We start from the raw sequence: 461373 nt of genomic DNA on the forward strand, positions 1-461373 counted from the left end.
CGGGCGGCCGTCTGCGCGTCGGCGTCGGCCTGGGCCAGGCCTCAGTCGGTGAGAACGGCACCATCGTGGTTTCCGACACCTTGGGCAAGCGGATCGCTATCTATAACGCCGAGGACGTCATCCGCCTGCACCAGTACGGCAACACCGACGGGGTGCCGTGGGCCACGGCCTGGGACGAGTCCCGGCAGCTGGCGTGGACGACCACGACCGACAACAACCGGGCGCAGGCCTTCGAGATTTCCAAGGGCGTTCCCGAGGAGCGCACACAGGTCTCCACCGTGGCCAACGCCCAACACATGGTCGCACTCAGCGACGGGACCATCGCCATTGCTTCCGCCACCGGTGACGGACTGCAGATCATTAAAGACATTTAAGGAGTTTCCACCATGTCCACTATCTTCCGCACCGTCCGGGGCAAGGTTTACGATGCCGCGCTCAAGGCCATGTTCCAGATCGATGCCGAGCGCATCCACCACCTAATGAGCTCGGCCCTCCACGGCTTCCACGTCGCCTGGTCGGTCAATCGCGGGCTGAACAAGGTCCTGCCGGTCAAGGACCCGGTCCTGCGTCAGACCGTCTTCGGTGTGGACTTCCCGCGCCCGCTCGGACTGGCCGCCGGCTTCGACAAGAACGCCACCGCGGCGGATGCCTGGGGACCCATCGGTTTCGGCTACGCCGAGCTCGGCACCGTCACCGCGGCCGCCCAGCCGGGTAACCCGGCTCCCCGGCTCTACCGCCTGCCCAAGGACAAGGGTCTGCTCAACCGGATGGGCTTCAACAACCAGGGCGCGGAGGAAGTTGCCCGCAACCTGCGGGCCCGCCGCAGCGACGACGTCATCGCCATCAACATCGGCAAGACCAAGGTCACCCCGGTGGACCAGGCCGTCGACGACTACCGCCGTTCGGCCTCAGTGCTGGGATCGCTGGCCGATTTCCTGGTGGTCAACGTCTCCTCCCCGAATACCCCGGGCTTGCGCGATCTGCAGGCCGTGGAATCGCTGCGCCCCATCCTCACCGCCGTTGCCGAAGTCACCCCGACTCCGGTCTTGGTGAAGATCGCCCCGGATCTGTCCGACGAGGACGTCCTCGCCGTCGCCGACTTGGCCCGCGAAGTCGGCCTGGCCGGCATCGTCGCCACCAACACCACCATCTCCCGCGAGGGACTCAAGACCGCGGCCGCAGAGGTCGAGGCCATGGGGGCCGGCGGCGTGTCCGGCGCGCCGGTGGCTGCGCGCTCCCTGGAAGTCTTGCGCCTGCTTCATGAGCACTTGGGCGGCGAACTGCCCATCGTCTCGGTCGGCGGTATCTTCACCCCGCAGCAGGCCTGGGAGCGCATCACGGCGGGCGCCAGCCTCCTGCAGGGTTATACCCCCTTCATTTACGGCGGTCCGGACTGGATTCGCGACATCCACCTAGGGATTGCCGCGCAGATCCGCGCCCACGGCCTGGGCAACATCAGCGAAGCCGTCGGCTCCGGCCTGCCGTGGAAGAACTAATCACTCCCAACAAGGAGCGCGACATAAACAATAGCTAGGGCTGCACTCGCAGCCCTAGCTTTTTCTTTTCCGCGCTCTGCATTGCCAGGCAGTCTGCCGGCGCCGCCAACCGCCCGCCAGCCCGTGTTGGGAACTTCCCCCTCTTAGGAGCGAGGAGCCAAGCTGCGGCGCAGCACGAGCGCGCAGACCAACGCTAGGCCGGCGTAGATGAGCAGCCACCACTGGCCCATTACGGCAAGCTCGGCGCTGGGCAGGAAACGGCTGGCGATGATGGTAAGCACCGCCGCGCCCAGGGCCACCACCTGGGCGATGCTAGGGCGCTGATCCTTGCGGATGGTGGCGAAAGCGCCGATGATAAGCGCGGCTACCACCAGCGCCACGCGGGCTGGGGTCCACACGAAGGGGCTCATCCACCCTTCGGTGAGCACCGCGACGAAGGTCATGATGACGAGGACGAGTGCGACGGCTATGAAGGCTCCGCCCACTCGCAACTGCAGCGGGATCGTCACCCCGGGATTGTCGTTGTTGGCCATACGTTAAGCGAGGACTACTTCTGGTCGTACCAGCCCCACAGGATGGCGCGGCCAATCGCGTGGAAGTGCAGGTTAAAGCCGAGCACCGTCGGGGTGGCGTCCGGGTCGATGTCCAGCTTCTCCGTGTCCACGGCGTGGACGGCGTAGAGGTAGCGGTGCGGGGCGTGGCCGGCCGGCGGCTGCGGGCCGTGGTAGGTGCGCTTGCCGGAGTCGTTGCGCAGGGAAATAACGCCCTCGATGTCCAAGTCTTCGGCGGCACCGGCGTTGGTGGGCAGCTCGGCTACGTCGGCCGGGATGTTGAAAGCGGCCCAGTGCCAGAAACCGGCGGCCGTCGGGGCGTCCGGGTCAAAGCAGGTCACGGCCAGGGACTTGGTGCCCTCCGGCAGGTTGGACCACTCGAGCTGCGGCGAGACGCTCTCCGGGGCGCGGAAGCGCTCGGCAATCTCGTCGCCGTCGACCAGGTCGGAGGACGACAGCGCAAACGACGGGAGATCCCGCAGCGGGGCGTACGGGTCGGGGCCAGGGAACCGAGAATCGTTGTAAGAAGTCATACTCCCATTTGTACCGGAAAACACATTCCGTGTCTGTCAGTAACGCGCACCATATTCATCGCCCCCACCCCACCCCGGAGTTTGATGCAGTTCCCAAAGTGGAACTGCCCCGTCAGTTGCCCCGCACCGTGACCGCGGCAGGCACCTAACCTCCCCTCGCCCACCCGGCCAGGATAAGGAACATCCTAACAATGGCCCCATAATCCCGCGGGCGTTTGCCGCCTTGTACTGGCGATTTGTTTGGCCGCCGCCGGCAGGCTAGAGTTTTGGGAGTGCCGAAGCCGGTAACGGCTGAAAACACCCTGCCCGGGTGGCGGAATGGCAGACGCGCTAGCTTGAGGTGCTAGTGTCCTATTAACGGACGTGGGGGTTCAAGTCCCCCTCCGGGCACAATGACTCTCCCGCGTTCTTGTTCGAAGAACGCGGGATTTTTTCTTTTTCTGCCCAGAACGTGCGCGCACGGATGCGCACAGGAGTGGCGTAGAACTTGAATAAGGGTAAAGACAGAACAAGAGGCATAAAGCAAGGTGTCCGGCATGCACGATGAGAACTCCGCGTGGGGCTGGTTGCGCAGCTTCGGCAGCTTCTTGGTCCAGGTCGCGCGCGACGCTGTGCGCACGCTGTGTGGGCTCGGCTGGCGGCGTTGGCTGATCATCCTCGTGGCCGTAGCCGCGCTCGCGGTGGCGGCGCGCTATGTCGACGTCCCCGAGTTAGCCGACCTGCGGGCCGGCGCGCAACAATACGGCGACTTCTTCGTCGTGCTTTTCGCGCTGTCCTATATCGTCTTCACCCTCTTTCCCCTTCCCCGGACCATCTGGACCGTCGCGGCGGGAATCCTCTTCGGGCCGGTGTTGGGGCTCGGGCTGGCGCTGGTCTGTCTGACCGTCTCGGCCGCGCTCGCCTTCCTAAGCGTGCGCACCCTCTTCGGCGAGTGGATGCGCCCGAGACTATCCCACCCGGCGGTGGCCGGCCTGAACGCCCGCCTAGCCCGCCGCGGAGGGCTGGCCATCTGCAGCCTGCGCATGGTGGCGGGCGTCCCTTTCTCCTTGCTCAACTACACAGCCGCCCTGACGAGCATCCCGTTCTGGCAGTTCGTCACCGCGACCTTGGTCGGTTCCATCCCCACGACCGTCATCGGCGTCTTCTTCGGCGAGGCGCTCACGAGCGGGATCTCCCCTTGGATTCTCGCCGCCTTCCTCCTTGCCGCAGCCGTCGGGCTACTAGGCCTCTACGTTGAGTCCCGGCTACCCCAACCTCAACTAAGTCAAGCCCAGGGGGTAGACTAGAAGAAAAGGTCAAGGCTTTTGCCTTGCCAACGTTTTCAATTGGCCGCTTACCGGAAGGAGCTGGATCCCTATGCTCGCCGTGCACGCTCGCTACCGCGGTTCCTCCATGCACCGCGCCGACCTCGTCAAGCGTTCCGCTCAGGCGCTCGCCACCCTCGACGGCGTCGACGATTTCACCATCCTCGGTGTGGAGGACATCTGCACCGTGGTCGACTCCCCCTCGACGGTCTGCGAGGTCGTCATGGCGCTGCTGGCCGACGGCGACTGGGCCGTCGGGCTCGGCCTGTGCCCCGGCGCCACCGACAAAGCCGTGGCGCGCGCGACGGCCTCCGGGGCCGTGGGGCGCTCCGCCCGCGCCGGCCAGGTCCGGGCCAAGACGGACGTGCGCGCCCGCAAGTCGGAGGCGGACGACATCGCCGCCGCCTTCGGCCTCCTGGGATACGTGCTCCACAAGCGCACCGCCGAGGGGCGCGAGGCCACCTCCCTAGTGCGTTCCGGCTACAACCAGAACGAGGCGGCCGAGCAGCTCGGCATCTCCAAACAGGCCATGTCCCAGCGCCTGCAAGCCGCCGGCTGGGCGGCCGAGAGCGCCGGCTGGCAACTAGCCGTCCGCCTTTTGGAGCGCGGCAACCAGGCCTAGAGCAAGTCCTCCTTGGAGAGCTCCGGGGTGGTCACGAAATCCACCAGACGCTCGACCGCGCCGATCAGGCTGGGCTCTAGGTCGCGGAAAGAATTCACTGCGCTGTAGACGCGGTGCCAACCTTCCTTCGGATCGGACCAGCCCACGCGCTTGCAGATACCCGTCTTCCAGTCCTCGCCGTAGGGCACCTCCGGCCAGCTCTTAAGGCCCAGGCGCTCCGGTTTTACCGCGGCCCAAATATCGATGTACGGGTGGCCGGTGACCAGGCAGTCTGGGCCGACCGCGCGGGTCAGCCGGGTCTCCTTACTGCCTTCGACCAGGTGGTCGGCCAGCACGCCAATGCGGCGCCCAGGCTCGGGGCGAAACTCCGCGAGCCGCTCCGGCAGGTTGTCTAAGCCCTCGAGGTATTCGACGACCACGCCCTCGACGCGCAGGTCGTGGCCCCAGACCTTCTCCACGATGGCGGCGTCGTGGATGCCTTCTACCCAAATGCGCGACGGCGCGGCGACTTTGGCCTCGAGGTTTTCCACCCGCCGGGAGCCGGAGTTCGAGCGGCGCGGGGCCTGCTTTTCCACGTAGCGCACCAGGGTCACCGGCTTGCCCTCGATAAGGAAGCCGCCTTTGACTAGGTTGAACACCCGCTCGTTGCCGTGGCGGTCGGCGAGCCGGACGACCTCGCCGAAGACCGTTTTGTCCACGCCTTGGACCGCCCCGGTAAATTCCTGCTCGTCCCCGCGGACCTCCACCACGAGCCCGGGTTCGGCAGGCACCTCGGGGTAGTTCTTCGGCTGCTTGCGCGCGTGTCCGGCGAAAATATCGCCGCCGTAGGGGTCTCGGGAGTTGAAGCTCATGGCGGAATATCTTATCTACTAGACTGTCCCGTCATGGATATGCGCGCCGAGGTGTGGTCACCACTGCAAAACTCCGCCGTCTGGTTGGGAGCTTGGCTCTACCACCACGAGTCGGCGGATGCGACGCTGCAGGCCCTCGAGGAGCTAGGCGGGCCGGTCTATGTCCGCCACGGCGAGCCCGGCATTGAGCTGCTGCGGCTCATCCGCGACAACGCCGCAGACGACGCCGAGCTATCGCCGGGCGCCCGGCCGGAGCCGGCGCTGCGGTTGATTCTCTCCGGCCCCGGGGATCCGCCCGCCCTGCCCGCGGGGACGGAGGCCGCGGAACACGTGGCGGCGAATGGGGCCGGCGGCATCGTCGTGCGCACTGCAGATCCCGACCGCCACCTGGTCTTAGCCCGACTTTCATGACGGGGCGACCTGGTGGTTCGCCTATGAGGTGGATGGGCGCCTGCCCGAGCCGGCCTGGCTCAGCCCCGGCGAGGCGAACGCTGTGCTTTCAGCTGCGACGGAAGAATCCGCGCAGCTCATCGAGGCCAGCGGGCAGCGTAAGATAAACGCCGACGACGCCCGGCTTACCGTCGGCACGCTCGCGGATTTCTACGACACTCCCGGCCTGCCATCGTGCGTACCGGGGCGCGCGGCCAAGCTCTTTGCCCGCGCCGATCGCGTGGCGGCCATTATCGAAACGGTCACGGATCGCCTGGGGGATCACAGCCTGGATCCGCAGCTGCTGCGCTTATGGCGGCACATCCGCCAGGCGCGCATGTCCGGGGTGGCCTACGCGCTCAGCGACTTCGCTCGCTAGCTGGATTTACGCAGCGACCAGATGTCGCAGCAGCCCGGGGCGCAGGGCTCGCCGTTGACGGTACAGCCCTGGGTGGTGACCTCGCCCAGGTCTTCCCGCGGGGCACCGGCGGTCAGCTCCTCGACAAGATCGACGATCATCTCGGTGAAGGCCGCGGTCGGCCCGGCGGTGCGGGTGCGCGACATGTCGACGCCCATCTCGCGGCAGGCCTCGGCTAGCTCCGAATCCAGGTCCCAGATGACCTCCATGTGATCGGAGATGAAGCCGACCGGGGACACGACAATCGCGTCCACGCCCTCGTCGTTGTGGATGTCGGTGGCGTGGTCGACGATGTCGGGCTCCAGCCACGGCGTAGCCGGGTTGCCGGAGCGAGAGTTCCACACCAGGTCGTAGCGGCCGATACCTGCCTGCTCCGCAATGAGTTTGGCCGCCTCCGCCACCTGCCGGGAGTAGAGGTGCTTGTCGCCTTCTGCGCCGCCGACTGCGTCGTGGGCGTTCGGTACCGAGTGGGCGGTGAACAGCACGCGGGTGCTATCCCACTTCTCCTGAGGGATCTCCGCGCACGCGTCCTTGAGCGCGCGGGCCATCTCCCCGACGAACTTGGGGTGGGAGTAGAACTGCCGCAGCTTGGTGAATTCGATTTCGGGCAGCCCCTTGTCCGCCAGGTGCTGGCGCATGGCGACGATGTCCTCGTCGTACTGCCGGCAGGCCGAGTAGCCGCCCCACGCGGAGGTGGCGAAGACGAGCACGCGGCGCACGCCGTCGGCGACCATCTGCTCCGCGGCCTCGTTGCCGAAGGGGTGCCAGTTGCGGTTGCCGAAGTAGATCGGCAGATCCATGCCCCGCCGGGCGAGCTCGCCCTTGACGTTTTCGATGATTTCGTGGTTGAGCCCGTTCAGGGGGCTGACACCGTCGAAGTGGAAGTAGTGCTCGCCGACCTTGACGAGGCGCTCCCGGGGGATGCCGCGGCCGCGAGTGACGTTCTCCAGAAACGGGACGACCTCCTCGTTTCCTTCCGGGCCACCGAAAGAAAGAACGAGGAGGGCGTCATAGCCAGGATTAGTCTGTTGTGCGTCAGTCATAATCCTGACAGTACCAACTAAAGTTGGTGGCTTAATATTTGGCGACGCTAGATTAGACGTACGGCATACGGTGCCATACCCCCGTAGCGCACCGGAGATTTCTGCACGTTCTGGCCCGACTGCGGGGCCTCCAGCATCATGCCGTCACCCAGGTAGATGGCGACGTGGTGCGAGGCGTTGGGGCCGTAGAAGATCAGGTCGCCGCGCTCCATCTCGGAGGTCGGGATCTTCTCACCGTGGTTGTACTGATAGCCGGTGAAGTGCGGCAGGGAGATACCCACGCTGGCGAAGGCGTAGAGCACCAGACCGGAGCAGTCGAAGCCGACCTTGTTGTAGTCGCCGAAGGAGTCGGCCACACCGCCGTCGCGGATGCCCTGGGTCGGGCCGTTGGCGTCGCCGCCGCCCCAAGCGTAGGGCACGCCAATCTGGGACTCGGCTCGCGCGATGACGGCCTCGATCTGGGCCTCGCGCCCCATGTCGGAGACCGCGTCGCTGGCCTCTTCCGTCACCGAGTCGGAGGTCTCGAGTTCCTCGAGCACGCCGCCCAGCTGGCTGGTCAGGTCCGCATCTTGCTCGCCCTGGCCGTCGCCCTGCAGGGCCGGCAGGCTCCCGGTGGACTCGTCCCCGGTCGCCTCTTCCAGCTGCGTGTGCACCGGCTGAGAGCCGGCGACGATGCCCTGCGCCACGGCCATCGCCGCACTCGACAGCAGCGCCATGTCTTCCTCGGAAGAGCCGTTTTCGTTGGAGCTCAGCTGGTCGCCGGAGTCCGCCTCGTCTGCGCCGGAACGCTGTGCCGGCTCCAGGCCTTGGACGGTCGGCTCGTCCCGCTGCGAGCCGCTGTTGTCCCCGCCGGCGTTCTCCACGCTGGTGGAGGTAGCCGAGGAATCGCGGGCCTCGGTCGGCTCCGCGGATTCGGACGAACCAGCGGACTCAGTCGAGGCAGAAGACTCGGACGCGGAGGCGCTCTCCGAGGTCGACGCCTGGGCCGAGGTGCTGTTGCCGGCCCCCGCGCGAGTGGAGGTCGACTCCTCCCGCGGGGCGGCCGTCGAGCTCGCAGTCGCGGACTGCGAGCGGCCGCTAGCAGCAGACTGACTGTCGTCCTTGTCGGCGTTTTCAGTGCCGCGGTTAGCGCTGTGCGAGAGGCCGCGAGCCGCATCCAATGCGTCCTGGGCGTCTTCTTCCTGGTGTGTCAGTTCGTCGCGCTGGGCGGAGATCTTTTCCACCTCGGCCAGGGAGTCTTCCAGGGTCTTACGGGCGTCCTCTTCGGCGGAGGTCGCGCGCTCCTCGCGTTGGTCGGCCAGTTCCTTGGCCAGACGCAGCTGGGACTCCTTGTTGGCCTTCTGCGTGCGGACCTTTTCCAGGTCTTCGACGACGGCGCGCTGCTTATCGGACTGGCCCGCCAGGTAGCTCTGGCGCTCCAGCTTCTCCGCCCGCGCGTCGGCGCCGGCGGCGTTGGTCACCGCGTCCGAGGTACCGGAGCGGCGGTAGACCGAGCGGGAAATCTCGTCGAGCTTTTCCTGCGCCTTTTCGACGTCGACCTGTGCGCCGTTGAGTTCTTCCTTAGCGGTGGCGGCGCCGTCGCGGGCCTGCTGGGCCTCGGTGCGCGCGTCCTGGAGGTCGACCAAGGCTTGGTTGACGATCTCGCGGTAGCGACCGATCTCGCCCTCCAGGCGAGAGATCTCGCCTTGGACGTCGGCAATGGCGCCGGCGACGTCGGAGATCGAGCTGCTACCGCGGGTCAGTTCCCGGGTCAGGCGTTGGAGGTCGTCGCCGGGCTCATCGGCGTTGGCAACGGTCGGGGTCAAAGTGGCGACGGTAGACAACGCTGCCGTACAGGCAACAGCGGAAAACGCCGCTCGGAAACGGGACTTGAAAGAACGGCCGGAATTATTCCGCGCGTTCACAATAGATGTGGTGGCCACGAATATGCTCCTTGGCCAGCAAGCTAGGTTTGTTGAGACAGGCCTACCTCGCACAAAGATATGCCGAATCCGCAGGTTCTCAACCGTGAGCAGAAAAGCGCGCTCACCCATACCGTCTATGGGAACGGCTGTTGGGCGGACTCAGGCACAGACTTCCCCATCGGCATGAGCTCCGGGCGCAGCAGCCACCCCGTAAATCGGTCATCGCGGAACGAAAGACCGTCGGTATGGGCACGACACTTAAGAACAAAGGTAAAGGCCTACGACTTGTTTTCTCCTAGCCTGTTGGCAATACAAAGATTGGACATTAACTCCAACCCATGGGCCAACTGCCGGACGCGGAAAACGATTGAACCCCAACCACAACAGCCCTTCGCCCGGTCTTGGCGTGCTTCCCCACATGCCCGTACCGCGTACGTCTGGACGTTCCAGTCAAGCCTCAATCCGTGAACCATGTTCCACAATTCACCTCATGAGTTGCTATGAAAACCATAAAGCACCTACGCCACATCTTGCATATGTTTCTCACAAACCACACGAGTTAAGTAAAGTCACAGCACTTAACATTTCGCCGTCACCAGCACTGTTACCAACTTGAGACTAATGCTGTGAATTTCGTCACTTTCGCGCTTTTCTTGCCCGATAGTGCACCGCCCGCCCCGCCGACGGGCATGCAGATCAAAGAAAGTGGTCAACCCTACAGGGTTGACCACTGCACCTAAAGGCGGTGCCCCCTAACACCTACCGACCCCGATTTATACCCGAGCCCCACGACCAGAAGCGGCCGTATCCTGACAAGGACAATCGTTACGCTCTTAGCGCGGACACCTAGCATCGGCGGTTGCGCGTGCCTAAGGCGACACCCGCACTGCCCCTCTAGGCCGACGCCAGTTCAATATATTGGGTCCCGCCGACTGCCCGCCGGAAGGCCCAGATTGCCCCGACCACGGCAAGAATCGCGACCGCAACGATCACTGCAGAGACATAACTAAACGGAGTCTGGTCGACGCCGGCATAGAAGTCATCGAGGACCTCAGATTGCACCAGCCCTGCGGGGACCCCAGCCTGGGCCGATTCAATCTCGGCGCGGGACAAGGAATCACTAACCACAGAGATAGTTCCGGGAGACTGGACGATGACAGTATCCAAGCCGGTGGCGTCCTGCAGCTCCTGGGCGACGTCGCGATAATCGGCCGGCGAACCGCCCGCAATGTCCACAACGGCAATCCCATCGCCGTCCCGCAATGAGGCCTGCGCGTCCGCCTGCGCACCCGGGTCCCCCGCTAAAACGGGGTTAGTAAAAGCAACCGAATCCTGGTCCAGCTGCTCCGCCAAGTCCGGAACATCTACCCCTTGCGGAATCATCGAATCGTCTCCTTGTCGCACCCCAGGCCTTCCCCCAACAGTGCGTTAAGCTGGGAATAGACCGGGCCCGGTGGGATTGTTTACGGGGCCACATTACGCACTAACTCGCACCCCACGCGCGTCCGACTCGCCGCGGAGCGTCAAAATACTGGAAACAGAACGCGCGTACTGTTATAGTTAAGGGAGTCGACGGTTCAGCCATCTATGATGGGTAAATGAACCATCGCGTTCACGTCGTCTCCGAAGTATATATCCCATGGCTATTAACTTCGCCCTAGTTTCCCGCTCACGCGGGGCGCCCGGGCGAGTATGCGGAACTAATACCTGAGCGACGATGGCGAACATCTTAGTTCTCAAACAAGGAATGGAGCTCCCTGTGACTGAAAGCTTGAACTCTTTCGGCGCCAAGAAGACTCTTGACGTCAACGGCAAGTCCTACGATTACTTTGACATCAACGCTGTCGAGGGCATGTCCAAGCTGCCCTACTCGTTGAAGGTCCTCGGCGAGAACCTGCTGCGCCACGAAGACGGCAAGAACGTGACCAAGGAGCATATCGATGCCTTGGCCAACTGGGACCCGAAGGCTGAGCCGGACACCGAGATCCAGTTCACCCCGGCCCGCGTTCTGATGCAGGACTTCACCGGCGTTCCCTGTGTGGTCGACCTGGCCACCATGCGCGAGGCCGTGTCCGCTCTGGGCGGCACCCCGGATCAGGTCAACCCGCTGAACCCGGCCGAGATGGTCATCGACCACTCCGTTATCACCGAGGCCTTCGGTTCCTCCGACGCTCTCGAGAAGAACGTCGAGATTGAGTACCAGCGCAACGAGGAGCGCTACCAGTTCCTGCGCTGGGGCTCCGAGAACTTCTCCAACTTCCGCGTGGTGCCCCCGGGAACCGGTATTGTCCACCAGGTCAACATCGAGTACCTGTCCCGCGTCGTCTTCGACAACGAGGGCCTGGCGTACCCGGATACCTGTATCGGTACCGACTCCCACACCACCATGGAAAACGGCCTGGGCATCCTGGGCTGGGGCGTCGGCGGCATCGAGGCCGAGGCTGCCATGCTGGGCCAGCCGGTCTCCATGCTCATCCCGAAGGTCGTCGGCTTCAAGCTGACCGGGGAGATCCCGGTCGGCGTGACCGCTACCGACGTCGTTCTGACCATCACCGAGATGCTGCGTCAGCAGGGCGTTGTCGGCAAGTTCGTCGAGTTCTACGGCAACGGCGTCAAGTCCGTCCCGCTGGCCAACCGCGCCACCATCGGCAACATGTCCCCGGAGTTCGGCTCCACCGCGGCCATCTTCCCGATCGACGAAGAGACCATCAAGTACCTCGAGCTCACCGGCCGTCCGGAAGAGCAGATCGACCGTGTCCGCGAGTACGCCAAGGCACAGGGTATGTGGCTGGAGCAGGACGCTCCGGAGGCCGAGTACTCCGAGTACCTCGAGCTCGACCTGGGCACCGTGGTTCCGTCCATCGCCGGCCCGAAGCGCCCACAGGACCGCATCCTGCTGTCCGAGGCCAAGGAGCAGTTCCGTAAGGACCTGGGCAACTACACCACCGACGAGGTCATCGTCGACGAGACCACCGTTGAGGCCAAGCGCATGACCGACGAGGGCGGCGCTCCGGACGACGACGTCGACGTCGCCGGCGGCCTGAACCAGTCCCGCGCCGGCAACAACGAGTCCGCCGCCAAGGGCTCCTCCGGACGTCAGTCCCACCCGGTCGTGGTCAACTCCCCGAACGGTGGCGAGTACACCCTGGACCACGGCATGGTGGCTATCGCCTCCATCACCTCCTGCACCAACACCTCGAACCCGTCCGTCATGGTCGGTGCCGGCCTGATTGCCCGCAACGCGGCTAAGAAGGGTCTGCACTCCAAGCCGTGGGTCAAGACCATTTGCGCCCCGGGTTCCCAGGTTGTCGACGGCTACTTCCAGCGCGCCGACCTGTGGAAGGATCTCGAGGCTCTGGGCTTCTACCTCTCCGGCTTCGGCTGCACCACCTGCATCGGTAACTCCGGCCCGCTGCCGGACGAGATTTCCAACGCCATCAACGAGCACGACCTGGCTGCTACCGCAGTCCTGTCCGGTAACCGTAACTTCGAGGGCCGCATCTCCCCGGACGTCAAGATGAACTACCTGGCGTCTCCGATCATGGTCATCGCCTACGCCATTGCCGGCACCATGGACTTCGACTTCGACAAGCAGGCCCTGGGCCAGGACCAGGACGGCAACGACGTCTTCCTGAAGGACATCTGGCCGTCCACCGAGGAGATTGAGGAGACCATCCAGGCCGCTATCTCCCGCGAGATGTACGAGGCCGACTACGCCGACGTCTTCAAGGGCGACGACGCATGGCGCAACCTGGACGTTCCGGAGGGCGAGACCTTCGAGTGGGACGAGAACTCCACCTACGTCCGCAAGGCACCGTACTTCGAGGACATGGAGCTCGAGCCGGGCGACGTCGAAGACATCAAGGGCGCTCGCGTCCTGGTGAAGCTGGGCGACTCGGTCACCACCGACCACATCTCCCCCGCTTCCGCCATCAAGCCGGGCACCCCGGCCGCCCAGTACCTGGACGAGCACGGCGTGGCCCGCAAGGACTACAACTCCCTGGGCTCCCGTCGTGGTAACCACGAGGTCATGGTCCGCGGTACCTTCGCGAACATCCGCCTGGCTAACCAGCTGGTGGACGTGACCGGCGGCTACACCCGCGACTTCACCCAGGAGGGTGGCCCGCAGGCGTTCATCTACGACGCTGCTCAGAACTACAAGGAGCAGGGGACCCCGCTGGTCGTTTTGGCTGGTAAGGAATACGGCACCGGCTCCTCCCGTGACTGGGCCGCTAAGGGCACCAACCTGCTGGGCGTCAAGGCCGTCATCACCGAGTCCTACGAGCGCATCCACCGCTCCAACCTCATCGGTATGGGCGTGGCTCCGCTGCAGTTCAAGGACGGCGACTCCCACGAGTCCCTCGGCCTGGACGGCACCGAGACCTTCGACATCGTTGGCCTGAGCGAGTTCAACAACGAGGGCCACCCGAAGGAGGTCCACGTCACCGCCACCAAGGAGGACGGCTCCACCGTCGAGTTCGACACCGACGTGCGCATCGACACCCCTGGTGAGGCTGACTACTACCGCCACGGCGGCATCCTCCAGTTCGTGCTGCGCCAGATGGTCAAGTCCTAAAACGGCTAGGCCACTAACCGCACGTTAGAGTCAAAGGGGGCTGCACTTCCGCGATAAGCCAGCGGGAGTCTCGCCCCCTTTGCCGTCCTCTCGCCTTGTCCACCGGTAGCCGGTGTTAGCGCTTCACGCGTGCATTTTCCTGTCCACGTCCACCCACAGAGCAGAAGGTCACAACATGCCCATCGTCAGCGATAGCGAGCTCAACCGGCGCCGCCACGACATCTTGATAGGCGCTCGGCGTTGCTTTGCTGAGCATGGTTACGAAGGGGCCACCGTGCGCCTGCTGGAGGAGGCGACCGGCAAATCCCGCGGCGCTATCTTCCACCACTTCGGTGACAAGGAGTCGCTGTTTTTGGCCCTGGCCCGCGAGGACGCCGCCCGCCAGGCGGAGGTCGTCGCCCGCGAAGGCTTGGTGGAGGTCATGCGGAACATGCTCAACCAGCCGGAGCGTTACGACTGGTTGGCCACCCGCCTGGAGATCATCTCGCTGCTGCGCACGGATGCCTCCTTCCGGGCCCGCTGGAAGGATCACCAGTCCATCCTGGATGACGCGGTGCGCCAGCGCCTCTACTCCAATGCAGAGAAGGGCCGGCTGCGCGATGACGTCCCCGTCGAGACCCTGGTCATCTACCTAGAGACGTTCATGGACGGGTTCATCAACCGGCTGGCCATGGGGGACCCCCAGCGGCTGAGCAGCGTCCTCGACATCGTCGAGCACTCCATCCGCAAGGACGGTGTCGACTAGGACAGGTCCTTACCCATCCGCCCCAGCCACAATTCGTGCACGGCCAGCCCCGCAGGCAGGTCGTGCACGAATTTTTCGTTGTGGCAGGTCAGTACCACCGCGGCGCCCGTGGCCGCCACCCGGGCGATAAGTCCGGCGATGACTTCTCGGTGGGCGGGCGCGAGGTAGGTATCCGGTTCGTCGAAGACTACGACGCGGGCCGCCCGCCGGGCGGTGGCGACAACCTGGACCACCCGCAGCTGGGAAACCGGCAGGTCTAGCGGGTGTACCTGCGGGTCAACGCCGAGCTGCGCGCAGGCCTGCCCAGATCCCAGCATCGCCTCCACGGTCGGGGCTGCCACCTGGTCGAAGGGCGACTGCAGGCAGGCCGCGACCGTGTCGCTTACCGGCGCATGCCCGTCGAGGCCGGCCAGCGCCCGCACCAGCGTGGTCTTCCCGCTGCCGTTATCCCCACGCACCCACAGAACCTGGCCGGGCACGAGGTCGAAGTCCACCGGACCGACCCGGAAGCCAGATCCGCTACTGCGCCGGAATTGCCACCAGCGCCGCCGGCGCGCCCCGCGCCGCACAACCAGGCCCCGCACGGGCAAGACCTCCCCCGCCGGGACCGGCGCAGCCCCTGCCGCCGGTCTGGCCGCGTTCACCGCTAGCGGCTCATCCAAGGCCTGCACCGCAGCGGCAACTGCAACGGCGTCCGCGTCCGGGTCGATGGTGACAACCTCGCCGCCCAAGTCCTCTTCCGTGGCATGGCTAATGGTGGCCACCCGGCTGCCGTCCAGGGCGTGGAGGAGCTCGACGATGCCGGCCCGGGACGCCCGGTCCAGCCCCGCGAACGGTTCGGTCAGCACGACTGCTGCCGGGGATACGATGGTCAGCGCAGCGATGGCCAAGCGCCGGGTCTGGCCGCCGGATAGGTGCAACGGATCGCGCTCGGTGTGATCGCTAAGCCCCACCTGCGCGAGTGCTTCCGCGCAGCGGCGCTCCATTCGCTCCCGGGTCCAGCCGGCGTGCTCGAGCGGGATGGCCAGTTCCTCAATGACGGTGGAGCGCAGCCCGGAGATATGCACCTGCGGGTCCGCCCCCAAAACCGCCCGGGTCTCCAACGCGGCGGAAAGCGTCTCGGCGACGTCCTCGGCCTGGTAGGTAAAGGGCACTACCACCTGCACGAGCGGTGCGGACGTCTCGCGAACGTGGGCGGCTACCTGCGCTAGGTCCACAGCGACCACCCCACGACGGCCAGTCCCATGCACGCGACCGCCCAGCGGAAGGCCCGTTGCCCGCGGCTGTCCGGCACTGGGCGGAGCACCGTCCGCGGGCCGGGCTGGTCGAAGCCGACGGAGGTCAGCGCCTTGGCTTGCGCGGTGGCTTGGTACAAAAGCAGGGAGACCACCGGGCCGATATAGCGGCTAGCGAGATTCCGCCAGCTAGGCACGCGGCCTTCCAAGCGGTTAGCGTCCCGTACTACGCCGACGACCCGGGTGCCCCGCGGCAGCAGCTGTAGCGAGGCGCCCACGATATAGGCGACCTTGTGGCCGGCCTGGGAGGCCTGGATAGCCTTGGCCACGTCCGGCACGGTGACAAAGGCCACCGCGGCCAGCACCACCGCGACGAGCGCGAAAAACCGCAGGGACAAGGACCCGGCCAGTGCCAGCCCGTCGCGGGTGACGAATGCAAAGATCTGGTCCTGACCGTGCGGGGCGTGGATGGCCACCATCGATAAAGCCGCGGGGAAGGAAATGACACAGGTCGTCAACGCAACCGCTAGCCCGCGGCCAGTGACGGCACCGGCGACAAGCGCGAGCAGCAGAACCAGCGCGGAGACCACCGGGTGGTTCAGCGCGATGACGAGCAACCACGCCACTGCGGCGCAGGTGGCTGGTGTAGCCGGGTGCAGTCTGCCGCGTAGCACCCCGGCCGGCGCGCCCTCGCCGTCACTCATGCCCGCGGTCGGGACCGCGTCCGTTCCCATACCCATTCTGGACCGTCTCCCCGGCGGCTAGGACTTCGTCTCCGCGTCCGGGCGTGGCTGCACGGCCGGGTGCAGGCGCTTGAGGACTCGTTGCGGCAGCGCTTTGACCGTGAGGGCGACGAGGAAAAGGACCAAGATCTTGTCGAGCGGGTCGGAGACCAGCGACTGCATGGTCACCGAGGCCAAGAGGGAATTGCCGAACTCGCGGAAGACCGAGACCAAGGCCCCGGTGCCCAGCCCGGCCGTGCCGCCGTAGACGAAGGCCGCCACCGGAGCGGCGAGCATGCCGCTGATGATGCCGATGAGGGCGCCGCTGACCACGATCCGCCAGATGCGCTGGAAGGCACCGCGCTGGATGGCCCACCCGGCCATCCAACCCGTGGCCGCCGACACCGCCGCAAACGGCAGGGCGGCCGGGTTGATAAAGCCCCAGACCACGGACGACAACGTGCCGGTGGCCAGGCCTGCCACCGGGCCCAAAAGTGCCGCCATCAGAACGGTGCCCAGGGAATCCAGGTAGAGCGGCACGCCGATTGAGCCGATGAGCTCACCGATGACGATGTTGATGACCAAGCAGACGGGGATAAGGGCGATGGCCCCGGCGGTCAGGGAGGGCAAGGCGCCGGCCAGCAGCAGCGCTGCCCCGCCGAAATAGCCGGCCAGGGTGATAAACGCCTCGGGGCTGCCGGCCACGGACTCCCAACCGGTGGGCCGCAGCAGGACCAGGTAGATCCAGGTCCCGGCGACGACTAGGGCGCCGGCTACCATCAGGGCGCGGCGGCCGGCGATGAGTTTAGCCGGGCCGGGAGTTCGCGGCCCGGAAGAATCAGCAGATTGGGCGGACTTCGAAAACAGCGGAGACATAGAAATTGACCACCTGCGGAGTTGGTAGTGGGTTGGAAAAGCACGGCGTGCGCCGCGCTGCCTGCTCTATGTCACCTCGAGCCTGCACACGTACGCGGGCTATCTTAGCGTCTTCGACTCCTGCGACCCGAATTGGGCCAGCAGCCGCCAGCCCCGCTCCAATTCCGCGTGCGCGCCCTCGACGTCTATCGCCCTGACTAGGGAGGCATTGGGCTCACGGCCCCAGTGCCCGCGCAGATCCGCCACGCTCGTGCCCCGCAGCAGCGGGCTGTCGACCTCGACGTCCATGGTTGTGGGCACGGCATCGTAGCCGCAGGCGCCCAGCGCCACGATCGCAGTCACGGCGTCGTGGACTTGGGCCTGGTAGCCCTCGCCTTGCGCGTCGTGGAACTCGAAGTAGAACTGGAGCATCTCGAGCATCGCCTCGGCCAGATCCGCGTCAGCAAGCACGCCTGCCAACCGCGCGGCGCGCTCCGGGGTGATGAGGAATTGCTCGGTTACCGACAGCGAGCACAGCACCACCGGCGGCAGCTGGGCACGGAAGAAACGGTGGGCGGCCAGAGGGTCCACCCAGAAATTCCACTCGGCAGTGGGCGTGGTGTTGCCACGGTAATTAACGGCCCCGCCCATGACGGTCACCTGGCGAAACTCCGCAAGCTTGTCCCACTGCGCCGCGTTCGTCAGCGGACCGGTCACGATAAGGTCTACCGGCGCTGCCCCGTCCAGGCACTGCTGCCACAGCTCCCTCCACGGGAGCCGCGGCGCTGCCCCGTCGGCTAGCTGCACGTCGAAGTGCCCCAGGCCGCTGGGCCCGTGAGTCTCCGGGGTGGTGACCAGCTCGCGGTCGGCAGGGCCAGCCTCCCCCACGCCCACGGGAACCTCGGGCAGCCCGGACGCGTCCAGCAGCCAACGGGCGTTGAGCGCCGTCTGCTCGGCGCTGGCGTTGCCGCCCGTGGCGCTAATCCCGACCAGCTCGATTTCCCCGGCGTGGTGCCGCCCGGCCAGGTACAGGATCGCCACAGCATCATCGATGCCGGGGTCGCAGTCCAGCAGGACCCTGCGCGGCCCCTGCCCCGCCGCTGTGATCATTCGCTCGTCCACCATCTCGTCTCCCACCCCCTCAGGCGTCTTCTCCCCGTCTACAGTCTCCCGAGTCTGCGCGGCCCGCAAAGGCTCCAGAGTCTCCAGAATCTCCAATACTTTTGGAAATCTCCACGGTCTGCGAAGTCTGTGGGCCCGACAGGCTCTGTGGAGCCGACGGACTTTCCCAGTCTAGGCGATCTCGCTGAGTTTGCCTTCGCCGTCGACGAAGGTGACCGGGCTGTGCGGGGTCTGCTTGCGGGTGACGACCTCGGTGATGACCGCGGCCACCAATTCGCGGGAAGAGTGCTCATCGGTGGAGGTGGCGGGCTGATCAGCGACGAGCTCGATGCCCCCGGCTGGCTCATCGGTAAGCACTGCCGGGCCCAAGATAACGTAGTCCAGGTCCGTGGAGTTCAGATAGTCGTCCACGGCCTTCTTGGCCAGCGAATAGGTATAAAGGTCGTGATCTGGGTCGAACTCCGCTTGCGTCGCGCCCTTGTAGGAAACCATGACGTAGCGCGGGACCTTCGCACCCTGATCGCGCAGGTGCTCCAGGCCGTGGATGCTGGCCAGCGCGGCGTCCTGGTCGACGTCGATGGTGACCTGCTCGCCGCCGCGGCCGCCGTTACCGGCGGACCAGACCACCGCGTCGAACTGGCTCTCCAGCTGGGCCCAGTCCTCCACAGTTAGTTGGGTGACGTCCGCCAGGTACGGCGTCGCACCCAGCTTTTCGATGTCGGCCTGCTGATCCGGGTTGCGGATGAGCGAGGTGACTTCGGCGCCGGCCTCGCGCAGCTTCGGCGCGGCGAGCTGGGCGACCTTGCCGTGTCCGCCGATGATGAGGACCTTGAGTTCTTTGTTCGCATTCATACGCCCCACCGTACCAACGTGAGGCGAATTACCTTGCCGATTGTGCCCATTGCCCCGCCACCTGTGGAGTGACAGATACAATAGGGACATGTTTGCGATTATGACCGTGACCGGTGTGGATTCCACCGGTATTGTTGCCTCCGTGTCGACCCAGCTTGCCGAACTCGATGTGAATATTGTTGACATATCCCAGACGCTGATGTCGGGCTTTTTCACGATGATTCTGCGGGTCGAGTTTGATGATTCTGCCACCTCTATTGCCGAAATCCAGTCGAAGATGGATCCGGTCGCAGAAGCGAAGAAGCAGTCCATTCGTATCCAGTCCGAAGAACTGTTCACCACCATGAACGAGGTCTAAGGAGAGTCTGGATTCATGGTTAATACGTTCAATACTCACCGGGTCCTCGAGACCATCGAGATGATCGACAAGTACCGCCTGGACATCCGGACGGTCACGATGGGCATCTCCTTGCTCGGCTGCACCCGCTCCACGATGTCCGCCACCGCCGAGGCCGTCTACGACCTGGTGACCCAGCGCGCCGAGCGCCTGGTCGAGGTCGCCCGCGGTATCGAGACCGAGCTGGGCATCCCGATTGTCAACAAGCGCGTCTCCGTCACCCCGGTCTCCCTCGTGGTCGCCGGCGTCGAAGGCAACCCCGTCGAGGTCGCCGAGGCCCTCGACCGCGCCGCCAAGGAAGTCGGCGTGAACTTCGTGGGCGGATATTCCGCCCTCGTAGAAAAGGGTGCCACCTCTGCGGAGAAGAAGCTCATCGACTCCATCCCGGAGGCCCTGTCCACCACCGACCTCGTCTGTTCCTCGGTCAACATCGCCTCCTCCCGCGCCGGCATCAACATGAACGCCGCCAAGCGCATGGGCGAGGTCATCAAGGAGTCCGCGGAACTGACCCGCGACAAATCCGCCATCGCCTGCGCCAAGCTGGTCGTCTTCGCCAATTCCGTGGGCGATAACCCGTTCATGGCGGGTGCCTTCCACGGCATCGAGGAGCCCGACTGCGTCGTCTCCGTGGGCGTGTCCGGCCCCGGCGTGGTTGACCGCGCCCTAGGCTCGCTGGAGGGCGCGACCCTCAACGATGTCGCCGAAGAGGTCAAGAAGGCCGCGTTCAAGATCACCCGCGCCGGCCAGCTGGTAGGCAACCTCGCCGCGGAACGCCTCGGCGTCCCCTTCGGCATCGTGGACCTGTCCCTGGCGCCCACCGCCGAGCTGGGCGACTCCGTCGCCCACATCCTCGAGCACATGGGCCTGGACCAGGTCGGTACCCACGGCACCACCGCTGCCTTGGCACTGCTTAACGATGCCGTCAAGAAGGGCGGCATGATGGCCTGCTCCCGCGTCGGCGGCCTGTCGGGTTCCTTCATCCCTGTCTCCGAGGACAAGGGCATGATCGACGCGGTCAAGTCCGGGGCCATCTCCATGGACAAGCTGGAGGCGATGACCTCCATCTGCTCCGTCGGCTTCGACATGATTGCCCTGCCGGGCGATACCTCTGCCACCACCATCGCCGGCATGATCGCCGACGAGGCGGCCATCGGCATGATGAACCATAAGACCACCGCGGTGCGCGTCATCCCCGTCCCCGGCGCCCAGATCGGCGACGAGGTCAACTTCGGCGGTCTGCTGGGCTACGCCCCCGTCATCCCGGTCAACACCGTGGGCAACTCCCAGTTCATCAACCGCGGCGGCTTCATCCCCGCCCCGGTTCACGGCTTCCGCAACTAGGAGCCGTTCCCCTATTCCGCCCGGTCCCCGGGGGCAGCGGCCTTATAGGCGCCCAACCCAGCCAGTCCACTGGCGAGCGGGCCAGGCGGGATTTCTGGTAGGAAAGCCCGAAGCGCCACGACCCGTGCGGGGATAGAGAGGGACCGCTCCCCAAACAAAGAAAAAGTGGCAGACCAGCCAGAGCCAGGGCTGCCACTAAGTGCGTTATGTTCTAACGGCGTCGGATGCCGCCGAGGAGGAAGCCGGCGGGGCCGAAGGTGCCGATGACGGCGGTGATGATGGCCCAGAGCCACTTCGGGCCGCGGATCTTGCGGTTGGGCAGGTGGTAGAGGTAGTGCCACGCGGTCGCCTTGAGGACGCCGTCTAGGACGAGGGCGCCGATAACACCTTTCTGCTCGGCTGAAGAAAGCTGCGACCAGCGCTTGTTCAGGTCGCGCTGACACTTATCCCACGAACAGGACATGGTTGACTCCTTTTCCTGCGTCACGGTAGGCGCAAAGTAGTGAAATGCTTTCCCCTATTTTAGTGTTTGCAATGGGGAGAATTCGGGGCTTTAGATGTTGCGTTAGCCACCTCCGGCTAGGGGGAAACAAGCACTCAGACCAACTTCTGGTCAACTCCATGCGACCTGGGGATTAATTTAGTGTGACAATTTAGATAGGTCCATGAACTAAATTGTTTAAATCTCCAGGCAGGAGTAAAGTTTCGGACCGTCCGCGACGCTTGGGCGCCGCAGATGCACCGACACGGCCAACGCCATGGCTACCTCGATTGCCACGGGCGCGCTCAAGCCCTTTACCGCGGTAACCATCTCCGCGGCGCTCAACCTGATGGGAGCGTTCCTCTCCGTTAACGTGGCCGCCACGGTGGCCAAGGGAATCGTCAACCTGGACTCCTATGACCTCTCCGGCGCGGGCACCGGTGCAGTGCCGGCCGACGGCCAGGCCCTACTGATGGTGGTCTTCACCGGCCTCATCGGCGGCATCCTGTGGAACCTGTTCACCTGGTTGCTGGGCATGCAGTCGAGCTCCTCCCCGCCCTGTTCGGCGGCCTGATTGGCGCGGCGTTTGCCGCCATGGGCTCCGGCGGCGTGGTGTGGTGTGGTCCTCCATCGCCGGCAAGATCATCATCCCGACCAAGGTCAAGAACGAGCACTTCCGCCACGGCCAGATCGTCACCGCGTGCCTGGTTTCCCTGGCGCACGGTGCCGGTGACGCGCAGAAGACGATGGGCGTTATCTTCTTGGCCCTGGTCGCCGCCGTCATCATCCTGGCCATCGTCTGGATTGCCCGCGACTCCATCACCCACTACTTCGGCATGGAGCTCTAAGGCGGCTTGTAAACACCGGTTCGTGATTCCAGACACATTACAAGTGACCAGAGGGTAAATTCCTAGTTACCTAGGGGTTGCTTTCGCAGTATGGGCGTCTTTCAATTGAGGCATCAACAAAGAGATGATCCGTATTCACGTGGAGGTGAATCATGATGACCACAATGCGCATCATCCTGGATGGCATTGCTGATACGTTCAAGGATTCTCTCACCGGTACCGGCGTGGATACCATTTCCGCTACCCCGGTCGACGCCGCGGTAGCAGAATACTTGGTCGAGGCCGACTCGACCCCGGCGAGCACCAAGGAGGCCGCAGCGGCCTTCGAAGCTATCGCCGGCCACGCCCCGATACCGACGAGATGATTCAGCTCGAAGCATTCCTGCTGAGCTTCGGTTAGCTGCGCTAACGCTAACCCATACCTAAAAGCACCGCCGCGGCTGCCTTCCTGGCACCCCGCGGCGGTGCTTTTGTCTCGAACTTCCCCGCTACTATCCCGCCGCCTGGGCACACGGCCGGCAGGCAGCGCAGGCGGTGTGGCGTTTAGGCCAGCTCGACGATCTCCATGTACTCGTCCGACCAGAGGTCCTCGTCGCCGTCGGGCATGATGATGACGCGCTCGGGTTCGAGGGCCTTGACCGCGCCCGGGTCGTGCGTCACGAGGACGACGGCGCCGGTGTAGGTGCGCAGCGCGTCCAGGACCTGTTCGCGGGAGATCGGGTCCAGGTTGTTGGTCGGCTCGTCCAGTAGCAGGACGTTGGCACGCGAGGAGACCAGCGTGGCCAGCGCCAGGCGGGTCTTCTCACCGCCCGAGAGCGTGCCGGCGGGTTGCTCCAGCTTGTCACCGGAGAACATGAACGCGCCCAGCAGGCCGCGCAGGTCCTGCTGGCCGGCCTCCGGGCAGGCCTCGATGGTGTTTTCCCACACGGTCTTATCTCCGTCGATGGTGTCGTGCTCCTGGGCGAAGTAGCCGATGCGCAGGCCGTGGCCGCTGACGATGCCGCCCTCTCCGTCGGTGCGCTCCACCCCGGCGAGCAGCTTGAGCAAGGTGGTCTTGCCCGCGCCGTTGGTACCCAGCACCACCACGCGGGAGCCCTTGTCGATGGCCAAGTCCACGCCCGCGAAGACCTCCAGGGAGCCGTACATCTTGGTCAGCCCCTTGGCGTTCATCGGGGTCTTGCCGCAGGGCGCGGGCTCCGGGAACTTGATGCTGGCGAACTTATCGCTCACGCGCACCTCGTCCAGCTCGTTCATCATGCGATCGGCGCGGGCGAGCATCTGCTTCGCGGCCGCGGCCTTCGTCGCCTTCGCGCCCAGCTTCGCGGCCTGCTTGTGCAGCGCGGCGGCCTTCTTCTCCGCATTGGCGCGCTCGCGACGCCGGCGGGCCTCGTCGGTAGCGCGGGCGTCGAGGTACTTCTTGTACCCCATGTTGTAAACATCGGCCTCCGCGCGGACCGCGTCCAAAAACCAGATCTTGTTGCAGACGGCATCAAGAAGCTCCACGTCGTGGGATATCATGATGAGGCCGCCCTCGTGCTTAGCCAGGAAACCGCGCAACCAGGTAATCGAGTCCGCGTCCAGGTGGTTGGTGGGCTCGTCCAGCAGCAGGGTCGTGTTCGACTTGCCCGCGCCCGCGGTGGCGGAGAAAAGAATCTGAGCCAGCTCCACGCGGCGGCGCTGGCCGCCCGACAGGGTCTTGAGCTGCTGGTCCAGCACGCGCTGCGGCAGGCCCAGGTTGTCGCAGATTTGGGCGCACTCGGCCGCGGCCTCGTAGCCGCCCAGCGCCTGGTAGCGCTCCTCCAGGCGCGAGAACTTCGCGATCGCCTTGTCGCGCTTGTTATCGTCCTCGGTGTTTTCCATGATGTGCTGCTGCTTTTCCATGGAACGCTGGATTTCATCCAGGCCGCGGGCAGAGAGCACGCGGTTGCGGGCGGACTGCTCGATGTTGCCCTCGCGGGAGTCCTGCGGCAGGTAGCCGATGGGCCCAGAGGTGGTCACCGAACCGCCATAGGGCTCCGTCTCCCCCGACAAAATGCGCATCGTGGTGGTCTTTCCTGCACCATTGCGTCCGATGAGCCCGATGCGGTCCCCCGGCTGGACGCGCAGGTGCTGCCCCGGGGCGTTGAGCAAAGTGCGAGCGCCGACGCGAACTTCCAAGTCATTGGTAACAATCACAACCCGCTAGTTTATCAACTTCCGCGCAGCGCAAAGCCAGGCCCCCTAGACGAGCCAAGGAGCCTGGCTAAGTGTGAAAAACGAAGTCGAGCCTAGACGGCGAACCCGAGGGCTTGGAGCTGTTCGCGCCCCTCCTCGGTGATCATGTTCGGACCCCACGGCGGCATCCAGACCCAGTTGATTTCCAACTGGTCGGCTACCTTGTTGCCCACGACCGCCTGTTCGGCCTGTTCGGCGATGATGTCGGTCAACGGGCACGCCGGAGAGGTCAGCGTCATGTTAACGACGGCCTTTTCCTTGCCCTCGTTTTCTTCCATCCAGATCTCGTAGACCAAGCCGAGGTCGACGACGTTGATGCCGAGCTCAGGGTCGATGACGTCACGGAGGAACTCAGCGACGTCGTAGGCCTTCGCGATCTGCTCCTCGGTCTGCTCGGGGCGCTCGCGGCCCCCTTCGAAGCTCGAAGACTCGTTCTGGTACGGGTCAGTGGGCTGGGTCATTAGTGCTCCAATTCGTTGAGTGCGTCGCCTGCGGCGGCTTGGAATGCCTTCCAGCCTAGCAACGCGCATTTGACTCGGGCTGGGTACTGGGAAACCCCGGCGAAGGCCACGCCGTCACCGATGATTTCGTCGTCTCCCTCTTCCTTGCCGCGCGAGGTCACCATCTTCTCGAACTCGGCGAGCTTCTGGTTAGCCACCTCCAGCGGCTGGCCCACGATCTCCTCGGCCATGACCGAGGTCGAGGCCTGCGAAATCGAGCACCCTTCCGCGTCGTAGGAAATGTCCTCCACGGTCTTGCCGTCCTCGGACAGCTTGACGCGCAAGGTCAGCTCGTCGCCACAGGACGGGTTCACGTGGTGAACCTCGGCCTGGTGGCCCTCCCGTAGGCCCTTGTACTGCGGGTTCTTGTAGTGATCCAGGATCACCTCTTGGTACATCGAATCCAGCATCTACACCACTCCAAAGAATTCTTTCGCCTTTTTGATGGCGGCGACCAGCTGGTCGACTTCTACACGCGTGTTGTACAGGTAGAAGCTCGCGCGCGCCGTGGACTGCACGCCCACCGCGCGGTGCACCGGCCACGCACAGTGGTGGCCCACGCGGATGGCGACGCCTTGGTCATCGAGCACCTGGCCCAAATCGTGCGGGTGCACGCCGTCGACGAGGAAGGAAATGGCCCCGCCGCGGCGCTCCGCCGTCTTCGGCCCCACGATGGTCAGGCCGTCGATCTGGTTCAGCTGCTCCAGCGCGTACTCGGTCAGCTCACGCTCGTGGGCCTGGATGTTATCCATGCCGATCTCGGACAGGTACTTGACCGCCGCGCCCAAGCCGACGACCTGGCTGGTCATCTGGGTACCGGCCTCGAAGCGCTGCGGCGGCGCCGCGAAAGTGGTGCCTTCCATCTTGACGACCTCGATCATCGAGCCGCCCGTCAAAAACGGCGGGAGAGCTTTCAGGTGCTCAGCCTTGCCATAGAGCGCGCCGATGCCGGAGGGCCCGCACATCTTGTGCCCGGAAAAGGCGGCGAAATCCACGTCGAGCGCGTGGAAGTCGACCGGCATATGCGGGACGGACTGGCAGGCGTCCAAGACGGTGAGCGCTCCCACGGCCTTCGCGCGGGAGACGATCTCCGCGACGTCGGCGACGGCACCCGTCACGTTGGACTGGTGGGTGAACGCGACCACCTTGACGGACTCGTCCAGCTCCAGGGAGTCCAGGTCGATCCGGCCGTCCTCGGTGACCGAGTACCACTTCAGGGTGGCGCCGGTGCGCCGCGCCAGTTCCTGCCACGGAACCAGGTTGGCGTGGTGCTCCAGCTCGGTGATGACGATGGTGTCATCGGCCGTGACCGCCAAGTCGCCGGCGCGGTCGTCGCCCAAGACGTAGGCCACCTCGTTGAGGGCCTCAGTCGCGTTCTTGGTGAACGCGATCTCGTCTCGATCGGCGCCCACGAAGGCGGCGATCGCCTGGCGGGCCGACTCGTAGGCGTCGTCAGCTTCCTCGGCCAGCTGGTAGGCGCCGCGATGGACAGGTGCGAAGGTGTGCAGGACGAAGTCCTCCTCCGCCTTCCACACCGGCAGGGGCCGCTGCGAGGTCGCCCCGGAGTCGAGGTAGACCAGCGGCTTATCCCCGCGCACGGTGCGGCTTAAGACAGGGAACTGCGTTCGAATAGCTTGAGTATCTAGTCCTGACATAGTCTCCAGCTTTACTTGACGAACTTGTCGTAGCCCTCGGCCTCGAGCTGGTCTGCCAGTTCGGCGCCGCCGGTCTTCACGATCTGGCCCTGAGCGAAAACGTGGACGTAATCCGGCTTCACGTAGTTGAGGATACGCTTGTAGTGCGTAATCAGCATGATGCCGCCGTTGGTCTCCTCTTGGTACTGGTTGATGCCGTCGGAGACAATACGCAGCGCGTCGACGTCTAGGCCGGAGTCAGTCTCATCCATGATGGCCATCTTCGGCTTCAGGATGTCCAGCTGCATGACCTCGTGGCGCTTCTTCTCGCCACCGGAGAAGCCCTCGTTCACGGAGCGGTGGGCGAAGGACTTGTCGATTTGCAGCTGCTCGCGGGCCGCGGTCAGTTCCTTGTTCCACTCGCGCAGCTTCGGGGCCTCGCCCCGGGTAGCGGTGACGGCAGACCGCAGGAACTGGCTCATCTTCACGCCCGGGACCTCGGTCGGGTACTGCATGGCCAGGAAGAGGCCGGCGCGGGCGCGCTCGTCGACTTCCATGTCCAGCACGTTCTCGCCGTCGAGGAGGACTTCACCCTCGGTAACCTCGTACTTCGGGTGGCCGGCGATGACGTAAGACAGGGTGGACTTGCCGGAGCCGTTCGGGCCCATGATGGCGTGGGTCTCACCGGAGTTGATGGTCAGGTTCACGCCCTTGAGGATCTCCTTGGGCTCTTCGCCCTCTTCGTTCGGGAGCACCTGGGCGTGGAGGTTCTTGATTTCCAGAGTTGACATAGCGATTTAATCTTTCTGTTGCGTGGGTTTCAGCGGGGGGCGCTAGGCGTTGATCTTCGCTAGCTCGTCAGAAACACGGTTTTCCAGCTCTTCGCGCAGGGACTCGACCGGAATGCGGTTGATGACCTCGTTGAAGAAGCCGCGGATGATGAGCCGGCGGGCCTCGGCCTCCGGGATACCGCGGGACATGAGGTAGAACAGCTCCAAGTCATCGAAGCGGCCGACGGTAGCAGCGTGGCCGGCGCCCGTGATCTCGCCGGTCTCGATCTCCAGGTTCGGGATCGCGTCGGCGCGCGCGCCGTCGGTCAGGATGAGGTTGTTGTTCGTCTCATAGGTGTCGGTGCCCTGCGCGTCGGCGCGGATGAGCACGTCGCCCACCCAGCAGGTGCGGGACTCGGCCTTCTTGTCGCCCTGCAGAGCGCCCTTGTAGAGCACGCGGGAGCGGCAGTTCGGCACGGAGTGGTCAACCAGCATGCGGTTTTCGAAGTACTGGCCGGAGTCCGCGAAGTAGACGCCGAGCAGCTCGGCGTCGGCGCCCGGGGCGCTGAAGGTCACGCGCGGGACGATGCGTACGATCTCGCCGCCGAAAATGGCGGAGTTGTGGCGCAGGGTGGCGTCGCGGCCCATCTTGATTGCCTGGTGCGACAGGTGCACGGCGTCGTTGTCCCAGTCGGCGTCGACGATGACCGTGACGTGGGCGCCGTCGCCGATGACGAACTCGACGTTGTCAGCGTGGGTGCCGGAGCCCTCGTACTTGAGCACGACGGTGGCCTCGGCGTGGTGGCCGACCTCGATGGAGGTGGCGCCGAAGCTGGTGAGGCCGTGGCCGCGGCCGGTAATTGTCACAACGGTCGGCTCCTCCAGCCGGGCCTCCGGCTCGATGGTGACGATCTGCGCCTCCGGCATGGAGGTCCACGCCTGGGCTGCCACGCGGTCGGTGGGCTTACCCGCCCGACCCAGCCGCTCGTCGGTGGGAGCGACCGTCTCGGTGCGGACCTCTTCCGGACCGGTGACCTTCACGTCCTGGGCTACGGCCTCAGCAAACTCGCCGTTGTGCAGGCCGCGGATGTTGCGCAGGGAGATAAAACGCCACACCTCGTCGCGCCCCTTCGGGATGTCGAAGTCCGCCACGTCGAAGGAACCGAAGAGATCACCCTTGGTGACCTGGTTCGGGTTCTTACGAGCAGAAAATTCGTTTGAGTTCACCATCGGGACTAGCCCACCGATCCTTCCATCTGTAGCTCGATGAGGCGGTTGAGCTCTAGGGCGTACTCCATCGGGAGCTCCTTGGCGATAGGCTCAACGAAACCGCGCACGATCATTGCCATTGCTTCTTCTTCCGCGATGCCACGCGACATCAGGTAGAACAACTGCTCCTCCGACACCTGCGAGACGGTCGCCTCGTGGCCCAAGGTCACGTGGTCGTTGCGGATGTCGTTGTAGGGGTATGTGTCCGAACGCGAGATGCTGTCTACCAGCAGGGCGTCGCACTCCACGTTGGAGGTCGAGTGGTGCGCGTCCTGGTTGACCTGCACTAGGCCGCGGTAGGCCGCGCGCCCGCCGGCGCGGGCGACGGACTTGGACACGATGTTCGAGGAAGTGTGCGGCGCCATGTGCGTCATTTTCGCGCCGGTGTCCTGGAGCTGCTCCTCGCCGGCGAAGGCGACGGAGAGCACCTCACCGCGGGCGTGCTCGCCGGTCAGCCAGACGGCCGGGTACTTCATGGTCACCTTGGAGCCAATGTTGCCGTCGACCCACTCCATGGTCGCGCCCTCTTCACACTTGGTGCGCTTGGTCACCAGGTTGTAGACGTTGTTCGACCAGTTCTGGATGGTCGTGTAACGGCAACGGCCGCCCTTCTTGACGATAATCTCCACGACGGCGGAGTGCAGGGAGTCCGACTTGTAAATCGGCGCGGTGCAGCCCTCGACGTAGTGCACGTAAGCGTCCTCATCGACGATGATGAGGGTGCGCTCGAACTGCCCCATGTTTTCCGTGTTGATACGGAAATATGCCTGCAGAGGGATGTCCACGTGGACTCCCGGCGGAACGTAGATGAAGGAGCCGCCGGACCAGACGGCGGAGTTCAGCGAGGAGAACTTGTTGTCGCCGGCCGGGATGACCGTGCCGAAGTATTCCTTGAACAGCTCCTCGTGCTCGCGCAGGGCGGTGTCGGTGTCGACGAAGATAACGCCCTGGCGCTCCAGATCCTCGCGGATCTGGTGGTAGACCACCTCGGACTCGTACTGGGCGGCGACGCCAGCCACCAGACGCTGCTTTTCGGCGTCCGGGATACCCAGCTTGTCGTAGGTTTCCTTAATGTCGGCGGGCAGATCGTCCCAGGTCTGGGCCTGCTCCTCGGTCGACTTGACGTAGTACTTGATGTTGTCGAAGTCGATCCCGGACAAATCCGGGCCCCAGGTGGGAATCGGCTTCTTCTCGAAGATGTTGAGGGCCTTGAGCCGCTGGTTGAGCATCCACTCGGGCTCGTTCTTCTGACGCGAGATGTCACGAACGACCTCCTCGCTCAGCCCACGTCGTGCCGATGCACCGGCCACGTCCGAGTCGTGCCAGCCATATTCGTACGCACCGATCGACTCGATGATTTCATCATCGGTCATCTTGGCCTCGATACCCGGCGCAGATTGTGCCTGAGTCATGACCCGCTCCTTTCTCACTGCGTGTGAAGATTAGTTGCGTCGTTTAAAAATTGGTGTCAAGGGGATGTTAGTCGTGCAGATCCCGTGACCGTCCGCGATGGAGGCCAAAGGCTGCACGTGCTTGCCTAACAGGGCGGAAAAGACCTCCTGCTCCGCTTCACACAACTCGGGGTGCTCCGCTGCCACGTGAGCCACGGGGCAATGGTGCTGACAAATCTGCACTCCGTGCCCCGCGCTGGTCACGGTGGCGGCGTAACCGTGGTCGTCCAAGGCCGCGGCGAGCTCCGCCGCGATCTCTTCCACGGATTCGCCCTCCTGGACCAAGGGTTCCACGTCCGCCAGCAGCCGCTCCATGCGGGCTTTCGCAAATTGCTTGACGGCCGCGGAGCCGCCGACTTCCCGAAGGGCAGTCAGCGCCTCGGAGGCGAGTTCGTCGTAGGCGTGCCCGAACTGGGCCCGCCCCTTGTCGGTGAGGCGGAAATGTTTGGCGGGGCGCCCGCGCCCGGCCGGTTCCCCGTACTTGGGGTGCGGCCGGCGGTGGACCACCTCCGTCAAATCCTCTTCCACCAGGATGTCTAGATGGCGTCGCACGCCCGCGGCGGAAAGCCCCAGGCGCTTTCCCAGGTACGAAGCGGTGACCGGACCGTCCTTGAGTAGCAGAAGCATGACTTGGCGTCGGGTATCCCCCTCCGTGGAGCGGGACTCCTTTGCCCGGCTAGCCGCCGCGGCAGCTCGCGCCTTCTCAGTCATGTCTTCCACCTCCTTGCACACTCGCCGTGCACGTTCACAAGTCGTATCCGAGTCAGCCCCGACGATACCCGGGCTAACACTTTAGACAACACTAGTGTTCCCTAATTCATTCCCGAATGCCACCAACGCAGGTTATCGGCGTGCCGCCCGCGGGCCCCCGCGGGTGGAGTGCGTAAAGTAGACGCCGATGAAACAGATTTTCGCCGACGGTCTCGCCTCGCTGAGATCCGCACTACCCCGCCTGGGCACGGCCGGTTCTCGGTCGGCGTTGCTGCACACCAGCGACGATCCGGCGGCCCGCGCGGACCGCGCAACGGGCGGAGAGAAAAGCTCCCGCTTCGACCTTTTGCCGGTGGATCCCGCGGGGGGTAGTCGGGGGCGATATTCCGTCAACCATCTGCGGGGCTTTTTCGTCCTCCGGTGGATGGGCACCGTCGGCGCGCTCCTCATCGCCTTCGGCGGCCTGGGCGCGGGCGCGGTGCCCGTGGTGGGCAACCCCTACGACAACGTCCCCTTCGGCTCCTTGATGTCCCGCATGCTCCAGACCGCCTCCGCCCTGGTCTTTCTGGGCGTGGCCCTGCTGGTGGTGGCCTGGGGATTGATGGCGCCCTACGTGGGCGCGCCCCTGCGCCGCGCGCAGCGTACTCACCCCGCAATCGCCCCGCACCTTATCTGGCGCACCTTCGCCGGCTGGGTCATCCCGCTCATCCTGACCGCTCCCCTGTTCACCCAGGACATCTATTCCTACCTGGCCAACGGCTCCATCGTCGTCGCCGGGCTGGACCCCTATTCGGCGGGCCCGGTACAGCTGCTGGGCCCGGAAAACGGGCTCGCCCGGTCGGTGCCGTTCATCTGGGCCAACTCCCCCTCCCCGTACGGGCCGGTCGCCCTAGGGCTGGCGGGCGCGGTCAGCTGGCTGACCCAAGACTCCATCCTCCTGGGCGTTATCGCCCACCGCCTACTGTCCATCCTGGGCGTCGGCGCCGCCGGCTGGGCGCTGACCCGGTTGGCGCTGCGCTGCCGGGTAGGGGTCGCCACCGCCCTGTGGCTGGGCATCCTCAACCCGCTGACAGTCCTCCACCTCATCGGCGGCATCCACAACGAGTCCATCATGCTGGGGCTCATTTTGGTCGGCGTCGAGTGCGGCCTGCGCGCCGCCGACCGGGTCGCGGATCTCCCGGCTGGCGCACGGCTTAGTAACCCCGCCGGGCGCGCAACCACCGGATACCTGGCCCTGTCCGTCGCGCTCATCTCCTGCGCCGGCATGGTCAAGGTCACCGGCTTTATCGCCTTGGGCTTCGTCGGCATGACGCTAGCCCGCACGCTGGGCCGCCAACGGGACGCCAGCCCGCTGCGGGCCATCGCCTGCTCTGCCGCCATCCACCTGGCCCTGCTCATTGCGACCATCGCCGTGGTCACCGTGCTCACGGGCATCGGCCTGGGCTGGATCACCGGCCAGGGCGGCGCGGCGACCATCCGGTCCTGGATGTCGGCGACCACCTCTGTGGGCGTGGGCACTGGCTTCCTCGGCATGCAGCTGGGGCTAGGCGATCACACCGATGCCATCCTCTCGGTCACCCGCACCCTGGGCGTCCTAGTCGCCGGGGTGTTTATGGTGCGCATGCTTTTCGCCACCTTCCGCGGCTCCATTCACCCGGTCGGCGGGCTGGGGGTCTCCACCGTGGTGCTGGTCGTCTTCTTCCCGGTGGTTCACCCCTGGTACATCTTGTGGGCGGTCTTTCCCCTGGCCGCCTGGGCCAACCGCCTCATCTTCCGCGCCGCTGTGGTCGGTTACTCGGCCATCGTCAGCTTCTTTGTCTTGCCCCGCGGCCTGGGGTTGCCACCGATGACCATCCTGCTCATCTACCTCGCCGCGGCGGTAATGTTCGTCATAGTCGGCGGAATCTGGTGGGTGCTATTGCGCCGATCGCGGGTTGATCTCCTAAGGTAGAGCGGTGTGACTAGAACTTTCGATGGATCTTTAGCTTTAGAGCTCCGCGGGGTGCACAAGACCTACAGCGGCAAGCCCGCCGTCAATGGGCTCGACCTGCGGGTTCCCCGCGGGCAGATGCTCTGCCTGCTCGGCCCCAACGGCGCCGGCAAGACCACCACCATTGAAATGTGCGAGGGCTTCATCGCCCCGACCTCCGGGTCCATCCGGGTGCTGGGCCTGGATCCCACGTCCCAGGCCGACCAAGTGCGCGCCCGGATCGGCATCATGCTCCAGGGCGGCGGCTCCTATTCCGGCATCCGCGTGCGCGAGATGCTGCACCTGGCCGCCAGCTACAACCAGAACCCCCACGACCCGGACTGGCTGATGGAGCTGCTCGGCCTCGAGGGCGTGGCCCGCAACACCTACCGACGGCTCTCCGGCGGCCAGAAACAACGCCTCTCCCTGGCGCTGGCGATTATCTCCCGGCCCGAGCTCGTCTTCCTCGACGAGCCGACCGCCGGCATGGACGCGCAATCCCGGCTCGCCGTCTGGCGGCTTATCGATGCCCTCAAGCGCGACGGCACCACCATCGTCCTGACCACCCACCTCATGGACGAGGCCGAGGCCCTGGCGGACTATATCGCCATCATCGACCGCGGCGAGCTGATAGCCGAGGGAACCCCCAGCGAACTGATGACGCGTACGGCGAACCCGCAGGTGACGGTCTCGACCAAGGAGGCTATCGACGTCGAACGTTTCGCCCGCGACTCCAGCATCAGCCTCGACCTGATCCGGCCCCTGCACTACCGCGTCCACGCGGCGGGCACCCCGTACCTGCTGGCCCGGCTGACCCAGGCGCTGGCCAACCAGGGCGTTTTGGCCCACCGCATCGACACCGCCCACCGGAACCTCGAGGACGTCTTCCTCGATCTCACCGGCCGAGAACTACGCAGTTAAGGGGAAAGCCATGGATACACCAACCACACCTGCTGATTCCGCCCGGGCCGTCGGGCGCACCGCTGATTTCCCGCCCGGCACCTTCCGCCCGGCCCCGCAGCGGGCCTCGGCAGCCAAGCTCGCCTGGGCCCAGGGAGCCATCGAGTCCAAGCTCATGCTCCGCCACGGCGAGCAGCTACTGCTGAGCATCATCATCCCCGCGCTGTTGCTCTTCGGCGCGGCGCGGATGCCGCTGCTGGCGGACGAGATGAGCCTCAACCAGATCTTCCCGATGGTGCTTGCCGTGGCCGCCACCAGCGCCGGCTTTACCGGGCAGGCCATCTCCCTGGCCTTCGACCGCCGCTACGGCGCCCTGAAGCGCACTGGTGCCTCCGGCGTGCCCGCCTGGACCATCGTGACCGGCAAGATCATGGCGGTGCTCTCCATGGTCACCGTCCAGGTGGTCGTCCTGGGCGCCATCGCCGTGCTCCTGGGCTTTCGCACCAGCTGGCTCGGCGTGCTGCTGGCGCTAGTCATCCTGCTCTTCGGCGTGGCCACCTTCACCGCCCTGGGCCTTATTTTAGGCGGGACGCTGTCCTCCGAAATCGTCTTGGCGCTGGCCAACCTCATCTGGTTCTTGCTGCTCGGCGTCGTCGGCTGGACGATGTACAGCCAGGGCCTGGGTTCCAACGGCCTGCTCAACGTGGTGCCCACGGTGGCCCTGGCCGGCGGGCTGGCCGACGCGTTCGCCGGTGACCTACCCTGGGTACAGATGCTTGTCTTGGCCGCCTGGGCGGGGGCCGCGTCGTTGGCGGCGGCCAAATGGTTCCGTTTCGAAGGCTAAGTGTGAGTTATTTCTAAAAACCCAGCTTGAGACCTACTTTTCTTTTTAGTTCGACGTGAGTACGGAGTACCCTTATGACCGTGAGTAACAACGTGACAATCCCTGCTTCCCCCGCCTCGGGTGATACCCGCCCCGGGTTCCTTTCCCGCCTGGGCGGCTTCGTCCGCAACCGCGTGCCCAGCCTGCGCCAGCAGCGCATCATTGCGTTCATCCTGCTGCTGTGCCAGGGCGGCATTACGGTTTCCGGTTCCATCGTCCGCGTGACCGGCTCCGGGCTGGGCTGCGTGACGTGGCCTAATTGCCACCCCGGTTCGCTGGTGCCGCTGGAGGGTACCGCCCCGCTGATCCACCAGTTCATCGAGTTTGGCAACCGCCTGCTGACCTTCGTCGTGCTGGCCGCCGCCCTGGCCGCCGCCTTCGCCATGCACCGCGCGCGCCGCCGCAAGGAGCTCAAGGTCTACGCCTGGCTCTCGGTCGCCGGCATCTTCGTCCAGGCCCTTATCGGCGCCCTGTCGGTCTTCATGAAGCTGAAGTGGTGGGCCGTGGCCATCCACTTCCTGCCGTCGATGATCCTGGTCTGGATCGCCGCGCTGCTGTATACCCGCCTGCGCCAGCCGGACGACGGCACCCCGACCCAAGCCTTCCCGCATACCATCCGCAACCTGGCCGCCGTCGCCGCGGCCGCTCTGGCCATCGTGCTGATTACCGGCACCTTCGTCACCGGCTCGGGCCGTCACGCTGGCGACGCCGAGGAAGGCATGCTGGGCCGACTCCACCTGGACACCGAGTCCATGGCCGTCGTCCACGCGATGTGCATGTACGTCTACCTGGCCCTGACCCTGGTCGTCATCATCCTGCTCTACCGCAACCGGGTCGCGGCCCGCCCGCGCAACATCGGCTGGTACCTGGTGGTCGCTATTTTGATTCAGTGGGCCATCGGCGTCATCCAGGTCCGCCTGGGCATCCCCCGCTGGACCATCCCGGTGCACATCGGGATGTCCTCCCTTGTCACCGCCCTGACCGCGGCTCTCTACGCCTACGGCTTCGTCCGTACCGGCGGTACAGAGGGCCTCAAAACGGGCTCGATCGAGGGTGATAAGCGCTACGCGGATCGCCAAGCTGCCCTCGCCGCGCGCTAAAAACAGTTAACGTGGATGTATGCATGCTATTCAAGTAAAGCGCACCGGCGGCCCGGAAGTACTGGAGTACGTGTCCGTGGATGCCCCCGTCCCCAACGACAACGAGGTTCTCGTGGATGTCGAGCGGGCGGGGGTTAACTATATCGACACCTACTACCGCGAGGGCATCTATAACGCCAACGTTCCGTTCATCCTCGGCTTGGAAGGCGTCGGCCGCGTCAGCCACGATCCGCGCGGCGAGATCGCCGAGGGCACCCTGGTGGCCTGGCACCACGCCTTCGGCTCCTACGCCGAGCAGGTCTGCGTGGACCGCAACCGCATGGCCCAGGTGCCGGACGATTTCCCGCTGAATATCGCCGCGTCCATGATGCTGCAGGGCATGACGGCACACTACCTCACCCACGGCGTCTACCAGCTGGAGGAAGGCTCCACCTGCCTGATCACCGCCGGCGCCGGCGGCGTGGGCCTGCTGGCCACCCAGATGGCCAAGTATTTAGGCGCGACGGTCTACTCCGTGGTCTCCTCCGAGGAGAAGGAACAGCTGGCCTACGAGGCCGGCGCGGACCAGGTCTTCCGCTACTCCGACGTGCTGGCCGAGCAGGTCCGCCGTTTCAACGGCGGCCAGGGCGTCGACGTGGTCTACGACGGCGTCGGCCAGGCCACCTTCCAGGAGTCCCTCGAGGTCGTCCGCCCGCGCGGCACGGTCTGCCTGTTCGGCGCGGCCTCCGGCCCAGTTGAGCCCATCGATCCGCAGGTGCTCAACACCCACGGCGCGATCTTCCTGACCCGCCCGTCGCTGGCCGCTTACACGGCTACCGATGCCGAGTTCCAGAAGCGCTCCCAGGCCGTCGTCGAGATGATCCGCAGCGGCCAGCTGACCCTGCGCGTGAGCAACGAGTACCCGCTCGAGCAGGCCGAGCAGGCCCACCGCGATCTGCAGGCCCGCAAGACCACCGGCTCCATCGTCCTCAACCCCCACGCCTAGCGCCTCAAGCGCTTAAAAACCCAGCCCGCCTACCACCCGGTGGATTCTTCCACCAAAGGTAGGACGGACTGGGTTTCGTGCTGTGCGCTCCCGAGTCTCCGCGCGGTCTAGAAGCCGAGGGCCCCGCCGACGGTCTGCCAGCCCAGGATGGCGTCGATGGACAGGCCGATAAAGAGCACGGACAGGTAGTTGTTCGAGTAGATGAACAAGCGCATGGGCTTAACGGTCTGCCCGCCCTTGACGCCCTGATGCAGGCGGATGGCCATCCACAGGAAGGCGGCACCGGAGAGCACCGCGACCACCAGGTAGATCCAGGAGGTAGCCGGGACGATGAGCCAGGACACGATGACGGTGCCGATGGTGTACCAGACGATCTGGCGGGTGACCTCCTGGTCGGAGGCCACCACGGGCAGCATCGGGACGCCGGCGCGGCGGTAGTCTTCCTTGTACTTCATGGCCAGCGCCCAGGTGTGCGGCGGGGTCCAGAAGAAGATGATGAGGAATAAGACGATGGCCTGCCACCATTGGCCCGGCTCGTCGGCCGGGGCATTGTCCTTGATGACGGCCCAGCCGACCATCGCCGGCATGCAGCCGGCCAGCCCGCCCCAGACGATGTTCTGGGCGTTGCGCATCTTCAAAAACTTGGTGTAGACGAAGACGTAGAACAGGTTCGTCAGGATGACGAAGAAGGCGGCGAGCCAGGAGTTGGCGATAACGCCGAGCCAGAATATGGACAGCGCCAGCATGATCCAGGCGAAGATGGCGGCGTTGCGCTTGCTGATCTTGGCGCGGACCAGCGGGCGGGCGCGGGTGCGCTGCATCTTCTGGTCGAGGTCGTAGTCCACCACGTTGTTGAACGTGTGCGCGGCCGCCGCGCCCATCCAGCCGCCAAAGAGCGTGGAGAGGATGAGCCAGATATTGTCGCTGACGGCCTCGAAACCGCGCTGCGCCTGGAGCATCGCCGGAATTGCTGCGACGAGGAGGAGTTCGATGATCCTCGGTTTAGTCAGCGCAAAATAGGCCTTGATGGTCTCCAAGGAATCATCCTCCAGCGTCCTGGGCACGAGCGGGTTGGTGGTCAAAAGGCGGCCGCTAAAGGCCGCAGTTAAGTGGTCGCTCCTTCGCGGGCGATAGTTCCGCGCACGCCGTGATTCGTTACCAACTTCACAACGCCGGCGGGTGGGAAGACTACGACGGAGCGTTAATCGGACTAGGCGCGCCGCGAAAAAGAGCGCTCTGGTCCAGCCCCAGCCTTTCCTATCCCTGCCAGCCTACAACGTTTGGCTGATAAACCTTAAATTCTCTCCGCTGCCGTGTCGAGACACCTCGACACCAGCCGGCGGCAGTCCACCGAGCGCCCTGCCCGGGCGGTCACGTGCGGTGTGACCCCTGTTCAGGGCGAGCACGCACCGCTCCCGTGCGGCGCCCCACCGCCGGGCCGGTCACTGTCGGCAAGCACAATTCGCCCCCGCCTTCGGTAGATGCGCCCGGAGGTGCTCCCTTGGGGACGCAAAGTTCACTAGACTGAGGGAGGAATTTTCTAAGCATTTAAGACACCGAGCTAGTAAGGACCATTTACCGTGTCGGAAATTACCTTGTCGCCTGAGCTGCAGGCCATGACCGAGCGCCGCTACCCCGAGGATTGGACCGACCGCGACACCCGCGCGGTCGACACCATCCGCGTGCTTGCCGCCGACGCCGTACAGAACTGCGGGTCCGGGCACCCGGGTACCGCGATGTCGCTCGCGCCGCTGGCCTACACGCTGTACCAGCGGATCCTCAACCACGATCCGCAGGATAAGGACTGGGCCGGCCGCGACCGCTTCGTCTTGTCCGTGGGCCACTCCTCCCTTACCCAGTACATCCAGCTCTTCCTGGGCGGTTTCGGCCTGGAGATGGACGATCTGAAGGCCCTGCGCACCTGGGGTTCGCGCACCCCGGGCCACCCGGAGGTTCACCACACCGACGGCGTCGAAATCACCACCGGCCCGCTGGGCCAAGGCCTGGCTTCGTCGGTGGGCATGGCCATGGCCGCCCGCAAGGAGCGCGGGCTGTTCGACCCGGAGGCTCCCGCCGGTGAGTCCCCCTTCGATCACTTCGTCTACGTCATCGCTTCCGACGGCGACCTGCAGGAGGGTGTGACCTCCGAGGCCTCTTCCCTGGCGGGCACGCAGCAGCTGGGCAACCTGATCGTCTTCTGGGACGACAACCGCATCTCCATCGAGGACGACACCAACATCGCCTTCAACGAGGACGTCGTCGCCCGCTACGAGGCTTACGGCTGGCACGTCCAGACCGTCGATTCCGGCGAGGACGTCGTGGCCATCGAGAAGGCGGCGCGCGAGGCCCAGAAGGTCACCGACAAGCCCTCCTTCATCCGCGTCAAGACCGTCATCGGCTACCCAGCGCCGAACAAGATGAACACCGGCGGCGCCCACGGCGCCGCCCTGGGCGACGACGAGGTCGCCGCCACCAAGGAGATCCTGGGCTTCGACCCGCAGGAGACCTTCCACATCGACGCCGACGTGCTCGAGCACACCCGCGGGCTGGTCGAGCGCGGCGCGCAGGCCCACGCGGGCTGGCAGCAGCGCTTCGACGCCTGGGCGGAAAAGAACCCGGAGGCCAAGCAGCTCTTCGACCGGATGCAGGCCCGCCAGCTGCCGGAGGACTTCGCGGCCGAGCTGCCGACCTGGTCTACCGAGGACAAGCCGCTGGCTACCCGCAAGGCCTCGGAGGCGACCATCCAGGCGCTGGCCGCTGCCCTGCCGGAGATGTGGGGCGGCTCGGCCGACCTGGCCGGTTCCAACAACACCGTGATCAAGGGCGCGGATTCCTTCGGCCCGACCGCCATCACCACCGACGCCTGGTCCGCCCAGCCTTACGGCCGCAACCTCCACTTCGGCATCCGCGAGCACGCGATGTCAGCGATCATGAACGGCATCGCCCTGCACGGCAACACGCGCGTCTACGGCGGCACCTTCCTGATCTTCTCCGAGTACCAATTCCCGGCCATCCGCCTGGGCGCCCTGATGTCCACGGATACCTACTACGTCTGGACCCACGACTCCATCGGCCTGGGCGAGGACGGCCCGACCCACCAGCCGGTCGAGACCCTGGCCGCCCTGCGCGCGGTGCCGAACCTGGCGGTGATCCGCCCGGCGGACGCGAACGAGACCGCCCAGGCCTGGGCCGCCGCCCTGGAGCGACCGGCCGCCCCGAAGGGCCTGTCGCTGACCCGCCAGAATCTGCCCATCCTGGAGGGCACCGCGGAAAAGGCCGCCGAGGGCGTGCGCCGCGGCGCCTACACCCTGGTCGAGGCCACCAGCGGCGAACCTGATGTCATCCTGATTGCCACCGGCTCCGAGGTCCAATACGCCGTCGAGGCCGCCAAGGTGCTCGAGGAGCAGTCCGTGCCCACCCGCGTGGTCTCCGCCCCGTGCCTCGAGTGGTTCGAGGAGCAGGACGCCGAATACCACGAGCAGGTGCTGCCGGCCAAGGTCCGGGCCCGCGTGTCCGTGGAGGCCGCGGTAGCACAGCCGTGGCACAAGTACACCGGCACCTTCGGCCGCAACATCTCCCTCGAGCACTACGGTGCTTCCGCCCCGGCGGAGGAGCTCTTCGAGAAGTTCGGCTTCACCGCCCAGGCCGTCGTAGAGGCTGCTCAGCAGTCCCTGGCCGCCGCCCGCGCGTAGTTTTTACCCGCCCGACCGAGCTACCTAACCCGAGATTTTCCTTAAGGAGAACGCACATGAACAACGTTGACAAGCTCGCCCAGATGGGCACCTCGACGTGGCTGGATGATCTGTCCCGCCAGCGTCTGCAGTCCGGTAACCTCCGCGAACTCATCGACACCAAGAGCGTGGTCGGGGTGACGACCAACCCGACCATCTTCGCCAAGGCCATGTCCCAAGGCACGGCCTACGATGCCGACATCGCCAAGCTCAAGGAGCAGGGCGCGGCCGTGGACGAGGCCGTCTACAGCCTGGCCATCGACGACGTGCGCGCCGCCTGCGACGAGCTGCACGACGTCTTCGTCGACAGCAACGGCGAGGACGGCCGCGTGTCCATCGAGGTCGACCCGCGTATCTCCGACGACGCCGAGGCCACCTTGAACCAGGCCCGCGACCTGTGGAAGCAGGTCGATCGCCCCAACGCGATGATTAAGATCCCGGCGACCGACGGCTCGCTGGAGGCCATCGAGGATGCGTTGGCGGAGGGCATCTGCGTCAACGTGACCCTGATTTTCTCCCTGAAGCGCTACGTCAAGGTCGTCGACCGCTACAAGGAGGGCATCCGCCGCGCGGAGGCCGCCGGCCTGGACGTGACTAAGATCTTCTCGGTCGCCTCTATCTTCATCTCCCGCATCGACACCGAGGTCGACAAGCGCCTAGAGGAAATCGGTACGCCTGAGGCGCTACAGCTGCGCGGCCAGGTCGGCCTGGCCGAGGCCAAGCTCTGCTACGGCTTCTTCGAGTCGGCCTTCCTCCACCCGGAGCACCTCCCCGCCCCGGATCCGCTGCCGGCCGGCGCGAACTTCCAGCGCCCGCTGTGGGCTTCTACCGGCGTGAAGAACCCGGAGTACCCGGCCACCCTGTACGTAACCGAGCTGGCCGGCCCGGAGACCGTCAACACCATGCCGGAGGCCACCCTGGACGCGTTCCTGGACACGGACGTGCGCCTGGGCGACGCCCTGACCGGCATGCTGGAGACCGCCAACAGCACCTGCGGGCGCGCGGCCCAACTGGTCTCCCTCGAGGAGGTCTACGAGCAACTCGAGCAGGAGGGCGTCGACAAGTTCGTGGCCTCCTGGAACGAGCTGCTGGAGACCATGTCCGCGAAGCTCTAAGGACTGTCCTCCGCCCGCCTGAAGGTCGGCGTTGTGTCCCCCCTCAAGCCGCGATTCGCAGCGCACCGCCGAAGTAAACCGGCGGTGCGCTCCTCGCTACAATGGGTAACCGCAACCTTAAAATAAATATTGTCTTCTTAATCTCCGGCGAAAGGATTTCCCGTGTCAGACCCCAGTTCTTGGGACAACCCGTTAAGGGATGAAAGAGACAAACGCCTACCCCGCATTGCTGGCCCCTCCGGCATGGTCATCTTCGGCGTTACCGGCGATCTGGCACGGAAAAAGCTCCTGCCGGCCATCTACGACCTGGCCAACCGCGGCCTCCTGCCGGCCGGCTTCACCCTGGTCGGCTACGGCCGCCGCGACTGGGACAAGCAGGCGTTCGCCGACTACGTCCTTAAAGCCGTCCAAGCCGGGGCCCGCACCGAATTCCGCGAGCACGTCTGGCAGCACCTGGCTCAGGGCGTCGAGTTCGTCACGGGCGGTTTCGACGACGCCGGCTTCGACAAGCTCTCGGCCCGCCTGAGCGAGCTGGATACCGCCCGCGGTAACGGTGGAAACTGGGCCTATTACCTGTCCGTCCCGCCGGAGTTTTTCTCTAGCATCTGCCACCAGCTCGAGCGCGTCGGCATGGCTAACAGCTCCGACAACACGTGGCGCCGGGTCATCATCGAAAAGCCCTTCGGCCACGACCAGAAGTCGGCCCGGGAGCTCAACGAGGTCGTCAACGCGGTCTTCCCGGAGCAGTCGGTCTTCCGTATCGACCACTACCTGGGCAAGGAAACGGTCCAGAACATCATGGCCCTGCGCTTCGCCAACCAAATCTTTGAGCCGATGTGGAACGCCCACTACATCGACCACGTTCAGATCACCATGGCCGAGGACATCGGGCTGGGCGGCCGCGCCGGCTACTACGACGGCATCGGCGCCGCCCGCGACGTCATCCAGAACCACCTGCTGCAGCTGCTGGCGCTAGTGGCCATGGAGGAGCCCTCCTCCTTCGAGCCGGAGGCCCTGCAGGCCGAGAAGACCAAGGTGCTGCGCGCCACGACGCCGGTGCACCCGCTGAACAAGACCACCGCCCGCGGCCAGTACACCGCCGGCTGGCAGGGCTCGGAATACGTCAAGGGCCTGCGCGAGGAGGAAGGCTTCGACCCGGAGTCGACGACGGAGACCTACGCGGCCTGCACGCTGGAGGTCAACTCCCGCCGCTGGGGCGGCGTGCCGTTCTACCTGCGCACCGGCAAGCGCCTGGGGCGCCGCGTGACCGAGATTGCCTTGGTCTTCAAGCACGCCCCGCACCAGCCCTTCCAGAACGGCCAGGCGGATGCGCTGGGCCAGAACGCCGTGGTGATCCGCGTCCAGCCAGACGAGGGCGTGACCATGCGCTTTGGTTCCAAGGTGCCGGGCTCCACGATGGAGGTCCGCGACGTGAACATGGACTTCGCCTACGCCGAGGCTTTTACCGAGGAATCCCCGGAGGCCTACGAGCGGCTCATCCTCGACGCGCTGCTGGACGAGTCCTCGCTCTTCCCCACCAACGAGGAAGTCGAGCTGTCCTGGGCGATCCTGGACCCCATCCTCGATTACTGGGCCGAGGCAGGCCGCCCGGACGAGTACCCGGCCGGCACCTGGGGCCCGGAGTCCGCCGACAAGATGCTGCGCCGCCGGGGTCACTCCTGGCGCCGTCCTTAAGAGTTCGAGCGAAAAGAGACATTTGCCATGATTATCCCCTTGCCAGATACCACCACGCGCGACATCTCCAAGAAGCTGGTCGAGGCCCAGGAGCACTACACGCTGACCACCGGCCGTGTGCTGACCTTGATTGTCTCCGCATACCAGGGCGATGACATCAACGTCATCCTCGACTCTATCCGGGACGCCTCCCACGAGCATCCGGCCCGCGTGCTGGTTGTCATCTCCGAGGACCCGGCGGCCGAAACCAGCCTGGACGCCGAGCTGCGCGTCGGCGGCGAGGCCGGCGCCTCCGAGATCGTCATCATGCGCCTGCACGGCGAGCTCGCTCACCAGGCTGAGGCCGTCGTCACCCCGCTGCTGCTGCCCGATACCCCGATCGTGGCCTGGTGGCCGACGCGGTACCCGGACTCGCCGGCCGAAGCCCCCATCGGCAGCCTGGCGCAGCGCCGCATCACCGATATCGCCTATTCGGACAGCCCCACCCCGCAGATGCTCCAGCAGCTCTCCGACGGCTACCAGCCGGGCGATTCCGACATGTCCTGGGCAATGATCACCCTGTGGCGCGGCATCGTGGCTTCCGCCCTGGACCGTCTGCCGCACGAGCCAGTCGGCTCCGTGACCATCTCCGGGCCCCAGTCGCACCCGGCCGTGGATCTGGCCGCCGGCTGGCTGGCCGACCGCCTGGGCGTGGCCGTGCGCCGCGCCGCGGACGACCCGAGTCTGCACCACCACTTCCCCATCTCCAAGCTCATCTTCCACCGGGATTCCGGGGACATCAGCCTGACGGTGGTCGACCACGGCAGCGTCGAGCTGTCCGTGCCGAACTCGCCCACCTCGCTGGTGGCGCTGAGCGTGCGTTCCCAAGCCGAGGTGCTCGCCGAGGAGCTACGCCACTTGGACACCGATCAGATTTTCGCCAACGCTCTGCGCGCCCTGCCGCGCGTGAGCTACGTCTAGAAAGGAAGGCTCGCGCAGATGGTCGATATTCACCGCGTTTCGGACAAGGCTGCCCTCACCGAGCAGGCCGCACTCGATTTCATCGATCTGGTCGCCGCCTGCCAAGCGCCCGGCGGCGGACGCCACGGCGACGGGGTCGCCCGCGTGGTGCTGACCGGCGGCAGCGCCGGCATCGGGATGCTCGAGCAGCTACGCCGCTTCGCCGACGCCGCGCAGGCCCAAGGCGAGGATTTCCCGGCCTTGCAGGTGGACTGGTCCCGCGTGCACGTCTTCTTCGGCGACGAGCGCAACATGGCCATCGATGATCCCGAGTCCAACGAGGGCCAGGCCCGCGCCGCCCTGCTCGATCACGTCGACATCCCGGATTCCCACATCCACGGCTACGGCTTGGGCGAGGCCGACCTTGAGCAGGCCGCCGCGGATTACGCCGCGGTGCTAAACGAGTACGCCCCTGGCGGTTTCGACCTCCACCTTTTGGGCATGGGTGGTGAGGGCCATATCAACTCGCTTTTCCCCCACACCCCGGCGGTGCGGGAGCAGGAAAGCCTGGTGGTCGCAGTGACCGATTCCCCCAAGCCCCCGGCCGAGCGCGCCAGCCTGACCCTGCCGGCCATCCGCCGAGCTGAGCAGGTCTGGCTGCTGGTCAGCGGTCAGGAAAAGGCCGAGGCCGCCCAGCACGTCATCGACCGAGCGGACGCCCTCGAGTGGCCGGCCGCCGGCGCCCAGGGCGAGCGCGCCACCCGCCTCTACCTGGCCGACGACGCCGCCGCGCAGTAGCCAGGAAAGCCAGGAACTACCGCCAAAAGCACCGCCTAACTGGGGATACCAGCTAGGCGGTGCTTTTTATCTGCGCGGCGTGTGCGGCGGCGCGGAAGCGCCCCGCGGACCGCGGTTTAGCTGTAGGCAGTGATCAGGTTCAGGCCGATCACGCAGCCGAGCCAGATGATGACCAGCACGACGGTCACGCGGTCCAGGTTCTTTTCCACGACGGTGGAACCAGACAGGTTAGACTGCACCCCGCCGCCGAACAGGCTAGAAAGGCCGCCGCCCTTGCCCTTGTGGAGCAGGACGAACACAGACATCAAGACTGCTGCGATAACCAGGATGATCTGCAATGCCAGGGTCATTAAAATTCCTTGCTTCTCGAAGAGGCCGAAAGGTCTGGGCGCCGGCCAGCAGGCGCGGTCGATGCGCGGCACGCTCCAGCGCTTTATGTACTCCGGCTAGTCTACACCACCTGCCACCATGGCAGTAGTAGCGCCCCGCCGAAGCCCCGGCACCGCAGAGGCGGCCCCGGGGCGGGTGGGTGTATTAGTTGACGGCGTTGCCGGCGTTGGCCACCAGCTTGGCGAAGTCCTCGCCCACCAGGGAGGCGCCGCCGACCAAGCCGCCGTCCACGTCCGGCTGGCTGACCAGCTCGGCCGCGGAGTCGATCTTCATGCTACCGCCGTAGAGGATGCGCATCTCCTGCGCGGTCTCCTCGCCGGCCAGCTCACCCAGCACGCCGCGGATGGCGGCGCAGACTTCTTGCGCGTCGGCGGCGGAGGCAACCTTGCCGGTTCCGATAGCCCAAACCGGCTCGTAGGCCACGACGACCTTGGCCAGCTGCTCCTTGTCCAGGCCGGTCAGCGAGTTGCGCGTCTGGTTGACCACGAAGTCCACGTGGGTGCCGGCCTCACGCACGTCGAGCGGCTCGCCCACGCAGACGATCGGACTAATGCCCTGGCTCAGTGCCGCCGCGGCCTTCTGCGCCACGGTCTCGTCCGTCTCGTAGTGGTATTGGCGCCGCTCGGAGTGGCCGACTATAGCCCAGCTAGCCCCCAGCTTGGACAGCATGTGGGCGGAGACCTCGCCGGTGAAGGCGCCGGACTCATGGCGAGAGACGTCCTGCGCGCCGTAGGTGATCTTCAGCTTGTCCCCGTCGACCAGGGTCTGGATGGTGCGCAGATCCGTGAACGGCACGAGGAAGGCCACGTCCGCCTCCTCGTAGTATTCCTTCGGCAAGGAGAAGGCGAATTTCTGCACCGAACCGATGGCCTCAATGTGGTCGAGGTTCATCTTCCAGTTGCCCGCGATAAGCGGTTTACGTGCCATGACGTGGTGGTCCTTTCTTAGGGGTTTAAACGGAGGCTGCCCGCGCGGTCACGCGGGGCGTGCGCAAGCTAGGCTTCGAGGACGGAAACGCCCGGCAGTTCCTTGCCTTCCAGGAACTCCAGCGAGGCGCCGCCGCCGGTGGAGATGTGGCTGAAGCCGTCCTCGTCCAGGCCCAGAGCGCGCACAGAGGCCGCGGAGTCGCCGCCGCCGACCACGGTGAAGGACCCGTTGGCCTTGGTGGCGTCGATGATGGCCTGGGCCACGCCGGCGGTGCCGCGGGAGAAGGCCTCCATCTCGAAAACGCCCATCGGGCCGTTCCAGAACACAGTCTTGGACTCGGCCAGCACGGAGGCGAATTCCTGGACGGTCTTCGGGCCGATGTCCAGGGACATCCAGCCCTCCGGGATCTCGGAGACCGAGGTGGTCTCGTGCTCGGCGTCGGCGGCGAACTCGGTGGCGGAGACCAGGTCGACCGGCAGGACGATCTTGTCGCCGAAGCGCTCGAGCAGGTCGCGGCAGTTGTCAATCTGGCCCTCCTGGAGCAGGGACTTCTGCACGTTGTAGCCCTTGGCCGCGAGCAGGGTGTAGCACATTCCGCCGCCGATGATGATCTTGTCGGCCTTGCCGGCCAGCGCCTCGATGACGCCCAGCTTGTCGGAGACCTTGGCGCCGCCCAGGACGACGACGTAGGGGTGTTCCGGCTCCCTCGCCACGGTGGAAAGTACGTTCAGCTCCTTCTGGACCAGCTTGCCAGCGTAGGCCGGGAGCTTCTTGGCGACGTCGTAGACGGAGGCCTGGGCGCGGTGGACCACGCCGAAGCCATCGGAGACGAAAGCGCCATTGTCGGCGGCCAGGGCGACCAACTCAGCGGCGAAGGCTTCGCGCTCGGCCTCGTCCTTGGAAGTTTCGCGCGGGTCGAAACGGACGTTTTCCAGCAGGACGACGTCGCCGTCGTTCAGGCCGTTGGCGCGCTCGTGGGCGTCCTCGCCGCAGACATCACCAGCCAAGGCGACGTACTGCCCCAGGGCCTCGGACAGGGCCTCCGCGACCGGAGCCAAGGAGTACTTCGGGTTGACCTCGCCCTGCGGGCGGCCCAGGTGGGCGGTCAGGATGATCTTGGCGCCGCCGTCGACCAGCGCGCGGATGGTCGGCAGCGAAGCGGTAATGCGGCCCGGGTCCGTGATGTTTCCTTCGTCGTCCAGCGGGACGTTGAAGTCGGAGCGCACGAGCACGTGGCGGGACTCCACACCCTCGGAAAGCAGTTCGTCCAGCGTCTTGAAAGCCATAGTTTTTCCTACTCCTTTGGCGACAGTTGATGCACCTAAAACAATACCGACCCAACGCGGGCGGCGCCGTCAGATGGGCTGGGCCTGCGGTGGGTCGGTGTCACAGAAACTAGTTCTTAGAGAAACTGTTCCTTAGAGGTTGGCTGCCACCTGGTCGGTCAGGCGCAGCAGCTGGGCGGTGTAGCCCCACTCGTTGTCGTACCAGCCGAGTACCTTGACCAGGTTGCCGTTGGAGACCTTGGTCATGCCGGAGTCGAAGATGCAGCCGTGGCCGTCGGTGACGATGTCGGTGGAGACCAACGGATCCTCGGTGTAGCCCAAAACGTCAGCGAACTCGCCGGTGGACGCTTCCTTGATGGCGGCGTTGACTTCCTCGACGGTGACGTCGCGGGAGGCGGTGAAGGTCAGGTCGGTAGCGGAGCCGGTGATGACCGGAACGCGCATGGCGTAGCCGTCCAGCTTGCCCTCCAGGTTCGGCAGGACCTTAGCCACGGCCTTGGCAGCGCCGGTGGAGGTCGGGACCATGTTGACGGCAGCGGCGCGAGCGCGGCGCAGGTCCTTGTGCGGAGCGTCTTGCAGGCGCTGGTCACCGGTGTAGGCGTGGATGGTGGTCATCAGGCCGCTTTCGATACCGAACTTCTCGTCCAGCACCTTGGCCATCGGAGCCAGGCAGTTGGTGGTGCAGGAGGCAGCGGAGATGATGTGGTGGTTAGCCGGGTCGTATTCCTCGGAGTTGACGCCGTAGACGAAGGTGGCGTCGACCTCCTTGCCCGGGGCGGAGATGATGACCTTCTTGGCACCGGAGTCGATGTGAGCGCGGGCGCTCTCGCCGGTGCGGAACTTGCCGGTGGACTCGATGACGATGTCAACGCCGTGCTCACCCCAGTTGAGATCCTTCGGATCCTTCTCCTCGGTGACGACCACACGCTTGCCATCGACGGTGATGGACTCGTCGTCGTAGGCAATTTCGCCCGGGAAGCGTCCCAGGACGGAGTCGTACTTCAGCAGGTTTGCCAGGGTCTGGTTGTCGGTCAGGTCGTTGACCGCGACGATCTCCAGGTCGTGCTCGCCTTCAACGACTGCGCGGAAGAAGTTGCGGCCAATGCGCCCGAAGCCGTTGATGCCTACGCGGATAGTCACTTGATGTTCTCCTAGAAAATTGGATGTACGTAAGGGTTTACGTCTGGTGGAACTCACCGAGGGCTACGTGGGGTAGTTTGGCTTTTCCTCGACAACTTCCAACAAGACCGATACTACCGGCGCTCGCGCTAGCGCGCACGGGTAACGGAAAGCAAATCAACAAAACCAGACATATTCTCACATCCGGTGACTAATAGTCCTGGACACGGCCACAAAACAGCGCGAATACCTGCAGGTTAAAAGGCGATACCCGGTTAGATCCGCATAGGGCCGAGGGAAAAATAGGGGCGTGATTCTGGGCACAAATCCCCGCTCGGGGCGGATTAAACCACTCCCCCGGTCGCTTCCGAGCGCCCTAGCTGTCCGCGCCGGACTGGTCTTCGCCGTGCCCGGCGCCGTCCGCGTCGAAGAGATCCTCGGTGACCGCCTCGCTGGTCGACGGGATGCCCAGTTCCTCGGCCCGCTTGTCCGCCATGGACAGCAGGCGCCGGATCCGGCCGGCCACCGCGTCCTTGGTCATCGGCGGATCGGCCAGGCGGCCGAGCTCCTCCAGGGAGGCTTCGCGGTGCTGCACGCGCAGCTGACCGGCATCCGCCAGGTGCTCCGGCACGTCGTCGCCCAGGATCTCCATCGCGCGTTCCACGCGGGCCGCCGCGGTCACGGCCGCGCGGGCCGAGCGGCGCAGGTTCGCGTCGTCGAAGTTCTGCAGGCGCTCCCCGCTCATGCGCACCTCGTTGCGCAGGCGCTTCTTTTCCCACTTCAGGCGGGTGACCTGCGCGCCCATGCGGGTCAGCAGCGCACCGATGGCGTCGCCGTCGCGCACGACCACGCGGTCAGCACCGCGGGTCTCCTTGGTCTTGACGGACAGCCCCAGGCGCCGGGCGCAGCCCACCAGGGCCAGAGCGGCCTCCTGGCACGGGCAAACGACTTCGAGCGAGGAGGACCGCCCCGGCTCGGTGAGGGAGCCGGCGGCGAGGAAGGCCCCGCGCCACGCGGCCTCGTTGTCGGCGATGGAGCCGGAAATCACCTGCGGCGGCAGGCCCACCACCGGGTGCCCGGAGCGAGTGATAAGCCCCAGGCGGCGAACCAGGTCGGGGGTACCGTCGGTGATGCGGATGTGGATGCGGGCCCGCTTATGGGCCTGGGCGGCGGTCGGGCCCACCACGTGGCTTCCCACCTTGATCCCGCAAAGCTCGTCGAGGGCCGCGATGACCCGGTCGGCCGTGTCCTGGTCGGGCAGCTGCACCTCGTACATCATGGAGCTGCCCGAGACGGTCAGCTCGCCGGCGAAACGCAAGATGGCCGCCAGCTCTGCTGCCCGCGCGCTAGTGCGGGTGCCGTGCACCGCCGTTAACTCTTTTTTCACCGCGTCGGTAAGAGTCATCTTTTATGCCTTCCTGCCCTTTCTATCCTGCGGTGCCAGCTTCCGGCCCGCAGCACCACACCGGTTGTCGTCAGGTAATCGAAATAGAGATGAAAAATATTAAAGCAGAATGCCTATTCTAGCGTCCGGCCTCGAGGAAGGCGGAATGCATCCGGGAAAGCGCAGCGGACAACTTATCCGGATCGTGGACGCTGGTGGGCTGCCCATTATCGTCCAGCCGGCAGAGGTCCGCATATTCGACCGTGGCGCCTAAGACGCGGGCGGCGCGCTGCAGGTACTCCCGCTCGCTGGGCGCGGTGAGGATCTTCTCCTCCACTAAGATTTTGTCGATCCGCAGGCCCGGGGCGTGCTGCGCCAGGACGTGGAGGTGGCGCTCCGCGGAAAACCCTTGGGTCTCCCCCGGCTCCGCGGACAGGTTGAGCACCACCACGCGCAGGGCATCGGCGGCGCTGATGGTCTCCATCAGGCGCGGGATGACCACGTGCGGCAACACGGAGGAAAACCACGAGCCCGGCCCCAGCGTAATGAGGTCGGCCTGGCCGATGGCCTCCAACACCAGCTCGTTGACCTGCGCGTCCTCGGGGATGATCCGCACGCGGCGGACCTGGCCCGGAGTTGAGGCGACGGCCACCTGGCCGCGGACCGAGCGCACCACGCGTGGGTCCTCGTCGAGGCCCGCGACCTCGGCCTCGATTTCCAGCGGCTCGTTGACCACCGGCAGGACTCGGCCGTGCGACTCGGTCAGCTCCGCGACCTTGTCGAGGGCGGCCTGGCTATCGCCCAAAATCTCGGTCAACCCAGCGATGAGCAGGTTGCCCAGCGCGTGCCCGGCCAGCGCCCCGTGCCCGCCGAAGCGGTGCTGGAGCGTGGTCGCCCAGAAGCGGCCCTCGTCCTCGCCGTCGGACAGCGCCGCCAGCGCCATGCGTAGATCCCCCGGCGGGATGATCGCCAGCTCGCGGCGCAGGCGCCCGGAGGAGCCGCCGTCGTCGGCCACCGTAACGATAGCCGTCACCTTCTTGGCGCCGGTCTTCTGCGCCGCGAGCAAAGTTTGGTACAAGCCATGCCCGCCGCCCAGGCAGGCTACGTGGAAGGGATTAGACATTGGAAAAGATCCCTGCCGCCTTTCTATGGTCTCATCGCCGGTGGCCGCGCCCTCCAGGCCCTAATGCTCAAGGCCCAGGACCGGAAGGTCGTGCAGGCCCTTGCCTAGTACTGGGGCGCGGGGCGCCCGGCCTGCTTCGGACCACCGACTCCGCGGCCGCTGTTCGCCCGCGTTGGTAGTGGGAAAATTCAGTTAGTGGGAATGCTTGTGCTGGGACTTACTGGGGAGCATCGCTGGCTACCAGTGGCTGGGTGGCTCGATGGGCCGGTGGCTTAGTCCCGCTCGATATCTCTGTGCAGCACGCTCACGTCCACCTTGCCCGCCTCGCGGAGGCGGTGGGCTATCTCCTCGGCCACGGCCACGGAGCGGTGGTGCCCGCCGGTGCAGCCGACGCCGACCGTGATGAAGTTCTTGCCTTCGTGGTGGTAGCCGGCCAGCATGGAATCCAACATCGACATAAACCGGTTGATGAACTCCTCCGCACTCGGTTGGGAGAGCACGTAATCAGCCACCGGCGCATCCGTGCCGCGGTAGGGCCGAAGCTCGTGGACCCAGTACGGGTTAGGGAGGAAGCGCACGTCGACGACCAGGTCCGCGTCGCGCGGCGAGCCGTGCTTGAAGCCGAAGGACTCGACGGTGACGTGCTGCTTCTGGCTGCCCAGCGGCCCGAAGGAGGCCTCGATCGCGCGGCGCAGATCGTGGACCGACAGGTTCGTGGTGTCCAGGATGATATCGGCGCGGGCGCGCACGCTCGCGATAGCGTCGCGCTCCCGGCGGATGCCCACCTTGAGGGTGTCCTCGCCCTGCAGCGGGTGGGTGCGCCGGACGGAGTCGAAGCGCCGGATCAGTACGTCGTCCCGGGCATCCATGAACAGCACGGTGGGCTGCATGTCCCGCTCGCGCAGCTGGTCGAAGGTCTCCAGCAAGGAACCGGGGAACATCCGGCTGCGCACGTCGGTGACGACGGCGACCTTGTCCACGGGCGAGTCGTCCTGGGCGCACAGCTCCAACAGCTCCACGATGAGCACCAGGGGCAGGTTGTGCGCGACGAAATAGCCCTTGTCTTCTAGGACCTTGGCCGCCGAGCTCAGCCCGCCGCCGGACATGCCGGTCAGCAGGATGGGAGGGGTGACGAATTGTGCCATGGGGCCATTCTATCTGGTTCGCGGCCGATCCCGGCCCGTCTGGATTCTTAGCGGGCCTGCAGGCCGTCGAAGACGGTCTGGGCTAGCTTCGGGCCAAAGCCCTTGACCTCAGCGATTTCCTCGACGGAGGCCTGCTTGAGCTTCTTGACGGAACCGAAATGATTGACCAGGTCCTTGCGCCGTTGCGGTCCGAGCCCCGGGATGGCATCCAGCACCGACGAGCGCATCCGCGCCGAGCGCTGCTGCCGGTGGTAGGTAATGGCAAAGCGGTGGGCCTCGTCGCGGATCTGCTGCAGCAGGTAGAGCGCCTGCGAGTTGCGCGGCAGGATCACCGGCTCGTCGTCGCCGGGCACCCAGATCTCCTCCAGGCGCTTGGCCAGGCCCACGAGCACGACGTCGTTGATGCCCAGCTCGTCGAAGACCTCATGGGCCGCGGCCACCTGGGGCGTGCCGCCGTCGACGATGAACAGCTGCGGCGGGTAGGCAAAGCGGCGCCCGGCCTCCGCGGATTCCTCCACGATCTGCTCGTCGGAGAAGGTCTGCTCCTCCGACTCCTCGTCCGGGTTGGCCAGCTTGTCCACGTGGTGGCGCTTGAAGCGGCGGCGGGTGACCTCCGCAATCGAGCCGACGTCGTCGGAGCGGCCGTCGCCGGCCGCTTCCTTGATGCGGTAACGCCGGTAGTCCGACTTCCGTGGCAGGCCGTCCTCGAAGACCACGAGGGAGGCCACCACGTCGGTGCCCTGGATGTGGGAGATATCCGTGCACTCGATGCGCAGGGGCGCCTGCTCCATACCCAGGGCTTCCTGGATGTCCTGCAGCGCGGCCGAACGGGCGGTCAGATCGCCCACGCGCTTGAGCTTGTGCTGGCGCAGGGCGTCCTTGGCGTTGCGCGCGACCGTCTCCATCAGGGCGCGCTTGTCCCCGCGTTGCGGCACGCGCAGATCCACCCGGGCCCCGCGCAGCTCCTCCAGCAGCTGCTTGACCTCCGCGTTCTCGGCCGGCGGGCGCTGGACCAGAATTTCCGGAGGGACCACCTTGACCGTGCGCGACTTCGCGTGGGATTCCTGGTCGACGCCGCGGCGCGGCACGCCCAGGTCGATGGCCGCGTCCTCGGCGGCCTCCTGCTTCTCGCGCTCCACGGCGTCGGCATAGAACTGGATGAGGAAGTTCTGGATGAGCGCCGGCAGCGCCGGGTCCTCCTCCCCCTCGACGACCGTCTCTGTGCTGGCCTGGTCCCCGACCTTCTCCACGACCCAGCCGCGCTGGCCGCGGATGCGCCCGTCGCGCACGTGGAAGATCTGCACCGCGGCCTCGAGTTCGTCGGTGTGGAAGGCGATAAGATCGGCGTCCGTGCCGTCGCTGAAGACGACGGCCTGCTGCTCCATGATCTTGTTGATAGCGCCCAGGTCGTCCCGCAGGCGCGCGGCCCGTTCGAATTCCAGGTTGGCCGAGGCTTCTTCCATCTCCTGGGTGAGCTGGCGGGTCACCGGGGCGGTGTTGCCGTTCATGAAGGAGACCAGGCGCTTAACCGTAGCGCGGTGCTCGTCCTCGCTGACGCGGCCGATGCACGGGGCATCGCACTTGCCGATATAGCCCAGCAGGCAGGGTCGGCCGAGCGCCTCGTGGCGGTTGAACACGCCCTTGGTGCAGGTGCGCATGGGGAACACGCGGGTGAGCAGGTCCAGGGTCTCGCGCACGGCCCACGCGTGCGAGTAGGGGCCAAAATAGCGCACGCCCTTGCGCCGCGGACCGCGGTAGAAAAACGCACGGGGGAAGCGCTCGCCCACCGAAACCGCGAGCATCGGGTAGGTCTTGTCATCGCGGTACATGACGTTGAACCGCGGGTCGAAGCGCTTAATCCAGGTGTATTCGAGCTGGAGCGCTTCCACCTCGCTGGCCACCACGGTCCATTCCACCGACGCCGCGGTCAGCACCATCTGGCGGGTGCGCGGGTGCAGCTGCGTGATGTCCTGGAAGTAGTTGGACAGCCGGGCCCGCAGGTTCTTCGCCTTGCCCACGTAGACGACGCGGCGATTTTCGTCTCGGAACTTATAGACCCCCGGTTCCGTGGGGATGGTTCCGGGGGCCGGCCGATAGGTAGTTGGATCAGCCACAGCGGCGCCTAATCCTGCGGCATGTAGCGGGCTTCCAGGGCGCGGAATTTGTTGACGGAGTCCATAATGGTGGACTTGTCACCGGCCTGCAGGGCCCACATCGGTACGTATTCGAATTCCGGCAGCTCGAGGTGCGCCATGCGCGCGCCCTCGGGGAAGGACAGGCCGTAGATGACCGCCCACGGGTAGAAGCGGGTGCCCACGATGTTGCGGACCTCTACCCCGTCCTCGTTGGCCCGTACGCGCGGGCGCGTCAGGATGAGCCAGAACAGGATGGACAGCAGCACGCCCACACCAGGGAAGGCGAACTTGTCAATGGTGGTCACGGTCGCGCCCGTGAACTCGATGTCCAGGGTTAGGCCCATGAAGATGTGGATTGCCATGACCACGATGACGACGATGACCGCCAGCTTGCGCAGGTACGGGGACTTGACCTCGAGCTCCCACGGCTTGTTGCTGGTCAGGGCGAAGGGATCGATGCGGGTATAGGCCAGCAACTCCTCTTCGGACAGTTGTGGCTTCGCCGGCTTGCCAGTGCTGTCAGTCATCAGTGCTCCACTCCTTTGTCTGCGCCCTCATAGTCTACGTCCGTGCTACCGGATTGGTTAATCGCCCGCAGCTTCACAACGGTGTCAAGCGCCGCCACCATGGCCTCGGATCCCTTGTTCTCAGCGGAGCCGGCAAAGCCCGCCCGGTCCACGGCTTGGTCGTGATCGTTGACGGTGAGGATGCCGTTGGCCACCGGCGTGGACTCATCCAGCGCGATCCGGGTCAGCCCCTGCGTGACGGAGTCGCAGACGTAGTCGAAGTGCGGGGTGCCGCCGCGGATGACACAGCCGAGCGCCACCACGGCATCGAAACGCCGCGCCGCGGCCTGGACAGCCACGGGGATCTCCAGCGCCCCGACGACCCGGAAGCCCTCGGCGCTCGCGCCGTTGCGTTCGGCGGCGGCCAGCGCCTCGGCGTGCAACTGATCGCAGATTTCCGCGTTCCAAGTCGCCGTGATAACGGCGACGGAAATCCCGCGCGCATCGACCGAGTCGATCGCCGACAAGCCTTCCTTACTCATTTCGGTACCTCTTTCCGGTCGGTGGTCTTTGTGTCGGTGGTGCTGTCTTAGCGGTGGTGCTGCGCCGTGCGCGGCAGCTGGCACTGCCTAGGAGGTGACGCCGTGCTCGGCGTCCCAGGCGGCGACCTGCGGCAGGTCGTGGCCCATCCGGTCGCGCTTGGTGCGCAAGTATTTGATGTTGTCTGCGTTCGGCGTGACCTCCAGCGGCTGGTGCGCGCTCACGTCGACGCCGAAGCCGGCCAGCCCCTGGCCCTTGTGCGGGTTGTTGGTCAGCAGGCGGGCCGAGACGATGCCCAGATCCCGCAGGATCTGCCCCGCCACGGAGTACTCGCGGGCGTCTTCCGGCAGGCCCTGTTCCAGGTTCGCGTCCACGGTATCCAAGCCCTGGTCCTGGAGCTGGTAGGCCTGCAGCTTGTGGAGTAAGCCGATGCCGCGGCCCTCGTGTCCGCGCAGGTAGATGACCACGCCGCTGCTAGCCTCCTGGATGATTTCCAGCGAGCGGTGCAGCTGCTGGCCGCAGTCGCAGCGCCGGGAGGAAAAGACGTCCCCGGTCAAGCACTCCGAGTGGACGCGCACGGTGACGTTTTCCGCACCGCGCAGCTGCTCTGGGTCGCCCGCGACGAGAGCCACGTGCTCCTGGCCGTCCACCGCGTGGCGGTAGCCGATGGCGGTAAAGCGGCCGTAGTCGGTGGGCAGCTGGGTGTCCACGACGCGCTCGACCTGGTTCTCGTGGCGGCGGCGCCACTGGATGAGCTGCTCGATGGAGATCATCGCTAGGCCGTGCTCGTCGGCAAAGCGGCGCAGCTCCGGCGAGCGCGCCATGTCCGTCGGATCTTCCTCGGAGACGATCTCGCACAGCACGCCAGCCGGGCGCAGGCCCGCCAGGCGGGCCAGGTCGACCGAGGCCTCCGTGTGGCCCTCGCGCTCCAGCACCCCGCCCGGCCGGGCGGCCAGCGGTACCACGTGGCCGGGGCGGGTGAAGTCCTGCGTGGTGGATTCCGGATCCGCCAGGCGACGGATGGTTTCGGCGCGGGAGGTCGCGGAGATGCCCGTGGTGCCGGTGGCGGCGTCGACGGTCACGGTGTAGGCGGTGCCGCGCACGTCCTCGTTGCGCGCGACCATGGGCGGTAAGTTCAGCCGGGCGCAGTCGGCCGGCAGCAGCGGGGCACAGATATAGCCGGAGGAATAGCGCACCATGAAAGCGACCAGCTCCGGGGTGGCCAGCTCGGCGGCGAAGATCAGATCGCCCTCGTTTTCTCGGTCCTCGTTATCAACCACGACGACGGGCTTGCCGGCCGCGATCTCCGCGATGGCGGTCTCCACCGAATCCAGCCGCACGCTACCCGCGGCCGTCTGCTGCTCCTCAACGCTCATAGTGCTCAACCTTAGTCGGGTCGACAGCGCCGCCGGCCTTCGGGTAGGACAGCATATTTTCCACGTATTTTGCCAGGATATCGACTTCCAGGTTCACCACGTCGCCGGGCGCTAGGTCGCCGTGGGTGGTATCCCGTAGGGTCACCGGGATGAGCGAGACCTCGAACCAGTCCTCGCCGCGGGCGCTGACGGTCAGCGAGGTGCCGTTGATGGCGATGGAGCCCTTCTCCACCACGTAGCGCGCCAGCTGCTCCGGCAGCTCGAAGCGCAGGACCTCCCAGTGTTCCGAGGGCGTGCGCTCGACCAGGCGGCTGGTGCCGTCGACGTGGCCTTGCACGATATGGCCGCCCAGCCGCGCCGCCGCCGCCAGGGCCCGCTCCAGGTTCACCCGGTCGCCAACGCCGAGCTGGCCCAGCGCACTGCGGCTCAGGGATTCCTGCATCACGTCCGCGGCAAAGCCGGTGCGGTCCGCGGTGAGCTCCGCCACGGTCAGGCACACGCCGTTGACGGCGATCGAATCCCCCAAGCCCGCGTCCTGGACCACGTGCGGGGCGCGAACCCACAGCCGGATGGAATCCCCCAGCTGCTCGAGGGACTCGACTGCCCCAGTCTCTTCAATCAAGCCGGTAAACACTTCTGGTGCGTATCTCCTTCGCCGTGCTCTGCGGCGCTCACGGCGTCTGCGTCTTCGTTCGTTCTAAAAGGTATTCAGTTGTGCTAGAGCTTCATGCTCTCCAACGCCGCGTCGCTGGTGACGTATTCCACCAGGACGTCTTCGCCCAGCTGGCGGGTACCCAGGTGGTGGAAGCGCGGGGCGTCCGCCAGGGTGTCGACCAGCGGGTGGGCCAGGATGCCGAGCCCCTCGCCCAGCAGCACCGGCGAAATATAGGCGTTGATGGCGTCCACGTAGCCGCCGTAGAACAGGGCGCTGGCCAGCCCGGCCCCGCCCTCGACGAGCACGTCGCGCACCCCGTCGTCATACATTTCATCCATGGCCTCTTCGAGGTCGCCGTACTGGGTATAACCCAGCTCCCGGAGGTTGGTCGACGCCGGGCCCGCGGCGCGCAGATCGCGCTTGCCGATGACCACGCGTCGCGGCTGGTTCTCGTAGAGGCTGCCGTCGGCCCGCCGCGCGGTCAGCGAGGGGTTATCCGCGAGTGCCGTGCCGGTGCCGACCACGATCGCGTCGCGGTGAGCGCGATCGCGGTGTGCGTACTCGCGGGCGGCGGTGCCGGTGATCCACTGGCTGGTCCCGTCGGCCGCGGCGGTGTACCCGTCCAGGGTCTGGGCGAATTTCACGGTCACGTGCGGACGCTTCAGGCGCACCGAGGTCAGCCACGAGACCACGGCGTCCCGGGTGCGCAGGGCCGCCGGCACGTCCCGCTTTTCGACCTCGATGCCGTGCTGGCGCAGGGCCTCGGCGCCGCCGGCCGCGCCGGTGGGATCCGCGTGCAGGTAGATAACGCGCGCCACCCGGGCATCGATAAGCGCCTGCGCGCACGGGCCGGTGCGCCCAGTGTGGTTGCACGGCTCCAGGGTCACGACCACGGTGCTGCCGGCCGCGGCCTCGCCCGCCGCGCGTAAGGCCACGACCTCCGCGTGGTCACTGCCGGCCGGCTGCGTGGCTCCCTCGCCGACGATTTCGCCGTTCGCGCCGAGCACGACCGCGCCCACCGGCGGGTTCGGGCTGGTCGTCCCCCTCACGCCGGCGCCCAATTCGATTGCTCGTTCAATGGCGCGGCCGATGCCCGCTGCGAGTCCTTCTGGCATGCGATTCCTTTCCAAAAAGTCTGTGTTCTTCGCCTTTTTGCGGCCCAGCCCGGCGGCTGCGTGCGTGGTAGATGAATGGGTACGCGGTAGGTGGCTGTCTTACTAAGAGGCGGCGGCTTGGGTGGCGGCCGCACGCAGGTCGTCGACGGCTTGGCCCGGGTCGGCGTGCTTGAAGACGGCGGAGCCGGCCACGAAGGCATCAACCCCGGCCGCGGCGGCCTCCGAGATGGTCGTGGCGTCGATGCCGCCGTCTATCTCGATGAGGGTCACCAGGCCGCGCTCGTCGATAGCCGCGCGGAGCGCACGGGCCTTGTCCAGCATTTCCGGCATGAACTTCTGGCCGCCGAAGCCGGGCTCAACGCTCATGACCAGGACCAGGTCGATATCCTCCAAGATCTCCAGCCAGGGTTCGATGGGAGTGTCCGGCTTGATGGAAATTCCGGCCATTACCCCCTGGCTGCGCAGATCGCGGGCCAGCTCCACCACGGCGGCCGTGCTCTCCATGGCCTCGACGTGGAAGATCACGCAATCGGCGCCGGCCTCGATATAGGTCTGCGCCCACTTCTCGGGGTGCTCGATCATCAGGTGCACGTCCAGGTGCTGGCCGGTCAGGCCGTTGACCGTGGAGGTGATACCCGGGCCAAAGGACAGGTTGGGGACGAAGTGGCCATCCATGATGTCCACGTGGATCCAATCCGCGTTGGAAATAGCGGCGATCTGCTGGCCGAGCCGCGAGAAATCCGCGGCCAGGATGGACGGCGAAATGATCGGTGCTGACATGTCTACTATCCTACGTGTCCTTGCGGCGCAGGGCCGCGAAGAACATCGCGTCCGTGCCGTGCCGGTGCGGCCACATCTGGACCGATTTTTCCTCGCCCACGTCGGTCATTGCCTCCGGCAGGAGCGCGTGCGCGTCCTCCTCCACGGCGCCCAGCTGCGCGACGGCCTTGTCCACGATTGAGCGCGTCTCGCGCAAATCCGGCGAGCACGTCGAATAAATAAGGATGCCGCCCGGACGGAGCAGCTCCAGCCCGGAGCGCAGCAGCTCGAACTGCAGGCGGCTCAGCTCGGCCAGGTCGGCCTCCTCCTTGCGCCAGCGGGCCTCTGGGCGGCGGCGCAGGGCGCCCAACCCGGAGCACGGCGCGTCCACGAGCACGCGGTCGTAGCCGGGTTCGAGGCCCGGATCGCGGCCGTCGGCGACGTGGACCCGCACCGGCAGGTCCCCGGCGGTGCGGTCGATGAGCTTGGCGCGGTGCTCGCTGACCTCGACAGCGTCCACCTTCGCGCCCTCGATGCGCGCGAGCGCGCCCATGAGCGCCGCCTTGCCGCCCGGGCCGGCGCACAGGTCCAGCCAACGGCCGTGATCCTCCCCGCTGACCTCGGCCTCGACGACGGCCCGGGCGATGAGCTGGGAACCCTCGTCCTGGACGGCGGCCATGCGCTCCTTCACCGGCTCCAGGTCCGCCGGGTCGCCGTGTTCCAAGTAGACCGCGTAGGGCGAGTAGCGCCCCTGCTCGCAACCGGTCATCAGCGCGAGTTCTTCGGCGGTGATTTCGCCGGGGCGCGCCACCAGGTGCACCACGGGGCGCTCGGAGTCCGCGGCTAGCGCGGCAGGCAGCTCCTCGCGTCCGACCACGCAGGCGAAGGAACGGGCGATCCACTCCGGGTGGGCGTGCTCGAAGGCCAGGCGGGCGACCTCGTCGTCTGGGGCCAGCAGGTTGATCCAGTCCTCGCGGCCGCGGCGGGTCACCGAGCGCATGATGCCGTTGGCAAAGCCCTTGGCCTTGGTCTTCCCTGCCGCCTCGACCAGACGCACGGTGGTATCCACCGCGGCGTGATCCTCGACCCGGGTGTAGAGCACCTGGTAGACGCCCATGCGCAGGGCGTCGAGCACGGCCGGCGCTATCGCCGACAGCTCGCGGCTCGAGCACCGCGCGATAACCGCGTCTACCACGCCCTCGGCGCGTAGGGTGCCGTAGGCAATCTCGGTGGCAAAGGCGGCGTCGCGGCCGCTGAGGTTGTGCTCCCGCAGCGCCCGCGGCAGGATGAGGTTCGCGAAAGCGCCCTCCTGGTGCACGCGCTGCAGAGTCTCCAGCGCCACCGCGCGCGGCAAGTCCAGGCCGGCCTGCTTCGCGGCCTGCGCCAGGGAGGCCGCCTGCGCGCGCTCGTTCAGGCGCTGCCCGCTGTTGGCCCGCCCGGGACGACGGGACGAGCCGGCGTTGGCGTCGCCGCGTCCCTGCCGGTGGCCGCGGTTGTCTCGGTTATCGCGGAAATTCTTCCCGCCGCGGGAATTGCGCCCGCCGCCCTGGCCTCGATTATGCGCGCCACGACTCTGGCCGGCTCCCTGGGTGGGCTTGTTCTTCGGCTTGTCTCCCGACTTCGAGCGGGAACGGAAACCACCACTCATTCGAAGACCACCTTCCCATCGTTCTGGTTCAGGCCCCGGGCCCAGGCCGCGGCCTCCATCATCTTCTTTCCCGGCGGCTGGATGTTGCCCAGCTGCACCACGCCGCTACCGGTGCCGACGAAGACGGCGTCCTTGGCCACGTGCAGCTCGCCCGGCTGCAGCTGTTCCAGCTGGTCACTGTCCGGGCGGGCGTCGCCGTCCAGGCGGACGGGTGTCAGCGGCCCCAGCTTGACGCGCTTGTAGCCCCACAGCGTCCACGCGCCCGGGGCCGGGGTGTGAGCGCGCACGGTGCGGTCGATGGCAAAGGCCGGGTCCTGCCAGCAAATGCGGGCATCGTCCTTGGAGATCTTGGCGGCGTAGGTCGCCTCCCCCTCCTGGGCGCGCGGCGCGGCCTCGCCGCTGTCCAACAGGTCCATCGTGGCCACCAGCAGGTCGCCGCCGGTATAGGCCAGCCGGGTCAGCAGATCATCGGCGGTGTCGGTGGGCTGGATTTCCTCCGTGACGGTGCCGAGAATCTCGCCGGTATCCAGCCCCTCGTCGATCCGGAAGGTCGTCACCCCCGTGATGTCGTCCCCGGCCGCGATGGCGGCCTGGACCGGCGCCGCGCCCCGCCAGGCGGGCAGGAGGGAAAAGTGCAGGTTGACCCAGCCGTGCGGGGCCACGCCCAGCAGGTCCGGGGTGATCAGGTTGCCGTAGGCCACGACCGGGATGGCCGCGGGAGCCAGCTCGATGAGCCGGCGGCGCAGCTCCTGACCGTCCTCGGTGCCCGGCTTCAGGGTCGTGGGCGTGAGTACCTCAATGCCGTGGCTTTCCGCGCAGGCCTTGACCGGGCTGGGGTGCAGGCTCCGCCCGCGCCCGCGGCGCGCGTCCGGCCGCGTGATAACGGCTACGACCTCGTGCTCCGATGCAATGAGCTTTTCTAAGGCAACCACTGCCGGCTCTGGTGTCCCGGCAAAAACAATTCGCATGACGGTTAGGCCCTCGTCCTTCCCAATTGACCTCTCGCTCCCCGCTTCCCGCGGCCTGACCGGGAGACCCGGTTAACCTTTGCGTTCAGCGTTGTCTCCCTCATGATACGGATCCGCTCTCACTATCGGTTAAACCAGTCCGCGGAGCGAATGGCCACCATCGCCTCCCGGCGTTCCTCGGTGCTCAGGTGCGCCAAGAACAACACCCCATCCAGGTGATCGGACTCGTGCTGGATGCAGCGGGCTAGCAACCCGCCGGCGAGCAGAGATACCCGCCGGCCCCACTCGTCCGAGCCGCTGACTACCACCCGCTCGTGGCGCGGCACGGTGCCGGGCACCCCGGGGATGGACAGGCAGCCTTCGCGCCCGGGCACCAGTGGTGCGGCTTGCCCGTCGGCGCCGCGGCCCACCGGGGACCAAGAAGGATTGACCAGCACGCCGCGGCGGCGCCCGCCGCCATCCGGGCAGTCGTAGACGAAGACCCGCTGGGTCACGCCCACCTGGTTGGCGGCCAGCCCGACGCCGCCGGCATCATCCATGGTTTCGAGCATGTCCCGGGCCAGCGTGCGTAGCCCCGGGCCGAAGGTGGTCACCGCGTCCGCCGCGGTGTTGAGCACGGGATCGCCGAAGAGGCGGATCTGTCGCAACGTCATGGTCGTTGTCCCTTTCTGGCGGCTAACACGCCGCTTTAGCCGATATGGATCGGATCTACCTGAATCCGCAGGGGCGCGTCATCCTTACGGGAGGTGCGCGCCGCGTTCGCCTGCCGCAAGGCGCGGCCGAGCTCGGAGCGCGGCCCCAACGGCGTGCGCACGAGGACCCGCTGCGGCGCGCCCAGGCGCTGTTCATCGTAGTCGCCGGGCAGTTTCAGCCCCGGCGGCAGCGGAACCGGGCCGAGGATCTCCGCGTTCGCGGGCAGCTCCGCTAGCTCCAGGAAGCCGTCCAGGGCGGCGTCCGGGCCGTCGATAGCGGCCATGTGCACCGCCGGCGGGAAGCGGACCTCGCGCCGGCTCAACAGCTCCGCGTGGGCAGCGGCCGCGAAGTCCCACTCGGCCAGGTACTGCACCAGGGGCAGGTCCGGGTCGGCGGCGACGATGACCTCTCCGCCTTGGCCGGCCGGGGCGGCCAGGCGGGCGGCCCGGGCCCACTTGGCCAAGGTATCCTCGCCGGCGCGCAGGTCCTGGCGGTTGAGCAGCGCGCCCGCGTCCATCAAGATGACCGCCCCATAAGCGCCGCCACGCACGGGTGGCTCCGCCCCGGGGGTCGCGACCACCAGCTGCGGGGCGTGTTCGATCTCCTCGATGACGCGGTTGCCGCCGGAGACCTTGACGCGTACCGAGGGGAAGGCGCGGCCGAATTCCTCGGCGGTGCGCTCCTGCCCCAGCACGATGGCGCGCAGCCGGGGCGAACCGCATTCGCTGCAGCGGTGATGCGCGGCGATTTTACCGCACCACCGGCAGGTCGGAGCGGAGGGCTGCCCCGACCTGCCAGAGCCCTCCTCCGGCGGCAGGCCAATGGGCCCGTTGCAATGCCGGCAGCGGGCCGGCGCGCGGCAATTCCCACAGGCTAGAATCGGCATGTAGCCGGCCCGCGGGGACTGCACCAGGACGGGCTCTCCGCGGTCCAGCGCGCGGGCCATCGCCTGATAGGCCGGGCCCTGCAGCCGGGTGGTCCCGCCCTCCGTGTTGCGGGATAGGTCGATGCCGTAGGTGCCGACGGGCAGCACCGCCGGCATCCGGGCGCGCAGGGTGGCCGGATCCGGCACGAGATCGTGCATCCAGCCGGACTCGACCAGCAGCTGGGCCTCCGCGGTGCGGGAAAACCCGGCGACAATGAGGGAGGCGGATTCCTGGGCGGCGCGGGTGCTTAAGACCTCGCGGGTGTGGGCGTAGGGCTTGACGTTATCGACCAGGTTGTCGTTGCCATCGTCGACCACGACTGCCAGGCGCAGCCCCTTCACCGGGGCGAAGGCAGCTGAACGGGTGCCCAGCACGATCCGGGCTTGCCCCTGAGCCGCGGAAAGGAAGCGCCGGTAGCGCGCCTGCGGGCCCAGGCTGTTGGACAGCACGGTGATCTGCTTGGCGGAGACGTAGTCGCGCAGGCTGTGCTCCAGCTCGTCGAGCTGGCGCTGGGTGGGCACGACCAGCAGCACGGCCCCGCCGTCGATGGCGACCTTGGCACTCAAGGCCGCCAGCGGGCGGTGCCACTCGTTACCGGGGGCCATCTGCCAGGCAGCGCGGGCGGGGTTGCCGCTTAAGACGTAGTCAACGAAGGACTGCCCGTGGACATAGCCGGCCCAGTCGGACAGGTCCGGTTCCGTGGTCGAACCGAGCTCCTCCCAGGGCGTGGAGAAGTCCGCCTCTTCGGCCTTGGCGTGCCGCGGCGGCAGGGCCGAGCGGATGATGTCAGAGCGCACCCCGCCGTAGCGGTCGGCGAGGGATTTGACCAGCGCGGCCAGCTGCGGCGGGTAGACCACGAAACCCGAGATGACCCGTTCGATAAAGCGCAGCTCGCCGCTAAACTCCGGGCTCGGCTCGCGGCTGAGCACGAGGGCGTCGCACAGGCGGCCGGCGAAGCGGATGCGCACGCGCACCCCGGGCTGCGCGGCCGCCGAGTCGGCCTCGCTAACGTAGTAGTCGAAGCCGCGGTCCAAGTGGGAGATGCCCAATAAAGGCAACACCCGCGCCACCGGTTTGGTGGCAGCGGGTGTCTTGGGAGGCATAGGCCCCGATTCTACAGCCCGGCGGCAGCGCGCAGGGCGGCGGCCCGTTCGGTCGACTCCCAGGGCAGGTCAACGTCAGTGCGCCCGAAGTGGCCGTAGGCGGCCGTCTGGCGGTAGATGGGCCGCAGCAGGTCCAGGTCGCGGATGATGGCGGCCGGGCGGAGGTCGAAGACCTCGTTGACGGCAGCCTGGATGGCGCCGTCGGTCAGGTCGCCGTGGGCGGTGCCGAAGGTCTCCACGTACAGGCCCACGGGCTTGGCGCGGCCGATGGCGTAGGCCACCTGCACCTCGGCCTTATCCGCCAGGCCGGCGGCCACGATGTTCTTGGCCACCCAGCGCATGGCGTAGGCCGCCGAGCGGTCGACCTTCGATGGGTCCTTGCCGGAGAAGGCGCCGCCGCCGTGGCGGGCCATGCCGCCGTAGGTGTCGACGATGATCTTGCGGCCGGTCAAACCGGCATCCCCCATCGGTCCACCCAGGATGAACGAGCCGGACGGGTTGACCAGCAGCGTGGTGCACTCCGAGTCGTAGAAATGGGCCAGGCCGGCGTCCTTGATGACCCACTCCACCACGTGGGTGCGCAGCTGCTCGGCCAGCTCCTCCTGGGTAATTTCCTCATCGTGCTGGGTGGAAATGACGATGGTGTCCAGGTGCTTCGGGTTGCCGGCGTCGTCGTAAGCGAAGGTGACCTGGGTCTTGCCGTCCGGGCGCAGGTGGTCGACGATGCCCTCCTTGCGGACCTGGGTCAGGCGGCGGGCCAGGCGGTGGGCCAGGGCGATGGACAGCGGCATGTACTCGTCGGTCTCGTTGGTGGCGTAGCCGAACATCAGGCCCTGGTCGCCGGCGCCGGCTTGGTCGTCGGCCTCGAATTCGTCGCCGGAGCGGACCTCGGTGGACGAGTCAACGCCGGCGCCGATTTCGGCGGACTGCTCGCCGATGGCGACGTTGACGCCGCAGGTGTTCCCGTCGAAGCCGACGTCGGAGGAGGTAAAACCGATCTCCGTCAGGGTGGAGCGCACCAGCTGCGGGATTTCCACGTAAGTGGAGGTGCGCACCTCCCCGACCACGTGGACCTGGCCGGTGGTGACCAGAGTTTCGACGGCTACGCGCGCATGCGGATCCCCGTCCAGCATGGCGTCCAGGATGGCGTCGGAGATGGCATCGCAGATCTTGTCTGGGTGACCTTCGGTTACAGACTCGCTGGTAAATAGGCGGGTCGCCGGGGTGGCGTTTTCTGACACGTATTTATCCTTTTCTACGAACTACATTCTCCAGCTCGACTGACGCATCAAGCTTTAACAATCCCCCACCATAGACCAAGCAGTCTATAAGAGCAACCTAGTCTGTCTGTGGGTAATCAACCTCACGTCTATATCGCGGCGTCCATCACGCGGTCCACTGCTGCCAGGATTTGGGCCGCGACCACCTGCTTTGTCCCATAGGCCACCTCCTGCGGCTCTGCGCCCGGGGTCAGCAGCCAGCCCTGGTTGTCTAGCTGACCAAACACCTTGCCGTGCCCGACTTCGTTGGCCATGAGCACGTCGCAGCCCTTGCGCTTTAGCTTGGCCTGCGCCAGCTCGACGGCGGTGTGGTTTTCGTCGCCGGTCTCCGCCGCGAAGCCGACCAGCACCTGGTGCCCCGGCAGCTCGCCGGCGGCTCGCTTGTCAACCAGCGTCTTCAGGATGTCTGGGTTTTCCACCAGCTCGAGGCGGGACAGGTTAGCGTCATCCGCGCCCTTTTTCATCTTGGATTCGGCCACGGTGGCCGGACGGTAATCGGCCACGGCCGCGGACATGATGACCACGTCGGCGTCCGCGGATTCGGCCAGCATGGCCCCCAGCATGTCCCGCGTCGAGGTCACCCGCACCACGCGGGCACCCGCCGGGACCGGCAGGTCCACTATGTTTCCGGCGACCAGGACGACCTCGGCGCCGCGCTGGCTGGCCAGCTCGGCCAGGGCAAAACCCTGGCGGCCGGAGGAACGATTGCCCAGGTAGCGCACCGGGTCTAGGTCCTCCTGGGTGCCGCCGGCGGAGATGACCACCTTCGTGCCCTGCCAGTCGGCGCTCGGCGCGTAGCCGGCCAGGGTCGTGCGGGTCAGCTCAGCGACCTGCGCGGGCTCCAGCAGGCGGCCGGCACCCGAGTCGGCGCCGGTCAGCCGGCCGTGCGCCGGGTAGAGAACCGTGACGCCGCGGCGGCGCAGGGTGGCCACGTTGTCCCGGGTCGCAGGGTGGTTCCACATCTCCGTGTGCATGGCGGGAGCCACGATCACCGGGCAGGTCGCTACCAAAACAGACGCGGTGAGCAGATCGTCGGCACGCCCGGCGGCCAGCCGCGCGATCAGATCCGCGGTGGCCGGGGCAATAACGATGGCGTCGGCCTGCTGGCCGAGCGCCACGTGCTGCACCTCGTCGACGGCTGTAAAAACCGAGGTGTCCACCGGATGGCCGGACAACGCCTCGAAGGTCGCGGCGCCGACGAATTTCAGCGCGTTCGGGGTCGGGATGACCCGCACGTCCGCGCCGTTTTCCTTCAGGTCGCGCACCAGGTGGCAGGCCTTGTACGCGGCGATGCCCCCGGCCACACCCACCAGGATGCGCGGGGTACGTGCCGCCGGCTGGCGGGCTTCTTGCTGCTCTTGTCCGTTCTGCTCAGTCACAGCACCTCATTGTACGCACCGGGCCCGCTCCCCTGGCGCTCTCCGGTGCCCAGAGCGCGCAAAAACCTCCCGGCGGGGCGGGATGCCCCGTCCGGGAGGTGTGCTACGCGGAACGCGAGTGGCTTAGTTGCCTTCCTCGTGGTCCAGCAAGCCCGCGTCGATCTCACGCAGGGCGATGGACAGCGGCTTTTCGCCAGCTTCCGGGGTGACCAGCGGGCCGACGAACTCGAACACGCTATCACCGTGGTTCTGGTAGTAGCTGTTGATCTGGCGAGCACGCTTCGCGGCGAAGATCACCAGAGCGTACTTCGAAGATACCTTGTCCAGCAGCTCATCGATCGGCGGAGCGGTGATGCCCTCGGGGGCATCGAAGACCGGCTCGGCCTTTACTGCCTCAGCGGTGTCATTGGTGGTCACGTTAGTCACATGCACCTTTTCGTTGAATTACGGATACTTGAATACTGACTCTAACCTTGCAGGATAGCACTGATGGCGGCGACCGCCTCTTCCAAGTCCTCGTTGACCACCACGTGGTCGAACTCGTCTTGGGCTGCTAGCTCCTGCCGCGCGGTTTCCAGCCTACGCTCGATAACGCCCTGCGGTTCCGTACCCCGGCCGGTCAGGCGGTCAACCAGAACATCCCACGACGGGGGCGCTAGGAAGACCAGCTGTGCCTCGGGCAGCGCCTGCTTGACGGCGCGGGCACCGGCCAGATCAACTTCGACCAAGACCGGCCGGCCTTCGGCCATCGCGTCCTTAACGGGCTGCGCTGGTGTACCCGACCGCTGGAGCCCGCCGTGGATCTCTGCCCACTCGAGCATCTCGCCGGAGTCGATACGTTCTTGGAACTGCTCCGGGGTGACGAAGAAATAGTCAACCCCGTCTTGCTCACCAGGACGGGGTTGGCGCGTCGTCATGGACACGCTGAAGTACAGCCCGTCCACTCCGGTGCGTAGGCGCGAAACCACCGTGGATTTACCCACTGCGGACGGCCCAGCCAGTACCACTAGCCGCCCGCGTTTGGTTGCACCAGACATGACGGACTTAGGAGGAGTAGCCGAAGCGCTCCAGCAGGGCGCGACGCTGGCGCTCACCCAGGCCGCGCAGGCGGCGGGTCTGAGCAATCTCCAGGTCTTCCATGATTTCCTTAGCTTTGACCTTGCCCACCTTCGGCAGTGCTTCCAGGAGAGCGGAGACCTTGGTCTTGCCAATGATCTCGTCGCTTTCTGCCTTGTCCAGAACTTCCTTCAGGTTGGTAGCGCCGCGCTTCAGATCAGCCTTCAGCTCAGCGCGAGCCTTGCGAGCCTCAGCAGCCTTAGCGAGGGCTTCCTTACGCTGCTCATCGGTCAACTTTGGAAGGGCCACAGGGTTTCCTCCGATTCGTTAGATTGATTTTGACGTCCAGTACATGAATACCAGATTCCGAAGCTAGTACCAGCGCATTACACGCAGGCACCCGCTCCGACTTCTGGCAATCCTAGCACTGCTAGTAAATCGATGCCGTTACCGGGCTTGGTGTCGCACACCGTTTCAGCACGTCATCGAAGTGCGGTTACTAAAATACCAGGTTAGGCCCGGGGCCGATAATCGGCCCGAGGCGCGCGCTAATCCCGGAAGTCCGCGGCTATGGAATCCACAGCTTTTCGCAGGTCATCTACCTTCGGGCCGCGCTCCAGGATGGCGCGCGAGACGTTCGCGAAGCCCAGTTCGCTGCGCCCGGCCACGATCGCGCGGACCTCTTTGGGGCCGGCCCCCTGGGCGCCCACGCCCGGCAGCAAGACTGGCCCATTGAGCTGGTCCAACTCCGGCGGCGTGTCCAAGGTTGCCCCGACCACCACGCCGATATCCCCAACCTGGCCGGGACGGGTTTCCGCGTTGCGCTCGGCGCAGATATCCACCACCGACTGGGCCACGGTGCGGCCGCTATCCGGTGCCTGGAGTCCCTGCAGGCGACGGGCCTCCGGGTTGGAGGTAGCCGCCAGCACGAAGATGCCCCGGCCGGTGGCCTGGGCCGCCGCAAAGGCCGGCTCCAGGGCGCCCACGCCCAGGTAGGGGCTCAGGGTGACCGCGTCGGCCCTTAGGGGCGAGTCCTCGCCCATCCAGGCGTCGGCGTAGCCGGCCATGGTGGAACCGATGTCGCCGCGCTTGGCGTCCGCCACGCTCAAGCAGCCGACCGCGCGCAGATCAGCCAAGGTCTCTTCCAGGGCCGCCAGGCCCGCGGAGCCGAAGCGCTCGTAGAAAGCCACCTGGGGCTTGACCAGCGCGGCCACCGGCGCGAAGGCCTCCACGCAGCGGCGGCTAAACTCCCGCACGCCGGCGGCGTCCACGCCCAGCCCCCACTGCTGAAGCAGGTAGGGGTGCGGGTCGATGCCGACGCACAGCCGGCCGCGCTGCTGGCCGGCCGCGACCAGCCGCTCGCCGCAGCCCGGCGCTCTCGTCCCGGGTTGCTGTTGGCTAGTTGTTGACTGGGGCATGCCTGAGCTCCTGCAGCGCGCGTACCTCGAAGTTGCCCTGGCGCTGCGCCTCGAGCGCCTGGACGCCGGCGGTCACGCCCTGGACGGTGTTAATCAGCGGCACGTCCACCTCGACGGCGGCGGCGCGGATCTCGTAGCCGTCGTGGCGGGAGCCGGAGGAACCGGCCGGGGTGTTGATGATGAGGTCGACCTCGCCGTCCAGGATGCGGTCCACGATGGATTTGCCCTCTGCCCCACCGCGGATGTCCGAGGACTTGAGCACGGACTCGCACTCGATGCCGTTGCGGCGCAGGATGGAGGCGGTCCCGGCGGTGGCCAGGATCTTGTATCCCATCGTCGACAGGCGGTGGATCGGGAAGATGAGCGTGCGCTTGTCGCGGTTGGCCACGGAGACGAAGACCGAGCCTTCCTTCGGCAGCTTGGCAAAGCCGGCGGTCTCCGCCTTGAAGTAGGCGGCGCCGAAGTTGTCGGCCAGGCCCATAACCTCGCCGGTGGACTTCATCTCCGGCGACAGCAAGGTATCCAGCATGGAACCGTCCGGGCGGCGGAAGCGGTTGAAAGGCAAGACTGCTTCCTTGACCGCCAGCGGGTGCTCCATCGGCAGCGCGCCGCCGTCATAGCTTTCCGGCAGCATGCCCTCGGAGCGCAGGTCGGCAATGGTCGCGCCCATCATGATGCGGGCAGCGGCCTTCGCCAGCTGCACGCCGGTCGCCTTGGACACGAACGGGACCGTGCGGGAGGCGCGCGGGTTGGCCTCGATGATGTAGAGCACGTCGTCCTTGAGCGCGTACTGGACGTTCATCAGGCCCTTGACCCCGATGCCCTCGGCGAGCTTGCGGGTCGATTCGCGGACCTTCTCGATGTCTTGCGGCCCCAGGGTCATCGGCGGCAGCGAGCAGGAGGAGTCGCCGGAGTGGATACCGGCTTCCTCGATGTGCTCCATGACGCCGCCCAGGTAGACCTCCTCGCCGTCGCACAGGGCGTCGACATCGATCTCGATGGCCGAGTCCAGGAAGCGGTCCACCAGCACCGGGTGGTCCTCGCTGAGCTCGGTGGCGCGTTCGATGTAGGACTCCAGGGAGGGCTCGTCGTAGACGATCTCCATGCCGCGCCCACCCAGCACGTAGGACGGGCGCACCAGCACCGGGTAGCTGATGTTGGCGGCGACTTCGCGGGCCTCCGCGAAGCTGGTGGCGGTGCCGAACTCCGGGGCCGGCAGCTCGGCGGCGGCCAGCACCTTGCCGAATTCACCGCGGTCCTCGGCCAGGTTGATGGCCTCCGGGGTGGTACCCACGACCGGCACCCCGGCTTCGACCAGGCGCTCAGCCAGACCCAGCGGGGTCTGTCCGCCGAGCTGAACGATAACGCCGGCGACGGTGCCGGAGACTGACTCGGCGTGGTAGATCTCCATGACGTCCTCGAACGTCAGCGGCTCGAAGTAGAGGCGATCAGCGGTGTCGTAGTCCGTGGAGACGGTCTCCGGGTTGCAGTTGACCATGACGGTTTCGTAGCCCTGGCGCGACAGCTCCAGAGCGGCGTGCACGCAGGAGTAGTCGAACTCGATGCCCTGGCCGATGCGGTTCGGGCCGGAGCCCAAGATGATGACCTTTTCGCGCTCGCGCTGCTCGGCCACCTCGGACTCGGCGTCCGGGTCCAGCTCGTAGGACGAGTAGTGGTACGGGGTCTGGGCCTCGAACTCGCCGGCGCAGGTATCCACGGTCTTGTAGACCGGGCGGATCCCCAGCGACCAGCGCAGGGAGCGCACGCCATCCTCGCCGGCGAACTCGGTGCGCAGCGCGGCAATCTGGGCGTCGGACAGGCCCAAGTACTTGGCCTCGCGCAGCAGGTCGGCGTCCAGGACCGGGGCCTCCAGCAGCTTGGTACGGAAGGTCACCAGCGCCTGCAGCTCGGCCAGGAACCACGGGTCGATGCCGGAGGCCTCGTGGACCTCGTCCACGGTAGCGCCCAGGCGCAGGGCCAGCTCGGCGTCGTACATGCGGCCCTCGGTCGGGGTGCGCAGGTCGTCCAGGACGGCGTTCTTGTCGGTGGCACGCTCGCCGGCGAAGAACTCGTCGTCGGTGGTCCAGAAGCCCGCGGGCTTGTTCTCGAGCGAGCGCATGACCTTGTTCAGGCCGGCGATGTAATTGCGGCCAATGCCCATGGCCTCGCCCACGGACTTCATGGTGGTGGTCAGGGTGTCGTCGGCGCCCGGGAACTTCTCGAAGGCAAAGCGCGGGGCCTTGACGATGACGTAGTCCAGGGTCGGCTCGAAGGCCGCCGGGGTCACGCCGGTGATGTCGTTGGTGACCTCGTCCAGGGTGTAGCCGATGGCCAGCTTCGCGGCCAGCTTGGCGATCGGGAAGCCGGTGGCCTTCGACGCCAGCGCGGAGGAACGCGACACTCGCGGGTTCATCTCGATGACGATGATGCGGCCGTCCTCCGGGTTCACGGCGAACTGGATGTTGCAGCCGCCGGTGTCCACACCCACGGCGCGGATGATAGAAATACCCAGGTCGCGCATCTTCTGGTACTCGCGGTCGGTCAGGGTCAGCGCCGGGGCCACGGTGACCGAGTCGCCGGTGTGCACGCCCAGGGCGTCGACGTTTTCGATGGAGGCGATGACCACGACGTTGTCGTCGCCGTCGCGCATGAGCTCGAGCTCGAATTCCTTCCAGCCGAGGATCGACTCCTCGATGAGCACGTTGGCCTCCGGGGAGGCGGCCAGGCCGCCGCCGGCGATACGGTCCAGGTCCTCGTAGCTAAAGGCCAGGCCGGAGCCCAGGCCGCCCATTGTAAACGACGGGCGGACGACGACGGGCAGGCCCAGCTTCTCGACGGTGGCGTGGACCTCGTCCATGTTGTAGCAGACCGCCGAGCGGGCGGACTCGCCGCCGACGGAGGCCACGATGTCCTTGAATTTCTGGCGGTCCTCGCCGCGCTCGATGGCGTCGATGTCGGCGCCGATGAGCTCGATGTCGTATTTGTCCAGGATGCCCAGGCGATCCAGCTGGATGGCCGCGTTCAGGGCGGTCTGGCCGCCCAGGGTGGCCAGCACGGCGTCGATCCGGTGGCCCTCCTCAATCTCCTTGACGATGATCTTCTCGATGAACTCCGGCTCGATGGGCTCGACGTAGGTATGGTCGGCGAATTCCGGGTCCGTCATGATGGTGGCCGGGTTGGAGTTGACCAGGGTTACCCGCAGGCCTTCTTCCTTGAGTACGCGGCAGGCCTGGGTGCCGGAATAGTCGAACTCGCAGGCTTGGCCGATGACGATGGGTCCGGAGCCAATGACCAGGACGTGGTTAATATCGTTGCGCTTTGGCATGGTCTCTTTACAATCCTTCCTGGTCTTTACTTGTTGTCTGCACGCTGGCTGAGCAGCTCGATAAACTGGTCAAACAGCGGGTTGGCGTCGTGGGGGCCGGCGGCGGATTCCGGGTGGTACTGCACGGAATAAGCCTTGCCACTCTTCAGCGCCACGCCCTCGACAGTGCCGTCATTGAGGCAGGTGTGGGTGATGATGGCCGGCCCAAAGTCCGACTCGAACTCCCCGCCCGGCTTTCCAGTCGGGTTTTCCAGCGCGAAGCCGTGGTTCTGGGAGGTGATGTCGATCTTGCCGGTCAGGTGGTTTTGCACCGGGACGTTGATGCCACGGTGGCCGAACTTCATCTTGTAGGTGCTCAGGCCCAGCGCGCGGCCGAGCAGCTGGTTACCGAAGCAGATGCCGAAGAGCGGGTAGCCGGCGGACAGGATGTCGCGGACGATGCCGACCATCTCGTCGGCCGTGGCCGGGTCGCCCGGCCCGTTGGAGATGAATACCCCGTCCGGCTGGTACTGCTCGATCTCCTTGAGCGGGGTGCCCGAGGGCACGACGACGGTCTCGATGCCGCGGCGGGCGAAGTGGCGCGGGGTGGCGGACTTAATCCCCATGTCGTAAGCGACGACGGTGTAGCGCTTTTGCCCTTCCGCTTCGATGGTATACGGCGCGTCGGTGGTCACCTCGCCGGACAGGTCGGCGCCTTCCATGGCCTCTTGGCCCTTGACCTCGGCGAGCAGCTCCTCGACGTCGCGCTCGGCGGCCTCACCACTGAAGATGCCGGCGGCGATGGAGCCGTAGTTGCGCAGGTGGCGGACCAGGGAACGGGTATCCACGCCGCGGATGCCGATGATGTTCTGGGCTTCCATCTCTTCCGGCAGGCTGCGTTCGGCGCGCCAGTTGGACACGCGGTGAGCCAGGTCGCGGATGACCAGGCCGGCAACCCAGATGCGGTTGCCGCGGGACTCGTTGTCCTCGTCGTTCCAGCCGGTGTTGCCGATCTGCGGGGCTGTCGTCACCACGATCTGGCGGTGGTAGGACGGGTCCGTCATGGTCTCCTGGTAGCCGGTCATGCCGGTGGTAAAGACGGCCTCACCGAGGGTGGTTCCGGTGGCGCCGAAACCAAAGCCGCGGAACGTACGACCGTCTGCCAAGACCAGGATGGCCGGCGTGGAGGTATGGGCGGAGTCAGTCATGAATGTGCCTTTCGCTGACTAGTAAATCTTGAGAAGTATTATATGCGGTCTTATGTATTTCTTCCACGACTGACTTTAGTCGTCAGCCCCGCGGGAGTACGTCACCGCGCCACGCAGAATGGTGTGGGTAACCTGCGCGTTGAATTCCTCCCCCTCATAGGGGTTATTCCGCGCCTTGGAGGCCAGCCGCGTCGAGTCCGAATTCCACGGGCTGTTCGGGTCCACCAGCGCCAGGTTGGCGGGCTCGCCCACCGCGATCGGACGCCCCTGGCCCGGCAGGCGGGTAATCTCCGCCGGGCGCTCGGACATCACGCGGGCGACGAAGCGCCAGTCGGCCAAGCCGGAAGCGACAAAGATCTTGGCGATAATCGCGAGCGAGGACTCCAGGCCGAGCATGCCCGGCTTGGCGTTTTCGAACTCCACGCACTTGTCTTCGGCGCCGTGCGGCGCGTGGTCGGTGGCCACGCAGTCGATGACCCCGTCCAGCAGCGCTTGGCGCAGTGCCTGCGTGTCGTGCTCCTCACGCAGCGGCGGGTTGACGCGGAAGACACCGTCATAGGTGTGCAGCTTGTCGTCGGTCAGCAGAAGGTGGTGCGGGGTCACCTCGGCAGTCAGGGGGATGTCCTGGGACTTCGCCCACTTGAGCAGTTCCACCGTGCCGGTGGTCGAGGCGTGGCAGATGTGCACGCGGTTGCCGTAGTCGCGGGCCAGCAGGGCGTCGCGGGCCACGATCGATTCCTCGGCGACCCGCGGCCAGCCGGTCAGGCCCAGCTTGGCGGCGGTCTCACCTTCGTGCGCCACTGCCCCGTCGGTCAACCGCGGCTCCTCGGCGTGCTGGGCCAGCAGGACGTCCAGACCCTTGGCGTATTCCAGGGCGCGGCGCATCAGCTGCGGATCGGCCACGCACTTGCCGTCGTCGGAGAACATCCGCACCTTGGCGTCGCTGCGGACCATCATGCCGAACTCGGTGAGCGTCTTGCCCTCGAGCCCCTTGGTGATAGAGCCCACCGGGTGCACGTCGCAGGTGCCGATGCGCTGGGCTTTGGCCCAGATGGACTCCGCGATGACCGGCTGGTCCGTGACCGGGTTGGTATTGGCCATGGTGAACACGGCAGTGAACCCGCCCTTGGCGGCGGCCTGGGAACCGGTCTCGATGGTCTCGGTGTCCTCGCGGCCTGGCTCGCGCAGGTGGACATGCATGTCCACCAGGCCTGGCAGGAGCACGTTGCCCGCGCCGTCGATGACCTCGGCCTGCTGGGCATCGTCCCCGGCCAGCTGGTCGGCCAGCCCCGCGCCGATCTCGGCGATGACGCCGTCGCGAACCAAGACGTCGACCGGGTCTCCCTCGCCGTAGGGGCGGACGTTGGTGATAAGCAACGGGCGCTGCGGCGCCGGGTGGTTGGCGCCGGTAGCCGGGAATTGAGAAGTGTTGGTCATGAGTATTTTCTCCTATTCCGCCGAGCTTTCGCCGCCGGCGAGCAAAGTGAACAAGACTGCCATGCGCAGGTGCACGCCGTTGCTGACCTGCTGCAGAACGGCGGTGTTGTCGTAATCAGCCACCTGGTAGTTAATTTCCATGCCGCGGAGCATCGGGCCCGGGTGCATGATGATGGCGTCCTTTTTCATCTGGGCCGCGCGCTGCGGCGACAGGCCGTAGAGGTTCGCATATTCCCGGTGCGACGGGAAGAAGCCGCCGTGCATGCGCTCGGCCTGCACGCGCAGCATCATGACCACGTCGGCATCGGCCAGCTCGGCGTCGAAGTCGTAGGCCACGCGCACCGGCCAGTTTTCCACGCCGTTCGGCAGCAGGGTGGCCGGGGCGACCAGGGTAACTTCCGCGCCGAGCTTGGTCAGCAGTTCCACGTTGGAGCGCACCACACGCGAGTGCAGGCAGTCGCCCACGATCTTCACGCGCAGACCGGAGAAATTCCCGCCGGTAATGCCCAAACGCTGGCGCATGGTCACCGCATCCAGCAGAGCCTGGGTCGGGTGCTGGTGCGCGCCGTCGCCGGCATTGATGACCGACGGGCCGTTACCGTCCGGGGCCACCCAGCGGGCCAGCTGCTGCGGCGCACCCGAGGACGGGTGGCGGATGATGATGGCGTCCGCGCCGATGGCGGCCAGGGTCAGGCCGGTATCGCGCAGGGACTCACCCTTCTTCACCGAGGACGTCGAGGCCGACAGGTTGATGACGTCGGCCGACATCCACTTGCCGGCGGTCTCAAACGACGAGCGGGTACGCGTGGAGTTCTCGTAGAACAGGGTGTAGATGGTCCGTCCGCGCAAGGTCGGCAGCTTCTTGACCTCGCGGCCGTCGAGGACCTCTTTGAAACGGTCTGCCTCGTCCAGAAGTGCCACCAGGTCGGTCGCGCTGACGTCGGCAATATCGAGTAGGTGCTTCATGACTAATCCTCCCGGTTGACGCGGGTCAGCACGACCGCGTCGCGGTCATCAAGGTCGCGGCTGTAGACGGCAATGTCCTCGTCGCGCGAGGTGGGGATGTTCTTGCCCACGTAGTCGGCGCGGATCGGGACTTCGCGGTGCCCGCGGTCGACCAGGCACGCCAGCTGGATAATGCGGGGGCGCCCCACATCGGACAGGGCGTCTAGGGCGGCGCGGATGGTGCGCCCGGAAAACAGGACGTCGTCGACTAGGATGAGGGTCGTGCCGTCGATGCCGCCGCCGGGGATCCGGGTCGGCTGCAGGGCGCGGTGCGGTTTGGAACGCAAATCGTCGCGGTAGAGGGTGATATCCAGGGAGCCGCACGGCACGGTCACCCCGGCGAATTCTTCGATCTTTTCTGCTAGCCGGTGGGCCAACGGCACACCACCGGAAGGGATACCCAGCAGGACGACTGGGTTCGCGTCGGCCTCATCAAGGGCCGTCTTTTCAATGATTTGGTGCGCGATGCGTGCGACAGTGCGCGCGACGTCGTCTGAGCTCAGCAGCTCAGTGGACTCCGCGGAGGTGTCGGTACCACTCATCGTGACCTCCTTCCCCGCCTCACGGTGCGGTCTTTAAAGGATGTCGAATAAGGGTCAGATGAAATTATTCACGTAGCCGGGTACGCAGCGTTGCCGGCCCCGCTCGTGCTAAGGCGAATCTTAGCAGCCCCGGTACCCCGATTGCACCCCTGCGCGTAGCTGAAACACATCCTCCCCCGAACTCGGGGGCGGGCCGAGCGCGCGGCTGGCCAAAACTGGGACAATAGTTGGTTACACTCCACCGAATACCCGGACTTTTTAAAGGAGTTCTTCAACACCGTGACATTCCAGGCACAGCACGTCATCCCCGCCGACCGCGAGCAGGTATGGGAGTGGCACACCCGCCTCGGCGCCGTGAGCCGCCTGACCCCGCCCTTCCTCCCCATGGCCCCTCAGGAGCAGGCCCGCAGCCTGGCCGACGGCACCACCGTGTTTTCCCTGCCCGCCGGCCTCAAGTGGGTCGCCCGCCACGACTTGTCCCGGTACCGCCGCGGGGTGTCCTTCAGCGACGTGTGCGTCTCCGCCCCACTCAAGCGGCTGGCCTCGTGGCGCCACGACCACCACTTTGCCGATCACGCCGACGGCACGCTGATCACGGACACGGTGGACACCCGCATCCCCTCTAGCGCGCTGGAGGCCTCTTTCGCCTACCGGCAGCACAAGCTGATTGGGGACTTCGAGTTCATCAACCAGCTGCGCGACCAGGGCATTAACATCCTGACCCCCGAGGCTCGGCCTTTGACCGTGGCGATTACCGGCTCGCGCGGCTCCGTCGGCCGAGCGCTTTCCGCAGAGCTGACCACGCTGGGCCACCGCGTCATCCAACTGGTCCGTTCGGAGGCCAAGGACGGCCAGCGCACCTGGAACCCGAACTCGCCGTCGCGCAACCTGCTCGACGACGTCGACGTGCTGGTCCACTTAGCCGGCGAGCCCATCTTCGGTCGCTTCAACGACAAGCACAAGCAGGAAATCCGCGACTCCCGCGTGGGGCCCACCCGCAAGCTGGCCCAGCTGGTGGCCGCTAGCCCAGATACCGAAACCTTCGTCTGCGCCTCCGCCATCGGCTATTACGGCAACGACCGCGGCGACGAGGTGCTTACCGAGGACTCCGCCTCCGGCGACGGCTTCCTGGCCGAGGTGGTCCGCGACTGGGAGGCCGCCACCGCCGAGGCCCGTGAGGCCGGAAAGCGCGTGGTCAACATCCGCACCGGTATCGCCCTGACCGGGGCTAGCGGCCTGCTGCCGCTGCTGCGGGCGCTGTTTTCCACCGGCCTGGGTGGCTCCTTCGGCGACGGGGATTTCTGGTTCTCCTGGGTCGCCTTTGACGACCTATGCGATATCTACACCCGCGCCATCTTCGACACCGCCCTGTCTGGGCCCGTAAACGCGGCCTCCACTGCCCCGGTGCTCAACCGGGAAATGACTCAGATCCTGGCCGAACAGCTCAAGCGCCCGGCGGCCATTCCCATCCCCGCCCTCGGCCCGGCCCTGCTGCTGGGCAAGGAAGGCGCCCAGGAACTAGCCCTGGCCGACCAGCGCGTGGCCCCGGCCAAGCTGCAACGTCGCGGGCACGTCATGCGCTTTGACACCATCCAGGACACCTTCGCCCACGAGCTAGGCAACCAGCGCCTCTGGCAGCCTGCAGACGCGAACTAGCCGCCCGCGCCCCACGCCGGATTGCTCTCCGTTATGCTGGATGGACGGGTTACCCGCCGAAGGCCTCGGTAGGTAACGAATGATATTCGACCCCCTTTAAGCTACAAGTTTGGATTTTGTCCCAGTGACTGATGAACAACCCCAATTGCACCCGGACACCCCAGTGGAGCCGGTGACCCTCGCCCGCGTCGCGGAGATCTTCGACGCCGAAAAGCTGCAGTACCGGATGGAAAACCAGCCGGTCAGCGACGAGGAGACCATCGACATCCTGCGGACCGGTTTTTCTAACGCCGCCATCGCCATGCAGGTGCGGGAAAACACCCTCATTCTGGATTCGGTGTGGCGCGGCGACGTGCCGGCCTCCGAGGGCCCGAAGGTCTTGGCCCAGCTCAACCAGTGGAACACCGAGCACTTCGCCCCGACCCTGCGGTTCTTTGAGACCGGCGAGGGAAGCTTGGCCGTCTCCGCCGTGCGCGAGCTCAACATCAGCCAGGGCCTGTCCCGCAACCAGGTCGGCGCCTTCGTGATGTCCACCCTGGACGCCGTCGTACAGTCGTTTACCTGGCTGGAACAGCAGTACCCGGAACTCGTGACTTGGGAGGAGCACAATGACTAACCAGAATCCGACCGACACCGCCCTGCCGGAGGTCACCCTGGACCGCGTCATCGAGGCGATGCGCACTTTCGAGATCGAGCTGGAAAAGATCGAGGGCCGTAACGACGCCGCCACGGCCAACCTCAACGGCCTGCCGTGCATGTTCGCGGTGCTGGACTCCGTGGTTATCGTGCGCTGCGACGTGGCTACCGACGCCTCCTTCTCCCAGGCCGACGCCGGGCTCTTCCTGGCGGCCAACCAGATCAACTCGGTCTCCTTCGGCGCCCGCGTGGCCATCGCCGAGCACGAGGACATGCTCATCGTGCGTTCCGAGCGCGACCTGCCGGTGGCCGCCGGCGCGACCGACGGCCAGCTGACCGCCGCGCTCCAGGCCGCCGTCGACGGCGTCATCGGCGCGCAGAACGCCATGGTCTCCGCCGCCGAGGAAATGGCCAAAAAAGGCTCCGAGACCGCCCAGGAAGCCGGCGGCGAAAACTAAAAGCCCAGACAGCACAAAAGCTGGCTGCCCTCCTTATCCAACCTCGCGCACTAGCGCGGGTGGGTGGGAAGGCAGCCAACTTTTTGGATCTCGGAGCACCAGCCGGGGGCCGGCATGGGCCGGCACCGCGGGACCGCGGCTACTCGGCCGGCGAGTCCTTCTCCCCTTCCGGGGTGCCCGCAGCCTCAGCCTCGTCGGGCTCGGGCTCGGGTGCCGCCGGCGCAGCGTCACAGGTCTCGGCAGCGGCCGGCGCCGTGACTTCGGTGACGTCGGCGGTGCTCGTTGCATCTTCGTCGGCTCCGGCGGCGAGGTCTTGCTCGGCGGTCATCGGGCTGCCGGTGCGGCGGGACTGCGCGATGTCGTCGAGGACGGCGTTGATGTACGGGGCGGCCTTGATGTGAGAGTATTCGCTGGCCAGCTCCACGCCTTCGGTCACCGCGGTAGCCAGCGGCACCTCCGGGTTGAACAGCAGCTCCCAGGTGGATACACGCAGGATGGCGCGCTCGACGGGAGGCAGCCGGTCCAAGCGCCAATCATCGGCGAGGTAGCGGGCGATCGCGTCGTCGATATCGTCCAGCTCTTCGGCCACGCCCTGAACGATTTCTGCGGTGTAGTCCGCGATCGGCGCAACGCCGTGCTCGCCTTCCAGGGCTAGGCCCTTTCGCTCCTCCACGATCGCCACCGGATCGATGTCGCGGTTTTCTGCCTCGTAGAGGATGTCGGCGGCACGCCGCCGTGCCCGGTACCGCGCGCCGTGGCGACGATTACGGGACACACGCTCGGGAGACGAGCTGTGCTGCTCGGTATTTTCTTCCGTCACTGGGTCCTTCTTTGAATCTTGCTGCACGCTAGTTGCTGACGCGGGACAGGTACTCGCCCGTCCGGGTGTCAACCTTGAGCACGTTGCCGGTCTCGATGAACAACGGGACCTGGATCTCCGCGCCGGTCTCCAGGGTGGCCGGTTTGGTGCCGCCGTTGGAGCGGTCGCCCTGCAGGCCCGGATCGGTATGCTCGACCTTCAGGTCAACGTTGATCGGCAGCTCGGCGAACAGCGGCTCGCCCTCGTGGAAGGAGACCTGCACGCGCATGTTTTCCAGCAGGAACTTGGCGGCGTCGCCGAACTTGTCCGGGCTCAGCTCGACCTGCTCGAAGTCCTTGTCGTCCATCACGACGTAGTTGCTGCCGTCGTGGTACAGGTAGGTCATGTCACGGCGGTCCACCGTCGCGGTCTCGACCTTGGCGCCGGCGTTCCATGTCTTATCCGTGACCTTGCCCGAGACAACGTCCTTGAGCTTGGTGCGCACGAAGGCAGGGCCCTTGCCCGGCTTGACGTGCTGGAACTCAATAATCTGCTGGAGCTTATTGTCAATCTTTAGAACAAGACCGTTCTTGAATGCGGTGGTATCAGCCACGAATCAATCTCCCGAAGTCTGTTGGATTAAAAGTTACGTCTTGCCAGTTTACTATCCCTGCCGGAATGCGTGTAAAACCGGCGCCCACTTTTTGTGGTGGGCAACCGGCGGCAACGCCCCCGAGCGGTGAGTGCGTCCGCACCGGCGGTGCGCTCGAGGGACCTGGGGCAGGCGCTAGAAGGACCGCAGTTCCTTCGGCGAGCGGGTGATGATAGTCGGGGCGCCGTCGGTGATGATGAGGGTGTCCTCGATCCGGACGCCGCCCTTGCCGGGCACGTAGACGCCCGGCTCAATGGTCAGCGTCATGCCGGCGGCCAGGGTGCCCTTGGCGTTGCGGGCGGCCGCGGGGGCCTCGTGGACGAGCAGGCCCACGCCGTGACCGGTCGAGTGGACGAAGTACTCCCCGTAGCCGGCCTCCTCGATGACGTCGCGGCAGGCCTTGTCCACGTCCGCGAGTGCGGTGCCCGGGGTTGCCGCGGCCACGCCAGCCTCCTGGGCGCGCTGGACCACGTCGTAGATCTCCCGGGCGGACTCGTCCGGTTCACCGATGACGACGGTGCGCGTCATGTCGGAGTTGAAGCCGCGCAGGTGGGCGCCGAAGTCGATGGTGACCAGGTCGCCGTCTTCCAGCACGCGGTCGTCGGCGCCGTGGTGCGGCAGCGCGGAATTCGGGCCGGAGGCCACGATGGTGTCGAAGCTGGTACGCTCCGCGCCGGCCGCGCGCATCCGGTATTCCAGGTCGGCCGCGATCTGGCGCTCGGTGCGGCCCGCACGGACCTCGCCGGCGGCCAGCATCGCCTCGAAGGCATCGGTAGCCAGCTGCGCCAGGGAGTCCAGGCGTTCCAGCTCGAGCGGATCCTTGTAGAGGCGGATCTCCTCAATCACGCCGGAGATCGGCACCAGGGTCACGTCCTCCGAGCAGGCCTTCTCGAGTGCCGCGTGCTGGTTGACCGAGACCGTGTCCGCTTCGAAGCCGACCCGCAGCGGCCCCTGCCCTTCCAGGGTCTTGAGCAGGGCCGTGCCGACGCCACGCTCGATAATCGGCTCAATGTCGGGCACTTCCTGCTTGATCTGGGTGGTGTACCGCCCGTCGGTGGCAATGGCGGCGGAGAGGTCCTTCCGCAGCAGCAGCGCGCCGTTCGAGCCGGAGAAATTCGACAGGTAGCGCACGTGAATCAGGTCGGTGACCAAAATCGCGTCGATGCGCTGCCCCGCCAGCTGCGCCGCTAGCTTCCGGCGCCGGTCGCTGAAGCGAGTATCTGCCAAAGCCATGGTTAATCCTTTCCGCTGAGCAAAATGCACTAAAGGCAGGCTCTAAAAGCCCACCGCGTAGGACACCCATTCTAGCCGGTGTCCGCAGACACGGTAACCGTTTTCACACCAGGATGAATGCGCGGGCCGGCAAGGCTTAGGAAGAGGCGGCGAAGTACTCCAGGGCGGCGAGGTAGCCGACCGGGCCCAGTCCGGCTATAACGCCGCGGGCGATGGCCGACAGGTAGGAGTGCTGCCGGAATTCTTCCCGGGCGTGCACGTTGGACAGGTGGACCTCGACGAAGCCCGCGCCGTCGGCGATTTCCGCCAGGGCGTCGCGGATGGCCACGGAGGTGTGGGTAAAGGCCCCGGGGTTGATGATCACACCCGCGCCGGCGTCGGCGGCGGCGTGGACGCGGTCGATGATTTCGCCCTCGTGGTTGGACTGGAAGAAGTCCAGCTCCAGCTCGGCGCCCTCCGCGCGGAGCTTCTCCCCGCGCTGACGGATAATCTCCTCGATGTCGTGCAGGGTGGTGGTGCCGTAGACGTCCGGCTGGCGCTTGCCCAGCCGGTTCAGGTTAGGCCCGTTGATGATAACTACCTGCATTAGCTGCTCACCTTCTCAAATGCTTGGCGCAATTCCTCGTCGCTCGGGCCCTCGAAGCGGGTGGTAGCCCCCACCGCGGTCAAGGCCACGAAGCGGATTTTACCGTTGCGGTTCTTCTTGTCGTGGCGCATGGCCGCGTACAGCTCGGGCCACTGGCCGTCGCGGTAGGCAACCGGCAGGCCGACGGAAGTGAGGACGTCGCGGTGCAGCTCGACCACGTGGGCGTCGATGAGCCCGCGGGCCTCGGCCAGGTAGGCCACGAACATCATGCCCACGGCCACGGCGTTGCCGTGGCGCCAGGAGTAGTCCTCCGCGCGCTCGATGGCGTGTCCGAAGGTGTGCCCGTAGTTCAGGGTTTCCCGCAGGCCGGACTCCTTGAGGTCCTCGCCCACCACGCGAGCCTTGACGGCCACCGAACGGGCGATGAGCTCCGGCAGGGCAACGTCCGGGTCCAGGCAGGCGGCCGGATCGCGGCGGTAGAGCTCGATGATCTCCGGGTCGTGGATGAAGCCGGTCTTGATGATTTCCGCCGAGCCGGCCACCATCTCTGCTTCCGGGAGGCTGCGCAGCACCTCGATGTCCGCGAAGACGGCCAGCGGCTCGTGGAAGGAGCCGACCAGGTTCTTGCCGGCCGCGGTGTTGATGCCGGTCTTGCCGCCGACTGCGGCGTCCACCATGGCCAGCAGGGTCGTCGGCACCTGCACCACGCGGATGCCGCGCATCCAGGTCGCCGCGACGAAGCCCGCCAGATCCGTGGTCGCGCCGCCACCGAAACCGACGATGAGGTCCTGCCGGCCGAAGCTGGCCGCGCCGAGCTTGTCCCAGAGCTCGCTGACCACGCTGAGCTGCTTGGCTCGCTCGGCGTCCGGCAGGAGCCACACGTGGCAGCGCACTCCGGCTGCCTCCGCGGCATCGGCCAGGCGGCGGGCGGAAGCGCTCAAGACCTCCGGGCAGAGGATAGCTACCTGCGCTGCCCCGGAGTCGCGGATGGTCTCCACGATGGCCGGGGCCAGCCCGTGACCAATGTGGACGTGGTATGGGGCCGGACCGTTGACCGGGATGACGGACATGGGCTTCTCCTCGACAAAATTAGGGGGTGGGGTGTGGCGGTTAGGGGTGATCTTCCTACAGTGTCTCCAAGAAGCCGAGGATATCCCCGACCACCTGCTGCGGGCCGCGCCCGTCGGTGCGGGCGCGGTAGTCGGCGACCTCGCGGTAGAAATCTGCGCGCTGGTCCAGTAGCTCTTGGTAGCGCGCGAGCGGATCCGCGGACTGCAGGACCGGGCGGGAATTGCTGCTGGAGGTGCGGCGCACGCCCTCCTCAGCGCTGACTTCCACCCAAATGACGGTGTGGCGCTCCAAAAGGTCCCGGGTCGTCGCGCTGACCACGGCTCCCCCGCCGAGGCTGACCACGCCGCCGGCCGACAGGGCCTCGGCCACGTGCTTTTCTTCCTCCTGGCGGAAGGCTTCCTCGCCCAGCTCGGCGAAAACCTCGCCGCAGGGCTTGCCGTGGGCGGCCTCGATCAGCTGATCCGAGTCGACCAGCCCCACGTTCAGGGCCCGGGCGAGCCGGCGCCCGATGGTGGATTTACCGGCGCCGGGCGGCCCCACCAGCACCGCCACCGGTCGCGGAGCTCCCGTCGCTAGAGGAGGTACGGTCATCGTAGTCCTGGCCTTTCCACTGCTCTTAGTCGTTATGCTTCAGGCTAATCCTGCGGGAAGCTCAAGCGCTCGGCAACATAGTCCTGGTACGCGGCGATGTTGCGCTTGGTCTCCGCCAGGCTGTCGCCACCGAACTTCTCCAGCACAGCGCGGGCGACGACGAGTGTCACCATGGCCTCGGCCACCACGCCGGCGGCGGGCACGGCGCACACGTCGGAGCGCTGGTGGATAGCGGTCGCGGCGGAACCGTCGGCCATGTCCACGGTCTTCAGCGCGCGCGGCACGGTAGAAATCGGCTTCATGGCCGCCCGCACCCGCAGCTGTTGCCCGTTGGTCATGCCACCTTCGAGACCGCCCGCGCGGTTGCTCAGCCGGTCGACGCCGTCGTCGGTGCGCACCATCTCATCGTGCGCTGCGGAGCCACGGCGGCGGGCCTCAGCGAAGCCGTCGCCGATCTCCACGCCCTTGATGGCCTGGATGCCCATCAGCGCGGCCGCCAGCTGGGCGTCGAGGCGATCCTCGCTGTTGATGTGCGAGCCCAAGCCGATGGGCAGGCCGTCGACGACGACCTCCACGACGCCGCCTAAGGTGTCGCCCTGCTTCTTGGCGGTCTCGATCTCGGTGACCATGCTCTCCTCGGCGGCCTTGTCGAAGGAACGCACCGGGGAGGCATCGATAGCCGCGAGATCCGACGGCGCCGGGGCCGGGCCTTCGTAAGGATCGGAGGCGCCAATGGAGATGACGTGGGAGATGACCTCCACGCCAAGGGTCTCTCGCAGGAAGTTGCGGGCGAAGGTGGCCGCGGCCACGCGGGCGGCGGTCTCCCGGGCAGAGGAACGCTCCAGGATCGGGCGGGCCTCGGCGTGGTCGTACTTGACCATGCCGGCAAAGTCCGCGTGCCCCGGGCGCGGGCGGGTCAGCGCCGCGCCGCGGCCTGACTGCATGGCTTCTGCGACCTGCGCGTCGTCCATATCCAGCGGGTCCGGGCTCATCACGGTGGTCCACTTCGGCCACTCGGTGTTGCCGATCATCACCGCGATCGGGCTGCCCAAGGTCTTGCCGTGGCGGACGCCGGCAAGCAGGGTGAGCTCATCGGCCTCGAATTTCATTCGGGCGCCGCGGCCGTAGCCCAGCCTCCTCCGCGATAATTGCTGCGCAATCTCGTCCTTAGTAATCGGAACCCCGGCCGGCAGGTGCTCAAGCAGCGCGATGAGCGCCTGCCCGTGGGATTCTCCCGCAGTTGTCCAACGAAGCATGGCTGTCATTATTTCACGCCGGCCCTGTGAAGTGGTGCATCCGTCTACATTATGGGGGTAGCCACCCACCTGCCGGCCGCCACCACGGCGGCGGCAAAGAGCATGGCCGGCCCATGCGGAACGCCCCTGCGGCCGGCGTTCCGGTCGCGGCCGGCCGCGGTGCATAATAATCCGGCCGCCAGGGTCACCAGCCCAGCGATGACCATCGCGGCGAGTACCCCGGCCACCCCAGCAAGGGCGGCGCAGCCCACCCCGAGCGGGACCGCGAGCTTGATGTCCCCGCCGCCTAGGCGCCCGGCCGGGCCGGGCAGCAGCGCCTGAGCGAGGTAGACACCCGGCCAGACGAGCCCCACGGCCCAGGAAGGGTGCTGGAACAACGCGAGGACTGCTAGAACCCCGGCGGGCAGCGTCAGCCAGTCGGGCAGGCGCCGGGAGCTAAGGTCCCACCAGCACAGCGCCGCAGCCCAGGCGACCAGCAGCCCAAGGCCCGCGGCACAGGCCGCGATAGGCAGCTCTTGCCCCGTGTACTCGAAAGGCGCGGTGTGCACCATGCGCTAAATCTCCCCCTCCCTCACCCCACAGCTTGTCCCTCTTGGGGCCAGCTTAAGCGATCGGGCGCGGGCCTGCCCGGGATGAGCCCGCGGGCTAGCTGCGCTTGGCGCGGTTTACCACCGGACTTTGGCGGGCGGCCAGGGCGTTGTTGAGCGCGGTAATCATCTCTTCTTGCGGGGCGGGCTGGCCCGTGAACTGCTCGAACTGGCTGAAGGCCTGGTGGGCCAGCATGATATGCCCGTTGACCGTCGCGTAGCCGTTGGCCGCGGCGGCCACGGTCAGCGGCGTGGGCCAGGGCTCGTAGATGACGTCCAGCACCGGCGCGTGCGCGAGATCCAGCAGGTGGTCTTCCAGCGCCGCTGAGGGAACCGTGGAGACGATGACCCCGGTGTTCAGGGTTAGCTGCTCCAGGTCGATGTGAAAGTCCGTGGTACGCAAATCGAGGCCGAGCTCGCGGGCCAGCGGCTCGAGCTCGGCCCGGCGGTCGGAGCGGTTGAGCACAGTGACGGTGTCCACCCCGCGCTGGGCCAGCGCCCACAGCGCGGGGCGCGCGGTGCCGCCGGCGCCGATCACCACGGCCTCGCCGACCTCCTGGTCCCCCAGCAAGCGCTGCAGCGCGCCCACAACTCCCTCGGTGTCGGTGTTGTCAGCCCGCCAGCGACCGCCGTCGAGCGGCACCAGAGTATTCGCCGAGCCGAGCAGTCGCGCCCGGTCGGTGACCTCGTCGGCAACCTCCACCGCGGCGAACTTGCCCGGCATGGTCACGGAGAAGCCGCGCACGTCGGCGGCGGCCTCGCGCACCAATCCGGGCAGCTGCTCGGCGGTGCACTCCTGCCGGCTGTATTCCCAGTCCTCCAGACCGAGGGCGGCGTAGCCGGCGTTGTGCAGCACCGGGGAGAGCGAATGATCGATGGGCGAACCCAATACCGCCGCGCGTGGCATGACCGAGGCCTCCTAGCTTTCTAGGTTTATAGCGTTCTAGTTTTCGGCCTTGTCCGCGTCGGCCGGGTTGGTGCCTTGGCGCTGGTGGTCCAGGATGCCAGAGTCGAGCGCCTCGCGGACCTTTTCCTGGTGCTCATCGAAGTTGTTGGTGAACACGGTTGTGCCCTGATCATCGACGGTGACGAAGAAGAGCCACTCGCCCTCGGCCGGGTGCTCCATCGCCTGGATGGCTTCCTCCGACGGCGAGGCGATCGGGGTATCCGGCAGGCCTTGCTTGGCGTAGGTGTTCCACGGCGTCTTGCGCTCGCGGTCCTCGTCGGTGGTGGCCAGCTCCACGTCCTCCAGGCCGTAGTTAACGGTGGAGTCGAACTCCAGACGCATAGGCTCGTCCAGGCGGTTCAGGATGACGCGAGCGACCTTGTCGAACTCACCGGCCGGCGCCTCGCGCTCGACCAGAGAGGCAGAGGTCAGCAGCTCGTAGGGGCTCACGCCAATGGCCTGGGCCCGGCCCACGATGTCGGTCTCGTTGTACTGCTCCGCCGAACGCGAGACCAGGTCGGTCAGGATGTCCTCGGCGCTCATGTTCGGGTCCAGGATGTAGCGGCCCGGCGCAATGAGGCCCTCCAGGCGCTTAGGATCATCGCCGCGGGCCTTAACTGGCTCGACGGCCCATTCCGGCGCGCCCAGCTGCTCCGGGTCCGCGGTCGAGGCAACGCGCTCGAGCTCATCCTTGTTGACGCAGCTGCCTTCCTCGCAGGTGACCTTCTCGATCATGGAGTAGATGCCGTAGCGCACGTCGCCGCCGATGACGGAGACGTCTTGGAGTGTGGCACCGCCCTGCACGTCGAGCAGATCCACCTGGTTGTTCAGATCGAGCAGCGCCTTCACAGCGGATTCCGCGCTCATCTCCTCCTGCAGGCGGTAGAACCCGGGCTGCAGGGAACCGGCGTCGACGTTGTTGGCCGCCGCGGTTTGGAAAGCCTCATCGCTTTTGATCACGCCCTTGTCTACCAAGTCGGGGCCCAGCTGGGAGATGGAGGAACCTTCCGGCACCTGGATAAGTTGCGTCACGCCGTTGCCCGTCCCTTCGAAATCGGTGCGCGAACCGCCCTTGTCGCCCACTAGGATCTGGCCTCCGATATAGACGATCGCACCGATGATCAGCACGAAGGAGGCGATCAGCACGGCTAAGCCACGCTGGCGTCGCTTCACGAACTTCGGTTCCATGCGCCTAGCCAAGCGCTGTTCATTGCGGCTCACTAAATTAGTCTCCTGAGTTCGAAGGCTTTATTGGTTTGCGTCATTCTGGTTATCGGATAATACCCGCGCGCGGGCGTCCAGCCAGCTTTGGAGAATCTCCACAGCAGCGGCTTGGTCAATCACTTTACGGCCCTTCTTCTCGGATACTCCAGAGGCACGCAAGGCTTGGGTTGCAACCACCGTGGTGAGACGCTCATCCGCCAATCTGACAGGTGCTAACGAGACCATCGTTTCAGACTTCACCAACCGGCGACGGATACGAAACGCAATCTCCTTGGCGTGCTTGACGCTTTTGGATCCGTTGGCCTGCAAATCCCGCGGCAGCCCGACGACTACTTCGGCGACTTGGTACTGTTCGGCCAGCTCAACGAGCCGATCGATGTCCGCACCGTCGCGGTCCTTGAACCCGGTCACCCGGGCTACGGTTTCCACGGGGGTAGCCAGGCGCGCGTCGCGATCGCTGACTGCTACCCCAATTCGGACGGTGCCGACGTCCACGCCGAGACGCCGGCCGGGGCCGGGGTCGTCTAGGCCGGGAGCATCCGGTGTGACTTTCGCCATAGCGCTTACAGACTTTCCAGCATGTCCTTGACGGCCTCGAAGCCGCGCTCGGCTCCCTCGGCCAGCCGGCCGGAGCCCTGCGCCATGTCCGGCTTGCCGCCGCCACGGCCGTCGACGTACTCGCCGAAGAGCTTGACGATGTCGCCGGCCTTCACGCCGCGCTCCACGGCGGACGGGGTCGCGGCGATGATGAAGGAGAACTTCTCGCCGTTCTTCGCGCCCAGCGCGATAACGCCGTCGCGGTCCTTCAGGCGGTTCTTCAGATCCGTGGCCACGGTGCGCAGGTCGTTGCCATCCGTGCCCTCCGGCAGGCGCAGCATGATGGTCCGGAAACCCTTGACCTCGCGGGCGGCGGTCACGAAGTCCGCGGCCTGGGCCTGCAGCTGGGCCTTGCGCAGGCTGGAGATTTCCTTCTCCGCAGCCTTGAGCTTCTCGCTCAGCTGGGCGATTCGCTCCGGCAGCTCCTCGGTCTGGACCTTCAGGTCGCGAGAAACACCCTCGACTAGGGCGGCCTCCTTGGAGAAGTACTTGAACGCGTCCAGGCCGGTGTAGGCCTCGATGCGGCGGGCGCCGGAGCCCACGGAAGACTCACCCAGCACGGAGACTGGGCCCACCTGGGAGGAGGCGCCGACGTGGGTGCCGCCGCAGAGCTCGATGGAGAACGGGCCGCCGATTTCGACGACGCGGACGTTGCGGCCGTAGTTCTCGCCGAACAGCGCCATCGCACCCATCGCCTTGGCCTCCTCCAGGGAGGTCTCGATGGTGTTGACCGCCAGGTTGGAGTCCACCGCCTGGTTGGTGATAAGCGCGATCTCCTCCATCTGTGCCTCGGTGAGCTGGTCGGTGAAGTTGAAGTCGAAGCGCAGGTAGCCCGGGCGGTTCATGGAACCGGCCTGGACCGCGGTCGGGCCCAGCACCTGGCGCAGCGCGGCGTGGATGAGGTGGGTGGCCGTGTGCGCCTGGGTGGCGCCGTGGCGCCAGGCGGCGTCGACCTCCGCGGTCATGCGGGTGCCAAGATCCAGCCCGCCGGCGGTCACGGTAGCCTTGTGGACCCACAGCTTCTTGCCGATCTTCTGCACGTCGTCGACCTGCAGGGTGGTCTCGCCCGCCACCAGGCGGCCGCGGTCGGCCATCTGGCCGCCGGACTCGGCGTACAGCGGCGTCTGGTCCAGGATGACCTCGACCTGGTCTCCTACCTCGGCCTCGGTGACCTTCTCGCCGTTGCGCACCAGGCCGATGACCTGGGCGTCGGAGCTCAGCTCCTCGTAGCCGGTGAAGACGGTCGGCTGGTTGTCGACCCACTCGCGGTAGAGCGACTCGTCGGTGTGCCCGTGCTTCTTGGCGCGGTTGTCGGCCTTGGCGCGCGCCTTCTGCTCGGCCATGGCGGCCTCGAAGGCGGGCATGTCGACCTCGAGGCCGGCCTCGGCGGCCATCTCGAGGGTCAGGTCGATCGGGAAGCCGTAGGTGTCGTGCAGGGCGAAGGCGTCCTCGCCGCGCAGGGTCTTCTTCCCGGCGGCCTTAACGGAAGCGGCGGCCTCGTCGAAACGGTAGGTGCCGGACTCGAGGGTCTTGAGGAAGGCCTTTTCCTCGTTCTTTGCCACGCGGAGGATGCGCTCGCGGTTGTCGGCGATCTCCGGGTAGGACGGCTCCATGGTGTCCATGACCGTGGTCAGGAAGCGCTCGATGGTCTGTCCGGTCGCGCCCAGCAGGCGGGCGGAGCGGATGATGCGGCGTAGCAGGCGGCGCAGGATGTAGCCGCGGCCCTCGTTGGACGGGGTCACGCCGTCCAAGATCAACATCATGCCGGTTCGGGAGTGGTCCGCGATGACGCGGAAGCGGATGTCGTCCTCGTGGTTCGAGTTGTACTTCGAGCCGGTCAGCTCCTCGGCCACGTCGATGACCGGGCGCAGCAAATCCGTCTCGTAGACGTTGTCCACGCCCTGGAGCAGGCAGGCGACGCGCTCGATGCCCAGGCCGGTATCGATGTTCTTCTTCGGCAGCTCGCCGACGATTTCGAAATCGCCCTTGCCGTTGCCTTCGCCGCGCTCGTTCTGCATGAAGACCAGGTTCCAGATCTCCATGTAGCGGTTGTCGTCCGCGGCCGGGCCGCCTTCCTTGCCGTATTCGGCGCCGCGGTCGTAGTAGATCTCGGAGCACGGCCCGCAGGGGCCGGGCACGCCCATGGACCAGTAGTTGTCCTCCATGCCCATGCGCTGGATGCGCTCTTCCGGCACGCCGATCTTGTCGTGCCAGATGCTGGCGGCCTCGTCGTCGGTCTCGTAGACGGTGACCCACAGGCGCTCCGGGTCCAGGCCGAAGCCACCCTCGTCGATCGAGTTGGTGAGCAGCTCCCACGCGTTAGTGATAGCGCCTTCCTTGAAGTACTGGCCGAAGGAGAAGTTGCCGGCCATCTGGAAGAAGGTGTTGTGGCGGGTGGTGATGCCGACCTCTTCGATGTCCAGGGTGCGCACGCACTTCTGGATGGAGGTGGCCAGCCCGTTCGGGAAGGGCGGGTTCTGCTGGCCCAGGAAATAGGGCTTGAAGGGAACCATGCCGGCGTTGACGAACAGCAGGTTAGGATCGTCCAGGATCAGCGAGGCGCTGGGGACGGGCTCGTGGCCCTTATTCACAAAATGCGCAGTAAAGCGCTCCCGAATCTCGTGGGTCTTCACCAGGTAACTTCCTTTGACTATCGACTAACGTCAGTAACAGCGCTCAACTTTACCCGCCCCGCAGCTGCGGGTGAAGTTCGGGACGCCCAAATCGCCCCGTCCCGCCGGCTGGGTCGCGCGCCGATCCGGCACCGCGCTAGGGCCCGGCTCGTGCCTGCTCGGCCGCTAAACCGCGCCCGCTAGCCGCGCCCGCGCCCGCGGACGATGTCCCGCAGCCGACCCAGGAAGCCGCGCACGCGCTTTTCTGCCCCGTGATCGGTGGGTTGGTAGTAGACCGCGTCCACCAGGGTGTCCGGCAGGTATTGCTGGGCCACCACCCCGCGCGGATCGTCGTGCGGATAGACGTAGCCCACGGCGTTGCCCAGGTCCTTCGCCCCGACGTAGTGGCCGTCGCGCAGGTGGGCGGGCACGAAGCCGGTCTTGCCGGCGCGCACGTCGCCCAGGGCAGCATCGATAGCGCCAATCACCGAGTTCGACTTCGGCGCGGTCGCCAGGTGGATCGTGGCCTGCGCCAGCGGGATCCGGGCCTCCGGCAGGCCGATGAGCTGCGCGGCCTGGGCGGCGGCCACGGCGGTCGGCAGCGCAGTCGGATCCGCCATGCCGATGTCCTCCGAGGCATGCACGATGAGCCGCCGGGCGATAAACCGCGGGTCTTCCCCCGCCTCGATCATGCGGGCCAGGTAGTGCAGCGCCGCGTCCGGGTCCGAGCCGCGGATCGACTTGATGAACGCGGAGATGACGTCGTAGTGCTGATCGCCGTCGCGGTCGTAGCGCACCACCGCCTTGTTGACGTTGTCCTTGATGGTCTGGGGATCCAGCTCCCCGCCGTCGGGCACGGCCTCGGCCGCGGCCTCCAGGTAGGTCAGCACGCGGCGAGCGTCGCCTCCAGCCAGCAGCACCAGCTGGTCCCGGGCCTCGGCGTTCACGGTGATGCGGCCGGCCAGCCCCCGCTCGTCGCCTACCGCCCGGTCCACCAGCGTCTTAAGATCCTCGTCGCCTAGCGGGTTGAGCTGCAGCAGCAGCGAGCGCGACAGCAGCGGGGAGACCACGGAGAAGGACGGGTTTTCCGTAGTCGCGGCGACCAACAGCACCGTGCGGTTTTCCACGGCCGCCAGCAGCGCGTCCTGCTGCGTCTTGGAAAAGCGGTGTACCTCGTCGATAAACAGGACGGTGCGCGCGCCGCGGGCGGCCTCGTGGCGGGCCTGGGTGATGACCTCGCGCACCTGCTTGACGCCGGAATCCAGCGCGGACAGGCCCACGAAGTTTTGCCCCATCGCGCTGGCGATCAGCGAGGCAATGGTGGTCTTGCCCGTGCCCGGCGGGCCGTAAAGGATAACAGAGGCCTCCCCGGAGCCCTCGACCAGCCGGCGCAGGGGCTTGCCTGGGTCGAGCAGGTGCTTTTGGCCGACGACCTCGTCCAGGGTGCGCGGGCGCATGCGCGCGGCCAGCGGCGATCCCGCGTGGGTGCTAAACATCTGCTGCCCGCGGCCGGCCAGCCCGCTGGGCTGCTCGGCGTCCGGGGACGGGGAAATCCCGCCGAAGAGATCTTCTTGAGCCACGATGGCCGGCACCTCACTTTCTAAAACAACGTCCGGGGCGGCAGCGCGGGGCTGTGCCCCGCGCCGACTTAGCGCTGGCCGGGCTCGCGCAGGCGCTGGGCCAGCACCGCGCCGAACTCCGCCGCCGGCTGGCAGTCGCCGTCTTCGCAGCGGTTGGCAAAGCGCGACAGGGCCTCGAAGGTCTCGAAGAGATCGCGGCGGATGAGCAGCTCGTCGTCGCTGAACGGCCCGTGCTCGGCGGTGCGCAGGAGGGACTGCTCCGGGCTGAGCGGGATTTCCTCGTGGCCGCGCAGTACGGCGGCGAGCACCTCTACCCCGCCGGCGGACATGGTGGTCAGGCTGGAAAAGGCCCAGCCGACCAGGCATGCGGTGACCAGGTGCTGGATCTGGCCGGCGTCCTTGAACTGCGGCCACAGCCCGTTAACCTCCCGGGCCCAGGCCTCGATGAAGACGTCCGCCTCCGCGTCGGAGACCGGCTGAGCGAAGAGGAACTGCGGGAAGCCGGCGATAACGCAGGCGACGTCGAAGCCGACGTTGCGGAAACCGGCCCACTCGTAGTCCAGTAAGTGGATGTTGTCGGCCACGATGATGTTGTCCGGCGACAGGTCGAAGGGCGTGAAAGCGCGATAGCGGCCGGACTGCAGTGACTTGGCCGCCTGGTCCGCCAAGGCCTTAACCTCCGCCGGCACCGCCAGCCCGGCGGCCTCGGCGATGGTCACGCCGCGGTAGATGGAGTCATAGAGCGCCTTGTCGCGCATGACCTGGTTCTCGGCGTATTCCGGGTGCTTTTTCAGCATCCGCGACAGCAGCAGGTCGTAGTCCTGCTCGCGGTCGGCGGTGCCGGCGTGCATCTGGCCCAGCTCCGCGCCCAGGGAGCGCAGCAGCGTGCGCCGCATGTCCTCGTCGGCGGACTCGAGGGCCTCGGCGAAGGTATCGGTATTGCCGGAGTCGGTGAGCACCACCGTGCGCTTGTCGACGTCGTGCGCCAGCAGCACCGGCCCGGGGCGTACGTCCGCCGCCAGCGAGTTAGTGAACTGGTAGGCCACGATCTCCCGGAGGAAGGCGGCATCATCCACGGCATAACCGGTGGCCGGGTTGTGCTTGATGACCACGGAGCGGTGCGGGAGGAACGGGGAATTGGCCACCCGGGCCCGCAGCACAACCGCATGCCCCGAACCGGTCAAGGCTTCGACGTCGCTGAGCTTTTGCGTTCCCCCAAATCGGTTGGACAACAAGTCCTCCGCAAAGGCGACAATTGCCTGTTGGTCCGGCTGTGCAGTCTCCACCTAAAATCTCCTCCTGGGTAAACGGTAAGCCCCGGCACACGCACCGCGTGGACCGGGGCGTGCCGCCTTAGTTATCCGTCGAGTCGGGCGCTTTGGGCTTGGTTTCCTTATCCGCCTTGGCGTTCTTTTCCGGCTTGAAGTCCACGCCGGTCTCCTTGCGCTGCGCGGCCGGGATCGGGGCCGGGGCGTCGGTCAGCGGGTCGACGCCGCCGCCGGACTTCGGGAAGGCGATGACGTCGCGGATGGAGTCGAAGCCACCCAGCAAGGAGACAATGCGGTCCCAGCCGAAGGCGATGCCGCCGTGCGGCGGGGCGCCGAAGGCGAAGGCGTCCAGCAGGAAGCCAAACTTCTCGCGGGCTTCCTCCTCACCAATGCCCATGACATCGAAGACGCGCTCCTGGACGTCGCGCTGGTGGATACGGATGGAGCCGCCGCCGATCTCGTTGCCGTTGCAGACAATGTCGTAGGCGTACGCCGTGGCCTCGCCCGGGTTCTCGTCGAAGGAGTCAATCCACTCCGGCTTCGGCGAGGTGAAGGCGTGGTGCACGGCGGTCCACTTGGAGTGGCCCAGGGCCACGTCGCCAGAGGCGGTGGCGTCGGCAGCCGGCTCGAAGAGCGGGGCGTCGACGACCCAGGTAAACGCCCAGTCGCCTTCCTTGATAAGGCCCAGCTTGCGGGCGATCTCGCCCCGGGCTGCGCCCAGCAGCGCGCGGGAGGACTTGGTGTCGCCGGCGGCGAAGAAGATGGCGTCGCCCGGCTTAGCGCCCACGTGCTCGGCGATGCCCTCGCGCTCGGCGTCGGTGATGTTCTTGGCCACCGGGCCGCCCAGGGTGCCGTCCTCGGCGATGGTGATGTAGGCCAGGCCCTTAGCGCCGCGCTGCTTGGCCCAGTCCTGCCAGGCGTCGAACTGGCGACGCGGCTGGGAGGCGCCGCCGTCCATGACGACCGCGCCGACGTATTCGTTCTGGAAGACGCGGAAGGTGGTGTCCTTGAAGAACTCGGTGCACTCCACGATCTTGATGTCGAAGCGCAGGTCCGGCTTGTCGGAGCCGTAGTACTTCATGGCGTCCGCGTAGGTCATGCGCGGGATCGGCGTGGTGATGTCGTAGCCGATGAGCTTCCACAGGGCCACCAGGATCTCCTCGGCCAGGGCGATGATGTCGTCCTGGTCCACGAAGGACATCTCGACGTCCAGCTGGGTGAACTCCGGCTGGCGATCGGCGCGGAAGTCCTCGTCGCGGTAGCAGCGCGCGATCTGGTAGTAGCGCTCCATGCCGGCGACCATGAGCAGCTGCTTGAACAGCTGCGGGGACTGCGGCAGCGCGTACCAGGAGCCCGGCTTCAGGCGGGCCGGCACCAGGAAGTCGCGCGCACCCTCTGGGGTGGACCGGGTCAGGGTCGGGGTCTCAATCTCGGTGAAGTCGTGGGAGTCCAGCACCTGGCGGGCCGCGCGGTTAGCAGCCGAGCGCAGGCGCAGGGCATTGCCCTGACTCTGGCGGCGCAGGTCCAGGTAGCGGTGGCGCAGGCGCGCCTCCTCGCCCACCTCGCCGGAGGTAGACGGATCATCGATCTGGAATGGCAGGGCCGCCGACTTGTTCAGCACCTCCAGGTCGGTGACGTTGACCTCGATCTCGCCGGACGGCAGGTTCGGGTTCTCCGAACCCTCCGGGCGGGCCTCGACCACGCCGGTGACCTTGATGCAGTACTCGGACCGCAGGTCGTGGGCGCGCTCGGCGACCTCGGACTCGCGGAAGACTACCTGCGCCAGACCGCTCCGGTCGCGCAGGTCAATGAAGATCACTCCGCCGTGGTCACGGCGGCGAGACACCCACCCCGTAAGCGTTACTGTCTCGCCGGCAATATCCTTGCGGAGCTCGCCCGCCAAATGGGTACGCAGCACTGTTGCTCAAATCCCTTCACACATAGCTTCCTCGGTAGCTTCCGCATTATCCCCGCCCGGCGCGCCGCAGCCACCGTGCGGCACGCATCACGCGGTGCCCACAGTGCCCCAGCGACCAGCCCGGCGACGGGAGGCAGAAGTTGACGCCTTCAGTCTACCCACCCACGGCAACCGGTAGTGACTTATCCCCCACCTGCCGGCAGTCCGTCCCCGCCCAGGGCGGGCAGTGCCCACGGTTTGGCCCGGGCTCGACCACCACTCCATTCGCGTTCGCACCCAGGCGCGATCCTGCCAAGTGGCCGGCCCGATAGAGCCACGGCGGCCGCGGGAATCTGACGCTAAAGGGGTAGATAAGGCTCGGGCCTGGCACACTTAAGCTATGACTTTTCGCAGTGGCGGTGACATTAGTGGCAAACGGGCGCGTACCGGCGGTGGCGGGCGCGGCGGTGTCGTAGCGGCCGGCGGCGGCCTCGGCACCGTGGTCCTCATCGGTCTGTACCTGTTGCTGGGCGGCAGCCCGGGGCAGCTGGGCGGGTTGCTCGGCTCCGAGGAGCCGGCGTCCCAGTCCGACTCCGGGCCGGAGGCCGGCAGCGAGTTGGAGCACTGCCAGACCCCGGAGGACGGCAACAAGTACGACGACTGCCGCGTGGACTTCACGGGTGTGTCCCTGGACCAGGTGTGGAGCGAGGTGCTGCCGCAGCAGGCCGGCATCGACTACACCGAGCCGGAGCGCGTGGTCTTCGAGCAGGCCACCCAGTCGGGCTGCGGCGCTGCCTCTGCCGCCACCGGTCCGTTCTACTGCCCGGCGGATAACACCGCCTATTTCGACACTTCCTTCTTCCAGCAGCTGGAGAGCTTCGGCGGCTCCTCCGCCCCGCTGGCACAGATGTACATCGTGTCCCACGAGTTCGGTCACCACATCCAGAACCTCGAGGGCACCCTCGGCCTGTCGAACTACGACGACCCGGGCGAGGATTCCAACGCGGTCAAGATTGAGCTGCAGGCCGACTGCTACGCGGGCATCTGGGCCTCCCACGCGGACAAGGGCGAGGACGCCCTCCTCGAGCCCATCACCGAGGAGCAGGTCGCCGAGGCCATCGAGACCGCCCGCGCGGTCGGCGACGACAACATCCAGTCCCGTTCCGGCAGGCAGGTGGATCCGGACTCCTTTACCCACGGCACCTCCGAGCAGCGCCAGGAGTCTTTCCTGGCCGGCTACCAGTCCGGATCCATGAAGTCCTGCGACACTCTGGGCCGCGGCGCCTACAAATAAGCCAGCAAGCCACTCAAGCCCCGGGCGGAAAACCGCACCGGGGCATAAATCTGTCCGCAGCCAGCCCAAGGTCAACTCAAGGTCAGCCCAGCCCCCAGTTGCCGCTTCCCCGGCACGCGCTAGTGCAGGCTCTACACTGGGAGCTATGACTTCTGACGCGCAGTCCGGCCACGGCGCCCACCGCTTTATCGCTGCTTTCAACGACATCGAGCAACACCTGAGGTCCCGTCTGCAGGCGCGCGACGGGGACTCTTTCCGGCGGCTTATCGACTCCGCCCGGCACGAGCACTTGCTCAACTCCCAGCAGGCCGAGGCCCTGCACGACTACACAAGCCTGCGCAACGCCATCTCCCACGGGCGCTACCACGACGGCGCGCCGATCGCGGAGCCGAACCCCCGGGTCATCGACCAGATTGAGCGGCTGCGGGACCTGCTGATGGACCCGCCCGGCGCGGTGGCGCGGCTGGGCGACCAGAAGGTGGAGACGGTAACGCCCGAGGACTCGGTGCTCTCGGCGCTGGAGCTTATCCGCACCCACGGGTTTTCGCAGTTGCCCGTCTACGACTCCGGCACCTTCCGCCGACTTTTGACCACCAACACCATCGCGCACTGGGTCGCGGCTGACTTGGGTGATAACCAGACCATCGATGCCCGCACCGTAGCCGACGTGCTGGAGCGGGCGGAAAACACCGACCGGGCGGTGTTCCTACCGAAGACGGTGGGCGCGCAGGCGGCTATCGATGCCCTGACCTCCCCGGCGCGCGATGGCTCCCTGCCGTTTGCGCTGATTATCACCGAGACCGGCGAGAAGTCCCAGCGCCCCATCCGAGTCATTACCCAGTCCGACGTGGGGGTTTTGTTGGAGGCCGTGGAGTGGGAATAACTCCCCTCGAGTTTTTGTTGACACGTCATAGATAGTTGATCGAGGAAGGATCCCCACCATGCAATTCGGCATCTTCACCATTGGCGACGTGACCGCTGACCCGACCAACGGCACCACCCCCACGGAGGCGGAGCGCATTCGCAACATGACGGAGATCGCGCTCAAGGCCGAAGAGGTCGGCCTCGACGTCTTCGCCACCGGCGAGCACCACAACCCGCCGTTCGTCCCGTCGTCGCCCACGACGCACTTGGCCTATATCGCCGCGCAGACCCAGCGCCTGCAGCTGTCGACCTCGACGACGCTTATCACCACCAACGACCCGGTCAAGATTGCCGAGGACTACGCGTTCCTGCAGCACCTGTCCGGTGGGCGCGTTGATCTGATGTTGGGCCGCGGCAACACCGGCCCGGTCTACCCGTGGTTCGGGAAGGACATCCGCCAGGGCATCCCGCTGGCCGTGGAGAACTACCACCTCCTGCGTCGACTGTGGCGCGAGCCTTCCGTTAACTGGCAGGGCACGTTCCGCACCCCGCTGCAGGCTTTTACCTCCACGCCCGCCCCGCTGGATGGGGTCCCGCCGTTCGTGTGGCACGGCTCCATTCGCTCGCCGCAGATTGCGGAGCAGGCCGCCTATTACGGCGACGGCTTCTTCCACAACAACATCTTCTGGAACAAGGAGCACACCGCCAAGATGGTCAACATGTACCGTCGCCGCTACGCCAAGTACGGCCACGGCCAGGAGGACCAGGCCATCGTGGGCCTGGGCGGCCAGGTTTTCATCGCGGACACGGAGCAGGAGGCCAAGAACTACTTCCGCCCCTACTTCGACAACGCCCCGGTCTACGGCCACGGACCCTCGCTGGAGGATTTCACCGAGATGACCCCGCTGACCGTCGGCACCTACGAGCAGGTCATCGAGCGCACCCTGCAGTTCGCCGACTGGGTGGGCGACTACCAGCGCCAACTCTTCCTCATCGACCACGCCGGCCTGCCCCAGGAAGTGGTCCTGGACCAGATTGAGCGCCTGGGCACCCAGGTCGTGCCGGAACTGCGCCGCCGCTTCGAGCAGCGCCGCCCCGATCACGTCCCCTCCGATCCGCCGACCCACGCCAGCCTGCGCAACAACCCGGATTCGCCGCACTATCGCGTCAACCCCGGCGAGGAAAGCTAAGCCCCACCCTGTCCCCGGCCCGTATCTCAACCCAAGGAGGTTTTTACCGTGCACACCCTCGTGGTCGTGACCGCCGGCCTGTCCACTCCCTCTACTACCCGCCAGCTGGGCGAGGAACTCGCCGCGGCCACCGAAGCCCGCGTCACCGCCCGCGGGGAAGGACTCAACATCGAGTTCATTGAGGTCCGCAACCTGGCACAGGACCTAACCAACGCCATGACCAACTGGGGCGCGGCCACCCCGGCGCTGGACGATGCCCGCCGGTTGCTCAGCTCCGCCAGCGCGCTCATCCCGGTCACCCCGGTCTTCCAGGGCAGCTACTCCGGGCTGTTCAAGATGTTCTTCGACACCCTCGACCCGCAGGCGATCACCGGCATGCCCACGCTGATTGCCGCCACCGGCGGATCCTCGCGCCACGCGCTCATTCTGGACTACGCCCTGCGGCCCCTGATGAACTACCTGCACGCCGTGGTTGTGCCCACGGGCATCTACCGCGCGACCGAGGACTACGGCGCGGCCCCGGCCGGCGGTGAGGCCGGCCACGGGGGACTGAGCCCCAACCGCATTAGCCAGGCCGCCGAGCAGCTCGCCGACCTCATCGTCACGCCGACCGACCGGGTGGGCGGACTGTCCGCCTCCCCCGCGGTGACGCGCTCGGCACCGAACCGCCGCAACGGCATCGACTACGAGGACGACTTCACCCCCATGAGCGAGCTCCTCGGCGGTGACGCCAATTCCGACACCGATTCCAGCGCCGCGACTACCCCCGAGCCGGGCGCGGGCGGGCGCGATGCCACCGGGTTTGTCGACGTCAGCCCGAACGCCGCGTCGCGCGAGCAGGGCGCAGAGGAGCCGGAGAGGTAGGCCGCACGCGAAATGTGGGGTTCGTCACATAGACTTGGGTGAGAAAAGTTACCCTAAGTTACAGTCCACGTCTGTTCGCTCAGAGAAAGGTGGCTTGAACTCAACATGACAATTAGCGTCGTTGATATCTTCTCCATCGGGATCGGGCCGTCCTCATCCCACACCGTCGGCCCCATGCGCGCCGCCAAGACGTTCATCGACTCGCTGCCCCAGCTGCCCGCGCGCGTCCACACGGAGCTGCGCGGATCCCTGGCGGCGACCGGCCGCGGGCACGCGACCGACCGCGCGGTCATCCTCGGCCTGGCCGGCTGGACCCCGCTGACGGTGCCGCTGGACGCGGAGCAGGACCCGTCCAGCCCCATTCCCTCCGAGGGCACCGTCACGGGGCCTGCGGGCAGCGTCGAGTTTGAGATTAGCTTCAACAACGAGCCGGTTCCGGAGCACCCGAACTGCCTCATCTTTAGTGCCTGGGACGGCGCAGGCAACGAGATCGCTACGGGCCAGGAATGGTTCTCCGTGGGCGGCGGCTTCATTCTCTCCCGTGCGGAGCTGGAGGCGGAAGAGGAGGCCTCCAGCGCGGTGCCCGCAGGCGCCGCCGCGGCCGCCGTCGAGGACCAGGTCCCTTACCCGTTTAGCTCGGGCGAAGAGCTGCTCGAGCTGTGCGAGGCCCACGACCTGCCGGTGTGGGAAATCGTCCTGGCCAACGAGGCCGTGCTCCACCGCAGCTCCGGCGGCGCGGACCACCTCCTGCGCCACCTGGACACCGTCTGGGACACCATGCGCGAGTGCGTGACCGAGGGCATTTCCACCAAGGGCACCCTGCCGGGCGGGCTGCGCGTGCCCCGGCGCGCCCCGCAGGTCTACCAGACCCTGCTGGAAAAGCAGGAGGACCCCTCCTGCGGCTTCTCCGCTATGGAGTGGACCAACCTCTACGCCCTCGCCGTCAACGAGCAAAACGCCGCCGGCGGCCGCGTCATCACCGCGCCCACCAACGGCGCCTGCGGGATCATCCCCGCCGTGCTGCACTACGCGCGCGACTTCATGGCCAATTTCACCCGCGAAAACGCCCGCCGCTACCTGCTGACGTCGGGGGCCGTTGGCACCATCATCAAGGATAACGCCTCCATCTCCGGCGCCGAGGTCGGCTGCCAGGGCGAGGTCGGCTCCGCCTCCGCCATGGCGGCGGCCGGTATGTGCGAGCTGCTAGGCGGCAACGCCCGCCAGATCGAAAACGCCGCGGAGATCGCCCTCGAACACAACCTGGGGCTGACCTGCGACCCGGTCGGCGGCCTAGTGCAGGTCCCCTGTATTGAGCGCAACGCCATCGGCGCGGTCAAGTCCATCAACGCCGCCCGCATGGCCATGCTGGGCGAGGGCACGCACTACGTCTCCCTGGACAACGCCGTACAGACCATGGCGGAAACCGGCCGGGACATGCTCTCCAAGTACAAAGAGACCTCCCTGGGCGGGCTGGCCAAGACCATGGGCTTTTCCGTCACCCAGGTCGAGTGCTAAACACCGGGGATTACACTCCCCTGCCCACCTAGACCGCCACCTCCGGGTGCAGGTCCTTCATGGCGATGTGGCGCCCGCGCCACGCGCCCACCACGGCGATGGCCATGAAGATGACCCAGATGAGTGCTAGGACCCCGATGCCCTGCTGCAGGCGCGGATCGGCGGCGTCGTAATGGAAGATCATCTGCCGCAAGAGGTTCGTCGAGTACGTCATCGGGTCGTAGTTGTGGAACCACTGTAGGAAGGCCGGCTGGGTCTCCGGCGGGTACAGGCCGCCGGAGGAGACGATCTGCAGCGACATCAGGGAAATGCAGATCACCCGGCCCACGGTAGCGCCCAGCAGGGCGTTAATACCCAGCGCGATGGCTTGGAAGGTCACCGCAGTCAGGCACATAGCTAGCCACATGCCGAACTCGTGGCTGGCATTGAGGTCCAGCGCCAGCTTCTGCACCAAGAACATGACGGTAGCCTGGCCGATACCGACGATGGCCGCGGGCAGGTAGGAGGCCAGTACGACGCGCAGCGGGGACATGCCGGACTCGATGGCGCGGCGCTGCAGCGGGCGTAGCACCATGAAAGTAACCGTGGCACCCATAAACAGGCCGAGCGAGATGAAGATCGGGGCCAGCCCCTCGCCGAAGATGGCGAGGCCATCTCCCTGCCGGTTCTGCTCCACCGGGCTCGACATCGCACCGGCGTAATCGGCGCGCTGGTCGTCGCCGTAGTGCGGCACCTTGCCGCCGGCCTCAGTAAGCTTCAGCGCCAGCGTGCCCGAGCCCTCGTCGAGCCGGACCAGCCCGTCGCTGAGCTGCTTCGCGCCCACCGAGAGCTGCTGCGAGCCATCCACCAGCTTGCTGGTGCCCTGGCTCAGCGTCTGGGTGCCGACCACCAACTGACTCGAGCCATCGTTGAGCTTGTGCAGGCCCGTCGCCAGCTGCTGGGAGCCGTCGGTGGCCCGCTGCATGCCCTGTGAGTACTCGCTGGCCGGGTCGGTGAGCTGGCGGGCGATTTCCTGCGCGCCGCCGCTGAGCTTTTCCACATCCCCCAGCACCGGCGAATCCGGGCCGAGGGCCTGCGTGCGCACCTGTTCGATTACCCCTTCCAACTGGTTGGCCAGATCCTGGGCCGGCGGCAGCCCGGTGGCCCGCAGCTGGCTGGAGACGTTGACCAAGCCCGCCAGGAGCTGTGCCTGGGCGTCGGCGGCTTGGCCGACCATGCCGGTGATCTGATCCACGCCGCCAGAGACCTGGCTGGCGCCCTCGCCCAGGCGCTGCGTGGCGGAGTTGAGCTGCCCCAGCCCGCCGGCCAGCTGGTCGGCCGCATTGCTTGCCGTGCTCAGGCCCTCGTCGAGTTCTCGGGCGCCGGATTCGAGCTTCTTCGCGCCCTCATCCGCGCTCACAATGCCCTCGTGGAGTTCGCCCGCGCCAGAATCCAGCTTCTTCGACGCGTCAGCCGCACTGCCGGCACCGTCGGAGAGCTCGTTCGCGCCGTCCGCGGCCTGGTTCACCCCGTCGCCGATAGTATTGAAGCCGACCAGGAGGTTGTCGGTCACGCGGGTGCCCAGCTCCTCGTTGATCGTGCCCAGGACGGTGGAGACCACCTGGTTACCCAGGGTCTGCGCGATCTGCCCGTTGTCGTTGTTAAAGGTGGCGTTCAGGCTCGCCCGCCGCGGGTTGTCCCCACGGACGGACAGCACCGACTCGGAGAAGTCTTCCGGCAGTTCCATGGCGAAGTAGTACTCGCCGCTGCGAACCCCGTCGCGGGCGGTGTCCGCGTCCACGACGTCCAGGTTGAGCTGGCCTGACTCGGACAACCGGTCGGTAATCTGCTGCCCGGCGTCTAGGTGCTCGCCGTCGGCGTCGGCGCCCTTATCGGAGTTAACAAAGGCTACCGGCAGCTCGTTGACCTTGCCGACCGGGTCCCAGTAGGACCAGACGAAAAGGCCGCCGAAGAGCAGCGGCAGCAGGATAATGACCACGAAGGCGAGCGGCGGCAGCTTGCCGTGGCCGAAGCGACGGATTTCGATACCTAGATGTGTCAGGTTCATTCCTGCTCTCCTTCCACGGCGCTCGGCCCCGCCAAGTCCATCTCCGAATCATGAATGCGGACTTCGTGGTCGGCGAGGCCGGAGGTGTCCGCGTTGGCGCTAATGCAGACCACGGGCAGGCGGTCTGCCAGGCGGCGCACGGTGGAAAGAAATTCCTCGCGCAGCCGCCACGAGCGCAGCTGGTCCACGTCGTCGATGACCAGCGCCACCGCCTCGGGCCGGGCGATAAGCGCTAACGCCACGCGCAGCTTCAAGCGGGTGAGAACGTCGACGTCGCCCACCTTGGTCTTCCGGCAGGTCTCCTCGTCGAGGTCAATCTCAAGCGCGTTAAAGGCGTCCTGGACGCGCTCGTTGGACATAATCTTGCGGGGCGTGAGCCGGTACCACGGGCTGGTCCAGGCTAGCTGCTCGCGCACAACGGCCCGCACCGGCACGAGGCGCTCCAGGCCGTCGATCTCCGGGGTTCCGGCATAGGCGATGTCGGAAAACAGCGCACGGGCGGGAAGTTCTTCCCCGGCGGCGTGCGCGCTGCCTTCCTCGTGCTGCCCGGCGAGCGACGGGGTCCAACGCACCTCGCCGTCTTTCTTCTTCATGCGACCGGCAAGGGTCAGGCCTAGCACGGTGGCGGAGGCTTCCCGGCTGACGTGCAGCAGGTTGAGGCCTTCGACAAGGTGGAAGTCCGGTACCGCAAAGCCGGTGCTCAGCACCAGGTTATGGGTGCTGCACAGGTAAGCTTGTGTCATGGTGGCGGTTACTCCAACTTAAAAAAGCACCCTTCGAAAATGATTAAAACCTAAAGCGGAGGGTGTACTATCAGTTAACGTAAATATACTTAATCCTCGCCGCCGCTAATGTCAACTGATCCGCGAAAGGAAGCTTCATGCGCGCCGATGCCGCCCGCCGCCGCCAAGCCATAATCACCGCAGCTCTCGAGCTGTTTCGCGCGCGCGGAAACAACGTCAGCCTGGAAAAGATCGCCGCGCACGCCGGCGTCGGCATCGCCACGCTCTACCGCAACTTCCCCGATCGGCAAGCGCTCATCGACGAATGTGTGAGCGCTTATGCCCAGCGCTTCATCGATACCCAGAACGCGCTGCTGCAACGCTTAGACTCGGATCCGGAGTCCGGGGGCGAGACCGTGTGCGAATACGCCCGCCAGCTGCTCTCCTTAGGGCTCGGCGTCCTCATCCCCAATTTCCTGCCGGCCAACTTGGATTCCCTACCCCCGGAGCAGAAGGCCTTGCGAAACGAGCTGATGGATAACGGTGCCCGTTTCATAGAAAAGGCGCGCGCCCTGGGACACGTTGGTCCCGGGGTCACGCACCTCGAGTTCATCGCGGGCCTGCTGGCACTCCAGCGGCCACGCGACATCGACCTAGGCGAGGCCGAGTCCGACCTCGACAGTGCGATGGTCCGGATCTACCTCGCCGGTATCCGGGTCGGGATTAGACCCGACTAGCGATGGTCTCGACGACCTGGTCCAGCGAGACCTCCTGCTGTTCGTGGGCGGCTAGGTCCTTGACCGCCACGGTGCCGGCGGCGAGCTCGTTCTCGCCCAGCACCAGCGCCAGGCGGGCGCCGGCGCGGTCCGCGCCCTTCATAGCACCCTTCAGGCCGCGGTCGCCGTAGGCCATGTCGGCGGAAATCCCGCGGGAGCGCAGGTCGTTAACCAGCCGCGCCATCTTCTGCTTGGCCTCGGCGCCCAGCGCGACGCCGTAGACGTCGACGCGGCGCTCGGTGCCGTCGAGGGTAATACCTTCGGCCTCTAGTGCCAGCACCGCGCGGTCCACGCCCAGGCCGTAGCCGATACCGGAGAGGTCCTGGCCGCCCAGTTGGGCCATCAGCCCGTCGTAGCGGCCGCCGCCACCGATGCCGGACTGGGCTCCCAGGCCGTCGTGGACGAACTCGAAGGTGGTCTTGGTGTAGTAGTCGAGGCCGCGCACCATCCGCGGGTTGATGGTGTAGGGGACCTCCATGTCCTCGAGCAGGCCCGTGACGGTCTCGAAGTGCTCGCGGCACTCGTTGCTCAGGTAGTCCAGCATGAGCGGCGCATCCGCGGTGGCTTCCTGGATTTCCGGGCGCTTATCGTCCAGCACGCGCAGCGGGTTGATCTGCGCGCGGTGGCGGGTCTCTTCGTCCAGATCCAGCTTGAACAGGAATTCCTGGAGCTTGTCGCGGTACTGCGGGCGGCAGGTGTGATCGCCCAGGCTGGTCAGTTCCAGGCGGAAGCCGCTCAGGCCCAGCGCGCGGTAGGAGCGGTCTGCCAGGGCGATGACCTCGGCGTCCAAGGCCGGGTCGTCCACGCCGATGGCTTCGACGCCGACCTGCTGCAGCTGGCGGTAGCGGCCGGCCTGCGGGCGCTCGTAGCGGAAGAAGGGGCCGTAGTAGTTCAGCTTGACCGGCAGCTGGCCGCGGCCCAGGTTGTGCTGGATCACCGAACGCATCACGCCAGCAGTACCCTCCGGGCGCAGCGTCACCGAGCGGTCGCCGCGATCGGCAAACGTGTACATCTCCTTGGAGACCACGTCGGTCGACTCGCCCACGCCGCGGGCGAACAGGGAGGTGTCTTCGAAGACGGGCAGCTCAATGTGCTGGAAACCGGCCAGATGGGCCTGCTCGACCATGGTCTGGCGGACCTTGTAAAAGGTGGCGGACTCCGGCGGCAGGTAGTCCGGCACCCCCTTCGGGGCGGTCAGGGGCTTAAACTGCTTCTTCTTGTCACTCACGTTCATCTACATTACCCGTCCGACCTTGAGCAAAAAGGGATTGGCCCCCCGCTCCTGCCGCATGGTGGAGGTCATCCCGTGGCCGGGAAGGACCGCCAGGTTATCGGCCAGGTTCCACACGGGCCCGCGCAGAGAGGCGTCCATGGCCGCCGGATCCGAATGCGGCAGGTCCATGCGCCCGATGGAGCCGCGGAAGAGCACGTCACCGGTAAAAGCCACTTCCTCGTTGACCAGCAGGACGCTGCCCGGCGAGTGCCCCGGCGCGTGGTGGATGGCAAACTTCAGGCCAATCAACTCGAGGTCCTCCCCGTCACGCAGGTGGCGCACCTCAGTAATCGGGACCATGTGGGCGGCGTCGAAAAGCACCTTGGATTCCTCGGATACGCCCGAGCCGTCTGCCAGCATGAACTCGTCTTCTGCGTGGATATAGACCGGGCAGTTGTGCTTTTGGGCCAGGTCCCCGGCGTTGCGTGTGTGGTCGATATGCCCGTGGGTGAGCACCACCGCCTCCAGGGTGACCTGGTGTTCGTTCAGCAATCCTTCCACGCGATCCAGTGCGTGCATACCGGGGTCGATGACAAATGCCTTGTCCTCGTGCGTGACCAGGTAGCAATTCGTCTTGTAGGGACCCGCGGTGAAACCGTAATACTGCATGTCCTCCAGAATAGTGACTCGGCCCCGCAGCGACCACGACCGCTCGCCTCCTCCGCCACCACCAGCCACCGCGCCCCCATTCAACAGCAACCTGACGAACCGCAATAGGAAAAGCCGCCGCCCCGCAAGTGCAGGACGACGGCGTTGAAGCGCGCGAGCGCGGACTACTTCAGAGCAGCCAGGGCGGCGTCGTAGTCGGGCTCGGTGGTGATTTCATCCACCAGCTCGGTGTAGACGACCTTGTGGTCGGCGTCGGTGACGACCACGGAGCGCGACAGCAGGCCCTTGAGCGGGGAGCCTTCCAGGGTCACGCCGAACTTCTCGCCGAAGTCGGTGCGGAAGTCGGAGCCACTGACGACGTTCTCGATGCCCTCGGTGGAGCAGAAACGGGCCTGCGCGAAGGGCAGGTCGCGGGAGACAGACAGCACCACGGTGTTGTCCAGGCCGGCGGCCTTCTCGTTGAAGTTACGCAGCTGGGCCGCACACACGTCGGTATCCAGCGACGGGAAGATGGAGATAACCAGGCGCTTGCCGGCGAAGTCCTGCGCGGTAATTTCCTTCAAGTCGGTACCGACCAAGGTGAAGTCCGGAATCTGCTCGCCTACTGTGGGCAGCTCACCGGTGGTCGTCGTTGCATTTCCATCAAAGTTAACGTTTGCCATGGCCCCGAGGATACCCACACTGTTTAATGCCTGCCACGGTCCTGCTAAAGCCACACAGTCACCGGCCTAATCCCCCACCTAAGGCGGGCGACGCGATAGGATTGTGTGCCAGTTGGTTCGGGCCGCGCCGAAAGCGTCCCGGACCGAAAGACGTGTTCATTCTGCCTACTGTGTAACGAGGAAAACTACAGTGCCTGATAACAAAAAGCGCAGCGAGGAGGCCTTGGCCAACCTCAACCGTGAGCTCAAGTCCCGCGAGCGCAAGACCAAGACCCGCCCCATCGGCGTGGCCTTGATCGCCCTGCTCGCCATCGTCGCCCTCGTCGGCGGCGTCTGGTTCATGGCCTCCCGCGATAGCTCCGACGAGGAAATCACCGCGGAAGACCAGAACACTACTGAGACCACCGAGTCCGAAGAGCAGCCGGAGGCCGTCGCGCTGACCGGCAAGCGCGCCCAGGCACTCCCGGAGACCGTCACCTGCGAATACCCGGCCACGGAAGGCCAGGATTCCAACGGCGCTACCGTCCCGAACGGCGACGACATATCCACCAAGGGCACCGTGAAGGTTAACTTCGCTACCAACCAGGGCGACATGGAAATGGAGCTCGACCGCTCCGTGGCCCCCTGTACCGTCAACGCCATCACCCACCTGGCCGATGAGGGCTACTACGACGGCAGCGTCTGCCACCGCATGACCTCCGGCGGCCTGAACGTCCTACAGTGCGGCGACCCGACCGGTACCGGCTCCGGCGGCCCAGGCTTCAGCTTCGCCAACGAGTACCCGACCGAGGAAGATGCCGAGGCCGGCCAGCCGGTGACCTACCCGAAGGGCTCCATCGCCATGGCTAACTCCGGCAAGGACACCAACGGCTCGCAGTTCTTCGTCAACTACGCCGACTCGCAGCTGGCACCGGACTACACCTACTTCGGCAAGCTGACCGAGAAGGGTCAGGAAGCCCTCGACAAGATCGCCGAAAAGGGCGTCGAAGGCGGCCAGCCGGACGGCAAGCCCGCCGAAGAGGTCAAGATTGACAAGGTCTCCGTGGAGTCCTAACGAATACTCAGGAGGCTAAGCGCCAGACCGCCTTCCTGAACGCCAAGCCCCGGCACCTGCGCACCCCTGCGCGATGCCGGGGCTTTCCCTTATCCGCACCACCCGCGCCAAGCAGCCCCCATACCCCCAACTTAGGTAACCCACACTCAGCACATTCTTAGTTGTTCTTTAGATATTGACAGTTAACCCTTTGTTCACCTGCGATTCTAAATTCACTAAGAACTCTACGTCTACTGCCCGATTTTGGCAGTTTCCTTAAACAGGTCTTGCAAACCCCTGCCCATATCGCTACTATTTGTAGCGTCTGCAAGTACTCCACCGAATCTAAGGATTTCGATAATGAAGCTTTTCTCCCGTAAGTCCCTGGTTGCTGGTGCAACCGCCATCGCCGTTTCCTTCGCTGGCGTCAACGTTGCCACCGCTAACGAGGGCACGCAGGAACAGAGTGTCGGGGCCGGCGCCGAGGCTGGCAACCAGACCGGCGGCGACCAGGAAGACCAGACCGGCGGCGACGACGAGAACAAGAACAAGAACCCCGAGAAGACCTCCAAGGAAGTGGCTGAAGAGGTCAAGGCTTGGATCGGCGTGGCCACCGCCATCATCGGTGTGCTGGGCTCCCTCTTCGCTTTCTTCAGCAAGTACATCGACATTCCGGGCCTGAAGTAATTCGGCTTGTACTAGCTGCTAGCTAGCACGCTTGATACCCCGTGGTTTTATCCACGGGGTTTTTTATGCCTTGGCTCCGGATCCAGTTGTGTGTCTGGCTTTCGGCTTCGCTGATCTGTTTTGGCGCTTAGTCTTGGCCGAGGCCCTTGACGTCGCGGAAAACGTCTGGGTCTATGGTCTTGCCTTCTTGGATGACGGCGATTTGGCCGGTGGGCTCCAGAATCATGGCTTGGACTTCCTGCTTGCTGCCGAGTCCGGCCTTGCGAATGGCCGAATAGATGTCCGTGTCGCTGACGTGGGCGAAGTCGGCGTTGGCTTCGACCTTCTCCCCGTGGTGCATGATGAGGATGGGCTTGCGGTCGATGAACCGCGACCAGCCCACGGCGTTGCGCAGCACGCCGAAGGCGGCCTCTAGCCCCATGAGCGTGGCTAGGCCTAGGACGCCGGCGGCCAGAGACGGGGGCACGCCCACGATGACGCGGCCGGCGACGGCGCCGAACATGATGATAATGACGGCATCGGAAGCAGTCATGGAGGTCAGCACGCGGGAACCGAAGACCTTCACCAAGAGCATGAACGCCAGGTAGATGCCGATGGATGCCAGGATGACGATCGGGATGCGGTGCCACTCCAGCCCCAGCTGGTAGTAGGCCTCGTCCAGAAGAATTTGCTGCCAACTCACGTGCCCTAGCTTAGTCGCTGATAGGTACGGATATGGAAACGCTGGTGGTTATTGCTTGACTGCGGTAGTGCGAACAAAGGCCCTAGGGCAATCCCCAGGGCCTTGGCGTTATTGGACGCGGCGGTGTTTAGGCCGCGCGGTGTGTGAGCTTAGAGGCCGAACTGCTGGCGCAGGTCCTCAATCATCTTGCGGACCGGGGCCGGCAGGGTGATGATGCCGGTACCGACCGCGCCCATCAGTCCGGCGACAAGAGCGACGATTACGCCCGCGCCAATGCCTACCGAGGACAGCAGCGAGTCGCTGGAGCCGGAGCTCTGGCTGGAGCCGTTGTCGCTGTCGTCGGTGTCGTCGTCGTTGTCATCGCCGCCGTTGTCGTCGGCCACGGTGACCGGGATGATGACCTCGGTGCCCTGGTCGGTGGTGACCTTGAGCTCCTGCTCGCCGGAGAGGTCCTCCGGGACGGTCAGCTCGACGGTGGCGCGGCCGCGCTCACCCATCTGGTCGTCGCCGTCCTGGCGGGCGTTGTCGATCTCCGCCTCGGCGGTTGCCTCCCCCAGGGAGACGGTGGCGGTCTTGGCCATCGGCTCGCCCTCGCTGGTGTAGTTGAGGGAGGAAAGCTCCACGGTCAGCTTCTCGCCGGCCTTCGGCTCGCCGGACAGGTGCACGCCGACCTGGCCCTGGCCGGTGCGGACGTCGGCCTCGCCGCTGGCGATGTAATCGATCATCGCCTGGGTGTCCATGTAGCCCACATCCACGATGTCCTTGACCTGGTCCTCTTTGAAGAAGCCGTCGCCGCCGCCGGCCAAGAAGGTCGACAGGGCCACGGTGTAGTTCTTCTCCAGGTCGAGCGGCTCGCCGTTGATGATGACCGACTGGACGCGCTGGCCCTGCTCCGCCTGCGGGTCGTAGGCCACGGAGACGTTCTTCGACAGGCCCAGCGCCAGGCGCGGGCGGGATTGGCCCGGCTGCCACTGGTTCTCCAGGGCGTCGACCAGGTCCTGGCCGGTGATGGTGCCGTAGGCGATGGAGTTGCCAAACGGCTGGACCTCGAAGATGTCCTGGTAGGTCACCTTGCCGCCCTTGAGATCGGCGCGCACGCCGCCGGCGTTCATCAGGCCCAGGTCGATGTCCTTTTCGACCTGCTCGGACATGCTCACGCGCTGGCCCTCAGCGATGAAGTTGTTCAGGGTGGACTCGACGCCGCGGTTGGAGCCCGGCTCCTTGCCCTCGTCGGAGCCGCGGAACATGGCCTGCGGGGTCTCGCCGACTTCCTCGGCGCCCTTCTCCGCAGCCTTGTCCTTGGCCTCCGTCACCAGGCCCGCGATCTCCGGGTGCGGCTCCAGAGCTGCCGCATCCGTGTAGTCGTACTGGGTCAGCTCCACGTCGGTGAGCTCGCCGGCGGTCTTGTCGTAGGTGAAGTCCACGTCGTTGAGCACCTTGCCGTACTCGTGGCCCTGGGCCCAGTGCAGCGGCAGCGCGCCCTCGCGCTCGACGGTGCCCTGGGAGCGTACGTGGGAGTCGCCGCCGAAGAGGACGTCCACATCGTTGTTGAAGCCCTCGGCGTACTGCTCGGCGTCCTCGTGCATCAGTGCAACGACGACGTCGGCCTCGCCGGACTCCTTCAGGCGGGTGGCCTCCTTGTTGGTGGCCTCGACCGGGTCGGTAAAGGTAATGCCCTCGATGGCGCTCGGGGCGACCTTCTCAGCGGTCAGCTGGGTCACGGTGCCCACGTAGCCGACCTTGACGCCGTCGATCTCGGACACGTGGGAGGCATCCATCGCCGGCTGGCCGTCCTTGAGGACGTTGGCGCCCAGCACCGGGTAGTCGGAGTTCGGGATGATGCGATCGTTCAGGTCATCAAAGCCCTGGTCGAATTCGTGGTTGCCCACGGCGCTGGCCTCAACCCCCATGGCGTTGAGGACCTGCAGGGTGTACTCGTCGTCGGTGATGGCGGAGACGAACGCGGAGCCGCCAACGTTGTCACCCGAGGTGGTCAGGTCGTAGTTCTGGTCCTGGTTGACCTGCTCGACCAGGCTCATCAGCTTCGCGGCACCCAGTTCCGGATCCGCTTCTTCCAGGTGGCCGTGGAAGTCAGTGAAATTGGACACCGAGAAGCTGACCTTGTCCTCGGCGAAAGCAGCCGGAGCGCCCTGCAGGGCGACGGCGGTGACGGTGGAAGCCGCCACGAGGCGGCCAATGCGACGGAAGTTACTCATGGGAGTTCTCCTGCAAGACTAGGGAAAAGGGACTAGAGACAAGTCCTTTTATAAACCCATGACCAAGCCGCCGCAGGGGCCCCGGCGGTAGGCCGCGGTTTCCCCTGCGGTGTTAACCTGCCCGCGGCGCAAAGTTCACCTGCAGGTCACCGGACGAGGGGGGGCACTGCGCTCTCCCCTGCCGCAGGCTCCCCTGTCGCCCGCGCCAAGGGGTCGCGGCTCGCGCGGGGTTAAGCGGTGACGCGGTAGACGTCGAAGACGCCCTCGGTGTTGCGCAGCGTGGTCATCAGCTGTCCCAGCTGCTTAGTGTCAGAGACCGAGAAAGTGAACTTCAGTGTCGCGATGTGATCGTCGCCGCGGTTCGAGGTCATCGACAGCACGTTCAGGTTCTGATCGCTAAAGATCCGCGTGATCTCGAACAGCAGGCCCTGGCGGTCCAGCGCCTCCAGCTGCAGCGTGGCGGCAAAAGCGCCCGAGGCGGAATTGCCCGTGGCCCAGGAGACGTCCATCATGCGCTCCGGCTGGCTGCGCAACTTTTCCGCGTTGGTGCAGTCCACGCGGTGCACGGAGACCCCGCCGCCGCGGGTGACGAAGCCGAAGATCTCGTCGCCGGGCACGGGCTGGCAGCACTTGGCCATCTTGGCCATCACGTCCGGGCTGCCTTCCACGAGGATGCCGGTGCCCGAGGAGGAATCCTCCGTCTCCTTGGTGCGGGAATTCTCCAGCGCCGACAGCGGGGTGCGGTCCGCTAGGGCCTCGACGGCGTCATCTCGGTTGCCGAACAGGGAGGTCAGCTGGTTGGCCACGTGCTGGGCAGAGACATTGCCCGAGCCGATGGCCGTGTACAGCGAATCCACGTCCGAGTAGTGCAGCTGCTTGGCCACCTGCTTCATCGAGCTGGCTGTAAACAGCCGGTAGAGCGGCAAGCCGCCGCGCTGGACCTCCGTGGCCAGGGCGTCGCGGCCAGCCTCGAGGTGCTCTTCCCGGCGCTCCTTGGCGAACCACTGGCGCACCTTCGCCTTCGCTCGCGGCGAGACCAAGAACTCCTGCCAGTCGCGCGACGGGCCGGCGTTGGTGTCCTTGGAGGTAAAGATCTCCACCTTGTCGCCAGATTTCAGCGTCGATTCCAGCGCGACCAGCTTGCCATTGACCTTCGCACCGATACAGCGATGGCCGACCTCGGTGTGGACGGCGTAGGCGAAATCGACCGGCGTGGAGTCGGCCGGCAGGTTAATGACGTCACCCTTCGGGGTAAAAGCGAAGATCTGCCTGGCGGACAGGTCGTAGCGCAGGGAATCCAGGAAATCGTTCGGATCGGCTGCTTCCTTCTGCCAGTCGAGCAGCTGGCGCATCCACGCCATCTGGTCGACCTCTTCCTGGTGGCCGGAGTTTTTGCCCTTGGTCTCCTTGTAGCGCCAGTGCGCGGCCACGCCAAACTCGGCGTTGTAGTGCATCTCGTGGGTGCGCACTTGCACCTCCAACGAGGAGCCGCCGTCGGCCAGCACGGTGGTATGCAGCGACTGATAGACGCCGAAACGCGGGGAGGAAATATAGTCCTTGAACCGGCCCGGCAGCGCCGAGTACAGGGCATGGACCACGCCGATGGCGGCGTAACAGCTGTTGATGTCCTCGACCAAGATGCGGATGCCCACCAGGTCGAAGATCTCGTCGAAGTCGCGGCCGCGCACGATCATCTTCTGATAAATGGACCAGTAGTGCTTCGGCCGGCCCATCACCTCGGCCTGGATACCGTTTTCCTTGAGGGCGGCGCCGACCTCTTCCTTGATCTGCTTCAGGGCGCGATCGCGCGAGGGCGCGCGGGCGGCGACCATGCGCACGATCTCGTCGTACTTCTTCGGGTACAGGATGGCAAAAGCCAGGTCCTCGAGCTCCCACTTGACGCTGGCCATGCCCAGGCGGTGCGCCAGCGGGGCAATCACGTCGAGGGTCTGGCGGGCCTTCTTCGCCTGCTTTTCCGGCGGCAGGAAGCGCATGGTGCGCATGTTGTGCAGGCGGTCGGCTACCTTGATGACCAGCACGCGCGGATCCTGGGCCATGGCCACGATCATCTTGCGGATGGTCTCGGCCTCGGCGGCGGCGCCCAGCGCCACCTTATCCAGCTTCGTCACGCCATCGACGAGCCGGGCGACCTCGGGGCCGAAATCGCCAGTCAGGTCCTCGAGCGAGTAGTCGGTGTCCTCGACCGTGTCGTGCAGGAGGGCGGCGGCCACCGTGGTGGTGTCCATGCCGATCTCCGCGGCGATGGTGGCGACCGCCAGCGGGTGCGTGATGTACGGGTCCCCCGACTTGCGCATCACGCCCTCGTGCAGGCGCTCGGCGGTTTCGTAGGCGTTGTTGAGCAGCTCCACGTCTGCCCGCGGATGGAATTCGCGGTGGATGGACAGCAAAGGCTCCAAGACCGGATTGGCCTTGGTCCGCCCACCCGTCAGGGAACGAGCCAGGCGGGCGGACATGCTGCGCATGCTAGACCCAGCGGGGCGTTTCGCCGGTTTATCGTGAGTCATTACGCGCCCCTTTCCGAACTAAACTACTAATTAGTTCAGTCTAGCGCTTAATTCTCCTCAGGTGTGCGTAAGACCACCAAAGGCGTACCCGCTAGGCGCTCGCGCCCGCCCAGGCCCTCGACCTCGATGACCACGACGTTGCCGACTACCTCGGCGCCCGCCTGTTCCAGCAGCTGGCGGGCACCAAACAGGGTGCCGCCGGTGGCCAGGACGTCGTCGACCAGGGCGATCTTCTTGCCCTTAAGCTCCGCGCCGTTAGCGGGGATCTCCAGGGCCGCGGTGCCGTATTCCAGCTCGTATTCGGTGTGCAGGACCGGCGGCGGCAGCTTGCCCGCCTTGCGGATGGCCAGGATCCCCACACCCATCTTGTAGGCGACCGCAGACCCCAGCAAGAAACCGCGGGCGTCCAGCCCGCCGATCACTTCCGCGCCCAGGTCCTCGCAGGCCTCGGCCAGACCATCGACCACGACGCTGAAGGCGTCCGCGTCGGCCAGCACCGGGGTCAGGTCCTCGAAGAGAACACCCGGTTCCGGGAAATCCTGGACGTAGCGGATCTTGTCTTGTAGGGCTTCATTAGCGTTGGAGTACTGAGAACTCACTTAATTATCCTTCGATTTCGATTCGGTGGCGCCTTCGGGGATCAGCGTCCACCTGTCCATATTCCAACCGATTCCCGCCAGCCCAGTGTACGGTACTACGTGTATGACATCGTTGCGGACCACGAAAGTCTTCGGCTGCGCCGCCAGCGGGATGGTCCGCACCGTCTGCCACTGCTCGGCCTCGGCCTTGTTAAGCTCTTCCACATTCGAAATCCGCGGTTCCGCGGTCGAGAGTTCCGTGAGCGGATCGATAGGCCCCAGGAAGGCGTCGATGGCGGGCAGGCCAGTTGCCGGATCCGGGTTGAGCATGTACTGCGAGGTGTTCTCCGCGCTCACGTCCTCGACCGTGATCCCGGCCGGCTGGCAGGTCTCCGCGATCTTTTCCACCATGGCCGCGTAGCGGTCGTTGGGGCCTAGGTAGCCGATGCGGATGGTCTGCCCGCTCAGCGTCTGAGCAATGGCGTTGTCGGTGCCCACGTGCGGCTCGACGGCCCGCTTCAGGTACTTGCCGATGGGGTCATTGTGCCGGAGGACGTGCTGGTAGACCGGCGGGACCTCCACCCCGGACTCGGCGGAGCTGAGCTTGGCGAGCGCGGCCTGATCGATACACTCGGAGAAAGCCCTCCGCGGCTCCTCCTGCGCGAACAAGCCATACTCCGACAGGACCAGCGACTCAGTGAGATCGCCGACGACCGGCTCGATCTCATAAGGGTTATCGGCCGCGTCGCGGTCCAGCCAGGCGGGGTTCGCCGCACGGGAGTCAACCACGCCGAGGGTCCCGGCGTCCTTCAGCGCGCCGGAATCCGCGTCCGCGGGCCAGACGGTCACCGGGGCGATCTCGGCCTCGTTGCCGAAGAAGTGCGGGTTGCGTTCCAGGACCACTTCCCCGCTCTCGCCCACGTGGTCGATGGCGTACGGTCCGAAGGAGACCTGCAGTTCCGGATCGAACTCGGCCAACTGGAAGTCGAAGCGCCAAATGCGCGCAACCTCCTCGAGCACCGTGGGATCCTGCGAGTACAAGGCGTTGGTCAGCTCCTGGGAATCCATCCCCAGCTTCTTGGCGATAGCGTGGGCCGGCATTACCGTGCCCGGTCCGAACAGCCCGCGCCAGCGCTGGCCGGTGCCCGGGGCGAAGACGACTTCGAAGACCTTGTTCTCCGGCGCGCACTTAACCTGCTGGATATCCTGGACCAGCGGCATGTGCGAGCCGAAGGTTTCCTGCATCGTGCCGGCCGTATACGCCAGCAGGTAGTCCACGCAGGTCACCGGCTGGCCGTCGGAGAATTTCGCGTCGTCGCTCAGCGTGTAGAGCACCGACTTGGACTCATCCTCGGAGCCCGGGCTGAGCTCCTGGGCCTGGACCAGGTCCGTGTTCGGGATCATCTGCCCGCGCGGGCCTGGCACGAAGGCGGCCGGGTACAGGCGGCTGGACAGCTGCGCCACGCTGCCGGCGGAGCCGAAGGCGGTGCCGGCGTTGGTGGTTACTAGCTCCGAGGAGGTCTGGTAGCCGAAGTGGTCGCTGGAGGCGGTGCCTTCCTCCTCGGCCGGCTCCTCCCCCTGCCCGCAGGCTGCCAGGCCCAGCGCCAGGCTGGCGGCCAGGCCCGCGGCTGCCAGACGCCACCGCGTCGGGTTCTTGTTGACTCCAATTCCCATTTCGGGCTTACTCCTACCTGAGACTACCGATTGCAAAACCCCGGGGTGAAAGCCCCGGGGAGAGAAACTGACCGTGAACTACCTGGGCCGGGCTACTGTCCCGGGCGCCAGGTGGCGCCGGATCTGGTAGTGCCCTCGCCGGGGAGCGGGCCGTGGTCGTCGCTAGATTCGGCGATATCGTCGTTAGCCGACGCCGTCACCGGGGAGGCCACGGTGCGTTTCGCGCCGCCTTCCTCGAGGTCGAGCTCGTCGTCAGCCTCGCCCGAACGGTAGCGCTTCACCTCGGCGTTGTGGCGGCGGAATTCCTTCTTCCGGTTGACCATGCTAACCAGCAGCGGGGTGGCCAGGAACAGGGAGGAGAAGATGCCCTCGATAACGCCGATGAGCTGGATGAGTGCCAGGTCCTTGAGCGTGCCGATGCCCATCAGCCAGACCGCAACCACGAAGAGGGCGATAATCGGCAGGGCGGAAATCACCGAGGTGGAAATCGAACGCATCACGGTCTGGTTGATAGCCAGGTTGGCCTGTTCACCGTAGGTGTGTTTGCGCTGCCCCAAAATGCCCTGGGTGTTCTCATTGACCTTGTCGAAGACGATCACGGAGTCGTAGATGGAGAAGGTCAGCACTGTCAGCAGACCGATGATGACGGCCGGGGAAACCTCGAGCCCGAACAAGGCGTAGATGCCGGCGATGATGACGCCGTCGACGATCAGCGCGAGGATCGCCGCGAACGCCATGGTGCGCTGCAGGCGGATGGCGACGTAGATGGTCGCCGCGATGAGGAAGACCACCATCGCGATGATCATGCGCTCGGTAATCGAGGAGCCCCATGACTCAGACACGGTGGAGGTACCGATGGCGTCCGGGGTGGCCTCGCCCTCGGCGTTTTCCGGCTGGTACTCCTCGTAGATGGCCTGCCGGGCGCTGTCGACCTGCTCCTGGCTCAGTCGCTCGGAGGTGATCTCCAGCGTCTCGGAGGCGCCGGAGCCGACGATCTGGGCCTGCTCGGGTTCCACGCCGGTGGCTTCCTCGAAGGTCTGGCCGACTTCCTCTTCCACTAGGTCCGCGGCCGGCATGGTCACGGTGGTGCCGCCCTCGAAGTCCAGCGAGAGGCTGAAGCCGCGGATGAGGATAGCGGCGATGGACACGACCAGTAGGCCGATGGTGATCGAGTACCACAGCTTCGTCCGGCCGATGAAGTCGATGCCGCCCTCGTCGGAGTAGAGGCGATCCAACCGGGAAATCTTGTTCTTAGCCATTAGTTGTTCTCCTCGCCCTGCTCGTTGCGCTTGCTTCGCACGGTGCGCTCAGTGTGCTCAGGCTTCGTGTCTTGAGCGTCCGTGGCCTGGTCGCCGCGCGGATGCGCCTTACCATAGTGGCCCTTCGCCCGAGTTTCCTCAGCCAGCGCGAAGATGCCGCCGAGGCCGTTCATGGACGGCTTGGCGAAGACCGGCTTGCGGGCGGCCAGCATCATCAGCGGCGCGGTGATAAGGAAGGAGACGACCAGGTCGAAGACGGTGGTCAGGCCCAGGGTGAAGGCGAAGCCCTTGACCTCGCCGATGGCCAGGAAGTAGACGACCACGGAGCCGATCAGTGTGACGGCGTTACCGGTCACGATGGTGGTGCGCGCCCGCTCCCAGGCCTTGGTGGTCGCTGAACGGAAGGTGCGACCTTCCAGGATCTCGTCCTTGATGCGTTCGTAGTAGACCACGAAGGAGTCGGCCATGGCGCCGACACCGATGACCAGGCCGGCGATGCCGGACAGGTCCAGCGAGTAGCCGACCCAGCGGCCCAGCAGCACCAGGGAACCGTAGGTCAGGGCCATGGCGCCGACCAGAGTCAGGAAGGAGACGAAGGCGAAGGCGCGGTAGTAGTAGATCGAATAGGCCAGAACCAGAATCAGGCCGACCAAGCCGGCGATGAGGCCGGCCTGCAGGGCGGCGTGGCCCAGCGACGGCGGGACCGTCTCGGTGGTGCCGCCCGGCTCGCCGTTTTCGCCGACGAACGACAGCGGCAGCGCGCCGTAGCGCAGGTTGTTGGCCAACGACTGCGCCTCTTCCTGGCTGAAGTCACCGGTAATCGAGGTGGCCGAGCCGTACGGGGTCGCGCCCTGAATCTGCGGCGCGGAGATAACCCCGGAGTCCAGGGTGATGGCGATCTGCTTCTGCAGGTACTCCTCAGTCAGTTTGGCCCAGGTGGCCGAGCCGTTCGGGCCGTCGCCGGTCTGGAAGGAGAAACTGATCTGCATCTGACCGGTCTCCGGGTTCAGGCCGCCGTCGATCGGGGAATCCGTGTCGATTTCCGAGCCGGTCAGGCGGGTGCCGTTCGGATCCTCGACGCCGTCCAGCAGCGGGGCCGGGTCCAGGATATAGGGCATGCCCTGCGAGTAGTCACAGGTAACCAGCGGCTTGGCGGGATCGTCCGCGCCCGCCAGCGGATCCGTGTCCTGGGTGCAGGTCATCAGGGCAGAGGCCGCGGACAGCGTGGTCGGGTCCTCCGACTGGCGGTCCTTGAGCAACATGTCGGTCATCTCGTCGCGGCGCTCCGCCTGCTCCAGGGAGTTCTCCGGCTCCGGCAGCGGCTCGGCGCTGACCTTCTTCTCATCCACCTTGGTGTTGTTCGAGCCCTGGCCCTCGGCCTGCTCGTTGGCCTGGTTGATGGCGTCGGTCACGCGCTTCAGGGACTGGTTCGCCTCATCTTTGTTCAAGACGCCGTACTTGACCCAGCGGTTGGCCATGTCTTCCATCTCCGGCAGCAGCTTGGTCATGTCCGGGGTGGGCTGTTCGGCCACCGGGCGGAAGAGCAGCTGCGAGGTCTGGCCCACCGACTGCGCTTCCTGGGTGTCCTCGCCCGGGACGGTAATGACCAGGGTGTTGCCGTTGATGACTACCTCGGAGCCGGACACGCCCATGCCGTTGACGCGCTGTTCCAGGATCTCGCGAGCCTGTTTCAGCTGGTCCTGGGTCGGTTCTTCGCCCTGCGGGACCAGCGTGACGCGGGTACCACCCTGCAGGTCGATGCCGAGCTTGGTGCTGGCGGTGCGATCGCCAGTAAAGAATACGAGCGCCCACACCGCCAGCAGGATGACGACGAAGAGCATGATGGCGCGCTTCGGCCATTTCCTACTGGCGTTGTTGATGGCGCCTTTGTGAGGAGCGGACACGAATACAATCTCCTGTGCATTGCAAGTTACAGGGCTAAGTAAAAATCGCTGCCTCTAACGATGAAAGGAGCGAACACGATCCATCATGGTACGTCATACCGCTGGCAAAACCTCGACAGGGAGCCAGAAAAGTGCTTAGTGTGACCATGACAACGATCACAGTGCGAGGAAACAGAAAAATCCGCCTACCGGTGGCGTGCGCTCGGCACGCCCTAGGCAGGCGGTGAGTGGAGGCAAGAACGGGCGGGTCCGGTTGACCTAGTTCCGCTCGTCCGGGTTGCCCGGGTTATCTTCGGAGTGGAAATCGGTCTGCTGCGGATCATCCGGGGCGTCACCCACCCCGTTCGGGGCGGTGTTGGCCGCGCGCAGGATGCCCATCTTGTCGACAGTGATGATCATGCCGCGGGCGACCTCCAGGTCGATATCTCCTTCGCGCACCGCGGTCACGGTGCCGTGGATGCCGCCGGCGGTCACGACGCGCTTACCCGGGGTCAACGAGGCCTGGAAGGCGGCAACTTCCTTCTGACGCTGGCGCTGCTTGCGCATTGCGAAGAAGGTAGGCAGGACCAGAAGGACAACGAGGACGATAAATAGCACTAGTTCCATACCGATCCAGTGTGCCAGAAATTTCAGTTTAGCTGTTAATCAAACGCCGTTTGGCAGTAAGAATCTATTAAAACAGGCCAATCGCCCCGTCGGGCGGGGTTAGCCCCAGGTGCTGCCAAGCCGCCGCCGTGGCCACGCGCCCGCGCCCGGTGCGCGCAATCATGCCGGCGCGCACGAGGTAGGGCTCGCAGACCTCCTCGACGGTCGAGGGCTCCTCCCCCACGGCAATCGCCAGGGTGTTCACGCCGACGGGCCCGCCGTTGTGGCCTTCGATGAGCGCGTGCAGGACCGCCCGGTCCAGGCGGTCCAGGCCCATCTCATCCACGTCGAAGACGGCCAAGGCCCCCTGGGCGGCCTCCAGATCAATCTCGCCGTCGCCGTTGACCTCGGCGTAATCGCGCACGCGGCGCAGCAGGCGGTTGGCGATACGCGGGGTACCCCGCGAGCGCGAGCCGATTTCCACGGCGGCCTCCCGCGTGATGTCCACGCCAAGGATCTGCGCGGCGCGCTTGATGACTTGGGTCAGATCCGCGGTGTCGTAGAACTCCATCTGCGCGGTAAACCCGAAGCGGTCCCGCAGCGGGCCGGTCAGCATGCCGGCGCGGGTGGTCGCCCCTACCAGCGTGAACGGCGGGATCTCCAGCGGGATGGAGGTCGCACCCGGGCCCTTGCCCACGATGACGTCGATCCGGAAGTCCTCCATGGCCATGTACAGCATTTCCTCGGCCGGGCGCGCGATGCGGTGAATCTCGTCGATAAACAGCACGTCGCCCTCCATGAGGTTGGAGAGCATGGCGGCTAGGTCGCCGGCGCGCTCCAGCGCCGGACCCGAGGTCATCCGCAGGCTGGTGCCCAGCTCCTGGGCGACGATCATGGCCATGGTGGTCTTACCCAGCCCGGGTGGGCCGGACAGCAGCACGTGGTCCGGGGTCACGCCGCGCTTCTTCGCGCCCTGCAACACCAAGGACAGCTGCTCACGGACCTTCGGCTGCCCGATGAATTCGTCCAGGCTCTTCGGGCGCAGGGAGCGCTCGATGTCGCGCTCACCTTGCTGAGCATGCCCGTCAACGTCGTCGTTGCGGCGCTCCGCCGCCTGCGCGCTGCCCTGCCGGGCGGCTTCTAGCCCGTCTGGCAGCTGAAACTCGGTGCGCTCAATATCTGACATGTCCTAACACCCTACCCGTCGTCAACCCCTGGCGTGCGCCTAATTATTTCTTGCCCAGCCGGGCCAGCGCGTTGCGCAGGACCACCGGCGTGGCGGCATCGGGCTGCTCGGCGACGATCGCCTCGACGGCCCCCGCTGCGGCCTTTTCGGTAAAGCCCAGGCCCATTAGCGCCTCGGTGACCTGCTGGACGACCGGCTCGCTGGCCGCGGGGACCCCGCCGGCGGCCGCGCCCTCGTCCGCGGCCGCGCCGGCCCCGGCGAAGCCTGCCACCTTGTCCTTGAGCTCGAGTGCTAGCCGCTCCGCCATGCGCTTACCCACGCCCGGTATGGTCTGCAGGCGCTTGGCGTCCGACTGGCTAATCGCCTGCGCCAGCTCGTTGGCCTCCAGCACCGACAACGCGGCCAGCGCCAGCTTCGGGCCGAGCCCCGAGACGGACTGCAGCAGGTGGAACATCTCCCGGTCCTCGGCGGTGCCGAAGCCGTAGAGGGTCATGGAGTCTTCCTTGACCACCATGGAAGTCAGCACGAAGGCCTCTTCCCCGCGGGTCAGCCGGCCGAGGGTGGGCGGGGCCGCGTGCACGAGGTAGCCCACGCCCTGACATTCGATGACGGCGTGGTCCAGCGCGATGGAGATGACCTCTCCGCGCAACGATGCGATCATGGCGAGGGGTGTCCTTTCTTCCCGGGATGGAGTTTTAGGTTCTGCAGGTTTCGGGCGATTTGGTGCTCGTCCGGCCGCCTAGCCGGACTGGGTGGCGCGGGCGCGCGCCAGGGCTTGCTGTTGGGCTTGCCGCTGGGCCTGCGTCCGTTCCCGTACCTGCTCGGCGCGGGCGAGCGCCGGGGCGCGCCAGCAGTGGCTGACGGCGAGCGCTAGCGCGTCGGCGGCATCGGCCGGCTTGGGTGGCTCGCTAAGCCCCAGGATACGGGTGATCATGGCGGTCATCTGCTTCTTGTCGGCGCGGCCGTTGCCGGAGACGGCCTTCTTGACCTCCGAGGGGGTGTACATGTGCACCTCCAGGCCGCGTTCAGCCGCCGCGAGCACCAAGACCCCGACCGCGTGGGCGGTCTGCATGACCGTGGAGACGTTGCCGCGTTCGAAGACGCGCTCGATGGCGACCACGTCCGGTTGGTACTCGTCCATCCACTCGGCCACGGCCTTGGACAGGCGCAGCAGGCGCTCGGTGAGCTCCTTGTCCGCGGGCGTGCGCACCACGCCGACGGAGATGGGGATGACGGCGCGACCCCGGCCTGCCTGCACGACCGACAGGCCGCAGCGCGTCAGGCCCGGGTCGATGCCCATGACGCGCAAGCCCTCCAGGTTCACCGGCCACCTCCGCCACACATATGTTCTAGTACATTATCACGCATCCTACACGCGCTACGCCCGGCCGGCCAGCCTGGGTGCCCCGGTGTACTCACCCCCGTGCAGACACGACCGAGGACAGCCGCGGCAAGAAATTCTCGCCCCGACTGCCCCATTGCCAGGTTCTTAAGCCCCGGGCTGGCTTACTAGTCCTCGAGCTCGGCCAGGACCTCGTCGCTGAGATCCATGTTGGTGTAGACGTTCTGCACGTCGTCGGAGTCTTCCAGCGCGTCAATGAGGCGGAAGATCTTCTTGGCATCGGCCGCGCCGAGCGGGACCTCGACGGACGGGCGGAAGTCGGTGTCGGCGTCCTCGACGGAAATCTCCGCCTCCTCCAGGGCGCTGCGCACCGCGCGCACGTCGGCGGGCTGGCAGGTGATTTCGAACTGCTCGCCGCGGTCGTTGACCTCCTCGGCGCCGGCCTCGAGCACGGCCAGCAGCAGGTCGTCCTCGGTCAGCTCGCCCTTCTTCACAAAAACGACGCCGATGCGCGAGAACATATAAGACACGGAACCGGACTCGCCCAGGTTGCCACCGTTCTTCGTCATGGCGGTGCGCACCTCGGTGGCCGCGCGGTTGCGGTTATCGGTCAGGCACTCAACCAGCATGGCCACGCCGTTGGGGCCGTAGCCTTCGTACATGATGTTTTCCCAGTCGGCACCGCCGGCTTCCTCGCCGGAGCCGCGCTTGCGGGCGCGCTCGATGTTGTCGTTAGGGACGGAGGCCTTCTTGGCCTTTTTGATCATGTCGTCCAGCGTCGGGTTGGCCGCGGGATCGCCGCCACCCGTACGCGCCGCCACCTCGATGTTTTTAATGAGCTTGGCAAATTCCTTGCCGCGCTTGGCGTCGTTGGCAGCTTTTTTATGCTTGGTTGTCGCCCATTTAGAGTGGCCGGCCATAAGGTGTGCCCCTTCCTAGTTGGTTTTAACTAACGCGATTATACGTTCCGAGGCCATCGCGTCTGAAAAAGACCTCGCCCAGGCCACCTACTCGGTCATTCCTTCAGCCAACGGATGAGCCCTTCCTGGCTCACTTGGGCGACCAGCGCCCCGTCCTGACGGTAGACCCGCCCCTGGGCGAAACCGCGCCCGCCTCCGGCGAACGGCGAGTCCTGCTCGTAGAGCAACCACTCGTCAACGCGGATCTCGTCGAAGAACCAGAGGCTGTGGTCGAGGCTGGCCATCTGCACGCGCGCCTCGGGGTGGGAAATCAGCGTCGAGTTCAGCAGGGTCATATCCGACAGGTAGGACAAGGCCACCTGATTCAGGGCCGGCTCGTCGCCTAACCCGACGTTGTAGCGGAACCAGATGTGCCGCGCGCCGGCGCCGTATTTGTCCTGGGCGTGGCGGGAGTTGTCGTGCTCGTCGGGGACCATGAGAACGTCCCAGTCGCTCCACTCGCCCAGCACGATACGGGAGGTCGACGGCCAATCCTCCGCGCTCGCGCGGCACTCCTCCGGGCCCGGCACGTCCGGTAGCGCCGCGGCGTGCTCCGGCCCCTGGTCGCCGGGGCGGCGGAAGCTGACCAGCATCTCCACGATCTCCTTATCCCCCTGCCAGCCGATGACCCGGCGGTGGCTGAAGGTGCGCCCGTCGCGGATGGTACGCACGGTGAAATCGATGGGCTCAGCTGACAATCCGCCGCCGACAAAATATGCGTGCAGCGAGTTCGCCGTCTTGCCTTCCACGGTCTGCTGCGCCGCCTGCAGCGCCTGGCCAACGACCTGCCCGCCGAAGGTGCGCTTCATCTCCGAGGGCACCCCGGGCCCGCGGTAGCGATCTCCGCCCAGGTCGGACATCTCAATTACCTGCCGAAACGACACCCTAAACTCCCTTCTTCTGGCAGGCGGGCGACGCGCCAGTGCGCGCGAGCTTGCGCCCGGGCCGGCCCGGGGACTATGACGCCCACCACATATACGGCTGCCCACCTTACCTCGTGGGGCGAGCCTCCGTAAGATGGTCGGTCGATGACTCCCCAGAAACTACACCTGTCCGCCGCCGTACTCGAGATGTTTACCTGGACCCTGCTGTTGGTGGGCATGGCCCTGAAATACTCCGGTGTGACCGAGGCCGTCGTCCCAGTCGCCGGCAGCATCCATGGCTTCGGCTTCTTAAGCTTCTTGTTCATGACCTGCCTGATCTGGATCAACAACCGGTGGCCCCTAGGCATCGGCGTCCTGGGCCTGGCCGTTTCCGCCATCCCCTTCGCCGCCCTGCCCTTCGCCCTCTGGACGGCCCGCCGCGGCCTGGTGGCCGGCGGGTGGCGCTACCGTGACACGGACAGCGCGGCTACCCCCGCCGGGCCCGCCGACGCGCTGTTGGTGCAAGTGGTGCGCCACCCCGTGCGCTCTATCCTGTTGGCGGTAGTGGTTATTGCTATCGTATTTGGGGTCCTCGTGACGCTGGGCCCGCCCGTCGATGTCGAAGGAATCATCAGCGGTTCCTAGGCCCTTCCTTCCAGTTGAGCGAGCGCTTTGGCTCCCCGTAGCCCGGCGCTCGTTGGCGCCAGTTTCTGTCCGTGTTGAGATGATGAAAAGACTTTTGAATAATGACTAAGCTCCTGCGGGCACGCGGTGGACTCCGCCGCGTCCCGGCCGTGTGGGTCGGCTGGGCCATCGCGCGCCTGTGCCTGGCTATGCTCATCAAGCTCAACCACCAGCCGCGGGGCGATCTGTTCTACTACCACGTGGCCATTTTCGGTTCGAACCCGCAGGATATGACCGAATACCCGCACGCCGGGACCTGGCCGACCTACCTGGCTGCCTGGCTGGGCGGCAGCGAGATCATGGCCTTCATGTTCGTCTTCGCCCTTTTCTGCCTAGCCTGCGACGCCGCCTTCCTCGCCGCCCTGCTCCACCGCCACGACACACGCCCGACCGCCTTTACCGCCGCCTGGTTCTGGGTACTGTTCGGGCTGGCCGCCGGCCACGTCTTCGTCATGCGCCTGGATATCTTCCCCGGTCTGGCCGTCGGCTTCGCCGCGCTGGTCATTCACCGCTGGCCCGTGCTCTCCTCCAGCCTTATCGCTCTGGCCTGCGCGATGAAGCTATGGCCGGGCGTACTCGCCGCCGGGTTGGTCGGGCGCGCGACCAACGCCCGCGCCTGGCTGCGCCTGCTGACCTTCGGGGTGTCCTTGGTGGCCTTCGCCGGCATCACACTGCTCTCGGGCGGCTGGGAGCGCTTGACCAGTCCCCTGGACTACCAGAACGTCCGCGGCCTGCAGATCGAGTCGGTCGCGGCCACGCCCTATATGTGGGACGCGTACCGGCACCCAGCGGCCTACGAGCTCGGCATAGCGCCGTCGAAGTCCTTCGAAATCACCGGCGCGGGCACCGACGGCGCGGTGCAGGCAACGACGTGGGCGATGGGCATCGTCATCGCCTTCGCGCTGCTCTGGGCGCTCTACCGCTTCATCTGGGGCGGCTGGAGCCCGCAGACCACCATCTCCTGGGCCGCGGTCGTCGTGCTGGGGCTTATCGTCACGAACAAGGTCTTCTCCCCGCAGTACATCATCTGGTTCGGCCCGCTTATCGCCGTCGCCCTGCGCACGACGACGCCGGGAAGTGCGCGCCGCAAGGTGGTGGCAATCCTGGGCGTAATGACCGTGGTCTGCGCCGGCCTGGGGACCTATATCTACCCCTTCGGCTACGACTACCTCTGGAATTTCGTCGGCGAGCAGCTGGCCCCCGTGGCCGCGCTGGTCGCGCGCAACGTGCTGGTCGTGGCCATGTTCGTGTTCACGCTGGTGTGGTGGGTCTTGGAGCTGCGCGCCCAGGTGCTAGAACGCCGTGAGATCAAAGAACTCGGGCAGCCGGGCGGTGCCACCCAGTCGGAAGGTGCGCACGAGCGGGCGCAGGCGTAGCGCGCGGGTATCGGCCACGGCCTCGTTGTAGAAGCGATGGGCCAGCTGGACGCGCACCTCGGCGTCCACCAGCTGCGCCGGCACCGGATCACACAGGCGGCGGATTTCCTCCCCCAGCCGGTGCTCGAGGTCGCTGCGCTGGGTGAACTGGCCCGGCACCAGGGCGGTCGCCTCGGCCTGCGCGCTGGCCTCAGCCAGCCGCGGCTCCAGCGCGGCCGCCACCGCCGCGCGCCTATCCAGTGCCGCCTGCAGCTGCGCCAGGGCCGAGTCCGTGCGGATGTGCAACGTGTTGAGCCGCTGGGCCGTGAAATAAGCCCAGAGCATCACCACGGTCACCACCACGGCAGCGACCACGAGCAAAGCGGTACCCATTTATTTCACCTGCACTTTCGATCCGTCTTGCACGGTCTCATAGACCGCCATCACCTGGGCGGCCACGTGATCCCAGTCGTAGGTCTGCGCCCGGCGGGTGCCGGCGGCCGTGAGCCTGGCGCGCAGCTGTGGGTCGTCCAGCACGTGGTTGAGCTGCCGGGCCAGGGCGGCAGCATCCCTGTTGCTAAAAAGCAGGCCGGCCGGCTCGTCCGATTCCACGTCACAGACCGCCGCGAAGGCCTCGAGGTCGCTGGCGACGACCGCGCAGCCGGCGGCCATGGCCTCCACCAGCACGATGCCGAAGGACTCGCCGCCGGTATTCGGCGCGACGTAGATATCCGCCCGGCCGAGGATCTCGGCTTTTTCGGCGTCGCTGACGCGGCCGACGAAGTCCACCCCGTCGACCTCGCGGGCCCGTCCCCCGCCCATCACGGTCACCCGCACCTCGCGATGGACCTCGGGCAGGGCCTCTAAAAGGATATCCAGGCCCTTGCGCGGCTCGTCCAGCCGGCCCAGGAAAACGATCTCGGGGCGCGGGTCCGTTCGCTCCGCGTCCTCCTGCGCCTGGCGGGAGCGCGCGTAGACCGACGTGTCCACCCCGTTGGGGATGAGCACGGGGTCGCCGCCGAGCTGCTCGACCTGCCAGCGCCGCGCCATCTCGGAGACCGCGATCCCGCCGCGGACCTTCTCCAGAAACGGCGCCAGGACGGGCTTGGCCAGGGTCAGGATGGTCGAGTTGGCGGCCGAGGCGTGGTAGGTCGCCACGATGGGCCCGGTGGCGAGGTAGAGCGCCGCCATGGAATAGCTCGGCGAGTTCGGCTCGTGGATGTGCAGGACGTCAAAATCGCCCTCGGTGATGAACTCCCGCAGCCGCCGAAAGACCTGCGGGCCGATGGCCAGGCGGGCCACGGAGCCGTTATAGGCGATGGGGATGGAGCGCCCACCCTTGACCACGAAGTACGGGACCTCGGTCTCCTCGTCCGCCGGCCCGATAACGCGCACGTAGTGCCCTTGCTCCAGATAGACCGTCGCCAGGTCAAGGATGTGGGCTTGAACCCCGCCGGGTTCGTCGAAGGAATAGGGGCACACGATACCAATCCGCATGGTTGCTAGTTCCCCTTCCTCTCGGCCTTGTGGGCACGTTCGGCCCGCCGCCGCTCGACGTCGACGTTCCACTGCGGTTGCAGCATGTGCCAGTCGGCCGGGTGCGCCGCGATATTTTCGGCGAAACCGTCCGCCATCCGCTGGGTCGTTTCCGCCACGTCGGTCACTTCCAGCGCCGGCGCGCAGGACAGGCCCCAGCCATCCTCGGTGAACCAGGGGTGCACCACGTGCAGGCTCGCGCCCGTCTGCGCGGCCAACAGGGCCGGGCCGGCGGCCATATTCGCCGTCTCCCCGAAGAACTCGACCGGCACGCCGGTGCGCGACAGGTCCCGCTCAGCCAACAGGCAAACGATGCCCCCTGCGGCCAGCACCTCCTTCAGCCGGCCAAAAGGAGGCTGGGCGCCCCCGGTCAGCGGCAGGACTTCGAAGCCTAGGGACTCGCGGTAGTCCACGAAGGCATTGAAAAGCACCTCAGGGCGCAAGCGCTCGGCCACGGTGGTGAACTGTCCGTGCATGCCCACCAGGCAGACCCCGGCCATGTCCCAGTTGCCCGAGTGCGGCAACGCCAAGATGACGCCGCGCCCACCTGCCAGGCCCTCTTCCAGGTGTTCGCGGCCGTCGAGGTCGCGTTCCAGGGCCGCGTGCAGGCCCGGATCGTCGTGGATGGACGGCAGGCGGAAAGCTTCTTTCCAGTAGCGCATATACGAGCGCATCGACGCGCGCACCAGCTCGCGCGTGACGTTTTCGGGCCCCACGACGCGGGACAGGTTGCGGCGCAGCTGGTCCATGCCGCGCCCGTGGTCGCAGGCTAGATCCGCGATCCGGTCGAAGAGCCAAGAGGCCCAGGCCTCCGGTAGCCAGCTGACTACCCGCCAGCCGGCCAGATACCCGAGCGCCGAGAAATCGATATCGCGTGCGAGAAACCGCGCCATTGCTGCCCCTTAAAGTTAAGCTTGGTCGGCTACCTTGTCCTGCTTCATGGCCATGATAAGCCGCTGGTAGATAGTGAACACAGAGCCGACGGCCAGGATCCACAGGGCGATAGCCAACGCGTTGGGCACGCCGAAGCCTTCCAACCCCACGCCGACTAGGCCGATGATGAGCCGCTCGGGCCGCTCAATCAGCCCGCCGACCATGCGCAGCCCGGAGGCCTCGCCGCGGGCCTTAACATAGGAGATGACCTGCGAGGAAACCAGGACGATAAGGCCGGCGGCCACGGTGGACGGGTGCGCGTCGACGGTATAGACTAGGTACCAGATAATGGCGGCAAAAAGCGCGCCGTCGGTGACGCGGTCGCAGGAGGCGTCCAGCGTCGCGCCAAACGGCGTTCCCCCGCCGCGGATACGGGCCATGGTCCCGTCGATCATGTCGAAGGCGGCGAAAAGCCCGGACAGCACCGCCGCCCAGACCAAGTGCCCGGAGGGGATCAACAGCACCGAGATAGCGATGGTCACGATGGCGCCGACCGCGGTCACTGCATTCGGGGTCAACCCGACCTTCAGAGCCGCCTTGGCTACCGGCTCCACCACCACCGCGGCTGGTTTCCTTCCGTGCACACTAAGCACGCGAATCCTCCTCGTCTATGTCCTGCCACGCTGCGGCCAAAAGACGGCGCGTCTCCTGCAACAGCTGCGGCAGTACTTTAACCCCATCCAGGATAGTCATAAAATTGCTATCTCCCGGCCACCGCGGCACGACGTGCATGTGCAGGTGGTCTCCCACCGAGCCGCCGGAAGCCTTACCTAGGTTAAGCCCCACGTTGACCGCCTCCGGACGCGACACCCGCTTGAGGACGCGAATTGCCTTTTTCACAAAAGCCATCATCTCCGCGGTCTCGGACTCGGTGAGGCTTTCCAACTGGGATTCCTTGCGGTAAGGCACCACCATGAGGTGTCCCGCGTTGTACGGGAAGAGGTTCAACAACGCGTAGACCTCCTTACCGCGGGCGATGATGAGCCCGTCCTCGTCGCTGCCCTGCGGCGCTTCGACGAACGGGTCCTTCGAACGCTTCTGGATATAGGCCATGCGGTACGGGGCCCAGAGCCGCTCAAGACGGTCTGGCTCACCCGCCCCGGAGTCGACGTAGACGCCGGGTTCGGGCTGTGCGGATTCCGCGCTTTGGCCACTAGCCACGGAGGTTGTCCTCGCTCGGCTGGTCGTTAACCCGCTGGGTCACCCACTTGTCGATGAGCTTGACGGCCTCGTCGACCGGCACGCCGTTGACCTGGGAGCCGTCGAGGAAGCGGAAGGAGACCGCCCCGGCCTCGACGTCGCGGCCGCCGGCCAGCAGCATGAACGGAACCTTGCCCGTGGTGTGGTTGCGGATCTTCTTCTGCATGCGGTCGTCGGAGGTATCCACGTCGGCGCGGATGCCGCGGGAGCGCAGCTTCGCGGTCACGTCCTCCAGGTAGGAGACGAATTCGTCCGCTACCGGGATGCCGATGACCTGCTGCGGGGCCAGCCAGGCCGGGAAAGCGCCGGCGTAGTGTTCCAGCAGGACGCCGAAGAAGCGCTCGATGGAGCCGAACAGCGCGCGGTGGATCATGATCGGGCGCTGCTTGGAGCCGTCCGGGGCGGTGTATTCCAGCTCGAAGCGCTCCGGCAGGTTGAAGTCCAGCTGCACGGTGGACATCTGCCAGGTACGGCCGATGGCGTCGCGCGCCTGGACCGAAATCTTCGGGCCGTAGAAGGCCGCGCCCGCCGGGTCCGGGACCAGCTCGAGGCCGGACTTGGTGGCCACGCGCTCCAGGATGCTGGTCGAGCGCTCCCAGATCTCGTCCGAGCCGACGAACTTGTTCGGATCCTTGGTGGACAGCTCCAGGTAGAAGTCGTCCAGGCCGTAGTCCTGCAGCAGGGAGATGATGAACTCTAAGACCTTGGTCAGCTCGTCCTCGAGCTGGTCCTCGGTGCAGTAGATGTGGGCATCGTCTTGGGTGAAGCCGCGCGCGCGGGTCAGGCCGTGGACCACGCCGGACTTCTCGTAGCGGTAGACAGTGCCGAACTCGAACAGGCGCAGCGGCAGCTCACGGTAGGAGCGCCCGCGGGAGGCGAAGATCAGGTTGTGGAACGGGCAGTTCATCGGCTTGGCGTAGTAGTCCTGCGGCTGCTTGGTGCAGTTGCCCTCCGCGTCGTACTCGCCGTCCAGCTGCATGGGCGGGAACATGCCGTCCGCGTAGAAGTCCAGGTGGCCGGACTTCTTGAACAGGTCACCCTTGGTGATGTGCGGGGTGTTGACGAAGGAGTAGCCGTCCGCCAGGTGGCGGCGGCGGGAGTGGTTTTCCATCTCCATGCGCACGATGCCGCCGTTCGGGTGGAAGACCGGGAAGCCGGAGCCGATTTCGTCCGGGAAGCTGAACAGATCCAGCTCCGAGCCCAGGCGGCGGTGGTCGCGCTTTTCGGCCTCGGCCATCAGCGTCTGGTAGGCCTCCAGGGCCTCCTTGGACTCGAAGGCGGTGCCGTAGATGCGTTGCAGGCCGGCCTTGGACTGATCGCCGCGCCAGTAGGCGGCCGAGGAGCGGGTCAGCGCAAACGCCGGGATGTACTTGGTGGTCGGCAGGTGCGGGCCGCGGCACAGGTCGAACCACTCGACCTCGTTGGTGCGCGGGTTGACGTTGTCGTAGAAGGTCAGGTCACCGGCGCCGACCTCGGCGGCCTCGTCTGAATCCGGGTCGACGTTACCCTTGTCCTGGATGAGCTCGAGCTTGAAGGGCTCGTCGGCGAGTGCCTCGGCGGCCTGCTCCGGGCTCTCGTAGACCCCGCGGGTAAAGCGCTGGCCGGTCTTGATGATCTTCTTCATACGCTTCTCGATGGCCTTGAGGTCCTCCGGGGTGAAGGGCTCTTCGGTCTGGAAGTCGTAGTAGAAGCCGTTCTCAATGGCCGGGCCGATACCCAGCTTGGTGCCGGGGAATTCTGCTTGGACGGCCTGGGCCAGCACGTGGGCACAGGAGTGGCGGACCACCGCACGGCCCTCCTCCTCGCTGGCGGCGACGGGGGTAAAGGTCTGGTCGGTCTCCGGAACATGCGACAGGTCCTTGAGGTTGCCCTCGGAGTCGCGGACGACCACGACGGCCTCCGGGCCCTTGTTCGGCAAGTCCAGCTCGCGCATCGCTGCCCCGACGGCAGTGCCGGCCGGGCAGACGAAGGACTCGTAGTTCACGGGGACTGCAGGAATAGCTTCCGCCATTTGGTGCGCTCCTTTGCGCTCATGCGGGCAGCAGCATACCTGGCCGCGGCCCGCGGTTTATTATTCCGGGGCTTATCTTACCGCGTCCAGCAGTGCGGATCCCCAAAAGGCCGAGCCCGCGCCGCCGCTGCTGGTCCCGGGTGGGACGAAGTAGACCGCCGAGCCGATGTGGCTAATCCAGGTGTTGAGGTGATCGGCCTCGTCCAGGCGGGCCTGGATGGGTTCGAACTGGCGCGTCGGGTCCTTCTGGAAGCAGATGAAGACCAGGCCCGCGTTGGACAGCTGGATGAGGTCTTCTTCCTGGGATTCGGCGTAGTCCGGCATCAGATCGTAGCTGTACGGGCGCCGCTTGAGCTTTTGCTCGGGGTGGTCGGCCGGCGGCCGGGCCCGGGCCATGTGGGAGTTCGGATCGATGACCGGCAGGCCGTATTTGTCGGTGGCCGAATAATCCGCCTCGTCCAGCTCCTCCTCGCCCGTCAGGGGCGCGCCGTTGGACAGCTTGCGCCCCACGGAGTTTTCCCGCGTGGCCCGGTCCAGCTTTTCCCAGGTGTCCAGATTCATGCGGATGCGGCGCACCACCATGCAGGTCCCGCCCTGGGCCCAGTCGGGGCCCTCATCAATCCAGACCTGCTCGTCGTATTCTTCCTCGCCGCGCGGGTTGACCGTGCCGTCGAGCTGCCCGAACAGGTTGCGGTGGGTCGCGCCCTGCGGCAGGGAGCCGAAGGAGTTGGCGAAGCCCTGCTGCAGCCACGTGACCTTGGCGTAATCGGTGGCGGCGCGGATCATGTGCCGCATGGCGTGGGAGGCCATCACCGCGTCGTCGCAGCAGATCTGCAGCACGACGTCGGTCTGGCCCCACTTATCGCTGAGCTGGTCCTTCGAGAAGGGCTTGATGTCCCGCAGCCAGTCCGGCTTTAGGTCCCCTGCCCCGAGCTTGTCGAAGACCGGCTCGCCCCAGCCGCAAGTGATGGTCAGGTTGGCGGGTACGTCCACCATCTCCGGCTCCAGGGAGCCTAGCGGGGTCTCGCCCGTGCACAGCGCCCGGGCGTCCTCCGTCCACAGGCTCATCAGGTTGCGAAAGCCCCGCTTGCCGATGCCCGGCTTTAGGTCAAAGCCCACCAAGTTCAGGTGGGCCTGCATGTCCGTGTCCACGCCGGCCTGGTGCTCGCCGTCGAAGGCGACGATCGCCTCCGCCAGCGGGTCGGACTGGCTGGCCTGCTCAATCGCGTCCTTTTCTTCCGCCTGGCTGCACGCGCTTAAGGCGAACGTTGCCGCCCCCGCCGCGCCCGCTCCCTGTAGGAAGTACCGGCGATTAAGTCCCGTCATGGCTTTCGCTTACCTTCCCCTAGTGGCCGCTGTGGCCTTCGTGCTCGGCGTGGTCGCCGTGGCCTTCGTGCTCGGCGTGATCGCTGTGATCGGTGGAGCCCAGGTCGCCGTAGTCTTCGTCGCCGGCGCCGATGCTGCGCACCGGCACCTCGCCCAGGTCGATGGTCTTGCCGTCGGTCAGGTGCAGGGTAATCGTCACGGACTCGCCGGCCATGACCGGCTCCTTGACGCCCATCAGCATCAGGTGGTCGCCGCCCGGCTCCAGGGTGGCCTCGCCGCCGGCCGGAATGGTCAGCGGTTCGGTCATCTCGGACATCTGGCCGTCGACGGTCTCGTGCAGCTGGGTCATCTCCGCGTCGATGCTGGTGCTAAACGACTCGACCTGCAGGTCGGTGTCGGTGTGGTTAACCAGGGTGCCGAAGATGGCGGTCATGTCGGAGTCCTCGGCCATCGCGCGCACGACACCGCCTTCGAAAGTGACGTCCGTTTCGGCGGCCTGCTCCGACTCGGCGGAGGTGGTGGTCTGCGTGTCGGTCTGGTCCGCGGGCTCCTCGCTCGGGGAGCAGGCCGCCAGGGACAGGGCCGAGGCGGCAACAGCGGAGACTACAAGACGGGTGTATTTCATGACAGATTCCTTTGTTTACTGTTCATCAATGGGGCGACGCTTGGCCAGAACCAGCACGACGACGGCGGCCAGCACCAGCACGCCGCCGACGGCGAGGATCCACTTCAGCGGGCCGTCGGCGCCGCCGACCTCCTCGTCCGGGGACGGGACGGCGGACTCGTCGACGGCGACGCTGGAATCGTCGCCGCCGGCCACGGTGAAGCTGACTCCCCCGCGGGTGGCGTGCCCATCTGAGGAGGTGATCTGGAAGCCGACCTGGTAGTCACCGGGGCCCGGATCGACGTCGTCCGGGGTCTCGATGGTCAGGTTGCGTTCGTCGAGCTCCGGCTCGGCAGAAAACAGTACGTCCCCGGCTTCCTCGTTGGTCACGGCGAAGTTGTTGAAGCCCTCCCGCGGGATTCCGGAAAATTCCAGGGTGATGGTCTCGGGGAATTCGTCGAGGACCTGGCCTTCGGTGACGGTGCCGCCGATGACGGCATCGTGAGCCAGGGCTACCGGCGCTGCCCAGGCGGACAGGCCGAGGGCCCCGGCAGCCACCGCGGCGCCTGCGGCGCGCGGGGAAAATGAAAACATGTACTGCTCCTTACGGCGAGGACTCGCCTGGTCGTTCCAAGGTCGCAGCGGCACACACCGCGGGCTTGCCGCCGCGCTGCGCGACGCGTATCCGACTAGTCGCTCCATTGCTGGAAGTAGTTCCCAACAATGGCGCAGATCTCACTGCTACTAGCTGTGCCCCGATTGTCCCCCACCCGAGCGCAAACATACAAAACGCCGCCCCCAGCGGGGACGGCGTCGAAAAATGGAGCGGATGACGAGACTCGAACTCGCGACCCTCACCTTGGCAAGGTGATGCGCTACCAACTGCGCTACATCCGCAAATTTGAAACCAGGCTCGGTTTCAGGACTTCCCAACGAGGTTGGGAAACCCGTGGTGCGCGATACTGGGATTGAACCAGTGACCTCTTCCGTGTCAGGGAAGCGCTCTCCCGCTGAGCTAATCGCGCAGGCGTCGCCGGTGGCCACGCTAGCTGGAGGTGGAAACGGGAATCGAACCCGTGTGCACGGTTTTGCAGACCGTTGCCTCACCACTCGGCCATTCCACCGTGGCGTATGCCGCCTCACACAATTATACAAAGTGAAACTGTGTTGGAGCGGATGACGAGACTCGAACTCGCGACCCTCACCTTGGCAAGGTGATGCGCTACCAACTGCGCTACATCCGCAAATTTGAAACCAAGCCCGGTTTCAGGACTTCCCAACGAGGTTGGAAAACCCTTGGTGCGCGATACTGGGATTGAACCAGTGACCTCTTCCGTGTCAGGGAAGCGCTCTCCCACTGAGCTAATCGCGCGGGACAAACACCTTCTATAAAAAGAAAGTGTGGAGCGGATGACGAGACTCGAACTCGCGACCCTCACCTTGGCAAGGTGATGCGCTACCAACTGCGCTACATCCGCATGCACCGGTTCCAGCCGCAGCTTTCTGTGCGGTGCGAGTAAAAACATTATCCTGAACCGGTCCCGGTTTACAAATCGCCCGCTCACAGGCCAGTTCTTAGGCCCATCGCGGCGGGGTGTGGCGCAAGCTAAATGACACCGCTGTCATCCCCGCCCCCGGCATCCGGGCCGCCGCGGCTCCACCGGCACCGCCGTTTTGCTGGGGATTCGTCGGATCGCGCGGCGCCGTGCTACATTTTAGCCCAGCACGGTCCCATGGCTCAGTGGAAGAGCGTTCCGTTCACACCGGAAAGGTCGCTGGTTCGATCCCAGCTGGGACCACCACTTTTTAAGCGCCTACCCGCATACGGGGAGGCGCTCTTTTTGTATCCGCACCTTAGGATGGTGGCCATGGATATCAACGCTTTAGTAGGCCCCGACCGCCCCGAAGTCCGTGCAGTCATGGTGGCCACGGTGACGGGGTCAGCATCGGCGGCCGGGACCTCCGAGTCCCTGGGCAACGACACCGACGCGCAGCTTCTGCAGGGCCTGCGCGAATGGGCCGAGGTCATCGTGGTGGGCGCGTCCACCGTGCGCGCCGAGGACTACGGGGGCGCGACCTCCCAGTCAGGGGATCCGGCGCCCATCGCGGTCGTCACCGGCAGTGCGGACATGGAACCGGACTCCCGCTTCTTCACCGACTTCACCACCGCCCCGCTACTGCTGGTACCGCACGTCGCCCTCGCCCAGGCCGAGGTACGCGAGCGCACCCGCCAGCTGGAGGCCCAAGGCGCGGAGGTTATCGACGCCGGGACCGCGAGCCCCACCGACCTCCTGGCCTGCCTGCGGGCCAGGGGCTACCGGCGCATCGTCTGCGAGGGCGGGCCCGGCCTTCTGTCTCAGTTCGTGGCCGCCGATTGCATCGACGCCTTCTACCTGACCCTCGACCCCACCGTCACCTCGGCGGTGGAGACCCCCGTCGTCCGCGCCAACGATGCCACCGCCTCCCGCACCACCCACCTTACCCTGGACAATTGCGCCCCCGATGCCGACGGCACCGTGTTTCTGCGATACCGCCGCACGCCGAGCCCGTAAACTGGCTGGCCGTGAGTACCAGTTTCCTGTCTTCCGCGTGGACTGCCCGCGCCGCGCTCGCCCCCGGCCGCCCCATCCCGCTGCCCGCCGGCCTAAACCTGGCCGCCTGGCCGCTAGCCATCCTGTTGGTGTTCAACACTGTGCTCGTCCGCGCCTTCAACGGCGCGCCCACCGATGACTTCAGCACGGTCTACTACGCCGTGCGCCGCGCCCTGGACGGCCAAGCCGTCTACGAGCAGGCCTATCACCACGTCGACCCGCTCTACCTCTACAACCCCGGCGCCACGCTACTGCTCTACCCTCTGGGCCTGGTGGAAAACTTCAGCCTGGCCCGCGGGCTGTTCATCCTGGTCAACGCCGCGGCGATTATCGCCGCGCTGGCGATTCTGACCCGCCTGGTGGGCCACCGCCTGTCCAGCCCGCTGTGGCCGGCGAGCATCGCCCTGGCCTTTGTCACCGAGTCCGTTATCAACACACTGACCTTCGCCAATATCAACGGCCTGCTGTTGCTGGCACTCAGCGGTTTCCTGGCGCTGGGCCTGCGCGGGTGGGCCGGCCGCGGGGGCCGGGGCGCGGGTTCCAGCCTGTGGGCGGGCATCGTGCTGGGCCTGGCCATTACGGTCAAGCCGCAGTTCGCCCCGCTGCTGGTGCTGCCGCTAGTCAAGGCTCGCTGGTCCACCGTGGCCGCCGGCCTGGCGGTACCGATGGGGCTCAACGCCCTGGCCTGGCCCGTCATCCCGGACGCCGGGGACTACCTGCGCCGGCTGGTGCCCTACCTGGGCACCACCCGCGACTACGCCAACTCTTCCTGGGACGGCCTGCGCGCCTATTTCGACCTGCCCGGCTGGGCCTACTACCCCGTCTGGGTCCTGGCGGCGGTCCTCGTGGCCGTCGCCGTCGTGCTGCTTTTGCGCTGGCGCAACACCGACCCGGCCCTGTGGGCGCTGACGACCACCGGCGTGCTGTTGGTCGGTATCTTCTTCCTGTCTTCGCTGGGCCAGCAGTACTACTCGATGTGGCTGTTCCCGCTGATGTTTACCGCGGTGCTGCCGCGCAGCGTTTTTCATTCATGGCTCGCCTGGGCCGCCGCGGCCTGCTTCCTACTGCCGGTGACATGGACGTCCACCCACTGGCCGGACGCGGGGCGCTGGGCGAATTTCTTCCTGGGCACCGCCGGGTGGTTCCTGCTCATCGTGGCGTGCGCGGCCAGCGTGACCGGCTGGTACCTAGGCCAGCGCCGCGGCGCCGGTTACACTGGGCGGCATGACCGACCAGCCCACTGATTTCAAGCTCATCGCCGACGCCGACTGGAAAAAGCGCTTAAGCGACGAGGAATACTACGTCCTGCGCCAGGGCGGGACCGAGCCGCCGCACGTCGGCAAGTACACCGACACCACCACCGAGGGCGTGTACTCCTGCCGCGCCTGCGGCGCCGAGCTTTTCCGCTCCAACGAGAAATTCGCCTCCCACTGCGGGTGGCCGTCCTTCTACTCCCCCAAGGACGTCGACACAGTCATCGAGCGCGAGGACCGCTCGCTCGGCATGGTGCGCACCGAGGTACTGTGCGCCAACTGCCACTCGCACCTCGGCCACGTCTTCGCCGGCGAAGGCTACGACACCCCCACCGACCTGCGTTACTGCATTAACTCCATCTGCCTGGACCTCGACGAGCGCGAGGTCTAGCCGCTCCTTAGGGCAGGACCTTGATGAGTTCTGCCACGTCAGACACCCGGCGCCCGGTGTGGAACGGGATTTCCTCGCGCACGTGGTTGCGGGCCTCCGTGTAGCGCATGACGTACATCAGGTCGACGATCCGGTCGAGGCTCGGGGCCTCGAAGGCCAGGATCCACTCGTAGTCGCCCAGCGCGAAGGCCGGGACCGTGTTGGCGCGCACGTCGGCGTAGTCGTGCGCCGCCATGCCGTGCTCGACCAGGATCTTACGGCGCTTTTCCTCATCCATGATGTACCAGTCGTAGGAGCGCACGAACGGGTAGACGGCGATCCAGTCGCCCGGCTCCTCGCCCATGATGAACGACGGCAGGTGCGACTTGTTGAACTCCGCCGGGCGGTGCAGGGCGTTTCCCACCCAGGTCACGTCGGTGACCTGGCCGAGGACCGTGATGCGGCGGAAGTCCGCGAAGGCGCGCTGCAGGTCCTCGAATTCTTCGGCGTGCCACCAGATCATGAAGTCGGCGCTATCGCGCATGCCGGACAGGTCGTAGATACCGCGGACGGTGACCTTGCCTTCCTCCGCCAGGCGGGCGAAGAAGTCCTGGGCCTGGGCGATGATGTCGTCTCGCTCGGTGCCCAAGGCCCCCGGGATGGCGCGGAACACCGCGTGCTGGGAGTACTGCTGGACTTCGTTGAGCTTCTTAAAATCGAGCTTCGCCATGGACAATCCCCTTTCAAAGGACGTTCGAGTCTGACTTAGACATGACCCCTCCAGTATCCATCATTAGTTGGATACTTGGCCAACTGGGGGCACGGCGCGCCTCCCACCAGTGGCGCCGGGGAAAATATAGCTTGATTCATTGTGAGCATTTCCGAGACTTCCCAGCCGCACAGCGCCTCCCCTGCCGCTAACGATGCCCCCGCCGACGGCGAGGCCACCACGCCGGTCACCTTCAACCGTGCCGTGGAGTCCATGCATCAGGCTCGTTTGCGCCCCGAGATTTCCTTAGGATCCATCCGCCCGCCGCAGCGCCTGGCCCCATATAGCCACGCCATCGGGCTCGAGGTCGACCGCGGCGCGGACGATGCCGACTCCATCCCCACCGACAGCAGCGGCGACGCCTTCGGCCGCCTGATCCTCCTCCACGATCCGGGCGCCGAAGAGGCCTGGGACGGACCCATGCGCCTGGTCGCCTATATCCAGGCCGATATGGACCCGGACGTCGCCGGTGATCCCCTCCTGCCGGACGTGGCCTGGGAGTGGCTGACCGAGGGCATGGCCCACAGCGATGCCCGCCACACTAATTTGGGTGGCACCGTCACCTCGACCGCCTCGGTGCGCTACGGCGAAATCGGTGGCCCGCCGCGCGCCTACCAGCTCGAGATGCGCGCCTCCTGGACCGCAGAAGACCTGGAACTGGGCCCGCACGTGGAGGCCTTTGCCGCCGTGCTGGCGAACGTGGCCGGCCTTCCGCCGGAGGGCGTGACCCAGTTGGGGCGCGGATAAGCCAGCGCGCAGGTAGCCTGGCATAGCATGAGCGAGCTTAGACGAGTACCGGCGCAGGGCATCCCGCCGGTCGCCAGCACCCCGCAGGAGATCGCCGCAGCCGCCACCCGGCTGTTAGGCGGTACCGGGCCGCTGGCCGTCGACACGGAGCGCGCCGGCGCCTACCGCTACAACGACCGCGCCTTCCTCCTCCAGCTGCACCGCGCCGGGGCCGGCACCGTGCTCATCGACCCCGAGGGCAACGCCGAGGCCGTTAGGGACCACATCGGGGGCGCCATAAACGCAGAGCCCTGGGTGCTGCACGCCGCCAAGACGGATCTTCCCTGCCTGGCCTGGCTGGGGCTCAAGCCCGGCTCGCTGTTTGATACCGAGGTCGCCGCCCGCATGGCCGGTTTCGAGCACCCCAACTTGGGCCACATGGTCGACGAGATTCTGGGCATCGAGCTGGAAAAAGCCCACGGCTATGTAGACTGGTCCACCCGGCCGCTGCCGCAGGACTGGCTGGCCTATGCCGCCCTCGACGTCGAATTCCTCCTCCCCCTGGCCGAGACCCTCAAGGACGTGCTGGCCGAGGAGGAGAAGCTGGACTGGGCGCTGCAGGAATTCGACGCGCTTATCGCCGAGCACGCCGCGACCACCGCCCCAGAGCCCGGCTCTTGGCGCGAGCTCAAGGGCCTGAGCACCCTGCGGCGCGGCGAGCAGCTGGCCGTGGCCAAGGCGCTGTGGATTAAGCGCGACGCGTTAAGCGCGCACCGCGACATCGCCCCGCCGCGCGTGCTGGGCAACAAGGTGCTCATCGATGTCGCGCGCACGCTACCGAATTCACCCGCCGAGCTGGCCCGCGTCAAGGGCTTTCCCCGCAAGCGGAAATCAGCCACGCAGCTGTGGTGGGACGTCGTCGAGCGCGCCCGCGACCTGCCGGCCAGCGACTGGCCGCGCCCCCAGCGCACCCGCCGCGAAGTCCCCGGGAAGGCCGCCTGGCCGGCCGAGCTCTGGGAGCTCTACCAGGCCGCCCGCCAGGACTTCACCGACCTGGGCCACGACCTAGCCGTCGATGACTCCCTGCTCATTAAGCCCGCCACCCTGCGGGCCGCGATCTGGGCCGCGCTCGGCCCCAAGGCACACCTCACCGACACCGCCGACCTGGTGGACTTCCTGATTGCCAACGGGGTGCGCCCGTGGCAGCTGGAGTGGGCCGTGCCGATTATCGCGCGGCGCATCACCAGCTTCTAGCGGAGCCACTCCCTAATGGACTCGGCGATGCCCTCCGGCGCCAGCCCGACGTCCTCCAGCAGCTGCCCGCGGGAGGCGTGCAGCGGGAAGTAGTTCGGGAACGCGAGGCGGCGCAGCGGGGTGTCCACCTGGGCATCGCTCAGCTTTTCGGCCACCAGGGAGCCGATGCCGCCGCGCTTGATGCCGTCTTCCACCGTGACCACCAGACCGTAGTCCGCGGCCAAGCGCACCACAGACTCCGGCACGGGCGCGACCCAGCGCGGGTCGATGACCGTCACGCCGACGCCCTGCTCGGCCAGCAACTTAGCCGCCGCGATACTGCGCGCCGACATCGCGCCCACCGAGAGGATGAGCACGTCGCGGCGTGCCTCGGCATCGCTGGCCGCGGCGCCGGAGGACGAGCCGACGTTGGTGTAGATGACGTCCGTGCCGTCGGCGAGCGTGTCGACGGCGTCCATGTCGTCGAGCAGGTTGCCCTTCGGGAAGCGCACCACGCTGGGCCCGTCGGAAATGTCCAGGGACTCGTTGAACAGCTCGCGCAGGCGTTTGCCATCGCGCGGGGCAGCCACGCGCATGCCCGGGACAATGCTGGTCAAGGCCATATCCCAAACGCCGTTGTGGCTGGCGCCGTCCGAGCCGGTCACGCCCGCGCGATCCAGCACCACGGTCACCGGCAGCCCCAGCAGAGCGATGTCCATAAGCAGCTGGTCGAAGCCGCGGTTCAGGAACGTCGAGTAGACCGCGACCACCGGGTGCAGCCCGCCCAGGGCAAGCCCGGAGGCCGAGGCCATCGCGTGCGCCTCGGCGATGCCGACGTCGTAGAAGCGGTCCGGGAACCGCTCCGCGAAAGGCATCAGGCCGGTCGGTCCGGCCATCGCCGCGGTGATGGCCACGATGTCGTCGCGGCGCTCGGCGGCCTTGATGAGCTCCTCGGAAAAGGCCGCGGTCCACCCGGGCTGGCTCTTGCCCTTCGGCACGCCGGTGACCGGGTCGATAGCGCCGGTCGAGTGCATCTGGTCCTTGGGCTCGTTAACCGCCGGGGCAAAACCGTGGCCCTTCTCGGTGACCACGTGGACGATGATGGGGCCCTCGAAGTCGCGGGCGTAGCGGAACGCGTGGTTGAGCGCCTCGAGGTCGTGGCCGTTGATGGGGCCGATGTATTTCATGCCTAGCTCGGGAAACATCTCCGTGGGCAAGACCGAGGACTTGACGCCCTCCTTGAAGGCGTGGAGGGCATCGAAGGCGCGCTCGCCGACCCAGCCCATCGACTTGAGTGTCCTCTTGCCGTGGGCCATCAGCTCGTCGTAGCCGTGCTGGGAGCGGATACGCCCCAGGTTCTCCGAAAGGCCACCGATGGTCGGCGCGTAGCTGCGCCCGTTGTCGTTGACCACGATAACGGCGTTTCGGTCCTTGTCCGCCGAGATATTGTTGAGCGCCTCCCAGCACATGCCGCCGGTCAGGGCGCCGTCGCCCACGATGGCGATGGCGTTGCGGTGCGGCTCGCCCGCCAGGCGGAAGGCCTTGGACAGCCCGTCGACCACGGAGATCGACGCCGAAGCGTGCGAGGACTCCGTCCAATCGTGCTCGGACTCCGCCCGCCGCGTGTAGCCGGACAGCCCGCCTTTTTGCCGCAGGCTGTCGAAGTCGCCGGCGCGGCCGGTGAGCATCTTGTGCACATAAGACTGGTGCGAGGTATCAAAGACCATCGCGTCCTGCGGCGAGTTGAACGTGTAGTGCAAAGCGATGCTCAGCTCCACCACGCCCAGGTTCGGTCCTAGGTGGCCGCCGGTGACGGAGACCTTCTCAATGAGCAGCTGGCGGATCTCCGCAGCAAGCTGTTCCAGCTCATCTCCATCGAGCTTTTTGAGATCCTTCGGCGAGTCAATCGAATCAATGATTCTCATGGAGTGCTCAACTACTCCTTTGCTTAAAATCGCAGCGGTACCCCGCTTGTCTTATGTTCTACCGTACATCGTGGCCCGCCCGCGGGGTCAAAAGCACCAGGGTCTCGAAGTGATGCGTGCCGGGGAAAGCGTTAACAACGACCAATCGGTCAATGCCGTAGCCCGCCTCCACCCAGGCGGACAGGTCGCGGGACAGGGCGGCCGGATCGCAGCCGATGTGGACGACGCGTTTCGGGGTGGCCTCGGTAATGCGGGCCACGACCTCGGCCCCGGCGCCGACGCGCGGCGGGTCCAAGACAACGGCATCGGCGGGTGGCAGCTGGCCGATGGCCTTGTCTACGCGGGCGGATTTGACCCGCACCGCGTATTCCGCCAGGCCGGGCTGCTGATCCGGGCGGGCGGCCGGCGACAGGTCCACCGAGTAGGTTTCCGCGCCGCCGGTGGCCGCGCTCAACGTGGGCACGAAGAGCCCGACGCCGCCGTACAGGTCCCAGGCCGGCCCGTGGCCGGTGCCCAGCAGCTCCGCGACCAGGCCGGTGTATGCCTCCGGCGCGCCGCGATGGGCCTGCCAGAAGGCGGTCGCCGGGAACTCAAAGCGGTGCCCGTCGACCTCCTCGACTACGCCGGCGGTTCCCTCGACGACCTGCTCGATCTTTTCCACCCGCTTGCCGCGCGGGCCCTTGCGGGTCTCAATCACGTGGCGGGCCCCGGTGCTATCCAGCACCGCGATGACTTCTGCGCCCGGCGTGAACGTGCGCGCGCCCGGCCCTACGATGCCGTCTACCAGCCCGGGCGCCAGCTGCGTGCAGGCGACGTCGGTGACTAGGTCGTTGGAGGCGCGCTTGCGGGTGCCGGCCCGCCCGCGGGAGTCGACGCCCAAGCGCACGCGGGTGCGCCAGCCGCGGTGCGGCGGCAGCTCGCGCAGCTCCAGCTCCGGCAGCTCTCCGTCGGCGCCTAGGTGGCCGACGCGGGCCAGCTGGTCGCGCAGCTCCAGCTCCGGCAGCTCTCCGTCGGCGCCTAGGTGGCCGACGCGGGCCAGCTGGTCGCGCAGGACGTCGGCCTTGATGCCAAGTTCCTGGGCCGGATCGACCTCCGCGAAGTCGCAGCAGCCCGCCCCCGCCGCGGCGGCCGGGCAGGCCGAGTTCACGCGGACCGGGCCGGCGGCTGCCACCTCGGTAACGGTGCCGCGCAACATGGACTTTTTGACCTTGTCGAGGCAGACGACGACTTCGTCGCCGGGGAAACCGCCCCGGGCGAAGACGATGCGCCCGTCGCCGGCGCGGCCAATCCCCTCCCCGCCGTGCGCCATGCGGTCGATGCGCAGGCGGATATCGCCGCCTACCTGGTAGTTCGCGGTCTCCATTAGTCTCGTTGTCCGTTCTTCTCGCGGGGTGGCTGTGTTTCTTCGACCTCAATGACCCGATTGGCCCGGCGCACCAAGAAGATGGTCAGGAGGGTGACCAGGCCGGTCAGCGGCCACCCCATGAGGATGCGGGTAATTCCCAGCGCGGTGGTCTCGCCGGCGTTGTAGATGCCGTTTTGGACCACGAAGCGGGCCAGGAAGACCACGGCCCAGCCGGCCGTGGCAAGCGCGTAGGCGCGCCGCGCGGTAGGGATCTGGCGCCAGGCCATGTCCTCGCCGTTGATGCCCTTCCAGATAACGCCCACCGCCGGCCAGCGCACCAGGATGGACACGACCGCGGCGATGCACAGCACCAGCGAGGCCCAGATCCCGTACAGGAAGTAGCCCTTCGCATCGCCGGTGGCGTAGGCGATGCCCGCGCAAATCGCCACTCCCAGCAGGCCGGAAATGGCCGGCTGGAGCGACTCCTTGCGCGCCACGCGCCAGAGGGCGACCGCCACGGCCACGCCGATGGCGGCCAGCAGTGCGGGAACCAGACCCCACATGCTGTTGACGGGGATGAGCACGACCACCGGCAGCGTCGCCGCCACCAGCCCGGTCACTCCGCCCATCTGCTCGAGCAGGGTCTGGTCCTCGAGGGGTTTGTTTTCAGCCACGTGAGTCTTTCTGGGGTTCTAGCTAGCGGTCGGAGTTGTCGTCACCGGCGTCCTGCGAGCCAGCGCCGTCAGCGGCGCTGCCGTTGTCCGCGCCGGCGGAGTTGCCGGTGCCGTTGCTGTTGCCGCTACTCAGCAGGCGCCACATCTGCTCGCGCAGCTGCTTCTCGCGCTCTTCGTCGGCGGCGGTGCGCTGGCCGTCCGAGCCGGTGTTGCCCGCATTGGCGGCGTTGCCCGCGTTGCCGGCGTTGGTGTTGCCGGCCTGGCGCTGCTGCATGGCCTTCTGCAGCTGCTCCACCAGCGCCGGCGGCATGACCACGCGCAAGGCGTTGCCGGCGAGGATCGGCTCGTCGCCGCGGTAGACGAAGGTGCGGGCGACCAGCTCGCGGCCGATCCGCGCCAGCTCCTCCGACTTGCCCTTCGGCGCGGCCAGGGTCACCCGCAGCATCCAGCGCGGACCCTCCACACCGATGATGCGGATCTCGCCGTTGTCGTTCGACCCTACAATCTCGGTGCCCCAGGGCCCCTCCTCCAAGCGGGTGGGCAGGCCGTCGTTCTCGATGCCCTGGATGAGTTCCTTGGCCGAGGACTCCCACTGCCCGCTCGAGCGCGGCGCGGCGAAAGCCACCGGGGTAATGCGCCCCGCCGTGGTGACGATGTGGAGCATCTTCGGACCCTTTTCGCCCATCTCCACCTGGACCTGGGAGCCCTTCGGCAGCGCGATCTTCATCGAGCCCAAGTCGAGCGTGCCAGCGGAGAAATCGCTAAAGTCGAAGTCCTCGTAGTTCAGGCTGTCGCCGTCGAAGGGGCCGGTGTCCCCGCCGACGGCGTCGTGCTCGACGACGTTGACGCTAATGCCCGCAGCGCCCGGGAAACCGTTGGCTACCGCGGCATCGCCGGGCGTATCCGGCACGTCATCCAGACGGTCGACGGGTGCGTTATCCGGCGCCTGTTCCGCCGCCGGTTCTGCCGCGGACGGCTCAGGGGCGCGGTTGTCCTTGCTCTTCTTGCCGAAAGGCCACAAAGCCATGGTTAAAAAGTCCTTTACTCATCGACGTCTATCCGTTCCACTGTAGCCCCTCGCCGCGGGGCCTACACGCCGGTCGAACCGTAACCGCCGTCTCCGCGGACAGTTTCGTCCAGCTCGGAGACCTCCACGAACTCGGCCAGCTCGACCTTCTGGATTACCAGCTGGGCGATCCGCATGCCGCGCGTAATCTCAATCGGCGTGGCTGGGTCGAGGTTGACCAGGCAGACCTTGATCTCGCCGCGGTAGTCGGCATCGATGGTGCCCGGGGTGTTGACAATGGAAAGCCCCTGCTTGGCGGCCAGGCCCGAGCGCGGGTGCACCAGGCCGACGGTGCCCACCGGCAGCGCCAGGGCGATGCCAGTGCCCACCAGCGCGCGCTCCCCCGGGGCGAGGGTCACGTCCTCGGTGGCATAGAGATCGGCGCCGGCGTCGCCGCGGTGGGCGCGGTGCGGCATCGGCAGCTCGGGGTCGAGGCGTTTGATCTGGACGGAGAGGTTTGTATCCGGAGTGCTAGTCACGTCCGTTAGCCTACCTTCCCCGCCCGGCAGCTTTGCCTTGTGCCCCGGGCGGTGCGATAGACTGGCATACCGTGAAACCTGCGGACAATAGTGGCAACGACCTGAACCCCAGCGCGAATTCCGAGGTCATCTACCAGGAACGCCAGTGGGTTCCTTGGTATTTCTGGGTGCTGGCGGCCATCGTCATCGCCGTGACCACCGCAACGGTCGGGCTAAACCGGTCGGGCATTTGGCCGCTGACCGCCGCCATCGTGCTCATCGCGGTGGCCGTGTGGGTGCTGGTCTCCTGGTCCTCGACCGTCGTCACCGTGGAAAAGGACCCCGACGGCACCCGCTGGCTCAGCGTGAAAGACGCCCAGCTGCCCAGCGATGTCGTGGCCCGTTCGCTGGCCGTTCCCAAGTCCGCCCGCCGCAACGCGCTGGGCCCGCAGCTGGATCCCGCGGCGTTCCTCTCGACCCACGAGTGGGTGGATGAGCTCGCCATGTTCGTCCTCGATGACCCGGATGACCCGACCCCCTACTGGCTCATCGCCAGCAAGGACCCGGCCGCGCTCATCGAGGCTTTCGTCCCCGAGCAAGCAGAGCAGGCCCTACGCAGTTATCGCAGCGCCTAAGAGCGCCTCACTGCGCCTAGGCGCAGTCCATGCAGACCTTGTCGCCGTCTTCCTCGTAGGACAGGCGCTTGTTGTCCTGGACCAGGAAGCAGACCGAGCAGGTGAACTCGTTTTCCTGGCGCGGCACGACCGTCACGTTGAGTTCTTCACCGCTCAGATCGACTGTCGGCGGCTCGAAGGGCTCGACGATTTCGCCGTCGTCGTCCATGGCGCTGTTTTCGCTCTCGGCGGCCTTCAGCCCCTCCAGGGAATCGGTCTCCAATTCGTCTTCCACGCGCCGCCGCGGTGCGTCGTAATCGGTTGCCATAACTGCACGCTCCAATCGGTTTTCATGCAAACTTGTGCAGGGAAATCAACTATGTCGATCGCGCATACTAAAGCACAATCGCACCGCTGTCACACTCGCAGGTAGAACCCACGAACGTGGGTACCCCCTTAACGCCTTTAACCCTGCGCCCGCGGCGCCATGCGCTACACTTTCCGGCATGCACACGAGTGAGGATTCGACCGCCGGAAATGCCCCGCTAGCCTACGGGATCGACATTGGCGGTTCCGGAATCAAGGGAGCCATCGTGGACCTGGAATCCGGGCAGCTGCACTCCGCCCGGCAGAAGATCGCCACTCCCCAGCCTTCTACCCCCGCGGCCGTGGCCGAGACCGTGGCCGAAGTCGTGGACCACCACGGCTGGGAGGGGCCCGTCGGTATTACGGTGCCGGCCATCGTGCGCGACGGCATCGTCCAGTCCGCGGCCAACATCGACCCCAGCTGGATCGGCGTCGACGCCCAAGCCCTCTTCCGCGACCAGCTCGGCGGGCGCGAGGTCGTCGTGCTTAACGATGCCGACGCCGCCGGCCTCGCCGAAGTCGCCCACGGCGATCCCGTCGCCCGCCAGGGCGCGGCCATCTTCCTGACCATCGGCACCGGCATCGGCTCGGCCTTCCTCCTCGACGGGCGGCTCTTCCCCAACACCGAGCTAGGCCACCTGGAGGTCAAGGGCAAGGAGGCCGAGCACGTGGCATCGTCAGCCGTCAAAGAGCGCGAGGACTTAAGCTTTAAAAAGTGGGCCAAACGCCTCAACCGCGTGCTGTATACCTATGAAAAGCTGTTTAACCCGCAGGTATTTATCGTCGGCGGCGGGATCTCGCGGAAATTCGAAAAATGGGGCCCGCACCTGTCCATCGATACCCAGATCGTGCCAGCGCAACTGCGCAACGAAGCCGGCATTATCGGCGCGGCGATGGCCGTTAACGCACACGTACAACCCTAAGATAAAGCTAAGGTGCGGCGGCGGGAGCACGACCCCGCTGTCACAAGAGTTGACCAGAATGCTCTATACTGGGCGGTCGATCGTAACTAGATAAACCGACCGCCACTGCGCGGTATAGGTTTTGACTGTAACAATTAAGGCGAAAGGGCGTACGTGGCAGCCACTGATTCTTCCGACAAGGTACTCGGCGAGGACGCAGAGGCAAATACCCCTGCGGGAAAGCCTGCCGCCAAGGCGGCAAAGAAGACGGCCAAAAAGACCGCCAAGAAGACCGCTAAGAAGTCGGCGAAGAAAACGGCTAAGAAGTCAGCTAAAAAGACCGCCAAGAAGTCGACCCGTAAGGCTGCGCCGAAGAAGGCGGCCACCAAGAAGGCCAAGGACGACGAGCAGAACCTCGCCGCCACCGCGGCCGAGGAGCAAAAGCCGGAGACCGACGCCGAGGACGAGTTCGGCGCCAGTGTCACCGACGACGACTTCGAGCCGGACCACGCCGACTTGGAAGAGCACCTCGACGACGAGGAAGACGACCTGGCCGGCGACGTCGACGAGGAGGACGAGGATGAAGACGACGGCTCCTCGGTCTGGGACGAGGAAGAATCCGCCGCGCTGCGCCAGGCCCGCAAGGACGCCCAGCTGACCGCGTCCGCGGACTCCGTGCGCGCCTACCTCAAGCAGATCGGTAAGGTCGCCCTGCTGAACGCGGAGCAGGAGGTCTCGCTGGCCAAGCGCGTCGAGGCCGGCCTCTACGCCCAGCACCGCATGGATGAGATGCAAAAGGCGCTTGCCGACGGCGACAAGGACGCCAAGCTCTCCCCGTCGCTCAAGCGCGACCTGCGCACCATCTCCCGCGACGGCCGCAAGGCCAAGAACCACCTGTTGGAGGCCAACCTCCGCTTGGTGGTCTCCCTGGCCAAGCGCTACACCGGCCGCGGCATGGCCTTCCTCGACCTCATCCAGGAAGGCAACCTGGGGCTTATCCGCGCCGTGGAGAAGTTCGACTACACCAAGGGGTACAAGTTCTCCACCTACGCCACCTGGTGGATCCGCCAGGCCATTACCCGCGCCATGGCCGATCAGGCCCGCACGATCCGTATCCCAGTACACATGGTCGAGGTCATCAACAAGCTGGGCCGCATCCAACGCGAGCTGCTGCAGGACCTGGGCCGCGAGCCCACCCCGCAGGAGCTGGCCAAGGAGATGGACATCACCGAGGAAAAGGTGCTGGAAATCCAACAGTACGCGCGCGAGCCCATCTCGCTGGACCAGACCATCGGCGACGAGGGCGACAGCCAGCTGGGCGACTTCATCGAGGACTCCGAGGCCGTCATCGCCGTCGATGCCGTCTCCTTCACCCTCCTGCAGGACCAGCTCCAGGACGTGCTGACCACCCTGTCCGAGCGCGAGGCCGGCGTGGTGCGCCTGCGCTTCGGCCTGACCGACGGCATGCCGCGGACTTTAGACGAAATCGGCCAGGTCTACGGCGTTACCCGCGAGCGTATCCGCCAGATCGAGTCCAAGACCATGTCGAAGCTGCGCCACCCCTCGCGCTCTCAGGTCCTGCGGGATTACCTCGACTAAATTGCCCTCCCCGCCACCGAGCCCGAGCCTTGACCGATGTTTAAGGTTCGGGCTCAGTCGTGTCACTGCTACTGCCCACATTCTTGTTTCACCACTTCAGGAGTTTTAACCCGTGGCCTTCCCTGCAGATTTCCCCTCTTGCCTCCAGCATTTTTCCACCACCGCTGAGCGCCTGCGCGCCGCCGACGATGCCCTAGCCGGCCAGGACCCGGCCGAGCTGAGCGCCGCCCAGCTCGATTGGCTCAGCACCGAGTTTGGCCGCGCCTTGGCAGCCGCGGAGGCCCCGGCCGAGGTCGTGAGCGCCCACGCCAACGTCGTGGCGGCGGTTTTGACCAACGCCCGCACCCAGCTGGCCGATGCCGACTCCTTCTGGGACGTCGCCGCCGCCCAGCTGCAGATCGACGGGGAGGCGCTGGAGGCGGTGCGCGAGGCGGCATCGGCGGCCGGGGCGGATACGGAGCCGCTGGAGCTGCCGGTGGTACCTTATGCGGAGTTTCGCCCGTGGCTGGAGCTCGACCCGGAAGCCGGGCGCCTGAGCCTGGTCCTGCCCGACCCGTCGAGCGCCTGGTCCGTCGACGCGGGCTTCGACACCTTCCGGATTAGCCCGCAGCCCCAGCCGCCCGAGCTGCGCGATGCCCCCTCCCGCGTCGCGCTCGTCCAGCCGACCGCGCGCATTACCGCCACGCACGCCGCCAGCGGCACCAAGCACCGCCTGGGCGTGGTGGCCGAGGACTTCCCCGTCCTGTTTTTCGGCCCGGACTGCCGCCCGCTGCCGGACCAGCACCGCATCACTGCCCCGTCGGTTTTCGTCCTCGCGCCGACGCGCACGAAGTTTTCGGCCGAGGGGGCGGCCGTGGAGGTCGCCGACGAGCTGCGCTTTACCACCTGGCCGGAGTGGTCCCTGTTCGAGCTGCGAGACCTGGCCGCCGCGGACGTCGAGACGCTGACGGTTGCGCTGGATCACCCGGCTAGCTTCACCACCCGCCAGGTGCGCGTGTCCGCCCCGGAGGATCCGCATTCGCGCCTGCCGGAGTGGCACAGCGCCGACAACGCCATTCCGGACCTGCGCGGCACGGATGCCGGGCGTATCTACGGCTCCTCGCCGCGGCTGGTGCTGCCGGTCGATCCGGCCCCGGAGTGGTCCGTGGAGCTGTACTACGTCGACCCGTTGGGCGAGCGCGAACTCGTCGAGCAGCTGGTGGAGCTGGCCGAGTTCCAGGGCCAGGAGCTGGCGCTGTTCGCCGACGCCTACGAGGACGCCTGGGTCGGCCGCTACGAAGTCGACGTGATGCGCGACGAGACCCTGGTGGGTCGCCGCACCTTCAATATGGCCGAGGGCTTCGACCTGCACGTGACCTATAACGGCGCGCAGTTTAGGCACCCCGACCAGGCCGCCGACGCCAACGCCTACACCAAGGCCTACTACTCCCAGCGCAAGGGGGCGGAAAAGTACATCGACGTGCCCTTCGACAAGACGCAGTCCGTGCCTCGCGGTGCCGAGACCGCCATGTTCCAGATCTCCAACGCCGTGGACTACTGCCTCGACGTCGTGGTGGTGCCCAAGGCGCTGAAGTACTCACTGGACCTGCGCGGCGAGCAGCCGGACTGGGACACCCACCCCGGCACCATCCCGCAGGGCTCGCTGGCCCGCAACGGCGAGCTGAAGGTGCGCTTCCCCGTGGCCATCGGCGGGTCGGCGGCCCTGTTGCTGACCCACGAGGTCTCCCGCAAGGTCAGGGTCATCCAGCTCAAGCGCCGTCGCCACGGCCGCGTGTTTACGGTGGGCAATTCCGCCATCCAGCACGCCTTCCCCGAAGCCCACGCCAACTTGGTGGCGACGCTGGCGTGGCACCCGGCATCGGCGGCGCAGACGTGGGCCGAGCTGTCCGATTCCTTCGGCTCGGAGCTCGAGTTCGAGAAGGCGTGGGAGGCGCACGCGACCCCGGACGTACAGCTGGCTACCCTGCTGCGACTCAATGAGTCGGAGTTTGAGCTGTCGGGGCGGATTGTGGGCGATAGCCTCCGGCTGTCCGGCAACGCGATGGGCCGGCAGCTGACCGGTTTCCTGTGGCCGGTCACGCGCCCGGACATCGCGCCGTGGCGGGTGGAATTTTCCGCCCAGCTGTCCACGCGCGTGCCGGAGGAGCTGCAGGAGGCGGGTCCGCTGGCCGTCGACGTGGTCGAGGCACAGCCGGGTTACCAGGCCAAGGCGCCGAACCGGCCGTCGATGCGCGCTTTCATCGTCGCCCAGGACGGCTACTTCGACGACGGCCACGGCGACGAGCTGGCCTACAAGCTGTCTGGCGCTAACCCGCGGGCAACCGTTGCCAAGCACGAGCAGCCCGCCTTGTGGCGCCACCTGTTCGCGCTGCGCAACTTGGGCCCGTCCGCTACCCGGCCGATGGCCGGCGTGTTGCGCAAGACCATCGATGCCGACCCGCGCCACATGCTCGAGGCGCTGGGGCGGTCCAACGTGCGCTCCGGCGACCAGCCAGCCCTGGCGATTGCGCACGGGCTGGCCAACTACGACTTCCACAGCAACGGCGAGCGCGTGGCGGAGTTCCGCGCCCTGCCGTGGATTCGCGTCGTGGAGCAGCTCAACGATCTCGTCGATGGGCACGCCGATTGGGACGATGCCACCGATTTCATCCGCACCGCCGGCGGCGAGGTGCTGCTGGAGCTGCTGCGCGGCGGCGAGGACACCGGCACCGCGGACACGCAGCAGGTGATGAAGGAGGTGCTGACGGCCGCCAAGGCGAACAACACGCAGCAGGCGCTCGAGGCGCTCTACGATGTCGCCCCCGCCCGCCGCGTCGCCGATGCCTCTGCCCTGCGCCACGGCTGGGCCGAGATCCTGCGCCGGCGCAAGAAGTTCATCGACGTCACGGGCTTCGCGGAGTTCCGGGAGGAGATGATGAAGCAGGAGGCCAACGTGGTCGGCGACGAGATCCGCGCGCACCTGCACCTGCTGCGCCGCTTCGCGCACACCGCCGGCAAGCGCCAAAAGAACCAGTGGGCCTGGGTGCCGTACCTGTCGGCCATGGCCGCGCACATCACGCGCGCCGGCGCCGCCGAGCTCAAGGGGCGGGTCTCCTATTACGTGCCGCTGAAGCCGGAGCACCTGACCACCTGGGCGGAGCTGGCGCAGCTGGCCCCGACGCTGACCATCTACGATGTCGTCCGCGAGGAAGCCCGCCAACTCGTCCGCGCGAACGGGCCGGTCGAGCGCCTCTAGGCACGCCGAGTAGGCGCTACGGACGTGGTCCGTGGCGCCTTTTCGCGTCTTTCAGCTGGGCGTGTTCCTTGTGGCCCGGCAGTCGTAGGGCTTGGCTGGTCTATCCTTGTCCCTCGGCTGGCTTTCCTTCCAGCTCGGCTGACCCTATTCCTTGGGGTTTGCGGCTGACCCCGTGTCAGCCGCTGCTCCAGGGCGGGTCCCACGTCACCCTGCCATCGCGGCGGTTTATCCTGCCGTGCCTGGGGTAGGCGGGGTCGTCATCGTTCCACGAATTATGGAACTCACACAACAAGGTCAGGTTCTCCTGGTTGGTTTCACCACCGTCGGCCCAGGGGTGGATGTGGTGGACCTGGCACTCGTCGGCTGGTTTCCTACAGTTCGGCCACGCACACGTGGTGGTCTCCGCCTTGGCCATGTCCTTCTGCTTCGGTGAGGCGTGGCGCTGGTAGCGGTACTGGTTGACCGGGCCGCGCCTAGGGTCCACCAGCGTGGCCAGGCCCGCGTCCAACAAACATTGGCGGACGTAGTCGGCCCCGGTCATGGTGGTGCCGTTGGTTAGCTGCAGGGTGATCTCATCCCCATCACCGGCAAGGATTCTCGCCCAGTCGGGCAGTGGGATGACCACGTGGGTGGCCTTCGGCTGCTTCTCCAGGCCTCCACTGAACAAGGCCTCGACATCCGGGATGGTTTTAATTGAGGCCCAGAGGTTTTCCACCAACTCCGGATCCCCAGTGACCGAAAAAGTACTCGGTCCATCCTTGCGGCGGGTCACGCGCACGCCTTCGGCTGGTGGTGCCGGGCGGTTAAGTTCCAGGACTTTCTGGTTGGCTAGGCGTCTTAGCTGTTCGGTGGTGCCGGGGGTGTTGCATAGTTCGATGAGCATGGCCCACGCGTGGCCTTTGTGGCGCACCCGGCGGAAAGCGTTGTCCAGCGCAATGAGCGTATCGAGGTGGTGTCCCTGGGCGGCGGCCGCTTTCCTCGCGGCGGCCTGCTTGCGGGTAAAGGACGTGTGCCCGAAGAAGGTTTGGCAGGCACGGTGGTGCGCGGTCGCGGCAACATCCGACATGACAGCCTTCAGGGCGGGCAGGCTCAGCTGGCGGCACAGGTCCAAATACTGGATCCCGTCCGCGAAGATGGAGTGTGCTGCTTTCAATGTGTCCATGGCTGTCGTTGCTGTCATGACCCACACGCTAGAAGCACGCGTCAACCCCTACAAGGCCCAGAAACCCGATCTGTGGATAACTCGGAGCACAGTAGCCATCCTGCATGAGCACCGGAAGAGAAGAAAACGCCCGTTTTTGCGGCGCCACCTGCCCAAAGGCCGAAAAATTGGCCAATGTGCCCAAGTAGGCACAGGTTGGCATAATTTGGGCACGCTTAGGCACAATTAGGCACAAAACGGCCCCGCACCAGGCGGGGCCAAGAGGAATGAGAGCCTAGTTGCTCGAATTGACCAGTTCCTCGCTCTGGCGCTCGACGCACTCGCGCTGCGCCTGCTCGTCCTGCAAGCTCAGGCACTCTTCGAAGTTGGCTTCGTTGAAGAACCAACCGATGAAGAGCACCATGAGCACGCCGACGGCGATCGAAATCAGCGAGAGGATAAGGCCCACCACCGACATCCAGGTGCGGCGGGCCTCCTTCGGCTTCTTGGCGTTGCGCACGAGGGCCACGATGGCTAGCACCACGCCCACGACACCCAGGAGAGCGCCCAAGCCGCCGACAAGCAGGCCGACCAAGGCAACAATACCGATGATGAGAACGGCCAACGCCAGCTTCGACTTCTCGAAGTTCGGCGCGTTTTCGAAGCCTCCCTGGTACTGGGAGCCGCCGTAGCCGGCGGCCGGCGCGGCGTAGGCGTTGTCCTCCGGCGAGGCCCCATAGGCGCCGCCGTCGAAGCCAGCGTTCGCCTCGCCGGTGCCGCCGTAGCCGGCGCCAGGATCGGCTGCGTGCTGGCCCTGGGCATCGTTAGCACCCGGGCGGGAATCACCGTAGGACGGCAGGTCCTGGTTCGGGTCGTTGTTCTGGTCGTTCCCATAAGGGTTGTTGGGAGTGGTCATTTCTACCCTCTTTCCTAGTGCTATAACTTACTATCCCTCCCCACAATAGCGAATAAGTGGCCGGTTTCGCAGCGCGAACTTCTACCACGCGCGCAAGTACTCGATGCGCTCGCGCAGCTGCTCGGCGTTACACAGCGCGGTCGGCGGCCCGCCACAGGCCTTGCGCGCCTCGTTGTGGATGGCCCCGTGCGGACGCCCCTTGCGCCCGGCGGTGATGGACACGACCGTGTTGAGTTCCTTACGCAGCCGCGCGATTTCGTCGACGGCGACCTCGTCGGCCCCGCCGCCCTGTGGCTGCGGCTGCTGCTTCTGCTTCGGCGCGCTCGGCATGCCGTAGATCTGCCGCCGATGCTCCTCTGCCGCAGCCTCTGCCCGGCGCGCCTTCTCCCGCGCCTCCCGGGCGTCCATCTCCTCTTCCTGCTTCTTGCGCAGCAAGTCCTTGACCTGCTGGGCGTCCAACAACCCGGGGATGCCGAGGAAATCGGCCTGTTCCGCATCGTCAGTAAATGCGGCGGTGTTGAAGGAAGAACCGTCGTAGATGAGGGAGGAGAATTCCGCGTCGGCGCCGAGCGACTCGTAGGGCTTGTCCAGGTCCGGCTCGGACTCCTTGCGGTTGGCCTGTTCGAGCAGCTCGTCGTCCCAGCCCTCCTTGGGCCGGTCCGGCTTGCCCAGGACGTGGTCGCGGGACTTTTCCATGTTCTCGGCCAGCCCCAGCAGCACGGGCACCGACGGCAGGAAGACCGAGGCGGTCTCGCCAGGCATGCGCGAGCGCACGAAGCGGCCGATGGCCTGGGCGAAAAACAGCGGCGTCGATGCCGAGGTCGCGTACACGCCCACGGCCAGCCGGGGCACGTCGACGCCCTCGGAGACCATGCGGACGGCGACCATCCACTCGTCGTTGCTCTCCGAGAATTCATCGATCCGCTCGGACGAGCCCGGATCGTCGGACAGGATGACCGAAACCGGGGTGCTCGAAATCCCTTTGAGGATCTTCGCGTAGGCGCGGGCGGTCGTCGAGTCGGTGGCCAGCACCAAGCCGCCGGCATCGGGCATGTTGCGGCGCATCTGCATCAGGCGCGTGTGCGCGGCCTGCAGCACCGCGGGGATCCAGTCGCCCTTCGGGTCCAGGGCCGTGCGCCAGGCACGCGCGGTCTGCTCCTGGTTGAGGATATCGCCCAGGCGGGCGGCGTATTCCTCGCCCGCGGAGTCGCGCCAGCGGGCCTCGCCCGAGTACGCCAGAAAGACCACGGGGCGCACGACGCCATCGGCCAGCGCGTCGCCGTAGTTGTAAGCGTGATCGGAGCGGGAGACCAGGTGGCCCTCCCCGTCCTGCTCGTAGCGCACGAAGGGGATCGGGGAATCGTCGGAGCGGAAGGGCGTACCGGTCAGCGCCAGGCGGTGGTTGACGTCGTCGTAGGCCTCGCGCACGCCGTCGCCCCAGCTCTTGGCGTCGCCAGCGTGGTGGATCTCGTCCAGGATGACCAGAGTGCGCCGCGCGGAGGCGACCGCCCGGTGCTTGAACGGGTGCATGCCGACCTGGGCGTAGGTGACCACGATCCCGTCGTAGGCGGGGTTGACCGCCGAGGAGTTGGTGAAGTGCGCGTCCAAGGACATGCCGACGCGGGCGGCGGCGGACGACCATTGGATCTTCAGGTGCTCGGTGGGCACCACCACGATGACGCGTTCGACGGTGCGGTCTTCGAGCAGCTCGGTGGCCACGCGGAGGGCGAAGGTGGTCTTACCGGCGCCCGGCGTCGCCACGGCCATGAAGTCCTGGGGCTTGGTGCGCAAGAACTTCTCCAGCGCCTCCTGCTGCCATTGGCGGAGTTTGCCTTTGTTCTTGCCCGGAATCACTTGCGCCGCAGACCTTTGAAAATCCGCTCGCAGTCGGGGCAGACCGGCGAACCGGGCTTGGCTTGCTTGGTCACCGGGAAGGTCTCCCCGCACAGCGCGACAACCATCTTGCCGTTGACCGCGGAGTCGAGGATCTGGTCCTTCTTTACGTAGTGGAAAAACTTCGGGGTGTCGTCATTCGGGGTGGACGTATCCTCCCGGACGTCTGGCCTTTCGATTGTTTTCGTCGTCGTACTCACAGCACCCCATTTTGCCGCAAGAGTGTGGATTAATGCGAGTCCCCAGCTACCCTAGGGAGGCATGGAACCGTACACCGTTGACAATCCGGATGGCGATCCCCCTGTTAAGGGCTCCCGTCGCCTCTTCCGGCGCGCCTCGGTGTCCCTGATTACGGATGCCAAGGTCGGCCCCGGGCAGGATCGCCACCACCGCGAGGTGGTCTACGCGATCCTGCAGTTTATCCGTATCCCCGCGCTGTTTGTTTCAATCTACCTGGTCTACGCGCATCAGGCGTGGCTCGCGGCAGGGATTGTCTCCGGGCTCACGCTGCCGCTGCCGTGGGCGGCGGTGGTCATCGCCAACGGGCGCGGCCAGCCGAAGGACAAACGCGAGCGCAACGTCTACAAGCCGGCGTTGGCCCGCCAGATGGCCGCCCAACAACGCGAGCAGGTTACCGGCCCCCAGCGCCGGCAGCTCGACCAGCCGGAAACCATCGACCACGACGAACCGAAGAACCCTTAGACCGAGGAGCCTGCCTGCTATGCCCGCCACCGAACGCTTTTGCCTGCCCCTGCCGGACGATCTCTCCGCCCTGGCGGGTGAGCTCGCGGATGTGTTTACCTCCGCCGGTTTCGACGTGGCCGGTATTGCCGGCTTCTTGGGCCCAGAGGCCACCGAGGCCCTGCACCGCGGCGAATACGCCCCGGTGGCGCTGCGTTGCCGGGACGACAGCCAGATGGCGTGGCTGGTCCGTATCTTTTTGCTGCACGATGCCGTCCCCGCCACCGCCCTGGCCCAGGCCGTGGGCGCACGGCTGGCCACGCAGCTGGTGGATACCGGCATCGTGCGCGCGGATGAGCACGGGACGGTCTACTGCGCGCTGGAGATTCGGCCGCAGATCATCGCCGGCCGGGAGCGCGTGGTCTTTTCTGACGTCGATGCTTCCCTGGTCGACCACGTGCCCGGCTCCCAGCACGTGGTGGGCGTGGGCGCGGCCAGCCTGTCGCTGCTGCAGTCCACTCCCCTCTCCCCGGTTGGCACGGTGCTGGACCTGGGCACGGGCTCGGGCGTGCAGGTGCTCGGCCAGCTGGGCTGCGCCGAGTCGGTCACGGCGACCGATGTCAGCGAGCGCGCCCTGACCCTGGCGCGCGCGACGGTGGCCGCGGCCGGTGCTAGCGACCGAGTGGAGCTGAAGGAAGGTTCCTGGTTCGAGCCGGTGGCCGGGCGCCGTTTCGACCGCGTGGTGGCCAACCCGCCGTTCGTGGTGGGCCTGCCGGAGGTAGGCCACGTCTACCGCGACTCTGGGATGGAGCTGGATGGGGCTTCCCAGAAGGTGGTCTCGGAGGTGGCGGACTACCTGAACCCGGGCGGCACCGCGCACCTGTTGGCGGCGTGGGTTCACCGCACGGAGGAAAACTGGGCGCAGCGCGTGGCCAGCTGGCTGCCGTCGCACGGAGTGGCCGCGTGGGTCATCGAGCGCGACGTGGCGGACCCCGCGCTCTACGTGTCCACGTGGCTGCGCGACGAGTCCGTCGATGTGCGCACCCGCACCGGCCGCAAGCGCAGTAAGGCCTGGCTGGAGTACCTGGCCGCGCACGACGTGACCGGCATCGGCTTCGGATTCGTGGCCCTGCAGCGCATTGCTGACGATGCCCCCACCGAGGTCCTGGCGGAGTCGCTGCCCCAGGCCTTTAGCGATCCGCTGGGCCCGGAGGTGGAGGAATACTTCGCCCGCGTGGCCTGGCTGCGCGACCTGGTGCCCGGGGAGATCGAGACCAAGTACTTCGGCCTGCGCCCCGGCGTCGCTTTGGAGGACGTCTCCGTCGCGGACGCCGAAAGCCACCAGGGCTTCGAGCCGGCGGTCAAGCGACTGACCCGCACGGAGGGCCCGCGCTGGTCGCACGAGGTCGACGACGGGCTGGCCGCGGTGGTTGCTGGCCTCAGGCCAGATGGGCTCAACCTGGGCGAGACCATTGCCCTGTACGCCGCCGCCCACGGGCTAGACGAGGAGGAGCTGGTGCGCTCGGCGGTGCCGGCCATCGTGGACCTGATTCGGCACGGGCTGGTGCTGCCCGCCGAGTTCTTGGACTAAGCACCGGCGCAGCAACCACCAGAATGCACGCAGCCGGGCAGGCAACAAGCAGAAAGGCACGAGGAGTTTATGAAGGCAGTGTTGACGCGGGTATCGCAGGCAAGCGTGACCGTGGCGGGTGAGACGGTCGGGCGCATCGATTGCCTGGACACCGGCGGCGTGCTGGCGCTGGTGGGCGTTTCGCGCGAGGACTGTGAGGACCAGGCCAGGACGGCCGCCGCGGTGGAGAAGATGGCGCGGAAGATCGCGGAGTTGCGGATGCTCGACGGGGAAAAATCCGTGACGGATACCGGCGCGCCCGTCCTGGTGGTCAGCCAGTTCACCCTGTACGGCGCGACGGCCCGCGGGCGGCGCCCCTCGTGGTCGGCGGCGGCACCGGCCGAGAAGGCCGAGCCGGTCATCACGGAGTTGGTGCGCCAGCTGCGCTCCCGCAACATCACCGTGGCCGAGGGCCGCTTCGGCGCGATGATGGAAGTCAGCTCAGTCAACCAAGGACCCTTTACTTTGCTGGTGGAGACCTAGGCCGTCACCCCCAAAAGATGGTGCGGGAACTAATTCGCGCCGCTAGCCGTTGAGTAGTTTGTAACCGGCGATACTTTAGGAGGCCCTAGATGACCACTTCCCACGACCAGGATTCATCTAAGCAAGACGCCACGGAGCAGGAGGTTGATCGCGGTTCCCGCCGCGGGCATACCAACGACAACCCTTCGGCCGACCTCGTGCGGGTTTACCTCAACGGCATCGGCAAGACCGCTCTTTTGTCCGCCGAGGACGAAGTCGAGCTGGCACAGGAAATCGAAATCGGCCTGTACGCCGAATACAAACTGAATAACGCGGAAAAGCTCACCCGCGCCGAGAAGCGCGACCTGAAGATTCTCGTCAAGGAAGGCAAGAAGGCCCGCTCCCACCTGCTGGAGGCGAACCTGCGCCTGGTGGTCTCCCTCGCCAAGCGCTACACCGGCCGCGGCATGCCGCTGCTGGATCTCATCCAGGAAGGCAACCTGGGCCTTATCCGCGCGATGGAGAAGTTCGACTACGCCAAGGGCTTTAAGTTCTCCACCTACGCCACCTGGTGGATCCGCCAGGCTATTACCCGCGGCATGGCCGACCAGTCGCGCACCATCCGCCTGCCCGTCCACTTGGTGGAGCAGGTCAACAAGCTCTCCCGCATCAAACGCGAGATGTACCAGTCCCTGGGCCGCGAAGCCACGAATGAGGAGCTGTCGGAGGAATCCGGCATCGATGAGGACAAGATCGAGATGCTCCTGCGCCAGTCCCGCGACCCGGTCTCGCTGGACATGCCGGTCGGCGCAGACGAGGAGGCCCCACTGGGCGACTTCATCGAGGACGCCGAGGCTGCCGACGCCGAAACGGCCGTCGTCGCCTCCCTGCGGCACTCCGATATCCGCTCGGTAATCGGCTCCCTGGAGCAGCGCGAGCAGGACGTCATCCGCCTGCGCTACGGCCTGGACGACGGCGTGCCGCGCACCCTGGACCAGATTGGCCGCCAGTTCGGCCTGTCCCGCGAGCGCGTGCGCCAGATCGAGCGCGAGGTCATGGCCAAGCTGCGCGACGGCCAGCGCGCCGACCGCCTGCGCGAGTACGCCCAGTAGGACTTTTATCCGCCGCCTTACCCCGCCGCGACCTGATCTTTCAGGCCGGCGGTTTCGTCTTTGTTTGGACGCTTCCTAGACCGTAAATGGCGTTTATAGCCTTTACTGCGACAACGACAGCCCGGCGATATGCGCTAGACTATGGTGTATTAGTTTTGCCGCAGCTTAGGTTTAGCAATCCTGTGCTGCGAGAGAGAATCCACTCCCGGAATCAGAAAGGTGCCAGCCCACGTGAGGGACCTAGTCGATACCACCGAAATGTATCTGCGAACCATCTACGAGCTCGAGGAAGAGGGCATTACCCCACTGCGCGCCCGCATCGCGGAGCGGCTCGAGCAGTCCGGCCCGACGGTCTCGCAGACCGTGGCACGCATGGAGCGCGATGGTCTTTTGCATGTGCGCACCGACCGGAGCCTGGATCTGACCCCGAGCGGCCGTGAGCTGGCCACCGCCGTGATGCGCAAGCACCGCCTGGCCGAGCGGCTGCTGACCGACGTGTTGGGCCTGGACATCCACCAGGTCCACGACGAGGCTTGCCGCTGGGAGCACGTCATGAGCGAGGACGTGGAGCGCCGCGTCGTCGCCGTACTGGATGATCCGGCGCGCTCCCCCTTCGGTAACCCGATCCCGGGCCTGGCCCAGCTGGGCACCAACGTGCCGGAGCAGTCGGAGGGCACGCGTGCGATCGATCTGCCGGAGGGCAAGGAGGTCACCGGTACCGTCAGCCAGATTAATGAGATCCTGCAGGTCGATCACCAGCACTTCCGGGAGCTGCACGATGCCGGGATCGCCGTCGGCGCCGAAGTCACCGCCCTCAACAACGATGGCGCCATTACCCTGACCACTAAGTCCGGGCACGGCGTCGAGCTACTCACCGACTTGGCCCACGCAGTGCGGATCGAGGAGTCTTAAACCCCATGAAGCTTCTGGTTACCGGCGGCGCCGGGTACGTCGGCAGCGTGTGCGCTGCGGTTCTTATCGAGCGCGGCCACGACGTGACGATTATTGATGATTTTTCCACGGGCAACCGCGAGGCCATCCCGGCGCAGGCGCGCCTGGTCGAGGGCCGCGTCGACGAGCTGGCCCAGTCCGTGCTTTCCGAGGGCGGCTTCGACGGCGTGGTCCACTTCGCCGCGCGCTCCTTGGTCGGCGAGTCCGTCGAGATCCCGAACGAGTACTGGCACGACAACGTCGGTACCGCCCTGGCCCTGCTGGACGCCATGCGGGGCAACGGCGTCAAAAACCTCGTCTTCTCCTCCACGGCAGCCACCTACGGCGAACCGGACCAGGTACCGATTACCGAGGACGCGCCGACGGCTCCCACCAACCCTTACGGGGCGACCAAGCTGTCCATCGACTACATGATCACCTCCTACGCGAAGGCCTTTGACCTGGCGGCGACCTCCCTGCGCTATTTCAACGTGGCCGGCGCCTACGGCTCCATCGGGGAAAATCGTGCGGTGGAAACCCACCTCATCCCCATCATCCTGCAGGTGGCCCTGGGGCACCGCGACAAGATCTTCATCTTCGGCAACGACTGGGACACCAAGGACGGCACCGCGGTCCGCGACTATATCCATATCCGCGACCTAGCCGACGCGCACGTGTTGGCGCTGGAGAGCAACAAGCTGGGCCGCCACCGGATCTACAACCTGGGCTCCGGCGACGGCTACTCCGTTAAGGAGGTCATCGCCGCCTGCCGTAAGGTCACCGGCCACCCGATCCCGGCCGAGGACGCCCCGCGGCGCGCCGGCGATCCGGCGGTGCTCATCGCCTCCTCCGAGAAGATCAAGGAGGAGCTGGGCTGGAACCCGACGCGCACGGAATTAGACACCATCGTCTCGGACGCGTGGGAGTTCACTCGCCAGCTCGGCGACAAGGCGCACTCGGCCCGGCGCGCGTAACCGCTAGGCCTAGGCAGCCCGCGGCTGGGGATCGCAGTGGCATGCCCCGTAGACGGCTGATAGCCGCGCCTTCTCCGAGCCCTGACGCACGCTATCGATGAGGGCCTCGTGCAGCCCGCAGCGGAACGCGCTGAGCAGCAGCCGCAGGAAGTTGTGCTCGGGGAATTCCTCGCGGCCTACCATCAGCGCCGTGCTGGCCTTGTAGTAGATGCTCATCTCGATTGAGCAGACTGCGTAGACGGCCAGCGCGTTGGCGCGAATGTTTCCGCTGAAGGTCTGCGCCAGCGCCAGCATGAGGGTGCAGGCGGCCGCAGGCTGGGTCAGGCAGCCGCCCAAGGCGACATCGCGGGCCTTGGTGCCACCCATCCACACGGCGGCGGTAAACAATAGATCGGCGTCCCCGGCGACGTCGCCGGGCCCGTCGATTTCGCTTAGGACCTCCGGGACGTCGCGGGCGATGGCTACAAGGTCGTAGCCGTAGGTGCGGTGGCCACAGCAGGCATCGTTAGCACAGGTGGTAGCCAGTCGGTTGAGGGCAGCGAGTTCCTCCGACTCCCCCAGGCGGTTACGGCGCTGGAAGGGCTCGAAGCATTCCTGCCGGTCGAGGGCGGGCAACTCGCCCTCGGCGATGCAGGCGCGCATGCTGTCGGAGTCCGTAATCGGCGCGACGCGGCCTTCCAGCCACGCGTCGCCGCCGGGGCCCTGGTGCAGTGCCGGGTCGGCAAAAAGCTCCTCGTAGGGCTGGCCGACCTGGATTTCTGGCACCATCCACAGGCCCTCCAGGTCGAGATAGCACTGGTCTGGTTCGGAAAGGAAGTCAATGAGTTCGGCCAGGTGGCGCTCCGGGCGGGTGCTGATGATGAACGCGAAGAAGAGGTGGTCGGGGTACTGGTCCAGCAGGGCGAGGCCTTCCTCCCAGCCCTCGTCGACGTCGTCGATGCTAATACGCAGGAGGGGTCCGGGAATATAGCTCTCGGGACAGTCGTGGGCGGGCTGGAAACTGACGATGACGAGGGATTCGGACGGGTAGAAACCAAGGTTTCCGGGGATATCGGCAAGGATTTCGGCGGGCGTGTACGTGTGTGCTTGTGAAGTAGTCATGCTGTCATCATCGGCGGGATGCACGCCGAAATCGAGCGCTGCCGTCCCGCGCCTGTGGATAACCCGCCTCATTTATATTCCACGTAATATATCGGCACGTTATCCACAGGCCGGGGCGCGCGGCGATGGTCTACAATAGCTCCAATACGTTCCCGAAAAGGTTAAGGAATAAACCCGGCCGGGGAATCGTTGTTGCAGTTAAGAGAAGGAGGAAAAGACATGCCTGATGAAGATCGCCGCATGTACGAACTGGAGTATCCTGCCCCAGTAGTCGACTCCGCGAATGACGACGGCAACGGCCCCACCCTCGTAGTGGCCATGGGCGGCTACGCGGACGCCGGCCAAGCGGTCGACGCCAGCGCCGCGCACCTGCTGGCCGCGCTCGACTCGCGGCCCGTGGCCGCGTTCAACAACGACGAACTCATTGATTACCGCTCGCGGCGCCCCGCCGTAACCATCGACGCCGACAGCCCGATGGAAATCGAGCAGCTCGACCTGAGCATGCGCGTGGTGCGCGACACCCGTGACAAGCCCTTCCTGCTGCTGTCCGGCCCCGAGCCTGACCTGCGCTGGGAAGGCTTTACTAACGCGGTGGCGGACCTGGCCGACAAGTTCGACGTCTCGGACACCATTTGCCTGTACGCTGCCCCGATGCCGGTGCCCCACACCCGCCCGCTGGTGATTACCGCCCACGGCAACTCGCGCCGCTTAAAGCAGCGGATGTTCAAGCTGGATTCGACCATGATGGTGCCGGGCTCGGCCCAGCTCTACCTGGAAAAGGAGCTGGCCGACCGCGGCCGCAAGGTCGCCGGCTTCACCGTCCACGTGCCCCACTACCTGGCGTCCTCTCCGTACCCGCACGCCACGCTGCAGCTGTTAGAGTCCGTGGCCACTGCCGCGGACCTAGACTTGCCGCTCGGCAGCCTGGAGCACGACGTGGAGCGCGTCAACCAGCAGCTGGCTGAGCAGGTCGAGGACTCCGACGAGGTCAACCAGGTCGTGCGCCAGCTCGAGGAGCAGTACGACTCCTTCCTCGAGCACTACCGCTACGAACACCCGCAGGCCGTGTTGCCAGGCGAGCAAAACATGCCCACCGGCGAGGAGATCAGCGAGGAATTCGAGCGCTTCCTCGCCTACCTCGATGACCAGGACCCCGAGGTCCGTCGGGCCATCGAGCGCAACATGAACCACGGCCGCGACGACGGGGATGTCGACTCCGGGACGGGTCCGGAAGATCGCAGCGACGAGAGCTAGGCGGGGCCCGCCCGGCGGCCCCGGCGGTGACGGCGATGGCCTAAAGTGGTAGGCGTGACTTTAACGCAAATGTTGCCCGACCTCGCCGAAGTACCGGAGTCGCTCGTTGACACCGCGATCTGGGACACGTTCACCGCGTGGACCACCGAGCGCGGGATTTCGCTGTACCCGGCCCAGGAGGAGGCATCGTTAGGCATCCTCGCCGGGGACAACGTCATCCTGGCCACTCCGACGGGTTCCGGCAAGTCCATGGTGGCCAACGCCGCGCACTTCATCGCCCTGGCTCGCGGGCAGCGCAGCTTCTACACCGCGCCGATCAAGGCCCTGGTGAGCGAGAAATTCTTCGCGTTGTGCGAAATCTTCGGCGCGGAAAACGTCGGCATGATGACCGGAGATGCCACCGTCAACGGCAACGCCCCCATCATCGCCGCCACCGCGGAAATCGTGGCTAATATCGCCCTGCGCGACGGGCGCGAGGCCAAAATCGACCAGGTAGTCATGGACGAGTTCCACTACTACTCAGACCCGCAGCGCGGCTGGGCCTGGCAGGTCCCGCTCCTAGAGCTGGATCGAGCCCAGTTTCTCCTGATGTCCGCCACCCTGGGTGACACCACCTGGCTGGAGAAGGATCTCACCGAGCGCACCGGCCGCACCACCGACCTCGTGGCGGGCTCGGAGCGCCCGGTCCCGCTGGATTTCAGCTACACCTTCCTGGCCGTCCACGACACCATCGAGGAGCTGCTAAGCGCCGGCAAGGCGCCCATCTACGTGGTGCACTTCTCCCAGCGCGAGGCAGCCGAGCGCGCGCAGGCACTGACCTCCCTCAAGGCAATGATTACACCGGAGGAAAAGGAGGCCATCGCCGGCGAGATTGGAAGTTTCCGCTTCACCACCACCTTCGGCAAGGACCTGTCGCGGCTGCTGCGCAAGGGGATCGGAATCCACCACGCCGGCATGCTGCCCAAGTACCGTCGCCTGGTGGAACGTCTCGCCCAGCGCGGCCTACTAAAAGTCATCTGCGGCACCGACACCCTGGGCGTGGGCATTAACGTGCCCATCCGCACGGTGCTGATGACGGGCCTGGCGAAGTTCGATGGCACGCGCCAGCGCATCCTGAAATCCCGCGAGTTCCACCAGATCGCCGGGCGCGCTGGCCGCGCCGGCTACGACACGGAGGGCACCGTCGTGGTCGAGGCGCCCGAGCACGAGATCGAAAACGCCAAGGCCCGCCGCCGCGTGGGCGACGACCCGAAGCGGCTGAAGAAGCTGCGCAAGAAGGCCCCGCGCGACGGCGAGGTCTCCTGGTCGGAAAAGACCTTCGAGCGGCTGACCCACGCCGAGCCGGAGCAGCTGACCTCGCAGTTCCGCATGTCGAACTCTATGCTTCTCAACGTCCTGGCCCGGCACGGCAACGGCTACGAGCACCTCAAGCGCCTGCTGCGGACCAACCACGACACCCGCGCCCAGCAAAACCAGCACATTCTAACCGCGCTGGACCTGTTCAAGGGGTTGCTCAACGCCGGCGTGGTCCAAAAGTCGACCAAGGGCCTGGACATCTACGGCCGGCCCTACCACCTAGTGCGCGAGCTGCCCCGGGACTTCGCGCTGAACCAGCCGCTCTCCCCCTTCGCGCTGGCAGCGCTAACGCTGCTGGATCCCGAATCCGAGACCTTCACCCTAGACATCATCTCCTGTTTCGAGACCATCCTGGACGATCCCCGGCAGGTGCTCCAGGCTCAGCAGAAGGCCCGCCGCGGCGAGGAGATCGCGGCGCTGAAGGCCGAGGGCGTCGACTACACCGAGCGTATGGCCATCGTCGAGGACATCACCTGGCCGAAGCCCCTCGAAGAGCTGCTCGACCAGGCCTTCGAGTCCTTCTGCGAGGGCAACCCGTGGGCCAAGGAATTCGATATCGCTCCGAAGTCGGTCCTTCGCGAGATGGTCGAGAAGGCCATGACGTTCTCCGACCTGGTCGCCACCTACGGGCTGGCCCGTTCCGAGGGCGTTATCCTGCGCTACCTGACCGACTGCTGGCGCACGCTCAAGCAGTCGGTGCCGCAGGAGTACATGACCGAGCAACTCGCGGACATCCTGGAATGGTTGGGCGAGCTCATCCGCCAGGTCGATAGCTCCCTGGTGGACGAGTGGGCGCAGATGGCCGGCGAGGACTCCCCCGTCGACCAGGCCACGGTGGACCGGGAACTGGCCTTTGGCGTCGAGGACCCGACCGCGCTGACGTCCAATAAGCGGGCGTTTACCATCATGGTGCGCAACTACTTCTTCCGCCTGGTCCAGCTGTTTGCCTTCGAGAAGGAAGACCGCCTGGCCGAGCTCCTGGACTATCTGGACGAGGTGCCCGACTTCGGCGCGGCGCTGGACGATTACTTCGACGAATACGCCGACATCGACTCCGGCCCCGCCGCCCGCGGACCAGAATATTTCCGCCTGGCAGAAACCCGCCCGCGCGCGTGGACGGTGCGCCAGATCATCAAGGACCCAGACGGCGACAACGCCTACGCGCTCGTCGGCACCGTCGACCTGGACGCCTCCGACGAGGCCGGCGAGGTCCGCCTGTCCGATCTGCGCGTCGACTACTAACGGCTTAGGGCGCCTTCCCCCTTGGGACGCGAAAACACCCGCCCGGGCTCAGTTGCGAGCCTTAGGGCGGGTGTCTGTTTTAAAGCGCGGCGCTAAATTTAGCGAGCGGCTTCAATCTGGACGGTCTGGGCGACAGCCTGAACGACGGCGCCAACCTTGACGGCCTCCCAGATCTGCTCCTTGGTCAGGCCGGCTTCCTGCAGCTCGTGCGCGTGGGCGGCCAGGCAGTGCTCGCAGCCATTGATGGCGGAGACCACGGTGTTCCACAGCTCGAAGTTAGCCTTCTCCACACCCGGCTTGGAGATGATGTTCATGCGCAGGCCGAACTTGAGCTGAGCGTAGTCGTCACCGAGCCAGCCCTTGGCGCGGTAGGCAACGTTGTTCATCGCCATGACGGTGGCGGCACCCAGGGCAGCCTCGACGGCCTCGTCGGACAGGTGCTCCTTGGCCTCTTCCATGATCTCGGACAGGACGGTGTCGTTGCGGGTAGCGGCGGCGGCGGCCAGCAGGGAGCCCCAGAGCTGCTCCTCGTTGAGCTCGGTGCTGCGGGTCAGGGTGCCCAGGTTCAGCTTCTGGTCCTTGGCGTACTCGGGCATGGAGCTCTTCAGGTTATCAATAGACAAGACTATTCTCCTTCTAGTTTTTGATAAGTATATTTCAACGGGATTGAAACAAAGACCCCGCCGGAGCGGACTTCGACGGGGTCCATGGCTTGAATCTTTACTTCAGGGATTCCTGAACGACGTCCATCTTGTTGATGTTCTTGGTCGGGTCGTTAGCTTCCCAGTTGCAAGCGCAGACCTCTTCGGACTGCAGGGCGTCGAGCACACGCAGGACCTCGTCCACGTTGCGGCCCACAGCGTCCGGGGTGACGGACACGAACTGGATAATGCCGTCCGGGTCGATAATGAAGGTGGCGCGGTCGGCGACTCCGTCAGCGTTCTCGACACCCAGCGCACGGATCAGGTCGTGGCGAACGTCGGAGAACATCGGGAACGGAACGGACTTCAGGTCCGGGTGGGTGGCGCGCCAGTTGAAGTGAGCAAACTCGTTGTCGGTGGAGCCGCCCAGCACCTGGGTGTCACGGTCCTGGAACTCTTCGTCCAGCTTGCCGAATGCCGCAATCTCGGTTGGGCAGACGAAGGTGAAGTCCTTCGGGTAGAAGAAGACGATCTTCCACTTGCCTTCGTACTTATCCAGCGAAACCTGCTCGAAGTAGTCCTCCGGCTGCTGGGCGTTCACGTCGTGCAGGTCGCCACCGGTGAGCGCGGTCAGATTGAACTCCGGGAACTTTTCCCCAACGGTCAAAATAGGCATTGTTGACAACATCTCCTTTAATGAGGTTGCTTGGTCCAGATTTGTGGTCTGCGGCCGCCTTAGCGGCCAACGACTTCCATTATGCCTATCAATTTCTAGAACGTCAATAGACCTGCCTATCTATTAATGATATAATGATAAGTATGCATAATAAAGAGTACCGTCCCACCCTCGCTCAGCTGCGCACATTCGTCACCATCGCCGAAAATAAACACTTCGGCACGGCCGCCCAAAAGCTACAAATCTCCCAGCCTTCCCTGTCCCAGGCGCTGGTCGCTTTGGAGCAAGGCCTCGACATCCAACTGATTGAACGCTCCACCCGCCGAGTCATCGTCACCGCCGCCGGCGAAAAGCTGCTGCCCTACGCCAAGGCCACCCTGGAAGCCGCCAACGCCTTCTTCGCCCACGCGCGCGGCGCGCACGGCGACCTGTCCGGGCCACTGACCATCGGTGCCATACCGACCGTGGCCCCGTACATCCTCCCGGATCTGCTCAAGAACCTGCACAGCAAGTTCGAGGATATGGAGCCCCGCATCGTCGAGGAGCAGACCGAGCATCTGCTCCAGCGCCTGCGCGACGGCCAGCTGGACCTAGCCATCATCGCCCTGCCGTCGGAGGCCTCCGGGCTGGTCGAGGTCCCCCTCTACACCGAGGACTTCGCCGTGGTCGTCCCCAGCGACCACCCGCTGGCCGGCCGCAACGACCTGAAGCTCGAGGACCTGGATTCCCTGGATCTGCTGCTCCTCGACGACGGCCACTGCCTGCGCGACCAGATCATGGACCTGTGCCGCAAGGCGAAGATCAACCCATCGGAGGCCACCAACTCGGTGACCCGAGCATCGTCGCTGACCACCATTGTCCAGCTGGTCATCGCGGGCCTGGGCGCCACCCTGGTGCCGGATTCGGCCCTGGCCGCGGAAGCTAACCACCCGGATCTGGGCATCGCCCGCTTTGATGATTCCGTGACCGCCCAGCGCCAGATCGGCCTGGTCTTCCGCAACTCCGCCGCCCGTGCCGAAGAGTTCCGCGAGTTCGGCGAGACCGTCAAGGACGCCCACGACAAGGCCCTGGCCCGTTCCCGCGAGTCCATCCAGTAAGTCCAAGCGCCACAAACACTTCGCCCCGCCGCGGGGCACAACCACGTGCTCCGGGCGGGGTGAAAACTTTAGTGAGCCGCTTTTAGACGCGGACGGTAGCCGCGCACGAGCGATACATGTGCGCCTGGGCCAGCAGCACGACGGCCGCCACGATGCTGGCGCCCAGCATGATGAAGATGGACATCAGGATCACGCCCACGATGCCGAAGGAGATAAACAGCAGGCTCACCAGCGTCACGGCCAGCATGAGACCGAAGGAAATAAGCCCCACCAACAGGCTGAACAGCAGCAGCTGCAGGTAGTTCTTCTTGCCGGCGGCAAAGCCCGTCGAGAAGGAGGCGCCGAAGCCGGTTTTGCCGTCTGCCGCGAACCACGGCATCAGCGTGAACAGCGGCGACAGGAAGAACATGAGCAGGCCGAAGGCCATGAAGAAGGCGAAAACCCCCGCGAACAAGCTCGGATCCAGCTGCGCCGGGTCGGTGGTGTTGCTCATCTCGTTGAAGCCGCTTAGCTGCATCCCGCCCAGCATGATGACGGTGATAATCCCCTGGACGACCAGGTAGACGCCGGCGGCGGCCCAGTGCACGTCCTTGCCGAGGGCGCCGATACCCGGCCGCGGCTCGTCGACGTGCCAGGTGGCAAACCGGTACAGAACGGGCGTGACCACGATCGAGATCACCAGGCTGAGCAGGCTGGTGACCACGGAGTTGCCCGAGTAACCTGCCTCGATATCCCCGCCGGTGAGCAAGGAGATGCCTATAGACAGGATCGCGCCGGCCAGGCCCAGGACTAGCGCCAGCGGCACCAGGGTCTTCCAGTTGCGGCCGAAGGCGGAAAAGCCCCAGCCGATGGACCGGACCGCCTGCGGGCGCTGCGGCCCGTGCAGGTATCCATCATTGCCGCCCACATAACCCTGCGCGCCCGCGTAACCGTAGCCCGGGGCCTGCTGCCCGCCGGGATTCGGGGAGCCGAAATTCGGGTTGTCCTCCGGGTGGCTCGTCGGCTCGTAACGTGGTAGATCGCCAAAGGAGTCGTTCGGCGACTGCCCGTCGTGCGGATCGTTCGGGGTGGTCATGGTGGGTCCTTTCTGAATTCATCAACAGGATGCGGCGGGGACTGGCTACCCCAGTGACGGTATCACCCGGCGGCCCTATACGTTCAACCTGTTCCGAAAGAGTTTCTCAATAGTTACCGGTTTGAGCCCTCACGCGCCGCCGTGAGTAGAATTAGCTGCAACAATGGCTAATACACACAAGGACCCGCAAGAACCGCGCGAGGCGCGCGACAACTCTCCCGCTGCGCCCAGCCGCAACGATCTGTACGCCCGCCTGGCTAATGTGCGCAGCGCCGACGAGTACTCGTTCCGGCGCCGCCTGAAAAAGGCGCGCTCCCCGCACGCGCTTTCGGCGATCTCCGCCGACATCGACGCCGCCGAAGAGCGCGTGCGTGGCATCGACCGCCTCGTGCCGGAGATCGTTTACCCGGACAGCCTGCCGGTCAGCGCCCGCCGGGACGACATCGCGGAGGCAATCGACAACAACCAGGTGGTCATCATCGCCGGCGAGACCGGCTCCGGTAAGACCACGCAGATCCCGAAGATCTGCCTTGAGCTGGGGCGCGGCCGCCGCGGGCTCATCGGCCACACGCAGCCGCGGCGCCTGGCGGCCCGCACGGTGGCCGAGCGGATCGCCGATGAGCTGGGACAGAAGATAGGGCAGACCGTCGGCTACGCCATCCGCTTCGACGACCAGGTCTCCAAGTCCACCGCCGTCAAGCTAATGACGGACGGCATCCTGCTGGCAGAGATGCAGCGCGACCGCTTCCTCAACGCCTACGACACCATCATTATCGACGAGGCCCACGAGCGCTCGCTGAACATCGACTTCCTGCTGGGTTACCTCAAACGGCTGCTACCCAAGCGCCCGGATCTTAAGGTGATTATCACCTCGGCGACCATCGATCCCGAGCGCTTCGCCCAGCACTTCGCCAGCCCGGAAGGCCCCGCGCCCATCATCGAGGTCTCCGGCCGCACCTACCCCGTCGAGATCCGCTACCGACCCCTGGAATTCGAGGCCGGCGACAAGGTGGTCGACCAGGATCCGCTGGACGGGCTCGTCGAAGCCCTGACCGAGCTCATGGCCGAGGGTGACGGCGATATCTTGTGCTTCTTCCCCGGCGAGCGCGACATCCGCGACGCCATGGAGGTCATCGAGGCTAAGAAGTGGAAGGGCGTGGAGGTCACTCCCCTCTTCGGCCGCCTGTCCAACCAGGAGCAGCACCGGGTCTTTAGCCCGCACTCGGGGCGGCGGATCGTGCTCTCTACCAATATTGCCGAGACCTCCCTGACGGTACCCGGCATCCGCTACGTCGTGGACACTGGCACCGCGCGTATCTCGCGCTACTCCACGCGCACCAAGGTCCAGCGCCTTCCTATCGAACCCATCTCGCAGGCCAGCGCGAACCAACGCTCCGGCCGCTGCGGACGTGTAGCCGACGGCATCGCCATCCGCCTCTACTCGGAGCAGGACTTTTTATCCCGCCCAGAGTTCACCGACCCGGAAATCCTGCGCACCAACCTGGCCAGCGTCATCCTGCAGATGATTTCCCTGCGGCTGGGCGATATCTCCCGCTTCCCCTTCGTGCAGCCACCGGCGGACAAGGCGGTGCGCGACGGCATCGCCCTGCTCAACGAGCTGGGTGCGTTGGGTACGGCCGACAAGAACGGGCTGCCCACGCTGACCAAGACCGGCGCCACGCTCGCGCGCATCCCGGTGGATCCGCGCATGGCGCGGATGCTGGTGGAAGCCCACAAGCTGGGCTGCCTGCACGACGTCATCATCATCGTTGCGGCCATGACCATCCAGGACGTACGCGAACGCCCCCTGGAAAAGCAGGCCCAGGCGGACCAGGCGCACGCGCGGTTTAAGGACAAGACCTCGGATTTCTTAAGCCAGCTCAAGCTGTGGGACTACATTAAAGACTCCCGCAACGAAAAGTCCGGCAATGCCTTCCGCAAGCAGATGAAGGCGGAGTTCCTGCACTACATGCGCATCCGCGAGTGGTTCGACCTGGTGCGTCAGCTGCGCGAGGTCGCCAAGCAGCTCAAGTGGACCGCCCAGGAATCCGGCAAGCGTGCCGATGCCGCCATCCACCAGGCGCTCCTGTCGGGCCTGCTGTCCAATATCGGCGCCCGAGACGGCAACTCCAAGGAGTTCCACGGCGCCCGCAACACGCGCTTTATGGTCTTCCCCGGCTCCGCGCTGGCGAAGAAGCCGCCGGAGTTCGTCATGGCCGCCGAGCTGGTGGAGACCTCCCGGCTGTGGGCGCGCGATGTCGCCCAGATCGATCCCGCCTGGGTAGAGCGCCTGGCCGCCGGCCTGCTCAAGCACAGCTACTCCGACCCGGTCTGGTCGAGTAAGCGGGCCACCACCATGGTCAAGCAGAAGTCGACGCTCTACGGCGTGCCGGTGGTCCACGACCGCTCCGTGCCCTACCACCGCGTCGACCAAGCCGCGGCCCGGGACTTGTTCATACGCCACGCTCTCATCGGCGGCGAGTGGAATACCCACCATTCCTTCTTCCACGACAATGTCGCCAAACTCGACAAAGCGGCCGAGTACGAGGACAAGGCGCGCCGGCGCGGCCTGGTCGCGGACGAGGACACCCTCTTCGCCTTCTACGACGAGCGCCTGCCCGCCAATATCACCAGCGGCAAGTACTTCGACTCCTGGTGGAAGAAGGAGCGCCACGCCCACCCCGCGCTGCTGGACTTCGATCCGGAGGCGCTGGTTAACGACGCCGATAACCGCGTGACCGAGGCGGACTTCCCCGATACCTGGCGCGCCGGTTCCATGGAGCTGGACCTGTCGTACCACTTCAGCCCCGGCGATCCCCTGGACGGCGTGACCATCCAGGTCCCCGTGCCCATGCTGGCCGGGCTGGAGACCACCGGCTTCGACTGGCTGGTACCGGGCCTGCGCCTGGAGTTAGTCACGGAGCTCATCCGCAGCCTGCCGAAGGCCCTGCGCCGCACGGTGGTGCCTGCCCCGGAGTTCGCCGAGCGCGCCCTGGACAAGCTGGTCCCTTACGCCGGGCCCATTACCGAACAGCTCGCCGATGTTCTGCGGGAGCTGGGCGGCCAGGGCATCAACGCCGTGGATTTCCGCCCGCAGTCGCTGCCCGACCACCTGCGCATGAACTACGCGGCCATCGACAAGCGGGGAAAGATTATCGACTCCGACCGCGATCTTTCCGCGCTGGTCCATCGCCAGGCCGGTTCGATTAAGTCCTCGGTCTCGAAGGTCAGCCGCATCTCGGAGTCCGGGGCGGTCAAGGAATGGCGCTCGGATAATCTGGGCTCCATCGACGACGAGGTCCGCACTACGGTAGACGGCCACGAGGTCACCGCCTACCCCGCGCTGGTCGCCACGAAGGACGGCGTCGAGGTCAAGGCGCACCCCACCAAGGCCGCGGCCGATGCCGCCATGCTGACCACCACGCTGACCTTGCTCATGCGGGAGATCACCGTCAACCCGCGCCCCATGGTCAAGGGCCTGCCCTTGCAGCAGCGCGTGGCCATCGACAACTACCCGCACGGCGGGGCCGACGGCCTGGTCTCCGACGCCCGCGTGGCAGCCCTCCGCGATCTTCTACTGGAAGCCGGCGGCCCGGTGCGCTCCCCAGAGGAATTCGACCAGTTGCGCAAGAAGATCGCCCCGGCGGTTCCCGGGCGCGTGCGGCAGATGGTCGTCGCTATCGCCCCGGGCCTAGTCGAATACGGCCGCATCACCGACGAGCTCAACAAGTGGACCGGCCCGGCCATCGACGACATCCGCGCCCAGCTGGATTTCCTGCTTCCGGCGCAAGCAATCACGAAAAACGGCATCGAGCACCTGCGGCACCTGCCGCGCTACCTGCAAGCCGTGCGCATCCGGCTGGAGGAGATGAACCTAGATCCGGACAAGGACGCGGACCGCCAAGCCGAGGTCGATGAGGCCAAGGCCTACCTCAACAATCGCCTGCGCTCCCTGCCGGCCGGCCGCGCGAAGACCAAAGCGGTGCGCGATATCTACTGGATGATCGAGGAGCTCCGGGTTTCCCTGTTCGCCCAGCGCCTCGGCACCGCGCACGCGGTCTCCCTGCGGCGCATCCAAAAGGCGGTCGACAAGCTGGCCTAGCGCCGCAGCGGGAGCCTAAAAACTGGTGCGGTCGCGCCGCTTCATCAGGCGGATCTCCGACTCGAAGTCGTCCGCACTGTCGAAGGACTTATACACGGAGGCAAAGCGCAGGTACGCCACCTCATCGAGGTCGCGCAGCGGGTCGAGGATGGCCAGGCCAATATCGTTGGCATTGATCTGGGAGCTGCCATGGCTGCGCACGGTCTCCTCCACCTCCTGGGCCAGGCGCTTCAGCGCGTCATCCGAGACGTCGCGGCCCTGGCAGGCGCGCCGCACGCCACGGATCAGCTTGTCACGACTGAAGGGCTCGGACAGCCCATTGCGCTTGACCACGGACAGCACCGCCTTCTCGACCGTGGTGAAACGGCCCCGGCACGAAGAACACTCGCGCCGACGGCGGATGGACGTGCCCGCGTCAACGACGCGGGAATCAATAACGCGTGACTGCTCGTGGTGACAAAATGGGCAATACAATGTGGCTCGCTCCCCGTATCTTTCTAGCTTTCCGACTCAATCCGCCAGAGCAGATTAAGCGGATGCGCTACCAGTCTACTGCGCCCGAGCGAGCCTCAACCGGGCGGGCTAGCCCGTCTCCTAGTTCAGGGTGGCCTGTTGGGTCACGGCGCTGTCCGCCGTGCCCAGGGAACCGGCCGCATCCGCGCCGTCGACCAGGCCCATGCCCGCCGCCAACGTGCCCAGGAAGACGGCGAATCCGAACACAGCGCCGAGCGCGTAGTTGCCCTTCTGGCGCGCCTGCTCGGAGACCGCCCCACGTGGCTGCCCTGCGAAATCCTCAGCACTAAGCGCGGGCTGCGAACGACGGTCTGTTCGATTATCCAGCGTGAGCGTTCGAGAATAACGATCGCCCACGCCAGCCGGTCCACCTCCCAGCCAACCGGCGCTGGGATTGCGGTTTTCGGAAACACGGACGGAAGGCTCCCACACCGCAGCCGCGGGGACCACGGAAGGCGCGAGAGTACCGGAGCGGTAAGCTGCATATTCAGTGTCAGCAATACGGCGGTCTTCAAAGGCGAGAGTCATAGTAATCCTTCCTTTCTTTGGTGCCACCGAGTCTAAATCTGGACTCCGACATGGCATCGGCTTTCCTTCGTCCGAATGTTCGAATTAGGTTCTGTGTTCGATTTATAGCAGGCTCCCCAGAGTTTGTCTAGCGCGCGGGCGAAAGTCTCGAACATTTGTACTTTTCATGCTAGAAATGAAGGTAGGAATTTACGCGGGCCCACAGTGCCTGTGACCGACTATCCGACCTGCCAACCAACTTGGAGAGTTAAAGACCATGGCCCGACCCAGCAAATCCTCACAGAAGCCCAGCCTGGACTCCTTGAGTGCCCGCCAGCGGCGCATCCTCGAGGTCATTCACGACGCCGTGCTCCTGCGCGGCTACCCGCCGAGCATCCGCGAGATCGGTGACGCGGCCGGCCTGCAGTCCACCTCCTCGGTGGCCTACCAGCTCAGGCAGCTGGAGGAAAAGGGCTTCCTGCGGCGCGATCCCAACAAGCCGCGCGCGGTCGATGTCCGCCACCTCAACACCGAAAAGGAAGACGCGAAGGCTGAGAAGGCCAGCAAGTCTGCCGAGCTCCCCCAGACCCCGCCGGACGCAGGCCAAGTCAGCTACATCCCCGTCGTCGGGCGCATTGCCGCCGGGACCCCCATTACGGCCGAAGAAAACATTGATACTTACTACCCCATGCCGGACGAGGTCGTCGGCGGCGGAGACCTCTACATGCTGCAGGTCGTCGGCGACTCCATGCGGGACGCCGGCATCCTCGACGGGGACTGGGTCATCGTCCGCTCGCAGTCCACGGCGGAGGAAGGCGACTTCGTCGCAGCCCTGCTGGACGGCGAGGAGGCAACCGTCAAGGAATTCCACCGCGACTCCACCGGCGTCTGGCTGCTGCCGCACAATGACGCTTATTCCCCCATCAACGGGGATGAATCAGAAATCATGGGCAAGGTCGTCTCCGTGATGCGCAAGCTTTAATTCCCCGGAACTTCCCGCGTTATTCCCCCTTTCTGAGGTAATCGGGCATACAAAATCTCACGCCGCGTGTGTGTTCCCTGGTCCGGTTTGCCCGATCTACCTCAAGAAATACCCAAGCAACCCAAGAATCGGGCGCTTGGGTTTTTCTGTTTGTGTTTGCCCACGCGGTTTTTCTGAGACAATTTGAGTAGACCCATTTCACCGTGTGCGCTGGCCCATCAGCGTGCGTACCCACGGACCGAGGAGAACTCCCCCATGTATGCAGAAGAACGCCGTCGGCAGATTGCGTCCCTCACCGCCGTCGAGGGACGCGTCAATGTCACGGAACTCTCCCACAAATTCGACGTCACCGCAGAAACCATTCGCCGCGACTTGGCCGTTCTGGACCGGGAGGGCGTGGTGCACCGGGTCCACGGCGGCGCGGTGGCCTCGCAGACCTTCCAGACCGCCGAGTTCACCCTGGACACGCGCTCGCGCTCGGCCACCGGGGCAAAGTCCGCGATCGCCGAAGCTGCCCTCGAATTCCTCCCCGAGACCCCGGGCAGCATCTTCTTGGACGCCGGCACCACCACGAACGCCTTAAGCGACCTGATTGCCGCCAGCCCGCTGGCCAACCAGCTGTCCATCGTGTCCAACAGCCTGCCCATTGCCCTGTCGCTGGCTAATAACGGTATCAAGGACGTCCAGCTGCTGGGCGGTACGGTGCGCGGCATTTCCCAGGCAGTAGTCGGCGACACCGCCCTGCGCACCATGGCGCTGCTGCGCGCCGACGTCGCCTTCATCGGCACCAACGCCCTGACCCTGGACCACGGCCTGTCCACGGCGGACGCGCAGGAGGCGGCCATCAAGGCCGCGTTCGTCACCAACGCCCGCAAGGTCGTTGTCCTGTGCGACTCCTCCAAGCTGGGCAACGATTACTTGGTCAGCTTTGCCAAGATCTCCGACATCGACGTCGTCATCACGGACTCGGCCGCGCCGCAAAGCTTCGTCGACGCGCTGCGCGAGCGCGAAATCACCGTCGTCACCGCCGACGCCTAAGGCCCAGTCCCCAGATGCCGGACACCCGGCGCAGGCCCCACTCTAAGCTGTGGGCTTGCGCCGGGTGTAGTTTTTCAGCGGCGTTTAGTTGTCTGCCGCGGGGCGGGAGAATTCCTCGATGAGCTCGCGGACCTTCTCGCGGGCCTCGGAGGGGCCTTCGCAGGACACGGCCGCTGCTGCGATCTTCTGGCAGTCCTCAAGGCTGAGCTCAGACAGCTGCGCACCCACGCCGGCAACGGCGGTCGAGGCGGCCGACAGGGAGTTAACCCCCAGCCCGGTGAGCACCGCGGCGAGCATCGGGTCCGCGGCAGCCTCGCCGCAGACCCCTACGGGGACGTTGTTGTCGCTGCCGACCACGCAGGTGTGCTGGATAAGCCGTAGCACGGCCGGCTGCCACGGGTCGGTCAGGTACGCCAGCTGCGGCGACAGGCGGTCCGCGGCCATGGTGTACTGGGTCAGGTCGTTCGTGCCGATGGACACGAAATCGAGGTGCGGCATGATGGTATCTGCCATCAGGGCGGCGGCGGGGACCTCAATCATCGCGCCCGGGATTAGGTTGCGCTCTCGGCACAGGCCGGCGAACCAGCGGGCCTCGTTCGCGGTAGCCACCATCGGCGCCATGACCCAAGTCTGCGCGCCTTCCGGGCGCTGCTCGGCGGCTTGGGCGATGGCGTCGAGCTGCCGGGTCAGCAGCGACTCGTTGTCGCGGGCGATGCGCAGGCCGCGCACGCCCAGCGCCGGGTTCTCCTCATCGTCGAGGGTGGCGTAGCTAATCGGCTTGTCCGAGCCAGCGTCCAGGGTGCGCACGACGACCTTGCGGTCGCCGAAGGCGTTAAAAACCTTGGAGTAAATCTGCGCCTGCTCGTCGATGCTCGGCTCCTCCGAGGCGTTGAGGAAGGACAGCTCGGTGCGGTACAGGCCCACGCCCTCGGCCTGGGTGCCGGCCGCCAGCCGCGCGGCGTTGCCGTCGGCGACGTTGGCCAGCAACTGCACGCGGTAGCCGTCGCTGGTTTGCGCCGGGCCTTCCCACTGGGCGATCTTGGCGGCCTTGGCCTGGTACTCGGCCACGGCGGCCTGGGAGCTTTCGGAGTCCGCGCCGGTCTCGACCAGCCCGCGGGAACCGTCCACGAACAGCCACTCCCCCGCGTTGAGCTCGCGCAGCTTCGCGCCCATGGCCACGATGCACGGGATGTCCAGCTGGCGTGCGATGATGGCGGTGTGGCTGGTGGGCCCGCCCAGCTCGGTCACCAGGGCTTTGATCCGGTCGATGTCCAACGTAGCGGTATCCGCCGGCGCTAGGTCGTCGGCCAGCAGCACGGCCTCGCCCTCGACGGAGGGCAGGCCCGGCTCGTCCTCGCCGCGCAGCTCCGCGATGACGCGGTCGCGGACGTCCTTCAGGTCCGTCGTGCGCTCGGCCATGACGCCGCCGGCGGATTCGAACATCGAGACAAACTTATCCGTGGCAGCCACGACCGCATATTCCACTCCGTTGCCGCCGCGCACGTTCTTGCGCACCGTCTTGTGCCAGCCCTTGTCCCGCGCCATCGAGGCGGTGGCCTTTAGAACCTCCGCCGCGTGCCCCTCGGCGCTTCCTGCACGCCCCTCGAGGCGCTGCGCGACGGTTTCCGCGGCCTCCTGGAAGCGCGCAAACTCTGCCTCGCGCTGGTCTTCTGCGACGATGGCCTCGCCGGACTGCGGCAGCTGCGGGCGGGGGCGTACCCACACCGCGGGAGCGTAGGCGACGCCGGCCACCACACCGGTGCCCGCGATGGTGCCCCGCTGCCCGGATTTCGCTTGAGCCTCGGTAGCTTCAGCGCTCGTCGACCCGGTGGTGGCGGTGCTGCCAGTGTTGTCGGTGTTGGTCATGTAAAACTTCTCCCTACGTCTGAAGACAAAGTAGACAAGATCGATATACGCGTTGTGAAGGCAATCCTACTCAGGCTCGCCAGTACTCACTAGAAACGAATTCTGAGATCTTGCGGAGCTAAATCCCGTGCGCCTCCGGCCCGCTGGTGCAGGAGTCGGCAGGCCCCGGGGAGGCTCCGCAAGAGAACAACTTTCTGCCCAGTCTACCGAGACCCACGGAAAACCACATATACCCATTGACATACGGGCATAATCGGGCAACAATACCAAGTAAACATCTACAAACGTTGACACACGTTACAGTTCGTTGACATTGACCCCTCGACCACTCGGCCGCGAACCGCTGCCTGGTCCACTCCGCCCGGCGCCCTGCGCCGGCGGTCAAGGACGACAATCGGCGCAGCGCGGGACGAATAGTCGAAGCGCCCGCCGGAGGAAGCCCACCCACTATGATTTTGACGCTGACCCCTAACCCCAGCATCGACGCGACCTTGTCCCTCGATGAACCGTTAACCACCGGGCTGGTCCACCGCGCCCGGTCTGTTTCCCAAGTCGCAGGCGGCAAGGGAATCAACGTCACCCACGCCGCCTACCTGGCGGGGCACCCCACCATCGCACTGTTTCCCGCCGGCCCCTCGGATCTCTTCCTCTCCCTGGTAGAAGACGCCTCCCTGCCCTACGAGGCGGTCCCCCTCGACCAGACCATCCGCGTGAACACGACGATTACCGATCCCTCTGGCGGCACCACCAAGATCAACGGCCCCGGCCCGCTGGTGGGTCCGGAGGTCCAGCAGGAGCTCATCCAGCGTTTGGGCGCCCTCTCGGCGAACGCGGACTGGGTCGTCCTGGCTGGTTCCCTGCCACCGGGCTGCCCGACCGACTGGTATTCCTCACTCATCAAGGCCCTGCGCAGCGCCTCCCCGCAGACCCGGATCGCGGTAGACACCTCCGACCAGCCCATGCTGGAAGTTGCCCATAACCTGGAGGCGGCCGCACCGGACCTGCTCAAGCCCAACGGCTTCGAGCTCGGCCAGCTCGCCGGCGAGGACGGGCTCGCGCTCGAGGAACAAGCCGCGCGCGGCGATTATTCTGGAGTCGTGGCTGCGGCCCGCTCCGTGGTCCAGCGCGGAGTCAGCGAAATCCTGGTGACCCTGAGCAGCGCCGGCGCGGTACTCGTCACCGCCGATGAGGCCTGGGTGGCTACGCCCCCGGCTTCCGAGGTCGTCTCCACCGTCGGTGCGGGTGACTCGGCTCTCGCCGGGTACCTGCTGGCGCGCACCGCGGGCACCACCCATCCGGAGGCGCTGCGCCAGGCCGTCGCCTACGGCACGGCCGCTGCGGGCCTGGCCGGTACCACCCTGCCCCGGCCGGACCAGATCGACCTGGCAGGCACCACGCTCGACGAACTTGATAACTAAACATCCTTTCCCGAAATCCTAAAGAATTGGAGCTGTCTCATGGCTTCTGAGATCATCACCGCCGACCTGGTGACCCTTGATGCCCACTTCGGCGATTCCGTCGACTCGGTCATCACCGAGCTGGCCACGCTGGTGCACACCACCGGCCGCGCCACGGAGGTCGACGGCCTGGCCCAGCCGGCCATCGAACGCGAGTCCAAGGGGCGCACCGGCGTGGCTGGGCAGGTCGCCATCCCGCACTGCCACTCCGCCGCGGTCACCGAGCCGACCCTGGCGTTCGCGCGCCTGGCCGACGGCGTCGACTTCTCCGGCCCGGATGGCGACGCGAACCTGGTCTTCCTCATCGCCGCCCCCGAAGGCGGCGGCAAGGCCCACCTGAAGATCCTGTCCAAGCTGGCCCGCGCGCTGGTCCGCCCGGACTTCCTCGAGGTCCTGCGCACCGCCCAGCGCCCGGAAGAAGTCGTCGAGGCCGTGCTCGGCGTGGTCAACGCGGAAAAGAAGCCGAAGAAGCAGGCCGCTGAGTCTGCCGATAGCACCGGGGCACAGGCCGGGGCCACCGCGGTCACCGGTGCCGCTGCATCTAACGGCACTGATGCCACCGGTGCACAGAAGTCGGCGTCCGGTGCCCCGGTCACGCGCATCGTGGCGGTGACCGCCTGCCCGACCGGAATTGCCCACACCTACATGGCAGCCGACGCGTTGACGCAAAACGCGGATACCCGCTCCGATATTGAGCTCAACGTGGAGACCCAGGGCTCCGCCAACCAGGAGCCGCTGCCCGGCAGCGTCATCGAGGCTGCCGATGCCGTCATCTTCGCCACCGACGTCGGGGTCCGCGACCGGGAGCGCTTCACCGGCAAACCCGTGATCGAGTCCGGTGTCAAGCGCGCCATCAACGAGCCCGGCACCATGCTGGATGAGGCCGTGGCGGCCGCGCAGAACCCGAACGCCCGCAAGGTCAGCGGTACCGCTGCGGCCCAGTCCAACGGGGCCGAGGAAGGCGCCAAGCTGGGCTGGGGCAAGCGCATCCAGCAGGCGATCATGACCGGTGTGTCCTACATGGTCCCGTTCGTGGCCGCCGGTGGTCTGCTGCTGGCGCTTGGCTTCCTGTTTGGCGGCGCCGACGTCGCCAACGGCTGGCAGGCCATTACCACCAACTACTCCCCGACCAACCTGCCGGGCAATGCCGTTGAGGTCGACGGGGCGATGATGGAATTCCAGCGCTCCGGGATGATGCTCTACCTGGGCGCGGTTCTGTTCGCCACCGGCCAGGCCGCCATGAGTTTCATCGTGGCCGCGCTGTCCGGCTATATCGCCTTCGCGCTGGCCGGACGCCCCGGCATCGCCCCGGGCTTTGCCGGCGGCGCCATCGCCGTGCTGCTGGGCGCCGGCTTCATCGGCGGCCTGGTCACCGGTCTCATCGCCGGCCTAGTCGCCATGTGGATTGGCAGCTGGAAGGTCCCGCGCTGGCTGGGCTCCCTGATGCCGGTGGTCATCATCCCGCTGTTCGCCACCCTGGTCGTCGGCGTACTGATGTACATGCTGTTGGGCGCGCCGCTGGCCGGCATCATGGAGGGCCTGCAGAACTGGCTGCGCTCCATGACCGGCTCCTCCGCGGTCCTGCTGGGCCTTATCCTCGGCCTGATGATGTGCTTCGACCTGGGCGGCCCAGTCAACAAGGCGGCCTACCTCTTCGCCACCGCCGGCCTGTCCACCGGCGACCAGGCCTCCATGGAGATCATGGCCGCGGTCATGGCCGCCGGCATGGTGCCGCCTATCGCCCTGTCACTGGCCACGTTCATCCGCAAGAACCTGTTCACCCCGGCGGAGCAAGAAAACGGTAAGTCCGCCTGGCTGCTGGGCCTGTCCTTCGTCTCGGAAGGCGCCATCCCGTTCGCCGCGGCCGACCCGTTCCGCGTCATCCCGGCCATGATGGCCGGCGGCGCCGTGACCGGCGCTATCTCCATGGGCATGGGCGTTACCTCCCGCGCCCCGCACGGCGGCATCTTCGTGCCGTTCGCTATCTCCCCGGTGGGCAGCTACTTCCTGGCGATCATCGCCGGCGTGGTGGTCTCGGCCATCTGTGTGCTCGCCCTCAAGCAGTTCTGGCCTAACAAGGCCGTGCGCGAAGCCGCTGCCAAGGACGCCGCCGCCCAGGCCGAGCCCGCCGCGGCTTAAAGCACGCCCCGCGGCGCTACCGCTTCCGTCACAGTCGCGCGCCCTCCGGCGCGAGGCGTGGCACGCGGAACTAGGGCGCCGTAGACTGGGGCAGAAAACAACCGATGAAAGGATTGATTAATCATGGCTTCCAAGACTGTCAAGGTAGGTTCCTCCGTGGGCCTGCACGCCCGTCCGGCTTCCATCATCGCTGACGCCGCTGGCGAGTTCGACGAGGACATCTTCCTCAACCTCGTGGGCGAAGACGATGACGATGAGACCGATGCCGCCTCGTCCCTGATGATCATGGCCCTAGGCGCCGAGCAGGGCGACGAGGTCACCGTCACTTCCGAGAACTCCGAAGCCGTCGAGAAGATCGCTTCCCTCATCGAGCAGGATTTGGACGCCGAGTAAAAGGTCCTAAAGCAGCGGCCCGTAATCTGTAGTAATTAGCAAGGAAATCCCGCCCACGCGGCGGGATTTTTGCGTCCTTAGGCGCCGGCACGCCAGTGTCTAGGGCGCTTCTGCGCCACGCTCGTCCTTGTCTGGGGTAGGCAGGAAGGCAGTCGCACTCGTGCCTAAGAAGACGAGGACAAAGAGCACCCATAGCCCTGGGGGAAGGTAAGGCAGCAGCGCCCCCGGGTACCCCGAGACCGCGACATGGACGGCGACCGTGTACCAGATGCCCACGAGGAGCGCTGTCAGCATGGCAACACAGTACGGGAAGAGGATGGCCCAAAATTCCGTTCGCCGGATCGCGCCTTGGGTACGGCCCAAAAGACGCAGCGGTGAGAAGAACGCATGCAGATTGGCCCGCTTGCCCATCACAGAGACCGCGAGGACCAGGCAGATCGCCAGGAGAGTGTAGGCCGCGGTGGGGACGAAACCGGCGGTTCCGTCGCCGTGGGGCCCGTACATGATCTGGCTATCCATATCCACGTGCCGTACCCAATCCTGCGCGGACTCGACCCGGAGATGATCCGGTGCGCTAGCCGATTCTGCGACCACGGGAAGCCCCCATTCCGGTTTGACTGGAGACTCGCTAGAGATACCGGAGAACGGCACCATGAAGTCTGGGTAGAAGGGGCTGTGGGTTTTCACCGGCGCCGCGGGCGAGAGTAGTTGCCCTATCACGTGGTCATTCGATCCGGCCAGAGAATAGTCAGACGCCTTCTCCATCGGTACGGAGGTCTCCCCCGCAGCTTCGAAGTCCGAAGGCTGCCAGTAGACCACCCCACGGCAGTCGTCACCGATCTCCTCGCATACACCGTCTGCTTCCTGCGCTTGCAACAGGCGAAAATCTTGGCCAACGACGACTGGGACCGTTTGGAAATTCTGGGATCCTACGTAATTTGCCGCCCATAACGAGGTCTGTGCACCTGTGAAGCCTGCCAGCGGGATGGCCACGAGCGCGGTAGCAAGCCCCACCCTCGAGGTCGTCCCGACGGTTTCGGAGGAGCGGATGCCTAGTGCGGGTGCCGACCAGCCGCTCACCTTTTTGATCGCCGCGGCTGCCCAGCGAGCTAGCGCCCGAGCGAAGGGGCCGGCAAGTGTGACAGCGAGGAACGGCAAGGTGAAGACGAATATCAACACGACAGGCCCTGGCGGAGTCGTCACCATGGACCAGATACCCGCGGCAATATTGACCACTGCGAGCACTAGGCCAACCAGTCCCACCAAGGACTTGGACTTACCTACTGTCGCCGCTCCCCGATCCCCGGTTTTGGCCAGCACCTTGTCGACGTTGAGAATCCCCACGCCGAGGAGGTACAGGGGGACTAAGACCAACAGTGACGACCAGGCAACGTCAATGGGCGAGCCCCAGTGATCTGGCAGCTGCTTGTTGAGCCCTAGCAAAATCACCTTGAAAAGCGGCGTCGCCAACAACCGTCCCAACACGACCGCCGAAACGCTTGCCAGAAGCGCCAGGCACGCCCCTTGCAGCAGCAGGTACCTGGTGAAAAACGCCCTGCCTATGCCGAGAATCCGCAGCGCTTGCACGGTATTTCGGTGGTCAGCGATAAAATTCTGATGCGCCAACCGAACCCCGGCGAATGCCGGGATGATCGCAATCAGACTCATATTCGTCACGCCAGCCTTGAAATCGCTGCTTCCGCCAGTCGAGAATGCGACGTAAAGGATGGTGCCGACGAGCGTGCCTATTACTACCGCAGCCAGTACGATTCCCCCGATGAAGGGGCGCGCCGTCACCGACAGCTCTCTCCGGTAGGCGGCGGTGGGAGTCATGGCCTTCATGAGCTATGCTCCCATCTGCAGCAGCTTTTCTGCCTGCCCGTTGAAAAGCTCGCGGTGGGAGCAATAGACCACTATGGCTCCCCGCTTCGCCGACTGGCGCAGCAAGTCCTCGACCACGCTGACATTCGCGCCATCAAGCGCACTGACGGGCTCATCCATGAGCACTAGGTCCGGTTGGGAAGCTAGTGCCTGGGCCACCGCAACGCGCTGGCGCTGACCCCCGGATAACTCTACCGGCAGGGCTTCTGCGAAAGGCTGCATGCCCAACGTGCCAAGCAGCTCATCCCTGTCCTGGGCGTCGAGCCCCCGTCCGGCGACGTGAACTGCCAGCTCGAGGTTCTCCCGGCAGCTGAGGCTAGGCAGGAGGGTCGGTGCCTGTGGCGCGTATCCGACGTGCGCGGCGCGCCACGAGGTTAGCTTCTTGGCCGCGCCCTTTCCGAACCGTTTACCGTCGATGGTGACCTGGCCTTCACTGGGTGAGCGCAGACCGGCTAACAGGTCCAGAACCGTGGATTTACCGCTTCCCGATGGGCCCCGGACTTCGTAAATGCCAGGCCGTGACAACGACAGCGAGGCATCCCGCAGAATATATGGCCCATATTTCGAGTATCGAAAAGAAACACTGTCCCAGTCGATGTGCGACACCGGATTCTCTCCCTTCCGACAAACACGCGGCATCTCCCGAACCAGGTCCCGGCCCGCGGCAAAAGACTGCCTCCGCCAACGGCGGCAGTCAGTTCTGCTTGCACAGGCGGTAGCGCTCAGTAGGCCTCACGGTGGTCGTCATCATGAAAATATAAGAACTTAGTCATACTCTTTTGGCAGACTCCATTCTTACCGGAAAGTCGCCATTACCCCCCTTATTCCACCGATATTAAACAGATTTAACGCGAAGTTCACTTCATAGTCACGTGCTTATTGAGCGGGAGCCTAATACTTCGCGTTCTGCCCTTCCCCGACGTGGTCGTAGAGGCGCTTCATGATGGGGTAACCGATGATGATGCCGACGGAGCCCCAGGCGATGCCCTCAAGGGTGACGCCGAAGACGTCGAGGGTGAGGTTGCCGATTCCGGCGATGAGCGCCACGGCAGCCGCGGTCAGGTTGACCGGGTTGTTGAAGTTGACCTTGTTGTCCATCCAGATGCGCACACCGAGCATGCCGATAAGCCCGTAGAGCACCAGGGTGGCCCCGCCCAGCACGCCGGTGGGGATGGTGAAGATGAGGGCGCCGAATTTCGGGATGAATGCCAGGGCGATGGCGGTCAGGGCCGCGACGAAATAGGCGGCGGTGGAATAGACCCGGGTGGCGGCCATGACACCAATGTTTTCCGCGTAGGTGGTGGTGCCGGAGCCGCCGAAGCCGCCGGCCAAAGAGGTGGCCAGGCCGTCGGCGAAGAGGGCATCGCCCGCCAAGTCGTCAAGGTCCCGGTTGGTCATCTCCGAAACGGCCTTGACGTGGCCGACGTTTTCGGCGATGAGGACGACCAGCACCGGCAGGGCCACCGCGATGGCCGAAAGGTTGAACTCCGGGGCGTGGAACTGCGGCAGGCCCACCCAGGCGGCCTCCCTAATGGATTCGCCGGCGGACGGGTCCAGGTTTCCGGTTAGCGCGGCAAAAGCCCAGCCGACTACGACACCGATGAGGATTGACAGGCGCGAGACCATGCCGCGGCCGGCCACCGTGGCCAGCAGGATGACCACCAGGGTCACGGCGGCCACCAGCGGCTGACTGGAGAAGTTCGCAGCCGCGTTCGGGGCCAGGTTCAGCCCGATGAGGGCGACGATGGCGCCGGTAACGGCCGGGGGCATGACGGCATCGATAACGCGCTTGCCCGCGGCCTTGACGATAAGGCCGATGACAACCAGCGCCAGGCCGGTGCACAGCACGGCGCCGGCCTGCACGCCGATGCCCTGGGCCTGCGAGGCGGACAGCGGCGCGATGAAGGCAAACGAGGAGCCCAGGTAGGACGGCAGGCGGTTGCGGGTAATCGCCAGGAAGAGGATGGTGCCGATGCCAGAAAACAACAGCGTGGTGTTGACCGGGAAGCCGGTCAGGGTGGGCACCAGCAGCGTGGCGCCGAACATGGCCACGACGTGCTGCATGCCGATGCCGATGGTGCGCGGCCAGTTCAGCCTTTCTTCCGGGGCGACCACGGCCCCCGGGGCGATCTTCTTTCCGTCACCGTGGACGGACCAACCAAAAATATTACTCACGAGTCTTCATTATGGATCACCTGCGCCAGACGGGGTTAATCCACACGAAACTCGGCTAGCTCAGCCGCGACCTGCTGCGGCACGCGAGCACTTATCCGCGTGCCCTCCTCCGAGTAGTCCTCGCTGCGCACCGTGCCCTCCTCGTGGAGGCGGGCCACGACGTCGCCGCGGGTGTACGGCACGAGCAGCTCGACGTCCGCGTCCAAGGTGTTGAGGAAGAGTTCGACCCGGGTGGTCAGCTCGTCGACGCCGTCGCCGGTCTTCGCCGAGACGAAGACCACGTTGTCGCGGTCCAGGGTGTGGCGGACCTCCGCGAGTACCAGGGGATCGGCCTGGTCGATCTTGTTGATGACGATGATTTCCGGCGGCGGGTTCTCCCCCGTCTCCTTGACGATGTCGTAGATGACCTTATTGACCGCGGAGATCTGCTTGAGCGGGAAGGGATCCGAGCCATCGACCACGTGCAGCATGAGATCCGCGCCCAGCACCTCCTCCAGCGTGGACTTGAAGGCCTCGACCAGCTGCGTGGGCAGGTGGCGGACAAAGCCGACGGTGTCGGTGAAGACCACCTGGCGGCCGTCGCCCAGCTGCGCGCGGCGGGTGGTCGGATCCAGCGTGGCGAACAGGGCGTCTTCCACCAGCACGCCCGCCCCGGTCATCGCGTTGATGAGCGAGGACTTGCCCGCGTTCGTGTAGCCGGCAATGGCGATCTGCGCGACCGTGGACGCGGCGCGGCGGGAGCGCTTGACCTCGCGCGCAGTCTTCATGTTGCGCAGCGCCTTGCGCAGGCGGGCCATCTCCGTGCGGATGCGGCGGCGGTCGGTCTCAATCTTGGTCTCACCCGGGCCACGCAGGCCCACGCCGCCGTTGGAGCCGGCGCGGCCGCCCGCCTGGCGCGACAGGTTGCCGCCCCAACCACGGGTGTGCGTGTAGAGGTATTCCAGCTGGGCGAGCGAGACCTGCGCCTTACCCTCTTTCGACTTCGCGTGCTGGGCGAAGATATCCAGAATCAGCATCGTGCGGTCGATGACCTTGGTGTTGAGGGCGCGCTCCAGCGCGGTCAGCTGGCCGGGGTTGAGCTCGCCGTCGCAGATGACCGTGTCCGCGCCGGTGGCCTCCACGATCTCCTTGAGCTCCTTGACCTTACCGGAGCCGATGAAGGTTCCGGAGTCCGGCTTGTCGCGCTTTTGGTAGATGAGCTCGACGACCTCCGCGCCGGCGGTCTCGGCCAGGGCGGCCAGCTCGTCCAGGGTAGCCTCGACCTCGGCGATGGTTCCCTCGGTCCACACCCCGACCAGGATGACCTGCTCCAGGCGCAGCTTGCGGTACTCGACTTCGTAGCCATCCGTGGTGTCCTCGGCGCGGATGGTGGTCTCCCGGGTCACGCTGCGCAGGGCGTTACGCTCTGCCAGGTCCATCTCACCAGTGCTTAGTTCCTCGTCCGCATGCGCGGGCCCCTGCGGCGCGTTATCGCGGAAGGCGTGGGCGAGCAGCTTTTCGTGCTCGTTACTAAATTGTGAAGATTCAGTCATATTGGTGCTTATTCTTCCACGTCACTGCACTAAACCCCAAGTGACACCGGCAATCCAAAGACCGCCGCCTCCGTGGGGCACCGCCTGGGGCCAGCGGGCAGGCCCGGCGGGCGGCCGGCGTGAGTTTAAGTGCCAGCGTGCGGAGGGATAGAATATCGATATGACTACGCATGCCAGCCAGTCCGGCCCGACGCCCGCGGCCGAGAATCCAGACTCTCCCCAGCAGCCGACACAGGCAGTACCCGCCGCCCGCGCCGAACAACCGGCCGGAGTGGCACACAAGCTGCCGGAAATGGTGGCTTTGGGGTTTAACTTCGACCGCTGGCAACAGGCCGTCGAGGCGGCCATCGCCACCGATCACCTGCAGGTCACCGGCGAGGTCCGCGGCGGGCAGCTCATCCAGTTCACCGACCCGAGCGGCGCGCAGCTCAACATCCTCGCCGTGGAGCCGTTTGCCACCTTCGTCGGCTTCGACGCCGTAACGCAGTCCTTCGCCCACGTCGAAATGGTCAACGACGTGCTCGCCCACCTGGAGGTCATCGACCCCTTCGGCACGGTGCTGGCCACGGTGACCGCGAACCTCGCCCAGGGCCCGCTGCTGGCGGAGGAAGAAACCCAGCAGTGGCAGCAGGTCAGCCTGACCGCCTTGGCACTGGAGACCCGCCGCTACGACTCCGCCGAGGCCTTTGAGGCTGAAACCGGCGAGTTCCCGGCAGTGGCCAAGTCCAGCGGCGCGGAGATCATCGCTGCCGGCTCCGGCGCCCAGGCGCCGACCCCGGCCTTCGAATTCGCCGGGCGCGTCATGGAAAGCCAGTGGCTGACCAACGATCTGACCGGCCAGCGCTTTGCCCACCTGGTACTCGACGGCGCCTTCCCGCTGGATGTCTGCCTGCCCGACGACGGCGGCGAGCTGCCGGCAAAGAACACGGTTCTGGCCGGCTCGGCCCTGCTGACGGCTAGCGTGGCCGCCCCGACCGGCGGGTGTGGATCCGGCGGGGGCTGCGGGTGCGGCTCCGGCAGTTGCGGTTGTTCTTAGTCGACGGCCGTCCCACACGGTAAGATAACCCTCAAAGTCCTGTCCGTTTATTCGTAGCTTCCGATATTTGACCGGCCCTTCAAGGAGGTGACCCCACCATGCCACTGCCTTTCCCCCGATCCGCTGGCCAGCGCCGCGCCCTGGCGATCGTTTCGACGATCATCGCCGCCGCCTTCCTCATCGGGCTACTCAAGGTGGTCGGCTTGGTGGTCGCGCTCCTGCTGGCCGGGGCGGTGTGGGTCATGCTCTCCATGCGCCCGGACGCCCACGAGCACCGGGTGCTGCGCTCTTCCATCCAGCTGTCGGCGGAAGACATCACGGACGTCATGGACGAATTTGACCACTTCAGCAACGCCCAGGATGCCGACACCATCGCGGACCGCACCCTGCACCGCCCGGCGCTGCTGGATTACGACTGCGGCGACGAGGCAGTAGAAAACTTCCACTACCAGTACGCCTCCGCGCGCCGCTTCCTCAATCGTCTGAATGCCCGCTTGGCCAGCACAGAGCTAGAAACCCAGGACCTGGAGTCGCTGCTGCGGGTCACCGACCAGCGCGCGCTCGATATCAAGGAGTCCTGGATCAACGCCCGCCGGTCGGCCCAGCGGCTGGGCACCCGCTATAACAGCGAGGGCCCCGACAACCGCCTGGGCGACGAGGCCAGCTAGAGGCTCGTCTCCCCGTCCGCGACGATCCGCGACGGGCCGGTCAGTACCGAGCCGCCGTCGGTGATGGTGACCTCCACGGTCCCGCCCGACACGTGGACGCGCAAGCTGCCCTCCCCGCGGCCGGCATCGGCCAGCGCGGCGCGCGCGGCTGCCACCGTTCCCGTACCGCAGGAGCGCGTCTCCCCGACGCCGCGCTCGACCACGCGCATGTGCACCTCGCCGTCTGCCGCCGGGGTGAGGATCTCCACGTTGACCCCCGCTGGGAAAAACTCCGTGTCCCAGGCCGGGGTGCCCAGCTCCCACTCGGCAAGCTCCGCCGGTTCCAGGCCCGGCACGACGGCCGCCAAGTGGGGGTTGCCCATATCCACCCCGAGGCCGGCTACCCGGTGGGTGCCCACCTGCGCGGTGGAGACCCCCAGCACCTTCGCCTCGCCCATCTGGACGCTGACGGTGGCGTCGGTGGCATCGGCAACATGCACGGTGACTTCCTTGGTGCCGGCGCGGGTGCCGACGTTGAATGTTGCGTTATCGACCAGGCCGTGGGCGCTGAGCCAGTGCGCGAAGACCCGGGTGCCGTTGCCGCACATCTCCGCCATGGAGCCATCCGCGTTGCGGTAGTCCATGAACCAGTCCTCGCGCTCCAGGCCCGCGGGCAGCACCTCGATCTCGCCGGCCTCCAGCAGCTGCCCGGCGCGCACCACACGCAACACGCCGTCCGCGCCGAGCCCGGCGCGCCTATCGCACAGCCGCTGCACGCGCTTTTCGGGCAGGTCCACGAGCTCCTCGAAGCTCGGGATGATGAGGAAATCGTTCTCGGTTCCGTGACCTTTGCTAACTCGCATGGCACCGAGTCTACTGTCTTCCCGACCAGCGCCAGCCTGCGGGTTGGAGCACCCGGGGCGGCAAGGTTACTAGCCCAGGCCTAAGGCCTGCCGGGCCTCGGCAAAGGTGTCGCCGGCCGCATCTAACCAGTAGATGCGCTTGTCCCGGCGGAACCAGGAGCGCTGGCGCCGCACGTAGCGGCGCGTGCCGAAGACGGTCTTTTCTTCCGCCTCGTCTAGGGAGAGCTGGCCGTCGAGGTACTGCAAGACCTGCGCGTAGCCGATGGCCCGGCCGGCCGTGGAGTCTGCCTGCAGGCCCTCCTCTTTGAGGCCTTCGACCTCGCCGACCAGGCCTTGGACGAACATCTGCCGGGTGCGCAGCTCAATCCGCGGGTTGAGCCATTCGGCCGAGGCGTGCAGCCCCAGCAGCCGGGTCCCCCAGCGCGGCGGGGCATTCTTTGGCGGCTGACTGGCCTGGAAGGGCCGGCCGGTCAGCTCGATGACCTCCAGGGCGCGCACGGTGCGCCGCGGGTCCTGGTCCTCGATGGTCTCGGCGGCCTGCGGGTCCCGCTCGGCCAGCAGGTCGTGCAGGGCCGCCGTGCCGATGTCTAGCCGAAGGTCTTCGTATTTCTGGCGGACGTCCGGGTCCGTGGGCGGGAACTGCCAATCGTCGACCAAGGACTGGACGTAGAGCATCGACCCGCCGACCAGGACGGGGGTCTTGCCCCGGGATTGGATGTCTTCCACGTCGGCTATGGCCGCGGCCTGGTAGCGAGCCACGGAGGCGGTTTCCGTGACGTTCCAGACGTCCAGCTGGTGGTGCGGGATACCTTCGCGCTCTTCGACAGAGAGCTTGGCCGTGCCGATATCCATGCCCCGGTACAGCTGCATGGAATCAACGTTGACCACTTCCCCGTCGAGCGCGTGCGCCAGGGCCACGCCGAGCGCGGACTTGCCGGAGGCCGTCGGCCCCACCACGGCAATAGGGGTGGGCAGCATTAGTCCACCTCCCAGCGCGCGACGTAGCGCCCCACGCCCAGGGAGTCGTCGGCGGCGATGAGCTCCGCCTCCCGCAGGCCCTGGCGGGAGGCGCACTCGGCCAGCTCCAGCCAGAGCGCGGGCTCGACGATGCCGGCCGCGGACAGCTGGCCCGCGGCCCACGCGTGCGGGTTGGTGCTGCCTCCTCCAAGCAGCTCGCAGCACCACTGGTGCGCCGCGGCTGCTGCGGGCAGCTCGGCCAGCGGGGCGCGGGCGTCCAGCCCGGCGCTGCCGTCGACGACGACCACGGTGATGGCCTGCGGGTCGGGTGCGCCTAAGTGCTCGCGCACGGCGCGCACCTCTACCCCGTCGATAGGCTCGGTGACGTAACGGGCCGCCAGCTCCGCCAGGTAATGCCCGGCCGACACCCGGACGTGTGGGGCGCCCCAGGCGGCGAAGGAGCCGGCGTGCTCGGTGCGCCAGCGCGGCGCCTGCGAGCAGACCACGTCGACCGGCACGCGGGCATGCTCCGCCGCGGCGTGCGCGCGTAGCTTAGCTGCCGTCTGCCCCAATGCCGCCCGGGCGTGGTCGAACAGCTGGGCTCCGGCGGCGTCGCTGGGCGCGAGTTCACGCACCAAGGCGGGGGAACCGGGGATTATCACGAGGGTAGACATACGCGGATAATCTTAGCCGCCGGCGGGGCTGGCCCACAGTTCACCCGGCCGGCTGGGAGTCCGCACGTGGCGGGTCAATACCGGGTAAAGTAATGAATCGGCACTTCGCGCAATTTTTGGGCGCGAAATCGCATACTCCCGTTAAAGGCAGCCGTGTCGCGCGGCGGCGATTTTTGCACAAGGATGGTGTTTGACTCATGGCCCCTCAATCACAGGAACCGCACCCGGGCAACATGCCGAAGCCCGGCCCTCGGCCGCAGGCCCCGAAGCCGGGTCAAACCGCGCGGCCCGGGGCAAAGCCGGCCGCGCCGGTAGCACTGTCCCAGACGCCGAAGTCCGACCCGTCCAAGTGGGGCCGCGTGGCGGACGACGGCACCGTCTACGTCACCACCGGTGACGGCGAGCGCGCCGTGGGCTCCTGGCAGGCCGGCACGGCCGCCGAGGGCTTGGCCCACTTCGGCAAGCGCTACGACGACCTGGCCACCGAGGTCGAGCTGCTCGAGGCCCGCCTCAAGGCCAACCCGCAGGAGGCCGACTCCATCAAGGACACCGCCGCCACCCTGCGCGCGGACCTGGCCACCGCCGCCGTGGTCGGCGACCTGGATGCGCTGGACAAGCGCCTGGCCGCCATCATGGACCACTCCGCCGCCGCGCGCGAGAAGGCCCAGGCCGACAAGGCCGAACGCCGCGCTGCGGCCATCGCGACTAAGGAAAAGCTCGCGGCCGAGGCCGAAGAGATCGCGGAAAACTCCACCGAGTGGAAGGCCGCCGGCGATCGCATCCGCGCCATCCTGGACGAGTGGAAGACCATCAAGGGCATCGACCGCAAGACCGATGACCAGCTATGGAAGCGCTACTCCCGCGCCCGCGACGCCTTCAACCGCCGCCGCGGCTCCCACTTCGCGGAGCTGGACCGCTCCCGCGCCGCCGCCCGCAAGAAGAAGGAAGAGCTGGTCGAGCGCGCCGAGGCGCTCCAGAACTCCACCGACTGGGGCCCGACCGCCCGCGCCTACCGCGACCTGATGCAAGAGTGGAAGGCCGCCGGCCGCGCTCCGCGCGAGGTCGACGATCGCCTCTGGAAGCAGTTCCGCGCCGCCCAAGACCACTTCTTCAACGCCCGCAACCAGGTCAACGCGGAGCGCGACAAGGAATTCGCCGCCAACGCCGCGGCCAAGGACGCGCTGCTGGCGGAGTACTCCCCGCAGATCGACCCGGCGGCCAACCTCAACACCGCCAAGGCCAAGCTGCGCGAGCTGCAGGAAAAGTGGGAGGAGGTAGGCTTCGTCCCGCGCAACCAGATCCGCGAGTACGAGGACAAAATCGCCGAGGTTGAAAAGCGCGTCTCCGACGCTGAGGAGTCCCAGTGGCGCCGCACCGACCCGGAGGCCCAGGCGCGCGTGGATCAGTTCCGCTCCCGGGCGCAGGACTTTAACCAGCAGGCGGATGCGGCCGCCTCCAAGGGCAACGCGCAGAAGGAAAAGAAGCTGCGCGCCCAGGCCGAGCAGTGGGAGCAGTGGGCCCAGACCGCCGCCGCGGTGCTGGACGAGCAGTAAAACCCGTGCCTGATTTCTCCCACCTGCACCTCGCCTACCTCGCCGCTCCCCGCACCACCGATGGCCGCCCGGTTGCTCCGGGCCAGCCGGCGGTTTTCGCCGAGCCCAGCGACGCCATCCGGACGCTGAGCTTCCTGTCGAACCTGGCCGCCCAGGAAGCCACCGGGGATCCGGCGGCTTCCATGTCCGCGGAGCTGGCGCTGCAGGCGCTGTGCGGCACCCCGGAGATGCTCACCGAACTTTTCGCGGTGGTCTCCGGCCCCGTGCCCGTCGGCGAGCTCTCCCCGCTGGGCTACCCGCTGCTGGCCAGCACCGGTGAAACACCGGAGCTAGATTACGTGGGCTTTATCCAGCTCAGCCGACCGCAGCTAGAGGACCGGGACAACGTCGAGCTCGACTGCGTCTTAGACGCGGGCTACCTCCCGCTGCCGGGCACCCCGCTGGAGTCGGAGGCCGCGGATCTCTTGGCCTGGATGCTGGATACCGGCTGCGAGCTCGCCCAGCGCCTGGGCCGTGCCCGCGTGCTCACCGGAATGATGCACGCGCCGGACGACGAGGTCCTGCCTACATCCCTCGCGGAGGTCTTCACGCGCAGTCGCTTTAGCCGCCGGCACGCTGAGACCCAGTTGGTCACCCGTATAACGGAGGCGGGCGAACCGCTCACCGCGGACTCCCCGGCTCTCCCCGGCCTGCCCGAGGGGTGGCAGTTCGCTGCCTTCCACAACTACGACCTGCCCGCCGATATCGAGCCGCAAGTCGTCGAGCTGCTCACGGTGGCCTCCCAGGACGCCGACTACGGGGAGATGACCGTAGAGCCGGTGGCTTGGACTGCCGACCGGCTCAACGAGGCGCGCCGCCGCGTGCACGAGCGCCGGTCCGAGACCGTCCTCGTGGCGGCTATCGATGCCACCGGGGCCACCCGCCGCGTGCGCAGCCTCGTCGAGTGCGGCCGCCACCACGGCGGGCACGCGGAGATCGCCGAATGGACGCTCATGGTCACCGACCGGGGCTGGCGCCGCCGGGGTTTGGCCACGGCGACCGCGCGGGCCGCGCTAGTTATGGCGCGCGAGTACTGGCCGGAACTCAACCGGGTCTACGGATCCGCCGCGCTTAGCGACGTGGCCTCCCGGGCACTGCACGCGCGCCTGGGCAGCCAGCCCATCGCCGTCACCACGGCCTGGCAGCGCGACCTCTAGGGCGCCCGCTTAGTTCGCGCTATTCCCTCCGTGATCGCGGCGGTAGCGGGCCGCGGCCTGCTGGCGGCGGTCATCGACCAGCAGCGGGTTGCTGTCCGGGGCCACGGTGGCGCGGATGCGGTTCTGGACCTGCCCGACCTCGTCCATGGTCCCGGCGGCGGCGCGGGCGCGTTCCTGGGCCTCCTGCTGCTCCGGGCTGCGGCGTAGGGCGACCAGGCAGTAGGCGATGAACGTCAGGCCGCAGGCGACCACCCCGCACACGGCGCCGATGCCGACCCCGTAGTCCTGGGTGCCGCGCACCCAGAACATGAACAGCGAGACCGCCAAGGCTACCGTCGCCATCATCCAGCCGGCCAGGCCGAAAACGGCCCGGCGGGTAAGCAGCGTCAGGGTAGTCAGCACGCCGACGCCCAGGGTCATCAGCACGGCGAAGACGTATTCCACAATCGAGATTTCCACCTCGCCGGACTGCCCGCTCAGCACTTGGAAACCTCGGGCGGGGCCAGCGTGCGGCAGCAGCAGGTAGGCCACGAACAAAGCTACGGCCACCCAGAGGGTAACGGTCTGGCCGCGCAGGTCCATGGTGCGCGCCGCCCGCTTTTCCGCCGCGGCGGCGGCCTGCTTCTCCTTGTTGTTTTCGATGTAGAGCAGCGAGTCTGGCTGCTCTACTTCCGAATTGGGCGATGGCGTCTGCGGGCGATTTGAATCAGTCACAGTCTTCGACCTTACTCGGTTTGCTTAGCAGCACCCGCCGTGAGCGGATGCCGGGGTTTCGGCGGGCCGACCCACCGACGGCAGCCCCAGGCCGACACCTACCGGCGCCGTGGTCGGGGTCTGGCCAGCGGCCGACATGTCGCCGGCCTTGGTGCGGCGGTGGGAGCTTACCCCGGCGTCGGCTACTAGGAAGAAAGAGCCGGAGTCCGTCACCGTGGTGTGCACGACGTCGCCGGGGCGGATCTCGTCCCGGATATCGTTACCGTCGCCGTCCACGGCGGCGAAGTGGACCAGGCAGCCGTCGCGTGCCCGTCCGGACAGGCGGTGGGTCTGGTCGTTCTTGCGACCGCCCGTGGCCTGCACGAGCAGCTCCACGTCGGTGCCGACCAGCTGGGCGTTCTCCTCGGCCTGGATGGAATCCTGCAGGGCCACCAGGCGCTCGAAGCGGTCCTGGACGACGTCCTTAGGGATCTGCTGTTCCATCTCCGCCGCCGGGGTACCCGGCCGCGGGGAGTACTGGAACGTGAACGCGGAGCTAAACCGCGCCTTGCGCACCAGCTCCATGGTCTCCTGGAAATCCTCCTCGGTCTCGCCTGGGAAGCCGACGATGATGTCGGTGGTAATCGCCGCGTGCGGGATCTTCTCGCGGACCTCATCCAAGATGCGGAGAAATTTCTTTGTGCGGTAGGACCGGCGCATGTCTTTGAGCACCTTGTCCGAGCCCGACTGGAGCGGCATGTGCAGCTGCGGGCAGACCGCCGGGGTCTCCGCCATCGCGTCGATGACATCGGAGGTAAATTCCGCAGGGTGCGGGGAGGTAAAGCGCAGGCGCTCCAGACCCTCGATCTGGCCCACCAGGCGCAGCAGCTTGGAAAACGCGTACTTGTCGCGCGGCAGTTCTGGGTCGGCGAAGTGGACGCCGTAAGCGTTGACGTTTTGGCCCAGCAGGGTCACCTCGGACACGCCCTGGTCGACCAGCGCCTGGACCTCGGCGAGGATGTCGCCGGGCCGGCGGTCTTCTTCCTTGCCGCGCAGCGAGGGCACGATGCAGAAGGTGCACGTGTTGTTGCAGCCGACGGAGATAGACACCCAGCCGGAGTAGGCGGACTCGCGCTTGGCTGGCAGCACCGAGGGGAAAGCCTCCAGCGCGTCAACGATTTCGATCTGCGCCTCGTCGTTATGACGGGCGCGCTCCAGCAGCGTCGGCAGCGCGGACATGTTGTGGGTACCGAAAACAGCGTCCACCCACGGCGCGTTGGTCAAGACGGTGTCCTTGTCTTTCTGCGCCAGGCACCCGCCCACGGCGATCTGCATGCCGGGGTGGTTTTCCTTCGTCTGCTTCAGCGAGCCCAGGGTGCCGTAGAGACGCTTGTCGGCGTTCTCGCGCACCGCGCAGGTGTTGAAAACGATGAGATCCGGCTCCGCCTCCTGCGAGGCGGCCACGTAACCGGCGTCTTCCAGGAGGCCGGAGATACGCTCCGAGTCGTGCACGTTCATCTGGCAGCCGAACGTGCGCACCTCGTAGGTGCGCGGGTTTTCAGTCATGGGGTTAGTCACGCCGGTTCATTTTAATGATCAACCAGGCCATTTCATAACCGCCCGGGGCCTAGGCTTCCAGTTCGGCCTCGCGCTCGGCCAGCGCCTTCCTCGCCAGATCCAGCGAGTCAGATTCTCGGAATCCGCGGCGGGCCAGCACGCCGACGATGCGCCGCAGCGCCTTGTCCCGCTCGTGCTGATCCGCCGGCACGGCCTTCACGCCACGGGCCTTCTTTTGCGCCAGCGACCAAGCCATGGCGCGCTCGTCGGCGGCGTCGATCTGCTCCAACGCTTCCTGGCGCTCCTCGGCACCGACGCCCTTGCGTTGCAACTCCTGATCCAGCACGCGGGTGGACTTCCCGCGGGCCTGGTGGCGCTGACGCACCCACTCGCGGGCGAAAGCGGCGTCATCGATAAGCCCCACCCGGGACAAATCATCCACGACGTCCGCGACCACGGCGGGGTCGAATTCCAGCTTCTCTAGGCGCTGGGCGAGCTCATGCCGCGAGCGGGAGCGCTGATCCAGCAGCCGCAAGGCGCGCTCGCGGACTTTGGACTTGGATTCCTCGGCTTCTTTATCGAAGAGATCGCTCTCGCCCCTGCCGTGTGCGTAATCGTCCAGGGCGCGCTGCAGCCGCGCGATCTTGTCCGTCGATGGCTGCGGCATCTACCTAGTCCTGATCGTCGTCGTCAAAGTCGACGTTCGGCACCAAGCCCACCGACTCATCCGACAGGTCATCGTCGGTGCCTGGCACGTCCATGGCGACTTCCTCGTCCGCGTTGGCGGCGTCGGCGCCCACGCCCAGCTTCTTGAAGATCTTCTTCTCGATCTCGTTGGCTAGGTCCTGGTTTTCCTTCAGGAAGTTGCGGGCCTTTTCCTTGCCCTGCCCCAGCTGGTCGCCCTCGTAGGTGAACCAGGAGCCGGACTTCTTGATGAAGCCGTGTTCGACGCCCAGGTCGATGATGGAGGACTCTCGGGAGATGCCCTCGCCGTACATGATGTCGAACTCCGCGATCTTGAACGGCGGGGAAACCTTGTTCTTCACGATCTTCATTTTGGTGCGGTTACCGATGGCGTCCTGGCCGTCCTTCAGGGTCTGGATGCGGCGGATGTCGCAGCGCACCGAGGCGTAGAACTTCAGGGCCTTACCGCCGGTGGTCGTCTCCGGGGAGCCGAACATGACGCCGATCTTTTCGCGCAGCTGGTTAATAAAGATGGCGGTGGTGCCCGAGCTGTACAGGGCGCCGGTCATCTTACGCAGCGCCTGCGACATCAGGCGGGCCTGAAGGCCGACGTGACTATCACCCATCTCGCCTTCGATTTCCGCCTTCGGTGTCAGCGCGGCAACGGAGTCCACCACGATGATGTCAATGGCGCCGGAGCGAACCAGCATGTCTGCGATCTCGAGGGCCTGCTCGCCGGTATCCGGCTGGGAGACCAGCAGGTTGTCCGTGTCCACGCCCAGCAGGCGGGCGTATTCCGGGTCGAGGGCGTGCTCGGCGTCAATAAAGGCGGCAATGCCCCCACCCTTCTGGGCCTCCGCGATGGCGTGCAGGGCCACCGTGGTCTTACCGGAAGACTCCGGGCCGTAGATCTCTACCACGCGGCCTCGCGGGAAGCCGCCGATGCCCAGCGCGATGTCGATGGCGGTGTTGCCGGAGGAGATCGCCTGGATGGGCGGGCGGTTGTCATCGCCCAGTCGCATGACCGCGCCCTTGCCATAATCCTTTTCGATCATGGCCATCGCGGCATCTAGCGCCTTCTTGCGGTCATCCGCGCTATTTCCGGTGGCTTTAGCGGACTTCTTCTTAGCAGCCATGGTTCTAACTCACCTTTTCTTTAACAAGTCTTTTGGGGGCTTGAGCACTTAGAGCACTTCGCGTTTATAACTCAGCGCACGGATAAACCCGCGGCCTTAACTTTTAGACTCCGCCGGCTAGCCGGTAGGTTCCCGCGCGCTGGCGTTTACAACGTAAAACCTAATGCCACCGACGGACACCAACCTCATAGTACACGCACGCCTGTTCGAATTTCGAATGCGGCACGCCGTCCAAGCGTCATTCAGTCGGATAATCCACGCCCAGTCGACGCTCTTCCGGGATGCTAGAGTCGTCACACAACCCGTCCCAGACCTTGCCCGGATCGACGCCGCGTTCGATAAGCGCGTCCGCGGTATCCCCGAACTCGGCCAAGACATGCGAATGGGAAATCCAGGCGGTCTTTTCCGCCCCGAATTCGTCCGTAATAAGCTGGGTATACTCCGTCAAACGCATGCCCGCCATCCTACCGCGTTATCTCCGCGCTCAAACAACCCGGCGGACGGAGAGAAAAACGTTTGACCCCTCACTACATGGGGGTAAAGCGGGGGTGCCTCTATCCTGCATGAACACCGTTCAAAAGTGGTCGTTTCCTGCAGATTGTCTGTTCGCTGCTAGGGTTTTCGGGCATGAAGAAGAATACTCTGGCCTCCGATCTGGCCTACGTGGCGGTCTTTACCGCCCTCGTCATTGTCCTGGCCTTTGTCTCCATCCCCGTCGGTACCGCCGGCGTCCCGATCGTTTTGCAAAACGCCGCCATCATCCTGGCCGGCCTCGTCCTGGGCGGGAAGCGAGGCCTGGCCGTCGGTCTACTCTTCCTCTTCCTCGGACTAGCCCTTCCGGTACTGGCCGGCGGCGGCACCACGCTGCGCGCCCTGGCCGGCCCGACCGTGGGCTACATCATCGGCTACGTGATCTCCCCGTGGGTCGCCGGCTCCATCGCCTACCGCGCCCCGCGCGCCAAGGGCGCCCGCATCGGCATCTTCATCCTGGCCGGCGTCGTGGCCCTGCTCACCCAGTACGTCTGCGGCGCGATCGGCCTGATGGTCCGCTCCGGCCTCTCGCTGACCGAGGCCACCGTGGCTCAGTTCGCCTTCGTCCCGGTGGACTCCGCGAAGCTCGTCGTCGCCATCATCATCGCGTACGGCGTGCACGCCGCCTTCCCGGATCTCATGGGCGCTACCAAGCGACGAGCTGACCGCCGTGCCAACAATTAAGTTCGACCACGTCGGCGTCACCTACGACGAGACCGAGGTCCTCCGCGATATTTGCCTGGAGCTTAACGAGCACCGGATCGGCATCATCGGCGCGAACGGTGGCGGCAAGTCCACCCTGACCCGTCTTATCAACGGACTGGGCGAGCCGACCAGCGGTACGGTGACGGTCGACGGCCTCGACGTCGAAGAAAACGGCAAGGAGCTGCGCAAGAAAATCGGTTTCGTCTTCTCCGATGCGGAGAACCAGATCGTCATGCCGCAGGTGCGCGACGACGTCGCCTTCTCCCTGCGCCGCTTCAAGTTGTCGAAGGAGGAGCGCAACCGCCGCGTCGACGCCGCATTGGAGCGTTTCGGGCTGACGGACCTAGCGGAGCAATCCCCGCACACCCTGTCGGGCGGGCAGAAGCAGATGCTAGCACTCGCGGCCGTACTCGTCATCGAACCCACGCTGATCCTCGCCGACGAGCCCACTACCCTGCTGGACCTGCGCAACCGCGACCGCATCCGGCGCGAGTTTTCCAGCCTGGAGCAGCAGCTCATCGTCGTCACGCACGACCTGGACTTCCTCACCGACTTCGACCGCGTCATCTGCATCGACGAGCACCAGGTCGCCGCCGACGGCCCGCCGGCGGAGGTCTTGAGCTTCTACCGCGACCTCATGGCAGCCCGCCCGCTCTAAGGCAAAGGAGTCAACGCTCGTGCGGCGCAAAAACATACCGCTGAATGTCTACGTCGATAAGAACACCATCGTCCACCGGCTCTCCCCCTCGGTGAAGCTGGCCATCATCATCGTCTTTATCTTGGTCACCAGCATCTTCATCAAGACCATCCCCTGGGCCCTAGCCGCGGTGGTGGTAGGCGCTATCCCCTACGCCCTGGCCCAGGTCCCGCCGTCCATCATCGCCAGCCAGCTCACCCCGCCCTTGTTCATCCTCGTTCCGCTGGCGGCCTTCCAATGGTGGTCGCGCGACTTCGAGTACGCGGCAGTGATGTTCTTGACTATCTTCGCGGCCATGGAGGTCGCCTTCCTGCTTACTCTCACCTCGACGGTGGACGAGATCATGGAGTCGATGGAGCGGACCCTCGCTCCCCTGGCGCGATTCGGCCTGCCCGTGGAGACCATCAGCTTGGCGATGTCCCTGACCATCCGACTCATCCCGCTGATGTTCGAGACCGTCGGCGAGGTCTTGGACGCCCGCAAGGCCCGCGGGGCGAACATGTCCGTGATGGCCTTTGCCACCCCGGTCGTCATTCGCTCTATCCGCCGGGCCCAGGCCATGGGCGAGGCACTAGCCGCCCGCGGCGTCGGCGATTAGTCCGCAACACACCAAGCCCCCAGCTTCCCTCTTCGGGATGGCTGGGGGCTTAGTGCCTGTCAGCGGGCGCTGACGCTAAGCAAAGTAGCTAGTGCGGATTATTCCCCGCGCAGCTCGCGCAGGCGGGCTTCCACGGCGTCGTTGCTGACCTCCGGCTGGGCAGCCTGGTCGGCCGCCGACTGGGCGTTGCCACCGGTGCTCTGGCCGGCCTCAAGCTGCTGCTTCTTCTGGCCCGACTCGACCGGTTTGGAGTCGTTCATCTCCGCGCGAATCTGCTCCAGACGGGAGTGTCCGGCCAGCTGCACGCCGGCCTGCTGGACCTCCTGCATGCGGGACTCGACGGAGTTCTCAGCCAGCTCGGCCTGGCCTAAAGCCTTGGAGTAGCGGCGCTCGATCTTGTCGCGAACGGCGTCCAGCGACGGGGTCGAGCCGTTAGACAGCTCGTTCATGCTGCTCAGCGACTCGGAGACCTTCTCCTGCATCTTGGCCTGCTCCAGCTGGCTCAGCAGCTTGGAGCGCTCCGCCACCTTCTCGCGCAGCGTCATAGCGTTGCGCTCGACGGCCTTCTTGGCCTGGTCTGCCTGCTGCAGGGCCTGGTCGTGCAGCTTCTTGGTGTCCTCGACGGACTGCTCCGCGGTCACCAGCTGCGCGGCGAAGGCCTCAGCCGCGTTTTCGTACTCGACCGCCTTAGTCTCGTCACCGTCGGCGCGGGCCTTGTCGGCCAGCTGCAGGGCCTGCTTGGTGTTGCCCTGCAGCTTCTCGATCTCGCCCAGGCGGCGGTTCAGCTGCATTTCCAACTGGCGCTGATTACCGATGACGGCCGCGGCCTGCTGGGACAGTTCCTGGTGCTGGCGCTGAGCGTCCTCGATGGCCTGCTCGATCTGGACCTTCGGATCGGCGTTTTCCTCAATCTTGGAGTCAAACAAAGCCATCAGGTACTTCCAGAGTTTGGAAAATGGGTTAGCCATGAGCCAAGGGCCTCTTTTCTTTAAACATATCGATTGCTCAGTAGTGCTTCGACCCACCATCGTAGCGAAAATGGTGGGCACACGCTGCCAATAGGCGGCGTAAGGGGAGCTAAAGCTCGGAGGCAGCCGGGGCGGTCTGCGCCAGTTCTTCATCCACCGACGGCAGCGCCATGTAGCCGGCGGCCTCGATGAGTACATCGGCCACCGACACGTCGAGGGCACCGCAGACTGCCGCAAGCATCTCGGAGGAAACCTCCTTGCGGCCACGCTCGAGCTCGGACAGGTAGCCCGGGGAGACGTGGGCGACCGCGGCGAGCTCGCGCAGAGTCACGGACTTGTCCGCGCGGAAAGCACGCAGGCTCAAGCCCAGGGCCTCCCGCAGCAACGGCTCGTTTAACGGCGCGGCATGGGAGCGGGTGGGGGTATCCAGCAGTGCGGTAGTAGTGTTCATCACTAGTTCCAACGGCTCAGTAACGTACTTTGTTCCCTATCGGCGGGGAAAATTTCGAATCTTTTCGACCGCTCTGGTCAGCGTCTGGCCCACGGCGGCGGCCCGGATCTCTTCCCTGGTTCCGCTCAGGCCCTCTGCCCCTCCCACTTGCCAGGAGTGCTGGGAGCCATCCGGGGCAGCAAGCCCCGCCCAGACCTCGCCGACCGCGTGCCCGTCCTGCGGGTCGGGCCCAGCCACGCCGGTCAAGGCCAGCCCCCAGTCCGCGCCGCACCGCATCCGTGCCCCCGCGGCCATCGCCTCCGCCACAGCAGCGGAGATAACAGTGTTTTCCTCGATGAGCGCGGGGTCCACGCCGGCTAGCGTGGTCTTGAGTTCGGTGGCGTAGGTGACCAGTCCCCCGCGCAGCACCGCCGATGCCCCGGGCACCGTGGCGAGCGTGGCCGCGCCCAGCCCCGCGGTCAGGGACTCGCACCAGGCGACGGTCTCGCCGCGCTCTTTCAGCGCGGTCACCACTTCGCGGGCGGCGGGGTTTGGGCCAGCAGGATTAGGCATTGTGCTTCCGGGCATCCGCCAGGTACTGCACGCCCGTGACAACCGTGACGGCCATGGCCAAGAGCATGACGGTCAGCGTCGGGATATTCATCCAGTCGGGCAGCGGGCACAGATACATGGCCACGGCCAGCGACTGCAGAACGGTCTTGAGCTTGCCTCCCTTGGAAGCCGGGACCACCAGACCGCGTCGCAGCATGACCATGCGCCAGATGGTGATGCCGAACTCCCGCACCAGGATGACCACGGTAATCCACCACGGCAGGACCCCGATGATATTTAGAGAGACCAGCGCCGTGGTCATCAACGCCTTGTCCGCAATCGGATCGGCAATCTTGCCGAAATCTGTGATGAGTCCCTTGGCCCGGGCGATGTCGCCGTCAAGCTTGTCTGTAATCATCAGCAGGACGAAGACAGCGAACGCCCACCACTGATGCTCAGCCAACACGAGCCAGGCAAAGACCGGAATGAAAAGGATTCGCAGGCTAGTCAGGATGTTGGGCAGGTTCCAATTGGAGGGCTTCTCCCCGCCGCGCTTCAAGCCCCCGCCGCCGCTGTGCGCTGGGCCGGGGTTGGATGACCTAGTTCCTGGTTGACTCACGCCTGCAATCTTACCTGCTTTAGATAGTTTCCTATTGGCCGCAGCCCAAACCGGGGCCCACCGGGCAATAGCGGGGCGAACTAAGCTAAACCGCCGCTAGTTGTTCGAGCAAAATCTCATCCACAATGGACCAGGACGGATTTAGTCCCTCAAGAAAGCCGCCGGGGCGGGCGCGGAAAAACTAAAATGACAGCATGAAGTATTTCGCCACCTTTTACGACTACGCCCCCACCAACCCACTTGTGTCGGAGCAGCGCCCCGCCCACCGCGAATTCGTCAACAGCCTGCACGAGAAGGGCCTCATTGTCGGCTCCGGCCCCCACCCGGATTCAGCCGGCGGCGCGTTAATCATCCTGCAGCTAGACGACGACGCCCAGGTCGCCGACGCCATCAATATCATGGACGACGACCCGTTCCACACCTCGGGCGTGGTCACCCGCCGCAGCTTCCGCGAGTGGAACCCCGTCACCAAGATTTTCTAGCCTGCGCCTTCTCTTATTCCGGCGCCGCAGCGACATACGCCCGGCCAGATTCCCCTCCCATCAGCAGTGTAGATATGGGCTTTCGAAAGATCGCGCTCGGGACGCTCAGGTGTGAATCGGTGCGCTAGCGCACCGACCAACCATTTTCGGCTCTAAGGCAATTCGGAGCTGGCGACCTCGTCGGCCTTGCCGATGAGGTGGCCGCGCTTGTCGCGGACAATCTTGTTGCCTTCCTCGTCCCAGTCGTAGTGGTTGTGCGAAACCTTGATGCCGCCTTGGGCTTCGTCGCGTTTGTTCTTCCAGATGGACGCCAACACCGTGATGACGAGGACGCCCACGATGATGATCAACGACCAGATTGTGGAGACCTCCGGCACCGGGACGTCGTCGCCGCCGTTGATGAACGGCAGATTGTTCTCGTGCAGGGCGTGCAGCAGCAGCTTCACGCCGATGAAGCCCAGGATGATGCCCAGGCCGTACGGCAGGTACACCAGGCGGTCCAACAGGCCGTCGAGCAGGAAGTACATCTGGCGCAGGCCCATCAGGGAGAAGGCGTTGGTGGTAAAGACCAAGAACGCTTCCAAGGTGATGCCGTAGATGGCCGGGATGGAGTCGAAGGCGAACATGATGTCAATCAGGCCAATGGCCACCAGCGCCACGAACAGCGGGGTCAGCGCCAGCTTGCCCTTCTTGGGTCCGGATTCCTCGCGGTGCATGAGCTTGTCGCCGTGGTAGCGCGGGGTGACGTGGATGGCCTTGCGGATCACCTTGATGACCGCCATGTCGTTCGGATCGGTCTCGGGAGCGTCGCGAACCTCGTCCACGATCAGCTTGATGGCGGTGTAGAGGAGGAAGATGGCGAACAGGTAGAACACGTCCGACCACGCGGCGATGACCGCGGCGCCCAGCAGGATGAAGATCAGGCGGAAGAGGAGCGCCAGCACGATGCCGATGAGCAGCACCTTCTGCTGGTACTTCCGCGGGATCTTGAACGCACCCATAATCAGGGCGAAGACGAAGAGGTTGTCGACCGACAGGGCCTTCTCCGTCACGTAACCGGTGTAGTACTGTACGGCGTGCTCGTGGTCCCACAGGACCCAGATGACTACGCCGAACAGCAGCGCCAATGCGACGTAGAAGGCGGTCCACAGACCGGATTCTTTCAGGGTGGGCTCGTGCGGGGTACGCACGTGCGAGTAGAAATCAAAGACGAAAAATCCGAGAATGACTGCGCTAGTTAGCAGCCAAATCCATACGGGTACACTCATGGCACTTATCCCTCCGGTCGTTGCAGCAAAAAATGGACCGGAGGTCTCCCCCGCCCGGGCACCCAGGCCGGCGCGACCGGGAGCGGGCAGTGTGCGCTGCCGCTGCCGTGTTGACGATCAGCGCCGAAGGATGGGGTACTCCCCTCCAAGACTCGCTTAATCCTACACGAGCCGGCCCGCCGGGGCCTTAAAACGCCCCCGACGACGGGTTGTAGGTCGCCTGTACGGTGCGGGTATCTTCCCCACCGGCAGGTGCCCCATCCGGGCTGGTGTCTGTCTCACCGCCGGCACCCGCAGCTTCCTGTTGTGCCATTTCCTCTTGCACCTCCTTGGGAGCGTCAGCCGGGTCGGCGCCCTTGATGTACCACAGCATGGTCTCGAGCTCCTCCGGCTTGGTGAGCACCTCGCGGGCCTTCGAGCCCTCGGAGGGCCCCACGACGCCGCGGGATTCCATCAGATCCATCAGGCGGCCGGCCTTGGCGAAGCCGATGCGCAGCTTGCGCTGCAACATCGAGGTAGAGCCGAGTTGGGAAGTAACGACGAGCTCGACGGCCTCCAGGAGGTCGTCCATATCCTTTCCGATATCGTCGTCGATTTCCTTCTTCTTGCTATCCTGCTTCTCCTCGGTAACACCCTCGGTGTAGTTCGGCTGGGCCTGCTGCTTGGCGGCATCGACCACGGCCTGGACTTCCTCGTCTGTGACGAACGCGCCCTGCAGGCGCTGCGGCTTGCCGGCGCCCTGCGGGATGAACAAGGCGTCGCCCATGCCGATGAGCTTTTCCGCCCCGCCCTGGTCCAGGATGACGCGGGAGTCGGTCAGCGAGGAGGTAGCGAACGCCAGACGGGACGGCACGTTGGTCTTGATGAGACCGGTGACCACGTCAACGGACGGGCGCTGGGTAGCTAGGACCAGGTGGATGCCGGCCGCGCGGGCCTTCTGGGTGATGCGGACGATGGAGTCCTCGATCTCCTTCGGCGCCGTCATCATCAGGTCCGCCAACTCGTCGACCACGCAGACGATGTACGGGTACGGGCGAACGTCGCGCTGCGAGCCGGCCGGGGCCTGGTACTCGCCGGAGCGCACCTTGGCGTTGAAGTCCTCGATCTTGCGCACCCGCGCGGACTTCATGTCCAAGTAGCGTTGCTCCATCTCCTCGACCAACCACTGCAGGGCCGCCGCAGCCTTCTTCGGCTGCGTGATGATCGGGGTGATGAGATGCGGGATGCCCTCGTACGGCGTCAACTCAACCATCTTCGGGTCGACCAGGATGAGGCGAACCTGCTCCGGCGTTGCGCGCGTGAGCAGGGAGACCAGCATGGAATTCACGAACGCCGACTTACCGGAACCGGTAGCACCGGCCACCAGCAGGTGGGGCATCTTCTTGACCGAGGCCGAGACGAAGTCGCCCTCGATGTCCTTGCCCAAGCCGATAAGCATCGGGTCGGTCTGCGCGCGAGTCGCCGGGGCGTCGAGAACCTCGCGCAGGCGCACCATCTCGCGGTCCGGGTTCGGCACCTCGATACCCACGGCGGACTTGCCGGGGATCGGGGTGAGCAGGCGCAGGTTGTCGGTAGCCACGGCGTAGGCCAGGTTGGACTGCAGGTTGGTCACCTTCGAGACCTTCACGCCCGGACCCAGCTCGATCTCGTAGCGGGTCACTGTCGGCCCGCGGCTAAAGCCGGTCACCTGGGCGTTGACCTTGAACTCCTCGAAGACGTCCGTGATGGCCGCGATGATGTGATCGTTGACCTCGGTGCGCTCCTTCGCCGGAGTGCCCGCGGTCAGCAGGTCCGTCGTCGGCAGGTCGTAGTCACCGTCCTCGGTCGGCGCCGGGGTCGCGGCAGAAGGCGCCGCGGCAGGCTCTGCCGCCGGCTCTTCCTCGTCGGCTGCCTTCCCGCTGGCCGGGTCCTGACCGGAGCGGGCGATAATCGCCTGGCGCATGGCCTCCCGCGAGGCCGAGACCGCGTCACCGGGTTTCGACTGAGCAGCGGTCGCGCGCGGCGTCGACGTCGCGCCCGCGTCCAGGGTGCGCGTGGGCTCCGCGGCCCCGGCGTCCTGGGAAGCGCTAAACAGGTCTTCCGGTTCCGGGGTAGCGTCGCGCACGACCGGGATCTCGTTGGTATCCGCCAGCTCGTCGCGCTGGCTGGACTTGCTCCCCGCCGGTCGGCCGGGGTTGTTCAGGGCGGTGGTCTCCGCCTCCGAGGAGCTCCAGGCAGAAGCCGGGGACGCCGCGGCAGCAGAACTTGCGCCCGGGCCCGACTGCGGGGCCGGTTTCGGCTTCTGGGGCAGCAGGCGCCCGGTGGCCCGGCGGGCCGTGGAACGGCGCTCGGTGTTACGGCCGGCAGCGATATCGTCGATGTGGTCGCTGACCTGTCCGTAGGCGTCGTCGTCGACGTCCTCCTCCGCGGCGTCCTTGCCGCGCAGGCCGGAAATCGTATCAACCAGCAGATCCCACGCCTCGCGCACGGTAATGCCGGTGACCTTCAGCGCGCCGTAGACAATGACGAGGAAGAGCAGAGGCACGGCCACGTAGCCCGAGAATCCCAGGGCCAGCAGCCCGCCGGTCCAGGCACCTACGGCGCCGCCGGCACTCATGCGCTCGGCCCACTCGGTGGGATCGCCGGCAAAGATGTGGATAAGCCCCAGCATGGAGACCACAATCAGGGTCGTGCCGAGGATGACCCGGGGCGGGATACCGCCCGAGGGCCCGCCGATGCGCAGCATGAGCACCAGAGCCAGGGCAACCAGGGCGACAGGCAGCACGAGTGCGCCCGCACCGATGACGAGGTGGACCACGGTGGCGATGCCGGCGCCGATGGGGCCGGCGATGTCCAGCCACACAGAGGCACCGATCACCGCGGCCAGCCCAAGAAGGATCAGGCCAACCGCGTCCGGGTTGCCGATGGATATGCCGGCCTCCGCGCCGTCCTCTTCGGTGTCTAGCGCGTCGTATTCGTCAATCTCTTCTTCCAATTTCGACCTTTTCGACGGGGTTGCCTCAGGCGTAATTTCTGACTTCTTTCTCTTGGCGTGGCGCGGCCGCTTAGTGTTCTGCTCGACCGGCGCCGCAGCGCCGTCGCTATGATCGTTACCGGCGTTACCCTCGTCCAGCAAGTCTTCGTCGCTGGGCTTCAGGCTTGCCAGGCCCCGGCTCACGCCACGGGCGGTGGCCGAAAACATGGCCCCAACCCCGTGCCCGACCGCACGGAAAGCGCTGCCGGTGCGAGGGTGCTCGCTCTCGGCAGCGCTGGATACCGCTAACGTCTCGGGCGCCTTGCCACGGCCCGCCGGACGCGCCCGCTTAGCCGGCGATGGTTTGTTGCGGCCAGGGGAACTACTGCGGCGAGACGAGGCATTCTTGACAGACATGCCTGTAACTCTAGCCGCTTATACCCCACTAATCACAGGCACAACACACAGTTCACCAAGAAAAGTTGTGGTCAAGCCTAAAGACTAGACCTCACGATGGCGGGCTCGTCGCCGGCGATATCGACCTGGGCTGCGTCCCGACCGTAGACCCACAGCAGCAACTCGGCCGGCTGCCCGGAGACAGTCACCACGGCGTCGCCGCGCTCGGCCACTCCCCGCTTGTCCGCGGCCACGATCCGGCGCCCGCCCGCCGGGTGCAGGATGACGGGCATCCGAGACTTCTTCAACATCAGTGGGGCAAAGCGCTGGAGCGTGGCGGCAAATTCGTCGTCGACCACCGCGGAGAATTCCCGCGGCTCGGTCTGACCGTTGGCGCGGCGCACGTCCTCGTGGTGGATGAAATTCTCCGCAAAGTTCAGCTTCGAGTCCAGCACGAAGAACGGGCTCCACTTCGGCGGGCCCGCGCGCCAGGCGTTGACCAGCTCCACGTAGTCGCAGCTCTTTACCCGCTTGGTTACGGTGTCCAGGTGGCCACTCAGCGCCGAGATAAACATGCCGGCGGCCGCATCGGGGCGGTGCTCCCGCAGCCAGAGGTGGGCGGCCATGTCGTGGGTGGTCCAGCCCTCGCACAGGGTATCCGCGTCGGGGCCTAGGTCGATGAGGAGATCGGCTAGTCGGTTTCTTTCAGTACCGGAAAAAGACATGCTCCCCAGCATATCCCTTCAAGCGTGGGAAGGGAGCTGGGGAGCAAGTGCGCGGACTAAGCGCTACAGGGATTCGCGGGCGCTGTGGACCTCGTCGTCATCAATCAGCGAACCGTCGCCCGAAGTGGGCACGATGGTCGGCAAGATGACCGGCTCACGCTTGTACTTGGAATCCATGAGCTTGGAGACCTTGCGGCGAATCTTCTGCACCATGCGGTAGGTGTCGTTCTCGCCCTCGGCGACCAGGTCGTTCATGGTGTTTTCGACCAGCTCGGCCACCTCTGGGACCACGGAGCGATCGTCTTCGCTGAAACCGGTGGTCGCGACCGTCGGGTGCTCCATCAGGCGGGAGGTGCGGTTGTCGATAACACAGGTGATCGAGACCACGCCACCGGAGCCCAGGTTGGTGCGGTCGGCCAGCGTGTCCGCGTCGACCTCGCCCATGTTCACGCCGTCGACGTAGAGGTTACCGACCTGGATCTGGCCCACGACCTGGGCGCGGCCGTTGTGCAGGTCGACGACGACGCCGTTCTGCGCCAGCACGACGCGGTCGCGGTCGACGCCGGTCGAAATGGCCAGCTCCTTGTTGGCGCGCAGGTGGCGCCACTCGCCGTGGACCGGCATGGCGTTCTTCGGGCGCGCGGCGTTGTAGAGGAAGAGCAGCTCGCCGCCGTAACCGTGGCCGGAGGCGTGAACCTTGGCCTCCTTGTTGGTCACGACCTCGGCGCCAATCTGCGACAGCATGTTGATGATGCCGAAGACGGCTTCCTCGTTGCCCGGGATGAGCGAGGAGGAAAAAACGATGAGATCGCCGTCGCGGACGGTGATCTGGCGGTGCTCGCGGCGGGCCATGCGCGACAGCGCGGCCATCGGCTCACCCTGGGTACCGGTGGTGATAAGGACAGTCTTGTGCGGGGCCATCTTGGCGGCCTCGTCAATCGGCACGATGGTGCCGCGCGGGACCTTCAAAAAGCCCATCTTCTCCGCGATTTCCATGTTGCGCATCATGGAGCGGCCGTTGAAGGCGACCTTGCGGTCGGCGGCCACGGCGGCATCGATAGCCGCCTGCACGCGGTAGACGTTGGACGCGAACGACGCGATGATGACGCGCTGGCGGGCGTTGGCCACCAGGCGCTTAAAGGTCGCCGGGATATCACCCTCCGAGGCGGAAACGCCCGGGACGTTGGCGTTCGTGGAGTCGCACAGCATCAGGTCCACACCCTCGTCGCCGTAGCGCGATAGCGCCGGCAGGTCGGTCGGGCGCCCGTCCAGCGGGGTCTGGTCCATCTTGATGTCGCCGGTGTGGATGATGTTGCCGGCCGGGGTGCCCAGCATGATGCCCAGGGCATCCGGCACGGAGTGGTTGACGGCCCAGAAACGCGCGCGGAACGGGCCGTAATTAACGTCCGACTTCTCGTTGACCTCGACGAACTTCGGCCTCTGGCGGTGCTCCTTGCACTTGGCCGCAATCAGCGCGATGGTGAAGCGGGAGGCGACGATCGGGATATCCGGACGCAGCTTCAGCAGCCACGGGATAGCGCCGATGTGGTCCTCGTGCGCGTGGGTGACCACGAGGGCCTCAACCTTGTCCAGGCGGTCTTCGATCGGGCCGAAGTCCGGCAGGATCAGGTCCACGCCCGGCTCGCCCGAGGACGGGAAGAGCACGCCGCAGTCGATGATCAGCAGGCGACCGTCGTACTCGAAGACGGTCATGTTGCGGCCGATCTCGGAGATGCCACCCAGCGCGTAGATGCGCAGGGAGCCCTTGGCCTGCTTCGGCGGCTCCGGCAGGCGCTTGGTCAGATCCGCTCCCTGCATGGACTTGGGCACGTTGCGACGGCCCCGGTTGTTGTTGCGATTGTTCTTTCCGCCCTTGCCGTTGCCGTTGTTATTGCCGTGGTTGTTTTTGCCGCTATTGCCGCCCCGGCCGCGACCGCGGCCACCGCGGGAACCACGGGAGCGGTTGGAACGGCGGTTGCCGCCGTTGTTGTTGCCTTCACCGCCGTTGTTGTCGTTGTTGTTTCCGTTGCCGCCCTCTGCCCCGGCAGAGTCGTTGCCGGTTTTTTGCGGGGCCTGGAATACCGGCGATGCCGCCTCGTTGGAGGCTGCTTCTTCGCCCGTCGGCGGGCCCGCCTTGCGGGTCACTTTCCGGGCACGGTTTCGAGATTCAGTCATACTTATAGGACTCCAGCTTGTTGCATATCGCGGCGGAGTTCGGTCAGCTCATCCTCATTGGCTGCCAGAATAGGCAGCCGCGGTTCGCCGACGTCGATTCCCTGCAGTCGCAGGGCCGCCTTGGCTAAGGTGGCGCCGCCCAGACGCGCTTGGGCGTGAACGAGCGGGGCCAGAGTATTTACGTTTATGTCCCTTGCACGGGCAAGGTTTCCTTCTGAGAAGGAAGTATAAAGCTCCACAAGAGCCCGCGGGGCTGCGTGGCCAATGACCGAGATGAAACCGCTGGCCCCCATGGCAAGCCACGGGAGGTTGAGCGGATCATCACCGGAATACCACGCCAGTCCGGTCTCTTGCATTAGTTGGGCACCGAGTGGCAGGTCGCCCTTCGCGTCCTTCACGGCCGCGACGGTGGGCAGCTCAGCCAGCCGGCGTAACGTATCCGCGTGGATCGGGATACCGGAGCGACCAGGAATGTCGTAAACGCAGATTGGCAGATCGGTGGCGCCAGCAATTTCGGTGAAGTGCGCCAGGACTCCCGCCTGCGAAGGCTTGGAGTAATACGGGGTCACAACCAAGAGGCTATCCGCCCCCGCGTTGGCCATGGTGCGGGCAAGCTCTACGGAAGACACCGTATTATTAGTTCCCGCACCAGCGCAAATTCGTGCCCTGTCGCCCACCTCGTCCTTAACGGCCTTTAGCATTTCAGTCTTCTCCGCCACGGTGGTGGTGGGAGACTCACCCGTAGTGCCCCCGACGATGAGGGAATCAATGCCGTTGTCCACGAGGTGCGCAGCAAGCTCTCGAGCCCGGCCTAAGTCCAGGGCGCCGTCCTGGTCAAACGGAGTGACCATGGCGACCCCGACGCGGCCGAACGTCTCGATGCCGATCTGTGCAGTCATACCTGTGCTCATAGGCGTCAAGGATACCCGCTTATCGACGGGCTGCGGGCATCCGCCCCCGGCATGGCGGTGTTCTAGCCCGCGTAGGGGCTGGCGGCCATCTCCGTGCCGTCGGACAACGTGGTGATGTGAAAATCATCAAAGAGCACGGGCGCCTGCTGGTACAAAAGCCGCAGGCAGGCCACGGCCACCGCCCGCAACTCCGTGTCCGCGTGCTCCGTCGCCCGCGCGGCGATGAACTGCCGCCAGGTGCGGTAGTTGCCCGTGACCACGATCCGGGATTCGGTCGCGTTCGGCAGGATGGCCCGCGCGGCCTGGCGCGCCTGCTTCTTGCGCAGCAGGGCGTTGGGCTCGTCCTCCAGCTTCTCCTCCAGCGCGTGGAGCAGCTCCTCGTAGACAAAACGGCTCTCGTCCACCGCGGACAGCAGCAGCCGGGTGAGCTGCTCGTCGCGGGCGATGGGATCCGGCAGCACGACGGAGGCCCGCTCGGGGTGGACGTAGCGCTGCGAGAGCTGGGAGAAGGAGAAGTGCCGGTGCCGCACCAGCTCGTGGGTGGCCGAGCGGGAAATGCCGCGGATGTAGAGTGTCGCCGTGGCGTGCTCGAGCAGGCCGGCGTGGCCGACCTCCAGGATATGCCGCAGGTAGGCGGCGTTGGTGGCGGTGCGCGGGTTCGGCCTGTCGAAAGACTCGTAGCAGGCCCGGCCCGCGAATTCGACCAGCGCCTCGGCGTCCGTGGCCGTGGCATCCGGGCCCCACTCCACCCCGGAGGGGGCGTGGAAGGCCGTCGCCGCAATCAGCTCGACCTGCAGGTTACTGACCTCAGCCATGGCCTAGAGTCCCAAGTAGGATTCCAGCCCGACGACCAGGCCCGGACGGTCGGCGATGTTGCGGACGCCGACCAGCACGCCCGGCACAAAAGAGGTGCGGTCGTAAGAGTCCTGGCGAATGGTCAGGCTCTGGCCCTGGGCGCCGAAGATGACCTCCTCGTGGGCCACCATGCCGCGGGTGCGCACCGCGTGGACCGGCACGCCGTCCACGTTGGCGCCGCGGGCGCCGTCCAGGGTCTTCTCCGTGGCGTCGGGCATCGGGCCCATGCCAGCCTCCTGGCGAGCGGCGGCAATCCCCTCGGCGGTGTGCACGGCCGTGCCGGACGGCGCGTCCAGCTTCGTCGGATGGTGGTACTCCACGACCTCGGCGGTCTCGAAGTACTGGGCGACCTGGCGGGAGAGCACCATGGTCAGCACGGCGGAGATAGCGAAGTTAGGCGCGATCAGAACGTGGCCCGCGCCGGAGGCCTGCGTCCACTGCTTGACATGGGCCAGGCGGTCCTTGTCGAAGCCGGTGGTGCCCACCACGCAGTGAATGCCGTTGGACACGCAGTACTCCAGGTTGCCCATGACGGAATCCGGCGTGGTGAAGTCCACGACGACCTGGACGCCGTTGGTCTTGAGCAGCTCCAGGGAGTCGCCATGGTCAATGGTCGCCGCCAGGTCGAGGTCCTCGGCAGCCTGCACCGCCTCCACGACGGCCTCGCCCACGCGCCCCTTTGCGCCCAGCACACCGACTTGAATATTCATCGCGCTACCTTCTTCCTGTAGTGGTCTCGTCTTGTTCCGCGTCATCCGCCCGCGCCTAACCGCGCGGGAAAGCCCATCCGCTCACAGCGGGAGGCGGTGGCGGGAAACGGCGGGTACACGGCTGCGGGCCGGGCCCGCGTTCTGTTACCCCGGCCATTCTACCGCCCGGCCGCCAGGTTTTGGCCACTATACTGGCTCCCATGCGCATGTATATCGGTTCCATGCGGCCGGGATGCCGCTGACCCAGTTCCTCACCGACGATCTGGACCGGGACTACGCGGAGCTGCAAGACCGAGGCGTGGAGTTCACCATGGAGCCGACCGACGTGGGCCCGTCCCGGATCGCGGTCTTCGACGACACCTGCGGCAACCTGATCCAGATCGTGGATCTCAAGAACTAACCACCGCTTTTCACAAATAACAACCGCCACACGCGTTTCAGCTAAACTGGGGATAACCTTTACCTACCCAAGGAGATGACTCCCTATCCGCCAGTGGATCTCTACCCTCGCTCCCCTCGCGGTGGCCGGCCTCGTCCTCACCGGCTGCGCCAATTCCGGCAGCTCCGACAACGCTGACGGGGCCTCCTCCCCCAGCACCGTGACCTCTACCTCGAGCGCCCCCGATAACAACGCCGCGGGGGCCGAATCCTCCACGGTACGCAAGGGCGCGACCACCCCTGCCGCCGGGGCTTCCGACGGGGTGAAGATGCTGGGCACCCCGTCCCTGGACGATGAACGGCACATGGCCCAGGGCGCCGGCGAGCTGGTCCCGGTGCGCGTGCGCACCGCGGAACACGACGGCTTTACCCGCATGGTCATCGAATTTAACGGTAACGGCCCCGTCAGCTGGTTCGCCAGCTACACCGACGCGCCCACCCAGCAGGCCTCCGGGTACCCCGTCGAAGTGGCCGGCAACGCCTTCTTGAACCTAGGGATCGAGCCCACCCCGTGGCCGTCTACGCCGGAGCTGGAGGAACAATACTTAGATATTGGCAGCTTCCCGGGCGCCGGCGTCATCGAAGAAGTCCAGTTCACCAGCGCCTTCGAGGCCCAGTCCCAGTTCGTGGTGGGCCTGAAAGAAAAGGCCCCCTACTCCGTGACGTATTTGGATGGCCCGCCGCGCGTGGTCATCGACTTCGCCGGTTAAGTAGGCGGGCGCCCGAAAGGCTTAGTCCTTGCGGCGGCGCACCTCCGGCACGCGGATGATATCGCTGCCGCCCATGAGCGCGTAGTTGACCAGCACGATGGTCGGCGCGTCTTCCGGGACCTCCGAGAGCGGGACGGTCACGCCTGGGCCGTTCTTGACGGTCGCTCCGCCCATAATCCCGAAGCCCTCGAGGCGGATGTTGTAGTTTTCCGGCACGCGGATTTCCGAGCCGCCCATGAGGTCCCAGGCGTTGATGACTACGCGGTTCGCACCGAGGGTAGCTTCGGAAAAGTCCAGCTCGCTGCCGCCCATGATGCTCAAAGCAAAGTGGCTGGGCTCGCAGTGCCAGCCGCCGAAGCGCTCCGCGCCGCCCATGATGCCGATCGAAAACTTCGAGCCCTCGCGGTTGGGAACCACCACCGAGTAGTTGGCGCTGCGCGCTGGCGCGGGCGAGTCACGCTTGTCCAAGTCGTGGCTTAGCCCCAAGTCGTCGACCAGCTCGGTGAGCTGGTCCACGTAGGTGGCCTCCCAGACGCTACGGGAGCGTTCGTCGAATTCCGCCAAGCTGATCTTGCCCTCGCTGAAGGCCTGGCTGACCAGCTCAGCGGCTGCGTGGCGCTGCTTATCGCCAGCGCGCTGTCGGGGTACGTCCATACACCTAACGATACAAGAAAAGGGGCCTTCCGGCCCCTTAACTATCTATCGCTAGGTCATTGACCTACCGGTGACTGGATAATTAGTCCTCGTCGACCGGCACCAGGGAGATCTTGCCGCGGTTGTCGATGTCGGCGATTTCGACCTGGATCTTGTCACCCACGTTGACCACGTCCTCGACCTTTTCGATGCGCTCGTCGCCACCCAGCTTGGAGATGTGGATGAGCCCGTCGCGGCCCGGGGTCAGGGAGACAAACGCACCGAAGGCGACGGTCTTGACGACCGTGCCCAGGAAGCGCTCCCCGACCTTCGGCAGCTGCGGGTTGGCAATCGAGTTGATCTTGTCCAGGGCGGCATCGGCGGCCTCGCCGGACTCGGCGGAAACGTAGACGGTGCCGTCGTCCTCGATGGTGATGTCGGCGCCGGTCTCCTCCGTGATGGAGTTGATGGTCTTGCCCTTCGGGCCGATGAGCTCACCGATCTTGTTGACCGGGACCTGCACGGAGGTGATCTTCGGCGCCAGCGGGGACATCTCGTCCGGGCCCTCGATAACCTCGGCCATGGTGGCCAGGATGGCGGAGCGGGCATCGCGAGCCTGCTCCAGCGCGTCGGCCAGCACGGCGGACGGGATGCCGTCCAACTTGGTGTCCAGCTGCAGGGCGGTGATGTACTCGGAGGTACCGGCGACCTTGAAGTCCATGTCACCGAAAGCGTCTTCCGCGCCTAGGATGTCGGTCAGGGCGACGAACTTCTCCTTGCCCTCGACCTCGCCGGAAACCAGCCCCATGGCGATGCCGGCCACCGGGGCCTTCAGCGGGACGCCGGCGTTGTACAGCGACAGCGTCGAGGCACAGACCGAGCCCATCGAGGTCGAGCCGTTCGAGCCCAGCGCCTCGGAGACCTGGCGGATGGCGTACGGGAAGTCCTCGCGGGACGGAATGACCGGCAGCAGGGCGCGCTCGGCCAGCGCGCCGTGGCCGATCTCGCGGCGCTTCGGGGAGCCGACGCGGCCGGTCTCGCCGGTGGAGTACGGCGGGAAGTTGTAGTGGTGCATGTAGCGCTTCGACTCGACCGGGGTCAGGGAGTCGATGTGCTGCTCCATCTTCAGCATGTCCAGGGTGGTCACGCCCAGAATCTGGGTCTCGCCGCGCTCGAACAGGGAGGAACCGTGGGCGCGCGGGACCAGCTCGACCTCAACACCCAGGTCGCGAATGTCGGTGACGCTACGGCCGTCGATGCGGAAGCCCTCGGAAAGGATCTTGTGGCGGACGATCTCCTTCATCACCGCGTTATAAGCGCTGCGGATCTGCTTGGAGGCGTCGTCGTCCTCGAAGCGCTCGAGCAGTTCGGCCTCGACCTGCTCCATGTGCTCGTTGGTAGCCTCGTCGCGCTCCTGCTTGCCGGCGATGGTCAGCAGCTTCTCCAGCTTCTTGCTGGCCTTCTTCTCGACGGCTTCGAAGACCTCGTCGGAGTAGGCCGAGAAGAGCGGGAACTCCTGGGTCTCCTTGGCCACGCGCTCGGCCAAGCCGGCCTGCGCCTCGCACAAGGTCTTGATGAACGGCTTGGCGGCCTCCAAGCCCTCGGCCACGGCGGTTTCCTGCGGCGCCGGGGCGCCTTCAGCCACACGCTCGGCGACGTTGATGCCAGCGCCGGCCTCCACCATCATGATGGCCACGTCTTCGACGGTCTTGCGGCCCTTCTTGCGCTGGACAATGCGGCCAGCCACGACCATCTCGAACAGTGCGCGGTCGTGCTGCTCGGAGTTCGGGAAGGCCACCCACTGGCCCTCCGGGTGCTTCTGATCGGCGATAAACGCCATGCGGACGCCGCCCACAGCGCCCGAGACCGGCAGGCCGGACAGCTGGGTGGCGGCGGAAGCGCCGTTGATGGCCACGACGTCGTAGTACTCATCCGGAGCCTGGGACATCACGGTGATAACGACCTGGACTTCGTTGCGCAGCCCCTTGACAAAGGTCGGGCGCAGCGGGCGGTCGATCAGGCGGCAGGCCAGGATGGCCTCGGTGGACGGGCGACCCTCGCGGCGGAAGAACGAGCCCGGGATCTTCCCCGCGGCGTACATGCGCTCTTCCACGTCCACGGTCAGCGGGAAAAAGTCGAAGCCCTCCCGCGGCTGGTTGGAGGTCGTGGTGGTGGCCAGCAACATGGTGTCGTCGTCCAGGTAGGTGGTCACCGAGCCGTCGGCCTGGCGAGCCAGCTGCCCGGTCTCGAAGCGGATGGTGCGGGTACCGAAGTCCCCGTTATCCAGCGTGGCGATAGCTTCGGTGATGCCGAAGTCTTCGTCGGTTACATACTCAACAGCGTTGTTAGCGCTCATTAAAGTTAATTCTCCTCATCATCCGGCAATCGTCGGTGTCGCCGGTAGTCGTACAACGTTGAATTCACACACAACGGTGCTCAATCGTACCAGCACAAACGCCGAACCGATACAACGCCACTCACGAAAGTCGTGGTACAAACCGCCTGGCCCCGCCGCCACGACCGCCGGCTGGGAGGGAGAAAAGGTTTAAGAAATCGCAAAAAGGCGCTGAGCACGGCAGGTGCTCAACGCCTTTATGCGACAATCGACGCTGGTAATTAACGACGCAGGCCCAGACGGGAAATCAGGTCACGGTAGCGGTCGATGTTGGTGGAAGCCAGGTACTTCAGCAGGCCGCGGCGACGGCCAACCAGCAGCAGCAGGCCACGACGGGAGTGGTGATCCTGCTTGTGGTCCTTCAGGTGCTCGGTCAGGTTGCTGATGCGGTAGGTCAGCAGGGCCACCTGGGCTTCCGGGGAGCCGGTATCGGTCTCGTGGAGGCCGTATTCCTTCAGGATCTCGGCCTTCTTCTCAGTGGTCAGTGCCATGAGATAATCTCCTCAAACATATTTCAGTCCGCATGAAATCAAGCGCCCAAAAAGGCGCCGCCGCAACTGCTGCGGACCGCAGTCACAAAGCTATCCGAAAATCTTAGCTGCTAGCGGCGCAAACCACCAAATCACACGAGCACCCGCTCGAGCCGGCGGACGAAGCCGTCGACGAAACGCTCGGCGTCGACATCCAGGGCGACTGCTACCCCGGCGTCCTCCCCGATCCGGGATTCGTCCCCGATGGTGCGCCCGATAGTGGGCCCGTCCACGTCGACCTTGAGCGGCATCCGCCGGCAGCCGACCAGGTCTGGCTCCGCGGCGACCGCCACGGCCAGCGGGTCGTGCAGACCGCACCCACCCAGGTGGGGCGAGTTCTTCGCGTAGGCGTCAATGTAGAAATCCACCATGTCGGCATAAGCCACGCTCGCAGCCGTGCCGGCGGCCCGCCAGGCCCGAGTGGTCGCCCGCGTCAACAGCGTCTGCAAAGTCACGTCGAGGCCCACCATGGTCAGATCCCGGCAGCCGCGCACGACCACATCGGTCGCCGCCGGGTCCTGGGAGACGTTTGCCTCGGACCACGCGGTGACGTTGCCCGGCACGGTCAGCGCCCCGCCCATCATGACGACCGGCAGGCTTGCTACCAGCGGATCGCGCTCGAGGGCCCGGGCCAGGGTGGTCGAGGGCCCGGTGGGCACGAAGACGATATTGCCGGTGTCGCGGTTCTGGTGGGCCATGCGGACTAGGAAATCCACAGCCGGTTCCGGCTGCGGCTGACGCCTGGGCGCGGGCAGCTCTACCCTGCCCAGGCCGTTGGCGCCGTGGATGCCGGCCGAGGCCGCGCTGACCGCAAAGCCCGGGCGCTGCGGGCCGACGAAGACCGGCACGTCGTCACAACCGAGCAGTTCTAACAGCGCCAAGGTATTGCGCACGCCCACCTCGACCTCGACGTTGCCGTAGGTGCCCAGCACCCCGATAAGCTCGAGGTCCTCGTGGGCCACGGCGAGCGCCAGCGCCAAGGCGTCGTCGATGCCGGTGTCTAAGTCCAGGATGATCTTGCGCACTTAGGCGTCCTTCCTTGCGCTTAGCCGCGCTAGTTAGCTCTCGCTTTCCAGGAAATAGCTGTCCCGGCCCCAGCCGCAGGCCTGGGCGTCTTTTGCTAGCAGCTGGCGGGTTTTCGCCACGTCGTTGCGCATGGCCGCGAGCAGCTCGTCGACAGAGTCGAATTTGACCATGTCGCGGACGTGGGCGGTAAACTGCACCGTCGCGTCGTGGCCGTAGAGATCGGCGCTGCGGTCCAGCACGAAGGATTCCACGGAGCGTTGCTCGTCCCCAAAGGTTGGGTTCGTGCCCACGGAAATCGCCGCCGCGTAGGCCACGCCGGCCTCCATGTTGCCCTCGATAGGCGCGGCGGGCTCGTCGATGGTGAACCACCCGGCATAGACGCCGTCGGCAGGGATGGCGATGGAATCCGGGAAGTACTGGTTGGCCGTGGGGTAGCCCAGCTCTTTGCCACCGCGTCCGGCCCCGCGGACCACCGGCCCGGAGACCGAGAAGTGCCGCCCCAGCGCCCAGTTGGCCCGGTCGACTTGTCCGGCGGCGAGGAACTGGCGCACCGTGGTCGAGGAGATCCGCACACCCTCGTCGTCGAGCAGCTCAATGACGTCGACCGTAAAGCCCATTTCCTCGCCCAATTCTTTCAGGACCGCCGGGGTGCCGGCGGCGTCGGCGCCGAAGGTGAAGTTGGCACCCACGACCACGCCCTGGGCGTGCAGCTTGTCGACCAGAAGCGTCTGGGAGTAGTCCCGCGGGCTCAGGCCGCACAGCTCGTGGGTGAAGTCGATGACGACCACCGCGTCGAGGTCGTAGCGCTCGGCCAGCTGGAAGCGCCGCTGCAGCGTCGTCACCGCCAGCGGGGCGCGCTGCGGCAAGAAGACGGTCACCGGGTGCGGGTCGAAAGTCACCATGACCGCCTTGACGCCCTGGGCGTGGGCCCGGCTCACGGTGCGCTCGATCAGCTGCTGGTGGCCGCGGTGTACGCCGTCGAAGACGCCGATGGTGACCACGCTGGCCTCCAGTTGGTCGCTGATGGCTTCCATTCCATACCAAATATCCACGCCCTCTATGCTAGAACATGGCCGCCCATGCCCTAGACTCGAAGGCCATGACGGATCCTCTCGCTAGCTCTGGACTGGTAATTGTGGACAAGCCCGCGGGCATGACCTCACACGATGTCGTGGCCCGGCTGCGCCGCTACTTCGGCACCCGCAAGGTCGGTCACGCCGGCACCCTCGACCCGATGGCCACCGGCGTGCTCATCGTCGGGCTGGAGCGCGGCACGAAATTCCTGGCCCACCTCGTCGCGGCTACCAAGGCCTATGAGGCCACCATCTGCTTGGGCGCGGCGACCACCACCGACGACGCCGAGGGCGAAATCACCTCGCGCGGGGCCACCGAGGCAATCGACGATGCCCGCATCCACGCCGCCATCCAGGATCTGCGCGGCGATATCATGCAGCGGCCGGCTAGCGTCTCCGCCATCAAGATCGCCGGCAAGCGCGCCCACGAGCGCGTGCGCGACGGCGAGGACGTGGACATCCCCGCCCGCCCGGTGACCGTCCGCTCCTTCGAGGTGCACTCCATTACCCGCACCGACGGCTGGATCGATATCGAGTGCAGCGTGGAGTGTTCCTCCGGCACCTATATCCGCTCCCTGGCCCGAGACCTGGGCGAAGCGCTGGGCTGCGGCGGGCACCTGACGGCCCTGCGGCGCACGGCCGTGGGAAATTTCCGCCTGTCTGATTCCGCTCCCTTGGCCGAGCTAGAGGATTCTCCTCGCCTTTCTCTCTCCCTCGACGAGGCGCTCACCCGCTGCTACCCCGTCCTGGAGGTCACCGCCGACGAGCAGGCCGCGCTTGCCATGGGACAGTGGCTTGAACCCCGCGGACTGGAGGGCACGCACGCCGCCGTCGGCCCCGACGGGCGCGCCGTCGCCCTAGTCAAGGAGAAGGGCAAGCGCCTAGCCACCGTCTTCGTGGCGCGCCCGTCCACGCTCTAGCCCGCTGCTTTCCGTCCCGGATTCTCCAGCCTTGCACTCCGCCGGCCCGGATTCCGGGTTCAGGGAGAGTTGACGTCCACCGTCGTAGCGACCACCACGTAACCGTCTCGGACCAGCCAGCGTCCGGAGATAAAGGGCACGGGGGTGGGCCTGACCAAAAGATAAGAAATCAGCGTGCCGTCCTCGCGCAGGTCGATCTCGGCCTGCTCGAAACCCAACCAGCGGTCCGTCATGGGGAACCACGCCTTGTAGGTGGCTTCCTTGGCGCAAAACAGCAGCCGGTCGGCAAACGGGATGCCCGCGGCGCGCAGCCGGTAGAGCTGGGGGATTTCGCCGGAGCGGGCGATCATCGCCAGCACGCCCTCCGGCAGCTCTTCGGCCGGTTCGGCGTCTAGTCCCAACGAGCGCACTTTGGTGGTGGGCGCCGCCACGGCCGCGCGGAAACCCTCGGTGTGTGTCATGGAGCCGGTAAACCCCTCCGGCCAGAGCGGCTTGCCCCGCTCGCCGCGCAGGATCGGCTCGCTGCCGGTGTAGCCGGCCTCCCGCAGGGCCTCGTGGGCGCACCAGCGGGCGTCGCCGAACTCGGATTTACGGACGTTGACCGACCGGGAGACGATGGATTGCTCCAGCGGGTGCAGCGCCTGGAAATTCACCAGGTCGGAATGCTCCGAGCGGGTCCGCACGTAGCAGAACCGGGCGGAGTCCGGGAACAGGCTTGGTTCGAGCATGATCACTCCTCCTCCCGCAAGACCGGGTAGGGCCAGGTTTGCCGGTGTTCGGCTCCCCACTGGCGCCACTGGCGCGGGTAGCCCAGGGAAACCTCGTGGTGCTTCACGCCATCGACCACGGTCGTGCCCGGCATATGCAGATGGCCGTAAATGACGGCGCTGGCGTCGTAGCGCTTAGCCCAGGAGCGGGTATGGCGCGTGCCGCACCACAGGCTGATCTCCGGGATCCCCAGCCGCAGCGTCGGCTCCTGGACCAGCGGCCAGTGGTTGACCAGCACCGTCGGGCCGGAAATCCGGGACAGGCGCTTGATGGTATAGGCCAGCCGGTCCCAGCACCAGGCACGGATGTCCACGAAAGGCGCGATGGCGAAGTCGTCCGTCATCACCAGCTGCGCCTCCCGCGCGGCGGCCAAGGCCTCCTCCACGCTGACGCCGGGACGACGGAAGCTGTAGTCGTAGAGAGTGAACAGGCCGGCCACCGTGTGCCCGGCGAAGACCGGGTACGGGTCCTCCGGGGTGTAGATGCCTAGGTCCCGGCAGCCGGCGACGAGCTCGTCGTATTTTTCGCGGCCGCGGTAGCGATCCCCCGACCGGCTGAACAGCTCGTGGTTGCCGGGGACCCAGATGACCTCGGCGAAGCGGGATTTTAGCTGCCGCAGCACCCGCAGCACGAGCTCGCTGCGCTCCGCGACGTCGCCGGCGACGATGAGCCAGTCGTGGGGGTTGTTCGGCGCCAAGCCGTCGATGTGCGGCGTGTTCGCCTTCACGGCGGCGTGCAGGTCCGCGACCGCCCACAGGGTGCGTGGCACCTGGTCCTCCTCGTTGTCGCTGTCGGTTCAGTTGGCTGCTATTCCGCCTCCGCCACCGCGCGGGGTTCGACGACTGCCCAGCGCATGGAGTAGAAACGGTATACCACCGCGATTGTACGCAAGGCGATAAACGCTCCGAGGCCCAACCAAATCCCCAGCAGCCCCCCGTCCGCGGCATAGGCCAACCAGATGCCGGGCAAAAAGCCCACCAGGACCGAACCGATGGTGATATTGCGCAGGTAAGCGGCGTCGCCCGCGCCCAGCAACACACCGTCGAAGGCGAAGAGGATGCCGCCGGCGACCACCATCGCCACCATGACCCACCAGGGCCCGCGCATGGCCTCAATCACCGCGTCGGAATTGGTAAAGATCCGCGGGATGACCCCGGCGCCCAGCGCAAAAATCGCGGCGAGTGCCGCGGCGAAGCCGGCCGAATAGTGCATGATGCGCCCGCCCGTGCGGCGGGCGGCCTGCGCCGAACCGGCGCCCAGGGCCGCGCCGATGAGGGTCTGCGCCGCGATCGCCAGAGAATCCAACACGAGCGTCAGGAAGTTCCACAGCTGCAGCATGACCTGGTGCGCGGCCAGGGAGGCCGTGCCGAAGCGGCCCGCCACGGCGGCCGCGGACAGAAAGGCGACCTGGAAGCTCAACGAGCGCAGGATGAGGTCCCGGCCCAGCACCAGCTGGCGGCCGATGACCCGCGGGCGGACCTTCCAGGACCCGCCGTGCTGCCGGGCCAGCTCGATGAGAAAGAGCGTGGCTACGATCCCCATGCCCAGCACGTTGGCCGCCGCGGAGCCCGGCAGGCCCCAGAGGTGGACGAAGATGGGCACGCAGATAGCCCCGGGGATGACCCCGGCCAGGGTAAAGACCAGGGGTTTGCGGGTGTTTTGCACGCCGCGCATCCAGCCGTTGCCGGCCATGACCACCAGGGTGATGGGGATGGCCAGAGCCGCGATGTGAAGCCACTGGGCCGCCCGCGCGGCGGTGTCGGCGTTGCCGGTCATCCACCACGTGATCTGCTCGGCAAAAAGCCACATGAGAACCGCCAGCGCCGTACCCACGCCGAGGGCCACCCAGGTGGCCTGGATACCTTCGGCGACGGCCTCCGCGCGCTTGCCCGCCCCGTACAGGCGCGCGCCGCGGGCCGTGGTGCCATAAGACAAAAACGTCAGCTGCGTGGTCACTACCGACTGCACCGCGGCGGCTGCGCCCAGCGCCGCCAAATCCTCGGCACCCAAACGGCCGACGACGGCGGTATCAAACAGGAGGTAGAGCGGCATCGCGGCCAGCACGCCCAGCGCGGGAAGTGCGAGCCCCAGGATGCGCCGCAGAGTAACCTCCGGGGCCTTCCCGCCGGTCGGTTCGCCGCTGGCATCAACGGCAGTCGTACCAGCTAGGCTGGTATCGGCAGAGTTTTCGTCTTTAGTCATTAATACGTTCGTACAACTTCCACTAATTTCTCAGTGATTTCTTCCGGGGTGCCGTGGGCGGTGTAGCCGGCGGCCGGGACGTGCCCGCCGCCGCCGAAGCGCAGGGCGATAGACGAGCAGTCCACGACCGAGGACCGCAGCGAAGTCGCAAAGACCCCCGGCGCCTGCTCCTTGAACACGACGCCGATATCCGTGCCGTCCAGGGCGCGGACGAACTCCACCAGGGACTCAACGGCGGCATCGGAGTGGTCCCCGATATCGGCCAGGCGGCCGACCAGCACGCCGAGCGTGTGGGAGCCGGCCTCCACTACCTGCACGCCAGCGAGGACCCGGCCGAGCATCTGCAGATCGGAAGCGGTGGTGCTATCGAGCAGTTCCACCGCGATCTGTTTGGTATCGAGCCCGTAGTGCATCAGGCGCGCGGCGTATTCGTGCATGGCCGGACGGCCCCACCTAAAGCTACCGGTGTCCGTGACCAGCCCGGCGTAGAGCGCGTGCGCGATGTCCTTGTCCATCTGCACATCGAGCATGTCGAGGATCTGCGTCAGGGCCACGGTGGTGGACTCACAATCGCAGTCCACCAGGTTGACCGAGCCGAAGCCGGGGTTCGAGTAGTGGTGATCGATGCAGACCACCCGCCCGGCCGCCGCCTGCCCCTCCACCGCCTGGGCCAGCGAGCCGGTGCGATCCAGCGAGCCGCAGTCCACGGTAACGTACAGGTCATAGCCGTCCGGCAGGTCGTCAACGAGCTCGACGGCCTCCGCGCCGGGGATGGTGAGCAGGTTGCGGGAGATCTCCCGGCGCTGCCCGATGACGACGCGGGTGGTTTTGTCGAACTGCCGCAGCGCCATATTCAACGCGCAGGCCGATCCCACCGCGTCGGCATCCGGTCGCAGGTGGGTGATGATGCACACGCTTCTCGCCGCGCGCATCACCGCCACTACCCGCTCATAGTCCTGTTCGAGCACGGATTTACTCGCTTTCCTTCTCCTTATACGGGTTTGCCTCGCCGGCCGGCTGGGCGTTTTCCTTCAGCTTCGCCAGCTCGGCGTCGCGGGCGCGCGCCTTTTCCAGCAGCTGCTCCATGTGCGCGGACGACTCCGGCACGGTGTCGACCTCAAAGCTCAGCGTCGGCGTAAACCGTACGCCCAGCTGGTCGCCGACCAGCTTGCGCAGCTGCCCGCGGGCGCGGTGCAGGGCCTCCGCGGCGGCGTCGAAGTCCGGCTCGTCGTCGATGTCGCGGCCGCGGACCGTGTAGTAGACCGTCGCGTCGTGCAGATCCCCGGTCACGCGGGTGTCGGTGACCGTCACCAGCTCCACGCGGCGGTCCTTGATGTTGTGTTCAAGGGCGTTAGCAACAATTGCCTGAATCCTCTTCGCCATGCGACCCGCGCGTGCGTGGTCTGCCATTGCTCCTCCTAGACCTGAGTTGGAAAAATCGATCTTCAAGCTAATCTATTCTAGCTTCCCCGCGCAACGAAAAATCCCCGGCACACACTATAGCGTGGCGGGGACATTCGATACCGGTAGTAGGCCTACCAGTCAGCGCCAGCTAGTTGCTGGCTCGAGTCGAACTAGTCGCGCGGGACCTCGACCTCTTCGAAGGCCTGGATCTGGTCGCCGACCTGGATGTCCGGGAAGGACAGGACCATACCGCACTCGTAGCCGGCGTTGATCTCGTTCGCGTCGTCCTTCTCGTGCCGCAGCGACTCGATGCGGGCATCACTGGCGATGACGTTGCCATCGCGCACGATGCGCACCTTGCCGTTGCGCTTGACCTGGCCCTCGGTGACCATACAGCCAGCGATGGTGCCCACGGCGGAGGACTTGAATAGCGCACGGATTTCGGCCGCGCCGGTCTCGCGCTCCTCGTAGATGGGCTTGAGCATGCCCTTGAGGGCCTTCTCCACGTCCTCGATGGCGCGGTAGATAACCGTGTAGTAGCGGATATCCACGCCCTCCTGGTTGGCCTCGTTGGTCGCCTTGCCCTCAGCGCGCACGTTGAAGGCGATGATGACGGCGTCGGAGGCGGCTGCCAGGGTGACGTTGGTCTGGGTGACCGCACCGACACCGCGGTCGATGACATTGAGCTGAACCTCGTCGTCGACCTTGATGTCCAGCAGGGCGTCTTCCAGAGCCTCGACCGAACCGGCGTTGTCGCCCTTGAGGATGAGGTTCAGCGTCGAAGTCTCCTTCAGCACCGCGTCCAGATCCTCCAGGGAGACGCGCTTGCGGGCCTTGGCCTGCATAGCGGAACGCTTGCGGGCGTCACGCTGGGCCGCGATCTGGCGGGCCACGCGGTCGTCTTCGACCACCAGCAGGTTGTCGCCGGCGCCCGGGACACCGTTGAGGCCCTGGACCTGGACCGGGCGGGACGGGCCCGCCTCTTCCACGTCGTTGCCGAACTCGTCGAGCATACGGCGCACGCGACCGAAGGAGTCGCCCACGACGATGGAGTCGCCGATGCGCAGCGTACCGCGCTGGACGATGACCGTAGCCACCGGGCCGCGGCCGCGGTCCAGGTAGGCCTCGATGGCCACTCCCTGGGCGTCCATGTCCGGGTTGGCGGTCAGCTCGAGGGCCGCGTCCGCGGTCAGGACGACCGCCTCCAGCAGCTCCTCGATGTTCTGGCCCCCCTTGGCGGAGATGTCCACGAACATGGTGTCGCCGCCGTACTCTTCCGGAACCAGGCCGTACTCGGTGAGCTGGCCACGGATCTTGTCCGGCTGAGCCTCCGGCTTATCGATCTTGTTCACCGCGACCACGACCGGGATGTCCGCGGCCTTGGCGTGGTTGATGGCCTCAATGGTCTGCGGCATGACGCCGTCGTCAGCGGCCACGACCAGGATGGCCAGGTCCGTGGACTTGGCACCGCGGGCACGCATGGCGGTAAACGCCTCGTGGCCCGGGGTATCCAGGAAGGTGATGGCGCGATCGCCGCCGTCGACCTCCACGTCCACCTGGTAGGCGCCGATGCCCTGGGTAATACCGCCGGCCTCGCCCTCGCGCTCGTTGGTCTTACGGATGGTGTCCAACAGGCGGGTCTTACCGTGGTCGACGTGGCCCATGACGGTAACCACTGGCGGGCGCTTAGCGAGGTCTTCCTCGCTGCCCTCGTCCTCACCGAACTGCAGGTCGAAGGACTCGAGCAGCTCGCGGTCCTCGTCCTCCGGGGAGACGACCTCGACCTTGTAGTTAATCTCGGCACCCAGCAGCTGCAGGGTCTCCTCCGAGACGGAGGCGGTAGCGGTCACCATCTCGCCCAGGTTGAACAGCGCCTGGACCAGGGCGGCCGGATCCGCGCCGATCTTCTCGGCGAAGTCCGCCAGCGAAGCACCACGGCGCAGACGCACGGTCTTGCCGCCGCCGTCGGGCAGGCGAACGCCGCCGACGACGTGCTTCTGCTGCTCCTCAAACTCATGCCGCTTCTGACGCTTCGACTTCTTGCCCTTGCGGGGTGCGCCGCCCGGACGGCCGAATGCGCCGGCGGTACCGCCGCGACGGCCGCCGCGTCCACCGCGGAAGCCACCCGGACCGCGGCCCGGTCCGCCACCGCGGCCGCGACCACCCCGGCCGCCACCGCCGCCATTGGCGGACTTGGACGGCATGGAGGCGGGGTTCGGGTGCGACGGCATCATCGCCGGGGTAGGACGGCGACCGCCGCCCTGACCGCCGGAGGACTGACCGCCGCGCGGCTTGTTGTCACCGCGGCCCTGGCCCGGCTTGTTGCCGCCGGAACGCGGCCCCTTGGTCCCGCCCGGACGCGGGCCACCCTTGCCGCCACCGCGCGGCTCGCTGGAGCCGCCAGTGGAAAACGGGTTGTTGGCCACCCGGCGGGTGCCACCCGGCTTCGGCATCGGGCGCGGCATAGCGTTGCCCGGGGTCGGGCGCTCGCCGCCGCGCGACTTGTTGTCGCCACGGCCCTGGCCCGGCTTCGGGGCAGCCTTGCCTGCACCCGGCTTCGGGGCTTCCTGGCCCGGCTTCGGGGCAGCCGCCTTGCCGGAGCCCGGCTTAGGCGCGCCCGGCTTGGGGGCAGCCTGGCCAGCGCCCGGCTTCGGAGCGGACTTACCGGCGCCCGACTTCGGCGCGGCAGACTTGTTCGAGCCCGGCTTCGGGGCAGCCTTGCCGGCACCCGGCTTGGGCTTGGATTGGTTGGCGGACTTCTGCTCGGCGGCGTTGTCGCCGCCGCCCTGCGCCTCATAGTGGGCGCGCATCTTCTTGACCACCGGCGGTTCGATGGTGGACGAGGCGGTCTTAACGAACTCGCCTTGTTCCTTCAGGGTTGCGAGCAGTTCCTTGCTGGTTACACCGAGCTGTTTAGCCAGCTCGTGAACACGTAGCTTTCCGGCCACTTGTCTCCTCTTGGGTTAGCTAGAGGCCATAAGCGCCGGAAAGGCGGTCATGACCCCTAGGATTTACGTAGGACTTTCATCGCTGATGCTTCATCGTTGTGCGCTCATCAGTGTTCGGTCTTCCTTACAATCTCAGGGTCTTCCCCGCGGCCGTTGCCGGCCGCGGCATGAGGTTCCTTGGCGGCTTTGGCCTCCAAGTACTTTCGAATCTGACCTGTGTCCACAGCTGCAGACACGCGAAGAGCCCGCCCGAAGGCGCGCCTTTTCTCCGCTAGCTCGTAGGCAGCCAGGGTGGGCTGGATCCACGCTCCCCTCCCCGGATATGAACGCTGCGGATCAGGCACGGCGATGACCGTGCCGTCTGGTGCGGTGGTTGCCACCACGCGCAGCAATTCCGAGTCAGGATGCGTCGTTCGGTGGGCGATACAAGTGCGAAGCCGGATGGGCCGGGCCCGATTAGCTCGCACTCATTACCTCCGAATCTTAGCTCTGCTCCATGAAACCTGGCCGCGTTAGGGCCGTCCAATAGTTTACGGCAAAGTGGACTAAAAATGAACTTAGGCCCCACACTCCGCGTGTGGGGCCTAGGTTATCTCGCGCCTATTCGTGGGCGGCGGCGTCCGCGTCCGAATGGATGTCAATCTTCCAGCCGGTCAGGCGCGCGGCCAGGCGGGCGTTTTGGCCTTCCTTACCGATGGCCAGGGACAGCTGGTAGTCCGGCACGGTCACGCGGGCGACCTGAGCGTCTGGGTCGAGCACCTCGACGCGCACCACCTTGGACGGGGCCAGGGCGTTGCCGACGTAGACCTCCGGGGAATCGTGGTAGTCGATGATGTCGATCTTCTCGCCACCGAGCTCGCGCATGATGTTGTTCACGCGCTGACCGCGGGGGCCGATGCAGGCGCCCTTGGCGTTGAGCCCCTTGACGGTGCCGCGCACGGAGACCTTCGAGCGGTGACCAGCCTCGCGGGCGATCGCCAGGATCTCCACGACCTTATCGGCGACCTCCGGGACCTCGAGCTCGAAGAGCCCGCGGACCAGCTCCGGGTGGGTGCGCGAGAGGTTGATCTGGACATTGTTGCCGTTGCGGCTGACCCCTACGACGTAGGCCTTTACACGGTCGCCGTGCTCCAGCTTCTCGCCCGGGATCTGCTCGGCGGGCAGCAGGATGCCGTCCTGGGGCTCGGCCTCGGTGCCCAGCTGAACGACGATGATGCCGCGGGCGTTCAGCGTGGCTTCGCGCTCGACGATGCCGGAGACCACGGTGCCCTGGATGTGAGAGTAGGAATCGAAAGTGCGATCGGCCTCGGCCATGCGCAGGCGGCCGTAGATGGCCTCGCGGACCGCCCGGGCGCCGACGCGGCCGAAGTTTTCCGGCGTGTCATCGTATTCGGTGGCCAGTTCCCCCGTCTCCGGGTCCAGCTCGCTGACGATGACGGCGACCGCGCCGGTCTCCGAGTCGATGTCCACGCGGGCCTTAGCGTTGTCCCCGGCCGAGCCGCCGCGGTAGTCCAGGTAGGAGCTCAGCAGGGCGCCCGCGATGGAGCGCAGCAGTTCAGATACCGGAACCTCGCGTTCTTTTTCGATAGCTCGCAGTGCCGCCAGATCAATATTCACTTGTCGATCCTCTCGTTAGGCCGAGACGCGCTCGGCCGCATGTTCAAAATCTTCGCGCGCGATTTCCAGCTCGGCGGCTGAAGGTTGCGCGAATTCAATTTCTACCACTGCCCGGGCGATATTAGCCAATCGCAGGATCTCCACCTGGAGGTCTTTCTTGACGGTGCGGACCACAATGACCTCGGTGTTATCCGCGTTGAGCGCCCCCATCCGCCAGACCGTGCGCTGGCCCGGGGCATCGGCCAGCTCGACGGCCACCTGGCGGCCCTGGTTGCGGCGGAAGTGCCGCGGGGCAGTAAGCGGCAGGTCCACGCCCGGGGTGGAGACCTCCAGGGTGTAACCGGCGCCGAAGTTGAGCTCGCCGGCGTCCTCGGCGGCATCAAAGCGCTGGGAGATGAGTTCCGAGACCTCCTCCAGCACGTCCGAGGTCGGCCGCTTATCCCCGTCCACGCGGATGATTACCTGGGATTTCTTGCCCGCCCGCGTGGTCTTGATGTCTTCGACGTCGAGGCCGCGGTCCTGGATGAGCGGTTGCACGAAATCAGTCAATGTTGCCGAGTCTGGGAAAGCCATAACCTCAAGCCTAACCCGACCGGGTACAGTCTCTTGCGTGAATCGCCGAAAGCTTGCTACCCCTGCCGTTGCCGTTATCGCGCTCGTGCCCGCCACGACCGCCTGCCAACCCGTGGTGGACTATTTCGGTCCCCGCCCGGACGCGGCCCTGGTCGAACTGGCCCAGGCCGCGGAAGCAGATGCCCAGGCCTTGCATACCGCCGATCCCGAAAACGCGGATATGCGCCAGGGCCAGGCCGACGCCCTCTACGCGGAGGTCGCCCGCCTGTGCGGCACCCAGGACGGAAAAGTGCCGGAGTCGTGCGAAGTAGAGAACGCCGCCGGAGACACAGCCGACGGACAAACTGCCACGGGCGAAGGCGCGGAAGACTCCGCGGCCGTGCTCACCCGGGCCCGCGACGCGGTGCTCGACCAGCTCACCTCGGTAACGGCCGAGTCCCGCCCCCTAGTCACGGACCAGGCCATCGATCTCTCGGCCGCCGTCAATAGCCTCGCCGCAGACGCCGGCGCTAACGAGGATTCCGAGTCTGATCCCGCGTCCGTGCTGGCAGTCGATGCCCTGGTCCCGGAGCAGGCCGACACCGCGCGCGAGCTTCTGGACTGGGAATACCAGCAATCCTTCGGCCTGGATTTCGCCCGCGCGTTTGCCGAGCCCTGGCTCGTGCCCATCATCGACGCCCGCCTGGATACCCACGCGCACCTGACCGCCCAGCTCCAGCAGGCGCTGGCGGCCACCGGCGACGTTCCCCAGCCGGCCGCCGGCTACGAGCCGGCCCGGCTGGAGCTGCCGTCGGACGCAGCCAGCGCCGAGCAGTTCGTGCGGTCGCTGCGCAAGTCCAACGCCGAGACCTGGCGCGCTGCCGCCACCGACGAGGCCGCGCGCTTGAGCGGGAAGTCGGCCTCCACCGAGTGGCGCGACTGGCTCATCGCGGTCGCCGCCCGCTCCTAACGGTATTCGCGGCGGTTACGCCGGTGCCGTCGCGGGCGGCCCGGCACAGCGGTGAGCTTAACGCCGCCTGAACGGGCGGCCAGCCAATCATTAATGGATTTTGCGGAGGTTTTCATTGCATAGCCGCGGGGGACGATCCTAAATTGGACGACCGTTGGTTGCCGACGGGCCTTGGAGCTCACGCAACCAGGCAGACTTTGCACCCGATTTTAGGAGTTTATGTTTTCCCGGAAGTCTTTCCTGTCCGCCGCAGCCGCTACCGCGATCGGCGTCGCCGGCCTCGCCGCCCCGAACGCCGGCGCCGCTAGCCCCGATGCCTGGCAGCAGGTAGCCGCCTGCGAGTCCGGCGGCGACTGGTCTATCAACACCGGCAACGGGTACTACGGCGGCCTGCAGTTCAACGCCCAGACCTGGGCGGCACACGGCGGCCACCAGTACGCCCCGCAGGCCGACCAGGCCACCCCGGAACAGCAGATCGCCGTGGCGGAAAACGTGCTGGCCACCCAGGGCCCGGGCGCCTGGCCGAACTGCGGTGGCCCGCTAGGCTAGTTCGCCTGATAGATACGGCGCGCCAGCTGCAGCATAGGAATCTGCAGCGGCAAGCGCACCACGTGATAGCAGCGCTTCGGCACCGAGCCGGAGCGCTCTTTCCATGCGTGGTAGAAATTCGCCGGCCAGACCGCCAGCAGCAAGGCGTACGCGCTGGCCGCGCCCACCCGGCGGGTTTCCTTGCGCCACAGCAGCCCGGCGGTGGCTAGCTCCCACAGCCCCGAGGCGTAGTTGTACAACCGCGCGTGGCAAAGTGCAGCACTCCCATGCCGCCCAAGGCCGCGGCGAAAACCCGCGCCCTATTCATCGCCACGCACCCGCTCCACCAGGGTGTCGACGATGTCGTCGACCGGGACCTCGAGGGTCTCGCCGCCGCGCACGCGCAGCTCGATGATGCCGTCGGCGAAAGAGCGGCCGAGGATAGCGATGAACGGCATGCCCAGCAGCTCGGCGTCCTTGAACTTCACGCCCGGGGAGACCTTGGGACGGTCGTCGAAGAGCACCTCGATGCCACGCTTGTCGAGCTTGTCGACTAGCTCATCACCGGCGGCCATGGCGGCCTGGTCCTTGTTCGCGACGACCACGTGCACCTGGTACGGGGCGACCTCCACCGGCCAGTTCAGGCCCTTGTCGTCGTGGCGCTGCTCCGCCAGCACAGCCAGCATGCGGGTAATACCGATGCCGTAGGAGCCCATGGTGGGCGTGGCGCGCTTGCCGTTCTCGTCCAGGATGGACACGTTGAAGGCCTCGGTGTACTTGCGGCCCAGCTGGAAGATGTGGCCCAGCTCGATCCCGCGCTCCAAGCGCAGCGTGCCCTGGCCTGCCGGCGCCGGATCGCCCTCCCGGATCTCGGCGGCCTCGACGAACTCGTCGACGTGGTAGTCGCGGCCGGCCACTAGGCCGACGGTGTGGCGCTGCGGCGCGTCCGCGCCGGTGATCCAGGAGGTGCCGCTGACCACGCGCGGGTCGGCGAGCACGCGCACGCCGTTGTCGTTAAGCGCCTTCGGCCCGACGTAGCCCTTGACCAGGAAGTCGTGGCGGGCGAACTCGGCCTCCTCGGCCAGTTCGAACTCGGCCGGCTCGAGGCTGGCTTCCAAGCGCTTCTCGTCCAGCTGGCGGTCGCCCGGGATGAGCACGCCGGCCAGCTCCCAGTCCTCGCCCGGCTGGCGGGTCTTGATGACCATGCACTTGAGGATATCGGCGGCCTCGACGGCCCGGCCGTCGACCTCGATGCCCGCCTCGCGGGCCCAGTCCACCAGGGCCTCGATGGTGGCCGCCTCCGGGGTCTCGTGGATTTCGGCGGCCGGGGCGCCGGCGAAGTCGCGCTCGGCCGGGGCCTGGGTGGCCACGGCCTCGACGTTGGCGGCGTAGTCGCCGTCGGTGGCACGGACGAAGGTGTCCTCGCCCACCGGGGACACGGCTAGGAATTCCTCCGAGGCCGACCCGCCCATCGCGCCTGAGGTAGCCTGGCAGATGGCGTACTCGATCTCCAGGCGGTTGAAGATGTTCTGGTAGGCGCGACGGTGGCGCTGGTAGCTGTCCTCCAGGCCCTCGTCGGTCATGTCGAAGGAGTAGGAATCCTTCATGGTGAACTCGCGCCCGCGGAGCACACCCGCGCGCGGGCGCTCCTCGTCGCGGTACTTGGTCTGGATCTGGTACAAGGTCACCGGGAAATCCTTGTAGGACGAGTACATGTCCTTGACCGCGGTGGTGAACATCTCCTCGTGCGTCGGCCCGAGCAGCATGTCCGCGCCCTTGCGGTCCTTAAGGTGGAAGAGGTTGTCGCCGTACTCGGTCCACCGGTTGGTGTCCTCGTAGGGCTCCCGCGGCAGCAGCGCCGGGAAGAGCACTTCTTGGCCGCCGATGGCGTTCATTTCCTGGCGCACGACGTCCTCGATCTTGCGCAGCGCCCGCAGCCCCAGCGGCAGCCACGTGTAGATGCCCGGCGCGGCTCGGCGCACGTAGCCTGCGCGGACCAGCAGCTTGTGGCTAGGGACTTCCGCATCCGCAGGATCTTCGCGGAGGGTACGTAAAAACAGCTCAGACAGGCGAGTAATCATGTCACAAATATACCCCGCTACCCTAAAGCTATGTTCATCATCCTCCCTCCCTCAGAGACGAAGTCGACCGGCGGTGAAGGCGCTCCCCTGGATCTGGAGTCGCTATCCTTTCCCGCGCTGACCGAAATCCGGCAGGACATAGCCGCGGATCTCTGCGCGCTTGAGCCCCGCGAGGCCCTCGGCGTGCTGGGCATTTCCGAAAAGCTCCTGGCGTCGGCGGAGGCGAACCAGCAGCTTTATGCCACCCCCACTACCCCGGCGCTTTACCGCTATACCGGGGTGCTTTACGACGCCTTGGAGCCGGCCAGCCTGCCGCCGACCGCGCTCGAGCGCCTGGCGGTCGGCTCGGCGCTGTTCGGGGTAGTGCGCGCCGGCGATCTCATCCCGCACTACCGCCTGTCCGGCTCGACCAAGCTGCCCCGGCGCGCCCAGCCCGCGGAGGCCGCGCCCACAATGAAGAAGCGCTGGGGCAAGGCCATCACGGCTGAGCTGCAGAAGCTGCAGGAAGACGGCGAGCTCATCATCGACCTGCGCTCGGGTGCGTACAAGCAGCTGGGCCCGGTGCCCGGCGCGCTGACGCTGCGCATCGAATCCGTGCAGGCGGACGGCAGCCGGAAGGTGGTCAGCCACTTCAACAAGCACTACAAGGGCCTGGCCGCGCGCGAGCTTGCCGGCGCTCAGCGGTGCGCTGACGATGCCGAGGGGGTGGCCGAGCTGCTCAACAGTGCCGGCTTCACGGTGGAGCTACCTGCGACCACCGGCCGGCCCGCCGGGGAACTCACCCTGGTGGTCTAGCCCGCCGCCTATCTGTTCCTTACAGGCTGTAGCGCAGGCAGTTATGCTCGGTGCAGCACTCGTCGCCAAGGCGGATATCCGGGCCCACGTGGCCTTCCGCGTGGGCGTCAGTTAGCGCGTCGAGCACCTTGTCTTTCAGTCCCCAGGGGCTGATGGTGTTGATGTAGATCTTGGTGCCTCCCTCGAAGCCGGCCATCGTCGAGATGCGCAGCTTGATGAGAATCCGCCAGGGCTGCGGCACGGCCACGTCGACGGGCTGGTGATGCCATTCCTCGTTGCAGGCCACGGCCGGGCCCACCGCCGCGTGGGCGGCGTGGACCAGGTCGCTGACGGCCCGCACCTCCTCGGCGCTTTGGCGCCAGGGGCGGCCGATGGCGGACTTGGAGAAGACCTCCAGCGTCGGGTAGCGGTGCCCGAAGCCGGCGAAAAGCACCGCGTGCTGGTTCTCCGCGATGACGAGGTTGTGCTTCGCGGCGTAACCTACCGCCCACTCGTTGTACATGTTCGGGTGGGAGCGCAGCAGCTGGACTTCCCGCTGGGAGGCCATGCCGCGGTCGTCGATGGCCACCAGCTGCTTGTGTAGGTGCTCAAACGACGCCCCCGCCGGCGCCAGCCAGTTCTGGAACGCGGCCACGTAGGAGACGTACCGGTTGTGCTCGTAGAGGTCCCGCATGGAATCGATGCACAGCTGCATCATTCGCAGGTGTTCGTCCGGGGTCAGCCGCCCGGAGGACAACAACCCGCCGGCGCAGTCCACGTGTCGGTCGGCGATGATGACGTCGTGCCCGCCGCCGAAGAAGGGGGCGGCCGCGGCCTGGAATTCCTCCTCGCCGCGGGGAAGTTCCTGCCCGCTGGCTTTGGCCTTCGCCGCGATGATGGCCTCGACGTGGCGGCGGCCCTCCGGGTTCGCGAGGTAGGCCTCCTGGTGGGCGGCGGTGGCGGCATCCATGCGGTAGCCGTAGTTGGCGCGCCAGTAATCGTAGGAGACGATTTCGAACAGGTTGGGCACGCGCCTAAACAGCGGTGCGGTCACGTCGAGTTCCGCGGGCATGGCGTGCCGGACGATGGTCCCGTCGGCCAGGATCCGCGCCTTTTCCGGTGGGGTTTCTAGCTTTCGCCCAGTACAGAAGGCACAGCGCTTATCGTCGTCCCCTTCGGCGGGTTGGGGCGTGCCGTTGGTGGTGGCCAAAGGCCGGTTGCCCCGGCCGGGTACCGTCCACACTTCCGTCCCGGAGAAGGGGTTGACCTGTTTGATGGTGCCGTCGGCCATGGTCTGGATGGGCTCGACGCGGGAAAACAACGGCAAGTTCATGTCCTCTACCTTAGGCGGGATCGCGCGGGCCGACGCGCTAAGATCGCCGCCATGCGCCACGAATATTGCGAGGTCGATGTCTTTGCCACCACCGCCTTTAGCGGCAACCCGCTCGCGGTCGTCGCCGACGCGGATGCTTTAAGCGACCAGCAGATGCAGGCAATTGCCAATTGGACGAACCTGTCCGAGACCGCGTTCCTACTGCGCCCCACCACCCCGGAGGCGGACTACCGGGTGCGGATTTTCACCCCGCGCACCGAGCTCCCCTTCGCCGGGCACCCCACCCTGGGCAGCGCGCGGGCCTGGCTCGCCTTCGGCGGCACCCCGCGCCAGCCCGACCGGCTAACGCAGGAATGCGGCGCGGGACTTATCCCCATCCGCCAGGAGGGCGCCGGCGACGATCCGTTGTTTTTCGCCACCCCACCACTGAAGCAGGAAGGCCCGCTCAATGAGGAAGAGCTGGCCGACAGCTGCCGCGCGATCGGCGTGGACCCGGCCGCGGTCATCTCCCACGCCTGGGTGGACAACGGCCCGGGCTGGCGCATGGTACAGCTCGCCGATGCCGCCGCTGTGCGCGCCATCGGTGCCTTCCGCCCCACCACCCCGCACAAGCTGGGCGTCGTGGGCATGTCTGGACAGGCCAGCGAAAACGTCGACCGCAGCGGCGACGACAAGGACGATTCCCCGGCCTATGTCATCCGGGCGTTCACCCCCGACCACGAGGATCCCGTGACCGGCTCGCTCAACGGCGGGGCCGCCCAGTTCCTGCGCTCCCGGCAAGCCGTGGGGCCGGAGTACTGGGTCAGCCAGGGAACGTGCCGCGGCCGCGCCGGGCGGGTGGAGATCCGAGATGACGGCGACGAACTCTGGGTAGGCGGCCGCGCCACGGTGCGGATCGCCGGCCACGTGGATATTTAAATCCCATTAGGCTGGGCCCATGACCTTTGTTCTAGGCAATGGCACCGAACTAACCGCCGACTTCGCCACCGCCCTGCCCGACTTCGTGCGGGCTAGCTGGGGCGAGGAGCAGCCCGACCCGCGCCTAGTGCTGCTTAACCGGCCACTGGCACAACGGCTGGGTCTGGATCCGGACTGGTTGGCCGGCCCGGAAGGAATTGCCTTCCTGTGCGGGCGCGGCAACCCCGCGGACCAACCCCCGCGGGCGATGGCTTACGCCGGCTTCCAGTTCGGGCAGTTCAATCCGCACATGGGCGACGGGCGCGCCCTGCTGCTGGGCGAGGTCCGCGACGCCGACGGGGTCCTGCGGGATCTGCACGTCAAGGGGTCTGGCCGGACGCCGTTCTCCCGGCCGGGCGCGGACGGCCGCGCCACCCTGCCGGCCATGCTGCGCGAGTACGTTTTCTCCGAGGCCCTGCACGCCATGGGGATCCCCACCACGCGCTGCCTGGCGGTCATCTCCACCGGCCGGCCCGTGGCCCGGGAGCGCGCCCTGCCCGGCGGGATTTCCGTCCGAGTGGCAGCCAGCCACCTACGGGTGGGCACGTTTCACTACGCGCAGCTGCGCGGCCCGGAGGCCGCCCGCTCGCTGGCGGACTACGCCATCCGGCGTCACTACCCCGCCCTGGCGGATTCCTCCGAGTCCTACCGGGACCTCTTCCGCGCGGTGATGGAGACCCAGATAGCCACCGTCGTCCGCTGGCAGGAGACCGGCTTCATCCACGGCGTGATGAACACGGACAACACGACCATCTCCGGCGAGAGCATCGACTTCGGCCCCTGCGCTTTCACCGAGCGCTTCAACCCGCACGCGGTCTTTTCCTCCATCGACCGCTTCGGCCGTTATGCCTTCGGACACCAACCCAACATCCTGGGCTGGAACCTGACCCGCCTGGCCGAGTCCCTGCTTCCGATCCTGAGCGACGATGCCAACCGCGCGACCGAGATAGCCCAGCAGGAGGTCGATAGCTTCGGCGAGCGCTTCGGCGACTACGCCACCTTCTACACGCGGCGGGAGACCCTGGGCCTTTCTGACGGCGCCGCAGATGCGCTGGTACGGCGCTGGCGCGAGCTACTCGTCGAAAGCCAACCGGATCTGTGCACCTGCCACCGCGAGCTTGCCGCGGCCGCCGCCGGGGACGCTGAAGCCGCCCGGCGCCTGGCCGACGCACTGGGCGACGAAGAATGGATAAACGACTGGCTGACCGCCGGCCCGGATGCTGCGCGCCTCGACCAGCACCACCCGCGCTTTATCCCGCGGCCGCGCGCAGTCGAGCATGCCTTGGACGCCGCCGCGGACGGTGACTTCGCCCCCACCGAACGCCTGGTGGCCGCCCTGACCGACCCGGACGCGGGCGTGGACGCGCTGCCGGACAACGAGCGCGAGCTGCTCACCCAGCCCGACCCGGGCGGCCTAGAGAACTACCTGACCTACTGCGGGACCTAGCACCGCCGCATCCCAGGCCCCACTCCGTGGGCGGCCGAGCTCACCACTCGGAAAAAACACCAAGCCCCGCCGAACGGCATAGCTCCGTGGCGGGGCTTGGTGGTGAAAGAAGCCGTCTTTAGCTAGCAGGCTTAGGCCTGGTCCAGCTTCAGGGTCTTCTGGGTGAACTCCCACATCTCATCGAAGAGCTTCTGGTTCTTGGTCAGCTTCTCACCGTAGGACGGGATCATCTCGTAGATCTTCTCAGACCACTGGATCATGTGCTCACCGAAGCAGCGCTCCAACAGCTCCAGCATGACGGCCGGGGCGATCGAAGCACCCGGCGAGGCGCCGAGCAGACCGGCGATGTTGCCCTCCGGGTTGTTGATCAGGGTGGTGCCGAATTCCAGGGAGCCGAAGCGCGGGGCCGGGGCCGGCTTGATGACTTGGACGCGCTGGCCGGCCACGATGGTCTCCCAGTCGTTCGGGTCGGCGGACGGCACGTACTCGCACAGGGACTTCAGGCGGTCGTCGAAGTCCTTCATGACCTCCTGCACCAGGTACTTGGTCAGGCCGAACTCCTGGGCGGCTACGCCCAGGTAGGACGGGATGTTGTCCGGGCGGATGGACTTGAACAGGTCCAGGTTGGAGCCCTTCTTCAGGAACTTCGGGGTCCAGCCACCGTACGGGCCGAACAACAGGCCCTTCTCGCCGTCGATGACGCGGGTGTCCAGGTGCGGCACGGACATCGGCGGGGCGCCGACGCTGGCCTTGCCATAGACCTTGGCCTGGTGCTGCTGGATCAGCTCCGGGTTGGTGGCGCGCAGCCACAGGCCGGAGACCGGGAAGCCAGCGTAGCCGGCGACCTCGCGCACACCGGCCTTACGCAGCAGGCCGAGGGCGTAGCCGCCCGCGCCGACGAAGACGAACTTCGCCTTGGTCATCTGGGTATCACCGGTGTGGCGGTTCTTGGAGTAGATCTTCCACACACCACCGTCGCGCTTGAGGTCGTAGACCTCCTGGCCGTAGCGGACCTCGGTGCCGGCCGCCTTGGCGGCGGTGAGGAACTGCTTGGTCAGGGCGCCGAAGTTGACGTCGGTTCCCACGTCGGTCCAGGAGATGGCGACCTTCTGGGAGTTGAAGTCGCGGCCCTGGGCCATGAGCGGAAGCTTCTCTGCGAAAACGGAATCATCCGCGGAGAACTGCATCTCGGGGAACATGTGGTTCTGGTTGAGCAGCTCGTAGCGGCGGCGCAGGTAGTCCACCTGGATTTCGCCCTGGGCGAAGGACATGTGCGGAACTTGGTTGATGAATTCCCGCGGGTCCGTCAAGATGCCGTTGTTGAGCTGGTGGGACCAGAACTGGCGGGAGACCTGGAACTTCTCATTGATGTTCATCGCCTTGGAGGCATCAATGCGGCCGTTCTTCTCCGGGGTGTAGTTAAGCTCACACAGCGCGGAGTGACCGGTGCCGGCGTTGTTCCACGGGGAGGAGGACTCCTCGGCGGGAGCGTCAAGACGCTCGAAGACCATCTGGGTCCAGCTGGGCTCAAGTTCGCGGAGCATCGCACCCAGGGTGGCGCTCATAATGCCGGCGCCGACGAGTGCTACGTCTACCTCGTCTACTGCTTGGACGACGTTTTTTGCGGGGGACACCTTGTTACTTACCTCTTCATATTCAACATGATTGTGGTCAAAGCTTCGCAAAAGGGGCTATCCGATCCTTTCGCAGCGCAGTGCCTGGGTCACCGGCTTCGCGGCCCCAGGCAAACGCGTTGTCTACAACCCTACGCTGGTAGCCCGGCGATTTGTACTGGCGCCCCGCCGAAGGCGTGATTGAGGCGGAATTGAAGCGCAAGTGTGCCTAAAGTTGGGGGCATGAGTGTGAACCAACCCGAACACTGGCACCCAGACCGCTTGGGCGCGGGATTTTCCGCCCGCACCCTCGAGCTAGGCCCCGATCCACTGGGTGAGGGCGATCTGTGCGCCACTCTCGTCCGGTACTACCCCGGCTCGGACGGCGCCGCTGATGCTCCCGCCACCGCCCCGGAGGAAGGCCCGGAAGGGGACGAAGAGTTCACTGCCCGCCCAGCCCTTTTGTGGGTGCACGGCATGACCGACTACTTCTTCCAGGCACACGTGGCTCGCTATTTCCACGCCCGCGGCTATGCCTTCTACGCCATTGATCTACACAAATGCGGCCGCTCCCGCCGGGAGGGCCAGACGTGGCATTACGCCGCGGCGATGGAGGAATACTACGCCGACCTCGACGCGGCCTTGGAAGAAATCTGCGGCCCACACCCCGACGTCACTCCCATCGCGCACTCGACGGCGGGGGTCATCGTGCCGCTTTGGTTGGACCGGCTGCGCACGTCCCAGCCCGCCGCACACGCACGAGTGTCCTCGGCGATTTTTAACAGCCCGTGGCTCGACATCATGGGCGTGCCGAAGCCCGTGTTGCAGGCCGCCAAGCCGGTCATCAACGCCATCGGCAAGGCCTTTCCGAAGGTGGCCTTCCCCGGCGGGGGCTTGAGCGCTTTCGGCGACTCCATCCACGCCTCTCGCTACGGCGAGTGGGACTACGACATCACACTGAAGCCGCTGTCCGGACACAAGAAGTACCTGGGCTGGCTGCGCGGGGTCATTGCCGGCCAGGACCGGATCCACCAAGGGGCCATCGATATCGGCGTGCCGGGGCTGGTGCTGTGCTCGACCCGCTCGCGGCTGGGCAAGCCCTATTCGCCGGAGACGGACACGGCCGACGCCGTCGTGGATGTCTCCCAGACCGTCCGCTGGGCTCCCCGCTTGGGCAACGACATTACTGTCTGTCCGATCCTGGGCGCCCGGCACGAAGTCTTTTTGTCGCTGCCGCCTGCGCGCCGCGAGGCCTTTGAGATTAGCTCTCACTGGCTAGCACGGGCACACTAGTAGTAAAGGACTACTTTCAAGGCTCAACGAGGCCTTAATCTTCGGGCCCTACTTCCCCACCAGTTATATAAGGAGAAAATCCATGACCCAGTCCGCCGCCGCCCCGGCTGTCGACGCCCACTATGACCTCATCATCATCGGCGCCGGTTCCGGCAACTCCATCCCCACCCCGGACTTCGACGACAAGTCCATCGCCATCGTCGAATCCGGTCGCTTCGGCGGAACCTGCATGAACGTCGGTTGCATCCCGACAAAGATGTACGTCTACGCCGCCGATACCGCCTACGGCACCCGCACGGCCGACAAGCTGGGCATTCAGGCCCACGTGGACAGCGTCGACTGGGACTCTATCGTGGACCGCGTCTTCCACCAGCGCATCGATAAGATCGCCGAGGGCGGCGAGGCTTACCGCCGCGGCGACGAGACCCCGAATATTACTGTCTACGACCAGCACGCCAGTTTCGTGGGCCCCAAGACCATTCGCACCGGCCAAGGCGAGGAAGTCAAGACGATTAGCGGCGAGCAAATCATCATCGCTACCGGCTCGCGCCCGCTTATCCCCGAGGTCTACGCGAACTCCGGGGTTAGCTACCGCACCAACGAAGACATCATGCGCCTGGAGCGGCAGCCGAAGTCGCTGATTATCGTCGGCGGCGGGTTTATCGCCATGGAATTTGCCCACGTCTTCGACGGGCTGGGCACGCAGGTCACCATCGTCAACCGCTCGGAGGAACTGCTGCGCTTCCTCGACAAGGACCTGTCCACTCGTTTCAACGAGCAGGCCAAGCAGCGCTTCGAGGTCATCACCGGCGCCAACGGCACCGCCCTGCGCGAAGGCGGCGAGGGCGTCGAGCTAGAGCTGGACAATGGCCAGACCATCACCGCCGAGGAGATCCTCATCGCCACCGGCCGCGTGCCCAACGGCGACCAGATGAACCTGGACTCTGCCGGGATTGAGATGCGCGAAGACGGGCGCATTGCCGTCGACGACTACGGCCACACCACCGCGGAGGGAGTGTGGGCACTCGGCGATGTTTCCTCGCCGTACATGCTCAAGCACGTCGCGAACGCGGAGACCAAGGCCGTGCGCCACAACATCCTGCACCCGGACGACATGCGCCCGATGCCCCACGATCTGGTCCCCTCGGCTATCTTCACCCACCCGCAGATCGCCACCGTCGGGCTTACCGAGGACGCCGCGCGCGAACAGGGCTACGACGTGACCGTCAAGGTCCAAGACTACGGCGACGTGGCCTACGGCTGGGCGATGGAGGACCACACGGGAATCTGCAAGCTCATCGCGGACAAAGCCACCGGCCAGCTGCTGGGCGCGCACTACTACGGCCCGCAGGCGTCCACCCTCATCCAGCAGATGATCACCGTGATGGCCTTCGGCTTGGACGTGCGTGAGGTCGCCACGAAGCAGTATTGGATCCACCCGGCCCTGCCGGAGCTCACCGAGAACGCACTTTTGGGGCTAGATTTTTCCTAAATTTTCCCAAAAAATTCCCCCCGACCGCCGGTGTGACTACTTCACCATCCACCACAATAGTCACACCAGCATTAGCATAGCAGGGACTTTAGCCTGGATCAGTTGTCCTTAATTCAACTTACGTTTATTAAGCTTGAAGGAGACTGATAGCTCTTCCTCCCCCAAATTAGTGTGAACAGGCTGCATTTGCGCACCATATCCGTTAGCCTTCCTCTTTGACACCGGCTCCAGCCACTGTCCGGGGACCGAGTGTAATCTGGCAATCCGCTGTGATTGCCACACAACACAACAGGTTTCCACGAGGGAAGCCTTGCACATTACGACCTCTCTTAAGGATTTAATATGCGTATTCGCAAAGCAGCCATCGCTGGCGCCACTGCCGTCGCTGTAGCCTTCAGCGGCACCTCCATCGCTACCGCTGAGACCAACACCGTTGACCAGGGCGGCAACAAGATCGTCAAAGAAGACCACACCAACCTGACCACCGATGGTGCTGACCAGGACACCACCGACAAGGACTACACCCCGAGCCTGTCCTCCAAGATCAACACCGGCCTGAACCTCGAGGGTGACAAGGCAGCCGACGGCGTCTCCATCTTCGGTTCCTCCAAGGACTTCACCAACGTCCCGAACTGGGCAAAGGCTCTCTACGGCCTGCTGATCGCCGGCGGCATCGGCTCCGTGCTGGGCATGATCGTTGGCCCGCTGGACAACTTCATCAAGTACGGCCCGTTCTCCCGCTAAGACAGCACTCAGCTCAACTCGTTTCCCTGAAAGGTAACTAAAATGCGTAACTTCCGCACCGCAGCTGTTGCTGCCGCCACCGCTCTGACCGTCGCCTTCTCCGGCACCGCCATCGCCTCCGCCGAGGAATCCAGCTCCAGCTCCATCGGCTCCTCGTCCTCCCAGTGGGGCAAGGACTTGGGCGCTTGGACCGAGGGCGAGGACGGCAAGCCCGTCATCAAGGACGAAAACCAGGTCTCCGGCGTCGACCTGCTCGGCTCCGAGAAGGCAGATGATGAGGATCTTCCGGACTGGGCCGTCCTGTTCCGCGACACCACCATCGCCGGCGGCGTTCTGTCCCTGGTCGGCGGCCTGATCGCTGCTTACAACTACGCCGTGTTCAACGGCATCCTGCCGGGCCACATCTTCGACGGCCTGTTCAAGTAAAGCGTTTACTCAAATACGCTAAAGCGCCGGTCCCCTTGTGGGGCCGGCGCCTTTTTATGCCTTCTCCCCGTTCGGCGTGGGCGCCGCCGGGGAGGAAGGGTGCTTAGTTCTCGTCCGGGAGGGTGAGGATTTCGTTGCCGTCCTCGGTGATGACCAGGGTGTGCTCGAACTGGGCGGTGAACTTGCCGTCCTTGTTCTGCACGGTCCAGCCGTTGGACCAGATGTCGTAGTCCAGGGAGCCCAGGTTGATCATCGGCTCGATGGTCAGGGTCATGCCCGGCTCCAGGACGTTGCGGTAGGCCATGGAGTCGTAGTGCAGCACGACCAGTCCGTTGTGGAAGGTCGGGCCCACACCGTGGCCGGTGAAGTCCTCGACGACATTGTAGCCGAAGCGCTTGGCATAAGACTCGATGACGCGGCCGATGACGTTGACCTCACGGCCCGGCTTGGCGGCCTTGATGCCGCGCATCATCGCTTCTTTAGTACGCTCAACGAGCAGCTTGTGCTCCTCAGAGACGTTGCCGGCGAGGAAAGTGGCGTTGGTGTCGCCGTGCACGCCGTTCTTGTACGCGGTGACGTCGATGTTGACGATGTCGCCGTCGGCAATCACGGTGCTATCCGGGATGCCGTGACAGACAATCTCGTTAAGGGAAATGCAGCACGACTTCGGGAAGCCCATATACCCCAGGGTCGACGGGTAAGCGCCGTGGTCGCACATGTACTCGTGCGCCACGCGATCGACCTCGTCGGTGGTCACACCCGGAGCCACCGCCTTGCCGGCCTCCTGCAGGGCGTTGGCCGCAATCTTGGAGGCCTCACGCATGGCCTCGATAGTCTCCGGGGTCTGGACGAACGGCTCCCCAATATTTTCTTGGACCGTGTCCTTCCAGACGTATTCGGGGCGCTCGATAGACTCATCGACAGTGCGCACGGGAGTTTCTTTACCAGGTTGCAGTTTTCCGCGGTTAGTCATGCTCTCCATCGTAGTCCCCATGACGGCAAAGCAACCCGCCGGGTTCAGACGTCGTTAACGCTGCGCGCGGCGCGCGTTAGTTCTCCGCCGGGGCCGCCGGCGTGTCCGGATCCGGCTCGGCGCGGTACTGGTCCAGTTTCTGGAAGAAGCTGTCCGTCATCGCCACGGAGACCTCCGAGCCGCCGCCCAAGACCACCAACGTGGCGAAGGCGATATCATCGTCGGCGCGGTAGCCAGTGAACCAGGCGTGCGAGCCCTCGTTGATCTCGGCCTCGCCGGTCTTGCCGTGGATTTCGCCTCCGGCCTGCATGCCGGAGGCCGTACCGTTTGTCACCGTCGCCCGCATCATCTGCCGCAGCTTGTCGATGATTTCCGGGCTTGGTCCGTTGACGTCCTCACTGGCCTTAGTCTCCCGGCCCGCCAGGAGGGCCGGCACCGGCCGCTTGCCGGCCGCCACGGTCGCAGAGACCAGCGCCATGCCAAACGGGCTGGCCAGGTCGTGGCCCTGGCCGTAGCCGGCCTCGGTGCGCTCCAGCGGCTCCTCGCCCATCGGCACCGAGCCGGTGATGGTGTTTAATCCCGGCACCTCGTAGTCGATGCCCAGCCCGAAGGCCTTCGACATGTCTTTCAGCTCGCCCGGGGCCAGCTTGGTGGAGATATCAGCGAAGGTCGTGTTGCACGATTGGGCAAACGCGCGCTCCAGCGGGACATCGCCCAGCGCGAAGCCGTTGTAATTGGTCACCACGCGGCCGTAGATATCCATCGTGCCTGGGCACGGAACGATCGTGCTAGGCGCCAGGCCCTGGTGGTCAACGCCCGCCCCGGCGGTGATGATCTTGAATACCGAGCCCGGCGGGTACTGGCCCTGCAAAGCCAAATCGCCCTTCTTGTCGGCCTCGGCGGTCTGCGCGACGGCCAGGATTTCGCCCGTCGACGGGCGCATCGCCACCATCATGGCCTCCTGCCCCGCCCGGGCATCGACGGCCTCCTGGGCGGCGCGCTGGACGTCGTAGTCGATGCCCACCTTCAGCGCCGGCGCCGGCTCCGGGGCATGGCGCTCGACGTCGCTGAGGGCGGCGCCGTGCTCGTTGACCACAGAGATGCTCCAGCCGTTGTTGCCGTCCACATCATCCTGGACCAGGGAGCGCACGCGCGACATAATATCCGGCGCGAAACCGGGGTCCTTCGTCACCAGTGCCGGTTCCTCGTTAAGGCGCACCGCGTCCACCCCGGCCAGCTCTTCCTGCAGGATCTTGCCGGCGACCTCGCTGTACATCCCGACCGAATAGGTGCCGGTGTTGTCCTCCAGCGTCTTGGCCAGCTCCTTGGCGTCAATGTCGCCGACGGTCTCATCCTCGGCTTTGGCGCGAGAGACCGCGTCGGCAATCCGCGCGGCCAGCCCGCGCGGCGAGGAGGTCTTCTCCCCGTCTACCAACAGGCGGAACTCCGTGCCCGGCTTGAGCAGCTCCACCCCGTCGGAGCTGACCACCCCGGCCCGCTCGGCTTCGATGGCACGCAGCTCCAGGTGCTGATTCGCCCCCAGCTTGGGATGGATCATCGACGGCTGCCAGCGCACGGTCCATTCGTCATTGGACTTGGTCAGCGCCATCTGGGTGTCGTAGTGCAGCTGCCGATCCCGTGGCAACGTCCAGGTCACCGAGTAATCCACGGTCGCGTAGCCCGGATCGTGGCTGTTGACGCCGGCCAACTCGAAATCCACACCTTCGGCCTGCAGGCTGTCGTAGCTTTCTTGGAAGGTCTGCCGGGTGGCCTCGGCATTATCGACCAGCCCGTCTAGGGACTCCGTGTCGCCTTCCTCAAGAGCGGTGAATACCTCTTCGGCCACCGGATCGACCGACGGCGGCTTCGGCGTACAGGCCACTACCCCGGCACTACACAACGCTGTTACCCACAGCAAAGCCACCGCCTTTTTCATATGTGCAAACACTACTCGGCTAGTGGCTGCCGGCCGTGACCAACACATCTTTCGTGCCGGCCTAAGCCAATTTGTTATTTCGTGACACGTACCTCGGCCTTGGCGCCCTCGACAGCTTCCATGCCTTCTTCCTCAGCAATGCGCTGAGCTTCCTCGATGAGCGTTTCGACAATCTTGTCTTCCGGCACGGTCTTGATGACCTCGCCCTTGACGAAGATCTGGCCCTTGCCGTTGCCGGAGGCAACGCCGAGGTCGGCATCGCGTGCCTCGCCCGGGCCGTTAACCACGCAGCCCATGACGGCCACGCGCAGCGGGAACTCCATCCCGTCGAGGCCGGCGGTGACTTCCTCGGCCAGCGTGTAGACATCGACCTGGGCGCGGCCGCAGGACGGGCAGGAGACGATCTCCAGCTTGCGCGGGCGCAGGTTCAGCGACTGCAGGATCTGGTCGCCCACCTTGATCTCTTCCACCGGGTCGGCCGACAGGGACACGCGGATGGTGTCGCCAATGCCCTGGGACAGCAGCGAGCCAAAGGCCACCGAGGACTTGATGGTGCCCATGAACTTCGGGCCGGCCTCAGTAACGCCCAGGTGCAGCGGGTAGTCGGTCTGCTCGGCCAGCTGGCGGTAGGCCTCCACCATCAGCACCGGGTCGGAGTGCTTGACGGAGATGGCGATGTCGCCGAAGCCGTGCCCCTCGAAGAGGCCGGCCTCCCAGATGGCGGACTCGACCAAGGCCTCCGGGGTGGCCTTGCCGTACTTTTCCAGCAGGCGCTTGTCCAGGGAGCCGCCGTTGACGCCGATACGGATCGGGATGCCGGCGTCGCCGGCCGCCTGTGCGACCTCCTTAACGCGGCCGTCGAATTCCTTGATGTTGCCCGGGTTCACGCGCACCGCGGCACAGCCGGCTTCGATGGCCTGGAAGATGTACTTCGGCTGAAAGTGGATGTCCGCGATGACCGGGATGGGCGACTTCTTCGCGATGGTCGGCAGCGCCTCGGCGTCGATGGGCTTCGGGCACGCGACGCGCACGATGTCGCAGCCGGACGCGGTCAGCTGCGCGATCTGCTGCAGCGTGGCGTTGATGTCGTGCGTTTTGGTGTTGGTCATCGACTGGACCGAGATGGGGTGCTCCGAGCCCACACCGACGGGGCCGACGGAAAGCTGACGGGTCTTACGCCGCGGGGCCAGGGTAGGCGGCGGTCCTTCGGGGATGCCGAGACCAATAGAGGTTGACATGCACGCTCCTTGCTTGTCTGATTTGCCGGTCTGTCCTCGCCCCTCCGACAGGTGCCGCCCGCAGAGGACGGAAACCAGCTAGGAAAAGTAGGGACAGGTTGTGCGGTACTACCGATAACGCCCCCACTTTAGCACTGCCTGCCGCGCACCGACGCCTGCGCTGGGGCGGCCCGGTCAGCCGAAGAGCCGGATGGGATTGACCACGTCCGCGATGATGATGACCACGCCGACGGCCAGCAGCGCCGCCGCGATCGCATAAGTCACGGGCATGAGCTTGGTGTAGTCCGCCGGGCCGGCGGGTTGCTTGCCGGCCATGCGCCGGAAGAAGTCCCGGATCTTTTCGTAAAAGACCACCGCGATGTGGCCGCCGTCAAACGGCGGGAGCGGTATGAGATTGAACAAGGCCAGGAAGAAGTTCAGCGTCGCCAGCATCATGAAAAACGCCGCCCACAGGTCGTTTTCCACCAGTTCGCCGCCCACGCGGGAGGCGCCCACGACGGACATCGGCCCCTGCTCGTCACGCTCGGCGCCGAAGATGGAGGCCACCACGCCCGGGATCTTCGCCGGGAATTGCTTAATGCCCTCGACGGTCGCCTCCAGCATGTTCCAGGAGTAGTGCCAGGTGGCCGGCCACGCCTCCCAGAAGCCGTACTGCCGGACCGTGTCCAGCGGCTGGTTGACCAGCCCGATAGAACCGGCCTCGACCAGCTCCCCCTGCGGGTCCGGGCGCAGGACGGTGTCGAGTGCCACCTCGACGGTGCGGGCCTGACCGTCGCGCTCGATGCCCAGCTCGATGGTCTCGCCCGGCAGCTGGAGGACCTCGTCGCGAAGGGTCGTGAAATCCGGGATCTCTTCCCCGTTCAGGGTCAGGATGATGTCGCCCGGGCGCACTCCTGCCGCAGCCGCGGGGCCATCGCCCTGGCACGGCTGGATTTTCCCGGCGGCATCCGCGTCTGCACTACAGACGGTCTCGCCCACGCGCGGGCGGTAGTCCGCCTTCGGATCGGGCAGGCCCGCGGTCTGAGCGACGATGAAGAGGATCAGAAAGCCCAAGACCAGGTTCACGGCCACGCCGCCGCTGAGCACCGCGATGCGCTGCCACCACGGCTTGGTGTACATCGCGTGGGGCTTTTCCTCCTCGGTGAGGAATTCGTCCTGCGGGGTCATGCCCGCGATATCGCAGAAGCCGCCGACCGGTAGGGCGGCCAGCCCGTACTCGGTATGCCCGCGGGTAAAGCCCACCAGCTTCGGGCCGAAGCCGATGAAATAACGGCGCACCCGCATCCCAAAGGCACGGGCGGTGAGCATGTGCCCCGCCTCGTGCAGGGCGATGGTAATCCCGATGCCCAGGGCGAACAGGACTATCCCCAAGATATTGGCCATTAACAGTACCGCTTTCTAGCTGGCTAGCGGGCGTAGTGATCTACGCGCTCATTGGCGCGGGCGCGGGCCTCGCGCTCGACGGCGAGGACATCACCGACGCTTGAGGGTACACCAGCATAACCGCCGCAGTCACCTACCACTTCGCCCACGATGTCCACGATGCGCGGGAAGTGGAGCCGCCCGGCCAGAAACGCCGCGGCCGCTTCCTCGTTCGCCGCGTTGTACACCGCCGGGTGGCTGCCGCCGGTGGTCGCCACCTGGCGGGCCAGCTGCACCGCTGGGAAGGACTCATCATCCAGCGGCTCGAATTCCCACGTGTAGGCGTTGCTAAAGTCCAGCGCCGGGGCGGCATCCGGCAAGCGGTTCGGCCAGTCCAGGGCGAGGGAAATCGGCAGCTTCATCGACGGCGGGGAGGCCTGCGCCATGGTGCAGCCGTCGACGAAGGTGGCCATCGAGTGCACGATGGACTGCGGGTGCACGGTGACCTCGATGTCGGCGGCCGGCACGTCGAAGAGCAACGTCGCCTCGATGAGTTCCAAGCCCTTGTTGATGAGCGTGGCCGAGTTCAGGGTGTTCATCTGCCCCATCGACCACGTCGGGTGCTGAGCGGCCTGCTGCGGGGTCACCTCCCACATCTGCTCGCGGGTCCAGCCCCTAAACGGCCCGCCCGAGGCGGTTAGCACCAGCGAGCGCAGCTCGCCGCGCCGGCCCGCCAGCAGCGCCTGGGCCATGGCCGAGTGCTCCGAGTCCACCGGCACGATCTGTCCCTCGCGGGCGGTGTTGGTGACCAGCGTGCCGCCGGCCACCAGGGATTCCTTGTTGGCCAGCGCCAGGTAGGAGCCAGTCTCGATGGCGGCCAGGGTGGCCTTGAGCCCCAGCGAACCGACCAGGGCGTTGAGCACCGTGTCCGCGGTGACTAGGCGGGTAAGCTCCTCCGCGGAATCTGGGCCGGCGATGACCTTTCCGCCCAAGGCCTCCGAGACCTCCGCGGCGGCCTGCCGGTCGGCTACCGCGACGTGGTTAGCCGAAAGGTTGAGTTGCCGGGCCTGCTCCGCGATGGCCTGCGGGTTACTGCCGCCGGCGGCGATGCCCACGACCGCGAATTTGTCGGGGTTGGCCCGAATGACTTCCACTGCTTGGGTACCGATTGAGCCGGTAGATCCCAGGATCAGAACGCGCTTAATACTCACCCGTCCTAGAGTAGTAGCTCCGCCGGCCCCGCGCGGCGGGGGTGTTCGATCGCACGAGCCCGCGTCAATGTTCTAAAATAGGGCCCAGAAAGTTGGCCTATAGCGCCGTGCCGCGCCCCGGCCTGGGGCGTGTGCTTTAAGGCGCACACGCAAAAGGAGTGCACGTGTCTTCCCACAAGTTGGTTCCTGAGGTCCACGGCGGAGTTTCCACCGATGACGTCCCCTCGGCAGAGTTCGGCTGGTCCCGGACCCCGCATACCGGTGTTCAGGTCGCCGGCTGGATCACCGTCCTAGTCCTGCTGGGCTACAACTTCGGTAACCACCAGGGCCACGTGGAGACCATCTACCTCTTCCTCTTTGCCGCGCTGATCGCCATCGGCCTCATCATCGACCTCTTCCAGCCGAAGATGAAGCAGGTGCGCACCATCACCGCCCGCAACCAGCCGGAGGGCTACCAGGAGCTGGACTGGACCTACGAGCAGAAGACGGTCGGCGGCCCCTACGCGGAGCTGACCGACTCCCAGCTGCGCGCCCTGAACATCGAGCCTTCTCGCGTGTCCCACCTGCGCGTCGGCGAGGCCGTTCCGACCGCCCAGGTAGAGCGCTAAAAAGCACCTAGCCGCGCAAGATTAAAGCCGCCCGCCCCGTCCCGGGGCCGGCGGCTTTTTCGTGTCCTCGGCAGATAAGCCCTGCCCCGCGCTATTTCACGTAGGTGCCGACCTTGGCGTAGATTTCCGGCATCTGCTTGTCCACGCGCTTGCCGCAGATTATCCAAGCCGCCGCGTAAATCGCCGCGGGCAGGGCCACGGTCACCAGCACGCCCAGGCCGGTGAGCAGGGCCAAGGACTGACTCACCCCGATGATCATCAGGATGCCGCCGGGCGCAATCGGCAGCCAGCCGGCCAGCAGCACGACGAAGGCGCTGATAAACGCCGCGGCCTGCATGCCGGACTTGTCCGTCCAGGGGTTCGCCCCGGGCGCAGACATTGGGTACGGGTTGAAGGTGGCCATCACCATGGACAGGCCGCAGGCCGACAGCAGCAGGCCCAGGGTGGCCACGCCCACGAGCACGGTCAGCGAAGGATCGGGCTGGATGATGAGCAAGATGACGAAGAGGACGACCGCCGCGATAACACCCGGGGTTACCATGGCCAGGTGGCGGGCGTAAAGGAAAACGCGCGGGCGCACCGGTACTACCATGGTCACCCAGTTGCTGGGCCCGGCGTAGCCGAAATCGTTGGAGGCGCTAATCCCGCCCAGGACCCCGGTAATGGCCAGGAAGAACAAGCCTTCCACCCCGCGCCCGCCGAAGCTCATCGCGACGGCGAAGATGATCATCACCGGCAGGAACAGCAGCGTGGACGACAGCCGCGTATCGCGGATAAAGTAGCGCAGCACGCGCTTGTATTCCATCGCCGCCGGGCTGGCATAAGGCAGGCCCGCCAGCCGCAGCGCACCCACGCCCTGGGCCCGGGCCCCTTCCGAGGCCTGCGGCCCCGACTCGTAGGCCTGTCGGAAGCTGCGGGCGGTCTGCCGGCGCCACAGCCACAACCCCATGGCCAGAAAGACCACGGCGGCTAGCAGCTGGCCTAAAGCCTGCGCCCACTGCCCGTTGGCTACCGATGCCGCCCAGCCCATACCGGCGCCCAACGGCGTCCAGGCGGCGGCCTCACCGAAGCCGACTATCGGCAGGCCCTCGACACCCAAGTTCTGGACGGCGATGAAGCCGAAGATCAACACCACGAAGCCTACCCCGGAAATCATGGACCTCCGCGTCTTGCTGGCGCCCATCTCCTTGACCACTAGCTGCGCTCCCCCGGCAATGACCTCGGTCCACACCACCGCCAACGCCAGCGAGACGGCCTGGCCCAGGACGAAGACCACGATCATCGCGGCGGCGCCGTTGGCCGCCAGCACGAACGAGCCGGCCACCGCGAAGATGAGCGTGACCGCGGCGGCGATGAATACGCGGCTGGACCACAGCGCCACCCGCGCGAGCCCGCGCTCGGCCGTGGCCGCGTCGATGGGCAGGCCGCGCAGGTCCACCGGCCCGACCTGCCGCTCACCGGCGGGCATGAAGATGCTGACGACGATCAGCGCCGCCGTGCCGAGGGCCACGGCCCCGGTCAGGGCGTGGAAGCGGCCCGGGCCGGCGGAGACCTCCAGGCTCACGTTCAGGATCACGCTGACCAGACCGATGAGCGCGTAGAAGCCGAAAAGTACCACCATCCACGTCTGGGACGGGTTGGACTTAAAGCTGCGCGTCCACAGCGTGCGGTGCAGGGAAAACAGCGTGGCAGGCACCGAGGCCTTAGTCATCGCGACCACCCCGCAGCCAACCCAGGGATCCCTCGGCCAGGGAGCCGCCTCCGGTCAGCTCGATGAACAGGTCGGTCAGGCTACGGCCCTGGCGCACGTTATCCACGTGGCCGCAGGTGGCCACCCGGCCGCGGTGGATGACCGCGACGTGATCGCACAGCCCCTCGACCAGCTCCATCACGTGGGAGGACAAGATGACGGTCTTGCCGCCGGCCACGAACTCCCGCAGGATCGACTGGATGAGCCGGCCGGAAACCGGGTCGACGGCCTCCAGGGGCTCGTCCAACACCAGCACGTCCGGGGCGTGCAGCAGGGCGCCGGCCAGCAGGATCTTCTTGGTCATGCCGGCCGAATAATCCGCGATGTACTTGGAGCCGGCATCGGAAAGCTGCAGCGCCGCCAGCAGCTCCTCGGAGCGACTGGCTACCACGGACTCCTCCATCCCCCGCAACGCGCCCAGGTAGTAGAGGTATTCGGGGCCGCTCAGGCGGTCGAAAACCGGGGCGCCGTCCATGAGCAGCCCGACGCGGGCCACCGCCTGGTTGTGCTCGGCCCACACGTCGTGGCCGGCCAGGTAGGCCTGCCCGGTATCGGGCCGCACAAGCCCGCAGGCCATCGTCAGCATGGTGGTCTTGCCGGCGCCGTTGGGGCCCACGATGCCGTAGAGCGAACCGCGTGGGATGTCCAGGCTGAGGTTGTCCACGGCCGGGGTACCGGAAAAAGCTTTACTCAGGCCCCGCACGGCGAAGGCCTGAGTGGTCGGATCAGCGGCGAGCTGAGGAAAATTGGGCTGTGTCATGCCCGCAAGATTATCAGTCGGCTATCAGCCCCGCAGGATAAACCTAAACGCCGGCAGGCTCCTTGGCGTCGGCGGAATCCTCGTCCCGCTCCTCGGCCGCCAGCTGGCCGCAAGCCGCAGCGATCTCCTGGCCCTTGGTGTCGCGCACCGTGCACGGCACGCCCTGGGCCTGGACGCGGCGAACGAACTCATCCTGGCGCGCCTTTGGGGCCGCGTCCCACTCAGAGCCCGGCGTCGGGTTCAGCGGGATGACGTTGACATGCACCTTGGAGCCCAGCGCCTGGTGCAGCTTGCGCCCCAGCATGTCGGCGCGGAAGTCCTGGTCGTTCTTATCGCGGATGAGCGCGTACTCGATGGACACGCGCCGCGAGGTCTTGTCCACGTAGTAGCGCGCTGCGTCCAAGACTTCCTCGACCGACCAGCGGTTGTTGATCGGCACCAGGGTGTCGCGCAGCTCGTCGTCCGGGGTGTGCAACGAGACCGCCAGGGTGCAGGAGAGGTCCTCGTCCGCCAGCTTGCGGATGGCCGGGGCCACGCCAACGGTGGAGACGGTCACGTTGCGCATGGACATGCCGAAGCCGAAGGGCGCGGGCGCGGTGATCTGGCGCACCGCCTGCACGACGCGCTTGTAGTTGGCCAGCGGCTCCCCCATGCCCATAAAGACGATGTTGGACAGGCGGCCACCCTCCGCGGCCATCTCCTTGGCCGCGTTGCGGACCTGCTCGACGATTTCCGCGGTGGACAGGTTGCGGTCCAGCCCGCCCTGGCCGGTCGCGCAGAACGGGCAGGCCATGCCGCAGCCGGCCTGGGAGGAAATGCACAAGGTCGCGCGCCCCGGGTAGCGCATCAGCACCGACTCCAGCAGCGTCCCGTCGTGTAGGCGCCACAGGGACTTGGTGGTCTCCCCGTCGTCCGTGCCCGAGTGCTTGATCGGGGTCATCAGCTCCGGGAAGAGCGCGTCCTGGATGTCCTGGCGGGCGCTAGCCGGGACGTCGGTCATGTCCTCGACGTTGTTGGTGTAGTGAACGTAGTAGTGCTGGGCCAGCTGCTTCGCGCGGAACTTCGGCAGGCCGAGCTCCGCGAGCTTGGCTACGCGTTCTTCGTGGGAAAGGTCGGCGAAGTGCTTCGGCGGAAGACCACGCCGCGGGGCCGAGAAGTTAAGTTTCACAGACTGTGCCATAATGGCTCCCATTTTGGCACGTCTGCGCGCCAAGTGCCCAATCTATCGGCGCCCACGCGGCCCAGAAGTGGCGCAACCAACCCGCGACACGTTTAAATATTTATATGACACATTCCCAAAACGCAGAACCGGATTACACCGACGCCTACGCGGGCGCCGGCTCGACCAACGCTAAGGCCCCCGCCACCACCGGCGCGGGCGCAGATTCCGGTGCCCTAGAGACCACCCCGGCCACCGACGAGAAACCACAGGGCAAGGGCAAGGTCTCCGGATCCTTCGCCGCTTCTACCTGGGTCGCTCTCATCATCGGCTTCCTGCTGCTTATCCTGCTGATCGTCTTCATCATGCAGAACCAGCAGTCCGTGCCGGTCAACTTCCTCGGCTGGAGCGGCGCCTTCCCCGCCGGGATCGCCTTTTTGTTGTTTGCTATCGCCGGCGCGCTGATTATGGCGTGCGTCGGCGGCTGGCGCATGTTCGAGCTGCGCCGCCAGGTCAAGCGCGCCGGGCGCTAAGTTGCCAGGTAGGACATTGCCACCCAGGTGACCATGGCCGACGGCAGCATGCCGTCGAGCCGGTCCATCAGGCCGCCGTGGCCGGGCAGGATGGCGGACATGTCCTTGATGCCCAGCTCGCGCTTGAACTGAGACTCCACCAGGTCGCCCAGGGTCGCGCAGAAGACCAGGCCCACGCCCATGAGCGCGCCAATCCAGGCGTCGGTGTGGAGCAGGAACTTCACGCTCAGGGCGCCGGCCACGGTACCGAAGAAGATCGAGCCGGCGAAGCCTTCCCAGGATTTCTTGGGGCTCACCGCCGGTGCCATCGGATGCGAGCCAAACATCACGCCCGCAACATAGCCGCCGGTGTCCGAGGCCACCACGCACAGCATGAACGTCAGGATGGAGGCCGAGCCGCTGGCCAGCGGGGTTTCCACCCGCGAGAGCATGGCGGCAAAGGCGCCGAAGAGGGGGATCCAGGTCAGCACGAAGATGCCGACCGACATGTCCCGCATGTAGTGGATCGGCGGGCGGTGCCGCCCGTTGTGGAACAGACGACCAAACATCAGCGCCAGCACGGCCGTCACGTAGACCGCCACTAGGCCGCCGGCCTCCACGGGCCAGGAAATCCAGACCATGGCCTGCCCGCCGATGATCATCAGCGTGCGCGGCAGGTGGTAGGAATGCTCCCGCAAGCGGGTAAGCACCTCCCACATGGCCACGCCGACGGCGACAGAGACCACCGGGTACCAGGCGAGCGGGCCAACCCACACCGCGAAGATGACCAATGCCCCGAGGGCGACCCCCACCCCAGTGGCGGCCGAGAGGTTGCGTCCCGCGCCGTTCTTCGGCTTCGGCAGGTGGCGCCGAGCAGGCGCCGCTTGGGCGGGCGCGGGGTCGGGCGAAGCGGGATTGGTCACTATCGTTCCTTCAATTGGCAAAGAAGTATCGAAAGGGCAATAAAACTTGGCCCCCGCGGCAGGCTATTCGCGTGACGCGGCGGCACCCTACTCAGATCGCTGACGGGGAGGCTAGACCTCCATCAGCTCGTTTTCCTTGTTCTCGACCAGCTTGTCGACCTGCTCGATGTAGCCGGAGGTGGTTTTCTCCATCTCCTTTTCGGCGGCCACGACCTCGTCCTCGCCGGCGTCGCCGTCCTTCTGCAGCTTCTTCAGCGACTCCATGGCCTTGCGGCGGATGTTGCGGATGGCGATCTTGCCGTCTTCGCCCTTGGACTTGGCCAGCTTGACCATTTCCTTACGACGCTCCTCGGTCAGCTGCGGCACGGTAACGCGCAGCACGTGGCCGTCGTTGGTGGGGTTAACGCCCAGATCGGAGTTGCGGATGGCGTTTTCAATTTCGCCAATCATGGACTGCTCGTAGGGCTTGATGAGCAGCATGCGCGGCTCCGGGACCGACACGGTAGCCATCTGGGTGATGGGCGTCGGGGCGCCGTAGTATTCCGCGACCAGACCGTTAAACATGGCCGGGTTAGCGCGGCCGGTTCGGATGGTCACCAGCTGCTCGCGGGTGTGCTCCACCGAGGCGGCCATGTGCTCTTCCGCACTGAGTTGAATATCATCGATCATGAGTTAACGTTTCTCCCTTGAAATATCGAAACTAGCTGGGGAAAACCCTAGCAGGTTTAGCGCTTCTTTTGCTATTAGGACTGCACCAGAGTGCCGATCTGTTCGCCCGCCACGGCGCGGGCGATGTTGCCCTCCTCCAGCAGGTTGAAGACCAGGATCGGCATGTTGTTGTCCATGCACAGGCTGAAGGCGGTCGCGTCCGCGACCTTGAGACCCTTTTCGATGACTTCCTTCGGAGTGATCTCGCTGTAGAGCTCCGCGTCGGGGTTGGTGCGCGGGTCGTCGGAGTAGACGCCGTCGACAGCCTTAGCAAGGAAGAGGACCTCCGCGCCGATCTCCAGCGCGCGCTGCGCCGCCGTGGTGTCCGTGGAGAAGTACGGCATGCCCATGCCGGCGCCGAAGATGACCACGCGGCCCTTTTCCAGGTGGCGCTCGGCGCGCAGCGGCAGGTAGGGCTCCGCGATCTGCGCCATGTTGATGGAGGTCTGCACGCGGCAGTCGACGCCCAGCTGCTTCAGGAAGTCCTGCAGCGCCAGCGAGTTCATCACGGTGCCCAGCATGCCCATGTAGTCGGAGCGGGCGCGGTCCATACCGCGCTGGGACAGCTCGGCGCCGCGGAAGAAGTTGCCGCCGCCGATGACGACGGCGATCTCCGTGCCGTTGTTCGCCACCTCAGCGATCTGCCGGGCCACGTTTTCGACCACGTCCGGGTCGATGCCCACTTTGCCGCCGCCGAACATCTCGCCGCCGAGCTTGAGCATTACGCGCTTGTAGCCGGTCCTGTTTGTGCCTTCTGGGGTGGTCTCAGGCATGTCGTCTCCTTCATCATGGAACGTAGAACAAGGTTTCTTTCGTTTCGACTTATCGTCCAAACGCGGGTCGCATTCATTCTACCCACTCCGGCCGCCTGCCTCCCCATGCCCCGCCCCACCGGCCGCAGCCCGCGCGCAATCGCCCAAGACGCAACAAACCCCAGGAAGCATGCCTCCCGGCTAGGAGGTAACTTCCTGGGGTAAAGTCCGCGCGCGTTCGTGCGCTGGGCTGGGGCCTATATTTAGGCGCCCACCTCGTAGCGGACGAAGCCGGTGACGGTGGTGCCGGCTTCCTCAGCTACCTGCTTGACGGTCTTCTTGCTGTCGGAGACCGAAGCCTGCTCCAGCAGGACGACGGACTTGTAGAAGCCGTTCAGGCGGCCTTCCACGATCTTCGGCAGGGCAGCCTCCGGCTTGCCCTCCTCACGAGTGGTGGCCTCGGCGATCTCGCGCTCCTTCTCCACGATCTCGGACGGCACGTCCTCACGGGTCAGGTACTCAGCGTTCATAGCGGCGATCTGCAGAGCGACGGCGTGAGCGCCCTCGGCGTTGCCCTCGTAAGCAACCAGCACGCCCACTGCCGGCGGCAGGTCGGCGGAACGCTGGTGCAGGTAAGTAGCGACGTTGTTGCCCTCGATGGTCACAGCGCGACGAGCCTGCAGCTTCTCACCGATCTTGGCGGACTCTTCGTCGATCAGGGTGGAGACGGCCTTGCCGTCGACCTCCACGGCGTTGAGCTCCTCGGTGGAGTTGGCCTTAGCGGCAGCGGCGGCCTCGGCAATCTTAGCGGCGAAAGCCTTGAAGTCCTCGTTCTTCGCCACGAAGTCGGTCTCGCAGTTAATCTCGACCATGGTGTTGCCGGACACGGCCACTAGGCCCTCGGTAGCTTCGCGGTCTGCGCGCTTGGAGACGGACTTAGCGCCCTTGATGCGCAGCAGCTCGACGGCCTTGTCGTAGTCGCCGCCAGATTCCTCGAGTGCCTTCTTGCAGTCGAGCATGCCGGAACCGGTTGCCTCGCGCAGTGCCTTGACGTCTGCAGCAGTGTAGTTCGCCATAATTCGGGCGATCCTCCTTGTGTAAAAAACGATGTTCGATGCACAAGCGTAGCCGATTAGCTCAGGTGCCGCCGGCGTAGGGTGGCCTTTTTACACTCCCCAAGCCGGGCTGAGGCCCGCTTGTCCTAAAGCTTCAATGCTCATGCCGCTTGCCTCGACACTCACCGCGCGCACGGCGGGTGGTGTTTAGCCAAGGTAAGCGTCCACCAGCATACGCTACAGCAAACCCCCGAGCCCACCGTTTACGGGGGCGCGGGGGCAACTGTTGGATTAGCCTTTTAGGGGCTTAGTTGCCGGCCGGCTGCTGGCCTTCCGGCTTCTGGACCTCGCCCTCAACCTTGAGTGCGTCCTCCGAGGACTGCTCAGCCTCGGTAGCCGAAGCCGGGTCGGAAGCGGCGGCGGCCTCAGCGGCGTCGCGCTGCTCCTTGGATGCGGAGTCACCGGCGGCTTCCTTAGCGGCGGCCAGCTGGCGCTCTTCGCGAGCCTTGCGGCCCTCCTCGACTGCAGTGGCGACGATGCCAGTCAGCAGCTTGGTGGAGCGAATGGCGTCGTCGTTGCCTGGGATCGGGTAGTCGACGTCGTCCGGGTCGCAGTTGGTATCCAGGATGGCAACCACCGGGATGTTGAGCTTGTGAGCTTCCTTAACTGCGATGTGCTCCTTGTTGGTGTCCACGATCCACAGTGCGGACGGAGCCTTGGTCATGTCGGAGATGCCGCCCAGGACGCGCTCCAGCTTGGTGCGCTCGCGGTTGAGCATCAGGACTTCCTTCTTGGTGCGGCCCTTGTAGCCGTCCTCGGCCGCGTCCATGGCCTGAAGTTCCTTCATGCGCTTCAGCCGCTTAGCAACGGTCTGGAAGTTGGTGAGCATGCCGCCCAGCCAGCGGTGGTTGACGTACGGCATACCAACGCGCTCGGCCTCTTCGGCGACGGCTTCCTGAGCTTGCTTCTTGGTGCCCACGAAAAGGATGGTGCCGCCGTGTGCGACGGTCTCCTTCACGAACTCGAAGGCCTCATCGATGTAGGTCAGGGTCTGCTGCAGGTCAATGATGTAGATGCCGTTACGGTCGGTGAAGATGTGACGGCGCATTTTCGGATTCCAGCGACGGGTCTGGTGGCCAAAGTGCACACCAGCGTCGAGGAGCTCGCGCATGGTTACGACTGCCATGTTTCGCTCGCTTTCCTAGTTCGGTTTTGGTTTTGGACAAATGTGTTCGTGCGGGTTTTTATCCCGCACCCTGGCTACGAAGGCCGTGGCCAACACCCCGCGTTAACCGCGGGGACCGCGTTGGCCGCGACTGCTGCGCACCTTCTAGCAGGAGGCAGCGGCTTCGCCGCGCGTAGTCAGCACGCCCGCGCGCGTCGAAATGATGAAAAGCTCAGGCACGCACGCAAGACATACTGCTGCGCTCAATAATAGCCCGAAATCCTGGCCGCGCCAAAACATAAGCGCACCTGTGGATAGCCCCGTGTTGACAGGTCAACCAAATTGGCCAATTTCGGCGAGTTATCCACAGGCCGCGCGGCGCCCCCTTCCCCCGCCGTCGGCATCCCCGCCACAGTGAAGGCATGATTTTTTCACGAATTGTTCCCCGTATCCTGTCCGCCTGCTGTTCAACCACCGTCTTCCTTCTCTTACTCGCTCCCCCGGCCGCCCTGGCCTACGTCGATCCCGTCTCCGGCTCCCCGAGCCCGGGCCAGGTATTGCGCGGCTTCGACCCGCCGGCGCAGCGCTGGCTCGCCGGCCACCGCGGCGTCGACCTGGCGCTTGCGGTCGGCTCCCCGGTCCGCGCTGCCGACGACGGCCGCGTCGCCTTCGCCGGGGTGGTAGCCGGCAAGCCGGTGGTCTCCATCGACCACGCGGACGGCATCCGCACCACCTATGAACCCGTCCACGCCCGGGTCCGCCGCGGCGAGGCCGTCACCACCGGCCAGGTTATCGGCACGCTGGGCCACCCGCACGACGGCAAGCCCGGGCTGCACTGGGGCGCTAGGCGCGGCCCGGAAGACTACCTCGACCCGCTCAGCCTGCTAGGCAGCCCGGTAATTCGCCTCAAGCCACTCTAGGGCGCATACCTTTCTCGGCCGGTGCTCTACGCCCGCGGGTGCGCCTGCCGGTAGACCTCCTGCAGGCGCTGCGCGGAGACGTGCGTATAGACCTGCGTGGTCTGCAGTGAGGAGTGCCCGAGCAGCTCCTGGACCACGCGCAGGTCCGCCCCGCCCTCAAGCAAGTGCGTCGCCGCCGAGTGCCGCAGCCCGTGCGGGGACAGATCCGGCGTGCCGGTCACGGCCCCGGCGCGCTCGACGATGCGCCTGACCTGCCGCACATCAATCCGCTTGCCCCGCACGCCGACAAACAAGGCGTCCTCGACGGCGGCCATGCGGGGGCGGACATCGTCGAGCCAGTGCGCCAGGGCATCGGCAGCCGCGTGTCCAAAGGGCACCACCCGCTGCTTGTTGCCCTTACCCGTGACCCGGGCGGTGCACCGGGCAAGATCGACGTCACCGCAGTCCAGCCCGGCCAGCTCCGCGACGCGCATGCCGGTGGCGTACAAAAGCTCCAGGATGGCGCTGTCGCGAGCGAATTCCTCCTCGTTGTGGGAGACCGCGTTGCCGACCAGCTCGCCGGCCTGGGTAGTGCCCAACACCGTCGGCAGGTGCTTGTCTACCTTGGGGCTGACCAGCCGCGCGGCCACGTCGGCGTCCAGGTAGCCCTGGCGCTGCGCCCAGGTGGAAAAGGCGCGCACCGCCGCGGTACGGCGCGCCAGGGTGGAGCGGGCCTTGCCCTGGCTGACCGCCTCCGCCAGCCACGCGCGCAGCGCGTTGAGGCGGAACTCCGCGAAGGTGCCCACGGTCCGGGACAAGTCAAGCAAGTCGGAGCGGTAGCCGCGCACGGTCGCCGCCGACTTGCCTTCCACCAGCCGCTGGTGCTCGGCGAAGTCCTCGATCGCCTCGGCTAGCTGGCCGGCGGGGCAGGGCGTGGTAGTCATGCCCCACAGTCTAGTCCGCGGGGCGCCCCTAGTACCCTTCTGCCAGCCCGTCGCGGACCCAGAGGTTACCCTGGCGGCGGACCAGCTGCTGCTTTTCCAGCGCGACCAGTAGGTGGATGGCCAGCGGCAGGCGCATCCCGGCATCGCGGGCGATGTCCTGGGCGCGCGCTCCCTCGGCGCGGTCGCTGGGCGGGACGGCGTCAAAAACGCGCAGCTCGTTGCGCGACAGGCGCTGGGTGGGGCTGGCGGCAAAGTCCAGCTCGAACTGCTCGCCCGCGTCCACCTGCCCCACTGGGCTGATGAGCTCCCGGATCTGCTCCGCGTTCGCCACCAGCTGGGCGCGGTGCTCCTGGATGCGCAGGTGGCAGCCCACCGACCCGCGGCCGGTGATCGGCCCGGGCACGGCCATGACCACCTTGCCGAGCGCCTCCGCCCAGTTGGCGGTGTTCAGCGCTCCGGAGCGAAACGACGCCTCCACCACCACGGTCCCCGCCGTCAGCGCGGCCACCAGGCGGTTGCGCGTGAGGAAGCGGTGGCGCTGCGGCGTAGTGCCCGGCGGGTATTCGCTGACCATGACGCCGCGCGCGGCGATGGCGTTAAACAGCGGCTCGTTGCGCGCCGGGTACGGGTAATCGATGCCGCACGCGGCCACCGCCACCGTTAACCCGCCGCTGTCGAGTGCTTGCTGGTGGGCGGTGGTGTCAATGCCGAGCGCCCCTCCGGAGACCACCGTGACGTGGTGTTGGCACAGGTCGCGGGTAAGCAGCTGGGTCGCCTCGTAGCCATAGCGGCTCATCGCCCGGGTGCCAACTAGGGCGACAGACTCTTGCACGGCCTGCCCCAGGTCGCCGCCGCGCACCCACAGCGAGTGCGGGGCCACGGCCTCGGCGTTGAAGCTGGCGGGAGCCTCCCCCGCCACCTGGCCGAAAAAGCCGAAGGCGCGTGCGAACTCGTCGAGGGGCCATTCCGGGTCCTCGGGCGTGATCAGCCGGGCACCCACGCTACGGGCGGCCGCTAAGTCCTCGTCCTGGCGCAGCCAATCGCGCCGACTGACGGTCTGGCGCAGCAGCGGGCCTACCCAGTCCCGGGCGTGGTAGACGCCGTGGGCGACCTCGTCGACCGGGTACTCGGCCAGCAGCGCGGCCAGGTGCCGCGACGGGCCCTCCACGACCCGGTTCAGGTAGACCCAGGCGTCGAGCTCGGTGCGCAAGTGAAAATCGGACATAAAGCTTTCCTCCCCCTATTGTTATTCCGCTTACGGATTAGAGCGTGGAGTCCTGCCGCAGCTCCAGCGCCTGCGAGATCAAATCCAAGTCCGGCTGCTCAAGGCCGGCCAGGTCCGCGAGCGTCCAGGCCACCTTCAGCGCCCTATCGATGCCGCGCTGGGTGATATCCCCCATCAGCAGCAGGGCCTTGAGCGTTTCCATCGCGTCTTCGGTCGCCGGGTATTCCCGCCGCATCCAAAACGTCGGCACCGCGGCGTTGGTGCGGACATCCAGGCCGGCGCTCCGCCACCGAGCCGCGGATCGCTCCCGGGCCGCGGCCACCCGCTCGGCGATGACGGCGGAGGGCTCCTCGTCCGCGCTGCCGATGACCGCCCCCTGGGCGCTCAGGCTCAGGATGATGTCCAGGCGGTCGCGCAGCGGGCCGGAGATGTTGCGCAGGTAGTTCTGCCGGTCGGCGGAGCGGCACCGGCAACGGGAGGCCTGGTCGGCCCCGCAGCGGCACGGGTTGGCGGCCATGACCAGCTGGAAGCGCGCGGGGAAGCTGACCTCCCGGCGCGCCCGGGCCACGCGCACGATGCCCTCCTCCAGCGGCGCGCGCAGGCCGTCCAGGAAGGCGGCGGGGATTTCGGAGACCTCGTCGAGGAAGAGCACGCCGTTGTGGGCCAGGCTGACCGCGCCGGGGCGCACGCGTGCTCCCCCGCCGCCGAGCAGACCCGCCCGCGTCACCGAGGAGTGCGGGGCGATAAACGGCGCGTGCCCGATGACCGTCCCGGCCGATCCCGCCAGCGAGTGGACGGCGGTCGTCTCGACGGATTCGTCGGTGCTCAGCGCCGGCAGGATGCTGGGCAGGCGCGCCGCGATCATGGACTTGCCGGAGCCGGGCGGGCCGACCATCATCAAGTGGTGGCCGCCGGCCGCCGCGATCTCCGCGGCCTTCTTCGCCGACGCCTGGCCGGCCACGTCCCGGAAATCCAGCGGCGTGCGCGACGCCTGTGCGTGCGCGCCCGGCCCGGCCGCCGCGGCGGCCGACTGCAGCGGAGTCGCCCCACAGACCCACGCCAGCGCCCGCTCAAGCGTCGGTGCAACCAGCACGTTCATGTCAGAGATGAGCGCGGCCTCCGCCGCGTTGTCCGGCGGGATGAGCACCGTGCGGTAGCCGTGCTTGCGCGCCGACAGCAGCGCCGGGATGACCCCGGGCACCCCGCGCACGGTCCCGTCCAGGCCCAGCTCGCCCAGCACCAGGCAGCTGGCCAGGCGCCCCGCGGGGCTGGCGCCGTCGATGCCTGTTTCCAGGTCCGCCTCCGGTCCCATCGCCGCGACCAGGATGGCCAGCGCCATGGGCAGGTCGAAGTGGGAGCCGGACTTCGGCATGGACGCCGGCGACATGGAGATGATGATCTTCGTCTTGGGCCAGCGCAGCTGCGAGTTGGTCACCGCGGTGCGCATGCGCTCGCGGGATTCCGTGATGGCGGTATCCGCCAGGCCCACCACGTGGGTACCCGGCAGCCCGGCCCCAATATTGGCCTCGACGGTGACCACGTTGGCCAAGACCCCGTCCAGGGCGGTCGTATAGCATTTACCGAGCGCCATCATCGACCCCCGGGTAGTGCTCGAGCTCAAAGCCTTCGCCGCAGGTCACCAGCGCCACGACGTCGAAGCGCACCTGCGTGAAAGGTTTGTCCTTCAACCACAGCCGCGCCGCCTTGCGCAGGCGCGCCAGCTTGCGCGGGCCCACGGCCTCGGCGACGCCGAAGTCGCGCCGGCTGCGGGTTTTGACCTCGACGAAAATGACGGTTTCGCCCGCCAGCACGATAAGGTCAATCTCCCCGACCGCGTAGTGGACGTTGTGGGCTAGGACTTGGCCGCCGCGGCGGCGGTAGAACTGCGCCGCGTAGGCCTCCCCGCGGCGGGCTAAGGCATGGTTGCGTGTATAGGCGGTGTGCATGTAGAAATTCCCCCCAAAAATTCTGTAGCTTGAAGCGTGTGCCCGAACGGCACACCCACATCACACCGCCGCAGTCAACACCCGCACAAGGGCAGGCCTCCCCGGAACCGCCAAATCTGTGGATAACTGCTTAGCACCCCGAGTTATCCACAGGCGCCGCGCTCTTAAAGTTGCGCACTGCCCCGCCAGCGCCTATAGTGGCGCGCCCTTAATCGGGCAGCACGAAATCGGGCTTGTCGAGCTCCTCGATGTTGACGTCCTTGTAGGTGATAACGCGGACGTAGCGCACGAAGCGGGCCGCGCGGTACATGTCCCAGACCCAGGCGTCCGACATGCGCACCTCGTAGTAAACGTCCGCGCCGGAGGTGTGCGGGATGAGCTCTACCGCGTTCGCCAGGTAGAAGCGTCGTTCGGTCTCGACCACGTAGGAAAACTGGCTGACCACGTCGCGGTATTCGCGGTAGAGCGACAGCTCGACTTCAGCCTCGTAGTTGTCCAGGTCCTCGGCACTCACGTTGGTCTTCCTCCTTAGCGCGTGGGCAGGTAATAATGCCCAGCATATTCTGCCGGCGGCCCGCTCACGTCAAGGCGCGCCCAGGTATTTTCGCTGTGCGGCGGCGACGTTCGCATAGCTCAAGCGGTGCTGCGGGTTCACCCCCAGCTCTTCGATGGCGCGCGTGTGCGCCGCCGTCCCGTACCCCTTGTGCCCGGCCAGGCCATAGCCCGGGTAGTGCTCGTCGAGTTCGGCCATCAGCCGGTCCCGGGAGACCTTGGCCAGCACGCTCGCTGCCGCGATGCACCGAGCCGCCGCGTCGCCGCCGGTCATCGGCAGCTGCGGGCAGGGCATGCCGGGCACCTTCAGGGCATCGGTGAGCACGTAGCCCGGCCGCACGTCGAGCAGCGCGACGGCGCGCCGCATCCCGGAGACGTTGGCGTGCTGGATGCCGCGGCGATCGATGGCGGCGGGCCCAATGTGCACGACGGCGAAGGCCCGGGCGCAGTCCTGGATGATGGGATAAAGCCGCTCGCGCGCCCGCAGGGTGAGTTTCTTGGAATCAGTCAGGGTGGACAGCTCCGGGATGATTCGCTCCGGCAGCACGCACGCGGCGATGGTGATCGGCCCGCAGCACGCCCCGCGGCCGGCCTCGTCCACGCCCGCGACCGGCCCCAGGCCCGCCTTGGAAAGCGCAACCTCGTAGGTCCGTAACTGTTTCAGCGCCCGCACCTCCGGCTACCCCAGGATGTCCGGGTGCTCGACGATGCCGACGCGCCCCAGCGGCAGGACCACCGCGCGCACCTTGCCGCGGACGTTGTCGACCGGGATGGTCCCCTGCCGGTTATCGCCCAGGTGGGCGCGAGAGTCAAGCGAATTCGTCCGCGAATCCCCCATCACCCACAGGCTGTCCTCCGGCACGGTCACCGGCCCGAAGTAGTCCCCGCCGCAGGCCTCCGAGCCGGTCAGCGGGTTGATCTCGTTGACCTGCGGGCTCAGCACGAAGGACTGATCCGTCGGCCGCCCGTCCACCATCACGGCCGAGTCGCCGGCCTGGCAGGACACGGTCTGCCCGCCGGTGGCGATAACGCGCTTGGTCAGGATGTTGTCCGCGTTGGGTACCAGCCCGACCAGGGAGAACAGGTTCTGCAGGCCGCGCACCAGCACGTTGTTCGAGCGCTCCACGGTGAACTCGCCGTCCCAGGAGGGCATGGACGCAAAGACGATGACGTCGCCGGGCTGCGGTTCCTGGAAATAATAGGAGACCCGCTCCACCGCGATGCGGTCGTTCTCACAGCCGGCGCAGCCGTGGAATGTCGGCTCCATCGAGCCGGACGGGACCACGTAGAGCCGGCCGATGAAGGCCTGGATCAAGCTCAGCAGCACCACGGTCGCCACGACGGCCAGGGCCATGCCGCGCCACCAACTGGCGCCGTCGTCGCCGTCGCGGGGCGCGCGCACCGGCCGCTGCCCGGACTCGGCCCCGGCCCGGCGGGTATCCGGGCGGGGATCGCCCGCGCGACGGTAGTCCCGGCGGGGCAAACGCGCAGGCTGGTTACTGCTGGATGTCCGGGTCATCGACACCGCCGAGCCGGTCGAACGGGAAGAAGACAAAGGCCACCTTGCCACGCACGTTCTCGTCCGGGATGGTGCCGTGGTAGGGGTCGTCGAGGTGATAGCGCGAATCCGCCGAGTTGGTGCGGTTATCACCCATCATGAAGTAGTTGCCCTCCGGCACGGTCACCGGGCCAAAATACGGACCTCCGCAGGCCTCGGAGCCGGAGTTCTCGTCGACCGGGTAGGTCTGCGGATCCATCACGTAATCCTGGTTGACGGGCTTGCCGTCCACCATGACGGACGGGTCGCCGGCCTGGCAGGACACGGTCTGCCCGCCGGTCGCGATGACGCGCTTGACCAGGGTGTTCTCGTCCGGCGGGGCGAGGGAGACGAAGCTCAGCGCCTCCTGGATGGCCGCGATGACCGAGTTGTCCGAGCGCGGCGACTGGTAGTTGATGTTCCAGGAGTCGGTGCCCTCGAAGACGATGACGTCGCCGGGCTCAGGGTGGTTGTCGCCGTAGTAGCTGATCTTCTCGGTGAAAATGCGGTCGTTGGTGCACCCCTCGCAGCCGTGCAGGGTCGGTTCCATGGACGCCGACGGGATGACGTACTGGCGGCCAATGAAGGTCTGCACGACGCCGACAACCAGCAACACGCCCACGACAATCAGAGCCGTTTCCACCAGCCATGGCAGCTGCTTCTTTTCCTGCTCCACCGGTTGCGCCGAGGACTGCTCGGGCTCATCCGGGGTCGGGGTTGATGCTGTTTTGTCGTAATTCACGCAGTAGATCCTATCAACAATGCCGACCGCGGCGGCGAGCACCTCGCGGCCGGCGTCCGAAATAGCCCCGACATGACAAAACGCCGCCGGCCCGGACTTAGTGGTCCGAGGAACCGGCGGCATGGAGCGCACCCACGAGCTTTGGGTGTGCGGGGAGCGACTAGCGGCGCTCCTTGATGCGGGCCTTCTTACCGCGCAGGTCGCGCAGGTAGTACAGCTTGGCGCGGCGGACGCGGCCACGGCGGGAGACCTTGATGGAGGCCAGATTCGGGGAGTGCACCGGGAAGGTACGCTCGACACCAATGCCGAAGGAGACCTTGCGGACGGTGAAGGTCTCGCGGATGCCGGAGCCCTGGCGACGGATGCAGACGCCCTTGAACAGCTGGGTACGCTCGGTGCTACCCTCGATGACCTTGACGTCAACCTCGAGGGTGTCGCCCGGGCGGAAGGCCGGGATGTCGTCGCGCATCTGCGCGGCATCGATCTTGTCGATGATGTTGCTCATTGTTTGAATCCTTTTCAGTTTAAGACAGAGGACCCTAGCGCCAAGGCGCCGGTTCGTGCCTGTTACATACAGCGGTTATCCATTCTGACACAAGCACAAAGCCCGCGCCAAATCCCGGGCAGCGGCGCTTAGCGCCCGAAGCCGGCCTTGCGCAGCGCGTCGGCCATGGATCCGCCCTGCGGGGCCGCGCCCTGGCCGCGCTTGCCGCCGCGCGGCTTGTTTGGTTTCTTGCCGCTGCCCTTCGGGCCCTGGCCGCCTTTGGCGTCCTTAGCAGGCTTGCCCGGCTTGCCAGACTTGGCGGGCTTGCCGTCCTGGCCGGGCTCGTCGTCCAGGCGCAGGCTCAGGCTGATGCGCTGACGCTGCACGTCGACGTCCATGACCTTGACCTTGACGACCTCGCCGGAGCGGACCACCTCGTGCGGGTCGGAGACGAATTTGTGGCTCATCGCGGACACGTGAACCAGCCCGTCCTGGTGGACCCCCACGTCCACGAAGGCGCCGAAGGCGGCAACGTTGGTGACCGTACCCTCCAGAATCATGCCCGGGGTCAAGTCGGAGACCTTGTTTACTCCCTCGCGGAAGGTGGCGGTCTTAAACTCCGGGCGGGGGTCGCGGCCCGGCTTGTCCAGCTCCGCGATGATGTCGGTCACCGTCGGCACGCCAAAGGTCTCGTCGGCGAAGTCCTGCGGGTTCAGCGCGGCCAGTACCCGGCTGTTACCAATCAGCTCGCCGATGCCCAGCCCCGTCGACTTCGCTATCGCCGCCACGATTGGGTAGGCCTCCGGGTGCACCGCGGAAGCATCCAGCGGGTCGGTGCCGCCGGTAATGCGCAGGAAGCCGGCGGACTGCTCGAAGGCCTTAGGCCCTAGCCGCGGGACCTTCTTGAGCTCCTTGCGACTGGCGAAGCTGCCGTGCTCGTTGCGGTAGGCCACGATGTTGCCCGCGATGGTGGAGTTCACCCCGGCCACACGCTCGAGCAGCGGGACCGAGGCGGTGTTGAGATCCACCCCTACCCCGTTGACGGCGTCCTCGACGACCGCGTCCAGGGTGCGCGCCAGCTGCGTCTGGTTCACGTCGTGCTGGTACTGGCCTACGCCGATGGCCTTCGGGTCAATCTTGACCAGCTCGGCCAGCGGATCCTGGAGGCGGCGGGCAATCGAGACCGCCCCGCGCAGGGAGACGTCCATGTCCGGGAATTCCTCCGCCGCCAGCGGGGAGGCCGAATAGACTGACGCGCCCGACTCGGAGACCACCACGGGTGTGGGCCGCGTACCGCCGGCCTGGGCGACTAGGTCGGCGACCTCCCCGGCCAGTTTCTCGGTCTCGCGGGAGGCGGTGCCGTTGCCGATGGCCATCAGGTCGACCGAGTGCTGCGCGCACCAGGTGGCCAGCGCCTTGACCGCCTGCGGCCATTGGTTCTGCGGCTGGTGCGGGTAGATGATGGTGGTATCTAACACCTTGCCGGTCGCATCCACGACCGCACATTTCACACCATTGCGGTAGCCCGGGTCCAGGCCCAGAGTGGCGCGCTGGCCCGCCGGAGCGGCCAGCAGCACGTCGCGCAGGTTCGTGGCGAATACCTGCAACGCGCCCTCCTCAGCGCGCTCCTTCAGCCGCATGCGCACGTCCAGGCTGGAGGAGACGTAAAGTTTGGTCCGCCAGCCCCAGTGCACCGCGTTGGCCAGCCAGGCCGACGACGTATCCAGGTCGAAGCGGTCCGCGATGATCCCCTCGTAGGCCGCGTCCTCGCCGGCGTCCAGGTTCAGGTGCAGCACGCCCTCGGACTCGCCGCGCAGCAGCGCCAGGATGCGGTGCGAGGGCAGGGTATCGAAAGGCTCCGAGAAATCGAAGTAGTCCTTGAACTTCGCCCCCTCGGTCTCCTTGCCCTCGACGACCTGGGCACCCAGCGCGCCGTCGTCGAAGAACTTCTCGCGCACCTGGCCGACCAGGTCGGCATCGAGGGCGAAGCGGTCCACCAGGATCGACCGCGCGCCCTCCAGCGCCTTTTTCGGCTCGGCAAAACCCTCGGTCAAGAACTGCTCGGCCAGCTTGTCCGGGTCCGCCGCCGGGTTCTCGATGAGCTGGTCGGTCAGCGGCTCCAGTCCGGCCTCGCGGGCGATGTCCGCCTTCGTCTTGCGCCGCTTCTTGTACGGCAGGTACAGGTCCTCCAGGCGGGCCTTCGACTCGCAGGCAACGATCTGGGCGCGCAGCTTATCGGTCAGCTTGCCCTGCTCTTCGATGGCGGCCAGCACCGTTTTCTTGCGCTCTTCCAACTCACGCAGGTAGGTCGCGCGCTCCTCGATGGTGCGCAGCTGGGCATCGTCCAGCCCGCCGGTCGCCTCCTTGCGGTAGCGGGCGATGAAGGGCACGGTGTTGCCCTCCGCCATGAGCTTGAGCGCGACCTCGACTTGGTCGACGCGCACGTTCAATTCCGCAGCAATCGTGGCTGCAATATTCACAAAATACCTCTTCTACTAAAAACCTAAATTACCGGGACGCCGAGTACGCCAGGGTCGTGCCCAGGCCAAACTCGGTGTGCCCGATTTCGCTCGTGCCGTAGCTTAGCGCCGCGGCGGGCAGCGTCTCCGCTACCGCCTGGGTCACCTTCGGCAGCGCCAGCGCGGTCTCCGCGTTGACGATGACCCGCCAGACCACCAGCCCCACCGGCTTCTCGCCGTGCTTCCAGACGTACTCGCGGACCAGGACGTTATCCGCCACGCACTCGGCGTCGACGACCTCGACCGCGATGTCGCTGACCGTGACGTCGCGCTCGGCCAGGGCGGCGGGCATCGCGGGCACGCAGGCGCGCAGCTCCTCTTCGCCCACCAGGACCGACAGATCGGTAGAAACCTCCATGGCTACCGCACCTCCCCATCCTGATCGAGGCCGTCCAGGAAGGCACGGTCGGCGTCGCTGAGCTCGGCTTTTTCCAGCAGCTCCGGGCGGCGGGCCCGGGTGCGGCGCAGCGACTCCTCGCGGCGCCAGCGGTCCACCTTCGCGTGGTCACCGGAGGCCAGCACCTCCGGCACCGACAGGTCCCGCCAAACGCGCGGCTTGGTGTAGCTGGGCCCTTCCAACAGCCCATCGGAGAAGGAGTCCTCCTCATGCGAGCGCTGGTTGCCCAGCACGCCCGGCACCAGCCGGACCACAGCCTCCGCGATCACCAGCACCGCCACCTCGCCGCCGATGAGCACGTAGTCGCCGATGGAGACCTCGCGCACCCGGTAGCGGCGCTGCGCGTCGTCGATGACACGCTGGTCGATGCCCTCGTAGCGCCCGCAGGCAAAAACGATGTGGTCCTCGCGGGAAAACTCCCGCGCGTGCGCCTGCGTGAACGGCTCGCCCGCCGGCGTCGGCACGATGAGCAGCGGGCGCCCGTCTTTATCGCCGGGGGCGCCGGCGGTCGCATACGGGCGCGCCTCGATGCCCTCCAGCTCGTCGTGGCGCGCCCGGTTCAGGTGCGGCAGCGAGGACTCCAGGCGCGCGGCGGTGGCGGCCGGGCCGGTGCCAGCGGCGACATCGTCAAGCGCCGGACCCCAGACCGTAGGCTTCATGACCATGCCGGGCCCGCCACCGAACGGGGAATCATCCACCGACTTGTGCCGGTCCGTGGCCCACTGGCGCAGGTCGTGCACGCCGACCTGCAGCAGGTCCTGCTCGATGGCCTTGCCCAGCAGCGCGTGGCGCACCGGCTCCAAATAATCCGGGAAGATCGTGACGACGTCGATCCTCATAGATCCACTCATAGATCCAGCAGCCCCTCCGGCGGCGTGACCGTCACGGTCTCGGCCTCCAAGTCGACCTCCGGCACCATTTCCTCCACGAACGGGATAAGGCTGGTGCGCCCCTCGCCGCCGCGAAACTCCAGCAGCGAGTGTGCGACCCCGGGCTGCAGGGCGGTGACCTCGCCGATAACCGCGCCGTCGTGGATAACGCGCAGGCCCAACAGTTCGTGTTCGTAGAAGCCGTCGTCGTCGGCATCGTCAAGCGGGGGCGCGAAGAACTTGGTGCCCCGCAGGGAATCTGCGGCGGTGCGGTCCGGGACCTCCTCGAAGCGCACCAACAGGCGCGCCTGGTGCGGGCGCACCGACGTGATAGTCAGCGTGTGCTCCTTGTTTCCCTGCTTGCCCTGCAGCACCTCACCCACCGCAAAGCGGGCGTCCGGGTCGTCCGTGGTCACGTCCACCGCGACCTCTCCTTTTACCCCGTGCGATTTCACCACGCGGCCAATCATCAAATCCATACGCCCCATACTAATTGGCGCGCACGCTAGACTGGACACCGATGGACAACCTACCGATTAACCGCCCCGAGACCTTCGGCGAAGCCACCCCGACCGAGACCACACTCACCCACCTCAACCTGCTCGAACTCGCCCCTGCCAGCGATGCCTCCCGACCCCGCCCCGGCGTCCGCCGCGTGCTCACCGCCGACGGCGTCAACCTCATCCTGTTCAGCTTCCTGCCCGGGCAGTCCCTCCCCGACCACAAGGCGGCCCACCCCATCACGGTCCAGTGCTTGGCCGGGGAAGTCACTTTCACCTACCAGGGCCAGGCCGCGGACGTTACCCCCGGCACTGTGATCCACCTCCCCGCCTACGCGCCGCACCGGGTCGATTGCCCCGGGGAGAAAAACAAAGGTAATACCCCTGCCGTCATGCTGCTGATGATGCACACCGGCGAAAGCGTCGGAAAATAAATAAAGACTTTTACCCCACGCGACCGGTTCCCACGAGGCGAGACAGTTCCTGGAGAAATATTCAGTGCTACCGTAGCGAGGGTGGAACAGCGATCGAAGCCTTACCATCACGGTGACCTGTACAACGAACTGTTGCGGATAGCAACCAGGTACGGCCAGCGCGGAGGCCCCAACGCCGTCACCATCCGGGCGGTCACCCGCGAGGCCGACGTCTCCCCGACCTCTGCCTATCGCCACTTCAAAAACCAGGGCGAGCTCCAGCACGCCGTCGCCAAGGCCGCCATCAGCGAGCTAGTCGCGCGCGTCCATGGCGCGCTCGATGGCTTCAACTCCGGCGCCACCACCGCCAGCCAAGCGCTTCACGATGCCGCCTGGGCCTACTTCAATTTCTCCCGCGAGGAGCCGAACTTCTTCCGCTGCATGCTCAACATCGGGGACACCACCTTCCCGACCGCCTTCAGCTCCACGCTCACCAGCAATCAGGAGCTTAGCCCCGCCGAACTCGCGGCCACGTTCGATCTCCCACCCTCGCACGTCGAGGCGATCCTCTCCTACCGCGCAGCCATGACCGCGTACGCCGCCGAGTCCGGCACCACGCTGACCCAGGAGCAGCTGCTCTTCAACACCATCAGCGGGTGGTCGACCCTGCACGGCTTCACCCACCTGTGCTTGGACAGCCACCTGTCGACCCTGGACGAGTCCACACAACTTCGTCTGGCCGAGCACGTCTTCGCGACGGTGCACAAAGCTTTGTTGGACTAGTAGACACTACTCACGGCTTCCTCCTGTTCGCACCTCGGCGCCTCCGCGCCTCGGCGGGAATTGTCCACAGCCGCGCCGCGTGTTGAGACCAGCTTTGCGCCTACTTGGGCACATTGCTCCATTTTTCGCCCTTTGGGCAGGTGGTGACGCAAAAACGGGCGTTTTCTTCTCTTCCGGTGCTCGCGCAGGATGGTTACTTTGCCCCGAGTTATCCACAGATCGGGTTTCTGGGCCTTGTAGGGGTTGACGCGTGCTTCTAGCGTGTGGGTCATGACAGCAACGACAGCCATGGACACATTGAAAGCAGCACACTCCATCTTCGCGGACGGGATCCAGTATTTGGACCTGTGCCGCCAGCTGAACCTGCCCGCCCTGAAGGCTGTCATGTCGGACATGGCCGCGGCCGCGCACTACCGTGCCTGCCAAACCTTCTTCGGGCACACCACGTATACGCGCAAGCAAGCCGCCGCGAGGAAAGCGGCCGCCGCCCAGGGACACCACCTCGATACGCTCATTGCGCTGGACAACGCTTTCCGCCGGGTGCGCCACAAAGGCCACGCGTGGGCCATGCTCATCGAACTATGCAACACCCCCGGCACCACCGAACAGCTAAGACGCCTAGCCAACCAGAAAGTCCTGGAACTTAACCGCCCGGCACCACCAGCCGAAGGCGTGCGCGTGACCCGCCGCAAGGATGGACCGAGTACTTTTTCTGTCACCGGGGATCCGGAACTGGTGGAACACCTCTGGGCCTCAATTAAAACCATCCCGGATGTCGAGGCCTTGTTCAGTGGAGGCCTGGAGAAGCAGCCGAAGGCCACCCACGTGGTCATCCCACTTCCTGACTGGGTGAGAATCCTTGCCGGTGATGGGGATGAGATCACCCTGCAGCTGACCAACGGAACAACCATGACCGGGGCCGACTACGTCCGCCAATGTTTGTTGGACGCGGGCCTGGCCACGCTGGTGGACCCTAGGCGCGGCCCGGTCAACCAGTACCGCTACCAGCGCCACGCCTCACCGAAGCAGAAGGACATGGCCAAGGCGGAGACCACCACCTGTGCCTGGCCGAACTGTAGGAAACCAGCCGACGAGTGCCAAGTCCACCACATCCACCCCTGGGCCGACGGTGGTGAAACCAACCAAGAGAACCTGACCTTGTTGTGCGAGTTCCACAATTCATGGAACGACGACGACCCCGCCTACCCCAGGCACGGCAGGATAAACCGCCGCGATGGCAGGGTGACGTGGGACCCGCCCTGGAGCAGCGGCTGACACGGGGGTCAGCCGCAAACCCCAAGGAATAGGGTCAGCCGAGCTGGAAGGAAAGCCAGCCGAGGGACAAGGATAGACCAGCCAAGCCCTACGACTGCCGGGCCACAAGGAACACGCCCAGCTGAAAGACGCGAAAAGGCGCCACGGACCACGTCCGTAGCGCCTACTCGGCGTGCCGCAAAGAAAAATCCCGCCGACCCTCACGGGGTGGCGGGATGAAAGCTACTGAGGATTACTCAGCGGACTCCTCGCCCTCAGCCTCGGACTCGGAGGCAGCCTCGGCGGCTTCGGCAGCCTCAGCGGCGGCCTTCTCTTCTGCTTCCTTCTCGGCAGCAGCCTTAGCCTCGGCCTCTTCCTTGGCCTTCTTCTTCTTTTCGGTGATGGCCTCGATGGTCGGGCCGTTGTTGGCCTCAGACAGAGCAGCGTTGAACAGGTCCAGCTTGGACGGCTTCTCCTCGGCGACCTTCAGGGTGCCCTCGGCGCCCGGCAGGCCCTTGTGCTTCTGCCAGTCACCGGTGACCTTCAGCAGAGCCAGAACCGGCTCGGTCGGCTGAGCGCCGACGGACAGCCAGTACTGAACGCGCTCGGAGTCGATGTCGATCAGAGACGGCTCCTGCTTCGGCTCGTAGATACCGATGTTCTCGATAACCTTGCCGTTACGACGGGTACGGGAATCCGCGATGACAACGCGGTAGTGAGCGGTGCGGATCTTGCCCAACCGCTGCAGCTTAATCTTGACAGCCATGTGTGGCTCCTTTACTTAAGTCACTGGGCAGTTCAGACACCCGCCGCTTGCCGGCGGGCCGGTTCAACCCTTGGGTTTTTAGCTGCGCGTGACTACCGGCCGACCGTAGACGGGAACGGGTTTACGCAGCAACCCCAGACACGTTACTGGATAACCCCCGAAAAACGAAATCCCAACGCGCCGTTGGGCAGGTCGTTGTGGACTCTAGGGTGGGACAGAGTAATCTACTAAGCGGCCATGTCCGCAGACTCGGGCCGAAGTCGCACGTCAAAGAATGAAACGCGAATAGAGTTTATGTCACAAGATTCCCCACGCAGTTTTCAGTACCGGTATGACCTCGACGGTCTCCGCGGTATTGCCATCGGTTTGGTGGTTATCTACCACGTATTCGTCGGCCGTGTCTCCGGCGGCGTGGACGTCTTCTTGCTGCTCTCCGGCTACTTCTTCCTCGGCTCCCAGCTTCGCTACGTGACGAAGCCGAACGCCACCTTCAACCCCTGGTGGCCCATCTGGCGCACCCTGCGGCGCCTGGTGCCGGCCCTGGCTCTGGTCATCGCGGTGACCTACCTGCTGGTGTATTTCTGGACGCCGCAGCTGATGCGCATCGAGCTGACCCAGCAGATCACCGCCACGATGCTCTACTACCAAAACTGGGAGCTAGCCTCCCAGAACGCTGACTACGCGGCGGCCGCGGCGGACACCTCTCCCCTGCAGCACATGTGGTCGATGTCGGTGCAGGGCCAGTTTTACCTGCTGGGCATCGCCTTCGCGCTGATCCTCGGCGCCGTGATGCGCTGGCGCGGCCAGTCCAGCAAGGTCAACGCCGTGGCGGGCCCGATCCTCATCGTGGTCACCATCGCTTCCTTCGCCTACGCCAGCCGCTTCGGCTTCTTCGGCACCCCGGAAAACTACTACTCCACCTTCTCCCGCGCCTGGGAGCTGACCCTGGGTGCGGTGCTGGCCATCTACGGCCACCGCATCCGCATCCCGCAGCGCCTGTCCGACGTCGTCACCGGCCTGGGTCTGCTACTGCTCATGTTCACTGGCGCGGCCATCGCGGATTCCACCGCCTACCCGGGCCCGCTGTCCCTGATTCCGCTGGGCGGTGCGGTGCTCATCATCATCGGTGGCGGCGGCCGCATCTCCCGCGCGATGGCGTCCAAGCCGGCCCGCTGGCTTGGCGATGTCGCCTATTGCCTCTACCTGTGGCATTGGCCGCTGCTCATCCTGTCCACCTCGGCGCTCGATATGGAGCGCCCGGCCTGGTGGTTGGGCGTCATCATCATCGCTCTGTCCCTCGTGCTTGCCGATGCCACCCACCGCTTCATCGAGGCCCCCTTGCGGCAGCATCGCAAGCGCCCCCTAGCCGACGACATGCCCGTCCACAAGGCCATGGCCACCATGCGGGAGAAGGTCGGCGCGCTGCGCGCCGCCGGCGGCGTGGCGGCGACCGCCTTGGTCGTCGCCCTGCTGTCCGTGCACCCGTGGTTCAAGTCGACCCTCGACAGCGAGGAAGCCGAATACTTGGACCCGGCCCTCTACCCCGGAGTAATGGCGCTGATGGGCCAGGACGTACCGGCCAACCAGCCGGTCAAGCCCGACCCAGTGCGCGTGGGCAGCATGGTCCCGCCGGTGGCCTACCAGCACTGCTTCATCCCGGACACCGCGCCCGGGGATTCCTTCTTCGAGATCGACAAGGACGGCAACCCGTGCATCTTCGGCGATCCGGATTCCGACGTCGAGGTCTACCTGGTGGGCGGCTCCCACGCGGAGCAATACGCCTCCGCCATCGACTCGCTGGGCAAGGAAATGAGCTTCAAGGTCGTGCCGCTGTTACGCCAGGACTGCCCCGTCGAGCTGGGGGACGAGCTCACCGTCACCCCGGAGTGCGCCCAGTGGTCCGAGCTGGCCACCGAGCGCATCCTCGATGCCGACCCCGACCTGGTCATCTCGAATACCACCCGCCCTATGGGCGAACACGGCACCGGCCCCGACGTCGTGCCGGCCGGCTACGAGCGCTTCTGGGAGGTCCTGGCCGACAACGAGATCCCTTTCCTAGGCCTACGCGAGAACCCCTGGGGCTTCGATAAAAACTTCAACCCCATCGAGTTCGATGAATGCTATGTGGCCAATGAGGACGCCATCGGCTGCGGCACGACCCGTGAACAGAACTACCAGCCGGTCGACCCGTCGGCGGCCATCCTGGCCCAGTGGCCGAACATGATCGCCGTGGATACCTCCGACTGGTACTGCGACGCGGACAAGTGCCCGGTCGTCATCGGCAACGTCATGGTCTACCGCGACATGCACCACATCTCGAATGCCTACGCGATGTCCATGAAGCCGCTGCTGGAAGACCTCATCGCGCCCTTCCTGGCCGGCCAGCCCCAGCAGCAAGAAGTTCCGGCCCCGCCCGTCCCGGAGGACGAGGCAGAGCCGGAGCCTGCGGAGGAACTCTACTACTAGTTACTTCTTCTTGCCTTGGCCGAAGTCAAGGTTGTTGAGGTCGATGTTTTCCATGCCCTTGGGCATGCCCGGCATCCCACCCGGCATTCCTGGCATGCCGCCGCCCATCTGGTTCTGCATCTTCTGCAGCTCCTCCATGGAGGGCATACCGCCCGGCATTCCCGGCATCCGACCGGGCGCCCCGGAGCGCTGGCGGCCGCCGCCCTTGCCCTTCTTGCGCTTGCCGTTTTTGCCCTTGCGGCCCTTGGGCTTTTTCTTCGTCGCCGAGCGGGAGCCGCCGCCCATGCCGAACTGGCCGGCCATCTTGGTCATCATCTTCTTTGCCTGCTCGAAGCGTTCAATGAGCTGGTTGATGTCAGAGACCTTCACGCCGGAGCCGTTGGCAATGCGCTTGCGGCGCGAGGCGTTCAAAATCTTCGGGTTTTCGCGCTCAGCCGGGGTCATGCCGCGGATGATGGCCTGGATGCGGTCGAGCTGCTTCTCGTCGACCATATCGGCCATCTCGTTCATCTGCTTGCCGCCCGGCATCATCTTCAACAGGTTGCCGATGGGGCCCATCTTGCGGATCATCAGCAGCTGATCCAGGAAGTCGTTCAGGGTCAGCTCGCCGCTGCCCATCTTGGCCGCGGCCTCCTCGGCCTTCTGCTGGTCGAGGGTGGACTCGGCCTGCTCGATGAGCGAGAGCATATCGCCCATGCCCAGGATGCGGCTGGCCATGCGCTCCGGGTGGAAGACGTCGAAGTCGGCGAGCTTCTCGCCCGTGGAGGCGTACAGGATGGGCTTGCCGGTGACCTCGCGGATGGACAGGGCGGCACCACCGCGGGCGTCGCCGTCCAGCTTGGTCAGCACGACGCCGGTGAAGTCGACGCCGTCGCGGAAGGCCTCGGCGGTCTGGACGGCATCCTGGCCGATCATCGAGTCGATGACGAAGAGGACCTCGTCCGGGTTGACGGCATCGCGGATGTTGCGCGCCTGGGTCATCAGGGTCTCGTCGATGCCCAGTCGGCCGGCGGTATCGATAATCACCACGTCGTGCTGCGCGCGCTGCGCCTCAGCGATGCCGTCGCGCGCCACCTGCACCGGGTCCCCGTGGGAGGTGCCCATCTCGTGGTCGTGGGAGTCCAGGGATGTGCCCGGATCCGGGGCGAAGGTCTTCACGCCGGCGCGCTCGCCGACGATCTGCAGCTGCTGGACCGCGCCCGGGCGCTGGAGGTCGCAGGCCACCAGCATGGGAGTGTGACCGTCCTTTTCCAGGTGCTTGGCCAGCTTGCCGGCCAGGGTGGTCTTACCGGCACCCTGCAGACCGGCGAGCATGATGACCGTCGGCGGGTTCTTCGCCAGGTTCAACCGGCGAGTCTCGCCGCCCAGGATCTCAACCAGCTCTTCGTTGACGATCTTGATGACCTGCTGGGCCGGGTTGAGTGCCTCGGAGACTTCCGCTCCGGCCGCGCGCGCCTTGATTCGCTTGATGAACCCGCGGACTACTGTCAGGGAGACGTCCGCCTCCAGCAGCGCGAGGCGAATTTCGCGCGCGGTGGCGTTGATGTCTGCCTCGGTCAGCTTGCCTTTGCCACGCAGCCCTTTAAGGGCTGATTGCAAGCGATCGGACAATGACTCAAACACGTTTCTTGGCTCTCCATTATCTAGGGGTTATCTATTAACTCCCCCAGCTTAGTCGCTAGACAGGGCCGCGGTCACATTCGCAACCACCGCGGCGCGGCTCAGACCCGTAGAGGGGTTACCGCGCAGGCAGATGGTCACGATCATCGTCGCGCCCAGCGCCGCGTGCTCCACCCACTCGATCTCCGGCAGCTGGGCGATCAGCGTGCCCAGCGCCGCCCGCCGCTCGACGGTGCGCACCTCCAGCAGCCCTTCGGCGTTGAACATCGCCGTCGTGTGCCCGCCGGCGACCTGGGGCAGGCGCGAGTGCACGCCCGACTTGTAGGCCTGCAGGAAGCGGTCGACATCGCTGGCGTCCTCCCAGGACTCCTGCACCGTGCGCGCGGAAAACTCCGCCGCCAACGCCCCGCCCGTGTACTCCATGCGCGAGCTCACCACGGTCCAGCCGAGCGCCGCCAGCAGGGCCAGAACCTCGACTATGCTTGCCTGGTCCGCGTGCAACGAGACCGTCAGCAGCTGGTTGTCGCTATCGCGGGTCACCTTCAGCTCGCTGGGCGCCGGTACGCGCGGGCGCACGTGGGGCTGCGGCACCAGGGCCTGCAGAGCGCGGCGGCACAGCTGCCCCGCGGCGGCCTCCAACCGGTTATTCCAGACCCCGGGGCCGGTGGACTCGGCATCGGCGCGCGTGAGCACGGACAGCAGGGAGACGGTGAGCTGGTCGTAGTGGCAGGCGGTCAGGAGGCTATCGCGGGCCGCATCCGAAGCCGGGTCCATCGTGCGGGCCAGCCGCGACAAGGTGGTGTGCTCCGCGACCAGGGTCTGCGCCCGCGACCTATCGGCCAGGTTGAGCCGCAAGCGCGCGGCCATCCGCGTCACCATTTCCGCCCCGACCAGCGCGTGCGGGCGGTCGTAGCCCTTGCCGATGTCGTGGAACAGCGCCGCGAGCAGCAGGATGTCCGGGCGGGCCACGCTGGTGCGTTGTTCGGCGCAGCGCGCCACCGTCGCCAGGCTGTGGTAGTCGATGCTGTGCGTGTGCACCCGCTCGCGCGGCATCAGCCCCCGGATATGCGCCCACTCGGGCACGATCTTCTCCCAGAGCCCGTGGGCATCCATCTCCCGGATGACCCGCGGAGTATTCGCCGGCGAGGACAGCAGGGCGAAAAAGTCGTCGGTGGTGGCGGCGGTGAAGCGCTCCGGCAGGGCAGGCAGCTCGCGCAGCGTGTGCCACACGCCGGCGGCGACCGGGCGCCCCGTGCGGGCCGCGGCCGCCCCGACGCGCAAAACTAGGGCGGGGTCCTCCAGGTTGGGGTGGCGCGGCAGCGTGATATAGCCGCCGTTGTCGATAACATCCAGGTCCAGCGGCCGCCGCGGCGAGAGCGCTCCCCGCTTGCCCACCAACCCCCGGGCCGTAGCGAGGCCGCGTTCCACCGCGCGGTCAACGCGCGTGGCGGTATCCACCAAGGCCGCGGACAGTTCGTAGCGGTCCGCATACCCCAGCTCCGCGGCTACCGATGCCGCGAACTCCGGATCCAGCACATCGCGGCGCCGGCGCGCGTGCTCGTGCAGCAGGGTGCGCACGTCGAGCAGCAGGCGGGTCTCGGCGCTAAGGTCGGGCGCGTCGCACAGGTTGCCCAGCGCGAGCGCGCGCAAGAGCTGGATATCGCGCAGGCCCCCGCGGCCGTTTTTCACGTCCGGCTTCGTCATCGTCGCCACGGAGCCGGAGCGGTGCCAGCGGCGGATGGCCAGATCCAAGAAGGCGTCGAAGTTGCGCTGGAGCTGGCGCCGCCAGGAGGAATAGAGGCGGGCGCGGGCGGCATCGACAAGCATTTTGGGGCCGGAAACATGGGTAAGTTCCAGCTGGGACAGGCCGGCGGCGGTATCCCGGGCGGCGATTTCGCCGCACTCGCGCGGGGTGCGCACCGCGAAATCCAGGTGGTAGCCGGCGTCCCAGACAGGGTTCCAGAGGTCGGTGGTATACGGGATGGGGGCATCGTCCGGGCACAGCAGCATCAGGTCCAGGTCCGAGCGCCGGGTCATCTCCCGGCGGGCGAAAGAGCCCGTGGCCGCCAGCGCGCAGCCCGGCGGGACGGGCAGGCTGCGCAGGAGCTCGACCGCGCGCTGATAGGCGTTGTCCCGCAGTTCTAGAGGGCGGATTCTCCCCGCTCCCCCGTGCGCACGCGGACGACTTCTTCGACCGGGCTGACCCAGATTTTGCCGTCGCCGATCTTGCCGGTGTAGGCGGCGTCGACGACGGCGTCGATGGCTTCGGCGGCGGCATCCTCAGCCACGACCATCTCGAGCTTGACCTTCGGCACGAAGTCCGTGGCGTATTCCGCGCCGCGGTAGACCTCGCTGTGGCCGCGCTGGCGGCCGAAACCCTGCACCTCGGTCACGGTGAGGCCATGAACCTCCAGCTGGCTCAGGGCCTCGCGGATTTCCGGCAGGGTAAACGGCTTCACGATGGCAGTCACGAGTTTCATGGATAAAAACCTTCCTGTGCTCTACTGCTGCTTCTGATGCTTCTGCTGCTGTTGGATGCGGAGGGAGTGCTTGACGTCGGTGACGGTCACGCCGTAAATCGAGCGACCCATGTAGTAGGAGCCGATGGCGCCGATGATCCACACGCCGAAGCACGCGGCGAGCGCCTTGACAAGCGACATGACGTCGAAGCCCTCCGTGGAAAAGTCCACCACCAGTTTAGCCACGAGTAGCAGCGGAACGGCCAGACAGATGGTCGGGCCCAGCAGGTTCACCCGTGTGAGCGCGTCCGGGGCGCGCCAGACCGCGACGGTGGTGGCCAGAACCAGCACCGTGGCGACGATGATGAGCACGGAGGCCACAATTTCGTAGATAGCCATGGGTTTAGCGCCTTCCCTTCGAGATGATGCGGGCCATCGATAGCGTCGGCAGCACGCCGCCGGCGATGGAGGCCAGCAGCGCGATGTCGTAGGCGATGGACGAGTAGACGATGGTCGAGCGGGCTAGGAAGATAGCGAGCATGCCGTAGAAGATGAGGTCGGCGACCACCGCGCGGGTGAGCTCGTCGCGCGTGCGCAGGGTCAGCACCAGCGCGGCGAAAACGCACAGGCCCATGATGAACACGCAGGCGGCAACCAACCAGTCGAAAGCGGTAAAAGCGGATACGTCAAACATTTAAACGTCCTTGCCTTTCTGCTGGCGGCGCCAGCTGCGGGTGGCCAGGGACTCGTCCTCGGAGATGGGCTGGTCCTCCGTCTCCGCCAGCTCCGGCGCGCGCAGGTAGCGGCCCACGGACTCGAGCGGGTACTCGTAGAACGCCGGGTCGGCCTCGGTGGCGCTCCCCTGCCCGGGCACGCCGTAGTCGAGTTCCTTGACGTGCGGGGCCAGACGCTCTTCCATCTCGGCGATACCGGCCAGGACCTCCGCGGGGTCATCGCCAAGGACGGCCTGGACCATGACGATGCGCGGCAGGCCCTCCCGCGGGGGTTCGCGCAGGCCGAGCGACAGGGTGCCCGGCGTGGCGGTGATCGAGGAGGTCAGCCAGAACACCTCCCAGCCGCTGGTTACGCGCAGCGGGTAGCGGACGATGACCGGGTGGTAGCCCGTGTCGGCCTTGAATGAGCAGGCCGCGAGCTGGAAACCGGAAACGAAGATCTCCTTAATGAACCAGAGGATATACGTTACGACGTGCATTTATGCTCCTCCCTCCAGGACGGACGGGTTAGGCAGCGCGACGGCATCATCGCCCAGCACCGCGTGGATGTAGCTGCCGGTATCCAGCAGGTCGCCCGCGGCCGCCATGGTGAAGTCGATGACGGGGCCGGCCAGGATGAACATCGTCAGCGAGCCCAGGATGAGCGCGGCCGACGGAGCCATGAGCTTCTTGCGGATGACCAGCTCATCAGGGACCTCGTCTTGGGAGAGCTGGCGGCCCCAGAAGACCTTGCGCCACACTCGCAGCATGGCCAGGAAGGCCGCGAAGGACGCCACCACGATGGCCGTGATCGCGGCCCAGGCCCAACCGTTGCCATTGCGGGCGATTTCCACGACCAGCATGACCTTGCCCCACATGCCCGAAAACGGCGGGAAGCCGACCACGGAGAAGGCGCCGGCGGCAAAGATCCAGGCGATGATGGGGTCTCTGCGGGCCAGGCCGGAAAGCTTGTTGACCCGGCCGGTGCCGTAGGTCTCCTCGATGGCGCCGGAGGCCAGGATGAGCGAGCCGACCGTAATCATGTGGTGGATGGTGTACAGGATGCCGGCGGCCAGCGCGCGCTGCCCATCGGCCGCGGTAAACGCCAGCATGATGAGGATAAACGGCATGCCATTGAGCATCTGGTAGCCAAGCACGCGGCGGATGGTGGCCTCGGCTAGGCCGCCGAAAGAGCCGACGGCCATCGACAGGATCATCACCACGACGATAAGCGCGCCCCAGCGCTCGTCCAGGTCAAAGAGGTGGACGTAGAGGCGGTAGAGCATGTAGACCGCCACCTTGGTGTGGAGGCTGGAGAACAAGCCCATCACCGCGGCGGAGGTGCCCGGGTAGGTGCGCGGCAGCCAGGTGTGGACCGGGAAGATACCGGCCTTGGCCGAAATCGCGATGATGATCAGCCCGGCGGCCACCGTGGCGGGACCGTTGCCGGCCGCCACGCCGTTGAGGGCGGCGATGTTCACGGAACCGGTCACGGAGTACATGTAGCCCACACCCACCACCAACAGCGTGGAGGCGAACAGGTTCACCAGCACGAAGGCGCGACCCGAGGCCAGGCGGGCCCAGGTGCCGGACATGGTGATGAGCCCGTAGGAGGGCAGCAACATGACCTCGATGAACACGAAGAAGTTGAACAGGTCGGCGGTGATCAGCGCGCCGGCCACGCCCGTGAGCAGGATGAGCGTCAGCGACGGGTAGTAGCGCGACTTGGTCTCCCCGCCGGCGATGGCGAACCAGTTCGCGCCGAAGGAGACGATCATTGCGGTGGTCAGCATGATCGCGGAGAAGGAATCCCCCACGAACGGGATGGCCACGTTGCCCGGGTACATGCCCACGTTGTGGGCCACCGGGCCGTTGTTAACGGTGTAGGCCAGCAGCCCCAGGCCGGCGAAGATACCGACGGCGGGCACCACCAGCATGATGGCGTCGCGGACCGGGCGCCAGGGCGCCAGCAGCGCGAAGGCCGCCGCGATGAGCGGTACTGCCGGAAACAGCGGCAGCATTTGGCTTACTAGGTCGTACATAGGTGCCTAGCCCTCCTTCGCGGTGCGGTCGGCGGCAGCTTGCTGGGTCTCGTAGACGTCCTCGTAGGCGTCGCGCGCGTGTTGGATGCGGCGCACCGCCTCGTCGGAGCGCTGCCGGATGTCCTGGTTGTGCACGTCGCGCCCCAGGGTCGAGAACGGGTGGTCGACGGTGTTGTCGTCGACGGGGTCGGCGGCATCGGTGTCGTCGTTGGGGCCCATGGCGGCCAGGGTGAGCAGGATGGTCGCGGTCGCCATGGAGATGACCACGGCGGTCAGGACGAAGGCCTGCGGCAGCGGGTCGGCCATCTGCTCCGGCGGGGTCTGAGACGGGAAGGTCTCCCCGCGGAAGGAGTAGACACCGGTGGCCAGCAGCGTCAGGTTAGCGCCGTGGCCGAAGCACATCATACCGAGCACGATCCGCACAAGGCCGCGCTGCTGGATGAGGTAGACGGCCCCACCGATCAAGATGGCGATGGTCAAAGCCAGAATCATTTTACTTCTCCCCCTTCTTGCGGGCGCCGCGCCGCGAGCGGGTAAGCACCGACTTCGGCGATTGCGCCGGGTTGATTGGGTCGGGGTACGGGTCGTCGATGTCGTCCATCGTGGCCTGCGGGGTGTTGGTGAGCACCGAGCCGTCGTCGTGGACCCACGGCAGGTACTCGCGCTCGGTACCCGGTCGCAGGTAGCCGCCCAGGGCGTTGATGGCCATCGTCAGCATGCCCAGCACGGCCAGGTAGATGCCCAGGTCGAAGATCAGCGAGGTGGTCCAGTGCTGGCCCAGGGCCTCGCCGTGGATGGCCACCAGGAAGCCGCTCGGATCGGCCAGGTAGCCGATGAAGCCGGCCAGCAGCGCGATGATGATGCCAATACCGGTCAGGCGGATGGGCGCCATCTGGCCGAAGACGATCTCGTCGCGGCCGCGCGAGAGGTAGGTCAGGCCGATGGCGGCACCCATGATGAGGGCGGCCGGGAAGCCGCCGCCGGAGACGTTGTGGCCGCGGAAGAAGACGATGACGGACATGATGACGAGGATCGGCACCACGATCTGCAGGGCCTTGCGCATCGGCACGGAGTTCAGCTGCGACTGCCCGAACGGAGCCGGGCGGGTACCCGGCGAGAACGGGAAGCGCGGCAGCGTGGAGGTCAACGCGGCGATAACCACGGCGGCCATGCCCAGCACGGACAGCTCGCCCAGCGTATCCAGGGCACGGAACTCGACGATGATGGTGGCCACGACGTTGTCGCCGCCGGTGATGTCCGGCGCGTTGTTCAGGTACCACTCAGCCAGGTCGGAGCGCTCGCGGCGGCCTATGAGCGTCCACACGCCGAGGAAGGCGGTGATACCGGCCAGCACGGCTACGATCACGGAGCTGTAGCGGCGGCGCGGGTTGCGCACGGGCTCGAACTTCTCCGGCAGGTAGCGCAGCACCATCATCATCACGATGACGGACAGGGCCTCCACCGTGAACTGGGTCAGGGCGACGTCCGGGGCACCCAGCAGGAACATCTGCAGGGTGACACCGACGCCGACCGCGCCGACCATGACCGCGCCGGTCAGGCGGTTCTGGGTGCGCACCAGGCCGAACATCGATAGCACGATGATGCCCAGCGGCAGCAGGTCCCACGGGTTGTCCAGGCCGTCGACGCGCGGCGCCAAGGCTTCGCCGTCGATGCCCTCGCTGCCGAACAGCGTCGCCGCCGCCAGCAGGACTACCAGCAATACGATGGGCAGCAGGTGGCGCGACGGGTTGTGGGTGGCGGCCAGGGAAGCAAAGACGCGGCCGATGCCCTCGCTGAGCTTGTGCACTCCGTGCAGGAGCTGGTTGCCGTTGGTCGGCAGCAGTTCCCGCGACTCCAGGGCAGACCACAGCGGGCGGCGCACGGCTAGGCCGGCGATGCCGAGCACCAGCACCACCACGGAAATGACCAGCGGCACGTTGATGCCGTGCCACAGCGCCAGGTGGCTGTGGTGTTCCATGCCGACGGCGGCGGCGATGTTGTCCAAGGGGGCATCGAAAAGCCCGAGGACGAAGACCAGCGGCACGGACATGGTTCCGGGCAGGGCGGCCGGCAGCCAGAGGGAAACTGGGGCTTCGTGGACGCCGGACATGTCCTTGTCGCCGTCGATGAAGGCACCGAAGACGAGCTTCGCCGAGTAGGTAAACGTCAGCAGCGCGCCGATGCCGGCGGCGATCAGCAGGACCACTACCCCGGCGCCCCCGATGGGCGCGTCCTGGAACGCGGTCAGCATGCCCTCCTTGGACACGAAGCCCAGAAGCGGCGGGACCGCGGCCATGGAGGCCGCGCCGATGACCACGGAGACGAAGGTGAACGGCATCTTGTTCCACAGCTTGTCCAGGTCCTTGATGTTGCGGGACCCGGCCTCGTGGTCGATGACGCCGATGAGCATGAACAGCGAGGACTTAAACAACGCGTGCGCCAGGGTGTGGACGACGGCGGCGGCGATGGCAAACGGGGTGCCCACGCCGATGGTCGCCACGATCCAGCCCAGGTGCGAAACTGTCGAATAAGCGGTCAGCTTCTTAAGGTCGGTCTTCTGGACGGCAAAGAGCGCGGACATGACGGCCGTGCCCATGCCGACGACGATCAGCAGCCAGTTCCAGACCGCGACGTCGTGGAAGACCGTCGAGAAACGGATAAGCAGGTAGATGCCCGCCTTGACCACGGCGGCGGCGTGCAGGAACGCGGAGACCGGCGTGGCGGCCGCCATAGCCTCGGGCAGCCAGAAGTGGAACGGGAACTGCGCGGCCTTGGTGAAGGCGGACACGGCGATGAGCACCGCGACCCCGACAGTCAGCGCCTGGTCCTCGGTCCAGACCGAGGAGGTCAGGATGGCGTGCAGGTTGGTCGATCCCACGGCGGTGGCGGCGATGGCCACGGCCGTCAGCAGCGTCAGGCCGCCGATAAAGGTCAGCACGAGGGTGCGCTGTGAGCCCGGTTCACCGGTGGCGCCGGAGCGCGCGATCAGCATGAACGAGGCCAGCGAGACCAGCTCCCAGGCCATGAACAGGACGATCACGTCGTCGGCCAGCACGAGCAGGAGCACCGACATAGTAAAGGCAGTCATCAGCGTGTAGAAGCTGACGTTGCCTTGGTGCTTGGGAAGGTACGCGGCGGAATAGACGAGGACGACAGCCCCGATTACAAGCGCCAGCAGCGCGAAGAACGCGCCGAGCGCATCCGCGCGCAACGAGACCCCAGCGTCCACCCCGGGCGCGAGGAAGTCCGCGACCCAGGTCAGCTGGTACTCGATGCCATTCCCACTGGAAATCGCGGGAATTTCTCGGAGGATCAGTCCCGCCGCCACGACGAAGATGGCCGCCAGCGGCCATCCTGCTTTTCGATCAAGTACCTTGACCGCGACGGGCGAGCACACCACTGCCAGCGCCGCGAGAAGGACAACATATAAAAGCGTCACAGGTTTAAAGCCTTAACACGATGGACGGTAATGGACAGGTATGGAGTTTGCTGAAAATAGCATCAATACAGCCTCCCCAGATTAGCACTGTGGTTAATCCAGATCACGTCACTGCCCGTGCTCATTGCCGATCACTAAGGCCCCTAGCTGTCCGTTGCAGCCGGGGCCTAAGGTGAATAGAAAGGCAGGTCGTTTAGCTGCCCAACAGGGCGTCGACGAAGCTTTCGACCTCGAAGGGCGCGAGGTCGTCCGCGCCCTCGCCCAGTCCGACGAGCTTGACCGGCACGCCGAGTTCTTCCTGCACCTGGAAGACGATGCCGCCCTTGGCGGTGCCGTCCAGCTTGGTCAGCACCACGCCGGTGATGTCCACGACCTCGCGGAAGATGCGCGCCTGGACCAGGCCGTTCTGGCCGACGGTGGCGTCGATGACCAGCAGAACCTCGTCGACCTGCGACTTCTTTTCCACCACGCGCTTGACCTTGCCCAGCTGGTCCATCAGGTCGGTGGAGGTGTGCAGGCGGCCGGCGGTGTCGACCAGGACAACGTCGACTTGGTTTTCGACGCCGGCGGCGACGGCATCGAAAGCCACCGATGCCGGGTCCGCGCCTTCCTTGCCGCGCACGGTCTCCGCACCCACGCGCTTGCCCCAGGTCTCGAGCTGGTCCGCGGCCGCGGCGCGGAAGGTATCCGCCGCGCCCAGCAGGACCTTCTTGCCCAGGGAGACCAGCACGCGGGCCAGCTTGCCGGTGGTCGTGGTCTTGCCGGTGCCGTTGACGCCGACGACCATGACGACGGCCGGCTTGCCGTCGTGCGGCATGGCCTTAATGGAGCGGTCCATCTCCACGTGGCCGGCCTCGATGAGCGCCTCGCGCAGCATGGCGCGGGCCTCGTCCTCGCTGCTGACACCGCGCTCGGCGATCTTCTCGCGCAGCGATTCCGTGACCTTCAGCGTCGACTTCGTGCCCAGATCCGCCATGATGAGGGTGTCTTCGATTTCCTCCCAGGCGTCATCATCCAGGTCGCCGGCGGACAGAATGCCCATCAGCCCCTGGCCGATGGCGTTCTGGGAGCGCGACAGGCGCCCGCGCATCCGGCCCAGGCGGCCGACGGCCGGGGCGATCTCCTCGCGTGGTTCCGCCGCTGCGGGCTCAGTCTCCGTTTCCGGCTGCGGCTGCTCAACTTCTTCTGCGGCCGGTGCCGGCTCCGGCACCGGGGTCTCCTCGAGGGCGCGCTCCGCGGAGCTGGTCTGCGCGTCGGCGGCACCTGCGGCTTCCTCGGCCTCCGCGGTGGAGGTCTCATCCTGGGCGGGCTGGTCCGCGGCCTCCGGCTGGGCCGACTCAGCCTGCTCAGCGGGTTCGACCGGCTCGGCCTGGACCGCATCCGCGGTCGGCGTGGCCGGGGCGATCTTCTCCCCTGCCTCGGTCGGCTCGGCCTTCGGAGCCTTCTCGGTCTTTTCAGCCTTCCCGGCCTTCTCAGCCTTCAGAGCTTGCGGCGCCTTGTCAGCCGGCGCGGCGGCCTCGGCGCGGTCGGCCTCGGAGGTGAGCGGGGCATCGGCGAGCTCGTCGGATTTGGCGCGGGCTACGGCCGCGGCGGCGATGTCCTCGATGCTCTCGGTCCGCTCGGTGTCTTCGTTGGCAGCCTTCTCGCTGCCAGACTGGGCGGGCTCGGCCTTAGTGGACTCGGACTGCGCGGAGTCGGCCGGGGTGGCCGGCGCCGACTGCTCGGCCTTGGCCGGCTCGTCGTGGGCACTGGCGAAGACCCCGGGCATGCCGGCGGCGTTTGCGTTGCCGGCGGCGTTCGGATTGCCGGCCGGCTGCTTTTCGGGCTCGCTGCCGGCGGCGAAGTTAAAGCCGGACTTGGCCTGGTAGTTTCCGGATTTTTCCTGCTGGGTCAGTTCCTTCGGCTCGGCGTCTTCCTGGTTGAAGGACACCTTCTTGCTCTCGCCGCGGCGCTTGCCTACTAAGACCACCGCCACTAGGGCGACGACGATAAGGACGACGACAGCAATGCCAATCCATAGCGCTAAGTTAGATTCCATGCCTTCCATAGTGCCAGCAAACGGCCGCGCTAGTGAGGTGGGCCCGGGGTTTAACGCCGGGAGGAGGCATCGACGCCGAGGCGGGCGGCATCGTCAGCAGCCTGCTCGGTGCCCGGAGCCGTGCCGGCGGGGTTCATGCGCTGCGAGATGACCCGGGTGATACCGTCGCCACGCATGGTCACGCCGTAGAGCACGTTGGCCACGTCCATCGTCGGCTTCTGGTGGGTGATCACGATGAGCTGCGAGTCGTTGCGCAGCTCCTCGAACAGGGCGATGAGCCGGCGCAGGTTGACGTCGTCGAGGGCGGCCTCGACCTCGTCCATAACGTAGAAGGGCGAGGGCCGGGCGCGGAAGATGGCGACCAGCATCGCCAGGGCGGTCAGGGACTTCTCCCCGCCGGAAAGCAAGGACAGGCGCTTGACCTTCTTACCCGGCGGGCGAGCCTCGACCTCGATGCCGGTGGTCAGCATGGAATCCGGCTCGGTCAACACTAGGCGCCCCTCCCCGCCCGGGAAGAGCGTCGAAAAGACCTTGGGGAATTCCGCCTCCACGTCGCGCCAGGCGTCGGTGAACAGCTGCAGGATGCGCGCGTCGACGTCCTCGATGACCCCTTCCAGGTCGCGGCGGGCCTGGATGACGTCGTCGAGCTGCGTGGACAGGTAGCGGTAGCGCTCCTCCAGCGCGCGGTACTCCTCCAGTGCCAGCGGGTTGACCTTACCCAGCGAGTTCAAGTCCTTCTCCGCCTGCTTGAGGCGTTTCTTCTCCGCGGCCTGGTCGAAATCCGGGCCCGGGGTGTAGTCGCGAAGCAGATCGGCAATCGAGATGCCGAGCTGCTCGGTGACCTTCGCCTCGGCCTCGTCGACGCGGACCTGCGCCTGGGTCTGGGCGACCTCCGCGTCGTGGGCCTGCTGGGTGAGCCTTTCGGCCTGCTGCCGGGCCGAGGAGACGGCCTGCTTGGCCGAGGCCAGCCGGGCGTTGAGCGCGTTGCGCTGATTGACCAGCTCGTCGCGGCGCTCAGTGGCGCGGTCGAGGGCATCGGCGGCGCGGGCCGACAGGTCTTCGGCGTGGCGTTGCACGGCGGCGGCCAGACGGGCCTGGGCGCGGCGGCGGGCCTGGGCGTTGTCGTGGCGCTGCTTGGCCAGGCGCTCGTTTTCGGCCTGCCGGCGCAGGTTGTCAGCCTTGCCGGCGGCCTGGGAGACCTTCTCCTGGGCCGAACGGGCCGCGTACTGGGCCTCCACCTGGCGGTTTTTGGCCTGCTCCAGGGCGGCCGATGCCGCATCGCGCGCCGCGGAGTCCGGCTCCTCGGTGGCCTCGTCGTCGTCGACGCGGCTGAGCCGGTCACGGGTCTGCTCCAGTTCCTCCCGGGCCTTATCGAGCTGGACATCCAGCTCGGTCGCGCGGACGGCGGCCTTTTCATGTTCCTTGGTATTGGCCTCGACCTGCTGGAGCAGGCGCTGGTGATCGCGCTGCCAGGCCGCTATCTGGGCGTCGTGTTCCTGCAGGGCCGCGGTCGCCGAGGCCGCCGCGACGCGCGCCTCCTCGGCCGCCTGCTTGGCGCCCTCCAGGGTGCCCGAGAGCTCCTCGGCGGCGGTCTGGGCTGCCTCGAGGCGCTGGCGCGCCTGGGCGATCTGGGCGCTGACCTCCACGGTCGAGGAGGCGCCGGTGCCGGCCTGCAGCCAGCCTTCGCCGCAGAGCACGCCGTCCGGGGTCACGGCCCGCAGGCGCGGGTCGGCGGTGACAAGCTCCCGGGCGGCATCCACCGTGGGGGCGAGCACGACGTCGGCGAGCAGGCGGTTCAGGCCGGCGCTGACGGCGGGGTCGACCTCGACTTCGTCGAGCAACCAGCTGGTCCCGGCGGGCAGCTCGGCTTGCAGGCGCCAGCCGGAACTGGCCGGGGCATCGGTATCTACCACGGCGGTGCGGGCGGCGCCTATGAGCTTGTCCAGAACGTCGCTGTCGACCTGGCCAGCCTGGGCCTCGGCAAAGGCACCTAGCGCCGCGGCCAGGGCGGAGTCGTATTTCGTGGTGACGTGGTCGGCCAACGGGGAAAAGGCCGCGCCGAGCTCGATGGCCGGCGGGGCGGTCTGCGCGAGGGTGTCGATTTGGGCGCGCAGCGTGTAGACCTCGCGGTCGCGGTCGCGCTGTTCGTCGCGCAGTTGCTCGAGGCGCTTGTCGGCGGCGTCGGACTCGCTGGCGGCGCGCACGTGGGCCTCGTCCAAAGGCTCACGCTCGGCCTGCAGGGCAGTGAGTTTATCGCCGACGTCGTCGGCCTCGCGGCGGGCCTGGCTCACGCGTTCCCGGGTGGACTCGCACGTGGCTTCCTGGCGGGCGAGCTCGGCTTCGGCCTGTTCCACGCGGCTGGTCTGGGATTCTTCCTGCGCGACTAGGCGCACCACGCCTTCGCGGCGGTCCGCCAAGGCGCGGACCTGGGCGCGGTGCTCCTTTTCCTCCGCGGCGTATTCCTCCTGGCAGGCGGCGACTTCCTCCTTGGCCTCTTCGAAGGCCTCGGCGGCGGCCTCGGCGCTGGCCAGCAGCATCTCGTAGTCTTCGTCCGCCTGGCGGGCGCGCGCCTCCAGCTCTTCGGGGTCTTGGCCCTGGTAGGCGGTGGCCTCGCCGGAGGTGCGGGCGCGTTCGGCAGCAATGCGCAGGGTCGCCGCGATGCGCTCGCTCAGGTTGGACAGGTCGAACCAGAGCTGCTGGGCCGCCTCCGCTGCGGGGGCGACCTCTTCCAGCTCGGTCTCGAGGTCGAGCTGGGCGCCGGTGGTCTCCTCCAGCGCAGCCTGGGACGTGGCCAGGGACTCGGAAACGCGCTGGGTGGCCGCGCGGGCATCGTCGAGCTGGCCGCGCAGGGAAACGATCCGGGCTCCGGCCAGCCTCAGGCGGGCGTCGCGCAGGTCTGCCTGGACGGTGGCGGCGCGCTGGGCAGCCTCGGCCTGGCGGGCAAGCGGCTTGAGCTGCTTGCCCAACTCCTCGGTCAGGTCGGTCAGCCGGTCGAGGTTAGCCTGCATGCCGTTGAGCTTGCGCTGGGCTTTCTCGCGGCGGCGGCGGTGCTTGAGGACGCCGGCCGCTTCCTCAATATAGGAACGCCGCTCCTCCGGCCGGGACTCGAGGATCTCCGCGAGCTTGCCCTGGCCGACGATGATGTGCATTTCGCGGCCGATACCGGAGTCCGAGAGCAACTCCTGGATGTCCATGAGCCGCGCCTTGGAACCATTAATTTCATACTCGCTGGCACCGTCGCGGAACATGCGGCGGGTCACGGAGACCTCGCGGTAGTCGATGGGCAGCGCCCCGTCGGAGTTGTCGATGGCCAGGGTGACCTCGGCGCGGCCGAGCGGCTTCTTGTCCCCGGCGCCGGCGAAGATGACGTCCTGCATCTTGCCGCCGCGCAGCGTCTTGGCGCTGCCCTCCCCCATCACCCACGCGAGGGCGTCTACCACGTTGGATTTACCCGAGCCGTTCGGGCCCACCACGGCGCAGATCCCCGGCTCGAATTTGAGCGTCGTCGCCGAGGCAAAGGACTTAAACCCTTTGAGCGTGAGTGATTTCAGGTGCATTGGACAAAGTCTAACAACTTATTCTGCCCTGGCCGCGCACCAGACGCCGCTAACCACGGCGGATGACGGCGTTTGGGTATAAGCGCAACCCATACCAAACGGCATTAACATACCGGGTAACATTTTGCTGAACTAAGTTAAAATTTCCCGTAAACATGCTCTAGGATTAAATCTTGAGCCTTAGTTCAACTTCCCCGGTCGAACCCCTCCCCAAGAAAGCTGAGTTAAAAACAAGGTGACCACTCCTCAGGCCCGGGCCTTGCGCGCTCACAACGAGCGCAGCAAGCAAGAGACTCGTCGGGCAGTTTTCCAGGCCGTCAAAGTCCTCGCTAAGGACAAGCTCTTTGCCGATATCACGGCCTCCGAGATCATCCGGACCGCGAAGATCTCGCGGTCCTCGTTCTACCGTCACTTCCCCACCAAAGACTCAGTAGTGGAACAGTTCATCCACCGCGTCTTCGACGAAATCGGCACCACCCCCTCGGCGCGCGATTCCCTGCGCAGCTACTGGGCCGCGGTTCTGGACAAGACCTGGCAGTACCGCGAGGAGTTGACCCTGGCCATTTCCGCCGGCGCGCACTACCGCATCCTGGAAGAGCTCAACAAAAACCTCGCGGAATTCGACGACACCATCGCCGGCGTGACTTGGAACGGGCTGCTGTTCAACATCATCATGTGCTGGGCGGATAACGATTTCTCCATGCCCAAAGAGGAGCTTTTGGAGCGCGCCGTCGAGGTCACCCGCTCCCTGCCCGAGCCGCCGAACCTGGTCTCCACCACGATCCGCCCACCGCGCTAACAGCCGCTGACTACTGCTCGCCCCCCCTGGCGGGCGCCAAGGCGCTGGGCTTTTAGCGCTCGATAAACCCTTCCTCGCCCCGCGAGTCGGAATACTGTTCCACGACAGTATCCACCCGGCCGGGGCGAGACGTCGTTGAGGGCTCTTCCCGCAGCAGCTCGAGCAGCCGCGCGCAGTCTTCTTCCGGCCCCTCCGCGACGACCTGCACGCGCCCGTCCCGCAGGTTGGTCGCGTGCCCGGACAGCCCGAGCTCCAGCGCCCGCGAGCGGGTCCACCACCGAAACCCCACCCCTTGGACGTGGCCGTGGACAAAGGCGGTCATGCGCTTGGTCATTCGTGCTGTCACCTATTTTCTGTTGCGTGCGGCGGGCTAGGACTTGTCCGGGGTGGCGTCGTCGCGCAGGATCTGGCGGTCCTCCACGCTGCGGCGGGTGACCGGGTCGGTGCCGTCCCAGCATTCGACGTTGTTGACCTCGGGCAGCATGTCCCGGTGGAAGACCGGGTCCACGCCCTTGCGGCGCTGCTCGTTGTAGTTCTTGAGCAGCTTGATGGCCACGCCGCTCAGCGGGACGATGGCGATGATGTTGAGCACGACCATGGTACCGGCGCCGGTATCGGCCAGCGAAAAGACCAGTGGCAGCGTGCCCACCGCACCGAACCAGACGAAGAACAGCACCACCAGGCGGAAGACCACCAACACGACCTTGGAGCGCGACAGGTACTCGACGTTGGCCTCGGCCAAGTAGTAGTTGCCCAGGATGGAGGAGAACGCCAGGAAGAACAGGATGAAGGTCACGAAGTGGATGCCCCAGTCACCCACCTCGGACGACAGTGCGGTCTGCGTCAGGGACACGCCCTCGGCTTCCTCGCCGTAGTTGACCTCGGAGCCCAGCAGGATGATGAACGCGGTGATGGTACACACGACCAGGGTGTCGAAGTAGACGCCCAGGGTCTGCACCAGGCCCTGCTTGACCGGGTGGGAGACGGTGGCGGTCGCCGCGGCGTTCGGGGCCGAGCCCTCGCCCGCCTCGTTGGAGAACAGGCCACGCTGGATGCCCTGCATCATCGCGGTACCCAGGGCGGCGCCGGCGATCTCCTTGAAGCCGAGCGCGTGGCCGATGATGGCCTCGAACATGGCCGGGACGGCATCGAGGTTGGTGACCACAACGAACAGGCCCACGATGAGGTAGGCACCGGCCATGAACGGCACGATGAGCTGGGTCATGTTGGCGATGCGCTGGACGCCGCCGAAGATGATAAGCCCGGAAATCGCCGCGATGATAACGCCCACGATGGCCTTGAAGGCGAAGCTGTCGTTGCCCATCGAGGTCGACAGGGAATCCGCGATGGCGTTGGTCTGGAAGGCGTTGTAGACAAAGCCGAAGGTAAAGGCGATGGCGATGGAGAAGATAACGCCCAGCGGGCCCCAGCCCAGGCCGCGCTTCATGTAGTAGGCCGGGCCGCCGCGGTAGGCGTCGCCGTCGCGGACCTTCCACAGCTGGGCCAGCGTGGACTCGATGAAGGCGGTCGCGCCGCCCAGAATGGCGATGATCCACATCCAGAACACCGAGCCCGGACCACCCAGGGAGATGGCGACGGCCACGCCGGCGATATTGCCGGTGCCGACGCGAGAGGCGGCCGAGATGGTAAACGCCTTGAAGGCGGAGATGCCGCCGTAGTCCTCGTCCTCATCGCGGCCGGTGCCGTTGGGCCGCTCGACGACGGCCTTGAACATGTCGGGCACCATGCGGATCTGGACCAGAACCGTGCGAATGCCGAAGAAGATGCCCGCGCCGATCAGCAGCCACGGCACCACCCAGGTCCACAGAAAATCGTTGCCAGTGCCAACGATGTTTTCAAGAAAAGTCATGTAAATAACATAGCCTAGATCACGCTATGGCAGATCACCCGAAGGTCTGACACTGCGGGCAGTAGTGCGTCGAGCGCCCGCCGAGAACGCTCCGCTGCAGGAAGTTCCCACACCGCCGGCACGGCAATCCCGCCCGCCCGTAGGCATTCAAGTCGCGGGAAAAATACCCGGACTCACCGTTGACATTGACGTAAAGGGAATCAAAGCTCGTCCCGCCGGCCGCCAGCGCGGTGCGCATGACCGCCGCGGCAGACTCGATGACCTCGCGGGCCCGGTACTGGCGCAGGGCGCTCGCCCGCTTTCGGGGGTCGAGCCCGGCCAGCCACAGCGCCTCGTCGGCGTAGATATTGCCGATGCCGGACACCACCGTCTGATCCAACAGGACCGTTTTGATGGGGACTTTCTTCGCCGTGATCCGGCGCGCGGCGGCCGCGATATCGAAGTTCGGGTCGAGCGGATCCCGCGCGATGTGCGCGATGGTATCAAGAGGCCCGAAGTGCCAGCAACCGAAGGTGCGTTGGTCGATGAAATCCAGCTCCACCCCGCCGGTAAGCCGCGTGCGGATGCGCACGTGGGCGGAGTCGTTATGCCCCACCCGCAGCTGCCCCGACATGCCCAGGTGGATGAAGACCACGTTGCGGGCGGGATCCGCGGCGGGCTCGCCGGCCAGCTCTAACCACATGTATTTGCCGCGACGGGCCACCGCGCGCACACGCGCGCCCACGAGCAGGTCGCCTAAGGGTACGTCCTGGCCGCGCGTGGCGCGCGGGTGGAGCACCTCGACGGCTTCGAAGGTGCGCCCGACCACGTAGGGCTCTAGCCCGCGGCGGACGACCTCAACTTCTGGTAATTCCGGCACAGTGTTTCAGGGTCTTCGGGTCCGCGGTATTAATCCGACCCCGCGTCCGAGCGCGCGGTGCCGGCGACCAGCCGCGGGGACTCGCGCAGCTTGTCGCAAGCCAGGTGGGCGGCCTGTTGCTCCGCCAGCTTCTTGTTATGCCCCACCCCGCGGCCAAACTCCTGGCCGTTGACTAGGGCGACCGCGGTGAAGGTCTGATCGTGCTCCGGGCCGGTGGAGCTGGCCTCGTAGACGGGCATCGGCGCGTGCAGCTCGGCGCACAGCTCCTGCAGGGTGGTCTTCCAGTCCAGGTGCCGGCCGGCGACGGTGGCGGTGTCAATCTTGTGCTGGAACAGGCACAGCACTACCCGGCGGGCGGTCGCGAAGCCGAACTGGCGGTAGACGGCGCCCAGCAACGCCTCGGTGGTATCGGCCAGGATCGACTCCTTGTTGGCCCCGCCGGAGGACTGCTCCCCCTTGCCCAGCAGGATATAGGAGCCCAACCCGATCTCGCGGGCGATGTCAGCCAGGCCGTAGCGCGAGACGATGGAGGCGCGCATCTTGGAGATGTCGGATTCCGGACGGGACGGATACTGCTCGTAGAGCTGCGCGGCCACGGACAGGCCCAGCACGGCGTCGCCCAAAAACTCCAGGCGCTCGTTGTTGGGCAGGTGGCCGTTCTCGTTGGCAAACGAGCGGTGCGTCAGCGCCAAGCGCAGGTGCTCGTCATCCAGGTTGACCTGTAGCTTCTCACGCAGCGGGGTGTGATCGACTGCCTCGTAGGCGGCAGCCCAGGCGGCCAGCGGATCTAGCTTTGCTTTCTTGCTCATAGGAACTTCTCCAGACCGGCCCACCGCGGATCCACCTTCTCGTCGTCCGAGTCCTTCTCGCCGGACACCCCGGTGGTCACGCCCTTCGGCGTCTGGATATCGCAGCCGTTCTCGCAGACTGGGGCGAAAGGCAGGCTCAAGCCGACCTCGTCGATAACCGGCTGCAGCAGATCCACCTCGTCGCCTTCGACCTGGCCGATCTCGTCGCCGGAGCCCTGTTCCTCTTCGGATTCCGGATCGCCGGTGATGAAATCGTCGTCGGCGGCGAAGACCTGGCTGACGTGGATGTCCAGCGGCGGGTTCAGGGGGCGTAGGCACCGGGAGCACTCGCCGTGCAGGAGGCCGCGCACGTCGGCATCGACAAGCACGCCCCCGCCCAGCGGGGTCAGGGTCGCGTCCACGGTGAGCTCCTCGCCCTCCGGGACGGCAAGCATTTCGCCGCCGATGCGCGCAGGGGCGGGACCAGTCTGGCTGCGCTGGGCGGGCAGACCGTCGGCGGACGCGCCCAGCAGCGAAGCAACGTTAAATTTCAGTGGTGAAGTCATATCACCGGATATCCTACCCCGCCGGTCAACACCGCGGCGCGCAGCCCAGACCCACAGCCGGCTGACGACTTTCCCGGCTAATCTGTCAGCCCCCTGGGCACGCGGTCATAATGCGTTGGGTAGGCCGATTTTCCCTTTAACAGCGCCGGCAGGCTACCTAGACTGGGAGACCATGAACATATCCATGTTGGCGGGCCTGCGCGAGGTGGCGTGGTCTTTCCCCCTCGCGGTCGTCGCCCCGACAGTCTGCCTGGGCGTGGTGGGCTGCCTCGTCCGCCGGCTGCGCGGCCCGCACCCGGCCGGGCTGAACGGTTCCACCGGCTCCCGCCTGCGCCGCGTCTGCCTCAGCGCGCTGCTGACCGGCATGCTCGTCGGCGTCCTGCTGTTTGTACCGGTCCCCTTCGAAATCACCGTCATGCTGGGCGCGGCCTGCATGGCGGTCTGCGCCGCCCAGCTGACTTGGAGCGCGAAGGAACCCCTCAGTGCCGCGTTTTGTTCGGTCGGCGCTCTGACCACCGGGATCGGGCTGGTCCACGCCGCCGTCTTTTCCTACGGTCTCTTCACCAGCCACGTGACCAGCGGCGGGGAAGGGGATCTGCTGACGTCCTTCCTCTTGCTGTGGCCGCTGTGCGCGCTGCCCGGGCTCATCTTCGCCCTGATCGCGGCCTTCCTCAATATCAAGTCCGCGCCCGTCGAGCCCACCAGCACCCAGCGCGCACCGGCGTATTTCTAGCTACCGCGCCCGCCTCTGCCCCAGCGCCCGCTGCCCCTCCAGCGGGCGCTCGCGCTGACGCTAGAGGTTCGAGCTAGCCGCGGTTGTCGTAACCGGCGTCGTAGGAGTCCTGGCCGTAGCCGCTGTAGCCGCGGGAATAATCGCTGCCGCCGGCCCAGCCCGCGGCGCCGGCGCCGCGACGCAGGGCGGAGCGATCCGAGGAGATGGTGCGCAGCACGGAGTTGAGGGTCTCCTCGAACTCGCCGAGCTTGCCATCCACGAACTCGTCGCACTCGGTGCGCAGGCGGTGGGACTCGGAGTGGGCACTGTCCACGATCCGGTGGGCTTCCTCGTTCGCCCGGCGCACCACCTCCGACTCGGAGACCAAGCGGTCCTGCTCTTCCTGGCCGGCAGCGACTGCGCGTTCGTAGGACTCCTGCCCCTGAACGACGGCGCGCTCGGCGTCGGCGCGGGCCTTTTCCACGGTGGAATCGGCCTCGTTCTGCGCGCGCTCGACCAGGCCGGCGGCGTGCGCCTGGGCGTCGGCGACCATGGACTCGGAATCCGCCTGGGCGCGGGCGATGATGTCGTCGGCCTGCGCGTTGGCGTCCGCCACGGTGTGCTCGGCGCGTTCCTCCGCGCCGCGGATAATCTCGTCCTGCTTGTCCAGGACGTCCTGCGCGTCGTCGATCTCGACAGGCAGGGCGTTACGCAGATCGTCGAGCAGGGCGAGCATCTCGTTGCGGGGAACCATGCAATTCAAGGTCATGGGAACGCCCCGGGCTTGCTCCAGATTCTGTACTAGTTCATCAAGGCTTTCGAATACGCGGTACATGATGTCCAGCCTAGCCAGCACAACCAGCTACGGCGGCTTCCCACACTGGAAAAGCCCGGAAAATCTCAAGTTTCACTTGAGACTATTCCCCTCCCCTGCGGGCACCCGCAGTGCGCACGGAAAAACCCGGGCGCCTCCCCGAAAAAATGCGGGAGACGTCCGGGCCGGCCGCGCCGGTTTTAGATAACGCCCTGGGCGAGCATGGCGTCGGCGACCTTCTTGAAGCCGGCGATGTTCGCGCCCGCGACGTAGTCGCCCTCCCGGTCGTATTCCGCCGCGGTCTTGTCGATGTTGGTGAAGATATTCGACATGATCTGGCGCAGGCGGTCATCGGTGTAGTCGAAGGACCAGGAGTCGCGGGAGGCGTTTTGCTGCATCTCCAGCGCGGAGGTGGCCACGCCGCCGGCGTTGGCGGCCTTGCCCGGCACGAAGTTGACGTGGGAGTCTTGGAAGGCGTGGACGGCCTCCGGGGTACACGGCATGTTCGCACCCTCAGCCACGTACTTCACGCCGTTGTCGATGAGCTGACGGGCATCGTCGCCGTCCAGCTCGTTCTGGGTCGCGCACGGCAGAGCCACATCGGCGGCCACGGACCAGATGCCCGCGCCCTCGTGGTATTCGACGTTGCCGCCGGCTTCCGCGGCGTAGGCAGAGATGCGCTCGCGGCGGTTTTCCTTGACGTCCTTGAGCAGCTCGATGTCCACGCCGACCGGGGTGGTGACGTAACCGGCGGAGTCCGACATCGCGACTACGGTCGCGCCGAGCTCCTGGACCTTGGCGGCGGCGTAGATGGCCACGTTGCCACTGCCGGAGACGATCACGCGGGCACCGGAGAGCTCCTCGCCATGGGACTGGAGCATCTGCTCGGTGATGTAGACGGTGCCGTAGCCGGTGGCCTCGGTGCGCACCAGGGAGCCGCCCCAGCTAAGCCCCTTGCCGGTCAGGACGCCGGACTCGTGCTGGTTAGACAGGCGGCGGTACTGGCCGAAGAGGTAGCCGATCTCGCGGCCACCGACCCCGATGTCGCCGGCCGGCACGTCGCGGTACTCGCCGATGTGGCGGTGCAGCTCCGTCATGAAGGACTGGCAAAAACGCATGATTTCCTGGTCGGATTTGCCCTTCGGGTCGAAGTCCGAGCCGCCCTTGGCGCCGCCGATGGGCAGGCCGGTCAGGGAGTTTTTGAAGATCTGCTCGAAGCCCAGGAACTTTATGATGCCCAGGTTGACCGACGGGTGGAAGCGCAGGCCGCCTTTGTACGGGCCCAACGCCGAGTTGAACTGCACACGGAAACCGCGGTTGACGCAGATTTTACCGTCGGCGTCGGTCCACGGCACGCGGAAGATCAGCTGGCGCTCCGGCTCGCAGAGCCGCTCGACCAGGCCGTAATCCGCGTAGTGGGGATCCTTTTCCAGGACGATTTTCAGCGAGTCCAGGACCTCGGAGAGCGCCTGGTGGAATTCCGGCTCGCCCGCGTTCCTCTTCAGCAGCTTGTTGTAGTAATCGGAAATCTGGAGGTCTACGGACACGTCTTCTCCTGCTCGGTAGTAACTAATTGGCTTCGACCAGTCCCCGGTTTTCGCGGGGCCTGTTTAGTGACAGTTTCCTTGGACGAGGCCACTTTCGCAACTACTTCTTGGGAGCTGAAAATGGCTCACCCCTCCTTAGCTGCGGTTTTGCGAGATATATTTTCTGTCATAGTACCGATATTAAGGGGTGGACCACCCCGCTTCCCACCGGCTGGCCGCGGGTGGAAGAAAAAGCGTGCCCTATAATTGCGCCCATGCATATCGTCGTCGCCCCAGACTCATTCAAAGGTACTGCTAGCTCGAGCCTGGCCGCCGCCGGCCTGGCCTCCGGCATCCGCCAGGAGCTGCCCGAGGCCACGGTGGTGACCTGCCCCCTAGCCGACGGCGGCGAAGGCACCGCACACACGCTCGCCACGGCGGCCAGCCTGGCGGGCCGGCAGCTGGATCGCGTGCGCATCCCCTCGGTCGACGCGCTGGGCCGCCTCACGGAGGCCGAGTACTACCTCGACCCGGAAACCGCCACCGCCTATATCGACGTCGCCGCCGCCACCGGCCTGCCCATGGTCGCCGATAGCCCGGATCCCCTCCGCGCGGATTCCTTCGGCACCGGCGCCCTCATCGCCGACGCCGAGACTCGCGGCGCCAAGTCCATCGTACTGGGCCTGGGCGGCAGCGCGACCGTCGACGGCGGCATCGGCATCCTGTGCGCACTCGGCGCCGCGCCCCACGACGCCCGCGGCCTTGCCCTGGCTCAGGGGCCGGCCGAGCTGGTGCGCCTGGACGATATCGACACGGCACAGCTGAACTACAAGGCCGGAATGCTGGACTACACCCTGCTGGCGGATACTCGCTGCACCCCTAGGGAGGCGCCGGCGATGTACGGCCCGCAGAAGGGTGCGGACCGCGAGCAGGTCGCCCTACTGACCGGCGCGCTGCTGCGCCTGTGCGAGTTCACCGAACAGGGCCCCGCCGCCGAGTATTTCGGCGCGGCCGGGGCGATCCCGGTAGGCCTTAGCTGGATGTCGCGCATCCTGTGGGGCAACGACGAGCACGTGCGCGTGCTCAGCGGCGCCGAGTACGTCGCCGACGCGCTCGACCTCGACCGGCACCTGGCCGAGGCGGACGTCGTGGTCACCGGCGAGGGGCGCTTCGACGCCCAGTCGCTGACCGGCAAGGTCGTGGGCACCGTCGCCGACCGCGCGGCAGCCTCCCCCACCCCGCCGCGCGTGGCCATCGCGGCCGGCCAGTTCGCTGACGATGCCGAGCTGCCCGCCGGCGGCTTTCACGCCGCGCTGCCGGCGGAAGGCGAGATGCCCGAACGCCTGCGCGCGGCCGGCCAGGCTCTGGCCCGTCAGATCCAGGAAGAGCTAGGGGCTTAGCGCTGGATATCCACGGTCCACGGGAAGATGGCCGGGCGCTCGTGGGCGGTCTCGTCCTCGAGTAGGACGTGGTCCTTGGGCAGCGCGGCGTGCGGGGTAAGCAGACGCGCGAGCACCATGGCCAGCTGGTTGATAGACCCGGTCGCACCCTCGACGGACAGGGCGTAGCGGCGGACCTGGGCGTTGTCGAGGTCGCGGTCTTCGTGCTCGTCGCGGTAGGTCTGGCGCAGCTGTTCTTCTACCCCCTCCGCCAGGCGCGGAGTATCATGACGCTTTACACTCGCCTGGGCCAGCTGCCCCTTGTCAACGAGCCGATCCAGGGCTTCGCGGAAGACCTCTTCCACGCGTTCAGCTTGGTGGTCAGGGACGAGGACATCGAACTGAATAAGTGGCATGCAGGTAACCCTACCCAAACTATCGCAGTGAGATCTATGGCTTCCCCCACAAAAAATCCGGAATTCGTCCGCGACCACGGCGTCGACCTGTCCTGGCAGGAGGATTTTTATCAGGATCTCCACCGCCACCCGGAGCTCTCCCACGAGGAGGAACGCACCGCGGCCCAAATCCGCGCCCGGCTAGCCGACCTGGACTGCGAGGTCGTCGACGGCATCGGCGGCTTTGGGATGGTTGCCATCTTCCGCAACGACGCCACCGAGACCACTCCCACGGCCCTGATGCGCGCCGACTTCGACGCCCTGCCGGTGCGGGAGGCCACCGGCGCGGACTACGCGTCCACCAACGGCGCCATGCACGCCTGCGGCCACGACATGCACGCCACCGCCCTGCTGGGCGTGTGCGAGGTCCTCGACGCCCGGCGCGACGTCTGGGCCGGGACCTTCCTGGCGCTGTTCCAGCCGGCCGAGGAGTCCTCCATGGGGGCGAAATACATGCTGGCCGACGGGCTGACCGACCGCGTGCCCAAGCCGGACGTCTGCTTCGGCCAGCACATCATGCCCGGGCCGGCCGGCACGGTCCAGAGCACGCCCGGGTCCATCATGGCCGGCTGCGACAGCCTGCGCATCCGCGTCTTCGGCCGCTCCGCCCACGCCTCCATGCCGCACAATTCCATCGACCCGACCTTCCTGGCAGCGATGATCGTGGTGCGGCTGCAGGGCATCGTCGGCCGCGAGGTCGCCCCGCAGGAGTTCTTCGTCATCTCCGTCGGCGAGCTGCACTCCGGCGACAAGAACAACATCATCCCCGAGTCCGCCGAGCTGGTCCTCAACACCCGCTACTACGACCCACAGGTAGCCGAGCGGGTCTACGCCAGCCTGGAGCGCATGGTGCGCGCCGAGTGCTGGGCCTCCGGCAGCCCCCAGGATCCGACCTTCGAGTACTACGCCCACGGCGAGGTCACCGACAACGACGCGGGCGTCGATGCCGCCCTCCGCCCCGCCTTCGATGCCGTCTTCGGCGAGCAGTCCGTCACCTCCCCGGGCAGCACCGCCTCCGAGGACTTCTGCTATCTCCCGCAGGCCTGGGGCGTGCCCTATTATTTCTGGCACGTCGGCTGCACCCCGGCCGAGCAGCTGGATAGCCCACCGGTCAACCACCAGGCCAACTTCCTGCCCGACTACGCCCCCACCGTGGCCGCTACCACCCAGGCGGGTCTTACCGCGGTGCTTGCCTATCTGGGCCGCTAAGGCGCCCCGCGCGAAGTCGGGCGGGCCGGGCTACCTTCCGTTACAGTAGGCAGTGTTTTTACACTCTCCCCTCGACGCGAAGGTGTTTAGCCCATGGCCTCTCCCACGGATTTTTCCTCTGTAATCCCCGGTCACGTCCGCGCCGCCGCCGGCGTGACCCCGCCCGCCGCCTCTAACCGCAAGTACTGGGCCGGCCTCGCCAACGCGGTCATGGACCACATCGCCGCGGACTGGGAAACCACCCGCCGCACCTACGCGCCGGCCCGCCGCCAGCACTACTTCTCCGCCGAGTTCCTCCAGGGCCGGGCCCTCCTCAATAACCTCACCAACCTGGGCCTGGTCGATGACGCCCACGCTTACGTTCAGTCCACCGGCCGCGAGCTGGCCGACGTCCTGGAGGCGGAGCACGACGCAGCCCTGGGCAACGGCGGCCTGGGGCGTTTGGCCGCTTGCTTCCTGGACTCCGCGGTCACCCAGAACCTGCCGGTGACCGGCTACGGGCTGCTCTACCGCTACGGCCTGTTCAAGCAGACCTTCGACAACGGCTACCAGGTCGAGAAACCGGACGCGTGGATGGAAAACGGCTACGATTTCCTGGTCCGCCGCGCCAGCACGCAGCGCCGCATCCACTTCGACGACATGGACGTGCGCGCCATCCCCTACGATCTGCCGATCACCGGATACGGCACCCGCAACGTCGGGACCCTGCGCCTGTGGAAGTCGGAGCCCATCGACGATTTCGACTACGACGCCTTCAACTCCCAGCGCTTTACCGACGCCATCGTCGAGCGCGAGCGCGTCATGGACATCTGCCGCGTGCTCTACCCCAACGACACGACCTACGAGGGCAAGGTCCTGCGCGTGCGCCAGCAGTACTTCTTCGTCTCCGCCTCCCTGCAGGAGATGGTGGACAACTACCTCGAGCACCACGGCGAGGACCTGCGCGGCTTCGCCCAGTACAACTGCATCCAGCTCAACGACACCCACCCGGTGCTGGCCATCCCGGAGCTGCTGCGCATCCTGCTCGACGAGCACCAGATGAGCTGGGACGATGCCTGGAAGGTGGTCACCGAGACCTTCGCCTACACCAACCACACCGTCCTGGCCGAGGCCATGGAAAAGTGGGAGGTCTCCATCTTCCAGCGCCTGTTCTGGCGCATCTGGGAACTGGTCGAAGAGATCGACCGCCGCTTCCGCGAGGACATGGCCCAGCGCGGCCTGGACCAGGGCACCATCGACTACCTGGCCCCGGTGGCAGAAGGCCAGGTCCGCATGGCCTGGATCGCCTGCTACGCCTCCTACTCCATCAACGGCGTGGCGGCCCTGCACACCGAGATCATCAAGGCCGACACCCTGCGCGAGTGGCACGAGATGTACCCGGAGAAGTTCAACAACAAGACCAACGGGGTTACCCCGCGCCGCTGGCTCAAAATGTGCAACCCACGCCTGGCGGACCTGCTCACCCGGGCCAGCGGCTCGGACAGCTGGGTGACCAACCTGGACGAGCTCGCCGGCCTCGCCGGGCTCGCCGACGGCCCCGAAGGCGCCGCGCTGCTGGACGAGCTGTGGGAGGTCAAGGCGGCCAACAAGCGCGACTTCGCCGAGTGGATTCACCGCCACCAGGGCGCCGAGGTCGACCCGGATTCCCTCTTCGACGTGCAGATCAAGCGCCTGCACGAGTACAAGCGGCAGCTGCTCAACGCGCTCTACATCCTGGACCTGTACTTCCGCATCACCCAGGACGGCGAAGAGCCAACCCCGCGCACCTTCATCTTCGGCGCGAAGGCCGCGCCCGGGTACGTGCGCGCCAAGGAGATCATCAAGCTCATCAACTCCGTGGCCGACCTAGTCAACAACGACCCGGCCACCCAGGACATCATCCGCGTGGTCTTCGTGGAAAACTACAACGTCTCCCCCGCCGAGCACATCATCCCGGCTGCCGACGTCTCCGAGCAGATCTCCGTCGCCGGCAAGGAGGCCTCCGGCACCTCCAACATGAAGTTCATGATGAACGGCGCGCTGACTCTCGGCACCCTCGACGGCGCGAACGTCGAAATCGTCGACGCCGTGGGCCGCGAGAACGCCTATATCTTCGGCGCCCGCAACGACGAGCTGCCAGGCCTGCGCGAGAACTATAACCCGGGCTCGCTCTACCGCGAGGTGCCCGGCCTGGCCCGCGCCCTCGATGCCCTGACCAACGGCACGCTGGACCGCAACTTCGACGACCTGCGCTTCAGCCTGACCGACGGCTACGGCACCTCCGCCGCCGATACCTACTACGTCCTGGGCGATTTCGCCGACTACCGCGACAAGCGCGACCAGGCGGCCGCCGACTACGCCGACGACCCGCGCGGCTGGGCTCACAAGTGCTGGCTCAACATCTGCTACTCGGGCCGCTTCTCCGCCGACCGCACCATCCACGACTACGCCACCGAGGTCTGGCACCTCGACTCCCTGCCCATCGACTAGCGGGCTTGGACACGCTCAAGCGCCCGGCACCAGTTCAGGTGCCGGACGCTTGAGCCTTAAATCACAGTGTCCTAGGAGCGGGTCTCTCCCAGCAGATGGCACTGGATCATGTTGGTGTTGCCGGAGATTCCCGGAGGGGTACCGGCGACGACGACCATCAGGTCGTTCTCGTCGTAAGCGTCCATGGACAGCAGGGCCTCGTCCAGGGCCTGCATCATCTCATCGGTCGAGCCGACCTGCGGGCTCAGGAAGGTCTGCGCGCCCCAGGTCAGCGCCAGCTGGGAGCGCACCGCCTGGTTCGGGGTAAACACCAGCAGGGGCAGCTGCGAGTGCAGGCGGGCCACGCGGCGGGCGGTGTCACCGGAGGTGGTAAACGCCACGATTGCCTTGGCGTTGAGGCGCTCGGCGATATCGCGGGCGGAATAGGAAATCACGCCGCGCTTGGTGCGCGGGACGTGCGCCAGCGGCGGCACGCGGCCGTCGGTCTCCGCGCGGGAGACGATCCGGGCCATGGTGCGCACCACGTTGTGCGGGTCGACACCGACGGAGGTCTCGCCGGAGAGCATCACCGCGTCCGCGCCGTCCAGCACGGCGTTGGCCACGTCGGAGGCCTCCGCGCGGGTCGGGCGGGAGTTTTCGATCATGGAATCCAGCATCTGGGTGGCCACGATGACCGGCTTCGCGTTCTCGCGGGCGATCTGGACCGCGCGCTTCTGGACCAGCGGGACCTGCTCCAGCGGCACTTCGACGCCCAGGTCGCCGCGGGCGACCATGATGGCATCGAAGGCCAGGACGATGGACTCGAGCGCGTCTACAGCCTCCGGCTTCTCCAGCTTGGCGATGACCGGCAGGCGGCGGCCCTCCTCGTCCATCACCTCGTGGACCAGGTCCACGTCCGCGGGCGAACGCACGAAGGACAGGGCGATGAAGTCCACGCCCAGGCGCAGGGCGAAGCGCAGGTCCTCGATGTCCTTTTCGGACAGCGCCGGCACGGAGATGTCCATGCCCGGCAGGGACACGCCCTTGTTGTTGGAGACCGGGCCGCCCTCGGTGACCTCGCAGACGACGTCGTTGCCATCGACTTCCTTACAGACCAGGGCTACCTTGCCGTCGTCGACGAGCAGGCGGTCGCCGGGCTGGGCATCGTTAGCCAGGCCCTTGTAGGTGGTGGACACGCGGTCGTGGGTGCCCTCGACGTCGTCGATGGTAATCCGGACTACCTCGCCGGTCTCCCAGTAGGTCTCGGTCTCCTTAAAGCGGCCGAGGCGGATCTTCGGGCCCTGGAGATCGGCCAGGATGCCGACGGCGCGGCCGGTCTTATCCGTGGCTTCGCGCACCCAGCGGTAGTTCTGCTCGTGATCGGCGTGGTCGCCGTGGGACATGTTGAGACGGGCAACGTCCATGCCATCTTCAACCAAGCGGTGAATAGCGTCTTCGCTCGCGACCGCGGGGCCGAGCGTGCATACGATTTTGGTTCTTCTATCCAACATCTATCTGTGCCTACTCCTGTAATGGTGACTGCCTAACCATTCCCAACGTACCCCGCCCCCGCAGCGGTTGCCACTGCAAAAACGGAAACACTCCCACAGATTCCCACATTAGGGTTCGGAGCGCTCCCTCGCCGCCGCGGCAAACTTCGGATCCACCTCGTCCGCGGACTCCTGCCCGCGCGGCAGACGGAAGAACACGATGCAGGCCGCCACGAAGACCACCACGGAAACCAGCACGTTGACGCGCACGTCGAAAATCAGCGTGGCCTCGTCCGTGCGCATCTGCTCGATGAAGAAGCGGCCGTAGGTATAGCCCATGACGTAGAGGACGAAGACCCGCCCGTGCCCCAGCTTCCAGGCGCGATGCGCCCAAAGCAGGAACAGGCACACGGCGACGTTCCACAGCAGCTCGTAGAGGAAGGTCGGGTGGACCGAGGCGATGACCTCACCCGTGGAGGTGCCGCTGACCGGCGCTACCCGGCCGGCCTCGTCGACGCGGTAGTAAATGTCCAGGGCCCACGGGAGGTCAGTTTCCGCCCCGTAGAGCTCCTGGTTGAACCAGTTGCCCAGGCGTCCGATGCCCTGGGCCAGCACCAGCCCCGGCGCCACCGCGTCCGCAAAAGGCCCCAGCGGGATGCCCTTGACCTTGAACATCACCCACAGCGCCACCGTCGCGAGCGCCACCGCGCCCCAGATCCCCAGGCCGCCGTTGGTGATCTTCAGCGCATCGACCGGGTTGCACTCGGCACAAAAGTACTTGTCGTAGTCCGTGATGACGTGGTAGAGGCGCCCGCCGATGATGCCGGCGGGGATGACCACGATGGCGGCGTCCCAGACGGTGTCCGGGTTCCCGCCCATCGCGCGGTAACGGCGCAGGGTCATCCACATGGCCACCAGGATGCCGGCGACGATGCACAGCGCGTAGGCGCGGATAGGAATCGGGCCCACGTGCCACACGCCCTGCGGCGGGGACGGGATATTGGCCAAGTTCATAATCTGCACGTACACAGTGTGCCCCAAAGCCCACCCGAATGCGAGATCAGGGGGTCTTGCGCGACGGGCACGCCGGGTGCTTGCCGGCGGCCACCAGGCTGCGGGCCAGGGCGGTGGGCTCCTGGGCGGTCATCACCGACTCGCCCACCAACACGGCATCGGCGCCCTGCGAGGCATATCCAAGCAAGTTGCGGGGGTTTTCCACCCCGCCGACGGCGATCCGCAGCAGGGATTCGGGTAGGCCGGGCACGATCTCGGCAAAGGCCCCGCGGTCGATGGCGTCCGAGGACAGCGACCACGCGTTGATGCCCACCACGGTCCCGCCGGCCTGCATGGCCCGGTCCGCGTCCTGGCTGCTGCGGATTTCCAGCAGAGCGACCATGCCGAGCGACTCGATCCGGTCCAGCAGGGCCTCCAGGCGCGCCTGTTGCAAGAGGGCGACCTGCAGCGGCACGACGTCCGCGCCGAAGCAGCGGGCCTCGTGGATCTGGTACGGGTCGACGATGATGTCCCGGCAGATCATCGGCACCTCGGTGGCCGCCCGGATGAGCCGCATATCGTCCAGCGAGCCGTGGAAGCGGCGCCGGTCGGTCTGGCAGGCCATCATCACCACGCCGGCTTCTTCGAAGTCCCGGGCCAGCCGCGCCATCCGCTCCGGGTTGTCTAGGCGCGCGATTTCGCCCAGGTACGGCACCGCCCGTTTGAATTCGGTGATCACGGAACAGCCGTTGCTCAGAAGCGCCGCCTTGGCGTCCCGGGGCGGTTCCATCGAGCGGGATTTCGCCTTGATGTCTTGAAAAGAGACCTTCGCTTCGCGCGCGGCTACGTCTTCGAGGACGCCGGTGACTAAACGGTCAACGGCAATAGGGGTGGGCACCGGGGCACCTCCTCGAAGTAAGCGACAAGGATCACATGCGCAGTCTCACCTAAGGCTATCCCTTCAAGCGTGCCCAGCGGAAATCCAGAGGTACCCCCGATAGGCAAACTTTAGGTTAAACGCCCACGTTGGTTGTCTAAATCGGTGGGGTCAATGTCGGCGTCCAACGCGTCCCATAGCACCCGGCCGCTGTCCGGGGACTTCTGCAGATCCTGGGCCAGCTTCTCCTGCCGCATGGCGGGGGTTTCGTATTTGTTGGAGCGGGCGGTGTCCTCGCCCGGGCGGGTGGCCAACAGCACCGCGCCGAAAAGCGCGACGGCCGCGGAGACAAGCGCTAGGACGGGCCCGGCGGTGTGCGCCGAGGCTTCCGTGATGACGGCCCAGTCCGAAATGGAGGTCACGTCCACCGAGAGATCGTTGTTCTGGCCGGCCTGCAAAATATCTTGGGCGCGCTGGACGTCCGGGCCGGCGGTCAGCAGCTGTAGTGGCCGCCAGGCCACCGCGGCCGCCGCCACCGCGCAGACGATGGCCACCACCCGGCGGGACAGCCGCCGCAACACCAGCCCGGCCAGCGTGCCGGCCAGCAGCAACAGCATGACGGCCATGAGCTCGACCGACCAGTGCGAGCCCAGGATGTCCACGACCTGCCCGCCGGACTTGTCGTCCTCAGCGGAGGCCTGGACCCAATTCATGCGCGACGAGCCCCACAGCCCAATCGCGCCGAGGGCCATGAGCAGCGGGCCAATTCGCTTTCCCACGTCTACTCCCTTCCTGCGGTTATTCAGGGATCCTAGAGTAGTACATCGGCGTCGAAGCAACTGCGATCGCCGGTGTGGCAGGCCCCGCCTTTTTGCCGGACGGTCACCAGGAGGGTGTCGCCGTCGCAGTCGAGCTTGACGCCTAAAACCTCCTGGGTATGGCCGGAGGTCTTACCCTTGACCCAGTATTCCTGTCGCGATCGGGAGAAATACGTGCCCTGGCGGGTGGCCAGGGTGAAAGCCAGCGCGTGGTCGTCCATCCAGGCCAGCATCAACACCTCGCCGTCTTCCGACTGCACGACGGCCGGCACCAGCCCGTCCGCATTGCGCTTCAGGCGGCCGGCAATCGCCGGGTCCAGTTCGCACTGCGCCGGGTTGGCCAGGGCAGGCTTTGGCTCCGCTTCCGCCACCAGCTCCGGCACCGGCCGGATCGGATAACCGGCGTGAGACAGGGCGTCTTTAACCTCGCCGATCGTGGTCTTGGCGAAGTGGAAGATGGAGGCGGCCAAGACCGCGTCCGCGCCCGCGGCGACCGCCGGCGGGAAGTCTTCCGGCGCGCCCGCCCCGCCCGAGGCAATGACCGGCACGTTCACGGCGGCGCGCACGGCGGCGATGAGCTCGGTATCGAAACCGCCTTCAGTGCCGTCGCTGTCCATGGAGTTAAGCAGGATCTCGCCTACGCCCAAGTCGGCGGCAGTCCGGGCCCACTCCAGGGCGTCGAGGCCGGCGGAGCGGGTGCCGCCGTGCGTGGTGACCTCGAAGCCCGACGGGGCCCAGTCCTCCCGCTGCGCGGTCCGGCGCGCGTCCAGCGAGAGCACGATGCACTGGGAGCCGAAGATCTCCGCCAGCTCCCGCAGCAGCTCGGGCCGGGCGATGGCCGCGGTGTTGACGGAGACCTTGTCCGCGCCGGCGCGCAGGAGGGCGCGCACGTCGTCGGCGCTACGTACTCCGCCGCCCACGGTCAGCGGGATAAAAACCTGCTCGGCCGTGCGACGCACGACGTCGATGAGCGTGCCGCGGCCCTCCTTCGAGGCGCTAACGTCTAGGAAGGTAAGCTCGTCGGCGCCGAGCTGGTCGTAGCGGGCGGCCAGCTCCACCGGGTCGCCGGCGTCGCGAAGGTTTGCAAAGTTGATGCCCTTGACCACGCGGCCGTTATCGACGTCGAGGCAGGGAATGACCCGCACGGACAAGCTCACGGGGAGCACACTCCTTTTTTTAAAAAATCTGGGCCAGCACAGGAACTGGCCGGATAACTGCTGTTTTAGTTGTCGGCCCTGTTTGCGCGGATGGAATCCAGGATGGTCGCGTGCACCTGCGGGGTGCCGACCACCATGCCGGCCGAGTGCACGGACCACTCCTTTCCGTAAGGATCGGTAACCAGGCCCCCGGCGGAGCGCACGAAGAGCGCCCCCGCGGCGTTGTCCCAGGCGTGCGGGGAGAAATTCACCGCGCCGTCGAAGACTCCCTGGGCCACGAAGGCGCTGTCCAGCCCCACGGATCCGGTAATTCGCGGGCGCAGGCCCTTGCGCTTGAGATCGTTGAAGATGGGCGTCTGCAGGTGCGAGGAGCAGCCGACGTGGCCACGGGCCTCGTCGAAGCCCAACGCGTCCTCCCCGCCGCCGAAGCCGCTCGGCGGTCCCCCGGCCGAGCGCAGCGGCGCGCCGTCAGCTGCCGCCAGCCGGCGCCCCAAAAGCGGGAAATCCGCCACGGCCACAACGGGCTGGTGATCCTGGACGAGCGCCACCAGGGTGCCGCACAGCGGGCTGCCGGCCGAGTAGTTGGCGGTGCCGTCGATGGGGTCGACCACCCAGACGGTTTCGGCCAGCTTGCCGCCGGATTCTTCCCCGTAGACCGGGATGCCGGTGAGCTGGGTCAGGCGCCGGCGCAGGTTGGTCTCGATGGCGATGTCGACCTCGGTGGCGAAATCGCCCTGGCCCTTGAACTGGGCGGGCTTCGCGCCCAGCCCGGTGCGGAAACGGTCGGTGGTCTCATCCACGATGGCCTCGGCGAAGGCCAGCAATTCCAGCGGCGATGTCATGGCGTGCTCACTCATCCTCGGTCGGTTTTATCCTGCGGTGGGGTGGTCTGTGGGGCGGTCTATCCTCTGTCTTCCGAGGAATCAATAAGGTCGATGGGGGTCTCGGCCGGCAGCGGGTCTACCTGGGCCACGGCCTGGAGGGCCTCGTCCAGGCGGAAGCGCCCCTCGTAGAGGGCCTTGCCGATGATCGCGGAGTCGATGCCACGGTTGCGGAAGGTGGCCAGCTCCGTGAGGTCGTCCAAGGTGGAGATGCCGCCGGAGGCCGTCACCGCGGCATCGGTAGCCATGGTCACGTCCTGGAGTAGCTCCAGGTTGGGGCCGGTCAAGGTGCCGTCCTTGGTGACGTCGGTGACCACGAAGCGCTGGCAGCCGGCGGCATCGAGGCGCTCGAGGACCTCCCAGAGGTCCCCGCCGTCGGACTCCCAGCCGTTGCCGCGGGTGCGCCACTCGCCGGCTTCTTCCCGGACCGCCAGATCGACGGCGATCTTGTCGCCGTATTTATCGATGACGCGGGCGATCCACTCCGGGTCTTCGAGCGCAGCCGTGCCGATGTTCAGCCGGCGCGCGCCGGTGGCCAGGGCGCGCTCTAACCCGGCGTCGTGGCGGATTCCGCCGGTCAGCTCCACCGGGATGTCGAGCTTACCGACGACCTCGGCCATCATCTCGTGGTTGGAACCGCGGTTGAAGGCGGCGTCCAAGTCGACGAAGTGGAGCCACTGCGCGCCTTGCTCCTGCCACTGCAGGGCGGCCGCGAGCGGTTCCCCATAAGACTTTTCGGTGCCGGCCTTGCCCTGCTCGAGGCGCACTGCCTTGCCGCCCACGACGTCGACGGCGGGCAGGAGAACGAAGGAATCTGTGTGCTGAGTCATCGTCTATATCCTACCTACAGGGTGCCCATCCAGTTGGACAAAAGCTTCAGCCCGGTGGCCCCCGATTTCTCCGGGTGGAATTGCGTGGCCCACAGGGCGCCGTTTTCTACCGCGGCGACGAAGCGATCGCCGCCGTGGTTGGCCCACGCCACCGACGGCGGGGTGGTGATTTCGGTTTCCAGCTCCCAGGTCCGCGCGCCGTAGGAATGCACGAAATAAAAGCGCTCCTCCGGGTCGATGCCGGCGAACATGGCGCCGTCGCTGTCCCGCTCCACCGTGTTCCACCCCATGTGCGGCAGCACGTCGGCTTGCAAGCGCGTGACCAGGCCGGGCCACTCGCCGCAGCCGGCGGTTTCGATGCCGTGCTCGTTGCCGCCGTCGAAGAGCACCTGCATGCCGACGCAGATGCCCAGCACCGGCCGGGATCCGGCCAGGCGCTGGCCGATGATCCGCGGGCCCTGGATGGCGCGCAGCCCCTCCATGCAGGCGGCGAAGGCGCCCACGCCGGGCACGACAAGGCCGTCGGCCTCCGTGGCCACCTTCGGATCCGCGGTGACCGAGACCCGCGCCCCGGCTACTTCCAGTGCCCGCTGGGCCGACCGGAGGTTTCCAGCCCCGTAGTCCAGCAGGGCTACTTTCTTCTCCGCCACTAGTCCAGCTCCTTGTTGACGTTGTTGACGTTATCGAGTTTGTTCTTCTTCAGTTCTTCGGTCCGGGCCACGGTCCGGCGTTGGTTCTGGGCTGGCCCCCTCCGCAGGCGGCGCAAGCGCGTGCGGATGTTGTCGAATTCGGCCACGCGGTGGCGGCCCAGGATGGTATCCAGGCCGGTCATCAGGATGCCGGCCAGGATGATGACGCCGCCGGCCCCGTACGCGCCCGCGTAGCCGTAGCCGGTGACCAGGGCCGCAAGCACGACCGAGCCGAGGCCCGTGCCGGCGTCGTAGAAGATGTTCCACACCGCCGAGGCCTGCGAGATCTTCGAGCGCGGCAGGCGGTTGAACATCGACAGCAGCGCCTCGTTTTGCGCGATACCGAAGGCGATGCCGAAAAAGACCGAGGCCAGCACCATCCACCACACGGACCAGCCGTTAATCATGGCGGCCGCTATCAGCAGCATGCCCACGCCGCCGATGACCTGGGCGGGGATGTACAGGTGGCCGGGCTCGCCCAGGCGGTCGGCGACCACGCCCGCGAACAGGCGCGAGACCATCACCGATCCGCCCACGATGGACAGCATCAGCCCGCCCAGCACCGCGCCGGTTTCCGGGTCGATCTCGCGGACCGAGGCCGGTAGGAAGGAAGAGACCACGCCGTAGCTCATCGACAGGGTGGTCAGCGCCAAGGCCGGCACGATAACCAGCTTCCAGGTGGAGGCCCGAGGCGCCTCGGCGGATTCGGACTCCCCGCCGCTGCGCGGGTGCACGCTCGGCAGGCGCAGGCACATGACCACCGCCAGGCAGGCGATGGCCGCGGCCGTGTAATAGGTCGAGGCGAAGCTGATGTTTTCGGCCATCGCCAGGCCCACCGGCAAAAAGATCATCTGCGACAGGCCGATGAACAGGCCCATCGTGCCGGTGGCCTTGCCCAGAAGGCGCAGCGGGACCAGCTCCGCGATGAGGGCGGATTCCGCCACCGTCAACGCGCCGAAGCCGACACCGCGCAGCGCGGAAAACAGCAGCACCTGCCAGACCTCCATGCCTAGCAGGTGGCCCAAGGCGGGGATGCCCAGCATGCCGGCGGACACGGCCATGACCGGGCGGTAGCCGAAGCGGCTGAGCAGCCAAGGCGTAAGCATCTGGGTGATAACGGTCGCGGCCATGAACGCACCCGTCGAGCCGCCCGCGAGCGTGTTTGACCCGCCGGAGTCGAGCACCGCCATGGGCAGTACGGGCAGCAGCAGCGACCACGCGCCGAAGGCAGCGGCCACGGCGACCATGGTCTCCGCGAAACCCGGGACCTTCCACAGGCTAACCTTGCCCTGCGATGCGCCTGCTTCTGCCATCTATTGCATCTCCCCGATCATCCAAATCAACGCGGTAATGGTCGTAATCCCGCCGAGTGCGGCGGCGACGATGGTCCAGAAACGCGAGCCGGATTGGTAGGCCGTCCAGGCCCCGCCTAGAAGGAGTCCACCCAGCAGGAAAAGAATCCAGACCATCATGTACATACGGCTACAGCGCTCCCTTCGTCGATGGTATGCCGTCCACGCGCGGATCGGATTCTACCGCTTGGCGCAGTGCCCGGGCGACTGCCTTGTACTCGGCCTCCGTGATGTGGTGGGGGTCGCGGCCGTAGCGGACGTTGACGTGCAGGGTGGTCTTACTGTGGGCGGCAAAGGTTTCAAAAAAGTGCCTATTGATAACCGTAGCGTAGTGGCCCCCAATAATTTGCCATTGGAGGTGCTCCGGCTCCCCGTGCATGACGAAGTAGGCGCGGCCGGACAGATCGACGACGGCCTCGACCAGGGTCTCATCCATCGGCAGCAGCTGGGAGCCAAAGCGGCGGATGCCGCGCTTGTCCCCTACTGCCTCGGCGAAGGCCTGGCCGAAGACGATGGCGGTGTCCTCGACGGTGTGGTGCGCGTCGACGTCGATGTCCCCGCGGGCGCTGACCTCCAGGTCGAAGCCGCCGTGCGTGGCTACGGCGGTGAGCATGTGGTCGAAAAACGGCAGGCCGGTATCAATACTCGACTGGCCGGTGCCGTCGATGTTCATGCTCACCGTGATATCGGATTCCTTGGTGCGGCGGGTGACTTTCCCGCGGCGCGGTTCCGGCTGGTTCATTAGGAGCGCCCTTTCTCAGTGTCGGTCTGGTAGTCGGTCAGCTGCGCGGCCGCGGCGAAGAAGGCGTCGTTTTCGCCCGGCAGGCCCACGGTCGCGCGCAGGAAGCCGGCCTGGCCGACGTCGCGGATGAGCACCTCGCGGTCGAGGAAGGCCTGCCAGGCGGCGGCCTGATCGCTGAATTCGCCGAAGAAGATGAAGTTCGACTGGCTGTCGACGACCCGGTAGCCCAGCTCCCGCAGGCCGGCCACGACGCGGTCGCGCTCGGCCGCGAGCTGAGCGACGGTCTCCAGAGTCGCCGCGCGGTGGCGCAGCGCCACCAGGGCCGCGGCCTGCGACAGGGCGGACAGGTGGTACGGCAGGCGCACCAGCATGACCGCCTCTACGAAGGCGGGATCGGCCACGAAATAGCCCAAGCGGCCACCGGCGAAGTCGAAGGCCTTGGACATCGTGCGCGAGATGACCAGCTTTTCCGGGTAGTCGGCCAACAGGCGCACGGCCGAAGGCCCCTCGGAGAATTCCGCGTAGGCCTCGTCCACGATGACGATGCCCGGCGCGGCCTTGACCAGCTCCTCGATGTCGCCGAGTTCCGTCACGTCGCCGGTCGGGTTGTTCGGCGTGGTCACGAACACAACGTCGGGCTGTTGCTCGGCGATGGCCTGGCGGGCCGCCGCCATGTCGATGCGAAAGTCCGCGCCCCGCGGGCACTCCAGGAATTCGGTCTGGGTGCCGGCGGAGAGCACCGGGTGCATGGAATAGGACGGCGTGAACCCTAGCGCGCTGCGCCCGGGGCCGGCGAAGGCCTGTAGCAGCTGCTGGAGGACCTCGTTGGATCCGTTGGCCGCCCAGACCTGCGCGGCCGTGACCTCGACGCCGGTGCGCTCGGTGACGTAGTCGGCTAGGGCCTCGCGCAGCTCGACGGCGTCGCGGTCCGGGTAGCGGTTGAGTTGCGGCGCGATCCGGCGGACCTCGCTGACCAGCTCCTCGACCAGCTCCGCGGAGGGCGGGTACGGGTTTTCGTTGGTGTTGAGTTGGTTGGCCACCGTCAGCTGCGGGGCGCCGTAGGCGCTGCGCCCGCGCAGCTCGGGGCGCAGGGGAAGGTTTTCCAGGGACAAGGACACGACAAGCCTTTCTGACAGGGTCGGTGTGGGCGGCGGGTGGCGGTTTAACGTTCGGTGCGGGCGCGGATGGCCTCCCCGTGGGCGGGCAGGTGCTCGGCGTCGGCGAAGGCAATGACGTGGCTGGCCACCTCGCTCAGGCCCGTCTCGTCGTAGTCGATGAGGTTGACCGGTCGCAGGAAGGTGTGCGTGGACAGACCGGCGCTGTACCGCGCGGTGCCGGAGGTGGGCAGCACGTGGTTGGAGCCGGCCGCGTAGTCGCCCAGCGGGACCGGCGAGAACTCGCCGACGAAGATCGCGCCGGCGTGCCGGATGCGCTCCGCGACGGTGCGGGCGTTGCGGGTGTGGACCTCTAGGTGCTCGGCCGCATAGGCGTCGGCCACGCGGATGCCGGCGTTGATGTCATCGACCAGGATGATCCCGGACTGCTTGCCACGCAGGGCCTCGGCGGCGCGCTCGGCGTTGGCGGTGGCGGTGTAGCGCGCCTCGATCTCTTCGTCGACGCGCTGGGCCAGAAACTCCGAGTCGGTGATCAGCACGCTGGCGGCCATCGGATCGTGCTCAGCCTGGGAAATCAGGTCGTAGGCCACGAAGACGGGATCCGCGCTGTCGTCGGCCAGCACGGCGATCTCCGTCGGGCCGGCTTCCGAATCCACCCCAACAAACGAGGAGACCTGGCGCTTCGCCGCGGCCACGAAGATATTGCCCGGCCCGGTAATCATGTCGACCGGCTCCAGGCCCGCCGCGTCGTCGCCGTAGGCCATCAGCGCGACCGCCTGGGCGCCGCCTACGGCCCAGACCTCGTCAACGCCCAGCAGGGCGCAGGTAGCCAGCACCGTCGGGTGCGGCAGGCCGTCGTGATCGGCCTGCGGCGGGGAGGCCACCACCAAGGATTCCACCCCGGCGGCCTGCGCCGGGACCACGTTCATCACCACGGACGACGGGTAGACCGCCTGCCCGCCCGGCACGTAGAGGCCCACGCGCTCGATGGGGGCAAAAACCTCGGTGACGGTCGCGCCCTCGCCCAGCTGGGTAGTGTGCGGCTGCGGAACCTGCTCAACATGGACCTTGCGCACGCGCGCGATGGCTTCCTCGATCGCGGCGCGAACGTGGGGTTCTAAGACCTCGACGGCGGCATCGATAGCCGCGGCCGGGACCTTGACCGCCGCCGGGCGGACATGGTCGAAGCGCTCGCCGTAGTCCAGCGCGGAGGACTCGCCGCCGACCTTCACCGCTTCGACGACGGGAGCGACGGTGCCGGCCACCGATTCGACGTTGACGCCGCCGCGGGGCAGAACCTTCCGCAGCGCCGACGTCGTCAGCTTGGTATTCCGCAAATCCATGATATTGAGCAATCTTATGCCTCCTCAAAGGGCCAAACGGTAGTAGAGACCATCTTAGGAGCAATTTCGCAGTGCCGGGCCTGTATCACCAGATAGACTTGGAGCGCGACCGTTTTTCGTCCCACCCGGCCGGCGCCACTGCCCCGGGCACCGAACAGGCCGAATAGAAAGCAGGTGTTAGGCGTTGACCACCTCCCCCCGCCCCGGTTACCCGGACTCGTTGGCGCCGGTCGATCTGCCGCGGGTCTATTCCTGCGCCCAGGAGATTGGACTGCCGCTGCGCTGGGCTGACGGGCCGCAGCCCCAGCTGGTCTACCACCATAGCCCGCACTGCCGGCTGACCTTTGCCCTCAACCCGCACAACCCCGCGGTCATCAACTGCCGGCTGGAGTTCGACGGCCCCATTGCCTTTTCCGCCATCGATGCCCTCGCCCGGGCGCTCAACGAGTGGAACCACGACTGCTTCACCCCCACCATGGTCTTCGAGCACACCGGCCTAGAAAACCTCACCCTCTCCGGGCACGGGGCGATTGTCAGCCACCAGGGCCTGACCACCGCGCAGCTGGAGTCCTGCCTCATCCGGGCCCTCTCCAACGCCGGCGCCGCCTTCGACTTCTTCATCGATCATTTCCCCGAGGTCGACCAGGCGCCCGGCCGCAGCGCGCACGCCAGCTGGGCCGGCTGGGTTCCGGAGTCAGCCGAAGACGACAGCGAGCGCCCGGCGCCCGTGAGCTACCCGCGGCTGCGGGAGCGCCTGCGCCAGATGGGGGTAGTCAACCAGCACGGCCTGGAGGACGGCCCCGTCCTAGCCTGGATCAACGAGGTCCTGGTCAGCTTCGCTATCGACTCCGGCCCCTCCGTGGTCATCAACGGCCGCTGGGAGCCGCAGCTGCCGGCCGCGGAATTCTCCAAGCTGTTTTTGACCTGCAACGACTGGAACCGCACCACGGAGGCATCGTCCGCGTTCTGCCACCTGACTACGGCCGACGGGGAGGACGCGGACGACGACACAGACCCAGACGCCGAAAGCACCGTCGACGTCCACATCGACTATTCCGTCGTCACGGCCGAGGGGCTCACGGACGCGCAGCTGACCCAGCACATCGGCATCGGGCTGCACAACATCCTCTACGGGCTCGACTCCATTGCCCGCGATGTCGTGGGCGTCTCCCCCGTCAAGTGGCCCAACTAGGCCGCGTGGTTGTCGCCGGCCGTAGCCGGGGCCGCGACCGAGGCTTCCTGTGCCTCCTCAGGCTCCCAGGCGTCGTCGCCGCTGACAAACGCCGCCGACCAGTAGCCGAACATCGCCATGAAAGGCGCGGCTAAGAGGGCCACCCCGAGTGGGAACGGCGGGACGAACTCGGCGCCGTCAACCATCGCGGGCAGCTCGGTCGGCGCGAGCAGGCCGGAAAAGACCACGAAGGCCGCGGCCCCAGCCAGCGCGCACACGCCCACCCACAACAAGGTGCCTAACCCGCGGAAACGCGCGCCCCGAGTGAAGGTCAGCACCCCGGTGACCGTGCCGGCTACCCCGGTGATCACGGTGAAGCTGAGCATCGCCATCGTCGGCGCCGAGCCCAAGTCCACACCGAAGCCGCCTTCGGGCAGCTCCGCGAGGACGACGCGCGGGCGCCACAGCCCCCACAGGATGCCCGCGATACCGAAGAAGACGAGTACGCAAGCGAATAACCCCGCAGCGAAACCGACGCTGCGGGGTGGAGTAAACGAGCGGCTGAACATAGCCTTCAAGGCTACCCTGCCGGGTGTTACTATTTACAGAAGGTCCAGTTGCCGCCCTCGTTGGCAAAGCGCATGGTGGTGGTGTCCGGGCCCTGCGGAGTGGCTACCTCCACGGTGGCGGAGGCGGTGTTGTCCTTGACCTGGATGTCACGGATGTCCTGGACGAAGGTGTTCTTCCACTGGCCGTTGCTGGCCTCGTCCATGGAGACCTGCGGGATCTGGCTGTAATCGGCGTTGCGCAGCTCCGGCTGCGCGTCCAGCACGCGCTGGCAGGTATGATCCGGCATGTAGCGCATGAAGGAACGCATGTCCTGCTGGTCGTACAGGCCGCGGACCAGGCCGTTGATCTCATCGGACACGGCGCCGTCTGCAGCCTGGCCGCCCTCGACCGGGGCGATGTCGGCCTGGCCCTGTAGCGGGTCGCCGCCCTCGAACGGGTCGACCTGGGACTCGGCCGCCGCGGCCTGGTCGCCGCCGCCGGCGTTGCCGCCGCCAGCGTTGCCACCGTCCTGGTGGGAGGCGGAGCGCTCCTTGCCCTGCGCGGACTTCTCAGCGTCCTTGTCCTTATCCTTGGCCTCGGAGGACTTCTCGGCGTCCTTGTCCTTATCCTCGTCCTTGGCCTTAGAGCTCGGTGCCTCCTTGGTGGCGGTCTCGGTCGACGGAGCAGCCTCGGTGGAGTCTTCCTCGTCAGAACCGCAAGCCGTAAGGGTCAGTGGAACGACCAACGCAAGCGCGGCAACGGACATCTTAGACGGGGTGAAAAGAGACAACGTTTCTCCTGACGATTGAGGGACTACAGGCTTTCGGGGGCGCTACCCTAACGCAGCGGCAGTACACCCTTAACGTCGAATATCATAACAACCTTTGTGTGGCAGCACAGTTACAGTTTCGTCATAGAAACCTGTGAACGCGGGGCTTCTGGCCCGCGCAGCGCCGGCCCGCTAGACTGGGGCACCGTGCAGTTATCCCGCGAGACCATCATCAAAGCCGCCCTTGACCTGCTAGATACCTACGGACTGGCAGACACCACCATGCGGCGCGTCGCGGGGTCCTTGGGGGTAGCCCCCGGCGCGCTTTACTGGCATATTTCCAACAAACAGGGCCTGATTTCCGCGCTTTCCGATGCCATCCTGGCACCCCTGTCCGGCACCTCCCCCGCCGAACTCAGCCTGAGCCTGCGTGCTAACCTGCTGGCCCACCGAGACGGCGCCGAGGTCGTTTCCGCCGCTTTGTCCCAGCCACATTCGCTGGCCTGGGAGCAGCTCGTGGCGCGCTTCAAGGCCGCGCTGGGCGCCGCCGGCCACGGCGCTGACGATGCCACCCGCCAGCTCGGGGCCGAGTCGTTAGTCCACCTAGTCCTGGGCTCTACCACCCTGGAACAGTCGCTGCTGCAATTCCAGGCGGCCACCGGTAACGAGGACGCCGAGGACGGCGCAGATCTCCAGGCCGGGGCTGCCGAGCTCGCGCGGGCGGTGGACATCGTGCTGGCGGGCATCGATTCGCTTGACAGGTGAAAGCGCCCGGTTGGCATTAAGCTAAGCAGCCATGAGCGCAACTCACCGCCCTCAGATCACCCAAGTTTGGCCCGGCTCCCCTTCGCCGCTGGGCTCCACTTTCGACGGTTCCGGTACCAACTTCGCCCTCTTTTCCGAGGTAGCCGACAAGGTAGAGCTTTGCCTTATCGATGCCGCCGGCCAGGAAGAGCACATCGAACTCACCGAGGTCAGCGCCCACGTCTGGCACTGCTACCTGCCGTATGTCTCGCCCGGCCAGCGCTACGGCTACCGCGTCCACGGCCCCTACGACCCCGAGGCCGGCCTGCGCTGTGATCCCTCCAAGCTGTTGGTGGACCCGTACGCCCGCGCCTTCACCGGGGAATTCGACCGGGACGCCGCGCTGTATTCCTACGACATCCACGCCGAGGAGCCCGGCACCGGACGCAACACCTCCGACTCGCTCGGCCACACCATGTACTCGGTGGTCATTAACCCCTTCTTCGACTGGCGCGGGGACCGCCGCCCGCACACCCCCGAAAACGAAACGGTCATCTACGAGACCCACGTCAAGGGCATGACCATGCAGCACCCCGGCGTCCCGGAGCACCTGCGCGGCACCTACGCCGGCATGGCCCACCCGGCGGTGACCGACTACCTGCGCGACCTCGGCGTGACCGCCGTGGAACTCATGCCCGTCCACCAGTTCCTCCAGGACGACCGCCTGCGCGAGCTGGGCCTGCGCAACTACTGGGGCTACAACACCTTCGGCTTCTTCGCGCCGCACCAGGACTATGCCTTCGCCCGCAAGCCCGGCGAGGCCGTGGCCGAGTTCAAGACGATGGTGCGGGCCTTCCACGCCGCCGGCATCGAGGTCATTTTGGACGTGGTCTACAACCACACCGCCGAGGGCAACCATATGGGCCCGACCATTGCGTTTAGGGGCATCGATAACCAGGCCTACTACCGCCTGCACGATGACAACCCCGAGTACTACATGGACTACACCGGCACCGGGAACTCGCTTAACGTGCGCCACCCGTCCTCGCTGCAGATGATCATGGACTCGCTGCGCTACTGGGTCACCGAGATGCGCGTCGACGGCTTCCGCTTCGACTTGGCGGCCACGCTCGCGCGCGAGCTCAACGACGTCGACAAGCTGGCCACCTTCTTCGACCTGGTGCAGCAGGATCCGGTGGTCAGCCAAGTCAAGCTCATCGCCGAGCCCTGGGACGTCGGCCACGACGGCTACCAGGTGGGCAACTTCCCGCCGATCTGGAGCGAGTGGAACGGCAAGTACCGTGACACCGTCCGCGACTTCTGGCGCGGCGAGCCGGCCACCCTCGGCGAATTCGCCTCCCGGCTGACCGGTTCTTCCGATCTCTACGGCAACAACGACCGTCGCCCGACCGCCTCCATCAACTTCATCACCGCCCATGACGGCTTCACCCTCGCCGACCTAGTTGCCTACAACGACAAGCACAACGAGGCCAACGGTGAGGACAACCAGGACGGCGAGTCCTTCAACCGCTCCTGGAACCACGGCGCCGAAGGCCCCACCGACGACCCGGACATCCAGCGCCTGCGCCGCCGCCAGCAGCGTAACTTCCTGGCCACGCTGCTGCTGAGCCAGGGCACCCCGATGCTTAGCCACGGCGACGAATTCGGCCGCACCCAGTCCGGCAACAACAACGCCTACTGCCAGGACAATGAGATCGCTTGGATGGACTGGTCGCTGCTGGAGCAAGAGAAAAACTCCGAGCTCTACGGCTTCACCAAGCGGCTGATTGGCATCCGCCACCGCCACCCGGTCTTCCGGCGCCGCCGCTTCCTGGCCGGCGGCCCGCTGGGCACCGACGCGCGCGACCGCGACATCGCCTGGCTCGTACCCTCGGGCAAGCTGATGACGCAGGACGACTGGGACCACGGTTTCGGTAAGTCCCTGATGGTCTACCTGAACGGCAACGCGATCAGCGAGCCCGATGCCCGCGGCCAGAAGATCGTCGACGACTCTTTCGTGATGATTTTCAACGCCCACCACGAGCAAATCGAGTTCACGCTGCCCACCCAGGATCTCGGCGCGAAGTGGAAACTGGTGGTCGACACCGCACACCCCGGCGGGTACCCCACCGAAGAAATCCTCATCCCGACAGCGGGTACCATCGATGTGCAACCGCGCTCCACGCTGTTGCTCAAGCAGGTGGAGCCGCCCGTTCTCGATTAGTTCCTGCTTGGAAAGGCCCTGATTTTAGTGTCGGTTAAAGCCCACGGCGCCCTCGTCGATGTCACCGCTACCAGCGTGGAGATCCACCACTCCGTACTGTCGCTGAGCCTGGGGAAGCCGGCCACTACCTCGGTCCCGCTCGCCGACATCAGCGGGTTAAGCGTGCACGAGCCCACCGCCACCGCGCAGGGCTGGGTGGTGTTGGAGGGCACGGACGTAACCATCCCCGTCGACCCGCACCAGGACGCCGAGGCCATCCGCGCGCTGATCGCCGCCGCCCAAAGCGGCGAGCACGACCCGGGCGTGCCGGGGCTGGATTTCACCGCCGTCGACGTCGAAACCGCCAACTGGCATTGGGGGTCTATCTGCCAGGTGGGTGCGGTCCGCTTCCGCGACGGCCGCGAGACCGAATCTAGGACCTGGCTGTGTCAACCGCCGGCTAACTGGCCCGACTTCGACGACGTCAACATCTCCATCCACGGCATCACGGCCGCCGATGTCGCCGATGCCGCCCCCTTTGCCACCGTCGCCGCCGAGCTGGTGGACTTTGTAGGCGGCGACGTCTTCGTCGCGCACAACGCCCAGTTCGACTCCAGCGCCCTCCACGCCGCCCTGCAGGCCACCTCCAGCGACATCCCCGACTGGCAGCTGGCCTGCTCCCTGGCGCTGGCGCGCCACTGCTCCGCCCGCGGGGTCCTCGACGTGGCCAACCACAAGCTGCCCACCGTCGCCGCGGCGTGCGGGATGGAGTCCTTTAGCCACCACGACGCCTGCGCGGATGCCCGCGCCGCCGGGGTCATCGTCGCCGGCCTGGCGCAGAAGCTGGGGCTGACTGGCGGCATCGCCGGCCTCTTCGACGGGTGCGGCTTCCGCCTGGGGGCGCTATCTGCCGAGCAGGTCATGCCGGTCCTCCAAGACAACGTGGCGCCGACGTCGGCGGCCGACCTGGGAGCGGGCACGGATTTCCGCTCGCAGACCCGCGAGTCCGGGGCTCGCCGCCCCGCCCCCTGGAAGACCGTCGCCACGCCGGAGACCATCCCCGAGCCCAACCCCGACGCCGACCCGCAGGGCCCGCTTTACGGCCAACACGTCACGCTGACCGGCGACTTCGAGCCCTTCGACAAGGGCCAGCTGTGGTCCGCCATCGCCGAGCGCGGCGGGGTGATCGGCAAGAACGTCACGAAGAAGACCACCCTGCTAGTCGTCGGCACGTGGGCGAAGAAGACGTCCAAGGAAAAGCGCGCCGAGGAGCTGCGCGACAAGGGCCAGGACATCACCTTCTGGAGCGCCAACGAGCTCCTCGATGCCGTGGGGTTGAGCCACCAACCGCCGTTTTAGGGAACCGCTGCGGCCGCGGCACAGTCTAACTACTCGTCAGGGATTCCCGCCGACCTGTCAGGAGAGTAGTCGTGACCACCGCCATCCATCCCGCCACGCACCCGGAGCTGAGCTTGGACGGACTCCTGCCCCGCTTGGTCCGGCAGCGCTGGACCAGTAATACCGGCCTGTCCGACGACGGCTTCTGCGACTCCGTGGCCACCCTGCCGCTGTCGCAGAACTGGTCGATGACCCTGCGGTGCCAAACCTCCGACGGCGGCATCAACGTCAGCCAGCGCGGCTTGGACAAGCTGGGCGTATCCATCCAACACGCGTGGGACTTCGCCGCCATCAACCTGGCGGAGGCCTCCCGCTCCGAGTACGGCACGCAGTTCTGGATGCGGCCGGCCAGCGCGGTCCTCGGCCCCGGATGCCCCAATGGCGTGCAGGTGGCCACCTCCCGCTACCCCATTAGCTCCTGGCTGGCCCACCCGCGCGCCTTCCTCCTCCTCGACGAGCACCTGCGCAACATCCTGGCCGCCGAGCGCCTGGTCTACCTCGTGCCCGACCCGGTCACGGTGCTTGCGCTGGCCGGGGTAAGCCACCAGGAGGCCACGGCGTGGGCGCGGCGGGCGCAGGAAACGAGGCCGCGGCATCGGGTGCAATTGTCGTCGGTGCCGTTACTATTGGTGCAGGGGTTTCCGCAGGACTACTGCCTCGACTTTTAAGCATTTAGAGAAAGGAGCCGCCCCGTGGCCCGCTTGGGCAACCGCTACCACGACTGGAACCGGCAGCACCCTCACGCCGCCGCAGACTTCCATGCCGCCATCGAAGAATTGCTCAACGATGCCGGCGTTATCTTCGATCACGTCTCCGCCCGCGTGAAGAGCTGGTCCTCGTTCAAGGCGAAGGCGAAAAAGCGCAACGCCGACGGCCAGCCGGTCTACCCGCACCCGTGGGAGGATATCCACGATCTGGTCGGCGTTCGCGCGACGGTCTTCCACTCCACCGCCATCCCGCAGGCCATCGACGTGTTGAGCGAATCCTTCGAGGTCCTGCGCTCGGTCGATAAGGCGGCGCAGACGCGGATTTCGGGCGGCTTCGGCTACGGCTCGCACCACCTGGTGCTGCGGGTGACCGACGCCATCGAGGAGCTGGCCGCCTACCGCGGCTTAACCTTCGAGGTGCAGGTGCGCACCGTCCTGCAGCACGCCTGGGCCGAGTTCGAGCACGACATCCGCTACAAGCAGGGCCCGAACCCGCCGTCGCCGCAGGTGGACCGTCTGTTTACGCTGGCGGCCGGGCTGATCGAGCTCGCCGATCAGCAATTCGACGAGATCGCCGCCCTCAAGAGCCCGCGCACCGAGACCACCGAGGACGTCGTGGTCACCGCGGAGACGCTGCCGGGTATTCTCACCATGCTGCTGGGCTCGCGCTTCCCGCGGTCGCGCTCGGATCACTACCGCTGGCTGGCGGAGCTACTCGAACTCAACGGGGTGACCACCGTGCGCCAGCTCCAGGAACTGCTCAACGACGAGGACATCGCCTCCCTGCAGGAGGCATTCCAGTATCGCTTCCGCCCCGGCCATATCCGGCTGGTCGACGATCTCCTACTCAACCGCTTCGGGCAGGCGCACATCGATGCCACCGCGCACACCGGCAACCGCGCCGATCGCGCCAAGCGCCTGCGGGGGCGCTTAAAGCAGCTGCGCGGCTAGGCTAACGGAATCCGCCGCGGAATTTCTCCATCTGGCGGCGCTCCCGCTTGGTGGGCCGGCCCGCCCCCTTCGCGCGGACGGGAACCGACGGCTGGAACTGCCGCGGCGGGGGCGGCGGCGCGTGGTCGGTGTAGCAGGTGCGCGCGACCGGCGCCCCGACGCGCTTACGCACGGTGGCTAGCACCTCGAGGTCGTATTCGTGGTGGTCCTTCCACACGCGGACGCGGTCGCCGGGGACGACCTGCTGCGCGGGCTTGACGGCCTCGCCGTTGATTTTGACATGGCCGGCCTTGACGGCATCGGCGGCCGCGGAGCGGGTTTTGAACATGCGCACCGCCCAGACCCACGCGTCGATGCGAACCGGCCTACCAGCCGGCTGATTATCCATGAATTAGTAGTTGTTGTAGTTCTGGTTGATGATCTTGCGCACCTTGAGGAAGTTGGCGGCGCCACCGACGACGGCCACCACCAAGCCGAGCACTAGCCAAAAGCCCGGATTGCCGAACAGGATTGTCATCAGAACGCCGCCGCCGACCCCGGCGCCCACGGAGATGAGGCCGTTGCGGGAGTGCTTGCGGACTGCTTGCTTGCGCGCTTCAATCGGATTGTTGGGACGTCGCTGCATGGTCATGGGTAGGTATTCTACCTCACGTACCAGGTAACTCCACCCAGGCTCGCCCGTCTGCCCGCGGGGCCACGCGCCCTTGCGTCAGCGCCGCCAGCTCGGCTTCCAGCCCGTCTCGGCCGCCGGGCTCGCAGGCCAAGGTGTAGGTCACCGCGGCGCCGTACTGGGTGTCGCGGACGTCGTAGCCGCGGGCCCGCAGCTCCGCCTCGAGGCGGCCGGCCTCGGCGTGCTCCACCTCGATCGTGTACAGCTCCCGCTGCGCGCGGGTCACGCGATCTACTTGCGCGACGGCCTCGCTGAGCGTGCCGCCGTAGGCGTGCACCAGCCCGCCGGCGCCCAGCTTGATGCCGCCGAAGTAGCGCACCACCACCGCGCACACGTCCAGCATGCCGCTGCCCTTGAGCACGTCCAGCATCGGTTTGCCTGCGGTGCCGGAGGGCTCGCCGTCGTCGGAGGACCGCTCCGCCGGCTGCGCCCCGTTCTGGTGGTAGACGTAGGCGCTGCAGTGGTGGCGGGCGTCCGGGAAGCGCTCGCGCACGTCGGCGATGAAATCGCGCGCCTCGTTCTCATTTTGCGCTCGCTTAACGAGTGCGATGAAGCGCGAGCGCTTGATTTCTACTTCGTGCTCGGTGACCTTTCCGGCCGCGGGCAAAGGGTAGTGCTCCATTAAGACACCAGGAATTCGTACTCGGGGGTGCCGGGCTCTAGGCGCTGGCACTTAATCCGCGACTCCTCCATCCGGGCCAGCAACCCCGGCAGGCCGACGGCCTCCCCAAGCTGCAGCCCCACCAGCGCCGCCCCGGTCTCCCGGTTGTTGCGCTTGAGGTACTCGAACAGCGTGATGTCGTCGTGCGGGCCCAGGATCTCCTCCAAAAACGCGCGCAGCTGCCCGGGCTCTTGCGGGAAGTTGACCAAGAAGTAGTGCTTGAGCCCGCGGTGGACCAGGGAGCGTTCCATGATTTCGGCGTAACGCAGCACGTCGTTGTTGCCGCCCGAGATGATGCAGACGACGGTGGAGCCGGCGGGGGCATCGACAAGCTGGAGGCCGGCCACGGACAGGGCACCGGCGGGCTCGGCGATGATGCCTTCGTTCTGGTACAGCTCCAGCAGCTCAGTGCAGACCGCGCCCTCGGAGACCGTGTCGCAGCTAACCCGCTCGCGGTTGTGGCTGACGATCTCGAAGGGCAGCGAACCAATGCGCCCGACGGCCGCGCCGTCGACGAAGGGATCAATCTCGTCGAGGGTGACCGGCTCCCCCGCCCGCAGCGCCGCGGTCAGCGACGCCGCTCCCCCCGGCTCGATGCCGTAGACCTGGGTACGCGGGGACATGTCCGCCAAGTAGCTGACGATGCCACCCAGCAGACCACCGCCGCCCACCGGGACGACGACCGCGTCGAGGCTACGACCCTGGGCGGACAGCTGCGAGACGATCTCCGCGGCGACGGTACCTTGTCCGGTGATCGTGTCGCGGGCATCGAATGGCTCGATCATGGTCGCACCGCGAGCTTCCGCGTCGGCACGGGCCGCGGCGGCCGCCTCGTCGAAGTTGGCGCCCACGACGACCAGCTCGACCGCGTCGCCACCGTGAACCTTGATGCGGTCGCGCTTCTGCTTCGGAGTGGGGCCGGGCACGAAGATCTTGCCCTTGATGCCCATCGTGCGGCAGGCATAGGCCACGCCCTGGGCGTGATTGCCCGCCGATGCCGCCACTACCCCGCCGGCGCGCTGCTCCTCCGACAGGTTGGAAATCGCAAAATAGGACCCGCGAATCTTGTAGGAGCGCACGTCTTGCTGGTCTTCCCGCTTGAGGTAGACCTCGTAGCCCGTAATCTGCGACAGACGCGGGCAGTAGTACAAGGGTGTGGGAGCAATCTCGGACGAAATGCGGGACTGGGCCAGCTGGACGTCGGATGCTCGGATGGGGTCGAAGTTTTGCGTCATGTCGGTTTATTCTAGCGGGCCGGTTGGCACCCGTCGCGCAATACCTATAGTTTGACAGACAATCCCCAGCGCCGGGGTGCCCTGGACCACTTTTGCGACCACATGGGTAGACATCTCCAAACAACCTGGTAAATTCATCTGAGGATATTTAGCACCGTTGCTCTCGTCTTGTTTTTAAGGAGTTCCACCATGCGCCGTACTCGCCTTACCACCACCCTTGTCGCTGCCGCCGCCGTCACTTTTGGTCTCGTCTCCCCAGTCGCCATGGCCGACGAGGCCACGGACATCTGGGCAGCCTCTTCGACCGCTACCGAAAACCGCGCTGGGGGTGACGGCGGCTCCGAGGACGAGGAGCCCGATACCATGTTCGGCTCCAGCGTCGAGCAGACCGCAATGTTCAAGGAAGTCATGTCGTGGGGCTCCGTGGTGGGTGCGCTCCTGGCAGCCATCGTTAAGGCCACCGTGATGATCGCCCAGATCAACCCGGCTATTCTCAACCCGCTCAAGGATCTCCTGAAGCAGGCCGGCGTTAAGTTCTAGGGACTTAAGGCACGCCGAGTAGGCGCTACGGACGTGGTCCGTGGCGCCTTTTCGCGTCTTTTGGCTGGGCTTTGCTTGTGGCCCGGCAGTCGTGGGATTGGCTGGTCTTTCCTTACAGCTCGGTTGGTTTTATGCCAGCCCCGCGGCGGGTTTTATGCCCGCCGCCCCCGTGTCAGCCGTCAGCCGTCAGCCGTCAGCCGCTGCTCCAGGGCGGGTCCCACGTCACCCTGCCATCGCGGCGGTTTATCCTGCCGTGCCTGGGGTAGGCGGGGTCGTCGTCGTTCCATGAATTGTGGAACTCGCACAGTAGTGTCAGGTTCTCCTGGTTGGTCTCACCGCCGTCGGCCCAGGGGTGGATGTGGTGGACCTGGCACTCATCGGCTGGTTTCCTACAGTTCGGCCACGCACACGTGGTGGTCTCGGCTTTGGCCATGTCCTTCTGCTTCGGTGAGGCGTGGCGCTGGTAGCGGTACTGGTTGACCGGGCCGCGCCTAGGGTCCACCAGCGTGGCCAGGCCCGCGTCCAACAAACATTGGCGGACGTAGTCGGCCCCGGTCATGGTTGTTCCGTTGGTCAGCTGCAGGGTGATCTCATCCCCATCACCGGCAAGGATTCTCACCCAGTCAGGAAGGGAGATCACCACGTGGGTGGCCTTCCGCTGCTTGTTCAGCCCGCCGCAAAACAAAGCCTCGACATCCGGGATGGTTTTAATTGAGGCCCAGAGGTCTTCCACCAACTCCGGATCACCGGTGACCGAAAAAGTACTCGGTCCATCCTTGCGACGGGTGACTCGTACGCCCTCGGCTGGTGGTGCCGGGCGGTTAAGCTCTAGGACCTTTTGGTTGGCTAGGCGTCTTAGCTGTTTGGTGGTGCCGGGGTGTTGCACAGTTCGATGAGCATGGCCCAAGCCTCGCCCTTATTACGCACCCGGCGGAAGGCACTATCCAGGACCAGCAACGTATCCAGGTGGTGTCCCTGGGCGGCGGCCGCTTTCCTCGCGGCGGCTCGCTTGCGCGTATACGTGGTGTGCCCGAAGAAGGTCTGGCAGGCACGGTAGTGCGCGGCCGCGGCAACATCCGACATGACAGCCTTCAAAGCAGGCAGGCTCAACTGGCGGCACAGGCCCCACGTCGCCGAACTCCACACCGAGTTTCTGGCTCAAGATTTCACGCACCGTGGCTTGATACACCATGCCTGCCGCGCGCGCCTCGTGGTACAAACTCACCCCATCGAGCGTGCGCACTTTACCGTCGCGGCATAGCTGTTTATTCGCCAACAACACGTGTGAATGCACATGCGGGTCGCCCGCACGTGAAGTGCGGTGCTCGTATTTCACGCCCGAAATACCCGCCAACTTTTCGACAATAAGACGCTTTCCCGTCGGCTCTTTTACTTGCTTTCGCGTGTAGCTGGCATGCTCCGACAAGTAATCCAGCGCCTGGGATACTGCCGCCTGGTGGGCTTCATCGACGATGCCACGCACGGCAGAATCTGCGCCCATCCCCCACAACAAGGAGACAGATTTCGGCGCGCAAAACGTCAGATCGAAACCTGGAACACTATCCTTTCGCGGAGCATTTCCAAGCCCCGCACCGCTCGGAGCGACCGCCTTATTGAACCAATCCTCAACCGTTTTCCCCGCACGATCGCACCATCTTCAGCGCCCAAAAATGCCGAAACTTCAGCCATGTTTTCGCCCCGAAGCCACACCGAAGCTGGCTGCTTTCCGTCCTCGGAATAGTACGAATCCGTCCCCCGATTCTCATCAACCGTGGACTGATAATAGGCCACGGAGTGCGCACCCATCTTCGCGATAGTCAGCGCTCCGACACCTCCTGTCAATCACCACGGTGACCACCTGGGCACCCCATTGGGCAACTTGTTGCAAATGTACCATATCCTAGAGCGCTTAGCGCTCGTAGAGCGTGGTCAGCATAGAAAAGCCGCCGAGTTTTCGGCGGCTTTTGGCTGTGTCAGGTAATCGCTATCCTCCCGGGCAATCTGCCGAGATTCCGTGGTGGCCTCGGGAAAAAGCACGTACAGGGCGGGGCTGTCGGGCACGAAAAATTCAGGGGCAAGCGTGCGGCGCAGCCGTACGCGCGGCAGCGCCAGGTGTCGACGCAGACGGCGACGGCGGCTGACTTGGTTATCGCTGACTTTGAACGCGGCTAACGCCAGCCAGCGCGCCCGCCCCGTCCGGGGCGCTCTATGCGCTCTTGAGCGTCGAGCACATCACCCAGGCGTGGTGCAGGCGTCTCAGAACGCGGAGAATCGCTGGGGCTACTTAGGTCCGATCCCCTTCCAGGTCAAGGAAGCTGAAATAGGGGACATCCTCAACAGTTTCTCCAACAATCCCGAAGACCCTATTGCTGATTTTGTCGAGATCTTCCTCGTTCTTTTTTCGGACAGGGAAAACAAACTCTTGCTTTATTACGTAAGCTCGAAGATCCTCAAAATCGCCCCTACCTGCTGCTTCGATAGCTAGATTATAGTCGTCTTCTTCGGTTTCCACTGCAACGGGAGAAAAGTCATCCAATTCGTGAAATTCTTGAGCGAAGGAACTTTTAAACCGCTTTATCAGCCTTTCAAGTTCCGGTTGAGAGCAGTACAAATGCAGCTCTTCAACGAATTTCTGCTCAACTATTCCGTCCTCGAAGGAGTTTGCCGTCATGAAGAAACCTTTTCGCTCGCTATCCGCAGTCGCTATTAGCCTAATGATCGCCCTTTCCGGGGCGCAGGGAACAGCCAGCGCTACCCCAGCCACTTCCTTAAGCAGCGTTCCACCAGAAATCACACCCTATGCTGTCTACCGAGTGCAAGTTAAGTGTCCTATCGTCAACCTCCGCAATGAAGTGGAGTGCCTTAGGTTTTTAGGTCCGGGTGACTTGAGTGTTGTCCATTGATGCCCTTCCTGTGGGTGGGGAGAATGGATGAATGGTGAAGAAGTTCAGTAAACACACTCCCGAGCAGATTGTTCGCAAGCTGGATAAGGCTCGAGAACTCAGAATCGAGAGTGTCTGATGGTTTGTGTGTGGGAACCTAACCCGCATGAGGAGATGGACCAGAATGACTACTGTGACGAGACGAGATCCGGCTGATAAGGCCAAGATTGATGCGATTGAAAAGAAGCTGCTTGCTAACCCTGAAATCGCGAAACTCATTGATGACCTAGGCACATCGACAACGGATGCCAATGACCTAGTTCGGGGCATGCTACAAGCCTCGATTACTAGGGGATTAAACGCTGAGATGGATGCTCACCTTGGCTACGAGTCCGGCGATAGAGCAGCTAAAGCTGCAGCTGAGACAGACAATCACCGCAACGGAACCTACCCAAAAACCGTGGATTCTAACTACGGGCCAGTTACCGTTGATATCCCTAGGGATCGGGCTGGAACATTCTTGCCGACTATGGTCCCTAAAGGCTCGAGGCGTTTGACCGATGTCGATGACATGATCATCAGCTTGTATGCCGGCGGGATGACCATTAGGGATATCCAGCACCACATGGCAACTGCGATGCGGGTTGATATTTCCCATGAGACGATTTCTGCAGTTACTGACGCCGTCTTGGATGAAGTCATGGTSTGGCAAAACCGCCAGCTAGACGAGTTCTACCCCGTGGTGTTCCTGGACGCGCTGCGTATTAAAGTCCGCGACGGCGGCCGGGTTGTCAACAAGTCCGCGTACATGGCAATCGGCGTGGACCTCGACGGCATCAAGCACATTTTAGGATTGTGGATCGCCAAGGAAGAAGGCGCTTCCTTCTGGGCGCAGGTGTGCTCTAACCTGGCTAATCGTGGGGTCAAAGACGTCTTTATTGTCTGCTGTGACGGGCTGAAAGGCCTGCCTGAAGCAGTCGAGGCAACGTGGCCGAACTCGATGGTGCAAACCTGTATCGTGCACCTGATTCGTGCCGCGAACCGGTGGGTAGCCTACGGGGATCGTCGGGGTGTATCGGCGGCGTTAAAAAAGATTTACACCGCTGCGGATGAACCCACAGCCCGTGCTGCTTTGGACGAATTTGAAGCCTCTGAATTGGGAGAAAAGTATCCCCGCTCAGTCAAGGTCTGGCAGGACGCGTGGGGCCGGTTTGTCCCGTTTCTGCAGTTCCCGCCAGCGGCCAGAAAGGTTATCTATACGACGAATTCCATTGAGTCGTTTAACAACGAGCTGCGTAAAGCTACTCGCAACAGGGTGCAGTTCACCAACGATGAATCAGCGCTTAAAACACTGTGGTTGATGATCTGCAATATTGAAGACAAACGAGCTGCAAAGAGGGCGAAGCAGGGCAAACGAGTCTCAAGAACAGCCGGCAGGCTTATGGAAGGAGCCCGGGTTTCCGGCTGGAAACAAGCCATCAATCAAATGGCCGTGGCCTACCCCGACCGCTTCGACAAATACCTATAAACCCAGCCCCACACACAAACAACTTGACACGCTCGCACGCGTCAACCCCCACAAGGGCACAAATCCGCGCCTGTGGATAACTCGGAGCACAGTAGCCATCCTGCACGAGGCCCGAAACAGCAGAAAACGCCGGTTTTCTCCGCGCCACCTGCCCAAAGGCCGAAAAACGGAGCAACGTACCCAAGTAGCCATAGATAGGCCAAATTAGGCACAGTTGTCCACGGCCCCCGCACCAGGCGGGGGCTGTGGACAACTTAGCTGCTAGAACAGCTCGCGCGACGCGATCTCCGCGCCCTCGACCAGCGACTGCAGCTTCGCCCACGCGATCTGGTGGTGCAGGCGCCCGCCCAGGCCACAGTCGGTGGAGGCCACGACCTTGTCCGGGCCGACCTGCTCGGCGAACTTGATGATGCGGTCTGCCACCAGGCGCGGGTGCTCGACGGCGTTGGTGGAGTGCGAGACCACGCCCGGGTAGATGACCGTGCCCTCGGGCAGCTGGTGGTCCTGCCAGACGCGCCACTCGTGGGCGTGGCGCGGGGAGGCGCTCTCGAAGGAGAACCCGCCGACCTTGGCCTGCAGAATCTCGTCGATGATGTCGGCGAACGGCACGTCGGTCACGTGTGGGCCGTGCCAGGAACCCCAGCAGATGTGCAGGCGGGTCTTTTCGACGGGCAGGTCGCGGATGGCATCGTTAAGCACGTTGATGCGATCCCGCACGAAGCCGCGGAAATCCTCCACGGACGGCTCCGGGTTGATCTGGTCCCAGGCCTCGGCCAAATCAGGGGCGTCGAACTGGACGGTGAAGCCGGCGTCGGTAACCGCCTTGTACTCGTGGCTCAGCGCCTCGCCGCAGGCGCGCACGACGTCAAAGTCGTCGTCGTAGTACTTGTTCTTCAGGCGGGCGGCGGACCCCGGGGACAGGGCTGCGACGAAGCCCTCAGTGGCGCCGGCCTTGTCCATGGCCTGGCGCAGCAGCTTCACGTCGACCTCAACCTGGTCCTGGCCGATGTAGGTAATCGGGCCGGTAAACTCCGGGTTCCCCACCTTGGAGCGGCCGGTGAAGATGCCGGACTCCGGATCCTCATAGGCCTCGGAGAACAGCGCGCGGTCGCGGCGGTCCGGGAAGGAGGTCAGGCGCGGGTTGCCCGGGGTGGAGCGCACGACCTCGTCGTTGGCCCAGCGGTCGGTGTCGGTCATGGTGAGCCCGCCCAGGCGGGTAAAGGAGTAGTTCCACCAGGCGCCGTAGTCGACGGCGCCCGAGGTGATGTGCCCGTACTCCCCCTCGTTGATGATGTCGATCCCCAGGTCGACCTGGCGCTTGACCACCTCGTCGACGGAGCGCTCGAGGATGGCGTGGAACTCCTCGTCGTTGAGCGCGCCCTGCGCCCGCTTATGGTTGGCCTCCAGCAGTTCCGGGGTGCGCGGCAGCGAGCCGACGTGAGTGGTGCGAATCTTGTTGGCCATGGGAGGCCCTCCTTCGTTCCTAGTAGACTGTGCTGTCTACATTAACTGAGGAGGGCCTCCCCCCGACGTTTATATTCACATTCCCAGCTAGCCGAGGATGCCCGCGCCCATCGTCGCCTTCAAATCCCCCATCAGGTTGCCGGAGCGCTCCACCCGCAGATCCTCGCCCAGGATCATCATGGTGGATTCGTCGCCACACGTCAGGGTCAGGTAGACGTCGGACTCGCCGCGGTTGTTGGTCAGCACCTGCTTGAGCTTGGCGATGTTGTCCATGGTGCACTGGTCGGTGCGCATCGTCAGCCGCAGCGGCAGGCCGGCGCCGTTGCCGGGGCCGAGATCAGGCACGCGGATGTCGTTGCAGAACAGGGACATGCGCTCATCCCGGATCTTGACCTGGACCTTGGCCAGGATGATGTTGTCCTCCACGATCTGCGGCGCGACCAGGGAGTAGACCTTGTTGAAGACCAGGATTTCCACCTGGGCGCCGTGGTGGTCCTCCACCGTGACGATGGCCCAGGGCGAGCCGTCCTTCTTGGAAAAGCGCCGGTCCACGCCCGAGATGATGCCGCCGATGAGCAGCTCCTGCTTGTCGCGGACCTCGCCGGCCAGGATCTTGGGCAGCGGGGTGTCGGTCTGCGCGTCGAGGGCCTCCTCGAAGCCGTCCAGGGGGTGGCCGGAGACGTACAGGCCCAGCATCTCGCGCTCCAGCGCCAGCTCGTGCTTGCGCTCCCAGTGCTCGTCGGGGACCTCGATGGTAAAAGCGTTGGCGGTCTCGGAGTCGTCGCCACCGAAGCCCGCGAACAGGTCGAACTGGCCCTTGTCCGCGGCCTTCTTGGTGGTCTGTACCGAGTCCACCGCGTCCTCCTGGATGAGCATCAGGCCCTTGCGGGGATGGCCCAGGGAGTCAAAGGCACCGGCCTTGATGAGCGACTCGGTCACGCGCTTGGAGCACGCGGCTAGCTCAATCTTGTCGAGGTAGTCGGAGAAGCTGGTAAATGCGCCCTTCGCGCGGCGGGTGGAAATCAAAGACTCCACCACGTCCGCGCCGACATTGCGGATGGCGCCCATGCCGAAGCGGATGTCCTCGCCGACGGCCTGGAAGTCGACGTCGGACTCGTTGACGTCCGGCGGCAGCACCTTGATGCCCAGGTGGCGGCAGTCGGACAGGTAGATGGCGGACTTGTCCTTCTTGTCGCCGACCGAGGTCAGCAGCGCCGCCATGTATTCCGGCGCGTAGTAGGCCTTCAGGTAGGCGGTCCAGAAGGAGACCAGCCCGTAGCCGGCGGCGTGGGACTTGTTGAACGCGTAGGACGCGAAGGGCTCGATGGTGCCCCAGAGGGCATCGACGGCGTCCTTGGAGTAGCCGTTGTCGAACATACCGCCCGAGAACTTCTCGTACTGCTGGGCGAGTACTTCGGGCTTCTTCTTACCCATGGCCTTGCGGAAGCCGTCTGCCTCGCCGGCCGTGTAGTTGGCTACCTTCTGGGAGATACGCATGATCTGCTCCTGGTAGACGATGAGGCCGTAGGTCTCGTCCAGGATTTCCTTCAGCGGTTCGGCCAGCTCGGGGTGGATCGGGGTGATTTCCTTGCGCCCGTTCTTACGGTCGGCGTAGTCCCAGTGGGCGTTGACACCCATCGGGCCCGGGCGGTAGAGCGCCAGCGATGCCACGATGTCTTTGAAACCCGTCGGCTTCATGCGCTTGAGCAGCTCCTGCATGCCGCCGGAGTCCAGCTGGAACACGCCGAGGGTCTCGCCGCGGGAGAGCAGTTCGTAGACGCGGCTGACGGCCGGGTCGTCGGCGTGCAGGTCCTCCAAGTGGATCTCCTCGCCGCGGTTTTTGCGGATGTTTTCCAGGGCGTCGCCGATGACGGTGAGGTTACGCAGGCCCAGGAAGTCCATCTTCAGCAGGCCGATGGCCTCGCAGGCCGGGTAGTCCCAGCCGGTGATGATGGCGCCGTCGGCCGGCCGCTTCCACATCGGGATGTGGTCCATCAGCCGCACCGAGGCCATGATCACCGCGCAGGCGTGGACGCCGGCCTGGCGGACCACGCCCTCCAGGCCGCGGGCGGTGTCGTAAATCTGGCGGACGGTCGGGTCGGATTCGACCATGTTGCGCACCTCGGCGGCCTCGGAGTAGCGCTCGTGCTCCGGGTCCGTGATGCCAGCCAGCGGAATGTCCTTGGCCATGATGGCCGGCGGGAGGGCGGCGTTGATGCGGTCGGCCATCTGGAAGCCCTCCTGCCCGAAGTGCACCTTCGCGGAGTCCTTGATGGCCTGCTTGGTCTTGACCGTACCGAAGGTGATCACCTGGGCGATCTTGTCCTCGCCCCAGCGCTCAGCGGCGTAGGTGATCATCTCGCCGCGGCGGCGGTCGTCAAAGTCGATATCGATATCGGGTGCGGACGGGCGCTCCGGGTTGAGGAAGCGCTCGAAGAGCAGGTCGTGCTCGAGGGGGTCGATATTGGTAATGGTCAGCGCGTAGGCGACCAGGGCGCCGGCGGCAGAACCACGGCCCGGCCCGACGCGGATGCCCACCGAGCGGGCGTGCTTGATGAGCTCAGCCACGATGAGGAAGTAGGACGGGTAGCCCTTCATATCGATGACCGAGATCTCGTACTCGGCGCGCTTGATGTAGTCGTCCGGCACCTCCGAGTCGGGGAAGCGCGCCTTGAGCCCCTCCATGACCTCGTGGGTCAGCCAGGAGGTCGGGCTGTGCCCCTCCGGCACGTCCGCGATCGGCATGCGGTCGTGGGTGTGCTCCTCCCAGACCTTGCTGTAGTCCCCGACGCGCTCGGCGATCCACAGGGTGTTGTCGCAGCCGTCCGGGACCATCTCGTCCCAGATCTCGCGCATCTGCTGCGCGGACTTGATGTAGTAGCCCGAGCCGCCGAACTTGAAGCGGTCCGGGTCGTTAAGCGTCTTGCCGGTCTGCACGCACAGCATGGCCTCGTGGTTGGGGGCCTGAGACTCCAGCACGTAGTGGCAGTCGTTGGTCACTAGCGGCGGCAGGTCGAGGCGGCGGCCGATTTCTAGCAGGGCGTCGCGGGTGCGCTTTTCGATGTCGAGCCCGTGGTCCATCAACTCCAGGAAGTAGTTGTCCTTGCCGTAGATGTCCTGCCACATCGCGGCGGCTTCCAGGGCCTCATCGAACTGGCCCAGGCGCAGGCGCGTCTGCACGTCGCCCGAGGGGCAGCCAGTGGTGGCAATGATTCCGTCGGCGTGCTCGGCGATGAGCTCGGCGTCCATGCGCGGCCACTTGCCCAGCTGGCCCTCGTAGGAGGCCAGCGACGACAGCTTGAACAGGTTCTGCAGGCCGGTGGCGTTTTCCGCCAGCATGGTCTGGTGGAGGTACGCGCCGGAGGCGGAGACGTCGTCGCGCTTCTGGTCCGGGTTGCCCCACAGCTGGCGCTTCTTGTTGAAGCGGGAGCCGGGCGCCATGTAGGCCTCGATGCCGATGATCGGCTTGATTCCCGCCCCCGTCATGCGGCGGTAGAAGGCGTCGGAGCCGAACATGTTGCCGTGGTCGGTCATGCCCACCGCCGGCATCTGCTGCCGGTTAACCTCCTCTGCCAGCAGATCCACCTTGGCCATGCCGTCCAGCATGGAAAACTCGGTGTGGTTATGCAGATGGACGAAGGAGGAGTTTTTGACCATGCCGGCTATTCTAGCCGGTGCGTCAAGACGGCCCGTCCGGCGCGGGAGGAGTACCTTTTAAGCCAATGCTGTATACACTCGCCGCCTACCTGATGTGGGGATTCTTCCCCGCCTTCTTCCCTCTCCTCCTGCCCGCCGACCCGCTGGAGATCCTCGCCCACCGTGTGGTGTGGACCGCCGTGCTCGTCGGCGCCTACCTGCTGGTCACCGGCGGCTGGCGGGAGCTCAAAGCCTTCAGCCTGCGCACCTGGGGCTGGATGGCCGCCTGCGGCGTGGCGATCACTATCAACTGGGGTGTGTACGTCGTGGCGATTAACACCAACCACGTCGCCGACGCCGCCCTGGGCTATTTCATCAACCCGCTGGTGGCGGTCTGCCTAGGCATCCTCTTCCTGAAGGAGCAGCTGCGCCGCGGCCAGCTGGCGGCGGTACTCATCGCCGCCGTGGCGGTGCTCTGGCTGACCTTCATGACGGGTCAGACCCCGTATATCTCGCTCGCGCTGGCCTTCAGCTTCGGCATCTACGGGCTGCTCAAAAAGAAGATCTCGGTCTCCTCGACCGGCTCCGTGGCGGCGGAGACCCTGGCCATGGTCCCGCTGGCGCTGGGTTACCTGATCTACCTCGAGGCCGGCGGCCAGGGCACATTCTTCAACCAGGGCCCGCTGCACCCGCTGCTGCTCATCAGCGCCGGCCTAGTCACCGCGCTGCCGCTTTTGTGCTTCGCCCAGGGCGCCAAGCACCTGCCGCTGGCAACCATCGGCATGCTCCAGTACATCACCCCGACCATGCAGATGCTCTGGGCGCTGTTCGTCACCCAGGAGCACATGCCCCCGGAGCGCTGGGTCGGCTTCATCATCATCTGGGTGGCCGTGACGGTCTACCTCATCGACCTACTGCGCCACCGGCCGCGCACAACGAGGCGGGCTAGAGGGCGCCCGGCGGGCGAATAGCGAAGCTGCCCCAGGCGGCATCGTCGGGCGCGGGCTCCACGGCGGCGACCTCCGGCGCCGCGGCGACCTCCCGCAGGACCTCGCCCGTGTCCCAGACCACCACGGCGCTGAGCTCGCGGGGGACCTCGACGCGCCCGATCCCGTCCAGGCCCGCCTGGGTCTGGTCGAGCGCGGCGTCGAAGACGTCCGCCCGGTCCGCCCCAGCGATCGGCTCCGGCAGGGCGATTGGCTCAGACGCGCCTACCAGCAGAGCGTTGACGCGCCCGGCCTCCCCCACGGCCTTCGCGGCGTCCTGGACAGATAGCGCGGACTGGAAGGTCACCAGGGCGTAGGTCGGGGTGGCATCGTCGGCTTCTGCCAGGAGACTGTCGGCGCGGGCGACGTACGCGCCGGGGTCTTCGCCCGTCTCGGGGCCGAGCTGGTCGCCCTGCAGCGGCGCGGTAGGCTGCGCGCCGAAAGCACCGGCCGCCCAGACCACCCCGACCGCGGCGACGCCGACGACCGCCCAGCCGCGCCCATTCATCCGCGCACCACGTCGAGGGCGTGGGCCAGATCATCCGGGTAGGGCGCGGTGATTTCCATCCAGCGGCCGCTGACCGGGTGATAAAAACCCAGCTTGACCGCGTGCAGCCACTGGCGGATGAGGCCCAAGCGCTCCGCGAGGTTGGGATCGGAGCCGTACATCGGGTCCCCGCAGCACGGGTGCCCGGTGGCGGACATGTGCACGCGGATCTGGTGCGTGCGGCCGGTCTCCAGGTGGACCTCCAGCAGGCTGGCCTCGCGGAAGGCCTCCATGAGCTGGTAGTGGGTCACGGCCGGCTTGCCGTCCTCGGTGACGGCGAATTTCCAGCCGGCGGACGGGTGGCGGCCGATGGGGGCATCGATGGTGCCCTCGATGGGATCGGGAAGGCCCTGCACCAGCGCATGGTAGGTCTTTTTCACCGTGCGTTCCTTGAAGGCGCGCTTGAGTACCGAGTAGCCGCGCTCGCTGGCGGCGACCACCATCACGCCCGAGGTGCCCACGTCCAGGCGCTGGACGATGCCCTTGCGCTCCGGCGGGCCCGAGGTAGAAATGCGGAATCCGGCGGCGGCCAGGCCCCCGACGACGGTGGGGCCGTCCCAGCCCACGGTGGGGTGGGCGGCCACGCCGACGGGCTTGTGCACGGCGATAACGTCGTCGTCGGAGTACAGAATGTCCATGCCTTCGACCAGTTCCTCGGTGGGCATGAGCGGCTTGGGCGGTTCCGGCATGGTCACGTCCAGCCAGCCGCCCTCCAGCAAGCGGTCGGACTTGCTCTGCGGCTTGCCGTCGACGGTGACGTCGCCGTCCGCGCACAGCTGGGCGGCGGTGGCCCGGGAGAAGCCGAGCAGCTTGGATAGGGCGGCATCGACCCGCATGCCGGCGAGTCCTTCGGGGACGGGCAGCGCTCTACTCTCCCTGTGCACGGGCTTGGCTCCTTTCTTCTAAGAACATGGCGACAATGAAGACGACCACCCCGACGGTGATGGCCGCGTCGGCGATGTTAAATACGGCGAACGATCCCACGGAGATGAAGTCCACGACGTGGCCGAACCAGAAGCCCGGGTCGCGGGCAATACGGTCGATGAAATTGCCCAGGGCGCCGCCGGCGATCATCGCCAGCCCGACGGCCTGGCCGGGGTCTTTAATCCGCGGCGCGGCGATGGCCACGCCCAAGACGAAGGCCAGCTGGATGGTGGTAAACAGCCAGGTGGCCCCCTCCCCGCCCATGGAGAAGGCGGCCCCGGGGTTGAAGACGAGGAAGAACCGGAACCAGTCCCCGATGACGGCGACGGCTTCGCCTTCGTCGAGCCACGCCAGCATGATCGCCTTGGTCACCTGGTCGAGGACTGCCACCGCCACCACGATGGTGGCCATTAATCCGAGATTTCTCCTTTTAGTTGGGCTCACCCGGTCCATTGTAAACGTATCGATCCGGTAATTTGGAATACGTGTTTCGTGTTAAAGCTATCCCCGCTGTCCTAGTCACCTCCCTGCTGCTGGCCGGCTGCAACTACCAAGCCCCCGGCCCGGCCGTGGAGCAGCCCGTGGGCATGGCCGTCGATGCCCCACGGGTCACCGTCGAATCCACCGGCCAGGGCGACAAGCAGCTGCTGACCTTCTCCGATATCGACTCCGAGCAGGAGCTCAACCTGGATATCACGGAAGGCTTCCAACAGGACGTGCTGCAGGCCGATGCCGCGGCCGACTTCCGCGCCGAGGACATCGACACCGCCACCACGCACCTGCCGCTGACTGGCTCCGTGGAGGAGGCCTCCGAGGCCACCGAGGGCCAGGCACCGGCCACTCGCAACGCTTTCTTTACCGTGGGCGAGCCCGGCTTCGACGGCGACGCCGACATCTCCTCGGCCACGGGTTTCCAGTTCGGCTGGCGCGCCGAGGACAACGGCCAGATGACCTCGCTACGCCTCGCCGCCCCGCAGGAATCCACCGATAACGCGCGGGCGATTACCGAGCAAGCCATCACCAAGCTGACGGCCCTGCCCGTGGTTTTCCCGGACGAGGAGATCGGGCCCGGCGCGACCTGGACCGTGGAGTCGCGCGTTCCAGGCGAGGCCGTCTTGCTGCAGGAGACGACCTACACGCTGGAATCGCTCCAAGACGGCCGGGCCGAGCTGGGCGTGGAGATCCACCAGCGCCCGTCGCTGGGCGCGCTGTCGCTGGAGGGCCAGGCGGAGGGAACCGACCTGGAGGGCCAGGAGCTGAAGGTGCTGGACTCGAGCACCAACAGCGAGGGCTCGCTGACCGTGGACCTGGGCAAGCCCCTGCCCGTGGCCGGACACGTCAGCATGCATACCAAGATCACCTACGGCACGCCGGAATCCGACGTGCGCGTGGTCCAGACCTCCGCCACCGCGCTGGACTTTTCCTAGAACCCCGGCCCCGCATAACACGAGCCCCTCCCGGCCGCTAGGGCGGGGACGGTCTTCGGCTCAATAGTTGCGCGGCGGCGGGCAGGCTTACTGCTCGCTGACTGCGCCGTCGTTGTTTTCGACGCTGCCGTCAGTACACATGGCCGGAACCTGCTCCGGGGCGACGGTGTTGGTGATCAGGGTGCAGGCCCAGGACTGGGACAGCTTCCACTTACCGTCTTCGTAGACGAACTCGACGTTGTCGGCGGTCTGGCCGGGCTCCTCCGGGACGCTGAAGTTGACGGTGGCCAGCACGGACTGCGGGGCGTAGCCCGGCAGGACCGGGTCGACGACCTCGAAGGTGGCGCCGGTTTCCGCCTTGGAGGCGGCCATGGTCTCGAAGAGCTCGGGGGCGGTCTCGCCGCCCTGGACGGTGGCGACCTTATCTTCCTCGGAAGCGGCCGGATCCGTGGCGGTGGCCAACACGGCGTTCAGGTCCGCGGCGGTCGGCTGCTCCGGGGTCGCGCTGTCCCCGCCCTCGGAGCCCTCAGTGGATTCCGCCTGGGTGGTCGCGGCGGAGTCGGGGGCGTTGTCCTCTTCCTCGTCGGAAGAGCAGGCGGCCAGCGCCAGCCCGGCGGCCGTGGCGAGTGCCGCGGCGGAAATCCGACGACCAAGTTGAGCGTTAATCACGAAATAGATCTCCTTGCATAGGGTCCAGCGCGCGGTCATCTCGAGCGCGCCTGTCAGCTTTATTTATGCTACCGGCTATCTAGCCACCGGCGAAACACGCGCGCCGGAGCTATCAGCCAATTCACAAACTCCGCCCGCTCTCAGCGGCCGCCAAAGGTTATGCTGGAGCGCATGAAGTCCACTTCCGCGTCCTCGTCCATCGTCGTCCTAGCCACCGGTGGGACCATCGCGTGTACGCAGGATGATTCCGGCGCGCTCGTGCCCACCCGCCGGGCCGCCGACCTGGTGCGGGACCTGAGCACCCCGCGCCCGGTCCGCGCCGTGGATTACCTGCAGTTGGATTCTTCTGCCATCACACCGGAAGACCTGGACGGGCTGCTGACCGAGGTCCGCCGGCTGCTGGCCGAACCCGCCACCGCCGGGGTGGTGATAACCCACGGCACCGATTCGCTGGAAGAAACGGCCATGGCCCTGGCCTGCCAGCTCTCCCCTGCCCGGCCCGTGGTGCTCACCGGCGCCCAGCGCGCCGCCGACCACCCAGATCCCGACGGGCCGGGCAACCTGCAGCTGGCCCTGGACACCGCCTGCCGCCACGCCGCCGAGGGCACGGGCGGGGCGTGGGTGAGCTTCGGCGGGAAGGTCCTGCCGGCGGCAGGCGTGCGCAAGCGCCACACCAGCGAGCTGGAGGCCTTCGAGTCGCTGGCGGTTCCGGACGCGCTCCCGGCGCGCTTCCCCCTGCCGGCCGGCGCCCTGGCCGACGCCCCGGTGACCACCCTCGCGGCCTACCCGGGCGCCGGGCGTGAGCTTGTCGATGCCGCCTGTGCCGCCGGCGCCCGCGGCATCGTCGTCGCGGCCATGGGCTCGGGCAACATGTCCCCAGCGATGGGCCAGGCCCTGGGCGAGGCGGCGCGCGGCGGGGTGAGCGTGGTCATTTCGACGCGCTCGCCCTACGGCGCGGTGCGACTGGCCTACGGCGGCGACGGCGGGGGCGCATCCTTGGGCGCGGCGGGAGCCTTGGGCGCGGGGCCGCTGCGCCCGGGGCAGGCGCGCATCCTGTTGGCGGCCTGCCTGGCCGGCGGCGTGGACCCGGCCGAGGTCTTTAGCTTCTAACCCTCGTCCAGTTCGGCTAGGCCGTCCTCGCGGGAGCGAAACCACTCGTCCCAGGCCAGCGAGTCCAGCGGGTCGGCGGGTACCAGGTCCGGGTCGTCGGCGGCCAGCGACTTGGTTCGCCCGGGCCCGGTCGCGCGCGTTTCGAAGCGCACGCTGACCACCCCGTGGCCGGCGCCCTGGATCCAGCCGTGCCCGTACTCGGGGTGGTAGACGTCCTGGGTGGCCACCCACTGGCTGTCAGGGGTATCGGCGACGTCGACGGCCACGGGGCTGGTGTCGACCGTGTGGTCGGCCACGCCGGTCTCGAAGTCACTATCCGGCGGGACCGGCCGAACGATCTCGCGATCCAGCTCCGGAAAGAGCACGTCTTGCCGGGCGGTCTCCAGCCCAGAGTAGCCCACGCCGACCAGGCGGATGGGGCCTAGCTCCGCGGGGTAGCGCGCCAGCTTAAACGCCGCGGCGCGCAAGGTCTTGAAGTCGTCGGTAGCGTACGGCAAGGTCGCCGAGCGCGACTCGATGTGGAAGTCCGCCATCCGCAGCTTGACCGTCACGGTGCGCGCTCCCCGCCCGTCCTTGAGCAGGCGGACATGCGCCCCCTCGGCGGCGCGGTCGATGGCCGCGTCCACCTCCGCCTCCGTGACCAGATCCTTCGGGTAGGTGTGCTCGGCGGAAATCGACTTGGAGATGGCCCGCGGGGCGACCTCGCGCGGGTCGATGCCCTGAGCCATCTCCCACAGCTGGCCGCCGACAACGGAGCCGACCGAGATTTCTACCTCGCGCTTGCTCAGCCCGGCCAGGTCGCCGATGGTCTTGATCCCAATCGAGTGCAGCTTCTGCGCCGTCACCGGGCCCACTCCCCAGAGCTTGGCCACGTCCAGCGGGTGCAGGAAGTCCAGCTGCTTGTCGGCGGGGATGACGAAGGTGCCGTCCGGCTTGGCCTCGCCCGAGCCGATCTTGGCGAACTGCTTGCCCGTGCCGGCCCCGATGGAACACGGCAGGCCGGTCTCCTCACGGATGGCCGCGCGCAGTTCCTCGGACCAGTCGAAGACGGTCTCAGCGCTCGCGCCTTGCAGCTGGGCCGGTTCCATGAAGCCCTCGTCGATGGACAGCTGCTCGACGAGCCCGACGCGGGAGGAAATCAGTTCGAAGACGCGCCGGGAGGCGGCCTGGTAGACCACGCGGCGGGGGCGGACCACGACGGTGCGGGCGCTGACCAACTGCTGGGCCCGGTACATGGGCATCGCCGAGTGGGCCCCGAAGGCGCGGGCCTCGTAGCTGGCCCCGGCAACCACACCGCGGCCTCCCAGGCCGCCGACGAGGACGGGGCGGCCGCGCAGGGTGGGCCGGGTCAGCTGCTCGACGGAGGCGAAAAACGCGTCCATGTCGATGTGGAGAACCCAGCGCTGCATACCCCGATTTTAACCGAGCACTTGCCCTGCGCCCCAACTTGGATCCATGATGTATCCATGTTGCATACAAAGACCGAGCACCCCTCCCCACCCGCGGCGGAACGGGCCTACGCCTACCTCAAGGAACGAATTATCGACGGCACCGTGCCCGGATCAACCATGCTGAGCGAGGGCGAAGTGGCCCAGGAGCTCGGCTGCAGCCGCACCCCCGTCCGCGAAGCCTTCCTCCGCCTAGAGGTCGAAGGCTTCTTGCAGCTCTACCCCAAGCGCGGTGCCCTGGTGGTGCCGCTGACCGCCCGGGATGTCCGCGAGGTCTACGAGGCCCGCGAGCTGGTCGATCGCTTCTCCGCCGAGCACATCTGCGGCCTGCCGGACAACGAGCGACACGTCATCGGGGGCGTGCTGGAGGCCATCATCGCCGAGCAGGACGAGGCCTTAGCGGCCGAGGACCTGGCCGAGTACACCCGTCTGGACGCTAAGTTCCACCAGACCATCATGGACAACGGCGGCAACCGCTTCCTCTCCCAGCTCGGCCACAGCCTGCGCGAGCAGCAGCAGCGCTTCACCGCCACCGCGGTGGGGCGCAGCCCAGCACGCGCCCGCCGCTTCGTCGACGACCACCGCCAGCTCACCCGCGCCCTTAACGACGGCGACTTCGACGCCTACCGCCACGCCTTATCCGAACACCTCACGAATTCCCGAAATCAGTTATGACCTCTACCGTTACCGAACGCATCCCCTCTGTTAAGTCCTATCCCACCCACGCCTGGTGGCCGGTAGCCGGCACCATGGTCGCCGTCGCCTGGGGCGGCAACGAGTTCACCCCGCTGCTCGTGATGTACCGCGAGGTCTCCAGCTTCAGCCAGGTCACCGTCAACGGCCTGCTCGCCGCCTACGTGGTGGGTATCATCCCCGCCCTGCTCATCGGCGGCCCGCTGTCCGATCTCATCGGCCGCAAGCCCACCCTGCTGCCGGCCGCGCCTTTGTCCCTGTTCGGCTCCTTCCTGCTGTCAGTGGCCCCGAACGAGCCGCTGATTATTGCCGGCGGCCGCGTGCTATGCGGCATGGCGCTGGGCCTGGTCATGGCGGTCGGCTCTACCTGGATCACCGAGCTCGAGCCCCGCGGCGGTGCCCGCAAGGCATCGCTGTGCCTGACCGTCGGATTCCTCGTCGGCGCGGGGCTGGCCTCGGTGCTCGCCCAGTGGGGCCCGTGGCCCACCCACCTGGCCTATGTCATCCACATCGTGCTCACCTTGGCCACCGGCTGGTGGCTGGGACACGCCCCGGAGACCCGCCAGCCCATGCGCGGGACGATCAAACGCACGGTGCTGGAGCTGACCATCGGCGACATGCTGGCCATGCTGCGCATCCCGGCCGCCGCTCACCGCCGCTTTTTGCGCGTGGTGGTTCCGGTCGCCCCGTGGGTCTTTGGCTGCGCCGGCGCGGCCTATGCCCTCCTGCCCCAGCTGCTCTCCCGCTCGGCCGGCAACGTCCCCATCGCCTTCTCCGGCCTGATGACGGTCATCACCCTGGGCTGCGGCGTGGGCGTGCAGATGCTCGGCCAGGTCATTGACACCAACCGCTCGGCGCGCGCCTCGGCTATCGCCATGGCGGTTATCACCTGCGGCACCCTGCTGGGGGCCGCGGCCGCGCACACCTTGTCGCTACCGCTGGGCATTCTCGCCGCTGCCACGATGGGCGCCGGCTACGGCCTGGCCCTGGTGGCCGGCCTGTCCGAGGTGCAGCGAATCGCCGGCGAGCGGGAGCTGGCCGGCCTGACCGCCGTCTACTATTGCATCGCCTACCTCGGGTTCTTCATCCCGATGGCGTTCTCGGCGCTAGCGCCGTATATCGGCTTTACTAGCCTGTTTTCCGTCGGCGCGGTGCTTGCGCTGTTCTGCCTGGGCAACGTGTCCCTAGCCTGGCGCAAGCACCTGCCGGGCGCGAATTAATTCTTCGCGACGGTGGCGGTAACCCCCTCCACCACCTGGTGCACGCCCTCGCTATCGGCGGGGGCATTTGTGCTGACCGCAAAGTCCGTGGCCAGCACCTCGGCCGCAATGTGCTCGGCGTGGCGCCGGCCCCATTCTTCCTTCTCCGCCGGCACGTAGAGCACTGCGGAAATGCGGTCGCTGACCTCGAAACCGGAGGCCTTGCGGGCGTCCTGCAGGCCGCGGATAACGTCCGCGGCCCAGCCCTCGGCCTCCAGCTCCTCGGTGACGTCGGTGTCCAGCACCACCAGGCCGTCGACGCCGTCGATGCGGGCCGTCGAGTCCGGATCCGCCGCCTGCAGGCGCTCGGTGTACTCATCGGCGTGCAGGGTGATATCACCATCGACGACGACCTCCTCACCCTGGCGCTCGTAGTTGCCCGCCTTCAGGTTCTTGATCGCGCGCTGAACGTCCTTGCCCAGGCGCGGGCCGGCGACCTTCGCGTTGCAGACGACCTCGAAGCGGCCCGCGGAATCCACGTCCTCGGTCAGCTCGACCTCCTTGACGTTGACCTCGTCGCGGATGATGTCCGCGAAGTCGGCCAGCTTGTCCGCGCCCGCCATGGCCACGGTCAGCTTCGGCAGCGGCAGGCGGTTGCGCAGCTTGTTGGACTTGCGCACCGAGGAGGCCGCCGAGGCCACCGCGCGGGTGGCGTCCATGGCGGCGACCAGGGCATCGTCAGCCGGGTAGTCCGCCGGATCCGGGAAGCTGGTCAGGTGGACGGAGCGCTCGCCGGTCAGGCCGCGGTAGATGACCTCGCTGATGTGCGGCAATAGCGGGGCGAAGACGCGGGCCACGGTCTCCAGCACCGTGTAGAGGGTGTTGAAAGCCTCCGGGTGCTCCGCGTCGCCGGACCAGAAGCGGTCGCGGGAGCGGCGCACGTACCAGTTGGTCAGCACGTCCGCGAACAGGCGTGCCTCCTCGGTGGCGGTGGCGATGTCAGTATTGGCCAGGGCGGCATCGACGTTCTTGACCAAGTCGTGGGTCTTGGCCAGGATGTAGCGGTCCAGCACGTTGGTCGAGGAGGTGTCGAAGTGCGCCTCTTGGCCCGCGTAGAGCTGCAGGAAAGAGTAGGCGTTCCAGATGGGCAGCAGCGCCTGGCGCACGCCGTCGCGGATGCCCTGCTCAGTGACGATGAGGTTGCCGCCGCGCAGGATGGGGCTGGACATGAGGAACCAGCGCATGGCGTCCGAGCCGTCGCGGTCGAAGACCTCGTTGACGTCCGGGTAGTTGCCCTTGGACTTGGACATCTTCAGCCCGTCGTTGCCTAGGACGATGCCGTGGGCGACGACCTTCTTGTACGCCGGGCGGTCGAACAGCGCGGTGGACAAAACGTGCATGACGTAGAACCAGCCGCGGGTCTGGCCGGAGTACTCGACGATGAAGTCCGACGGTGAGTGGGTCTCGAACCAGTCCTTGTTCTCGAACGGGTAGTGCTTCTGAGCGAAAGGCATGGAGCCGGACTCGAACCAGCAGTCCAGCACGTCCGGCACGCGGCGCATGGTGGACTTGCCCGTCGGATCATCCGGGTTCGGGCGGGTCAGCTCGTCGATGTACGGGCGGTGCAGCGAGCTCGGTCGCACGCCGAAGTCGCGCTCCAGCTCGTCCAGCGAGCCGTAGACGTCCATGCGCGGGTACTCCTCGGAGTCGGAGACCCACACCGGGATCGGCGCGCCCCAGTAGCGCGAGCGAGAGATGTTCCAATCGCGGGCACCCTCTAGCCACTTGCCGAACTGGCCGTCGCGGATATGGCCCGGCATCCACTCAATCTCGTTGTGGTTGAGCTCGACCATGCGATCACGGAACTCGGTGACCTTGACGAACCAGGACGGCATCGCCTTGTAGATGAGCGGCTCGCCGGAGCGCCACGAGTGCGGGTAGGAGTGCTCGATGGTCTGGTGGCGCACCACGCGGCCCGCGGTCTTCAGGTCGCGGATGATGTCCTTGTTGGCGTCAAAGACCAGCTGGCCCTCGTAGTCCGGCGCCTGGGAGGTGAACTTGCCGTCGTCGTCGACGGGGATGACCAGTTCGATGTCGTGCGCGGCGCAGGTGTTCATATCGTCCTCACCGAAGGCTGGGGCCTGGTGGACCACGCCGGTGCCGTCCTCGGTGGTGACGTAGTCGGCAGACAGCACCTGGAAGCCGTTGCGCATATCGGCGAAGTAATCGAAGATCGGCTGGTAGTTGAAGCCGGTCAGCTTCGCGCCGGTGAAGGTCTTGACGACCTCGGCGTCCTCGCCCAGCTCCTTGGCATACGCCGCGCGCAGCCCGTCGGCGAGCACGAAGAGCCGGCCGGCGAACTCGCCGTCGCCGCCCACGCGCACCAGGGCATAAGTGACCTCCGGGTGCACGGCCAGGGCGGAGTTAGACGGTAGGGTCCACGGGGTGGTTGTCCAGGCCAGGAAGGAGGCATCGGCCAGCTCCGGGTTGGCCTGCAGTGTCTCCTCCGCGGCCGAGCCGGCCAGCGCGCCGGTGACCGGGAAGGTCACGGTCAGTGTCGGGTCCTGGCGCATCTTGTAGGAGTCATCCAGGCGGGTTTCCTGGTTCGACAGCGGGGTGTGCTCGGCCCAGGAGTACGGCAGCACGCGGAAGCCCTGGTAGATAAGCCCCTTGTCGTAGAGCTCCTTGAAGGCCCACATGACCGACTCCATGAAGTCCAGGTCCATGGTCTTGTAGCCGTGGTCGAAGTCCACCCAGCGGGCCTGGCGGGTGACGTAGTCCTTCCACTCGCCCGCGTAGCGCAAAACCGAGGACGCGCAGTACTCGTTGAAGCGCTCGAGCCCCATCTCCTCGATCTGGCCCTTGTCAGTGATGCCCAGCTGCTTTTCGGCCTCCAGCTCCGCCGGCAGGCCGTGGCAGTCCCAGCCGAAAACGCGGGGGACGTAGTTGCCCGCCATGGTGCGATAGCGCGGGACGATGTCCTTGACGTAGCCGGTCAGAAGGTGACCGTAGTGCGGCAGGCCGTTAGCAAAAGGCGGGCCGTCGTAGAAGATGTATTCCGGCTTGTCCTCGGTCTGATGCAACGAGGCCTGGAAGGTCCCGTCCTGCTTCCAGTAGTCTTGGACGACCTCTTCCATATCCGGGAAGCGGCTGGAACCGCCGGTCATATCGACCTTGGGGTACACGCCGCCGACATTGGGGCTGTGGTGGTTCACGGTTTACTCCATCCTTCACGCGCGGTAATTAAACACTGCGCGGGGACGCCCGTTATGAGCGCGGTACCACCCCGCTTGGAGCCCACATGGCGCTCCCGCTTCGTTGGTCGTGAAGGAGTTGACGGTCCCACCCGCCCGGTTCTAATAAGCGCTGCTCAGATAACGTAAAAAGCAGCGCCGTTCTTCCGGAATACTCCCCGGTGATTGCCGGCTCATCGTATATAAGCCCTTAGTATAGCCGCCCGAGCGCCGGCTGGGCCAGTCTCCGCGGCAATTCGTTTCCGCACCAGGCCAGCATGCGAGGACAGGACAGCTAGGACTGGTGGGCCGCGTCCTGCGGCTGCGAGCTAGGCGGGGTCCGGTCACCGCGGTGCTTGGCGAAGGCGTCGATTATAACCAGGATGATGCCGGCGGCTGCGGCGACGAAAACCACCACGAGCGACCAGGTGGCCGCGGACAACAGGTAGTTAACGAAGGCGATGAAAGCGATGAACGCTAAGACCAAAGCAGCAATCAGCATGGAAAATGACGCCCTTTCTCGCAGATGCGTATCAAACTGGCTTATGCATTAAACCTACACCAAAGCCCCCGTCGCGCACGGTTATGACCGTGGGCGTCCGGGGGCGTGCGGTAGCGCGAGGAAGACGAGCTTCCTCCCTAGCGAGGTCTTAGTTGGACTCGCCGTTCGGAGCGGCGGAGCCGCGGGTCTCGAGCTCCTCCAGCTGGGATTCCAGCAGGGTCTTCAGGCGGGTGCGGTACTCGCGCTCGAAGGTGCGCAGTTCGGAGATGCGGGTCTCCAGGGCGGTCTGCTGCTGCTTGACCGTGTTCATGATCTCGGTGTGCTTCTTCTCAGCGTCAGCCTGCAGGGCCGCTGCCTTCTCCTCGGCCTGGCGGATCTGGGCCTCGGCGCGGGAGTTAGCGTCGGACAGCTGCTTCTCGGCCGCGGTGCGCGCGTCGCTCAGCATGGACTCGGACTCGGCCTTGGCCTCGTTGGTCAGGCGGTCGGCCATCTCCTGGGCCAGGCCCAACACGCGGGCGGCCTGCATGTGGGTCTCCGGGGTAGCCAGGCCGTTGGCGTCCGCGGTGGCGGCAGCCGCCGGGTTCTCCTTGGCGGTGGAAGCGGAAACGTCCGCGACCTTCTTCTGCAGCTCCTGGTTTTCCTTCTTGGCGGCCTCCAGGTCGCGGCGGGCCTTGTCCAGGTCCTGCTTGGCCTTGGTGGCCTCGTCCTGGGCGGCCTTCAGCTCCTTGGAGTCGGCGCTGGACTTGCCAGCGGCGGCGGAAGCCTGCTCCTTCTTGGCGTTCTGCGCGGCCTCAGCCTTGGCGTCGGCCAGCTTCTTCTCGTATTCCTTGTCGAGCTGGGAGCGAAGGTCTGCCTCGATCTCCTTGCGGAGAGCGGCCTCGTCGACCGAAGAGGTAGTGGGCGCCGCAGAAGCGGTGGCGGCGCCGGACTGCAGGCTGTTGACCTGCGACTGCAGCTCGTCATTCTCGTCCTGCAGCTGGGCAAGGGCGTCTTCAACCAGGTCGAGGAACTGGTCGACCTCGTCCTCGTTGTAGCCACGCTTGCCAATCGGCGGCTTGCTGAACGCGACGTTGTGTACATCAGCTGGTGACAGCGGCATTGACTTCTCTTCCCCTTCAAGTCGGTGCAACCCCGGAGGTTTCCGGAGCTAATAGAAGATATGAATCAAGCAACGAGCCTACACTCGTCGCCCAACCCAAGGTTTTCTAATCGGACAATAATACGATTCTTCGTTTCATTGTAACCAAAAGACACAGTAACGGACGATTACTCAAGTCTCAATATTAAGCCGAGGTTGACGATTTTGCACTTTCGTTTACCTCCGCTCCGCTAGTGCCCCGTCCGTTACCGCCTTGTTCTAGCCCGTCGGCGGCCGGCTAAATCACGGAAACTAGACCATCGTGGCGATGACGATATTCATCAGAATGGCCAGGATGATGAACAGGACGATGATTGACATGTCTAGCGCTACCCCGCCCAGCCGCAGCGGAGGAATGAGTTTGCGCAGGGCTTTTACGGGCGGATCTGTGACCGCAAACAGCGGCTCGGCGCACATCATGAACCAGCGCGGCGGGTTGAACTGCCGGGAAAAGGACTGGATCATCTCGATGATGATGCGCACGATTAGCGCTAGGGAAAAGATACGGAGCACGGCGTACAGAATAATTCCTAATTGACTCACCCCTTCGACCCTATCCGAACTACCCCCACCTTTGGGGAATTACCCGGCAAGCCACGAAAAATCCCCGGGTGCCCTCACCGGGGTTAACCGGTGGGCAAAGCCCGGGGAAAAAGCCGTGGCGCGCTTAGCGCAGCTGGGCGGCGCGCTCCAGCTCCAGGGTGGAGATGTTGGCGCGCTCCGGCACGATGGCGAACACGCGGCGGTCGGTGTCTAGACCCTTGGTCAGGTCAACCATGCGGCCGCGCAGCGCGAAGCAGAGACCGGCGGCGAAGTCGATGAAGCGCTTGGCGGCGGACTTTTCGGCATCGGTCAGCTCGAAGACAACGGCGTCGCCGTCGCGGAAGGGCTCGCCGATCTTCGGGGCGTCGTTGTAGGTGGTCAGGGAAATCGGCACGATGGTCGGCCCGAACTCCGGCTCGGCTGGGGTGCGCTCGTAGCTCGGGCGCGGCTGGTAGGCCGCGGAGCCGGCGGTGGCGTAGCGAGCGTCGTCCTCGTAGTAGGCGTCGTCGTGGTCCATGTCCATCGGCTGCAGGCCGAAGAACTCCTTCGTGCGATCAATAAATGACATATGTGGTCTCCCTCTGACCCGAAATGTACAAGTGTGGTCTGATATGCGTCTTTGCGTTGGTTTTTAACCTACTGGCCGCGCGCCCATGATGCCGGTTCCGACACGCACGATATCCGTGCCGGCAAAAATTGCCTCGCGCAGATCCGCGCTCATCCCGGCCGACAGCTCGAGCGCGTGGCCGAGCTTCTCCCCCAGCTCGTCGACCAGCTGGCGCGCGGAGGCAAAGACCTCTGCCGCGTCCGCCTCCACGGGCGGGACGACCATGATGCCGCGCAGCTCCAGGTTGTCCAGATCCTCGACCACCCGCAGCAGGTCTTCGGCCGTGTCCCAGGCCGCGCCCCCGCGGGACGGATCCGAGTCGTAGGACAGCTGCACGTAGACCGGCAGGTTCTCGCTGCGCTGGCCGCGCTCACGCGCCAGCTCCACCCCGCGGTCGAGGGCGTGGGCGAGTTTTTCGGAATCCAGCGAGTGCACGCTGTGTGCCCAGCGGGCCACGTGGTTGGCCTTCTTGGTCTGGATCTGGCCGATCATGTGGAAGCGCATCTCGGGCAGCTGCTCGGACTTGGCACGGGCTTCCTGCTCGCGGTTTTCCGCAACATCGTTCACCCCCAGCTGGCTAAGCAGCGCGATGTCCTCGGCCGGGTGGAACTTGGTCACCGGTAGCAGGCGCGGCGCCGGGCGGCCGACTTCGGCGGCCAGTTCGGAGATCTGCACCCGGGTGCTAGCCAGGCCGCGCTCCAACTCGGCGAGCCGGGCTTGGTCGCCGCCCTGGTCTGCCGTGTCCTGCTGGCGGTCCTGCGGGGTGGCCTTATCGGTCATTGTCGGTCTGCTCCTCCAACCAGATGAGTCCTGCCTGCCGGCCGGTCGTCCCCTCCCGGCGGTAGGAAAAGAAAGTGGTGTCCTCGATAGTGCAGCGCGGATCCGCCTGGATCGCGGTAACGCCCAGGCCCATCAGCTGCCGGATGAGTCCGGCGCGCACGTCGAGGCCTGGGGTACCCTTCTCCGTGGTCGTGCGCGACCCGGGCAGGTGGGCCTCGACGTCGGCGGCCATGTCTGCCGGCACCTCGTAGTGCCGTCCGCTGGCGGCCGGGCCCAGCAGCACCTGCAGGCGCTCGGGCCGGGCCCCGAGATCGCACATCGCCTCGACAGTCGCGGGGACAATTCCGTTGCGCGCCCCTAAGCGCCCGGCGTGGGCCGAGGCGACCACGCGGGCCTCCGGGTCGGCCAGCAGTACCGGGGTGCAGTCGGCGACCAACACACCCAGGGCCAGCCCCTCGGTGGCCGTAACCAGGGCATCGGTGGCCTCCACGGGCGCAGAACGCGGGCCGTCGACGACGGTGACGTTGTTGGTGTGGAGCTGCTCCATCCAGACGATGTCATCAAGGCGCAGCAGCTCCTGCAGGCGCTGCCGATTTGCCGCTACCGCCGCCGGGTCGTCGCCGACGTGTTCGGCCAGGTTGAAAGACTCGTACGGGGACACCGAAGCCCCTCCCGAGCGGGCCGTAAAGACCATCCGGAAGGGGCGTTTCAGGCGGGCGGGGCGGGTGGTGCGTGCTTCCTCGTTTACTGGCATGCACTCCAGACTAGCGCGCGCTAAGGATCAATTAGCGCAAGAAGTCCGGCACGTCCAAGTCGTCGTCACCGCGGTTGTCGCGCTCGTCGCGGTAGCTCGGGCGGTAGTCCTCGCGCGGGGCCTCGCGCTCGAAGCGCTCACGGGTGGTGAACAGACCGCCGTCTCCGCGGGAATCGCCGGCGCGGCGCTGCCGCTCCGACTCGCGCGGGCTGAAGCCTTCACGCTCGTCGTGGCGCAGCTGGTGGCGCGGCTCGTAGCCGCCGCGCGGCTCCTCGGCCGGCTCCGGCTCGGTGGCACGGTCGCGGTTTTCGAACAGCGAACCGGAACGCTGCTGCGACTGCTGCGGGCGGGCCTCGCTAGCCGGCTTATCCGTGGCGTTCTTCTCGGCGTCGAAACCGGTAGCGATGATAGTCACGCGGACCTCGTCGCCCAGGTTGTCGTCGATGATGGTGCCGAAAATCAGGTTGACGTCTGGGTCGGCCTTCTCCTCGACCATGGAGGAGGCCTCGTAGACCTCCTGCAAGCCCAGGTCGGAGCCACCGGCCACGGACAGCAGCACGCCCTTGGCGCCTTCCATGGTGGACTCCAGCAGCGGGGAGTTGATGGCCTGCTCGGCCGCGGTCATGACCCGGTTGTCGCCGCGAGCAGAGCCCACGCCCATCAGGGCGGAGCCGGCGTCGGCCATCACGGAGCGCACGTCGGCAAAGTCGACGTTGATCATGCCCGGGATCAGAATCAGGTTGGAAATACCCTGGACACCGTTGTGGAGGACCTCATCGGCGGCGCGGAAGGCTTCCATCATGGACAGGTTCTCGTCGCCCAGCTGCAGCAAGCGGTCGTTCGGGATGACGATCAGGGTGTCACAGACCTCGCGGAGCTGCTCGATACCTTCCAGGGCCTGGCGGGTACGGCGGGCGCCCTCGAACTTGAAGGGCTTGGTGACAACACCGACGGTCAGCGCGCCTTGCTTCTTGGCGATGGAGGCCACGACCGGGGCGGCACCGGTGCCGGTGCCGCCGCCTTCGCCGGCGGTGACGAAGACCATGTCGGCGCCGTTGAGGGCGTCCTCGATCTCGGACTTGTTGTCCTCGGCGGAGGTGCGGCCGACCTCCGGGTTGGCGCCGGCGCCCAGGCCGCGCGTGGCCTCGCGGCCGATGTCGAGCTTGAAGTCAGCGTCGGAGAAAATCAGCGCCTGGGAGTCCGTGTTGATAGCCACGAACTCGACGCCCTTGAGGCCTTCTTCGATCATGCGGTTGACGGCGTTGACGCCGCCGCCGCCGACGCCGACGACCTTGATTTCCGCCAAATTGTTGTTCGGTGTGCTCATGAGAGGTGGTCAAACCTTTCGGGATTTGTTGGTAAATAAACGAGGAATTGCGCGCCTGTGACGCGGTTGCTTTCCATCTTCACTGACACACGTGTAATTTACGTGTTCATTTGCCCGCGTGTCGGTACCCTCAACCTCTACTTTAGGGTTGCTGACATGGGCTTTTATGCAGTTGACGCCCCCACCATACGGCAATCTGGCAGGGGCGCGAAGTCGCGAATTTTTCCGGCGCTAATCGCGCTTGGTCACCAACTCGGGGTTAGTGATATTCCAATGGGTACCGTCCATCTGCAGCACGGCGGAAAACGCGCGGGCCTTGTCCGCGTTGTCGTCATTCGCACCCCAGACGACGGTGCGCCCCTCCGCCAGGTGCAACGTCGCCGAGTACTTCTCGTCCATGCTGAGCTTTTCGACCTGCGCGCGCTGGTCCTGCGACAGGGCCGCCAGGATCTCGACGGCGTCAACCAAGCCGGCCTCCTGATTGCTATCGATCTCCACGGCGCCTTCCGGCGGCTCGGCGACGACGAACTCCTTGCCCGCCGAGTCGATCAGGTGCGTGCCATCGCCCTCGCGCAGGAAGGCCACGGCCTCCCGCTCCGTGATGTCCACCTGCACCGTGCCGGGCAGGGAGCGGCCCACCGTCGCGGATTTGACCCACGGCAGCGTGGCCACGCCCTCGGCGGCCGCGTGCGCGTCCAGGCGCATCAGGTTGCTGCCCTCGGCGATCCCCGAGGCCTCGCGGACCTCTTCCTCCGTGACCTGACTGGCCCCGTTGAGCTCGAAATCCTGGGCCTTGAACACAGGAAAGAACCACACCACGGCGGCGGCTATGACCACCACCGCTACCAGCGCCCCTGCCACCGAAAGTACTAGCTTGCCCCTCATCGGAAACGCTGCTCCAGCCCAGCCAGGATCTCCGCGGCCACCAGGGTGACCGAGCCAGCGCCCATGGTCAGCACCAAGTCGCCCGGCTGCACGGCTGCGACCACGCTGGCCGCCGCCGCGGAAAAGTCCGGCTCGTAGAAGACCTCGGTGCCCGCGGGGATCTTGTCGGTGATAATCCGGGAGGTGATCCCTTCCACCGGTTGCTCGCGGGCGCCGTAGATGTCCAGCACCACCGCCACGTCCGCCAGGCTCAGCGCGTCGGCGAATTCCTGCTGGAATTTCATGGTGCGCGAGTACAGGTGCGGCTGGAAGCAGACCACCACGCGGCCGGCGCGGGTGGTAGCTTCCACCCGCTCGCGGGCGGCGCGCAGGACCGCGGCGACCTCCGTCGGGTGGTGCGCGTAGTCGTCGAAGACCTCGACCGGCTCCTGGCCCTTAAGCCCCGCCTCGACGGTCCCGCGGTGCTCGAAGCGCCGGCGCACGCCCGTGAAGTCGCTGAGCCCGTCGGCCAGCTTGTGCGGGTCCGCGCCCGCCAGCGTGCCGGCCACCAAGGCCGCCGCCGAGTTGAGCACCATGTGGTGCCCGGGGACCTGCAGCAGGTAGTCCAGGCCCACCGAGTGCCCCGCCACGTCCAGATGGACGGTCACGCGGGTGCCCTCCGCCGTGGCCTCCTCGGTAGAAATCACCGCGCCGGCGAGGATCTCCGGGGAGCGCTCCACCGCAGCGGGGGTGCCGTAACCCAGCACGTCGATGCCGCGCTGGGCGGCGCGCTGCCCCATCTGGGCCGCGTGCTCGTCCTCCAGGCAGACCACCAGGTGCCCGGTCGGGGTGATCCGGTCGGCGAAGTCCTCGAAGACCTGGAAATAGGCCTCCGGGGTGCCGAAGAAGTCGAGGTGATCGGGCTCGATATTGGTCACCACCGCCACGTCCGGGCGGTAGCGCAGGAGGGACGCGTCCGACTCGTCGGCTTCGGCCACGAAGGCCTTGCCGGTGCCGTGGTGCGCGTTTGTACCGGCCCGGTTGAGTTGGCCGCCGATGGCGAAGGACGGGTCCTCCCCGGCCTGCTGTAGCGCGTTGACCGTCATCGAGGTCGTCGAAGTCTTGCCGTGGGTGCCGGCCAGCAGCACCTGGGTGTAGCCCTCCATGAGCTCGCCCAGCAGATCGGAGCGGCGGATGACCGGGATACCGGCCTCCCGCGCGGCGACCAGCTCCGGGTTGTCCTGCGGGATAGCGGCGAAGGAGGTGACCACGGCGGTCGGCTCAGCGCCGGAAAGCCGCAGGTTCTCCGCCGCGTGGCCGACCGAGATTTTCGCACCGAGGGTGCGCAGGACCTCCACGGCGGTGGATTCCTTCTGGTCCGAGCCGGATACGGCGCTGCCCCGGGCCAGGAGGATCCGGGCCAGGCCGGACATGCCGGCGCCGCCGATGCCCACGAGGTGGACCCGGTCGAGGTTGACTGCGTCGGGGGTGGTTTCGGGGCCCACTAGGATTCCTCCTTGGCTTCTCGGATAGCGGTAGCGATGTGGTCGGCTAGGCGCTGGGCTGCGCCGCCGGCCGCGCTGTCGGCGACCGCCGTGCGCATGGCCTGGAGGCGCTCCTCGTCGCCCAGGATGGTGCGGATCTCGCGGTCGAGGCGGGCGCCGTCTAGCTCGGCATCGGGAACCTGGACGGCCGCGCCGGCGGCCACCACGTCCTTCGAGTTGAGGGCCTGCTCGCCGTTGCCGTGTGGCAGCGGCACGTAGATGACGGGCACGCCGGCGGCGGAAACCTCCGCGACCGTCATTGCCCCGGAGCGGCAGACCGCCAGATCCGCCACCGCCAGGGCCGCGGACATGTCGTCGATGTACGGCACCGGCACATAGCCCTCGCTCGACTCGGGCAGCACGTTCTTCTTGCCGACGGCGTGCAGGACCTGGAACTCCCCGGACCAGGAGGACTTCACCTCGGCCACGGCGCGGTTAATGCTGGCCGCGCCCTGGGAGCCGCCGGTGACCAGGATAGTGGGAATACCCTCGCGCAGGCCCCAGAGCTCGCGCCCGCGGGCGGCGGCCTCCGGATCGTTGCCCAGTTCCGGTCGCACCGGAATGCCGACCTGCTCGCCCGGCATGCCCGAATTCGGTTGGGCGTTGAAGCCGATGCCGCCTAGCTTGACGCCCAGCTTATTGGCCAGGCCCGCCAGCGCATTGGTCTCCAAAACGTAGAAGGGCAGGTGGTGGCTGGCCGCGGCCAGGTAGGCCGGCGCGGCGACGTAGCCGCCGGTGCCGAAGACGGCATCCGCGTCCACCTTCTTGAGAACCTTGCGAGCTTCCAGCACGGAACGCACCAGGCGGTACGGCAGCTTCAGCAAGTCCAGGCTGAGCTTGCGCGGGATCGGGACCGGGGTGATCATCTCCAGATCGACCCCGCGGGCGGGAATGAGATCGCTCTCCAGCCCCTTCTGGGTGCCCAGAGCGGTAATACGGGCGCCGTAATCGCGCTGCAGGACAGCGGCCACAGCCAGGGCCGGCTCAATGTGTCCGGCAGTGCCGCCACCAGCGACGACGACGGATAAAGGCTTTGAATTCATGAACTACAGGCTACCAGCGCCGGCGCGGGTTCCTGTCCCCGCCGCGCCCGGTGGAATCCTGCCCGCGCGGCGTGGAGCGCACCGGGCGGGTCCGCCCGGTCACCGGGGAGCCGAAACGCTCCTCGCGCTGCTGCTGTCTGCGGGCACTTCCCCGCCTTTGGGGGCTAGCACCCGGGTGCTCGGGGCGGCGGTCCCAGGGCGCGCCCGAACCGTCGGCGCGGCGACGGCCGCCGCGCGGGGCGGCATCGGCCGGCTCCGGCTCCGCGATGAAGAACAGACGGTCGAAGAGCGGACGCCCGTAGTTGCGCATCGCCGAGACCGCCTCCGGCTCATGCCGGGCCACGTTGCACAACAGGCCCATGGAGCCGATGGTGATGATCGCCGCGGTACCGCCGGCCGAGATCATCGGCAGCTGGATGCCGGTCACCGGCAGCAGGCCGACGACGTAGCCGATGTTGAAGTAGGCTTGGGCCACCACGCCGGTGGTCAGGGTCGCCGCCATGAGGGCGTGGAACTGGTTCTGCGCGCGCAGGGCGGTGCGGATACCAAAGAATCCCAGCAGGGCGAAAAGCACGATGACCAGCGCACCGCCCCACAGGCCGAGCTCCTCGCCCACCACGGCGAAGATGAAGTCGTTTTTCGCCTCCGGCAGGTAGAACCACTTGGCGCGGGACTGGCCGATGCCCACGCCCGCGACGCCGCCGTCGGCCAGCGAGAGGAAGCCCTGGTAGGCCTGGAAGCCGGTGCCCTGGGTGTCCTGGATGTTGCCCACCAGCGCGTCGAAGTAGGTGTGGAAACGGTGCGAGCGGAAACCGCCCGACAGGAAGACGAAGATCACACCCGCCACGGCCAGCCCGATAATGGAGGCGACCACGCGCCAGTCCACGCCGGCGAAGAACAGGGTAAACACGACCACCACGGCGAAGGACATGGCCATGCCCAGGTCGCCCTGGAGGATAATCAGCAGAAACATCAGGCCCGCGATGGCGGAGTAGACCATAAACGGATCCAACAGGTCCTTCGGGCGGTGCTGCTTATTGGCCAGCGCCGAGGCGCCGAACAGGCCGATGGCTACGCGCGCCAGCTCCGAGGGCTGCAGGGAAATGGGACCCAAGATGATCCACGACTGGGAGCCGACCTCCGCGCGGCCGGTACCCACCCCCGGGATGAGCACCAGGATCAGCAACACGATGGACAGCAAAAGGATCCACGGGATGGCCCAGCGCATGGCGCGCGGCGGGATCTTCAGCGCCACCCAGAACGCCAGCAGGCCGACCAGGACCATCGCGGACTGGCGCAGCGCCTGGCCCCAGACCAGTCCGGATTCCACGAGGGACTCGGCCATGGAGGAAGAAAAGACCATCGTCACGCCGATGCCGACGAGCAGGAAGATGATGATCCGCAACATCAGATAGTCCAGCCCCGGCCACTTGTTCATCTGCTCGTGGCGACGCTCGAGGAAATTGGCCACCCGCTGCCCGGGCTTGGCTGACTTCTGCGTTGTGGAGGTCATCGCGCTGGCTTCTCCTCGTTATCTTCTCCGTCATCCGGCGTGGGACGGTGATCCGATTGTTCCGTGACGGTACGCGCCGCCGCGGCGAAGAAATCGCCGCGCTGTGCCATCCCGGTGTACATGTCTAACGATGCCGCAGCCGGGGCCAAAAGTACGGTATCCCCCGCCTCGGCGTGTTGCCAGGCCGCAGCCACCGCGGCATCCATGGCCGCCTGCGGGTCCTGCTGGTCGAGGACGGTGACGGGAACCTGTGGGGCGTGGCCCTGGAGCGCCCGCGCCACCAGCCCCCGGTCCTGGCCCAGCACGACCGCGGCTTTGAGCTGGTCAGCGTGGGTGGAAACCAGCTCGCTGACGTCGGCGCCCTTGAGCTGCCCGCCGGCCAGCCAAATGACCCGGTCGAGGCCCTCCAGGGCGGCGTCGGCGGCGTGCGGGTTGGTGGCCTTGGAGTTGTCGATGAAGCTGACCCCACCGTGGCGGTGGACGACCGCGCCTCGGTGGCCGGCGACGTGGTAGGCCGCCAGGCCCGCCTCGACGGCCTCGCGGCTCGCTCCGGCGGCCAGACCGGCCGCGGCGGCAGCACACGCGTCCAAGACGCCGGCCAGACCGGCCGGCTCTACCCCATCGGCAGAGACCAAGTCGTGGTCCTCGCCGTCTAGGCGGGCGATAATCCGCCCGCCTTCCACGCCGACCTGCCCGGCCTGCGGGGTCTGGGAGGTAAAGGAATAGACCTGCGGCGCCAGGTCCCCGGCTTGGCGGGCCCGAGAGACCAGTTCCATCACGTGCGCGTCGTCCGCGCCGGCGATGGCGATACCGCCGTGCATGACCTTGGCTTTGTCGGCGGCGTAGTTGTCGAAGCTGCCGTGCCAGTCCAGGTGGTCCTCGGCCAGGTTCAGCAGCACGCCCACGTCCGGGCGCAGCTGGCTGGCCCAGTGCAGCTGGAAGGAGGACAGCTCAGCGACCAGCACGTCGACGCGATCGTTGTCCTGGATGGCGTCGAAGACGGAGACCCCGATGTTGCCCACCGGCACCGCGCGGCGGCCGGTGCGGGCACCATCCGCTTGCATGATAGCCGCCAGCATGCCGGTGGTCGTGGTCTTGCCGTTGGTGCCGGTGATGACCAGCCACTGGCGGGCCGGCCCGAAGGTGCCGGCCGCGTCCAAGCGGTAGGCCAGCTCGACGTCACCGATGACCTCGACGCCGGCAGCCCGGTAGGCCTCCAGCAGCGGCGAGTCCGGGCGCCAGCCCGGGGAGGTTACCACCAGGTCGATTTGTCCGTCGCCGGCGATGGCCGTGGCCTGCTCGGTGCTGAGCCCGGCCGCGCGCGCCCCGCAATCGTCCAGCGCGGTCTCCCGCGCCTGCGGGTTGTCGTCGACGATCGTGACCGCGAAGTTCAGGCGGTCCAGGACCCGGGCACACCCCCGCCCGGATACGCCCGCGCCCGCTACCAGCACCCGGCAGGCCTGGGCCAGGTCCGCGGGCAGACTACGCGCCGTGTGCAAAGTCATGGTGTTTTCGAAGGCTCCTAACCTCTATCTTCAGTTTCTAGATTCCGATGCCCGCGGCGGTCAGCCAGTCCGCGTAGAACAGGGCCACGCCCAGCATGGCGGCCATGCCGGCCAGCAGCCAGAAGCGGATGACCACGGAGGTCTCCGGCCAGCCGCCGTTTTCGAAGTGGTGGTGGATGGGCGCCATGCGGAAAAAGCGCTTGCCGGTGGTCTTGAAGACGGCGACCTGGATGACCACGGAGGCCGCCTCCACCACGAACAGGGAGCCGATGATGATCATCAGCAGCTCGGTGTGGGTGGTCACGGAGATGCCCGCGACCAAGCCGCCGAGCGCCAGGGAGCCCGTGTCCCCCATGAAGATCTTGGCCGGGGCGGCGTTCCACCACAGAAAGCCCAGGCAGCCGCCCAGCCCGGCCGCAGCCAGGATGGCCAGGTCCAGCGGGTCGCGGACCTCGTAGCAGCCGGCGGCGTGGTCGGCGCCGCAGGCGTTGCGGAACTGCCAGAAGGTAATCAGGCTGTAGGCGCCCATCACGAAGGCGGTCGTGCCGGCCGCCAGCCCATCCTGGCCGTCGGTGAGGTTTACCGCGTTCGACCAGGCCGCAATGAGGATATACATGAACACCAAAAAGACGATGGTGCCAATGACGGCGCCGCCGACGGCGATATCGAAGGTGTCGATCTCCCGGAACATCGATAGCTTCGTCGACGCCGGGGTCAACCCGTTCTCGTCCGGGAACTGCAGCGCCAGGAAGCCGAAGGCCAGGGCCAGCGCGAGCTGCCCGATGAGCTTGGCCTTCTTGTTCAGGCCCAGGTTGCGGGCTTTGAACAGCTTGATGAAGTCATCCGCGAAGCCCAGCCCGCCGAGCCCAAGGGTCAAGCCCAAGACCAGGACGCCGGAGACCGTGAATCCGCCCTTGCCGGAGATGACCCCGTAGAGGCCCGTGGTCAGGTAGGCCACGACGATGCCGGCCAGGATCGCCAGTCCGCCCATGGTCGGGGTCCCGCGTTTGCGCAGGTGCGACTTGGGGCCGTCTTCGCGGATCTCCTGCCCCTTGCCGGCGTGGGAGAAATACCGGATCAGCCAGGGGGTGAAGAAAATCGCGACGATAAAGCTAATTACGCCGGAGACAATAATTTGGGTCACTGTGAACGTGGTCCTTCTAATACAACAAAGAGCAGTCTGAAGAAATTCTGCGCGAGCTTATCTTATCGAGGTGGTTCTAGCCCTCGCCCTTTAAGGTTGCGGCTACCCGCCACAGCTGTTGGGCGTTCGAGGCCTTGATGAGCACCACGTCTTTCGCTGCGCGCTGCGACCATTGCTCCACCGCAGCGGGCGGGGTCCGCAGGGTTTCCTCGACCAGCTGGGCGGCCTGCGCGTGGTCCGCCCCGACGGTCGTGGTGATCCCGCGGTCGGCGGCCGCGGCGGCCAGCGCCCGGCAGGCCGGGGAATCACCGACGATGATCAGCCGGTCCACGTTGTACTTCGCCAGCTCCGCGCCCAGCTGCTGGTGGGCGTGTTCGGCTTCCGCGCCCAGCTCGCCCATCTCGCCCAAGACCGCGATCGCCCGGGCGTCTGGGCGCGCCGCGGTGGTGTACCCCAGCGCCGCGATGGCCGCGCGCATGGAGTCCGGGTTGGCGTTGTAGGAGTCGTTGATGATGGTGACCCCGTCCGGGCGGCTGTAGACATCCATCCGGTTCGCGGAGGCGTTCCGGTGCCCGCTCAGCGCCGCGGCGACCTTCTCCGCCGGGATCCCCGACTCGATGGCCGAGGCGGCCGCCGCCAGGGCGTTGGAGACCTGGTGGACGCCGAAGACCTGCAGCTTGATGCGCTGCGGGGCGGCGTTCGGCGAGTGGAGGGTAAACGCGGCGCGCGCGACATCGTCGAGCTCGACGTCGGTGGCGGTGTAGTCAGCCTCCGGCGCCGGCGGGTTGGCCGCGGAATAGTAGACGACCTTGGCCTCGGTGCGCTTGGCCATGGCGGCGACGAAGGAGTCGTCGGCGTTGAGCACCGCTACCCCGCCGTCGTTTGCGGCCGGCAGGGCCTCGACGAGTTCGCCCTTGGCCTGGGCGATGTTTTCGCGGGAGCCGAACTCGCCCAGGTGGGCCGAGCCAACGTTGAGTACCGCCCCGATGGTCGGGCGGGCGATGTCGGCCAGGTTGCGGATGTGGCCGATGCCGCGCGCCGACATCTCCGCGACCAGGTACTTGGTCTGCCAGTCGCACCGCAGCGCGGTGTAGGGGTGTCCGACCTCGTTGTTGAAGGAGCCGGGCGGGGCGACGGTCTCGCCCGCGCAGTGGAAGATCGCCGCCATCAGGTCCTTGGTCGAGGTCTTGCCGGCCGAGCCGGTCACTCCGACGATGGTCAGGTTGCCGTGGTCGGCCAGCCGGCGGGTGACCGCCCGAGCCAGGGTCGAGAGTGCGCGGACGACGGCGGCGGCAGATCCGTCGGCGTCGTGGGCGTAGATATCGGCGTTGGCGCCGTCGCCCTCGACGCGGCCGGTGGGTTCGACGACGATCGCCGGAACGCCCACGGGGCGGGCGGCCAGCACGGCCACCGCCCCCTGATCGACGGCCGCGCGGGCGTAGTCGTGCCCGTCGACGCGGGCGCCGGGCAGGGCCAAAAACAGCCCGCCCGGGGTGATCTTGCGCGAATCGAATTCGACGAAGCTGGTGACCTGAGCCTGCGGGTCATCGACCTCGTCCAGGTAGCCGCCGGTTATCTCGGCTATCTCTTTTAGCGTTAGCTCAATCATGCTTCTTCCTTCCCCGCCGGCGTGCTGCCGGAGGCCTTAGTTTCCAGTGCGCGCTGTACCTCTTCCCGGTCGTCAAAGTGGTGGACCGTGTCCCCCACGATTTGGCCGACTTCGTGGCCTTTGCCTACCACGATAATCGCATCGCCAGGCTGTGCCCACTGGATGGCCGCGTCGATGGCCGCGGCGCGGGAGGGGTATTCGGCCAGGGTGACCTCGTCGTCGCGCTCGGCGGCGGCCTCCCGCGCGCCGGCCAGCACGGCCGCGCGGATGGGAGCCGGGTCCTCGGTGCGGGGGTTGTCGTCGGTGACCGCGACGTAGTCGGCGCGGCTGGCCGCCGCCTGCCCCATCAGCGGGCGCTTCGAAGAGTCGCGGTCGCCACCGGCGCCGATGACAATGCCGATGCGCCCCTCCGGGTGCTCGGAGGTCCGGATCTGCTCGCGCAGCGTGTCCAAGACCGCGGCCACGGCCGCCGGCTTGTGGGCGTAGTCGACCACGGCCACGAAATCCTGCCCACAGTCCACGCGCTGCATGCGTCCCGGTACCGCGACGCCGGCCACGCCCTGCAGGAAGGCCTCCACGTCCACTCCGGCCGCGGCGGCCATCCCGGCTGCCAGGGCGGCGTTGGCCACGTTGAACTTGCCCGGCAGCGGGACCGTGAACTCGTAGTCCTTGCCCTCCAGGCTCAGCACACCGTGCTGCTCGCCGGTCGGTTCCACCGCGGTGTGGTGGGCGGAAATTACCTTGCCCGCGTTGGTTGTTACGGCCTGCTCGGCGGTGGCGACCTCCGCGGTGGGCGTGCCCGCCGCGCGGGACAGCTCCACCAGGCGCTGGCCCCAGGAATCGTCGACGCATATGACCGCGGCCGCGGCAGCCTCGGGCTCGGTGAACAGGCGGGCCTTGGTCAGGAAATAGTCTTCCATGGTCGGGTGGAAGTCGAGGTGGTCCTGCGAGAGGTTGGTAAACCCACCCACGGCAAAGCGCGTGCCCTTCACGCGGCCCAGTGCCAGGGCGTGGGAGGAGACCTCCATGACCACGTGGGTGACCCCCTGGTCGCGCATCTGCGCGAAAAGCTCTTGGAGTTTGGGCGCTTCCGGGGTGGTCAGCGACGTGGGCACCGGGGTGCGGTTGATGCGCGTGCCGGTGGTGCCGATAAGGCCTACCTGGTAGCCGGCGGCCAGCAGCCCGGCCTCCAGCAGGTAGCTGGTGGTGGTCTTGCCGGAGGTCCCGGTAACGCCCAGGATGGTCAGGTCCGCGGACGGGTGGTCGTAGATCTCGGCGGAGATAGTTCCCAGCACCGCGCGGATGTCCTTGACCACCAGCCGGGGGCGCGTGTCGCCGGCCGCGTCGAGGATCTCCGCGCCGGCGGCATCGGTAAGCACAGCCGCGGCCGGGGTGTCGGCGGCGAAACGCGCGCCGTGGGCGTGCAGGCCGGGCAGGGCCGCGAACATCCCGCCTGGGGCGATGGAGCGCGAGTCCAGTCCGATGCTGCTAACCTCCGTCTCCGGCGAGCCGCTCAGGTTTCCGCCGGCCAACTGCGCCAGTCGCGCTAGCGTACGTGCCATGGTGATCTTCTCCTATTCCGCCCGCAAAGTAAGTTTCTTGTCCTCCGGAGAGGTGGGTATGTTGTCTCGGTTCAGCAGCCAGCTGGCGATGTCGCTAAACACCGGCGCGGCAGACTGCCCGCCGGAGCCGTCGTCGTTAACGCCCGATTTCGGCTCGTCCAGCATGATGGCGACCACGAAGCGCGGGTCATCCGCCGGGGCCACGCCCGCGAAGGTAATCCAGTAGGCGGAATTAGAATACGCCCCCGTGTTCGGGTCGACCTTCTGGGCCGTGCCGGTCTTGCCCGACAGCTGGTAGCCGTCGATGCCCGCGCCCTGCGCCGTGCCGGACTGCACGCCCGCCGGGTCCTCCTGGAAGACCGCCCGGAACATGTCCAGCGTGGTCTTCGCCGCGTCCGGGCTGATGACCTGGGTCTTCTCCGGCTCGGAGTGGATGCGGTCCTCGCCGCTTTCGCCCTCGATGTCCTTGATGATGCGCGGGGAAATGCGCTCGCCCTCGTTCGCGATGGTCTGGTAGACACTCGCCATCTGCAGCGTCGTCCAAGACATGCCCTGGCCGATCGGCAGGTTGGCGAAGGTGCCGCCGGACCACTGTTCGAAGGCCGGCACGAGCCCGCCAGACTCGTTCGGCAGCTCGATGCCGCTGGCGTTGCCCAACCCGAAGGCCTCGAGGTACTTCGAGAAGGTCTTATCCCCCAGCTTCTCGGCCAGCATGAGCGTGCCGACGTTGGAGGACTTACCGAAGATTCCGGCCGTGGTGTACGGCTCGACGCCGTGCTGCCAGGCGTCGTTGACCGTCACGCCGGCCATGTCGATGGAGCCGGGGACCTGGTGGACCTCCTCCGGGGTGGTCACGCCCTCCTCGATCGCCGCGGCGGCAGTGACAATCTTGGCAACCGAGCCCGGCTCGTAGGGGTGGGAGATCGACGGGTTTTCGAAGCCCTTGCCGGCCTTGACCTGCTTTTCTATGTCTTCGTTCGGGTCGATGGTGTCCGTGTTCGCCATGGCGAGCACCTCGCCGGTGGCTGCATCCAGCACCACGGCCTCGGCGGACTTGGCCTGCGAATTGGCCTTGGCCTTCTCCAGCTTCTGCTGCACGAAGGTCTGCAGGTCTAGGTCCAGCGTCAGGTGGACGTTGGCGCCGTCGACGGCGTTGACCTCATCGCGCAGGGTGCCCGGGATGGGCTGCCCGTCCGTGGAGACGTCCTCGGTCTTGCGCCCGTCGATGCCCGTCAGCGTCGAGTCCCCGGAGGCCTCCAGGCCGAACTGGCCCTGGCCGTCCATGGAGACCTTGCCAATCACGTTCTCGGCGATGGCACCGTTCGGGTACTGGCGGATGTCCTGGTGGTCGGCGGCCACGCCGTGGTATTCCTCGGCGATTTCTACGGCCACGTCCGGATCCACGTTGCGCACCAGCACCTCGTACTGGGTGTCTGCCTTCAGCTTGTCGAGGATCTCCTTGTCGTCGACGCTGCCGACCTCGGCGCCGGCGTCCTTAATCATCTTAGGGATGCCTTTGGACATCTCCTTCAGGCGGTCATCGACGGCCTCGCCGGCCTTCTTCTCTAGGTCCTCACCGCTGGCACCTTCAGCGCTCAGCTCGTTGGTGAACTGCTCTTCCAGCTCCTTGCGCAGGCGCGTCGGCGAGACCGTCAGGGAGCGGGCCTGCATGGTATAGGCTAGGCGCTGCCCGTCGCTATCGGTGATCTCGCCGCGGCGGGCCGGCTCCACGTAGACGCGGGAGCGCTGCTCCATGGCCTTGGCCGACAGATCCGGCCCCCAGACCACCTGCACCCAAGCCAGGCGCCCCACCAGCAACAGCATGCCCACCAACAGGAAAGCCATGATGAGCCGCAGGCGCTTGGACATCATGTGCGAGTTCTTGTAGAGCTTCTTGACCTGCGGTTGGGTGCTAGCCGGCCGCATCTTCTCCGCGGCGGTAGCGTAGCTGCGGCCGCCAGCGCGCGGCTGGCGTGCCGATTGCCCCACCCGCGCGCCGGTATCGCGATACCGCCGGTGCGGGCGCGATCCCGGATTCCGTGACGTCACGGTGGTAAGTCACCTGCCTTATTCATTTCCTTTGGGGCAACCACCCGGCTGCTCAAAGCAACTGCTAATTCCCAGCTCCAGAATACGGGGCGCGGACCGGCAGATCCGGTAACTCGTCCGCGCGTGGTGCATTCGATTCCGCGTTCTGCCCGCGGTCCTCGCCCTGGCGCTGGGAATCAGCCTGGAGCGACCGATGCCCGTCCGGCGTCGCGTTGAGACTATCGGACATGCCTTCCGTTTCGTCCGGGTTGCTGGAGGCGCGGCCCGGGCGGATCGCCGTACCGTTGACGTCGATGATGGCTTCCTGCTCATCCGTCGCCGCGCGCTTTTCTTCCACCTTGCCGTCCTCGGCGACCTCGACGACGCCCGGGTTGGTGGGCACGCCCATGTTCGCGTCCGCGGCACGGCGGGCCACGTCCGCGGTAGAGCGGACGTTTTCTAGGTCGCGGTTCAGCGTCTCAATCTGATTGCTCAGCTGCGATTCCTGCGCGGAGAGCTGCTGGATCTTGAAGGTCTGGGAGGTCGATAGGCCGGACAGCCACATCGCCAGGCACACCCCGCCGATGAGCAGCACGATGGCCACCGCCGACAGGCGGGCGAACAGCGAGTTCTTCTTGATGGGCGTCAGGCGGCGGCCGCGCTGGGAGACCACCTGCTGCGAGCCTAAGCGCTGGTAGCGCGGCCCGTGCGGGCTGGTGGTGCCGTGGGTGCTGCGCCGCGGGCGCACCTCCCGGCGTTCCGGGGTGCGCGTGCGGGCGGTGCGCTGGGTGCCGCGGCGGCTATCCCGCTCGAGCAGCGCGGTGGCCGCTCCGGTGTCTTCTCCGGTGGTGAAATCTCGGCTAGCTCCCATGGAGCGGTGTCCCTTCGTCGAGTATGGGCGGGTGGTGCGTCGCGTGGCCTGGGTCATGGTGTGCCTCCCGGGGAAAGCAGCTGCGGGGTGCCGGATATTCGCTCCAGCGCCCGCACCCGCACCGAGGCGGCGCGCGGGTTCTCCGCGATCTCCGCCTGCGAGGCCTTCTCCGCCCCGCGGGTTGCCACCCGGTAGTCCGGTTCGGTCCCCGGCAGGTCCATCGGCAGCCCTTCCGGAGTCGACGACGTCGACTGCTCCTTGAAGTACTGCTTGACCAGGCGGTCCTCCAGGGACTGGTAGCTCATAAAGACCGCGCGGCCGCCGACCCGCAGCGCCGCGGTGATAACCGGCAGGACTTGCTCAATGGCCTCGAGCTCTCGGTTGACCTCCACGCGCAGTGCCTGGAAGGTGCGCTTGGCCGGGTGACCGCCCGTGCGCCGGGTCGCCGCCGGGATGGTGGCGTAGAGCAGGTCGACGAGCCGCGCCGAGTCACGGAAGGGTTCCTTCTCGCGCTCGCGCACGACGGCGCTGGCAATCTTTCCGGCGAAACGCTCGTCCCCGTAGGTCTTGAGGATGCGCACCAGGTTGCCGTGGTCATACGTGTTGAGCACGTCCGCGGCGGTTATCCCCTGGCTAGGATCCATCCGCATATCCAGCGGCGCGTTCTGGCTGTAGGCGAAGCCGCGCTCGACCTGGTCCAGCTGCATGGAAGAAACCCCCAGGTCGAACAACGCGCCCGCGATGCCGCACTCCTGCGCCTTGTCCAAAACCGCGTGCGGGGTGGTCGGCCGGGCGATCTCGTCGCCCACCTCGTCGAAGCGCGCCTGCACGCCCACAAAACGGTCGCCGAACCGGGCCAGGCGCTCGCGGGCCGCAGCCAACGATGCCTCATCCCTGTCCACGCCGATTACCGACACCTCCGGGAAAGTCTCCAGGAAGTACTCCGTGTGGCCGCCCGCGCCCAGCGTGCCATCCACCAGGACGGCCTCGGCCGGGGTCTCGGCTTCAGCCTTGGCCACGGCGGGCGCCAAAAGCTCAGCCATACGTTCACGCATCACGGGCACGTGGCCGTGATTGTTCTGTTCAGTCGAGCCCATGGTGCCCCCTTTCCGTAAACGAAGTTGCTTGGAGTTGGCCGCGGTGGTTGTCGGGAAAAATTAAGTGCGTATAGGGCCCTGCCCGAAATGGGTTCTGATGTCGGGGAAGTACACCAGCTCCTCCACTTCGGACAGAGTCCGTACACGCACTCTGTTGAGTTGTGAACTGCCTTCTACAGCAGGCCGGACAGGACATCGTCCGCGTCCGCTGCCGAGTAGGCGTCTTCAGTTTGCTCTTGGTACTCAGCCCACGCGGCTGCGTCCCAAATCTCGAGAAAATCCACCGACCCGACAACCACGCACTCTTTGGAAAGGTTGGCGTATTCGCGGTGTCCAGCGGACAACGTAATACGGCCATGCCCATCCGGGCGTTGCTCATCGGCGCTCGCTGCCAAGTTACGGATGAATGCGCGGGCGGCTGGGTTCGTCCGGGACACGGCCGCTGCTTTTCGAGCTCGTTCCGCAAACTCCTCGCGCGGGTAAACCGCTAGTGAGTGGTCCTGCCCCTTGGTCACCATCAGTCCGCCAGCTAGCTCATCCCGAAACTTAGCCGGAAGCGTTAGGCGTCCTTTGTCATCAAGCTTCGGAGTGTAGGTTCCGAGAAACATCCCGGCGTCCACCTTCCTTGGCTCGATAACTCCGACATTTCTCCACGGTCTCAAAGTTCCACTTCTCCACCGCTGCGCCCCACTTTACCCCACTTTCTCCCACTTTCAACACCCACCGCACCCGACCTATCGCCCACTAGCGCTATTTACCCTGGTCAGAGGCTATAAAAATAGTGGGGAGAAATCCCCAGCCGCGGCGTTTTTTAGACCTCATACGCCACTTAGACACCTCTTTTAGCGCAGGATTCTTTAGCACCACTGGGAACGCGGGGCCAAGTTGGGGCCCGCTAGCTGGCCCAATGCTCCGCCTCCCACCCCGTTCGCCTAGCCACCGCTAGGCTCCCCTCCCCTCGCCGGGCGCCGTGGGGACAAACGTGGGGGAAAGTGGGGAATTGTGTGGAGGCACAGAAAAAGCCCCCGAGATCTCTCCCAGAGGCTGAAAAGCTAGGCCGCTTCGACCAGTTCTTTAGTTACCTTTAGTTGCCCTCGAAACGACGACGGAAGTTCTCTTCCAGCTTGTTGCCCATCGAGCCAACACCGGAGCGCGACACCCCCGCGCCGCCCCGGCCGGAGCCCGACTTCTTCTTGCCCGACTTCGAGCCGGTGGCCCCGCCACCGTGGAGCATCCAGATGCCCGCGCCGAACATGACGAGGAAGCCCAGGATCGACAGGACCACGAACCACAGGCTGTTCTGCGCCAGGGCCACGCCACCCACCAGCATGACCAGCCCGACGACCACGAGCGCCACGCCACGCAGGGTCACAGCCCCGCTCGGGGAACCGGCTGAGGCCTGGGCTACAGAGGCACCAAACTTGGGGTCCTCAGCCAACAGCTGCTGCTCGAGCTCCCGTAGCGCGCGCTGTTCCTGCTCCGAAAGAGACACTGTACCTCCAATAAACCTCAGGGACCGCTGCCTTAAACCGGCCCTTCACGACGGCCTTTCACTGTGTTCAACGCGAACGCCAAACAATTAGTTCCCGCCGGCTCAATTCCTCCCCCATCCTAACGTAAAGACAACGCCCGACTTAAGCTCCAGCAGCCCTAAGGGGTAGCCCTAGGCGGCGAAATCGGATTCCACCGCGGCCGCGTGGGTGGCCGCCATGAAGCGCGCGGACAAGCCCATCAGCTCGAACACGGTCTCCGCGTCCACCGTGTCCTCCAGCCCGAGGGACACCCGAGAGCGCAGCTTCGAATACCGGCCAAACTCCTGCGCCCACTCCTTGCCCTCTGCACTCACGAGCGCCAGCTGGTCCCAGGCGCTCGACGGCTTGCGCTTGCGGCGCGCCACCACCGAGACCGCGATCCGCGCGCCGGCCGTACGCAGCCCCGCCTGGTAAGCGACCTCGAGGGCCTCCTCCAGACGCCCGTCGGCCGCGTATTCCCGCGCCTGCTCGATCAGCATCCGCGCTTGGCGCAGGAAATGCTGTTGCTTCGCCACGCCGCTGGCCCGCGACGTGCGCTTAGTTGCCTGTGCAGTTGCCGAGATTACGTGTGCCATGTCCGTTCACCTTCCCTCCGAAGCTGCCGCTTGCGGGAGCGCCGTTGTTTTTCTCTTGCCGTTAACTCTAGGAACACCTCCGACTCACACCCCTTAATGTAGCTCAGGTGTTCGAATTACACAACCCCTCAAGCAGGATTAAGGCTTTCTTTTCGAACACGCTGCGGCCATTTTGAACACCTTTAATGAGGCTAATTGCCCCGCCGCGGGGCCAAACATGTTTCGATAGATTCGTGAACATCTCCATCCGTCGCCTCAGCCCGCAAGAGTTTTCCCTGCTCGCGCCCCAACTCGTCGAGATCTACATCGAGGCGATGGACTACGACGACTCCATCCGCGTCAGCCGCACCCACGCCTGGCGCCGAGAGATTTCCCACCCGGGCTTTAGCGCGGTGGTCGCCACCACCGAAAGCGGCATCGTCGGCTTGGCCTACGGCTTTCTCGGCTCGCCGGATACCTGGTGGGACCGACAGCTGCGCCGAGGCTTCTACGAAAAGGGCGGCCCTACCGAGCAGCAATGGGCGCTGCTGCGCAGCTACTTCGAGCTCGCCGAGGTGCACGTGCGCCCCGGCATGCAAAACCACGGCATCGGGCGCCGGTTGATCACGGAGCTGCTCTGGAACGTGGCCGCCGACTACGTCGCACTCTCGACGCCGGAGGTGCCCCAGGAGGGAAACTCCGCCTTCGGCCTCTACCGCTCGCTGGGCTTTCGGGACGCGTTGCGCCATCACCGCTACCCCGGCGACTCCCGCCCGTTTGCGCTTCTCTACGCCCCACTACCGCTGCCGGCGGTTGCGCAACCCGGGACCAACACCCAGGACCGGTAAGATACCTAGGCGTGACCGCAGACAATATTCCCCAGATAGAACAGATCCCCGACGCCGCCCGAGCTGCCCTCGCGGACTTCTTGGCCGAACGCCGGCCGGCAGTGAGCTCCGTCGGCGAGCCGGTGACCCGCTCCATCGCCTACCTCGAGGATTTCGTCCTTGGCGGCGGCAAGCGCATCCGCCCACTCTACGCCTGGGCCGGTTTCATCGGCGCCGGCGGGCTGGACGGCGACGAGGATCCGCAGGCCGTCCTCCGCGCCGCCTCTTCCCTGGAGTTCATCCAGGCCTGCGCGCTCATCCACGATGACATCATCGACGCCTCCAGCACCCGTCGCGGCAAGCCGACGGTGCACCGCGCGGTGGCGGGGAGGCATCGCCAAGCGCAGTGGCACGGAGATGCCGACTTCTTCGGCGAGTCCGTCGCCATCCTCGTCGGCGACATGGCCCTGGCCTGGGCCGAGGACATGCTGCAGGACTCCGGCCTCAGCGCCGCCGCCTTGGCCCGCACCCGCGAGCCGTGGCGCGCCATGCGCACCGAGGTCATCGGCGGCCAGCTGCTCGACATCACCCTGGAGGCCACCGGCTCCGAGTCGGTCGAGCTCGCCGATGCCGTCAACCGCTACAAGACCGCCGCCTACACCATCGAGCGCCCCCTCCACCTGGGCGCCGCCATTGCCGGCGCCTCGCCCACGCTTATCGATGCCTTCCGCGGTTACGGCCGCGACATCGGCGTCGCGTTCCAGCTGCGCGACGATCAGCTGGGTGTTTTCGGCGACCCTTCCGTCACCGGCAAGCCGGCCGGTGACGACCTGCGCGAGGGCAAACGCACCGTCCTGCTGGCCACGGCCCTGGAGCGCGCCGATCAGGCCGATCCCGCCGCGGCCGCCACGCTGCGCCGCCTAGTCGGCACCACCGACGACCCGGCCGATATCGCCACGATGTCGCAGATCATCCAGGACTCCGGCGCGGTCGAGGCCATCGAAGAGCGCATCGACGCCCTGACCGAATCCGGCCTGGAGCACCTGCACGCCGCCGGCGTAGACGAGAAGGTCACCTCCGCCCTGCACGACCTGGCCATCCGCGCCACCGCCCGACAGAAGTAGCGCCCCGCCATGGCCACGACCCCACTGACTATCCGCCTACCCCGCCCGCTGAGCCTCGGACTCGCCGGGACCATCCTGCTCGCCCTCGCGTCCTTTTCCGGCGGCGCCACCCGCAACCGCGGCGGGCTGCTGGAGGCGCTCAACCTGAGCTTCCTCGCCTACGGTCACGGCCGAAACCTCGGCATGGCGGTGTTTTGGATCGGCATCTTCTGCCTCGTCGGCGCGTGGATTCTCCTCGGCCGCGAAACCGTAGCGCCCGCCCGCGAGGGGGCGCTGGGCACCGTACGCCGGACGCTGACCTGGTGGCTCGTGCCTCTGATCATCGCCGCGCCACTGGCCTCGCGCGACGTCTATTCCTACCTCATGCAAGGCGCCATGGTCCGCGACGGCTTCGCTCCCTATTCCGAAGGCCCGGTGGTCAACCCCGGCCCCTTCCTGCTCGAGGTCTCCCAGGACTGGCGCAACACCACCGCCCCGTACGGTCCGCTGCACCTGTGGATTGGCGACGGGGTGACTTCCCTGGTCGGCGATAACGTCGCCGTGGGGATCTTCGTCTACAAGTTGATTTCCTTGGCCGGCTTCGCCGCGATTGCCTGGTCGGTGCCGCGGATCGCCCGGGAGCTCGGCGGCTCGCCCACGATGGCGCTCTGGCTCGGCGTGGCCAACCCCGTCATGCTGCTCCACCTCGTGTCCGGCATGCACAACGAATCCGTCATGGTCGGCCTGGTCTCCGTGGGCCTGCTGCTGGCTCTGCGCCGCAAGTTCCTGGCCGGGCTGGCGCTCATCGCCGCCGCCGTGGCCCTGAAGGCGACCGCCTTCATCGCAATGCCCTTCGTCGTCTGGATCATGGTCCACCACTTCGCCCCGCGCGCAACCTCCAGCGTGGCGAAGCGCTTCGGCGTCTTCGTGGCGGCCGGCACCGTGATGGTTCTCGAGACCGTCGCAGTCGTGGCCGTCATTACCTGGGCGTCCGGGGCCTCCTGGGGCTGGCTGTCAGAGATTACCGGCAACGCCAAGGTCATCAACCCGCTGGCCGGCCCGACGCTGGTCACCGACGTCGTCGCGCCGCTGGTGCAGATCTTCAACCCGGATATTTCCTACAACAGCGTGCTGAGCATCATGCGCACGCTGTCGATGGTCCTCATGCTGCTGGGACTAATCCTGGTGTGGTGGATTTCCCGTAACAGCATCCGCGATGCCGTCCTGGGCACCGCCGGCGCCTACCAGGTCGCGTTCATCCTCAACTCCGTGACGCTGCCGTGGTACTACGCCTCCGTCATCTCGCTCGTGGGCGTGGCGCGCCCGCCGATGTGGGTCATCAAGCTCGCCACCGGCGCCTCCGTCTTCGTGGCTGTGTCGTTTTCCAGCGACGGCAACCACCAGCTCTACAACTGGTGGTGGGTCATCGGCTCCATCATCGTGTCCTGGTTGGCCGCCGAATGGGTCTTCCCCGCCCGTCCGCGGCGGGAATTGTCCACAGATTCCCGCGCCGCGATGTGACGGATTCAACTCCCGCGACGCCGAAATCGGGGTTATCCACAGGCAGGTGCGGTGACGCGTCATCAAAAATGGCGTTTTTGGGCGAGTTATCCACAGATTCGGTTTTCTGCCCTTGTGGGGGTTGACGGGTGCTTCTAGCGTGTGGGTCATGACAGCAACGACAGCCATGGACACATTGAAAGCAGCACACTCCATCTTCGCGGACGGGATCCAGTATTTGGACCTGTGCCGCCAGCTGAACCTGCCCGCCTTGAAGGCTGTCATGTCGGACATGGCCGCGGCCGCGCACTACCGTGCCTGCCAAACCTTCTTCGGGCACACCACGTATACGCGCAAGCAAGCCCCGCGAGGAAAGCGGCCGCCGCCCAGGGACACCACCTGGATACGTTGCTGGTCCTGGATAGTGCTTTCCGCCGGGTGCGTAATAAGGGCGAGGCTTGGGCCATGCTCATCGAACTGTGCAACACCCCCGGCACCACCACACAGCTGAGACGCCTAGCCAACCAGAAAGTCCTGGAACTTAACCGCCCGGCACCACCAGCCGAAGGCGTGCGCGTGACCCGCCGCAAAGACGGACCGAGTACTTTTTCTGTCACCGGGGATCCGGAACTGGTGGAACACCTCTGGGCCTCAATTAAAACCATCCCGGATGTCGAGGCTTTGTTTTGCGGCGGGCTGAACAAGCAGCCGAAGGCCACCCACGTGGTCATCTCCCTTCCTGACTGGGTGAGAATCCTTGCCGGTGATGGGGATGAGATCACCCTGCAGCTGACCAACGGAACAACCATGACCGGGGCCGACTACGTCCGCCAATGTTTGTTGGACGCGGGCCTGGCCACGCTGGTGGACCCTAGGCGCGGCCCGGTCAACCAGTACCGCTACCAGCGCCACGCCTCACCGAAGCAGAAGGACATGGCCAAGGCGGAGACCACCACCTGTGCCTGGCCGAACTGTAGGAAACCAGCCGACGAGTGCCAAGTCCACCACATCCACCCCTGGGCCGACGGTGGTGAAACCAACCAAGAGAACCTGACCTTGTTGTGCGAGTTCCACAATTCATGGAACGACGACGACCCCGCCTACCCCAGGCACGGCAGGATAAACCGCCGCGATGGCAGGGTGACGTGGGACCCGCCCTGGAGCAGCGGCTGACGGCTGACGGCTGACGGCTGACACGGGGGCGGCGGGCATAAAACCCGCCGCGGGGCTGGCATAAAACCAACCGAGCTGTAAGGAAAGACCAGCCAATCCCACGACTGCCGGGCCACAAGCAAAGCCCAGCCAAAAGACGCGAAAAGGCGCCACGGACCACGTCCGTAGCGCCTACTCGGCGTGCCTTAGAAGGCCGAAGCCTGCGCGCGGCGGATTACCTCGCGCGCGAGGTGCCCGTGCAGGCCGTCGATGGGCCGCCCCGGCAGGGACTCGTCCTCGGTGAAGAGGTGGCGAAGGATCTCGTCCTCGCTGTAACCGCCATCGGACAGCACGGTGATAGCGCCCGAAACGAACTTGCTAATGGCGTCCTTGTCGTTGAAGAAGGCCGCGGGGACCAGCTTCTTATCGCCGCTACGCCAGGCGATGATCTTTTTCGCATTCAGCAGGTCGTGCACGCGCGTCACCGCGATGCCGAGCTTGTCGGCAACCTGCGGCAGGGTCAGCATCGGTTCGTCGCGGAGCAGGGTTTCCAGAGATTCATCCATACTAGTCACGGCACTCTACTGTAGCCGGTGTGCACATTCTCTGGGCTTTCGGCCATACTGGAATTTATGAGTCGGTTAGAAATTGGTGACGTGCTGGAGAACCGGTACCGGGTGGACCGCCCCATCGCCCGCGGTGGGATGTCCACGGTCTACCGCTGCGTGGACCTGCGCTTGGGCCGTGCCGTCGCCGCCAAGGTCATGCACGCGGAGTTCGTGGACGACCCCGTCTTTACCCGCCGCTTCGAGCGCGAGGCCAAGGCGATGGCCCAGCTCGCCCACCCGAACCTGGTCGGCGTGTACGACTTCTCCGCAGACGGCGACCCCATGTTCCTCATCATGGAGCTCATCACCGGCGGCACGCTACGCGAGCTGCTCGCCGAGCGCGGCCCCCTGCCGCCCTACGCGGCCGCCGGCATCATGCGCGCGGTGCTCGCCGGCCTGAACGCCGTCCACAACAAGGGCCTCATCCACCGCGACATCAAACCGGACAACGTCCTCATCAACTCGGATCACCGCGTGATGCTCGGCGATTTCGGCCTGGTCCGCTCCACCAGCGCGCAGCAGGCGACCTCCGACAAGATCGTCGGCACGGTTTCCTACCTGGCCCCCGAGCAGGTCGACGGCTCCCCCATCACGCCGGCCACGGACATCTACTCGGCCGGCATCGTCCTGTTCGAGCTCCTCACCGGCACCGTCCCCTTCCAGGGCGAGACCGCCCTGGCGCATGCCCTGGCCCGCCTTCAGGAGGATGTGGTGGCGCCGAGCGAGCGCATCGCTGGCATTCCCCCGCTTTTCGATGCCCTCGTCGCCTCCGCCACCGCCCGCGATCCGCAGGGCCGCTTCGCGGACGCGGGCGAATTCCTCGCTGCGCTTGACGATGTCTCCCAGGAGCTGGGCCTGCAAACCTACACCGTGCCCGTCCCCCAGGATTCCGCCGCCGCCCGCACCGCGGCCCAGCCCACGGACATGTCCGGCACGGCGGTCTTCGCCGCCACCGGGGTCTTCGAAAAATCCGAGCCGCCCGAGGACCTCGACGTCTCGGACGCGGAGGCGGAAACGCGCATCGTAGGCAACCCCGCGGCCGAGGCGGCGACCGAGCAGTACCGCCGCGAGCCGCTCAGCTTCGAGACCCGCGTCGACCACGCCCCGCAGCCGATGCCCGCGCCCCAGCCGGAGCAGCCCATGCAACCGGCGCAACCGGCGCCGGTGCCGCAGCAGCGCCCCCAGGCCGCCCCGATGGCCCGCACGGCAGAAGAAGAACCCACTGAGCGGCTGCTGACCAACCGTTCGTGGGTTCCGTTGACGCTATTTCTTATCGTCGCTGCTGTGCTCGCCGGCGGCGTCGGGCTGGCGGCCTGGTGGTTCGGGTCCGGCTACTACGCCGGCACCCCGATTTTCTGGCGCACCTACTAGCGATGTCGCCCCTGGTTCCGCAGCATCTCCGCCACCAGGAAGGATAGCTCCAGCGACTGCTGCGTGTTCAGGCGCGGGTCCACGGCGGACTCGTAGCGGCCCGGCAGGTCGACGTCGGTGATGTCCTCGGCGCCGCCCAGGCACTCGGTAACGTCCTCGCCGGTGAACTCCAGGTGGATGCCGCCCGGGTGAGTGCCCAGCTCGCGGTGCACCTCGAAGAAGCCCTGCACCTCGTCCAGAATCTTGTCGAAGTGGCGGGTCTTGTAGCCGTTGGACGCGGTGAAGGTGTTGCCGTGCATCGGGTCGGACTGCCAGACGACCTTGTGCCCGGACTCCTCGACGGCCTTGATAACCGGCGGCAGCACGCTGCGCACCTTGTCGTGGCCCATGCGGGCGATCATGGTCAGGTGGCCCGGCTCGCGCAGCGGGTCGAGCTTCTCCGCGTATTCCACGGCCTCCTCTGGCGTAATCCCCGGCCCCAGCTTGATGCCGACCGGGTTACCGATTAGTGCCGCGAAGTTGACGTGGAAGTCCTCCAGTCCGCGGGTGCGCTCGCCGACCCACACCTGGTGGGCGGACAGATCGTAGAGCTTGGTGTGGCCGCGGTCGTCCTGGCCCAGGCGCAGCATGCCGCGCTCGTAGTCCTTGAGCAGAGCTTCATGCGAGCAGTAGATGTCGGCCGAGCGCAGGGTGTCGTCGTTGACGCCGCAGGCGCTCATGAAGTTCAGCCCGGCCTCGATCTCGTTGGCCAGGGCCTCGTAGCGGGCGCCGGCGCGGGAGTTGGAGACGAACTCGCGGTTCCACTCGTGCAGCGAGTACAGGTCCGCCGTGCCCGACGAGGTCAACGAGCGCACCAGGTTCATCGCCGCCGAAGAGTTGGCGTAGGCGCGAACCATGCGGGCCGGGTCGTGGCGGCGGGCCTCCTCGGTCGGCTCCACACCGTTGACGATGTCGCCGCGGTAATTCAGCAGCCCATTACCGTCGCGGTCCGCGGAGCGCGGCTTGGCGTACTGGCCCGCGATACGCGCGAGCTTCACCACCGGCGTCGACGCGCCGTAGGTCAGCACGACGGCCATCTGCAGGAGGGTCTTGATGTTGCCGCGGATGTGCGGCTCGGTGTTGGACTCGAAGGTCTCGGCGCAGTCGCCGCCCTGGAGCAAAAAGGCCTTGCCGGTGGCAACCGACGCGAGCTTGCGCTTCAGAGACTCGATCTCCGGCGGCACGACGATAGGCGGGACCGACTCCAAGATCTTGCGCACGTTGTCCGCCTGGGCCTGGTCCCACGACGGCTGCTGCTTGGCAGGGCGGTCTACGACGTCCCGAAACTTCTCCTCGATGCCATCCGGCAACGGGGGAAGATCGGGCAGGGCTTCATTCGGGATATCAATTGTCCAACTCACACCCCGATTTAACCACGTTCATCGGTCGGATGATAGTTACGGTTTACTTAGTAATCCGATTACCCTTGGTCAGTGGCAGCGCCTTCTGGCAGATGTTGAACTTGGCCAGGTTGTGGCGCGCGTCCACGAGGGCGTCGTGGTTGCCCGCCGGCATTGCCGGCAGCTTCGGGCGGCCGGCAAACTCCCAGTACTGCTTGAGTTCTCGCGTGTACCGCGGCAGCCGCTTGGGCAGCCCCGCCATGTCGCCCCACAACTGCGCGAGCACCACGTGGTCGTAGGCGCCCACCCACGCCCACAGTTCGGGCGGCGTTTTCGCGCTGCATAAAAATCCGTAGACTTCCTCCCGGATGGTGTGGACGGGCTTCCACACGGCATCGTGGGGCGAGGGCAATTTGTCGAGCACGTTCTCGCGCACCCAGGCGTTGGCCAGCTGCGGGTCGAACTCCGTCGACACGGCGTAGTACTCGCGCCCGTCTTCCGCGACAATACCGATGGAGACCAGCTCTATTGTCCGGCCGTCCTCGATGAATTCGGTGTCGTAGAAGTATCGCACGAGTATTGATTCTAGTCCTTGGCTAGACAGGTCCTCGCGCGGGGTAGACTACGTTGCGTGCTCGCTTCAGTCGTACGGCGCATTCCCGCCTGGATCCCGCTCATCATCTCGTTCGCGCTCAGCATCTTCTGGCTTATCGATGCGCCTTTATTCCTCAGCGAGGGCATACTGCGGCCGTACTACCACATCGATCTCGACGTCTACCGCGCCGGCGGCCAGGCCTGGCTGGCGGGCGAGCACCTCTACGCGCAGGACTACCAGGTCTCCAGCGGGATGATCCTGCCGTTTACCTACCCGCCGCTGGCGGCGGCCATCTTCTCGGCTCTCAACATCGCCAGCCTGCCGGTGGTCTCGGTGGTCTGGACGGTGGCATCGTGGGCCGGGCTGTGGGTGTGCCTGTGGCTGGTGCTGCGGCCGCTCAAAAAAGACGCGGCGGCGACGTGGGCCGCCTGGTGCATGGTGCCCGCGGCGCTGGCCGAGCCCATCACCGAGAACTTCAGCTTCGGCCAAATCAACATCCTGCTCGCCCTCATAGTGCTGGTGGACTTTCTGGTCCTGCCCCGCCGCCTGCGCGGCGTGCTTCTAGGCCTGGCGATTAGCATCAAACTGACCCCCGCGGTCTTCGTGCTGATCTACTTCGCCCGGCGGGAATGGCGCGCGCTAGCGACCACCGCGGGGGCCTCCATCGCCTGGGTCGGGGTGGGCTTTGTCTCCGCCCCAGCGAGCTCACGGGACTACTGGTTGTCGACGCTGCGGGACTCGGAGCGCATCGGGGGCCTGGCTTATTCGTCGAACCAGTCGCTACGCGGCTTCCTCGAACGCGTTGGGGCCGGCGACTGGTGGCTGGCGGGCGTCGTCGTCATCATCCTGGTCTGTGGGGCGGCGGTCTACCGCGTCCGCGCCGGCGGTATGGTGCCGATGATCCTGATTGCGGCCCAGCTGTCCCTGCTGGCCTCGCCGGTGTCCTGGTCCCACCACTACGTGTGGCTGGTGCTGCTGGCGGCCTACGTCACCGCGCTCGTACCGCGGAGCGTCTGGCTGGCCGGGCTGCTGTGGCTGGTGCTGTTCGCCCGCGGGCACTGGCTGGTTCCCAACACCCAGAACCAGGAACTGGAATGGAGCCTGTGGCAAGCCATCCCCGGCAACGACTATTTCTGGCTGTCCTGGGTGGTCGCGCTGTGCGCGCTGGTGGCGCCGCGGTATATCTGCGGCGGTTTCATCGACCAGCCCAGCACGGGCACCTTGCTCAAGGCCCACAGCGCCAGCGCCCCGACGACGGAGATGCCCAAGCAGTAAAGAATCCAGAACCAGGTGTTCTCCCACGGCCACGCGCCGTCGATCATGATCTCGACTGGGTGGTTGGCGGTCAGCAGCCCGAAGCCCAGGGTCAGTGCGATGGGGTGGCCCAGGTAGACCGGCAACGTGTGCCGCCCGATAAAGCGCAACAGGTGGGATACGCCCGGCACGTAGGACAACAGGACCGCGCCCGCGATGGCGGCCGGGAACATCAGCAGGTGCTGGCCTAAGCGCACCAGCAACCACAGCTCCGCCCCGCCGAGCCACTCGGCCCCGGGTAGGTACCAATCCACCACGATGTCCGAGTCCTTGATGCCATTCCACCAGCGGACCAGACTGTAGCCGGCCACGTAGCCGCCGGCGCTGCCAAGTACCGGCGCGATGGCCTTGAGAACCGCGTACTTGGGCGGGCGCACGCGGGCAGTGAAGGCGTGGCGTAAGGGGGCATCGATGAGCTCGGCGAAGGCGGTGATCCACTGGCGGTAGAAAGCTCCGATGACGAAGATGGGCAGGTACATCAACGCCTTGCCGACGACGTAAACCTCCTCGTGCCATCCCAAAAAGAGGATGGGAATAAGCGAGCCGGCAATGGCGGCCCAGCGCGGCAGGCGGCGAACCGCCCACAGGTAGAGGTTAAACAGTACCAGCGCGTGCAGGAACCAGCCCATGTTGTGGCCTAGCAATAGCGAGCTGGCGTAGTCGGCGAAGGTGCGCGGCTCGTTGCCGAAGACTATGGAGTAATGGACGCTGTTGGTCCACAGCTCGACGGGTACCCAGATGCAATAGGGCACGATGAAAAACCAGAGGCGGCGGCTGAACAGTTCCCACAGGCTGTAGTGAAAGATCTTTTTCGAAAAATAGCCGCTGACCAAGAAAAACAGCGGCATACGCAGCGGGTCCAGCCAGGTGTTTGCGGTAAAAATCCAGGTCAGACGGGCATCTGGGACGCTGATGGTGATATGCAGTACCACCACGCCGATGATCGAAATCCCCTTCGCGACATCGGGCCAGGCCAACCTTTGGGAGGCGGCGGGAGAAGGCAAAACTTCTAAGCCACCCCCGACTGCGGCGACGAAGGCTCCGTGCCCTCCGGGTAACCGTTCCCGGCGGCCAGGGATTCTTTGACCTCGGAGGCGTAGGCGTCTACGTAGGGCTGGTCCACCATCTCCGCCAGGCGGTGCATGATGAAGTCGGTGAAGGCGCGGGCGGCCTCGTGGGACTCGGGGTCTAGGTCGTTGTCGCGGGCCCAGGCGATGGGGTCGATGGGCTCGCCCACCACCATGCCGACACGCTTAGGCCGTGGGATCCAGGTGCCGATGGGGTTGGCGTCGCGACTGCCGATCATGCCGATCGGGATAACCGGCTCGCCGGTGGCCATGGCCACCCGGGCCATGCCGGTGCGCCCCTTGTACACGCGGCCGTCCGGCGAGCGCGTGCCCTCCGGGTAGATGCCAAACAGATCGCCGTTGCCGAGGATCCGCTTGGCAGAGATCAGCATGCCCGCGCTAGCGGACTCGGCGTTGCGCTCGATGGGCATCTGCCCCACCGAGCTGAAGAACCACTTCTGCACGCGGCCGACGAGCCCGGGCGTAGTGAAGTATTCCGATTTGGCGAGAAAGATAATCTGCCGCGGGCACAGCAGCGGAAAGTAGAAGGAATCCATCACGGCCTGGTGGGTGGACGCTAAGATGGCGGGCCCGGTGACCGGGATGTTGTCCATGCCGCGCGACCAGGGTCGGTTCCATAGCCGCAGCGCCGGGCCGAAGAAAATATTCTTAAAGGCCCAATACCATTTATTGTGCATCGTCTAACTTTCCTCGTGAACTATGTCCGCCTGGCGCAGGGCCAAATCTCCCACCCCGATCATACCTGCTGCCGATCCCAGGCTGGCGGTAAGGACCTCCGCCACGGGGCGATGCCCCGCGCCGACGATGTCGCGGGCCATGAACTCGCGCGCCGTGTCGAGGTAGAGATCAGCGTCCTTGCTGACTCCCCCGCCCAGAACAATGAGCTCCGGGTCAAGGACGTCGGCCACGATCGAGAGGCCCTGGCCAAGCCAGCTGCCCAGATCCTCCATGACGGCAATGCCCAGCGCGTCGCCCGCGCGGGCGGCGGCGGCGATCTCTTCGCCCGAGGGATTCGCGGGCAAGGTGGTGGAATAGTCCGGGCGCAGCTCGTTGGCGGTGTCGGTCAGCGCGGTACCCGAGGCGTAGCGCTCCAGGCAGCCGCGCTTGCCGCACGAGCACTGGCGCCCGCCCGGCACGACCACGAGGTGGCCGAACTCCGGGGCGGTGCCAAAGGCGCCGCGGTAGATGATCTCCTGCGTCATCAACGTCGCGCCGATCCCGGTGCCCACGGAGAAAAAGACCCAGTCGCGGGCGTGCTGCCCGGCCCCGAAGCGCCACTCGCCCCACGCCGCGGAGTTCGCGTCGTGTTCGAGGCGCACCGGCAGCCCCAGCCGGTCTTCCATCCGACGCCGCACCGGCGCGTTGCGCCACGGCAGGTGCGGCGCGAATCGCACCACCTCGCAGTCTGGGTCGATGAACCCAGCCACTGCCAGGCCCACGGCTTGGATGCGGTGGGTGTCCTGGAGTCGGCGGACGGCATCGACAAGCGCGTCTTCGAGCCCGTCGGCGGTGCTGGGGGTGGGGACGCTGACGCTATCGATGAGCTGCCCGGCGGACGTAATCACGCCGGCGCGCAGGTTGGTGCCCCCAATATCCATGCCGATAGTCAACGGCTGCGAGGACTCCGCCTCTGCAGACGAGGGGGCGGGAAAGGCTTTCGACATGCAGTCTAGGATATACCCCCTCCCCCTTAGCGGTCACATCGAAGCAGACGGCGCAGACGCGCGCCCATGACCTCCCACGTCCATTCCTGCTGCACGTACGCGCGCCCGGCCTGTCCCATCTCCTGCCGGCGCTGCGGATTCGACAACAAAGTATCGAGGGCGCGGGTCAGTTCGCCGACGCTTGACCCGCGCACAACGATGCCCGTGTCCTGCGTGACCGTCTCCGGCGCGCCGCCGGAATCGCCCGCGATGACGGGCACGCCCGCGGCTTGGGCCTCGAGGTAGACGATGCCCAGCCCCTCCACGTCGAGCCCACCTCCGCGCGTGCGGGCGGGCATGGCAAAGATGTCGGCGGCGGCCAAGGCGGCGTTGAGGTCGGCGGTATCGGCGGCCTCGGCGAAGTGCGTGTCCGGGAAGTACATGCCAGCCAGCGCCTCGAGGCTGGCGCGGTAACGGCCGCGGCCGACGATGAGCAGCTGGGCGTCGGGGTGCTGGTTCTGGAGCCGGCCGAAGGCGCGGATGAGCTGGTCCTGGCCCTTGCGCGGGACCAGGCGGGAAACACAGACGACGACGGGGCCGTCCTCGCGCAGGCCGTAGCGGCGGCGAGCGGCGGCGGTTGCCGCGGCGTCGATGGGGTGGAAATCGTCCGTGCTGACGGCCGACGGCAGGTGGACCCAGTCCAGCTGGGCGCCGAAGGCCGGGCGCAGGCGGCGCAGGGTGTAGCCAGAGATATAGGTCGCGGCCGTGGCCGAGGCGCCAATGAGGCGGAGGGCCTGGCGGGCGCCGGGGAGCATCGACCAACCGACCTCGTGCCCGTGGGTGGTCACGATGACACGGGTGGCACCGGCGGCGCGGGCGGCCTTGCCGAGCAGCCCCAGCGGGGCGGCGGCGCCGAACCAGACCGTGTCGATGCCCTCGCGGCGGATGATTTCCTGCATGGCGCGGGCCGTCGCCGGAGTGGGCAGCATGACCCGGCGGGGCCAGCGCACCACCCGGTAGGGCAGGTCGCGGTCGTAGGAGGCGGCATCGTCGGCGTTTTGGGTCGAGGCGAAGACCATGACCTGGTCCGGCGGCAGGGTGCCGAGGAAATCCCGCAGGTAGGACTGGATCCCGCCGATGGTGGGCGGGAAATCATTGGTAACAAGCAAAACGCGGGCCATAGGCACCAACTGTACCTATAGCCCGCGCGCGTTTAGTAACGGGAAGCGCCCTGGATGGGCATGGAGTCGACCGGCACGACCTGGACCGGCACGCCGTAGGTCGAGGCGTGGACGACCTGGCCGTCGCCGATGTACATGCCAACGTGGGTAACGCCCGGATAGTAGCCGACGATATCGCCCGGCTGCAGGTCGTTGATGCTCACGCTGGTGCCGCCGGCGATCTGCGCCTGGGAGGTGCGCGGGATGCTCACGCCCTTTTGCTGGTAGGCCCAGAACATCAGGCCGGAGCAGTCGAACTCGCTGGGGCCGGCGGCGCCCCAGCCGTACGGGCGGCCGATCTTCGACAGGGCCGCCGCCACGGCGTCCCCGCCCTTGCCGGACAGACCGGCGATGTCCTCCGGCGACAGCGACGAGCCACCAAACTGGGCCTCCCAGCGGGCGCGGTCCTCGCCGGACAGGGCGTCGACGCGCTCCTCGATGGAGGCCTTCTGCTTCTCCAGCTCCTCCTGCTCGCGCACGAGGCGGTCCTTTTGCTCCTGAAGCTCGCGGGTCTTGCGCTCGGCCTCCTTGACGGCGGCGTCGGCGGCGTCGCGCTTGGACTTGGCGACGTCCGCGTTGGTGGACATGGTCTCGAGGTCGCGCTGGGCGTCCCGGGAAATCGCTCCCAGGTAGCCGAGGCGCTCCGCGGCCGCTTGCGGGTCGCCGCTGGCCAGGGTGGCGGTCAGGCGGTCCATATTGACGCCGCGGTAGCGCGACTTGGCAATGCCGTTGACGTTGCTGCGCTGGTGGTTGACGGCAGCATCAGCAGCCGCGGCCTCTTCCTGGGCCCGGTGGGCGTTCTCGGCGGAGCGGTTGGTGTCCTCTTCTGCGGCGGCGAGCTTGTCCTCGGCCTCCTTGACCTCTTCGCTCTTCGCGGAGACCTTCTGGGCCACCTCGCCCATCTCGGCGAGCAGGGAGTCAACGTCGTCACCGGCCGTTGCGACGGCGGGCTGGTCCGCGCCGTCGGCCTCCTGCGCCACCGCTGCGGGACTCAGGACCGCTGCGCCCAGAACAACGGCCATGGTGGCAGCCAACCAGCCGCCGGAGATGCGGCGCACGGAACGGGTGCGCCGCGCAGAATATTCAAGCACGAGGACTCTTTCTTCAGTGTCAAAATACGAGTGAGCTAACTTAATGAACTATAGAGCATCCCGCCGGCGTTTACCAGTCAGGCGCGAAGTTGTTTTCCCACCTTAAAGCGGGAAAGTAGCGAAGATGCAACAGGTGTGACAAAAGAGAAAAACCCCGACCGCGCGCGGATCGGGGCCAGCCAAACTAGCGGCTGCGGTAAGTCCTAGAAACGGACGGCCGAGTGAATCGGCATGTAGTCCAGCGGACGCTCCTGAACCGGGGTGCCGGAGTTCAGGGCATCGATGATGGTGCCGTTGCCGGTGTAGATACCGACGTGGGAAGCGCCACCGTAGTAGGCAACGATGTCACCCGGCTGCAGCTGATCCAGGGCGACCGGGGTGCCCTGGGCGGCCTGCGCCTGGGAGGTACGCGGGATGGACTTGCCAACCTGGCCGTAGGCCCAGGAGGTCAGGCCGGAGCAGTCGAAGGAGTTCGGGCCGGCAGCGCCCCAGCCGTAGGGTGCGCCGATGACGGAGCGAGCCGCGTCGACGACCTTCTGACCCTCGGACTTAGCCGGTGCCGGAGCAACCTGTGCAGCGGCGTTGTAGTTGACGTTCTGAGCCTCACCCAGGGACGGGACGTAGGTCTGGATGTTCGGAACCTTCTCAATGTTCGGGACCTGGTCCAAGCCCTGGACATCGAAAGAGTAGTTGGTATTCGGGATAACTACCTCGGTAGCGTTCGCAACACCCGGGACGGCGACGGTGGCGGATGCAGCCACTACGGCAGTGGTCGCGATACGACGGGTCATGGTTGCGGTCTGACGACGGTGCTTAGCCACGAAAAAACTCCAAATCTTGTTTGGCGCCTACCTCGCCGGGATTCTGTCTACCTCGGTAAGGCTCTGACCCAGGGGACGGGCCTAACGTTCGTCGACCGGCAGCAACTTCACTGCCGGCCTCCGTTCGGCCACACCCCTCTTCGTGGGAGCGGCCAGATACGGCGCTTTAAAATCTTTAGTTCGGGACTGGCTGCTCGGTGAGCAACGCTGTGTCTCGAATAGGTTACGAAACAATCACGAACTCTGTCTAATTCACCAAAGCGTGTCGTGTTGTAATCGTTTCGTTATACCCCGTTTATCGGACTGAGACACTCTCAGATTTTCCGGCCTTGCACGCACCCCACGCCGCCAAGCGACCCGACCGAGATTACCATGACCAGCAGCAACAGCCAAATCGCGACACCCTGATCGACCTTAAGGAAACTCCACCCCAACCAATGAACGTCATCAAGCCACATCGGTATTGTTAGCTTTCTCACATTCTCTATTTTGGGCTCAAATCCCGCCCATTTTGGACCCCGATGGGGGCGACAGAAGAAGACCGCAGAGCCCTCAAGTGGTTCTACGAAGGACTGTTCCCCTGCCCCACCGTTCACTCGCGTACCAGCAGACGGAAGCAGATGAAGGAGGAGGGCTTCCTCTACGTACCTATCTATATAGAGACCTATTTGGAGTGGACGGCTTAAAGCGGCCTATCTAGAGGTCTATATAGAGGAACAGAATCCAGCCCCCGCTGGCCTCCCCGCAGCCACGGGGCCGTCAGACGGTCACTGAGCCTCCCATAGGCACCCACGGTCCCTGTGCCCTCCCCCCTCCCCGTGCTGTGGGGCACGAGCGGGCCTAGGAGGCATCGTCGGGCACTGGACAAGACAAAACCCGCCGGACTCCCGGTGAGGAGCGGCGGGTTTCGTGAGCGCTAGTTAAAGGATGGTCAGCTGTTAGTAGCGGCCGTTTTCCTCGTCGTCGCGACGGTTGGCCTCGTTGAGGCGGCGGAACATTTCCGCTTCCTCGGCAGCGTTGTCAGCGTGGTGCTGGTGCACGCGCTTGACCACGCCCTCTTCGTCGGAGGAGAAGATGCCCTGGGTCTCGGCGTCGGCCAGGCCCAGCTCGTTGAGCTGCTTCGGAACCTTGGCGCCGGCGTACTTGAGCGGGACGGCGTGGCCTTGCTCGTCGACCGGGCCCAGCGGCTGATGAACCTCGATAAAGGCACCGTTCGGCAGCTGCTTGATGACACCGGTCTCGATGCCGTGCTCCAGGACCTCGCGGTCGGAGCGCTGCAGGCTCACGCAAATCCTGTAGGTGATGACGTAAGCCAGCGGCGGCAGCACCAGCAGGCCGATACGGCCCAGCCAGGTCATCGCGTTCAGCGAGATCTGAAAGAAGTGAGCGACGTGGTCGTTACCACCGGACATGGTCACCAGCAGGAAGAAGGTGATAGCCATGGCACCGATACCGGAGCGGACCGGAACGTCACGGGGACGCTGCAGCAGGTTGTGGTGGGCGTCGTCGCCAGTCATCTTCTTCTCGATGAACGGGTAGGCGAACAGCAGGACAACCATCAGGCCACAGAGCAGGGCTACCCAGAATGCGCTCGGGATGGTGTAGCTGCCCAGGTAGAGCTCCCAGGCCGGCATAATACGAGCGACACCGTCAGTCCACAGCATGTAGATATCGGGCTGGGAACCAGCGGAGACCTGCGAGGGGTTGTACGGCCCCAGGTTCCAAATGGCGTTAATGGTCAGCAGACCGGACATCAGAGCCAGGACGCCGGCGACCATCAGGCCCATACCGATCGCCTTGGTGGCGAAGACCGGCATGATGCGGACGCCAACGACGTTGTTCTCGGCGCGGCCCGGCCCCGGGAATTGGGTGTGCTTCTGGTACCAGACCAGGATGAGGTGGGCGGCAATCAGGCCCAAGATGATGCCCGGGATGACCAGCACGTGCAGGATGTAGAAACGATCCAGCATCAGGTCAGACGGGAAGTCGCCGTCGAAGATGGCCCAGTGCAGCCAAGTACCAATGATCGGCAGGCCCAGGATGATGGCGGACATAATGCGCAGACCAACGCCGGAGAGCAGGTCGTCCGGCAGGGAGTAGCCGAGGAAGCCCTCGACCATGCCCAGCAGAATCAGCGCGCAGCCGATGATCCAGTTGGCCTCACGTGGGCGGCGGAACGCACCGGTGAAGAAGATGCGCAGCATGTGCGCGACCATGGACATCATGAACATCAGGGCTGCCCAGTGGTGCATCTGGCGAACGAAGAGGCCGCCGCGCACCTCGAAGGACAGGTCCAAGGCGGTCGCGTAAGCACGCGACATCTCCACGCCGTTGAGCGGGGTGTAGGCGCCGTCGTAGATGACCTTGCTGATCGACGGGTCGAAGAACAGCGCCAGGTAGATACCGGTCAGCAGCAGGATGATGAAGCTGTACAGCGCCATCTCGCCCAGCATGAAGGACCAGTGGGTCGGGAAGACCTTGTTGATCTGAGTGCGGATCATGCCGGAGGCAGTGTACCGCGAATCAATGTTGTTACCGATTTCAGCGAGTTTATTGCTCATTATGACTTACGCTCCCAGAATGCCGGGCCGACAGGCTCAATGAAGTTACCCTGCGCGACGAGGTAGCCGTCTTCGTCCACGGTGATCGGCAGCTGCGGCAGAGCACGGGCGGCCGGGCCGAAGACCGGCTTGCCGTACTCCAGAGCATCGAACTGCGACTGGTGGCACGGGCACAGGATTCGGTTGGTCTGAGCCTCGTACAGCGAGGTCGGGCAACCGATGTGAGTACAAATCTTGGAGAAGGCGTAGTAGTCACCGTGGTGGAAGTCTTCCTGACCCTTGCGCTCGATGGCGCGCTGTGCGTCTGCGTGGCGCAGGCGAATCAGCATGACCGCGTTGCGGTTGCCGTGGATCGAGTGCATGTGGTTTTCGTAGACGTCCTTTTCCGGATCGTACAGGTCGCCGTCGTTAACGTCGGATTCTGCCAACGGGAACACGGTCTCCATACCGCCGGCAGCCAGGTCCTCCGGGCGGACGCGCACCAGGCGCGCCAGACCCTTCGTGGTGTAGTGGCTGCCGGACTCGCCCTCGTGCATCTCAGCGATGGTGCTGGTGTCGCGAGCTAGGTAGAGTTTGACGCCCTTTTCGTGCAGGGTCCAGCCGGAAGTCCACAGGGTGCCGTCACCCATGTAGTTCATCTCGTGACGAACCTTCCACGGGTTCTTGATAGCGCCGCCCAGCGGGGCGATAACCGACAGGCCGAAGAGTACGCCGGCGCCACCGAGCAGGCCCATCAAGGTCTTGCGGCGACCCAGAGTGGAGGTCTTCCACGAGTCGTTCAGCAGGGCGGTCAGGGTGCGGCGGTCAACCTCGTCGGAAGGACCGTCGTGGCGACGCTGGACCGAAATCTCTTCCGGAATGATCTTCTTGACGTACTGAATAATAGCGACGCCCAGGCAGATAATTGCCAGACCGGAGAACAGACCCAGCAGCGGGGTGTAGAGCGTGTGCCAAATCAGGCCGTCTTCACCCAGGGTCTTGAACTCCCACGGCCAGAAAAGGTAGACGCCCAAGAAGGCGATGGCCGAGATGATGGAAATCGTCAGCCAAATACCAATGCCGGTGGCCGCGCGCTTCTCAGCCGGGTCTCCGTCGACCGGGAAGCGCTCCTTACGGAAGGCGACAGTGACGTCGTCCAGCTCAGTACCGAGGGCAGCGAGCTCGTCGTTGCTCATGCCCTTCAGCTGAGCGTCGGTGTAGTTGTGATTTACGTTGCTCATGAGCGCGATCCCATCCACATAGCGGCCGCGCACAGCGCGGTGATGCCGATAATCCACATTGCCAGGCCTTCAGAAACCGGGCCGAGACCGCCCAGGTCCCAGCCTGCCGGAGACGGGGTCTCGTTAGCAGACTTGATGTAGGCGATGATGTCCTTCTTCTCGTCAGCGGTCAGCTGGCGGTCGGAGAACTTCGGCATGTTCTGCGGGCCGGTCAGCATGGCCTGGTAGATCTCCTGCTCGTTGGCAGGATCCAGGGGCGGTGCGTACTTACCGGAGGACAGTGCGCCGCCCTGGCCGGTGAAGTTGTGGCAGGAAGCGCAGTTCATACGGAACAGCTCAGACCCCTTGGCGACGTCCTCGGCCTGAATTTGGCCGTTGTAGTTGGCGCCGCGCAGGGACTCCATAGCGATGGTGCCGTCATCGTTGTAGACGATGTCCGGTCCCCCACCGTTGGCTGCGACGTAAGCAGCCAGGGCCAGGGTCTGCTGCTCGGTGTAACGCGGGGTCTTGCGCTCCGCCTGGGCGTCGTTAGACATCATCGGCATACGACCGGAGTGAACCTGGAAGTAGACCGAACCGGCGCCGACGCCGATGAGCGAAGGGCCACGCTGGTCGACGCCCTGCAGGTTGGCGCCGTGGCAGGTAATACAAGCGACATCGTAGATGTCCTTGCCTTCCTGGATCAGGGCTTGGTCATCCTTCTGGGCGGTGGCGACCTGAGCGTCCGGCGTCAGGGCGGTAGCCAAAACGCCGGCACCCGTCAGACCGACGGTCAGCGCGAAAGCACCCGCGAGGGTGCGCTTCATCTTGCGCCGGCGGCGGGTCTTCTTCGCCGCAGCCGCCGCGGTGGTCTCACCCACCGGTGAAGCGTTGTTGTTGGGATTGGTATCCATCATTTTCCTTTGGTGTTACTGGTGTCCGGAAATGAATGGCTGTAGACCGAGATGGCTCGGCTATCTACGGCCTACTGGACGAGGTAGATGACGACGAAAACGCCGATCCACACGACGTCCACAAAGTGCCAGTAGTAAGACACCGCCATGGCAGCGGTTGCCTGCGCCGGCGTGAACTTGGACTTGGCAATGCGAAGCAAAATCACCACGAAGCTCAACAGGCCACCGGTCACGTGGGCCGCGTGGAAGCCGGTCAGAATGTAGAAGACCGAGCCGAACACGCTCGCCTGGACGGTAACACCGTGGTGAATCAGCTCGTACCACTCGAAGGCCATAATGCCCAGGAACAAAACGCCTAGGAGGATGGTTACCGAGTACCAGAGCCGAAGCTTGAATACGTCACCCCTTTCTGCGGCGAAAACGCCGAACTGCGAGGTCACGGAGGAAAGCACCAGGACGCCCGTAATAAGGAAGCCCATAGGCACGTTGATTTGGGCGGTGTGCTCCGCCCAATCGCCTTCCTGACCGTTAGCCCGGGATGTGAACCACATCGCGAACAGTCCGGCGAAGAACATTAACTCCTGCGACAGGAACACGATGGTGCCCACGCTGACCATATTGGGTCGGTTCAGCGCGGCAACACGTGGTGCTGCCATACCTTGATTAGAAACTGCGCTCGTCACGCCTATTAGTATGGCCGTTTCTCGACTCGAATTCATCTAGTTCCCCCCGCTTTCGCTATTAAATTTTCCGCGCGCAATCAGCAAAGACACAGAAACCGGCGCAACTTCCGTTGAGCAACGTTAACTTCGCCGCCAAACCCTCTCCCCAATCACGACGTTCGTGCAGGTCAAAGGACCCTAAGCGGCAACCGGCGGCAACATCCCACCGCAGCATATTTCCGCGAGAACGAAGCCGCGTCCGGTTGCAACCACTTCCGCCAAAAATCGAATGAGAGATAATTCACGTTCCACCGCCGACAAAACCGCAGGCTTGCAACTTTCGTATTACCCCCAGACGAAAATCGCTATAACGAGGGGTTTTAGCACCAATGGCCGGGTGGAAGCCGGCGGTCTATCCCCCGGCATCGTTAGCAAAACCCAGGAAATTCCTGCGCGGGCAAATTTTTCTGGAATTCGCGGGAACTTTCTGGAACTAAATACGACGAAGGCCCCGAGCCTCCCTCCGTGGGAGACCCGGGGCCTTGACGTCTAAGAAGCTGCGGGGCGCTTACGGCGCGCAGTTGAAAGCTAGTGCTTTTCCTTCGGCAGGCCGTACTGCAGCGAGAGCTTGGTGGTAGCCCACACCAGCATGATGGCGCCCAGAACAATCATCCAGTAGTACATGAAGATGATGCCCAGGCCTAGGACCGCGATAGCCATGGTCATCATGAACGGCCAGATGGAGCTCGGGGAGAAGAAGCCCAGGATGCCGGCGGAATCCTCGGTCTCCGCCTCTTCCCAGTCCTCCGGGAGGACGTCGGAGCGGGCATCGGTGAACTGGATGTAGACCGCAAGCATCAGGGCCAGCAGGGCCGCGAGGGCCATGGCGACCATGCCTGCCCACTCGGGGCCGTGGCGGTAGCCGTCGTCCTTAACGAAGTTGACGGCGAAGATGTAGACGATTTCGGCGATCAACAGGTATGTGAAGATCCCGTAAAAGACTTTTGCACCTACACGCATGGTTCAATATCTCCTTATGCCTGTGCCTTGTCGTTGGCGTCAACGTAGTTGTCGCCATCCTGGGTGTCGCGCTGCGAGTTGAACGGCTGGGTCGAGGTGGCATACGGAGCTTCACCGATGTGCGCCAGGGCCTCAGAGTTCGGAGCGTCCGGGTTGTCGATACGGTACTGCATGTACTCCTCGAACTTCTCCGGGGAAACGGCACGCAGCTCGAAGTTCATCATCGCGTGGTAGGTACCGCACATCTCAGCACAACGGCCGACGAAGGCGCCTTCCTTATCGATACTCTCCACCTGGAAAGCGCGCTCCTGCTGGTTGTTCTCCGGGTGTGCGTACACGTCGCGCTTGAACAGGAACTCCGGAATCCAGAAACCGTGCGAAACATCGCCGGAAGCCAGGCGGAACTCAATCGCGGTGTTGGTCGGCAGGACCAGAACCGGAACCTCTTCGGTGGTACCAACGGTCTCGATATCATTGAAGTTCAGGTAGGAGATGTCACCCTTGGACTTGCCGTGAATCGGGTTAGCGTTCTCGGTGCCCTCCGGGTCGATGGCGGATTCTTCCGCCAGACGGTTGCTCTCCTCATCGGTGCCGTCGTAGTCCTGGCCACCAGCCAGCGAACCGTCGACGGCGGCGTAGCCGAACTTCCAGTTCCACTGGTAAGCGGTCACGTCCACGGTCACCTTCGGGTCCTTATCCAGGGCGGTGACCTTCTGCTGGGTCTGGACCGTGAAGAAGAACAGGGCCGTAATGATGATGATCGGGACAACCGTCAGCACCAACTCCAGCGGGACGTTGTACTGCAGCTGCTTCGGGAACTCGCCCTTACCCTGCTTCTTGGCCCGCTTGGCACTCCACCGGAAGATGGCCACCAAGAACAGGCCCCACATGATGATACCGATAGTCCACGCAGCAACCCAGACCCAGATCCAGAAGTTGTACATTGCTTCTGCCTCCGGGGTAATGCCCCGCGGCCAGCCGAATCCCAGGACCTTGTTTACAGCCTCGGGGGCCTGCACATCACAGGCTGCGAGAGCACTGCCACCCAGTGCCAGTGCGCCCGCCAGACCAGCCTTTCGGGCTAGGTTGCGCTTATTACGCTGTCCCACGTGTGTTCTGCCTTTCTGTCCACACAAACTTCTTAAACGCTCTCAGAGCATTCCTATCTGTCTAGGATAGTGGATCCAGCTCGCATTTCTTAGCCGAATCCCAAGAACAGTCGCGCAGACACGTTGGCCCGCGACCGTAACGGGCGATTATGTTACATGGTCATCGGCCTCTGCCGCGGATTATGCCCTTTAACTGCGATTTCTCGCCTGTTACTCAATTCACAGACGCGTGGGCAGGTTATCATCCGAAAGTTCGCCCCTAAAGGTGGAAGCTTTCCCTCTGCCCCGCCGGGCGGCGCGGCCAGCCACCGCCCACAGGCCGCCCACAGCCAGCCGGCAGCCGCTACCTCGGAGCGCCAATAGCTATCTGCGGGCCGCGACCCGTAAAATGCCAAGTTGTTCAGAAACTTTCTTTGCAAGGAGCGAGACCCGTATGTGCGGACTTTTGAGTTTACTAGCCGCGAATCACAACGCCACGGACTACGTCCAAGCCGTTGAGGACGGACTGCCCTGTATGCGCCACCGCGGTCCGGACGCGGCCGGAACCTGGCACGACGACGACGCCGTCTTCGGGTTCAACCGCCTGTCCATCATCGACCTGGAGCACTCCCACCAGCCTCTGCGCTGGGGCCCGGCCGATGCCCCGGACCGCTACGCCCTGACCTTCAACGGCGAGATTTACAACTACCTGGAGCTGCGCGAGGAGCTGCAGGCCGCCGGCTACACCTTTAATACGGAAGGCGACGGCGAACCCATCGTCGTCGGCTACCACCACTGGGGCACGGACGTGGTCAACCACCTGCGCGGCATGTTCGGCATCGTCATCTGGGACACCCAGACCAAGACTATGTTCGCCACCCGGGACCAGTTCGGCATCAAGCCGCTTTACTACGCCACCACCGAGGCAGGCACCGTCTTCGCCTCCGAGATGAAGTCCATCCTGGCAATGGCCGAGACCATTGGTCCAGACCTGAGCCTTGACAAGCGGGCTATCGAGCACTACGTCGACTTGCAGTACGTGCCGGAGCCGGAGTCCCTGCACGCCAATATCCGCCGCGTCGAATCCGGCTGTACCGTGACCCTGAAGCCGGGCGGCGAGGTCGTCTCCGACCGCTACTTCCGCCCCACCTTCCCGGTGCAGAAGGTCGCCAAGGGCGACGAGCAGCAGCTATTCGACCGCATCACACGCGCCCTGGAGGATTCCGTCGAGAAGCACATGCGCGCGGACGTGACTGTCGGCTCCTTCCTCTCTGGCGGCATCGACTCCACGGCTATCGCCGCGCTGGCCAAGCGCCACAACGAAGACCTGTTGACCTTTACTACCGGCTTTGAGCGCGAGGGCTACTCCGAGGTCGACGTCGCTGCGGAATCCGCCGAGGCCATCGGCGTCGAGCACATCGTCAAGATCGTCTCCCCTGAGGAGTACGCCGACGCCGTGCCGAAGATCATGTGGTACCTGGACAACCCGGTCGCGGATCCCTCGCTGGTCCCGCTGTACTTCGTGGCCCAGGAGGCCCGCAAGCACGTCAAGGTGGTGCTGTCCGGCGAGGGCGCCGACGAGCTTTTCGGCGGCTACACAATATATAAGGAACCGCTCTCCCTGGCGCCGTTCGAGAAGATCCCCTCTCCCCTGCGCCGCGGGCTGGGCCAGCTCTCCCGCGTCCTACCGGAGGGCATGAAGGGCAAGTCCCTGCTCAACCGCGGCTCGATGACCATGGAGGAGCGCTACTACGGCAACGCCCGCTCCTTCAACTTCGAGCAGCTCCAGCGCGTCCTGCCGTGGGCGCGCCGCTCGTGGGACCACCGCGAGGTCACCGCCCCGATCTACGCCCAGTCCCAGGACTTCGATCCGGTCGCCCGCATGCAGCACCTAGACCTGTTTACCTGGATGCGCGGCGACATCCTGGTCAAGGCGGACAAGATGAACATGGCCAACTCCCTGGAGCTGCGCGTGCCCTTCCTGGACAAGGAGGTTTTCAAGGTCGCCGAGACCATCCCGCACGACCTGAAGATTTCCCACGGGACCACCAAGTACGCACTCCGCAAGGCGCTGGAGCAGATCGTTCCGCCGCACGTGCTGCACCGCAAGAAGCTGGGCTTCCCGGTGCCCATGCGCCACTGGCTGGCCGGCGACGAGCTCTACGGCTGGGCCCAGGATCAGATCAACGCCTCGCAGACCGAGGATATCTTCAACAAGAAGGCCGTCCTGGAAATGCTCAAGGAGCACCGCGACGGCGTCAGCGACCACTCCCGCCGCCTGTGGACGGTCCTGTCCTTTATGATCTGGCACGGCATCTTCGTCGAAGACCGCATCGATCCGCAGATCGAGCAGCGCGACTACCCGGTCAAGCTCTAACGCCGACTAGGTCCGCAGCCACAGATAGCTGCAGATAACTAAAGCTTTGGGCTCGGCCCCTCCCGTTGGAGGAGGGCCGAGCCCAAAGCTTTTATGCGTTGCGGCGCACTGGTTGGCGCGCCGCAACGGCTATTTAGTTGAAGGAATCACCGCAGGCGCAGGAACCGCCGGCATTCGGGTTGTCGATGGTGAAGCCCTGCTGCTCGATGGTGTCGGCGAAGTCGATCTTGGCGCCGGTCAGGTACGGAACGGACATCTTGTCCACGACGAGGTTCACGCCGCCGACCTGGTCGACCTTGTCGCCGTCCAGGGTGCGGTCGTCGAAGTACAGCTGGTAGCGCAGGCCGGCGCAGCCGCCCGGCTGGACAGCAATACGCAGGGACAAATCGTCGCGGCCTTCCTGATCGAGCAGGGCCTTCGCCTTGGCGGCGGCGGCCTCGGTCAGGATGACGCCAGTAGCAGATGCTGGGGCGGTCATAAATACTCCTTGTTCGACTTGATTGTTCGACTGTGCGTCGTATCTTGATGCTCTCCACCACCCTACTCGCCTCACTACCGTCAAGAAAGGCTGACGTGCCAGGCGGTGGGATTATGGCTTGTATTCATCTTCAACCGCACGGGCGCGGGCCTTATTCCACTTTGGACAAGCAACCTTGTAACCTTGGATGTTGTGAAACTACCGTGGCAAAAAGACAATCAGGACGCCGCTGCAGCGGACACCGCCGACCAGTCGGCCGCGCACGCCGGCAAGGACTCGGCAGCCCAGGAGGCTAAGAGCTACCCGAAGGGCTATACCCCGCCGAAGGGCCGGCCGACGCCGAAGCGCGCGGAGCAGGAGATCGCCAAGGGCGTTATCCGCGATCCGCACCGCATGTCTACTGCGCAGGCGCACCAGAACCGCAAAGAGCTGAAGAAGTCCATGTCCAAGGAAGAATGGAAGGACTACAAGGCCAAGGAGCGCGAGGAGCAGCGCAAGCGCAACCGCGAGACCCAGGAGCGCATGGCCGCCGGCGACGAGCGCTACCTGCCGGCCCGCGACCGCGGCAAGGAGCGGGCTTATGCCCGCGATGTCGTCGACGTCGCCAACAGCCCGCTGCGCTTTACTATGCCCGGCGCACTCGCCCTGCTGTTGTTCATGTTCGTCGGCACGTTTGTCCCGAGCATCTCCCCGGCAGTATCCGCCGTGGGCATGGTCTTCATCCTACTCTTCGCCGTCCTGGCTATCCTGCACGGCCGCCGCGTCAACAACGCGGTGCGGATGAAGTTCCCCGGCACCACCGCTGCCGGCTTCAGCCTGGGCAGCTACGCGGTGGGGCGGGCTACCCAGCCGCGTAAGTGGCGCGTGCCGCGCCCGCGGGTCAAGCCGGGCGAGGCTCTGACCTAGTCATGGTGGAGTTGCAGGCGGATAGCGCGGCCGGCATCGGCGCGACTGAAAGGCGTGAGCTCGCGGCCAAGATTGCCCTGAATCCGCAGGCCTCCGCCCTGGGGCGGATGTCCCTGCCGGTGGTCTGGCTGGCCGGCTGCCAGCAGCGCGTCCTGCCCCAGCCGGTGGCCCGGCCGCGGGTCGTGGTCTTCGCCGGCGACAACGGCATCGCCAACGCGGGCGCGCCGGTCTCGCAGTGGCCAGCTGACCACACCCACGACGCGGTCGAGCAGCTGTCCGCGCACGCCGGCCCGATTGAGCTTTTGGCCCAGCGCGCCGCTGCCCGCGTGCGGCTAATCCAAGCAGGCACCTCCGCCCCGATAGATAGCGCCGACGCGATGGACGCCGAACTGACCGCCTCGGCCTTCGACATCGGTATCAAGGCCGCCAACGCCAGCGCGGACGAGGGCGATGATTTGGTGATCCCGGCCGATATCGGCGTCGGCAACAGCACCGTCGCTGCGGCAATTGTGGGCCGCGTGACCGGCACCGAGCCGGTGGCGATCGTGCCGCGCGGCGCCCAGGTCCCGACGGAGCAGTGGAAACAACAGGTCACCGTCGTACGCGACGCGATGTTCCGCAGCCGCGGGCTCGCCGACGAGCCGGCCGAGCTCATCCGCGTGCTGGGCTCGCCGGCGTTTGCCGCCGAGGTAGCCTTCATCGCGCAGTCAGCCGCGCGCCGCACCCCGGTGCTCATCGACGGCTCCCTCGGCGCCGTCGCGGCCATGCTGGCCGAGCGCCTGCGCCCGGGCACCCAGGAATGGGTTTTCGTAGCGACCTCCACCGCCACCCCGGCCTTCGACCGGGCCGTGGCCGATCTGGGGCACGAGCCCTGGCTGGATCTGGCGGTCACGGCTGGCCAGGGCCTCGGCGCCCTGTCCGCCCTGCCGCTGATTAATTCGGCCGTGGAACTCATCACCACGGCCCTGGCGGACTGACTCCGCGGCCGCCCCGGAGCCAGGGCCAGCGGTTTAGACCAGCGTGTGCAGCCACCCGTGGGTGTCGGGCTGGCTGCCGCGCTGAATGTCGGTGAGCTGCTTGCGCAACGCCATGGTGACCTGCCCCGGCTCGTTGCCGTTGATGGTGAAATCCAGGTCCTTGCCCAGCACGCGGCCGACCGGGGTGATGACGGCCGCGGTGCCGCAGGCAAAGGACTCGGTCATCTCGCCGCTGTCGACCGCCGCGTGCCACTCCTCGGCGCAGATGCGGCGCTCCTCCACCTCGTAGCCGGCGTCCTGGGCAACCTGCAACAGGGAGTCGCGGGTGATGCCGGGCAGCAGGGACCCCGACAGCGCCGGGGTGACGATCCGGGCGTTGTCGCCACTGCCGTAGACGAACATCAGGTTCATCCCGCCCATTTCCTCGATGTACTTGCGCTCCAGCGCGTCCAGCCAGACGACCTGGTCGCAGCCCTTCTCCTCGGCTTGGGCCTGGGCCAGCAGCGAGCCCGCGTAGTTGCCTGCGAACTTCACCGCACCGGTGCCGCCGGGGGCGGCGCGGACGTAGTCGGTGGACAGCCAGACCGAAACCGGCTTCACGCCGCCGGTGAAATAGGCTCCGGCCGGGGAAGCAATGACGATATAGCGGAAAGAACTGGCCGGGTGAACGCCCAGGGAGACCTCCGTGGAGATCATGAACGGGCGCAGGTAGAGCGAGTCTTCCCCGCCGGCGGCCGGAACCCAGTCCTTATCAACGGCGACCAACTGGGCCAGGGAGTTGGTGAATTCCTCGGCAGGCAGCGGCGGCATCGCCAAGCGCTCGGCGGAGTGGATCATGCGCTGGGCGTTCTGCTCTGGGCGGAAAGTAGCCACGGTGCCGTCCGGCTGGCGGTAGGCCTTGATGCCCTCGAAGATGGCCTGGCCGTAGTGGAAGACGTTGGAGGCCGGCGACATCTCCAGGTGGCCGAAGGGGCGCACCTGGGCGTCGTGCCAGCCTTCCTCCTCGTTCCAGTCGATGGTGACCATGTGGTCGGTAAAGTAACGGCCGAACCCCGGGTTGTCGAGAATCTCGGCAATCTTTTCCGGACTGGTCGGCTGGTCGGTACGGGTTACGGTGTAATCAAGCAAAGTCATGTCCACACTCTACTCCGCCTTTCGGTCACCCAACCGGTTTTTATTACCAGATTTTGTGGCCGTCCGCCATCCGTCGCGTGTGCTGCCTCCCTGCCTGCGGGTGAGGACCCCACTCCCCACTTTCTGTCCCACCAGATAGGAAAACGATGGGACAAACCTTCCCCGGCCAGGGTCGCCGGCCGCTACAGTGGGGCCATAACCTGAAATTAGGTACACCATTGACTGTTTACACTAGGAGGATGACAACCGTGGCTAAGAAGAAGTCCCCAATCGAGATCCCAGGCGCCGGCGTAGTCCCGGCCGTGAAGCTCGCCAAGAAGCTTCCGGAGAAGGCACAGGCCCTTATCATCGGCATTTTCGCCAGCGACGACGGCGTGGAGGTCCCGGCCTCCGCGGCGCTTGACGGCGACGCCCTGCGCACCGTCCTTGACCAGCTGCTGGCCGTCGGCGCCACCGGCAAGACCGGCACGGTCCACCGCATCCCGGCCCCGGAGGAAGTCGGGACCGACTCTATTGTGGCGGTCGGCCTCGGCGAGGCCGAGCAGCTGGATGATGAGACCCTGCGCCGGGCCGCCGGCTGCGCCGCCCGCGCCGTCCAGGGCCTGAACAAGGTGGGCACCACCCTGCACGAGTTCGGCCTGGCCGCCGCCGTCGAGGGCACCATCCTGGGCGGCTACGTGCACCGGGGGCTGCGCTCCGACAAGCTGCCGGCCGATAAGAAGCCGGCGACCGTCTCCTTCCTCCTGCAGGACAAGAAGGACGCGGCTACCAAGAACGAGTTCACCGCAGCCCGCGCCATCGCCCAGGCCACCGTCTTCGCGCGCGACTTGGTCAACTGCCCGTCCAACGAGCTCTACCCGTCCGTCTACGCGGACATCCTGTCCTCCCACGCCACCGCCGCCGGCCTGGACGTCGAGGTGCTCGACGAAAAGCAGCTGAAGAAGGAAGGCTTCGGCGGCATCCTGTCCGTGGGTCAGGGCTCGGCCCGCCCGCCGCGGCTGGTGCGCCTTTCCTGGAAGCCGTCCAAGGCCAAGCGCCACGTCGCGCTGGTCGGCAAGGGCATCACCTTCGACACCGGCGGCATTTCTCTCAAGCCGGGCGCCGGCATGTGGGACATGATCATGGACATGGGCGGTTCAGCCGCCGTGGTCGCCGCTACCCTGGCCGCGGCCTACCTCAAGCTGGACGTCGCGGTCACCGCAACCATTCCGCTGGCTGAGAACATGCCGTCTGGTTCCGCCACCCGCCCGGGCGATGTCATCACCCACTACGGCGGCACCACCTCCGAGGTACTCAACACCGACGCGGAGGGCCGCCTGGTGCTGGCCGACGCCATCGCGCGCGCCAGCGAGGACAAGCCGGACTACCTCATCGACACCGCCACCCTGACCGGCGCCCAGATGGTCGCGCTGGGCAAGCGCACCGCCGGCGTCATGGGCACGGAGGAATTCCGCGACGAGGTCGCGCGCATCGGCCGCCGCGTGGGCGAAAACGCCTGGGCTGTGCCGCTGCTGGAAGAGCACAACGAGTCGTTGAAGTCGGATAACGCCGACATCCGCAACATCAACGCCCAGCGCGAAGGCGGCATGCAGTTCGCCGGCACTTACCTGGAGCACTTCGTCGGCGAGGGCATCAACTGGGCCCACATCGACGTCGCTGGCCCGGCCTGGAACGGCGACGGCGCCCGCGGCTACACCCCCAAGCGCGCCACCGGCGTGCCGACCCGCACCATCATCGCCGTGCTGGAGCAGGTCGCCGGCGCGGGCAGCACCGATGCCCCGGAGACCGCCGAGGCCAACGACACCGAGGATTAATCCTTAAGAATCCGGATTTTCGCCGCGCTCGAACCGAGCGCGGCGAATTTTTTGTTCTTCCCGCTTGCGCAGGATGCGGTCACGCTCCATCTTGCGGCGCATCCGCTCGGGGTAACCGGTCTCCTCGACGTCGTAGACCGGGCAGTCCAGCAGCCGCGCCACGGCGTCGATTCCCTTCGGGCCCCCGATGCGCCGACGGATGAAGTCGCCGCCCTCGTCGACGACGACCACCGACATTTCGTTGACGATGGTCTCCGGCTCCACGAAGGCCTCGACCCAGCCGCGGGGGCGCGCCCAGTCCTGCAGATCGCGCGCGTCCTGCTCACGGATGGTTTCCCCGGGGGCGCGGGGCGGCTTCAGCGGGGACTTCGAGCGACGTCGGCGGAAAGGGTTGAACACAGCACACTATCCTAGTGGTGTAGACAGTTTCCTGGTAACTCACACCTTGTCTGGTCAGCCTGTGGAGCGAAACACCGGATTAGGGGTGAGATAATGCGCGACGAATTGACCGAACCGGTAGGCTGTTGACAAAAGGTTTGTTATTTCCAACTTTCGAGGAGTCTTAATTCTCATGGCGCACTCCGTTGAGATGCCCGAACTGGGCGAATCCGTAACTGAAGGCACTATTACTCAGTGGCTCAAGTCTGTGGGCGACACCGTCGAGGTCGACGAGCCGTTGCTCGAGGTCTCCACCGACAAGGTCGATACCGAAATCCCTTCCCCGGTTGCGGGTACCCTCCTAGAGATTAAGGCCGACGAGGACGACACCATCGAGGTCGGCGAGGTCATCGCCACCATCGGCGACGAGGGCGAGTCTGCGGACTCCAGCGAGTCCCAGGACGACTCCGCCCAGGCGGGCCAGGACGACGCTGAGGCTGAGTCCAAGGAAGATGAGTCCAAGTCCGAGGAGTCCTCCGCCAAGGATTCCGACGCTTCCGGGGATGCCACCGACGTCGAGATGCCGGAGCTGGGCGAGTCCGTCACCGAGGGCACCATCACCCAGTGGCTGAAGTCCGTCGGCGACACCGTCGAGGTCGACGAGCCGCTGCTCGAGGTCTCCACCGACAAGGTCGACACCGAAATCCCTTCCCCGGTCGCCGGCACCCTGCAGGAAATCCTGGCCGACGAGGACGACACCATCGAGGTCGGCGAAGTCATCGCCCGCATCGGCGACGGCTCCGCCCCGGCCAAGTCCAACGACTCCGACTCCAAGGCCGAGGCCAAGGAAGAAGAGCCGAAGAAGGAAGAAAAGGCCGAGGAGTCCTCCGCCAAGGATTCCGACGCTTCCGGGGATGCCACCGACGTCGAGATGCCGGAGCTGGGCGAGTCCGTCACCGAGGGCACCATCACCCAGTGGCTGAAGTCCGTCGGCGACACCGTCGAGGTCGACGAGCCGCTGCTCGAGGTCTCCACCGACAAGGTCGATACCGAAATCCCTTCCCCGGTTGCGGGTACCCTCCTGGAGATTAAGGCCGACGAGGACGACACCATCGAGGTCGGCGAAGTCATCGCCCGCATCGGCGACGGCTCCGCCCCGGCCAAGTCCAACGACTCCGACTCCAAGGCCGAGGCCACGGAAGAAGAGCCGAAGAAGGAAGAAAAGGCCGAGGAGTCCTCCGCCAAGGAGGAGAAGAAGGACGAGGCCCCGAAGAAGGACGAGTCCTCCGCTAAGAACACCTCCGCGAAGATCAACAACGGCGACAACGTCCCGTACGTGACTCCGCTGGTGCGCAAGCTGGCTGACAAGCACGGCGTCGACCTGAACTCCGTGGAAGGCACCGGCGTCGGCGGCCGCATCCGCAAGCAGGACGTGCTGGCTGCTGCCGGCGAGGGCGAGGCCCCGAAGTCCGGCTCCGATAAGGCTGCTTCCGGTAAGTCCGGCGAGCGCGCCAACTGGTCCACCAAGTCCGTGGATCCGGAGAAGCAGGAGCTCATCGGCACCACTCAGAAGGTCAACCGCATCCGCGAAATCACCGCCTCCAAGATGGTCGAGGCGCTGCAAATTTCCGCGCAGCTGACCCATGTCCAGGAAGTCGACGTCACCGCGGTGGCCGACATGCGCAAGAAGAACAAGCAGGCGTTCATCGACAAGTACGGCGCCAACCTGTCCTACCTGCCGTTCATCGTGAAGGCCACCGTCGAAGCGCTGGTCTCCCACCCGAACGTCAACGCCTCCTACAACCCGGAGACCAAGGAGATGACCTACCACGCGGACGTGAACGTGGCCATCGCCGTTGACACCCCGCGCGGCCTGCTCACCCCGGTCATCCACAAGGCGCAGGACAAGACCCTGCCGGAGATCGCCCAGGCCATCGCCGAGCTGGCTGACAAGGCCCGCAACAACAAGCTGAAGCCGAACGACCTGACCGGTGCTACCTTCACCGTGACCAACATCGGCTCCGAGGGCGCCCTGCTGGACACCCCGATCCTGGTTCCGCCACAGGCCGGCATCCTGGGCACCGCGGCTATCACCAAGCGCCCGGTAGTGGTCAACGACGACGGCCAGGACGCCATCGCTATCCGCCAAATGTGCTACCTGCCGTTCACCTACGACCACCAGGTGGTTGACGGTGCTGACGCCGGTCGCTTCATCACCACCATCAAGGACCGCCTGGAGACCGCGGACTTCGAGTCCGACCTGGCTCTCTAAGCCACGACCTTGAGCCGCCGGCCACCCCTGGGCGGCCCGAGCCCCCGTTGACTTTTCCTATGAGTTTAAGGAAAAGGAAACGGGGGCTTCGTTTTTAGCCGGCTACCCCCGCGACCCCCTTTCGGGACGAATTCGGTCACAGTTTTTCGGCTCAGTTGGAGATATCACTAACCCCCACACGCGGGGCCGACGTCCCCCGCCCCGCAACGGGGTGTGGTTAATGCGCTCGGGTTGGGGGTAAAAACGACCCGGGCGTGTGGCGCAGAACAATATACTGGTGTTCCGTATGGCCGTTTTGCCTACCCAATCAAGGAGTAACGCTAATGGAATTCATCTCCCGTCACCTCGGGCCAGATGCCACCGAACAATCTAGGATGCTGGAGGCGGTGGGTTATTCCACCGTTGAAGACTTGGTCGACGCCGCTATTCCGACCAAAATTCGGGCCGACGAGCGGCCGGAGCTGCCGGGCCTGCCGGCCCCGCTCAGCGAGTACGACGCCCAGGAACGCCTGCGCGAGCTGGCTGGCAAAAACCACCTGCTGAAGTCCTTCTACGGTCAGGGCTACAGCGACACCATTACCCCGCCGGTCATCCGCCGCGGCCTCTTAGAGGACGCCGGGTGGTACACCGCTTATACCCCGTACCAGCCGGAGATTTCCCAGGGTCGCCTAGAAGCGCTCCTTAACTTCCAGACCATGATCCAGGACCTGACCGGCCTGCCGATCGCAAACGCCTCCCTGCTGGACGAGGCCTCCGCCGTGGCCGAGGCCGTCGGGCTAATGTCCCGCGCGGTCAAGAAGGGCCGCCGCGTGGTTTTGGACGAGCGCCTCCACCCGCAGGTGCTCAACGTCGCCGCTGAGCGCGCCCGTGCCATCGAACTCGAGGTCCTCGTCGCGGATCTGACCGACGGCCTGACCGGCGAGGACATCGTCGGCGTAGTCGTGGCCTACACCGGCACCGAGGGCGATATCTTCGATCCGCGCGCGGTCATCGAGGAGGCCCACTCCCGCGGCGCCCTGGCCGCCGTGGTCGCTGACCCGCTCTCCCTAACGCTGCTGGAAGCCCCGGGCGAGCTGGGCGCCGACATCGTCACCGGTAGCTCTCAGCGCTTCGGCGTACCGCTATTCTTCGGCGGCCCGCACGCGGCGTTCATCTCCGTCACCGACAAGCTCAAGCGCCAGATCCCCGGCCGCATCGTGGGCGTGTCCAAGGACGCCGAGGGCCGCCCGGCCTACCGCCTGGCCCTGCAGACCCGCGAGCAGCACATCCGCCGCGAGCGCGCTACCTCCAATATCTGCACCGCCCAGGCGCTGCTGGCCAACGTCGCGTCCATGTACGCGGTCTACCACGGCCCACACGGTCTGAAGGCCATCGCCGAGCGCGTGCACGGCCTGGCCTCCACCTTCGCCGCCGCCGTCAAGGGCGAGGGCCTGGATCTGGCCACCGAAGACTTCTTCGACACGGTCACCGTGACCGGCGTCGACGCGGCCGCCATCAAGTCCTCCCTGCAGGAGACCGGCTACCTGGTCCGCGCCATTGGCAGCGACAAGGTCTCGGTCTCCTTCGGCGAGTCCGCTACCCATACCGACGTCGAGGCCCTCGCCAAGGCCTTCGGCGGCGAGGTCGCGGACACCGAACCCTTCGCCCTGCCGGAAGCCCTCCAGCGCTCCACCCCGTTCCTGGAACACGAGATCTTCAACTCCCTACACTCCGAGACCCAGATGATGCGCTACCTGCGCGAGCTGGCCGACAAGGACCTAGCACTCGACCGCAGCATGATTCCGCTGGGCTCGTGCACCATGAAGCTGAACCCAACCGCGGCGATGGAGCCCATCTCCTGGCCAGAGTTCGCGGGTATCCACCCGTACGCCCCGGAGGAGACCACCGCCGGCTGGCGCGAGCTCATCACCCAGACCGAGGACTGGCTGGCCGCGCTCACTGGCTACGCCAAGGTCTCTATCCAGCCGAACGCGGGCTCCCAGGGCGAGCTCGCCGGCCTGCTGGCCATCCGCCGCTACCACGTGGCCAACGGCGACAATGGCCGCGACGTCGTGCTCATTCCGGCGTCTGCCCACGGCACCAACGCCGCCTCGGCGACCCTTGCCAACCTGCGCGTGAGCGTGGTCAAGACCGCCGACGACGGCTCGATTGACCTGGCGGACCTGGACAAGAAGATCGAGCAGCACGGCGAGCACATCGCCGGCATCATGATCACCTACCCGTCCACCCACGGTGTCTTCGACCCGGAGGTCCGCGAGGTCTGCGACAGAATCCACGCCGCCGGCGGCCAGGTCTACATCGATGGCGCGAACATGAACGCCCTGACCGGCTGGGCCCAGCCGGGCCAGTTCGGCGGCGACGTCAGCCACCTGAACCTGCACAAGACCTTCACCATCCCGCACGGCGGTGGCGGCCCGGGTATCGGCCCGGTGGCCGTAGCCGAGCACCTCATCCCGTTTCTGCCGTCCAACGCCGCCGACCCGGCTCACGATGCCTCCGAGGCCACTCCGGTCGGCGAGGGCGTGCCGATCACGGCCAGCCAGTACGGCTCCGCCGGCGTGCTGCCGATTTCCTGGGCCTACCTGGCCATGGCCGGCTCCCAGGGCCTGCAGCAGGCCTCCGCGCACGCCATCCTGGGCGCGAACTACCTGGCCCACGAGCTGCACGATTCCTTCCCGATCCTCTACACCGGTAACGCCGGCCTAGTCGCGCACGAGTGCATCCTGGACCTGCGCGAGCTGACCGACCAGTCCGGTGTGACCGCCGCGGATGTAGCCAAGCGCCTCATCGACTTCGGCTTCCACGCCCCCACCCTGGCCTTCCCGGTCGCCGGCACCCTGATGGTCGAGCCGACCGAGTCCGAGGACAAGGGCGAGCTGGATCGCTTCATCAAGGCTATGCGCACCATCCGCGCCGAGATCCAGGAGATCATCGACGGCAAGGTCGCCTACGACGACTCCGTCATCGCCCACGCCCCGTTCACCGCGCTGTCCGTGTCCAGCAACGACTGGGACTACGCCTTCACCCGCGAGCAGGCCGCCTGGCCGGTGGACTCGCTGCGCCGCGGCAAGTACTTCGCCCCGGTCCGCCGCTTGGACGAGGCCTACGGCGACCGCAACCTCGTCTGCTCCTGCCCGCCGCCGGAGGCTTTCGAGATGACCAACGAAAAGGAGAGCTAAATGTCCGATCTACGCAATTCCCCGCTGCATGCTGAGCACGAGAAGCTCGGCGCCAGCTTCACCGCCTTCGGGCCGTGGAACATGCCGCTAAAGTACGCCAACGAGCTGGACGAGCACCGCGCCGTGCGCGAGGCCGCCGGCCTGTTCGACCTGTCGCACATGGGCGAAATCTGGGTCACCGGCCCAGATGCGGCCAAGTTCCTGACCTACGCGCTCATCTCCAACCTGGAGACCGTCAAGGTGGGTAAGGCCAAGTACTCCATGGTCGCCGCCGAAGACGGCGGGATCATCGATGACCTCATCTCCTACCGCTTCGAGGAGGAGAAGTTCCTGGTGGTGCCGAACGCCGGCAACACCCAGGTGGTCTGGGAGGCCTTCCAGGAGCGCTCGCAAGGCTTCGACGTGCAGCTCAAGAACGAGTCGCAGGATGTGGCGATGATCGCCGTCCAGGGCCCGAAGGCCGCTGAGATCCTCGTCCCCTTGGTCGAGGACAACAAGCAGGACGCCGTCTACGAGCTGGGCTACTACGCCGCCACCATGGGCAAGGTGGCCCGCAAGTTCGCCATCATCGCCCGCACCGGTTACACCGGCGAGGACGGCTTCGAGCTCATCGTCTACAACGCGGACGCCCCGGAGCTGTGGAACGAGCTGCTGCGCGCCGGCGAAGAATACGGCCTCAAGCCCTGCGGCCTGGCCGCGCGCGACTCCCTGCGCTTGGAGGCCGGCATGCCGCTCTACGGCAACGAGCTCTCCCGCGACATCACCCCGGTCGAAGCCGGCATGTCCCGTGCCTTCGCCAAGAAGGAAGCGGACTTCGTGGGGGCGGAGACCATACGTGCGCGCGCTGCTGAGGGCCCACAGCAGGTCATCACCGGCCTGGAGTCCTCCCAGCGCCGCGCGGCCCGCTCCGGCGCCGAGGTCTACGTGGGCGAGGCCCACGTGGGCACCGTGACCTCCGGCCAGCCCTCCCCGACGCTGGGTCACCCGGTCGCCCTCGCGCTGCTGGATACCTCCGCAGGTCTCGAGCCCGGTGCCGAGGTGGAGGTCGACATCCGCGGCAAGCGCTACCCGTTTACCGTAACGGCCTTGCCGTTTTACAAGCGGGACAAGTAAAACCGTTCTAAAATAAAGCCCGATAACGCCCGATCCTTTCAGAAAGGACTTTTACCCATGGCCAACCTGCCTGATAACTACTCCTACTCCGAGGACCACGAGTGGCTGGCTGCCGCTCCGGACGACGTCGTGGGCAAGACCGTCCGCGTGGGCATCACCTCGGTCGCCACTGAACGCCTGGGCGAGGTCGTCTTCGCCGAGCTGCCGGCCGTCGGCGATTCCATCACCGCAGGCGACTCCTGCGGCGAGGTCGAGTCCACCAAGTCCGTCTCCGACCTGTTCGCTCCGGTCACCGGCACCGTGACCGCCGTGAACGAGGGCGTGCACGATGACTACTCCGTCATCAACAACGATCCCTTCGGCGAAGGCTGGCTCTTCGAGGTCGAAGTCTCCGAGGCCGGCGAGCTGATGACCGCCGCCGACTACGCCGCCGCCAACGGCATCTAAGCTCCATCTCCGCCGCGCGCTGGCCCCGCACCAGCGCCCGCGCCCCCGGCTAGGCCGGTAACCCGCCCGTGGATTTACACGGACGCGCTACCGCTTGCTGGGGGCGCTTTTGTGTACCCAGTTGGACAGCCGCCCGTGGACTCCCGGGCCAAGCGAATTACAATGGGTATCTATGACTGCACCGCGCGATCCTTTCTTCCCCGCCGACCGCTCCATTCGCGCCGACAACGCGCCTTTGGATATCCGCCACCTGGGGCGGATGGACTACCAGGAAGCTTGGGACCTGCAGGCCGATCTGGCCAAGCAGCGCGCCCAGGGGGATATCGGGGACACAGTGCTGGTGGTCGAGCACCCCAGCGTTTACACGGCCGGCAAGCGCACCATGGAATCCGACATGCCGGATAACGGCCAGCCCGTCATCACTGTCGACCGCGGCGGCCGGATCACCTGGCACGGGGAAGGCCAGCTCGTGGTCTACCCCATCATCCGCCTGGCCGAGCCCGTCGACGTGGTCGACTACGTCCGCCGGCTGGAGGAAGCCACCATCCAGACCGTGCGGCAGATGGGGGTCACCACCGCCGGGCGCATCGACGGCCGCTCCGGGGTCTGGGTGCCGTCCACCACGGAGCCGAAGGACCCGCAGGCCCCGCACCGCGACCGCAAGATCGCCGCGCTGGGCATCCGCATTACCCGCGGGGTGACCATGCACGGCCTAGCCCTGAACTGCTGCAACACGCTCGAGTTCTACGAGCACATCGTGGCCTGCGGCATCGACGACGCCGACGTGACCACGTTGTCTCTTGAGCTCGGCCGCCACGTCGGCCTAGAGGAGGCCACCGAGCCGTTGCTGGGTGCGCTTGACGATGCCCTCTCGGGCCGCCTCGTCGTCGCCGACCACACCTTCGGCTCCGCGCCGGATCCGACCAAGCTAGCTAACGAGGCCCGCCGGCGCGCCCGCCAGCAGGCCGCCACCCCCGAACGAACGACCCCGGCAGCTAACCAGGAATGATCACACCGCTTTCGTGGTTGTGACTGAGGCATCCCCGGGGTGCCGGACGCCCCGAAGCACCGGACATTTTCCACTTCGCCAACTCAACAACGTAGGGTAGACAACGTGACTATTAAGCCTGAAGGACGCAAGCTGCTACGCATCGAGAAAAAGAATGCGGAATCTCCGATCGAGCAGAAACCCCGATGGATCCGTAACCAGGTGCGCACCGGCCCTGGCTACGAAGATATGCGCAACCGCGTCGCCGGCGCCTCCCTGCACACGGTCTGCCAGGAGGCCGGTTGCCCCAACATCCACGAATGCTGGGAATCCCGCGAGGCCACCTTCCTCATCGGCGGCGACTCCTGTACCCGCCGCTGCGATTTCTGCGATATCAAGACTGGCAAGCCGGACGCCTTGGACACGGACGAGCCGCGCCGCGTGGCCGAAAACATCCGGGAGATGGACCTGAACTACACGACCATCACCGGCGTGACCCGCGACGACCTGCCGGACGAGGGCGCGTGGCTCTACGCCGAGGTGGTGCGCAAGATCCACGAGCTGAACCCGCACACCGGCGTGGAAAACCTCACCCCGGATTTCTCCGGCAAGCCGGACCTGTTGCAGGAAGTCTTCGAGGCCGAGCCGGAGGTCTTCGCCCACAACCTGGAGACGGTCCCGCGCATCTTCCGCCGCATCCGACCGGCCTTCCGCTACGAACGCTCCCTGGACGTTATCCGCCAGGCGCACGACTACGGGCTTATCACCAAGTCCAACCTCATCCTCGGCATGGGCGAGACCGCCGAGGAGATCGAGGAGGCCCTGCGCGACCTGCGCTCGGCCGGCTGCGACATCATCACCATTACCCAGTACCTGCGTCCCGGCCCGCGCTTCCACCCCATCGAGCGCTGGGTCCGCCCGGAGGAGTTCGTCTCCCACTCGAAGCTCGCTAAGTCCTTGGGCTTCGGCGGCGTCATGTCCGGACCGCTGGTGCGCTCCTCCTACCGCGCCGGCCGCCTGTATGTTCAGGCCATGGAGGCCCGCGGCCGCGAGCTGCCCGCCCACCTGTCCCACCTGGCCGAGACCTCGAAGGGCGCTACCGCCCAGGAGGCCTCCACGTTGCTGGACAAGTACGGCCCGTCCGAGGAGACCCCGGTGACCGCTCGCGTCAAGAGCTAAGCCACCGCCAGGTACTCATCTGTCTACCTTTTAGCTGACTTCTAACCGTTACGGGGCCGCGCGAAAGCGCGGCCCCGTTTCCAGTTTGTGGGCACACCCTTTAGAGTAGAGGGCATGGCACAGGGAAATACTAAGGCCGATCTCAAGGCCGCAAAGAAGGCAGAGAAGCAAGCCAAGCGCGAAAGAGGCAAGCAGACGCGCCGCCAGATGTGGCAGGCGTTCCAGATGCAGCGCAAGCAGGATAAGGCTCTTATCCCGCTGATGCTGCTGGCCTTCTTGGGCCTGGGCCTGCTCTTCTTCCTCATCGGCATGCTTTTCAACGGGCAGTGGTTCATGCTGCCCATCGGCCTGGCGCTCGGCGCGCTGCTGGCCATGTTCATCTTTACCCGCCGCCTCGAGCGCGACATGTACAAAAAGGTCGAGGACCAGAAGGGCGTGGCCGGCTACGCGCTGGAGAACCAGCTGCGCAACACCATCGGCATCGTCTGGAAGGTCGAGCAGGGCATCGCGGTGACCCGCCACCAGGACCTGGTCCACCGGGTCATCGGTAACCCGGGCGTCGTGCTGGTCTGCGAAGGCGACAAGAAGCGCCTGGCCGCGACCGTGGGACAGCTGAAAAAGCGCATCGACAAGCTCGCCGCCGGCGTGCCGGTCTACGAGGTCTACGTCGGTGAAGGCGAGGGCGAGGTGCCGCTGGCCAAGCTGCGCAGCCACATCATGCGCCTGCCGCGTAACTACAACAAGAACGAGGTCTACGCCAACGCCCGTCGCATCGAGGCCATGGATTCCCTGCCAGGCCAGATGCCGGGCGTGCCCAAGGGCCCTATGCCCCAGCAGGCCCGCAACATGTCCGGCATGAACCGCCGCATGCGCCGCGCCGCCGGCCGCAAGAAGAAATAAGGTCCCCGCGCCAGATAAAATCGGCGCCCGCCTCCTTCCCGAATGAGCTCGGGATGGGAGGCGGGCGCCGTTGTTTTTTACGGGCCGGGCTGCGCTTTAGGCCATGATGACCGTGGTGCCAGTGCCGCGGTCGTGCATGCCGCGCCCGTCGGCGTCAACCATGGCGGCCGGGAAGAAGACGGCCGTGAGCAGCGTACGCACGGCCGCGCGCCAGAAGCCCACGCGGGTGCCGGGGGCGTCGACGCGGGCCACGCCCATGCCCAGCACCGACATTCCGGGGGTACGGGCAAAGAGCCAGCCGCAGACGATGCCCAGGATGACCCAAATGCCATACCCCAGGGTGGCGGCCGCGCCGAGGGCGTCGGTGAACTGGGTGATGATAATGGCCAGGACCATGCTGATGCCCCAGTCGATCAGCACCCCGCCGGCGCGGCGCATGACCGAAGCCTGCGCGCCGGAACCGCTTTTCGGCAGGCCAAGCAGCTCCCCGGGCCACCGAGAGACTGCTTCGGCGGAATCATATTCACCGGGAATGCTGGGGCCGTCCAGCCACGTTTTCTTTTCAGCCATGCCCCCTAATCTAGCGGGGTTGGAAGGCAGAAGAAAACCCCGCTGGGAAATCCTAAAACCTATAGGCCAATAGGTGGTTTGTTAAAGTGGTAAGGCAATCCCTCATATGTCTCAAGGCAGCGCGTAAAATCTTTGCCTAGAGCCCATTTTTATCTCAATATTCAGGAGTATGACCATGGCTTTCGAGACCGTTCAGGACATCGTAAAGTTTATTCAGGACGAAGACGTCCGCTTTGTCGATATCCGCTTTACCGATGTTCCGGGCATCGAGCACCACTTCAGCATCCCCTCCTCCGAGTTCGACGAGGACGCCGCCGCCGAGGGCCTAGCCTTCGACGGCTCTTCCATTCGCGGGTTCACCTCCATCGACGAATCCGACATGACCCTGCTGCCGGATCCGTCCTCTGCCATGATCGACCCGTTCCGCACCGAGAAGACCCTGAACATCAAGTGCTTCGTGCACGACCCGTTCACCCTCGAGCCCTTCTCCCGCGACCCGCGCAACATCGCCCGCAAGGCCGAGGAGTACCTCAACTCCACCGGTATCGCTGACACCTGCTTCTTCGGCGCGGAGGCCGAGTTCTACGTCTTCGACTCGGTGCGCTACTCCACCGACGTCCACGAGGGATTCTTCAAGGTCGACTCCGACGAGGGCTGGTGGAACCGCAGCGCCGAGACCAACATCGACGGCACCCCGAACACCGGCTACAAGACCCGTGTGAAGGGCGGCTACTTCCCCACCGCACCGTACGACAAGACCGGCGAAGTCCGCGACGCCATGGTCCGCAACCTGCAGGACGCCGGCTTCGACGTCGAGCGCTTCCACCACGAGGTCGGCACCGGCGGTCAGAACGAGATCAACTACCGCTTCAATTCCATGCTGCACGCGGCCGACGATGTCCAGTCCTTCAAGTACATCATCAAGAACACCGCCGCGGCCTACGGCAAGACCGCTACCTTCATGCCCAAGCCGCTAGCCGGCGACAACGGCTCCGGCATGCACGCCCACATGTCCCTGTGGAAGGACGGCACCCCGCTCTTCCACGACGAGTCCGGCTACGGCGGCCTGTCTGACACCGCCCGCTACTACATCGGCGGCATCCTGCACCACGCCGGCGCAGTTTTGGCCTTTACCAACCCGACGCTGAACTCCTACCACCGCCTGGTGCCTGGCTTCGAGGCCCCCATCAACCTGGTCTACTCGCAGCGTAACCGCTCTGCGGCCATCCGCATCCCGATTACCGGCTCCAACCCGAAGGCCAAGCGCATCGAGTTCCGCGCCCCGGACCCGTCCGGCAACCCGTACTTGGGCTTTGCCGCCATGATGCTGGCCGGCATCGACGGCGTGAAGAACCGCCTGGAGCCGCACGCCCCGGTCGACAAGGATCTCTACGAGCTCCCGCCGGAGGAGGCCGCCTCCATCCCGCAGGCCCCGACCTCCCTGGAGGCCTCCCTGGAGGCCCTGCGCAACGACATGGACTTCCTGACCGAGGGCGACGTCTTCACCGAGGACCTCATCGAGTCCTACATTAAGCTCAAGGAAGACGAGGAAATCACCCCGGCCCGCCTGCGTCCGACCCCGCTCGAGTACGAAATGTACTTCGACTGCTAGTTCCCAAGGTACAGTTACCTAACTGACCTGCGGTTATTTTCATAACCGCTAGGTAAAGGTCAACCCCTCGACAATTCTGACGAAAGTCGAGGGGTTTACCATTTTTCGTACCAACGACGGACTGGTTTCTGCTCGAATGGTCCCGTTCTCGCCCGTTTTGATTGCTATTTCCAGCACCCGATCACGACTGCTAGGCCACAGCCCCCCCTGACAAGTTCCAAGAGGGCTCGCGACTTCTTATACTGCCTCGTCATACTGTGGCAGGACGTTCGCACCCGCAATCTCGATACTGTCCTCACATACGTTACCCTTGTGCGGGCGCCCACCCCGAAACGGTCTTCGACCAGGACCTTCGTCCACTTTCCTGCCCAGGTAGCACTTCATCCGCTCGCCCTCACTAATAACGACCATGCCCTTCAAACTGGGGTTGAGCGTTTCGATAAGGTTGCGAGGTTTACGGCAACCCTGTGCCCACTCCTTGGTATAGGAGGGAGGTCCTTGCTGGGCGTAATTATGAAAACGATCACGCTTGTAGATATTGACCAACACAGAGGTGTGGGAGCAAGTCTTGCCGGACGTATTCACCTTGTCCAAGACGTGTCTTGGCAGTGGCATAGGCAGCTGACCCGACGCGGTTTTCTTGGCTACCGCTTCGTGACCCCGTTTGGTGCCGGTCCGAAGTGGGCAGAGCACCTTGCCGGACAGTACTGGACACTCGAATCGTCGGATACCCGAAACCGAGACTCAGCAGCTGCTACGCGACCCTGGCACCTCGAAGCTAGGAGTGGGATCATTTTAGCTTCAGGAAATTGCCGAGCTAGTTTCGCCTAGATTAGACGATCCACAGCGTCCCAAAAGGACTTCCGCGTTCGAGTACATAACGGTAGTCCTAAGACTCGAAACGCAAGAGACTCCAGTGGGCACCGCAAACGCTCATAACTCTCCACCGACAGCTGCAGATTCCCTGCGCTGACAAACACTGGCGAGACGATATGAACGATGGTGTTTACTCGGGTCGCAGGCGTGGGCATGAATTGTCCGGTTTTCATCTCTGTCTTTTAATCACTAGCGCTCCCGTGTGTGCAGGCATTCCTCTACAGCCTCGGCAGTACGATTTTTTGAGAGAATCCGATCTCGGCACAAAACTCTTCGTCATGGCTGACTACAACTAACGCTCCTTGGTAAGACTGCAGCACTTCAGCTAACCAATTTACGGTCGGAATATCCAAGTTGTTTGTCGGTTCATCGAGGATCAATAGCTTTGGAGGAGGATCTCTCAAAAGCTCGCAAGCAAAAGCCACCCTAAAACGCTCGCCTCCGGACAATGCGTTGACGTGAGCGTGGACATCGTCATCGCGGAACAACAACTCAGCCAATTTATTCCGCAGCCGTTGCGGTTCAATTCGCCGGTTGGCCTCCGTGACAACCTCCCACACGGTCTTGTCTTCTGGGAGGGATATTGCCTGAGGCAAATAGCCAAATTCCCCCAACACATAATCAACGCTATAACGTCCGGCAAGCTTCGGCTCTTGACCTACGATGCTCCGGAGAAGAGTAGTCTTACCAGCTCCATTAGCACCTGCGATGCGCAGCTTCTCCGGCCCCATGATCGTCACCATGGCCGGGCAGGTCTCAGTAGCCAACGCTGGATCGTTTAGACTGAGTTGCAATACTTTCGTCCTATAAGCTAGGACAGTATCCTCGAGGTCAATATAGACCTTTTCTTCCTCTCTCAGGTGCAACTGCGCCTTTTGTACGTTTCGCCTCGAACGTTCCAGCGCCTGCTTCTGCCCCGCTTTTCGCTTCGCAGACTTCTTTTCGTGACGATTTTTGTCATTTCCCAGCGCCATTCCAGGTTTCCGTTTACTCTTCGAGAACTGCCGGCCACGGCGGGCGTCCCGGGCAAGGCGGGTCTGTAAAGCCTGTTGCTCCCGTACCTGTCGCCGCTCTTCTTGACGCGCATCCTTGAGGTCGTGAGCAGCATGCTCTTGCTCCTGCCGAATAACCTCTTGATACGCCTCGTAGTTTCCCTCAAAAACTCGCAACTGCCCGTCGTAGAGCTCTGCTATTCGATCGACGGAATGGAGGAGTTGCCGGTCATGACTCGCAACCAATGCGGAAACATTGGCGGTTTGAAGCATAGCCATGAGTCGTTTACGTGCGCCCGTGTCTAAATTGTTCGTAGGCTCATCCAACAAGAGATAGTCGGGGCCACCAAGCAATACAGCGCACAGAGCAATCTGCATTGTTTCGCCCCCAGACAAAGAAGTAACCGGTCGTCGAAAAAACTCCAATGGCGACGTCCCTTCCCCGTCGTCCGAATCCAATAAATAACTTAAACCATAGCGAGAAAGCTCAGCTAGGATCTGCTCCGGCACATCCCAATCATCCCCGACGCGCTCGAACAGAGCTTCATCATAAGCTCCGGATTCCAACGCACTCAGTGCATCGATTAAGTCCCTTATCCCGAACATATCCGCGATCGTTTTCGCATCAGCTATGTCCAACTTTTGCGGCAAGTACGCTACTGAGTCGGGGACTTGAAAGTTACCCGAGGAAGCATTGAGGTTACCGTTGAGTACACGCAAGAGGCTCGTTTTGCCCGATCCGTTGGTTCCGATTAAGCCGGTCACGCCGCGGCCAAGATGGCCCGTAACATGCGAAAAACAAGGGGTCCCGTTGGACCAAGTCAACCCCAAGTCTTGAAAAGAAATTGAAGATTGTGAATCAGAAAATCGCACAGGAAGATGCCCTTTCTACAAGCCGATAGTCCAGCTGAGGGCACAAGCTGCGCCCTCAGCAATTGCGGAAAAGGCTTAAATCTTCACTGGCATAGCTTCCGTAGGAAATAGTTACTGGCCCACCTTACAACACGCGCTGCCGGTCTGCCATCACCTTGACACTGATTTGGGCTCTTGAGGCTCGGCTGAAGGCCCTTCCTTGCAGAAGCCAACGAAGAGGAAGAAGTAGTCTAGAGGCACCATCAGGAGCACGGCAGACAGCATGATGTCCGCCCATAGTCCGATGTACTGGCCCAGGGCGTTTAGGGCCGGCTGGTACGGATGAGATCCGCCAGTCGGTCCTGGCGCCGGTGGCCGAGAATGGCCACGGAACGCCGTACCGGCGCGTCCGGGCGGCACCCCAGGGCAGAGTTGATGACGGCCATCTTGTCCTGGTGCGCGCCGCCGACAGGAGCCAGCCCCATCGCGTTGAGCACCTCGTCAAGGCCTTCCAGTCCCGCCCGGCGCGGCTCGGCCGGGGTTACCTCGCAGCCGGCGCCAAGCCGCAGCCACACGCGCTGCCCGGGCTCGGCGCCCAGCTCCTCGAGAAAACGCCGGATGGTCGACAGGGACGCCTGCCGCAGGCGGTTTACGCGCAGGCTGACCGCGCCCAGGTGGCTAGGCCACTGCTGCTCACCTCCTACGGGCACGCCGAATTCCGCGGCGATGCCGGCCGAGACGCCAAACCCAGACCCACGCAGGTGGTCGCTGGTCACCTCCAGCAGCAGGTGCCACGCGCCGTCGAAGTGAGCAAGCCCGCGCGATTCCTGGATGTCCGCATCCAGTAGCTCGGGCGCCCGCTCGGTCTTGCGCACCACCCCGTCGACGGTCTCGAGGTCGCCGCTGTCGGCATAGGCGCGAATGGAGTTCTCACTGACATTGAGGCGGCCTGCTTCGGCGAACAGCTCCTCGAGTGTCACCTCGCCGCGCTCCTCGACCCGCTGAGCGATCCAGTCGGCCAAGCTGCGGTATTCGTCCAGGCCCCACTCGGCGAGCCCGTAGGAGCCATTGCCCACGCGGTGAGCCCTCGGATCGACGGCCAGCTGGTTGCGCACGCCTCGCACGTCGTCGCCGGTGATCTCAGCGATTTCTTCCGCCGTCATGGGTTCGCCGTGCAGCAACAGCATGGCGCAGGACCGGCCGCCCTGTGAATTGGACACCAGAAGGTAGTCGCCCACCCGAAGCGCCGTGCGCAACAGTCTGGCCAACCCAGTCCAGGCTTCTTCCGGGATTCCGTGATCGCGGCGGAACTCGGGCAGGTTTATCAGCCCGTAGCCGTCGGCCGCGGCCTCCACCAGCGCGGGGAATTCCTCCAGGAACCCGGGCCGCGCCAGCAACTGGCCGTCCATTTCCCACAGGCCGAAGACGGCGCGCAGCACCTCCTCAGGGCTGCCCCCGAGTGTCGTGTGGCCGTCCCGGAACCCCGGCCACTGCTTGTCGAGCTCGGCTGCGTCCCGGACTGTCCCGATGTTTTCGGCCAGGCGCTGCGCGGTGGCGCGTGCCAGCTCGCAATCGCTATCGACGGCCTCCCGCAGCGCTTTTTCGATCTGGCGCACGCGCTCGCGGGTCAGGCCCAGGGCTTGGCCCACCTCATCGAGCGTGGCCCCGCCGACCCAGCGCTCACGCACGATGGTCAGTTTTCGTATGTCCGCGCCGCACGCGGCTGCGATTTCTTCCACGCAGTCGTCCCACAAACGCTGCAGGCTGCGGGCATGGTCGTAGTCCGGGTAGACCGCAGCGGGCAGCTCCAGCGGTCCGTTTAGGCCCAGCCAGCCCAACGCGCGCTCCGTGGCGTCGTTCGTGCCCGCGGCATCCTCGTCGGCGTACACGCTGGTGGTCACGTCCGCCGCATCCGCGGCCCCGCTTTCCGCCGCGGGGTCGGTGGGAGCTTCCGGGGTATCTAGGGCATCGAGGGCGGCGAGCACGACGGTCTCCACGAGCTGGTGGAGCTTGACCTTACCGACGCCGGGCAGATCGCCCAGTTCGTGCACGGTGGCCTCCAGCATGACCGGGAAGCGGCTCTGCCACAACGCCGAGGCCTTGCGCACTGAGGAATTGTTGAACTCCAGCGGAGTATTCACCGCCAGTACCGGCGACAGCTCCACCAGCGGGGTGCTGGCATGGGAGCGCACCCACCCGCGGGCGATGGCGGCGGTGATCGCCTCGGCCTGGCTGCCCAGGTAGTCCAGCTGGTCCCCGAACCAGGGGAAGAGCGTATTCGCCGCCCCGCCCGGCGCTGCTGCCGGCCCCGTGGCTTCCTCGGCGGCGGGTGCGGCTGGGCTAGGCGATGCCGACGGTACTACGCCCTCATCCACCTCCGGGGCGCCAACCGCCGCGGGGACCGCACCCAGGGCCTTGAGCAGCTGTCCGAAGGTCTTCTCGTCGACGATGGGAACGCCCAGGCTGCGCGCCTTCTTCGCCTTGCCGCTCATCGAGTCCGGGTTGGCCGAGACCACGAGTACCGAGCGCTTGGTCACCCCGCCGACGTCCAGCCCGGCGGCCCGGGCGCGCGACTCCCAGGTCTCGCGGGGTAGATCCAGCGCGCCGGTGAAGGTCACCCGGTCTCCCGGGGCAAGGTGGACACCCACGGTGGCTTCCCCGGTCACGGGGCGGGCGACCAATTCGCCCACGAGCTCGTCCGGCAGGCCCAGCTGCGCGGCGAGTTCGGTCAGGACTTGCTGCTCGGCGGGCGTGACCACGCCGTCCAGCCAGGCCTCGACGGCCAGCTGGCGCAGGAAATCCTCGTGGATATCGAGCACGTCCTGCAGGCCCAGGCCCGACTCTAAGGCGGAGGCCTCCAGGGTTTTGAGCTCCGAAGCCGACAACTTCTTGTCGGCCAGTGCCGCGGCCAGGTGTCCGCGGTAGGTCTGCCCCTCCGCACCGCCGGCCGGCGGCAGCAGCTGGGCCAGGCGCGCCAACCAGGCCTGTGGCTCCTCGGCGGCCTTCGCGGCATCGTCGCGGGTCAGCAGCGCCGCCGGTTGCGCTGCGCCGACCTGACCGGGTGCAGCGATGGCCAGCCCCACGCCCGCGGGAACGGGCACGCCGTAATCACGGACCATACACCGCAGCAAGGCGGCGGTGGCCTCCGCGTCCGCAAGGGCGGAGTGCGCCCGACGGTTGGAAATGCCCACCGCGTCCAGCGCCTCGGCCAGCTTGCGCTTACCGAGTGCCTGGTGGCTCAGGACCTGGGTGTCCACGACGCTGGATTTACTTACTGCCAGTGGGATCCCCAGGCGCCCGAACTCGTAGCCCAGGAAACGGACCTCGAAAGGCGCGTTGTGGGCCACCAGCACGCGGCCGCTCAGCGCCGCCGCGAACCGGCCCGCGATGTCCGCGAACCGCGGCGCCGCCACCAGATCGGAGGCGGACAGCTGGTGGACGAAGCTGTTGGGGACGTCCCGGTCCGGCTGGACGAGGGTCTCGAAGGCGCCCTCGACGCGGAAGTTATGGTCCAACAGCACGGCCCCGATTTCAATGATCCGGTCGGTCGCCCCGAAGCCGGTTGTCTCAAAGTCAACGACCGCGTATCCCGGTAAAGACACTGCCATATTCGCACCACCTATAGTTCGTATATCCAACGGCCGGCTTTGATTGACGCCAAAGCCACCACTTCAGTATCCCACGGTCGTGCTAGGTTCGTTTCCATGTTCAACCCCCTAACCTTCGTCGCCCTGGATACCGCCGACGTGGCGGCGGTGCGGCAGGTACTAGGCCCGCTGAAACGCGACGGGATTTACCTCACCCGCCCGGGGCTGGTGCTGGAGACGTCCTGGCTGGGCGATGACGCCCGCGACGTCTACGCGACGGCGTGGGCGTGGGGCGCGGACGATGCCGCCCTGTTCTACGCGCTGGCTGCCCGCGGCCGGCTGCTGGTCACCCCGGCGCGGGGGGCGGTCGACATCGTCGTCTGCGGGCGGATCCATAGCCGCCAAGAGGTCGACAACGGCATCGATAGCTTCGCCTTCGCCGACAGCCCCGAGCAACTGCGGGAGCTTATCGGCCCACCTAGTTGCGCTTAGCGTAACCGATCCGAGGGCGGAAGCCAGCGGGGTGCTTCATCTGCGCGACGGCGTCCGCGATCACCATGCGGTGGCGGGCGTTGAGCGACTGCGGCAGCTGAGCCACTGAGAACCAGCCGACCTCGGTGTTCTCGTCGTCGGCGAGGTGCGGGACGGCATCGTCAGGCACACTGAGCCGCAGGGTGGTGTCCATGAACAGGCACTTGTCGCCGTTGCCGTATTCCACGGGGCCGACCTGACCGACGCCCAGGAGGGCCTCGACGCGGGCCTCCAGGCCGACTTCCTCGGCGACCTCCCGAATCGCGGTGGTGCTGATCTCCTCGCCCGGCTCAGCGATGCCGGCCACCGGGGCCCACTTGTCATTGTCGGCACGGCGGGCCAGCAACACCGTGGGCACCTCCCACAGCGGGGCGCCCTCCGGGACGCCGCGCACGATGACGGCGGTCACGGCGGGCAGGAAGAGCTGGTCGTGGCCGATCTTTTCACGCAGGGACACGATGAAATCCGGGGTTGCCATACCCCTAGCCTACGGCACCGCGCGGCCTTAGTGGGTGGCGGCGTCGGCGCGGGCCACCTCGCCCCACAGGCCGTCGGCTAACCGCTGGACCTCCACCGCCGGGGTGAAGGAGACCTCCATGTCCGGGTAGTCCTCGCAGGTCGTTCCCCCATCCATGCGCTCGGTGGTGCCGGAGACCAAGCCGATGATGACGGGCCGGCCATCCCGCTCGGCGTAAACGGGCCCGCCCGAGTCACCCGTGCGGACGCACATGCGGGCGCGCGCGGACTCGGATTCGAGCTGCTCGCCGTCGGCATTGAGCTTGCTCAGCTCCGGCAGGTGGGTGACCTCCCCGCAGGTCTTATGGGTGGATCCGCCTAGCTTGCAGGCCTGGTCCGGCAGCTGCGCCAGCTGCGTGGCGATATTGGTCTCCAAGGACTCGGCGGTGTGGAAGGGAATCTGCCCCGAGGTTCCCGCCTCATTGAGCTCGATAAAGGCCACGTCCAGGTGGTGGGTGTCCGGGGCGTAGAAATCCGAGTAGACCACCTGGCCGACCGGCTCCGCGGGATAGGAAAACTCGCCGTACTCATCCGCGGCCCACACCTGGTCGCCGACCTTGCCGCAGTGCGATGCCGTCACGGCAATGCTCCGGCCCTCGGGCAGGCTGAAGGAGTAGGCGACGGTGCACAGCTGGTAGCTGAAGTACTCCCCCGGCTGCGGCGTCTGCGCGGACAGGTGGATGGCCGCGCCCGGTGGCACGGGTGCGAACTGTGGGGTCAGGATCTCGTCCTCGCGCGGCGGGATGTCCGTCTGCTCCGCCGCCGCGCCCAGATCCGTCGCGGGCGCGGTACGCTGGCTGCTCTCCTCCAGCGGGTCTACCGCGGGTAGGCTGCACGCGCTGCTAAGCCCCACGACCGCGGCGGCCGCGAGGGCCACGCGGCTAGCTCTGCGATGCACCATCGTCCGGGGTGGTCTCGTCCTCTTCCTCGGCCGCTTGGGCACGTAGGTCACGCAGGAACTTCTCCGGATCGAATTCCGTGTGGTACTCGGGCCCAGCGAACTGTTCCTGTGCCATTGTTAGACCTCCGTGGTGTCAATCGAGCGGGTGATGTAGTCCTTGACCGCGGCGGCATCGTTAGGCAAGTCCGCCACGGTACGTTCCGCATCCAGGATACCGGCAAAACGCTCGGGCACCTCCGGCTCCCGGCCGGTGGCCTCCCGGATGGTGTCGGCGAACTTGACCGGCAGGGCCGTCTCCAGGCAGACGATCGGGGTCTCCACGCCGGCTGCCTGGGCCGCGCGGGCGGCCTTGACGCCGTCGGCAGTGTGCGGGTCGATGAGCACCCCGTAGCGCTCGTCGACGTCCGCGATGGTGGCCAGCCGGTCCGCGTGCGTAGAGCTGGCGGAGGTGAAGCCGAACTTGTCCCGGGCGTCTTCTAAAAGCTCCGGGGGCACGGAGAAGCCGCCCTCCTTGACCTTCGTGCCGAACCAGTCGGCCACCTGGGCGGCGTCCCGGCCGGTCAGGTCGAAGACGAAGCGCTCGAAGTTGGACGCGCGGGAGATATCCATCGACGGCGAGGAGGTCTTGAAGGTCTCCGCGGCCGGGCGCGGGCGGTAGTTGCCCGTGCGGAAGAACTCGTCCAGCACGTCGTTCTCGTTGGTCGCCACCACCAGGGTGTCGATGGGCAGACCCATTTGGCGGGCGATGTGGCCGGCGCAGATGTCACCGAAGTTGCCCGTGGGCACGGAGAAGGAGACCTTCTGCTGGTTGTTGTCGGTCACCCGCAGCCAGCAGGAGACGTAATAGACCACCTGGGCCAGAAGCCGCGCCCAGTTGATGGAGTTGACCGCACCGATCCGGTAGTCGCGCTTGAACTGCGCGTCCGCGGAGACGGCCTTGACCACGTCCTGGCAGTCGTCGAAGACGCCGTCCAGCGCGATGTTGAAGATATTGGGGTCGTCCAACCCGAACATCTGCGCCTGCTGGAACGGGGTCATGCGCCCGGCCGGGGTCAGCATGAAGACCCGGATGCCGGGGCGGCCGCGCATGGCGTATTCCGCCGAGGATCCGGTGTCGCCGGAGGTCGCGCCCAGGATGTTAAGCGTCTCTTCCCGGCGCGCCAGCTCGAACTCGAAGAGCTCGCCGAGCAGCTGCATGGCCATGTCCTTAAACGCGGCCGTCGGCCCCTCCGACAGGTGGCCGATGAAAAGACCGTCGCCCAGCTCGGTGACCGGCACGATCTCCTCGGAAGCGAACTTCGGGTAGGTATAAGCGCGCGCGGCGATCTGCTCCAGGTCTGCCGGGTCGATATCGTCGATATAAAGCTTCAGGACCTCGGCGGCGACCGCGGCGTAGCCTTCCTTATCGGCCAGGGCGCGCCAGCTGCTCAGCAGCTCGTCATCCAGCTGCGGGTAATGCTCCGGGAGATAGAGGCCGCCATCCGGGGCGAGCCCGCCTAGCAGAATGTCGGTAAATTTGGCCGGAACCTGGTCCACATCACGCGTCGAAATATAATCCACGCGGCTAAGTCTAGCGGTTAACGGTGTACTCGGGCCCCTTTTTATCCCTCGCTTTGGGCGCGCCCACAGCCGCGGCTTCCACGCCGGTCCCCAGTCGACAATATTTCGTGCGGTAGTAGACTAAGCGGCCATGTCGACTCCTGAGAATCACCGCCCCAACCCGCGGGAAGTCATCACCACCAAGGCGCTGTATGTCTGGGTGGCCGCGGTGCTGGTCTACATCGTGGCGATTACCGGGCGCACCTCCTTCGGCGTGGCCGGCGTCGACGCCATCGAGCGCTTCAGCGTCGACGCCTCCCGGATCGCAGTGTTCACCTCCGTGCAGGTCGGCGTCTACGCCCTGGCCCAGATCCCCACCGGCATCGCCATCGACCGCTTCGGCCCCCGCAACATGTTGGTCGTCGGCGCGGTGGTGATGGGTATTGGCCAAGTCATCTTGGGCTTTACCACCAACTACTGGGCGGCCATCGGCGCCCGCGTGCTCATCGGCGGCGGGGATGCGACCGCGTTCCTGTCGGTCATGCGCATCCTGCCCTACTGGTTCCCGCTGCACCGCACGCCGATGCTCACTCAGGTCACCGGCTCCATGGGCCAGCTGGGTCAGTTTATCTCCGCGGTCCCCTTCCTCTGGTTGCTGGGGGCCACCGGCTGGACGGCGGCGTTTGTCAGCCTAGGCGCGGTGGGTATCATCATCGCGCTGGCCGCGGCGGTCGCGGTGGCCGATTCCCCGGAAAAGGCCGGCGTCTACGAGGAACAGGTCGTCGAGGTCCAGCCCAACTCCCAGGCGCTGTCCATCCCCCAGCGCCTGAAATCCGTGGTGACCTCCCCGGTGGCCTGGCAGGCGTTTTTCATCCACTACTCCAACTTGTTCTTCCAGATCGTCGTGGTGATGATGTGGGGCGTGCCGCTGATGACGCTGGGCATGGGCCTGTCGGAGGCCTCCGCCGGCCTGGTTCTCACTATTAACTCCGTCTTCCTCGTGCTCATCGGCCCGCTGCACGGCAAGATCTCCGCGCGCACGGGCAATGCCCGCGACCTGATAGCCGTCGGATTTTCCACGCTGCACGTGCTGTTCTGGGCGTGGTTCTTTTCCGCTTCGGAACCGCGCGGTTTGGCCGCGGCCCTGTGCTTCGCTTTCATCATCGCCCTGTGCTGCCCGTCCGCGAACTACGGCTTCGACCTGGTCCGCGAGCACCTAGGCCGCGACGTGGTGGCCACCGCCACCGGCCTGGGCAACATGGGCGGCTTCATAGCCGGCATGCTGGGTGCGCAGTCCTTCGCCTTCCTTCTGGATTCCCATTCCCAAGGCGCGGCCTACGAGTGGGGCGATTTCCGCTACGCCGCGTGGGCCGTCCTGGCGGTGTGGTCAGTCGGCGTTATTGGCATTCTGGTCACCCGCTGGCTGCGCCGCGGCGAAGAAGAGCGCGGCCCGCGCATCCGCATCACCCGCCTGCCGGAATAACCGCTTCCGGCGGCTCGCCGCGCGGTTTAAGCCGCGCGGCAAGCCTGGTCAGTTGTCCTCTTCGTCTAGCTCCGGGCGGGTCAAAAACTCCGCAACCGCTTCCGGGGCCTCGATGAATTCCTGGGTGGCCCGGTACGCATCGGTGTCGCGGTAGGCCACGTCCTGCACGCCGAAGTCGTCGAACTGGAAGATCTGCGCCCTGGGCGTGCCCAGCAGGATGGGCGAATGCGTGGCGATGAGGAACTGAGCGCCCCGCTGGACGGCCTGGTCGATTTCGGCGAGCAGCGCCATCTGGCGGATGACCGACAGGCCCGCCTCCGGCTCGTCCATGAGATAGAGCCCGCGGCCGTCAACGTATTCGCCGAGGATGTCGAAGACGGATTCGCCGTGGGAGCGTTTCATCAGGTCCACGCCCCGAGCGAGGTTGTTGCGCCCGGCGGCCCGCTCAGACTCGTCGCGCAGCAGGTCGAAGTGGGTCTCGTTGCGCAGGTAGTACCCGCGCAGGAGCGTCTCATCGAAGCGCAAGGCCAACCAGTGGGACAGCTCCGACTCCGTGTTGGTCCCCCTCACCGCTTCGGGCTGCAGTGGGCCGCCCCGCCCGCTGAAACCGGCGCTCAGGGCGATGGCCTCCAGCAGCGTGGATTTGCCGGCGCCGTTTTCGCCGGCGAAGAACGTCACCGGGCTGCGAAAATCGATTTTACCGAACTCCTGCAGGTAACGGGTTATCGGCAGCTGCCAGACATAGGCGCTACTCGCGCGGTGCCGGCGCTGCTCGAAAGTCCGGAACGCTACCGTTGTCAGCATGTCGGGCCACGACCTTCCCTAGTAGAGTCCGCGCAGCCGGGCAGGCAGCGCGTTCGCCATCCTTTCAGCCAGCCCAGTCTCGGCGCCGCCAGGGGGCAGGGCGCTGGCTGGGTGCAGCCCTACCCTACTGGTAAAAGGCAGGTACGTTTCGACGTTTCTGGCTCCGGCCACCACGAAGTCGTTGACCGTGGCCGCTATGGCCACGCCGCCCAAGATGGGCACTCCCAGCGCGACTGCCAGCATGCCGAGCGTTTGCCAACGCCTGCGGGCGGTGTAAGAACAGGACATAAACGTTACCTTTCCGTAATCTTCTAAGGGAAAGAATAAGCGTCGCGTCTGTGTGGGCGGTGGCGACTTCCTGCTATCTCGCTGCCGGTTGCCCGGCCCTGCCCGGTCGTGCCCCGCGGGGGCGGATGCAGCCCGCGCTACTGGCCGTCGTTGCTGGCGACCAGCGGGCCGGACTGGCCCTCGATGAGCCCCTCGTCGAAGGCCTTGAGCACCGCTTGGGCCTCGTCCTCGTTCAGGCGGCCCTCGCTGACGGCGGTGTCCATGACGGCCTCGAGCTCCTCCCGGGACTGCTCCCGGCTATCGCCCGCCTCGAAGGCCTGCTTGGGCATGGCGGCCTCCGGGATGCCCAGGGCTTCGGCCAGCTCAACCAAGCGGTAGCCCGGGCGCGGTTCCTCGTCGTCGGCGTCCTCGGGCGCGGTGGTCTCCGGCCCGGTAACCTGCGAGGCGGCGTCGCCGACCGTGCGCCCCTGGTGCGTGGTGTTCAGCGGCCACATGAACCAGGCCGCCACCAGGGCGAAAATTAGGGCCAGCACGACCACGGCGCCGGCGACGACCCACTGCTGACGATGCGCGTCCGCCTGCCCGCTGACCGCCCGCGCGGCCCCAGCCGGCTCCTCCGCCCGAGTGGGCTGAGAGGGCGCGGTGGGTTCTGTTCCTGCCATGCTGGCCCCTTGCCTGAACTAAGAGAGAATCGAATAAACAAATACTAGTGCTGAACTCTCGGGAATTCTAGCGCCTAGAAGTGCCCGAAGCTATCACCGCGGCGCGGCGGTTCCTGCCGACCGCTCAAGATATCGATCACGCTGCGGATGGCCGGCTCGCCCACCGGGCCGAAGTTGGGCTTGCGCTCGTCGACGCCACGGCCGTCCTCATCGACCACCTGGTGGGGCCTGTCCGGGCGGTGGTGGCTGGTCGGGCCCTCGATGGTGATGACAAGCTTGTCGTCTTCTACCTTCAGCTCCGTGTCCGCGCCCGCGCCGGCCGCGCGCGCCGAGTCCATAAATCCGCTTAAGTCGCGAAAGGTAGCCGCCGAAAGATCCAAAGAAATCTGCAGTGCCATGGTGTTTTCTCCTCTACTACTGGTCCGCTGTTTGTGGGGCTAAGTCGCTGTGGTGCCGCGTCCGCGGTGGGGCCACGTGGTGGGCCGGCCACCGTGGACGGCACGTCCCAGTCTAGGAAGGCTAACGCCGCTTGCCTAGGCAAAAGCCGACTTTGCCAGCAAAATCAGGGCGAAATCCGGGCGACCCCCTAGGGGCATTGCTGCCGCTTGCTAGTCGTGCTCGAAGGATTCAGCCTCGCCCCAGAAAACCTCGTCGACCACCCGGCGGGCGTGCCGGGTCAGCTTCAGGTAGGCCTCCAGGAATTCCTGGTTGTCCTCCGGCGCCCAGCCGACCGCACCGGCCACCTGGGCCAGCTGCGGGCCCGGCTGCGGCAGCTGGTCCACGCGCTTGCCGCGGACCAGGACCAGGGCGTTGCGGGCATCGGTAGCCATCAGCCATGCCTCCCGCAGGCTGGAGACCTGCTCGGAGTCAAGCACCTCGCATTCCTCCAGCGCGTCGAGTCCCCGCAGCGTCGACGGGTCGTGCAGCTGGGTGAATTCGTGCGCGTGCATCATGGTCAGCAGCTGGACTGTCCACTCGATGTCGGTCAGCGCGCCGCGACCCAGCTTGGTGTGGGTGTTGCGGTCCGCCCCACGCGGCAGGCGCTCGTTGTCCACGCGGGCCTTCATCCGCCGGATGGCGCGGATGGTGGACTCGCTCACGCCCTCGCTGGGATACCGGAAGCGGTCGATGACCTCCAGGAACTTCTCCCCTACGTCCTTGTCGCCGGCCACGAAGGCCGCGCGCAGCAGCGCCTGCATCTCCCAGGGCTCGCCCCACTGGTCGTAGTAGCGCTCGTAGGAGGCGATCGTGCGCACCACCGCCCCGGACCGCCCCTCCGGGCGCAGGCCCAGGTCGACCTCCAGGGGCGGATCATCCGAGGGCTTGGACAGCCGGCGCCGCATCTTGTCCACGATCCCGATTGCCCACTTGATAGCGGCGGTCTCGTCCACGCCCGGCGCGGGTTCGGCCACTATCATCACGTCCGCGTCCGAGCCGAAGCCCAGTTCCATACCTCCCAGCCGGCCCATGCCGATAACGGCGATCCGCGCCGGCGGGCGCACCGGCTGCGTGGCCGATGCCCCGTCGGCATCGTCAGCACCTTCCGTGCCGTCGGGGTCTCCGGCGGTTTCGGCTGCCGCTGCTTCCTGAGCGCGCAGCCAGGCGCGGATCTCGGCGCGCAGGGCGGCTTCCAGCACCGCGTCCCAGACCAGGGATAGGTCCCGGCAGACCTGCTCGACCGGCATGAAGCCCAGCAGGTCCGCGGCGGCGATACGGGCGAGCTCCACCCGGCGCAGAGAACGCGCCACGGCCACCGCCTTGTCCGGGTCGGCGTGCCGCTTGGTGGAGTTGACCAGGGCTTTGAAGGCCTGCTCCGGCTGGGCGTCCATGAGCTTCGGCCCGGCGGCGCCATCGGAGAGCAGCTTGACGGTATCCGGCGCGGCGATGATGAGGTCCGCGGTGTACGGCGAGGTCCCTAGGATCTTCATCAACCGCTGGCCGACGATGCCCTCGTCCCGCAGCATCCGCAAAAACCAGGTGCGGTCAAAGGCTGCCTCCGACAGCTTGCGGTAGTTGAGCAGCCCCATGTCCGGATCAGCGGTGGAAGACAGCCACTCCATCAGCGTAGGCAGCAAGATCGCCTGGATCTTGGCTTTGCGAGAGCTGCCCGCCGCCAGCGAGGTCAGGTGTTCGAAGGCGCGGTCCGGGTAGTTATAGCCCAGGGCGGCCAGCTGCAGCTTCGCGGCCTCGGGCGAGAGCTTGAGCTCCGCGGAACTCATGGAGACCACCGAGTGCAGCAGCGGGCGGTAGAACAGGCGCGAGTGCAGCTGCGAAATCCGGTGGCGGATAGTCCGCAGCGTCGTCGCCATCATCTGGGCGGCGGAGCGCTGGCCCGTGGGCGTGAAACCGGAGATCTTGGCCAGCCACTTCCACGCGTCCGCGTCATCGTTGGGCGGCATGGTGTGGGTGCGGCGGAACCGCTCCAGCTGCAGGCGGTGTTCGAGAAGCCGCAGGAACTCATAGGCCTCGATGAGCTGGTTGCCGTCCTCGCGGCCCACGTACCCGGCGCTGACCAGGGCGGCCAGGGCATCGACGGTAGACAGCACGCGCAGGCTCTCGTCGGAGCGGCCGTGGACCAGCTGCAGCAGCTGGATGGCAAACTCCACGTCCCGCAGACCGCCCGAGCCCAGCTTCAGCTCCCGGGCGCGCAGGTCCTCAGGCACGTTGTCCAGCACCCGGCGGCGCATGGCCTGCACGTCTTCCACGAAGGACTCGCGCTGGGAGGCCGACCAAACCAACGGCCCGATGCGCTCCAGGTAGTCCTGGCCCAGCGGCAGGTAGCCGGTCTGCGGGCGGGCCTTGAGCAGCGCCTGGAACTCCCAGGTGTGCGCCCAGCGCTGGTAGTACTTCACGTGCGAGTCCAGCGTGCGTACCAAGGCCCCGGACTTGCCCTCCGGACGGAGGTTCGCATCCACCTCGAAGAAGCACTTGGTGCCAATCTGGATGAACTTCGAAGCCACCCGGGTGGCCTTGCTCAACCTGGCATCACCCTCCTCGCTCAAGGGCTCGGCCACGAAGATGACGTCGACGTCGGAAATGTAATTAAGCTCCCCGGCCCCGCACTTGCCCATCGCGATGACGGCCAGCTGGCTATCCAGCGGTTCTTCGCCGTAGACGGTTGCCGTGGCCACCGCCAGCGCCGCGGTCAGCCCCGCGTCTGCCAGCGCCGTGGTCAGCCGGGTGACTGTTGAGTATTCGATGCGCGGCTGCGGGCGGGACTGCCCCTTGCGCGAATAAAACGTGCCCGCCAGGTCGTGACTGGCCACGCGCATCATCAGCGTCCGGTAGGTCGACTTCAGCGCCCGCGTGGCGTCTTGACCCGTCGTGCCGGCAACGTAGCTGCCCGGGGTGGTTAGCTGCGCGCTCGCCGTGTCCGGCCGGTCGAGTTCGGCCGCGAACTGCGCGGGGCGGGCATCGACCGCGCCCAAAAGCTGCGCGAGCATCTCCTCCGGCTCCGGCAAGGGCTCGGCCAGCTGGCGCCAGAGCTCCGGCTCGGCGGCCAGGTGATCCCCCAGCGCCGTCGATGCCCCCAGAAGCGCCAGCAGGCGCACCCGCAGCGCCTCGTTCGCGCGCATCTGCTGGTCCAGCTCGCGGCCGGAATCATCCAGACCCTGATAAAGGCGCATCACCGTATTCAGCGCCAGATCCGGGTCCCCGGCGGCGGCCAGGCACCAGAGCAGCTCGGTGGATTCGGCGTTGTTCCAGCCCAACCACTCCAGGTCGGCAGCCGCGTTCGCCCGCGTCAGCCCCAGGGTGGCCGGGGAAGGTACCGTCGCGCGCACAGTCAATTGCCCCTTTCGTTTGGGTATTAAAGGCTTAGTAGTTCAGGTTGTGGCGCAGCTCGAAGGAGGTGATCTGGCGCTGGTAGGCGTGCCACTCATCCCACTTCGAGCGCAGGAAGAACTCGAAGACGTGCTCGCCCATGACCTCGGCCATGAAATCGGACTTTTCCAGGTGGCGCAGCGCCTGGTCCAGCGACATGGGCAGGTCCTTGTAGCCCATCGCCCGGCGCTCCCGACGTGTCAGCTGGTGCACGTCGTCCTCGGCTGGGTCGCCTAGCTCGTAGCCTTCCCGGATGCCCTTGAGCCCGGCGGCCAGCAGGACGGCGTAGCCCAGGTAAGGGTTCATCGCGGAATCCACTGAGCGGATCTCCACCCGGCGCGACTCCTCCTTGGTCAGTCGGTAGGTCGGCACGCGGACCAGCGCGGAGCGGTTGGACACGCCCCAGGTCGCCGAGCCCGGGGCCTCCGAGCCGAACATCAGGCGCTTATACGAGTTGACCCACTGGTTCGTCACCGCGGACATCTCATTGGCGTGCTCCAGGATGCCGGCGATGAACTGCTTGGCCGTCGTCGACAGCGAAAACTCATCGTCCGGGTCGTGGAAGGCGTTGGACTCGCCCTCGAACAGGGACAGGTGGGTGTGCATGCCGGAGCCGGAGTATTCCTCGAAGGGCTTGGGCATGAACGTGCCGCGCACGCCCAGGTCGGCGGCGACCTTCTTGATGACGTAGCGGAAGGTCATGATGGAATCCGCCATGGTGATAACGTCTGCGTGCCGCAGGTCGATCTCCTGCTGGCCTGGCGCGGTCTCGTGGTGGCTGAACTCCGTGGCGATGCCGAGTTCCTCCAGGTACAACATGGCCTGGCGGCGGAAGCGCGGGGCGGCGTCCTGGGTGGCCTGATCGAAATAGCCGCCGTTATCGGTCGGCAGCAGGTCTTCTTCCTCGGGACGCTGCTGCAGTAGGTAGAACTCGATTTCCGGCGAGGCCATGCAGGTAAAGCCCTCGTTGGCCGCCGCGGTGACCTGCCGGCGAAGGATGTGGCGCGGGTCCACCATCGACGGCTGCCCGTCGGGCTGGGCGATGTCGCAGAACATCCGCGCGGACTGCAGCTCCGGCTCGTCGCGGTCGAAGGGCATGATCTGGAACGTGGACGGATCCGGCAGCGCGATTGTGTCGGATTCCGAGATGCGCGAGAAACCTTCCACGGAGGATCCGTCAAAGCCCACGCCTTCCTCGAAGGCGGATTCCAGCTCGGAGGGGCTCATCACCACGGACTTGAGCGCGCCCAGGATATCGGTGAACCACAGGCGGATAAACCGGATATCTCGCTCTTCGACGGTACGCAGCACGAATTCATGTTGGCTGTTCATGGAATCCACCTTAGTAGGCCGGCCGGGCCGTAGTGGGCTTTGTCGCGGACCAGTCCGGTGGGCCATTGCAGGGTGGTCACATCGCCCGACCACCACCAATAAGCGGGGGTAGCAAGCAGGGGAAGCTGCCACCGCTGCCCCACGCCCGGCGTGGTCGGATAAGGCCACTACAGCACCTAGCGCACTCACTAACGTTTAGACGAAAGGACCCTTTAGCCCCATGCGTTTTAGCTACCACCGCCGCCTTGAGCAACTAGCCGATTTCCTCATCCTCGTCGCCCGCGCCGGCTGGCGACCGGACGACCTCATCCACATCTGTGGGCCCTATACCCACCAGATGGTCTTTTATGCCGCCGCCCGCATCCCGGCGCACGTGACCAGCCCGGCGCTACGGCACGCCTGGTTGACCATCGGGCCGCCGACCGATCCCACCGTCCCGGACGAGGTGATCGACCAGCTCTTTGAGGATTTCAAGTCCCTGCCTAGCCTGCCGGACTGGGAGCTTTTGGATCCTTCCCAGGCAGCCGAGGCCGCCATGACGTCGGCGCAGCGCAAGGCCGCCGGCAAGGTGGAGGCCCTGCTGCGCAAGGCCGAGTCCACTGAGTTTATGGATGAGGCCGAAACACTGATCGCCAAGGCGCAGCAGCTGCGCCAGGAATACCGCCTGGCGGAGGCCTCCGCCGGCGGCGAGTCGGCGACGAGCTGTATTGCCCACCGCGTGCACCTGCATGCGCCCTGGGTGGCTTATCAGGCCGTCTTGCTCAGCGCTGTCGCCGCGGCGAACTCGGTGACCGCCCTGCTGGTGGACAAGCGCGGCCTGGCCGTGCTGGTGGGCGCTGCCGACGACTGCGCGCACACCGCAGACTTGTTTGCCAACCTCAACCGCCAGTGCGACTGGCACATGCGCAACGGCGCGGACGCGGAAATGGCCAAGCACTTCAGCCAGACCGCCTCCTACCGCCGCAGCTTCCGCCTGTCCTATGCCGCCCGCATCTCCGAGCTCCTCGAGGAGGCCAACCGCGCCGGTGCGGCCAGCGCCGACGGGGACGCGGAGGGCGACGACCTCCTGCCCGTCCTGGCCGAGCGCATGGCCGCCGCCCAGGAGGCCCTGCAGCAGGTCTACCCGCACACCAGCCAGTCGAGCCTGTCGATGAACAACCCGCTGGGCGCCGGCGCCGGGGCCAGCGCCGCGGAGCGCTCCCACCTGAGCGGCGACTCCTCCGGACTCGCGCCCCACCAGCGCGCGCTGAGCGCCTAGCCCCTGTTGTGGGGCCTTAGGCGGGCTCGGTGATTGTCTACGTTGCCCGGATTCCGCGCCGGCGGGTTATGGCCCCGGCACGCATAAATATTCAGCCGGGTATGATCACCGCTAAGAGGCACAGCAGTCTTTACAAGGAAAGGGCACCCATGGCAACCAGCAGTTTCCTCGAGATCGAGGCGAAGTTCGCAGTCGCGGAATCCACCCCCACCCCGGATCTGACGCGCCTGGCCCACGTCGCCGGGTATGGGGAATCCACCGAACAGTCCCTATCCGCCATCTACTACGACACCGAGGACCTGCGGCTGACCCGCAACAAAATCACCCTGCGGCGCCGCACCGGCGGCAAGGACGACGGCTGGCACATCAAGCTGCCCGGCTCGACCGGTCGCACCGAGGTCCGCGCCGAGCTCGGCGAGCCCGTCGACGGCGAATACCGCGTCCCGGCGGAGCTGCTTAGCCATGTCCGCGCCATCGTGCGCAACCACCCGGTCTCCCCCATCGCCCAGGTTGATAACAACCGCACGGAGACCCTGCTGCTGGGCGACGACGGCCGCCCGGTCGCCGAGTTCTGCGACGACCACGTCACCGCTTGGAGCTTCCTGCCCGGCGGCCAGCAGTCCACCTGGCGCGAGTGGGAGCTGGAGCTGGCCGCAGAAACCGCCGGCACCGACCACGGCAGCGAGATCATCCGATCTGCTACCTCCCTGCTCATCGGCGCCGGGGCCCGGGTGTCCGCCTCCCCGTCGAAGCTGTCGTCTGCCCTCGGCCGCTCCAAGGACCAGGCCCCGCTTCCCCCGGCCCTGCGTACCCCGGACGTGGAGGAGGACTCCCCGGCGGCAGCCGTCGTCGAGGCCCTGCAGGCCAACCGCGACAAGCTGGTCGAATACGACCCGAAAGTCCGCGCCGACGAGTGGGATTCCGTCCACCAGATGCGCGTGGCCACCCGCGAGCTGCGCAGCCACCTGCAGACCTTCCACGGGATCGTGGCTGGCCCGGAGATCGAAAAGATCGAGGCCAACCTCAAGGAGCTGGCCGCCATGCTGGGCGTTGCCCGCGACGCCGAAGTCGTCGAGGAACGCTGGCAGTCCCTGCTGGAGGAGGAAGACTCCGACACCCTGGACGACAACACCCGTCGGCACATCGCCCACGACATGGGCACCGCCTACCGCCGCGCCCACCGGCGCGTCATCGGCGCGCTCAACTCCGACCGCTACCTCGAGCTGCTCGACTCCCTCGACCAGCTGCTGGTCCACCCGCCCGTCGTGGAGGCCGAGCCGGCCGAAACCGAGCCGGAGGCAGAAACCGCGCCGGAGACCACGAAGGAAGCGGCCGCCGGCACCACCGCCCCGGCCGAGGCGGAGTCCGACAAGCCGGAGCAGACCGAGCAGACCAAGCAGGCCGAGCAGACCGAGCCCGAGGACATGGAAACCGTCATGGCGCGGCACCTGGCCAAGGCCTACCGCAAGCTGGTCAAGCGACACGAAAAGGCGGTTATCAACTGGGATAATGACGAGCTCAGCTTGCACGAGCGCGAAGACTACTTCCATGACATGCGCAAGGCCGCCAAGAAGCTGCGCTACGCCGCTGAGGCAGCAGGCTCGGCGACCAAGCTCAAGACCAAGCGCCTCTACAAGGCCTGCAAGCAGATGCAGTCGGTGCTGGGCGACTTCCAGGACTCGGTGACCTCCCGCGACAAGCTGCTAGAGCTCGCACAAGCAGCCCGCAGCCGGGGTGAGGACACCTTCGGCTACGGGCTGCTGTACCAGCGCGAACGCCAGATTGGCCTGGAGGCGCTGGAGGACTACTCCGAGTCCTTCGATCAGATTAAGGCGGCGTTCAAGCCGCTGAAGAAGAAGCTGAAGTAGGCTACTTATCCCACTGGGCGGGCTTGCCCCAGTCGTCTTCTGCTTCCTCGGCTTCATCGGCCGCGGCGTTGCGCTCCGCCGCGGTCTTGAGCGCGTTGCGGGCCTCTTCCTCGGACGAGTACGGCCCCATCCGGTTGTCCCAGGAATCCTGCGGGCCCTGGGTAACCTCACCGGTGGACGGGTTGAAATACCATTGCGAATCCTGCTCGGCCATGGACTAATCCTCCTTGGTTGACGGGGTTTATTAAGCGATTTAGCGCGGGTTATCGCCCGCGGGATCCCACAGTACTCATCGGGAGTTGTCCGCGCCGCTAGAATGTTTCTGTTAGGACTTCTCGCCTGCCCGCGCCTCATCCACGCTCTATCTACGTCATCGACGTCGCTGGCGCCGGGCCGGCGAGTGCGACCGCTAATGAAGGAGTATCCCCCGCAATGCCATTTTGGCCCGCCCCGACCGACCACGTCGTCGACAAAGCCCGCGCTGCCCACCACCAACGCGTGGGTATGGAAGCCGCCCACGTGGCCAGTGCGCCGGCGACCTGGTTGCTCATCGGTGAGCACGTTGACCACTACGGGGGCATCGTTGCCGCAGGGCTTTCCGATCTGCGCGCCGCGGCGGCGGTTAGCCCGCGCGAGGATTCGACCATCACCGTGAGCTACCGCGTCGATGGCCCCGGCGAGCCCCAGGTGCGCGAAGAATCGACGACGCTCGACACCCTGTCACAGCTGGCCGCGGCGCAGCAGCCCGGCGTCGACGAGGCCGGCCAGCCGGTCCCGCCGCCGTTCCCGACGGGTGGGCTGGCCGAGCGCTTCGGCGGCGTGGTCAGCACGATGGTCTCCCGGCAGTTGCTCTCCCGCGAGACCACCGGCGTGGACATCACCGTGGTCACCGACATCCCGTCCTACTCCGGCCTGGGTGGGCTGGCAGCCGCCGATGTCGCCGTGGCCCTGTCCATGCTGGGCGGCAACGAGGCTCCCCACGATGCCCCGCTTCGCGCCCGCCTGGCCGAGGTCTGCTCCCAGGCCGTCGATTCCTTCGCGGCCCTGCCGGCACTGCGCGCCCGCCACACCGCGGCCCTGCGCGGCAACGGCCGGCAGATTTCCATCATCGACTACGCCGACGGTTCCGTCACCCAGGCCCCGCACCCGCTGGGCGACAAGCTGCACGCCTTCGTGGTCGCGGTCCCGGACTCCACCCCGGACCCGCAGATCGGGGTGGATCTGCGCATCCGCCAGCGCTTCGTCGACAACGCCTGCCACGCTTTCGGCGCGGAGAGCCTGCGCCTGCTACCGGACGCGTCCTCGCGCGTTCTGGACTGGTTGGATGCGGTCCACGAGGTGCACCCAGAACAGGACCACCCCGAGCACGCCGATGCCGCCAGCTGGCTCGGTTTCTACACCGGCGAGACCGACCGCGCCCTGGGCATCGCGCGCTCGCTGCGCTCCCGCCGCGGCGCGGACTTGCTGCCGCTTCTCCACCAGTCGCAGTCGGCGCTGGGCAGCATCTATCACCTGCCGGTGGCCGCCGAGGTCGCCGAGCTGGTCACGGCCCGCGGCGCGGTGGCCGCACGGGCGGCCGCGGCCGGCGTGGCTAACTCGGTCATCGCCTACGTGCCCGCCGAACGCGCGCAGAATTTCTCTCAGGATCTCGCCGACGACGGCCTGCTCGTCGTCCCGGTCAACCCCGGCGAGCCCGCCGCCTAATCGACCGGTCCTAGTCGGCCGGTTCTAGTCAGCCGGCCAGGCGAATTTCACCGCGCGCTCTTCCGGCTCCGCGGTGACCAGGGAAACCGAGGTCTCGCTGCCCGGCTCGGGCGCGCCCACGCACTGCCCGATGACCGGCGGCTCGTTGACCAAAAGGCGGGCGGTCTCGCGCTCGGCGTTGCTGGAGAGCACCACCGCCGAGAAATTCGTGCCCGCCCACGGCTCCAGGACCGTGGCCTCGGTCAGCTGCAGGCAGGCCTTGTCCACCTGGGAGGCCAACTGGGAGCTCCGCCGCATCGATGCCACCGCCTCCTCGCCGTCCGCCTGCACCCACTCGGGGACGTCGGTGCCGGCGCAGATTGCCAGGCAGACCTCCAACCCGAACCGGTCGATGAGCCGGCGCAGCGGCGCGGTCACGTGCGCGTAATAGCCGCCGATGCCCGCGTGGATCTGCCCCTCGTCGCGCCCCAGCAGGGCGTAGTCCGCCCCGCGCAGTAGCCGCAGGGCTTCGCGCATGACCGCCATCCCCCGAGGTGAGCTGGCATCCACCCCGCGCAGGAACTCGGAGATGCTAAGCTCGCCCAACTCGAAGCCCAGGGCGCGGGCCTCGGCGCGGAACTCCTCCTCGGCCTCGGGGCTAGCACCTGGCAGGGTGCGCAGGAAACCCACGCCGTGGCTGTGCATGAGCTGGCCCGCGCACATGCCGGCCATCAGGGAAATCTCGGAGTTATAGTCCATGACCTCGTGGCGCGGCTCGATCTCTAGCTCGAAGCGCCCGTCGGCGTCTTCGACGACCCGCTGCGACGGGATGCGCAGCGAAATCGCCTCGCGCCGCAGCGCGGAGGCCTGCCGCAGCTGGCCTACCTCCGGCAGCAGGCGGATGGCCGAGTTCATCCGCCCGTGCACTAAGTCCTCGTGGACGCCGTCGTAGTCCAGCCGCGCCCGGGAGCGTACGAGGGCGCGCTCGACGAAGAAGTCAGTCACCTCCCCGTCCGTGTCCAGGTCGAAGCTAAAGAGCACGGCCGGCCGGTCCACGCCCTCCAGCAAAGACGCGCGGTCCTCGGACAGCACGGGCGGGTGCAGGCGGGCCGGCGAATCCGGCAGGTAGATGGTCTGGCCGCGGGCCATGGCCTCCGCGTGCACGGTCGCCGGCGCCTCTTCGCCGGTCCCGCCCAGCCAGGCGCCCACGTCGGCGATGGCGTAGTAGACGCGGTAGCCGCCCGCGGTCCCGCTGGTGATGTAGACGGCCTGGTCCAAGTCCCTGGAGCCCGGCGGGTCGATGGTGACCAACGGTAGGTCGCGGGCATCCCGGCGGCTGGCGGCAAATTGATCGACCGCCGCGCGGGCCTGGTCGGTGACGTGTTCGTCGAAGTCGCGGGAGACCTGGAATTCCGCGGCGACGTTATCAAAGTCCAGCGGCGCAGCATACAGCTTCATACCGGCTCATTGTTCCACAGGCGCCCCACTCCCGCGCGCCAGTGTGAGCAACGGAAAATGAAAAGGTGTGGGGCGAATGAGCCGGCCTGTGAGCCGGATTCTGTCCGCGCGGGGCGGTTGCCCGTCCCCGGCGTGGTAAACATCCATCTGGGTCGACCATTGCTGGCCGCCTCAAGCAGCTACCTTCAGGCTCGGGCGAGCAGCCCTCAAACACCTGATCGGGCCTGCCCAAAAGGCAGGCCGTGATGCCTTGCTCCCGGTGGGGTTTACCCAGCCACCCCAGTCACCTGGGGTGCTGGTGCGCTCTTAACGCACCGTTTCACCCTTACCTGGATTGCTCCAGGCGGTCTACTTTCTGTTGCACTTGCCCGCGGGTTGCCCCGGGTTGCTGTTAGCAACCACCGTGCTCTGTGGAGTCCGGACTTTCCTCGGTGCCTGCCTGCCCCAACGCGTGGGGCGGTTCATTTGCCGCGTTTACCCGGCCGACTCATTCGCGCGCTTTAGTCTAGTCCGCGCGCGGGCCGGCGTGAAAATTAGCTCTGGCCCGCATCCAGCCCAGACAGGTGGCCGGCGTCGTTGACGCAGCGCACCAGCGTGCCGTCGTCCCAGAACTCCACCTCGGACAGCGAGGCAAGATCCAAAAAGAAGCGATCGAACAGGCTGGGCCCGCCGCCCAGGCCCTGCGCGACAAGCGACTTGATCGGGTTGACGTGGCTCACCAGCACGATGGTCTTGCCCGCATAGCGCTTGACTAGCTTCTCCCGCGCCTGACGCACCCGGCGGTGCAGCTGCTGCAGGGATTCCCCGCCCGGTGTGGACACCGCGGTGTCTTCCAGCCATGTTGCGTGCAGTTGCGGGTCGCGCTCGTGGGCCTGGTTAAAGGTCAGTTTCTCCCAGCCGCCGAAGTCGAGCTCGATGAGCCCGTCGTCGGTGCCCACGTCCAGGCCTAGGACCTCGCCGACGGCCCGGGCGGTTTCCTGGCACCGGCCCAGCGGGGAGGCCACCACCGCCGCGATCTGGCCGTCCTCGCCCGTGCCGAAGCGGCTGGCCAGGGCCTGCGCGGCGGCTAGGGCCTGGCGGCGGCCGAGCTCGGTCAGCGGCGGGTTGGAGTGTCCGGAGTACTGGCGCTGTGCCGACATCTTGGTTTGCCCGTGGCGCAGCAGCACCAGCCGCGTGGCTTCCCCGCGCTCGCCCAGCCAGTCGCTGGGCGCCGGCCCGCCGTGCTCGGTCGTGCCCGCGGCGTCGTCGTCCGTACCCGCATCGCCCTCGATGCCGCCTTCGATGCCGCCGATGATGCCGACCGCGTGGCCGGCGGCCGCCGCGTCCATGGCGTCGTTGGACAGGGCGTCGGCGACCTTGTTCTTGGCGCGCGGCACCCAGGCCAGCTGGAAGTCATCCAGACCGGCTACCAGCTTGTGCGCCTGCATGGCCAGCTTCTGCATGTCGGGGTGCTTGATCTTCCAACGCCCGTTCATCTGCTCGACGACGAGCTTGGAGTCCATGTAGAACTCGACCTCGGTGGCGCCGAGCTCGCGGGCGGCCTCCAGCCCACGCAGCAGGCCGTTGTACTCGGCGACGTTATTGGTCGACTGCGTGCCGACCACGTAGGCGATGGTGCGCAGCACCTCGCGGCCGTCGGCGGCGTAGACCACCGTGCCGGAACCGGCCACCCCGGGGTTGCCGCGGGATCCGCCGTCGGCGTAGATGATTACCTTCATGGCACCGGCCGCCTAGGACTGTCGGATGAGGTAGGTGCCGCACTCGGGGCACTGCGGGACTTCGTCGTCCGGCGCGTTGCGCACCGCGGACTGGTCCGCCGGCGGGAGCACGATGAAGCAGCCGCCGCAGGACTTCTGCGCCTTGAACTCGGCGGCGCCGACGTTGTTTTCGGCGCGCTGGTCGTCGAAAATCCGCAGCGCCTCGCCCGGCAGCTGACCGCGCAGCTGCTCGATTTCCACGCGCGGGGCCGGCTGGTTGGCGGTCGCGGCCTGGGCGGCCTCCGCGGCACGGCGGGCCACGTCGAGCTTGCGGGCGGCCTCGTCGCGCTGCGCGCCCTGGGAATCGCGGTTGTTGCGCAGGGCGTGGATCTCGTTGTGGGCTTCCTGCAGTTCGCTCATCAGGTCAGCAATGCGCGACTTCGCCGCGTAGCGGTCGTGCTCCAAGTCGCGGCGTTTGTCCGGATCCAGCTCGGCGGACAGCTGCTTGCGGTCGTCGCGCTCGCGGGCGCGCAGCTTGCGCTCGTCGGCCTGGATGCGCAGGATCTCGTTTTCCATATCGTCCACGGCCATTTGGGCGGATCCCGCGGAATCCACCAGGCGGGCGTACTCGCGTTCGGCGCTAGCCAGCTCCTCCTGCTCCGGGCTCTGGCGATCCTCGGCGCCGAAGTCGACAGCGCGCTGCAGATTGGCCAGCTTCAGCAGCACGGCCTGGCTTTCAGGTTGCAGCTTCATGTCCTTTATTCTCCTTCCGAATGTAGCGACACGGTCCACGGATCGGTGCGAATCTCTAGGACTTCGCAGTCTAGCCCGGTCTTGCCGGCGACCACGTCGCGGGCCTGGTAAGTCCAGGGGAACTCGCTGGCCCAGTGCGCGGTGTCGATGACCGCGGGGCCGCCGGCGCGCAGGTGCTCGTCGACGGGGTGGTGCCGCAGATCCGAGGTCACATAAACGTCGACGCCTAGTTTAGCCGCCTGGTCCAGGAAGCTATCGCCGGCACCGGAACTAACAGCCACGGTCTGGACGAGCTGGTCCGGATCCCCGGCCGCGCGCACGCCCCAGACGGTCTCCGGCAGGGCGTTAGCCACCTGCTGGGTAAATTCCCGCAGCGTCATCGGCTCCGGCAGGCGGCCCACCCGCCCCAGGCCGCAGGCCTCGTCCAGGTCCACGGGGTTGGCGGTCTCGACGACATCGAAGGCGGGGACCTCGTAGGGGTGGGCATCGATAAGTGCGGCCTGGATGGCGCTGCGCCGGGACGACGGCGCGACGAATTCCACGCGGGTCTCGGCCCCGCGGTGAAGGGTGCCGACCTCGCCTTCGGTGGGGTTGGCCCCCGGCAGAGGCTCGAACTGGCCGGTGCCGGCGATGTCGAAGGAGCAGGCGCGGTAGTTGCCGATCTGGCCGGCCCCGGCGGCAAAGAGGGCCTCCTTGAGGCGGTCGGCAGCGTCGGCCGGTACGTGCACTCCCCACTTGTCCATGACGTCCGGGTCCTTGACCACGATGGGGCGGCCCGGGGTGATGCCGACCAGCTCGGCCAGCTTGTCGTTGACGCCGGGGCGGGCGGAGTCGGCGTTGGTGTGGGCGGCATACAGGGCCACGCCCCCGCTGAGCAGGGTGTGGACGACCTTGCCCTTCGGCGTGTTCGCGGCCACCGAGGTCACCCCGCGCAGCAGCAGCGGGTGGTGGACGACGAGCAGCTGCGCGCCGGCATCGACAGCCGCCTGGGCGACCTCGAGGGTGCAATCCAGGGCGAAGGCCACCTTGGTGACCGGGGCGTCTGGGTCGCCGCAGACCAGGCCGACGGCGTCCCATTGTTCCGCCAGCGCCGGCGGGTAGGCCGAATCCAGGTGGTGGCAGACTTCTCCCACGGTGGCCGTAGTGGTCATACTTTTTATGCTCCTTTAGCGTTGGCAGGTCCTAACGGTATATCCTAACTGCGTTCTACGGTTGTGTAAGCAGCCCCCACTAATCGAGCTAAAGGTGAGAATTCCCCGCTGATGGTTGTTTCTGAGACTGATCCCCGCCTCCACATCGTCTTCGTCTGCACGGGCAATATCTGCCGCTCCCCCATGGCCGAGGTCATCATCCACGACTCCGTGGAGTCCGCCGGGCTTGACGATGCCGCCCGAATCACCTCCTGCGGCCTCGGCGGCTGGCACGTCGGCCAGGGCGCCGACAAGCGCGCCATCGCCGAACTGCGCCGCGGCGGCTACGACGGCAGCTCCCACCGCGCCAGCCAGCTGGCCGCCGAGGACCTGGACGCCGACCTCATCGTCGCCCTGGACACCGGTCACCGGGAGACCCTGCGTCAGCAGGCGCCGGACCCGGACAAGGTCGTCCTGCTGCGCGACTTCGACCCGGATTCCGCCCCGGATTCCTCCGTGGCTGATCCTTTCTACGGCGACGAGGAGGATTTCGCCCGCACCCGCCAGGCCATCGAGGCCGCCGCCGACGGGCTGATGGCTTGGATTCGCGACCATGCCCGTGACTAGACTGGGTATTTGTGGGTACTCGGACTAAGCAGACTGCGCCGGACAGCGAGCCGGTGCGCGCGCGGCAGCAGACGTCGTGGTGGAAGACTTTCCTCAGGCCCAGCTGGGTTTTCCTGCTGCTGTTCGTGATCGTGTTTTCCTACCTGGCCTTCACGGTGTTAGCACCCTGGCAGCTGGGGAAGGACGACGACATCGTCGAGCGCAATGAGCACATCACCGCAGCCTACGAGAAGGACCCTGTCCCCGCCGACGAGATCCTGGGCGACAGCGGCGCCATCGAAGGCGGCGAGGAGTGGTCGCGGGTTATCCTGCGCGGGCAGTACCTGCCGGACGACGAGGTGCTGGTGCGCCTGCGGCCGGTAGCCTCCGGACCGTCCTACCAGTCCCTGGTCCCCTTCCGCACCGACGGCGGCCAGACCATCCTGGTCAACCGCGGCTGGGTGCCGGCCGGCGAGGCCAACGCCGTGCCCGAGATCGCCCCCGCCCCCAGCGGGCCGCAGAAGATCATCGGCATGGTCCGCCGGCACGAGGCCGAGCACTCCTCCGCCCCGGTCGAGCGCGACGGCTACCCCCAGGTCTATTCCATCAACCCGCCCCAGGTAGGCGAGCTTATCGATGCCGACCTTGGCCTCGACTACGTCCAGCTCACCGAGGATCAGCCGGGCGTGCTCAACCCCATCCCGATCCCGCAGATGGACCGCGGCAACCACCTGTCCTACGGCTTCCAGTGGATAGCCTTCGGCATCATGGCCCCGCTGGGCCTGGGCTATTTTGTCTGGGCCGAAATCCGCGAGCGGCGCCGCGTCCGCGACGAAGAAGCCGAGATGGCCCAGCTGGACGCCGCCGACGCGCAAGGTGGCCCGGCCGGTGACCCGGCCGCAGCCGCTGGTTCGACCGCAGCCGCCGAGGCGGAGACCGCGGACGCCAAGGCCGAGGCCGCCGCCGACGCCCACGAGCGCCGCATGCGCGCCCGCTACGGCGGCTCCAAGCCGGACTTCTACTCGAAGTTCGCCAAGCGAAATAAGGAGAGGTTCTAGCGCGCAACGCACGCAAACCTAAACCTCCGCGCGCTCGAAGAGCACCGGGCGTAGCCAGCGCGCGACGAAAACGAGCGCCACGAGGACGGGAACCTCGACCAGCGGCCCGATGGTCCCGGCGAGCGCTTCGCCCGAGGCCGCCCCGAAAGTGCCAATCGCCACGGCGATAGCCAGCTCGAAATTGTTACCCGCCGCAGTAAACGCGACCGATGCCGACTGCTCGTAGCCCATGCCCACGGCCTTGGCCAGCGCCAGTGCCACGGCGAACATCAGCAGGAAGTAGGCAACGAGAGGCAGCGCCACCCGAGCGACCGCCCACGGGTTGTCCACCACCCGCTGGCCCTGGAGGGTAAACAGCAAAACGATGGTATATAGCAGGCCGATGAGAGCCAGCGGAGAAATCTTGGGGAGGAACTTCTCTTCGTACCACGAGCGCCCCTTCGCCCGTTCCCCCACTATCCGGGTGACGACGCCGGCCACCAGCGGGATGCCCAGAAAGACGAGCACGGATCGCACGATGGCACTCAACGAAAACTCCGCGCTGACTGTCTGCCAGCCCAGCCAGCCGGGTAGGACCTCGAGGTAAAACCAGCCGAGGACCCCGAACATCGCGATCTGAAACAGGGAGTTGCCCGCGACGAGGACTGCGGTGGCATCGCGATCCGCGCAGGACAGGTCCGACCAGACCAGAACCATCGCAATACACCGGGCCAAGCCCACGATGATCACACCGGTACGCAGCGCCGGTTCATCGGCCAGGAAAATCCACGCCAGTGCGAACATCAGGGCGGGGCCCACCAACCAATTGAGCACGATGGACAGCCCCATCAGGCGGGCGTCGGCGGCGATCCGCTTGGCCTTGTCGTAGCGCACCTTCGCCAGAGGCGGGTACATCATCACCAGCAGTCCGATGGCGATGGGCAGCGAGACCCCGCCGATCTCCCAGGACTCCAGTGCGCGACTGAGCCCGGGCACCCAGTGGCTTAGAGCGACGCCGAGGAGCATCGCGGCCAGGATCCAGACAGGCAAATATCGGTCGAGGAAGGACATCCGTGGGGCAGAGGGCATGCGTACCAGCTTTCCGAGTCTTTAAATATCGACGTTTATCGATATTAAGCTATCGCGCCGCCCCACCGCGGTCAATAGCACCGGAGCGCTATCCTTAGCACCATGTCCTGTCACACGCCCCCGCACCCCCAGCCCGAGTGTTGCGCGCTTGGCAGCGGGCCGCTCAGCGATGCCGAGGCTAACCGCTACGCCACCACCTTCAAAGTCTTGGGTGATCCCGCCCGGCTGACAATCCTATCTCACCTAGCCGCCGCCGGCTGCCCACCCACGGACGTCACCGCCCTCACCGAGATGCTGGGGATGTCGCAGTCAACCGTGTCCTATCATCTTAAAAAGCTCTGCGACGCCGGCCTCCTCCACCGCCGCCGCCACGGCCGCCGCGTCGTCCACGAGGTCGTCCCGGACGCCTTCGCCGACCTGCGCGGCGTACTCCAGATCGGCTAGGAACGACGAGCCCCACCCCTCGCCAGGTGCCATCCAAGGGTGTTGAGCTGCAAAAGGCCCTCCCGGGTTCGGGAGGGCCTTGGTTCTGTGCGGCCTACAGGGCTCGAACCTGTGACCTATTGGGTGTAAACCAATTGCTCTTCCAGCTGAGCTAAAGCCGCAATACGCGAAAAGCGCTTTACAAAGACTAGCCCGACGCCGCGAGCTAGTGCAAATTCACCCCGCCAGCTGGCGGTGGGGTCTTATTTCTTGGTGTAGCCGCGGCCGACCAGGCAGCTGCCCTGCCAGTCGCCGAGGCGCTCCGCCTTGGTTTGGACTAGGCCGGCCTGCTGGGCGGACTCGGAGATTTCACCCGGGGCGACGGTGCCCGGCTTGCCCGCACCCGGGGTCAGCAGCCAGATGACCCCGCCCTCGCCCAGCGGGCGCAGGGAGTCGACCAGCCCGTCAACCAGGTCGCCGTCCCCGTCGCGCCACCACAGCACGACGGCGTCACACAGTTCGTCATTTTCTTCTTCGAGGAAATCTTCCCCGATAACGTCTTCGACGGATTCGGAGATTGCCGGATCGCAATCCTCGTCCCATCCAAGCTCTAGGGCAACCATGCCTTTGTCGATGCCCAACACCTTCGCGTAGTCAGCATGGTCGTTGGTTACGCCCGCAGCGTCCGCCACTGAAATTGTCCTCCTGTGTGTTTAGGGTCCTGGCGCTTCACCAGGCTGTGTCAGGTAGCACTCTACCGCTTAATACTGCAGTTTTCTCACTGTCGCCCTAATTGTGCCCTAGTTGCGGTTTCCACCTCTTCCCAGCCCGCGACTTAACAGGCTTCACAGATTGACCATTCCCACTGCACAACGGCACAAATAAAAGCGTAGGTACGATTTGCAACAGCCCGGCCCGCGCGCGCGTAGATAAAGCGCGTATTCTGGACGGCAAAGTGCTTAACTTACTTCAGGAGGCTTTTAATGGCTGAAAAGGACGCCCTGCAGGGGGACTCCAACTTCCCGCTGATTCGCGACGGCGTCGCGTCTTACCTGCACGATAAGGACCCGGAAGAAACCCGCGAGTGGATGCAGTCCCTCGACGGCCTGCTGGACTCTTCCGATCCGGAACGCGCCCGCTACCTCATGCTCCGCCTGTTGGAGCGCGCCACCGCTAAGCGCGTGCAACTGCCCGCGCTGACCTCGACGGACTTCGTCAACACCATCCCGACCTCGCTGGAGCCGGAATTCCCGGGCGACGAGGAGCTGGAAAAGCGGTACCGCCGCTGGATCCGCTGGAACGCCGCCATCATGGTGCACCGCGCGCAGCGCCCGGGCATCGGCGTGGGCGGCCACATCTCCACCTACGCCGGCGCGGCCCCGCTCTACGAGGTCGGCCTGAACCACTTCTTCAAGGGCAAGGATGATCCGTCCGGCGGCGACCAGATCTTCTTCCAGGGTCACGCTTCCCCGGGCATGTACGCCCGCGCCTACCTGGAAGGCCGCCTTACCGAGGACGACCTGGACGGCTTCCGCCAGGAGGTCTCCCGCGGCGAGGGCGAGGGCCTGCCGTCCTACCCGCACCCGCGCCTGATGCCGTGGTTCTGGGAGTTCCCGACCGTGTCCATGGGTCTGGGCCCGGCCAACGCCATCTACCAGGCTCGCTTCAACAAGTACCTGGAGCAGCGCGGCATCAAGGACACCTCCAAGCAGCACGTTTGGGCCTTCCTGGGCGACGGCGAGATGGACGAACCCGAGTCCCGCGGCCTGCTGCAGATGGCCTCTCTCTACGAGCTGGACAACCTGACCTTCGTGGTCAACTGCAACCTGCAGCGTCTGGACGGCCCGGTCCGCGGCAACACCCAGATCATCCAGGAGCTGGAGTCCTTCTTCCGCGGCGCCGGCTGGTCCGTCATCAAGGTCATCTGGGGCCGCGGCTGGGACAAGTTGCTCGAGGCCGACAAGGACGGCGCCCTGGTCAACGTCATGAACACCACCTCCGACGGCGACTACCAGACCTTCAAGGCTAACGATGGCGCCTACGTCCGCGAGCACTTCTTCGGCCGCGACGAGCGCACCCTGAAGCTGGTCGAGGATCTCTCCGACGACGAGATCTGGTCCCTGCGCCGCGGCGGCCACGACTACCGCAAGATCTACGCCGCCTACGCGCAGGCGCTGGACAACCACGGCACCGGCAAGCCGACCGTCATCCTGGCCCACACCATCAAGGGCTACGGCCTGGGCCACAACTTCGAGGGCCGCAACGCCACCCACCAGATGAAGAAGCTGACGCTGGAGGACCTGAAGCTCTTCCGCGACAAGCAGGACATCCCGATCTCCGACGAGGAGCTGGAAAAGGATCCGTACCTGCCGCCGTACTTCCACCCGGGCAACGACGCCCCGGAGGTCAAGTACATGCTCGAGCGCCGCAAGGAGCTCGGCGGCTTCCTGCCGGAGCGCCGCGTGGACTACACCCCGCTGAAGGTGCCGGAGCTGTCCAAGCTGCGGTCCGTGATGAAGGGCTCCGGCAAGCAGGAAGTGGCCACCACCATGGCGCTGGTGCGCACCTTCAAGGAGCTCATGCGCGACAAGGAGCTGGGCAAGCGCGTCGTGCCGATCATCCCGGACGAGGCCCGCACCTTCGGCATGGACTCCTGGTTCCCGACGATGAAGATCTGGAACCCGCGCGGCCAGAACTACGTGCCGGTGGACCACGACCTGATGCTGTCCTACCGCGAGGCCACCGACGGCCAGATCATGCACGAGGGCATCTCCGAGGCCGGCGCGTCCGCCAGCTTCACCGCGGCGGCAACCTCGTACGCCACCCAGGGTGAGCCGATGATCCCGCTGTACATCTTCTACTCGATGTTCGGCTTCCAGCGCACTGGCGATGCCTTCTGGGCCGTCGCCGACCAGATGGGCCGCGGCTTCCTCATCGGCGCGACCGCCGGCCGCACCACCCTGACCGGTGAGGGCCTGCAGCACATGGACGGCCACTCCCCGGTCCTGGCCTCGACCAACCCGGCCATCGTCTCCTACGATCCGGCGTTCAGCTTCGAGGTGGCCCACCTGGTCCACCGCGGCATCGAGCGCATGTACGGCGAGGGCGAGGGCGAGAACGTCATCTACTACCTCACCGTCTACAACGAGCCGGTCCATCAGCCGGCCGCTCCAGAGGACCTGGACGTCGAGGGCCTGCACGGCGGTATCTACCACTACAACACCGCCGAGGGCGGCTCCCTGCCGGCCAACATCCTGGCTTCCGGCGTGGGCGTGCACGAGGCCCTCAAGGCCCAGGAGATCCTGGCCCGGGACTACGATGTCAAGGCCAAGCTGTTCTCCGTGACCTCCTGGACCGAGCTGGCCCGCGATGGCGCCCGCCGCAACCAGGAGGCCCTGCGCACCGGCAGCGAGCCGACCGAGGCTTTCGCCACCAAGCAGCTCAAGGACCACGAGGGCCCGTTCGTCGGTGTGTCCGACTTCGCCACGGATCTGCAGGAACAGATTCGCCCCTACGTGCCGGGTACTTACATCGTGCTAGGCGCGGACGGTTTCGGTTTCTCCGATACCCGCGAGGCCGCTCGCCGCTACTTCAACACCGATGCCGAATCCATCGTCGTCGGCGTCCTGGAGGGCTTGGCCCGCGACGGCAAGGTTGACCGCGACGTGGTAAAGAAGGCCGCCAGCGACCTCAAGCTGGACGACCCGACCAGCACCACCCCGAGCGACAGCGAATAATCCCGCTAAGCCGGCAAAAGCCCCACTTCCTAGCGCTTAACAGCGCTGCAGGAGGTGGGGCTTCGTGCTGCCTCGGGCCGAAAGACCGGCTTAGACGTCGCTGTAGTTATCGAGGAGCCGGCTCAGGCACTCGGCGACCTTCTCCGGTTCCTCCAGGATGACCATGTGCCCGGACTCTTCGACGATCTCGAGGTCGGCCTGCGGCCAGTGGTTCAGGATCACCTCGGACTGGCTGCGCGGGGTGACGATATCCAGCCCGCCGACGACGACGGTGCCCGGCAGGCCGGACAGCCGCTCCTGCGCGGCGAACTCGCGGTGCTCCACCAAGTCGTCGAAGAAGCCGACGAAGGAATCCAGTGGGGTGTCCAGCAGCATCGCGGCGTGGAATTGGATGCGCTCCATCCGCGGAAAGCCGGCCGCCAGCAGCGCCAGCACGGGCGCGGCGAACTGCGCGACCTCGTAGCGCATGTTGTTCATCTTCTCCGGCAGGCGGTCGCAGACCTTGTACAGCCCTTGCATCAGCGCCGAGTTCAGCACCAGGGCCACCCCGCGCGCGGAGAACCGGCGCATGGAGGTCGAGACCAGCAAAGCGCTATCGATGCGCCCGTAGGTCTTCTCGTCGCAGCGCCGAATCAGGTTGAGCGCGACCATCCCGCCCAGGGAGTGCCCGACGATGACCAGCCGGCCCTGCGGGGCGCGCTCGCGCACGACGGCGAGCACGTCGTCGGCCGCCGAGCTGATCGAGCAGTCCTCGCTGGGCACCGTGGCCGATTGCCCGTGCCCACGCAGGTCGACCAGGAGGCTTTTGAACCGCGGGTAGTGCTCGCGCAGGTAGTCGACCTGCGCGTAGAAGCTCTCGGCGGCCAGGGTGTAGCCGTGGATGAAGACGACGGTGACGTCGGCATCGTCAGCGCCTGCCTCATACCAGGCGATATCGATGCCGTTGCCCGTGCTGGTCCCCTCCGCCAGCAGGTTGGTAAGCCCGGGCGCAGTGCGGTGATCGTGCAGTTGCTCGTAGGCTTTACGCAGCTGCCGGCGGCCGGACGGCAGGAACCGCTTGCCCCAACTGCGAGCGATGATCTCGGCCTGGTATCTCCTTCTCATGTCGAGTAATAATCCTATCCGAACCGCCGCGTTTGACCTACTAGACTAGGTCCCATGGCCAACGATCTCACCGCGCAACTTCAGGCGCACTTTTCCTCCGGCCCGGCCGAGGAGTCCACTTCCTCGGCGGGCGACACCTACGGCGAGCTGTGCCAGCTCATCGAGTCGGTCACGGGGGTGGATGCCGACGACATCGAGCGCGATAAGCCGCTCGCGGACGTCGACCTGCGCTCGCTGACGATGATCGAGCTGACCGTCAAGGCCGAAGAAAAATTCAAGGTCCGGCTCGACGAGGAGACCGTTCTGGGCTTTTCGACCGTCGGCGATTTCGTGAACTATGTGGAGCAACACCGATGATTTCCTACCTGTCTGACATGGACGGCGTGCTCATCCGCGAAGGCGAGATGGTCCCCGGCGCCGACCGCTTTCTGCAGGCCCTCTACGACAACGGCATCGAGTTCATGGTGCTGACGAACAACTCGATGTCCACGCCGCGGGACCTGTCCGCGCGGCTGGCGAATACGGGTCTGCGCATCCCGCCGGAGCGCATCTGGACCTCAGCGACCGCGACCGCGACCTTCCTGTCCACGCAGGTCAAGGACGGCACCGCCTACGTCATCGGCGAGTCCGGGCTGACCACCGCCCTGCACGAGGCC

General features: G+C 66.1%; 415 protein-coding genes, 9 tRNA genes, 1 other RNA gene and 6 pseudogenes (2 of these 431 only partly in view). 134 read left to right on the plus strand and 297 right to left on the minus strand.

The annotated features are described in order from the left end of the window. Positions 1–374: the final stretch of a hypothetical protein gene (locus tag CCONF_RS06140; protein ID WP_290221784.1), read on the plus strand. It extends 658 nt beyond the left edge of the window; only the last 374 of its 1032 coding nucleotides appear in the window; the start codon falls outside the window, past its left edge; its stop codon occupies positions 372–374. Positions 375–386: 12 nt separating this feature from the next. Continuing rightward, on the plus strand, positions 387–1496 hold the full coding sequence (locus CCONF_RS06145; protein WP_290221785.1) for a quinone-dependent dihydroorotate dehydrogenase: 1110 nt from the start codon (positions 387–389) through the stop codon (positions 1494–1496). 143 nt (positions 1497–1639) lie between these two features. On the opposite strand, the gene CCONF_RS06150 is transcribed toward CCONF_RS06145, so the two are convergent. Continuing rightward, positions 1640–2029: a hypothetical protein gene (locus CCONF_RS06150; protein WP_290221787.1), complete on the minus strand. Its 390-nt coding sequence runs from the start codon at positions 2027–2029 to the stop codon at positions 1640–1642. Positions 2030–2043: 14 nt separating this feature from the next. After that, the gene (locus tag CCONF_RS06155) at positions 2044–2580 is read right to left on the minus strand and encodes a YbhB/YbcL family Raf kinase inhibitor-like protein (protein WP_290221789.1); all 537 of its coding nucleotides are present in this window, start codon (positions 2578–2580) and stop codon (positions 2044–2046) included. 304 nt (positions 2581–2884) lie between these two features. Between CCONF_RS06155 and CCONF_RS06160 the strand changes: the two genes are divergently transcribed. The 3 genes from CCONF_RS06160 (at position 2885) to CCONF_RS06170 (ending at position 4506) form a co-directional block, all read left to right on the plus strand. Beyond that, positions 2885–2970: transfer RNA gene (locus CCONF_RS06160), tRNA-Leu, on the plus strand. Between the two features lie 146 nt (positions 2971–3116). Then, positions 3117–3866, plus strand: coding sequence for a TVP38/TMEM64 family protein (locus CCONF_RS06165; protein ID WP_290221791.1), 750 nt, complete (start codon positions 3117–3119; stop codon positions 3864–3866). A gap of 70 nt (positions 3867–3936) precedes the next feature. Continuing rightward, on the plus strand, positions 3937–4506 hold the full coding sequence (locus tag CCONF_RS06170) for a MarR family transcriptional regulator (protein ID WP_290221793.1): 570 nt from the start codon (positions 3937–3939) through the stop codon (positions 4504–4506). On the opposite strand, the gene CCONF_RS06175 is transcribed toward CCONF_RS06170, so the two are convergent. Continuing rightward, complete coding sequence (locus tag CCONF_RS06175; protein WP_290221795.1) at positions 4503–5357, minus strand: DUF3097 domain-containing protein; 855 nt, start codon at positions 5355–5357, stop codon at positions 4503–4505. The genes CCONF_RS06170 and CCONF_RS06175 overlap by 4 nt on opposite strands. Before the next feature lie 33 nt (positions 5358–5390). Here CCONF_RS06175 and CCONF_RS06180 point away from each other — a divergent pair. Continuing rightward, positions 5391–6165: pseudogene (locus CCONF_RS06180) on the plus strand (Rv1486c family protein). Here CCONF_RS06180 and CCONF_RS06185 read toward each other — a convergent pair. From CCONF_RS06185 to CCONF_RS06195, 3 genes are all read right to left on the minus strand, one after another. Beyond that, on the minus strand, positions 6162–7247 hold the full coding sequence (locus CCONF_RS06185; RefSeq protein WP_290221797.1) for a ferrochelatase: 1086 nt from the start codon (positions 7245–7247) through the stop codon (positions 6162–6164). The pseudogene CCONF_RS06180 and the gene CCONF_RS06185 overlap by 4 nt on opposite strands. 47 nt (positions 7248–7294) lie before the next feature. Then, positions 7295–9169 (minus strand): DIP1281 family NlpC/P60 protein, encoded by a 1875-nt coding sequence (locus CCONF_RS06190; protein WP_435384062.1) that lies wholly within the window; start codon positions 9167–9169, stop codon positions 7295–7297. A gap of 876 nt (positions 9170–10045) precedes the next feature. Further along, positions 10046–10534, minus strand: a complete 489-nt coding sequence (locus CCONF_RS06195) for an Rv1476 family membrane protein (RefSeq protein ID WP_290221800.1) — start codon at positions 10532–10534, stop codon at positions 10046–10048. 376 nt (positions 10535–10910) lie between these two features. On the opposite strand from CCONF_RS06195, the gene can reads away from it, so the two are divergent. Together can and CCONF_RS06205 are read left to right on the plus strand one after the other, a co-directional pair. Next, positions 10911–13727, plus strand: a complete 2817-nt coding sequence (can, locus tag CCONF_RS06200) for an aconitate hydratase (protein WP_290221802.1) — start codon at positions 10911–10913, stop codon at positions 13725–13727. Between the two features lie 175 nt (positions 13728–13902). Beyond that, positions 13903–14472, plus strand: a complete 570-nt coding sequence (locus CCONF_RS06205) for a TetR/AcrR family transcriptional regulator (RefSeq protein WP_290221804.1) — start codon at positions 13903–13905, stop codon at positions 14470–14472. Here the strand turns inward: CCONF_RS06205 and CCONF_RS06210 are convergent. The 5 genes from CCONF_RS06210 to CCONF_RS06230 all read right to left on the minus strand — a co-directional run bounded on the left by CCONF_RS06210 (position 14469) and on the right by CCONF_RS06230 (position 19258). Next, on the minus strand, positions 14469–15722 hold the full coding sequence (locus CCONF_RS06210; protein ID WP_290221806.1) for an ATP-binding cassette domain-containing protein: 1254 nt from the start codon (positions 15720–15722) through the stop codon (positions 14469–14471). The genes CCONF_RS06205 and CCONF_RS06210 overlap by 4 nt on opposite strands. Continuing rightward, positions 15680–16447 (minus strand): energy-coupling factor transporter transmembrane component T family protein, encoded by a 768-nt coding sequence (locus CCONF_RS06215; RefSeq protein WP_290221808.1) that lies wholly within the window; start codon positions 16445–16447, stop codon positions 15680–15682. The genes CCONF_RS06210 and CCONF_RS06215 overlap by 43 nt, the downstream gene beginning before the upstream one ends. A gap of 21 nt (positions 16448–16468) precedes the next feature. Then, positions 16469–17209 carry an ECF transporter S component gene (locus tag CCONF_RS06220; protein WP_290226300.1) on the minus strand — a complete coding sequence of 247 codons (741 nt, stop codon included), beginning with the start codon at positions 17207–17209 and terminating at the stop codon, positions 16469–16471. A 195-nt stretch (positions 17210–17404) separates the two neighbouring features. After that, complete coding sequence (locus CCONF_RS06225) at positions 17405–18394, minus strand: nucleoside hydrolase (RefSeq protein WP_290226302.1); 990 nt, start codon at positions 18392–18394, stop codon at positions 17405–17407. A 183-nt stretch (positions 18395–18577) separates the two neighbouring features. Further along, positions 18578–19258, minus strand: a complete 681-nt coding sequence (locus CCONF_RS06230) for an NAD(P)H-binding protein (RefSeq protein ID WP_290221810.1) — start codon at positions 19256–19258, stop codon at positions 18578–18580. Between the two features lie 88 nt (positions 19259–19346). Here CCONF_RS06230 and CCONF_RS06235 point away from each other — a divergent pair, with 88 nt between their 5' ends. Next, positions 19347–19616: an ACT domain-containing protein gene (locus tag CCONF_RS06235; RefSeq protein ID WP_290221813.1), complete on the plus strand. Its 270-nt coding sequence runs from the start codon at positions 19347–19349 to the stop codon at positions 19614–19616. Positions 19617–19631: 15 nt separating this feature from the next. Beyond that, complete coding sequence (locus tag CCONF_RS06240; protein WP_290221814.1) at positions 19632–20996, plus strand: PFL family protein; 1365 nt, start codon at positions 19632–19634, stop codon at positions 20994–20996. Between the two features lie 211 nt (positions 20997–21207). On the opposite strand, the gene CCONF_RS06245 is transcribed toward CCONF_RS06240, so the two are convergent. After that, a complete protein-coding gene (locus CCONF_RS06245; RefSeq protein WP_290221816.1) occupies positions 21208–21459 on the minus strand; it encodes a hypothetical protein in 252 nt (83 codons plus the stop codon). Positions 21460–21739: 280 nt separating this feature from the next. Here CCONF_RS06245 and CCONF_RS06250 point away from each other — a divergent pair. Beyond that, positions 21740–22256: pseudogene (locus CCONF_RS06250) on the plus strand (inorganic phosphate transporter); the annotation flags it as partial. A gap of 221 nt (positions 22257–22477) precedes the next feature. Then, positions 22478–22690, plus strand: coding sequence for a hypothetical protein (locus CCONF_RS06255; protein WP_290221819.1), 213 nt, complete (start codon positions 22478–22480; stop codon positions 22688–22690). Between the two features lie 178 nt (positions 22691–22868). Here CCONF_RS06255 and CCONF_RS06260 read toward each other — a convergent pair whose 3' ends face one another. The 8 genes from CCONF_RS06260 to CCONF_RS06295 all read right to left on the minus strand — a co-directional run bounded on the left by CCONF_RS06260 (position 22869) and on the right by CCONF_RS06295 (position 30874). Next, positions 22869–24500 carry an ABC-F family ATP-binding cassette domain-containing protein gene (locus CCONF_RS06260; RefSeq protein WP_290221822.1) on the minus strand — a complete coding sequence of 544 codons (1632 nt, stop codon included), beginning with the start codon at positions 24498–24500 and terminating at the stop codon, positions 22869–22871. A gap of 92 nt (positions 24501–24592) precedes the next feature. Next, positions 24593–25000 (minus strand): metal-sulfur cluster assembly factor, encoded by a 408-nt coding sequence (locus CCONF_RS06265; protein ID WP_290221823.1) that lies wholly within the window; start codon positions 24998–25000, stop codon positions 24593–24595. Then, complete coding sequence (gene sufU / locus CCONF_RS06270; RefSeq protein ID WP_290221825.1) at positions 25000–25449, minus strand: Fe-S cluster assembly sulfur transfer protein SufU; 450 nt, start codon at positions 25447–25449, stop codon at positions 25000–25002. Before sufU ends, CCONF_RS06265 begins: the two co-directional genes overlap by 1 nt. After that, positions 25450–26694, minus strand: a complete 1245-nt coding sequence (locus CCONF_RS06275; RefSeq protein WP_290221827.1) for a cysteine desulfurase — start codon at positions 26692–26694, stop codon at positions 25450–25452. It lies immediately after the preceding gene. Between the two features lie 11 nt (positions 26695–26705). Beyond that, entirely contained in the window at positions 26706–27464 is a 759-nt protein-coding gene (gene sufC / locus CCONF_RS06280; protein WP_290221829.1) for a Fe-S cluster assembly ATPase SufC, read from the minus strand. A gap of 42 nt (positions 27465–27506) precedes the next feature. Beyond that, positions 27507–28673, minus strand: coding sequence for a Fe-S cluster assembly protein SufD (gene sufD / locus CCONF_RS06285; RefSeq protein WP_290221831.1), 1167 nt, complete (start codon positions 28671–28673; stop codon positions 27507–27509). 5 nt (positions 28674–28678) lie between these two features. Then, a complete protein-coding gene (gene sufB, locus CCONF_RS06290; RefSeq protein WP_290221833.1) occupies positions 28679–30124 on the minus strand; it encodes a Fe-S cluster assembly protein SufB in 1446 nt (481 codons plus the stop codon). Between the two features lie 30 nt (positions 30125–30154). Next, a complete protein-coding gene (locus CCONF_RS06295; RefSeq protein ID WP_290221835.1) occupies positions 30155–30874 on the minus strand; it encodes a helix-turn-helix transcriptional regulator in 720 nt (239 codons plus the stop codon). Between the two features lie 187 nt (positions 30875–31061). Here CCONF_RS06295 and mptB point away from each other — a divergent pair, with 187 nt between their 5' ends. The 5 genes from mptB to CCONF_RS06320 all read left to right on the plus strand — a co-directional run bounded on the left by mptB (position 31062) and on the right by CCONF_RS06320 (position 36711). Continuing rightward, the gene (gene mptB, locus CCONF_RS06300) at positions 31062–32825 is read left to right on the plus strand and encodes a polyprenol phosphomannose-dependent alpha 1,6 mannosyltransferase MptB (protein WP_290221837.1); all 1764 of its coding nucleotides are present in this window, start codon (positions 31062–31064) and stop codon (positions 32823–32825) included. Between the two features lie 6 nt (positions 32826–32831). After that, a complete protein-coding gene (locus CCONF_RS06305) occupies positions 32832–33764 on the plus strand; it encodes an ABC transporter ATP-binding protein (protein ID WP_435384063.1) in 933 nt (310 codons plus the stop codon). 10 nt (positions 33765–33774) lie between these two features. Continuing rightward, the gene (locus tag CCONF_RS06310) at positions 33775–34587 is read left to right on the plus strand and encodes an ABC-2 transporter permease (protein ID WP_290221841.1); all 813 of its coding nucleotides are present in this window, start codon (positions 33775–33777) and stop codon (positions 34585–34587) included. Positions 34588–34736: 149 nt separating this feature from the next. After that, positions 34737–35726, plus strand: coding sequence for a COX15/CtaA family protein (locus CCONF_RS06315; RefSeq protein ID WP_290226304.1), 990 nt, complete (start codon positions 34737–34739; stop codon positions 35724–35726). A 19-nt stretch (positions 35727–35745) separates the two neighbouring features. Further along, positions 35746–36711, plus strand: coding sequence for a quinone oxidoreductase family protein (locus CCONF_RS06320; protein WP_290221843.1), 966 nt, complete (start codon positions 35746–35748; stop codon positions 36709–36711). A 107-nt stretch (positions 36712–36818) separates the two neighbouring features. Here the strand turns inward: CCONF_RS06320 and CCONF_RS06325 are convergent, their stop codons facing one another. Further along, the gene (locus tag CCONF_RS06325) at positions 36819–37748 is read right to left on the minus strand and encodes a heme o synthase (protein WP_290226306.1); all 930 of its coding nucleotides are present in this window, start codon (positions 37746–37748) and stop codon (positions 36819–36821) included. A gap of 579 nt (positions 37749–38327) precedes the next feature. On the opposite strand from CCONF_RS06325, the gene tkt reads away from it, so the two are divergent. The 5 genes from tkt to pgl all read left to right on the plus strand — a co-directional run bounded on the left by tkt (position 38328) and on the right by pgl (position 44989). After that, entirely contained in the window at positions 38328–40403 is a 2076-nt protein-coding gene (gene tkt / locus CCONF_RS06330; RefSeq protein WP_290226308.1) for a transketolase, read from the plus strand. A 56-nt stretch (positions 40404–40459) separates the two neighbouring features. Further along, positions 40460–41557: a transaldolase gene (tal, locus tag CCONF_RS06335; RefSeq protein ID WP_290221845.1), complete on the plus strand. Its 1098-nt coding sequence runs from the start codon at positions 40460–40462 to the stop codon at positions 41555–41557. Between the two features lie 162 nt (positions 41558–41719). Then, positions 41720–43252, plus strand: a complete 1533-nt coding sequence (gene zwf, locus CCONF_RS06340; RefSeq protein ID WP_290221847.1) for a glucose-6-phosphate dehydrogenase — start codon at positions 41720–41722, stop codon at positions 43250–43252. A 27-nt stretch (positions 43253–43279) separates the two neighbouring features. Further along, positions 43280–44212 (plus strand): glucose-6-phosphate dehydrogenase assembly protein OpcA, encoded by a 933-nt coding sequence (locus CCONF_RS06345; RefSeq protein ID WP_290221848.1) that lies wholly within the window; start codon positions 43280–43282, stop codon positions 44210–44212. A gap of 18 nt (positions 44213–44230) precedes the next feature. Next, positions 44231–44989: a 6-phosphogluconolactonase gene (gene pgl / locus CCONF_RS06350; RefSeq protein ID WP_290221850.1), complete on the plus strand. Its 759-nt coding sequence runs from the start codon at positions 44231–44233 to the stop codon at positions 44987–44989. Positions 44990–45105: 116 nt separating this feature from the next. Here pgl and secG read toward each other — a convergent pair whose 3' ends face one another. From secG to pyrR, 29 genes are all read right to left on the minus strand, one after another. Next, entirely contained in the window at positions 45106–45339 is a 234-nt protein-coding gene (gene secG / locus CCONF_RS06355; RefSeq protein ID WP_070768004.1) for a preprotein translocase subunit SecG, read from the minus strand. A gap of 184 nt (positions 45340–45523) precedes the next feature. Continuing rightward, complete coding sequence (tpiA, locus tag CCONF_RS06360) at positions 45524–46306, minus strand: triose-phosphate isomerase (RefSeq protein WP_290221854.1); 783 nt, start codon at positions 46304–46306, stop codon at positions 45524–45526. Between the two features lie 68 nt (positions 46307–46374). Next, positions 46375–47592 (minus strand): phosphoglycerate kinase, encoded by a 1218-nt coding sequence (locus CCONF_RS06365; RefSeq protein ID WP_290221857.1) that lies wholly within the window; start codon positions 47590–47592, stop codon positions 46375–46377. Positions 47593–47724: 132 nt separating this feature from the next. Next, positions 47725–48732: a type I glyceraldehyde-3-phosphate dehydrogenase gene (gap, locus tag CCONF_RS06370; RefSeq protein ID WP_290221859.1), complete on the minus strand. Its 1008-nt coding sequence runs from the start codon at positions 48730–48732 to the stop codon at positions 47725–47727. A 355-nt stretch (positions 48733–49087) separates the two neighbouring features. Then, entirely contained in the window at positions 49088–50116 is a 1029-nt protein-coding gene (gene whiA, locus CCONF_RS06375) for a DNA-binding protein WhiA (RefSeq protein ID WP_290221861.1), read from the minus strand. Positions 50117–50234: 118 nt separating this feature from the next. Further along, positions 50235–51218, minus strand: coding sequence for a gluconeogenesis factor YvcK family protein (locus CCONF_RS06380; protein WP_290221863.1), 984 nt, complete (start codon positions 51216–51218; stop codon positions 50235–50237). Positions 51219–51490: 272 nt separating this feature from the next. Further along, positions 51491–52363: an RNase adapter RapZ gene (rapZ, locus tag CCONF_RS06385; RefSeq protein WP_290221865.1), complete on the minus strand. Its 873-nt coding sequence runs from the start codon at positions 52361–52363 to the stop codon at positions 51491–51493. A 47-nt stretch (positions 52364–52410) separates the two neighbouring features. Continuing rightward, a complete protein-coding gene (uvrC, locus tag CCONF_RS06390) occupies positions 52411–54477 on the minus strand; it encodes an excinuclease ABC subunit UvrC (RefSeq protein WP_290221867.1) in 2067 nt (688 codons plus the stop codon). Positions 54478–54485: 8 nt separating this feature from the next. Then, entirely contained in the window at positions 54486–55025 is a 540-nt protein-coding gene (locus CCONF_RS06395) for a PH domain-containing protein (RefSeq protein ID WP_290221869.1), read from the minus strand. Beyond that, complete coding sequence (gene ribH / locus CCONF_RS06400; protein ID WP_290221871.1) at positions 55025–55546, minus strand: 6,7-dimethyl-8-ribityllumazine synthase; 522 nt, start codon at positions 55544–55546, stop codon at positions 55025–55027. The genes CCONF_RS06395 and ribH overlap by 1 nt, the downstream gene beginning before the upstream one ends. 87 nt (positions 55547–55633) lie before the next feature. Continuing rightward, on the minus strand, positions 55634–56920 hold the full coding sequence (locus tag CCONF_RS06405; RefSeq protein WP_290221873.1) for a bifunctional 3,4-dihydroxy-2-butanone-4-phosphate synthase/GTP cyclohydrolase II: 1287 nt from the start codon (positions 56918–56920) through the stop codon (positions 55634–55636). Next, the gene (locus tag CCONF_RS06410; RefSeq protein ID WP_290221875.1) at positions 56910–57554 is read right to left on the minus strand and encodes a riboflavin synthase; all 645 of its coding nucleotides are present in this window, start codon (positions 57552–57554) and stop codon (positions 56910–56912) included. Before CCONF_RS06410 ends, CCONF_RS06405 begins: the two co-directional genes overlap by 11 nt. Before the next feature lie 83 nt (positions 57555–57637). Beyond that, positions 57638–58690, minus strand: coding sequence for a bifunctional diaminohydroxyphosphoribosylaminopyrimidine deaminase/5-amino-6-(5-phosphoribosylamino)uracil reductase RibD (gene ribD, locus CCONF_RS06415; RefSeq protein WP_290221877.1), 1053 nt, complete (start codon positions 58688–58690; stop codon positions 57638–57640). A 102-nt stretch (positions 58691–58792) separates the two neighbouring features. After that, entirely contained in the window at positions 58793–59470 is a 678-nt protein-coding gene (gene rpe, locus CCONF_RS06420; protein ID WP_290221879.1) for a ribulose-phosphate 3-epimerase, read from the minus strand. Between the two features lie 10 nt (positions 59471–59480). Further along, on the minus strand, positions 59481–61097 hold the full coding sequence (locus CCONF_RS06425; RefSeq protein WP_290221881.1) for an RsmB/NOP family class I SAM-dependent RNA methyltransferase: 1617 nt from the start codon (positions 61095–61097) through the stop codon (positions 59481–59483). Then, on the minus strand, positions 61094–62065 hold the full coding sequence (gene fmt, locus CCONF_RS06430; RefSeq protein ID WP_290221883.1) for a methionyl-tRNA formyltransferase: 972 nt from the start codon (positions 62063–62065) through the stop codon (positions 61094–61096). Before fmt ends, CCONF_RS06425 begins: the two co-directional genes overlap by 4 nt. Before the next feature lie 122 nt (positions 62066–62187). Further along, positions 62188–62718 carry a peptide deformylase gene (gene def, locus CCONF_RS06435; protein ID WP_290221885.1) on the minus strand — a complete coding sequence of 177 codons (531 nt, stop codon included), beginning with the start codon at positions 62716–62718 and terminating at the stop codon, positions 62188–62190. A gap of 35 nt (positions 62719–62753) precedes the next feature. Beyond that, the gene (locus CCONF_RS06440) at positions 62754–64787 is read right to left on the minus strand and encodes a primosomal protein N' (RefSeq protein WP_290221887.1); all 2034 of its coding nucleotides are present in this window, start codon (positions 64785–64787) and stop codon (positions 62754–62756) included. An 11-nt stretch (positions 64788–64798) separates the two neighbouring features. Beyond that, positions 64799–66028: a methionine adenosyltransferase gene (metK, locus tag CCONF_RS06445; RefSeq protein WP_290221890.1), complete on the minus strand. Its 1230-nt coding sequence runs from the start codon at positions 66026–66028 to the stop codon at positions 64799–64801. Positions 66029–66156: 128 nt separating this feature from the next. After that, positions 66157–67446 (minus strand): bifunctional phosphopantothenoylcysteine decarboxylase/phosphopantothenate--cysteine ligase CoaBC, encoded by a 1290-nt coding sequence (gene coaBC, locus CCONF_RS06450; protein WP_494337327.1) that lies wholly within the window; start codon positions 67444–67446, stop codon positions 66157–66159. Positions 67447–67569: 123 nt separating this feature from the next. Next, positions 67570–67872 carry a DNA-directed RNA polymerase subunit omega gene (gene rpoZ / locus CCONF_RS06455; protein ID WP_070768356.1) on the minus strand — a complete coding sequence of 101 codons (303 nt, stop codon included), beginning with the start codon at positions 67870–67872 and terminating at the stop codon, positions 67570–67572. 41 nt (positions 67873–67913) lie between these two features. Then, on the minus strand, positions 67914–68483 hold the full coding sequence (gmk, locus tag CCONF_RS06460; protein WP_290221893.1) for a guanylate kinase: 570 nt from the start codon (positions 68481–68483) through the stop codon (positions 67914–67916). 7 nt (positions 68484–68490) lie between these two features. Then, positions 68491–68811, minus strand: coding sequence for an integration host factor, actinobacterial type (gene mihF, locus CCONF_RS06465; protein ID WP_070768354.1), 321 nt, complete (start codon positions 68809–68811; stop codon positions 68491–68493). A gap of 239 nt (positions 68812–69050) precedes the next feature. Beyond that, positions 69051–69920, minus strand: coding sequence for an orotidine-5'-phosphate decarboxylase (gene pyrF, locus CCONF_RS06470; protein ID WP_290221897.1), 870 nt, complete (start codon positions 69918–69920; stop codon positions 69051–69053). Next, entirely contained in the window at positions 69901–73245 is a 3345-nt protein-coding gene (gene carB / locus CCONF_RS06475) for a carbamoyl-phosphate synthase large subunit (RefSeq protein WP_290221900.1), read from the minus strand. Before carB ends, pyrF begins: the two co-directional genes overlap by 20 nt. Before the next feature lie 26 nt (positions 73246–73271). Next, a complete protein-coding gene (carA, locus tag CCONF_RS06480) occupies positions 73272–74432 on the minus strand; it encodes a glutamine-hydrolyzing carbamoyl-phosphate synthase small subunit (RefSeq protein WP_290221901.1) in 1161 nt (386 codons plus the stop codon). 75 nt (positions 74433–74507) lie between these two features. Continuing rightward, entirely contained in the window at positions 74508–75869 is a 1362-nt protein-coding gene (locus CCONF_RS06485) for a dihydroorotase (RefSeq protein WP_290221903.1), read from the minus strand. 12 nt (positions 75870–75881) lie between these two features. After that, positions 75882–76835, minus strand: coding sequence for an aspartate carbamoyltransferase catalytic subunit (locus CCONF_RS06490; RefSeq protein WP_290221905.1), 954 nt, complete (start codon positions 76833–76835; stop codon positions 75882–75884). Between the two features lie 2 nt (positions 76836–76837). Further along, positions 76838–77416: a bifunctional pyr operon transcriptional regulator/uracil phosphoribosyltransferase PyrR gene (pyrR, locus tag CCONF_RS06495; RefSeq protein ID WP_290221907.1), complete on the minus strand. Its 579-nt coding sequence runs from the start codon at positions 77414–77416 to the stop codon at positions 76838–76840. A gap of 279 nt (positions 77417–77695) precedes the next feature. Here pyrR and CCONF_RS06500 point away from each other — a divergent pair, with 279 nt between their 5' ends. The 3 genes from CCONF_RS06500 (at position 77696) to CCONF_RS06510 (ending at position 80166) form a co-directional block, all read left to right on the plus strand. Then, on the plus strand, positions 77696–79072 hold the full coding sequence (locus CCONF_RS06500) for a TIGR01777 family oxidoreductase (RefSeq protein ID WP_290221909.1): 1377 nt from the start codon (positions 77696–77698) through the stop codon (positions 79070–79072). A 124-nt stretch (positions 79073–79196) separates the two neighbouring features. Beyond that, a complete protein-coding gene (locus tag CCONF_RS06505) occupies positions 79197–79688 on the plus strand; it encodes a YbjN domain-containing protein (RefSeq protein ID WP_290221911.1) in 492 nt (163 codons plus the stop codon). Then, complete coding sequence (locus CCONF_RS06510) at positions 79681–80166, plus strand: YbjN domain-containing protein (RefSeq protein ID WP_290221913.1); 486 nt, start codon at positions 79681–79683, stop codon at positions 80164–80166. Before CCONF_RS06505 ends, CCONF_RS06510 begins: the two co-directional genes overlap by 8 nt. A gap of 288 nt (positions 80167–80454) precedes the next feature. Here the strand turns inward: CCONF_RS06510 and nusB are convergent. From nusB to aspS, 15 genes and pseudogenes are all read right to left on the minus strand, one after another. Further along, positions 80455–80941: pseudogene (gene nusB / locus CCONF_RS06515) on the minus strand (transcription antitermination factor NusB); the annotation flags it as partial. 73 nt (positions 80942–81014) lie between these two features. Then, entirely contained in the window at positions 81015–81578 is a 564-nt protein-coding gene (gene efp / locus CCONF_RS06520; protein WP_070768344.1) for an elongation factor P, read from the minus strand. A 174-nt stretch (positions 81579–81752) separates the two neighbouring features. After that, complete coding sequence (locus CCONF_RS06525) at positions 81753–82850, minus strand: M24 family metallopeptidase (RefSeq protein WP_290221916.1); 1098 nt, start codon at positions 82848–82850, stop codon at positions 81753–81755. Between the two features lie 136 nt (positions 82851–82986). Next, positions 82987–83436, minus strand: coding sequence for a type II 3-dehydroquinate dehydratase (gene aroQ / locus CCONF_RS06530; protein ID WP_290221918.1), 450 nt, complete (start codon positions 83434–83436; stop codon positions 82987–82989). Then, positions 83436–84506, minus strand: coding sequence for a 3-dehydroquinate synthase (aroB, locus tag CCONF_RS06535; RefSeq protein WP_290221920.1), 1071 nt, complete (start codon positions 84504–84506; stop codon positions 83436–83438). The genes aroQ and aroB overlap by 1 nt, the downstream gene beginning before the upstream one ends. 55 nt (positions 84507–84561) lie before the next feature. Beyond that, the gene (locus CCONF_RS06540; RefSeq protein WP_290221922.1) at positions 84562–85098 is read right to left on the minus strand and encodes a shikimate kinase; all 537 of its coding nucleotides are present in this window, start codon (positions 85096–85098) and stop codon (positions 84562–84564) included. 44 nt (positions 85099–85142) lie between these two features. Beyond that, a complete protein-coding gene (aroC, locus tag CCONF_RS06545) occupies positions 85143–86354 on the minus strand; it encodes a chorismate synthase (protein WP_290221924.1) in 1212 nt (403 codons plus the stop codon). Positions 86355–86398: 44 nt separating this feature from the next. Further along, positions 86399–86905 (minus strand): prepilin peptidase, encoded by a 507-nt coding sequence (locus tag CCONF_RS06550; RefSeq protein WP_290221926.1) that lies wholly within the window; start codon positions 86903–86905, stop codon positions 86399–86401. A gap of 94 nt (positions 86906–86999) precedes the next feature. Beyond that, positions 87000–87848 carry a shikimate dehydrogenase gene (locus CCONF_RS06555; RefSeq protein ID WP_290221928.1) on the minus strand — a complete coding sequence of 283 codons (849 nt, stop codon included), beginning with the start codon at positions 87846–87848 and terminating at the stop codon, positions 87000–87002. 36 nt (positions 87849–87884) lie between these two features. Beyond that, positions 87885–89075: an endolytic transglycosylase MltG gene (mltG, locus tag CCONF_RS06560; RefSeq protein WP_290226315.1), complete on the minus strand. Its 1191-nt coding sequence runs from the start codon at positions 89073–89075 to the stop codon at positions 87885–87887. 60 nt (positions 89076–89135) lie between these two features. Continuing rightward, positions 89136–89669 carry a Holliday junction resolvase RuvX gene (ruvX, locus tag CCONF_RS06565; protein WP_290221931.1) on the minus strand — a complete coding sequence of 178 codons (534 nt, stop codon included), beginning with the start codon at positions 89667–89669 and terminating at the stop codon, positions 89136–89138. A 5-nt stretch (positions 89670–89674) separates the two neighbouring features. Next, positions 89675–92341 (minus strand): alanine--tRNA ligase, encoded by a 2667-nt coding sequence (gene alaS, locus CCONF_RS06570; RefSeq protein WP_290221932.1) that lies wholly within the window; start codon positions 92339–92341, stop codon positions 89675–89677. A gap of 179 nt (positions 92342–92520) precedes the next feature. Continuing rightward, entirely contained in the window at positions 92521–93900 is a 1380-nt protein-coding gene (locus CCONF_RS06575) for a replication-associated recombination protein A (protein ID WP_290221934.1), read from the minus strand. A gap of 68 nt (positions 93901–93968) precedes the next feature. Beyond that, a complete protein-coding gene (locus CCONF_RS06580) occupies positions 93969–95186 on the minus strand; it encodes a phosphotransferase family protein (protein ID WP_290221936.1) in 1218 nt (405 codons plus the stop codon). Positions 95187–95253: 67 nt separating this feature from the next. After that, on the minus strand, positions 95254–97086 hold the full coding sequence (aspS, locus tag CCONF_RS06585) for an aspartate--tRNA ligase (RefSeq protein WP_290221938.1): 1833 nt from the start codon (positions 97084–97086) through the stop codon (positions 95254–95256). Positions 97087–97465: 379 nt separating this feature from the next. On the opposite strand from aspS, the gene ypfJ reads away from it, so the two are divergent. From ypfJ to CCONF_RS06610, 5 genes are all read left to right on the plus strand, one after another. Further along, complete coding sequence (ypfJ, locus tag CCONF_RS06590) at positions 97466–98359, plus strand: KPN_02809 family neutral zinc metallopeptidase (RefSeq protein ID WP_290221940.1); 894 nt, start codon at positions 97466–97468, stop codon at positions 98357–98359. Between the two features lie 145 nt (positions 98360–98504). After that, a complete protein-coding gene (locus CCONF_RS06595) occupies positions 98505–99242 on the plus strand; it encodes a CBS domain-containing protein (RefSeq protein ID WP_290221941.1) in 738 nt (245 codons plus the stop codon). Between the two features lie 58 nt (positions 99243–99300). After that, positions 99301–100413, plus strand: coding sequence for an LLM class flavin-dependent oxidoreductase (locus CCONF_RS06600; protein WP_290221943.1), 1113 nt, complete (start codon positions 99301–99303; stop codon positions 100411–100413). A gap of 48 nt (positions 100414–100461) precedes the next feature. After that, complete coding sequence (locus tag CCONF_RS06605; RefSeq protein WP_353959489.1) at positions 100462–101277, plus strand: CE1759 family FMN reductase; 816 nt, start codon at positions 100462–100464, stop codon at positions 101275–101277. Positions 101278–101382: 105 nt separating this feature from the next. Beyond that, on the plus strand, positions 101383–102792 hold the full coding sequence (locus tag CCONF_RS06610) for an L-serine ammonia-lyase (protein WP_290221945.1): 1410 nt from the start codon (positions 101383–101385) through the stop codon (positions 102790–102792). 28 nt (positions 102793–102820) lie between these two features. Here the strand turns inward: CCONF_RS06610 and CCONF_RS06615 are convergent, their stop codons facing one another. Then, positions 102821–104839, minus strand: coding sequence for a YhgE/Pip domain-containing protein (locus CCONF_RS06615; RefSeq protein ID WP_290221947.1), 2019 nt, complete (start codon positions 104837–104839; stop codon positions 102821–102823). Continuing rightward, positions 104836–105582, minus strand: coding sequence for a hypothetical protein (locus CCONF_RS06620; RefSeq protein WP_290221949.1), 747 nt, complete (start codon positions 105580–105582; stop codon positions 104836–104838). Before CCONF_RS06620 ends, CCONF_RS06615 begins: the two co-directional genes overlap by 4 nt. Before the next feature lie 137 nt (positions 105583–105719). On the opposite strand from CCONF_RS06620, the gene CCONF_RS06625 reads away from it, so the two are divergent. After that, positions 105720–106298: a TetR/AcrR family transcriptional regulator gene (locus CCONF_RS06625; protein ID WP_290221951.1), complete on the plus strand. Its 579-nt coding sequence runs from the start codon at positions 105720–105722 to the stop codon at positions 106296–106298. On the opposite strand, the gene hisS is transcribed toward CCONF_RS06625, so the two are convergent. The 3 genes from hisS to tpx all read right to left on the minus strand — a co-directional run bounded on the left by hisS (position 106285) and on the right by tpx (position 108881). Next, positions 106285–107571 (minus strand): histidine--tRNA ligase, encoded by a 1287-nt coding sequence (hisS, locus tag CCONF_RS06630; protein WP_290221953.1) that lies wholly within the window; start codon positions 107569–107571, stop codon positions 106285–106287. The two genes, CCONF_RS06625 and hisS, sit on opposite strands and share 14 nt — an antisense overlap. Continuing rightward, on the minus strand, positions 107572–108219 hold the full coding sequence (locus tag CCONF_RS06635) for an MBL fold metallo-hydrolase (protein ID WP_290221955.1): 648 nt from the start codon (positions 108217–108219) through the stop codon (positions 107572–107574). A 164-nt stretch (positions 108220–108383) separates the two neighbouring features. Beyond that, complete coding sequence (gene tpx / locus CCONF_RS06640; RefSeq protein ID WP_290221958.1) at positions 108384–108881, minus strand: thiol peroxidase; 498 nt, start codon at positions 108879–108881, stop codon at positions 108384–108386. A gap of 190 nt (positions 108882–109071) precedes the next feature. On the opposite strand from tpx, the gene CCONF_RS06645 reads away from it, so the two are divergent. Together CCONF_RS06645 and CCONF_RS06650 are read left to right on the plus strand one after the other, a co-directional pair. Further along, positions 109072–109935 (plus strand): peptidylprolyl isomerase, encoded by an 864-nt coding sequence (locus tag CCONF_RS06645; protein ID WP_290221960.1) that lies wholly within the window; start codon positions 109072–109074, stop codon positions 109933–109935. A 339-nt stretch (positions 109936–110274) separates the two neighbouring features. Then, positions 110275–110601 carry a hypothetical protein gene (locus tag CCONF_RS06650; RefSeq protein WP_290221963.1) on the plus strand — a complete coding sequence of 109 codons (327 nt, stop codon included), beginning with the start codon at positions 110275–110277 and terminating at the stop codon, positions 110599–110601. A gap of 127 nt (positions 110602–110728) precedes the next feature. Here CCONF_RS06650 and CCONF_RS06655 read toward each other — a convergent pair whose 3' ends face one another. The 13 genes from CCONF_RS06655 to CCONF_RS06715 all read right to left on the minus strand — a co-directional run bounded on the left by CCONF_RS06655 (position 110729) and on the right by CCONF_RS06715 (position 126395). Continuing rightward, a complete protein-coding gene (locus CCONF_RS06655; protein ID WP_290221965.1) occupies positions 110729–111283 on the minus strand; it encodes a DUF421 domain-containing protein in 555 nt (184 codons plus the stop codon). A 149-nt stretch (positions 111284–111432) separates the two neighbouring features. After that, on the minus strand, positions 111433–113499 hold the full coding sequence (locus CCONF_RS06660; RefSeq protein ID WP_290221967.1) for a bifunctional metallophosphatase/5'-nucleotidase: 2067 nt from the start codon (positions 113497–113499) through the stop codon (positions 111433–111435). A gap of 230 nt (positions 113500–113729) precedes the next feature. Further along, entirely contained in the window at positions 113730–116024 is a 2295-nt protein-coding gene (locus CCONF_RS06665) for a RelA/SpoT family protein (protein ID WP_290221969.1), read from the minus strand. Positions 116025–116071: 47 nt separating this feature from the next. Then, positions 116072–116623 carry an adenine phosphoribosyltransferase gene (locus CCONF_RS06670; protein ID WP_290221970.1) on the minus strand — a complete coding sequence of 184 codons (552 nt, stop codon included), beginning with the start codon at positions 116621–116623 and terminating at the stop codon, positions 116072–116074. Further along, positions 116624–118276 carry an ABC transporter substrate-binding protein gene (locus CCONF_RS06675; protein ID WP_290221972.1) on the minus strand — a complete coding sequence of 551 codons (1653 nt, stop codon included), beginning with the start codon at positions 118274–118276 and terminating at the stop codon, positions 116624–116626. A 92-nt stretch (positions 118277–118368) separates the two neighbouring features. Then, entirely contained in the window at positions 118369–119535 is a 1167-nt protein-coding gene (secF, locus tag CCONF_RS06680; protein ID WP_290221974.1) for a protein translocase subunit SecF, read from the minus strand. Continuing rightward, a complete protein-coding gene (secD, locus tag CCONF_RS06685) occupies positions 119535–121376 on the minus strand; it encodes a protein translocase subunit SecD (protein ID WP_290226316.1) in 1842 nt (613 codons plus the stop codon). The genes secF and secD overlap by 1 nt, the downstream gene beginning before the upstream one ends. 321 nt (positions 121377–121697) lie before the next feature. Beyond that, positions 121698–122045, minus strand: coding sequence for a preprotein translocase subunit YajC (gene yajC, locus CCONF_RS06690; protein WP_290221977.1), 348 nt, complete (start codon positions 122043–122045; stop codon positions 121698–121700). A gap of 67 nt (positions 122046–122112) precedes the next feature. Next, on the minus strand, positions 122113–123210 hold the full coding sequence (gene ruvB, locus CCONF_RS06695; RefSeq protein WP_290221979.1) for a Holliday junction branch migration DNA helicase RuvB: 1098 nt from the start codon (positions 123208–123210) through the stop codon (positions 122113–122115). Positions 123211–123253: 43 nt separating this feature from the next. After that, complete coding sequence (gene ruvA, locus CCONF_RS06700; protein WP_290221981.1) at positions 123254–123871, minus strand: Holliday junction branch migration protein RuvA; 618 nt, start codon at positions 123869–123871, stop codon at positions 123254–123256. Positions 123872–123949: 78 nt separating this feature from the next. After that, entirely contained in the window at positions 123950–124534 is a 585-nt protein-coding gene (gene ruvC, locus CCONF_RS06705) for a crossover junction endodeoxyribonuclease RuvC (protein WP_290221983.1), read from the minus strand. A gap of 185 nt (positions 124535–124719) precedes the next feature. Then, the gene (locus CCONF_RS06710) at positions 124720–125472 is read right to left on the minus strand and encodes a YebC/PmpR family DNA-binding transcriptional regulator (RefSeq protein WP_290221986.1); all 753 of its coding nucleotides are present in this window, start codon (positions 125470–125472) and stop codon (positions 124720–124722) included. Between the two features lie 95 nt (positions 125473–125567). Continuing rightward, positions 125568–126395 (minus strand): acyl-CoA thioesterase, encoded by an 828-nt coding sequence (locus CCONF_RS06715; protein WP_290221987.1) that lies wholly within the window; start codon positions 126393–126395, stop codon positions 125568–125570. A gap of 144 nt (positions 126396–126539) precedes the next feature. Here CCONF_RS06715 and CCONF_RS06720 point away from each other — a divergent pair, with 144 nt between their 5' ends. Both CCONF_RS06720 and CCONF_RS06725 read left to right on the plus strand, forming a co-directional pair. Next, on the plus strand, positions 126540–127019 hold the full coding sequence (locus tag CCONF_RS06720; RefSeq protein ID WP_290221989.1) for a DUF3817 domain-containing protein: 480 nt from the start codon (positions 126540–126542) through the stop codon (positions 127017–127019). Positions 127020–127120: 101 nt separating this feature from the next. Beyond that, positions 127121–128434, plus strand: a complete 1314-nt coding sequence (locus CCONF_RS06725) for a DUF2029 domain-containing protein (protein ID WP_290221992.1) — start codon at positions 127121–127123, stop codon at positions 128432–128434. Here CCONF_RS06725 and CCONF_RS06730 read toward each other — a convergent pair. From CCONF_RS06730 to CCONF_RS06800, 15 genes are all read right to left on the minus strand, one after another. Beyond that, entirely contained in the window at positions 128351–128806 is a 456-nt protein-coding gene (locus tag CCONF_RS06730) for a hypothetical protein (protein WP_290221993.1), read from the minus strand. The two genes, CCONF_RS06725 and CCONF_RS06730, sit on opposite strands and share 84 nt — an antisense overlap. After that, on the minus strand, positions 128807–129910 hold the full coding sequence (locus CCONF_RS06735) for a glycosyltransferase family 4 protein (protein WP_290221995.1): 1104 nt from the start codon (positions 129908–129910) through the stop codon (positions 128807–128809). It lies immediately after the preceding gene. 5 nt (positions 129911–129915) lie between these two features. Continuing rightward, on the minus strand, positions 129916–130842 hold the full coding sequence (locus CCONF_RS06740) for a phosphatidylinositol mannoside acyltransferase (protein WP_290221997.1): 927 nt from the start codon (positions 130840–130842) through the stop codon (positions 129916–129918). 15 nt (positions 130843–130857) lie between these two features. After that, complete coding sequence (gene pgsA / locus CCONF_RS06745; protein ID WP_290221999.1) at positions 130858–131475, minus strand: phosphatidylinositol phosphate synthase; 618 nt, start codon at positions 131473–131475, stop codon at positions 130858–130860. Continuing rightward, a complete protein-coding gene (locus CCONF_RS06750; protein WP_290222001.1) occupies positions 131468–132043 on the minus strand; it encodes an HIT family protein in 576 nt (191 codons plus the stop codon). Before CCONF_RS06750 ends, pgsA (CCONF_RS06745) begins: the two co-directional genes overlap by 8 nt. Then, on the minus strand, positions 132036–134093 hold the full coding sequence (gene thrS, locus CCONF_RS06755) for a threonine--tRNA ligase (protein ID WP_290222023.1): 2058 nt from the start codon (positions 134091–134093) through the stop codon (positions 132036–132038). Before thrS ends, CCONF_RS06750 begins: the two co-directional genes overlap by 8 nt. A gap of 72 nt (positions 134094–134165) precedes the next feature. Next, positions 134166–135419: a Dyp-type peroxidase gene (locus tag CCONF_RS06760; protein WP_290222025.1), complete on the minus strand. Its 1254-nt coding sequence runs from the start codon at positions 135417–135419 to the stop codon at positions 134166–134168. A 19-nt stretch (positions 135420–135438) separates the two neighbouring features. Beyond that, positions 135439–136044 (minus strand): copper chaperone PCu(A)C, encoded by a 606-nt coding sequence (locus CCONF_RS06765; protein ID WP_290222028.1) that lies wholly within the window; start codon positions 136042–136044, stop codon positions 135439–135441. 15 nt (positions 136045–136059) lie between these two features. Beyond that, entirely contained in the window at positions 136060–136617 is a 558-nt protein-coding gene (locus CCONF_RS06770) for a copper resistance CopC family protein (RefSeq protein WP_290222030.1), read from the minus strand. A gap of 227 nt (positions 136618–136844) precedes the next feature. Further along, positions 136845–136920 (minus strand) — tRNA-Gly (locus CCONF_RS06775). 53 nt (positions 136921–136973) lie between these two features. Next, positions 136974–137048 (minus strand) — tRNA-Val (locus CCONF_RS06780). A gap of 25 nt (positions 137049–137073) precedes the next feature. Then, positions 137074–137147 (minus strand) — tRNA-Cys (locus CCONF_RS06785). Between the two features lie 44 nt (positions 137148–137191). After that, positions 137192–137267: transfer RNA gene (locus CCONF_RS06790), tRNA-Gly, on the minus strand. A gap of 53 nt (positions 137268–137320) precedes the next feature. After that, positions 137321–137395, minus strand: a tRNA-Val gene (locus CCONF_RS06795). Positions 137396–137425: 30 nt separating this feature from the next. Then, positions 137426–137501 (minus strand) — tRNA-Gly (locus CCONF_RS06800). Positions 137502–137750: 249 nt separating this feature from the next. Between CCONF_RS06800 and CCONF_RS06805 the strand changes: the two genes are divergently transcribed. The 4 genes from CCONF_RS06805 to msrB all read left to right on the plus strand — a co-directional run bounded on the left by CCONF_RS06805 (position 137751) and on the right by msrB (position 140258). Continuing rightward, a tRNA-Val gene (locus tag CCONF_RS06805) sits at positions 137751–137825 on the plus strand. 66 nt (positions 137826–137891) lie between these two features. Next, a complete protein-coding gene (locus CCONF_RS06810; protein ID WP_290222032.1) occupies positions 137892–138575 on the plus strand; it encodes a pyrimidine reductase family protein in 684 nt (227 codons plus the stop codon). An 11-nt stretch (positions 138576–138586) separates the two neighbouring features. Then, the gene (locus tag CCONF_RS06815) at positions 138587–139858 is read left to right on the plus strand and encodes a glycosyltransferase family 87 protein (protein WP_290222034.1); all 1272 of its coding nucleotides are present in this window, start codon (positions 138587–138589) and stop codon (positions 139856–139858) included. Further along, a complete protein-coding gene (gene msrB, locus CCONF_RS06820) occupies positions 139839–140258 on the plus strand; it encodes a peptide-methionine (R)-S-oxide reductase MsrB (RefSeq protein WP_290222036.1) in 420 nt (139 codons plus the stop codon). The genes CCONF_RS06815 and msrB overlap by 20 nt, the downstream gene beginning before the upstream one ends. A gap of 7 nt (positions 140259–140265) precedes the next feature. On the opposite strand, the gene hemQ is transcribed toward msrB, so the two are convergent. After that, positions 140266–140967 (minus strand): hydrogen peroxide-dependent heme synthase, encoded by a 702-nt coding sequence (hemQ, locus tag CCONF_RS06825; RefSeq protein ID WP_290222038.1) that lies wholly within the window; start codon positions 140965–140967, stop codon positions 140266–140268. A gap of 141 nt (positions 140968–141108) precedes the next feature. Here hemQ and CCONF_RS06830 point away from each other — a divergent pair, with 141 nt between their 5' ends. Beyond that, the gene (locus tag CCONF_RS06830; RefSeq protein WP_290222040.1) at positions 141109–141753 is read left to right on the plus strand and encodes a DUF3000 domain-containing protein; all 645 of its coding nucleotides are present in this window, start codon (positions 141109–141111) and stop codon (positions 141751–141753) included. A gap of 27 nt (positions 141754–141780) precedes the next feature. Further along, positions 141781–142986, plus strand: a complete 1206-nt coding sequence (locus tag CCONF_RS06835; protein WP_290222041.1) for an HRDC domain-containing protein — start codon at positions 141781–141783, stop codon at positions 142984–142986. Here CCONF_RS06835 and dxs read toward each other — a convergent pair. From dxs to dut, 5 genes are all read right to left on the minus strand, one after another. Further along, a complete protein-coding gene (gene dxs, locus CCONF_RS06840) occupies positions 142983–144890 on the minus strand; it encodes a 1-deoxy-D-xylulose-5-phosphate synthase (protein WP_290222043.1) in 1908 nt (635 codons plus the stop codon). The genes CCONF_RS06835 and dxs overlap by 4 nt on opposite strands. A gap of 58 nt (positions 144891–144948) precedes the next feature. Beyond that, positions 144949–146253 carry a class I SAM-dependent RNA methyltransferase gene (locus tag CCONF_RS06845; RefSeq protein WP_290222045.1) on the minus strand — a complete coding sequence of 435 codons (1305 nt, stop codon included), beginning with the start codon at positions 146251–146253 and terminating at the stop codon, positions 144949–144951. Then, positions 146253–146864 carry a DUF3159 domain-containing protein gene (locus CCONF_RS06850; protein ID WP_290226318.1) on the minus strand — a complete coding sequence of 204 codons (612 nt, stop codon included), beginning with the start codon at positions 146862–146864 and terminating at the stop codon, positions 146253–146255. The genes CCONF_RS06845 and CCONF_RS06850 overlap by 1 nt, the downstream gene beginning before the upstream one ends. A 67-nt stretch (positions 146865–146931) precedes the next feature. Beyond that, positions 146932–147936: a DUF3710 domain-containing protein gene (locus CCONF_RS06855; RefSeq protein WP_290222047.1), complete on the minus strand. Its 1005-nt coding sequence runs from the start codon at positions 147934–147936 to the stop codon at positions 146932–146934. A 62-nt stretch (positions 147937–147998) separates the two neighbouring features. Then, positions 147999–148454 (minus strand): dUTP diphosphatase, encoded by a 456-nt coding sequence (gene dut, locus CCONF_RS06860; protein ID WP_290222049.1) that lies wholly within the window; start codon positions 148452–148454, stop codon positions 147999–148001. A 71-nt stretch (positions 148455–148525) separates the two neighbouring features. On the opposite strand from dut, the gene CCONF_RS06865 reads away from it, so the two are divergent. After that, positions 148526–149068, plus strand: a complete 543-nt coding sequence (locus CCONF_RS06865) for a DUF3093 domain-containing protein (RefSeq protein WP_290222052.1) — start codon at positions 148526–148528, stop codon at positions 149066–149068. Positions 149069–149084: 16 nt separating this feature from the next. Here the strand turns inward: CCONF_RS06865 and CCONF_RS06870 are convergent, their stop codons facing one another. Then, complete coding sequence (locus tag CCONF_RS06870; RefSeq protein ID WP_070768290.1) at positions 149085–149375, minus strand: DUF4193 domain-containing protein; 291 nt, start codon at positions 149373–149375, stop codon at positions 149085–149087. A gap of 178 nt (positions 149376–149553) precedes the next feature. Between CCONF_RS06870 and ppgK the strand changes: the two genes are divergently transcribed. The 3 genes from ppgK (at position 149554) to CCONF_RS06885 (ending at position 155149) form a co-directional block, all read left to right on the plus strand. Then, positions 149554–150336, plus strand: a complete 783-nt coding sequence (gene ppgK / locus CCONF_RS06875) for a polyphosphate--glucose phosphotransferase (protein ID WP_290222056.1) — start codon at positions 149554–149556, stop codon at positions 150334–150336. A 153-nt stretch (positions 150337–150489) separates the two neighbouring features. Next, positions 150490–151914 (plus strand): RNA polymerase sigma factor, encoded by a 1425-nt coding sequence (locus CCONF_RS06880; protein WP_290222058.1) that lies wholly within the window; start codon positions 150490–150492, stop codon positions 151912–151914. 112 nt (positions 151915–152026) lie between these two features. Next, on the plus strand, positions 152027–155149 hold the full coding sequence (locus tag CCONF_RS06885; RefSeq protein WP_290222060.1) for a hypothetical protein: 3123 nt from the start codon (positions 152027–152029) through the stop codon (positions 155147–155149). A 175-nt stretch (positions 155150–155324) separates the two neighbouring features. Here CCONF_RS06885 and CCONF_RS06890 read toward each other — a convergent pair whose 3' ends face one another. The 4 genes from CCONF_RS06890 to CCONF_RS06905 all read right to left on the minus strand — a co-directional run bounded on the left by CCONF_RS06890 (position 155325) and on the right by CCONF_RS06905 (position 159299). After that, positions 155325–156329 carry an HNH endonuclease signature motif containing protein gene (locus CCONF_RS06890; protein WP_290222061.1) on the minus strand — a complete coding sequence of 335 codons (1005 nt, stop codon included), beginning with the start codon at positions 156327–156329 and terminating at the stop codon, positions 155325–155327. Positions 156330–156585: 256 nt separating this feature from the next. Further along, on the minus strand, positions 156586–157206 hold the full coding sequence (locus tag CCONF_RS06895) for a hypothetical protein (protein ID WP_290222063.1): 621 nt from the start codon (positions 157204–157206) through the stop codon (positions 156586–156588). An 81-nt stretch (positions 157207–157287) separates the two neighbouring features. Further along, on the minus strand, positions 157288–159057 hold the full coding sequence (locus tag CCONF_RS06900; protein ID WP_290226321.1) for a DEAD/DEAH box helicase: 1770 nt from the start codon (positions 159055–159057) through the stop codon (positions 157288–157290). Further along, a complete protein-coding gene (locus CCONF_RS06905) occupies positions 159057–159299 on the minus strand; it encodes a DUF3039 domain-containing protein (RefSeq protein ID WP_070768436.1) in 243 nt (80 codons plus the stop codon). The genes CCONF_RS06900 and CCONF_RS06905 overlap by 1 nt, the downstream gene beginning before the upstream one ends. Positions 159300–159360: 61 nt before the next feature. On the opposite strand from CCONF_RS06905, the gene CCONF_RS06910 reads away from it, so the two are divergent. The 6 genes from CCONF_RS06910 to galE all read left to right on the plus strand — a co-directional run bounded on the left by CCONF_RS06910 (position 159361) and on the right by galE (position 164888). Continuing rightward, entirely contained in the window at positions 159361–159801 is a 441-nt protein-coding gene (locus CCONF_RS06910; RefSeq protein WP_290222068.1) for a DUF3099 domain-containing protein, read from the plus strand. A 19-nt stretch (positions 159802–159820) separates the two neighbouring features. Next, the gene (locus CCONF_RS06915; protein ID WP_290222070.1) at positions 159821–161371 is read left to right on the plus strand and encodes a DUF7782 domain-containing protein; all 1551 of its coding nucleotides are present in this window, start codon (positions 159821–159823) and stop codon (positions 161369–161371) included. A 69-nt stretch (positions 161372–161440) separates the two neighbouring features. Then, the gene (gene dtd / locus CCONF_RS06920; protein WP_290222072.1) at positions 161441–161893 is read left to right on the plus strand and encodes a D-aminoacyl-tRNA deacylase; all 453 of its coding nucleotides are present in this window, start codon (positions 161441–161443) and stop codon (positions 161891–161893) included. Between the two features lie 89 nt (positions 161894–161982). After that, complete coding sequence (locus CCONF_RS06925; RefSeq protein ID WP_290222074.1) at positions 161983–162984, plus strand: sigma-70 family RNA polymerase sigma factor; 1002 nt, start codon at positions 161983–161985, stop codon at positions 162982–162984. A 231-nt stretch (positions 162985–163215) separates the two neighbouring features. Next, positions 163216–163896 (plus strand): metal-dependent transcriptional regulator, encoded by a 681-nt coding sequence (locus CCONF_RS06930; RefSeq protein ID WP_290222076.1) that lies wholly within the window; start codon positions 163216–163218, stop codon positions 163894–163896. A gap of 5 nt (positions 163897–163901) precedes the next feature. Further along, positions 163902–164888, plus strand: a complete 987-nt coding sequence (gene galE / locus CCONF_RS06935) for a UDP-glucose 4-epimerase GalE (RefSeq protein ID WP_290222079.1) — start codon at positions 163902–163904, stop codon at positions 164886–164888. 9 nt (positions 164889–164897) lie between these two features. Here galE and CCONF_RS06940 read toward each other — a convergent pair whose 3' ends face one another. Next, on the minus strand, positions 164898–165989 hold the full coding sequence (locus CCONF_RS06940) for a DUF4192 domain-containing protein (RefSeq protein WP_290222082.1): 1092 nt from the start codon (positions 165987–165989) through the stop codon (positions 164898–164900). A 219-nt stretch (positions 165990–166208) separates the two neighbouring features. Here CCONF_RS06940 and CCONF_RS06945 point away from each other — a divergent pair, with 219 nt between their 5' ends. Then, positions 166209–167243: a proteasome assembly chaperone family protein gene (locus CCONF_RS06945; protein ID WP_290222083.1), complete on the plus strand. Its 1035-nt coding sequence runs from the start codon at positions 166209–166211 to the stop codon at positions 167241–167243. 54 nt (positions 167244–167297) lie between these two features. Further along, complete coding sequence (locus CCONF_RS06950) at positions 167298–169841, plus strand: DEAD/DEAH box helicase (protein ID WP_290222085.1); 2544 nt, start codon at positions 167298–167300, stop codon at positions 169839–169841. Between the two features lie 98 nt (positions 169842–169939). Here the strand turns inward: CCONF_RS06950 and ahpD are convergent, their stop codons facing one another. Together ahpD and CCONF_RS06960 are read right to left on the minus strand one after the other, a co-directional pair. Further along, a complete protein-coding gene (gene ahpD / locus CCONF_RS06955) occupies positions 169940–170464 on the minus strand; it encodes an alkylhydroperoxidase, AhpD family (RefSeq protein WP_290222087.1) in 525 nt (174 codons plus the stop codon). Positions 170465–170561: 97 nt separating this feature from the next. Then, entirely contained in the window at positions 170562–171158 is a 597-nt protein-coding gene (locus CCONF_RS06960; protein WP_070768446.1) for a peroxiredoxin, read from the minus strand. Positions 171159–171301: 143 nt separating this feature from the next. On the opposite strand from CCONF_RS06960, the gene CCONF_RS06965 reads away from it, so the two are divergent. Further along, complete coding sequence (locus tag CCONF_RS06965; protein ID WP_070768447.1) at positions 171302–172255, plus strand: hydrogen peroxide-inducible genes activator; 954 nt, start codon at positions 171302–171304, stop codon at positions 172253–172255. An 82-nt stretch (positions 172256–172337) separates the two neighbouring features. Here CCONF_RS06965 and CCONF_RS06970 read toward each other — a convergent pair whose 3' ends face one another. After that, positions 172338–173330: a hypothetical protein gene (locus tag CCONF_RS06970; RefSeq protein ID WP_070768448.1), complete on the minus strand. Its 993-nt coding sequence runs from the start codon at positions 173328–173330 to the stop codon at positions 172338–172340. Between the two features lie 163 nt (positions 173331–173493). Here CCONF_RS06970 and hrpA point away from each other — a divergent pair, with 163 nt between their 5' ends. Then, entirely contained in the window at positions 173494–177432 is a 3939-nt protein-coding gene (gene hrpA / locus CCONF_RS06975) for an ATP-dependent RNA helicase HrpA (protein WP_290222095.1), read from the plus strand. 15 nt (positions 177433–177447) lie between these two features. On the opposite strand, the gene nrdR is transcribed toward hrpA, so the two are convergent. Together nrdR and CCONF_RS06985 are read right to left on the minus strand one after the other, a co-directional pair. Then, positions 177448–177906 carry a transcriptional regulator NrdR gene (nrdR, locus tag CCONF_RS06980; protein WP_070768449.1) on the minus strand — a complete coding sequence of 153 codons (459 nt, stop codon included), beginning with the start codon at positions 177904–177906 and terminating at the stop codon, positions 177448–177450. 120 nt (positions 177907–178026) lie between these two features. After that, positions 178027–178302, minus strand: coding sequence for a hypothetical protein (locus CCONF_RS06985; RefSeq protein ID WP_290222100.1), 276 nt, complete (start codon positions 178300–178302; stop codon positions 178027–178029). A 427-nt stretch (positions 178303–178729) separates the two neighbouring features. On the opposite strand from CCONF_RS06985, the gene lexA reads away from it, so the two are divergent. Continuing rightward, positions 178730–179434: a transcriptional repressor LexA gene (gene lexA / locus CCONF_RS06990; RefSeq protein WP_070768450.1), complete on the plus strand. Its 705-nt coding sequence runs from the start codon at positions 178730–178732 to the stop codon at positions 179432–179434. 255 nt (positions 179435–179689) lie between these two features. Continuing rightward, entirely contained in the window at positions 179690–180472 is a 783-nt protein-coding gene (sugR, locus tag CCONF_RS06995; RefSeq protein WP_070768451.1) for a transcriptional regulator SugR, read from the plus strand. 84 nt (positions 180473–180556) lie between these two features. On the opposite strand, the gene ptsP is transcribed toward sugR, so the two are convergent. Beyond that, entirely contained in the window at positions 180557–182338 is a 1782-nt protein-coding gene (gene ptsP, locus CCONF_RS07000; protein WP_083319127.1) for a phosphoenolpyruvate--protein phosphotransferase, read from the minus strand. A gap of 449 nt (positions 182339–182787) precedes the next feature. On the opposite strand from ptsP, the gene CCONF_RS07005 reads away from it, so the two are divergent. From CCONF_RS07005 to CCONF_RS07015, 3 genes are all read left to right on the plus strand, one after another. Next, positions 182788–183756 (plus strand): 1-phosphofructokinase family hexose kinase, encoded by a 969-nt coding sequence (locus tag CCONF_RS07005; RefSeq protein WP_290222109.1) that lies wholly within the window; start codon positions 182788–182790, stop codon positions 183754–183756. Positions 183757–183795: 39 nt separating this feature from the next. Beyond that, entirely contained in the window at positions 183796–185934 is a 2139-nt protein-coding gene (locus CCONF_RS07010; protein ID WP_290222111.1) for a PTS fructose transporter subunit IIABC, read from the plus strand. Positions 185935–186057: 123 nt separating this feature from the next. Beyond that, a complete protein-coding gene (locus CCONF_RS07015; protein WP_070768454.1) occupies positions 186058–186327 on the plus strand; it encodes an HPr family phosphocarrier protein in 270 nt (89 codons plus the stop codon). 99 nt (positions 186328–186426) lie between these two features. On the opposite strand, the gene CCONF_RS07020 is transcribed toward CCONF_RS07015, so the two are convergent. From CCONF_RS07020 to hflX, 4 genes are all read right to left on the minus strand, one after another. Further along, a complete protein-coding gene (locus CCONF_RS07020; protein WP_290222115.1) occupies positions 186427–188169 on the minus strand; it encodes a hypothetical protein in 1743 nt (580 codons plus the stop codon). Between the two features lie 3 nt (positions 188170–188172). After that, complete coding sequence (locus tag CCONF_RS07025; RefSeq protein ID WP_290222117.1) at positions 188173–188814, minus strand: ATP-binding cassette domain-containing protein; 642 nt, start codon at positions 188812–188814, stop codon at positions 188173–188175. Between the two features lie 285 nt (positions 188815–189099). Next, complete coding sequence (locus CCONF_RS07030; RefSeq protein WP_290222119.1) at positions 189100–190383, minus strand: uracil-xanthine permease family protein; 1284 nt, start codon at positions 190381–190383, stop codon at positions 189100–189102. A 35-nt stretch (positions 190384–190418) separates the two neighbouring features. Continuing rightward, the gene (hflX, locus tag CCONF_RS07035; RefSeq protein WP_290222121.1) at positions 190419–191915 is read right to left on the minus strand and encodes a GTPase HflX; all 1497 of its coding nucleotides are present in this window, start codon (positions 191913–191915) and stop codon (positions 190419–190421) included. Between the two features lie 292 nt (positions 191916–192207). Here hflX and CCONF_RS07040 point away from each other — a divergent pair, with 292 nt between their 5' ends. After that, entirely contained in the window at positions 192208–192951 is a 744-nt protein-coding gene (locus tag CCONF_RS07040; protein ID WP_290226323.1) for a hypothetical protein, read from the plus strand. A 98-nt stretch (positions 192952–193049) separates the two neighbouring features. Continuing rightward, positions 193050–193619 carry a hypothetical protein gene (locus CCONF_RS07045; protein WP_290222123.1) on the plus strand — a complete coding sequence of 190 codons (570 nt, stop codon included), beginning with the start codon at positions 193050–193052 and terminating at the stop codon, positions 193617–193619. On the opposite strand, the gene dapF is transcribed toward CCONF_RS07045, so the two are convergent. The 3 genes from dapF to CCONF_RS07060 form a co-directional block, all read right to left on the minus strand. After that, on the minus strand, positions 193616–194461 hold the full coding sequence (dapF, locus tag CCONF_RS07050) for a diaminopimelate epimerase (RefSeq protein ID WP_290222125.1): 846 nt from the start codon (positions 194459–194461) through the stop codon (positions 193616–193618). The two genes, CCONF_RS07045 and dapF, sit on opposite strands and share 4 nt — an antisense overlap. A 69-nt stretch (positions 194462–194530) precedes the next feature. Beyond that, positions 194531–195439 carry a tRNA (adenosine(37)-N6)-dimethylallyltransferase MiaA gene (miaA, locus tag CCONF_RS07055; protein ID WP_435384064.1) on the minus strand — a complete coding sequence of 303 codons (909 nt, stop codon included), beginning with the start codon at positions 195437–195439 and terminating at the stop codon, positions 194531–194533. Continuing rightward, complete coding sequence (locus CCONF_RS07060) at positions 195439–196092, minus strand: hypothetical protein (RefSeq protein WP_290222127.1); 654 nt, start codon at positions 196090–196092, stop codon at positions 195439–195441. The genes miaA and CCONF_RS07060 overlap by 1 nt, the downstream gene beginning before the upstream one ends. Before the next feature lie 197 nt (positions 196093–196289). Here CCONF_RS07060 and CCONF_RS07065 point away from each other — a divergent pair, with 197 nt between their 5' ends. Together CCONF_RS07065 and CCONF_RS07070 are read left to right on the plus strand one after the other, a co-directional pair. Beyond that, entirely contained in the window at positions 196290–197645 is a 1356-nt protein-coding gene (locus tag CCONF_RS07065; protein ID WP_290222129.1) for a DUF349 domain-containing protein, read from the plus strand. Between the two features lie 5 nt (positions 197646–197650). Then, the gene (locus tag CCONF_RS07070; protein ID WP_290222132.1) at positions 197651–198841 is read left to right on the plus strand and encodes a GNAT family acetyltransferase; all 1191 of its coding nucleotides are present in this window, start codon (positions 197651–197653) and stop codon (positions 198839–198841) included. Between the two features lie 9 nt (positions 198842–198850). Here CCONF_RS07070 and CCONF_RS07075 read toward each other — a convergent pair whose 3' ends face one another. From CCONF_RS07075 to CCONF_RS07095, 5 genes are all read right to left on the minus strand, one after another. Next, on the minus strand, positions 198851–199555 hold the full coding sequence (locus CCONF_RS07075) for an Rv2732c family membrane protein (RefSeq protein ID WP_290222134.1): 705 nt from the start codon (positions 199553–199555) through the stop codon (positions 198851–198853). A gap of 24 nt (positions 199556–199579) precedes the next feature. After that, on the minus strand, positions 199580–201100 hold the full coding sequence (gene miaB, locus CCONF_RS07080) for a tRNA (N6-isopentenyl adenosine(37)-C2)-methylthiotransferase MiaB (RefSeq protein WP_290226327.1): 1521 nt from the start codon (positions 201098–201100) through the stop codon (positions 199580–199582). A 61-nt stretch (positions 201101–201161) separates the two neighbouring features. Further along, a complete protein-coding gene (recX, locus tag CCONF_RS07085; RefSeq protein ID WP_290222136.1) occupies positions 201162–201758 on the minus strand; it encodes a recombination regulator RecX in 597 nt (198 codons plus the stop codon). Between the two features lie 4 nt (positions 201759–201762). Then, positions 201763–202911, minus strand: coding sequence for a recombinase RecA (gene recA, locus CCONF_RS07090; protein WP_290222138.1), 1149 nt, complete (start codon positions 202909–202911; stop codon positions 201763–201765). Positions 202912–203149: 238 nt separating this feature from the next. After that, positions 203150–203365 carry a DUF3046 domain-containing protein gene (locus CCONF_RS07095; protein ID WP_290222141.1) on the minus strand — a complete coding sequence of 72 codons (216 nt, stop codon included), beginning with the start codon at positions 203363–203365 and terminating at the stop codon, positions 203150–203152. A 173-nt stretch (positions 203366–203538) separates the two neighbouring features. Here CCONF_RS07095 and CCONF_RS07100 point away from each other — a divergent pair, with 173 nt between their 5' ends. The 3 genes from CCONF_RS07100 to CCONF_RS07110 are packed head-to-tail and all read left to right on the plus strand — an operon-like array spanning position 203539 to position 205442. Then, the gene (locus CCONF_RS07100; protein WP_290222143.1) at positions 203539–204126 is read left to right on the plus strand and encodes a biotin transporter BioY; all 588 of its coding nucleotides are present in this window, start codon (positions 203539–203541) and stop codon (positions 204124–204126) included. Beyond that, the gene (locus tag CCONF_RS07105; RefSeq protein ID WP_290222146.1) at positions 204113–204805 is read left to right on the plus strand and encodes an energy-coupling factor ABC transporter ATP-binding protein; all 693 of its coding nucleotides are present in this window, start codon (positions 204113–204115) and stop codon (positions 204803–204805) included. The genes CCONF_RS07100 and CCONF_RS07105 overlap by 14 nt, the downstream gene beginning before the upstream one ends. Positions 204806–204824: 19 nt before the next feature. Beyond that, positions 204825–205442 carry an energy-coupling factor transporter transmembrane component T family protein gene (locus tag CCONF_RS07110; protein ID WP_290222148.1) on the plus strand — a complete coding sequence of 206 codons (618 nt, stop codon included), beginning with the start codon at positions 204825–204827 and terminating at the stop codon, positions 205440–205442. Between the two features lie 98 nt (positions 205443–205540). Here the strand turns inward: CCONF_RS07110 and CCONF_RS07115 are convergent, their stop codons facing one another. The 4 genes from CCONF_RS07115 to pgsA (CCONF_RS07130) all read right to left on the minus strand — a co-directional run bounded on the left by CCONF_RS07115 (position 205541) and on the right by pgsA (CCONF_RS07130) (position 208020). Continuing rightward, positions 205541–206410, minus strand: coding sequence for a PspA/IM30 family protein (locus tag CCONF_RS07115; protein WP_290222150.1), 870 nt, complete (start codon positions 206408–206410; stop codon positions 205541–205543). Positions 206411–206519: 109 nt separating this feature from the next. Beyond that, positions 206520–206861: a helix-turn-helix domain-containing protein gene (locus tag CCONF_RS07120; protein ID WP_070768471.1), complete on the minus strand. Its 342-nt coding sequence runs from the start codon at positions 206859–206861 to the stop codon at positions 206520–206522. A 36-nt stretch (positions 206862–206897) separates the two neighbouring features. Continuing rightward, positions 206898–207413: a CinA family protein gene (locus CCONF_RS07125; protein ID WP_290222154.1), complete on the minus strand. Its 516-nt coding sequence runs from the start codon at positions 207411–207413 to the stop codon at positions 206898–206900. Continuing rightward, positions 207406–208020: a CDP-diacylglycerol--glycerol-3-phosphate 3-phosphatidyltransferase gene (gene pgsA, locus CCONF_RS07130; protein WP_435384100.1), complete on the minus strand. Its 615-nt coding sequence runs from the start codon at positions 208018–208020 to the stop codon at positions 207406–207408. The genes CCONF_RS07125 and pgsA (CCONF_RS07130) overlap by 8 nt, the downstream gene beginning before the upstream one ends. Positions 208021–208205: 185 nt before the next feature. On the opposite strand from pgsA (CCONF_RS07130), the gene CCONF_RS07135 reads away from it, so the two are divergent. Next, positions 208206–208493 carry a YciI family protein gene (locus CCONF_RS07135; RefSeq protein ID WP_290222156.1) on the plus strand — a complete coding sequence of 96 codons (288 nt, stop codon included), beginning with the start codon at positions 208206–208208 and terminating at the stop codon, positions 208491–208493. Between the two features lie 152 nt (positions 208494–208645). Here the strand turns inward: CCONF_RS07135 and CCONF_RS07140 are convergent, their stop codons facing one another. The 7 genes from CCONF_RS07140 to dapB form a co-directional block, all read right to left on the minus strand. Next, on the minus strand, positions 208646–209761 hold the full coding sequence (locus CCONF_RS07140; RefSeq protein ID WP_290222158.1) for a TerC family protein: 1116 nt from the start codon (positions 209759–209761) through the stop codon (positions 208646–208648). A gap of 187 nt (positions 209762–209948) precedes the next feature. After that, the gene (locus CCONF_RS07145) at positions 209949–213131 is read right to left on the minus strand and encodes a DNA translocase FtsK (RefSeq protein WP_290222160.1); all 3183 of its coding nucleotides are present in this window, start codon (positions 213129–213131) and stop codon (positions 209949–209951) included. A gap of 77 nt (positions 213132–213208) precedes the next feature. Beyond that, positions 213209–213835: a TIGR03085 family metal-binding protein gene (locus tag CCONF_RS07150; RefSeq protein WP_290222162.1), complete on the minus strand. Its 627-nt coding sequence runs from the start codon at positions 213833–213835 to the stop codon at positions 213209–213211. 63 nt (positions 213836–213898) lie between these two features. After that, on the minus strand, positions 213899–216010 hold the full coding sequence (locus CCONF_RS07155) for a ribonuclease J (RefSeq protein ID WP_290222163.1): 2112 nt from the start codon (positions 216008–216010) through the stop codon (positions 213899–213901). Between the two features lie 2 nt (positions 216011–216012). Then, complete coding sequence (dapA, locus tag CCONF_RS07160; RefSeq protein ID WP_290222165.1) at positions 216013–216921, minus strand: 4-hydroxy-tetrahydrodipicolinate synthase; 909 nt, start codon at positions 216919–216921, stop codon at positions 216013–216015. A 62-nt stretch (positions 216922–216983) separates the two neighbouring features. Beyond that, positions 216984–217736: an FAD-dependent thymidylate synthase gene (gene thyX, locus CCONF_RS07165; RefSeq protein ID WP_290222167.1), complete on the minus strand. Its 753-nt coding sequence runs from the start codon at positions 217734–217736 to the stop codon at positions 216984–216986. 3 nt (positions 217737–217739) lie between these two features. Then, entirely contained in the window at positions 217740–218486 is a 747-nt protein-coding gene (dapB, locus tag CCONF_RS07170) for a 4-hydroxy-tetrahydrodipicolinate reductase (protein ID WP_290222168.1), read from the minus strand. A 31-nt stretch (positions 218487–218517) separates the two neighbouring features. Here dapB and CCONF_RS07175 point away from each other — a divergent pair, with 31 nt between their 5' ends. Both CCONF_RS07175 and CCONF_RS07180 read left to right on the plus strand, forming a co-directional pair. Continuing rightward, complete coding sequence (locus CCONF_RS07175; protein ID WP_290222170.1) at positions 218518–218886, plus strand: VOC family protein; 369 nt, start codon at positions 218518–218520, stop codon at positions 218884–218886. 121 nt (positions 218887–219007) lie between these two features. After that, the gene (locus tag CCONF_RS07180; RefSeq protein WP_290222172.1) at positions 219008–219634 is read left to right on the plus strand and encodes an AMIN-like domain-containing (lipo)protein; all 627 of its coding nucleotides are present in this window, start codon (positions 219008–219010) and stop codon (positions 219632–219634) included. Between the two features lie 21 nt (positions 219635–219655). Here the strand turns inward: CCONF_RS07180 and CCONF_RS07185 are convergent, their stop codons facing one another. The 5 genes from CCONF_RS07185 to CCONF_RS07205 form a co-directional block, all read right to left on the minus strand. Next, positions 219656–220288, minus strand: coding sequence for a DUF1707 SHOCT-like domain-containing protein (locus tag CCONF_RS07185; RefSeq protein WP_290222174.1), 633 nt, complete (start codon positions 220286–220288; stop codon positions 219656–219658). Between the two features lie 82 nt (positions 220289–220370). Next, a complete protein-coding gene (locus CCONF_RS07190; protein WP_290222176.1) occupies positions 220371–222623 on the minus strand; it encodes a polyribonucleotide nucleotidyltransferase in 2253 nt (750 codons plus the stop codon). A 260-nt stretch (positions 222624–222883) separates the two neighbouring features. Further along, positions 222884–223153, minus strand: coding sequence for a 30S ribosomal protein S15 (rpsO, locus tag CCONF_RS07195; RefSeq protein ID WP_070768484.1), 270 nt, complete (start codon positions 223151–223153; stop codon positions 222884–222886). A gap of 131 nt (positions 223154–223284) precedes the next feature. Further along, positions 223285–224217 carry a nucleoside hydrolase gene (locus CCONF_RS07200; protein ID WP_290222180.1) on the minus strand — a complete coding sequence of 311 codons (933 nt, stop codon included), beginning with the start codon at positions 224215–224217 and terminating at the stop codon, positions 223285–223287. Positions 224218–224250: 33 nt separating this feature from the next. Further along, entirely contained in the window at positions 224251–225270 is a 1020-nt protein-coding gene (locus CCONF_RS07205) for a bifunctional riboflavin kinase/FAD synthetase (protein WP_435384065.1), read from the minus strand. A gap of 47 nt (positions 225271–225317) precedes the next feature. Between CCONF_RS07205 and truB the strand changes: the two genes are divergently transcribed. Then, the gene (gene truB / locus CCONF_RS07210) at positions 225318–226211 is read left to right on the plus strand and encodes a tRNA pseudouridine(55) synthase TruB (protein WP_290222182.1); all 894 of its coding nucleotides are present in this window, start codon (positions 225318–225320) and stop codon (positions 226209–226211) included. A gap of 59 nt (positions 226212–226270) precedes the next feature. Here the strand turns inward: truB and CCONF_RS07215 are convergent, their stop codons facing one another. The 9 genes from CCONF_RS07215 to rimP form a co-directional block, all read right to left on the minus strand. Next, positions 226271–226939 (minus strand): 4'-phosphopantetheinyl transferase family protein, encoded by a 669-nt coding sequence (locus CCONF_RS07215; protein ID WP_290222184.1) that lies wholly within the window; start codon positions 226937–226939, stop codon positions 226271–226273. Positions 226940–226941: 2 nt separating this feature from the next. Further along, complete coding sequence (locus CCONF_RS07220; RefSeq protein WP_290222188.1) at positions 226942–227748, minus strand: metallophosphoesterase family protein; 807 nt, start codon at positions 227746–227748, stop codon at positions 226942–226944. A 38-nt stretch (positions 227749–227786) separates the two neighbouring features. Then, positions 227787–229181, minus strand: a complete 1395-nt coding sequence (locus CCONF_RS07225; protein ID WP_290222190.1) for an MATE family efflux transporter — start codon at positions 229179–229181, stop codon at positions 227787–227789. Further along, positions 229181–230149 (minus strand): DHH family phosphoesterase, encoded by a 969-nt coding sequence (locus CCONF_RS07230; RefSeq protein ID WP_290222193.1) that lies wholly within the window; start codon positions 230147–230149, stop codon positions 229181–229183. Before CCONF_RS07230 ends, CCONF_RS07225 begins: the two co-directional genes overlap by 1 nt. Before the next feature lie 4 nt (positions 230150–230153). Continuing rightward, positions 230154–230591, minus strand: a complete 438-nt coding sequence (gene rbfA, locus CCONF_RS07235) for a 30S ribosome-binding factor RbfA (RefSeq protein WP_070768491.1) — start codon at positions 230589–230591, stop codon at positions 230154–230156. Between the two features lie 164 nt (positions 230592–230755). Continuing rightward, entirely contained in the window at positions 230756–233533 is a 2778-nt protein-coding gene (gene infB, locus CCONF_RS07240) for a translation initiation factor IF-2 (protein WP_290222197.1), read from the minus strand. 107 nt (positions 233534–233640) lie between these two features. Then, positions 233641–234000: a YlxR family protein gene (locus tag CCONF_RS07245; protein WP_290222199.1), complete on the minus strand. Its 360-nt coding sequence runs from the start codon at positions 233998–234000 to the stop codon at positions 233641–233643. A 133-nt stretch (positions 234001–234133) separates the two neighbouring features. Beyond that, the gene (nusA, locus tag CCONF_RS07250; protein WP_290222201.1) at positions 234134–235150 is read right to left on the minus strand and encodes a transcription termination factor NusA; all 1017 of its coding nucleotides are present in this window, start codon (positions 235148–235150) and stop codon (positions 234134–234136) included. 15 nt (positions 235151–235165) lie between these two features. Further along, on the minus strand, positions 235166–235723 hold the full coding sequence (gene rimP / locus CCONF_RS07255) for a ribosome maturation factor RimP (protein WP_290222203.1): 558 nt from the start codon (positions 235721–235723) through the stop codon (positions 235166–235168). A 37-nt stretch (positions 235724–235760) separates the two neighbouring features. On the opposite strand from rimP, the gene CCONF_RS07260 reads away from it, so the two are divergent. Both CCONF_RS07260 and CCONF_RS07265 read left to right on the plus strand, forming a co-directional pair. Continuing rightward, on the plus strand, positions 235761–236672 hold the full coding sequence (locus CCONF_RS07260; protein ID WP_290222205.1) for a DUF4439 domain-containing protein: 912 nt from the start codon (positions 235761–235763) through the stop codon (positions 236670–236672). 219 nt (positions 236673–236891) lie between these two features. Further along, positions 236892–237221: a transglycosylase family protein gene (locus CCONF_RS07265; protein WP_290222207.1), complete on the plus strand. Its 330-nt coding sequence runs from the start codon at positions 236892–236894 to the stop codon at positions 237219–237221. Here the strand turns inward: CCONF_RS07265 and CCONF_RS07270 are convergent. Together CCONF_RS07270 and CCONF_RS07275 are read right to left on the minus strand one after the other, a co-directional pair. Continuing rightward, entirely contained in the window at positions 237218–237460 is a 243-nt protein-coding gene (locus tag CCONF_RS07270) for a DoxX-related protein (RefSeq protein WP_290222209.1), read from the minus strand. The two genes, CCONF_RS07265 and CCONF_RS07270, sit on opposite strands and share 4 nt — an antisense overlap. Positions 237461–237520: 60 nt before the next feature. Then, on the minus strand, positions 237521–239281 hold the full coding sequence (locus CCONF_RS07275; RefSeq protein WP_290222211.1) for a proline--tRNA ligase: 1761 nt from the start codon (positions 239279–239281) through the stop codon (positions 237521–237523). 30 nt (positions 239282–239311) lie between these two features. Here CCONF_RS07275 and yaaA point away from each other — a divergent pair, with 30 nt between their 5' ends. Beyond that, complete coding sequence (yaaA, locus tag CCONF_RS07280; RefSeq protein WP_290222213.1) at positions 239312–240076, plus strand: peroxide stress protein YaaA; 765 nt, start codon at positions 239312–239314, stop codon at positions 240074–240076. Positions 240077–240095: 19 nt separating this feature from the next. Here yaaA and CCONF_RS07285 read toward each other — a convergent pair whose 3' ends face one another. Beyond that, on the minus strand, positions 240096–241388 hold the full coding sequence (locus CCONF_RS07285; RefSeq protein WP_290222216.1) for a DUF4921 family protein: 1293 nt from the start codon (positions 241386–241388) through the stop codon (positions 240096–240098). Positions 241389–241439: 51 nt separating this feature from the next. Between CCONF_RS07285 and CCONF_RS07290 the strand changes: the two genes are divergently transcribed. Beyond that, complete coding sequence (locus tag CCONF_RS07290; RefSeq protein ID WP_290222218.1) at positions 241440–242306, plus strand: PhzF family phenazine biosynthesis protein; 867 nt, start codon at positions 241440–241442, stop codon at positions 242304–242306. Between the two features lie 19 nt (positions 242307–242325). Further along, positions 242326–243792, plus strand: a complete 1467-nt coding sequence (locus CCONF_RS07295) for a protein adenylyltransferase SelO (protein WP_290222221.1) — start codon at positions 242326–242328, stop codon at positions 243790–243792. Positions 243793–243923: 131 nt separating this feature from the next. Here the strand turns inward: CCONF_RS07295 and mqo are convergent, their stop codons facing one another. Then, positions 243924–245426 carry a malate dehydrogenase (quinone) gene (gene mqo, locus CCONF_RS07300; protein WP_290222223.1) on the minus strand — a complete coding sequence of 501 codons (1503 nt, stop codon included), beginning with the start codon at positions 245424–245426 and terminating at the stop codon, positions 243924–243926. A gap of 222 nt (positions 245427–245648) precedes the next feature. On the opposite strand from mqo, the gene CCONF_RS07305 reads away from it, so the two are divergent. The 4 genes from CCONF_RS07305 to CCONF_RS07320 all read left to right on the plus strand — a co-directional run bounded on the left by CCONF_RS07305 (position 245649) and on the right by CCONF_RS07320 (position 249360). Further along, positions 245649–246698, plus strand: coding sequence for an alpha/beta hydrolase (locus CCONF_RS07305; protein WP_290222225.1), 1050 nt, complete (start codon positions 245649–245651; stop codon positions 246696–246698). Between the two features lie 82 nt (positions 246699–246780). Continuing rightward, complete coding sequence (gene mtr, locus CCONF_RS07310) at positions 246781–248190, plus strand: mycothione reductase (protein ID WP_290222227.1); 1410 nt, start codon at positions 246781–246783, stop codon at positions 248188–248190. Between the two features lie 342 nt (positions 248191–248532). Then, positions 248533–248934: a hypothetical protein gene (locus CCONF_RS07315; protein ID WP_290222230.1), complete on the plus strand. Its 402-nt coding sequence runs from the start codon at positions 248533–248535 to the stop codon at positions 248932–248934. A 42-nt stretch (positions 248935–248976) separates the two neighbouring features. Beyond that, complete coding sequence (locus CCONF_RS07320; RefSeq protein WP_290222232.1) at positions 248977–249360, plus strand: hypothetical protein; 384 nt, start codon at positions 248977–248979, stop codon at positions 249358–249360. 103 nt (positions 249361–249463) lie between these two features. Here CCONF_RS07320 and map read toward each other — a convergent pair whose 3' ends face one another. The 5 genes from map to dxr all read right to left on the minus strand — a co-directional run bounded on the left by map (position 249464) and on the right by dxr (position 256080). Then, the gene (map, locus tag CCONF_RS07325) at positions 249464–250333 is read right to left on the minus strand and encodes a type I methionyl aminopeptidase (protein WP_070769457.1); all 870 of its coding nucleotides are present in this window, start codon (positions 250331–250333) and stop codon (positions 249464–249466) included. A 76-nt stretch (positions 250334–250409) separates the two neighbouring features. Then, positions 250410–252269, minus strand: a complete 1860-nt coding sequence (locus tag CCONF_RS07330; RefSeq protein ID WP_290222240.1) for a penicillin-binding transpeptidase domain-containing protein — start codon at positions 252267–252269, stop codon at positions 250410–250412. A gap of 74 nt (positions 252270–252343) precedes the next feature. After that, the gene (ispG, locus tag CCONF_RS07335) at positions 252344–253507 is read right to left on the minus strand and encodes a flavodoxin-dependent (E)-4-hydroxy-3-methylbut-2-enyl-diphosphate synthase (RefSeq protein WP_290222241.1); all 1164 of its coding nucleotides are present in this window, start codon (positions 253505–253507) and stop codon (positions 252344–252346) included. Positions 253508–253681: 174 nt separating this feature from the next. Further along, positions 253682–254890, minus strand: coding sequence for a M50 family metallopeptidase (locus tag CCONF_RS07340; RefSeq protein WP_290222244.1), 1209 nt, complete (start codon positions 254888–254890; stop codon positions 253682–253684). 23 nt (positions 254891–254913) lie between these two features. Beyond that, positions 254914–256080, minus strand: a complete 1167-nt coding sequence (dxr, locus tag CCONF_RS07345) for a 1-deoxy-D-xylulose-5-phosphate reductoisomerase (protein ID WP_290222246.1) — start codon at positions 256078–256080, stop codon at positions 254914–254916. Between the two features lie 164 nt (positions 256081–256244). Between dxr and CCONF_RS07350 the strand changes: the two genes are divergently transcribed. Continuing rightward, positions 256245–256688, plus strand: a complete 444-nt coding sequence (locus tag CCONF_RS07350) for a DUF2631 domain-containing protein (RefSeq protein WP_290222247.1) — start codon at positions 256245–256247, stop codon at positions 256686–256688. Between the two features lie 91 nt (positions 256689–256779). Here CCONF_RS07350 and CCONF_RS07355 read toward each other — a convergent pair whose 3' ends face one another. Genes CCONF_RS07355 through rlmN form a run of 3 tightly spaced genes read right to left on the minus strand, consistent with a single transcriptional unit; the run spans position 256780 to position 260378 of the window. Next, positions 256780–258399 carry a hypothetical protein gene (locus CCONF_RS07355; protein WP_290222248.1) on the minus strand — a complete coding sequence of 540 codons (1620 nt, stop codon included), beginning with the start codon at positions 258397–258399 and terminating at the stop codon, positions 256780–256782. Further along, positions 258392–259198: an ABC transporter ATP-binding protein gene (locus CCONF_RS07360; RefSeq protein WP_290222249.1), complete on the minus strand. Its 807-nt coding sequence runs from the start codon at positions 259196–259198 to the stop codon at positions 258392–258394. The genes CCONF_RS07355 and CCONF_RS07360 overlap by 8 nt, the downstream gene beginning before the upstream one ends. Before the next feature lie 43 nt (positions 259199–259241). Then, complete coding sequence (gene rlmN / locus CCONF_RS07365) at positions 259242–260378, minus strand: dual-specificity RNA methyltransferase RlmN (RefSeq protein ID WP_290222252.1); 1137 nt, start codon at positions 260376–260378, stop codon at positions 259242–259244. A 104-nt stretch (positions 260379–260482) separates the two neighbouring features. On the opposite strand from rlmN, the gene CCONF_RS07370 reads away from it, so the two are divergent. Beyond that, entirely contained in the window at positions 260483–260890 is a 408-nt protein-coding gene (locus tag CCONF_RS07370; protein ID WP_290222254.1) for a LapA family protein, read from the plus strand. Here the strand turns inward: CCONF_RS07370 and CCONF_RS07375 are convergent. From CCONF_RS07375 to rpsB, 5 genes are all read right to left on the minus strand, one after another. Further along, positions 260887–261792 (minus strand): phosphatidate cytidylyltransferase, encoded by a 906-nt coding sequence (locus CCONF_RS07375; protein ID WP_290222256.1) that lies wholly within the window; start codon positions 261790–261792, stop codon positions 260887–260889. The two genes, CCONF_RS07370 and CCONF_RS07375, sit on opposite strands and share 4 nt — an antisense overlap. Positions 261793–261903: 111 nt before the next feature. Next, entirely contained in the window at positions 261904–262461 is a 558-nt protein-coding gene (gene frr, locus CCONF_RS07380) for a ribosome recycling factor (protein ID WP_290222258.1), read from the minus strand. Positions 262462–262535: 74 nt separating this feature from the next. Next, positions 262536–263273, minus strand: coding sequence for a UMP kinase (pyrH, locus tag CCONF_RS07385; protein ID WP_290222259.1), 738 nt, complete (start codon positions 263271–263273; stop codon positions 262536–262538). Between the two features lie 242 nt (positions 263274–263515). Next, a complete protein-coding gene (gene tsf / locus CCONF_RS07390; protein ID WP_290222262.1) occupies positions 263516–264328 on the minus strand; it encodes a translation elongation factor Ts in 813 nt (270 codons plus the stop codon). A 286-nt stretch (positions 264329–264614) separates the two neighbouring features. Continuing rightward, complete coding sequence (rpsB, locus tag CCONF_RS07395; RefSeq protein ID WP_290222265.1) at positions 264615–265493, minus strand: 30S ribosomal protein S2; 879 nt, start codon at positions 265491–265493, stop codon at positions 264615–264617. Positions 265494–265894: 401 nt separating this feature from the next. On the opposite strand from rpsB, the gene CCONF_RS07400 reads away from it, so the two are divergent. Beyond that, a complete protein-coding gene (locus tag CCONF_RS07400; RefSeq protein WP_290222268.1) occupies positions 265895–266392 on the plus strand; it encodes a M23 family metallopeptidase in 498 nt (165 codons plus the stop codon). Between the two features lie 26 nt (positions 266393–266418). On the opposite strand, the gene CCONF_RS07405 is transcribed toward CCONF_RS07400, so the two are convergent. The 13 genes from CCONF_RS07405 to rimM all read right to left on the minus strand — a co-directional run bounded on the left by CCONF_RS07405 (position 266419) and on the right by rimM (position 278065). Beyond that, positions 266419–267315 carry a tyrosine recombinase XerC gene (locus CCONF_RS07405; RefSeq protein ID WP_290222270.1) on the minus strand — a complete coding sequence of 299 codons (897 nt, stop codon included), beginning with the start codon at positions 267313–267315 and terminating at the stop codon, positions 266419–266421. A gap of 28 nt (positions 267316–267343) precedes the next feature. Further along, complete coding sequence (gene dprA, locus CCONF_RS07410; protein ID WP_290222273.1) at positions 267344–268540, minus strand: DNA-processing protein DprA; 1197 nt, start codon at positions 268538–268540, stop codon at positions 267344–267346. Positions 268541–268577: 37 nt separating this feature from the next. Beyond that, complete coding sequence (locus CCONF_RS07415) at positions 268578–270131, minus strand: YifB family Mg chelatase-like AAA ATPase (protein ID WP_290226334.1); 1554 nt, start codon at positions 270129–270131, stop codon at positions 268578–268580. Further along, positions 270118–270486: a YraN family protein gene (locus CCONF_RS07420; protein ID WP_290222275.1), complete on the minus strand. Its 369-nt coding sequence runs from the start codon at positions 270484–270486 to the stop codon at positions 270118–270120. The genes CCONF_RS07415 and CCONF_RS07420 overlap by 14 nt, the downstream gene beginning before the upstream one ends. 208 nt (positions 270487–270694) lie before the next feature. Further along, a complete protein-coding gene (locus tag CCONF_RS07425; RefSeq protein ID WP_070768865.1) occupies positions 270695–271000 on the minus strand; it encodes a DUF2469 domain-containing protein in 306 nt (101 codons plus the stop codon). Positions 271001–271069: 69 nt separating this feature from the next. Beyond that, a complete protein-coding gene (locus CCONF_RS07430) occupies positions 271070–271711 on the minus strand; it encodes a ribonuclease HII (protein WP_290222279.1) in 642 nt (213 codons plus the stop codon). 6 nt (positions 271712–271717) lie between these two features. After that, positions 271718–272392 carry a signal peptidase I gene (lepB, locus tag CCONF_RS07435; protein WP_290226336.1) on the minus strand — a complete coding sequence of 225 codons (675 nt, stop codon included), beginning with the start codon at positions 272390–272392 and terminating at the stop codon, positions 271718–271720. A gap of 142 nt (positions 272393–272534) precedes the next feature. Then, positions 272535–273317: a signal peptidase I gene (lepB, locus tag CCONF_RS07440; protein ID WP_435384066.1), complete on the minus strand. Its 783-nt coding sequence runs from the start codon at positions 273315–273317 to the stop codon at positions 272535–272537. Positions 273318–273477: 160 nt separating this feature from the next. Next, complete coding sequence (rplS, locus tag CCONF_RS07445; protein WP_290222280.1) at positions 273478–273822, minus strand: 50S ribosomal protein L19; 345 nt, start codon at positions 273820–273822, stop codon at positions 273478–273480. 128 nt (positions 273823–273950) lie between these two features. After that, on the minus strand, positions 273951–276281 hold the full coding sequence (locus CCONF_RS07450; RefSeq protein WP_290222282.1) for a Tex family protein: 2331 nt from the start codon (positions 276279–276281) through the stop codon (positions 273951–273953). A 28-nt stretch (positions 276282–276309) separates the two neighbouring features. Further along, positions 276310–276678 carry a hypothetical protein gene (locus CCONF_RS07455; RefSeq protein ID WP_290222283.1) on the minus strand — a complete coding sequence of 123 codons (369 nt, stop codon included), beginning with the start codon at positions 276676–276678 and terminating at the stop codon, positions 276310–276312. A gap of 2 nt (positions 276679–276680) precedes the next feature. Next, a complete protein-coding gene (gene trmD, locus CCONF_RS07460) occupies positions 276681–277556 on the minus strand; it encodes a tRNA (guanosine(37)-N1)-methyltransferase TrmD (RefSeq protein WP_290226340.1) in 876 nt (291 codons plus the stop codon). Positions 277557–277564: 8 nt separating this feature from the next. Then, positions 277565–278065, minus strand: coding sequence for a ribosome maturation factor RimM (gene rimM / locus CCONF_RS07465; RefSeq protein WP_290222285.1), 501 nt, complete (start codon positions 278063–278065; stop codon positions 277565–277567). A 41-nt stretch (positions 278066–278106) separates the two neighbouring features. Between rimM and CCONF_RS07470 the strand changes: the two genes are divergently transcribed. The 3 genes from CCONF_RS07470 (at position 278107) to CCONF_RS07480 (ending at position 280557) form a co-directional block, all read left to right on the plus strand. Beyond that, entirely contained in the window at positions 278107–278520 is a 414-nt protein-coding gene (locus tag CCONF_RS07470) for a cupin domain-containing protein (RefSeq protein ID WP_290222288.1), read from the plus strand. Positions 278521–278601: 81 nt separating this feature from the next. Continuing rightward, on the plus strand, positions 278602–279282 hold the full coding sequence (locus CCONF_RS07475; protein WP_290222290.1) for a TetR/AcrR family transcriptional regulator: 681 nt from the start codon (positions 278602–278604) through the stop codon (positions 279280–279282). Positions 279283–279552: 270 nt separating this feature from the next. After that, entirely contained in the window at positions 279553–280557 is a 1005-nt protein-coding gene (locus CCONF_RS07480) for an HNH endonuclease signature motif containing protein (RefSeq protein ID WP_290222293.1), read from the plus strand. A gap of 232 nt (positions 280558–280789) precedes the next feature. Here the strand turns inward: CCONF_RS07480 and rpsP are convergent, their stop codons facing one another. Further along, positions 280790–281302, minus strand: coding sequence for a 30S ribosomal protein S16 (gene rpsP / locus CCONF_RS07485; protein ID WP_290222295.1), 513 nt, complete (start codon positions 281300–281302; stop codon positions 280790–280792). Between the two features lie 294 nt (positions 281303–281596). On the opposite strand from rpsP, the gene CCONF_RS07490 reads away from it, so the two are divergent. Next, a complete protein-coding gene (locus tag CCONF_RS07490; protein ID WP_290222298.1) occupies positions 281597–283768 on the plus strand; it encodes an acyltransferase family protein in 2172 nt (723 codons plus the stop codon). On the opposite strand, the gene ffh is transcribed toward CCONF_RS07490, so the two are convergent. The 11 genes from ffh to smc form a co-directional block, all read right to left on the minus strand. Then, the gene (ffh, locus tag CCONF_RS07495) at positions 283769–285391 is read right to left on the minus strand and encodes a signal recognition particle protein (protein ID WP_290222300.1); all 1623 of its coding nucleotides are present in this window, start codon (positions 285389–285391) and stop codon (positions 283769–283771) included. It abuts the gene before it with no gap. A gap of 48 nt (positions 285392–285439) precedes the next feature. Then, positions 285440–287596: a [protein-PII] uridylyltransferase gene (locus tag CCONF_RS07500; protein WP_353959521.1), complete on the minus strand. Its 2157-nt coding sequence runs from the start codon at positions 287594–287596 to the stop codon at positions 285440–285442. Then, entirely contained in the window at positions 287530–287868 is a 339-nt protein-coding gene (locus tag CCONF_RS07505; protein ID WP_290222301.1) for a P-II family nitrogen regulator, read from the minus strand. The genes CCONF_RS07500 and CCONF_RS07505 overlap by 67 nt, the downstream gene beginning before the upstream one ends. 21 nt (positions 287869–287889) lie before the next feature. Beyond that, entirely contained in the window at positions 287890–288246 is a 357-nt protein-coding gene (locus tag CCONF_RS07510; RefSeq protein WP_290222303.1) for a Na+/H+ antiporter subunit G, read from the minus strand. A gap of 4 nt (positions 288247–288250) precedes the next feature. Next, positions 288251–288541 (minus strand): cation:proton antiporter, encoded by a 291-nt coding sequence (locus tag CCONF_RS07515; RefSeq protein ID WP_070769133.1) that lies wholly within the window; start codon positions 288539–288541, stop codon positions 288251–288253. After that, positions 288542–289060, minus strand: a complete 519-nt coding sequence (locus tag CCONF_RS07520) for a monovalent cation/H+ antiporter subunit E (protein WP_290222305.1) — start codon at positions 289058–289060, stop codon at positions 288542–288544. It lies immediately after the preceding gene. Continuing rightward, positions 289061–290602: a monovalent cation/H+ antiporter subunit D family protein gene (locus CCONF_RS07525; RefSeq protein WP_290222307.1), complete on the minus strand. Its 1542-nt coding sequence runs from the start codon at positions 290600–290602 to the stop codon at positions 289061–289063. Between the two features lie 6 nt (positions 290603–290608). Beyond that, complete coding sequence (locus CCONF_RS07530; protein ID WP_290222309.1) at positions 290609–291094, minus strand: sodium:proton antiporter; 486 nt, start codon at positions 291092–291094, stop codon at positions 290609–290611. Between the two features lies 1 nt (position 291095). Further along, positions 291096–294041, minus strand: coding sequence for a DUF4040 family protein (locus tag CCONF_RS07535; RefSeq protein WP_290222312.1), 2946 nt, complete (start codon positions 294039–294041; stop codon positions 291096–291098). Between the two features lie 193 nt (positions 294042–294234). Next, positions 294235–296079: a signal recognition particle-docking protein FtsY gene (gene ftsY / locus CCONF_RS07540; protein WP_290222315.1), complete on the minus strand. Its 1845-nt coding sequence runs from the start codon at positions 296077–296079 to the stop codon at positions 294235–294237. 50 nt (positions 296080–296129) lie between these two features. Further along, positions 296130–299636 (minus strand): chromosome segregation protein SMC, encoded by a 3507-nt coding sequence (gene smc / locus CCONF_RS07545; RefSeq protein ID WP_290222317.1) that lies wholly within the window; start codon positions 299634–299636, stop codon positions 296130–296132. Positions 299637–299871: 235 nt separating this feature from the next. Here smc and CCONF_RS07550 point away from each other — a divergent pair, with 235 nt between their 5' ends. After that, a complete protein-coding gene (locus CCONF_RS07550) occupies positions 299872–300435 on the plus strand; it encodes a TetR/AcrR family transcriptional regulator (RefSeq protein ID WP_290222319.1) in 564 nt (187 codons plus the stop codon). Between the two features lie 52 nt (positions 300436–300487). Here CCONF_RS07550 and CCONF_RS07555 read toward each other — a convergent pair whose 3' ends face one another. From CCONF_RS07555 to CCONF_RS07575, 5 genes are read right to left on the minus strand one after another with little or no spacing between them, the layout of a single operon-like run. Next, entirely contained in the window at positions 300488–300769 is a 282-nt protein-coding gene (locus tag CCONF_RS07555; protein WP_290222321.1) for an acylphosphatase, read from the minus strand. Positions 300770–300805: 36 nt separating this feature from the next. Then, positions 300806–302305 carry an alanine/glycine:cation symporter family protein gene (locus CCONF_RS07560; RefSeq protein ID WP_290222324.1) on the minus strand — a complete coding sequence of 500 codons (1500 nt, stop codon included), beginning with the start codon at positions 302303–302305 and terminating at the stop codon, positions 300806–300808. 34 nt (positions 302306–302339) lie between these two features. Beyond that, the gene (gene mutM, locus CCONF_RS07565; protein WP_290222326.1) at positions 302340–303164 is read right to left on the minus strand and encodes a bifunctional DNA-formamidopyrimidine glycosylase/DNA-(apurinic or apyrimidinic site) lyase; all 825 of its coding nucleotides are present in this window, start codon (positions 303162–303164) and stop codon (positions 302340–302342) included. 29 nt (positions 303165–303193) lie between these two features. After that, a complete protein-coding gene (gene rnc / locus CCONF_RS07570; protein ID WP_290222328.1) occupies positions 303194–303973 on the minus strand; it encodes a ribonuclease III in 780 nt (259 codons plus the stop codon). Then, positions 303970–304518: a YceD family protein gene (locus CCONF_RS07575; protein ID WP_290222330.1), complete on the minus strand. Its 549-nt coding sequence runs from the start codon at positions 304516–304518 to the stop codon at positions 303970–303972. The genes rnc and CCONF_RS07575 overlap by 4 nt, the downstream gene beginning before the upstream one ends. Positions 304519–304690: 172 nt before the next feature. On the opposite strand from CCONF_RS07575, the gene CCONF_RS07580 reads away from it, so the two are divergent. Next, positions 304691–305251, plus strand: a complete 561-nt coding sequence (locus CCONF_RS07580; protein ID WP_290222332.1) for a hypothetical protein — start codon at positions 304691–304693, stop codon at positions 305249–305251. Positions 305252–305324: 73 nt separating this feature from the next. Here CCONF_RS07580 and CCONF_RS07585 read toward each other — a convergent pair whose 3' ends face one another. Both CCONF_RS07585 and gdhA read right to left on the minus strand, forming a co-directional pair. Beyond that, positions 305325–306065 (minus strand): DivIVA domain-containing protein, encoded by a 741-nt coding sequence (locus CCONF_RS07585; protein WP_290222335.1) that lies wholly within the window; start codon positions 306063–306065, stop codon positions 305325–305327. Between the two features lie 179 nt (positions 306066–306244). Further along, entirely contained in the window at positions 306245–307591 is a 1347-nt protein-coding gene (gdhA, locus tag CCONF_RS07590; protein WP_290222337.1) for an NADP-specific glutamate dehydrogenase, read from the minus strand. 254 nt (positions 307592–307845) lie between these two features. On the opposite strand from gdhA, the gene CCONF_RS07595 reads away from it, so the two are divergent. Then, positions 307846–308970: a glycerate kinase gene (locus CCONF_RS07595; protein WP_290222338.1), complete on the plus strand. Its 1125-nt coding sequence runs from the start codon at positions 307846–307848 to the stop codon at positions 308968–308970. Here CCONF_RS07595 and CCONF_RS07600 read toward each other — a convergent pair. After that, positions 308967–309365: a hypothetical protein gene (locus tag CCONF_RS07600; protein ID WP_290222340.1), complete on the minus strand. Its 399-nt coding sequence runs from the start codon at positions 309363–309365 to the stop codon at positions 308967–308969. The two genes, CCONF_RS07595 and CCONF_RS07600, sit on opposite strands and share 4 nt — an antisense overlap. A gap of 36 nt (positions 309366–309401) precedes the next feature. Here CCONF_RS07600 and CCONF_RS07605 point away from each other — a divergent pair, with 36 nt between their 5' ends. Together CCONF_RS07605 and CCONF_RS07610 are read left to right on the plus strand one after the other, a co-directional pair. Then, the gene (locus CCONF_RS07605; RefSeq protein ID WP_290222343.1) at positions 309402–310613 is read left to right on the plus strand and encodes an amidohydrolase; all 1212 of its coding nucleotides are present in this window, start codon (positions 309402–309404) and stop codon (positions 310611–310613) included. A gap of 93 nt (positions 310614–310706) precedes the next feature. Continuing rightward, positions 310707–313082: a glycogen/starch/alpha-glucan phosphorylase gene (locus CCONF_RS07610; RefSeq protein ID WP_290222346.1), complete on the plus strand. Its 2376-nt coding sequence runs from the start codon at positions 310707–310709 to the stop codon at positions 313080–313082. A 71-nt stretch (positions 313083–313153) separates the two neighbouring features. Here CCONF_RS07610 and pyk read toward each other — a convergent pair whose 3' ends face one another. From pyk to hisD, 14 genes and pseudogenes are all read right to left on the minus strand, one after another. Continuing rightward, a complete protein-coding gene (gene pyk / locus CCONF_RS07615) occupies positions 313154–314572 on the minus strand; it encodes a pyruvate kinase (protein ID WP_290222348.1) in 1419 nt (472 codons plus the stop codon). A 108-nt stretch (positions 314573–314680) separates the two neighbouring features. Continuing rightward, positions 314681–315574 (minus strand): prolipoprotein diacylglyceryl transferase, encoded by an 894-nt coding sequence (gene lgt / locus CCONF_RS07620; RefSeq protein ID WP_290222350.1) that lies wholly within the window; start codon positions 315572–315574, stop codon positions 314681–314683. Between the two features lie 37 nt (positions 315575–315611). Further along, complete coding sequence (locus tag CCONF_RS07625) at positions 315612–316442, minus strand: indole-3-glycerol phosphate synthase TrpC (protein WP_290222352.1); 831 nt, start codon at positions 316440–316442, stop codon at positions 315612–315614. 110 nt (positions 316443–316552) lie between these two features. Then, on the minus strand, positions 316553–317200 hold the full coding sequence (locus CCONF_RS07630; protein WP_290222354.1) for a TIGR02234 family membrane protein: 648 nt from the start codon (positions 317198–317200) through the stop codon (positions 316553–316555). Positions 317201–317232: 32 nt separating this feature from the next. Next, a complete protein-coding gene (hisI, locus tag CCONF_RS07635) occupies positions 317233–317622 on the minus strand; it encodes a phosphoribosyl-AMP cyclohydrolase (protein ID WP_290226344.1) in 390 nt (129 codons plus the stop codon). A 3-nt stretch (positions 317623–317625) separates the two neighbouring features. Beyond that, positions 317626–318396: pseudogene (hisF, locus tag CCONF_RS07640) on the minus strand (imidazole glycerol phosphate synthase subunit HisF); the annotation flags it as partial. Between the two features lie 65 nt (positions 318397–318461). Beyond that, a complete protein-coding gene (locus CCONF_RS07645) occupies positions 318462–319238 on the minus strand; it encodes an inositol monophosphatase family protein (protein WP_290226346.1) in 777 nt (258 codons plus the stop codon). Between the two features lie 59 nt (positions 319239–319297). After that, a complete protein-coding gene (priA, locus tag CCONF_RS07650) occupies positions 319298–320107 on the minus strand; it encodes a bifunctional 1-(5-phosphoribosyl)-5-((5-phosphoribosylamino)methylideneamino)imidazole-4-carboxamide isomerase/phosphoribosylanthranilate isomerase PriA (RefSeq protein ID WP_290222356.1) in 810 nt (269 codons plus the stop codon). 14 nt (positions 320108–320121) lie between these two features. After that, on the minus strand, positions 320122–320757 hold the full coding sequence (gene hisH, locus CCONF_RS07655) for an imidazole glycerol phosphate synthase subunit HisH (protein WP_290222359.1): 636 nt from the start codon (positions 320755–320757) through the stop codon (positions 320122–320124). Next, positions 320757–322109 (minus strand): MFS transporter, encoded by a 1353-nt coding sequence (locus CCONF_RS07660; protein ID WP_290222361.1) that lies wholly within the window; start codon positions 322107–322109, stop codon positions 320757–320759. Before CCONF_RS07660 ends, hisH begins: the two co-directional genes overlap by 1 nt. Then, positions 322110–322268 (minus strand): hypothetical protein, encoded by a 159-nt coding sequence (locus tag CCONF_RS07665; RefSeq protein ID WP_168166971.1) that lies wholly within the window; start codon positions 322266–322268, stop codon positions 322110–322112. It lies immediately after the preceding gene. Between the two features lie 10 nt (positions 322269–322278). Further along, complete coding sequence (gene hisB, locus CCONF_RS07670; protein WP_290222364.1) at positions 322279–322890, minus strand: imidazoleglycerol-phosphate dehydratase HisB; 612 nt, start codon at positions 322888–322890, stop codon at positions 322279–322281. Then, positions 322890–324008 (minus strand): histidinol-phosphate transaminase, encoded by a 1119-nt coding sequence (locus tag CCONF_RS07675; RefSeq protein WP_435384067.1) that lies wholly within the window; start codon positions 324006–324008, stop codon positions 322890–322892. The genes hisB and CCONF_RS07675 overlap by 1 nt, the downstream gene beginning before the upstream one ends. A gap of 44 nt (positions 324009–324052) precedes the next feature. Next, positions 324053–325360 carry a histidinol dehydrogenase gene (hisD, locus tag CCONF_RS07680; RefSeq protein ID WP_290222366.1) on the minus strand — a complete coding sequence of 436 codons (1308 nt, stop codon included), beginning with the start codon at positions 325358–325360 and terminating at the stop codon, positions 324053–324055. 172 nt (positions 325361–325532) lie between these two features. Here hisD and CCONF_RS07685 point away from each other — a divergent pair, with 172 nt between their 5' ends. Beyond that, the gene (locus tag CCONF_RS07685; protein WP_290222368.1) at positions 325533–326540 is read left to right on the plus strand and encodes a type III secretion system chaperone family protein; all 1008 of its coding nucleotides are present in this window, start codon (positions 325533–325535) and stop codon (positions 326538–326540) included. On the opposite strand, the gene CCONF_RS07690 is transcribed toward CCONF_RS07685, so the two are convergent. Both CCONF_RS07690 and CCONF_RS07695 read right to left on the minus strand, forming a co-directional pair. Then, the gene (locus tag CCONF_RS07690) at positions 326537–327088 is read right to left on the minus strand and encodes a hypothetical protein (RefSeq protein WP_290222370.1); all 552 of its coding nucleotides are present in this window, start codon (positions 327086–327088) and stop codon (positions 326537–326539) included. The two genes, CCONF_RS07685 and CCONF_RS07690, sit on opposite strands and share 4 nt — an antisense overlap. 29 nt (positions 327089–327117) lie before the next feature. Further along, positions 327118–327834, minus strand: a complete 717-nt coding sequence (locus tag CCONF_RS07695) for a hypothetical protein (RefSeq protein WP_290222371.1) — start codon at positions 327832–327834, stop codon at positions 327118–327120. A gap of 210 nt (positions 327835–328044) precedes the next feature. On the opposite strand from CCONF_RS07695, the gene CCONF_RS07700 reads away from it, so the two are divergent. From CCONF_RS07700 to CCONF_RS07720, 5 genes are all read left to right on the plus strand, one after another. Continuing rightward, positions 328045–328602, plus strand: coding sequence for a TetR family transcriptional regulator (locus CCONF_RS07700; RefSeq protein WP_290222373.1), 558 nt, complete (start codon positions 328045–328047; stop codon positions 328600–328602). A 31-nt stretch (positions 328603–328633) separates the two neighbouring features. After that, entirely contained in the window at positions 328634–330805 is a 2172-nt protein-coding gene (glgX, locus tag CCONF_RS07705) for a glycogen debranching protein GlgX (protein WP_290222376.1), read from the plus strand. Between the two features lie 27 nt (positions 330806–330832). After that, positions 330833–332143, plus strand: a complete 1311-nt coding sequence (locus CCONF_RS07710; protein WP_290222377.1) for a 3'-5' exonuclease — start codon at positions 330833–330835, stop codon at positions 332141–332143. Positions 332144–332214: 71 nt separating this feature from the next. Further along, positions 332215–332850, plus strand: a complete 636-nt coding sequence (locus CCONF_RS07715; RefSeq protein ID WP_290222379.1) for a hypothetical protein — start codon at positions 332215–332217, stop codon at positions 332848–332850. A 24-nt stretch (positions 332851–332874) separates the two neighbouring features. Next, positions 332875–333840, plus strand: a complete 966-nt coding sequence (locus CCONF_RS07720) for a GTP pyrophosphokinase (RefSeq protein ID WP_290222381.1) — start codon at positions 332875–332877, stop codon at positions 333838–333840. 1 nt (position 333841) lies between these two features. On the opposite strand, the gene CCONF_RS07725 is transcribed toward CCONF_RS07720, so the two are convergent. The 4 genes from CCONF_RS07725 to ilvA are packed head-to-tail and all read right to left on the minus strand — an operon-like array spanning position 333842 to position 336406. Further along, the gene (locus CCONF_RS07725; protein ID WP_290222382.1) at positions 333842–334228 is read right to left on the minus strand and encodes an RNA-binding S4 domain-containing protein; all 387 of its coding nucleotides are present in this window, start codon (positions 334226–334228) and stop codon (positions 333842–333844) included. A gap of 3 nt (positions 334229–334231) precedes the next feature. Next, complete coding sequence (locus CCONF_RS07730; RefSeq protein WP_070769540.1) at positions 334232–334471, minus strand: hypothetical protein; 240 nt, start codon at positions 334469–334471, stop codon at positions 334232–334234. A 16-nt stretch (positions 334472–334487) separates the two neighbouring features. Further along, the gene (locus CCONF_RS07735; protein ID WP_290222386.1) at positions 334488–335132 is read right to left on the minus strand and encodes a YigZ family protein; all 645 of its coding nucleotides are present in this window, start codon (positions 335130–335132) and stop codon (positions 334488–334490) included. Next, positions 335132–336406 (minus strand): threonine ammonia-lyase IlvA, encoded by a 1275-nt coding sequence (gene ilvA / locus CCONF_RS07740; protein WP_290222389.1) that lies wholly within the window; start codon positions 336404–336406, stop codon positions 335132–335134. Before ilvA ends, CCONF_RS07735 begins: the two co-directional genes overlap by 1 nt. A 189-nt stretch (positions 336407–336595) precedes the next feature. Here ilvA and CCONF_RS07745 point away from each other — a divergent pair, with 189 nt between their 5' ends. Next, complete coding sequence (locus tag CCONF_RS07745; protein ID WP_290222391.1) at positions 336596–336946, plus strand: hypothetical protein; 351 nt, start codon at positions 336596–336598, stop codon at positions 336944–336946. A 193-nt stretch (positions 336947–337139) separates the two neighbouring features. Here CCONF_RS07745 and CCONF_RS07750 read toward each other — a convergent pair whose 3' ends face one another. From CCONF_RS07750 to CCONF_RS07765, 4 genes and pseudogenes are all read right to left on the minus strand, one after another. Next, positions 337140–337832 (minus strand): HNH endonuclease signature motif containing protein, encoded by a 693-nt coding sequence (locus CCONF_RS07750; protein WP_290222393.1) that lies wholly within the window; start codon positions 337830–337832, stop codon positions 337140–337142. Beyond that, on the minus strand, positions 337802–338029 hold the full coding sequence (locus tag CCONF_RS07755) for a hypothetical protein (RefSeq protein WP_290222394.1): 228 nt from the start codon (positions 338027–338029) through the stop codon (positions 337802–337804). The genes CCONF_RS07750 and CCONF_RS07755 overlap by 31 nt, the downstream gene beginning before the upstream one ends. A gap of 103 nt (positions 338030–338132) precedes the next feature. Then, a pseudogene (gene mobF / locus CCONF_RS07760) lies at positions 338133–338525 on the minus strand (MobF family relaxase); the annotation flags it as partial. A 705-nt stretch (positions 338526–339230) separates the two neighbouring features. After that, positions 339231–339740, minus strand: coding sequence for a hypothetical protein (locus CCONF_RS07765; protein WP_290222397.1), 510 nt, complete (start codon positions 339738–339740; stop codon positions 339231–339233). Positions 339741–340012: 272 nt separating this feature from the next. Between CCONF_RS07765 and CCONF_RS07770 the strand changes: the two genes are divergently transcribed. Then, positions 340013–341356: an IS256 family transposase gene (locus CCONF_RS07770; protein WP_290222401.1), complete on the plus strand. Its 1344-nt coding sequence runs from the start codon at positions 340013–340015 to the stop codon at positions 341354–341356. Between the two features lie 261 nt (positions 341357–341617). Here the strand turns inward: CCONF_RS07770 and CCONF_RS07775 are convergent, their stop codons facing one another. Then, positions 341618–342820 carry a cobalamin-independent methionine synthase II family protein gene (locus CCONF_RS07775; RefSeq protein ID WP_290222405.1) on the minus strand — a complete coding sequence of 401 codons (1203 nt, stop codon included), beginning with the start codon at positions 342818–342820 and terminating at the stop codon, positions 341618–341620. Between the two features lie 87 nt (positions 342821–342907). Next, a complete protein-coding gene (dnaE, locus tag CCONF_RS07780) occupies positions 342908–346477 on the minus strand; it encodes a DNA polymerase III subunit alpha (protein ID WP_290222406.1) in 3570 nt (1189 codons plus the stop codon). A gap of 65 nt (positions 346478–346542) precedes the next feature. On the opposite strand from dnaE, the gene rarD reads away from it, so the two are divergent. Further along, entirely contained in the window at positions 346543–347427 is an 885-nt protein-coding gene (gene rarD, locus CCONF_RS07785) for an EamA family transporter RarD (protein WP_290222409.1), read from the plus strand. Here rarD and CCONF_RS07790 read toward each other — a convergent pair. From CCONF_RS07790 to lspA, 3 genes are read right to left on the minus strand one after another with little or no spacing between them, the layout of a single operon-like run. Beyond that, positions 347402–347950 carry a hypothetical protein gene (locus CCONF_RS07790; protein ID WP_290222410.1) on the minus strand — a complete coding sequence of 183 codons (549 nt, stop codon included), beginning with the start codon at positions 347948–347950 and terminating at the stop codon, positions 347402–347404. The two genes, rarD and CCONF_RS07790, sit on opposite strands and share 26 nt — an antisense overlap. Next, positions 347947–348873: an RluA family pseudouridine synthase gene (locus tag CCONF_RS07795; RefSeq protein WP_290222413.1), complete on the minus strand. Its 927-nt coding sequence runs from the start codon at positions 348871–348873 to the stop codon at positions 347947–347949. The genes CCONF_RS07790 and CCONF_RS07795 overlap by 4 nt, the downstream gene beginning before the upstream one ends. Continuing rightward, positions 348857–349366 carry a signal peptidase II gene (gene lspA, locus CCONF_RS07800; RefSeq protein ID WP_435384068.1) on the minus strand — a complete coding sequence of 170 codons (510 nt, stop codon included), beginning with the start codon at positions 349364–349366 and terminating at the stop codon, positions 348857–348859. Before lspA ends, CCONF_RS07795 begins: the two co-directional genes overlap by 17 nt. A gap of 32 nt (positions 349367–349398) precedes the next feature. Between lspA and CCONF_RS07805 the strand changes: the two genes are divergently transcribed. Further along, on the plus strand, positions 349399–350340 hold the full coding sequence (locus CCONF_RS07805; protein ID WP_290222417.1) for a hypothetical protein: 942 nt from the start codon (positions 349399–349401) through the stop codon (positions 350338–350340). 87 nt (positions 350341–350427) lie between these two features. Here CCONF_RS07805 and CCONF_RS07810 read toward each other — a convergent pair whose 3' ends face one another. Beyond that, on the minus strand, positions 350428–351009 hold the full coding sequence (locus tag CCONF_RS07810) for a WKL family lipoprotein (protein ID WP_290222419.1): 582 nt from the start codon (positions 351007–351009) through the stop codon (positions 350428–350430). A gap of 171 nt (positions 351010–351180) precedes the next feature. On the opposite strand from CCONF_RS07810, the gene CCONF_RS07815 reads away from it, so the two are divergent. Next, entirely contained in the window at positions 351181–352119 is a 939-nt protein-coding gene (locus CCONF_RS07815; protein ID WP_290222421.1) for an asparaginase, read from the plus strand. Here CCONF_RS07815 and CCONF_RS07820 read toward each other — a convergent pair. After that, on the minus strand, positions 352116–353528 hold the full coding sequence (locus CCONF_RS07820) for a DNA polymerase IV (RefSeq protein ID WP_290222423.1): 1413 nt from the start codon (positions 353526–353528) through the stop codon (positions 352116–352118). The genes CCONF_RS07815 and CCONF_RS07820 overlap by 4 nt on opposite strands. A gap of 57 nt (positions 353529–353585) precedes the next feature. Between CCONF_RS07820 and CCONF_RS07825 the strand changes: the two genes are divergently transcribed. Next, on the plus strand, positions 353586–354242 hold the full coding sequence (locus tag CCONF_RS07825; protein WP_290222424.1) for a GntR family transcriptional regulator: 657 nt from the start codon (positions 353586–353588) through the stop codon (positions 354240–354242). After that, a complete protein-coding gene (locus tag CCONF_RS07830; protein WP_290222426.1) occupies positions 354239–355480 on the plus strand; it encodes an MFS transporter in 1242 nt (413 codons plus the stop codon). Before CCONF_RS07825 ends, CCONF_RS07830 begins: the two co-directional genes overlap by 4 nt. Here the strand turns inward: CCONF_RS07830 and ileS are convergent. The 22 genes from ileS to CCONF_RS07940 all read right to left on the minus strand — a co-directional run bounded on the left by ileS (position 355477) and on the right by CCONF_RS07940 (position 381230). Continuing rightward, a complete protein-coding gene (gene ileS, locus CCONF_RS07835) occupies positions 355477–358626 on the minus strand; it encodes an isoleucine--tRNA ligase (RefSeq protein WP_290226351.1) in 3150 nt (1049 codons plus the stop codon). The genes CCONF_RS07830 and ileS overlap by 4 nt on opposite strands. Positions 358627–358987: 361 nt before the next feature. Next, entirely contained in the window at positions 358988–359194 is a 207-nt protein-coding gene (locus CCONF_RS07840) for a hypothetical protein (RefSeq protein WP_290222428.1), read from the minus strand. Positions 359195–359342: 148 nt separating this feature from the next. After that, positions 359343–360293, minus strand: a complete 951-nt coding sequence (locus CCONF_RS07845; protein ID WP_290222430.1) for a DivIVA domain-containing protein — start codon at positions 360291–360293, stop codon at positions 359343–359345. A gap of 291 nt (positions 360294–360584) precedes the next feature. Next, positions 360585–360875: a YggT family protein gene (locus CCONF_RS07850; protein ID WP_070768273.1), complete on the minus strand. Its 291-nt coding sequence runs from the start codon at positions 360873–360875 to the stop codon at positions 360585–360587. A gap of 124 nt (positions 360876–360999) precedes the next feature. Next, the gene (locus tag CCONF_RS07855) at positions 361000–361443 is read right to left on the minus strand and encodes a cell division protein SepF (RefSeq protein WP_290222434.1); all 444 of its coding nucleotides are present in this window, start codon (positions 361441–361443) and stop codon (positions 361000–361002) included. A gap of 63 nt (positions 361444–361506) precedes the next feature. Further along, positions 361507–362262, minus strand: coding sequence for a YggS family pyridoxal phosphate-dependent enzyme (locus tag CCONF_RS07860; RefSeq protein WP_290222436.1), 756 nt, complete (start codon positions 362260–362262; stop codon positions 361507–361509). Beyond that, the gene (gene pgeF / locus CCONF_RS07865; protein WP_290222438.1) at positions 362252–363016 is read right to left on the minus strand and encodes a peptidoglycan editing factor PgeF; all 765 of its coding nucleotides are present in this window, start codon (positions 363014–363016) and stop codon (positions 362252–362254) included. The genes CCONF_RS07860 and pgeF overlap by 11 nt, the downstream gene beginning before the upstream one ends. 31 nt (positions 363017–363047) lie before the next feature. After that, the gene (ftsZ, locus tag CCONF_RS07870) at positions 363048–364343 is read right to left on the minus strand and encodes a cell division protein FtsZ (RefSeq protein ID WP_290222440.1); all 1296 of its coding nucleotides are present in this window, start codon (positions 364341–364343) and stop codon (positions 363048–363050) included. A 231-nt stretch (positions 364344–364574) separates the two neighbouring features. Beyond that, positions 364575–365228, minus strand: coding sequence for a cell division protein FtsQ/DivIB (locus tag CCONF_RS07875; RefSeq protein WP_290222442.1), 654 nt, complete (start codon positions 365226–365228; stop codon positions 364575–364577). Then, on the minus strand, positions 365225–366640 hold the full coding sequence (murC, locus tag CCONF_RS07880; protein WP_435384101.1) for a UDP-N-acetylmuramate--L-alanine ligase: 1416 nt from the start codon (positions 366638–366640) through the stop codon (positions 365225–365227). The genes CCONF_RS07875 and murC overlap by 4 nt, the downstream gene beginning before the upstream one ends. A 71-nt stretch (positions 366641–366711) precedes the next feature. Continuing rightward, the gene (murG, locus tag CCONF_RS07885) at positions 366712–367794 is read right to left on the minus strand and encodes an undecaprenyldiphospho-muramoylpentapeptide beta-N-acetylglucosaminyltransferase (protein ID WP_290222445.1); all 1083 of its coding nucleotides are present in this window, start codon (positions 367792–367794) and stop codon (positions 366712–366714) included. 10 nt (positions 367795–367804) lie between these two features. Further along, on the minus strand, positions 367805–369307 hold the full coding sequence (locus CCONF_RS07890) for an FtsW/RodA/SpoVE family cell cycle protein (protein ID WP_290222447.1): 1503 nt from the start codon (positions 369305–369307) through the stop codon (positions 367805–367807). After that, on the minus strand, positions 369304–370812 hold the full coding sequence (gene murD, locus CCONF_RS07895) for a UDP-N-acetylmuramoyl-L-alanine--D-glutamate ligase (RefSeq protein ID WP_290222448.1): 1509 nt from the start codon (positions 370810–370812) through the stop codon (positions 369304–369306). The genes CCONF_RS07890 and murD overlap by 4 nt, the downstream gene beginning before the upstream one ends. Positions 370813–370849: 37 nt before the next feature. Then, positions 370850–371956, minus strand: coding sequence for a phospho-N-acetylmuramoyl-pentapeptide-transferase (gene mraY, locus CCONF_RS07900; RefSeq protein ID WP_290222450.1), 1107 nt, complete (start codon positions 371954–371956; stop codon positions 370850–370852). 76 nt (positions 371957–372032) lie between these two features. Beyond that, positions 372033–373565, minus strand: coding sequence for a UDP-N-acetylmuramoyl-tripeptide--D-alanyl-D-alanine ligase (locus CCONF_RS07905; protein ID WP_290222452.1), 1533 nt, complete (start codon positions 373563–373565; stop codon positions 372033–372035). Further along, entirely contained in the window at positions 373562–375127 is a 1566-nt protein-coding gene (locus CCONF_RS07910) for a UDP-N-acetylmuramoyl-L-alanyl-D-glutamate--2,6-diaminopimelate ligase (protein ID WP_290222455.1), read from the minus strand. The genes CCONF_RS07905 and CCONF_RS07910 overlap by 4 nt, the downstream gene beginning before the upstream one ends. 12 nt (positions 375128–375139) lie before the next feature. Continuing rightward, positions 375140–376999 carry a peptidoglycan D,D-transpeptidase FtsI family protein gene (locus tag CCONF_RS07915; protein WP_435384102.1) on the minus strand — a complete coding sequence of 620 codons (1860 nt, stop codon included), beginning with the start codon at positions 376997–376999 and terminating at the stop codon, positions 375140–375142. 241 nt (positions 377000–377240) lie between these two features. Beyond that, on the minus strand, positions 377241–378083 hold the full coding sequence (gene ftsL / locus CCONF_RS07920) for a cell division protein FtsL (protein WP_290222457.1): 843 nt from the start codon (positions 378081–378083) through the stop codon (positions 377241–377243). Next, a complete protein-coding gene (rsmH, locus tag CCONF_RS07925) occupies positions 378080–379123 on the minus strand; it encodes a 16S rRNA (cytosine(1402)-N(4))-methyltransferase RsmH (RefSeq protein WP_290222459.1) in 1044 nt (347 codons plus the stop codon). Before rsmH ends, ftsL begins: the two co-directional genes overlap by 4 nt. Before the next feature lie 173 nt (positions 379124–379296). Beyond that, the gene (gene mraZ / locus CCONF_RS07930; protein WP_290222463.1) at positions 379297–379731 is read right to left on the minus strand and encodes a division/cell wall cluster transcriptional repressor MraZ; all 435 of its coding nucleotides are present in this window, start codon (positions 379729–379731) and stop codon (positions 379297–379299) included. Between the two features lie 476 nt (positions 379732–380207). Further along, positions 380208–380615, minus strand: coding sequence for a DUF3040 domain-containing protein (locus tag CCONF_RS07935; protein ID WP_290222465.1), 408 nt, complete (start codon positions 380613–380615; stop codon positions 380208–380210). A 171-nt stretch (positions 380616–380786) separates the two neighbouring features. Next, a complete protein-coding gene (locus CCONF_RS07940) occupies positions 380787–381230 on the minus strand; it encodes an SAV_6107 family HEPN domain-containing protein (protein WP_290222467.1) in 444 nt (147 codons plus the stop codon). A 233-nt stretch (positions 381231–381463) separates the two neighbouring features. On the opposite strand from CCONF_RS07940, the gene CCONF_RS07945 reads away from it, so the two are divergent. The 4 genes from CCONF_RS07945 to CCONF_RS07960 all read left to right on the plus strand — a co-directional run bounded on the left by CCONF_RS07945 (position 381464) and on the right by CCONF_RS07960 (position 385812). Next, on the plus strand, positions 381464–382057 hold the full coding sequence (locus CCONF_RS07945) for a GNAT family N-acetyltransferase (RefSeq protein WP_290222469.1): 594 nt from the start codon (positions 381464–381466) through the stop codon (positions 382055–382057). An 11-nt stretch (positions 382058–382068) separates the two neighbouring features. Then, positions 382069–383160, plus strand: coding sequence for a polyprenyl synthetase family protein (locus CCONF_RS07950; RefSeq protein ID WP_290222473.1), 1092 nt, complete (start codon positions 382069–382071; stop codon positions 383158–383160). A 9-nt stretch (positions 383161–383169) separates the two neighbouring features. Further along, entirely contained in the window at positions 383170–384660 is a 1491-nt protein-coding gene (locus CCONF_RS07955; protein ID WP_290222475.1) for an alpha-(1->6)-mannopyranosyltransferase A, read from the plus strand. A 417-nt stretch (positions 384661–385077) separates the two neighbouring features. After that, positions 385078–385812, plus strand: coding sequence for an HNH endonuclease signature motif containing protein (locus CCONF_RS07960; RefSeq protein WP_290222477.1), 735 nt, complete (start codon positions 385078–385080; stop codon positions 385810–385812). Between the two features lie 185 nt (positions 385813–385997). Here CCONF_RS07960 and CCONF_RS07965 read toward each other — a convergent pair whose 3' ends face one another. Then, on the minus strand, positions 385998–386357 hold the full coding sequence (locus CCONF_RS07965; protein ID WP_290226356.1) for an Rv2175c family DNA-binding protein: 360 nt from the start codon (positions 386355–386357) through the stop codon (positions 385998–386000). 66 nt (positions 386358–386423) lie between these two features. On the opposite strand from CCONF_RS07965, the gene CCONF_RS07970 reads away from it, so the two are divergent. Then, positions 386424–387770, plus strand: a complete 1347-nt coding sequence (locus tag CCONF_RS07970; RefSeq protein WP_290222478.1) for a protein kinase domain-containing protein — start codon at positions 386424–386426, stop codon at positions 387768–387770. Here the strand turns inward: CCONF_RS07970 and CCONF_RS07975 are convergent. After that, positions 387767–389170, minus strand: a complete 1404-nt coding sequence (locus CCONF_RS07975) for a class II 3-deoxy-7-phosphoheptulonate synthase (protein ID WP_290222480.1) — start codon at positions 389168–389170, stop codon at positions 387767–387769. The genes CCONF_RS07970 and CCONF_RS07975 overlap by 4 nt on opposite strands. Before the next feature lie 43 nt (positions 389171–389213). Then, positions 389214–389723 (minus strand): polyadenylate-specific 3'-exoribonuclease AS, encoded by a 510-nt coding sequence (locus CCONF_RS07980; RefSeq protein WP_290222482.1) that lies wholly within the window; start codon positions 389721–389723, stop codon positions 389214–389216. 57 nt (positions 389724–389780) lie between these two features. Here CCONF_RS07980 and CCONF_RS07985 point away from each other — a divergent pair, with 57 nt between their 5' ends. Continuing rightward, positions 389781–391019 carry a glycosyltransferase 87 family protein gene (locus tag CCONF_RS07985; RefSeq protein ID WP_290222484.1) on the plus strand — a complete coding sequence of 413 codons (1239 nt, stop codon included), beginning with the start codon at positions 389781–389783 and terminating at the stop codon, positions 391017–391019. 26 nt (positions 391020–391045) lie between these two features. On the opposite strand, the pseudogene CCONF_RS07990 reads toward CCONF_RS07985, so the two are convergent. The 12 genes and pseudogenes from CCONF_RS07990 to ctaC form a co-directional block, all read right to left on the minus strand. Then, positions 391046–391993 (minus strand): annotated as a pseudogene (locus CCONF_RS07990) (hypothetical protein); the annotation flags it as partial. Positions 391994–392067: 74 nt separating this feature from the next. Further along, a complete protein-coding gene (locus tag CCONF_RS07995) occupies positions 392068–392823 on the minus strand; it encodes a lysophospholipid acyltransferase family protein (protein WP_290222486.1) in 756 nt (251 codons plus the stop codon). 3 nt (positions 392824–392826) lie between these two features. Further along, positions 392827–393810, minus strand: a complete 984-nt coding sequence (locus tag CCONF_RS08000) for an ROK family protein (protein ID WP_290222488.1) — start codon at positions 393808–393810, stop codon at positions 392827–392829. 26 nt (positions 393811–393836) lie between these two features. Continuing rightward, complete coding sequence (locus CCONF_RS08005) at positions 393837–394970, minus strand: glycosyltransferase family 4 protein (protein ID WP_290222489.1); 1134 nt, start codon at positions 394968–394970, stop codon at positions 393837–393839. 32 nt (positions 394971–395002) lie between these two features. Further along, positions 395003–396100, minus strand: coding sequence for a C40 family peptidase (locus tag CCONF_RS08010; RefSeq protein WP_290222491.1), 1098 nt, complete (start codon positions 396098–396100; stop codon positions 395003–395005). Positions 396101–396303: 203 nt separating this feature from the next. Next, a complete protein-coding gene (locus tag CCONF_RS08015) occupies positions 396304–396921 on the minus strand; it encodes a C40 family peptidase (protein ID WP_290222494.1) in 618 nt (205 codons plus the stop codon). A 938-nt stretch (positions 396922–397859) separates the two neighbouring features. Continuing rightward, the gene (gene qcrB / locus CCONF_RS08020) at positions 397860–399482 is read right to left on the minus strand and encodes a cytochrome bc1 complex cytochrome b subunit (RefSeq protein ID WP_290222498.1); all 1623 of its coding nucleotides are present in this window, start codon (positions 399480–399482) and stop codon (positions 397860–397862) included. Beyond that, positions 399482–400702 (minus strand): cytochrome bc1 complex Rieske iron-sulfur subunit, encoded by a 1221-nt coding sequence (gene qcrA / locus CCONF_RS08025; protein ID WP_290222500.1) that lies wholly within the window; start codon positions 400700–400702, stop codon positions 399482–399484. The genes qcrB and qcrA overlap by 1 nt, the downstream gene beginning before the upstream one ends. After that, the gene (gene qcrC / locus CCONF_RS08030; protein WP_290222502.1) at positions 400699–401598 is read right to left on the minus strand and encodes a cytochrome bc1 complex diheme cytochrome c subunit; all 900 of its coding nucleotides are present in this window, start codon (positions 401596–401598) and stop codon (positions 400699–400701) included. The genes qcrA and qcrC overlap by 4 nt, the downstream gene beginning before the upstream one ends. A gap of 68 nt (positions 401599–401666) precedes the next feature. Further along, complete coding sequence (gene ctaE / locus CCONF_RS08035) at positions 401667–402278, minus strand: aa3-type cytochrome oxidase subunit III (RefSeq protein WP_435384069.1); 612 nt, start codon at positions 402276–402278, stop codon at positions 401667–401669. Between the two features lie 567 nt (positions 402279–402845). After that, entirely contained in the window at positions 402846–403277 is a 432-nt protein-coding gene (gene ctaF, locus CCONF_RS08040; RefSeq protein WP_290222506.1) for an aa3-type cytochrome oxidase subunit IV, read from the minus strand. Positions 403278–403291: 14 nt separating this feature from the next. Then, complete coding sequence (gene ctaC, locus CCONF_RS08045; protein ID WP_290222508.1) at positions 403292–404386, minus strand: aa3-type cytochrome oxidase subunit II; 1095 nt, start codon at positions 404384–404386, stop codon at positions 403292–403294. A gap of 433 nt (positions 404387–404819) precedes the next feature. Here ctaC and asnB point away from each other — a divergent pair, with 433 nt between their 5' ends. Beyond that, on the plus strand, positions 404820–406742 hold the full coding sequence (gene asnB / locus CCONF_RS08050) for an asparagine synthase (glutamine-hydrolyzing) (RefSeq protein ID WP_290222510.1): 1923 nt from the start codon (positions 404820–404822) through the stop codon (positions 406740–406742). 133 nt (positions 406743–406875) lie between these two features. Here the strand turns inward: asnB and CCONF_RS08055 are convergent, their stop codons facing one another. After that, positions 406876–407220 (minus strand): HesB/IscA family protein, encoded by a 345-nt coding sequence (locus CCONF_RS08055; RefSeq protein ID WP_070769617.1) that lies wholly within the window; start codon positions 407218–407220, stop codon positions 406876–406878. Positions 407221–407412: 192 nt separating this feature from the next. Between CCONF_RS08055 and CCONF_RS08060 the strand changes: the two genes are divergently transcribed. After that, the gene (locus CCONF_RS08060) at positions 407413–408126 is read left to right on the plus strand and encodes a DUF3043 domain-containing protein (RefSeq protein ID WP_290226358.1); all 714 of its coding nucleotides are present in this window, start codon (positions 407413–407415) and stop codon (positions 408124–408126) included. A 2-nt stretch (positions 408127–408128) separates the two neighbouring features. Further along, positions 408129–409103 carry a nicotinate-nucleotide--dimethylbenzimidazole phosphoribosyltransferase gene (locus tag CCONF_RS08065; RefSeq protein WP_290222514.1) on the plus strand — a complete coding sequence of 325 codons (975 nt, stop codon included), beginning with the start codon at positions 408129–408131 and terminating at the stop codon, positions 409101–409103. 33 nt (positions 409104–409136) lie between these two features. Here the strand turns inward: CCONF_RS08065 and CCONF_RS08070 are convergent, their stop codons facing one another. Next, a complete protein-coding gene (locus CCONF_RS08070) occupies positions 409137–410237 on the minus strand; it encodes a branched-chain amino acid aminotransferase (protein ID WP_290222517.1) in 1101 nt (366 codons plus the stop codon). A 239-nt stretch (positions 410238–410476) separates the two neighbouring features. Between CCONF_RS08070 and CCONF_RS08075 the strand changes: the two genes are divergently transcribed. Continuing rightward, positions 410477–412051 (plus strand): leucyl aminopeptidase, encoded by a 1575-nt coding sequence (locus tag CCONF_RS08075; protein ID WP_290222519.1) that lies wholly within the window; start codon positions 410477–410479, stop codon positions 412049–412051. A gap of 3 nt (positions 412052–412054) precedes the next feature. Here CCONF_RS08075 and CCONF_RS08080 read toward each other — a convergent pair whose 3' ends face one another. After that, positions 412055–412450 (minus strand): oxidoreductase, encoded by a 396-nt coding sequence (locus tag CCONF_RS08080; protein WP_290222522.1) that lies wholly within the window; start codon positions 412448–412450, stop codon positions 412055–412057. 172 nt (positions 412451–412622) lie between these two features. Between CCONF_RS08080 and sucB the strand changes: the two genes are divergently transcribed. The 7 genes from sucB (at position 412623) to CCONF_RS08115 (ending at position 422507) form a co-directional block, all read left to right on the plus strand. Further along, the gene (sucB, locus tag CCONF_RS08085; RefSeq protein ID WP_290222524.1) at positions 412623–414701 is read left to right on the plus strand and encodes a 2-oxoglutarate dehydrogenase, E2 component, dihydrolipoamide succinyltransferase; all 2079 of its coding nucleotides are present in this window, start codon (positions 412623–412625) and stop codon (positions 414699–414701) included. Between the two features lie 323 nt (positions 414702–415024). Beyond that, positions 415025–417880, plus strand: coding sequence for an aminomethyl-transferring glycine dehydrogenase (gene gcvP / locus CCONF_RS08090; protein WP_290222526.1), 2856 nt, complete (start codon positions 415025–415027; stop codon positions 417878–417880). Next, a complete protein-coding gene (gcvT, locus tag CCONF_RS08095) occupies positions 417881–418993 on the plus strand; it encodes a glycine cleavage system aminomethyltransferase GcvT (protein WP_290222528.1) in 1113 nt (370 codons plus the stop codon). 57 nt (positions 418994–419050) lie between these two features. After that, entirely contained in the window at positions 419051–419440 is a 390-nt protein-coding gene (gene gcvH, locus CCONF_RS08100; RefSeq protein ID WP_290222530.1) for a glycine cleavage system protein GcvH, read from the plus strand. A gap of 172 nt (positions 419441–419612) precedes the next feature. Beyond that, entirely contained in the window at positions 419613–420449 is an 837-nt protein-coding gene (lipB, locus tag CCONF_RS08105) for a lipoyl(octanoyl) transferase LipB (protein ID WP_290222533.1), read from the plus strand. Positions 420450–420554: 105 nt separating this feature from the next. Next, positions 420555–421607, plus strand: a complete 1053-nt coding sequence (gene lipA, locus CCONF_RS08110; protein WP_290222535.1) for a lipoyl synthase — start codon at positions 420555–420557, stop codon at positions 421605–421607. Positions 421608–421721: 114 nt separating this feature from the next. Beyond that, the gene (locus CCONF_RS08115) at positions 421722–422507 is read left to right on the plus strand and encodes a DUF4191 domain-containing protein (RefSeq protein ID WP_290222537.1); all 786 of its coding nucleotides are present in this window, start codon (positions 421722–421724) and stop codon (positions 422505–422507) included. 96 nt (positions 422508–422603) lie between these two features. On the opposite strand, the gene CCONF_RS08120 is transcribed toward CCONF_RS08115, so the two are convergent. Continuing rightward, positions 422604–423077: an RDD family protein gene (locus CCONF_RS08120; RefSeq protein ID WP_290222539.1), complete on the minus strand. Its 474-nt coding sequence runs from the start codon at positions 423075–423077 to the stop codon at positions 422604–422606. A 175-nt stretch (positions 423078–423252) separates the two neighbouring features. Between CCONF_RS08120 and glnA (CCONF_RS08125) the strand changes: the two genes are divergently transcribed. After that, the gene (gene glnA, locus CCONF_RS08125) at positions 423253–424689 is read left to right on the plus strand and encodes a type I glutamate--ammonia ligase (protein WP_290222541.1); all 1437 of its coding nucleotides are present in this window, start codon (positions 423253–423255) and stop codon (positions 424687–424689) included. A gap of 1094 nt (positions 424690–425783) precedes the next feature. Here glnA (CCONF_RS08125) and CCONF_RS08130 read toward each other — a convergent pair. Together CCONF_RS08130 and CCONF_RS08135 are read right to left on the minus strand one after the other, a co-directional pair. Next, on the minus strand, positions 425784–427430 hold the full coding sequence (locus CCONF_RS08130; RefSeq protein WP_290222544.1) for an ABC-F family ATP-binding cassette domain-containing protein: 1647 nt from the start codon (positions 427428–427430) through the stop codon (positions 425784–425786). Positions 427431–427732: 302 nt separating this feature from the next. After that, positions 427733–431017, minus strand: coding sequence for an exonuclease domain-containing protein (locus CCONF_RS08135; protein WP_290222548.1), 3285 nt, complete (start codon positions 431015–431017; stop codon positions 427733–427735). Positions 431018–431113: 96 nt separating this feature from the next. Here CCONF_RS08135 and CCONF_RS08140 point away from each other — a divergent pair, with 96 nt between their 5' ends. Next, positions 431114–431488 (plus strand): hypothetical protein, encoded by a 375-nt coding sequence (locus CCONF_RS08140; RefSeq protein ID WP_290222550.1) that lies wholly within the window; start codon positions 431114–431116, stop codon positions 431486–431488. On the opposite strand, the gene CCONF_RS08145 is transcribed toward CCONF_RS08140, so the two are convergent. The 4 genes from CCONF_RS08145 to thrC are packed head-to-tail and all read right to left on the minus strand — an operon-like array spanning position 431475 to position 434504. Continuing rightward, positions 431475–432005, minus strand: coding sequence for an NUDIX hydrolase (locus CCONF_RS08145; protein WP_290222552.1), 531 nt, complete (start codon positions 432003–432005; stop codon positions 431475–431477). The two genes, CCONF_RS08140 and CCONF_RS08145, sit on opposite strands and share 14 nt — an antisense overlap. Positions 432006–432032: 27 nt before the next feature. After that, a complete protein-coding gene (locus CCONF_RS08150; RefSeq protein WP_290222554.1) occupies positions 432033–432944 on the minus strand; it encodes a trypsin-like serine protease in 912 nt (303 codons plus the stop codon). Continuing rightward, positions 432925–433059: a hypothetical protein gene (locus CCONF_RS08155; RefSeq protein WP_290222556.1), complete on the minus strand. Its 135-nt coding sequence runs from the start codon at positions 433057–433059 to the stop codon at positions 432925–432927. The genes CCONF_RS08150 and CCONF_RS08155 overlap by 20 nt, the downstream gene beginning before the upstream one ends. A gap of 2 nt (positions 433060–433061) precedes the next feature. Further along, complete coding sequence (gene thrC / locus CCONF_RS08160) at positions 433062–434504, minus strand: threonine synthase (protein WP_290222558.1); 1443 nt, start codon at positions 434502–434504, stop codon at positions 433062–433064. A 130-nt stretch (positions 434505–434634) separates the two neighbouring features. On the opposite strand from thrC, the gene CCONF_RS08165 reads away from it, so the two are divergent. Continuing rightward, a complete protein-coding gene (locus tag CCONF_RS08165; protein WP_290222560.1) occupies positions 434635–435966 on the plus strand; it encodes an MFS transporter in 1332 nt (443 codons plus the stop codon). Between the two features lie 48 nt (positions 435967–436014). Here CCONF_RS08165 and CCONF_RS08170 read toward each other — a convergent pair whose 3' ends face one another. From CCONF_RS08170 to glnA (CCONF_RS08195), 6 genes are all read right to left on the minus strand, one after another. Then, positions 436015–436770 carry an AAA family ATPase gene (locus tag CCONF_RS08170; RefSeq protein WP_290222562.1) on the minus strand — a complete coding sequence of 252 codons (756 nt, stop codon included), beginning with the start codon at positions 436768–436770 and terminating at the stop codon, positions 436015–436017. An 18-nt stretch (positions 436771–436788) separates the two neighbouring features. Next, the gene (locus CCONF_RS08175) at positions 436789–437058 is read right to left on the minus strand and encodes a hypothetical protein (RefSeq protein ID WP_290222564.1); all 270 of its coding nucleotides are present in this window, start codon (positions 437056–437058) and stop codon (positions 436789–436791) included. Between the two features lie 137 nt (positions 437059–437195). Further along, entirely contained in the window at positions 437196–437720 is a 525-nt protein-coding gene (locus CCONF_RS08180; protein WP_290222566.1) for a hypothetical protein, read from the minus strand. Between the two features lie 74 nt (positions 437721–437794). Further along, positions 437795–438118, minus strand: a complete 324-nt coding sequence (locus tag CCONF_RS08185; protein WP_290222567.1) for a hypothetical protein — start codon at positions 438116–438118, stop codon at positions 437795–437797. Between the two features lie 210 nt (positions 438119–438328). Next, positions 438329–441502 carry a bifunctional [glutamine synthetase] adenylyltransferase/[glutamine synthetase]-adenylyl-L-tyrosine phosphorylase gene (locus CCONF_RS08190; RefSeq protein WP_290222569.1) on the minus strand — a complete coding sequence of 1058 codons (3174 nt, stop codon included), beginning with the start codon at positions 441500–441502 and terminating at the stop codon, positions 438329–438331. 34 nt (positions 441503–441536) lie between these two features. Next, entirely contained in the window at positions 441537–442874 is a 1338-nt protein-coding gene (glnA, locus tag CCONF_RS08195; protein WP_290222571.1) for a type I glutamate--ammonia ligase, read from the minus strand. Positions 442875–443094: 220 nt separating this feature from the next. Here glnA (CCONF_RS08195) and CCONF_RS08200 point away from each other — a divergent pair, with 220 nt between their 5' ends. Together CCONF_RS08200 and CCONF_RS08205 are read left to right on the plus strand one after the other, a co-directional pair. After that, positions 443095–444132: a DUF2786 domain-containing protein gene (locus CCONF_RS08200; protein WP_290222572.1), complete on the plus strand. Its 1038-nt coding sequence runs from the start codon at positions 443095–443097 to the stop codon at positions 444130–444132. Between the two features lie 149 nt (positions 444133–444281). Then, a complete protein-coding gene (locus CCONF_RS08205; protein ID WP_290222574.1) occupies positions 444282–446000 on the plus strand; it encodes a CYTH and CHAD domain-containing protein in 1719 nt (572 codons plus the stop codon). 1 nt (position 446001) lies between these two features. On the opposite strand, the gene CCONF_RS08210 is transcribed toward CCONF_RS08205, so the two are convergent. Further along, positions 446002–446214: a hypothetical protein gene (locus CCONF_RS08210; protein ID WP_070767730.1), complete on the minus strand. Its 213-nt coding sequence runs from the start codon at positions 446212–446214 to the stop codon at positions 446002–446004. A 218-nt stretch (positions 446215–446432) separates the two neighbouring features. On the opposite strand from CCONF_RS08210, the gene CCONF_RS08215 reads away from it, so the two are divergent. Then, positions 446433–447704 carry a galactokinase family protein gene (locus tag CCONF_RS08215; RefSeq protein WP_290222580.1) on the plus strand — a complete coding sequence of 424 codons (1272 nt, stop codon included), beginning with the start codon at positions 446433–446435 and terminating at the stop codon, positions 447702–447704. Positions 447705–447728: 24 nt separating this feature from the next. Here the strand turns inward: CCONF_RS08215 and CCONF_RS08220 are convergent, their stop codons facing one another. From CCONF_RS08220 to CCONF_RS08240, 5 genes are all read right to left on the minus strand, one after another. Further along, positions 447729–449141 (minus strand): RNB domain-containing ribonuclease, encoded by a 1413-nt coding sequence (locus tag CCONF_RS08220; RefSeq protein ID WP_290222582.1) that lies wholly within the window; start codon positions 449139–449141, stop codon positions 447729–447731. 73 nt (positions 449142–449214) lie between these two features. Then, an RNA gene (gene rnpB / locus CCONF_RS08225) (RNase P RNA component class A) lies at positions 449215–449631 on the minus strand. Positions 449632–449674: 43 nt separating this feature from the next. Continuing rightward, positions 449675–450859, minus strand: coding sequence for a bifunctional RNase H/acid phosphatase (locus CCONF_RS08230; RefSeq protein WP_290222584.1), 1185 nt, complete (start codon positions 450857–450859; stop codon positions 449675–449677). A 12-nt stretch (positions 450860–450871) separates the two neighbouring features. Next, entirely contained in the window at positions 450872–451591 is a 720-nt protein-coding gene (locus CCONF_RS08235; protein WP_290222586.1) for a zinc ribbon domain-containing protein, read from the minus strand. Between the two features lie 5 nt (positions 451592–451596). Beyond that, positions 451597–452742, minus strand: a complete 1146-nt coding sequence (locus tag CCONF_RS08240; protein WP_290222588.1) for a Nif3-like dinuclear metal center hexameric protein — start codon at positions 452740–452742, stop codon at positions 451597–451599. Between the two features lie 111 nt (positions 452743–452853). On the opposite strand from CCONF_RS08240, the gene CCONF_RS08245 reads away from it, so the two are divergent. Further along, the gene (locus CCONF_RS08245; protein ID WP_290222590.1) at positions 452854–453348 is read left to right on the plus strand and encodes a low molecular weight protein-tyrosine-phosphatase; all 495 of its coding nucleotides are present in this window, start codon (positions 452854–452856) and stop codon (positions 453346–453348) included. Positions 453349–453401: 53 nt separating this feature from the next. Next, positions 453402–454385, plus strand: a complete 984-nt coding sequence (locus tag CCONF_RS08250) for an SURF1 family cytochrome oxidase biogenesis protein (protein WP_290226360.1) — start codon at positions 453402–453404, stop codon at positions 454383–454385. A gap of 18 nt (positions 454386–454403) precedes the next feature. Here CCONF_RS08250 and arsB read toward each other — a convergent pair whose 3' ends face one another. Further along, on the minus strand, positions 454404–455453 hold the full coding sequence (gene arsB / locus CCONF_RS08255) for an ACR3 family arsenite efflux transporter (protein WP_290222592.1): 1050 nt from the start codon (positions 455451–455453) through the stop codon (positions 454404–454406). A gap of 102 nt (positions 455454–455555) precedes the next feature. Here arsB and CCONF_RS08260 point away from each other — a divergent pair, with 102 nt between their 5' ends. Beyond that, complete coding sequence (locus CCONF_RS08260; RefSeq protein ID WP_290222594.1) at positions 455556–455897, plus strand: ArsR/SmtB family transcription factor; 342 nt, start codon at positions 455556–455558, stop codon at positions 455895–455897. Between the two features lie 88 nt (positions 455898–455985). Here CCONF_RS08260 and CCONF_RS08265 read toward each other — a convergent pair. Together CCONF_RS08265 and CCONF_RS08270 are read right to left on the minus strand one after the other, a co-directional pair. Next, a tRNA-Val gene (locus tag CCONF_RS08265) sits at positions 455986–456058 on the minus strand. 81 nt (positions 456059–456139) lie between these two features. Continuing rightward, positions 456140–456568, minus strand: a complete 429-nt coding sequence (locus CCONF_RS08270; protein WP_070767799.1) for a DUF3052 domain-containing protein — start codon at positions 456566–456568, stop codon at positions 456140–456142. 291 nt (positions 456569–456859) lie between these two features. Between CCONF_RS08270 and aceE the strand changes: the two genes are divergently transcribed. Then, complete coding sequence (gene aceE, locus CCONF_RS08275; protein WP_290222597.1) at positions 456860–459613, plus strand: pyruvate dehydrogenase (acetyl-transferring), homodimeric type; 2754 nt, start codon at positions 456860–456862, stop codon at positions 459611–459613. Positions 459614–459703: 90 nt separating this feature from the next. Here aceE and CCONF_RS08280 read toward each other — a convergent pair whose 3' ends face one another. Continuing rightward, positions 459704–460717 carry an alpha/beta fold hydrolase gene (locus CCONF_RS08280; RefSeq protein ID WP_290222599.1) on the minus strand — a complete coding sequence of 338 codons (1014 nt, stop codon included), beginning with the start codon at positions 460715–460717 and terminating at the stop codon, positions 459704–459706. A 54-nt stretch (positions 460718–460771) separates the two neighbouring features. Between CCONF_RS08280 and CCONF_RS08285 the strand changes: the two genes are divergently transcribed. Continuing rightward, positions 460772–461074, plus strand: a complete 303-nt coding sequence (locus CCONF_RS08285; protein ID WP_290222601.1) for an acyl carrier protein — start codon at positions 460772–460774, stop codon at positions 461072–461074. After that, a protein-coding gene (locus CCONF_RS08290) for an HAD-IIA family hydrolase (protein ID WP_290222604.1) crosses the window boundary here: on the plus strand, positions 461071–461373 show its start. The gene runs 471 nt beyond the window's last position; only the first 303 of its 774 coding nucleotides appear in the window; it begins with the start codon at positions 461071–461073; the stop codon falls past the right edge of the window. The genes CCONF_RS08285 and CCONF_RS08290 overlap by 4 nt, the downstream gene beginning before the upstream one ends.

The sequence above is a fragment of the Corynebacterium confusum genome (genome assembly GCF_030408715.1).
Lineage (GTDB): Bacteria > Actinomycetota > Actinomycetes > Mycobacteriales > Mycobacteriaceae > Corynebacterium > Corynebacterium confusum.

Excerpts from the sequence above, each read along its gene's own strand:
- CCONF_RS07595 (WP_290222338.1), top strand. The coding sequence starts at position 307,846 with ATGCATATCGTCGTCGCCCCAGACTCATTCAAAGGTACTGCTAGCTCG.
- CCONF_RS07275 (WP_290222211.1), bottom strand. The coding sequence starts at position 239,281 with ATGATTACTCGCCTGTCTGAGCTGTTTTTACGTACCCTCCGCGAAGAT.
- CCONF_RS06230 (WP_290221810.1), bottom strand. The coding sequence starts at position 19,258 with ATGAATGCGAACAAAGAACTCAAGGTCCTCATCATCGGCGGACACGGC.
- hflX (WP_290222121.1), bottom strand. The coding sequence starts at position 191,915 with ATGACTGAATCTTCACAATTTAGTAACGAGCACGAAAAGCTGCTCGCC.
- CCONF_RS06550 (WP_290221926.1), bottom strand. The coding sequence starts at position 86,905 with ATGGTGCACACCGCGCCTTTCGAGTACACGGGGCAAGAGCTGCCTATC.
- CCONF_RS06255 (WP_290221819.1), top strand. The coding sequence starts at position 22,478 with ATGATGACCACAATGCGCATCATCCTGGATGGCATTGCTGATACGTTC.
- trmD (WP_290226340.1), bottom strand. The coding sequence starts at position 277,556 with ATGAGGATCGACGTCGTCACGATCTTCCCGGATTATTTGGAGCCGGTG.
- CCONF_RS07405 (WP_290222270.1), bottom strand. The coding sequence starts at position 267,315 with ATGACTACCACGCCCTGCCCCGCCGGCCAGCTAGCCGAGGCGATCGAG.
- CCONF_RS07790 (WP_290222410.1), bottom strand. The coding sequence starts at position 347,950 with ATGAATGGGCGCGGCTGGGCGGTCGTCGGCGTCGCCGCGGTCGGGGTG.
- CCONF_RS07340 (WP_290222244.1), bottom strand. The coding sequence starts at position 254,890 with ATGGCCAATATCTTGGGGATAGTCCTGTTCGCCCTGGGCATCGGGATT.
- CCONF_RS07125 (WP_290222154.1), bottom strand. The coding sequence starts at position 207,413 with ATGCCTAATCCTGCTGGCCCAAACCCCGCCGCCCGCGAAGTGGTGACC.
- CCONF_RS07995 (WP_290222486.1), bottom strand. The coding sequence starts at position 392,823 with ATGCACAATAAATGGTATTGGGCCTTTAAGAATATTTTCTTCGGCCCG.
- CCONF_RS06620 (WP_290221949.1), bottom strand. The coding sequence starts at position 105,582 with ATGACACAAGCTTACCTGTGCAGCACCCATAACCTGGTGCTGAGCACC.
- CCONF_RS07360 (WP_290222249.1), bottom strand. The coding sequence starts at position 259,198 with ATGACACAGCCCAATTTTCCTCAGCTCGCCGCTGATCCGACCACTCAG.
- CCONF_RS07735 (WP_290222386.1), bottom strand. The coding sequence starts at position 335,132 with ATGGAGCACTACCCTTTGCCCGCGGCCGGAAAGGTCACCGAGCACGAA.
- ileS (WP_290226351.1), bottom strand. The coding sequence starts at position 358,626 with ATGACCGGCGGTTCCAGCCGCTTCCCGGATATGGAAGAGGTCGTCCAA.
- lipB (WP_290222533.1), top strand. The coding sequence starts at position 419,613 with ATGACTGCACCGCGCGATCCTTTCTTCCCCGCCGACCGCTCCATTCGC.
- secG (WP_070768004.1), bottom strand. The coding sequence starts at position 45,339 with ATGACCCTGGCATTGCAGATCATCCTGGTTATCGCAGCAGTCTTGATG.
- CCONF_RS07415 (WP_290226334.1), bottom strand. The coding sequence starts at position 270,131 with ATGGCGCTCGGTAAATGCTATACGACCGCCCTGGACGGGGTCTTGGCC.
- CCONF_RS07190 (WP_290222176.1), bottom strand. The coding sequence starts at position 222,623 with ATGAGCGCTAACAACGCTGTTGAGTATGTAACCGACGAAGACTTCGGC.
- CCONF_RS07120 (WP_070768471.1), bottom strand. The coding sequence starts at position 206,861 with ATGAACACTACTACCGCACTGCTGGATACCCCCACCCGCTCCCATGCC.
- CCONF_RS06720 (WP_290221989.1), top strand. The coding sequence starts at position 126,540 with ATGACTCCCCAGAAACTACACCTGTCCGCCGCCGTACTCGAGATGTTT.
- rnc (WP_290222328.1), bottom strand. The coding sequence starts at position 303,973 with ATGAGCAAGAAAGCAAAGCTAGATCCGCTGGCCGCCTGGGCTGCCGCC.
- CCONF_RS06595 (WP_290221941.1), top strand. The coding sequence starts at position 98,505 with ATGACTTCTGACGCGCAGTCCGGCCACGGCGCCCACCGCTTTATCGCT.
- sufD (WP_290221831.1), bottom strand. The coding sequence starts at position 28,673 with ATGGTGAACTCAAACGAATTTTCTGCTCGTAAGAACCCGAACCAGGTC.
- CCONF_RS06540 (WP_290221922.1), bottom strand. The coding sequence starts at position 85,098 with ATGACCGTACCTCCTCTAGCGACGGGAGCTCCGCGACCGGTGGCGGTG.
- CCONF_RS06220 (WP_290226300.1), bottom strand. The coding sequence starts at position 17,209 with ATGGTAGCCGGCGCCCTAGTCGTCGCCGGGACCTGGATCTACCTGGTC.
- rlmN (WP_290222252.1), bottom strand. The coding sequence starts at position 260,378 with ATGGCACAGTCTGTGAAACTTAACTTCTCGGCCCCGCGGCGTGGTCTT.
- CCONF_RS08120 (WP_290222539.1), bottom strand. The coding sequence starts at position 423,077 with ATGGCTGAAAAGAAAACGTGGCTGGACGGCCCCAGCATTCCCGGTGAA.
- CCONF_RS07905 (WP_290222452.1), bottom strand. The coding sequence starts at position 373,565 with ATGATTGAGCTAACGCTAAAAGAGATAGCCGAGATAACCGGCGGCTAC.
- dnaE (WP_290222406.1), bottom strand. The coding sequence starts at position 346,477 with ATGGTCAAAAACTCCTCCTTCGTCCATCTGCATAACCACACCGAGTTT.
- CCONF_RS06150 (WP_290221787.1), bottom strand. The coding sequence starts at position 2,029 with ATGGCCAACAACGACAATCCCGGGGTGACGATCCCGCTGCAGTTGCGA.
- CCONF_RS08115 (WP_290222537.1), top strand. The coding sequence starts at position 421,722 with ATGGCACAGGGAAATACTAAGGCCGATCTCAAGGCCGCAAAGAAGGCA.
- ctaF (WP_290222506.1), bottom strand. The coding sequence starts at position 403,277 with ATGCGTGTAGGTGCAAAAGTCTTTTACGGGATCTTCACATACCTGTTG.
- CCONF_RS07330 (WP_290222240.1), bottom strand. The coding sequence starts at position 252,269 with ATGAAAAAGGCGGTGGCTTTGCTGTGGGTAACAGCGTTGTGTAGTGCC.
- ypfJ (WP_290221940.1), top strand. The coding sequence starts at position 97,466 with ATGACTTTTCGCAGTGGCGGTGACATTAGTGGCAAACGGGCGCGTACC.
- CCONF_RS06205 (WP_290221804.1), top strand. The coding sequence starts at position 13,903 with ATGCCCATCGTCAGCGATAGCGAGCTCAACCGGCGCCGCCACGACATC.
- gcvH (WP_290222530.1), top strand. The coding sequence starts at position 419,051 with ATGGCCAACCTGCCTGATAACTACTCCTACTCCGAGGACCACGAGTGG.
- glnA (WP_290222541.1), top strand. The coding sequence starts at position 423,253 with ATGGCTTTCGAGACCGTTCAGGACATCGTAAAGTTTATTCAGGACGAA.
- CCONF_RS06165 (WP_290221791.1), top strand. The coding sequence starts at position 3,117 with ATGCACGATGAGAACTCCGCGTGGGGCTGGTTGCGCAGCTTCGGCAGC.
- CCONF_RS06625 (WP_290221951.1), top strand. The coding sequence starts at position 105,720 with ATGCGCGCCGATGCCGCCCGCCGCCGCCAAGCCATAATCACCGCAGCT.
- CCONF_RS06555 (WP_290221928.1), bottom strand. The coding sequence starts at position 87,848 with ATGCCACGCGCGGCGGTATTGGGTTCGCCCATCGATCATTCGCTCTCC.
- CCONF_RS07305 (WP_290222225.1), top strand. The coding sequence starts at position 245,649 with ATGAGTGTGAACCAACCCGAACACTGGCACCCAGACCGCTTGGGCGCG.
- CCONF_RS08140 (WP_290222550.1), top strand. The coding sequence starts at position 431,114 with ATGTTCAACCCCCTAACCTTCGTCGCCCTGGATACCGCCGACGTGGCG.
- CCONF_RS07040 (WP_290226323.1), top strand. The coding sequence starts at position 192,208 with ATGGTGGCTTTGGGGTTTAACTTCGACCGCTGGCAACAGGCCGTCGAG.
- CCONF_RS08200 (WP_290222572.1), top strand. The coding sequence starts at position 443,095 with ATGCGTTTTAGCTACCACCGCCGCCTTGAGCAACTAGCCGATTTCCTC.
- CCONF_RS06810 (WP_290222032.1), top strand. The coding sequence starts at position 137,892 with ATGGATATCAACGCTTTAGTAGGCCCCGACCGCCCCGAAGTCCGTGCA.
- CCONF_RS07490 (WP_290222298.1), top strand. The coding sequence starts at position 281,597 with ATGTCACAAGATTCCCCACGCAGTTTTCAGTACCGGTATGACCTCGAC.
- CCONF_RS06510 (WP_290221913.1), top strand. The coding sequence starts at position 79,681 with ATGACTAACCAGAATCCGACCGACACCGCCCTGCCGGAGGTCACCCTG.
- CCONF_RS07580 (WP_290222332.1), top strand. The coding sequence starts at position 304,691 with ATGAACATATCCATGTTGGCGGGCCTGCGCGAGGTGGCGTGGTCTTTC.
- CCONF_RS07010 (WP_290222111.1), top strand. The coding sequence starts at position 183,796 with ATGGCTTCTGAGATCATCACCGCCGACCTGGTGACCCTTGATGCCCAC.
- CCONF_RS08055 (WP_070769617.1), bottom strand. The coding sequence starts at position 407,220 with ATGACCGCCCCAGCATCTGCTACTGGCGTCATCCTGACCGAGGCCGCC.
- CCONF_RS07755 (WP_290222394.1), bottom strand. The coding sequence starts at position 338,029 with ATGTCGGATGTTGCCGCGGCCGCGCACTACCGTGCCTGCCAGACCTTC.
- thyX (WP_290222167.1), bottom strand. The coding sequence starts at position 217,736 with ATGGCTGAGGTCAGTAACCTGCAGGTCGAGCTGATTGCGGCGACGGCC.
- CCONF_RS08285 (WP_290222601.1), top strand. The coding sequence starts at position 460,772 with ATGGCCAACGATCTCACCGCGCAACTTCAGGCGCACTTTTCCTCCGGC.
- qcrA (WP_290222500.1), bottom strand. The coding sequence starts at position 400,702 with ATGAGCAACGTAAATCACAACTACACCGACGCTCAGCTGAAGGGCATG.
- CCONF_RS07510 (WP_290222303.1), bottom strand. The coding sequence starts at position 288,246 with ATGGCTATCTACGAAATTGTGGCCTCCGTGCTCATCATCGTCGCCACG.
- CCONF_RS07420 (WP_290222275.1), bottom strand. The coding sequence starts at position 270,486 with ATGCACACCGCCTATACACGCAACCATGCCTTAGCCCGCCGCGGGGAG.
- arsB (WP_290222592.1), bottom strand. The coding sequence starts at position 455,453 with ATGCCCTCTGCCCCACGGATGTCCTTCCTCGACCGATATTTGCCTGTC.
- CCONF_RS06635 (WP_290221955.1), bottom strand. The coding sequence starts at position 108,219 with ATGCAGTATTACGGTTTCACCGCGGGTCCCTACAAGACGAATTGCTAC.
- CCONF_RS06275 (WP_290221827.1), bottom strand. The coding sequence starts at position 26,694 with ATGTCAGGACTAGATACTCAAGCTATTCGAACGCAGTTCCCTGTCTTA.
- CCONF_RS07690 (WP_290222370.1), bottom strand. The coding sequence starts at position 327,088 with ATGTTCAGCCGCTCGTTTACTCCACCCCGCAGCGTCGGTTTCGCTGCG.
- dprA (WP_290222273.1), bottom strand. The coding sequence starts at position 268,540 with ATGTCCGATTTTCACTTGCGCACCGAGCTCGACGCCTGGGTCTACCTG.
- CCONF_RS08145 (WP_290222552.1), bottom strand. The coding sequence starts at position 432,005 with ATGGCAACCCCGGATTTCATCGTGTCCCTGCGTGAAAAGATCGGCCAC.
- CCONF_RS07645 (WP_290226346.1), bottom strand. The coding sequence starts at position 319,238 with ATGACATCGCCGCTGGAATTGCTGGCCTTCGCCGAGGCCATCGTGGAT.
- truB (WP_290222182.1), top strand. The coding sequence starts at position 225,318 with ATGACGGATCCTCTCGCTAGCTCTGGACTGGTAATTGTGGACAAGCCC.
- ftsZ (WP_290222440.1), bottom strand. The coding sequence starts at position 364,343 with ATGAGCACACCGAACAACAATTTGGCGGAAATCAAGGTCGTCGGCGTC.
- rsmH (WP_290222459.1), bottom strand. The coding sequence starts at position 379,123 with ATGGGCTCGACTGAACAGAACAATCACGGCCACGTGCCCGTGATGCGT.
- CCONF_RS07855 (WP_290222434.1), bottom strand. The coding sequence starts at position 361,443 with ATGTCATTTATTGATCGCACGAAGGAGTTCTTCGGCCTGCAGCCGATG.
- sufC (WP_290221829.1), bottom strand. The coding sequence starts at position 27,464 with ATGTCAACTCTGGAAATCAAGAACCTCCACGCCCAGGTGCTCCCGAAC.
- CCONF_RS07470 (WP_290222288.1), top strand. The coding sequence starts at position 278,107 with ATGGACAACCTACCGATTAACCGCCCCGAGACCTTCGGCGAAGCCACC.
- tpiA (WP_290221854.1), bottom strand. The coding sequence starts at position 46,306 with ATGGCACGTAAACCGCTTATCGCGGGCAACTGGAAGATGAACCTCGAC.
- hisS (WP_290221953.1), bottom strand. The coding sequence starts at position 107,571 with ATGAACGTGAGTGACAAGAAGAAGCAGTTTAAGCCCCTGACCGCCCCG.
- CCONF_RS07020 (WP_290222115.1), bottom strand. The coding sequence starts at position 188,169 with ATGAAGGCCATGACTCCCACCGCCGCCTACCGGAGAGAGCTGTCGGTG.
- yajC (WP_290221977.1), bottom strand. The coding sequence starts at position 122,045 with ATGGAACTAGTGCTATTTATCGTCCTCGTTGTCCTTCTGGTCCTGCCT.
- murG (WP_290222445.1), bottom strand. The coding sequence starts at position 367,794 with ATGAATTCAAAGCCTTTATCCGTCGTCGTCGCTGGTGGCGGCACTGCC.
- CCONF_RS06490 (WP_290221905.1), bottom strand. The coding sequence starts at position 76,835 with ATGAAGCACCTACTCGATATTGCCGACGTCAGCGCGACCGACCTGGTG.
- CCONF_RS07915 (WP_435384102.1), bottom strand. The coding sequence starts at position 376,999 with ATGATGTCCAAGCGCCTGCGGCTCATCATGGCTTTCCTGTTGGTGGGC.
- CCONF_RS06395 (WP_290221869.1), bottom strand. The coding sequence starts at position 55,025 with ATGACTGACAGCACTGGCAAGCCGGCGAAGCCACAACTGTCCGAAGAG.
- CCONF_RS07215 (WP_290222184.1), bottom strand. The coding sequence starts at position 226,939 with ATGCTCGAACCAAGCCTGTTCCCGGACTCCGCCCGGTTCTGCTACGTG.
- ruvX (WP_290221931.1), bottom strand. The coding sequence starts at position 89,669 with ATGGCGAAAGTCACACCGGATGCTCCCGGCCTAGACGACCCCGGCCCC.
- CCONF_RS06890 (WP_290222061.1), bottom strand. The coding sequence starts at position 156,329 with ATGACAGCAACGACAGCCATGGACACATTGAAAGCAGCACACTCCATC.
- galE (WP_290222079.1), top strand. The coding sequence starts at position 163,902 with ATGAAGCTTCTGGTTACCGGCGGCGCCGGGTACGTCGGCAGCGTGTGC.
- CCONF_RS07185 (WP_290222174.1), bottom strand. The coding sequence starts at position 220,288 with ATGGACGTACCCCGACAGCGCGCTGGCGATAAGCAGCGCCACGCAGCC.
- priA (WP_290222356.1), bottom strand. The coding sequence starts at position 320,107 with ATGACTCAGCACACAGATTCCTTCGTTCTCCTGCCCGCCGTCGACGTC.
- aroC (WP_290221924.1), bottom strand. The coding sequence starts at position 86,354 with ATGCTTCGTTGGACAACTGCGGGAGAATCCCACGGGCAGGCGCTCATC.
- CCONF_RS07725 (WP_290222382.1), bottom strand. The coding sequence starts at position 334,228 with ATGGATAATCAGCCGGCTGGTAGGCCGGTTCGCATCGACGCGTGGGTC.
- tsf (WP_290222262.1), bottom strand. The coding sequence starts at position 264,328 with ATGGCGAACTACACTGCTGCAGACGTCAAGGCACTGCGCGAGGCAACC.
- CCONF_RS07015 (WP_070768454.1), top strand. The coding sequence starts at position 186,058 with ATGGCTTCCAAGACTGTCAAGGTAGGTTCCTCCGTGGGCCTGCACGCC.
- CCONF_RS06155 (WP_290221789.1), bottom strand. The coding sequence starts at position 2,580 with ATGACTTCTTACAACGATTCTCGGTTCCCTGGCCCCGACCCGTACGCC.
- dxs (WP_290222043.1), bottom strand. The coding sequence starts at position 144,890 with ATGAGAATCATTGATTCGATTGACTCGCCGAAGGATCTCAAAAAGCTC.
- CCONF_RS08150 (WP_290222554.1), bottom strand. The coding sequence starts at position 432,944 with ATGGTGCATCGCAGAGCTAGCCGCGTGGCCCTCGCGGCCGCCGCGGTC.
- gmk (WP_290221893.1), bottom strand. The coding sequence starts at position 68,483 with ATGTCTGGTGCAACCAAACGCGGGCGGCTAGTGGTACTGGCTGGGCCG.
- dtd (WP_290222072.1), top strand. The coding sequence starts at position 161,441 with ATGAAGGCAGTGTTGACGCGGGTATCGCAGGCAAGCGTGACCGTGGCG.
- CCONF_RS07940 (WP_290222467.1), bottom strand. The coding sequence starts at position 381,230 with ATGGCACACGTAATCTCGGCAACTGCACAGGCAACTAAGCGCACGTCG.
- CCONF_RS07775 (WP_290222405.1), bottom strand. The coding sequence starts at position 342,820 with ATGGCCAACAAGATTCGCACCACTCACGTCGGCTCGCTGCCGCGCACC.
- qcrB (WP_290222498.1), bottom strand. The coding sequence starts at position 399,482 with ATGAGCAATAAACTCGCTGAAATCGGTAACAACATTGATTCGCGGTAC.
- CCONF_RS08210 (WP_070767730.1), bottom strand. The coding sequence starts at position 446,214 with ATGGCCGAGCAGGATTCGCAATGGTATTTCAACCCGTCCACCGGTGAG.
- CCONF_RS07045 (WP_290222123.1), top strand. The coding sequence starts at position 193,050 with ATGCCACTGCCTTTCCCCCGATCCGCTGGCCAGCGCCGCGCCCTGGCG.
- CCONF_RS07840 (WP_290222428.1), bottom strand. The coding sequence starts at position 359,194 with ATGCTGATTGCTGCTTTGGTCTTAGCGTTCATCGCTTTCATCGCCTTC.
- CCONF_RS06940 (WP_290222082.1), bottom strand. The coding sequence starts at position 165,989 with ATGACTACTTCACAAGCACACACGTACACGCCCGCCGAAATCCTTGCC.
- CCONF_RS07955 (WP_290222475.1), top strand. The coding sequence starts at position 383,170 with ATGGCCACGACCCCACTGACTATCCGCCTACCCCGCCCGCTGAGCCTC.
- CCONF_RS07320 (WP_290222232.1), top strand. The coding sequence starts at position 248,977 with ATGCGTAACTTCCGCACCGCAGCTGTTGCTGCCGCCACCGCTCTGACC.
- CCONF_RS06485 (WP_290221903.1), bottom strand. The coding sequence starts at position 75,869 with ATGACCAACACTTCTCAATTCCCGGCTACCGGCGCCAACCACCCGGCG.
- CCONF_RS08235 (WP_290222586.1), bottom strand. The coding sequence starts at position 451,591 with ATGAAGCTGCAACCTGAAAGCCAGGCCGTGCTGCTGAAGCTGGCCAAT.
- CCONF_RS07660 (WP_290222361.1), bottom strand. The coding sequence starts at position 322,109 with ATGGCAGAAGCAGGCGCATCGCAGGGCAAGGTTAGCCTGTGGAAGGTC.
- pyrF (WP_290221897.1), bottom strand. The coding sequence starts at position 69,920 with ATGCCCCAGTCAACAACTAGCCAACAGCAACCCGGGACGAGAGCGCCG.
- CCONF_RS07825 (WP_290222424.1), top strand. The coding sequence starts at position 353,586 with ATGTTGCATACAAAGACCGAGCACCCCTCCCCACCCGCGGCGGAACGG.
- dapB (WP_290222168.1), bottom strand. The coding sequence starts at position 218,486 with ATGAATATTCAAGTCGGTGTGCTGGGCGCAAAGGGGCGCGTGGGCGAG.
- CCONF_RS08215 (WP_290222580.1), top strand. The coding sequence starts at position 446,433 with ATGCCATTTTGGCCCGCCCCGACCGACCACGTCGTCGACAAAGCCCGC.
- CCONF_RS07135 (WP_290222156.1), top strand. The coding sequence starts at position 208,206 with ATGAAGTATTTCGCCACCTTTTACGACTACGCCCCCACCAACCCACTT.
- tpx (WP_290221958.1), bottom strand. The coding sequence starts at position 108,881 with ATGGCAAACGTTAACTTTGATGGAAATGCAACGACGACCACCGGTGAG.
- CCONF_RS06845 (WP_290222045.1), bottom strand. The coding sequence starts at position 146,253 with ATGGAGACCGCGAACTACCAGGTAGGCGGCGATATCCGCCTGCGCATC.
- CCONF_RS06925 (WP_290222074.1), top strand. The coding sequence starts at position 161,983 with ATGACCACTTCCCACGACCAGGATTCATCTAAGCAAGACGCCACGGAG.
- CCONF_RS07115 (WP_290222150.1), bottom strand. The coding sequence starts at position 206,410 with ATGGCTAACCCATTTTCCAAACTCTGGAAGTACCTGATGGCTTTGTTT.
- carA (WP_290221901.1), bottom strand. The coding sequence starts at position 74,432 with ATGACTGACTCCGCCCATACCTCCACGCCGGCCATCCTGGTCTTGGCA.
- CCONF_RS06650 (WP_290221963.1), top strand. The coding sequence starts at position 110,275 with ATGAAGCTTTTCTCCCGTAAGTCCCTGGTTGCTGGTGCAACCGCCATC.
- CCONF_RS07100 (WP_290222143.1), top strand. The coding sequence starts at position 203,539 with ATGAAGAAGAATACTCTGGCCTCCGATCTGGCCTACGTGGCGGTCTTT.
- CCONF_RS07285 (WP_290222216.1), bottom strand. The coding sequence starts at position 241,388 with ATGAACTTGCCGTTGTTTTCCCGCGTCGAGCCCATCCAGACCATGGCC.
- CCONF_RS07970 (WP_290222478.1), top strand. The coding sequence starts at position 386,424 with ATGAGTCGGTTAGAAATTGGTGACGTGCTGGAGAACCGGTACCGGGTG.
- fmt (WP_290221883.1), bottom strand. The coding sequence starts at position 62,065 with ATGCGAATTGTTTTTGCCGGGACACCAGAGCCGGCAGTGGTTGCCTTA.
- CCONF_RS07875 (WP_290222442.1), bottom strand. The coding sequence starts at position 365,228 with ATGAGGGGCAAGCTAGTACTTTCGGTGGCAGGGGCGCTGGTAGCGGTG.
- CCONF_RS07290 (WP_290222218.1), top strand. The coding sequence starts at position 241,440 with ATGCGCCACGAATATTGCGAGGTCGATGTCTTTGCCACCACCGCCTTT.
- CCONF_RS07600 (WP_290222340.1), bottom strand. The coding sequence starts at position 309,365 with ATGCCACTTATTCAGTTCGATGTCCTCGTCCCTGACCACCAAGCTGAA.
- CCONF_RS07315 (WP_290222230.1), top strand. The coding sequence starts at position 248,533 with ATGCGTATTCGCAAAGCAGCCATCGCTGGCGCCACTGCCGTCGCTGTA.
- CCONF_RS07400 (WP_290222268.1), top strand. The coding sequence starts at position 265,895 with ATGATTTTTTCACGAATTGTTCCCCGTATCCTGTCCGCCTGCTGTTCA.
- CCONF_RS06835 (WP_290222041.1), top strand. The coding sequence starts at position 141,781 with ATGAGCGAGCTTAGACGAGTACCGGCGCAGGGCATCCCGCCGGTCGCC.
- lexA (WP_070768450.1), top strand. The coding sequence starts at position 178,730 with ATGGCCCGACCCAGCAAATCCTCACAGAAGCCCAGCCTGGACTCCTTG.
- sufB (WP_290221833.1), bottom strand. The coding sequence starts at position 30,124 with ATGACTCAGGCACAATCTGCGCCGGGTATCGAGGCCAAGATGACCGAT.
- CCONF_RS06240 (WP_290221814.1), top strand. The coding sequence starts at position 19,632 with ATGGTTAATACGTTCAATACTCACCGGGTCCTCGAGACCATCGAGATG.
- CCONF_RS08230 (WP_290222584.1), bottom strand. The coding sequence starts at position 450,859 with ATGAAGGTAATCATCTACGCCGACGGCGGATCCCGCGGCAACCCCGGG.
- hisB (WP_290222364.1), bottom strand. The coding sequence starts at position 322,890 with ATGAACCAGCCGGAACCGCGCCGCGGGAAAGTCACCCGCCGCACCAAG.
- secF (WP_290221974.1), bottom strand. The coding sequence starts at position 119,535 with ATGGCTAAGAACAAGATTTCCCGGTTGGATCGCCTCTACTCCGACGAG.
- map (WP_070769457.1), bottom strand. The coding sequence starts at position 250,333 with ATGACTAACCGCGGAAAACTGCAACCTGGTAAAGAAACTCCCGTGCGC.
- CCONF_RS07695 (WP_290222371.1), bottom strand. The coding sequence starts at position 327,834 with ATGTCCGTTGCCGCGCTTGCGTTGGTCGTTCCACTGACCCTTACGGCT.
- CCONF_RS07140 (WP_290222158.1), bottom strand. The coding sequence starts at position 209,761 with ATGAGTGTACCCGTATGGATTTGGCTGCTAACTAGCGCAGTCATTCTC.
- CCONF_RS08245 (WP_290222590.1), top strand. The coding sequence starts at position 452,854 with ATGGTTGTTTCTGAGACTGATCCCCGCCTCCACATCGTCTTCGTCTGC.
- CCONF_RS07665 (WP_168166971.1), bottom strand. The coding sequence starts at position 322,268 with ATGATGGTCTGGATTCTTTTCCTGCTGGGTGGACTCCTTCTAGGCGGG.
- CCONF_RS07575 (WP_290222330.1), bottom strand. The coding sequence starts at position 304,518 with ATGACTTCACCACTGAAATTTAACGTTGCTTCGCTGCTGGGCGCGTCC.
- CCONF_RS06365 (WP_290221857.1), bottom strand. The coding sequence starts at position 47,592 with ATGGCTTTCAAGACGCTGGACGAACTGCTTTCCGAGGGTGTGGAGTCC.
- CCONF_RS06195 (WP_290221800.1), bottom strand. The coding sequence starts at position 10,534 with ATGATTCCGCAAGGGGTAGATGTTCCGGACTTGGCGGAGCAGCTGGAC.
- CCONF_RS08075 (WP_290222519.1), top strand. The coding sequence starts at position 410,477 with ATGACAACCGTGGCTAAGAAGAAGTCCCCAATCGAGATCCCAGGCGCC.
- CCONF_RS08185 (WP_290222567.1), bottom strand. The coding sequence starts at position 438,118 with ATGGCACTGCAGATTTCTTTGGATCTTTCGGCGGCTACCTTTCGCGAC.
- ribD (WP_290221877.1), bottom strand. The coding sequence starts at position 58,690 with ATGCCAGAAGGACTCGCAGCGGGCATCGGCCGCGCCATTGAACGAGCA.
- CCONF_RS06600 (WP_290221943.1), top strand. The coding sequence starts at position 99,301 with ATGCAATTCGGCATCTTCACCATTGGCGACGTGACCGCTGACCCGACC.
- murC (WP_435384101.1), bottom strand. The coding sequence starts at position 366,640 with ATGTCCGGCCTGGCCCGGATCCTCCTGGCCCGGGGCAGCGCCGTATCC.
- CCONF_RS06665 (WP_290221969.1), bottom strand. The coding sequence starts at position 116,024 with ATGACTCACGATAAACCGGCGAAACGCCCCGCTGGGTCTAGCATGCGC.
- murD (WP_290222448.1), bottom strand. The coding sequence starts at position 370,812 with ATGACTTTGCACACGGCGCGTAGTCTGCCCGCGGACCTGGCCCAGGCC.
- sufU (WP_290221825.1), bottom strand. The coding sequence starts at position 25,449 with ATGCTGGATTCGATGTACCAAGAGGTGATCCTGGATCACTACAAGAAC.
- ilvA (WP_290222389.1), bottom strand. The coding sequence starts at position 336,406 with ATGACGCAAAACTTCGACCCCATCCGAGCATCCGACGTCCAGCTGGCC.
- pyk (WP_290222348.1), bottom strand. The coding sequence starts at position 314,572 with ATGTTGGATAGAAGAACCAAAATCGTATGCACGCTCGGCCCCGCGGTC.
- asnB (WP_290222510.1), top strand. The coding sequence starts at position 404,820 with ATGTGCGGACTTTTGAGTTTACTAGCCGCGAATCACAACGCCACGGAC.
- CCONF_RS06765 (WP_290222028.1), bottom strand. The coding sequence starts at position 136,044 with ATGAAATACACCCGTCTTGTAGTCTCCGCTGTTGCCGCCTCGGCCCTG.
- CCONF_RS06740 (WP_290221997.1), bottom strand. The coding sequence starts at position 130,842 with ATGGCGCGGTTTCTCGCACGCGATATCGATTTCTCGGCGCTCGGGTAT.
- rplS (WP_290222280.1), bottom strand. The coding sequence starts at position 273,822 with ATGAGCAACATCATCGACAAGATCGATGCCGCGCAGATGCGCGACGAC.
- CCONF_RS07845 (WP_290222430.1), bottom strand. The coding sequence starts at position 360,293 with ATGCCGCTGTCACCAGCTGATGTACACAACGTCGCGTTCAGCAAGCCG.
- pgeF (WP_290222438.1), bottom strand. The coding sequence starts at position 363,016 with ATGCCAGTAAACGAGGAAGCACGCACCACCCGCCCCGCCCGCCTGAAA.
- miaB (WP_290226327.1), bottom strand. The coding sequence starts at position 201,100 with ATGACTGAAAACCCGCGCACCTACGAGGTGCGCACGTTCGGCTGCCAG.
- CCONF_RS06380 (WP_290221863.1), bottom strand. The coding sequence starts at position 51,218 with ATGTCTAATCCCTTCCACGTAGCCTGCCTGGGCGGCGGGCATGGCTTG.
- CCONF_RS08170 (WP_290222562.1), bottom strand. The coding sequence starts at position 436,770 with ATGCTGACAACGGTAGCGTTCCGGACTTTCGAGCAGCGCCGGCACCGC.
- whiA (WP_290221861.1), bottom strand. The coding sequence starts at position 50,116 with ATGACTCTTACCGACGCGGTGAAAAAAGAGTTAACGGCGGTGCACGGC.
- CCONF_RS06345 (WP_290221848.1), top strand. The coding sequence starts at position 43,280 with ATGATTATCCCCTTGCCAGATACCACCACGCGCGACATCTCCAAGAAG.
- CCONF_RS07965 (WP_290226356.1), bottom strand. The coding sequence starts at position 386,357 with ATGGATGAATCTCTGGAAACCCTGCTCCGCGACGAACCGATGCTGACC.
- CCONF_RS08205 (WP_290222574.1), top strand. The coding sequence starts at position 444,282 with ATGGCAACCAGCAGTTTCCTCGAGATCGAGGCGAAGTTCGCAGTCGCG.
- dapA (WP_290222165.1), bottom strand. The coding sequence starts at position 216,921 with ATGAGCACAGGTATGACTGCACAGATCGGCATCGAGACGTTCGGCCGC.
- CCONF_RS06225 (WP_290226302.1), bottom strand. The coding sequence starts at position 18,394 with ATGATCACAGCGGCGGGGCAGGGGCCGCGCAGGGTCCTGCTGGACTGC.
- CCONF_RS06265 (WP_290221823.1), bottom strand. The coding sequence starts at position 25,000 with ATGACCCAGCCCACTGACCCGTACCAGAACGAGTCTTCGAGCTTCGAA.
- gcvT (WP_290222528.1), top strand. The coding sequence starts at position 417,881 with ATGTCCGATCTACGCAATTCCCCGCTGCATGCTGAGCACGAGAAGCTC.
- rpe (WP_290221879.1), bottom strand. The coding sequence starts at position 59,470 with ATGTCAGCACCGATCATTTCGCCGTCCATCCTGGCCGCGGATTTCTCG.
- CCONF_RS07730 (WP_070769540.1), bottom strand. The coding sequence starts at position 334,471 with ATGACCATGCAGCGACGTCCCAACAATCCGATTGAAGCGCGCAAGCAA.
- thrS (WP_290222023.1), bottom strand. The coding sequence starts at position 134,093 with ATGGCGGAAGCTATTCCTGCAGTCCCCGTGAACTACGAGTCCTTCGTC.
- ftsL (WP_290222457.1), bottom strand. The coding sequence starts at position 378,083 with ATGACCCAGGCCACGCGACGCACCACCCGCCCATACTCGACGAAGGGA.
- tal (WP_290221845.1), top strand. The coding sequence starts at position 40,460 with ATGAACAACGTTGACAAGCTCGCCCAGATGGGCACCTCGACGTGGCTG.
- aceE (WP_290222597.1), top strand. The coding sequence starts at position 456,860 with ATGGCTGAAAAGGACGCCCTGCAGGGGGACTCCAACTTCCCGCTGATT.
- CCONF_RS08175 (WP_290222564.1), bottom strand. The coding sequence starts at position 437,058 with ATGTCCTGTTCTTACACCGCCCGCAGGCGTTGGCAAACGCTCGGCATG.
- CCONF_RS07505 (WP_290222301.1), bottom strand. The coding sequence starts at position 287,868 with ATGAAACTCGTGACTGCCATCGTGAAGCCGTTTACCCTGCCGGAAATC.
- CCONF_RS07525 (WP_290222307.1), bottom strand. The coding sequence starts at position 290,602 with ATGTACGACCTAGTAAGCCAAATGCTGCCGCTGTTTCCGGCAGTACCG.
- CCONF_RS07530 (WP_290222309.1), bottom strand. The coding sequence starts at position 291,094 with ATGATTCTGGCTTTGACCATCGCCATCTTGATCGGTGGGGCCGTCTAC.
- CCONF_RS08155 (WP_290222556.1), bottom strand. The coding sequence starts at position 433,059 with ATGGCACAGGAACAGTTCGCTGGGCCCGAGTACCACACGGAATTCGAT.
- tkt (WP_290226308.1), top strand. The coding sequence starts at position 38,328 with ATGACCGAGCGCCGCTACCCCGAGGATTGGACCGACCGCGACACCCGC.
- CCONF_RS06145 (WP_290221785.1), top strand. The coding sequence starts at position 387 with ATGTCCACTATCTTCCGCACCGTCCGGGGCAAGGTTTACGATGCCGCG.
- CCONF_RS06710 (WP_290221986.1), bottom strand. The coding sequence starts at position 125,472 with ATGGCCGGCCACTCTAAATGGGCGACAACCAAGCATAAAAAAGCTGCC.
- dapF (WP_290222125.1), bottom strand. The coding sequence starts at position 194,461 with ATGCGAGTTAGCAAAGGTCACGGAACCGAGAACGATTTCCTCATCATC.
- smc (WP_290222317.1), bottom strand. The coding sequence starts at position 299,636 with ATGCACCTGAAATCACTCACGCTCAAAGGGTTTAAGTCCTTTGCCTCG.
- recX (WP_290222136.1), bottom strand. The coding sequence starts at position 201,758 with ATGCCGCAGCCATCGACGGACAAGATCGCGCGGCTGCAGCGCGCCCTG.
- CCONF_RS08070 (WP_290222517.1), bottom strand. The coding sequence starts at position 410,237 with ATGACTTTGCTTGATTACACCGTAACCCGTACCGACCAGCCGACCAGT.
- rpsO (WP_070768484.1), bottom strand. The coding sequence starts at position 223,153 with ATGGCACTGACCACTGAGAAGAAGGCCGAGATCCTGAAGGAATACGGC.
- CCONF_RS08280 (WP_290222599.1), bottom strand. The coding sequence starts at position 460,717 with ATGAGAAGGAGATACCAGGCCGAGATCATCGCTCGCAGTTGGGGCAAG.
- glgX (WP_290222376.1), top strand. The coding sequence starts at position 328,634 with ATGAGCGCAACTCACCGCCCTCAGATCACCCAAGTTTGGCCCGGCTCC.
- CCONF_RS08240 (WP_290222588.1), bottom strand. The coding sequence starts at position 452,742 with ATGACCACTACGGCCACCGTGGGAGAAGTCTGCCACCACCTGGATTCG.
- ftsY (WP_290222315.1), bottom strand. The coding sequence starts at position 296,079 with ATGGAATCTAACTTAGCGCTATGGATTGGCATTGCTGTCGTCGTCCTT.
- glnA (WP_290222571.1), bottom strand. The coding sequence starts at position 442,874 with ATGAACAGCCAACATGAATTCGTGCTGCGTACCGTCGAAGAGCGAGAT.
- CCONF_RS07455 (WP_290222283.1), bottom strand. The coding sequence starts at position 276,678 with ATGGAGGTTTCTACCGATCTGTCGGTCCTGGTGGGCGAAGAGGAGCTG.
- CCONF_RS07150 (WP_290222162.1), bottom strand. The coding sequence starts at position 213,835 with ATGTCTTTTTCCGGTACTGAAAGAAACCGACTAGCCGATCTCCTCATC.
- rbfA (WP_070768491.1), bottom strand. The coding sequence starts at position 230,591 with ATGGCAGACCACGCACGCGCGGGTCGCATGGCGAAGAGGATTCAGGCA.
- CCONF_RS06945 (WP_290222083.1), top strand. The coding sequence starts at position 166,209 with ATGCCTGATGAAGATCGCCGCATGTACGAACTGGAGTATCCTGCCCCA.
- CCONF_RS06730 (WP_290221993.1), bottom strand. The coding sequence starts at position 128,806 with ATGGGTACCGCTTTGCTCGTGGTCGCTGCCGTGGTGGTGACCGTGGTG.
- CCONF_RS07860 (WP_290222436.1), bottom strand. The coding sequence starts at position 362,262 with ATGACCGATAAGGCCACCCCGCAGGACCGCCAGCAGGACACGGCAGAC.
- CCONF_RS08065 (WP_290222514.1), top strand. The coding sequence starts at position 408,129 with ATGGTGGAGTTGCAGGCGGATAGCGCGGCCGGCATCGGCGCGACTGAA.
- CCONF_RS07830 (WP_290222426.1), top strand. The coding sequence starts at position 354,239 with ATGACCTCTACCGTTACCGAACGCATCCCCTCTGTTAAGTCCTATCCC.
- CCONF_RS07155 (WP_290222163.1), bottom strand. The coding sequence starts at position 216,010 with ATGACTGAATCTCGAAACCGTGCCCGGAAAGTGACCCGCAAGGCGGGC.
- CCONF_RS07815 (WP_290222421.1), top strand. The coding sequence starts at position 351,181 with ATGAAGTCCACTTCCGCGTCCTCGTCCATCGTCGTCCTAGCCACCGGT.
- CCONF_RS06320 (WP_290221843.1), top strand. The coding sequence starts at position 35,746 with ATGCATGCTATTCAAGTAAAGCGCACCGGCGGCCCGGAAGTACTGGAG.
- CCONF_RS06970 (WP_070768448.1), bottom strand. The coding sequence starts at position 173,330 with ATGACCACCCCGAACGATCCGCACGACGGGCAGTCGCCGAACGACTCC.
- recA (WP_290222138.1), bottom strand. The coding sequence starts at position 202,911 with ATGGCTGCTAAGAAGAAGTCCGCTAAAGCCACCGGAAATAGCGCGGAT.
- CCONF_RS06965 (WP_070768447.1), top strand. The coding sequence starts at position 171,302 with ATGCATAATAAAGAGTACCGTCCCACCCTCGCTCAGCTGCGCACATTC.
- CCONF_RS06295 (WP_290221835.1), bottom strand. The coding sequence starts at position 30,874 with ATGACTGAGAAGGCGCGAGCTGCCGCGGCGGCTAGCCGGGCAAAGGAG.
- sugR (WP_070768451.1), top strand. The coding sequence starts at position 179,690 with ATGTATGCAGAAGAACGCCGTCGGCAGATTGCGTCCCTCACCGCCGTC.
- yaaA (WP_290222213.1), top strand. The coding sequence starts at position 239,312 with ATGTTCATCATCCTCCCTCCCTCAGAGACGAAGTCGACCGGCGGTGAA.
- CCONF_RS06855 (WP_290222047.1), bottom strand. The coding sequence starts at position 147,936 with ATGGCTTTGTGGCCTTTCGGCAAGAAGAGCAAGGACAACCGCGCCCCT.
- CCONF_RS07355 (WP_290222248.1), bottom strand. The coding sequence starts at position 258,399 with ATGACTAAGGCCTCGGTGCCTGCCACGCTGTTTTCCCTGCACCGCACG.
- CCONF_RS06770 (WP_290222030.1), bottom strand. The coding sequence starts at position 136,617 with ATGTTTTCATTTTCCCCGCGCGCCGCAGGCGCCGCGGTGGCTGCCGGG.
- CCONF_RS07555 (WP_290222321.1), bottom strand. The coding sequence starts at position 300,769 with ATGACCAAGCGCATGACCGCCTTTGTCCACGGCCACGTCCAAGGGGTG.
- ruvB (WP_290221979.1), bottom strand. The coding sequence starts at position 123,210 with ATGTCAGATATTGAGCGCACCGAGTTTCAGCTGCCAGACGGGCTAGAA.
- CCONF_RS06425 (WP_290221881.1), bottom strand. The coding sequence starts at position 61,097 with ATGAGTGGTGGTTTCCGTTCCCGCTCGAAGTCGGGAGACAAGCCGAAG.
- pyrR (WP_290221907.1), bottom strand. The coding sequence starts at position 77,416 with ATGAGTGGTACCGACACCTCCGCGGAGTCCACTGAGCTGCTGAGCTCA.
- CCONF_RS08165 (WP_290222560.1), top strand. The coding sequence starts at position 434,635 with ATGTCGACTCCTGAGAATCACCGCCCCAACCCGCGGGAAGTCATCACC.
- CCONF_RS06870 (WP_070768290.1), bottom strand. The coding sequence starts at position 149,375 with ATGGCAACCGATTACGACGCACCGCGGCGGCGCGTGGAAGACGAATTG.
- CCONF_RS06850 (WP_290226318.1), bottom strand. The coding sequence starts at position 146,864 with ATGGGCGGAGTGACCGGGCTGGTGGCGGCGACGCTGCCGGTGGTCGTG.
- rimP (WP_290222203.1), bottom strand. The coding sequence starts at position 235,723 with ATGGCTTTCCCAGACTCGGCAACATTGACTGATTTCGTGCAACCGCTC.
- CCONF_RS08220 (WP_290222582.1), bottom strand. The coding sequence starts at position 449,141 with ATGAAGCTGTATGCTGCGCCGCTGGACTTTGATAACGTCGCCGCGGAA.
- aroQ (WP_290221918.1), bottom strand. The coding sequence starts at position 83,436 with ATGCAGGTAGTTATCATCAACGGGCCTAACCTGAACCGGCTGGGCAAG.
- mptB (WP_290221837.1), top strand. The coding sequence starts at position 31,062 with ATGAAACAGATTTTCGCCGACGGTCTCGCCTCGCTGAGATCCGCACTA.
- CCONF_RS06915 (WP_290222070.1), top strand. The coding sequence starts at position 159,821 with ATGCCCGCCACCGAACGCTTTTGCCTGCCCCTGCCGGACGATCTCTCC.
- CCONF_RS07605 (WP_290222343.1), top strand. The coding sequence starts at position 309,402 with ATGGCTTCCCCCACAAAAAATCCGGAATTCGTCCGCGACCACGGCGTC.
- CCONF_RS07820 (WP_290222423.1), bottom strand. The coding sequence starts at position 353,528 with ATGCAGCGCTGGGTTCTCCACATCGACATGGACGCGTTTTTCGCCTCC.
- rpsP (WP_290222295.1), bottom strand. The coding sequence starts at position 281,302 with ATGGCTGTCAAGATTAAGCTGCAGCGGTTGGGCAAGATCCGCACCGCT.
- rarD (WP_290222409.1), top strand. The coding sequence starts at position 346,543 with ATGCTGTATACACTCGCCGCCTACCTGATGTGGGGATTCTTCCCCGCC.
- CCONF_RS07265 (WP_290222207.1), top strand. The coding sequence starts at position 236,892 with ATGTTTTCCCGGAAGTCTTTCCTGTCCGCCGCAGCCGCTACCGCGATC.
- qcrC (WP_290222502.1), bottom strand. The coding sequence starts at position 401,598 with ATGATGGATACCAATCCCAACAACAACGCTTCACCGGTGGGTGAGACC.
- CCONF_RS07610 (WP_290222346.1), top strand. The coding sequence starts at position 310,707 with ATGGCCTCTCCCACGGATTTTTCCTCTGTAATCCCCGGTCACGTCCGC.
- carB (WP_290221900.1), bottom strand. The coding sequence starts at position 73,245 with ATGCCAAAGCGCAACGATATTAACCACGTCCTGGTCATTGGCTCCGGA.
- gcvP (WP_290222526.1), top strand. The coding sequence starts at position 415,025 with ATGGAATTCATCTCCCGTCACCTCGGGCCAGATGCCACCGAACAATCT.
- CCONF_RS07065 (WP_290222129.1), top strand. The coding sequence starts at position 196,290 with ATGGCCCCTCAATCACAGGAACCGCACCCGGGCAACATGCCGAAGCCC.
- CCONF_RS06310 (WP_290221841.1), top strand. The coding sequence starts at position 33,775 with ATGGATACACCAACCACACCTGCTGATTCCGCCCGGGCCGTCGGGCGC.
- lspA (WP_435384068.1), bottom strand. The coding sequence starts at position 349,366 with ATGGACCGGGTGAGCCCAACTAAAAGGAGAAATCTCGGATTAATGGCC.
- miaA (WP_435384064.1), bottom strand. The coding sequence starts at position 195,439 with ATGCTGCCCACCCCTATTGCCGTGGTGGGGCCGACGGCCTCCGGCAAG.
- CCONF_RS06245 (WP_290221816.1), bottom strand. The coding sequence starts at position 21,459 with ATGTCCTGTTCGTGGGATAAGTGTCAGCGCGACCTGAACAAGCGCTGG.
- CCONF_RS07145 (WP_290222160.1), bottom strand. The coding sequence starts at position 213,131 with ATGTCTGTCAAGAATGCCTCGTCTCGCCGCAGTAGTTCCCCTGGCCGC.
- CCONF_RS07515 (WP_070769133.1), bottom strand. The coding sequence starts at position 288,541 with ATGTTTGACGTATCCGCTTTTACCGCTTTCGACTGGTTGGTTGCCGCC.
- CCONF_RS06960 (WP_070768446.1), bottom strand. The coding sequence starts at position 171,158 with ATGCCTATTTTGACCGTTGGGGAAAAGTTCCCGGAGTTCAATCTGACC.
- CCONF_RS08135 (WP_290222548.1), bottom strand. The coding sequence starts at position 431,017 with ATGGCAGTGTCTTTACCGGGATACGCGGTCGTTGACTTTGAGACAACC.
- CCONF_RS06760 (WP_290222025.1), bottom strand. The coding sequence starts at position 135,419 with ATGACGGGACTTAATCGCCGGTACTTCCTACAGGGAGCGGGCGCGGCG.
- CCONF_RS06660 (WP_290221967.1), bottom strand. The coding sequence starts at position 113,499 with ATGAGTAACTTCCGTCGCATTGGCCGCCTCGTGGCGGCTTCCACCGTC.
- msrB (WP_290222036.1), top strand. The coding sequence starts at position 139,839 with ATGACCGACCAGCCCACTGATTTCAAGCTCATCGCCGACGCCGACTGG.
- rpsB (WP_290222265.1), bottom strand. The coding sequence starts at position 265,493 with ATGGCAGTCGTAACCATGCGCGAGCTCCTCGACGCTGGTGTGCACTTT.
- CCONF_RS08005 (WP_290222489.1), bottom strand. The coding sequence starts at position 394,970 with ATGGCCCGCGTTTTGCTTGTTACCAATGATTTCCCGCCCACCATCGGC.
- CCONF_RS06175 (WP_290221795.1), bottom strand. The coding sequence starts at position 5,357 with ATGAGCTTCAACTCCCGAGACCCCTACGGCGGCGATATTTTCGCCGGA.
- CCONF_RS07480 (WP_290222293.1), top strand. The coding sequence starts at position 279,553 with ATGACAGCAACGACAGCCATGGACACATTGAAAGCAGCACACTCCATC.
- mtr (WP_290222227.1), top strand. The coding sequence starts at position 246,781 with ATGACCCAGTCCGCCGCCGCCCCGGCTGTCGACGCCCACTATGACCTC.
- CCONF_RS07585 (WP_290222335.1), bottom strand. The coding sequence starts at position 306,065 with ATGTACCGCGTATTCGAAAGCCTTGATGAACTAGTACAGAATCTGGAG.
- CCONF_RS07890 (WP_290222447.1), bottom strand. The coding sequence starts at position 369,307 with ATGACCTCCACAACGCAGAAGTCAGCCAAGCCCGGGCAGCGGGTGGCC.
- ruvA (WP_290221981.1), bottom strand. The coding sequence starts at position 123,871 with ATGATCGCATCGTTGCGCGGAGAGGTCATCTCCATCGCGCTGGACCAC.
- mltG (WP_290226315.1), bottom strand. The coding sequence starts at position 89,075 with ATGGAACCGAAGTTCGTGAAGCGACGCCAGCGTGGCTTAGCCGTGCTG.
- CCONF_RS06610 (WP_290221945.1), top strand. The coding sequence starts at position 101,383 with ATGACAATTAGCGTCGTTGATATCTTCTCCATCGGGATCGGGCCGTCC.
- ispG (WP_290222241.1), bottom strand. The coding sequence starts at position 253,507 with ATGTCAACCTCTATTGGTCTCGGCATCCCCGAAGGACCGCCGCCTACC.
- ptsP (WP_083319127.1), bottom strand. The coding sequence starts at position 182,338 with ATGACCAACACCGACAACACTGGCAGCACCGCCACCACCGGGTCGACG.
- CCONF_RS07060 (WP_290222127.1), bottom strand. The coding sequence starts at position 196,092 with ATGTCTACCCTCGTGATAATCCCCGGTTCCCCCGCCTTGGTGCGTGAA.
- CCONF_RS06615 (WP_290221947.1), bottom strand. The coding sequence starts at position 104,839 with ATGAACCTGACACATCTAGGTATCGAAATCCGTCGCTTCGGCCACGGC.
- hemQ (WP_290222038.1), bottom strand. The coding sequence starts at position 140,967 with ATGGCGAAGCTCGATTTTAAGAAGCTCAACGAAGTCCAGCAGTACTCC.
- CCONF_RS06895 (WP_290222063.1), bottom strand. The coding sequence starts at position 157,206 with ATGACCACTCCCAACAACCCTTATGGGAACGACCAGAACAACGACCCG.
- hrpA (WP_290222095.1), top strand. The coding sequence starts at position 173,494 with ATGGCTAATACACACAAGGACCCGCAAGAACCGCGCGAGGCGCGCGAC.
- CCONF_RS06405 (WP_290221873.1), bottom strand. The coding sequence starts at position 56,920 with ATGAGCGTTGAGGAGCAGCAGACGGCCGCGGGTAGCGTGCGGCTGGAT.
- CCONF_RS07910 (WP_290222455.1), bottom strand. The coding sequence starts at position 375,127 with ATGGCACGTACGCTAGCGCGACTGGCGCAGTTGGCCGGCGGAAACCTG.
- CCONF_RS06725 (WP_290221992.1), top strand. The coding sequence starts at position 127,121 with ATGACTAAGCTCCTGCGGGCACGCGGTGGACTCCGCCGCGTCCCGGCC.
- CCONF_RS06185 (WP_290221797.1), bottom strand. The coding sequence starts at position 7,247 with ATGACTGACGCACAACAGACTAATCCTGGCTATGACGCCCTCCTCGTT.
- pgl (WP_290221850.1), top strand. The coding sequence starts at position 44,231 with ATGGTCGATATTCACCGCGTTTCGGACAAGGCTGCCCTCACCGAGCAG.
- rapZ (WP_290221865.1), bottom strand. The coding sequence starts at position 52,363 with ATGGCACAATTCGTCACCCCTCCCATCCTGCTGACCGGCATGTCCGGC.
- CCONF_RS07520 (WP_290222305.1), bottom strand. The coding sequence starts at position 289,060 with ATGCACGTCGTAACGTATATCCTCTGGTTCATTAAGGAGATCTTCGTT.
- def (WP_290221885.1), bottom strand. The coding sequence starts at position 62,718 with ATGACGTTGCGACAGATCCGCCTCTTCGGCGATCCCGTGCTCAACACC.
- CCONF_RS06440 (WP_290221887.1), bottom strand. The coding sequence starts at position 64,787 with ATGCCTCCCAAGACACCCGCTGCCACCAAACCGGTGGCGCGGGTGTTG.
- frr (WP_290222258.1), bottom strand. The coding sequence starts at position 262,461 with ATGATCGATGATATTCAACTCAGTGCGGAAGAGCACATGGCCGCCTCG.
- CCONF_RS07560 (WP_290222324.1), bottom strand. The coding sequence starts at position 302,305 with ATGACTTTTCTTGAAAACATCGTTGGCACTGGCAACGATTTTCTGTGG.
- CCONF_RS06525 (WP_290221916.1), bottom strand. The coding sequence starts at position 82,850 with ATGGCTTTGGCAGATACTCGCTTCAGCGACCGGCGCCGGAAGCTAGCG.
- CCONF_RS08260 (WP_290222594.1), top strand. The coding sequence starts at position 455,556 with ATGTCCTGTCACACGCCCCCGCACCCCCAGCCCGAGTGTTGCGCGCTT.
- CCONF_RS06235 (WP_290221813.1), top strand. The coding sequence starts at position 19,347 with ATGTTTGCGATTATGACCGTGACCGGTGTGGATTCCACCGGTATTGTT.
- CCONF_RS08000 (WP_290222488.1), bottom strand. The coding sequence starts at position 393,810 with ATGTCGAAAGCCTTTCCCGCCCCCTCGTCTGCAGAGGCGGAGTCCTCG.
- mraZ (WP_290222463.1), bottom strand. The coding sequence starts at position 379,731 with ATGTTTCTCGGAACCTACACTCCGAAGCTTGATGACAAAGGACGCCTA.
- CCONF_RS07370 (WP_290222254.1), top strand. The coding sequence starts at position 260,483 with ATGACACATTCCCAAAACGCAGAACCGGATTACACCGACGCCTACGCG.
- CCONF_RS06910 (WP_290222068.1), top strand. The coding sequence starts at position 159,361 with ATGGAACCGTACACCGTTGACAATCCGGATGGCGATCCCCCTGTTAAG.
- CCONF_RS07095 (WP_290222141.1), bottom strand. The coding sequence starts at position 203,365 with ATGCGTTTGACGGAGTATACCCAGCTTATTACGGACGAATTCGGGGCG.
- CCONF_RS08180 (WP_290222566.1), bottom strand. The coding sequence starts at position 437,720 with ATGGCAGGAACAGAACCCACCGCGCCCTCTCAGCCCACTCGGGCGGAG.
- CCONF_RS06170 (WP_290221793.1), top strand. The coding sequence starts at position 3,937 with ATGCTCGCCGTGCACGCTCGCTACCGCGGTTCCTCCATGCACCGCGCC.
- secD (WP_290226316.1), bottom strand. The coding sequence starts at position 121,376 with ATGCTCTTCGTCGTCATCCTGCTGGCGGTGTGGGCGCTCGTATTCTTT.
- ppgK (WP_290222056.1), top strand. The coding sequence starts at position 149,554 with ATGCACACGAGTGAGGATTCGACCGCCGGAAATGCCCCGCTAGCCTAC.
- aroB (WP_290221920.1), bottom strand. The coding sequence starts at position 84,506 with ATGTCCGTCATCCCGGTCAACGGTCCGGCCCCATACCACGTCCACATT.
- CCONF_RS07295 (WP_290222221.1), top strand. The coding sequence starts at position 242,326 with ATGACCTTTGTTCTAGGCAATGGCACCGAACTAACCGCCGACTTCGCC.
- pyrH (WP_290222259.1), bottom strand. The coding sequence starts at position 263,273 with ATGCCTGAGACCACCCCAGAAGGCACAAACAGGACCGGCTACAAGCGC.
- CCONF_RS06215 (WP_290221808.1), bottom strand. The coding sequence starts at position 16,447 with ATGGGTATGGGAACGGACGCGGTCCCGACCGCGGGCATGAGTGACGGC.
- CCONF_RS06675 (WP_290221972.1), bottom strand. The coding sequence starts at position 118,276 with ATGGGAATTGGAGTCAACAAGAACCCGACGCGGTGGCGTCTGGCAGCC.
- CCONF_RS07225 (WP_290222190.1), bottom strand. The coding sequence starts at position 229,181 with ATGACTAAAGACGAAAACTCTGCCGATACCAGCCTAGCTGGTACGACT.
- rimM (WP_290222285.1), bottom strand. The coding sequence starts at position 278,065 with ATGGATTTGATGATTGGCCGCGTGGTGAAATCGCACGGGGTAAAAGGA.
- ribH (WP_290221871.1), bottom strand. The coding sequence starts at position 55,546 with ATGAGTAAGGAAGGCTTGTCGGCGATCGACTCGGTCGATGCGCGCGGG.
- CCONF_RS07005 (WP_290222109.1), top strand. The coding sequence starts at position 182,788 with ATGATTTTGACGCTGACCCCTAACCCCAGCATCGACGCGACCTTGTCC.
- CCONF_RS06735 (WP_290221995.1), bottom strand. The coding sequence starts at position 129,910 with ATGCGGATTGGTATCGTGTGCCCCTATTCCTTCGACGAACCCGGCGGG.
- lepB (WP_290226336.1), bottom strand. The coding sequence starts at position 272,392 with ATGGCCCTGGCCGTCGTGGCGACCGTGGTGCTGCTGAGCTTGATCCAG.
- sucB (WP_290222524.1), top strand. The coding sequence starts at position 412,623 with ATGGCGCACTCCGTTGAGATGCCCGAACTGGGCGAATCCGTAACTGAA.
- CCONF_RS07745 (WP_290222391.1), top strand. The coding sequence starts at position 336,596 with ATGCGCCGTACTCGCCTTACCACCACCCTTGTCGCTGCCGCCGCCGTC.